Consider the following 461373-nt stretch of genomic DNA (forward strand, 5'->3'; position numbering starts at 1 on the left):
TGGGCTTCTTGGCTTCGTTGTCACCCTCGGTCGCCTGCTTGTACAAGGCATAGATCTTGAGCAAGGTGGCGTTGTCAGGACGCTCGCCGAGCGAGGTGGAATTCTTGACGGTCTCTTCAAACCGGGCGTTCAGATCGGACATGAAAGGTCTCCTGGGCTTTAATAGTCGAGGCCAGTGTAGCCAAAATTTCACCAAATTAGAACGACCGTTCTTTTTATTTCACAAAGTACTGCAACGCCGGCAAGCAAGCAGCCCTTTGCGACACGCCAGCCCTCCAACCCGCCTCTTCGTGATTCGCCTTGCGGCAGCAGCAACGGACAGCCCTCAGAACATCATGCGCAGACCCAGATCAAAGCCCAGCGCACTGCGCGGCTGCATGCCCGGGCTGTTACTGTAGGCTGGCTGCGGCATGATGACCGGGCTGCTCACGGCCAGCGGCGTCACACCCATCACCGCAGGATTGTTGTGTCCATTGCTCACGCTGATACGTGACACCGTGGTGTAGAGCGCCGTGCGTTTGGAGAGGTTATGCACATAACCCAAGGCCAGCTTGTTCACCGATGCGTCGCCAGTTCCCTGCCCATTTTTGAACTGCACCCTGGCCACCGACGCCCTGAGCTGATGCAGTCCGACAGGGATTTGCACACCAGCCAGAAGCCCGTCATAGCGGTCTGTGGCACGCACATCGCTGCGCGCATTGCGCACCTGCGACCACTCGCCCAACACGCGGACCGGACCGAAGTTGTACGAGCCTCCCAGGTTCAGGGACTTGATGGTTTCCTTGCGGCCATTGAAAGTGCCCAACATGCTTTCGCCATAGCCCAGTGCGATATCGGCGGGGCCGCTGGCCCAACCTATGCGGCCTCCCGCATAGCGGCCGCGCCTGGCGTCATTTTCCGGGAAGGCATACATCAGCTGACCATAAAGTCCGCCCAGCCCTGTCGGCAGGTGATAACCGATGGAGTTGTTCGCGCGCAGATAATTGTCCGTGCCTGCCGACAAACCGTTGCCCAGCAAGCGTTCGGGCAGCGTGCCGCTGGTCTGCGTACTCAGCGCACGGTTGATGGCCAGGTTGCTGCTGACCACCGCCAGCAAATTGACGCCCACGCCGTTGACGGAATAGGGATCAAAGGCCCAGTCATTCAAAAACGAGGGCGTGTGATCGCGCCCAAGGCGCAGCTCGCCCCAGTTGCCCGTCAGGCTGACGGTGGAACGTCGCCCAAAGTTCAGCGCGCCGCCGCCCGTGTCGTTGGTCACAGGCGCTTCCAGCCACATGCTGGCAGACATTCCAGCACCCAGATCTTCAACGGCACGAACACCCAGACGGCTGGCCAGATTACCCGAGGGCGAGAGCGCCCAGATAGCCTGACTGGCCGTGCGACCGGAGCCATCCCAGGCATTGCTGCGCACCATGTAGCGGCTGACGCCTGCGTCCATGACACCGAACAGCGTCACGGATGACTGAGCGCTGGCCAGACTGCTGGCGGACAAGGCAAGAAAACTCCAGATATAACGTGAAATACGTGGCATGTCATGTCTCCTTTTCGTTATGAATTCGCGGTCTTGATCCGCGAAATCACTCTAGAAAAAGAAGGCTGCAGCCCTTGTGCAGTTGATGCCATCCATTGCCTATTTGGTGCCATGTGCCCAAGGTGAAATCCCTAGGAATGTCGCCCTGCCAGATCGTCAATATCAGACAGAAAAAGCCGGCGCCTTGGAAAAGGTGCCGGCACAGATCTTCGCAATGGCTTTACGCGCCCGACATTTGCACCCGGCAGCTCATGGCACGAGTACCGTGGCTCCCACGGTCTTGCGCGCTTCCAATGCGCGATGGGCTTGTGCCGCCTCGGCCAATGCAAACTCCTGCTGCGGCTCGCTCACAATGCGCCCCGCCAGCACGTGCTCGAACAGCTCTGCAGCCATCTCCAGCATATGTGACCGGGGCTGGATGTAATGCATCATGGCCGGCCGGGTCATCCAGATCGAGCCTTTGGCGGCCAGCAGCGACGAGTCCACCACCACGGAGCCGGAAGAGGTTCCGTTGCTGACCAGCGAGCCACGCGGCTGCAGGCAATCGAGCGAGTCCATCAGTGTGTCCTTGCCTACAGAGTCATAGACCACGGGCACGCCCTTGCCTGCCGTGATTTCCTTCACTCGCTCGACGATGTTTTCACGCGAAGTCACGATGGTGTGCGTGCACCCGTTCGCCCTGGCCAGTTCGGCCTTCTCATCCGTGCTGACCGTACCAATCATGTTGACCCCCATGGCGCGGGCCCACTGACAGGCAATCAGGCCTACGCCTCCGGCAGCTGCGTGGTAGAGAATGGTTTCACCGCCTTGCAGCGGATAGACCTGACGGAACAGATATTGGGCCGTCATGCCTTTCATCATGAGCGTGGCTGCAGTACGGTCTGAAATTCCGTCGGGCAGCGGAATCAGCACTTCTGCAGGCATCACACGTGCCTGTGCATAAGCACCTTGTGGACCGATCAGATAGCCAACGCGGTCACCCACCCGGATATCCGTCACACCCGTTCCGACGGCCTCGACCACACCGACGGCATCCGAGCCCAGTCCGTTGGGCAAGGCCAGCGGGTAGCGCCCGCAGCGGAAGTACACATCGATGAAGTTGAGCGCGATATAGCTATGCCGCACACGCGCCTGGCCTGGGCCGGGGTCTCCCACGGCAACGTTTTCCAGTCGCAGAACTTCTGGACCGCCAGTCTCGTAAAAGCGAATGGCCTGAGTCATGAAATGCTCCTGTCTCTATTGTTCACCGCTAGGTGCAGCAAGCGCTGCAAAGCAAGAGTCCGGGCACCCTCAGTCGCAGACATGCCCGGGCCGATTGACAAGCCGACTCAGTTCAGCTTGATGCCAAAATTCCTGACGATCTCGCCATTGCGCTGGTATTCGGCCTGCAGTTCCGTGGAAAGCTGCTCCAGCGTTCGCTCCTGCTTGATGGGCTCGAAGCCGGTGGACAGATAGCGCGCCTGCACCGCCTGACTGGCGTTGACCTTCTGCAGCGTAGCGTTGATCTTTTCCAGCAACGGCTGCGGCGTCTTTGCCGAGGCAAAGACGCCAGCCCAGTTGCTGAAATCAAGCTCCGGATAACCCAGCTCGGCCATCGTCGGCACATTGGGGAAATCGGGCAAGCGGCTCTTGTAAGCAACGGCCAGTAGCTTGACCTTGCCGCTGGGAACCAGCGGTTTGGTAGTCACGGAGCCGTCGAACATCAGCGGAATCTGGTTACCCATGATTTGTGCCAGTGCCGGTGCAGAGCCAGGGAACGGAACATGTTGCATATCCAGGCCGGCCTTCTGATTCAGGATCACCCCTGCGTACTGCGATGCCGTCCCCTGACTGTAGGAGGCAAAGGACAGCTGACCCGGATGGGCCTTGATATAGGCAATAGCCTCCTTGGCATCCTTGGCCGGGAACTGGGGCGAAGCAATGAAGACCATGACGGAGCGTGCCATCTGCGAGACGGGTCTGACATCCTTCATGGCATCAAAGCCCCCCTTGAGCACATGCGGAACTTCGGTCAGGATATTGGTCACCGTCACCAGCAGGGTATTGCCGTCCGAGGGCTGGGACAGCATGTATTTCACCGCCATGGCACCGCCGGCACCGGGGCGGTTTTCCACAATCACAGGCTGTTTGAGCTCATGCGCCAGCTGATCGCTGATGATGCGTGCAAACACATCGATCGTACCGCCGGGCGGCGCAGGAACAATGAGCTTGACAGGCTTGTCGGTGAAAGCGAGGGCGCTGCCCGCTGGCAAAGCTGCAGCCAGCGCAATGGACAGCAGGACTGGAATGCGTTGCATCGTGCGCTCCTTTGAACTCAGGCGACTTTGCGCAGAAAACCCTGCTGAGCACCGTTGCGATTCGGAGCAAAGCCGTTCCGAGCCAGACTTTCCTCCACCGTGTCGTAGAACACTCCGATCTGGCAGATCTCGCGCGCCTGGGCAGGAGTGGCGATGGGGCGGCTGCATTCCTTGGCAATGCGCACCAACTGCTCGATCTGCTCCACCGTGCCCATTTTTCGGGTTCGGGTCTGATTCCACAGATTGTCTTCGGTGCCGCAGCGCACATGCAGGCCCATGGCAATGCCCATGAGATTGATGGGCAGCACGTTCAGCACCGATGCTTCCACCGTGAGCACCGCACCGTCGGGCACGGCGCGCACAAAATTGGCCAGGCTGTAGACGCTGGGCTGGTCCATGCCGCCGCCGATGGCCACCCAGTTCAGCACCAGCGGACCTTTGTAGATGCCGCGACGCATCAGCCGCTCAACCGACTCGAAGCTGTTGATGTTGTAGCACTGGAAGGCACTCTGAATGCCGGCCGCACTCAGGCGGCGTATATGTTCTTCGGCCCAGCCCGGCTGTGCAGGCACGGTCATTTCCTTGTAGGCATTGAACACCGCTGGGTCCTCCATCGAAGTACCCTGGATATCCCGCGCATCGAACTGCTCCAGAATGTTCATCTGCGAGGTATTGATAGTCACCGTCACCTGATCGGGCTTGGGGTCCAGCTCGGCCAGCATGTGGCGGGTATCGTCGGACAGCCATTTGGCGGCCGCGCCATCGGTTTCGGGTGCAAAGCTGATCGACCCCCCCACCTGGATGATCATGTCCGGGACGCGGGCACGCACGCCGGCAATCAGCTCGTTGAACTTGGAAAGCCGCTTGCTGCCGCGACCGTCGAGTTCACGCACATGCAAGTGCAGCACCTGGGCGCCGGCGTTGTAGCAGTCCACGGCTTTTTGAATCTGCTCCTCCATCGTGACGGGAATTTCGCCAGGGAAGTCCTCCGGCAGCCACGAAGGTGCATAAGGAGCTGCAGTGATGATGAGAGGCTGCTGATTTTCGGCAACCAGGTGACCGTCGAGGAAATTCATGATGGTGTCTCCGTTGTTATATGAATGCCATGCCCGCGCTCAGAGCCTCGCGTACAGCTGTGCTTGCACTGAACGGCCAGGTTCTGCGCCTTGCCACAGGCGTTTTCCGATGCTCAAAAAGTCGGTGTGCCAATGATTCCGGCACGCTCCATCTTTCGATGGCTGGGCGGGTAGTCCATCACCGCGTAATGCTGTGTCGCGCGGTTGTCCCAGATGGCGATGCTGCCGGGCTCCCAGCGCCAGCGGACCTGGTACTCGGGGATCGCGGCCTGGCTGATCAAGAACTGCAGCAGACTGGATGAGCCCTGGGTGAAGTCCTGGCCCACACGCACATTGGCGGGCGTGTGGAAGTTCGTGAAATGAGTGGTGAAGCCGCTGACAAACAGCACTTTTTCACCGGTTTCCGGGTGTGTACGCACCACCGGGTGCTCCGCATCGGGAAACTGCGCCTTGAGGGCCAGGCGCTTTTCCGCAGGCATGGCAGCGCCAAAGGTGCACTCAATGCTGTGGCGTGCCCGCAGCGGGGCTATCACGTCCTTGATATGCGATGGAAGCATCTCGTAGGCCAGCGCCATATTGGCCCACATGGTGTCGCCGCCAACCGGCGGACATTCAACGCAGCGCAGCACGCATCCCATGGGCGGCACCTCGCGCCAAGTGGCATCGCAATGCCAGGAGTTTTCATACCGGTCCAGCGGCTTGTCCGGCGTCTTGTAGATCTGCACCAGACCGGGATGCTCAGGGTCGCTGCCGACCACCGGGTGGTCCTCCAGCTCGCCAAAACGCCGGGCAAAACCGACATGCTCGGCGCGACTGATACTCTGGCGACGCAGGAACAGCACCTTGTACTTGAGCAAGGCCGCCTTGATCTCAGCGAAAAGCCCATCATCGCGCAGCGCATCCGCCAGTTGCACATCGACCAACTCCGCGCCTATGGCACAGGTCAGAGGGTTTATCTGCATCACTGTCTCCTACACTTTTTGAACCCAGGCTTGTTGCTAGTTTCTGCCGCCCGGTAAGTCCACTGTAGAAAACCTGTGTCACATAGGTTGTGCATTTCATGCCGCACGCTATGCATCTCATGCCAAAATTTCTCCGACTTTTTGCTTGGAGCAGTCATGGTCACTTTTGTGCGCGCGGCATCTCTGACGAATTTCTCGGAACTATTCAGCGAACTGGGAGGAGACCCTGAAGCGGCATTGCGTCGCGCCGGCCTGCGCCCAGCCGTGGTGCGCGAGCAGGATCAACTGATCGATGCTTTGACGGCCGGGCGCCTGCTGGAAGAAGCTGCAAGCATCACGGGTTGCGAAAACTTCGGCCTGCGCATGGCGCAATCTCGGCAGATTTCAAACTTCGGTGTCGTCAGCCTTTTGTTGCTGCACCAGCCCACCTTGCGCAAGGTGCTGAGCACGCTGATCGAGCATGTGCACATGCTCAATGAGTCGCTGGTGATTCATATGGACGACGCCAATGGCGTCGTGGTGCTGCGCGAAGAGCTCACCCTGCCGGCGGCACTGCCTCAATCCATGGAGCTGGCAATCGGCGTGCTGTTTCGCACCTGCAACCTGCTGCTGCATGAGCAATGGCGCCCGCTGCGGGTCTGCTTCAGCCACCCCGCGCCCGGCGACATCGGCCTGCACAAGCAGATGTTTCGTTGCCGCGTGGAGTTCGATGCGGACTTCAACGGCATTGTGTTTCGCACCGAGGACCTGGATGCTCCCAACCCCATGGCCGACCCGGTTCTGGTGCGCTATGCCAAGACCATGGTGGACACCACGCAGCAGGGTCGTCAGGCCTCCGTCGGCCAGCAGGTGCGCAAAGCCATCTATCTCATGCTGCCCTCGGGCAATGCCACCTGCATCTGCGTGGCCCAAGGTCTGGGGCGCAGCGTACGGACCCTGCAGCGCGAGCTTGGCGGTGAAGGCCTGAGCTTTACCGACCTGCTGCAGGAGGTTCGCTCAGATCTCGCCCAGCGCTATGTGCGCAACCCTGACTACCCCGTGGGCCAGATCGCGACCATGCTGGGCTACAACAGCCACAGTGCCTTCACACGCTGGTTCAGCACGCTCTTTGGCTGCCCGCCCGAGGTCTGGCGTGAAAGAAATCTTCCACCCAGCCCGCAACGGCCGGCCCAAGCCTTCAGCCGCGCGTAGGCTGGTCCAGCCAGCGCTGGGCCAGCTTGACCCAGAAGGTCGCTCCCAGCGGAATCAGCGCATCGTTGAAGTCGTAGCTGGGGTTGTGCAAGGTACAGGGGCCGCCGCCATGCCCCTGGGCGCGATGATCACCATCGCCGTTGGCGATAAAGCAGTAGGCACCGGGCTTTTCCAGCAGCATGAAGGCGAAGTCCTCGGCCCCCATGGATGGCTCTTGCGGCACCACACCGGCATCGCCCAGAATCTCGCGCATCACGGCCTGGGCAAATTCGGCCTCGGGGGCCGTGTTGATGGTCGGCGGGTAGTTGCGCACGAACTCGAACGTGCATTGCGTGCCATGTGCGGCACAGACGGCTTCGCTGATCTGCTGCATGCGCTGCTCGATGAGGTCCAGCACCTCCAGCGTGAAGGTACGCACCGTGCCCTGCAGCTCCACGCTGTCCGGCACGACGTTGGTTGCCTCGCCGGCATGGACCATGGTGACCGACACCACGCCCGCCTCGATGGGCTTGACGTTACGGCTGACGATGGTCTGGAAGGCCATGATGAGCTGGGCCGCCACGGGCACCGGATCCACCACCATATGCGGCATGGCCGCGTGACCGCCCTTGCCGCGCACCACGATCCTGAATTCGTTGCTGGATGCCATGGCAGGCCCTGCCCCCACGGCCATGGTGCCGGCCTTCATGCCCGGCCAGTTGTGCATGCCAAACACGGCCTGCATGGGGAACTGCTCGAACAGTCCATCGTTGACCATCTCGCGGGCACCGCCACCACCCTCCTCGGCAGGCTGGAAGATGGTGTAGACCGTACCCTCGAAGCTGTCGCGATGTGCGGCCAGATATTGCGCCGCTGCCAGCAGCATGGCCGTGTGGCCGTCGTGACCGCAGGCATGCATCTTGCCCGCATGGCGGCTGGCATGGTCAAAGGTGTTGAACTCCTGCATGGGCAGGGCATCCATATCGGCACGCAGGCCGATGGCTCGGCCGCCATTGCCGCCGTCACGGCCATGAATGATGCCCACCACACCGGTCTTGCCCAGACCGCGATGGATCGCTATGCCCCATTGCTCCAGTTTCGCCGCGACCAGATCCGAGGTCCGTATTTCCTCGAAACACAGCTCGGGGTGGGCGTGGATATCGCGACGCAGCGCGGCAATCTCAGGGGCGCTTGCTTGAAGTTCGGGCAGCAGGGCCATGCGCTCTCTCCTTGGGGTCATCAATGGCAAAGATGCCATGATGGCTCAAAGCGAGAGAGCTTGCGCCCTGCACGCCTCTAAGCCTCACACACGGACCTTGCCGTCGCCCGTGAGCATGGACAGCTCGACAAAACGCGGCTTGCCGGCCTGTGGGCGGAAGGCGATGGGAAAACCCGCCACCTGCTGGCCGTTCATGGCCTCCAGCGCCGTCACCAGACCATCGCGCTGCAGCCGGCCAGCGGCAGCGGCAGATTTAAGCGCCTCACCCACGACACGGGCGGCCAGATAGCCCTCCATGCTCGAGTAATCGGGCTGCAGCGACGCACCGCTTTTCTGCAGGGCTGCCTGAAACTCGCGTGCCAGGGGATGCGAGGTCTTGAACGGCGATGGCACGACCTGGGTGACCACCACCCCCTCGGCATCCTTGCCCAGTGCCTGCGCCAGTGCCGAAGTGCCCACGAACGAGACGTTGTAGAACTGTCCGCCATAGCCGGCCTGGCGTGCCGCACGCACAAAGGCGGCACTGGCCGCATAGGTGCCGACCTGCACGATCACATCGGCACTCAGCGGCACCAGGGTCTTGACGGCCTTGGCCACATCCCGGGAGTTGCGCTCCACCGTAGCGGCGCCCACGGGCTTGAGACCATGACTTTGCAGCGCCTGCGTCACCCCCTCGAGACCGGACTGCCCGTAGGCATCGTTCTGGTGAAACACTGCGATCTTATTTAGCCCCAGCGAGACCAGCTGCCTGACCATGAGAGCGGTTTCATCGGCATAGGAAGCACGCAGATTGAAGACCGCCTGGGCGAGCTTGGGTTCGCGCAGACCGGCCGCCCCTGTCAGCGGCGCAATCAGTGGCAGCTTGGCCTTCTGCAGCAATGGCAGTGCGGCCATGCTGGTGGGCGTGCCCAGGTAGCCGAACAAGGCCATCACATCGTCGGCAATGAACTTCTGGGTATTGGCCACACAGCGTTCGGGCTCGTAACCGTCGTCCAGCGTGCGCAGCTCCACCTGGCGACGGCCGATGCCGCCCTGGGCGTTGAGCTGATCGAAATACAGCTTGGCACCCTGCACAAACTGCATACCCAGCTGCGCTGAAGGGCCGCTCAGCGCGCAGGACTGTCCAAGCACAACGGGCCCACTCGAATCCTGGGCATAACTGGCGCCGGTCCAGTTCCCGGCAGCCACAACTGCGCCAGCAGTCATGAATTGACGACGATTCCACTCCACTCGCTTGTCCTGCATTGCTCTCGATCTCTCTCTACGGGCTACTCATTGCCACGGGCTGGATCAGCCCGTTTCTGGGGTCTTGCATCTCAGGTTTTTTGACATGGATGCGCGCCGCATAATAGGCCCACAAAGCGGTCTCCAGCCGCAAACCGCTCCAGATTTTTCGAGCCCACGACATGCCTCATATCGTTCAAGTACGCGGCGCCTGCCCGCATGACTGCCCGGACACCTGCGCCCTGGTCACCACGGTGGTCGATGGCACGGCCACCAAGGTGCAAGGCAATGCAGAACACGCTCACACGGGAGGCGTGCTCTGCGCCAAGGTCAGCAAGTACACCGAACGCACCTACCACGCAGGGCGAGTGCTGCAGCCTCTCAAACGCAGCGGCCCCAAAGGCAGCGGCCATTTCACCCCCGTGAGTTGGGACGAAGCACTGAGCGATATTGCCCAGCGCCTGCACGGCATCGCTCGGCGCGCGCCCGAAGCCATACTGCCCTACAGCTATGCCGGCACCATGGGACTGGTGCAGAGCGAGAGCATGGACCGGCGCTTTTTCCACCAGTTGGGCTCCAGCCTGCTGGATCGCACCATCTGCGCCAGCGCCGGCAGCGAGGCGCTGGCCGCCACCTATGGCGGCAAGCTGGGCATGCGCGTGGAATTCTTTACCGAAAGCCGGCTGATCCTGATCTGGGGCAGCAACAGCATTGCCAGCAATCTTCATTTCTGGCGCTATGCGCAGGAAGCCAAGCGCCAGGGCGCCAAGCTGATCTGCATAGACCCGCGCAAGAGTGAAACCGCCGACAAATGCCACGAGCACCTGCAGTTGCTGCCCGGCACCGATGCGGCACTGGCTCTGGCGTTGATGCACGAGCTGATCGTGCACGACTGGCTGGACCATGACTACATTGCCCAACACACCCAGGGCTGGGACGCACTCAAGGCCAGAGCCTTGCAATGGCCGCCCGAGCGTGCGGCCCAGGTCTGCGGCCTGACGGTGGCGCAGATCCAGTCCTTGGCACGTGACTACGGCACGACCAGGCCAGCGGCCATTCGCCTCAATTACGGCATGCAGCGAGCACGCGGCGGCGGCAATGCCGTGCGCGCCGTGGCCTGTCTGCCGGCTCTTGTCGGCGCCTGGCGCCATCGCGCGGGCGGGCTGCTGCTGTCCGCCTCGGGGGTCTCGCCTTTCAAGCGGGCTGCGCTTCAGATGCCGCAGTTGCTGGGAGAGCGTCGCCCACGCACGCTGAACATGAGCCAGATTGGCGATGTGCTGCTGCATGAGGGCGGCGCCGGCTTCGGCCCCAAGGTGGAAGCCATCATGGTCTACAACAGCAATCCCGTGGCGGTGGCGCCAGAGTCGGCCAAGGTGGCCGCGGGCTTTGCGCGCGAAGATCTGTTCACCGTGGTGCTTGAGCATTTCTTGACCGACACCGCAGACCATGCCGACTACGTGCTGCCCGCCACCACGCAGCTCGAGCATTGGGACATCCACGGCAGCTACGGCCATACCGATGTGCTGCTAAATCGCCCGGCGATTGCCCCCCAGGGCCAGGCGCGCAGCAACGCGCAGATCTTTCGCGATCTGGCCATGCATATGGCCAGGCTGGACTCCGCTTTTGCAGCCGCATATTTTTCTGAGTCTGATGAATCTCTATGCCGCACAGCAGTCTCGGACACTGCTATTGATTTTGAAGAGCTGCTGCAACAGGGCTTTGCCCATATCCCGCTGCCCGATGCGCCGTTTGCCGAAGGCGGCTTTGCCACGCCATCGGGCAAATGCGAATTCGACAACCCCGCCCTGGCCCGGTTGGGCATCAACACCTTGCCCGACTATCTGCCCAATTACGAGCCGCCCACGACGGCCTACCCGCTGGCCATGATCTCGCCACCCGCACGCAACTTTCTCAACAGCAGCTTTGCCAATGTGGCCAGCCTGGCCCGCATGGAAGAGCGTCCGCTGCTGGAGATGCACCCCGATGACGCAGCTGCGCGCGGCATTGCCGACGGTGACCGGCTGCGCGTCTTCAACCGGCGCGGCGAGCATGTCTGCCACGCCGCCGTCAACGGCCGTGCTCGCGCCGGTGTGGTGGTGGGCCTGGGCATCTGGTGGCGCAAGCAGGGAGCCAACGGCACGAATGTGAACGAGCTGACGCATCAGCAGCTCACAGATATTGGCCGGGCGCCCTGCTTCTACGACTGTGCAGTAGAGGTAGAAAAGTTCAAGGAGTTGTCTGCCTGACACGCCTGCATGGTGGTTGACCATGAGCAGGGCCACGGCGCGAGCAACCATAATGCAGACACTCAATGAATATGCGGCCGGGGTCTGCGCCTGTCAGAGCACACAGGTACAGCGCAGAGCCGCCCAGCTCTCGCGACATCATCTGTGAAGAAATCTCTCCCCTGGCACCGCCGGCTTGCGCCTAACCGGCTTGATTTGCGTCGACTGATACTGGCCCTGACCATCTGCAGCGCGCTGATACCGTTTCTCAACACTTTCTATGCCGGCTATCTGGTGCAGCGCCAGCAACTGATCGACAACACGCTCGAAGGTCACCATGCCTACGCCACCAAACTGGCCAGGAGCACAGACGATTTTCTCCAGTCCGCCCTCCAACAACTGGAGTACAGCGCCAATCTGATGGGGGCGCACATGAATGACGTTGAATATCTGGCCAAAGAGGCCACGCGTCTGCGCCTGCAAACCAAGAGCTTCAACTCCGTCACCATCATCGATCCCACGGGGTATGTGCTGGCGACATCGCCCGAAACCCTGCAGATCAAGGGGAAGACGCTGCAAAGCGCCGGAGTGACACAGACATTGAGCACGCGAGGGCCCGTGATCAGCCAGCCCTATATGTCCACGGCCGGCAACTACATCATCTTTGTCTCTCAGCCCATTTTCGACCCTCAGGGCGAATTCCTCGGGGCAGTGGGCGGCAGCATCTACCTCAAGGAAGACAGCATCCTCGACACCCTGTTGGGCTCGCACTTCTACCAGGATGGGACCTATGTCTACGTGGTGGACAAGAACAAGCACATCATCTATCACCCCGACAACAATCGTATTGGCGACCAGGTGATCAACAACGATGTCATCAACGCCGTGATCAGGGGCGAGTCGGGTACGGCGCCGGTCGTCAACAGCAAGGGAGTGGAAATGCTGGCCGGCTATGCCGTCATTGATGCCTCGGGCTGGGGCATTGTGGCCCAGCGTCCCAAGGCGGCCACACTGGCCCCGCTCAACAAGCTGATGCGCTCCGTGCTCTACAAGACCCTGCCCATCGCCCTGCTGATGCTGGTGGTCATCTGGTGGAGCGCGCGCCACATTGCCAGCCCGCTGCGCCAACTGGCCAATGGCGCTCACGATATGGACAAGCCCGAGACGGCGCAGAACATTCAGGCCGTCAAGTCCTGGTACTTCGAGTCCTACGAGCTCAAGAAGGCCATGCTCAAGGGCCTGGGCCTGCTGCAACGCAATATCACCAAGCTGCGCGAGGATGTGAACACCGACCCGCTGACAGGCCTGGGCAATCGCCGCCATCTGGAGGCTGCCATCACGGCCTTCCAGACGCAAGCGCTGCCGTTCTCGGTGGTTGCCATCGACATCGATCACTTCAAGGATATCAACGACGGCTTTGGCCACGATACAGGCGACGAGGTGCTCAGACAGCTCGCACGCACCATGCGCGAGGTCTCGCGTGTCGATGACCTGCCCTGCCGCGTGGGTGGCGAGGAGTTTCTGCTGCTGCTGCCCGGCACGGCTCTGGAGGCCGCCACCCATGTCGCCGAGCGCCTGCGCCAGATGGTCGAGAAGATGGAGATGCAGCATGTGGGCCATATCACCATCTCGCTGGGCGTGGCCCACTGGCCCGACACCGACCCCGATATCAAGGCCGTCTTCCAGCAGGCCGACGTCATGCTCTACGCGGCCAAGCGGGGCGGACGCAATCGTGTCATGGTCAGTGAGGCCAGCGAGCCTCCCAGCGAGCTCTGAACCCGGCGACACCGTAGTTCCAGTCCACTCTCAAGGCGTATCCGCTGTCACAGCCGATACGCTTTTTTTGAGCTCATTGTGTGACTTCTCTGCACCAATTTGGCCATTAATGCTTCAAATTAGTGAGCATGCACCATACGCTTCAAGAGGATCGAGCGCAGATTGCTCTGAATTACATAACAAGTAACTGATTTCATTGAACTAATACCTCGAGCCCCTGCCCTGGCACAGCTCTTGCTGAAAACCCTTGCCCCGCAGCCCCGGATGGACAGCGGAATACACAACAGCAAAGGAATTTCAGATGCCAGAGCCAAGCAAGCATGTCAGTCGCAGACAACTGCTCTCGATGATCGGAAAGGTCGCGGGCGGCAGTGCCATGTATCAAGCCATGAGTTCACTGGGCTATGCCGCCGAATCGCATTACAGCGGTCCGGTCAAGCTCGGCAACGCCAAACCTGGCGCATCGGTTCTGGTGCTGGGCGCTGGCCTGGCAGGCATGGTGGCAGCCCACGAGTTGCGCGCGGCCGGCTACAAGGTGCAGTTGCTTGAATACCAGAGTCGCGCTGGCGGCCGCTGCTGGACGCTGCGCGGCGGCGATGAGTTCAGCGAACTCGACGGCACGCGCCAGAAAGTGGGCTTTGCCAAGGGCAACTACTTCAACCCCGGCCCCTGGCGCGTGCCCTACCACCACCATGCGATGCTGGACTACTACAAGCGCTTCGGCATCAAGCTCGAGGCCTTCAACCAGGTCAACTACAACGCATATCTGCACAACAGCAAGGCCCTGGCCGGCAAGCCCCAGCGCTTTCGCCATGTGCAGACCGATGTCTATGGCCATGTGGCCGAGCTGCTGTCCAAGGCTACCAATCAGGGCGCACTGGACCAGAGCGTCAGCCGGGAAGACAAGGAACGCCTGCTGGAGAGCCTCAAGGCCTGGGGCGTGCTGGACAAGGAGTACCGCTACCGCGCCAGCAATGCGGTCAGCGATTTCCGGGGCTACGACATCGACCCCGGCGGCGGCCTGATGGCGCAGGCCAAACCTTCGACGCCCATGGGCCTGCACGAGCTGCTCGAGTCCAATTTGTGGCGCCAGATGGGCGTGGGCAATATCTACGAATTCCACAGCGCCATCTTCCAGCCCGAAGGCGGCATGGACATGCTGGCCCAGGCCATGGCGCGCGATCTGGGCCCGGCCATACGCTACAACGCAAAGGTCACCAGGATCGCCCAGAACGACAAGGGCGTGACCGTGGACTATGTGGACGCCCTCAAGCCCGGCAGCACGCTGCAGGCCCGCGCCGACTGGTGCGTGTGCACGATTCCGCTGTCCATCCTGAGCCAGATCGAAGTGCAGGCCGGCAGCGCCATGCAGAACGCGATTGCTGCCGTGCCCTACGGCAGCTCCATGAAGGTCGGTCTGGAGTTCAAGCGCCGCTTCTGGGAAGAGGACGAACGCATCTACGGCGGCATCAGCTACACCGATCTGCCGATCCAGCAGATCTCCTACCCCTCCACCGGCTATATGGGCAACGGCCCCGCCGTGCTGCTGGGCGCCTATGCCTTTGAGAACTCCAACAGCTACCGCTTCTCCTCGCTCAAGCCGGCCGAGCGCGTTCGCCTGGCGCTGGAGTACGGCGCGCAGATCCATCCGCAGTACAAGCAGGAGTTCCTCAACGGTGTGTCGGTCGCCTGGCATCGCATGCCCTGGATCAACGGCTGCTTCGGCAACTGGACCGATGCACTGCGCGAGCAGCACTACAAGGATCTGGCACAGATCGACGGTCGCCTGGTGCTCGCGGGCGAGCATGTCTCGTACATCCCCGCCTGGCAGGAAGGTGCCGTGCTGTCTTCGCTGGACGCCATCCAGCGTCTGCACGCCAAGGCCTCCAGTCTCTGATCGCCCATGTCAGCCACAAGGAACTTCACCATGCACATATTGCACCGTCTTTGCGCCACTGGCGCCCTGGCCCTGGGTCTCTCCGGCGCCGTCCTGGCCCAATCACAGGGCATGAAAACCCAGGATGTGAAAAACCTGCAAACACTGCAATCTGCAGCCGTTCTCTCCATCTCGCCCGCCGATACCCAGGCGCTGATGCAGAACTTCTCTGTGGTCCGCCCACGCTTCAGCCAGAACGGCGGAGAGACCCTGTACCAGGCCATCTGCCAGGGGTGCCACATGGTCAAGGGCGAAGGTGCCAAGGGCGCGGGCTTCTACCCGGCGCTGGCCTCCAACCCCAAGCTGGCAGCCGCTGCCTACCCGGCCTCGGTTGTCATGAACGGCCTGCACGGCATGCCGTCCTTTGCCAGCAAGCTGTCCGATGAGCAGATTGCCGACGTCGTGAACTATGTGCGCAGCAACTTCGGCAATCAGTACCCGGACAAGCTGTCTGCCGCCGACGTCAAACCCTTTCGCATCACCCCATAAATCCATTCAGGAGATCACATGAGCATCCCATCCATCTTCAAGACCGCAACCACTGCCGCCCTGCTGGGCGCTGCAGTCCTGCTCACCGGCTGCGCAGCCACCACCTCCGGCGGTGGCGATGTCCTGCGTTACAAGACACCGGGCTCGACCTTCCCCATCGCCGCAGCCGTGGAAATTCCCACCGATGCCCGCACTGTCTACCTCTCGGGCAAGGTACCGCCCGTGGTGGACAAATCCAAGCCCGCCGGCGATCCTGCTGCCTATGGCGGCGACACCGAAGGCCAGACCGTGGCCATCCTCAAGGGCCTGGAAGAGCAGCTCAAGGGCATGAATCTCGGCATGAGCGATGTGGTGAAGATGCAGGTCTTCCTGGTGGCCGATCCCGCCAAGGGCAACAAGATGGACTTTGCCGGCTTCATGCGTGGCTACACCCAGTTCTTTGGCACGGCTGCCCAGCCCAACCTGCCCGCACGTTCTGCCTTCCAGATTGCAGCCCTGGCCAACCCGGCCTGGTATGTGGAAATCGAGGTCGTGGCAGTGCGTGCCGCCAAGCCCGTCAAGTAAGTCACGCGCCGGCCTTGCATTCATCGCCGGCCCGGTCAGCGATGAATGTCGATTCCCGCGCTGCTCAGTGGGAGGGGAAGCCCGTTTCCTGCTGGGCGCTGCGCGTATCGAGCGCCAGGAAATGGTGAACCACGGGCTTGTCCGGCCCCTGGTGGTAGCGCAAAGCGGCGGCCTGCAGATCGGCGTCGGCCTTGGACACGCGACCATGCTGGCGCAGGTGCTCGGCCCAGGACTCGACCAGGAACCACTCGATCACCCGGCCCGGCTCGCCGGTGTGCTCGGCCACGCCCCAGGCATAAGCCCCATCGCGACGGCGCTCCTCGGCCACTTGCTGCATGGCCTGGAAAAAGGCGGTCAGGTCTTGATGCGCAATCCGGTACTCGATCTGAATCATGACCGGGCCGCGGTCGTGGGCCACGGGTTCAGCCAGCAGGGGCTCGGGCCAGTGGTTGGACGGCTGCAGATCGGCCTCGCCAGTGGGCAGCTTCACGCGGTGGAAAACCAGGGACACCAGCACCAGGCCAACGGCTCCGATCAGCAGCGTGACCGGCAGGCCCAGCAGGCCGGCGATCAGACCCCAGCCCAGACTGCCCAGCGCCATGGCGCCGTTGAACACCATCAGGTAGATGGCGAGACCCCGGCCGCGCACCCAGTTCGGCAGCACCGCCTGGGCCACGCCGTTGAGCGTGGTCAGCGCAACAATCCAGCCCAGACCCAGCACCAGCATCAGCGCCACTGCAGCCCACTGGGGCGGCGCCAGGCTCAGCACTGCCATCACCACGGCAGTAACCACCGAGGCCAGCAACACCAGACCGTCGGTATCGAGGCGCTTGCGCAGCTTGGGCAGCAGCACGGCACCCAGGATGGCACCGGCACCCACTGCACCCAGCATCACGCCATAAAAACCGGCCGTGCCGCCCAGCATGCGGCGCGCCACCAGGGGCAGCAAGGCCCAGACCGAGCTGGCGAACAGGAAGAACACAGCGGCGCGCAGCAGCACCACATGCAGTTCGCGGCTGGCACGGGCATAGCGCACACCGGCCCGGAAGGCGCCAAAGAACTGCTCGTTGAGCGCCGAGGCCTCGGCCTTGGGACGCTTCCACCAGATGAGGGCAGCGATCACGAACACATAGCTGAGCACGTCGAGACCGTATGCCGCTGCGGCGCCGAAACTGGCCAGCAGCAGACCACCGGCGGCCGGGCCGATGGCACGGGCGATGTTGATGCCCAAGGAATTCAGGGCCACAGCGCTCTTGAGTTCGCTGCGCGGCACCAGCTCGGGCACGATGGACTGCCAGGTCGGCCCCATGAGGGCGGCACCGATGCCGCCGACAAAGGTCAGGGCCACCAGGTATTCCACCGTGAGGGTGTTGGTCTGGGCCAGCACCAGCAGCGTGCCGCTCACGGCTCCCAGCAGCACCTGCACGGCGATCAGGAAGCGGCGACGGTCCAGGATGTCGGACAGCACGCCGGCCGGGATGGCCAGCAGAAAGACCGGCAGCGTGGCCGCCGTCTGAATCATGGCGACGGCCGTGGGGCTGGACGAGAGTTCGGTCACCATCCAGGCGCTGGCCACATCGCGCATGAAGCTGCCGATATTGCCCAGCACAGTGGCGGCCCACAGCACGGCAAAGACGGGAATGGCCAGGGGTGCGAAGCTGCCCGAGGCGTTTTTTCTGTTATCCGGCATGCGAGCCTCCGAGATCGTGCCAGGCGACGAGCAACATGCCGCCGACCAAGCCCCAGTGTTCAAAAAATGCGTTGGCAGCACGCTGGCGCTCGGCCTGCGGCGCTGCCCAGAAGCGGTCTGCCAGCAAGGCCGCCAGCACGGTGAATCCGGCCAGGGCCAGAGCCCCCAGCCAGCGGTACCAGCCCGTAAGGATCAGGGCCGAGGCCGCCAGCTGCAGCACCAGAGCGGCGGCTGCGATGGGTGCGGCCGGGGTCAGGCCCAGGGCCTTCACCTCGGCTACAGCCCCGCGGAAATCCCGGGCCTTGTACCAGCCACCCTGCAGGTAGGCCACACACAGGCACAGCAGGGCCAGCGACTGCACCCAGGGGGCGGTGGCTGCAGCGCGCAGCGCCTCACCCATGTCACACCGCCCAGCAGGCGCAGCCCAGCGCGCCCCAGAAGCCCTTGAGATCGGCCACGGGCAGCTTGCTGCTCCAGGCCGTGGCATGGGCATGCCCGTGCAGATTGCAGTTGCTGGCGCAGCCGCAGCTGGCAGCGGCGTTGCGCATCACGGACTGCAGCGGCGCGCCTTCCTGCACTCCCCAGGCGCCGTAGCCCTTGAAGGTGCGCACGGGGGACCAGTCAGGCATGGCCAGGGGCGGGGCCGATTCATCGAAGTCGGCGAAGGCGCCGACGCCGTAGACCACCTTGCCACCCACCACGGTGAGCAGGGCCGATGTGTCGGCAATGTCGGACTCGGGGCAGGCGAAGAAGTCGCGGTCGGGCACGATCAGGTCGGCCAGCTGGCCCACCTGGATGCGGCCTTTCTTGCCCTGTTCGTTGCTGAACCAGGTCACGTTTTCGGTCCACATGCGCAGCGCCTGGTCGCGGCTCAGGCAGTTGCGCTGGGGCGTGAGCTGCAGGCCGCCCACGGTCTTGCCCGTGATGAGCCAGGACAGCGAAACCCAGGGGTTGTAGCTGGCAACGCGGGTGGCATCGGTGCCGGCTGACACGTTGACGCCTTTTTCCAGCATGCGCTTGACGGGCGGCGTGGCCTCGGCCGCAGCGGCGCCATAGCGCTCGACGAAGTATTCGCCCTGGTAGGCCATGCGATGCTGCACTGCCACGCCACCGCCCAGGGCCGCAATACGGTCGATGGACTTCTCGGAAATGGTTTCGGCGTGGTCGAAGAACCAGTTCAGGCCGGCCAGGGGCGTGTCCTGGTTCACCTTCTCGAACACATTGAGCGCGCGGTCTATGGTCTCGTCGTAGGTGGCGTGCATGCGCCAGGGCCAGCGGTTCTGGGCGAGGATGCGCACCACTTCTTCGAGCTCGCCTTCCATGCCGGGCGCCAGCTCGGGCTGGGGCTGGCGGAAGTCCTCGAAGTCGGCGGCCGAGAACACCAGCATCTCGCCTGCGCCGTTGTGGCGGAAGTAGTCCGTACCCTGCTTGTACTGCGAAGTGGAGGTCCAGCGCAGAAAGTCGTCCTTCTCTTCCTTGGGCTTTTGCGTGAACAGGTTGTAGGCCAGGCGGATGGTGAGCTGGTCGGCATCGGCCAGCTCCTGAATCACGTCGTAGTCGTCGGGATAGTTCTGCATGCCGCCGCCAGCGTCAATGGCGCCGGTCACACCCAGGCGGTTGAGTTCGCGCATGAAGTGGCGTGTCGAGTTGACCTGGTAGTCGCGTGGCAGCTTGGGCCCCTTGGCCAGCGTGGCGTAGAGAATGGAAGCATTGGGTTTGGCCAGCAGCAGGCCCGTGGGGTTGCCGACGCTGTCGCGCAGGATCTGGCCGCCGGGCGGCTCGGGCGTGTCCTTGGTGTAGCCCACGGCACGCAGGGCGGCGGCATTGAGTAGGGCACGGTCGTACAGATGCAGGATGAAGACCGGGGTGTCGGGCGCCACGGCGTTCAGCTCGGCCAGCGTGGGCAGACGCTTTTCCACAAACTGGTGCTCGCTGAAGCCGCCTACCACGCGCACCCACTGGGGCGCAGGAGTCACATCCACCTGCGCCTTGAGCATGGCCATGGCATCGGCCAGGCTCTTCACGCCGTCCCAGCGCAGCTCCATGTTGAAGTTCAGGCCACCACGGATCAGATGCAGGTGGTTGTCGATCAGACCCGGCAGCGCACTGCGTCCGCCCAGATCGATGCGTTGGGTCCGCGCGCCGGCCAGGGGCAGGACTTCGCGGTCGCTGCCGACGGCACTGAAGCGCCCCTGGCTTACTGCCACGGCCGTGGCTGTGGGCTTGCTGCGGTCCAGCGTGGTGAAACGGCCGTTGAACAGGATCAGATCGGGGGTGGAGGGCTGGGTCATGGAGGTCTCCGGTGGTTCAGCGACGCGAAGAGTGCGCCAGATTTCGTAGCGAGCAGACCGAGATCGCATTGAGGACCGCTGCCGTACATGCGCACGGCGATAACCGAAGGTGCAAGATCGGTCTGCGCAGTAGAAAGATGATGTGCTCTTTTTAGCCTTCGTGGGCGCCGAACATGGTCTTGGCGTAGGTGATGCCGATGCCGTAGCCGCCACCCAGCTTCTTGGCGATGCCTGTGGTCATGTCATAAGTCTCGGTGCGGGCCCAGTCGCGCTGCATTTCCAGCAGGTATTGCAAGGACGTGATGGGCTGGGCACCGGCCTGGACCATGCGCTCCATGGCGCGGTTGTGGGCTTCGGTGGAGATGTCGCCGCAGGCATCGGCAATCACGAAGACCTCAAAGCCCTGGTCCAGCGCCGACAGGGCCGGTCCGACGATGCACACGCTGGTCCACAGGCCGGCCAGCACGATGCGGGGCTTGCCGATCTCGTTGACCTTGCGGATCACGGCCTCGTCTTCCCAGGTATTCATCGAGGTGCGATCCAGCAGGGACTGACCGGGGAAAGGCGCAGTCACTTCCTCGAACATGGGGCCGGAGAAACTCTTTTCTGCCACGGTGGTGAGGATGGTCGAGGCTCCGAAGCCGGCGGCAGCCGAAGCGACCAGGGCGGCGTTGGAGCGCAGTTGTACGGGGTCGATGGAGTGCGTGGCAAAGGCCATCTGCGACTGGAAGTCGATCATGATCAGCGTGTGGTCATGGGGGTTGAGCAGCTTGGCACCGGGCTTGGCGACGGCGATGGGACGGGCGTTGGCGTTGGCGTTGGTCATGGTGAAACTCCTGGGTAAAACGTGAGCGAGAGGCTGCAGGGGAAACAAGAAAGCAGAATGAAAACCGGGGTGTGAAAACTGTTGCTTACAAGGTGGGCAGTTCGCGGGGACGCAGATCAAAGACCAGCACCTCGGCACCTTCTCCCTGATCGAAGCGCAGGGCCCCGGCGTTGCGGATGCGGGCGCCGTCGCCTTCGGACAGACGCTCTCCGTTCACGCAGAGGCTGCCGCGGGCCACATGCACATAGACATGGCGCTCGGGCCCCACATCGAGTTCGGCGCACTCTTCACCGTCGAACAGCCCGGCATAGACCCGGGCGTCCTGGCGCACGGCCAGCGTGCCGTCCCGGCCTTCGGGGGCGATGATCAGGCGCAGGCGTCCGCGCTTGTCGGCATCGTCCACATGGACCTGCTGATAGCGTGGAGCGGCGCCACGCTCTGCGGGCACGATCCAGATCTGCAGAAAGTGCACCGGGTCCTGGGCCGAGTGATTGAACTCGCTGTGCTCCACACCGGTGCCGGCGCTCATCACCTGCACGTCGCCGGGACGGATCACCGAGCCCGTGCCCATGGAGTCCTTGTGCTCCAGGGCGCCATCGAGCACATAGGAGAAGATTTCCATGTCGCGGTGGCCGTGGGTGCCGAAGCCCTGACCGGGGGACACATGGTCGTCATTGATGACCAGCAGATCCGAAAACCCTTGCTGGTTGGCATCGCGGTAGTGGCCGAAGGAGAAGGTGTGGCGCGATTGCAGCCAGCCATGGTTGGCGCGACCGCGGTGGTTGGATGGGCGAACTTCAAGCATTTCTATCTCCTAGACAATCGATGGTGTTCACACTTCCTGCTGCTGGCCTGCCGGCCTTGTTTTGCTGCATTCCGTGTGGCGATGAATGAAGTATCCGCGGCCTGATATGCGGTCATGCTGAAAGAAAATCCTCTCAATCATCGATAATTTCGATGATTATTTTTCAGGCACCCCAATATGCTCAAACTCTCTCTGGAAGCCATCGAACTGGTGGACACCATTGCGCGCCATGGCTCGTTCGCCGGTGCGGCAGAGCGCCTGCACAAAGTACCGTCAACCATCTCCTATGCCGTGTCCAAGCTCGAGGAACAGCTGGGGCTGAACCTGTTTGTGCGCAACGGCCCGCGCGTCAGTCTCACGCCAGCGGGCGAGGAACTGCTCAAGGAAGGGCGCTGGCTGCTGGCGGCCGCGCGTCAGCTCGAATCTCGGCTGCGCCAGATCGCCACGGGCTTCGAGACCGAAGTGCGCCTGGTGCATGACTCGTTGATCCCCACCAGCGCCTTGGGCGCCGACATTCAGGCCTTCGAGGCGCTGAACAGCGGCACGCGTCTGCGCATCGGCAGCGAGACGCTGACCGGCACCTGGGAAGCCCTGCGCGAAGGCCGGGCCGACCTGATCGTGGCTGCGGGCGAAGGCCCGGCCGGCGGCGGCCACAAGGCCGTGGCCGTGGGCCAGCTCGATTTCGTGTTCTGCGTGACGGCCAGCCACCCGCTGGCGCGCCTGGGCCGGCCACTGGCGCGCAGCGACCTGCTGGAACACACCGCCGTGGTGGTGGGTGACGGCGCGCGCTCGCTGACCGACCGCACCGTGGGCCTGCTCACCGGCCAGCGACGCATCACCGTGCCGAGCATGCAGGCCAAGATCGAATGCCAGGCCGCCGGGCTGGGCCACGGCTTTGTGCCGCGCGCCTGCGTGCGTGTGGAGCTGGAGACCGGGGTGCTGGTGGAACTGGCGGTGGAAGAGCCGCGTCCGCCCGAAACCTTCTGGCTGGCCTGGCGCAGCGATGCCCGCGGCCGGGCCCAGCAATGGTGGCGCGAGCGCCTCAGCCGCCCACTGCTGCCCGGCATACTTCCCTACTGAAACGGCCCTGCAACGCAAGGAGGCAGGGCCGTGGTGATGTGAGCCGACGAGGTCTGCGGCAACGGTTCAAGCCATGCCCGGGACCTCGCGAAGCTCAGGGACGGGACTCTCAGTCCAGCTTCACGCCAGCCGTCTTGATGACCTCACCCCAGCGCTTGGCTTCGGTGCGTGCCATCTGGTGGAACTGCTCGGGCGTGCCGGGAAGGGCTTCCATGCCGAAGTCGGCCATGCGCTTGACCACATCGGGGTCCTTGAGGGCTTTTTGCAGGTCTGCATTGAGACGCTGCACGATGGCTGGCGGCAATCCCTTGGGACCCAGAATGCCCTGGAAGGCGTAGACCTCGGAATCCTTGAGACCCAGCTCGGCCAGCGTAGGCACGTTGGGAAGATTGGGCACGCGCTTGGCCGTGCCTATGGCCAGGGCCCGCACCTTGCCGGACTGAATCACGGGCAGGCCCGATGCCAGATCCAGGAACATGCAAGGCACCTGGCCGCCCATCACATCGGCCAGCGCGGGCGCGGCGCCCTTGTAGGGGATATGGGTCAGGCTGGTGCCGGTGCGGTTCTTGAACAGCTCCATGGCCAGATGGTGGGGCGAGCCATTGCCGGGCGAGGCGTAGTTGAGCTTGCCGGGGTTGGCCTTGGCATAGGCCAGGAATTCCTTGAAGTCCTTGGCTTCGAATGCGGGGTTGACCACCAGCGCCATGGGGAAGCGGCTGATGCCGCCCACATAGGTGAAATCCTTGTCGGGGCTGAAAGGCAGCTTGCTGAACAGGTGTTCGTTGAACGCCAGGATGGCGTTGTCGGCCGACATGATGGTGTAGCCATCAGGCTTGGCCGCAGCAACGAGCTGGCCGCCGATATTGGTCGAGGCGCCCGGACGGTTGTCCACCACGATGGTCTGGTTCAGCGTCTTGCGCATGGACTCGGCCACGGTGCGGGCCAGCACATCGGTGCCGCCTCCGGGTGGGTAGGGCACAACCCAGCGCACGGGGTTGGCAGGCCAGTCCTGCGCCATGGCGAAGGGGGATGCGGCAGCAGCCGAGCTGGCTGCCACGGCAGCCAGGAATTGACGACGATCCATCGTTTGTCTCCTTGAGGGTGATGTAGGGGGGTTGTGGAATGATTTTTGGACCCCGCCAGGCTGCCTTTTTCTATTAATTGATAGCTGCCTGCGCTTGTCTCTATTCGGTTTGAATCGGTTTTGACTCCGATTTCTGTATGGGTGGCAGTTTGAAGCTCACGCGCTCGACCTGATAGCCTTTCTGACGCAGCAGCTCGGGCAGCCCCATGGGCCCGACCATATGCAGTGCACCCACGGCAGCAAACACGGTCTTGCCCTGCTGGAGCTGACGAACAATGCCATCTGCCATGCCCGGATTGCGTCCATCCATGAGGCGCGCGTACTTGAGCCGATCACGCTCGGTCTTGATGCAGTCGCACCAGTCGGCATAGTTCTCCAGCTGTTTTTCGTTGCCGCTGGCCCAGATATTCGCCAGTTGCTGCAGGATTTCCGGAGCCTTGGGGTCATCAAGCTGGTCCAGCCCGTCGCGCACGCTTTCCTGCACCTCCAAGGGATCGTCGGAAAGCAGCTCCTCGAGCTGGGTCTGCGCCGACTCCAGCCCCACCACAGGCTTGTGCAACGCATGGGCCATGCCTGCCAGCAGCAGATCGGCGCCAAACTCGGCCACCAGTCCCTGCTTGCGGCCCAGTTGGCTGACCAGGCCCAGCAGTTGGGCGTCCGGACGTTGTGTGCTCAGATGCTCGGCACAGGCCTGCTTTCGATGCTGCGCCAGCCGGGCCTCCAGCTCTGCGGGCAGCGCAGGGGCGTCGACACGGGCCTGGAAGCCTTCAATCAACTGCTGCATGACCTGCGGATTCAGCACATCGAGCTCCAGCGCCAGCAGGTCCACCCCGTACATGGAGCGCACGATGGTGCGACCGGGCAGGATCCACTCCCGCTTGCCCACATGCAAGGTGCCGTAAAGCCAGCTGGTGCGCTCGCCGTCCTGCACGCGCCAGAGCAGGCCCCTATCCTGCACATGGGGGGCCATGGCCTGCACTTCGGCCGGTGTTGGCGGGCTGAACGGCGGCGGGCAACTGGCAGCAGGTTCGGCGGCTGGTTCTGCCGCCATGGACAGGCCCGTCAACAAGGCGAGCGCCATGGCCGGCACGGCCTTCAGAGGCAAAATCCAGCGCGAGAGATTAAGACTTGGCATGGGCATGACGACTGCAACGAGAGCTTAGTCTTCGGAGCTATCCACAGGCTGAGCTTCGTGCAAGTCATCCTTGCTGCCGCCGGGCGGCGCAATGTTCTGGTCGATGGCGCCGAAGATGCTCTGGCCGTCCTTGCCCTTCATCTCGATGCGGATGGTGTCGCCGAACTGCATGAACTCGGTCTTGGGCGTGCCGTCCTGAATGGTCTCTATGCAGCGCTTTTCGGCAATGCAGCTATAGCCCTTGGGCCATTCCATGCGCTTGTTCTTGCCGCTGCCGGTCTCCACGCCCTTGTTGCTCACCGTGCCGCTGCCCACGATGGAGCCGGCACGTACATTGCGGGTCTTGGCGATATGGGCGATCAGTTGGCCGAAGTGAAAAGTCATCTCCTCGCCCGCATCGCACATGCCGACCTTGCGGCCGTTCCAGGTGCTCTGCAGCGTCAGATGCAGGCGGCCGCTCTTCCAGGCATCGCCCAGCTCGTCCAGTGTCACGGCCACAGGGCTGAAGGCCGTGGCGGGCTTGCTCTGAAAGAAACCAAAGCCCTTGGCCAGTTCGCCGGGTATCAGATTGCGCAGGCTCACGTCATTGGCCAGCATGACAAGACGGATGCCGCCCAGCGCATCCCTGGCATCCGTACCCATGGGCACATCGCCGGTGACGACGGCAATCTCTGCCTCGAAGTCTATGCCCATGGCCGTGCTGGGCACGATCACATCGTCGCAGGGGCCGATAAAGTCATCGCTGCCGCCCTGGTACATCAGCGGGTCGGTGTAGAAGTTGGCCGGCACCTCGGCATTGCGCGCCTTGCGTACCAACTCCACATGGTTGATATAGGCCGAGCCATCGGCCCACTGATAAGCTCGCGGCAGCGGTGCCATGCATCGCCGGGGATCGAAGGGAAACGCGTGGCGGGCCTTGCCGCTATTGAGCTCGTACGACAGATCCTGCAACTGGGGGGCCATATAGCTCCAGTCATCCAGCACCTGCTGCATGCGGTTGGCAATGCCGGTGGCATAGCAGGCCTGGCTCAGGTCGCGCGAGACCACGATCAGTTGTCCGTCGCGAGAGCCATCCTTGTAGGTTGCCAGTTTCATTCTCTGTCCCTCTGCTCACGGCAGCGGTGCTGGCACAATGCCTGACAACGCTAGCCAAAATTACGATTGGTTAAATTGATTTAACTAAACAAAACACGATTCTATTGCAATGGAAAAGGAACGCGCAGGGATTCAGTCGGTCGAAGTGGGTTTCTCCCTCATCGAAGCGCTGGCGCAGGCCAGCGGCCCGCTGATGCTCAAGGATGTCGCCGCCGCCGCCGGCATGAGTGCCGCCAAGGCGCACCGCTATCTGGTGAGCTTTCAGCGCATCGGCCTGGTGGCGCAGGACGAGCGCAATTCGCGCTACGACCTGGGTCCTGCGGCACTGAAGATCGGTCTGGCCTCGCTGGCCCGCCTCGACCCGGTGCGTCTGGCGCGGGAGCGCATTCCGGCGCTGCTCGAGACCCTCAATCACACGCTGGCCATTGCCGTCTGGGGCAACCATGGCCCGACCATCGTGCATTGGGAGGAATCGGCGCAGTCTGTCACCGCCAATCTGCGCCTGGGCGACGTCATGCCCATGCTGGCCTCGGCCACGGGGCGCTGCTTCGGCGCCTGGCTGCCACGCGAGGCTACGGCCGCGTTGCTGGAGCCCGAGATCGAGCGTGCACGCAAGGCCAGACGCCAGGACCTGCCCCAGACCGAAGAGGCCGTTGCGGACATGCTGGCCGAAGTCCGTGCGCGCGGCACGGCCCGCGTGGTCGATACCGTGCTGCCGGGCATCGTGGCCTTCTGCGTGCCGGTCTTCGATGCCTCCGGCCATATCGTGCTGGGGCTTATGACCCTGGGCTCGCTGGCGACTTTCGACCCGGACTATGGTGGAGCCATCGACGCGCCGCTGCAGGCGGCCGCCCGCCAGCTCTCCAGCGATCTGGGCTGGCGCGCCGCTCCCGGCCACTGAAACCCGCAATCTCCGAATCACGCTCATGGGCCGCTCCCCTCAGGCAAGCCAGGCACGCAAGACACTGCTGCCCATCACCGGCTTGGTGCTGGCAGCCCATGGGCTGTTGCTCTGGGGCCTGCCCGAACTGAGCCCGCCGGACAAGGCAGCGGACGACCAGATCGTGATGGAGACGCGTATGCTGCAGGCGCCTCCTCCTCCGCCTGCACCCGCAGCGCCCAAGCCGGCTCCAACTCCAGCTCCGGCGCCTCAACCCAAGGCTGCACCCCGTGCGCCAGCGCCGACTCCTGCTCCCGTGCCAGCTCCCGTACCGGACGAACAGGAGTCGGCGTCAAATCCGCCTCCAACTCAGGAGCAACAAACGCAGGAAGCGCCTGAAACAGAAGCACCCGCCAATACAGGGCAGCCCGCTGCTGCTGCAGAGCCGGTTCCCGAGCCCATGGCCGAGCCTCCCGAAGCCAATGCTGCCGACACGGCCCGCCCCATCCAGGTCACGCCCGCAGGCAGCGCGCCGCTGCCGCCAGGCTCTGTACTGCCCGTCACCCTGCCCAATTCCGCCACGCTGGAGTTCAACGCCTCGGGTCAGGTCAAGGGTTTTCAATACTCGGCCGGCGCCCAGCTGCAATGGCAGCATGACGGCCAGTACTACCAGGCCAGACAGTCGATCAGCATGTTCTTGCTGGGCGAGCGCTCCCAGACCAGCGAGGGGCTGATCACGCCCAAGGGCCTGCAGCCGCTCAATTTCAGCGACAAGGGGCGCAAAACCCAGTCCGCCGCCTTCGACGTAGCCGACGGCAAGGCGCACTACAGCGGCGGCCAGACCGATGCGGCGATTGGCGATGGCGTGCAGGACCGCCTCAGCGTGTTTCTGCAGCTCTCGGCCCTGATGGCTGCCGCCCCCGAAAAATATCCGCCAGGCACACTGATAGAACTGACCACCAGCAGCGCACGCTCAGCCGTGCGCTGGCAGTTCCGCGTGGGTGCCAGCGAGGCGCTGGAGCTGCCATTTGGCAGCGTCATGGCGCTGCGTCTGGACAAGCTGCCCGGCAAAAGCAGCAGCGACCAGCGCGGATCGGTCTGGCTGGCACCGTCCATGCAATACCTGCCCGTGCGCATCAAGCTCACCCAGGGACAGGACGACTTTGTCGACCTGCAGCTCAAGAAATATCTGCCCGCGCCGCAATAGCCTCCATGCCGTACCCTGGCATAAACCCCGAGACCACTGCGCCCAAAGCGCTCACTCACCTCCCTGCCAAGGCCTGCAACCTGCATCGGCTCGGGCTGAACGCTGTCGCGCCGTTCAAGGACTTGCCTACTACAGATCGGGAAAGCCGGTTGCCCACAACCATGTCCAATCCATGGAATACTGTGCCCAAGTGCCAAGAGCAGGCATTTCCACCTTGAAATGCGGCACCCTGTCGCCATATCCATGGCAGGCATGCTCATAACGGAAGTGAAAGGAGGAACACCATGCAAATGCTTTACGACTCTGAATCCTTTGCGGTGCTCCATCTGCGTCCCGATATGGAGGCAGACGTTCCGGCAGGCACAGCCAAGGCCGAGATCCAGCAAGCCCATCAACTGCCGCGCCACGGCTTCGAGATCGTGGACAAGCGCTCGGGCAAGGAGGTGTATCTGGACGGCTCCTGGGCCGAAATGTTCCAGAAGCAGATCCTCGCCTGGCAGCAGGACGCCCCCACCGAGGAGGAAGTGGAAGAAATTCTCGACACCTACACGGGCCTGGCCCAGCAGCCTGTCGTGGTTCACTAACAGCACACAGCGCAGGGTCCCAAGAAGGGAGTTCGCGCCAGGCCCGCCGCAGGTTCTCTGCAGCGGGCCTTTTCTTTGGGCGCGGCCATTGCGCGCACCCTGGTGCTTTCACTGATCCGCAGGCTGCGCTTGCTGCCTAGAATCGCCGCACAGGTTCAAGATTTGAAGACCATCTGTGAGATGGTCTTGTCGCGCCTGTATGGTCTGCCGGCCTCTTGCAGAAACACAGGAGGCCAGCATGCAGACCAGCATCCACAGGGTTCGCGGCGTTCAGGATGTCATCGCCTACATCGACGCACGCCAGGGCATTTCAGGCCGCGCCGGCACCATCTGGTGGCTGGCACTCGGCGGACTTTTCCTCGACGCATTCTCCAACTCCGCACTCAGCGTGGGCCTGGGCCCCATGACGCGCGACCAGCAACTGACGCCGGCCGAAGTGGCCTGGATGACGTCGCTGGCCTCCTGGGTGTCCATTGCCTTCAATCCCATCGGCGGCTGGATGGCCGACCGCTGGGGCCGCATGCGCCCCCTGGTCATCGCCAAGGTGCTGGCCGTGGCCGGTGCGCTGCTGGTCAGCATGGCGCCCGACTACGCCACCATCCTCTTCGGCCGCTTCTTCGTGGGCGCGGCCTATGGCATCGACTTCGCCATCGCCATGGCGGTGCTGGCCGAGTTCACGCCCGCCCGACTCAAGAGCCGGCTCAATGTCTGGCAGGGCATGTGGTACATGGCCGTGTGCAGCAACCTGGTGCTGGCGCTGTGGTTCCATTCCTGGGATGTGGGCGATTCGCTGTGGCGCTATTCGGTGGCCGCCACGGCGGTGTTCGGCCTGTTCATCCTGGGCATGCAGGCTGCGCTGCTGGTGGAAAGCCCGACCTGGCTGGCACGCAAGGAAAGGCTGGATGACGCCGCCCGCGCCATGACGCGCATCTACGGCGCCCGTGGCCACCGCTTCGAGGCCGCGCCGCCCGCCGAACGCCTTCCCGTGCTCAACCCGGCGCGGCGCGGGCTGGCCAATGTACTGCTGATCTTTCGCGGCATCTACCTGCCGCGCACGCTGCTGGCGGCCACGGTGCAGATAGGCCAGTCCATCCAGTACTTTGCCGTGGGCTGGTACCTGCCGCTGATCAGCGCCTCGCTGTTCGGCAAGGACTTCCGCGAGGCCACGCTGGGTGCGCTGGTGTTCAACGTGTTCGGCATCGTCGGCGGATTCCTGTCGCCCGTCATCGGGCGCCGGCTGGGCCTGCGGCGGGCCTCGGCCTTCGGCTTTGCGCTGGTGTTCCTGATGCTGCTGGTTCTGGGCCTGTTCAACGGCCGCATGCCCATCTGGCTGGCCGTGGCCGTGCCCTCGCTGTTCATCCTCTTTCATTCGGGCGGGCCCGGCGCCAACGGCAAGAGCCTGTCCACGCTATCGTTCCGCAGCGAGCTGCGCGCGGGCGCCAATGGCGTGATCGGCGCGCTGGGCGCCATGGGCGCGGCGCTGGGGCTGCTGGTGTTCCCGCTGTTCCGCCAGCAGTACGGGCTGGAGAACACCTTCCTCATCCTGTCCGTGGTGCCGCTGCTGGCCAGCATCGTCTGCTTTTCCATCCGCTGGGACCCCACGCGCACCACGGTGAACCCCGACGACGAGCCCGGCGCGCCCCAGTTCGCGGACGACGCCGCCCCGCCCGCCAAGATCGCTCAAACCACCGCCTGAAAGAGAGCACTCCATGCACCATGAAGCCGTGATCCTCTGCATCGACGAAGGCACCTCGGGCACGCGCGCCGCCGTCGTGGGGCGCGACGGGCAGGTGTCCGCCCAGGACTATCTGCCGCTGGAAATCCACTGCCCGCGCCCCGGCGTGGTCGAACAGGACGCCGACCTGCTGCTGGAGCGCACGCTGGACGTGTGCCGCCGCGCCATCGCCCGCGCCCAGGGCAGCGGCCAGCAGATCGTGGCTCTGGCCATTGCCAACCAGCGCTGCTCGGCCGTGCTCTGGGATACGGCCACGGGCCGTTCGCTGGCGCCCATCATGGTCTGGCAGGATGCGCGCCACCGCGACGAACTGGCCCTGCTGGCCGGCGACTGGGATGCCCGGCTGATCCGCCACGCGGGCCGGCCCGTGGGCGTGCGTTCGCCCTACCTGTGGGCCGCGCACAAGCTGCGCGAATGCCCGGCCGTGGCCCAGGCCTGGCGCCAGCGGCGGCTGGCCTTCGGCACCATCGACTCCTGGCTGCTGTGGCATCTGTCGGATGCGCGCGCCGTGGTCACCACGCCCACCAATGTGACCTCGGGCAACGCCTATGCGCTGGGCGAGCACCGCTACCTGCACGACTGGCTGGACGCGCTGGAGTTTCCCGCCGAACTGCTGCCCCGCCTGTGCGAAGACGTGCAGGACTTCGGCCGCACGCGCACCGAGCTCCTGGGCCTGGCCGTGCCCATCCTGGCCTGCGCGGGCGACCAGCATGCGGCGGCCGTGGGCCTGGGCTGCCTGGAGCGCGGCCAGGCGCTGTGCGTGCATGGCACGGGCAGCTTCGTCGATGTGCTCACGGGAACAAAGCTGCCCGCGCATGACGCGGCCCATGAAAGCTCGCTGACCATGACGGCGCGGCGCATGGGCGGTGTCTCGCGCTATGCCATCGAGACCTATGTGCCCACCACGGGCTCGGCGCTCAACTGGATCTGCGAGAAGCTGCAGTGGTTCGACAACCCGCAGCAGATCAGCACCCTGGCCCGCGAGGCCGAGACGCCGGCCGACCTGGTCTTCATCCCCGCGCTCACCGGCCTGCGCCTGCCGGCCATGGAGCCGGGCGCGCGGGCCTCGATCTCGGGCGTGTCCATGGCCACCTCGCGGCCGCAGCTGGCGCGCTCCATCCTCGAAGGCATTGCGCATTCCGTGGCCTCCTGCGTGCAGGCCGACGAGGCGGCAGCAGGCACCGAGGTGGGCGAGCTGCTGGTGGGCGGCGGCCTGTCGGGCAGCGATGCCCTGCTGCAGATCCAGGCCGACCTGGGCGGCCTGCCCGTGCGACGCCTGGCCGATACCGACAAGGCCAGCCTGCGCGGCATCGCCTTCATGGCCGGCAGCGCGGGCCTGCTGTGGGACGGGCTGCCGCAGGCCTGCGCCACGCTGCGCACCGAAGCGGTCTTCGAACCGCGCATGGCGGTCGACGAGCGAAGCGAGCGCCGCAGCATCTGGCGCGCCCGCGTGGGCGACGAACTGGCCCGCGCCCGGGCGCCCGGGCGCGCCGCCGCCCTGGAGGGCCGCGCATGATGCAGTGGCCCTTCGACAAGGAACGCAGGGACAGCGCCATGCTGACCCAGACTGCACCGCTGCAGCTGCAGCGCGCGGACCAGCTCGCGCGGCTGGGCGACGAGGCATTCGACCTGCTGGTCATCGGCGGCGGCATCACCGGCGCCTATGCCGCGCTGGACGCCAGCCTGCGCGGCCTGCGCGTGGCCCTGGTGGAGAAGGACGACTTCGCCTCGGGCACCTCGTCCAAGTCCTCCAAGATGGTCCATGGCGGCCTGCGCTACATCGAGCAGGGCAACCTGGGACTGGTGCGGCACTCGCTGCTGGAGCGCCAGCGCCTGCGCCGCAATGCGCGGCACCTGGTGCAGCGCCTGCCCTTCCTGTTTCCCGTGATGGAGCGCGACGGCGTCTTCGACGCCCGCCTGGCCAAGGCCTTCGGCAGCCTGCTGTGGACCTATGACCTGGCCGGCGGCTGGCGCGAAGGCATCCTGCACCGCAAGCTCGGCAAGGCCGAGGTGCTGTCGCACTGTCCGACCTTCCGCGAAGAGCAGCTCCTGGGTGGCTACATGTACTTCGATGCGCGCGTGGACGATGCGCGGCTCACGCTGGCCGTGGCGCGCACGGCGGCCTTCCATGGCGCGGCCGTGCTCAACCATGCCCGGGCCACCGCCATCACGCGCAACGCCCACGGCGGCGTGGACGGCGCCATCGTCCAGGCCGATGGCCGCGAGATCACGGTGCGCGCGCGCAGCGTGGTCATGGCCACGGGCGTCTGGCTGCGCGACTGGGATGGCCGCAGGCCCGACCAGCAGGCGCAGCTGCACGTGCGCCCCGCCAAGGGCGTACACGTGGCCATTCCCTGGCTGCGCATACGCAACGACTGCACCGTCACCATCCCCGTGCCGGGCCGCAGCCGGCGCGCCACCATCACGCGCTGGGGCGATGTCTCCTACCTGGGCACCACCGACGAGGACTATGCGGGCAGCCTGGACGACGTGCACTGCACGCGCGCCGAGCTGGACTTCCTGCTCGAAGGCGCCCGATCGGCGCTCAAGGTGGACCTGTCGCCCGAGGACGTGGTCGGCTCCATCGCCGGCTGCCGCCCCCTGGTCGGCCCGCCCGGCGGCAAGACCGTGGAGATGAAGCGCAACCACGAAATCCATGTGGCGACCGACGGCCTGGTCACCATCGTCGGCGGCAAGCTCACCACCTCGCGCCACATGGCCGAGCAGACCGTGGACGCCGTGGAAAAGCTGCTGGGCCGGCGCACGCGCTGCACCACCACCTCGGCCTTCCTGCTGGGCGCGGCCGGCTACGACGCCCAGGCCATCACGGCCACGGGTGGACTGTCGGCCCATCTGGGCGAGCGCTACGGCACGGAAGCGCGCTTCGTCAGCGACATCCTCGACGCGCATCCCGCGCTGGCCCGGCCCATCGTCGAGGGACTGCCCCACACCGAGGCCGAAGTCCTCTACGCCGCGCGCCACGAAATGGCGCGCACGGTGGAAGACGTGCTCTCGCGCCGCATGCGCGCACGCCTCATGGCGCGCGATGCATCGGCCCGCGCCGCAGCGCGCGTGGGCGACATCCTGGCCCAGGAACTGGGGCTGGCACCTGCGCAGATAGCGCAGCAGATCCACGACTACCGCCGCGCCATGGAGCGCGAGAAACAGATTTTGATGGGAGACATCCAATGCTGAGCAAAGACGCAATCGCCCGTGGCTACAACCGCCGCAACTACGTGGTGGGCGCCCCCACGACCCCAGGCTGGGCAGCACAGGCCGCACCCGCATCCGAAGGTGCGGCCACTGGCAGCCCCTGCGGCCTGCAGCACAAGCCAGTGGCCGTGCCCGAGGCGGTGCTCGCCGCACTGCGCGCCGCCTGTGACCGCGTGCAGACCGAGCGCGCCGACATCGTCGCCGGCACGCGCGACTGGTGGGCACGCACCATGGTGGCCGAAACCTCGGGCCACCCGGCCACGCCGCAGGCCGTCATCGCCCATGCATCCACCGTGGAGCAGGTGCAGGCCGTGATGCGCATTGCCGATGCACATGCCATTCCCGTCACCGTCTCGGCCGGGCGCAGCAACGTCACGGGCGCGGCCCTGCCCCTGCGCGGCGGCATCGTGCTGGACCTGTGCGCGCTCAACCGCTTCATCGCGATGGACGAGCAAAGCCAGATCGTCGAGGTCGAGGCCGGCATGTTCGGCGACGTGTTCGAGGAAACCATCCAGCGCCGCCACGGCATGACCATGGGCCACTGGCCCTCGTCCTTCGGCATCAGCACCGTGGGTGGCTGGGTGGCCTGCCGGGGCGCAGGCCAGTTGTCCACGCGCTACGGAAAGATCGAGGACATGGTCCACGGCATGGACGTGGTGCTGGCCGATGGCCGCCTCGTCACCGTGGGCGGCTACGCGCGCGCGGCCATCGGCCCGGACCTGCAGCAGCTGTTCATCGGCTCGGAAGGCACGCTGGGCGTGATCGTGCGCATCCGCTTCAAGCTGCACCGCCTGCCCGACCACGGCCGCGCCATCGCCTATGGTTTTGCCAGCTTTGCCCAGGGCCTGGAGGCCTGCCGCCAGATCCTGCAGCAAGGCGCCAACCCCGCCGCGCTGCGGCTGTACGACGCGCTGGAAAGCGGCGTGCAATTCGACCGCAGCGACCTTAACGTGCTGCTGATCGCCGACGAAGGCGCGCCCGAGATCGTCGATGCCGTCATGGCCATCTGCGAACGTGTGTGTGCACCTTTGGGTGAACGGCTGGACGGTGCCGCCACCCTGGAGCGCTGGCTGGACACGCGCTACCTGACCGGCAAGAGCGCCGAGGGCTTCAAGAAAGGCCCGGGCTTCGTCGCCGACACTCTGGAGATGTGCGGCCCCTGGAAAGACCTGCCGGCCATCTACGAGGAAGTGGTCGCCGCGCTGCAGGCCATCCCCGGCACCCTGGCCGGCTCGGCCCACCAGTCGCATGCCTATGTGGATGGCGCCTGCCTGTACTTTTCGCTGCGCGGCGAGGTGGCCGTGGACCAGCGCGCCCAGTGGTACCGCGCGGCCTGGGACGCGGCCAACGCCGTGCTGCTGCGCCACGGCGCCACGCTCAGCCACCACCACGGCGTGGGCCTGCTGCGCGCGCCCTACATGCGGCAATCGCTGGGCCCGGCCTTTGCCCTGCTGGAGGCCACCAAGCGCATGCTGGACCCCAAGAACCTGCTCAACCCCGGCAAGCTGGGGCTGGACCTCTGACATGGGCCGCCCGGACAACTCCCTGGGTGCGCGGCTGGCGCGCCGCCCCGTCATCGCCACCCTTTACGGGGCCGAGCAGATGGACGCGCTGCTGGCCAGCCAGGCCGAAGTCGCCATCGTCGCCAACATCGAACTGCGCCGCCTGCGCTCGGTGATCTCCACCATCACAGGGGCGGGCAAGATCGCCATCGTCAACATCGACAGCTGCGACGGCATCTCGCCCGACAAGGGCGGCGTGGACTACCTCGTGGACCTGGGCGCCAGCAGCCTGCTGTCCACGCGCGTGGCCACCATCCAGCGCGCCAACAAGGCCGGGCTGCTGACCATGCAGAAGGTCTTCGTCACCGACCGCTCCACCTGGCCACGCAGCATCAAGGCGGTGGAGCAGAGCGACCCCAACCTCGTGCAGATCATGCCCGCCCCCATGCTGGCCCACATCACCGAGGCAGAGCGCCGCATCCTGCCGCCGCTCGTGGCCTCTGGCTTCGTCTGCAGCCAGGACCAGGTGCAGCAGGCGCTGGCCGGTGGGGCGATTGCGGTATCTACCAGCGACAGTGGGCTTTGGTGAGGAGCGGCTGCCAGGGTCATGGTTGGCCAGCATCCGTGTGGAGCACTCGCCGAGACTCCTGCCTGCGTCGAGTGCTCTCCAGCTCTTTTTGAAGCAACTCGGCATCCGGCAATACCATCCGGTAGTTGGCCGCCATCGCCTTGGTCGACAAGCCATCCAGCGCATACCGCGCCAAGGCATGGCCCTTGTCGGCGCACAGGATCAGGCCGACCGGCGCGGCGGCAGATTTGCCCGCTGCCACAGGTGTCCTCCTTGTCATTGCGTCACCTTCACGGCACAGGACAACCGGAGGGTTGCCTTCCGACAGCCCGGCCCTGCGCCTCAGCTCCCTCGCCGGCTCCGCATCTTCACGCGCTCCACCAGATCCTTGAGCAGATCGAAGTGCAGACGCATGTGCTTGAGCAAGTGGCGGTAGCGTGAGCGAGGCAGCTTGAAGGCCTTGTCGGCAAGCTGAATGGCGCTGGCCGCCATGTGCCATTGCTGCTCGAATGCCGCATGGTCCTGCGGCGGATCGGCCTGCATGCGCCGAATGTGTGCCAGCGCAAGTTCCACCGCGCATGCCACTTCGAACTGGCGCGCATTGCGTCCCCGCTTGTCGTGGCAGGCCTGGGGAAAGCGCCGCCAGCGTGCTCTCCGCCATGGACAGCGAGACATGCATGGCCTTCTGCCAGGTGGGCGAGGTGGGGGATGGGGTGGCTTTCTCTGTTTCCGGGCAAGGCAGCGCATGCACTGCCACGCGGGCAGCGTTTTTGGAGGAGGTCATGGGTCAGCCCTCCCGCTGGTGGAGAGGGCTGATGGAGACAGGCTCGGCATGATGGCCGGCCAGGGAGGCGGAAGACATGGTCTTGATTCCTGGGTGAACAAGACCCCGATTGACGGTGGGGGCTGCAACGCCGGTTCAGGTGTTTCTACGCACCGGGCCTTTCGGCTTGCCGCCAAGTGTAGCGATACAAGCTGCTCTACTGCACCGTCCGGCCCGGCAGGCGCCCGCGCGCTTCCACCCAGCGGAACAGCGGCGCCACCAGCAGCAGCACGGCAATCAGCCGGCAGACCTGGAAGGCCGTGACCACGGGCACGCCCAGCTGCAGCACCTTGGCGGTGATGGCCATCTCGGTGATGCCGCCCGGCGAGGTGCCCAGCAGCAAGGTTACCCAGGGCAGGCCTGTGGCAGCGTGCAGCAGCCAGGCGAAGCCCGCGCAAACCGCCATCAGCCCCACGGTACCCAGCGCCACCATGCCCAGCCAGCGCGGAGCGGTGTGCAGGAACTCACGTCGAAAGCGCACTCCCAGGCTGACGCCGATCACCAACTGTGCGGCATTCATCAGCCATTGCGGCACGGCAGACAGCTCCAGGCCGGCCATGGTCAAGCCCATGGATACGGCCAGCGCACCCAGAAACCAGGGATTGGCACGCCTGAGCCTGAGCATCAGCAATGCCCCGGCGCCAGTGGCCAGCGCCAGCCAGGCAAAGCCCGGCCATTGCACATTGCGCACGCTGGGCAGCGTCAGGCCGGGGTCGCCCTGCAGCCCCGCCCATTGCAGGGCAAAAGGAATGCTCACCGTGACTATCACCAGCCGCAGGCTGTGCGCCGCAGCCACCAGATCGGTGCGCGCATGCTCGCGCTCGGCCAGCAGCGTCATCTCCGAAGCCGCACCTATCGCCCCCGAGAAATAGGTCGTGGCGCGCAAGCGCTCTTCGTCCATGCCCGGTTGCCCCAGCATGGAGGGGGCCTGCACGCGATACAGCCAGCGCCCGAAGGCCCAGCCCAGCAACAGGGCCCAGGCAATGGCCAGCGCAATCGCCCACCACAGACCGGCGACCAGCTCGGTCACCGCAGGCGTGAAATACAGGCCCAGAGCGCCGCCTATCGTCCACTGCCCCAGATCGCGCAGCCTGGCCCAGCTTTGGGTGGGCGCCCCGCCTATCGATAGCAGGGAGATGGAAATCAGCGGACCCAGCATCCACGGCAGCGGCGTATGCAGCACCAGACAGAGCTGGGCTGCCAGCCATGCCAGCAGCAAAGTAGCGGCCACACGGGCCAGAAACACGGGGGGAAGCAATACGGACATGTGCACGGGAATCCGGCAAGGCACGACAATGGACGCGCGACAGGGGCAATGCCCCGCAGTATCGCGGCAAAACTCGGTGGGCAAAGCCGGTGGGAAATCTACAGCTACGAAGCCATGCCCCGTCTTTCAAGATTGGACTGCTCAAACTATGTGGACTGCATCTCAGGCATCTATGCGCCTGAAGCCTCATTCTTCGCGCCCCGCGCTTTCTTTTCTGGCCACGGCAGCCGCATTGCTGCTCGGCGGCTGCGCCCATCAGACCAGCACGCTAACCTCCAGTGCAGACTGGCAGCAGACGCTGGCGCAATGGACCGATGCCCAGGTCATCGCTCTTGGCGAGCAGCATGACCAGATTGCCCATCATCAGTGGGAAGCACAAACCGTGCAGCTGCTGGCGGCTGGGCAGCGCCTGGGCGCGCTGGTGATCGAGATGGCACCGGCCGGGGGCAGCACGGCCAGCCTGGCCACCACAGCGACCGAAGAGCAGGTGCAGCAGTCACTGCAATGGCAAAGCGGCGCTGCTGGCGGTGGCTGGCCCTGGCAGGACTATGGCCCCATGGTGATGAACGCCGTGCGCGCCGGTGTACCCGTACTGGGCGGCAATCTGCCGCGCGCGCAGATGAAGCAGACCATGGGCCAGTCCCGCTATGACAACCACCTGCCAGTCCCGGGCTGGCAGTTGCAGCTGGACGCCATCAAGGATGGACATTGCGGCCTGCTGCCCGAGTCCCAGTTCGCCCCCATGGCCCGCATCCAGCTGGCCCGCGATGAATCCATGGCCAAGGTCACGGCCACCGCCGTGCAGCAATTGAGCCGGCCCGGCCAGTCCGTGCTGCTGGTTGCGGGACGCAGCCATGTGCGCAGTGATATCGGCGTGCCCACCTGGCTGCCCAAGGATTTGAGGCAGAAAGTGGCGATAGCCCAATCGGATAAAGCGCCAACTGCTATCAGTATGAAAGCAGACAAGCTGCTGACACTGGCGGGCAATGCCTCACAGGACCAATGCGCCCAGTTGCGCGAGCAGTGGAAAGGCCGCCCAGCCCCCCAGACACGGGCCAACTGATCTGCTCAGTCCAGCAGCCCCTTGTTCCTGAGGGCCTGCTCAAGCAACCGCGCCAGCCGCTCATCCGGCAACTGGGCGGTGTAGTTCAGCGTGTGAAACCAGGGGTTGGGGTGCACGGTCTCGAAGTCGCAATCCAGCATGAGACGATAGCCACTGCGGGAAGGTGGGTGGTCCGTCAGGTATTCAGCCAGCCAGTCCTGCAGCCAATCGCCGCAGTCATCGAAGTTGTCGCAACCGAACACGGCCTCCACCAGCCTCAGCGGCAATTTGAAAGTAAAGCTCTGGGCCGGGTAATAAGGCTGGCAGGGCGGGCACATGGCTGAGTTCATCAAGCTGTCACGCCGCTCTGCACATCGACCAGGGGCTGGCCGGCGCCTGCTTTTTCCAGCAGCCGCGCAAAGTCCTCCGCCGGCAAGGGGCGGCTGCAGAAATAGCCCTGGAAGAAGTCACAGCCCTTGTCTTGCAGAAAAGACAGCTGCTCCTGCGTTTCCACGCCTTCGGCCAGTACCTTCAGGCCCATGGCATGACCCAGGGCAATGACCGAGCTGCTGATGGTCATATCGTCCGCGCTGTGCGGAATGTCACGGATAAAGCCCTGGTCGATCTTGAGCAGATCGAGCGGGAAGCGCTTGAGGTGCGCCAGCGACGAATAACCGGTGCCAAAGTCATCAATGGCCAGACGCAGGCCCAGCTCGCGCAGGCGGTTGAGCACGGCCAGCGCCTCTTCGGGCTTTTCGGCCAGTGCACTTTCGGTGATTTCCAGCTCCAGCAGGCTGGCCGGAAAACCCGACTTGTTGAGCGCATCGGCCGTAGCCCCGGCAATATCGGTCAGCAAAAACTGGTGCAGCGAGACATTGACTGCAATCGTCAGATCGGGCAGACCGGCAGCACGCCATTGCTGACCCTGACGACAGGCCTCACCCAGCACCCACAGACCCAGCTGGCCGATGACGCCCGAGTTTTCCGCCACGGGAATGAAACGGGCCGGCGAGATCAGGCCTTCCTCTGGGTCCAGCCAGCGCAACAGGGCTTCAGCCCCCATCAGGCGCCCCGTCGCCAGCTCAATCTGTGGCTGGTAATACAGACGCATATGGCCCAGCTCCAGCGCACGGCGCAGGCGCGCCTCCAGCGCCAGGCGCTCGCGGGCGGCCTGGGTCATGTTCTCATGGAAGAAGCACCAGGCATTGGAGCCTCTGGCCTTGGCTCCATACACCGCTGCATGGGCGCCCTGCAGCAGATCGTCGGCTGTCAATGCATGGTCGGGATACAGACAGATGCCTGCGCTGACGCTGACCACCACCGACAGGCCATCTGGCGTGGTCCAGGGCTGGCCGGCTGCTGCCATCAAGCGCTCGGCCACGTCCACCGCGCTGTCGCGACCGCAAATGGATTGCGCCACCACGCAGATTTCATCGCCCGCCAGGCGGCCAATGATGTCGCCGTGCCGCAAAGCACCCTGCATCTGCACAGACACATGCCTGAGCACCTCGTCGCCGATGGAGTGGCCATAGCTGTCGTTCACGTCCTTGAAGCGGTCGATATTGAACAGCAGCACGGCCATGCGACGGTTGGTGCTCCGACTCAATTCCACCGCCTCGCTCAGCATGCGCGTGAATTGAGAGCGGTTGGGCAGACCGGTCAAGGTGTCGCGATGGGCCAGAAACTCCAGTTGCTGCTCGCGCGCCTTCTCGGCCGAGATATCGGTGAACATGCAAACGTAATGCGTCACCTTGTCGTTGGCATCCTTGACCGCACTCAGCGACATGCGCTCAGGAAAGACCTCTCCATTCTTGCGCCGATTCCAAATTTCGCCCTGCCAGTGCCCTGTGGCGTGCATGCTGGCCCACATGGCGTCATAGAAGGCCTTGTCATGTCGGCCGGACTTGAACATGCGCGGCGTCTTGCCCAACATTTCCGCTTCGCTGAAGCCCAGCAGCTTCGTGAACGCGTGGTTGACCGAGAGAATTCGGCTGTGTGCATCGGTCACCACCACACCTTCGATGGTGTTGTCCACCACCGTGGAAGCCAGGCGGCTGCGCTCATCGGCCTCGCGACTCGCAGTCTGGTCGGAGAGCAGACCCGAGATCCGTATCAGGCGTCCGCTCTCATCCTTGTAGGCCTGGCCGCGTGCGCGGAACCAGCGATACAGACCGTCAAAGCACAGCAGACGTGCCGTCAGCACCAGCATGCTGTCCTGCTCCAGTGCTTGCTCGGCCTGGGCGCGCGCACCTGCGGCATCTTCGGGGTGCAGGCGCTGTTGGAAATCGAACTCCCGGGCCAGATCCTGGCCCTGATAGCGCAGCAAGGCACTCATGCCCGTGGAGAAGTTCAGCCGCTGCTCGAGCGCGTCCCACTCCCACACGCCATTGCCGCTGCCCTCCAGCGCCAGGCGCAGCATGGTCTCGCTGCGCATCATGGCCTTGCGCGCACTCACCATCTCGCTGAGGTCCTGCAGCACGCAGACCAGGGCCACCGGCCCGTCCACACCCGAAGCCGCCACGCGGCTGGTGGTGCACAGCACGGGCGTAACCTTGCCGGTGCCGGCATTCACGCATTGGCGCAGCACCTGGAAGTAATCGGTGCTGCCGTCCAGCAGGCGCTGCAGCTGCAGAGCAACCTCGTCCTGGTCATTCACCGGCACCAGCACCCGGAAATCCTGACCGCGCAGCGACTCGACGCTGCAGCCCAGCCAACCCGCCAGCTTGGCATTGGCCCAGACAATCTCGGCACCGCCCACATGCACGCGAGCCATGCCGGCCGGTGCGTGGCGCACCACCAGCTCCAGCTCCTGCGCCGTCTCCCGGCCACGCTGGTCGGCGCGCGCCTTGCGCTGCATGAACAAAAGTGCAACCAGCGCTGTCGCCAGCAACCAAACAATGAACAGGCCTATCTGCCAACGCAGCGACTGTCGATTCAGCGATACATCAAAATAGCCGAGCACGCCCGCCTGCGCCCCCAACCAAAGCATCCCCACGCACAAATAGAGGGTGACAATCACCCAGGGTGTGAGCGGAGAATGCCCCTCCTCGCTTTTCATGAATTTCCTTTGTCCGCAGGGTCCTCGCCTTGCTGCGACAATTGCCGAGCTATGACCCAAGCCTATATTTTGACTTTATCCTGCCCAGACCGACTGGGCCTGGTGCATGCCGTTTCCGGATTCTTGCTTGAACAAGGCGGCAATATTGAAGAAGCAGCGCAGTACAACGACCCGGTAACCGGTCTGTTCTTCATGCGCGTGCAGTTTGCCTGCGATGGCAAAGACGCCGCCTCTTTAAAGGCATCCGTTGCCGAATTAGCTGATCAATATCAAATGCAGTGGAGTTTGCACTCCAAGGCCGAGCGCATCAAGACCGTCATCATGGTCAGCAAGGAAGGCCACTGCCTCAACGACCTGCTGTTCCGCTGGAAGTCGGGCCTGCTGCCCATCGAGATCAAGGCCATCATCAGCAACCACCGCGAGTTCTATCAGCTGGCGGCCAGCTACAACATCCCCTTCCATCACATTCCCGTGACTGCCGCGACCAAGGCCCAGGCCGAAGAGCGCCAGTACGAGATCATCGAGGAGGAAGGCGCCGAGCTGGTGGTGCTGGCGCGCTACATGCAGGTGCTGTCCAACGACCTGTGCAAAAAGCTGGCCGGCCGCGCCATCAATATCCACCACAGCTTCCTGCCCAGCTTCAAGGGCGCCAAGCCCTACTACCAGGCGCATGACCGCGGCGTGAAGCTGATCGGTGCCACCGCCCACTATGTGACGGCCGACCTCGACGAAGGCCCGATCATAGAGCAGGACGTGGCACGCGCCGACCATACCGACACCGTGGAGGACCTGACGGCCCGTGGCCGCGACACCGAGAGCCAAGTTCTGGCCCGTGCCGTGAAGTGGCATAGCGAGCGCCGCGTCATTCTCAACGGTCACAAGACCGTGGTGTTCCGCTAAATCCCTGGGCTTGGGATTGATCATATGACCCGCAGCCCCGGCGCCTTGAACAGCATTACGGCCAGGCGGATTCCGCCGATACAGTGCCTGCTCACCTTCGAGGCTCTGGCGCGGCTGCGCTCGGTCACGTTGACGGCGGAGGAGCTGTGCGTCACGCCCAGCGCCGTCAGCCACAGGGTCAAGCAGCTGGAGCAGATTCTGGGAGCGCGCCTGTTCGGCCGCACGGATTTCTCGCTGACCACGGATGGCAGCTCCTATCTGGCCCATGTGCGTGAAGGCCTGGGCGCCTTGCAACGCTTTCCGGGAGCGTCAGCCTCGCCTGGGCGCAGGCGCCTGAAGCTGGCCGTCACCCCCACTTTTGCGCGCGTGATCCTGATCCCGCGCCTGCGCCAGTTCACCGAGGCCTATCCCGAGATCGACATTGCGCTGCAGGTGTCGATTCCGCTGCTGGATGTGATCGGCGAGGACGCCGACCTGATGGTGCGCTTCGGCGCCGGCCACTATGCCGATGTGGAGCATATCGAGCTGGCCCGCGACACGGTCACACCGCTGGCCTCGCCCAGCTTCATCCGCGAACATGGCCCGTTCGAGCGCCCTGAAGACCTGGAAGGCATGCCGCTGCTGCGCAGCCCGCTGGAGCCCTGGCGCACCTGGTTCGCCGCCACCGGCCTCGACATGGCCGAGCCCAACGAAGGCTCGCAGTTCAACGATATCGGCCTGATGTGCGATGCCGCGTCGGCCAGCATGGGCATAGCCCTGGTACGTCACAAGCTCGGCGCCCCCTGGCTGGAAAACGGAACGCTGGTACGCCTTTTCGATGTCGATGCACCCAGCCCGCACGCTCACTACCTGTGCTGGAAGACCGGCATCATGGACCGCTGGGAATGCGCTGCCTTCGCTGAGTGGCTGCGCAAGGCGATGGGCTGAGCTGCCCCCGCGGCTTCGCTGCGGCACAGCTCTTGCTCGCCGTCCCTGGCCCGGCGAGCAGTTCGTTACACGGGCTGCTCGATGGATAACGAAGATGGAGCACCCACGGCATGAACCTGCAGCCCAGGCTGTACCCCGGCCTTGACCAGAACCAGGCCCTCAACAGAGAAGCGTCCTCGCTGCTCATCCGCGCCCTGGCCGGCACGGGCAAGACGACCACGCTGGCCATCAAGGCCGCCGACCTGATCCGCACCCAGGGCGCACGCAACGTGCTGATGCTGGCCTACTCGGAGGCCGGCATCAAGGCCATTCAGGCGCGCCTGGACCGGCTCTCCGCCATGCCCCTCGAAGGCCTGCATCTGCTCACTCTGGAGCATTTTTGCGCCCGCCTGCTCGAAGAGCAGGGCGACCCTGTACCCATGCTCTCCTCCGGCCTGGAGAAGAATCTGCTCATCCAGCAGGCGCATGAAGCGCTGTCGCAAGAGGCCGAGCGGCATGCCGAGCTCGACATTCCCGAGCTGGCGGACTACTTCGCCCGGCCTCTGGACATCAGTGCCTTCCTCGCTTTCGAGGCCCAGGCCAAGCAGTGCATGCTGGAACTCGACATCGACGACAGCGGCCTCGGCGCGCTGGCATATTGCCGAGACAACGCCCTGGACTACGGCCTGTACCGGCTGCTGCGCAGCTATGAGCGGCTGCGCGCAGGCCCCACCCAGGAGCCACTGTTCTATGCACCCGGCGACTGCACCTATGCGCTGGCCTGCCAGCTGGCCGCACTGGACTTCGATGCCGACTTCCCTTTGCTGCAGGGTCGCTTCGAAGCCGTGCTGTTCGACGAACTGCAGGACCTGGACGAGGCCGCGCTGCTGGTGCTGCGCCATCTGGCGCGCGGCAACGGGCGCTTCATCGGTGTCGGCGACTTCAACCAGCACATACTGCCTGGCGCCTCCTCCATCTTTGGCGACAGCGCCCAGCGCATACTGCAGGAGCTGCCCGCGGGCACCGGCCAGGCCACGCTCAACACGACCTATCGCTTCGGCCCCGTCATCTGCCAGGAACTGAACCGGCTCTTCGGCGTGGAGTTCGACGCCCATTACCGCAACGCCTCGGCCTGGTTCGAACATCGCCATGGCGATGACGAGGACTGCGCCCGGCAATTGCTGGATATTCATGCCGCCGTGGCCCGTCAGCCCCGCAAACCGCAGGATCCGCCGGCCGTGTTGCGTGTCATCCTGCATTCGCCCGAAGATTCGGTACTGCTTGAATGGCTGTTCGCCCACGAGGGCGTGCACTATGCCTGCAAAGGCATGCAGCGCTTCTACCAGCGCCGCGAAATCGCCCTGGTGCTGGCCATGCTGTGGGCCATGCAGGGCTGCAGCGGCGGTGCGCTGCTCTCGCAAGGCATTCTGAGCAGCGCTGCCGAAGGTCTGATGCGCTATGTGCGCCATGCCAGCCCGCCCGACCGGGATCTGCTGGCCAACGGCCTGTTCGACATGACTGCACTGGGCGACGCCCCGCCGGAATCCGACACGCTGCGCATCGCCGCCGAACTCATGGGACAGCAAGCCGCCATGCGCCGCTTCCTCGCCGCCTACATCGCACCAGACTCCCCCTGTGCCCGGTTGCTGGCCCTGCCCGCCGACCAGTGCGCCGATGCGGGGCAGTTGCTCCGGCACCCTCTGTTACGACAGTTCTTTGCCCAGGCCCCCATCAGCCAGGACGAACTGGGCCAGTGCCTGGCCAGCCTGCAAGCGCTGTCGCGCATCTGCGCCGGGCTTTCCGTCGATGAATTCCTGGGCCGCCTCAGCCTCATGGTCCAGTCGAGCATCGCGCAGCATCAGCGCCATGAAAAACCCAGCTTGCAACTGCTCACGGTAGAGCGCAGCAAAGGCCATGAATACGAGTATGTAGCCGTGCCCTTTGTCAATTCCAGGCACTTCTCGCCCAATGCGAGCGACCCACAGCGCAACATGCTCTACGTCGCCATGACCCGTGCCAGCAAGCGCCTGTGGATACTGGAGAGCAGATGACGACGCAAGGCCATGGGACGATGCAGATCAAGCCCGTATCTCATAAGCGGGTCAAAACACCATAACGTCGCACCCAGCCGACATGGCCACAGTTGCCCTCTCCCACTCTTGTTGCAAGCCTCCCACCATGGGCTGACGACAACGAGGAGGAGACCCATGCAAACCCCATCGCGCTGCGCCTGGCTACTGGCCGTCGGCATCACCGCCAGCCTGACCCTGCATGCGCAGGAGAACAAGCTCACCATAGGCGCCAGCTTGCCGCTGTCAGGCCCGCAGGCCGAGGCCGGCAAGGAAGGGATGAGCATCATGCAGGCGCAGGTGGAGGCATTCAACAAGCAGGGAGGCCTGGGCGGCAAAGCTTTGACACTCAAGGTGCTGGACGATGGCTACGAGCCACAGCGCGCCGCCAGCAATGCACGCCAACTGGTCCAGGAAGGAGCCCTGGCCCTGCTCAACTGCTGGGGAACGGCCAGTTGCACAGCCATGCAACCCGAGGTACAGCAAGGCCAGACGGCCCTGGTGGGCGTGATTGCCGGAGCCGGCAGCATGCGCCAGCAACCGGGCCGTTTCATCTATCCGCTGCGCGCCAGCACCCAGGCTGAAATCGCGGCCATGCTGCAGCAGATGCAGACCATAGGTCTGCGGCGGATCGCCATCGTTCACCAGAACGACGGCTTCGGCAAAGACAGTCTGCAGATTGCCCTGGCCGCCTTTGCCGCCAAGGACCTCAAACCCGCCATCACGCTGGCCGTGGAAGCATCGGGTGCCAATACCCCTGACCTGGCCAGGCAACTGGCCGCCCTGCCCGATCTCCAGGGCGTCATCGTGCTGGCGGGTGCCCCTGCCAGCATAGGTCTGATCACCATGGCCAGACAGGCTCATGTCACGGCGCCTTTCTACAACCTGGCCGCCCAGGCCAACCGCGCCGTGGTGCAAGGGCTGGGCCCTTATACACGCGGCATTGCCTTCACCACCCTGGTGCCCAGTCCCTGGAAAGGCGCGGTTCCGGCCATCAAGGACTACCAGCAGCTTCTCGACCACGGCGGCATGCCGCCTGCCTCCTATCTGGGCCTGGAAGTCTTTCTCAATACCCGAACCCTGCTGGATGCGCTGCGTAAAGCTGCGCCCACAAGCAATCGAGCGGGCTTGCTGGCCGCCCTCGACGCCATGGGCGAGATTCGCTACGGCGCCATGCATCTGCGCTTCACACCGCCGCGCACCGGCTCCAGCTATGTGGGGCTGACCATGATTGATGCGAGCGGTCATTTCAGGGAATAAATCAACTTCAATTCTTATTCATCAATCGTCAACAGCTATCATTTCAAGAGCAAATATCATCATCATCGCAAAGCATTTCAAGCAGCTTTGCAATAAAGCTCACACCAATGCGCGGGCGCATCCCCTACATTTGCAGGCATGACGTTCGCCAGCACTTTTACCGATCTCGTCGCCACCTCCAGCGCAGCGGCCAACGCCGCGCACCACCCGCCCGAGCAGTCCGAGCGTGCTCGGCGCCAGGCCGAGGTGGTGGAGGCCCTGCGCCCCCATGTGCCGGCGCATGCCCTGCTCTATCAGAGCGAAGACACCACACCCTATGAGTGCGACGGACTGACGGCCTACCGCCAGCGCCCTCTGCTGGTCTGCCTGCCCGAGACTTATGCACAGGTGCAGGCTGTGCTCAAGACCTGCCACGCCATAGGAGCGCCCGTCATTGCACGTGGCGCGGGGACGGGGCTTTCGGGCGGTGCCATGCCTCACCCCATGGGCGTGACGCTGTCGCTGGCGAAATTCAACAAAATCCTCAAGGTCGACGCCTACAGCCGCACGGCCCTGGTTCAATGCGGCGTGCGCAACCTCGCCATCAGCGAAGCCGCTGCCCCCTACGGTCTGTACTATGCGCCCGACCCCAGCAGCCAGATCGCCTGCACCATCGGCGGCAACGTGGCCGAAAACTCGGGCGGCGTGCACTGCCTCAAGTACGGGCTCACGGTGCACAACGTGCTCAAAGTGAAAGGCTTCAGCATCGAAGGCGAGCCCGTCGAGTTCGGCTCGGATGCTCTCGACACCCCCGGTCTGGACCTGCTGGCCGTCATGATAGGCAGCGAAGGCATGCTGGCCGTGGTGACCGAGGTCACGGTCAAGCTCGTGCCCAAGCCCCAGCTGGCGCGCTGCATCATGGCCAGCTTCGACGATGTGCGCAAAGCGGGCGACGCGGTGGCTGCGGTGATCGCGGCCGGCATCATTCCGGCGGGTCTGGAAATGATGGACAAGCCCATGACGGCCGCCGTGGAGGACTTTGTGCGCGCCGGCTACGACCTCACGGCAGAAGCCATTTTGCTTTGCGAGAGTGACGGCACGCCCGAGGAGGTCGAGGAAGAGATCGCCCGCATGAGCGAAGTGCTGCGCCACGCCGGCGCCACGGCCATCACCGTCAGCGAAAGCGAGGAAGAGCGTCTGCGTTTCTGGAGCGGACGCAAGAACGCCTTTCCCGCCAGCGGCCGCATCAGCCCTGATTACATGTGCATGGACTCCACCATTCCGCGCAAGCGTCTGGCCGACATCCTGCTGGCGATTCAGGAGATGGAGAAGAAATACCAGTTGCGCTGCGCCAATGTATTCCATGCAGGAGACGGCAATCTGCACCCCCTGATCCTGTTCGATGCCAACAACCCCGACGAACTGCACCGCTGCGAGCTGTTCGGCGCCGACATTCTGGAAACCAGCGTTGCCATGGGCGGCACGGTGACGGGCGAGCATGGTGTGGGCGTGGAAAAGCTCAACAGCATGTGCACCCAGTTCACCACGGCCGAGAACGCCCAGATGTTCGCGCTCAAGGCGGCGTTTGACCCGCAATCGCTGCTCAACCCCGGCAAGGTGATTCCCACGCTCAACCGCTGCGCCGAGTACGGCAAGATGCTGGTGCGCGGCGGGCAGATTGCCCATCCCGATCTGCCGCGCTTTTAACCGCCAGCAGAGCCATGCAGCGCAAATACCGATTGATTCTGAGTCTGTCTGCGCTGTTGCTCATGGCTGCCAGCCCAGGTGCGCATGCGCGCGGCTATGTCTCCACCGGCAAATGCGGCATCTATCCGCGCCTGGCCATCACCAGCCCCGCCGGCACCTGCGTGGGGTTGATTGCCGACGAGGCCCACGGCCTGCGCTTTCCGCGCCGCGTATTGGAGATTGAGCCGGGCCGTATCTGGGTGCTGGACATGGGCAACTGGATGCCGCAGCAGGGCCGGCTGATCGAGCTGCGGCTGCCGCCTGACGCCGCCACAGCCGCCAATGCCAACACCACGGACAGGGCCGTCGAAGCCAGAGTGTTGCTGAGCAAGCTCAACTACCCTTCGGGCATGGTGCGCGGGCCGGACGGAAAAATCTATATCGGCGAGGCCGACAAAATCTGGCGTGCCGCCGTTCCCACGTTGGGCCAGCCGCCGCAGCCCGAGGTGCTGGCAGGCAATCTGCCCGCCGACGGTGCCCATATGCTCAAGGAGCTGAGCTTTGCGCCCGATGGCAGCCTGTACGTCAACATGGGCAGCTTCAGCGACAGCTGCCGTGGCGAGGATCAAAAGCAGCCCATGCCCTGCCCCGAACGCACGGGCGCCATGCCGCGCGCTGCCGTCTGGCGCATGGTGCTGCAGGCTGGCAAGCAGCCCGTCAAGGAATTCAAACCCTTTGCCAGCGGTCTGCGCAACTCCATGGCGCTGGCCGTGATGCCCGACGGCCCTGCGGCAGGCACCGTCTGGCAAGGCGAAAACAATATCGACTACCGCGACCCCAGGCAGCCGCCGGAGGAGCTCAACCTGCTGCACGCGGGTGCCGACTACGGTTGGCCTTACTGCATAGGCGCACGCCAAAACGCACAGGGCTATGAAAAGCGCTTTGACTGCAGCAAGACCGAGGCACCGCATATGCTGTGGCCCGCCCATGTGGCGCCGCTGCAGATGCTGGCCACGCCTGTGGGCAGCGCATTTGGCGGGCAATTGCTGGTGGCCTGGCACGGCCAACGCGCAGACGGTCAACGCCTCGTGGGCTTTGCGCGCGACGACAAGGGCCGGCCCTCTGGCAAACCCATTCAATGGCTGAGCAACTGGGACGCCAGGCCCGGACTGCGTCCCGGTGGCCGCCCCACGGGCATGGGCCTCGATCATGCGGGTCGCCTGCTGGTGGTCGAGGATTTCAACCGCAGCCTGCTGATGCTGATGAGTGAAGCGGGCACGGCGCCAAGACCCAGGTAAACAGGTAACCAGGTAAGGTGCTCAGTTCAGCAGATCGCGTCCACGCGCCAGAAACCTCGCGTACTCCTCGTCGGGGACAAACAGGCCGCCCGTGGTCCAGACAATATGTGTAGCGTTTGCCATGTGCGGCAGCAGCTTCTGGCGCTGCAGATAATCCTGGCCCGCAACACTCTCCAACAAGGCACGCGGACCGCTAAAGCCTGCTGCGGCCGATGGCTCGATCTGCAGCCCCTCTCTATCCTTCAGCAGGCACAGATGGCGAAACAGGGTTTCGTCCTCCACAGTGAAAACTCCGCCGAGAAAGCCACGCACCACGTCGGCCGCCAGCTCCGATGCACGCGGCACTGCCAGGCCATCGGCCTCGGTCTGGTTGTTCAGGCCCAGCTCATAGACCGAAGGATGGGCATCCAGACCGGGCAGCGCTGCAGCACCGGCCAGCATCTCAATCATGAAGCAGGGCGACTGCACGGGCTCGGCAAAAAAACAATGCGCATTCGGTCCGAATGCCTGCTGCAGACCCAGGGCCACGCCGCCGGGCGCCCCCCCAACGCCGCAAGGAATATAGACAAACAAAGGATGCGTTTCATCCACGGCAATCTCGTTCTCTGCAAGTTGCGCGACCAAGTGCGGAGCCGCCGCCGCATAGCCAAGCAACAGCGAAAGCGAATGCTCGTCATCCACAAAGTGACAGTGCGTATCCTGGTCGGCCAGCGCGCGGCCTGCGGCCACGGCCTGGGCGTAGTCGCCGGCGTGCTCCACCACCTGCACGCCACGCGCACGCAGGCGCTGCTTTTTCCACTCCTTGGCATCGGCAGACATATGGACCGTTGCCTTGAAGCCCAGGCCCGATGCCATGACGCCAATCGACAGACCCAGATTGCCCGTGGAGCCTACCGCCACCTGGTACCTGGCGAACACCGCACGCGCAGCATCGGACGCCAGTTGCAGATAGTCGCCATCGGCCAGCAGGCCATGCTGCAAAGCGATCTGCTCCGCATACTCCAGCACCTCATGCACGCCACCGCGTGCCTTGATGGAGCCCGCTACTGGCAGGCTGTGATCGGCCTTGAGCCAGAGCCGGCCCAGTTGCTCGGGCAGCTGCAAAGCCTGCTGCATCTGCGGCACGTGCAGCAGCGCCGACTCAATACGTCCGCCAGATGCCTGTAACTCTGGAAACAGTTGCGCCAGCAAGGGCGCAAAGCGTTCAAAACGCTGTACAGCCTGCTGAACCTGGGCTGCGTCTATAGAGTGTGTGGACCGAGCACTCTCGCTGCGCCCGGCCCATAGCGTGGGCCGGGCATCACGCAGGTCTTCAACAAGGTCGCGCAGTGCGGAGAAAGTCATGGCAGGCATCCATCGTCATACAAGAGCGCCATATTAGGGCCAATGGTGCAGGCCAGACAGGTCCGCAAAGGCGCAGCATGGTCGCTATACCTCGCCCATGGCCGGATCGCTGATTGTGTGCTGACCGGTTTCCACGCGGCCGGCAAAGCGCCGGTAGTACGCCGGATCGCTGTTGCAGGTCACGGCAAAGTCATACCACTGGCCACTGGCCTTCAGCTCCCAATGCCTTTCGGCGCTGGCGGCGGCGGCAACGCTAACCGTCCAGGGACCGTCGCTGAGGTAGGCCATGGGTGTGATGGTGAACACCGCAGCCTGAGTGCCCTTGTTCATCAGATCCACGTAGACATTGCCATTGGCGATGTCGTAGCAAACACGCACCTCGGGGGCGGCCTGTGTACTGCCCAGGCGATTCAGGTCGCCCTTGAAGTGGCGGTGAAAACCGTTGGGCCCCAGCACCCAGAGGTCGTACTTGCCGAAATTGTCGCGCAAGGCATCCCAGGTATCGGACAGCGTCTTGCCCGCTTCCACCATATAGCGGCGCGGCGTGCGATCCAGCTTGTAGCGGTCGTAGACATGGAAGACGGCCGCCTGCGTGCCGGTGTTGGCAAACACCAGCTCCACCGGGCCGTTGCTCTGGCAGCGCGCACTGGTATGCAGCTCGTAGGGCAAGGCCCGCGACGGACGTGTACCGACTGCCTGCAAAGGCAGCTGCATATCGCGCGGCACTGGCACGGCGGGCAGCTTTTGCTGATCGGCACGCAGCTGGTCGGCGACATCGCGGGTGGAGCGACCGGCCAGCACGGGCAGGGTCTCGTTGTTCGGCGTCTTGAAGTTGAAGGTACTCAGAAGATCTCCACATACCGCACGACGGAACGGGCTGATATTGGGTTCCTTCACGCCAAAGCGTGCCTCCAGAAAACGCAGCACCGACGTATGGTCGAATACCTGAGAATTGACCCAGCCGCCACGACTCCAGGGCGAGATCACATACAGCGGAACTCGCGGCCCGGGACCATAGACACGGCCATCGGGGGCGGGCTGGCTGCGGCTGCCTTCCGGAGCGCCATGCGTGAAGTACTCGGCCTGCAGATCGGCTTGCGGCAGCGTGGTCTTGCCTGCATAGGTCTTGTCGGCGTTCTGCGATGGAGCCGAGGGCGAAGGCATATGGTCGAAATAGCCGTCGTTCTCGTCGAAATTGACCAGCAGCACGGTCTTGCTCCAGACCTCGGGATTGGCCGTCAACGCGTCCAGCACCTCCTGCAGAAACCAGGCGCCCTGCACAGGGCTTGATGGACCGGGGTGTTCGCAATAGATGGACGGTGCATTGACCCAGGACACCTGCGGCAGCCTGCCTTCACGAATATCGCGCTTGAAAGCGTCCAGGTATTCCTCGGGCTTGTTGCCGGGCAAGGTGTTGGCCACGCCTTTGTACAGCGGGTTGGCAGCGTCGTCGCTGGCCGCGTCATAGGCATGGTAGGGCAAGGCCTGGCCGGTGTTGGTATACGGCGCATTGGGCGCGCCGCCACTGGAGACGGGAAAGCCAGAGGCCAGATTGGCGCGACGAAAGCTCTGGAACGCCCCCAGCATGTTGTCGCCCCACTCGTCGGGCATGTTCTGGTAGCTGATCCAGCTCACCCCGGCTTCCTGCAGCCGCTCGGCATAAGTCTTCCATGTGTAGCCGGTGTTGGCGTCGCTGGGCACGCCGTTGATGGCATCCCACTCGTTATTCACGAAAGCCACGTTCTGGGGCACGGCACCGTTGGTGCCCGTCATGTGGAATGAGCGGTTGGCATCGGTGCCGGTGTGCATGGCGCAGTGGTAGGCATCGCAGATCGTGAAGGCATTTGCCAGCGCGAACTGGTAGGGCAGCTCCTGCTCCTTGAAATAGCCCATGGAGGTGTCCGTCTTGGCCACGGGCCAGCGCGACATGCGGCCGTTGTCCCAGGCCTGCTGACTGTCCAGCCAGGAATGGGGAGTGCCGGAAACGCGCTGCGCGTTGTTGGCCGTTCCGTCCAGATGGTAGGGCGTGATGACCGTACCGTTGGCACGCTCCTGCTGCCAGACCTTGCGGCCGTTGGGCACGGGAATCGTCATCCGGTCGCCAAAGCCGCGCACCCCTTTGAGGGTGCCGAAGTACTGATCGAAGGAGCGGTTTTCCTGCATCAGGATCACCACATGCTGCACGTCCATGACCGTGCCTGTGACATTGTTGGCCGGAATGGCCAGCGCACGGCGGATGCTCGGAGGAAACGCTGCCAGTGCGGCAGCGGAAAAGGCGGCGTTCTTGCCGGCCTGCAGAAGGTTGCGTCGCGAAATCATGGTGAAGCCTTGTCTGTCACCGCGCTCAGGGAGCACAGCGCATCTCCGGCTTGGCCGGCTCGGTGGGGGTCGTGGGATTGCTGGGATTGGTGGGGGTCGTCGGGGCAGGCGGGCTGTCATCGCTGCCTCCACAGGCGGCCAGCGTGGCGGCCGTCAGGCAGACGAGCGCCAGCGCCTTGATCAAACGCTTGTTTTGCATGGAGTCTTTCACTTGGATGTCGACAGGTTTCGACCGGCAAGAATCTAGGAAAAGCTCGTGTCATCCCGATGACGTCCGTGTTTCAGTGCGTTTACTCACATCGGTCCAGCGCTCAGAATTCGCGAGCCTTGCTCGGCACGAAGCGCCATGCAAAAAGGGCCGATGCATTCGCATCGGCCCTGTGCAAAAGACATTGCAACGCCGGTCAGAGCGCTGACGCTTGCATGGCTATTGGCGCTTCTGGTAACCGAGTCTGTACAGCAGCGGCAGCACCAATAGCGTCAGCACCGTGGACGAGAGAATGCCGCCAATCACCACCGTGGCCAGCGGCCTTTGCACCTCGGCCCCCGTTCCCGTGGCAATCGCCATGGGCACAAAGCCCAGCGATGCCACCAGAGCCGTCATCAACACGGGACGCAGACGGGTCAGCGCTCCTTCGGTGACGGCCTGTTCAACGCCCATGCCCTGCTCGCGTAGCGAGCGGATATAGGCAATCATCACCAGACCGTTGAGCACGGCCACGCCGCATAGGGCGATAAAGCCGATGGCCGCCGAAATGGACAGCGGAATGCCGCGCAGCCACAGCGCCGCAATCCCGCCCGTCAACGCAAACGGAATGCCGGTGAAGACGATGAGACCGTCGCGTACATTGCCGAACATGGCAAACAACAGCGTGAACACCAGCACCAGCGCCACGGGCACCACGATCATCAGGCGCTTGCGGGCGGACTCCAGGTTCTCGAAGGTTCCGCCCCAGCGCGTCCAGTAGCCTGCAGGCAACGCAACGCCTTCAAGTTCCTGCTGGGCCTGCGCCACAAAGGAGCCGATATCTCGCCCGCGCACATTGGCGCTGACAACGATACGACGCTTGCCATCCTCGCGGCTGACCTGGTTGGGCCCCGGTGCCAGCTCCACCGTCGCCACCGATGACAGCGGCACAAAGCCCAGACGCCCGTCGCCGCCGCGCGGCAGCGCGATCGGCAGGCGGCCTATGCCGTCCACATCGCTGCGCATGGCCTCGGGCAGGCGAACCTGGATGGCAAAACGTCGATCTCCCTCGAATACCGTGCCGGCTTCACGCCCGCCAAATGCCGTGCTGATGGCATCTTGCACATCGCCCATGTTCAGGCCGTAACGCGAGGCTTTTTCGCGGTCGATCTGCACCGTGAGCATGGGCAGACCCGTGGTCTGCTCGACCTTGACCTCGGAGGCGCCAGGAATCTTCTGCAGCATGGCGGCTACGGCCTGCGCGGACTTTTCCAGCTGAGCCATGTCGTCGCCGAAGATCTTGACGGCCACATCGCTGCGCACGCCCGAGATCAGCTCGTTGAAGCGCAGCTGAATCGGTTGCGAGAACTCGTAGTTGCTGCCCGGAATCCTTTCCACAGCCTCTTGTACGGCAGCCAGCAGATCGTCACGCGAGCGTGCCGGATCGGGCCATTGCTCACGCGGCTTGAGCATGATGTAGCCATCCGAAATATTGGGCGGCATGGGGTCGGAGGCAATCTCTGCAGTGCCGGTGCGCGCAAACACTCGCTCGATTTCAGGGAACTGCTTTTTGAGCTCGCTCTCGATCTGCATCTGCATCTGCACCGACTGCGTAAGGCTGGTGCCCGGTATGCGCAACGCCTGGATCGCAAAGTCGCCTTCATTGAGATTGGGCGCAAACTCGCTGCCCATGCGCGTGGCCAGCAGCAGACTCAGGGCGACAATGACGCTGGCCGCCGTCAGCACCACTGCAGGTGCATGCATGACCTTGTCCAGCACCGGCGCATAGGCACGGCGCGCCCACTCCATCAGACGGTTTTCCTTCTCGGCCACCTTGTCGCCCATGAACAGCGCAATCGCGGCAGGGATGAAGGTGATAGACAGCAGCATGGCACCCAGCAACGCGATCACCACCGTCAGCGCCATGGGGTGGAACATCTTTCCTTCCACACCGGTGAGCGCAAAAATGGGCAGATAGACCACCATGATGATGAGCTGACCGAACAACAACGGACGCCTTGCCTCCCTGGCTGCCGCAAACACTTCCTCGAAACGTTCGCTGCGGGTCAACGATCGGCCTGCTGCGGCCTGCGCATGGGCCAGCCGACGCACGCAGTTCTCCACGATCACCACCGCACCGTCGATGATGATGCCGAAGTCCAGCGCCCCAAGGCTCATCAGATTGGCGCTGACGCGCATCTGCACCATGCCCGTAAAGGTGAACAACATGGACAGCGGAATGATGAGCGCCGTGATCAGCGCTGCCCGCAGATTGCCCAGAAACAGGAACAGAATCGCCACGACCAGCGCCGCACCTTCGATCAGGTTCTTCTTGACCGTGGCAATGGCTTTGTCCACCAGATTGGTGCGGTCGTACACCGTCACGGCCTTCACGCCAGGCGGCAGGCTTTTGTTGATCACCTGCATGCGCTCATGCACCGCCTGCGCCACTGCGCGGCTGTTCTCGCCAATCAGCATGAACACCGTACCCAGCACCACTTCGCGACCGTTGTCCGTGGCAGCCCCCGTACGCAGCTCGCGGCCCAGGCCCACATCGGCCAGATCGCGCACGCGAATCGGCTGGCCTTGCGCCGACCCCACGATGACTTCGCGAATATCGGCAATGCCCCCCACCTGCCCCGGCGCGCGGATCAGATACTGCTCGCCCTGGCGCTCGATATAGCCCGCGCCCACATTGGCGTTGTTGCGCTCCAGCGCCGCGACGATGTCGGCCAGCGTGAAACCATAGGCCGCCAGCTTTTGCGGCTGCGGCGCCACCAGATATTCCTTGGCGAAGCCGCCAATGGAGTTGATTTCGGTCACGCCCGCCACATTGCGCAGCTGGGGCTTGATGACCCAGTCCTGAATCTCGCGCAGATCCATGGGCGTATAGGGCGACCCGTCGGGTTTGGTGGCGCCCTCATCGGCCTCCACGGTCCACAGATAGATCTCGCCCAGCCCCGTGGAAATAGGCCCCAGCGCAGGCGCGACGCCCGCTGGCAGGGCATCGCGCGCCTGCTGCATGCGCTCGTTCACCAACTGGCGTGCAAAGTAGATGTCCGTGCCGTCCTTGAACACCACGGTCACCTGGGACAGGCCGGAGCGCGACAGCGAGCGGGTCTGCTCCAGCCCCGGCAGGCCGGCCATCAGGGTCTCTATGGGAAAGGTGACGCGCTGCTCGGTCTCCAGCGGCGAATAGCCGGGCGCCGAGGTATTGATCTGCACCTGCACATTGGTGATGTCGGGCACGGCATCGATGGGCAGGCGCTGGTAGTTGTAGATGCCAAGGCCCACCAGGGCCAGCGTGGCCAGCATGACCAGCCAGCGCTGGGCAATGGCAAAGCGGATGATGCGCTCAAACATTCAAACTCCAAATATCTTCATCTGCCCTGCCACACCGGCGCAATCCAAACCAGAGACACCGAGCAAGAGCCGCCTCGCGGCGGGGCCGCCCAGGCGAGGGTATCGTCCCCTGGGGAAAGGCGCGCAGCGCCTCAGGGGGTTCCATTCAATGCACATGCTCGGCTGTTGCCTTGCCAAGCTCGGACTTCAGGACGAAGCTGCCGTCCTTCACATAGCGCTGGCCTGTACTCAGGCCCTGCAGCACTTCGGTGTTCTGGCCATCCGTCTTGCCCAGTTTCAGGGCCTGCGCCTTGAAGCCGCCGTCCACCGGCACGAACACCACGGGCTTGTCGCCGTCGATCTTCTGGATGGCCGCACTGGCCACCGTCACCGCCGCCTTCTGGCCGGCGGCCGTCAGATCCACATTCACGAAAAGGCCCGGACGCCAGATGCCATCCGGGTTGTCCAGGGTGATGCGTGCCGGTGCCGTGCGGGTTTCCTGCCCTATCAGGGCGCCCACATAGGCCACCGTCCCCGTGGCTTTCGATTCAAAGGCCGTCGCATGCACAGTGGCCTGTTCGCCCACGCGCACAAAGGGCAGGTCGCTGGCAGCCACCTTCATTTCGGCCCAGACCGAACGCAGGTCGGAGATGGTGAACACGGCCGTGCTGTCCTGCACGGCCTCGCCCACGGAGAGATGCTTTTCCACCACCACCCCATCGAAGGGCGCGCGCAGCTCGAAGCGGTTCAGCGCCCCGGCAGAGCCCGAGCCGGCACCGATCGCAGCCAGCTTCTGCTGCGCATTGGCGGACGCGATTTCGGCCTCGCGCAGTGCCTGCTGGGCCTGCAGATAATCCTGCTCGGCCGAGACCTTTTCCTGCCACAGCTGCTTTTCGCGCTGATAGGTGGTGCGCGCCAGTGCGAGACGCTTTTGCGCGGCCATCAGCTCGCTGCGCTGCTCGGATACCGCAGGGCTGGTGAGGGTGGCCAGCAACTGACCCTTCTTCACCACCTGCCCCAGATTGGCCGCCACGCTCTCCGCCACGCCGGCCACCCGCGGCACCACATGGGCCGTCCTGTCCTCGTTGAAACGAATCTCGCCCGGCAACTGCAGCATGCTGGCTATCAACGCCGGGCCGGCCTCGGCCAGCGCCACGCCAGCAGCCTTGGCACGCTCGGCATCGAGCTTGAGCAGGCCTTCATCCTCATCATCCGCATGAGCGGATTCGGGCTTGACTGCGGGTTTTCCGGTGCCTGCTGCCTGTTCATGCCCAGGCTCGCTGTCATGGTCATGCCCCTCTTTTTCGCCATGCTCATGCCCGTTCTTTTCTTCATGGGCATGACTCTTGTCTGCAGCACCGTGACCATGGCCTTCGGCGCTTGCAGCCGCTGGCTGCGTACCGTAGACAATCGCTGCAGCAGCAGCCGCACCGAGCGCCAGAATGATGGCGATGGCAATCGCCGTGCGGCGGGGCTTGGGAGATGTGGAATTCATGATACGTGCTTGTTCCTACTCAAGACCGGGTACATCGCCCAGTTGGCGGGTGATGTCGGCAGCCGCCTGATGGGTTGCCACCAACTGCTCCAGATATAGGCTGCGTGCCTCGGCCAGCGTGCGCTGGGCATCCAGAACTTCCAGATAGCTGAACTTGCCCAGGGCAAAGCCCTTGGCTGCAACTTCGTAAGCGGACTCGGCCGCCGGCAGGACCTGCTGCGCCAGTTGCTCGGCCTGGGCCCGGCTGGTCTGCAGCTGCTCGCGTTGCTGCTGCAACTGTGCGTACATTTGCTGGCGCGTGGCCATCAGCTCGTCCTCTGCCTTGTCGGCCAGACGCAGCGCCTGCAGCTGATTGCCGCGGTTGCTGTCCAGGATCGGCAGCGGCACCGAGACACCCACCACCAGCTGATTGCGTCCCACTTCCTGTGCACGCTTCATGCCCAGACTCACGCTGGGGTCAGGCAGGCGCTTGGCACGCTCGAGCTCGGCGACGGACCTGGCTTGAAAAACGGCCTGCTGCGCGCGCAGCATCTGCGGTGAATGCTCCAGCTTTTCCAGCATCAAGCCTTCATCGGGCAACACCGGCAGCTGCGCCAGCTCCCCCACCGCGCTGCCAAATGCCGCAGGCTGCGCTCCCCACAGCGCCGCCAGCTGCTGACGTGCCACACGCAGGCCGGAGCGCGCTTGCGCCAGCGCCAGCTCGGCACTGCTCTCGGCCACGCGGGCCTTGGTTTCCTCCAACGGAGCCACCTTGCCTGCCAGCACGCGCTTGGACGCAGCATCGCGGGCACTGCTGGCAATCTCCAGCGTCCTCTGGTGCAGCTGCACGCGTTGCTGGCCGGCCAGCACATTGGCAAAAGCCGTTCGCACATCGGCACGCAAACCGGCCTGCGCAGCCTCCAGCTCGGCCCTGGCCAGTTCGCGACCATGCCCGGCTGCCTTCATGCGGGCCTCGCGCTTGCCGCCGATCTCTATGGACTGGTTCCATTGCAGAGTTATGGACCTGGTTTCGCGGCGCGTGTCTTCCTGCGAATAGGCCAGTTCGGGATTGGGTCTGGCGCGACTCTGGATCAGCGCCCCCTCGCTGGCCGCCAGGGCCTGCGCTGCCGCCCGCAGACTGGGGTTGTGCTCCATGGCCAGCGCCAGTGCGGCCTGCAGGCTTATGGGAGCAGCTGTTGCCGCTGTTGCTGCTGCTGTTGGCGCAGCTTGTTGCGCCCAGGCACAAGGCACAAAAAGGCCCAAACCGCTGCCCAGCAACACAGCGGCCGCCTTGGTGATGAATGTCATGGTGATGCTCCGCCGGCATGCCTGCCCTTCCATTGGCAGTCTTGTGCAAGCGGAGCAAATCTAGCCTCGCGGCCCCCACAGGGTTCTGACCTCAAGATGACAAATTTGTCATCTTCGCAAACGACCGACTTGCTCGACAATCTACGCATGAAGCTTCTAGTCATCGAGGACGAAACCAAACTCGCCGAATACCTGCAAAAAGGCCTGGGCGAGGAAGGCTTTGTGGTCGATGCCGCACACAACGGCATTGACGGCCTGCACCTGGCCACCGAGCAGCCCTACGACCTCATCATTCTGGACGGCATGCTGCCCGGCATAGACGGCCTGGCCGTGCTGGCGGCTCTGCGCCAGTCCCGCCAGACGCCGGTGCTCATGCTCACGGCCCGCGCCCAGGTGGAGGACCGCGTCAAAGGACTGCAGGCCGGCGCCGATGACTATCTGGTCAAGCCTTTTGCGTTTTCAGAGCTGGTGGCCCGCATTCATGCACTGCTGCGCCGTGGCCTGCAGGCCACGGCCACGCCCGAAGCCACGGTGCTGCGCATGGCCGATCTGGAGCTGGATCTGCTGCGTCACCGCGCCACGCGTGCGGGACAGCGGCTGGACCTGACGGCCAAGGAGTTCAATCTGCTGAGCCTGCTGCTGCGGCGCCAGGGCGAAGTGCTGTCGCGCACCGAGCTGGCCTCCCAGGTCTGGGACATGAACTTCGACAGCGAAACCAATGTTGTCGAGGTCGCCGTACGCCGCCTGCGCCTCAAGCTCGACGCGCCGTTCGAGCTGCCCCTGCTGCACACGGTGCGCGGCATGGGCTATGTGCTGGAGCTTCGCCTCGATGCCTGATAGCAGGTGCTCACCATTCGCGTAGAGCGATCAGTTCCTCCACATCCGCATCTTCAAAACCATAAGCCTTGGCAATGGCCTCGAAGTCAGCCGCAATGCATTCACGTGCCGCCGTTTCCATCTCGCTGCCCTGCTCTTCGAACTCCTGCTGCAGATCGTTGAAACGCTCGGTCGCAGCGTGGGTCAATCGATACAGCTGCTCCAGGTTCTGCGGCTTCTGCTGCTCTATCTGCAGGCAGAGTTCTCTCAGAATATCCTCGCCCTTGCGCACCAGTTCTTCGGGAAAGTAGCTGTCCTCGTACATCTCCAGCAAGAAGGCGTAGTTGTTCATGATGGCGTTACCAAGACTCATGGTCCGTTCCTTTTTCCAGCAAACCGCAAACAATGAATCTTCCAGCATAGCAGCCACTCATGACCGCTGATCACGTCTCTCCAAGCGCTCCTCAGATCCCGAACCTGAGCCGCCGGCTGTCGCGCTCGCTGGCCCTGCAGACCATGCTGGGCCTGGGCCTGGTCTGCGTGGCCGTGTACTGGGGTAGCTGGCTGGCACTGGCCCAGCGCCAGCAGGAAAGCCTGGAGCAAAAGCAGGTCACGGTGACGCATCTGCTGCAACAGGCCCGTGCCAACCGCTCTGCGTCCAGCATGCAGCACATGTTGTCCGACTTTCTCACGGGCCACGAGGATATGTCGATCCGCGTCAGCTATGCCAGCGGCGCGCTGCTGTTCGAGAAACTGCACCAGCCCCTGGACGATGTTCATAGCGCACGGCGCAGCTTCAGCGTCGTGCTGCCAGCCCATGCGGATCAGCAGGAACAGCAGCTCGTGCAGGTGCTGCTGATGCTGGACCGCCGCCCCGACGATGCCCTGCTGCGCCAGCTGGCCTGGATTCTGGGCCTTGCCGCCGTCAGCGGTGCGCTGCTGGTGTCGCTGTTCAGCGCCTGGCTGGTGCGCCGCGGGCTGGCACCTCTGCATTCGCTGGTGGAGCAGACCCGGCAACTGGGCGCCAAGGATCTCACGCACGACTGGCAGACCAGGCTTGACGACAGCAACCAGCCCCAGGAGCTGCGTCCGCTGATTGCACAGTTCAACGCGCTGCTGGAGCGGCTGGCAGTGGCCTACCGGCAGATGGAGGCCTTCAATGCCGATGTGGCCCATGAGCTCAACACCCCTCTGACCACGCTCATCAGCAGTTGCGAGCTGGCTCTGCGCAAGCCCCGCGATGCCGACGAGCTGCGCGATATCCTGGCTTCCAATCTTGAAGATCTGCAGCGCATGGCCGGCATCGTGGCGGACATGCTTTTTCTCTCTCACGCTGATCGCGGCGAAAGCGCGCACCGCATTCAGGTGGCCAGCCTGGCCAGCCTCGCGGACGAAGTGGTGGAGTATCACGAGGCAGCGCTGCAGGAAGCAGATCTGCAGGTGCGGGTGCAGGGCGATGCACAGGCCCAGGTCGATGCGCGATTGCTGCGCCGGGCGCTGTCCAATCTGCTGGGCAATGCCACCCGCTATGCCACGCCGGGAAGCTGCATAGAGATACAGATCAGCACGCCGCAGGCCGGTCAGGTCACGCTGGCGGTGCAGAACCAGGGCCAGGCCATTGCCGCCGAACACCTGCCCAGGCTGTTTGACCGCTTCTACCGCTCGGACGCAGCCCGCAGCCAGGCCGATCGCAACCATGGCCTGGGCCTGTCCATCGTGGCCGCGATCGCGCGCATGCATGGCGGACAGGCGTTTGCACGCTCCGACCTGTCCGTCACCAGCATCGGGCTGAGTCTGCCTACGGGTCAGGATGCGCAAGCCCGGGCGCCTGTTTCATCCGGCAACCAGGTGTAAATACCGGGGATGCCCACAAGCAGCACCGCGCGGGGATGACATGGAGCAGCGCGGTCAGGCCGCAAGATGGCCGGCCGTGCATCGCTGAAAGGAAACACCATGCATTGCTTGAGACATGCGACCGGCCTGGTCCTGGCTGCCAGTGCAGCTCTCGGCCTGCCCGCTCTGGCTCAGGGCCGGATTCCCGATATGCAGCAGGCCGGCGCACTGCGCTATAGCTGCGGCGGCATAGGCGAGGATGAATCCACGCTCATGCGCGCCGCGATGAAGGACTACCCGCTGTCGCTTTTGTTTGCGCAAAAAGATGGGGCCTATCTGGCCAATGTGGCGGTCGAGGTCAGCTCCGGCAAGGACAGCAGCCGCTTCACGGCCAACGGCCCGGTCTGCCTGATCCAGTTGCCCGCCGGAAGCTACAAGATCACGGCTACCACCAAGGATGGCGCCAGCCAGACCCAGGCGGCAGAGATCGGCAAGGGCCCGCATCAGCTGGACTTCCGCTACTAGCGACAAGCCGCTGGCCGGTGGCGGCAATGCCCCGGGGCCGTCCAGGGGAGATGCGCGCGGGCGCGCTCTGCGAGGCCAGGCAATGAGGACAATAAGCGCCATGTCCCAAGATCAAGACGCATCCACCTATCAAGCCCATCTGCAGGCCGGCAACGCGCTGGTGCAGCAGGCCCAGAAGATTGCCACGCAGGACTTCGAGCAGGCCCGCGCACTCTGGCAGGCCGCCGGCAAGGAGTTCTACCTGGCGCACAAGGCCGATATGAGCGAGCCCGAAGCCGCCTTTCGCCTGGCACAGGCCTGGATGGCCGAGGCCCATGCCCTGCAGAAGGAAGAGAACAAGAACGCGCTGGTCATGTGGGCCAACGCCGCTGCGCAATGCGAGCTGGCCTTTGACCTGGAGCCCGAGAACGGCCGCATCGCCATGACGGCCGCCAGCTGCCATCTGTTTGCCGGCCAGGCCGATGCCGCCAAGGCCTGGCAGCTGATTGGCAAGCAGCTGCTGCCGCCCGAGCCTTCCGCGCCCGCCGCCTGATATTTTTGATAGCTTGCAGCGCTTAATAACAAAGGGTTTCAATGCTTTTATGCATTGAAACCCTTTATTCATTGGAGAAAGCAGCTATTAAATTAATGCTCTCTCAAAAAGCCTGGCGTTCGAGCGCGGTGCGAATCTGCTGCGCATTGGCCCGCATGGCCTGGGGGCCGCTGCTGCCCAGCAAATACCAGATCTGCGGATCGACGAACACCACTTGCTGCTTGCGGCCTGCACGGGTGTTCTTGATGGTGTCGTTGTCGAACAGCTCACGCGACGGCAGAACCAGCTGGCCGTCCTTGTCCCGGGTGCTGCCCGTGCCTGCATTGCGGTCGATCACGAACAGCCATTCCGGGTCTATCCTGGCGATATCGTCCATCTTCAGCGCAATCCCGCGCGCCTGCGCCGGATCTGCGGGCAGGGCTGGCTTGACGCCCAGCACGTCATGCAGCAGACCGAAGCGCGAGCCCGGCGTCTGGGCGCTCATGTTTTTGTTGACGGCCAGCACCAGCAGGCCCGGTGCTGCCTTGGCCGCAGCAGCGCGGGTGGCTTCCACATCGCTTCGCACCTGCTGCATGAGCTGCGCGCCCTGCGCCTGCTTGCCCCAGAGGCTGGCCAGCAGGTTCACATTGCGCTGCATATCGCCCAGCAAGTCCTTGCCCGAGGTGCTCAGATCCAGCGTGGGTGCGATACGGCTCAGCGCTTCGTACTTGCCGGCCGAGCGGCCGGCCACCACGATCAGATCGGGGCGGATGCGGCTCAGCGCCTCGTAGTCGGGCTCGAACAGCGAGCCCGACACCTGGTAGCGGGCATCGGCGTAACCGGCCAGATAGGCGGGGAAATGGGCCTTGGGCACTCCCGTCACCGGCAGCTTGAGCGCCTGCATGGTGTCCAGCGAAGCCAGGTCGTACACCACCACGCGCTGAGGAGCCAGGGGCAGCTCGGTCACGCCCCTGGCATGCTCGACCTGGATACGGGCGGGCTGGGCCGCCTGCGTTTGCGCCCAGGCGGCGCCGGCCATCATCAGCAGTGCCAGAGTGGTGGCGCGACGACTGATCAGTTGTTGCATGAAGAACCTTGAAAAGCAAAACAGAAGAAAAGTCGGCAGCCCTTGCCGCGCATCCCGACAACGGCTGCGATGACCAGGATCAGAACTTGACGTTCATGCCCAGCCAGTAGCGGCGGCCGTCGAGCACGGTGTCGTAATTGACACCGTCATAGATGACCTGCTTGTCCAGCAGGTTGTAGATACCCGCATACAGCGTGACGGTCTTGTTGAGCTTGTAGGAGCCGCCCAGATCCAGCATGGTGTAGCTCTTCTGGGTGAAGCTGCCCGAGGATGCTCCGCCCGTGGGCGCGCTTTCCTTGCCGCGGTAGGACGCCTTGAGCCAGCCATTGAGCTGACCCGTTGGGCTCCAGTCCAGCGAGACATTGAACAGATGGCGCGGCAGCTGGTTCAGCGGCAGGCCGGCAAACTCGCCGCTCTTTTGCTCGGACTTGGTGAAGGTGTAGTTGGTCTTCAGGCGCAGCGCCCTGCTCAGCTGGGTGCCCAGCGAAGCCTCCAGGCCACGCGTGATGGCGTTGTCCACATTGATATTGGTGGTGGGCACGCGGCCCGAGCTGTTGAGCGGGCCGCAGCTGGGGCAGGCCACGCGGGTGATCTTGTCCTCGAACTCGTTGTCGAACACCGTCAGTCCTGCCGTAGTGCCGGCGCCGCTGTCGTAGAGCACGCCGATTTCCTTGGTCAGCGAGGTTTCGGGCTTCAGATCGGGGTTGCCGTAGATATTGCCGCCACGGCTGCTCTGGCCCCAGTCACCCACGGTCTGACGCAGCGACGGCGCGCGAAAGCCCGTGGAGACGCCGCCCTTGACCGTCCACTGCGGGGCCAGATTCCACACGCCATACAGGCGGGGGCTGACCTGGCCGCCGGCCTGGCTGTCATGGTCGTAGCGCAGGCCGCCGGTCAGTGCAAAGTCCTGGTGCAGACGCCATTCGTCCTCGGCAAACACGGCCCACTGGCTGCGGTTGATGCTGGTGCGGCTGGCATTCGGCAAGGTGTTGGTGGTGGTGTCCGTCAGGTCCTGCTCGTTGTAGCTCACGCCCGTGGTCAGCAGATGACTGGCCCCCAGCGGCGCCACCCAGCTGCTGTTGAACACCGTGTTCTTGATGGTCATGTCGCGCGACAGGTTGCGCGTCTTTTCCTGCTGCAGATAGGTGTCCGAGGACGCCCAGCCCCAGCGGCCCTTGTGCTGCAGCGAGAAGTTGTCGCGCTCGAACTTGCGGTCGCTGAGTGCGGCCGTGGCCGCCAGCGTCTTGCCCGGCGTCGAGGTGTAGTGCTGCTTGCCCGTGCCCAGCTCGGCAATGATGTCGTGGTCCTTGTTGGGCGTCAGCGCCAGCTTGACGTTGAGCGCGCGGTTGTCGTAGTCGTTGTAGCCGTTGAGGATGTGGTCCTCGCCGCGCTTGTTGTAGTTGCCGTAGATGCTCAGGCCCAGCAGATCGGTCTGTATGGGGCCGGACAGATAGAAATTGCTCTGGTAGATATTGCCCGAGGAAGAGCGCTCCTGCAGCGTGGCCTCGGTGCGGATGGAGCCCATCCACTCCTTGGCCACCTTGCGCGTGATGATGTTGATCACACCGCCCATGGCGTCCGAGCCGTAGAGCGAGGACATGGGGCCGCGCACCACCTCGATGCGCTCTATCGCCTCCAGCGGCGGCACCCAGCTCTGGTCGGTTCCGGTGGAGCCGTTCGCCTGGGTTTCTCGGGTGTTGGTGCGCTTGCCGTCCACCAGGATCAGGGTGTAGTTCACGCCCATGCCGCGCAGGCTGATGTCGTTGGAATTGTTGTCCGAAGGCACCAGATTCACGCCGGGCACATCGCGCAGCGCATCGTGCAGATTGTTGTAGCTGCCTTTTTCCAGCTCTTCGCGGGTAATGACGGAAATCGAGGCCGGCGCATCCTTGATCTCCTGCTCGAAGCCCGAGGCCGTGACCACCACTGTCTCCAGAGATTTCTCCTGCGCCGCCGTCAGCCCATGGGTCAGCAGGCCGGCAGCCGCCAGCGCCATGCCCAGCATGGGACGCAGCGACCGGCAGGCTGTGGACAAAGGACGGGAAGACGAAGAAACGCAGGCCGTGGCGAAGCCTGCAGCAGCGGCTGCATGAATTTGCATGATGAGTTTGGACAAAGATGCACATCGACCAGGCACGGCTGCGCCCCATGGCCAGAGCCACGGACAGCAGGTACAGGTCAGCGAAGCATTCGCACTGTTGGAGTGATGAAGAAGGCAATCACGATCTGCGCATGAGATCGTCGTGGCTACACCATGCAGCGGGGCATGGCGGCATGCGGCCATTCAATGGGCATGCCTGGCTGGGTCATAGATTGCAGCAAGGTCTTCTTGTTGCGAATAGTTCTCATTGTAAACACAAACAGCAAGCACTCGAAAGAATTTTTACTGTTAAGTACTTTGGCCAGGCTAGAACCAGCATCGCCCGGCATCTGCATGCGCTGCTGCGTCGTGAAATGGCGCTATCCCAGCCAGGCCAGCAAGCTGCGCCACAAGGCTGCGGCATGCGAGATGAGAAACAGCAGCAAGCCGATGGCGCCGCCCACCAGCGTGCCGTTGATGCGTATGTACTGCAGATCCTTGCCGATATGCGCCTCGATCAGCGTGGCCAGCTGCTCGGCATCCCAGCGCTGCACGGTGTCCGCAATATGGCGGGCGATGAACTGCGAGACATCGGGGGCCAGCGTGGTCGCCCAGCGTTTGAGGCGCTCGTTCATGGACTCGCGCAGCGCCTCGTCATGCGCCAGTGCCTGGCCCAGCCAGCGCCCCATCACGGCGGCGCGGCGTGCCATGGCCGAATTCTCGTCGGCCAGATCGCGCTCCAGCCGGGCGCGCCAGCCGGCCCATAGCTCGCGCAGATAGACAGCCAGCTTCTCGTCATGCAGCAGATAGTTGCGCAGTTTTTCCACCTTTTCTGCGTAGGCTGGGTCATTCTGAAGTCCGTCGATCAGGCGCTGTATGGACCCGTCGAAGGCCTCGCGCAGACGGTGGCCCGGGTTCTGGGCGACATCCTGCAGCAGGCTGTCCAGAGCACTGGCAATCAGGCTGGCGCCCTTGTCGCTGAGCCAGTCCGTGGGCAGCATTTTTTCCTTGATCGGATGCTCGCGCTTGAGCCAGACCACGATGGTCTGCGCGATCAGCACATGGGTCTGCTCCTGACGCAGCACGCGGCTGATGCGCGCCAGCACATCGTCGAGCACCTCCTGGTGGCGCCCGCCCGCCGTCAGCCCCGACAGCAGGGATGCCGCCGCGCGCGACAGATCCACATGCTGCATCACGGCCTTGAGCGACTGGGTCAGAAACTTCTCTACCTGCTTGTCCTGCACCATCTCCAGCGCGGCCAGCGCCAGCCGCGCCACCTGCCGGCCCAGCAACTGGCTGTTGGCGGCAGCCGTCAGCCAGTCGGCCAGCGCCTGGGCCGGGTTGTTGCGCTCGATCAGCGCCACCAGCGAGGGCGCGTCGAGAAACTTGTCGCGCACGAAAGTGGCCAGGTTGCGCCCTATGCGATCCTTGTTGCGCGGGATGATGGCCGTGTGCCGCCCCACCAGCGGCAGCGGAATATGGCGAAACAGCGCCGAGACCGCAAACCAGTCGGCCAGCGCCCCCACCATGGCGGCCTCGCAGATGGCCCGCAGACACACCAGCCACAGCGGCACGGCCTGCCCCTCCAGTCCCCAGCGCGAGCCCGCCAGCGCCGTGGCGATGAAGCCGGCTGTCACCAGCAGCAGCAAAATCAGCGGCAGCCGCTTGGCGCGCTGCAGGGACAGGCGTTGTTCTTCGGTGAGCATGGCGCAAGCATAGGCGAGTCGGGCCGGCTCGCCTATGCCTGCGGTACTGATGACGGCGCATTGCCTGTCATGCGCCATTGCGACAACAGGAGGCAGGCTTTTGCAATTGCACCGAAAATAGCGCTCTTGTATTCCCTGACTCTCGAAAAAACATGACCGAAGCCACCCGCCCCGAACTGCCCGACCATCTGTCCGTTGACCCTCGCAGCCCCCACCATGTGGCCGCCGTGTTCGAGCACGACATCGGCATCCGCTTCAATGGCAAGGACCGCTTTGACGTCGAGGAATACTGCGTGAGCGAGGGCTGGGTCAAGGTGCCCGCCGGCAAGACCCTGGATCGCAAGGGCAAGCCCCTGCTGATCAAGCTCAAGGGCACGGTCGAAGCGTACTACCGTTGACTCCCTGAGGCGCTTTGCGCCCAGGCCCTTGCTCGATGTCTCTCACTGGGCAATCGCCCAGTTCAAAGAGCAATGAGCCTAATCGCCGCCTCAATAGAGAGAGCTGCCTGCGCTTTATTTACATGAATTTCAAATGCTTTAAGTACTGAAACCTAGGGTCTGTTGAGATTTGATTTTTACCTTCCGGGGTGGCGTCACAATCGCGCTGTGATGCGATACGTTTTGACAGATGAACAATGGGCTCGTATGAGCCCATTGTGTCTAGGGAAGATTGGGGATCGAGGACGCAGTGGCTCCAACAATCGACTGTTCTTGGAAGCAGTGCTTTGGGTTGCGCGTACAGGTAGCCCTTGGCGAGATCTGCCGCCTGAATTTGGCAAGTGGAACACCGTCTTCAAACGGTTTCGCGACTGGGTCAAAGCTGATGTCTTTCAAAAGCTGTTTGACGCGGTCAGCGATCAACCGGACATGGAATACGTGATGGTGGATGCAACGATTGTGCGAGTGCACAGGCATGGACAGGGTGCAAAAGGGGGTCTGCGAGCCAGGCCATAGGTCGCAGTCGAGGTGGTTTGACCACCAAGATATTGGCGCTGACGGATGCCCTTGGAAACTTGATCCGATTTGTGTTGCTGCCAGGCCAACGGCATGATCTTCAAGGTGTAGAACAGCTGCTCGAAGGCATAGACCTGCGGACATTGCTGGCCGACAAAGCGTTTGACGCAGACTGGCTGAAGCAACACTTGCTGGCACAGGGTTGCCAAGTGGTGATTGCACAAAAGGCCAATCGTCGAGCGCCCTTGCAGATTGATATAGAGGTCTACAAGTGGCGGCACTTGATCGAGAACTTCTTTTGCAAGCTCAAGGAGTTCAAGCGCATTGCAATGCGCAGCGACAAGACAGACAGCAGCTTCGCTGCTGTCATCACGCTGGCATCGGCTGTGATCAATTCACGTTAAATCTCAACACGTCCTAGTAATAACATGCGCTAGCAGCTCTTTTTTTATGAGCATCCATTGGTTTGCAGATCACAGCGCTCAAAACCGGCGCGCCCAAAACGAGGGACACCGAGCAAGGGCCTAGGCGGCCCCGCCGCCCCGCAGCGAGGGCTGCCCCAGCGACGGTGTCGTCCCCCTCCCCTAGCGCGCAGCGCGTAGAGAGAGGGGGAAGCGGTGGGGCCGCCTAGGCAAAACCGCTCAGAGGGTGCGATAACGTCAAGCCAGAGCTTCGGCCGGGCCGAAGAACTCGTAATGCACCTGGGACTCGGGCACGCCCAGTTCGCGCAGCGACTGCTTGACACTGCGCATGAAGCCACGCGGGCCCAGGAAGTAGACATCGGCATCGCGCGACTCGGGCAGCCACTGGGCCAGTCGGTCAGTGCTCAGCAGGCCCTGGGCATCGACCTCGTCGCCCGCGTCCGCCTGGTCGTAGCAATAGCGGCGCGTGAGCTGCTCGTGGCTGTTGGCCAGCGCATCGATCTTCTCGCGGAAGGCATGCACTCCGCGATCGCGCGCGCAGTGGATGAAGGTGATCTCGCGCCCCGTGGGCAGCGCGGCCTGCAGCATGGGCAGCGTGGGCGTGATGCCCACACCACCGCTGATCAGAACCAGGGGCTTGGCATTGGCCTGCAAGGTGAAATGGCCGGCGGGCGGGAACAGCTCCAGCGTATCGCCCACATGCAGCTGGTCGTGCAGATGGTTGGAGACCTTGCCGCCGGCCTCGCGCTTGACGCTGATGCGATAGCTCTTGCCGTTGGCAGGCGCCGACAGCGAGTAGTTGCGGCGCTGCTCCAGGCCGTCGACCACCACGCGCAGACCGATGTACTGGCCTGGCTGATGGGCAATCACCGTGCCGCCATCCACGGGTTCCAGATAGAAGGACGTGATCTCGGCGCTTTCGGCCTCTTTGCGCACCAGCTTGAAGGCACGCGCACCGCGCCAGCCGCCTTCGGCTGCCGCAGTCTGCTCGTACACCGCGCGCTCCGCACCGATCAGGATATCAGCCAGCTGCTGATAGGCGGCGGCCCAGGCGGCGATCACCTCATCCGTAGCAATCTCCGCCCCCAGAACCTCGCGAATGGCGCGCAGCAGGCAGGCACCGACGATGGGGTAATGCTCTGCCTGCACCTGCAGCGCCACATGCTTGTTGATGATTTGCGCGGGCAGATTGCCCAGGTTTTCCAGGCGGTCGATGTTCTTGGCATACATCAGCACGCTGTGCGCCAGAGCACGCGGCTGGGCACCGCTTTGCTGATGCGCCTGGTTGAACAGCGGGCGCACCTCTGGATACTCACCCAGCATGGTCTGGTAGAAATGCGTGATCAGGACCTCGCCGCCGGTTTCCAGCAGCGGTACGGTGGCCTTGACGATCTCGCGTTGACGTTCGGTAAGCATGCAAATCTCCTGGTTGCTGCCTTGCCAGCTGCAAGGCTTGTACCAGTCAGTGCAAGCGGCGTGCCAGCCTCAATACCACTGCAAAACAATGGCTTGCAGAAATATGCGTCAATATGACATTGCTCAATTGATGTCTTATTGACACCCAACGCTGTCGTTATGACAACATCCCATATTCTCAACGCTGTCAGCCCGCTGATCGCCGATCTGGCCCAGGACCTGCCCGAGCGCGAACGCCTGCGCCGCCTGCTGGCCGCGCTGCGCAACCTGTTGCCCGCCGATGCCGTCGCCCTGCTGAAGCTGGAAGGCGAATGGCTGCGCCCGATGGCGATCGACGGCCTGATGCCGGACACGCTGGGCCGGCGCTTTCGCCTGGGCGAGCATCCACGCTTTGCCCAGTTGCTGGCGGCCGGCCAGGCCATGCGCTTCGAGCCCGACAGCCCCCTGCCCGATCCCTATGACGGGCTGGTGGCGCACAAAGGCCAGGCCATCACCGAGCTGCATGTGCATGACTGCATGGGCTGCGTGCTGCAACTGGGCGGCCTGCCCTGGGGCCTGCTGACACTGGATGCACTGGAGCCGGGCCGATTTGCCGACCCCGCGGCGCTGGCCATGCTGCAGGCCTTCAGCAATCTGGCCGCAGCCACCGTGGCCACGGCCGAGCGCGTGCATCAGCTGTCCCAGCTCGCGCGCAGCGCCAGCGGCACTGCCAGAGCGGCCGCGCCGCAGGAGCGCGGACTGCAGGGTGCAAGCCCCGTCATGCGGCAGCTGCAGAAAGACATTGCCCTGGTCGCAGCCAGCGATCTTTGCGTGCTCATCACCGGCGAAACCGGCACCGGCAAGGAACTGGTGGCCCAGGCCGTGCATGCGCAGTCGGGACGTGCCGGCAAGCCCATGATCAGCATCAACTGCGCGGCCCTGCCCGACAACCTGGTCGAGAGCGAGCTGTTCGGCCATGTGCGCGGAGCCTTCACCGGAGCGCTGAGCGAGCGCAGCGGCAAGTTCGAGCAGGCGCATCAGGGAACGCTGTTCCTGGACGAGGTCGGCGAACTCTCGCTGCCCGTGCAGGCCAAGCTGCTGCGCGTGCTTCAAAGCGGCCAGCTGCAACGCCTCGGCTCCGACCGGGAGCATCATGTGGATGTGCGCGTGATCGCTGCCACCAACCGCGACCTGGCTGCAGAAGTCGGCGCAGGGCGCATGCGCGCGGACTTCTATCACCGCCTCAATGTCTATCCGCTCAATGTGCCGCCGCTGCGCGAGCGCGACAGCGACGTGCTGCAGCTGGCGGGCTATTTCCTCGAGGAGAACCGCTCCAGGCTCAGGCTCGGTGGCCTGCGCCTGGATGCGGCCGCACAGGCGGCCTTGCTCAATCGCAGCTGGAGCGGCAATGTGCGCGAGCTCGAGCACTGCATCAGCCGCGCCGTGCTCAGGGCCCTGAGCCGCAATGACGGCAGCGCCAGCCGCGCCGGCGCCAGGCTGCGCATCGTGACGCTGGGACTGGCCGATCTCTGGGAGCGGGCCGAGGCGCCAGCCGCCGCACAGGCCCCAGCGTCCATGGAGCCGGCCACACTGGCGGTGGCGCCCGAGGCCGGCCTGCGCGCCGCCGTCAGCGCCTATGAACGCCAGCTGGTCAGCTCCAGCCTGGCCCGCCACCAGGGCAGCTGGGCCGCCGCAGCGCGCGAGCTGCAGCTCGATCGTGCCAATCTGCAGCGCCTGGCCAAGCGGCTGGAGATCGACAGGCCTTGATCAGCGGCCCTGGATGCCCAGCAGCTCCACATCAAAGTTCAGTGTGGCATTGGGGGGAACGGCACGGCCCGCGCCGCGTGTGCCGTAGGCAATGGCTGGCGGGCAGGTGAACTTGGCCTTGCCGCCGACCTTCATCTTCTGCACGCCCTCGGTCCAGCAAGGGATCACGCCATCGAGCGGGAATTCGATGGGCTGCTTGCGTGCATAGGAGCTGTCAAACTCCTTGCCGGTATCCGGAAAGTAACCGCGGTAATGCACCTTGACGGTGTCCGTCGCCTTGGGGCTGAGGCCCGTGCCTTCCACCAGGCTTTCATAGATCAGCCCGCTGGCGGTGGTGACCGGCGCAGCATGAACCACTGCGCCAGCACCCATGACCCATACAAGACCGATCATGGAGATTGCTTTTTTCATATCGGATGCGCTGAATGAACAAAACCCGACTTTAGTACGAAGTCGGGTCGAAAAAATGTCACGACAGCCATACGGCCAGCCGCACCACCTCAGGTCCGGGCAATGCCGATATCGTCCAGCGCCTTGGACAGATGCGCCACGGAGCGATCCGAGTCATGCCATTTGTCCAGGCCGAACAGGCCGATGCGGAAAGTCTTGAAGTCCGGGCCTTCATCGCATTGCAGCGGCACGCCCGAGGCGGTCTGCAGGCCCACCTTGAGGAAGGCACGGCCGCTCTGGATTTCCGGGTCGGTGGTGTAGCTGACGACCACGCCGGGAGCCTTGTAGCCCTCGGCGGCCACGCTGGGAAAGCCGCGCGACTGCAGCAGCTCGCGCACCTTGCGCCCCAGCTCCATCTGCTCTTCGCGCACCTTGGCAAAGCCGTACTCGCGCGTCTCCAGCATCACGTCGCGCAGGCGCAGCAACGCATCCGTGGGCATGGTGGTGTGATAGGCGTGCTGCCCTTTTTCGTAGCCCTCGGCAATCTGCATCCACTTCTTCAGGTCGCAGGAGAAGCTGGAGCTTTGCGTGTGCTCTATGGCCTCGCGGGCGCGCGCCGAGAGCATGACCATGGCGCAGCAAGGCGAGCTGCTCCAGCCCTTTTGCGGTGCCGAGATCAGCACGTCCACGCCGGTTTTCTCCATATCGACCCACATGGCGCCCGAGGCCACGCAATCGAGCACGAACAGCGCGCCGACCTCGTGCGCAGCGTCGGCGACGGTGCGCAGGTATTCATCGGGCAGCATGATGCCGCTGGCCGTCTCCACATGTGGGGCAAACACCACCTTGGGGCGCTCCACGCGAATGGTCTCGGCCACATCGGCTGCCGGGCATGGCGCCCAGGGGTCCTGGCTGCCCTCGCCCTGCTTGCGCGCCTTGCAGACCACGGAGCCGCCGCCCAGGCCCGCATCGGCATCGAAGATCTGCGTCCAGCGGTAGCTGAACCAGCCGTTGCGCACGATCAGCACCCGCTCGCGGTTGGCGAACTGGCGCGCCACGGCCTCCATGCCGAAAGTGCCGCTGCCGGGAATCAGCACGGCCGTGTGGGCGTGATAGACGTCCTTGAGCATGCCCAGGATGTCCTGCATCACACCCACGAACTTCTTGGACATGTGGTTGAGCGCCCTATCGGTGTAGACCACCGAGAATTCGAGCAGGCCATCGGGATCGACGTCGGGCAAAAGTCCAGGCATGGGATATCTCCAATCGCAAATACTGAGCAGTCAAAAACACCCCGAAGCAGCCACTGGGCGGCCGGGGCGCTGGTGCAAGACTTTCAGCTTAGCATGAGCCGGAATATGGTTTTGCGTATGGAGTTCATATCAAAAACATGAGCTTCAAGCGCTTTGTATATCGGAGATTGAAGCTGATTAGATGCTGAAACCTTGATACCTTCATCAGCGTTTACCATGTGTCCACAAAGCGGCTTTCACCCTCGCGCAGGCGCGCCCCGGCCAGGCCACGCACCAGCCAGGCACGGGTCTCCGCGGGGTCGATGACGGCATCGACTTCCAGCGTGGCCGCCATGTGCATGGCCTCGCCATGTGCGTATTGCTGGGCCAGCAGTTTCTCGAACAGAGAATCGCGCTGCGCTCCCTCGGGCAGGGCTTCGAGCTCCTTGCGAAAGCCCAGCCGCACCGCCCCTTCCAGACCCATGGCGCCGAACTCGCCCGTGGGCCAGGCCACATTGAAGATGGGCGCATGAAAGCTGCCCGCCGTCATGCCCATGGCGCCCAGGCCATAGCCTTTGCGCAGCACCACGCTGAAGTATGGGACGCGCAGCTTGGCCGCCATGACGAACAGCCGGCTGACATGGCGCACCTGGGCGGTTTTCTCGATCTCGGGCCCCACCATGAAGCCGGGCGTGTCGACCAGGCTGACGATGGCGATGCCGTGGGCATTGCACAGCTGCATGAAGCGCGCCGCCTTGTCGGCCGCGTCAGCATCGATGGCACCGCCCAGATGCCCCGGGTTGTTGGCCATCAGCCCCACGGGCCGGCCCTCGATGCGCGCCAGCGCCGTGTGGATGCCGACGCCGAAGCCGCTTCTCAGCATCAGCAGGCTGCCCTCGTCCACCAGCCCGGTCATGGCGGCGCGGGTGTCGTAGGCGCGCAGACGGTTCTCGGGCACGACCTGGCGCAGCAGGCGCTGATCGGGCTCGGACCATTGGTCGATGCGGCCCTGGAAGAAGGACAGATAGTGCCTGGCTGCAGCCACGGCCTGGGCCTCGTCGTCGACCAGGATGTCGATCACGCCGTTGGCATGCTGCACGCTGGCGGGGCCGACTTCCTCGGGTTTGAAGACGCCCAGGCCGCCACCCTCGATCATGGCCGGTCCGCCCATGCCGATATTGCTGCTGCGCGTTGCGATGATCACATCGCTGCAACCCAGCAACGCGGCATTGCCCGCAAAGCAGCGGCCATGGGTGATGCCCACCACGGGCACCTGACCCGAGAGCGCCGCATAGGCCGCGAAGGTATGCACATGCAGACCCGCGACCACGGGCGTGTCGGTATCGCCGGGCCGGCCGCCGCCACCTTCGGCAAACAGCACCACGGGCAGCTTCTGCTGCAGCGCGATGCCCAGCATGCGGTCGGTCTTGGCGTGATTGCGCGCACCCTGGGTGCCTGCCAGCACCGTGGCGTCATAGGACATGACCACGGCACGCGACCGCTGCGCGCCGAACTGCGCGGCATTGATGGAGCCCATGCCAGTGACCATGCCGTCGGCCGGCGTGTTGGACACCAGATCGTCGAGGCTGCGGCGGCGTGTCTGCGCGGCAATCGCCAGCGCTCCGTATTCGATGAAGCTGCCTTCATCGCAGAGATCGGCAATGTTCTCGCGCGCACTGCGGCTGCCCTGGGCATGGCGCCTGGCCATGGCATCGGGCCGCGCTGCATCGAGCGTGAAGCCATGGCGGTCCCTGACGCGCTGCAGATCGCCCCTGATGTGGTCAGGGTCCTGCAGCTGCGCCTGCACCTCGGCATGCGCCGCATCGCCCTGTGCGGGCGCGAGCACCAGCAAGGCCTGGTCCTGCGCTACATAGCTGCCGGGCACTGCCAGCAGTTGCAGGACATTGCCTGCGGCCTGGGCCAGCAGCACATGCTGCATCTTCATGGCTTCGAGAATGCCAAGCTCGGCGCCCTTGGCCACCGTCTCGCCCACGGCCACGGACCATTGCACGACCCTGGCAGGCATGGGGGCCAGCACAGCATTTTCAGGAGCTTGCTGCGCTTGAAGCACATTGATTTCAGATGCAAAAGCATCTGAATTCTTTGAATGACTTGCGCTTGAAGCTATCTTTTCCGCAGCCTCCACCAACTGCGGCAGGACCTCTTCCAGCCAGCGCGTGTGCACCGTCTGCTCCAGCATCTCGGGCCGCAGGGCCAGGGCCTGCAGCAGCGGCAGGTTGGTGGCCAGGCCCGTGATGCGGCAGTCGGCCAGCGCGCGCCGGGAGCGGCGCAGCACATCTTCGAAACGCGGCGCGTGGCTGTGCACGACGAGCTTGGCCAGCAAGGTGTCGTAGTGGGGCGACGGACTGGCACCCTGCTGCGCATGGCTGTCCAGGCGTATGCCTGGACCTTGCGGCCAATGCAGCTCGGCAATGCGGCCGCTGCCGGGGTGGGAGTGGCCCTGGGCATCCAGGGTTTCGGCATTGATGCGCCACTGCATGGCATAGCCGCGCGGCCGGGGCGGGGCATTCACGTTCAGGCCCAGATCGGCGAAATGCTCGCCGGCCGCAATGCGGACCTGGGCCTGCACCAGGTCGACGCCGAAGACCTCTTCGGTAATGGTGTGCTCCACCTGCAGGCGCGGGTTGGCCTCGATGAAGACATAGGGCAGGGACTCGGACTGCAGATCGACCAGAAACTCGAACGTACCCAGGCTTTCGTAGCGCAGCCTGGCCGCCATGCGCAGTGCATCCTCGGTGATTCGCTCGCGCAGCGGCTGCGTCAGGCTGGGGCTGGGCGCAATCTCCACCAGCTTCTGGAAGCGCCGCTGCAGCGTGCATTCGCGCTCGCCCAGCGCCATGGGCCATTCGCTGCTGTCGCCCAGCACCTGAATCTCGATATGGCGCGCCCCGCTCATCAGCCGCTCGACATAGACACCGTCCACGCCGAAGGCTGCCTGCGCCTCGCTGCGGCAGCGCTGGTAGGCAGCCGCCACCTCGTCGGCCCCGGTGACCGCACGCATGCCGCGCCCGCCGCCACCGCCGATGGCCTTGATCATGATGCCGCTGGCACCGTCGGCCTGCTGGCGCGCAAAAAACTGCTGGGCCTGCTCCAGCGTCACGGCCTCGGTGCTGCCGGGCATCAGGGGCACGCCACATTGCTGCGCCAGCGCACGGGCTCTGGCCTTGTCGCCAAGCAGCGCCAGCTGCTCGGGCGTCGGGCCGATAAACCGCAGTCCGGCTGACGCACAGGCGCGCGCAAAGTCCGCGTTCTCGCTGAGAAAGCCATAGCCCGGGTGCAGCGCGTCACAGCCATGCTGCTGCGCGATACGCAGCAGATGTGCGCCATCGAGATAGGCTGCCGGGCCGCTGGCTCCCAGTGCCTGCGCCTCGTCTGCGGCCTGCACATGCGGGGCCTGTGCATCATCGGCGGCGTACACCGCCAGGCTGGCAATGCCCAGCTCCTGCAGCGCTCGGATGATGCGCAGGGCGATTTCACCGCGGTTGGCGATCAGGACTTTCTTGAACATAGGACTCTCGTTTGAATAGCTTCTGGCACTCACCAACCAAGGGTTTCACCCACTTCTGGCGCAAAGATTCAGGGAATGTCTCTGAGCAATCTGCGCAATACCTTCCCTGCACCTGTGGCCGGCAAGGCATCGATGAAGCGCACCTCGCGCGGGGCCTTGTAGCTGGCCATGTTTTCCTTGCTCCAGGCCAGCAGCCCGTCCGCCTCCAGGCTTTGCCCCGGCTTGCGCACGATGAAGGCGCGCACGACCTCGCCTTTCTGGGCGTCGGCAACGCCGATCACGGCCGCCTGGGCGATGGCCGGATGCTTGATCAAAATGGTCTCCACCTCCTCGGGGAACACGCTGTAGCCCGAGACCTTGATCATTTCCTTGAAGCGGCCGATGAAGGTCAGATAGCCGTCGGCATCGAACTTGCCCATGTCGCCGGTATGCACCCAGCCGTTCTTGAGCGTCCTGGCCGTGGCCTCGGGCTTGTTCCAGTAACCCTTGAAATTGCCCGGGCCGCGAATGATGATCTCGCCCACCTCGCCTGCTGCCAGCGGCGCGCCGGTCTCCGGATCTATCACCCGGATCTCGTTGCCCGGCGCGGGCTTGCCATGGGTGCCCCAGCGGATGGCATCGCCGGGCATGAAGGTATCCATGGTGTGGGTTTCGGACAGGCCGTAGGCCGCCTCGCTGGAGATGGCATTGGGTGCGAACCGGCGCCATTGCTGCGCCAGATCCTCGGTATAGGTGATGCCGAAGCTGGTGACGGTGTTGCGGCGCAGTGCGCTGAAGTCCATCTTCTCCACGCCGGGCACCTGCATCAGCGCCACATTCATGGGTGCAATGCTGTACCACCAGCTGACGCGGTACCGCTCCAGCGCCTGCGCCACGGCCAGCGGATCGAAGCGATGCAGCAGCACGCAGGGCGCCCCCGAATGCACGGGCATGTTCACGCCCATGGACATGCCGGCGATGTGATAGAGCGGGGCCACAGCCAGCAGGACATCCTCGGCGCTGACCCCGGTCACCCGGGACGCGCCGGCGGTCTTGTAGGCGGCCGCGCCAAAGCTCAGCATGGCGCCCTTGGGCAGGCCCGTGGTGCCCGAGGTATAGGTCATCAGCGCCACCTCGTCCATGTCCACCTCGACATGGGAAGGCCTGGCACCGCTGTGCATGAGATCCCAGAACGACGTCACATCGGCAGGCAGCGGCTGCACGGGGGCCTGCAGTTCGGCAGGCAGGGGCAGCGTGGCTCTGGCGGGCAGCCAGTCGCCGTAGCGCACGGCCAGCACATGCAGCAGCGCGGTGCTGCCGCGCACCTTGTCGACCACGGGCAGCAGCACATCGGCTGCGATGATGACCCTGGCCTGCAGATCGTTGAGCTGATATTCGAGTTCATGCTCCTTGTTCAGCGGCCCGCAGGGGCAGACGATGGCGCCGATCTTCTGCACCGCGTAATGCGCGACGATGTACTGCGGACAGTTGTTCATGAACAGGGCGACGGGCTCGCCCTGCTTCACGCCCAGTTGCTGCAGATGCGCGGCCACGGCATCGCTGGCCTCATCCACCTGGCGCCAGCTGATGTGCTGTCCGTACCAGATATAGGCATCGCGCTCGGGATGCCGGCGCGCGTTGCGGCGCAAGGCCTCATGCAGGGGTATGAGGATCTCGGATTCAGCCATGGTTGTCTCCTGGGTGTCTCGTGAAGACCGGGCAACGGCGCCACTTAAGAACGTGTCGACGTTCTTAGAGCTTTCTCAGGGATTGCCTTAGGGCAATCAGCTGCTCGGCGTCTTGTCAATGTATACCTGTCGGTAGAACAATGCTACCCATTGGTATAACGAATGCGACACACGCAAACCCTCATGCCCGCCACGTCCAGAAAGACCGAAAAAAAGCCGGCTGCGCCCGTGGCGCCGCGCGGTCGCCAGCGCCTGCCCACTGCCGGCTCCGACGAGAAGCGCGAGCGCATTCTCAAGGCTGCCGAAGCCCTGTTCGACCGCTATGGCTATGCCAACACCACCATCGAGCAGATCGTGCAGGCGCTGGGCGTGACCAAGCCCTTTGTCTACTACTACTTTCGCAACAAGCAGGAGATCTTCGAGACCCTGTGCTGGGCGCCGACCGAGGCCTGCTTCACGGTGCTGGACTTTGCGGCCGACGACCCGAGGCCCGCCCATGAAAAAGCCATCGACGGCCTGCAGCGACTGATCGCCGCCACCATTGCGCACTACCCTGCGGGCTTCTTCCCCTACCGCGAACCGCAGGCGTTCAGCCCCGCCTATCTCAAGGCTTCGCGCAATGTGGCCCAGCAGTTCTACAAGCAGTTCTGCGCCCTGCTCGACGAAGGCCGCGCCAGCGGGCATTTCGATTTCCGCGACACCCGCATCACCGCCCAGGCAGCCTGCAGCCTGCCCGGCTTCCTCTACAACTGGTATCAGCCTGGCGGCAAGCTGGGCCCGGCCGAGATGGTGGTCGAGCTCACCGACCTGGCCTCGCGGGTGCTGGGCCTGCGCACTGCCGCGGCTCCTGCTCGCAAACGCGCGACCAGGGCCGCGCCGGCGCCGGCACCACAGAACCCTTCGCCCCCCAGGCGCCGCAAGAGCGCTTCCTCCACCAGCCCCAGCGCCAGCTGAGTGCCCCGCAGGCAAAGGCGCCATTCCAACTCCCTGGAGACAAGACCATGTCCATTCGCTTCCCAGCCCTTGCGCTGGCTGCCAGCTTGTGTGCCGGCACCGTATCCGCCCAGACGGCAGAGCCGTTCAAGATCGCGTTCATCGACCCGCTCTCCGGCCCCTTCGCCAATGTGGGCGAAGTCATGCGCAACCATGTGCTCTATGCCGTCGATGATGTGAATGCCAAGGGCGGCCTCTACAACGGCGCCAGGTTCCAGCTGCTGCAGTTCGACAGCAAGCTCTCGGCCCAGGAAAGCCAGAGCGCGCTGCAGGCCGCCATCGACCAGGGTGCACGCGTGGTGGTGACGGGGGGCTCGGGCTCATCGGTGGTCACGGCGCTGGTGCAGGCGGCAGCGCGCTACAACCAGCGCAATCCGGGCAAGGAGGTGCTGATACTCAACCACAGCTCCATCGATCCCGAGCTGACCGGCAAGTCCTGCAGCTTCTGGCATTTCATGTTCGATGCCAACACGGCCATGCGCATGCAGGCCATTGCCAACTACATCAGGACCCAGCCCGAGATCCGCAAGGTCTTTCTGCTCAACCAGGACTACGCCCACGGCAAGCAATGGGCCAGCTTCGGTCGCAGCATGGTCGGCAAGGCAAGACCAGACGTACAGTTCGTGGGCGAGACCCTGCACCCCATGGGTCGCATCAAGGACTTTGCGCCCTATGTGGCCAAGATCAAGGAAGCCGGAACCGATTCAGTCATCACCGGCAACTGGGGCCAGGATCTGGCCCTGCTGCTCAAGTCCGCCGGAGATTCGGGCTACGACCTGCGCTACTTCAACCACAGCGCAGGCGGCTTTCCGGGCACCGTGACCTCCATTTCCCAGGCCAGGATCGGCCAGGTGACCTGGGTCGCGGAATGGCACCCCGGCATGGCCGACCGTGCCCAGGCCGACGCCCGGGCCAGGGAGTACAAGACCAGGATGAGCCAGGACTTTCTGGCCCCGCGCATGGACCTGGTGCCGCGCATGCTGGCAGCTGCCATGGCCAAGGCCCAGTCCACCGAGCCTGTGAAAATTGCCAAGGCCCTCGAAGACATGCCGATGGACACCATCTTCGGCCCCGTCAGGATGCGCGGCAAGGACCACCAGTTGCTGCTGCCCCAGGTCGTCAATACCATCGCCCCCGTGGATGGCAAGCTGGTCAAAACCGGCTGGGAAGGCACGAACTACGGTTTCAGAACCGACGCTGTCTATTCCGCCCAGCAGCTTGACCTACCGACCGAATGCCAGATGAAGCGACCTTGAGCAAAAGACTGCAACACAGCAACTGAAGCTTGAAACCGGCGCGCACCAAGCCAGAGACAGCGAGCAAGAGCCGCCTCGCAGCGAGGCTGTCGTCCTCCCTCCCGAAGAGAGAGGGGGAAGCCGCTACGCGGCTCAGGGGGTGGGCGTACCGTAGGTACGCCTTCCAAATATCCCGCTGCCCACCCGCACCATGGTGCTGCCAGCCGCCACGGCGGCTTCCAGATCGCCGGTCATGCCCATGGACAGCGTGTCGAAATGCTCCAGCCCCGCGAGTCCGCTGCACTTTATGGCATCAAAAATCGATGCAGCCCTTTTATGGACTGCGCATTGCGCTTCGAAATCAGGAGTATCGTCGGGAATGCTCATGATGCCGCGCAGCTGCAGATTGGGCAGTTTCACCATGGCTTCGGCCAGCTCCAGGGCATGCTCGGCCACGACGCCGGACTTGGTGGCGCCGCCATCCACATTGACCTGGATGCAGACATTGAGCCGTGCCATGCCCAGGGGGCGCTGGGCCGAAAGGCGCTCGGCGATCTTGAGCCGGTCCACGGTCTGGGCCCAGTCGAAATTCTCGGCCACCAGCCGCGTCTTGTTGCTCTGGATGGGGCCTATGCAATGCCATTGCAGCGCCTCGCCGCCCGCCAGCTGCATGGCGCGCACTGCGGCGATCTTCTCCACGGCCTCCTGGATATAGTTCTCGCCAAAGCTGCGCTGGCCGGCCAGCACCGCCTCGCGCACCGCATCCGCGCCAAATGTCTTGGAGACGGCCAGCAGTTGCACCGATGTCACGGGCCGGCTTGCACTGGCGCAAGCGGCTGCGATGCGGGCATGAATCTGCCCCAGATTGTTTTCAATCGTCGTCATAATTGGCGCCAGAGTATCAAACCAGAGAGGGATCTCCGTGGATATCACGCAATTGCTGGCATTCAGTGTCAAGAACAAGGCTTCGGACTTGCATTTGTCGGCAGGCCTGCCCCCCATGATTCGCGTCCACGGCGATGTGCGTCGCATCAACATCGATCCGCTGGACCACAAGACCGTGCACGCCATGGTCTACGACATCATGAGCGATGCCCAGCGCAAGCAGTACGAAGAGTTTCTGGAAGTGGACTTTTCGTTCGAGATTGAAGGCCTGGCCCGTTTTCGTGTCAATGCCTTCAACCAGAACCGCGGCGCGGCGGCCGTGTTCCGTACCATTCCCAGCAAGATCCTGACGCTGGAACAGCTCAACGCCCCCAAGATCTTCTCCGACCTGGCCCTGAAGCCGCGCGGCCTGGTGCTGGTGACCGGCCCCACGGGCTCGGGCAAGTCCACCACGCTGGCGGCCATGGTCAACTACCTCAACGAGACCGAGTACGGCCACATCCTGACGGTGGAAGATCCCATCGAATTCGTGCACGAGTCCAAGAAATGCCTGATCAACCAGCGCGAAGTCGGCCCCATGACGCTGTCGTTCGCGGCAGCGCTGAAATCCGCGCTGCGTGAAGATCCGGACGCGATTCTGGTCGGCGAAATGCGGGACCTGGAAACCATCCGCCTGGCCATGACGGCGGCCGAAACCGGTCACCTGGTGTTCGGCACGCTGCACACCTCGTCGGCGGCCAAGACCATCGACCGTATCATCGACGTGTTCCCGGCCGAGGAAAAGGAAATGGTGCGCGCCATGCTCTCCGAGTCACTGCAGGCCGTGATCTCGCAGACGCTGTGCAAGACCAAGGACGGTCAGGGCCGTGTGGCCGCACACGAGATCATGCTGGGCACGCCCGCCATCCGCAATCTGATCCGCGAGGCCAAGGTGGCACAGATGTACTCCACCATCCAGACCAGCCAGAACATGGGCATGCAGACCCTGGACCAGAACCTGACCGATCTGGTGCGCCGCAACCTCATCAGCCCGGCCGAAGCGCGCAGCAAGGCGAAGATTCCCGAGAATTTTCCGGGATGATGCCTCCCCCCTGAGCGGCTTTGCCGCTTCCCCCCAGGGGGACGACGCCCTCGCCGCGAGGCGGCTCTTGCTCGGCGTCTCTCACTTGGGCTCTGCCAATTTTGACGCTGCCTCAAGGAACGATCATGGAACGCGATCAGGCCAGTAAATTCATCAACGATCTGCTCAAGCTCATGGTCAGCCGCAACGGCAGCGACCTGTTCATCACTGCAGAGTTTCCGCCAGCCATCAAGATTGACGGCAAGGTCACCAAGGTCTCGCCCCAGCCGCTGAGCCAGCTGCATACGCTGGCCCTGGCGCGTTCCATCATGAACGACAGGCAGGTGGCGGACTTCGAGCACACCAAGGAGTGCAACTTCGCCATCTCGCCGGCAGGCGTGGGGCGCTTCCGTGTCAATGCCTTCATGCAGCAGGGCAAGGTCGGCATGGTGCTGCGTACCATTCCCACCACCCTGCCCACGATTGACGGCCTGGGCGTCCCACAGGTGCTCAAGGAAGTGACCATGACCAAGCGCGGCCTGTGCATCCTGGTGGGCGCGACGGGCTCGGGCAAGTCCACCACGCTGGCCGCCATGGTGGACTGGCGCAACGAGAACTCCTTCGGCCACATCATCACGGTGGAAGACCCGGTGGAATTCGTGCATCCGCACAAGAACTGCGTGGTCACGCAACGCGAGGTGGGGCTGGATACGGAAAGCTGGGAGGCCGCGCTCAAGAACACGCTGCGCCAAGCGCCCGATGTGATTCTGATGGGCGAAATCCGTGACCGCGAAACCATGGAGCACGCGATTGCGTTCTCTGAAACCGGCCACCTTTGCCTGGCCACGCTGCACGCCAACAGTGCCAACCAGGCGCTGGATCGCATCGTCAACTTCTTCCCCGAAGAGCGCCGTCCTCAGCTGCTGATGGATGTGTCGCTGAATCTGCGGGCCATCATTTCCCAGCGCCTGATCCCCAAGCAGGACAGCAAGGGCCGTGTAGCCGCCATCGAGGTGATGCTCAACTCGCCGCTGATCGCCGACCTGATCTTCAAGGGCGAGGTCGTCGAGATCAAGGAGATCATGAAGAAAAGCCGCAATATCGGCATGCAGACCTTTGACCAGGCGCTGTTCGACCTGTTCGAATCCAATCTCATCACCTACGAAGATGCGCTGCGCAATGCAGACTCGGTCAACGACCTGCGTCTGCAGATCAAGCTCAACAGCCAGCGTGCCCGGACTCTGGACCTGGCGGCCGGCACCGAGCATCTGACTATCGTTTAAGCCCTCAAAGGCGCTGATACGCCCTGCCCCGGGACACCGCAGGGATGCGGTGCCACCCAGGCTCTTGAAAGCAGCCGCTACCATGCGTCGCCACCGGAGCCATGCACTCCGGCGCTACCATGATCGAACTGTTCCGCACCAAGTCTTAGAGGATTCCATGAGCACAGCCACCATCGCCTCCCGCAGCTACGCTGCTTGCGCTTCCACTCCTGTGGCCTTTCTGGGCCTGGGTGTCATGGGCTATTCCATGGCCGGGCACCTGGCTGCGGCGGGCCATCAGGTCACGGTCTACAACCGCACGGCGGCCAAGGCCGAGGCCTGGACCGAGGAATTCCCCGGCGGCAGCCATGCGACCACGCCCCGTGAAGCCGTCAAGGGCGCACGCATGGTCTTCTCCTGCGTGGGCAACGATGACGACCTGCGCTCCATTGTGCTGGGCGACGACGGCGCCTTTGCGGGCATGGAGCCTGGCGCCGTCTTTGTCGATCACACCACGGCCTCGGCCCAGGTGGCACGCGAGCTGTATGCCGAAGCACGCAAACGCGGCCTGCACTTTATCGATGCCCCGGTATCGGGCGGCCAGGCCGGAGCAGTCAACGGCCAGCTCACCGTCATGTGCGGCGGCGATCAGGATGTATTTGACCAGGTTGCCCCGGTGGCTGACGCCTTCTCGCGCGCCTTTACCTATATGGGAGCATGCGGCAACGGGCAGCTGACCAAGATGGTCAATCAGATCTGCATTGCGGGCCTGGTCCAGGGACTGTCCGAAGCCATTGCCTTTGGCCTGCGTGCCGAACTGGATGTGGAGAAGGTCCTCGATGTGATCGGCAAGGGGGCCGCCCAGAGCTGGCAGATGGACAATCGCGGCAAGACCATGGCCGTGGGCAAGTTCGACTTCGGCTTTGCCGTGGACTGGATGCGCAAGGATCTGGGGCTGGTGCTGGCCGAGGCCCAGCGCAATGGCGCACGCCTTCCCGTCACCGCGCTGGTGGACCAGTTCTATGCCGATGTACAGGCCATGGGTGGCAATCGCTGGGATACCTCCAGCCTGATCCAGCGCTTGCGCTGAGCCGCTGCGCCATGAAAAAAGCCGGACTCGAGTCCGGCTTTTTTGACCGTCAGTTCGCCTCAGTTCATGCTGGAGCGATCCTCGACCACAGGGGCGGCCTTGGATGTTGCTGCAGCCAGTTCATCTTCGGAGATGACCTCGAACAGGCGCACAACCTTGCTTACATCGTTGACGCCACGGGCAATCTCGGCAGCCCGCTTGGATTCGCGCGGCGTGACTATGCCCATCAGATAGACCACGTTGTTCTCGGTCACGACCTTGATGGCCGAGGATGAAATGTCCTTGGCGTTGACCAGACTGGCCTTGACCTTGGTCGTGATCAGAGAATCCTGGGAGCGCTGACCCAGAGTGGCCGTGAAAGGCGCGACCTCGATCTCGTTATAGACCTGGCGTACCGTGGATTGTTCGCGCACCAGCTTCTCGATGGTCGCCTTGTCCGTCGCATTGCCTGCCTGGCCGGTCAGCAGCACTACACGGTTGTAGCTGGTGGCGCTGACGCGGGCCTTGTCGCCCATCACCTCGCTGATGCGATTGCCTGCACGCAGCTCTATGCCCTGGTCCTCAACCTGAGTGCCGGTGGTGCGCCTGTCCACCGCCGACATACCGGCCACAGCGGCACCGCCACCCACCAGAGCCACGCAACCGCTCAAGGCACCGCCCAGAGCGGCGACGGTCAGGGCCGCACATGCAACACGGGTCCACTTCAACTTCATAAAGGCATCTCCTGGTCACCAAGCAGTTGAGAGTCCACACCATCGGCCAGACAGTGCAGGATCAAGGTATGGGTTTCGCGCACACGCGCCGCACGGTCGTGGGGAACGCAGATCAGCACATCGGTCTCGCGCACGGCGGTGGCCAGATTGCCGCCGGTGCGGCCTGTCAACACCACGGCCATCATGTCGCGCTCGTGGGCGGCTTCCAGGGCCTCCAGCACGGCCGTGTCGTTGCCGGTCACCGACATAAGCAGCAGCAGGTCGCCGGGCTGCCCCAGCGCCCGCACCTGACGCGCCAGATACTGGCTGGCATTGCCGCCCGAGCCCGTGGCTCCCACGCTGCCCAGCAGGCCGCCATCGGAAGTCAGGGCCACGGCCGCCAGCTCGGGACGATCGCGCTCGAACCCTGTCACGCACAGGGAGGCAAATAACTGGGCATCGCTGGCCGAAACACCCGTACCGCAGGCCAGCACCTTGCCGCCGCCCGTCACGCAGGCCAGCATGGCCTGTACGGCGGAAGCAATAGGTTGGCTCAGCGCCTGGGCGGCCTGGTACTTCAGGTCGGCACTGTCGATGAAATGCTGTTGAATTCGTTGCTCTAGCATGGAGGCCCGATGATACCCGCCACCTGTTATCTCTTTGGTAGCAAACCGTTATTTGCGCATCAGTGTTGCGCACAACTATGACGCGGCGACTAAAGCGCCTCGAATGCCGCTTGGAGCCACTCGATGTGCATCTGGGTCCCGGAGCTGTCGACCAGCACCACATCAAAGCGGCATGGCGGCGCTGCCGCAAGCCTCATCAGATAGTATCTGGCGGCCAGCACGATGCGCTGCTGCTTGAGGCGGCCGATGCTGCCGCCGGCACCGCCGAAGCGCTCGGTGTTGCGGCTGCGGACTTCGACGAACACCAAAGACCCGTCGCGGTCACGCAGGATCAAATCGATTTCGCCGCCACCACGGCCCGGCGTCCGATAATTGCGCTCGACAAGCTTCAGGCCCCGCGTCTGCAAATGGGCCAACGCGGCATCCTCGGCCTGCTGCCCACGTGCGGTTGTGCTTTGCGCCGGCTTGGGCCGCTTTCCAAGGAAATCCATTGACTACCTCTTTCGCCTCTGCACTGACTGCCGCACATGACGCGGCCGCTTCCCAGCATTATCCGCAGGGAGCCCTGTATGTGGTGGCGACGCCGATCGGCAATCTGGCCGACATCAGCCTGCGCTCGCTGCATGTGCTGCAGATCGTGGACTGCATCGCCTGCGAAGACACGCGCCACACCCAGGGCATGCTGCGCAGCTACGGGCTGGACCGCCCCGGCAGCCAGCTGCTGGCCGTGCATCAGCACAACGAGGCAGAAGCCGCACAACAGGTGATCGAGCGCCTGCAGCAAGGTCAGCGCATCGCCTATGTCAGCGATGCAGGAACGCCCGGCGTCAGCGACCCGGGCGCGCGCCTGTGCGCGGCGCTGCAGGCCGTTGGTCTGCGCAGCATTCCTCTACCCGGAGCCAGCAGTGTGACATCGGCCATCAGCGTGGCCGGTGCCGTCACGCCGCCACAGGGCGAAAGCGGTTTTGTGTTTGCCGGCTTCCTGCCCACCAAGAATGCCGAACGGCTGGCTGCCGTGCAGAAGCTGGCTGACCAGCCGCGTTGCACCGTGCTGCTGGAGGCGCCGCATCGCATCATCGAGCTGGCCCAGGCCCTGGCCCTGCTGGGCGAGCGTCGCGTCACGCTCGCGCGCGAGATCACCAAACAGTTTGAAGACATCGCCAGCATGCCGGCCCACGAGCTGGCAGCCTGGCTGCAGGCCTCGCCGCAGCGCGTCAAGGGCGAGTTCGCCATCGTGCTGCACCCTGTGACGGTGCAACAGGAGTCGGGCGAGGCCGAGCGCGTGCTCAAGCTGCTGCTGGCCGAGTTACCGACCAGGACGGCCGTGAAACTGGCCGCCGAAATCACGGGAGCCAGCCGCAACACGCTCTACGACCGGGCGCTGGAGCTCAAGCGGGCTGCCGAAGAAGAATAAGCGCGTCAACCGGGCGCGGCACCAACCAGAGACGCCTGGCAAGGGCCGCCCCGCAGAACAGGTGTCGTCCGTAGCGGCTCAGGGGGCTTCAGGCTCAGGCGTAGGCCAGACCGGTTGCCACACCACCAAACAGGTCGCCTTCGACCTGCGGCACATCGGGGAAAGCGACGCGCAGCGCATCGCGCAGGGTACGCAGGGCCGACGAGCCGCCGGTCAGATAGATGGCGTCTGGTGCCGCCACGCCGGCCTGGCGCACACAGTCCTGCGCGCATTCGACCACCTGCAGCAGCAAGCCCTGCAACTGCTCCTGCAGAACCTCCGGGGAGATGGCCGCTGGCAGGTCCTGCTCCAGCCAGTCCAGCGCAATGGCCGAGGCCGCATGGCTTTGCGAAGCCGCAATCTTGGCCTGCTCCACCGCATCGGCCAGCCTATGGCCTTCGCGCCAGTCCAGTACCTTCATCAGGCGCTGGTGCAGTTGCTGATCGCTGTAATCGCTCTTGAGGCCGCGCGCCGAAGCCAGGGCCTTGGCCGTGTACAGCCACTGGATCAGATGCCAGGTGGAGAGATCGAAGAACACGCTGCTGGGCACCTCGCGCCCGCTGGGGCCGATGTGCTTGTAGCCCAGCAGCGGCATGACCTGGGCCACATTGAGGCGATGGTCGAAATCCGTGCCCCCGATATGCACGCCGGTGGTGGCCAGAATGTCCTGGGTACGGTCGACATGCCCGGCCTGTTGCGGGCCGAGACGCACCACTGTGAAGTCCGAGGTGCCGCCACCGATATCGACCACCAGCACCAGCTGTTCCTCACCCAGGCGCTGCTCGTAGTCCAGTGCCGCCGCAATCGGCTCCAGCTGAAAGCTGACTTCACCCAGGCCGGCAGCGCGCGCCGCAGCGGCCAGGGCATCCTGCGCCTGGCGGTCTCGCTCCGGGTGCTCGTCGACAAAATGCACGGGACGCCCCAGCACCACACGCTCCGGCAGACGACCGTCCAGCGCCCGGCGCGCCTGATCGGCCACGCGCTTGAGAAAGATCGCGATGATGTCCTGGTAGCTGACGAGCTGCTCGTGCACCGCAGTCTTTTCCAGCAGCAGGCTGCTGCCCAGCAGGCTTTTGAGGGAACGCATCAGACGCCCTTCCTCACCCGCCAGGTACTGCTGCATGGCATCGCGGCCGAAATGCGTGCTGTGCTCTTCGGTATTGAAGAACAGTGCCGTGGGCATGCCGGTGGCAGCGCCTTCCAGCGGCAGCAGACTGGCGGTCTTGCCAGGCAGGCGATAGGCGGCAGCAGAGTTGGAGGTTCCGAAATCGATGCCCAGAGTGGCAGGCGTGAGAGCTGTGATCATGAAAGGCGGCGCTGCACCACGCCGGCCCGCAAAGGCTGACGCGGCCGCAACGAAAACGCCCACTGGAGTGGGCATGGGTGTCAGCGGGGGCGCTATTCTAGCGCCCCTGTTATTGGACCTAGGCGGCGGCGGTTTCCACCTCGATCCCGGAATGCGGTGCCAGTTCAATGCGCACCCCATGGGTGGCCACTTCGTCCAGCCCCTCTGCTGCTGCCTGCTGCGGCACTGACAGCACGACCGCATAAGGGCCTTCACCGCGCGTGGCCAGTCTTTGGGCCAGGGGGCCCGCAGCCCGCATGGGTGCGGCCAGCACCAGCTCGGTGGTGCCCAGACCCAGCGACACCTGCTGCGTGCTGTCGTCGGCCGAGACCCGCAGCGGGCCGACGCTCACTGCATCGCCGAGCAATGCCCGCCAGCGCGCCAGACTGGCCTGCAGGTCCTGCACCGCCACCTCCAGACGGGCCACGCCGGTCACGCCATTGGGATGCACGCGGGACTGGCCTTCGGGCACGCGCAAGACTCGCGGCGTCAGGTCGCCGCACAGAAACGGAAGATCCTGGCTGTGGGCGCGTGCATTGCGCCAGCGCAGCTGCTCTCCGTCGGGACGCAGACGTCCGCCTTCATAAGGGGCTTCATAGCCAAGGCCGCGCGCCTGGGCCGCTGCCACCACGGCGCCGGTCTCGGACGGCAGCAGGGCGAAGTCGACCAGCCCCTCGCCGTGCTGCTGCAGCTGCTGCCACCAGCGCTCCTCGGGCGCTGGCGCACGCCAGGCAATGAGCTCGAAATAGACGCCGTCAGCAAAGACCACCAGGGCGTTGTGCGTGGAGCGGCCTGGGTGCTCGCCGCCGCGCAGCACGTTGAAACCCAGGGACTGATAGTCGGCAATCGTGCGCTCCAGGTCCTGGACCGCGATGACGATATGGTCGAGTGGCAGGCTCATGCAAAAGTCTTTCTAAAGGTTATCAGGCCGCCAGGCGCTCGGGCGCGCTGGAGTCGGTATGGCGCACTTCGGCGCGGATGGACTGGGGGCTGCGCAGCAGGTTGAGGATGGGGCAGGTTCGCTCCACGGCCTCGAACAGCGCATCGATCTCGGCGCGGCTGGCCGGCGAATCGATATGCACGGTGTAACCGATATCGTGCGGCCAGATCGGCGTCGCTTCGTGGCCGGGCTTGCCGCCGCGCGGGTCGATGATGCCCGTGACCTCGACCTCCAGGCTCTCCAGCGGCACCTGGCGCTCGGCCGCCTGGATCAGAAAGATATGGGTCACGCAGGTGCCCAGCACGCCCAGTTGCAGCTCGGGCGAGCTGGGGCCCAGGTTGTAGCCTGCGAAATCGGGCGGGCTGTCGCTGATGACCTGGTGTTCGCGGATGCGCAGACGGCGCACACCGCTGCGCCCCTCGGCACGCACGCTGGCCTTGAGTCTGGCGGCCTGGGCCGTGCCCGCCGCAATGGCGGCGCTGCGTGCCAGCACGGCGGCGCGTTTTTCGGAAAGATATTCGTTGAGATGACTCATGAGCGGGCCTTCGATAAAGGAATGCCAGGCCATTGTTGTGAGAGCGGCGCGTCGGGCCAACAAAGGAATTCGTCTGCGCTTATGCGCGCAGCAAATATGCAGGCTCACGCTGCTTAGTTGTTTTTCGCATAACGATGCTACTCAATATATGAGCACAAATATTTGGCGTCAATAGCATGAGAACCATGAATCCGGTCGGTCGCTGCGGCGATGCGTCCGGAACCTGAGTTTTCAGCGCCATGTGGCGACGAGGTATGAACGTGTTTTTCCCTTCGCAGACGGATCCATCGATAAAACAGCCGGTGCACAAGCCGGCCCAACGCCGAGCCCTATGGGCCGCAGTGGCGGTACTGACGGGCGGCATGCTGCTGGCCGGCTGCTCCAGGCAATCCGGCACGGCCCAGGCCGGCGCCTCGGCGGAACCGGTCCAGGGTGGCACCCTGGTCTACCTCGAACAGCAGGCACACACCAATCTCTATCCGCCTGCCGGGGGCTTCTATCCCAACGGCGGTGTGCTCAACCAGATCACGGACAAGCTGACCTATCAGGACCCCGAGACACTGGAGATCCAGCCCTGGATCGCCGAGTCCTGGACCGTGAACGCCGATGCCACCGAGTACAGCTTCAAGCTGCGCTCCGGCGTGAGCTTCTCGGACGGATCGCCGCTGGACGCGGCCGCCGTGGCGCGCAACTTCGACACCTATGGCCTGGGCAACAAGGCGCTCAAGCAGCCGGTTTCCGAGGTCATCAACAATTACGAACGCAGCGAAGTCGTCGATCCGCTGACCGTGAAATTCTTCTTCAAGAAACCCTCGCCGGGCTTTCTCCAGGGCACTTCGGTGATCGGCTCGGGCCTGGTCTCGCCGGCCACGCTGGATCGTCCATTCGAGGAGCTTGGCGATGCCACGCGCATCATAGGTTCGGGCCCCTTCGTGGTGGCCAGCGAGACCCTGGGCAAGGAGCTGGTGCTCAAGGCGCGCAAGGACTACAGCTGGGGCCCGGCCAAGCTGGCCCACCAGGGCCGCGCACGCCTGGATGAAGTCAAGTTCATCGTCACGCCCGAGGACAGCGTGCGCATAGGCGCACTGCTGGCCGGCCAGGCCGGCTTCATCCGCCAGGTCCAGGCCTATGACGAAAAGCGCGTGGAGCAGCAGAAGTTCGCCATCTATGCGCCTTCCACGCGGGGCGTGAACAACAGCATCGCCATCCGTCCCGACAACGCCCTGGTGGCCGATCTCAAGGTGCGCCAGGCCCTGCTGCATGGCACCAATACCAAGGAGATTGTGGAAACCCTCTTCTCGCCGCGCTACCCGCAGGCACGCTCGGTGATCGCCTCCACGGCAGCCGGCTATGTGGACCTGTCGGCCAAGCTGGTCTTTGACGAGGCCAGGGCCAGACAATTGCTTGACGAGGCCGGCTGGAGCCTGGGCGCCAACGGCCTGCGCCAGAAGAACGGCCAGGACTTCGTGCTCTCGACCTACGAATCACTGCCCCAGCCGCAGAACAAGGAAACCCTGCAGCTCGTGGCCCAGCAATGGGCCAGGTTGGGCATCAAGCTCAATGTGCTGGCCGGAGACTCGGGCAGCCGCACGGTGGACACGCTGGACCCCGACAAGACCGGCGTGCTTCCGGGCATGGTGGGCCGCGCCGATCCCGACGTGATCAAGAGCAATTACTACCCGAGCAACCGCAATGTACTGCTGCAAAAAGGCGGTGTGAGCCAGAAGGTCAAGTCCTTCGAGGACGGCAAGCTCAACCGCCTGTTCGATGCTATTGCTGCCGAGACCGATGCCAACCGACGCCTGGCGCTGACCGGCGAGGTGCAGAACTATCTGATCGATCAGGCCTATGTGATCCCGATCTTCGAGGAGCCCCAGGCCTTCGCGGGTGCGACCTGGGTGCGTGAGGTGGGCTTCGAGGCCGTGGGCCGTCCCAGCTTCTACAGCACCTGGCTGGCCAAGCGCTGACAAAGGAATCGCCCATGCCTCGCCACTATCTGCTTGGCCGCATCGCACAGGCCGCCCTGGTGCTGTGGGCGGCTTTCACCGCCTCCTTCATACTGCTGCAACTGCTGCCGGGCGACGCCGTGCTGATCAAGTTCCTGAACCCCGAGCTGGGCCTGGGCCCGCAGGAGATCGCCGACATCCGCGCCGCCTATGGCGCCGACCAGCCCGTCTGGCAGCAATACCTGCACACGCTGGCTCAGTTCCTCACGGGCCATTTCGGCTACTCGCTGCAGGCCGGCGTTCCCGTGAGCCAGGGCCTGGCCACCAGTCTGCCGCCCACGCTGCGCCTGGCGGCCCTGGGCTTTTCCACGGCGGCGCTGCTGGCCATCGCTCTGGCGGCCGCAGCCAGCCTCGCGCCGCTGGCCTGGCTGCGCAATGCCCTGCAAGCCCTGCCCTCGGTCTTCGTCTCCGTGCCCGTTTTCTGGCTGGGCATCATGCTGATCCAGGTGCTGTCCTTCCGTCTGGGCTGGATTCCCGTCATCAATCCCGGCCCCTGGGAAGGCCTGGTCCTTCCCACGCTGACGCTGGCCATCCCCATTTCGGCGCCACTGGCCCAGATCCTGCTGCGCAATATCGACACCATGCTGGCCCAGCCCTTCGTGGCCGTGGCGCGCGCCAAGGGCGCCTCTCGCGCCTGGGTGCTGCTGCACCATGTGGCGCGCAATGCCTTGCTGCCCACCTTGACGATTGCCGGCGTGCTGTTCGGCGAGCTGCTGGCCGGTGCCGTGGTCACCGAGGCCGTGTTCGGCCTCAACGGCCTGGGCACGCTGACCCAGCAGGCCGTGGGCAACCAGGACACGGCCGTGCTCCAGGCCGTGGTCGTCGTCTCGGCCGCCGCCTTCGTGCTCATCAACCTCGCCGTGGACCTGCTCTACCCGCTGCTCGATCCTCGTTTGCGTCATTCTGTGGAGAACCGGGCATGAACACCGCCGCCTCGACCGCCATTCCCAAGCCCCTGGCATCCGGCGTCGCATCGTCCGCAGCGCCCAGGCTGGCGCCCTCGCCGGCACCGGCCGCAAAAAGCCTGCGCCCCGTCCTGATCGATCTGCAAAGGCTCAGGCGCCTGCCGCCCACGCTGGCCCTGGCATGGCTGGTGATTGCCACCGCCGCGCTGTGGGCCCTGGTTCCGGGCTGGTTTGCCCATCAGAACCCCGTCGTCGGCCAGGCCGGCCAACAGTTGCTGGAGCCCGGCCTCGCGCACTGGCTGGGCACGGATGCGCTGGGGCGTGATCTCTGGGCCCGCGTGGTGCATGGTTCGGTGCACTCCTTGTCGGGTGCTTTCCTGGCCGTGGCCGTGGGCCTGGTGGCGGGCACGCTGATCGGCCTGCTGGCCGGTGCCACGGGCGGCCGTGTCGATGATGCGCTGATGCGCTTCGTCGACGTGCTGCTGGCCGTGCCCTCGCTGCTGCTGTCGCTGACCATCATCATCTTGCTGGGCTTTGGCACCATCAATGCTGCCATCGCCGTGGGGGTGGCATCCGTGGCCGGCTTCGCTCGCCTGGTGCGCTCGGAAGTGGTTCGCGTGCGGCGCTCCGACTATGTGGAGGCGGCCTTCGGCAGCGGCGGACGCTTTGCCGCCGTACTGTGGCGCCATGTGCTGCCCAATTCGCTGACCTCGGTGGTGGCCCTGGCCGCGCTGCAGTTCGGCTCGGCCATCCTGTCGATCTCCACGCTGGGCTTTCTGGGTTACGGCGCGCCGCCGCCCACGCCAGAATGGGGTCTGCTGATCGCCGAAGGGCGCAACTACATCGCCACCGCCTGGTGGCTGACCACGGCGCCGGGCCTGGTCGTGGTGGCCGTGGTGCTGGCCGCCAACCGCATCGGCGCCTCCTTCGCGCGGAGGCCGGCATGAGCGCCCTGCTGCAAGACCGACCCGCCACGGCAATCCCAGCCTCTGCTGTCGCCCCGCTGCTCGAAGTCCAGGACCTGGTCATCGCCTACCGCGACCACAGCGGCCAGGAGCAGCGCGTGGTCCACGGCCTGTCGTTTTCCGTGGCGCCCGGCGAGGTCGTGGCGCTGGTCGGCGAATCGGGCTCGGGCAAGACCACCACGGCCCAGGCCGTGATCGGCCTGCTCGCCGACAACGGACGCCGCGAGCAAGGCAGCATCCGGCTGCAAGGCACCGAGGTCTCGGACTGGAGTGCCACGCGCTGGAACAGCATTCGCGGCCGCGTGCTCAGCCTGGTGCCCCAGGATCCGACCACCTCGCTCAACCCCGTGCGCACCGTGGGCGACCAGGTCGGCGAAATCCTGCGCATTCACGGCCTGCGCGACCGCTCTGCCATCGAGGCCCGCGTGATCGACCTGCTGACGCGCGTGGGCCTGTCACAGCCCGCCCTGCGGGCGCGCCAGTATCCGCACGAGCTGTCGGGCGGCATGCGCCAGCGCGTGCTGATCGCCATCGCCATCGCGCTGCGGCCTGCGCTGATCATCGCCGACGAGCCCACCAGCGCGCTGGATGTCACGGTGCAGCGGCGCATCCTGGATCTGATCGACGAGCTGCGCCACGAAACCGGCACCGCCGTGCTGCTGGTCACCCACGATCTGGGCGTGGCCGCCGACCGCGCACATCGCCTCATCGTCATGCAGGGCGGCCGCATCCAGGAACAAGGCCCGACACTGGAGCTTCTGCGCAATCCGCAAAGCGCCTATACGCGCCGCTTGCTGTCTGATGCTCCCTCGCTCACGTACGCCCCTCGTCGCACTGCGCCATCGGCGGCGGCAACTGCCCAAGACTGGGCCATCGAGGTCGAGGACCTGATCCACGACTTCCAGGCCCCCGGCCAGGGGCGCGGCGTTTTCCGTGCCGTGGACGGCGTGTCGCTGCGCCTGCGTCGGGGCTCCACGCATGCCATCGTGGGCGAGTCGGGCTCAGGCAAGACCACGACCATACGCGACATCGTGGGCCTGGCACGCCCTACATCGGGTCGCATCCGCATCGCCGGCGTCGAACTCACGGGCCTGCGCGGCGAGGCCCTGCGCCAGCTGCGCCGCCGCGTGCAGCTGGTCTACCAGAACCCGTTCAGCTCGCTGGACCCGCGCCAGCGTGTCTTCGACATCATCGAGGAGCCCCTGCTCAACTTCGAGCCGCTGCCGCCCCAGGAGCGCCGCCAGCGCGTGCTTGACATGCTCGAGCGCGTGGGCCTGCCGGCCGGCGTGCTGCAGCGACGCCCGCATGCGCTCTCGGGCGGCCAGCGCCAGCGCGTGGCGCTTGCGCGCGCCCTGGTGCTGCAGCCGCAGGTGCTGGTGCTGGACGAGGCCGTTTCGGCCCTGGACGTGACCGTGCAGGCCCAGATCCTCGCCCTGCTCGCGCAGCTGCAGCAGGACCTGGGCCTGAGCTATCTCTTCATCTCGCACGACCTTGCCGTGGTGCGCCAGATCGCCGACACGGTGTCGGTGCTGCGCGCAGGCAAGGTGGTGGACGCAGGCAGCGTAGAGGACGTGTTCCTGCACCCCACCAGCGACTACACGCGCGAACTCATGGACGCCATTCCCGGCAAAAGGAGCATTGATTTTGTCCCCCACCCCGCCTGACACTCTTGCTCGCGCGCGCCCTGCACCGCGCCTGGGCTTCTTCAGCCGCCTGCTCGATGAGGTACCGGCCGGCGAACGCTACCGCCTGGTCACCGAGCAGATCGCCCATGCCGAAGCCCAGGGTTTCGACTCGGCCTGGATCGCCCAGCATCATTTCCACGAAAGCGAGGGCGGCCTGCCCTCGCCCTTTGTCTTTCTGTCGCATGTGGCGGCCCGCACGCGGCGCATCCGTCTGGGCACGGGTGTGGTCACGCTGCCGCTGGAAAACGCGCTGCGCGTGGCCGAGGATGCGGCCGTGCTGGACCTGCTGTCTGGCGACCGCCTCGAAGTGGGTCTGGGCACAGGCGGCACGGCAGAGTCCTTCGAGGCCTTCGGCGTCACAGGCAGCGAGCGCGGCGCGGTCTTTGCGCGCAACTTCGCCGTGCTGAGGGATGCCTGGGCCGGGCGCGTGCTGGCAGGCGGCGTGCGCCTGTACCCCGCAGCCCCGCAACTGCTGGAGCGCGTCTGGCAGGCCACGTTCTCGGTCGAGGGCGGGGCACGCGCCGGCGCCAGCGGCGACGGCCTGATGCTCTCGCGCACCCAGCCCCGACCCGAAGGCCGACCCCGGGCCACGCTGTCCGAGATACAGAACCCCATCATCGAGGCCTATCTCGCGGCCCTGCCCGCAGGACGCGCACCGCGCATCCTGGCCTCGCGCACCCTGCTGGTTGCCGACAGGCGCGAACAGGCACTGCAATGGGCCGAGGCCGGTCTGCGCCGTTCGGCCCAGCGTCATGCGGCCCTGGCCTCATCCGCGTCCACGCAATGGGCAACGCGCGTCGATCCGCAGGCGCCGCTGCAGCAGCTCATTGAAGCCTATGACGTGCATGTGGGCACGCCCGAGGAGGTGATCGCCTCGCTTGGCGCCGACACGGCGCTGGCGCAAGCCAGCGACATCGTGTTCCAGGTCCACTCCATCGACCCGCCGCACCAGGGCATTCTGCGCTCCATCGAGCTGACGGCAGCCGTCGTGGCGCCGGCTCTGGGCTGGCGCCGCAGCGAGACCCCCACAGGCGCTTCCCAACCCCTTGTCCAAACCGGACTGCTTCAAGCCGCATGATCATGAGCAATACCGCACAGACCCGCTTTCCCGAAGATGTGATCGACCATCTCGCCGATATCGCTGCCGGCAGCACGCTGGATCAGGTACGCCGCCACCGCAGCGAGGCACGCACCCAGGCCCAGCAAAGCTTTGCCGCGCTGTTCACCCCCGCCGAGCCTGTCGCAGGAACTGTTTCGCTGTGCGAGCGCCTGACGCTGGCCGCCTTCACGGCAGGCCTGCATGGCGAGTCACGCAGCGCCGGCTTCTATGCCAAGGCCCTGGCCACCGAAGACGCGGAACTGGCCGCCGCCGTGGCCAGCGAAGTGGTGCGCGGGCGCGCTGCCAGCCTGCAGGCCGGCAGCGGCCCGCACGGCCCCTACGGGATCTATCCGGCCGGCCCCTTGAGCCGCGAGGACCAAAGCGGCCCCAGCTACGCCGTGGACCCGGCGCATGCGGCTTTGCTGGGCCCGCGCCTGAGCGCCGCGCTGGCCCATGCCCATCTGCTGGCCTACCACCCACGCGATGCGAGTGCCCAGGCCTTGCTGGCGCTGCAGCAGGCCGGCTGGAGCGAGACCGATATCGTCATCCTGTCCCAGCTCGCCTCTTTTCTGTCCTTCCAGATCCGCCTCGTGGCGGGGCTGCGCGCGCTTGGCGCACGAGCTGCAGTCACCACGGCATCTTCCACCTCCGCCCTGCAAGCCCAGCCATGACCACCACGCACAACACCTCACCCCAGGTCTTCACCCAGGAACAGCTCGACTGGCAGCCATGGATAGCTCCTCTGCAGGAGAGCGAGCTGAGCGAGCGCCACCATGCGGGGCTGGTGGACGCGTCGCGCGCGCGTTCACCTTATTTCCGGCTGCTGGCGCGCGACCCCGACACGCTGGGAGCACGCACGCGCACCGACAAGGACATCTTCTACAACCCCGATGCCGGCCTGCCGCGCGCCGAGCGCGAACTGGCAGCAGCTGCAACCTCACGCACCAATGGCTGCATCTACTGCGCTTCGGTACATGCGCGCTTCGCCACGCATTTCTCGCACCGCGCAGCCGATGTGCAGCGCCTGCTCGATGAAGGCACGGGCGCCGACCTGGGCCCTCGCTGGAACGCCATCGTCGCCGCTGCCGTGGCCTTGACGCAGACGCCGCCCGCGCTGGGGTCCAGTCATATCGATGCGCTGCGTGCCGCCGGCATGGACGACGCCGCCATCTCCGATGCGCTTCACGGCACGGCGTTCTTCAACTGGGCCAACCGGCTCATGCTGTCCCTGGGCGAGCCCTTGCACACGGCCACCTGAGGCCGTAGTCACCACAACCCCAGCAGCTTCCACCAGGCAGCGCCGACGACAGCGAAGATCAGCAGCTCCAGCACGCACATGGCAGCACCTACGCGCCACCAGACACCCAAAGTCACATAGCCGCTGCCGAAGATGATGGGCGATGTTCCGGTCGCGTAGTGCGTCAGCGTCATCATGATGGCCGAGCCGGCCGTCATCATCAGCATGAAGGGCACGACATAGTCGGCAGGGATCAGTTGCGCACCCACGGTCAGAAAAGCCAGCATCATGGCGCTGATATGGGCGGTGGTGCTGGCAAACAGATAGTGCGAGAAGACGAAGACGCCCACCAGAATGGCAGCCACAGGCAGCCAGTCCAGGCCGCTGGCGACGATGGCATTCTTCAGGCCATCGGCAAACCAGGCGACCACCCCTAGCTTGTTGAGCTGCTCGGCCAGCATGACCAGGGCACCGAACCAGATCAGGGTGTCCCAGGCACTTTTCTCGGACAGCACGTCATCCCAGTCGATGGTGCCCGTGATGATCAGGGCGAACAAACCGAGAAACGCCACCACGGTCGGGTCCAGCGTAAAGGCCGGACCGAAGAGCATCTGCGGCACATTGGCCCACAGCAGCAGCATCATGCCGAAGGTTCCCAGCATGACACGCTCCTTGCCCGACAGCGGGCCCATGCGGGCCATCTCGGCACGAGCGTACTCCACGGCATTGGGCGTGGCCTTGAGCTCGGGAGGCGACAGCAGATAGACCGCCAGCGGCATCAGCAGCAGACACAGCAGGCCTGGCAGCAGCATGTACAGCGCCCAGCTTGTCCAACTCAGATGCAGGGACTGACCCGTGGCCTTGGCCACCAGGTCCACGACCAGAGGATTGGGCGCCGTTGCGGTCAGGAACATGGCCGAAGTGATCGGATTGGAATGGTAGTTGACCAGCGCCAGATAGGTCCCGACCTTGCCCTGTGTACCCTTGGCCGGGTCCGATTCGAAGGCGTTGGCAATGGACTTCATGATCGGATGCACGATACCGCCGCCGCGTGCCGTGTTGCTGGGCGTGAACGGGGCCAGCACCAGCTCACAGATCGCAAGTCCGTAGCCTATGCCTATGGTGCGCTTTCCCATCAGCGCAATGAACAGCAACCCGATGCGGTTGCCGAGCCCCGTTTTCTTGAGGCCGCGCGAGATCAGAACAGCCACCACGATCAGCCAGATCAAGGGGTTCGCAAAGCTGCTCAGCGCATCCGTGATCGCCCCCTTGGAGGAACTGGAGGTCACCTGGGACAGCGACACGATGACAATCGCCATCAGAGCCATCACGCCTATGGGCATGACCTTGAGGATAATCGCCACGATGGTTGTCAGAAAGATGGCCACCAGCTGCCATGCCTTGGCATCCAGCCCAGCCGGCACCGGCGTCAGCAGCAGACCGATCAGCACCAGGGTGGCAATCAATGCAGGCACCAGCCGAAACGGCACGGCCGATTTGAGGTAGCGGAACATCGAGACGATTTTCTCGAACATACAAGTCCTTTTCTTTACCTGCAGCGCATCGAGACACCATACCTCAGCTCGGAGAAATCCAGGAGACACGGACGGGCATTGGTGGTCAGGTCGCAGACTGGCATCATGATGCAGTGCCGCACAGCGTCGACCCCAGGCCGACGTTCACCTTATCGACATTTGATAAGCATCAAGACTTGTAGAAGCAAAATCAACGGCCGGACTCGGGGTATGCCAGCATCCGGGTCTGGGACAGACGTCCATGGATTGAGCAGGAGAGCCACCCTACATGCCAGCGAATCGATTCTTGCCCGATGAATGGGAAAACCGCCTTGAGGAAATAGACCTGGAGATCCTGCATCAGGCAGCCATCTGCAAGATCCGGCTGCTCGGCCCCGGTGCTGTCGAACGCGTGCTGGCCAACGATGCCGGCATCTGCGGTGCCGAACATGAGACGGCATTCAGGACCTTGCGCGGCCTTCTCTATCTGCACTACACCGAGGTACTGCATATCAGCGAGGTGCTGAGCCCGGAAATCGCCCAGGTGATCGCCGACCGCGTACGCGAGCACCTGCGCCGCCGCTCAGGCACGCAGTCAGGGGTATGACGAGCTAAGGCGGATGCTGCCTTCTGGCCCATGGAGAAAATGGACAAAAAAAGGTCACGACATTGTCGTGACCTTTTTCAATTTGGTTGCGCGAGAAGGATTTGAACCTCCGACCTTTGGGTTATGAGCCCAACGAGCTACCAGACTGCTCCATCGCGCGGTATTTCCAAATTATAGCAGGCTTTGCAGCCTGCCCTGGCTTATTCAGCTGCTGCAGCGGCTTCTTCAGCGCGCTCGACCAGCTCCACATAGGCCATGGGAGCATTGTCGCCCACGCGGAAGCCCATCTTCAGGATACGTGTGTAGCCACCGGGACGCTGAGCGTTGCGGGGACCCAGCACGTTGAACAGCTTGGTCACGCTGTCGCGGTCGCGCAGACGGTCGAAAGCCAGACGGCGGTTAGCCACGGTATCAACCTTGGCCAGAGTGATCATGGGCTCGATCACGCGACGCAGTTCCTTGGCCTTGGGGACCGTGGTCTTGATTGCTTCGTGCTCGATCAGCGAGTTCATCATGTTCTGCAGCATTGCCTTGCGGTGTGCAGAAGTGCGGTTCAGTTTGCGGAGGCCGTTGCCGTGACGCATGGTGCTTTTCCTTTGCTCCCCGTTTTTATCCGGAGATCTTTTCTAAATTAAATCAGGCAGCCGTATCAGGTACTGCCCGAGGCACTTGGACTTTGCCAGATCAACTCCGGCAAAGTCCTCTATTGTAGCAATTAACGCTTTTCCAGGCCAGCGGGTGGCCAGTTTTCAAGCTTCATGCCCAGAGTCAGACCGCGGGAAGCCAGAACTTCCTTGATCTCGTTGAGCGACTTACGACCCAGGTTGGGAGTCTTGAGCAGCTCGTTTTCGGTACGCTGGATGAGGTCACCGATGTAGTAGATGTTCTCTGCCTTGAGGCAGTTGGCAGAACGCACGGTGAGCTCGAGCTCGTCCACAGGACGCAGCAGGATGGGATCGAACGACGTGGCAGCACCGCGGCCACCGGCAGGAGCGTCGAACACGCTGGCGATATCGCCACCGTCGAGCTGGGCAAACACTGCCAGCTGCTCCACCAGGATCTTGGCGGATGCGCGCACTGCGTCTTCAGCGGTGATGGCACCGTTGGTTTCGATTTCCAGAACCAGCTTGTCCAGATCGGTACGCTGTTCCACACGTGCGGATTCGACAGCGTAGCTCACGCGCTTGACGGGCGAGAACGAGGCGTCGAGCACGATACGGCCGATCGACTTGGTCGATTCGTCACCATAGCGGCGCACGTTGCCGGGCACATAGCCGCGGCCCTTTTCCACCTTGATCTGCATGTCCAGCTTGCCGCCTTGCGACAGATGGGCGATCACATGATCAGGGTTGACGATTTCTACGTCGTGGGGGGTCTGAATGTCACGGGCAGTGACAACACCTTCGCCATCCTTGCGCAGGCTCAGGGTGACTTCGTCACGATTGTGCAGCTTGAACACCACACCCTTGAGGTTCAGCAGGATGTTCGTCACATCTTCCTGGACACCGTCGATGGAGGAGTACTCATGCAGCACCCCAGCAATCGTCACTTCCGTCGCTGCGTAACCCACCATGGAGGAGAGCAGAACACGGCGCAGGGCATTGCCCAGCGTATGACCGTAGCCACGCTCAAACGGCTCCAGAACAACCTTGGCACGGTTGTGACCAAGTTGCTCGACATTGATTGTCTTGGGCTTCAGCAAATTCGTTTGCATGCAGACTTCCTCTCAATACCCTCGGCTCGTTACACCGGTAAGGCTGGTGAAGCACCCACGGCGCGATGCCTCGCGCCGTGGGGACGGTTTACAGAAATGTCGCTGCTAAAGATTAACGCGAGTACAACTCAACGATCAGGGATTCGTTGATGTCAGCTGCGAATTCATCGCGGTCAGGAGACTTCTTGAAAGTACCTTCTGCCTTGTCAGCAGACACTTCAACCCATGCGGGGAAGCCCACTTGAGCAGCCAGTTGCAGAGCCTCGACCACGCGAGCTTGCTTCTTGGACTTTTCACGCAGAGCAACCACGTCGCCTTCCTTCACGGAGAAAGAAGGAATGTTCACGGACTGGCCGTTCACAGTGATAGCCTTGTGCGACACCAGCTGACGTGCTTCAGCGCGAGTGGAGCCGAAGCCCATGCGGTACACGACGTTGTCCAGACGCGATTCCAGCAGCGACAGCAGGTTGGCACCAGTGTTGCCACGCTTGCGGTCAGCAGCTTCGAAGTAGCGGCGGAATTGCTTCTCCAGCACGCCGTACATGCGCTTGACCTTCTGCTTTTCGCGCAGTTGCAGACCGTAGTCGGAAGTGCGCTGACCGGAAGTGCGGCCATGCTGACCAGGCTTGGTGTCGAACTTTGCCTTGTCTGCGATGGAGCGACGTGCGCTCTTCAGGAACAGATCGGTGCCTTCGCGGCGGGAGAGTTTTGCCTTAGGGCCAATATAGCGTGCCACTTGATTTCCTTTGTGTCATCTACCGTGCGCAAACACGGGAGCCGCCCGCGATGCAAATGCACCTGGGCGGCGGTGGGCTTGATAAAAAATTAGATACGACGACGCTTTTGAGGGCGGCAGCCGTTGTGGGGAACCGGAGTCACGTCCGAGATGGAAGTGATGCGGATACCCAGAGCACCCAGGGCGCGAACCGAGGATTCACGGCCAGGACCGGGACCCTTGATTTCGACTTCCAGGTTCTTGATGCCCTGTTCGATAGCAGCACGACCGGCCACTTCCGAAGCAACCTGAGCAGCAAAGGGAGTCGACTTACGCGAACCCTTGAAGCCCTGGCCACCCGACGAAGCCCACGACAGAGCGTTGCCTTGACGGTCGGTGATGGTGATGATCGTGTTGTTGAACGAAGCGTGCACGTGCGCGATGCCGTCAGAAATATTCTTACGGACCTTCTTGCGAACGCGAGCAGCTGCGTTGTTTGCGGGAGACTTAGCCATAATGATCTTTCAATCTCTTATTTCTTCAGAGCCGCAGCACCCTTGCGCGGACCCTTGCGAGTACGGGCGTTTGTGCGGGTACGTTGACCGCGCATGGGCAGGCCGCGACGATGACGGAAACCGCGGTAGCAACCGATGTCCATCAAGCGCTTGATGTTCATCGTGGTTTCGCGACGCAGATCACCTTCCAGAGTCATGGGATTCAGGAAGTCACGGATCTTTTCCAGATCAGCGTCCGTCAGGTCCTTGACCTTCTTGGAATACTCGATACCGCATGCTTCGCAGATCTTGCGAGCTGTAGTGCGACCGATGCCATAGATGGCAGTCAGGCCGATTTCAGCATGCTTGTGCGGCGGGATGTTAATGCCAGCAATACGTGCCATATTAGTCCTCTAATGCTTTCAATCAACCTTGGCGCTGCTTGTGGCGCTGGTCAGTGCAGATCACGCGCACAACACCTTTGCGGCGGATGATCTTGCAGTTACGGCAGATTTTCTTGACCGAAGCCGAAACTCTCATTCTTTTCTCCTAAAACTTTCCATCCACTATCGGCCTATCGACCGGGAAACAATGCCCGCGATAGATCGATGGGCGTCTACTAACTTTTGGCAGGCTGCCCCCTCGGGCAGCCTTGTCATCAAATACCAGCCTTAAAGTTCGCTTTTTTCAGGAGCGACTCGTATTGCTGCGACATCACGTAGTTCTGCACTTGCGCCATGAAGTCCATTGTCACGACCACGATGATCAGCAACGATGTACCACCGAAGTAGAACGGAACGTTGTACTTCAGGATCAGGAATTCGGGCAACAAGCACACGAAGGTAATGTAGATCGCGCCAGCCAGGGTCAGGCGAACCAGAATCTTGTCAATGTAGCGGGCTGTCTGTTCGCCAGGACGAATCCCGGGGATGAAAGCGCCACTCTTCTTCAGGTTGTCGGCAGTTTCCCGGCTGTTGAAAACCAGGGCCGTATAGAAGAAGCAGAAGAAAATGATCGCGGCAGCATAAAGGATGACATAGATTGGCTGACCAGGGGTCAACGTGCTCGCAATATCCTTCAGCCAGCGCATGGATTCTCCTGCACTGAACCAATTCACCACCGTAGCGGGCAGCAAGATGATCGACGAAGCGAAGATGGGAGGAATCACACCTGCCATGTTCAGCTTCAGTGGCAAGTGCGAAGACTGACCACCGTACACCTTGTTGCCGACTTGTCGGCGTGCGTAATTCACCAAGATCTTGCGTTGACCTCGTTCGACATACACGACGAAATACGTCACGGCTGCCACAACGAGAACAATGAAGATTGCCGCCAGAATGCTCATGGCACCGGTGCGCACCAGCTCCAGCAGACCGCCGATGGAACTCGGCAGGCCTGCGGCGATACCGCCAAAGATCAGTATCGAGATACCGTTGCCCAGACCACGTTCAGTGATCTGTTCACCGAGCCACATCAGGAACAGGGTACCGGCCGTGAGACTGACCACCGCAGTCATGCGGAAGCCAAAACCAGGGTTCAGAACCAAGCCTGCGGAGCTTTCCAGGGCAACAGCAATTCCCAAGGACTGAAACAGCGCCAGGCCCAGAGTGCCGTAGCGGGTGTACTGGGTAATCTTGCGACGACCCGCTTCACCTTCCTTTTTCATCTGCTCGAATGTCGGGACCACGTAGGTCATGAGCTGCATGATGATCGATGCCGAGATGTACGGCATGATCCCCAGTGCGAACACTGTGAAGCGCGAGAGCGCTCCACCCGAGAACATGTTGAACAGATTGAGAATGCCGCCCTGCTGGCCAGAGAACAGCTGCTGCAGCTGCGCTGGGTCGATGCCCGGAACGGGGATATGCGCCCCGATGCGGTATACGACCAGCGCAAGCAACAGAAAAACCAGACGACGACGCAGGTCGCCGAATTTTCCAGTCTTTGCAATTTGAGCTGCGCTAGTAGCCACGGATGTCTTCTTTCAGAACTTTAATCAGGCGATGCTGCCACCGGCAGCTTCGATGGCAGCCTTGGCACCGGCGGTAGCGCCGATACCGTTGAGCTTGACAGCCTTAGTCAGTTCACCGCTCTTGATGATCTTCACCACCTTAGCGATAGAGCCAACCAGACCGGCTTGCTTCAGAGCAGCCAGATCGACTTCGGCCAGGCCGAGCTTATCCAGCTCGGACAGGGTCACTTCTGCATTGAACTTCAGCAGATGCGACTTGAAGCCACGCTTGGGCAGGCGACGCTGCAGAGGCATTTGACCGCCTTCGAAGCCCACCTTGTGGTAGCCACCCGAACGCGACTTCTGACCCTTGTGACCGCGACCGGCAGTCTTACCCAGACCAGAACCGATACCGCGACCCACGCGACGCTTGGCGTGCTTGGCGCCGTCTGCAGGCTTGATGCTATTGAGTTCCATCATCAATCCTTTCAGAGAACCTTCACCAAGTAGGCGATCTTGTTAATCATGCCGCGCACTTCAGGAGTGTCCTGCAGTTCGCTGACGCTGTTCAGCTTGCGCAGACCCAGGCCACGCACAGTCGCACGGTGCGACTCTTTGGTGCCGATGGGGCTACGAACCAGCTGAATCTTGACAGTTTGTTGTGTTGTCATGTGCTGGACTCCGATCAGGCGGTGAAGATGTCTTCGACCGACTTGCCGCGCTTTGCTGCCACGTTCGCAGGGGTCGTGGAGTTCTTCAAAGCGTCGAAAGTTGCGCGAACCATGTTGTAGGGGTTCGACGAACCGTGGCTCTTGGCCACGATATCGGTGATACCCACCACTTCAAAAACAGCGCGCATAGGGCCGCCAGCAATGATGCCGGTACCCTTGGGAGCTGGGTGCAGCTCGACCTTGGCAGCGCCGTGATGGCCCTTCACCGAGTGGTGAATGGTGCCGCTCTTGAGTGCAACCTTCATCAGGTTGCGACGGCATTCTTCCATCGCTTTTTGCACGGCAGCAGGCACTTCCTTGGACTTGCCCTTACCCATGCCAACGCGACCGTCACCGTCGCCAACCACGGTCAGTGCAGCGAAGCCGAGAATACGACCGCCCTTCACAACCTTGGTGACGCGGTTGACCGCGATCATTTTTTCGCGCAGACCGTCGTCACGACCTTCGTCTTGCACTTTGGGGGAAAATTTAGCCATTTGTATCCGCTCCGCTTAGAACTGCAGGCCCGCTTCGCGAGCGGCTTCTGCCAAAGCCTTCACGCGGCCGTGGTATGCAAAACCGGCGCGGTCGAAAGCCACTTTCTCAACGCCAGCAGCCTTAGCCTTCTCAGCAATGCGCTTGCCGATCAGCGTGGCGGCGGCCACGTTGCCACCCTTGCCAGCGGCGCCGAGTTGCGAACGCACTTCGACTTCTGCAGTGGAGGCCGAAGCCAGCACGGTAGTGCCGTCTTCCGAAACCACGGAGGCGTAGATATGGAGATTGGTGCGGTTCACGCTCAGACGTGCAACGCCTTGCTGGGCAATGCGGATGCGAGTCTGACGGGCACGGCGCAGACGCTGCTCTTTCTTGTTCAACATCATGCAGCTCCTTACTTCTTCTTGGTCTCTTTGATCACGACCTTCTCATTCGCATAGCGAATGCCCTTGCCCTTGTAAGGCTCGGGAGGACGAACGGCACGGATCTCAGCAGCCAATTGACCGACCACTTGACGGTCAGCACCCTTGATCACGATCTCAGTCGGAGTGGGGGTAGCGACAGTGATGCCGGCGGGCATCTCGAAGTTGACGGGGTGCGAGAAGCCCACAGCCAGGTTCAGCTTGGAACCTTGTGCAGCGGCCTTGTAGCCCACGCCAATCAGCGTCAGCTTCTTCTCGAAGCCTTCAGTCACGCCCTTGACCATGTTGTTGACCAGCTGGCGGATGGTACCGGCCAGGGCGTCAGCTTCACGGGAATCGTTGGCGGGAGCAAAGGACAGCTTGCCGTCGTTGTTGCCGATGGTCACCAGGCCGTTCAGAGCCAGCGACAGATCGCCGCCCTTGCCCTTGACCTTGATGGTTTCAGCGTTGATGGACACATCCACACCTGCGGGGATGGTCACAATAGCTTTTGCTACGCGAGACATTTCAGTATTTCTCCTTAATGTCCGTTAGGCCACATAGCACAGCACTTCACCGCCGATACCGGCAGCACGTGCTTTGCGATCAGTCATCACGCCCTTGGGAGTAGTGACGATGGCCACACCCAGGCCGTTCTGGACCTGAGGAATTGCGTGACGACCCTTGTACACGCGCAGGCCGGGACGGCTCACACGTTCGATACGCTCGATCACAGGGCGACCGGCGTAGTACTTCAGGGTAATTTCGAGTTCGGACTTGCCACCTTCGGACTTCACTTCGAAGCCGTCGATATAGCCTTCTTCCTTCAGCACTTGTGCGATGGCAACCTTCACCTTGGAGGAAGGAGCCGACACAGTGGCCTTGGAGACCAGTTGTGCATTGCGGATGCGGGTCAGCAAGTCAGCGATGGGATCACTCATGCTCATGTTTAATCTCTCCTGCTTGCTTACCAGCTGGCCTTGGTGACACCGGGGATGTCGCCAGCAAAGGCCAATTCACGCACCTTGGCACGACCCAGACCGAATTGGCGGAAGGTACCGCGAGGACGGCCAGTGATCTCGCAACGGTTACGCTGGCGAGTGGGGTTCGAGTTACGGGGCAGCTTCTGCAGACCCAGGCGAGCGGCGTCGCGCTCTTCGTCGGAACGCTTCACGTCGCCGGCGATTGCCTTCAGTTCTGCATACTTGGCAGCATACTTGGCTGCCAGCTTTTCGCGCTTCAGTTCGCGCTGAATCATTGCTACTTTAGCCATGCGCCACCTCAGTTCTTGAAGGGGAATTTGAAAGCGGCGAGCAGTGCCTTGCACTCTTCGTCGTTCTTCGCTGTTGTCGTGATGCTGATGTTCAGACCACGCAGAGCGTCCACCTTGTCGTACTCGATTTCGGGGAAGATGATTTGTTCTTTGACGCCAACGTTGTAGTTGCCGCGACCGTCGAACGAACGACCCGAGATACCACGGAAGTCACGCACGCGGGGCAGAGCCACGGTCACGAAACGGTCCAGGAATTCGTACATCTGAACGCCACGCAGGGTCACCATGCAGCCGATAGCTTGGCCTTCGCGGATCTTGAAACCAGCGATAGCCTTCTTGGCCTTGGTCACCACAGGCTTCTGACCAGCAATCTTGGTCAGGTCAGCCACGGCGTTGTCCATCACCTTCTTGTCGGCCACGGCTTCGCTCACACCCATGTTCAGAGTGATCTTGGTCAGACGGGGCACTTCCATAGCGGAGGTGTAGCCGAACTTTTCCTTCAGTTCAGCCGCGATCTTTTCGCGATAGAGTTTTTGCAGTCGTGCCATGTGTTACTCCTTAGGCGGCGATTTCAGCGCCATTGGACTTGAACACGCGAACACGTGTGCCGTCGGCGTTCACCTTGATGCCCACGCGATCGGCCTTGCCGGTCGCTGCATTGAAGATAGCCACGTTGGATTGGTGGATAGGCATGGCCTTTTCCACGATACCGCCGGTGGTGCCCTTCATGGGGTTAGGCTTGGTGTGCTTCTTGACCAGGTTGACACCGTCCACGATCACGTGGGAGTCATCCTTGCGCAGAGAAACCACGCCACGCTTGCCCTTGTCACGGCCGGTCAGCACGATAACTTCGTCGCCCTTGCGAATCTTGTTCATGGTGCTATTCCTTTAGAGAACTTCAGGGGCCAGCGACACGATCTTCATGAACTTTTCGGTACGCAGTTCACGAGTCACGGGGCCAAAGATGCGGGTGCCGATAGGCTCCAGCTTGGCGTTCAGCAGCACGGCGGCATTGCCGTCGAACTTCACGAGCGAGCCGTCTGCACGACGGATGCCCTTGGCGGTGCGCACCACCACAGCACTGTAGATCTCGCCTTTTTTGACGCGACCACGAGGAGCTGCTTCCTTGACGCTCACCTTGATGATGTCGCCAACACTTGCGTAGCGACGATGAGAACCGCCCAGCACCTTAATGCACTGAACAGACTTCGCGCCGGTGTTGTCGGCAACCTCTAACCGAGATTCTGTTTGGATCATTTCAATATTCCCAACTTGCTCCAGCAACGCTCGACAGCCCCAGAGTCTTCTCAAGGGCTGATCAAGCAGCCGGTCAGTCTTGGGCCCGTCGTCCACCTTCCGGACCATTCCGGAGGGCTTCCCGCTGGGCAGAAAGTTCCACGCTTTTAAACGTGAAGCAGGAGATTGTCGCAGGAAATCCTTTGTGCGTCAAGCGTTTAGCCTGCAATACCCGCACTGATTTCACTGGCGCAAAGCCTGGCAGACAGGCCCTCGCACTTGCAACCAAAACAATAGCATACTGCGCAATTAGCACATTGATTTCAAACAATAAATTACCTGAAATCAACAGCCATCAAGCACTGCCAGCTCACATTTCCAAGAGAGCTGCGAACCGCAGCCTGTTGCCCATACGCCACGCCCCCGCAGGGCGGCCGCGCAGATCAGCCCTGGACGGGCAGATATTGGCGGGTCAGGGCCAGGAAGTCGTTGAGTTGCACGTCCTGGTCCAGCTCCTCGGTCAGGATGGCCGCCACGCGGGGCGCGATCTCGGCCGCCTTGCGGGCATCGAGGAAAAGCAGGCGACTGCGGCGCGCCAGCATGTCCTCGACGGTGCGCGCGTATTCAAAGCGGGCGGCAAAGCGCACCATGGCTTCCGAGAGACCATCCATCAGCCAGTTCTGCGCACCAGGCAGCGCAGCCACGGCAGCGGCATCCGTGCCGTAGGAGTGCAGACCCTGACTCTGGTTCATGCTGTGCGTGACGGCCGCCTCGGCCGGCGCCCCCACCAGCGGCAGGTTCACGGTAACCCCGGCAGGACGACCGGGCAGGCGGCCGATCTGGAAGCATTCGGCCAGCACATCCTCGGACATGGCCCGGTAAGTCGTCCATTTGCCGCCGGTGACGGTCACCAGGCCGGTCTTGCTGGACATCACCGTGTGCTCGCGGCTGATCTTCTTGGTGTTCTCGCCGTCATCGTCCTGCGGCTTGACCAGCGGGCGCAGGCCCACCCACATGCTGCGCACATCGGCCAGCGTGGGCTGTCGATTCAGATACTTGCCGGCCTCGCCGAGAATGAAATCCAGCTCCTCGGGGAAAGGCAGGGGTTCGCGCGCCAGGTCGTTACGCGGCGTGTCGGTGGTTCCCAGAATCACCTTGCCCAGCCACGGCACGGCAAACAGCACGCGGCCATCGGCCGTCTTCGGGATCAGCAGCGCATGATCCGTTGGCAGGAACTCGCGGTCCACCACCACGTGCACCCCCTGGCTGGGCGCAACCATGGGCTTGACGGGCTTGCCCTGGGCCTCGGCATCCTGCTGGCGAAACAGATCCACCCAGGGCCCCGTGGCATTGACCACGCACTTGGCGCGCACGGTGAAGTTGCGACCCGATTCCGCATCGCGGCAGATCAGCCCGGCAATCTGCTGCCCCTCGTAGATCAGCTTTTCCGCCGGGCAGTAATTGATCAGCAAGGCGCCCTTGGCCGCTGCGGTACGCGCCAGCGCCAGCGCCAGACGCGCATCGTCAAACTGGCCATCCCAGTACTTGACCCCGCCCTTGAGACCTTTTTGCTGTACGGTCGGCAGGTATTTCACGGTCTTGGTGCTGGAGAGGAATTCAGTAGCCCCCAGGCCGGCCTTGCCGGCCAGCGCGTCATACATCTTGAGGCCGATGCCGTAGAACGGCGTATCCAGCAGCTTGTACGAGGGCATCACAAAGGCCAGAGGCTGGGCCAGATGCGGTGCGTTGTGCAGCAGCGTGGTGCGCTCGTGCAGCGCCTCGCGCACCAGGGAGATGTTGCCCTGCGCCAGATAGCGCACGCCGCCATGCACCAGCTTGGTGGCGCGCGAGGAAGTGCCCTTGGCGAAGTCCAGCGACTCCAGCAGCACGACCTTGAAGCCGCGCGCCGCCGCATCCACCGCCACGCCCAGCCCCGTGGCACCGCCGCCCACGATGGCCAGATCGAAGCTTTCGGTCTGCGCCAGGCGCTCCAGCAGTTGTGCACGCGTTGTAGCCAAGGGTTGAGTGGACTGGTTCATGGAACGACTTCTGCGGTGATCGCCGTGCCGCCACCATCACGGATGGGACGCACACAACGAAGAATAAATTTCAGATCGAATATTTTCGCTCTTTTTCGCTTTTTGTGGGCGCCAACCCCTGAATATCGATTCGTTTTCGCGCGATTCAAGCCAAAACCGCTGCTCCAGCGCCACTCCGGCCAGGCCGCAACATCGGCAATCGGCGCGCTTGCACACACTCAATGCATGAACTGCATTCTTCTTGTCGTGCCAATTGTTACTGCTGCAACAACTCACCACGATGACATATAACCGCAGCTTGCTGTCAGACTTCAGACTCGACGCGGATTCATTTTTGTTTTTTAACGGGCAATTCCATAGAAAATCACCCTATTAGAGGTTCGTTTGGATTCGCTCACAATCCCTGCACTGCCCGCTGCGGCTGGCGCTCTCCCCTATAGAGCTCTTCATCTGCAGCCCGTCCATGCGCCAATAGCACCTATATAACCAGTCATCAGTCATGAACAGCAATCCCCGCCAGTTGCAGCTTGTCGAAGAAGTCCGCGCCCGCCAATCCACCTCGGTAGAGCAACTGGCCGAAATCCTCGGTGTCACGCTGCAAACCGTGCGCCGCGACATACAGAAGCTGGCCGATGCCGGACTGCTGGTGCGCTTTCATGGCGGCGTGCGCGTGCCCAGTGCCACCGTGGAGAACCTGGCACATACCCAGCGCCAGGTATTGCATGCCGAAGGCAAGATGCGCATTGCACGCGCCATTGCAGAGGCCATTCCCAACGGCTGCTCGCTGATTCTCAACATCGGCACTACCACCGAAGCGGTGGCCCAGGCCCTGCTGCAGCACAAAGGTCTGCGTGTCATCACCAACAATCTCAATGTCGCCGCCATCCTCAGCAGCAATGCCGATTGCGAAGTCATCGTCGCCGGCGGCGTGGTGCGCACACGCGACCGCGGCATCGTGGGCGAGGCGGCCGTGGACTTCATGCGCCAGTTCAAGGTGGACATTGCCGTGATCGGCATCTCGGCCATCGAATCGGACGGCAGCCTGCGCGACTTCGACCTGCGCGAGGTCAAGGTGGCCCAGACCATCATCGGCCAGTCGCGCGAAGTCTGGCTGGCCGCCGACCACAGCAAGTTCAGCCGCCAGGCCATGGTGGAGCTGGCCCGCCTGAACCAGATCGACCGCCTGTTCACCGACGTGCCACCCTCCGCGCCCTTCGATGCCCTGTTGCGGGATGCCGAGGTGCAATGCACCATCGCCCAATGAACGCGGCCCCCTATCTGATCCGTCCTGCGCTGCCCGAAGATGCCGCGGGCATTGCCGGGCTGCTGCATGACATAGGCTGGTTCAAGGCCTACGAAAGTCATTCCGCGTCCCAGAACACCGAGGCCGTGAAGGCACTGCTGGACGAGCTGCAGACCGGGCCGGAGCGCTCTCTGATGCTGGTGGCGCAAGACAGCCAGCAGCACATTCACGGCTACTGCGCCGTGCACTGGCTGCCGGTCGCCGTGCTGCAAGGCTGGGAAGCCTATGTGAGCGAGCTGTTTGTCGCCGAGGCAGCGCGCGGTGCAGGCCTGGGCCAGCAACTGCTGGACGCGGCCACACAGGCAGCGCGCGAGCGCCATTGCATACGCATCTGGCTGGTCAACAACCGCGAGCGCCCTTCCTATGTGCGCGGCTTTTATTCCCGGCAGGGCTGGAGCGAGCAGGCCGAAATGGCGCGCTTTGTGCTCCCCCTCTGAACCTCGGACAACTCATGACAACCTATCTGCTCGCCCTGGACCAGGGCACCTCCAGTTCCCGCTCCATCGTCTTCGACACGCAAGGCCGCATCGTTGCCTCGGCCCAGCTGGAGCTGCCGCAGATCTATCCACAGCCGGGCTGGGTGGAGCATGACCCGCGCGAGATCTGGCGCACCCAGCTGAGCACCGCCAAGGAGGCGCTGGCCAAGGCGGGCCTCAAGGCTGGCGATATTCGCTCGGTAGGCATTACCAACCAGCGCGAGACCACCATCGTCTGGAACCGCAAGACCGGCGCCCCCATTCACCATGGCATCGTCTGGCAGGACCGCCGCGCCGAACCCACCTGCGTGCAGCTGCGCGAAGCCGGTCACAGCGACGCCATTTTGCAGAAAACCGGTCTGCGCATCGATGCCTATTTTTCAGGCACCAAGCTCAAATGGCTGCTGGACAACGTGCCCGGCGCACGCGCCGCAGCACAGGCCGGCGAGCTGGCCTTCGGCACGGTGGATTGCTGGCTGATCTGGCAGCTGACGGGCGGCAAGCGCCATGTCACCGATGTGAGCAATGCCAGCCGCACCATGCTGTTCAATGTGCACAGCAACCAATGGGATGCCGATCTGCTGGCCCTGCTCGATATCCCTGCGTGCCTGATGCCCGAGGTCCTTCCCTCGGCCGCCGACTTCGGCCAGACGGCCGACGAAGTGCTGGGCGGCTCCATCAATATCGGCGGCGTGGCCGGCGATCAGCAAAGCGCGCTGTTCGGCCAGGCCTGCTTCGACGCGGGCATGGCCAAGAACACCTACGGCACGGGCTGCTTCATGCTCATGCATACGGGCAGCAGCTTCCAGACTTCGAGCAACGGCCTGCTGACCACCTCGGCCGCCCAGGCAAGCAGCCAGCCCCAGTTTGCGCTGGAAGGCAGCGTCTTCGTCGGCGGTGCCGTGGTGCAGTGGCTGCGCGACGGCCTGCAGGCCATCGAACACAGCGGCCAGGTCCAGCAACTGGCCGAAAGCGTGCCCGACAGCGGCGGCGTGATGCTGGTGCCGGCCTTTACCGGCCTGGGCGCCCCCTACTGGAAGCCCGATGCGCGCGGCACCATCACCGGTCTGACGCGCGGCACGACGATGGCCCATATCGCCCGTGCGGCCCTGGAATCCATTGCCTACCAGAGTGCAGCCCTGCTCGGCGCCATGAGCCGCGACGCCGTGGCCACGGGCGGCACGCCGGTCAGCGAGCTGCGCGTGGACGGCGGTGCCTGCGTCAACAATCTGCTGATGCAGTTCCAGGCCGATCTGCTGGGCATTCCCGTGGTGCGCCCGGCCTGCGTGGAAACCACGGCTCTGGGTGCAGCCTATCTGGCCGGCCTGTCCAGCGGCGTCTATCAGAGCACCGAGGAGCTGTCGGCCTTGTGGAAGGCCGAGCGCCGCTTCCTGCCCACGCTGGGCAAGGACCGCGCCGACGAGCTGATGCAGCGCTGGGAACAGGCCGTGCGCCAGACCACGGCACAGTAAAGCCGCTGCACTGGGCGCTGACCAGGCAAGCGCCCAAGCCATCAAAAAAGGGATGACAAGGCATCCCTTTCTGCTTGGGCAGCAGCCGCGTTGCACGCTCAGTCTTCGTCACCCAGCAGCGCCTTGTGGATCACGGCGCCGATGATGGCACCCACGATGGGGGCCAGCCAGAACAGCCACAGCTGCTCCAGCGCGATGGCCGGCCCAAACAGCGCCGGGCCGGTGCTGCGGGCGGGGTTGACCGAGGTATTGGTCACGGGGATGGAGATCAGATGGATCAGCGTCAGGCACAGACCGATGCTCATGCCCGCAAAGCCCACGGCGGCTTTCTTGGTGGTGGAGCCCAGGATCACCAGCAGAAACACGGCGGTCAGCACCCCCTCGGTCACCAGCGCCGCCGCCATGTTGAACTTGCCCGGCGAGTGCTCGCCATAGCCATTGGTGGCCAGATCGGCCACCTGGGCACCGGCCTTGCCGCTGGCAATGAAGTACAGCACGGCTGCCGCCGCGATGGCCCCGAGAACCTGGGCAATGATGTAGCCGGGCAGCTCGGCAAAGCGAAAGCGCCCCGCCACCGCCAGTCCGACGGACACCGCAGGATTGAAGTGGCCGCCGGAGACCGGGCCGAAGGCATAGGCGCCCGTCAGCACCGTCAGGCCGAAGGCAAAGGACACGCCCAGCAGGCCGATGCCCACTTCGGGAAAGGCCGCTGCCAGCACCGCGCTGCCGCAGCCGCCAAAGGTCAACCAGAAAGTACCCAGAAACTCTGCCGACCATTTTTTGACATTGGATGCCATGATTGCTCCCTATTTCGGATGGGCGTCGTCCGAGCCGCCCCACGCGGCACGGAACCGCTGGCATCTTAGAAAGCGATCGGCGAAAAGTACAAGGCACAAATGTGAACAATCCACGACAGCTCCGGCTTTGGGGCCTCGCGCTGATCTGCGCCAGCCTCGCTGCCTGCACGACGGCGCCGTTCGCACCCAGCCGCATCTGCAGCACGCCCCAGGCCCGCCCCTGGTCGCTGCTGGGGGAGATCCGCTGGCCACATGACCAGCTGTTTGCCGGCACTACCGTGGGCGGGCTGTCCTCGATCGACTACGACGCGGGCAGCAATCTGTACTACCTGGTCAGCGACGACCGCTCCACCCACGGGCCGGCGCGCTTTTACACGGCGCGCATCGAGTACGACGCCGGCGGCCTGCATCGGGTCACCATGCAGAGTGCCCAGCCGCTGCTCAGCCCCACAGGACGCCCTTACCCCAGCGGCCGCCAGCCTGGGCCCGGCATCGCGACCCCCGACGCAGAGGCACTGCGGCTTCTGCCTGGAGGGCAGTCTCTGCTGTGGAGCAGCGAGGGCGACTTTGCGCGCGGCTTCGGCCCGCAACTGCTGCAATCAGGCACGGACGGGCGCTGGCAACGCGAATGGCCGCTGCCACCCGGGCTGCGCCTGCCGGCCAGCAAGTCCGAGGGGCCGCGCAGCAACTTCACGCTCGAAGGTCTGGCGCTGAGCCAGGATGGCCGCACCCTCTGGCTGGCCATGGAGGCGGCGCTCAGGCAAGACGGGCCCCTGCCCGCAGCAGGGCAAGCGGGCGGCCCGGTGCGAATCACCGCCTATGACATGGACACGCAGCAGCCCGTGCGCCAGATGGCCTATCTGCCCGACGCCCTGCCCACCGGCCTGTGGCTGCAGCACCGTGCCATCAACGGCATCAGCGATGTACTGGCCGACGGCCCCGAGCACCTGCTGGTGCTGGAGCGCTCCTTTGCGCCACCGCTGCGCTTTGGTGCACGCATCTACCGCATCAGCACCCATGCCGATGCAAGCAGCGATACGCTGGGCCAGACTCGACTCGTGCCGGGCAGCTACCGCCCCGCAGACAAGGAATTGCTGCTGGACCTGGCCGACGCCGGCCTGCGATCCGTGGACAACCTGGAGGGAATGAGCTGGGGGCCGCGGCTGCCCGATGGCCGACGCGTGCTGCTGCTGGTCAGCGACAACAACTTCAACCCCGCCGAAGTCACCCAGTTCGTCGCATTGAGCGAGGAGCGCGACCGCTGCGGCGCAGGTTTATAGTGCCGTTCTGCGCCTGGAATCCGAACACAGGCTTGCCAACTTGCTGCATCGCAGAGCGAATCGAACCATCATGAGCCAGACTGACCACTCGACCACCGTTTTCCCTCCCATTGCCTTCATCGGCGGCGGCAATATGGCCAGTGCCATCATCGGCGGCCTGATCCGTCAGGGTGCTCCAGCCAGCAGCATCACCGTGGTCGAGCCTTTTGAGGCCACACGCGCTACGCTGAAGAGCAGCTTCGGTATCGACGCCCTGCCCGCCGCCACCGAGGCCCTGCAAAACGCCCAGCTGGTGGTCTGGGCCGTCAAGCCCCAGAGCTTCAAGGAGGCGGCGGCTCCCGTCGCCAGCCATGCCCGCAACGCCCTGCATCTGAGCGTTGCAGCCGGCATCACCACCAACAGCATTGCTGCCTGGACCGGCACCAGCCGCATCGTGCGCGCCATGCCCAATACCCCGGCCCTGGTGGGCAAGGGCATGACGGGCCTGTTCGCCCGCCCCGAGGTCGATGCCCAGGGCAAGGCCCTGATCGAGACTGTGATCGGCAGCACCGGCGAGTTCATCTGGGTGGACAAGGAAGAGCATCTGGATGCCGTGACGGCCATCTCCGGCTCCGGCCCGGCCTATGTATTCCTGTTCCTCGAAGCCATGACCCAGGCGGGCGTCGACATGGGCCTCAGCGCCGAACAAAGCTACAAGCTGGCCGTGGCCACGTTTGCGGGCGGCTCGGAACTGGCGGCACGCTCCAGCGAAAGCGCCGAAGTGCTGCGCCAGCGCGTTACCAGCAAGGGCGGCACCACCTACGCGGCCATCACCCATATGCAGGAGCAGAAGCTGCCCGAGCACTTCATCGAGGCCATGCGCAAGGCCCAGATCCGCGCACAGGAGCTGGCCGCCGAGTTCGGCAAATAAAAAAACCGGCCTCGGCCGGTTTTTTTGAATCTTTCCGACCTCAATCGTTTGTCAGTCAATCGATTCAAGCTATCAGAACAGGACTATCTCAAAGCAAACCCAAGCGCCACGCCTGCAAAGATCGCGGCGCCAATCCAGTGGCTCTTGCTGAAGGCGACAAAGCAGCCTTCACGCGTGCGATCCTTGATCAGACTGAAATGCCAGACGATCTGTGCCGCCGCCACACCCATGCCCAGCCAGAAGGGCCAGCCCAGCCGATAAGGAGCCAGCACCCAGGCGATCAGACCCCAGCACAGGACAAAGAACAGCATGATGGCCGCGACATCGAAACGGCCCAGGGTGATGGCCGAGGTCTTCATGCCGATCTTGAGATCGTCATCGCGGTCCACCATGGCGTATTCGGTGTCATAGGCCAGCACCAGAAACATATTCGCCAGCCACAGCGTCCAGGCCGTGGTGCCGACCTCACCGGTCACCGCCGCAAACGCAATCACGATGCCGAAATTGAAGGCAATGCCCAGAAAGGCCTGAGGCATGGCAAAAAAGCGCTTGGTGAACGGGTAGAGAATCGTGAACAGCACGGCAGGCACCGACCAGGCCACCGCCTCCCAGCGGGTGGACAGCACCAGACCGAAGGCGACCAGCGCGAGCACCAGGCCGACCATGGCGGCTTCCCTGACCGAGATCTGGCCGCTGGTGATGGGGCGCTGAGTGGTGCGTTTCACATGCCTGTCGAAGTCGCGGTCGGCAATATCGTTGATGGTGCAGCCCGCGCTGCGCATCAGCACCGTGCCCAGCACAAAGACCACCAGCAGATGCCAGCCCGGAAAGCCCTGGCCGGCCACCCACAGAGCCACCAGCGTAGGCCAGACCAGCACCAGCCAGCCCGCGGGACGGTTGAAGCGGATCAGATCCAGATACAGCGACAGCTTGGAGCGCGGCGAAGCAGGGATGGAGGCGGACATGAGACGGGTTCCGAAAGGCAGGGGATCACGACCGGGCCCCAGGCCGCGGTCAGCGCAGCGGCAATTGTGCCTCGGCCTGCAACGCCCGGAGGGCGCCGCCCCCATGCTCGACACGGTCTGTCAACCAGAGCACCAGAGCCGTCCAGCCCAGACCCAGGCACAGACCCGCCAGCACATCGCTGGCATGGTGCACGGACAGCAGCACGCGGCTCAAGCCTGTGCTCAGGGCCAGCAGAGCCGCCACCGCAAAGACCCAGGGCCGCCAGTGCGGCGGCAGTCGGCGAGCAACCAGCCAGGCCAGCATGCCGAAAATCGCAGCCGTGCCCGCGCTATGGCCGCTGGGAAAGCTGAAGCCGGCCTCATGAACCAGACCGTCCAGCGGACGCGCACGCTGCAAGGTCCCCTTGATGAAACGCACCCACAGTCCCGTACCGGCCACGGCCACCACCCAGCTCAGCAGTTGCAGACCCTGGCGCCGCCACAGCAGCCACAGGCCCACGACCAGGCTCAGCAGCCCCATGACGCGCAAATCTCCTAGCATGGTCCAGCCCTGCACCAGGGGCTGCAGACTGGGCGGCAGGCCTGCGCTCACCGCGCGCTGCAGCTTCAGATCCAGGGCCATCAGCCCCTGCGGCGACTGAAGGGACTGGGACTGCTGCACGCCAACGACCAGCAGGGCCAGAACAGCGCCAGCCAACCCAGCCACCACCAGCAGCCAGTTGCCGCCAGGCCTGAGATCCGCGCTGCGGTCCTGCCACAGCCACGCGGCCCGGCCCTGCGCACGCCAGCGCAGCATGCCGGCCGCGAGCAGCAGCAACAGCAGCAGCACCCAGATGGCATGGCTGTCCACCCACTGCGCCAGCAGGACCACGGGAGTCGCCGCAGAAAACACAGGCATTCCTTTCAGGAGCAAAAGCGAAAAAGCCCTGACGGGCCTCTGGAGGCGGGCCCGTCAGGGCTTGGAGAGTCCGCGCGAACCACGGCCCGGGTGCGGCTCACTCCTCGAGCAGGGAGCGCAGCATCCAGGCGGTCTGCTCATGCACAGCCAGGCGCTGGGTCAGCAGGTCTGCAGTAGGCTCGTCGCCGGCCTTGTCCGCACGGGGAAACAGCTGGCGGGCCGTGCGCGCCACGGCCTCGTGGCCCTGCACCAGAATGCGCACCATCTCCAGGGCCTTGGGCGGCTGCGCCGGTGCGTCGGGCAGGCTGGTGAGCTTGCCGAACTGTGCATAGGAGCCAGGCGCATGGTGGCCCAGTGCACGGATGCGCTCGGCCACGGGATCGACGGCATTCCACAGCTCGGTGTACTGCGCCATGAACATGGTGTGCAGCGTGTTGAACATGGGCCCCGTGACGTTCCAATGGAAGTTGTGCGTGGTCAGATACAGCGTATAGGTGTCGGCCAGCAGCGCCGACAGCCCCTTGGCAATGGCGGCGCGATCCTCGTCGCTGATGCCTATGTGGATGCCTGCGGGCACCTGCGACGCGGCGTCCGACTTTTGTTTCTGCGATTTGTCCTTGCCTTGCTTGGTCATGCAATCACCTTTCAGGTTTAACGAATCCAGACTCCCGCCTTCTTCGAGCCGCTAAAGCCACGCTTACTGCGACAGGCGCTGCACTCCCGGCAGCGGGCAGGCGTATACGGCATTGCGCAGCGCGGCAATCGCCTCATAGCGCGTGAAGCTGCGCCGCCAGGCCAGCACCACACGGCGGGTGGGCGGCGCAATGCCGTCTTCCTCATGAATCGGAAGATAGCGAATATGAGGCTCATCGGCGCGGCGACGGCGCTCAATGGGAGCCAGTGCATCCTCGGGCACGGACAGTCGCGGCACCAGGGTCACGCCCATGCCGGCTGCCACCATGTATTTGATGGTTTCCAGCGAAGAGCCTTCGAAGGTGCGGCGAATGCCTTCGGAGTTGCTGGCATAGCGCGCGAATTCGGGGCAGACCTCGAGCACATGGTCGCGGAAGCAGTGACCCGCACCCAGCAGCAGCATGGTCTCGTTCTTGAGATCCGTGGTAGACAGACTCTTCTTCTGCGCCAGCGGGTGGGTGCTGGGCACGGCGGCCATGAAGGGCTCGTCGTACAGCGGCGCCAGTGCCAGGCCGGTATCCGGGAAGGGCTCGGCCATGATGGCGCAGTCGATCTCGCCCGTGCGCAGCATCTCCAGCAGCTTGACGGTGAAGTTCTCCTGCAGCATCAGCGGCATCTGCGGCGTCATATTGATGGAGTTGCGCACCAGATCGGGCAGCAGATAGGGGCCGATGGTGTAGATCACGCCCAGGGTCAGAACGCCTGAAAGCGGGTCCTTGCCGCGCTTGGCGATTTCCTTGATCTCGTTGGCCTGCTCCAGCACGCTTTGCGCCTGGCGCACGATCTCCTCGCCCAGCGAGGTCACCGAGACTTCGCCGGCACTGCGCTCGAAAATCTTGACATCCAGCTCTTCTTCCAGCTTCTTGATCGCCACGGACAGCGTAGGCTGGGACACATAGCATGCTTCGGCGGCGCGGCCAAAGTGCTTTTCCCGCGCAACGGCCACGATGTACTTCAATTCGGTAAGAGTCATAGAGAGGGGGTCTTTGGGATTCTCAATAACAGCATTGATTCATCCTGTTTTTGCATTCAATCACAAATTGCCAAGGCAAAAGATTACATATATTCCTGCAAAAACGTAACTCTTTACGTCTTCAAACGCAGGTTTGGGTATTTCAGGCCTTCAAATATTCGGCCTTTCCACCCAGCCAGCGGCTGACATGGCGTGCAGCCAGCGCAGGAAACTGCTCAAGCATAAGCGGTGCCAGCTCGCGCGCCCAGTCCAGCAGCATCACGTCCTGCTCGAGATCGGCAAAGCGCAGCATGGGGGCGCCCGACTGCCGGGCGCCGAGAAACTCCCCCGGGCCGCGAATCTCCAGATCCCGCCTCGCGATCTCGAAACCGTCATTGGTCTCGGCCATGGCACGCAGGCGCTCCTTGCCGGTATCGGACAGTCGCCCGTTGTCATTCACCGAATACAGCAGCACACAGGCCGAGGCTGCAGCGCCGCGCCCCACACGGCCGCGCAACTGGTGCAGCTGCGAGAGGCCGAAGCGCTCCGAGTGCTCAATGACCATCAGCGAGGCATTGGGCACGTCCACGCCCACCTCGATCACCGTGGTGGATACCAGCACCCCCATGACGCCGGCAGAAAACAGCTCCATCACGGCCTTTTTCTCGGCCGTGGGCATGCGCGAGTGCAGCAGACCCACCATGACACCGGGCAGCATTTCGCTCAAATATTCATGGGTGGCCGTGGCATTCGACAGATCCAGCGCTTCGCTCTCCTCGATCAGCGGGCAGACCCAATAGACCTGACGCCCGCTGGCGACCTGGGCACCGATGCGCTCGATCACCTCGTCCTTGCGGCTGTCCGAGATCAGCTTGGTGACGATGGGCGTGCGCCCTGGCGGCAGCTCGTCTATGGTTGAGACATCGAGGTCGGCGTAGTAGCTCATGGCAAGCGTGCGCGGAATCGGTGTGGCGCTCATCATCAGCAAATGCGGCTCCATTCCCGTGGCCGCGAGCTTTTGCCGCAACGCCAGGCGCTGGGCAACGCCAAAGCGGTGCTGCTCGTCGATCACGGCCAGGGCCAGATTCTTGAACTGCACCTGCTCCTGAATCACGGCATGGGTGCCCACGACCAGCGCCGCCTCGCCGCTTTCCACCAGCGCCAGCATCGCGGCGCGCTCCTTCTTCTTCTGGGCACCCGCCAGCCAGGCGACCTTTTTGCCCAGCGGAGCCAGAATCGGCTCCAGCCAGCCGACCAGCTTGCCGAAATGCTGCTCGGCCAGGATTTCGGTCGGAGCCATCAAGGCGCATTGCCAGCCGGCCTCGATACAGGCCACGGCAGACAGTGCTGCCACCACCGTCTTGCCCGAGCCCACATCGCCCTGCAGCAAACGATGCATGGGAATACGGCGCTCCATATCGGCCCGAATCTCTCCCACCACTCGCTGCTGCGCCCCCGTCAGGCCAAACGGCAGCTGCGCCAGAAACTGCTGCGTCAAATCCGCCATGCCGGCCTGCGGCCTGAGCACGGGCGCGCGCAAGCGGGCACGCTCGCGCTTGGCCTCGTACTGGGACAGCTGCTGGGCCAGCAGCTCTTCCGCCTTGAGTCTCTGCCAGGCCGGGTGGGAATGGTCCTCCAGAGTGACCAAGGCCACATCGGGCGTTGGATGGTGAAGAAAAATGAGCGCATTGCGCAAGTCATATGCCGGCTGCAGTCCATTTTGACCATAGAACTGCGCGATGGGAGGCGACTGCCCCGGTGGCAAGGTCTCGGACAGATCGGCACGCAACAGCGCCGAGGCAATGGCCCGGCGCAGATACGCCTGGGGCAGACTGGCAGTGGCGGGATAGACCGGTGTCAGCGCCGTGGGCAGCTCGCCACCCGCCACCCGAAATGCAGGGTGCATCATCTGCCGCCCCCAGAAACCGCCCTTGACCTCGCCGCGGATGCGCAGACGCGCGCCGGGCGCCATGGTCTTTTGCTGTGACGGGTAGAAGCTGAAGAAGGTCAGCAGACAAGTGCTGCTGCCATCATCCACGGTGACCTTGAGCATACGCCGCGGGCGCAGCTGCACCTCGCTGTGCGTGACCGTGGCTTCGATCTGCACCGTCTCGCCATCACGCGCGTTCTTCAGCAGCACGATGCGGGTTTCGTCCTCATAGCGCAGCGGCAGATGCAAAGCCAGATCGATATCGCGCGTCAATCCCATCTTCTGCAAGGCCTGCTGCGCCGGGCTGACGGTCTTTTTGGGAGCGGCATCCTGGTCCATGCCCGCCTTTTTCTCACGAGCGGCAGCGCGCTTGACAGCAGACTTCGGCTCGGCAACAGGCTTTTTTGACACAGACAACTGAGACTCCTTGACTACACTCCCCGCGACAGGGAAAGCAATGTATGTATATACAGCATATTCAGGTATGCAAACAACTGCCTCCAGCGCAACAACGTCAAAATCGCTACCATTCTCAAATTGTTACTGCGTGTTTCCGTAGAAATTCATGTTGAAGCGAGTTGATGTCGAGCACCTGCGCCCGGGAATGTTTGTGCACGAGTTCTGCGGCTCGTGGATGGAGCACCCCTTTTTGCGTGCCCGCCTCCTGCTCGATCAGCCCAGGGACCTGGAACGCCTGCTTGCCACCACCATCCGCCAGGTGTGGATAGACACCGGCAAGGGGGCCGACATCGCCCCCGACATCACGCCCGCAGAAGTCTCTGAGTCGCCAGGCGACGAAGCTGTGCCAAGCTCGCCGGTACGGCCCACCAGAACCAGCGTGGAGTTGCAGCAGGCCCGTCAGATCATTGGGCAGGCACGTGATGTGCTCAAGACCATGTTCAAGGACGTTCGCCTGGGCCGCCCGCTGGACCTGCCTGCCTCAGGCCTGCTGGTCGACGAGATGGCCGAGTCGATCAAGCGCAACCCCCATGCCCTGATCAGCCTGGCGCGACTGAAGACTGCGGACAACTACTCCTATATGCACAGCATTGCGGTGTGCGCGCTGATGATTGGTCTGGCACGCCGCATGGGTCTGGACGAGCACCAGGTGCATCAGGCCGGTATCGCAGGCCTGCTGCACGACATCGGTAAAAGCAGAGTACCGCCAGATGTTCTCAACAAGCCTGGGCCGCTGGATGCCGAGGAATGGGTCATCATGAAGTCCCACCCTCGCTGGGGCTACGAAATCCTGCTGCCTCAGGGGCTGGACGACGCCGTTACCGACGCCTGCCTGCATCACCACGAAAAAGTCGACGGCACGGGCTATCCCGACGGACTGAAGCAGGACGAGATCAGTCTGATGGCGCGCATGACGGCAGTCTGCGATGTCTATGACGCAATCACCTCGGATCGCCCCTACAAGCAGGGCTGGCACCCGGCCATCGCGCTGCAGCGCATGGCGCAATGGGCGCCCCATCATTTCGACAAGGCCATCTTCGAGCAGTTTGTCCAGACGGTGGGCATCTACCCGCTGGGCTCGCTGGTGCGACTGCAGTCGCAGCATCTTGCCGTGGTGCTGGATGTCTCGCCGAGCTGTTTGCTGACCCCGAAAGTGCGGCGCTTTTACTGCCTGCGCCAGCAACGCCGCATCACGCCCGAGATTCTCGACCTGGCGTGCCCCCAAGCGAACGACAGCATCGTCGGGCGCGAAGACCCTGCCGACTGGCCCTTCAGGAATCTCAACGAGCTCTGGAACCCAGCCGCTGCTCAGCCCTGAAGCCGGCAGCCCTAATGGCGATTTGCGACAATCGCCCACTTGTTTGATTGAACTTGGAACGGGCCTCGTACGGCCCTCAAGCACCGCATGTCTTCCTGCACCCGTGAATTCACACTCAGCGATTTCGACTTCGACCTGCCCGAATCCCTGATTGCCCAGCATCCCACCGCCGTTCGCAGCGCCTCGCGCCTGCTTGACGGCCGCAGCCTCCCGGCCACCGACCGCATCTTCCGCGAACTGCCCGATCTGCTACAGCCCGGCGACCTGCTGGTCTTCAACGACACCAAGGTCATCAAGGCGCGCGTCTTCGGCGAAAAGGCCAGCGGCGGCAAGATCGAACTGCTGGTCGAGCGCGTGCTGCAGAACAACGAGGTTGTGGCCCATATGCGCGTGAGCAAGAAGCCCTTGCCTGGTGCCAAGATCCATCTTTGCGGCGGCCTCAAGAACGGCGGTTTCGAAGCCACCCTGCTGGGCCGCTGGCCGGACGAGAACGGACCACTGTTCCATCTTTCCTTCAAGGGCAACCAGGGCGAATCGCCCTATGAATTGCTGGAGCAGTTCGGCCACCTGCCTCTGCCGCCCTATATCGAGCGCCAGCAAAACGCCGAGCATGATCCGGATGAAAAGGAAGACAGCGAGCGCTACCAGACCGTGTTCGCAGCCCACCCTGGTGCCGTGGCCGCACCGACCGCCGCCCTGCATTTCGACGAGACCGTTCTGGCCGCCCTGCAAGCCAAGGGCGTGGAGCGCGCCAGCGTCACCCTGCATGTGGGAGCCGGCACCTTCCAGCCCGTCAAGACCGAAAACCTTGCCGACCACACCATGCACAGCGAGTGGTACGACATTCCCCTGCCCACATTGGCTGCCATGGAGCGCTGCCGCCAGCGCGGCGGCCGCATCATTGCAGTGGGCACCACCACGGTGCGCACGCTGGAGTCCTGGGCCAAGTACGGCAATATCAGCGGCGACACCAGCATCTTCATCACCCCGGGCTTTCAGTACCAGGTGGTCGACATGCTGATCACCAACTTCCATCTGCCCAAAAGCACGCTGATGATGCTGGTCAGCGCTTTTGCGGGCTATGAGCACATCATGGGCATGTATCAGCATGCGATTGCCCAGCATTACCGCTTCTTCAGCTATGGAGACTCCATGCTGCTGGAGCGCCAGCGCTGATCTGCAACACATTGGAGCCGCTGTGCCGGCTCCTGGCATAAGGAGTTACAGAAACACTGGGGTCAATCTTTTCTTAGTGGTAGATTTCATCGTTTTGTCAAAGTGCTTATTCATTTAGAAAAAATCAATGGAAGTTCAAACCCCACAAGATGAAGAGCTGGATCTGCTGGATCTTTTGGTCACTCTCGCAGAAAACTGGAAAATTCTGATTTTCGGCCCGCTGCTGGCTGGCATCGCGGCCTATGGAATCGCCCTGGCGATCCCCAAGACCTACGAGAGCAGCGCATCGGTTCAGGTGGAGCGTGCCGGCTCCAGCTTTACCGCCCCCATGGCCGCCAGCCTGGCGATGTCTGCGGACGTGCTGCAACAGATTGCCCCCGTTGCAGGCCTGGACGATGGCCTGACCAAGGAGGAAATCTATAAAAAGCTCAGCAAGCGCATCACCGTCAATGTCGGCAAGCAGGACAAGCTGCTGAATATTTCAACGCAGGCCAAATCGCCCGAAGCGGCTCAAAAGCTCAACCAGGCACTGCTGGACACCTTGTTTCCTCTGAGCAAGCCACGCGGCCTGGAAAAAAAGCAGCTGGAAGTGCAGCTGGCCTCCGAAAAGACGCGCCTGGAGGAGTCCCTCAAGCTGGAGCATGACACCTCCGCCAATCTCTCCTCGGGGAAAAGTGTCACCGAAGCCACCAGCCGCCTCTATGGCGAACTGCTGACCGCCAACAGCAATCGCCAGAAGGGGATTCTGGACATGGAGCGCCGCCTTGAAGGTCTGGACAGCGACGATGTGATCCAGATGCCGACCCTGCCCGAGCTCTCCATCAAGCCCAAGAAGCCCATGCTGGCCATTGGTGCGGCCGTGGGCACCGGCTTCCTGCTGCTGCTGTTTGTCTTCATCCGGCAAGCGCTGCGCACCGCCAAGGAGTCTTCGACCGAGCAGGCCGAAAAAATTGCGCGTATTCGTAACGCCATGCCCTGGTAATCCGTCTTCACCCCATCCAGTGCCCGCACCTCACAGTGCGGGCATTTTTATGGGCGTCACAACCCAGGCCGGCAACTTCATCCCCCTAGAATTCCTCGCTTCTCTTGTCGCAATTCGCTACGGACATGCTCCCCAGCTGGCTCTCTCCCACACTTTCCCCGTCAGCGCAGTCGGCCATCCGCGGTGTTCTGCTCACCATATTCGCCTGTGCGCTGTTTGCCGTTCTGGATAGCGCCACCAAGTTCACGGGAACACTGCTTCCGGTTCTCATGGTTCTGTGGCTGCGCTTCACGGCCCAGGCCCTGGTCACCAGCGTGCTGGTTTTGCCTCGGCATGGCTTTTCGGCACTGAGAACCCAGACCTTGAGTTTTCAGCTTCTGAGAGCGATCTCGGGGCTGTTGACCACGGTCTGCGCCTTTTTCTGCATAAAGAACATGCCTTTGGCCAATTTCACGGCCATCTGGTCAGCGGCTCCGCTGTTTATCGTGGTGGCCTCGGCGCTATTTTTCAAAGAGAAGGTCAGCCCTGCCCGTTGGTCGCTGCTGGTGATCGGTCTGCTGGCAGTGATTGCCATCGTCCGACCGGAAAACGATGGACAGCCCTTGGGCCTGGCCGCTCTGTGGCCGGTTGGTCTGCTGGTATCGGGCACCACCTACCAGGTTCTCGGAAGTCGCCTGTCGCGCCTGGATTCACCTCCTACCACCCAACTTTACTCGACCTGGCTGCCCTTGCTGCTGACCACGCCTCTCATAGGCTTTGTATGGCAGCCCATCGATGACTGGCAGATCTACGCAGCGGCAGCTGTGATGGGCCTTTGCAGCGGCATTGGCCACCTGATGCTGCTGCAGGCATACACCCACGCCACGCCCGCAACCGTGGCGCCTTTCCTCTACAGCCAGATCGGCTTTGCCATGCTGATGGGCTGGCTGTTTTTTGGGCAGCTTCCCGACAGCACATCGCTGCTCGGAATGACGGTGGTGACGCTCAACGGCCTGACGGGCGTCTGGCTTGGAATCAGGGAAAAGCGCTGAGACAGCACAATCTGGCCATCTCAATAGCCGTGTCTGAGCTTGAACTCCCTGGCCTTGCCGAAGTGCCCGTTACCGATAAAGGGCACGGGAGGCCTCAGAGCCGATAGCGGCGAAGGGTGGTTGCTCATCAGCACCAGATGGCCACGATCCTGAGGAATGAACACACGCTTGGACTGGGCGTGCGAGCCCCAGAGCATGAAGACCGTGGGCCGCCCCTGCTCGGCAACATGCCGGATGATGGCATCGGTCAGCTCTTCCCAGCCTTTTTTGGCATGGCTTGCGGCTTGCCCTTCTTCCACCGTCAGACTGGTGTTGAGCAGCAGTACGCCATGCTGAGCCCAGCTCACCAGACTGCCACCAGGCTGGGGAAAAGCCGGAAACGGCGTACCCAGCTCGCGCTGCATTTCCTTGAAGATATTCTGCAGCGATGGCGGCACGCGCACCCCGGGTGCGACAGAAAATGCCAAGCCCTCGGCCTGCCCGCGACCATGATAGGGGTCCTGCCCCAGGATCACGACACGCACATCCTCTGGCGGTGTCAGCTCCAGGGCCCTCAAGGGAGCCGGGGGAAAGATCACGGCGCCGGAATCCAGTCTTTGCTGCAAAAACTGCAGCAGCCCCTGGCCTGTGCTCCCAGCAAAGAAAGAGTCGACAACAGTTTTCCAGTCTGACGAGACAGGCCAGTCCTGCGGATCTGCACTCATCAACTGGGTAGGCGCAGCGGTGTTAGCACTCATGCTCTGGCTAGTGAAGTTCATGCGTGGATTTTCTCAACTTCCGCAGCCATCTCGAAGGATTTCCTCAAGGGTTCCCACCTATTTGGAGGCTCAAAATACCTGATTTCAGTGAGTGACACATTCTGACAATTTGCAAAGAATCGATTCCAACATAGCTGACCACTTGGCGGCTCGGGCTCACAAGGAGTTATTCATGCACACCTCTTCTGCCACTCACTCACAAGCCTCTGCCACGCAGGCCTTCTTTTCCTGTGCCCGTCCCGCGTTCACCTTGAGTCCCCAGGGCTTCAAGTTTGCTGACTGGGAGCTGAGGCTGCGCTCGCGCAGCCTCATCAGCGCTGCCGGGCATGAGGTGGGACTGACCAAGAGCGAATTCTCGCTGCTGCTGGCCCTGCTCAAACGTCCCAGGCAAATCATGAGCCGTGAGCAGATCATGGATCTGACACAGGCCGAAGATGATGTCTTTGACCGTGCCATTGATGTGCAGATGCTGCGCTTGCGCCGCAAGGTCGAAACGTCCGGCCGCGCGCCCACGCTGCTCAAGACCAAGCGTGGCGTCGGTTACTTTCTGGATGCCGATGTGCAGGTTCTGCGCTGAACCGGCACAGCCGCCCACCGTTTACTGAAACAACTGGGCCAGGGCCTCACCCGGCTCGCGGGCACGCATAAAGGCTTCGCCCACCAGGAAGGCGTCAATGCCCGCATCACGCATGGTCTTCACATCGTCCCGGCTCAGGATGCCGGACTCGGTCACCAGCAGGCGGTCGGCGGGCACATCCTTCTTGAGGGCAATCGTGGTCTGAATATCGACCTCGAATGTGCGCAGATTGCGGTTGTTGATGCCCACCAGCGGCGTCTTGAGCTTGAGAGCGCGCTGCAACTCCTCGCCGTCATGCACTTCCACCAGCACATCCATGTCCAGGCTGTGCGCAATCTGCTCCATCTCGGCCATCTGCGCGTCGTCCAGGCAGGCGGCGATCAACAGCACGCAGTCGGCGCCCATCACACGCGATTCGTAGATCTGATAGGGGTCGACCATGAAATCCTTGCGCAGCACCGGCAGCAGCGTGCTCGCGCGGGCCTGCTTGAGATAGTCGGGTTGCCCCTGGAAGAACTGGCGATCGGTCAGCACCGACAGGCAGGCAGCACTGATCTTGCCATCGCCCACCATATAGCTCTGGGCGATATCGGCGGGATCGAAATCGGCTCGGATCACGCCCTTGCTGGGGCTGGCCTTCTTGACTTCGGCGATCACGCCGGCCTGTCCCTTGGCAATCTTGGCACGGATGGCGCCCACGAAATCGCGCGTGGAGACACGGCTTTGCGCATCGCGGCGCATCTCGGCAAACGACACGGCCTTCTTGGCGGCAGCAACTTCCTGGACCTTGACGTCGCAGATTTTCTTGAGAATGTCAGACATGGTTTTCCTTGTTGGTGGCGTCGGCGCGCAAGACCTTCATGATGACGCGGTGCATGCCTATGCCCACCACGATGAACAGCAGGGAGACACCCAGCACGATCCAGGTGCCGGCATCACTCCAGATGGGCGCATCCAGCAGGCTCATGCCGCAGCCTGGCCGAGCTTTTGCGAATAGGCCACCAGCTCCTGGAGCTTGGCCAGTGCCGCGCCGCTGTCGATGGCCTGTTGTGCACGCTCCAGGCCCTCTTCGATCGAGCCGGCCACATTGGCGGCATAGAGGGCGGCGCCGGAGTTGAGACAGACGATATCGCGTGCCGGGCCTTGCACCCCCTGCAGCACGCCCATCAGCATGGCCTTGGACTCCTCGGGATTGTCGACCTTGAGCGAGCGCGTGCCCGCCATGCGCAGCCCGAAGTCCTCGGGATGGACCTCATACTCGCGCACCACGCCGTCCTTGAGCTCGCCAACCAGCGTGCCCGCGCCCAGACTGATTTCATCCAGGCCATCGCGACCATAGACGACCAGCGCATGCTCGGCACCCAGGCGCTGCAGGGCACGCACCTGAATGCCGACCAGGTCTTCGTGGAACACGCCCATCAGGATATTGGGCGCGGATGCCGGGTTGGTAAGCGGGCCCAGAATGTTGAAGATGGTGCGCACGCCCAGTTCCTTGCGCACAGGGGCCACGTTCTTCATGGCCGGATGATGGTTGGGCGCAAACATGAAGCCTATGCCCACATCGCGTATGCAATCGGCGATCTGTGCGGCGTTGAGGTTGATGTTGACGCCCAGCGCCTCCATGGCATCGGCGCTGCCCGACTTGCTGCTGACGCTGCGTCCGCCATGCTTGCTGACCTTGCCGCCCGCCGCCGCGATCACAAAGGTAGAGCAGGTGGAGATATTGAAGGTGTTGGCGCCGTCGCCGCCGGTGCCGACGATATCGACCAGATTCCTCTTGTCGTGCACGTTCACCTTGTTGGAGAACTCGCGCATCACCTCGGCCGCAGCCGAGATCTCGCCAATGGTTTCCTTCTTCACGCGCAGACCCGTGATGATGGAAGCCGTCATCACGGGCGAGAGCTCGCCGCGCATGATCATGCGCATCAGATGCAGCATTTCGTCATGGAAGATTTCACGATGCTCGATGGTTCGCTGCAGCGCTTCCTGGGGAGTGATCATTGCAATACCTCACTATGCTTTTGGGAGCTTTTTACGCATACCAATACTTGATTTCCTATTGTTTTTATTCTGAAATCAAGCATTGACATGCGCTAGCAGCTATCAATAAATCTGTGGTTATTTCTGGTCGAGAAAGTTCTTCAGCATGGCATGGCCATGCTCGGTCAGAATGCTCTCGGGGTGGAACTGCACGCCCTCGATAGCCAGTTCGCGATGACGCACCCCCTGGATTTCACCATCTTCGCTGGTTGCGGTGATTTCAAGGCATTCGGGCAGCGTGCTCCGGTCTATGACCAGAGAGTGATAGCGGTTGACCGTGAACTGCCTGGGCAGGTCGGCAAACACGCCCTTCTGGTCGGTGCTGATCACGCTGGTCTTGCCATGCATCTGCTGGCCCGCCCGGATGATGTCGCCGCCAAAGGCCGCGCCGATGCTCTGGTGCCCCAGGCACACGCCCAGAATCGGCAGCTTGCCCGCGAAATGCTTGATCGCCGCCACCGAGATGCCCGCCTCGTTGGGCGAGCAGGGGCCGGGCGAGATCACCAGCCGCTCGATGCCTTCGCGCGCGATCAGCGCCTCGACTTCGGCCACCGTGGTTTCGTCATTGCGCACCACGGTCACCTCCGCGCCCAGCTCGCCAAAGTACTGGACGATGTTGTAGGTAAAGCTGTCGTAGTTATCGACCATCAGCAGTTTCATGGTCTTACTCCCCTGATTTCCTGGGTTCACGCAGCCGCGCAAATTCCTGGTGTTCGTAGGCGATGCAGGCTTCCATCAGCGCGCGATAGACGGTCTCCATCACATCGGGCTGGCCGCCCTCCTGCGCTGTGCGCTCACGCACGCGGCTGACGATGGCTTCGATACGCGCCTCATCGCGCACCTGACCCACGTCACCCTTGATGCGCGCCGCCTGCTGCATATAGCCGATGCGCGTGACCAGCAGCGGCACGAGTACATCGTCTAGCGCATTCACATTGCGGCGTACATCTTCCATGGTGGTGCAGTGCTGCACCAGATCAATGGCTTGGCTCATTCCAGACCTTCCTCAACCAGTTCAGCGGCGCGCAGCAGGGCGCGGGCCTTGTGTTCTGTCTCTCTCCATTCCAGCTCGGGCACGGAGTCGGCCACCACGCCGGCAGCGGCCTGCACATAGAGCACGTTGTCCTTGATGACGCCGGTGCGGATCGCAATCGCCAGATCCATGTCGCCGGCAAAGCTCAGATAGCCGCAGGCGCCGCCGTAGATGCCGCGCTTGCTGGGTTCGAGCCGGTCGATGACTTCCATGGCATGCACCTTGGGAGCGCCCGTCAGCGTGCCGGCGGGGAAGGTGGCCTTGAATACGTCCATATTGTCCATGCCGTCCTGCAAGATGCCTTCCACATTGCTCACGATATGCATGACATGGCTGTAGCGTTCCACGGCAAAGGCTTCGGTCACCTTGACGCTGCCGGTCCTGGCAATGCGGCCGATATCGTTGCGCGCCAGATCGATCAGCATCACATGCTCGGCACGCTCCTTGGGGTCGGCGATCAGCTCCTGCTCGGTGGCCTTGTCGGCCTCCACCGTATTGCCGCGCGGACGGGTGCCGGCCAGGGGGCGAATCGTGACCTTCTGGCCATCGGGCGTGCGCTCCTGGCGCACCAGGATCTCCGGGCTGGCCCCCACCACATGGAAATCTCCGAAATGGTAGAAGTACATATAGGGACTGGGGTTGAGCGAGCGCAGCGCGCGGTACAGCGACAGCGGCGAGGCCGTGAAACGCTTGTGAATGCGCTGGCCCACCTGCACCTGCATGAAGTCGCCCGCCGCAATCAGCTCCTTGGCCTTTTGCACGGCGTCCAGATAGTCCTGCTTGTCGAAGCTGCGCTCTGCGGGATAGCTCTCGCCAGCACGAATCTGCGGCGCGCTGACGGAATAGCGCAGCTGGTCCTTGAGCTGGCGCAGTCGCTTCTTGGCGCGGGTATAGGCTTCGGCCTCGCCGGGGTTGGCATAGACGATGAGATAGAGCTTGCCCGAGAGGTTGTCGATGACGGCGACCTCTTCGCACTGCAGCAGCATGATGTCGGGCGTGCCCAGGCTGTCGGGCGGACAGCTGCTCTCCAGCTTTTTCTCGATGTAGCGCACGGCGTCATAGCCGAAATAGCCGGCCAGACCACCGCAAAAACGCGGCATGCCGGGCGTGACGGCAACCTTGAAGCGCTGCTGATAGGCTGCGATGAAGTCCAGCGGATTGCCGCCGGCTGTCTCCACCACCTTGCCATCCGTCACTACTTCGGTCCTGGCTTCAGGGCCAAAGCCCGAGGCGCGCACAAAGCTGCGTGCCGGCAGGCCGATGAAGCTGTAGCGGCCGAAGCGCTCGCCGCCGACGACGGATTCCAGCAAGAAGCTGTACTTGCCGTCGCCATTGGCATGGGCCAGCTTGAGATAGAGGGAAAGCGGGGTTTCGAGGTCGGCAAAGGCCTCGATCAGCAGGGGGATGCGGTTATAGCCTTGGGCCGCAAGTGATTTGAATTCCAGTTCCGTGATCACGGGAGAAGCTCCGGGAGTCATGGCGCATGGTGCATCTGCACGGATTGACTACGGGCAGATGACGCGTTTGAAGAAGGGATGCGCCGGTTCATTCCAAGTGGCCCGAAGTATGCAACGCATGGGGCCGCGGGGTGCACGCCGGGCTCGTGCCGGGTGCTTCAGCAGTTCAGATGTGCAGGCTTACGCCAGGGCCAGGCTCCCCGGTCTCCACAACCTGCATTGAACGTGCGATGAATGAACATGATGCGGACAGTGTAGCGCATAGCGCCGCCGCGCAAACAATAGCGCACTGATGCCGTGCAACGCCCCCTTGCTGGGGACAGACCTGATTGCAGCAATCACGGACAAAAACAAACATACCGCTTTCACCGGAACGCTCGCCCACGGCGTGCAAGCGAAGCGGTCACCAGAACTGCTCGGCCGGAAATCACGAGGAGACAGCCATGCCCAGTGCCCGTTTGATGCCAGCCTTGCTGCTGGCAGCCGCTCTTGCCTGCCCGGCCTCTCAGGCACAAGGCATGCCCTCCGAACCCGTGAAACTTCACGGTGTCATCTATGCCCCCAGCTTGCAGTCCCAGGGCAGGACGCTGGAACTCAATGGCGCAGGCACCCGCTACAAGGCCGTCTTCAAGGTCTATACCGCCGGCCTGTACCTGGAAAAGCCGGCACGCAGCCTGCAGGAAATCGCCGCCCTGCCCGGCCCCAAGCGCATCAGCGTGACCATGCTGCGCGATATCGACTCGGCCGAGCTGGGCAAGCTGTTCTCGCGCGGCATGGAAGACAATATGGAGCGGGCCGCCTTCTCCAAGCTGATTCCGGGGGTGATGCGCATGAGCGAGATCTTCACCCAGCACAAAAAGCTGCTCGCAGGCGAGAGCTTCATGGTGGACTGGCTGCCCGGCCAGGGCGCCATCGTGACCGTCAAGGGCCAGCCTCAGGGCGAGGCCTTCAAGGAGCCCGAATTCTTCAACGCCCTGCTGGGCATCTGGCTGGGTCCCAAGCCCGCCGATCAGCAGCTCAAGAAAGCGCTGCTGGGCGAGGCTGGCTGACTCACTTGAGCAGCTCGCGGTAATAGTTGGGCAGTGCAAACAGTGCGCCGTGCACCTGCTCGTTGTAGTACTGCAGATCCCGCACCTTGCGCTGCCTGAGGCGTTCGGCCAGCTGCGGCGCCTTCAGCTCCAGCGGATCGAGCTCATCGGAGGCCACAGCCAGCCCCCAGTAAGCGCCGTAAAGCGGAATATAGAGGCCGTAGCAGCGCACCACGGCAAACTGCTGACGCAGGCTGCGCACCAGTTCGGTCACCTGCGGGCCGTGGAAGACGGGGCTGCCCAGATGCAGCACCAACGCGCCGCCCGGAGCCAGCACGCGCTTCATGCGTGCCAGCGCGTCAGGCGCATACAGGGCGCTGGCAGGGGTGTCGGGATCGGTCAAATCCATCAGCGCCAGATCGAAGCGCTCATCCGTTGCCTCCATCAGGGCCAGACCATCGCCTATGCAGACCTCGACACGGGCATCATCGAGCGCACCGCGATGCACGGCTTGCAGATGCTGGCGCGAGAACTGCACCACGGCCTCGTCCAGCTCTGCCAGCACCACGCGCTCGATGCTAGGGTGCTTGAGCAGCTCCTCGGCGGCCCCGCCATCGCCGCCACCCAGAATCAAGGCCTTGCGCGGCGCGGGATGGGCCATTGCGGCCGGGTGCACCAGGGCCTCGTGATAGAAAAACTCCTCGCCCTCGGAGGTCATGAAGCGATCGTCGAGACGCAGCACCTTGCCGAACTGCGGCGTCTGCAGCAACTCCAGCTTCTGATACGGGGTCTGCAGCGTCTGCAGCGCCGTGGCGCGGTAGCCAAAGCGTGCATGGGGCGCGAGCTGCTCCTGGGCCCAGCCGGATTCGGGCCCGGGTACAGGCTCCACGTCATGGTCTGCCGGCTGCGCCATGCCTATGTCGCCGCGCATCAATTGCTGACGCAACACCTTTTTGGGCGCGAAAGCGTCGATCACGCCTTCCATCAGACTGCGGGCCTTGCCCGAGTTGTCGGCGGAAAAATTGCACACATAGACGTCGATGGTGACACTGCCCGTCTCGGGCCAGGTATGTATGGCCAGATGGGACTCCGCCAGCAACACCGTACCCGTCACCCCGCCGGGCTGGCCTTCATAGGGCGGGAACTTCACCCAGGTGTCATCCACGAGGGTCAGCCCCGAGGCCGCAGTCTGTTCGCGGCAAAGGCCGGCGATGGCGTCGGCATCGAGCATGTAGCGCTCGGAGCCTGCGCATTGGTAAAGGTCGGCAGTCAGGTGCAATCCGTGCATGTGGCGTGAGTCCCCCTTCGTTCTCTGCCGGCTGCAAGGCAATGCACGAGCCGACATTGGTTCAAGCAAAGCAAATGACTCTAGCAAATATGCTTATCCGCACTCTTTCTTGCCAGATATGTGGACCAACAGGCGACATCACACCACAAGCTGCTCCAGCGAATCCAGATGGGCCCTGGCCTCGACCGCCGTGATGGGCTGGCCGTGGTTGTAGCCGTAGGTCATCAGCACCACGGGGCAGCCGGCGGCATGGGCGGCCTGGGCATCGTTGCTGGAGTCACCCACCATCAGCGTGCGTGCGGGTTCGCTGCCCAAGGCCTTGCAGGTCTCGACCAGCGGCATGGGGTCGGGCTTTTTGCGCGGGAAGGAGTCGCCACCGAACACACAGTCGAAAAAGCCGTCCAGCCCCTTGGCGGCCAGCAGGGGCTGGGCAAAGGACAAAGGCTTGTTGGTCAGGCAGGCCATGCGCAGGCCCAGGGACTGGAGTGCCTGCAGACCTTCGGCCACGCCCGGATAGACATCGGCAAACTGGCCGTTGATGGCCAGGTAATGGTGCTCATAACGCTGCCAGGCCTGGGGATACAGGGCATCGATGTCCGGTGCCTCCACATGAGCCAGTACGGAACGGATCAGGTGCTCGCTGCCCTTGCCCACCATGTTTTCGATGATCTGCGGCGCTATGGCCGGCAGTTGCAGATCGGCCAGCATGCGGTTGAGCGCTTCGGCGAAGTCCCCCAGCGTATTCACCATGGTGCCATCGAGGTCGACCATGACGGCATCCAGTTCCAGATGGAGCAACGGAATAAAGTTTGCAACCATGAAATAAAGTTCGCAAATCAAAAGGAGGAAATGTTAACGCTCCAAGAATAAGGTTGCTAAAACACAGTGATCACTGCGCAGGGCCAAGGTGGCGCACACGTATCGACATTCGCCCACGCACCAACTCACTCGTCACCATTGCAATACACCATTTTTCTAGAGATCTTGCGATAGGCATCCGTCCGCCTTCACCACGAAGAGTAGCTGAACATCGCACTGATAGAATTCGTTACACATAAGAGCTGTTTTGGCTGTTCAGCTTTGAAAGACTGAATGCCGCCAGTGTTGTACATATACCGGGAGGAAGACTTGAGTTCTGCGGCAGATGTCGATGACGGAAGCCACTCCGCAGTTGCAGCTGCGGTGGGCTTTTATTATCAGTCGCTCTACGGTTTGCTGTGTATTGTCAAAGCAACCCATGATGATGCAGCCGTTTGCTTGGAGCGGTTAGACGATGTTGAGATCGAGGTAAATGGCCAGACGCTCCTTAATCAGCTTAAACATTCACTGAGCAAGAAGCCGAAGCCGGTCACCATCAGTTCAGTCGCATTGTGGAAAACGCTCAAGGCATGGATAGATGTCCTGCCAAAGGTGAGCATGAACGACACAAGGTTTCAACTTGTGACTGTGGCTCCGTTGCCGACAGGAAGCCCATTGGAGCCGCTCCTTGACGAAACGTCTTCACGCGAGAACCTCTTGATACTCCTTGCTAAGGAAGCTCAACGAGTGCTAGCTGAACGTGAAGAGGCCGCCATTAATAAGCAGTGAATGCCACACGGTGAGCGCGCAGCGGCCTGTGCCGCCTATATCAAGCTCAATGAAGAACTTCGCCAAGCCTTGCTCTCGCGAGTCATTATCCAACCCGCTGCCAGCAACATCGCTCAGATTAGCAATGACATTGCCGATGCATTGAAGGCATTTCCTCCTGAGCAGCGGGAATTAATTGCTCACCGCCTGATTGAGTGGTGGGATCTTCAAGTTGTGCACTCGTTCTGCGGAAAGAGAGAGCGTGTTCTCTCAATGCTTGACGTCCAGTTACGGCTGTCCGAAATTGCTGGTGAGCTATATCGTGACGAAGTCCTCGCTGACTTCAAGATCGTCATGCCACCTGACGACCATTCGCCGCCATCTTTGATCGCTAAGCAACTCCAGCTTGTGGATGCAACAAAAACAGAGATCCGGATTGCAGAGCGCGAAGAATGGAGAGCCAGATCGCAGCGTCATAAATGGCTCTCTGAGCGTGTAGATATGGCGACGCGCATATCCATATACGATCTATTACTGGTCGAGGCATGGGAAGACAAGCATGCACTCATGACAGAGCAAACTGAGATAGCTACAGATGCGCAAAAGCGAAGCGCTGGACTAGAAATATTTAGATGGTCGTTCAACGATGCAAAGGCTCAAATAGCTCCTTTTGCAAATAACTGGAGTGCTGATTACTACGTTAGAGGCTGCTATCAGTTCCTAGCGGTTGACTTAAAGGTCGGCTGGCATCCCGATTTTAGAGCGCTGCTCAGGAGTGAGGGATGATTTTTTCACGTGATGTTTTTGCCGAAACCAATCCTGCCTTCTACAGTGCCATATTCTGGCAATTTTGCTCTGCTTACAAACAGGAGCACACCCTTCAACGGCCACCAGCAATACCATTGATCTACCTCGTTGTGCCGCTGGCAATATCAGAGGACTTGGGCACCACATTTGAAGGCTGTAACAGGGATACAGGGCTACCGTTGTGGCTAAACCGCAGTCCACAAATCACCATCGACCTTGCTAAGAAGGTCAATTCAACTTTAGAGCTCACGACGGCGGCTGTACGCTTTGGATGCCTTACAGGACTGCTGCACATAGCCCCCACCGGTGATCTTGATTCCGCGAAGAAGAAGTTCCCAACTGCAGTATCGACTGGGATCGCGTCTAAAGCGCTAAAGAGAGCTCGTCTCCTTGGAATTTGGATGGCCACAATGGGTTCACCCAGAGCGGTTTTGGAAGCGTTGGAGGTTTCAGTATGACACGATGGGACATCGCAAGCATCTTTTTCATTGGGGAAGAAGGTGCCTTTCGCATCATCACACTAGATATTGGCCGCGTTAATGTCATCACAGGTGCGTCTGGTACTGGTAAGTCGGCGCTCATTAAAGCACTTGACTACTGTCTTGGCTCTTCAGATTGCCAGCTACCTGTATACGTCAGACGACGCTGTATAGCAGTCGGCGTTAAGTGGGCGAGAGGTGAGGATGAGATGATTTCCTGTCGCCAAGTACCATTGGTCGGAAAATCTCCGAACTCTTACATGTATGTCACGACGGGACGAAATCTTAAGATCCCACAGACAGTTGGAGATTTTGAAGGGCGCAGCTCCGTGGCAGTCAGCAAAGCTAGGCTGGGTGTTGCATTCGGCATTGACTCCAGAGCTGTGCTGGAGTCCCTACAGCCTGAAAAGGAGTCGTCAGACCGTCCTTCAGTTCGCCAGTTCACACCCTATATCTTTGTCACTAAAGAGGTGATCGACAGTGAGACGGTTTTGCTGCACGGCCTTGATGACAATCGTAAAGCACAGCATATCGTTTCCACTATGCCGTACTTTCTGGGAGTCGTGACTGAGTCAACGGTAACGGCTGAAAGGCGCTTGCGCCAAGCCCGCCGAGCCTTGGAAATAGATATCGCACGTGAAGAAGCCCGCGTCGCGAAGGACAGTCAGGTTAAACAGCGTGCACGTGTTCTCCTCGGGGAGGCTCAACAACTTGGACTTGTGGAAAGTCCACCTATAGATGCTAGGGTCTGTTGAGATTTGATTTTTACCTTCCGGGGTGGCGTCACAATCGCGCTGTGATGCGATACGTTTTGACAGATGAACAATGGGCTCGTATGAGCCCATTGTGTTTAGGGAAGATTGGGGATCGAGGACGCAGTGGCTCCAACAATCGACTGTTCTTGGAAGCAGTGCTTTGGGTTGCGCGTACAGGTAGCCCTTGGCGAGATCTGCCGCCTGAATTTGGCAAGTGGAACACCGTCTTCAAACGGTTTCGCGACTGGGTCAAAGCTGATGTCTTTCAAAAGCTGTTTGACGCGGTCAGCGATCAACCGGACATGGAATACGTGATGGTGGATGCAACGATTGTGCGAGTGCACAGGCATGGACAGGGTGCAAAAGGGGGTCTGCGAGCCAGGCCATAGGTCGCAGTCGAGGTGGTTTGACCACCAAGATATTGGCGCTGACGGATGCCCTTGGAAACTTGATCCGATTTGTGTTGCTGCCAGGCCAACGGCATGATCTTCAAGGTGTAGAACAGCTGCTCGAAGGCATAGACCTGCGGACATTGCTGGCCGACAAAGCGTTTGACGCAGACTGGCTGAAGCAACACTTGCTGGCACAGGGTTGCCAAGTGGTGATTGCACAAAAGGCCAATCGTCGAGCGCCCTTGCAGATTGATATAGAGGTCTACAAGTGGCGGCACTTGATCGAGAACTTCTTTTGCAAGCTCAAGGAGTTCAAGCGCATTGCAATGCGCAGCGACAAGACAGACAGCAGCTTCGCTGCTGTCATCACGCTGGCATCGGCTGTGATCAATTCACGTTAAATCTCAACACGTCCTAGCGAGATGCTTCTCATCGAAATGCTAAAAAGAGCATCATCGGAGATCGCTCGCCCTTTACAGTACCCAGGAGTAGAGCAACTTGATAATCTTCAAGTGAGGCGACGAGATGCTCTGAGAGAGCTTACTCAGACGAAGCGGAAACTGCGCGCGATTGCTATTGAGGAGCAAGAGTCTAAAGACTATGCGACTGCTGTGAGTTCCCAGCATGAGAAATTGCGCATTGCCGAGCATCTCCACTTGCTCGATGTGCCATCATCCTGCCCTATTTGTGATTCGCGGACGAATGCCGGCGCAGTTGTGGCCGCTGCGATGAGGCAATCTCTAATCACAATTCGAGCTGAATCCAGTGCGGTCGGCCGAATACAGCCGCAGATTCGAGGTGCCGCAGAACAGCTTTCGACCCGAGCAGAGGAGCTGGGAGGCCTCTTGCGGGAGCTTGACGCAGGTGTGTCGGCAGCATTGAGTCAAGTGGCTGAAGCAAAGCGGCATGCAGACTTGGCTCAACTTCAGGCATTTTTTCGTGGCAAAGCTGCCTACTTCTTGGAGTCCGTCAACGACCTACTTCTGGGGCCTGCAAAGGATCTGACCAAGCAGAGGGATGAGATCGCGGAACTTGAAAGTTTGGTCGACGCTGACAACCGCAAGGTTCGTATGCGGCGAGCAGAAGGTGCGATCTCTAAATTCGCTTCCGAGATATTTGCAAATTTACCCAAAGTGGAGCCTTGTGTTCAAGCTGAGCTACTTTTCTCTGCACGAGAACCCCAGGTAAATGTTATAGAGGCTGGTGTTAATGGCGCGGTGCTGTCGATGGCCGACCTCGGCTCTGACCAAAATTGGCTTGCCGTCCACGTTGCGCTTTCGTTTGGCATGCAGAGACATTTTGAAAAGGAACGCCGACCGGTTCCTGGCGTTGTAGTGCTGGATCAGTTGAGCCGCCCTTATTTCCCAAATCAGGGGCACGACGACACTGGTGAGTCAGAGGTCTCCGACGATATCGTCGATGAAAGCTTGCCAGATGAAGTATCTATTCAGGGAGACGAAGACTACCTCGCTATGCGTCAGCATATCGACTTCCTGTTTAGTGAAGTTGAGGCTCGTTCAGGCTTGCAAGTATTGCTACTCGAGCACGCTTACTTTGCCTCTGACCCGCGCTATGTGGCGGCAACAAAGGAACGATGGACGCGCGCCTCAGGAAGAGGCCTTATTCCGCGCGAGTGGAAAATCCGCGTGAAATAGACGGAGTTACTCTGAAACGTTGCTTCGCCCGAGATGCCAAACGAACTGCAAGATTGCAATAGGCCGATAGCACCAATAGCTGCAGAAGAACCAACTTCGGCCTTACAGCGATAGCTGCCGGTGAGACCGCAACCAAGCGTACTCAAGCTGACGGCCAAGAAGCAGATATCGGGTGCCCCCATCTGCGTTTACCGGAGTGACTACCGTACAAGTTACTGTGGCCATTGGTCCAAAGCGCTTCGACTGACGACCGACTGCTTTCATGCCATTTGTACTCGCACTTCCGACGAGCAAGCCAATGCATCAATATGTAACTTATCCAACAAAAAATGGTATAAGTTTCGCTTAGACAGCGAATAAAGCTCAGGGGGACGAATTCAATGGTAATACCGGCGGAGGCCCGAGTCCGGTTCGGCAGACGCATATCCGCACTGAAGCAGTTGGTCGATTCTCAGCAAGCAGCGGCCGAAGAGGTCGCGTCGGCGCTACTTTTTGTCTGGACCCAACGCATATATCCAGACTGCGCACCAAGTCGAGCTCCAAGAAATACAGCTTCACTCGTAGTGGACGACCGTGTCATCGTTTTCGTGGATTGGCTCTGTACCCTTGAAAGGTTTGAAGAGGCCGCGTACTGGGTAGCAACCTCCTACGCCACTTTGGTTGGAGAGGAAACGCGAACGCAAAGAGCGCTTTACTTCACCCATCCTGTACTCGCTGAGCGAGTAATTGATGACCTGCTCTCCCAAGGCGCCAGCCTCTTGGATGATCACTGGCATGACCCAGCCTGCGGAGGAGCTGCATTCTTGGTGCCGGTCGCGCTTCGAATGCGCAACGCACTTCAGGAGAACGGTTGCAGCCCCCAGGAAGTAGTAGCTCGCATAAATGAAAACCTCAGCGGAAACGACACAAGCAGTACGCTGATTGGCTTCTCAGAGACCTTTCTAAACCTAGCGTTAGCCTCCGTGCTTCAAGAGTCCGGTTGTGAACTGAAGGTCCGGATTTCTCAAGGAGATGGTCTGAGGAGCTGGAGGGGGAGCAAGCGGCCCACGGTGTTGATCTGCAATCCTCCATATCGAAAACTCAAGGCGGATGAAGCTGCGCAATACAAAGCGACATTTCGCGCGGCGCTACAGGGTCAGCCGAACATCTACGCGTTGTTCATTGAACAAGCCCTCAAGATTGTCAGCCCTGGCGGCCTTATAGGCCTCCTGACGCCGACCAGCTACCTGACTGGGCCGCTTTTCTCCAATCTCCGGCGGCATGTGTGCGACGCTTCGCGAATTCACTCAATTGACCTTCTTGGTAACCGTTCCTCGACCTTCTTGAATGTTGAGCAAGAGACGGCAATCGCCACGCTTCGCGCCATACAACAAATGGAACATCAAGACGTCGCTGTTTCTGCTTGGAAGGATACGGGGTTCGAGAGTATTGGCGTGATTCGCCTGAGGAAGGACGGCGGGCCCTGGGTGCTCCCTCGGTCAGCTCAAGACGAACCCCTGATTCGGCTTACTGAGAAGTCTCCTTACAGACTCAAAGACTACGGATACGTACCGAGGGTCGGCGCGATGGTCGCGTATCGAAGTGAGCGGGTTACCCACTCCTCAGAGGAAGGCTGCAAAGGAAAGCTGGTTGTCCCCCTGATTTGGGCAACCGACATCACACCTCAGGGTGAGTTCGTTCACGGCCGCCAACATCGCCAACGGGCACCCGAGTTGTTCATCGAAATTGAGTCTCTTTCCACGACGGGAGTCTTTTCGCAGCCCGCGGTGCTGCTCCAGCGACTCACCTCTACCGACCAGAGCCGACGGTTAATTGCGGCAGCCATACCAGACAAGTTTCTGCACAAGCACTCCGCATACATGTGTGAGAACCATGTCATAGCGCTCTTGAAGGAACAAGAAAGCGAATGGGACCCCCACGAACTCGCGGCACTGCTCCAAACGAGCTTGGTCGACCGCCTGTATCGCGCAATCTCGGGCTCTTCGAACGTTGGCACCTATGAGCTAGGGCAACTGCCGCTTCCCTGCCCGAGAAAGCTACGAGCTGAGCTATCCAAAGGACGGGAAATGGAGAGAGCTATACGAATGGCATTTGCATAGCTGAAAGCGAGAAAAAGTTATGGAAGTAGATATGAAGATTGGAAGGGCCTGAAATGCGCAAACCCTCTCGTTATATGAGTGGGCTGGATCGGGCTGAGGTCCAGAAAAAGAAGAAAGTGCTTGCGACCCGACTTTTAAAGATCGGAGAAAAACACGCGCATGCATACAGTTCACCCGCCAATGACGTTTCGCATGCTCCAGCTCAGCCCGAGGGAAGCGAAAACACCGCAACTGGTGTTTTAGACGACCTCAAGGCGCTTGGGTTTCGACTCCAGCGAGTCGAGACGAAGGAACAGGTAGCTGTTCATGAAGGTGTTGAACGACTTGCTGCAACCTTCGTAAAAGCAGCAAAAAGCAAGACAGCCCAACACGTCCTACTCTGGCCAGGATCTCTAAAGAGCCTTGCACTTGCGCACGCAGTGGCTACCCTATCCGAGTGGCATACGGGCAACAAGCGTGGAATCAGGACGCTCATATATCCCGCAAAGGCGAATTTCCTCCAAGGCTTGAACCACATCACCGCTGACAGGAAGGAAATAGCCAGCCTTGCTGCTAGCCAATACGAGCCGCCAGATGGAGCACCGAATCAGCTTGTCACGACGTCCATGCGCGAAAAGGACCCCTTCCTTACGTGCCTGAATAGCAAGCATCTGGACGAGGGCGGAGGCATTGACCCAACACTTTCAGAGCTGCTTCCGCACTACTTCAGCGGAGATGAGTCGGGCGTATGGTCCGCCAGCGATGGTGCCCTGCTCCGGCGAATAAAGGGACAACTGGGTGACCGGAGCTGGACCCGCGCTCTGAATGAGCTTATCCAAGCCGTGAGCGACTTTTCGTCCGCTCCAGACGCTCTACTTGCACTTGGCTGGCGTTCCTCGGGGGAGGCGGTTGAGTCCATTTTACAAAAGCTTAAGCGCTCTGGCCGCCCAGAGGTCATCGTCCTTGACCTCACGAGAGGTACCAGGAAGACAGCGGCCAAATGGCGCCCGATGACCATCAAGTTCTTGGACACGCTCACTTCGGTCTTTGGCGATGAGCTTCCAGGCGTTCTAATCGTTTCCGATGACCCACACGTCCGCACGCAACTGCTCAGGGAGCTGGACAAACGAGCAAAGAATGCCAACGGGTTGGCAAGTCGCCTGAACCCGATTCTTCGGGCGAGTCCGTTGGGAATACCTTTCACTACGGCCGACGAAGGGGTTACCCTTCCGGGGGCATCGCGGTTCCATCCTCCAGCTGCGCTCGACTACGTGGTCACTGAGACTGACAGGACTGCGGCGTCGGTGGTGGTTGGCCTCGAGACGCTCAAAAATCGAGCTCAAATGGAACAAGATCGGGCAGTGCTCTCAGAGGCCATCTCTTTCCTGAATCGTCTTGCGTCGATGCCTTCAAGTGTCAAGGCCTTGACCAACTGGCTCAATGAAGCAGACATTCCCTTGAGCGTCCGTGAAGCATTTTCATGGCCAAGCCGGCGAGTACCCCTAACCGAGCTCATCAACTCATCGAGCTACCCGGACGCTGCAAAGCTAAAAACCCTTGTAAGCAAGGCGGACGACATGTGGCGCGCCTACGAAAACGGAACCCCGTTCGTTAAGCAGCTTGTACGGCTCATTGAAGAGCACACACGTGGAGAGGAAAAGTGCGTCCTCGTCTTCACCCGTCCGACGGCCCGAAAGCTCGCGGAGCGATTTTTTGAGACCTACATCTACGAGGGACTTGCACCAGGTGAGGGCTACGCTATTCTGAAAGACAGACTGCGCCTTGTCTCAAGCTCTGCATTGAATGAAGAGCTCAAGCGCAACAGCGACTCGACCCTGGTTTTTGCTGGACTGGACGAGGAAGGACTCCGCCTGCTAATTTCTGATGAGCGGATTCGTGGACGTGCCTACGTACTACTCACAGCCAGGAACGCTGCGTACCTGAAATCGTCACTGAGGGCTGTTGAGGCTATCGCCGGCATGCAAAGCCTCAAGCCTCGCATAGACAAACTACTTTCTCAGCTCAGTGCTTATCCCGACATCGAAGATGCAAAGCTATCCCGAGAAGACTTTGTCCTGCCAACCTTTTCGTTTGAAGCAGGTCTCTCAGGGCACATCAACGAAAGTGAGTCAGACGACCCCGATGCTTGGAAGCTGCTTCTCGACAGTGGACAAGTCCTTGCTCGAAGTCCTGCGACAACAATCTACCTGTATGACCCCATCAAAGGTCAAGCCCTCAACCGGGGCTTTAGAGCAGTGCAGGTCAAGAACCTTAAGCCCGGTGAGCAAGTCTTTGTGATGTCGGGCGAACTCCGAGAGCTAACAGAAGCTGCATTGAAGTCCGTGGGCGTCTCTATCTCGCACGACAAGCGTTTCGAATCCTTGCTTCATCAGTACCACACGCGCATTGCAGGACTGGTCGAAGAAAAACTCCCAGGAAAGTCGCAAACCGACAAGGCGGAGCGGTTGAGGGAGACGATTCAAAACATGCCTGGGTGCCCACGTGACTTTCCAACGGCCAACACCATTCGAGCTTGGATAGATGCGCGCAAATGGCTCACCACCGCATTTGAAGAGAACCAACCTCACGCACCGCGAAAGGAAGCGCACTTCAAGTATTTTGCTGAGGCCGTGGGCCTGACGTCGATTGAAATGCTCCTCTTCTGGAAGACCGTCATTCAACCGATGCGAGGAACAAGAAGAGCGGACGGTCGCCGTGTTTCAGATGCATACACGAACCTCCTCATGGAGCAAGAGTCATTTGCCGTGCATCAGAGGCTAGACCCTGCAGTTGTTCATCGGCTGTTCATGAAAGCACAAGACAACGTCTACACCGTAGAAGCGATTCAAGAACCCAGTGAGGTGCAATGTGGTTGAAGCAGTAACAAGAGTTGACCCTTCTGGCATTCCAGCTGGACTGAAAGAGGCGGTGGTAGACAGCCTCATAAACCAAACATTCTCCGCTATTTCGGGACATGGACAAAGTGGTGCCGAGCTTTTCGGAGCACGCCCAAGAAGCATTCTGAACTCCGCATTTTTGTTGCCGAGGCCGGAGGAGTTAGGAGATGTAGACGAGGTCACTCAGCCCATACAGATTTACTCCCATGGTCTGGAATTTCAGGTCAAGAGCGACGAGGCAGTCAAGTTCACCGTCAAGCCATCTTTTCAAGTCTACGCACGCGTCCTACCTGAGGTCAAAGACCTTAGACGCCCCAACATGGAGCTCTCATTTCGAGTAAACGATGAGACCCGTAAAGCGCTGCAAGAGCAAACGAAAGCCGCGCTCGATGCAGCATGGAGCGAGCTCAAGACTGAAGGAAGCGAGCAAAACCGGAACAAGCACCCAAAGTGGAAAGAGACAGAAAAACGAGTTCGCGAAGATGTTCAGAGAAGGATGGAACTCCCCGTTGACTTACGCAATGTGAAGAATCCGGAGGCACTTCTTGAGGGGGCATCTCCTGCGACGGCTACCTCTTCAGGTTACGAGGCTGGTGCCAGGGCTACTGAAAAGGAGCTGACGGCAGAGGTTGAAGGAGCAACGGTAAGTCCAGAGGCAGTTGCTGTAGAGCTCAAAGACAACCACGCGCAACCACTCGACATTCCACAGAAGTGGGTCCGAATTCCTCTGGATGTTGGCAAGCTGCCAGCGCTTGTCGTTGATATTTCATGGTCACCTGAGCGGTTGAAGCAAGAACTTGATGTCTGCTCCTCTGAACTGAACGGAGCCGTTCAGCTTGCGGTTGTGGCGTGGGCTGCGTCAGCGCATGGAAAAGACTGGGGAATCCGCAAGGGAAGAAAAGTCTTCCCTTCTGAATACAAGGGGTGGGATGCTTTTCTGACGGATATCCGGAAGGAACCCAAGATAGAGCTGCCAGAATTCAAGCTTGAGTGGGACGTCACCTTGATTCCCAATTGGCTCAATCCCAGAGAGACAAGTGTCCAGGTACTCTTAGAGAACCGTTCTCAAGACCCTTCGGGGGACTTCACCGAAACAAGCATTTTTCAAGTCTCACTTGAGGCGATGATTCCCACGATACAGCTCGAAGAATTTAAGCTGGGTCGAGTGAAGCCCTCATACCGGTACAACCAATATCTGGCCTACCCCGCTACCGGCTTCAATGGAGGGGTGAAGGTTGTTCAGAAAACTGCGCAAGAGATTGTCCTCCGTACTACCTGGGCACCGAGGTACACCCAACCTCGAATCATCCCCAAAGAACATGAAGGAATTGTTCGGAACATTCGTGCGCTGAGTCAACCTGGCGGCCTGGACGGCGTGTTACCGCTTGGAGCCGCACTGGACGGTTGGTTTTCTGGTCTAAGCCGGTCGGTTCAACTTGATGCGGGTCTTGAGGCGACAGACCTCAAGGGAATCGACCGCGAGAAGAACGGATTCGAGAAAGACTGTGTTGCCTGGGAAAAAGAAATCGCGGCCATCAAGGCTGGGTTGAGCATTCTTCAAGAGTCTCGTGATGCTTGGAAGAAGACCTCAAAGCGTGGACCACAAGCTAACGAAGCGGCAACCGTATTTGAGGCGTGGTTGTGCATGAACGAAGCGATGGCCGACCTCCTGAGAGAAAAACTCAAGAATGACAATGGGGAGTGGCGATTGTTCCAGTTAGCGTTCATCGTTGCGCACATCCCCGCAATGGCCACCAGGCTGAAGTCATTCCATCAGCACTACGACAAGCTCCGAGACGACACGGTCACGTTGCTGTACTTCGCAACCGGGGGGGGCAAGTCGGAGGCGTTCTTTGGGCTTCTTGCGTTCACTCTCTTCCTCGACCGACTGCGAGGCAAGGCCTTTGGGGTCACCGCGATGATGCGATATCCCCTTCGTTTGCTGACGATTCAGCAGGCGCAGCGATGCGCTCGAGTCCTAGCTAAAGCAGAGTTGGTCCGGCGGCAAAGAGACATCGTCGGGACGCCGTTCTCTATTGGGTTTTGGGTCGGGAGCGGTGGCTCTCCGAACCACCACAACACACCGGGGTTTGATGACATCCCGCTGCTTAAGGATAGTCATCCGACCGAGCAGAACGAGCGCAAGCTACTCCATGCGGAGTCAAGCCGCTACCGCCTTCAGTTCGATGCATGGAACAAGATTCCTGCCTGCCCCTTCTGCGGCCAGCCAACCGCGCTTCGTGTATTCGGGGAACTAAATAGCCTCCTTGGTCACGTCTGTACAAGCCACGTATGCGCCTCGAACGAGGGAGGGTGGAGCCCACTCCCGTTCTACATCTGCGACACGGACATCTATGCAACTGCACCAAGCGTTGTTTTGGGGACAGTGGACAAGCTTGCGCTCATTGGGCAGGCCACTAAGACGCTTCGAAACATCTACGGCATGTTCGGCGCAGCTCCATGGCGGCATCGCAAAACCGGGCATTTGAAGATGCCAACGTCCCCAAAGGAATTCGACGTTGACCCAGAGTCTTTGGGCTACGAACTCCTCTCTCCTGCATATCCAGGCGGAGAACGAGGGTTCTTTGACCCATTTCCGAGTCTCTTGATTCAGGACGAGGCGCACCTGCTGGACGAGTCATTGGGGACATTTGCAGGCATCTTCGAATCTTCGCTGGATGCCATCTTCGACGAAGTTGGCAAGGCACTCACAGGAATCGTCTGCAAAGAACCTGATGGAATCAAGCGCCGACGAGCCAAAGTCATCGCGGCCTCTGCTACGGTTTCTGATCCCGAGCGACAGATGGAGCACCTCTATCAAAGAGAGGTCCCAGCGATGCAGTTTCCCTATCCAGGGGAAAGCCTGTACGAGTCGTTCTACGCCAAGCCAGCAGCTCCTAAGGACGGCCCGACCCGCGAGGCCCTGAGAACGGTGGACACCGAAGCATGGGCCTCTTGGAGCCGGGTCTACGCGGCCTTTTTAACCAATGGACGGCCGCACACGGCAACTACTGTTGCCGTACTTGCGAGTTTCCATGCCCTCGTATCGCGCCTGATGCTTGGACTCACATCATCTGATGAGGCTGAGGTATTGAAGGCAAGGGTACTTCTCAAGAACGGCATATCCGACGGCCCACTTCGCTCCATCCACTTGCAGCACATCGAAGCGGCAAAACCCGGAACGCTTGCCACATTGGTCGACTTACATCGCATCTCCCTGACCTATGTGACGAATAAGAAGGGCGGAGACCAAATCATGGCTGCGGAGTTTGAGGAGACCCGCAAAAAGCATGAAGACCTCGGACTTGACATCTCCGACCTGCAAACACGCCTGATAACTGGCTCAGTGGCCCAAGGTGAGATTCAAGCCACTGTGCAGGCCGCTCAGAGGCGACCAGACCCTGGTAAGCCCTTTGGCGAGCTCACGAGCGAGTTGCGCTCAGTAATCGCCACGTCTGCAATCTCCCATGGCGTGGACGTTGAAGAGTTCAACTCGATGTTCTTCGCAGGTATGCCTTCAGACGTGGCTGAGTACATACAGGCGTCCTCTCGAGTAGGGCGAACACACGTTGGATTTGTGGTGCTGCTGCCGACTCCACAGCGCCGACGAGACCGGTACATCGTCCAGGTGTTCGACAGCTATCACCGTTTCCTGGAGCGTATGGTCGCGCCTGCAGCAATCGACCGCTGGGCGGACAAAGCAATTGAGCGTGTACTTCCAAGCCTCCTGCAGACCTATCTTGCAGGTATTCGCTTTGTAAAGGAGGTCACCCTTGAACCTCCTGAAAGTAAAAAGTCCGTCAGAGATCTTTCCTGGATACCCAACACGAACTATCTCTTCGAGAAGCAGAGTGCGGTCTTGGTCGATGGCGCATGCGCGTTCATTTATAAGGCTCTTGGACTGGACAATGAAACTTTTGCTCCGCATCACAAGAATTACTACCTTGAGGACATACGACAACGCGTCGTTCACCAGCTCTCTGACTGGGCTTCGGATAAGTCGATGGCAGAGCAGTCCATCGGCGACTTCTACCGGGAACGACCTAGCTCTCTTCAGCGGCCAATGACTTCACTTCGTGACGTCGACGAAGCGGGACTCATCAGATTCGCATATCGCGATTTCAACGGGAAGGGACTGGACTCCGATGACGCTCGCGCAGTTATGCGACTCACACGGTTCGGTTCCGCAAATGACGACATATTGGGAGAGCAATGATGGTGCGCTCGGGAAGCTACTTCAGAGAGGGCCCATCCAAGCCCGCACCCCAAACAATGAGTCGGTCGCGAGGTCAGCTCGCCTCGTCCTATGCACCTGGTTCGATATTTACCTTTGAAGGTGGACTGGGAGCATGTGTGTCTGTGCCCTTAGAAGACGTCAATGCAAGAGAGGTACAGTTGCCGACAGAGGCGAAGCGGCAACTTTTCGAGCGACTTCAAGAGACTTGGCAGAGTTGGTACACCCGAGCGCAAGAGGCGGGCGACGACAAGCATCAGCCCCTGCCCAGGCAGTGCATAGACAAAGCTCTTCTGCCGGAGGGGCGCTACAAGGCGCTTTCACCCAACCAGTTCCAGTTGGTCAATCCAACTCTTGTTGGATACATCCCTGGCCCAGCATCTTTTGTCTGCAACAAATGCGGCCGGTTTCATCAGTTTGAGACGGTGAAAGAGGCGGCGGCCTACCTTCCAAGACTTGCAACTGAAACCTGCAAGGTTGATGGCAAACGATGCACGTGGAGGCAGCTCGACGTCATTTTTGTTCACTGGTCTGGCGGCTGGAGCGCTCCGCACCCAGGTCGCTGGGAGTGGAGCCAGTCTGAGCAACGTCCGTATAGGCCTGTGGGCTGTCGGCAGTGCGGTAGCACCAAGTTCTTCCTGAATGACAAGTCGCCAAGAATCGGTCAATGGTTCTTCACTTGTGAAGCCGGCCACAAAGCAGGAGACACCTGGCTGCAGAATGATAAGGAAACCACTGAGATTCTTGGAGACGAGTGTTTCAACCGCCCTCCCCGGTGGCGACGCATGGAGCCCGTTAGCTATCGGGCCACCGCCTCCTTCTATCCGCACAGCGACCAGTTCATTGTTTTTGGAGAAGAGCAGCAGAAGCTCTTGGAGCTGTTGAGAGAGGAGCGCGGCTCTGAACTGGCCAGCAGTTTGGCTGGCTGGTATGGCACGGGCGCGGCCCCTCTGACCGCCGAAGAAATCCTGCAGATTCTGGAACAGAAGGGAGCACATACAAAACTGGCTCCGTACCGAAGTTTTGAGGCCCTGTTGGCTGGGGGCCTAGTGCCGGAGTCTGCCCGGGAGCCAGTTCAAGCCGCCATGGCCCAGTTGGTAGCTAGCTGGCGGGAAGAGCCTGGACTGTTACCTGTGCGGACCGAGGCACCTCCCGCATTTCTGGCACAAGTGTTGAGGCGTCAGAGTTACGGGAGCAGATATGATCCAGTGCTTCTGGCAGTGGAGCACGAGGCACTCAAGCGCGAAACGCTCGAAGCTTCAACCCTTCCTGGTGAACGCGCGCCCTTCATTCTTTTCACGGCGCCAGACAAAGTCATAGGACCTCGTGACGAGGATCAGCTTTCGGCACAAATGAGCAAGACGAAGGGGCTCGCTGCGAGACTGGGCATAGAGAAGATTGGGCTAATTCGCGAGTTCGAGTTGTGCCGCTTCACTCATGGGTACACAAGAATGTCGAGTGAACCCATCATCGAAAAGAAAGATTCCGGAACCCTGCGCTTGCCGGTTAGGTTAAACCTTTTCGACCCCTTCAAAGATTCTCGAAAACGGCCAATCTACACCGTCACGCAGAAGAATGAAGCCATCTACGTTCAGCTCGCCCCAGAGCAGGTCTTTGCTTGGCTGAAAGAGCTCAAAGTTGCGGACCTCCCAGAATGGAACCCAGAAGAGGCGACCAAACTCAACGCACATCTCTTAGAGCGCGCACAGCCCTTTGGACGATTCTTCTCAGACCTGACGCCATCAGATGCTTCCACTTACCGCTACTGCTACACACTGCTTCATACCTACGCTCATGTGGTCATGAACGCAGTTTCGGAATTCTCCGGCCTCGACATGGGTTCTCTGAGTGAGTACCTCTTTCCTTGCGACCTCGCCTTTGTGGTGTATCGCAATGCCACAACGATGGATCTAGGCTACATGTCCGCTCTTTGGCGCAACTCGAATACCGACTTCCTGGAGCACCTAGGCTCGCACGAGTCTTTGCAGTGTGGCTCGGGAAGTTTGTGCGAAACCAAGGGTGGCGCATGCCCTGACTGCATTGTTATTCCAGAAACGTCTTGTATCGCGTCAAACCGACTTCTGTCGCGCTCCGTTCTTGGGGGCGGGCTTGCCCCTCGTGAAGATGCAACGCACGCTGGCAAGCGCATTCCGGGATACCTTGAGGTGATTGCACGCAATGGCAAATGAGAAATGCGGCTTTGCGTTGAAAGCGCTATCGAAGTTCAACGGAGGACACAGGAAAGCTCTTCAATCAGCCCAGTAATTGAACTGAAACTGCCTGGTCCCTCTACTAGGCATTGACTTGATCAGCGCTGTGAGCTGACTGGGTGCGTGTTCACTCATCCACCTGATTTCCGCGGAGCAATTCACCTCAAGGTCAGCCCGTTCGCTTTGAGATGTACGTCGAACGAAGTCTTTGATTCGTTCGATGCATTCGCGCCGTCGACCTTCACGTAGGCGCACTTTCCATTCTTTACGCAGCTCTGGATCATTTTCCAACCAGCGAACAATATCGTGGCGGCTCACGCCCAAGCACTTCATAACATCCGCATAGCTGTCGCAATTTTCAAATGCATCGCGGACGAATTCAGGCGTTCTTCTTGAGCGCGCCTCCAGCTCGTCAAACAACTGTAGTTGCCCTTGCACAGGTGGGCAGCGCCCAGCTGCAGCATCTGCAAAAGACTGAACGGCAGATTTTGGGGAGGACCATTGCAGAGCATTCCAAAGAAGAACCCATGAAATTGCTGTCGCTTTTTTCTGGTGCCAGAGCAGCCCAGGGATTGCAATTCCCTGAATCAGCATGGTTAGCTTAGGTTGAACAATGCGCGCCAGTGAGCAAGAGCCTGTTGAAGTGAACCATTGAGCCACCCTCTCATGCCTGGCTCCCTTGACAGAATGTATGACACCAATTTCCTGTAGTCGCTGGAGAGCAAATCGGCGCAAAGATGTCATGTCTATGCACTCAGTCGTTTGAAGACTAGCACTTAACGCTGCGGCGCTGTGAGCCTCTGGTAGCAAGTGGTCTGGGAGCGTGGTTGCGTAACGGTCTTCCTTATGAGGCAGTCGCCAATGTTTGCTCCTTGACTCGCTCCACCTTAAGGGCTCGAAATGCCGAGTGCATACCAAAGCGATTGGATACTGTTGAGTGGTATGCCAATAGGGGCGGCCAAAGGCCTCTATATCTTCTTGTATGCATTTACGGCACCACTTCAACGGGTGCGCAACCTTTTGAGTGCGGGAGGATCCCAAGACAGACCGCATCCAATGTACTGATTGTGGCTCCATCGCTTTTGAGGCAAGTTCTTGCTGAACCTGCCTACTGAGAAAGGGCAGGTAGAAGCCTGCCACAGTATGCAAACGCAGTAGTCGAAGGATTGACGTAAAGCCCACTCCCGAGACAGCCATGAATTTTTCCAACGAGTGCGGAAATTCATGCTGCCGCGCCGCATGTGAAGTACCTAGCAACGCCAAAGCTGTTGTCGCCGCGTTGGGACTGCTACTCATGAAATGGTTTGCGGCACACCAGCTGTATAGCGTTTCATCTGGATGGATTGACACAAGGCTGTGGATCGCAACTGGCTCGGAAGGTTTGTGCAGCATTGCGCCTCCAATATTTAGCTGTAGAAGTTCCGATCTGATCTGACAGTTGCTCCCGTTTCGGACGGTACGGCTGTCAGATTAATTCAGCTCTTTTACCTTGTCGTCCCACACCTCCTTTGCATCCATCAGCGTTTGCATCGGCGTCCTGCCGCAGCACATCTTGCCCTGATGCGTGCGCTGGCTGTTGTAGTAATTGATCCAGTCGTCCAGATCCGTTTGCAGCTCGTCGATGGACCGGTAGATCTTGCGCCTGAACGTCACCTGGTAGAACTCCTGCAGGATGGTCTTGTGGAATCGCTCGCAGATGCCATTAGTCTGCGGGTGACGCACCTTGGTCTTGGTGTGTTCAATGTCATTGACGGCTAGGTACAGTTGGTAGTCATGCGTTTCGGCCTTGCCGCAATACTCCGTGCCCCTGTCGGTCAAGATTCGCAACAGCCCCATGCCTTGCTCGGCCAGGAACGGCAGCACCCGGTCATTGAGCAGATCAGCACCTGTGATCGGCGTTTTTGTGGTGTAGAGCTTGGCAGCGGCCCATTTGGAATAGGTGTCCACAAAGGTCTGCTGGTAGATGCGCCCGACTCCCTTGATCGAGCCCACATAGAAGGTGTCCTGGCTACCCAGATAACCGGGATGGGCGGTTTCGATTTCTCCGCAGGCCAGCTCATCTTCACGCTTTTTCTCCAAGGCTGCCACCTGGGCTTCGGTGAGCACAGCGCCAGTCTTGGCGACCTCGGCCTCCAGGTTTGACAGACGCTGTTTGAAGCTGGCCAGTTGATGGCGCATCCAGATGGAGCGTACACCGGATGGCGACACAAAGATGCCCCGCTGGCGTAATTCATTGCTGGCACGCAACTGTCCATGCGCTGGCTGCTCCAGGGCATAGGTAATAACGGTCGCTTCGATGGCGTCATCAACCCGGTTCTTGAGATTGGGCTTGCGCCTTGAAGTCTGGATCAGGGCCTCGACGCCGCCTTCTTCGTGGGCATGCTGATAGCGGTAGAAAGTGTCACGGGAGACGCCCATGACTTTGCACGCCTTGGAGATGTTGCCCAGCTCGCTGGCCAGGTTGAGCAGGCCGACCTTGTGCCGGATGATGGTTTGGTTGAAACTATTCATGAGGTTTCTCCGTTGGGCGCTTGCGCGCCCGGATTGATAAAGATTCGTACCCTTATCAAAACGGGAAACCTCACCTGTTGGCAAGGCACACTGTCAGATCAAGTCTGAACTTCTACAATTTAGCTCATATCGATTTCTTTTTGTCGGCAAGTTTTAGAGCCTCTAGCTGTTTCGACATTCCACTAATGAGCTCTTCACTTACCCCTAAGCGCCGAACATCCTCGGGAGGCAACGTGCTCAACGCCTTGAGACTCTTGGAGAGCTGATTGGTCTGCCTAGGGTCTGTTGAGATTTGATTTTTACCTTCCGGGGTGGCGTCACAATCGCGCTGTGATGCGATACGTTTTGACAGATGAACAATGGGCTCGTATGAGCCCATTGTGTTTAGGGAAGATTGGGGATCGAGGACGCAGTGGCTCCAACAATCGACTGTTCTTGGAAGCAGTGCTTTGGGTTGCGCGTACAGGTAGCCCTTGGCGAGATCTGCCGCCTGAATTTGGCAAGTGGAACACCGTCTTCAAACGGTTTCGCGACTGGGTCAAAGCTGATGTCTTTCAAAAGCTGTTTGACGCGGTCAGCGATCAACCGGACATGGAATACGTGATGGTGGATGCAACGATTGTGCGAGTGCACAGGCATGGACAGGGTGCAAAAGGGGGTCTGCGAGCCAGGCCATAGGTCGCAGTCGAGGTGGTTTGACCACCAAGATATTGGCGCTGACGGATGCCCTTGGAAACTTGATCCGATTTGTGTTGCTGCCAGGCCAACGGCATGATCTTCAAGGTGTAGAACAGCTGCTCGAAGGCATAGACCTGCGGACATTGCTGGCCGACAAAGCGTTTGACGCAGACTGGCTGAAGCAACACTTGCTGGCACAGGGTTGCCAAGTGGTGATTGCACAAAAGGCCAATCGTCGAGCGCCCTTGCAGATTGATATAGAGGTCTACAAGTGGCGGCACTTGATCGAGAACTTCTTTTGCAAGCTCAAGGAGTTCAAGCGCATTGCAATGCGCAGCGACAAGACAGACAGCAGCTTCGCTGCTGTCATCACGCTGGCATCGGCTGTGATCAATTCACGTTAAATCTCAACACGTCCTAAGTTTTTTCCAACTATCGCCAACAAAGCCACCTCGCCATCGAACTGTCCACACCAGTAAGCAAGCGGATTTTGCTTTTCAACTTTATTCAGCTGCCCCACCAGAGCGGCGGCGGGAGCAGGCAGATTCAGCTTCATACAACTATCAATTCAATAGCTGCATGCGCTCATCAATATTGGGCTTGCAGCCAAAAATACTAAAACCCTCATATCCCGACTCCAAAAGCCGCGCTCGTGCATCAAGCGCAGCCGAAGCCAGGACAGCGAGCAAGACCCAGGCGGACTTGCCGCCTTGGTAAAAAGGAGCTGCCCCCGGTGCAAGAGGCGCAGTTCCTCAGGGGAAGTTACGCAAGATTCTTGCGCATGGTGTCGATGACAGCCTTGTAATCCGGCTTGCCGAAGATGGCACTGCCAGCCACAAAGGTGTCGGCGCCGGCATCGGCCACGGCGCGGATATTGGCTTCCTTGATGCCGCCATCCACTTCCAGGCGAATGTCCTTGCCAGAAGCATCGATCAGCTTGCGGGCTTTTTCGATCTTACGCAGCGTGCTGTCAATAAAGCTTTGACCACCAAAGCCTGGGTTCACGCTCATCAGCAGGATCAGATCGATGTCTTCGATCATCCAGTCCAGCACCTCCAGCGACGCTGCGGGATTGAACACCAGACCGGCCTTGCAGCCGTGGGCCTTGATGTTCTGCACGCTGCGATGCACATGCGGCGATGCATCGGGGTGGAAGCTGATGTAGTCGGCACCGGCCTTGGCAAAGGCGGTGGCGAGATCGTCCACGGGCTGCACCATCAGGTGCACATCGACGGGCACGGGCTTGCCATCGGGTGTGACCGAATGAGGCTTCAAAGCCTGACAGATCATGGGGCCGAAGGTCAGGTTCGGCACGTAATGGTTGTCCATTACGTCAAAGTGGATCCAGTCGGCGCCAGCCGCAATGACATTACGCACTTCTTCACCCAGACGGGCGAAGTCGGCTGACAGGATGGAGGGGGCAATACGGTAGGTGGGGCTCATGGTTTGCAATTGTCGCAGTTACCATTAGCTCATGCCGATGAATGAGTTTCTGGTCCAAGTCCAGCCCGCCTACCTGCCCGAGCAATCCGCCCCGGCTGCAGGCGTCTATGTGTTTTCCTACACCATTACCATCACCAACACGGGTGAGGTGCCGGCGCAGCTGATTGCGCGGCACTGGATCATCACCAACGAGTTGGGTCATGTCGAAGAGGTCAAAGGCCTGGGCGTGGTGGGCCGACAGCCGCTGCTGCAGCCCGGCGAATCCTTCGAGTACAGCAGCGGCTGCCAGCTGCGTACGCCCACGGGCACCATGCGGGGAAGCTATCTCTGCGTGAACCACGAGGGCGAGACCTTCGAATGCGAAATTCCGCTCTTCGTATTGCAGATGAATGAGTCCGGCGACCCCATGCCCATGTCCGAAAAGCGCGTTCTGCACTGAGGCGAGTACCCACATTTGCATGAAGAAAAGCACTCTTGATCTGCCCGGCCTGCTCGCCTCCCTGGACCCCGATGCAGGCCTTGCGCAACGCCATCTGTGGCTGATTTATCTGGCCGAATGGATTCGCGCGGCGGAGCCCTCTGTAGAAGGTGCCGTGCAGCGCGTCAAACAGGTCGTCGAGGCCTTCGAGGCTGACCCCGAAGCCCTGGCCCGGCTGCGCCGCTGGAGCCAGACGCTGATGGAGACGGTGGACATCACCGCCCTGCTGGCCGATTTCGGCTTTGCGCCGCGCACCGCCATGGCCAGCGAGGTGGCCGAGCGCCTGCGCTACAAGCTGCTGCCCAGCACACCGGAGACCGAGGACGCCTCCGAGCTGTTCATGCTGGTCTTTCCCGACCGCTTTGACGCCCGCTGGCTGCATGCGCTGGACAGCCAGCTCATGGCCCGCATCACCACCTTGCTGACCCCGCAGCAGCTCGAAGAAGGCGTGAGCTTCTGGGAGCGCAACCTGCTCGACGCCATCACCTATTGCGCGGGCCAGATTCTCTCCACGGGGTTTGCCCCAGAGCTGCGCCTGCGCATGAGCGAGCAGGCGCGCGAGGAAAAGCCGTTTCATGCGCTGATCCACGATGTGGAAAACCTGCGTGTGGAGGTCATGCTGCCGCTGCGCACCACCGACAGGCGCGACGCCGCAGCCGCCCAGCTGCGCGAGCGGCTCGAGGCCTGCCGCGCCGCCGTGTCCTCGGTCTACTCCTATGTCGAAGCCGAAGGCATTTCCGTCGGCCTGATCTTCCGCCTGCGCCAGGTGCGGGCGCGCATTCTGCGCATTCGCCGCCTGCTCGATTGCCTGCTGGCAGAAGACCGTGCCTACGAGACGTCCGAGCTGCTCTCCAACCTCGTGGCCGTGGGCATAGAGCGGCGCAGCGTGCGCGCGCTGATGTCCACCAACTCGTCGCTGCTGGCGGCCAAGGTGGCCGAGCGCAGCGCCGAAACCGGCGAGCACTACATCACCCGCGATGGCAGCGAATACCGCAAGATGGTGGCCAAGGCTGCGGGCGGCGGCCTGGTGATGGCCTTCACCACGCTGGCCAAGTTTGCGCTGTATGCGCTGGGCCTGTCCGTCTTCTGGTCTGGGCTGGCAGCAGGCGTCAACTATGCCATCAGCTTTGTGCTGATCCAGATGCTGCACTTCACGGTAGCCACCAAGCAGCCTGCCATGACGGCGCCGGCCATGGCCGCCAAGCTCAAGGACATCCAAAGTGATGGATCCATCCAGGAGTTCGTCGATGAGGTCGCCCATCTGGTGCGCTCCCAGGTGGCCGCCATCCTGGGCAACGTGCTCATCGTCTTCCCCGGGGCACTGCTGCTGTCGCTGGGCTATGCCTATCTGGTCGGTCATCAGGCGCTCAGCACCCCGCATGCGCGCCAGGTGCTGGACTCGCTGAGTCTGCTGGGGCCGTCCGTGCTCTTTGCCGCCTTTACCGGCGTGCTGCTGTTTGTCAGCAGCCTGATTGCCGGCGGTGTCGAAAACTGGTTTGTGCTGCGCAATATCGATTCGGTGATTCGCTACAACCCGCGCATCACCCGCTTTCTGGGCACGGCTCGCGCGGATCGCTGGGCGCGCTTCTTGCGCAAGAATGTCTCCAGCCTGGCATCCAATATCTCGCTGGGTTTCATGCTGGGCCTGGTGCCTGCATTTGCGGCCTTCTTCGGCCTCGGACTGGAAGTGCGCCACGTCACGCTCTCCACCGGCCAGATCGGCGTCGCCGTGGCATCCCTGGGCTGGGAGGTGCTACATGACGACCTGCTGTGGTGGGCCGTGGCCATGCTGCCCTTCAATGCGGCGCTGAATGTGGGGGTGAGCTTCTACCTGGCCTTCCGCGTGGCCCTGCGTGCCCACAACGTCAGCGGCGTGGACCGTTCGCGCATCTACAAGGCCATACGCCAGCGCTTCTGGCGCAGGCCGCTGAGCTTTTTCTGGCCTTGACCTTTAACCGCCGCCGACCAGCGGCCCACCAGGCCGCAGCATCGCGGGCGGCCAGAGATTTCATGGGTGAATTCGATCTGATCCGCCGCTATTTCCAGCGCCCCGTACGTCGCGCCGCCCTTGGCGTGGGCGACGACTGCGCGCTGCTGGCCCCGACCTCCGGCATGCAGCTGGCCATCTCCAGCGACATGCTGGTCGAGGGCCGCCACTTCTTTGCCGATGTGAACCCGCGCCTGCTGGGTCACAAGGCTCTGGCCGTCAACCTCAGCGATCTGGCCGCCAGCGGCGCCAGGCCTCTGGCATTCACACTGGCCCTGTCCCTGCCCAGTGCCGATGAAGCCTGGATCAGCGAGTTTGCAGCCGGTCTGCTGGCCCTGGCCGATGCCCATGAATGCGAGCTGATCGGCGGCGACACCACGGGCGGCCCGCTCAATATCTGCATCACCGTGTTTGGCGAAGTCCCTGCCGGCCAGGCCTTGCTGCGCAGCGGCGCCAGGGCCGGCGACGAGATCTGGGTCAGCGGCAATCTGGGCGATGCACGCCTGGCACTGGAGGCCATGCTGGGCCATGTGCGCTTGCCTGCCGAGCTGCTGCAGCAGACCCGCCAGCGGCTGGAAGCACCGACGCCACGCGTAGCCCTGGGCCTGGCGCTGCGCGGCATTGCCAGCAGCGCGCTGGATGTCAGCGACGGCCTGCTCGGCGATCTCGGCCATATTCTGGAACTGTCCAGCGTCGGGGCCACGGTAGACAGTCGCTGCGTCACGCCCTTGATGGCTGCGGCCGCCTATCCGCAAAGCGGTGCATGGCAGTTCGATTCAAAGCTGCAGCAGCAATGCACACTGGCAGGCGGCGATGACTACGAGCTGTGTTTTACCGCCCCCGCAGCTTGGCATGACCAGGTGCTGGCGGCAGGCGCAGCCAGCAGCACGCCGGTGCATTGCATAGGCCGTATCGATGCCGAACCGGGCCTGCGCGTGATCGACGCAGACGGCACCCTGCAGCAAAACCGCTGGAAATCCTTCGACCACTTCGGCAGCTGAACGCCGAGCACGCGGACAGGAGGCGGCCGGCACCTGGCAAGCGGCGCGCCAAGAGCCCTGGGTTAAGCTCAAGCCCTCACTGTCCACAAGAGCTACCAATGCGTTCAAGCCGTCTTCTGCCCGTGTCCATGGTCTGTGTCGCAGCTGCTTTGCCCGGGATCGCCCTGGCCGACGCCAGCAGCCTCAGTGTCTCTGGCAATCGCGCGCCCATCACAGAAGTCACGCTCTATCCCGGCATCGCCGCCGTACAGCGCGAGGCACGCATCGACGCCCAGACCCGCCTGCTCAGCTTTGAATGCCTGCCCGCCAGCGTGGATACGCAGAGTCTGCAGATCAGCGGCGACGAAGGCGTGCGCGTGGGTGAGATCAAGACCCTGATGCAGTCCAGGCAGATGGCTGCCAAGGAATGCACCAGCCCGCTGGACCAGCAGATTCGCAGCCTTGAGGATCAGCTCGCGAACATCGAGGCCGAAGAAGGAGCAGCCAGGCTGGTGGGCGATTTTCTGCAGGGCATGAGCAAGCCCGGCGACGACGCCAGAATCAACCCCGCTCAGATCGCCGGCACCAGCCAGGCCCTGCGCCAGACCAGCCGCGACAACAGCCTGCGTGCTCATCAGATTCAGCGCCAGAAGCAGGATCTGCTGGCGCAGTTACAGCCTCTGCGCCAGGAGCGCGACCGCACGGGCTCCGAGCAGTCTCAGGTCATGAAAGTCAGCGTGCAGCTGGCCAGCGCACGCGCTGCCAATGTGCGACTGAGCTATCAGGTGCGCGGCCCCAGCTGGCAACCCAGCTACCGTGCACAGCTGAACACTGCCAGACAGCAGGTGCAGTTGGAGCGCCAGGCCCTGGTCGTGCAGGCCAGTGGCGAGGACTGGAGCAATGTGCGCCTGCGCCTGTCCACCGGCCAGCCCGGCCGCAGCACCCAGGGTGTCATGCCGCGCCCCTGGGCGGTGGATATCGCCCAGCCACTGCCCCCCGCCGCTCCGGCACCAGCCCCCGTCGCCATGCTGGCGCGCAGCGGAGCCAAGGCCATGCGCGAAGAGTCAGCGGCATCCGACTTGCCGGTGCTCGATGTCTCCAGCATCGACACGGCCTACAGCACGCAATTCATCGTGCCGTACAAGATCAGCGTACCTTCCAGAGCCGAGCGCATCACGCTATCGCTAGGCCAGGAAAATCTGGCCGCCAGCTTGCTGACCCGCACCGCGCCAGCCATGGAAGAGGCGGCCTATCTGATTGCCACGTTGCAGGCTCCGTCGGGCATCTGGCCCGCAGGCCCGGTAGCCCTGTTCCGGGACGAGGCACTGGTTGGCAATGGCAGACTGGACTTTGGCAACGCCCAGGCGCTGGCCCAAGGGCTGTCTTTTGGCCGCGATGAAAATGTCGTGGTGCGCCGCCTGCCTGCGCAAGGCCATACCGGCAGCGGCGGCTGGGCCAACAGCAAGACCGAGCGCAGCATCGTGCGCAGCTACGCCGTGGAAAACCGCCACAACCAGCCCATCGCACTGCAGGTGCTGGACTCAGCCCCTGTTTCGCGCAACGAGCAGATCAAGGTGCAGTCGCAGTACAGCCCGCAGCCCGCCACCACCAGCTGGAATGCGCAAAACGGCATGATTGCCTGGGAGCAGAATCTGGCCGCCCGCAGCACGACCCAGTTCCAGGCCACGCACCAGATCCGCTTCCCCGAAAACCAGCCCATCACCGGCCTGCAATAAGGTAGCGCGTATCATCACTTCATGACGGATGATTCATCAAACAGCGCTGCAGCGCCTGCCGATATTGCGCAAGAAGCTATCAATAACAAAGCACGCCCCGGCATGAGTGCGGCGGGAATCGCCCACCCCAGCGTGAAGTTCATGCTGCAACACCCGGCCCATCTGATTGCTCTGGGCTTTGGCTCCGGCCTGCCCCGCGTCGCCCCCGGCACGGTGGGCAGCCTGTGGGCCTGGCTGGCCTATCTGGTGCTGGCACTATGGCTGAGTCCGGCACAGATCGGCTGGCTGATTGCCGCCAGCATTCCCGTAGGCTGGTGGGCCTGCACCGTCACCGCAAAGCATATGCGCGTGGCCGACCCCGGCCATATCGTCTGGGACGAAGTGGTCGCCATGTGGATTGTTCTGTGGCTGTGCATGCCCATGGGCTTCTGGGGTCAGCTCACCTGCTTTGCGCTGTTCCGCTTTTTTGATGCCGTCAAGCCCCAGCCCGTCAAATGGGCCGACCGTCTGTTCAAAGGCTTCGGCCTGCGCGGCGGCTGGGGAATCATGTGGGATGACCTGGTAGCCGCTTTCTGCACCCTGTTGGTGGTCGCCCTTTGGCGACATTTCTTCTGACTGTGCAAGCCATGGAGGAGACGATGAGCAAACAAGAAGCCCATATCGGAGAACTGGTGCAGCAGCTGGCAGCCAGACTGACCGAAAAAGGCTGGATGCTGGCCACCGCCGAAAGCTGTACCGGCGGCATGATTGCAGCGGCCTGCACCGATCTCGCAGGCTCCAGCCAGTGGTTCGAGCGTGGCTTCGTGACCTACTCCAACGAGGCCAAGACCGAGATGCTGGGCGTGCCCGCCGAGCTGATCGCCAGGCACGGCGCCGTCAGCGAAGAAGTCGTGCGTGCCATGGCAGAGGGCGCCATCCGTCACTCACGCGCCCAGGTCAGCATTGCCGTGACGGGGGTTGCGGGCCCGAGCGGAGGCTCTGCCGAAAAGCCTGTGGGGACGGTTTGGGTGGGCTGGGGCGTTCACAACACCATCCATAGCCAGTTGCTGGAGCTGAGCGGCAGCCGCACCAGTATTCGCCTGGCGAGTACCAGCCAGAGCCTTCAGCACCTGTTGTCTGCCATCATTCCACCAGCACCACATGGCGCCCAATGCAATTGAGCTGAGCGCCGATATCTGTCTGGGCCAGATTTAACCCCAGCAGATTCAACACCAGATTCAACACTGCATCCAGCACCAAAGTCAGCGGGGCAAGAACCAGGGCCAACAAAGCGCCAAGCAAGCCCAGCTGGTCGGTCAGAGACTTTATCAAGCTATCAACCAAGTTGCTCTGATATATGGTTGCCCATTTGGCAGGCTCACTCAGATTCGGAGGATTCTGATAGTCCAGCCTCTGGGCTTTGGAAACCACCGGTATTGTTATCTCTACAGGTATTGTCAATTTGGGAACCAGAGGTAGCGGAAGAATGTCGACCGCGCCTTTCAACGCAACCGTTCCAACTCCCGTCACGCCATTCACGGTCATGCTTTTCTGAGGCGAGCACGTATGATCCGTCAGCAAGGCACTGCCTTGCGCCAGCTTCACATCCAGAGACAGACTGGCAGCGACCAGCGCCAGATTCAGTTTCAGCCCGGTCACCAGATCGATCTGAGATGTCTTGGCCTCAATCCTGTCTCTTACCGGATCACCTATTGCGCTTTGGGGCGGTTCAATCACTTTCAGATTCAAACCCACCCCCACCAGACCCAGGTTGACATTGACGCCGACCTTAGCCGCATTCTGGCTGTTGGCGAGTTGCGCAACAGTAGTCACCAGGTCCAGAACATTCACATCCGTTCTCAACGCCTCGGATCCGAGCCCTGTGCCCAGCTTGAGAATATCCTGCAGTGCAATTTGAATATTGCCGACCCCCAGCGCCAATGCGTTGAGCGCATTGACAGCCGCCAGACTGCCTTGCTGTGGCAAGGCATCCAGCATTGCCAGCATGACCTTGTCCAGCGTGACCTTGGTCTTTACGACCTGGTCGTAGTCACCGACATTCAAGCCAGCCCTGACTGCCAGGGCATCAAAAAAACTCAACAAGCTGATATTCGAATTGGCAATGCCCTGCCATCCGGCAACACCGAGATTGATCTTGCCTCCAAGCAATCCGCCCACCACGGCGTCCAGGAGAGCAGACCTTTCCGTATCCAGTGTCAACAGGGTCGAGCGCACGGATAGTCTGGCGATCCTGGCCGACTGCATTGCTGTGGCCTGGGCCGATATCTGGCGCCCGCTTTCAGCTCCGGCTGCAAAGACAAACAGGAACGGCACTGTCCTCTGAAAAGACACCCGGCACGCATTGATATCGCTGACCTTGCTGGCGCTGCCAAAGAAGGGGCTTGCGCTTTTGTCCCAACGCCCGGCCTGTGCAGTCACGAGCTCGGAAACCACGCTACCGTTAAGCCGCAGATTTCTCTCTGCATTGGTGCGACAGGAGGTCTGGTCCAGAGCACCACTGGCGCCCGCCAGAGCCGCCAGATCCGCAATCTTCTGCAGCTCGCGCCTTTGCCAGAACACATTGCCGATATCGATGGTTGCCAGGCAGATCACGGCAATCATCAGCCAAAGCGCCCCCAGCGTCGCCACGGAACCCGATTGGCGACGCATGCGAGCACGGCTCAGGCCTGTTGCAAATGACTGCATGCAAGAACCCTGTGGCCGCCTAACGGCTGCCGCCGGCTTTACTGCTCACCTGTGTTTCCGAGCTTGCCGGGATCTTGTGGGTAAAGCTCTCCAGATAGCGCTGATAGCTGCGCTGGGCCACATCGCTTGTCACGGGATAGGCGTTGCGCGATGCGTACTGGCCGCTGGCCTGCAGCGCCAACAGATAGCTGGTGGCATCGCCCACACGATTGCTTGCCGGCGGTGTCAGGGAGGCATTGCCGGGAGCCGGAGTCTGCGTCACTGCGGCCTGTGCAGTTGCTGCGGGCATCGCTGCCGCACTTCGGGGTGCACTCATATCGCTCACGCCCGTACCGGAGCCGGTACTGCCGCCGGCCTGCGCCAAGGCAGCCGAGGCCATGCCGAGAGCCATCAACGCCAGGGTGAATGCGCGGGCCCGTTGGGTGAATGCTGTCTGCGTATTCATGGGGACTCCTTGAAGGTTCAGGGCCAGGCACGCTCGGGCGCACTCTGCTTGGCAGAAGCTGCAGGCTTGCTGCCGGCATCTTCATCGGGTGTTTCAAAGAACAATCCACTCGCCGCTGCGCGCTGGGGCAGCATGGCTTGCACGACCTGTTTGCCGCCGGATTCACCGGCCTGGCGAACGGCGACAGGATGTGCCGCAGCCATCACCACTGCAGCCTCCGGCAACGATCTTGTCGCTCGCGCGGGCTGGCGCGCGATCATGGGCTGCGCTTCAGGCTCGGCGCGCGAAGCCGGTGCCGGCTGCATCTGCTGCAGCTTTGCGGGCATTGCCTCCGTCAGCAAAGACTGTGCCGGCTTGTGTGCCTCCTGCCTGGCGGACAGAGAAGCCGTCGCCACGGTCGCCTCCAGCAGCGGCGCCGTTTTCGCTATCAAGACAGGAGCCCTTTGCGCCTTATCTGCGGTTACTTCAGGCTGCTTTGGTACTGAGGTCCTTTCCAATGGAACAGTAGCTGCTACATCGACAGGAGCATCTGATGCCTGCACAGGAACAGGCGGCGCGTAGGCATAGGTTTGCGGAGCCGCCTGCATGAATTGGCTCACCCCCTGACCGGGGTGACGCGGCCTTCCTGCATCAAAGCTGCTGCCGGAGACCATCCACTGACCACCGCTGGGCGCCCGCTCCACATTCCGCGCCACCAGAGGCTGCGCTTGGGGCAGCGGCAACACAGCGGTAGGAAATGGCACAGACTCCGCTGCCTTGACTACCACTACCGGAGCCTTGGCGGCCTCAGGCTCCGGTGCGGACTTTTTTGCGGCGGGCACCTCCTGCGCTGCAGCAGGCTCCGGCACTTCGGCGGATTTCCCGGAACTGACCACGGCCTCGGGGGCCGTCTTCACTTCCGGACGGGAAAGGTTGACAACCTTGCCGGTCGCAGTCGCGGCAGGCTTTGCTGCTGCCAGGCTTGCAGTCCTCGCCCACTCCCCGGCCTGCTCCTTGACCAGTTGCTGGGTCTGTGCGTCCAGCTTGCGCTGGCGCATGAATTCCTCGGCCTGCGCGCTCTGGCCGCTGACCATCATGAACAGGCTCAGATTGACGTTGACCTGCGCATCCTCGGGATTGAGCTGCGCCGCCTGCATCAGGGGAATGCGCGCTGCGTTCAGATCATGCGCACGCAGATAGGCATAGCCCAGATCGGTCAACAGGCGCGAGTCCACAGGATTGCTCATGCGCGCCTGCTCCATCTGCTGAGCGGCACTGCGAAAGTCGCCCTGCTCTGCTGCCACACGGCCCAGGCCATAGCGTGCAGCACCATCCTTGGCGCTGCCGAGCAGGCCCTGGTAAATGGGGATAGCCGCACTGAGCTGACCCACCTGACGCAATGCATCGGCGCGCAACAGCCGCGAATCGCTGGAAGCGCCCCATTGCTTGTCCAGTGCATCCAGGTGCGCGATGGAGGCATACCAGAGCGACTTGGACTGCATCTGCTTGACCAGAGAGAGGTAGGTGTCCTGCGTGTCGACCACAGCCTCCTTCTCCAGCGGCATGTCTGCCGCAGCCTTGGCCGCCGGCGACAGCGCGGGCTGGTTCTGCCCCAGCAGATTGCCCACGCTGGAGCAGCCCGCCAGCAGTGCCATGGCTGCGGTCGCCAATGGCAGCATCAGATATCGGCTTTCTTTTTTCATTTGTTTATCCCCCCAATGCCTTCATCACGGCCAGAAAGCCGGGTCCGGCAGTCACGATGATCAGGGCCGGAAGCAGCGTCAGGACCATGACGCCTGTCATCTTGACCGAGATCTTTCCTATCAACTCCTTCATCTTGGCCTTGCGCTGCTCGCGCAGACGCTCGCCAAAAATGCGCAGAGGCTCCTGCACGGCTCCGCCGTATCTGTCGATCTGAATCATCAGCGATGTCAGATTGGCCAGGTTGTCGTTCTGATAGACCTCGCTCATGCGAGCAAAGGAACGCTCGCGCGTGCTGCCCCGGCTGTACTGCTGATTGGCCAGCTGTATCTCTCGCGAAAGCACGGGCATGACATTGCCGAAATCGGAGCCAATGACCTGCAGGGTCTGGTCAAGACTCATGCCCGTGCCTTGCAGCAAGCCCAGCAAATCGACAAACAAAGGCAGCTCGCGGGCAACGCTGGCCCTGCGGCGGCGCGCCACGCTGCGCAGCACCCATTTGGGAAGCAGGAAACCTATGGTGAATGCTGCAAACAGGTAGAGCAGAAAATGCTTGTTACCTGAAAAAACAAAGGCAGCCAGCAGTAAAAGCAATACGGAAACCACGCAGCGTGCTATCAGGTATAGCAGCTGCGCGCGAGTCGATCCCCAGCCACATTTGCTCAGCAAAATGCGGTCTTCCTGCGCCACCAATGCCTTGCCCAACGATGTATTGAGCCAGTGCGCAGGCAGTTCGCCATCGCCGTTGAGCGAGCGCAGCAGATCTGCGGGCTTGGAAGGCACTGCAGCCCCGTTCGCGGCAGCAGCACCGCTGCGGCTCAGTGCATCCTGCACCACCTGACTGCTGCGCTCACGGCGCTGATGCGCATAGGCAATCAAGACTGCACCGATCAGCGCAGCCAAGGCCAGAAATGCCACGCTCAGCATCAGCAAAAGACGGGATGTCTCCATCAATCGCCCCCCTCGCCGAGCTTGGCCATGCGGTAGAGCAACAGCACACCAAAGACCTGCAAAGCAGCCGCCGCCCAGATGATGTTGCGACCACTGGCGTCATTCCACATGTTCAGAAAGTAGCTCGCATTGAAGGAAATGATCAGACAGCATACGGCCACCGGCAGCAGGCTCAGCACCCAGGCCGACATGCGCGTTTCGGCTGTCATGGCAGACAGATCCTGCTCGGCCTGCTCGCGGTCTCGCATGAAATTGGCCACACGTTCCAGCAGCAGATCAACCCGGCCACCATAACGAACGCTGATGCGCAGAATGGCGGCCAGCAAATGCAACTCGTCCAGTCTTGTCTGTCTGGCCACATGGGCCACCGCGTTCTCCAGGTCCATGCCCGCACGAGCCAGACTGGCAGCTTTTTCCATGATCGATTGCAACGGGTCTTTGGTGCTGGCCGCTGCCATCTGGAAGGCTGCCTGAACGGAGTTGCCAATCGTTACCAAACGCACCGTGTTGTCAAGAAAGCCGGGTAACTGCTGCGTGAGCCTGACGCGAAACTTCTGCGCCCGCGCGTAAAGCCAAAAGAAGAAGCCAATCCCCAGCACCACCAGCGCGGCACTACCGGCCAGCCAGCCGACCGCAAGACCAACTGCCAGAAACGTCGCAGCAATCAGGACCAGCCCGCCATAGAAAACTCCGGCACTAACTGTCCCCAACAAGATGGCGGGAACCGGCCAGCCGGTTCTTTTCTCATTGCCCAGCAAGGCATCCGCCACCGAGCCATCAAACGCCGATGCCGCTGCATCCTTGGTGACAAACCCGGCGACGGCGGCCGCGCTTTTTTCCAGGCTCTGCTCCAGATGCCTGGTCATACGATGTGTCCTCTGCTGCCGACTGGCAAGCATCCACAGTGCCACGGCGGCTGCAGCGATCAGCAGCGCCAGACTCAGGAGCAAAAACGCATGGCTAGCCATGGCGCAGTCCCGCATGGTTTGCGCCGTTGCCGCCCGCGTGCTGCAGCACCGCACGATAGCGCGCCAGCTTGGGCGTATGTGGCACCATGCCCAGCGTGGTCCAGCGCTCCAGATCCTCGCCGTCGGCCTGCGGCAGCAGCTCGTGACGATAGAGCTCCTGCGTGGCAATCACGCTATCGGTGATGCCCGTGACTTCGGTGATCGATGTAATGCGCCGTTTGCCATTGGGCAGGCGGCTGATCTGCACGATGAAATCGAGCGCATTGGCAATCTGGCGGCGCAGGCTGACCTCGCTGCCCTGAAAGCCCGCAAAGCCCGCAAGCATCTCCATGCGGTGCAGACACTCGCGAGGAGAGCTGGCGTGGATGGTGGCCATGGAACCGTCGTGACCGGTGTTCATGGCCTGCAGCATTTCCAACACTTCCGCGCCGCGCACCTCGCCCACCACAATGCGATCCGGGCGCATGCGCAAGCTGTTGCGCAGCAGATCCCGAATGGAAACCACTCCGGCGCCTTCAAAGCCACCGGGACGGCTTTCCATGCGCACCACATGCGGGTGAGGCAGCGTGAGCTCGGCCGTGTCCTCAATCGTCACCACCCGCTCATTGGCGGGGATAAAGCCCGCAATCGCATTGAGCATGGAGGTCTTGCCGCAGCTGGTGCCGCCGCTGATGAGAATATTGCAGCGCTCGCGCACCGCCAGCTCCAGCAAGCGAGCCATGCCTTCGTCCATGGTGCCGAAATCGACCAGATCCTGAACGCGCAGCGGATCATTGCGAAACTTGCGTATGGATACCGCCGGCCCATCCAGCGACAAGGGCTCTATCACCACATTGATACGCCCTCCATCCGGCAAGCGCGCATCGACCATGGGCGTGGATTCATCAAGGCGGCGGCCCAGCGGGGAGATGATGCGGCGCACGATGCGCAGCACATGGGCGTTGTCGGTGAAATGCAAGGCCTCCTGCTGCAAAATTCCCTTGCGTGAGACAAAGACGCGCTGATAGCCGTTGATCAGAATGTCCTCGACCTCCGGGTCGGCCATCAGGTCATCCAGCGGCCCCAGCCCGGACAGCTCCTTGTTCAGGGCCTGCGCAATCCATTGCACCTCCTCGTCATTGACTGGAAAGCGCTGCTGACGCACAAACTGCTCCAGCTCCTGGTGCACAAACTGGCGCACACGGCTGGTTGACCACTTGGCAAACACCGCACCCAGTTCCTCCACACGCGTGAGCAAATGCTCGTGTGCGACGTTCTTGATCAGCAGCAGCTGCTTGGAGTCCGAAAAATGACTGCTTTTTTCGGCGAAAACAATGTCCATGCTCATTCGCCTCTCCTCAATCGCTTGGCCCATTGCCCCAAAACTCCCGACGCTGGCGCCGCGACCTTGTCAGCCACCACCGCTCCGCTCAGCAATGCTCTGGCCATGCTTCTGACACAGGTCACATAGGGATCACCGCGCAGCGATTGCGACAACAGCTGACCGCAGCTGGCGGCATTCAGCAAAACCGTGGACCGATCCGGCACCACATGCAGCAATTCCAGGCCAAGGCGCTGCGCGACCTCTTTGGCGGGCAGGCCGGCTTGCGCATTGAAGCGGTTGAGCACCAGCTTGAGCGTGCTGCGACTCACGCCCTTGGCATCAAGCTCCTTGAGCATCTGCGCCGTAGACACAATGCCTCCCAGCGACTGGTCACAAACCACCCAGCCCTGCCCGCTCTCGCGCAGCAAGGGCGCCAGAAAATCAGCCTGCACCATGCCGCCCAGATCGATCACCTGCACCCCAAGCAGGCTTTTGAGCGTGTTGACGACACCCGCTGCAGCCGCAGGGCTGACTTCGCGCAGCATGCCCAGATCGGAAGGCCAGGCCAGAGTCACAGTGCCTGTGGAGTGCTTGGCAAAGGCCGATTCGATCAATGTCGCGTCCAGGCGGCGCGTATTCTGAACCGCATCCACAAAGCTGAAGTCACCCGCGATGCCCAGATACAGCAAGCCATCACGTGCAGGCAAGCCCAGGTCCAGCAATGCTGCATGTGCGGACTCATCCAGCGGCAACTGACTTGCGCCAAACGGCCTGGCAACCTGCTTTCTGTTCTTGCTGCCTCGCACGTCATAGGCATGCATTTCCTGGAGCATCACGGCCAGATGCGTTGCCAGCGTAGTCACACCCATCCCTACACGTGCCCCCAGCAAAGGCAGGGAGAAGCCTTTGGTTTCCGGCTCCAGCGCCACCGTCGCAGGCAGCTGACGGCGTTCATGCATCTGATGCCTGATGGCCGCATTGGCCTCGGCTTCGGACGCATCCCAGTCAATGAATTCAACCACGCCACAGCGCAGGGCCGCACGCATGGAAGCGGGCTCGGCAGCAGAGCCGGACCCCATGATCACCACGCCGGGGAAACTGGCGCGCAAATCGCTGACCAGGACGATGGCAGCCTCCGTCATGGGAGTCGAGAAATCCACCACCACCACGCCAAGCCCAGGCGCCGAAATCGCAGTGTGAAGCGTTGCCAGATCGCCTGCCACCGGTATCACTTCCGCATCGCTGCCCAGAGCACTTGCCAGCCAGAAAGCGTGCGATGAGGACTGCGTTACCAGCACCACGCGTGCATTGCCGCGCACCGCCCCTGGCTGCGCGGTATTGAGCTGGGAAGAGTCCATGCGCATATTCATGTCTCTACTCTGGCACTCAGCGCGAGAAGCCCGGCGCCACGCTGGACGACAGGCCACCCGCCACCCATGGCCCCCACACCGCAGGATCACGCTGCTCGGTGCGCCCGGGCAGCAGCGGCTCCACATTCACATCGCGAGCCAGCGGCTTGACAAGGCGCGGAGTCACCACAATCGCCAGCTCGCTCTCCTTTCGCTGAAACTCCTGACGCTTGAACAGCACACCCAGAATCGGGATATCGCCCAGCAAAGGAACCTTGTCGGTACCCGATGTGGTGTTGCGGCTGACCAGGCCGCCAATCACAAAGCTCTCGCCGTCACCCAGTTCCACCGTCGTGTCGGCACGGCGAGTGGTGATGGACGGAATGGTCGCGCTGTTCAGAACTATGGTGTTGGCGTAGTCCAGTTCGCTGGCCTCAGGCGCCACCTTGAGCACGATGCGATCGTTGGACAGCACCGTGGGAGAGACCGTCAAGCCGATGCCGTAAGGCTTGTACTGAATGGCCACCATGCCCGTGCCTGCAGGCACGGGAACCGGCACCTCGCCGCCCGACAGAAAGTTGGCGCTCTGGCCGGACAAGGCCACCAGGGTCGGGGCCGCCAGCACCCGCGCCAGATTATTGCCTTCGAGCATGCCGATATTGACACCGATGCCGGCCTTGTCGAACTGCATCAACAGGTTGAAGGCCTGAGTCAAAGGGTTGGCGGTCGCGCCTGTCGTGGAGCTCCCGCCGCCTGAGCCATAGGAGCCCCGCCCAAAAATGCCAAAGCTGAAGCCAGAGCTGTTGGGAGAGGTGCTGAACAGATTGAGACCCACCTTCTTCATCTGGGTCTTGTTGAACTCAACCACCTTGACATCGACCTGCACCACATTGCTTTTGAGCTGGACGCTGGAGAGATCGACGGTCTTGGCCTTGTCGGCGGATTGCGCATTCGCCAGCTCGCCGGCAAATTGCTGCTCTATCAGGCTGGAGGCCTTGGCCGTGCGCAGTTCCACCCGCTGCTGCACATTGAGCATATAGGTCTGCGCCTGCGCTTCACCACGCGGCCAGACCATGAACGATGTGCTGCCAGGCTTGAGCGGATTCAGCAGGATCTTGGCGGCAGCCCCTTTGCCCGCACGCTTGATATGCACCGCCGCAATCGTGTCGTCGCCGATGGCAATGCGCTCCACACCGCCGGGCAGGTCCAGCTCATGCTGCGCGCCCATCACGAGCTTGATTTCCCTGGATGCTGTTGCTCGCTGCGCTCTGCTTTCGCCCGCATTGGGCACTTGCTGCGCAAGGGCCGGGACAGTGACGGCACTCAAGGACAGGCCGTAGAGCAGATACAGCGGCTTCAGCGAAAAGGTGCGGGATGCGATTGAAACAGTCTTGTTATTCATAGATCAGTACCGCACGGTTTGGGAGTTGGCACCACGCACGAATTCAACGGGCAGGGAAGAGTCTGCGGAGGCAGTACGTGTGCGCGGCACAGCAGGCTTGGCAACCCCGGCTGTCATGGGCCTGGCTGCACTCATGCGCGCGACCGAAGTGCCTGCAGAACCAGCCAGGCTGCTCATGGCCACACCAGCCTGCGCTGCGTCAGCACCTTCCAGCGGAGCGGCAACAGCTCCCTTGGTCATGGCGACGGCTAATACGCCGGGCAGTGGAGCAAACTTCTCCCTATCCGGCTCTGTCATATCCGTGGGGCTGCGCAACGCCAGAAGCAGACTGCCATTGGAGCCGCCCAGCAGCAACTGACTGACCTCGGCCACCGGCACCGCAAGCACCGCAGTTCGGGCGTTGTCAGGGCCATTGGCCTGCTTGCCCTCTGTTTTCTCCACCGAGCTCAGAGCATCCACCGATGCCGCACCATAGGCCAGCACGCGCTTGCGCGAAAGCAGCAAACGCGCCTGGCTCTGGTCGATTTCATTGCCATCGCGGCGCAGCGCAAAGAACACATCGACAAAGTCACCAGGTCTGATGCGATTGCCGGCGCCAATGCTTTCATCGACCTTGACTGCGACCGCTCGCTCCCCCTCCGACAACTTGAGCGCCAGGCCGGTCGCCATTTGCCCTTGGAGTACGGGTGCGCCTTTGGGAATGTCCACCGCAGGAACCGAGCCGACCGCAGCCTGAACCTCGCCATAAGCACCATCGGGCTTGGCGGGCAACGGCATGAGCTGCAGATCCTCGGCCTTGAGTGCCTGGCCCGCGGGAATGGCCTGCGCGGCCACCACCACGCTCAGGCTGGCATTAGATTGGCTGCTGCTGGCGGAAGTTTGAGCCTGAGGGTCCGGTGCCTGAGGAGCCCTGGCAAGCATCCACCCATAAACACCCAGAGCCAATGCCACTGCCAGCAAAACCCCGACCGCGATCTTTGCGACATTCACCATAGATTTCCCTCTTATTACTTGGCTTCAAAGAGCAAGGCTTTATCGTTTTCAGTCAATCAAGCTAATTTGTGCGACGGCTCTCCCCCGCAAGAGATTGGGAGTGGGCAGGCTCAACACAGACCCCAGCAATCTCGGGATCAGCGGTGCGGTGGCGTAGTTGTAGTTCACCTGCATGGTCACGCAGTTCACCAGGCTGGCATCGTTGGAGGCAGTGAAAGATGCTGAACCTGTACCACAGAGACCAGGCGTGGCATGCAAGCCCGCAGCATCGCTGACACCTGCGCTGCAGCCCGCAGAACCCAAGCCTGCACCCATTCTGGAAAGCCAATCCGTCGCCAAGGCCGCAGTGGCACAGGCTGCAGTCAAACGTGCCTGCAACTGGGCTGGCTTGGTCATCGCGGCGCCCGTGGGAACGGAGGGATATCGCACTGCGGCTCTTGCCCCTTCGGCGGCAGCCAAGGTCAAGGTCTGCTGTGCGGCAAAGATCAGGCCATAGGTGATGATGGCGTAGAAAATCAGAAAGAAAATGGGAAAGAGAATGGCAAACTCAATTGCTGCTGCACCTTGCTGCCTTTTGAATTGCATGACCCCCTCCTTTCCTCTTGCTATTTATTCAGCATCAGAACAATCACCGTTGCCATGGAGAGATAGGTCACATACGGAATGAACCTTCTCTTGTTTTTTTGAGTACCGTCGTCCCAATTAATCGCTGGAGAGAAAAAATACTTCAAATGACTTCGAACAATGAATCCATGAGCCACCGCAAAACCGCAACTCAACGCCCAGACGAGCAATAACAACTCCCAACCCAGCCAAGCACCGAGCGCTGCTGCGAACTTCACATCTCCGGCAGCCATCACCCCAAAGAAATAAAACACCAAGAGAACTGAAAATGCCAGAAAACAACCAATAAAAGCACCCTCAACAGAAATATTGACAGAGCTTGCTTCAGGAAAAAGGAAAGCAGTAATAAATGCCAACCCTAATCCTGAAACAGATAAATAATTGAAACATTTTCTATATCTGGCATCACAGACTGCCGAAGTGCACAGCCATGCCAGAAATACCATACCCATTACGGTATTTACCCACCAATCGCGGTAAGAATATTACCCAAAAGCGTATTGATCCGGGTTCCAAGGCCGGTAACAGCACCCACAATGACAGCGGCAATCAGCCCCGCGATCAGGCCGTACTCAATCGCCGTTGCACCTTCTTCATCACGCCAGAATTTGATGATTTGGTCTTTCATGACTAGCTCCTTCAACAATCAGGTTTGTAGATCGCTGTGGCTGTTTTCGACCACCGCGGAACCAATCTTACGAAGCCAGAAACATCTTGAAATATTTGAAATAGCTATCAACAACTATGCGGCATAGTTCTCGGCAATTTCAACCACCGTGCAAGCAAGCACTCCCACATCAAAAAGACCAATAAAAACAAAGACTTCACTGGATGCAGGGAATCATCTGAAATTTTCTTGACTCTTCCCTCACATATGTCTTCCGGTTCAATCTACGCAATCTTCATTTATTTCCTACGGATTAATAGATTTCGTCCTACATTCAATAATCGGGTTAACCCTTTGTTTCAGATGAAAGAACAAAAAGGCCTGCAGACAGCAGGCCTTTCTGAAACAAAAGAGATTGCTCAATAAAGTGATTCGGAAATCACTGCAGGGCTTTAATCAGTTTGAGAGCAATGTCCTGCAGCGGTGGCTGCAGTTTTCTATAGCAGTCGAGCAGGCGCTGCTCATCGCTGGGTAGCGATGCGGTCTCGGAATGCAGACCTGCCATCAATTCCAGCGCCGTGGTCTGCAGCGCAACGGCCAGTCTTGCCAGCGTGTCATTCTTGAGAGTGCGAATGGCTCCCGACTCGATCTGCGAGATGGCGGATGCAGTGACATCCGCCATCTGCGCCAGGCGTCCCTGGCTCAAACCCAGCGCCTGTCGCCGGGCGCGTATGCGCTCACCTAAATGCGTCATCTATCCCACTAACTCACACTACACGCCAATGCCTGCGCAAATGTCACGCGGCCTTTATTTAGTTTGAGCCTCCCGACAACCAAGACGCCTTGATAGCGGGCTCTGCAATGCCGCTATCCCTAACTCGGGGCAGCAAGCAAAGACCGCTCTGCAGCGGTGCTGCCGCCCCTTGACGGGGCTGATCAAAGAGTCTCAGGCGGAGGCTCTGGTCAGGCCCCGTGGCACTTCTTGAACTTCTTGCCGCTACCGCAGGGGCAAGGGTCGTTGCGGCCGGGCTGCTCGCCCTTGACGATGGTTTCCTGGCGTGGGCCCATGCTCTTCCACAGGCGGTACAGGTCATACACGGCCCAGATGGCTTCGCCAAAGGCATCCACACGCTCCTGGCTGGTCGAGGCAGGACCGGCTTCGTCGTACAGATTCAGAGCCGGCTCGTCCGTGTCGTCCTCGGTCAGGTTGACGATGAACTCCATGGCCGCGTCCAGCAACTGTGCTGCTTCCTTGTCGCGTGGCGCAGCCCATTCGTCGGCCCAGTTCTCCACCACGAACATGAAGCCCAGCGCCCACACTTGCGAGAACGAGGGCACTTCTTCGCCAGCCAGCTCGGCCTGCTCGGCTTCGGGCAGGATGGCGATGGCGCCGCGCGTATCCAGCGCTTCGGGCTGGAAGGCTGCGTCGTCGGCCAGGGACTTGATGTCGGCGTCCAGTTGCTCGCGCACTTCGGCCAGGCGCAGCTCGAACAGCTCCATGAAACGTGCCTGCTGGGCCTCGTCCTTGAAGACTTCCAGCTTGGGCAGAGGCTGGCCTTCGGCCACTTGCAGGGCTTCACCATCGCCCAGCAGCATGGGCATGTATTCGGCAGCGGCAATGGGGCGGCGCGTGCAGACCAGAGCGGTCAGGAAGCCGTCACAGAATTCCCACTGGGGAATTTCGTCGCCGCGGGTGCGCAGTTCGTCGAGGAGCGCATCCAGCTCTTCGAGCTGGTCGTTGCTCAGTGCGCCCTCGGGCATGTCGGCGAGTGCCGCATCTTCTGCGGCGGAGTTAGGTGCTTGTTCTTGCATAGGGAAAGGCTTTTATGATGGCCCGGACCGTTTCATCACTATCGAAGTGCAGGGCCGGGAGATGGGGCTGGGGGCAGGATGCTCCCGTACGGGCTGAATTTTAGCGGGCCACCATCAACACACCCTGCCATGGGAGTATCTGCAGTGCATCGCTTCTTCAATAGTCTGCCTCTGCGCTATAGCGCGCTAACCATTTCGGTGGTCGTACTGGGCACCACGCTCTACACGCTGACGACAGCAGACAGGGGGCTTGGGTGGCTGATCGCTTCGGGCCTGTTGGTGCTGCTGGGCATCTGGGATCTGCTGCAAAAGCAACATGCCATTCTGCGCAACTACCCCATCATGGGACATTTGCGCTTCATCTTCGAGTTCATACGCCCCGAGATTCGCCAGTACTTCATCGAAGGCGATACCGAGGCCCAGCCGTTCTCGCGCGCCCAGCGCTCGCTGGTCTATCAGCGTGCCAAGGGCCAGGTCGACAACCGGCCGTTCGGCACCCAGCTCGACGTGAGCCAGCAGGGGTATGAGTGGGTCAACCACTCGCTGCAGCCCACCAAGCTCAGCTCGCATGACTTCCGCCTCTGGATTGGCGGCACGCAGGAGCAACCAGCTGAAGGAGTGGATCCCTGCACCCGCCCCTATCACGCCAGCGTCTTCAATATCTCGGCCATGAGCTTTGGCGCGTTGTCGGGCAACGCCATCCAGGCGCTGAACCAGGGCGCGAAGATGGGCGGCTTCATCCACGATACGGGCGAAGGCTCGATCAGCCAGTACCACCGCATGCATGGCGGAGATCTGATCTGGGAGGTGGCCTCGGGCTATTTCGGTTGCCGCAATGCGGACGGCACGTTCAGCGAAGAAAGATTCGTCGCCAACGCTACCGACCCGCAGGTCAAGATGATAGAGATCAAGCTCAGCCAGGGCGCCAAACCCGGCCATGGCGGCATGCTTCCTGGAGCCAAGGTCACTCCCGAAATTGCAGCAGCACGCGGCATACCGATTGGCGTGGACTGCATTTCGCCATCCAGCCACAGCGCATTTTCCACCCCTGTGGAGCTGATGCAGTTCATCGCCAGGCTGCGCCGTCTTTCAGGCGGCAAGCCCACGGGTTTCAAGTTCTGCGTCGGTCACCCTTGGGAATGGTTTGCCATGGTCAAGGCCATGCTGGAAACCAATATCACGCCCGACTTCATCGTCGTCGACGGTGCCGAGGGCGGAACGGGCGCTGCGCCTGTGGAATTTGTCGACCATGTGGGCGTACCGCTGCAGGAAGGCCTGCTGCTGGTGCACAACACGCTGCTGGGCGTGAACCTGCGCCAGCGCATCAAGATCGGTGCGGCAGGCAAGGTCATCACGGCCTTCGACATTGCCCGCATGATGGCCCTGGGTGCCGATTGGTGCAATTCGGGGCGCGGCTTCATGATGGCGCTGGGCTGCATTCAGGCCCAGAGCTGCCACACAGGCACCTGCCCCACGGGCGTCACCACGCAAGACGCCGTGCGCCAGCAGGCGCTGGTCGTGCCCGACAAGGCCACGCGCGTGGCCAGCTTCCACAAGAACACCTTGCATGCGCTGCAGGAGCTGGTTCAGGCCGCTGGCCTCAGGCATCCCAACGAGATCACGGCCCACCATATAGTGCGCCGGCTGGACGACACCCAGGTCAGCCTGCTGTCCAACCTGATATTGCGCGTGGAGCCGGGCTGCCTGCTCAAGAACCTGGAGCGCCAGCACAAGGTCTTCCAGAACTACTGGCCGCTGGCCACGGCACAGAGCTTTCAGCCGCTGCACGAGCCCGTGTTGCGCCCTTCTGCTGCGGGCAGTTCCGACAACGCGGCACAATCGCAGGCTTTTCCCCAGCGCAACGGCATCTGGACCTGAGAAGCCAGAGCCTCGCGCGCCTGACAGACCCCACGCCGTGCCATCTCAGGATATTTCCACCCAAGAGCAGATGCCATCTGCGCATAACGCCATCGATTACCAGGCATTCCTGCGCGAGCATCTGGACCAGCCCCATAGCATCATGCGCTATGAACTCGCGCATGAAACCCTTTGGGTCAAGCGCGCCAACAAGGGCAACCCGGCCCTCAACTACTGGCTGCTGAGCACACTGGCCAAGCTGTTCAGGGCCGCCGTGCTGCAGCCCGTGCCCAACCCCGGCGGGACCGAATCCCTGCAAACCGAGGTGCGCCGCCTGCGCAGCTTCATGGCCAAGGGCCTGCGCGTGCCGCAAGTGCTGGCCACGGACGACCAGGCCTTTGTAATGCGCCATCTGGGCCGCCCGGGCGAAGAGGCGCCGTCCCTGAGCAATGCCATCGAAGACGCGATTGCCCAGGGTGCGCAGGCCACGCTGCAGCTCTGGCAAAGAGGCCTGGAGGCCATCGAGCAGGCCCATGCCAGCGGCGAGGTACTGAGCCAGGCCGTAGCGCGCAATATGGTGGTCTGCGCCGATGGGGTCATAGGCTTCATCGACTTTGAAGACGACCCTGCTGCCCATTTGCCGCAAGCCGTCTGCATGGCGCGCGATGCGCTCAACTACGCCCAGTCCACGGCACTGTTTCTGCAGCAGGCAGGTGCGCTGGAGCAGGCCCGGCAGGCCTGGCTGCAGTTTGTGCAGCAGCTTCCCGCCGAGGCCCGGCAGGTACTGGAGCGCACCGTCAACAAACTGAGCTGGGTGCGCTTTCTGCCCCGCAGCAAGAGCCTGGGGCGCGACACCCTGCGCGTGCTGGCGGCCCATGACTTGCTGACGGCCACCTCACACTCCGCCTGAATGCAATCGAATCAATAGCTATCAACGCCTTCCCCGGCTGGGCTTAAAGCCTGAAATCCATGAAAAAAGCCCCGACCTGATGGCCGGGGCTTTTTGGCATGAGGCCTGTGCTCGCTCAGGCGTGAGCGGACACCGCCTCGTTTTCTTCCTTGCCTGCCAGAGCAGCATCCAGCTTTTCGTAGTCCAGCGCGCTCTCCCATTTGGAGACCACCACGGTAGCGACGGCGTTACCGATGAAGTTGGTCAGCGAGCGGCATTCGGACATGAAGCGGTCCACACCCAGAATCAGAGCCATGCCGGCCACTGGCACCTCGGGCACCACGGCCAGGGTCGCTGCCAGGGTGATGAAGCCAGCCCCCGTCACACCCGCCGCGCCCTTGGACGACAGCATGGCAACCAGCAGCAAAGCGATCTGGTGGCCCAGGGTCAGATGAGTATCGGTCGCCTGGGCAATGAACAGAGCAGCCAGCGTCATGTAGATATTGGTGCCGTCCAGGTTGAAGGAATAGCCGGTAGGCACGACCAGACCGACGACGGACTTGCTGCAGCCGGCTTTTTCCATCTTGTGCATCAGCGAAGGCAGAGCCGATTCGGAAGACGATGTGCCCAGCACCAGCAACAGCTCGTCCTTGAGGTACTTGATCAGCTTGATCACGGAGAAGCCGCAAAAGCGCGCCACCGCACCCAGGACCACCAGCACGAACAGGGCCGAGGTGATGTAGAAGGTCAGCACCAGCTCGGCGAGGTTGACCAGCGAGCCCAGACCGAACTTGCCGATGGTGAAGGCCATGGCGCCAAAGGCACCGATGGGAGCGAACTTCATCACGATGTTGACCAGCTTGAACACGGGCTTGGTCAGGGCTTCGAAGAAGCTCAGCACGGGCTTGCCGGCCTCGCCGACCAAGGCAAGGGACACGCCGAACAGCACGGCCACCAGCAGCACCTGCAGGATGTTGTCACCCACGAATGGACTGATCAGCGTCTTGGGGATGATGTCCATCACGAAGCCGGTCAGCGTCATCTCGTGCGACTTGGCCACATAGCCCTTGACGGCCGTCTGGTCCAGGTCGGCAGGGTTGATATGCATGCCGGCACCAGGCTGCATCACATTCGCCACGATCAGGCCCACAACCAGCGCCAGCGTGGAAAAGGTCAGGAAATACGCCATGGCCTTGCCGAACACACGACCCACGGCGCTCAGGTGCGTCATGCTGGCGATGCCGGTGACGATGGTCAGGAAGATCACCGGCGCGATGATCATCTTGATGAGCTTGATGAAGGCATCGCCAAAGGGCTTCATGGCTTCGCCGTAGGCGGGCTCGAAGTGCCCCAGCAGCACGCCCACGATGATGGCGAACACCACCTGGAAGTAGAGCTGACGGTAGAACGGCAAGTGCTCGCGCGGAGCAGATTCTGTGGGCAGAGTGTGCACGCTGCATCTCCAAAATTGCGGGCGCACCACCGTGGTGCGCCGAATTGCTGCCGTTTGTACTCCCGCGCCCTTTTTGTGCCGATAACCCATTGGTATTAGGTCGGGACGCGCTCCCTGGGAGAGCATGCACCAACTTAGGGAAATCCCTAGGCCTCAGAATCGGCACTGAAACTGCTCCAGAGCCACACTGGGCTCCTTGATCACCCGACCTCGTCATGCGTCTTGCGCGAAACCTTGCCCGAAACCGACTGTTTCTGACCCTTGTCATCGTCCTCAGCGGCATGCTGCTGAGCATGTGGGCCGCCAGTCGCGTCGCGCTGCAAACCTCTTTGCACGATGAAAGCGAAAGCGTGCAACGCCAGCTCACGCTCTATGCCCAGGCCATGGTGCAGCGCGTGGACCGCTACCGCACCCTGCCCGAGGTGCTGGCGCTCGATGCCGAACTCAAGAGCGCGCTCAGCCACCCGCTCAGAGCCACCGAGGTGGACAGGCTCAACCGCAAGCTGGAGCAGGCCAACGGCGCCAGCCGAGCTTCCACGCTGACCCTCATCGACAGAAGCGGCAAGGCCGTGGCCGCCAGCAACTGGCGCGACTCGCACAGCAATGTGGGCGAGGACTACAGCTTTCGCCCCTATGTGACTCAGGCGCTGAACCAGGGCAGTGGCCGCTTCTATGGCATCGGCATGACCACGGGACTGCCCGGCTACTTTCTCTCCCAGGCCATTCATGATGATGACGGCTCGGTACTTGGACTCATCGCCATCAAGATCCTGTTTCAGGAGCTCGAAGGCGAGTGGAGCCAATCGCCCGACATCGTCTTCGCCTCGGACGAGCATGGCGTGGTCTTTCTCTCCAACCGCGACGAATGGCGCTACCGCCTGCTGGAGCCGCTGTCCAGCAGCGACCAGCAGGAGGTACGGGACACCCATCAATACGCGGGCCAGACTCTGATTCCGCTCGGCTATCGCACCAGCCGGCAGCCTGCGGGCATCGGCATGCTGGCGCATTTCAGCCAGCCTCCGCTGGTCGACCCCATGCTCTGGCTGCGCATGGAACTCCCCGAAAGCCAATGGCAGCTGCACCTGCTGCACGACATCGTCCACAGCCAGACGGCCAGCCACTGGGCGGCAGTGGCCGCTGGCGGCCTGTGGCTCGCCGCCTCGCTGCTGGTACTCTATATCCGCCAGCGCCAGCGTCTGGCTGCCCTGCGCCAGCGCAGCCGCAAGGAGCTGGAGACCGTTCTGCACCAGCATGCGCAGGAGCTGCGCACCGCGCAGGACGGCATTGTCCAGGCCGCCAAGCAGGCCGACACCGGACTCTCGCGCAGCCTGCAGCATCTGCCGCAAGGCGTGGTGGTCGTGGACCCACAGCTGCGGCTGGTGGCCTGGAACTCGCGCTATGTGGAGCTGTTCCGCTACCCGCCCGAGCTCATGCATGTGGGCCAGCCCATTGAGGCTCTGATACGCCACAACGCCAGGCGCGGCCTGCTGGGCAAGGGCGATGTGGAGCCTGCGATCCAGCGCCGCCTCCAGCATCTGCGCAGCGGCAGCCCTCATCTGCACGAAAGCGCCAAGGGCGACGGCACGGTGCTGGAGATTCGCGGCAACCCCCTGCCCGATGGCGGCTTTGTCACCAGCTATGCCGACATCACCAGCTACAAGAACACGGCGCGCGAGTTGCGCAATCTGGCCGATACGCTGGAAAAGCGCATTGCCGATCGCACCCGGGACCTGGCCCAGGCCAAACAGGAGGCCGAGCGCGCCAACCGCTACAAAACCCGCTTTGTCGCCTCGGCCGTGCATGACCTGCTGCAGCCGCTGAATGCGGCGCGCATTTTCACCAGCCTGCTGCCCACCTATCTGCACGATGAGGCAGGCCGCCAACTGGCCCAGCGGGTGGACAAGGCACTGGCCTCTCAGGACGCCATTCTCACCAGCCTGCTCGACATCTCGCGCATGGAATCGGGCCAGCTCGAAGTCCGCGTACGTGACTTCGCGCTCAACTCCTTGCTGGAAGTGGTGCACAACAATTTTGCACTGCAGGCCGAGAACGAGGGCCTGAGCCTGCACTGCATGCCCAGCCGGCTGATCGTGCGCAGCGACGAAGCCCTGCTGCGCCGCATATTGCAGAACTTTGTCTCCAACGCCATCCGCTATACGCGCAAGGGCCGTATCGTCGTGGGCTGTCGCCGCCAGGGCGACCAGGTGCGCATCGAGGTGCATGACCAGGGTCCTGGCATCCCCCAAAGCCTGCAAAAGGAAATCTTCGAAGAGTTCCGCCGCCTCGACGAAGGCCATGCCGACGACCGCGGCACCGGCCTGGGCCTGGCCATCGTGGAACGCCTGGGCAGATTGCTGGACCATGAGATCGGCCTGCGCTCCACCCTGGGCAAGGGCAGCGTCTTCTGGGTCAAGGTTCCACTGGGCCAGGCCGCTGCATTGACGCCGGTATCGCAGCAGCCTTCCCCCAGCGCTCGTGTGGACAGTCCGCTGCAGGGCGGCACCGTCTGGTATGTGGAGGACGATCCCGCCACCCGCGACGCCACCTGCGCCCTGCTCGAGCGCTGGGGCTGCGACGTGCCGCTGGCCGCCAATGCCCCCGAAGCCCTGGCCTACGCAGCGCCCGGCAATGCCCCGCAACTGGTGCTGCTCGATGTGCATCTGGGCCAGCTCTACGGCCCCGATATCTATGCCCAGCTCTGCGAGCGCTGGGGGCAGCAGCCTCCCGTCATCCTGCTGACCGCTGAAGGCGATAGCACCCTGCGCCGCCAGGCTGCCGAACGCGGCTGGGGCTTTCTGGCCAAGCCGGTCAGACCGCCGGCGCTGCGGGCGCTGATGAGCCAGACCTTTTTGCGCGGACGAGAAGGCGGGAGCGCCTGACAACCAAAGTCACTTCCAGCTGCGGCGCTTTCAGTGCATCGAACTCTCGCTATCAATTCAGGACCAGCACCGGTCTGCACGCCATGACTGCGCAAGCCGAGCGGCGGATTCTTCGATATGCTGCAACAGCCTCTGCGGCTTTCAGGCACGCGGGCCGTTCAACCCTGACAGAGACAGCATGCACCATCATCCCGTTGAATCCGCCGTTCCGCCCGGCAGCCGCATCGCACAGCGATTGGCCGGGGCCAGCTTTCACGACTCCTGGAGCATCGTCTCGGACGCCACAGGCCTGTCTGCACTGGACCACTTCATTCTTGCCGCGCGGAAAACGCCGCGCTGGATTGAAATCTGCATGCGTGCGCGCAATCTGGTCGGCGGCCTGGTGGGGCTCAAGAACCTGGGCACCTTGTCGGCCCTGAAGCCCGGAAAACCAGCAGCCAGCTACGGCCCCGGCGACAGGGTCGGCATCTTCACGGTGTTCGAGAACACCTTTGATGAAGCCCTGATCGGCGACGATGACAAGCATCTGAAAGTCGTGCTCAGCATTCACCGCAAGAGCGACATCCGTTCCCTGGACACCGTCATCACCGTCACAACCGTCGTGCATGTCAAGAACGCACTGGGGCATCTCTACATGCTGCCCGTCAAACCCATGCACAGGCTGATCGCTCCTGCCGTTCTGTCCTCCCTGGGAGGGCCAACCCATGCAGCATGAGGCGACACACCTGTGCATGCCTGCTCTTCCTTAGACGGTTGCAGAAGACATGCGCGACTACGACAGCCTGGCTCATCGACACGACAGCAAAGACATGTGCGTGGAGAAGCCCATGTCACTCATTGCCAATCTGATCGGCTTTGCGCCTGCAGAGGAAGACTTGCACTATGCGCTGGGCTTTTATGCCGGAGGCAGCGGCATTGACGACCGCCTGGCTGTGCGCTGCCGGATCGATCTCGCTCATCGGCCCGATGTGGTCAGCAGGCTGCGTCTGAAATCCGTGCATGAAGTATCGTGCGACGCCGACTGGCAAGAGGACTTCCTCTGGCTGATCGATGCGCAAGATGCCCAAGGCTCGCTCCCGACCCATTGTCATCGCTTCATCAATGCGGCGAGACAGGTTTTTCAGGACGAGGTCGATCATCGCTGGGAGATCTTTTTCTCCCACGGCAGCGATATCAATGCATGGTGTGCGGTCTGGCGTAGCCAGGAGCATCTGAACTATCTAAGCTTCGATCAAGGCTGACATCCCGGTGGCGGCCCGTCTCAACACAAGGGGTCGCCAGATGCTGAAATCCTATCGTGCCAGCTGCCATTGCAGCCGGGTTCAGGTTGAAGTCGGCCTGGACCTGAGCCAGCCCAGCTATCGCTGCAACTGCTCCATCTGCAGACGCAGCCGATTCTGGCCCGCCATCGCCAGCCCCGAAAATTTTCGCCTTATTACGGGCGAGAAGGAGCTCACACTCTATGTGTTTGGCTCGCAAAAGAACCAGCATTTCTTCTGCAAACGTTGCGGCATCCGCGTCTTTGGCGTGGGCCACAACACGCCGATAGGCCAGATGTACGGCATCAATATCGGCTGCCTGGAAGAGCTGTCGGAGGAGGAGCTGTCGCGAATTCCCGTCACCTATGTCGATGGCATGCACGATCGCTGGGACACGACGCCGGAGTTTTTTGCGCACTTGTAGCCATCGAACTGCGACAGCGGCATGCCGCTGCAAGCTGCACAAAAATGAGGCATAACACCTCGAACCATTACCAGAAAAACGCAGCAAGCTATCAAGACTGAGGGACCTTGAGGCACCAGGGCAATCAAACCTCGTGATCGTTTTCCAGGCTCTTGACCAGCACGGCGGCCTGGGTGCGTGAATAGCATTCGAGCTTCTTGAGAATCGCCGTCACATGGACCTTGACGGTGTTTTCGGCCAGGCCCAGTTCGTGCGCGATCTGCTTGTTGAGCAGTCCGTCGGCAATGCACAGCAGCACGCGAAACTGCTGGGGCGTGAGCTGGGCCAGGCGAGCGGCCAGGGCCGCATCGGCCTCCGAGCGCTCGGCCACCATGGAGGGAAAGCTGATATCCCCGCTCAGCACATCGTCAATGGCGGCACTCATATCGTCTGCAGCAGCAGACTTGGAGATAAAGCCTGCCGCCCCGAACTGCTGGGCGCGACGGATGATGCGAGGGTCGTCATTGGAGGAGATGATGATCACCGGAACCTGCGCATATTCGCCGCGCAGATGCAGCAGGGACGAGAAGCCGCGCGCGCCGGGCATGGCCAGGTCCAGCAGCACCAGCTCGATCTCGGGATGATCCTGCATCGCTGCGCCCAGGGTCTGGGCGCTGGCCGCCTCCACAATGCGGAATTGCGGAAAGCGGTCGTGCAGCACCTGGATCAACGCTGCGCGAAACAGCGGGTGATCGTCGGCAACGAGAAGAGTGGGCTCGGACATGGCCCGCAGTCTGCCACGGCTGGCACGGCGCTGCATCTGCAAAAACGCATATCCCGCAGCGCCCGGGCCTGTCCGTCACCCAGGCTGCGGCCCGCTGAGTCTGGTTGTCAATCGAGCTTGATGTTGTTGGCCGTGATCACGCGCCCCCATTTGCTGCGCTCGTTGCTGACGAATTTCTCCATCTGCTCGGAGCTGCCGGGCATGGGCTCGACCCCCATGGCTGCCAGACGGGCCTTGGTGCGAGTGTCGGCCAGTGCAAACTGCAGCGACTGGCTGAACTTCTTGACCACCTCGGCCGAGCTGCCCTTGGGCACGACGATGCCCTGCCAGGCATAGCCTTCGAAGCCCTTGAGGCCCTGCTCCTGCAAGGTGGCGACCTTGGGCAGCACATCGATGCGGGCCGGGCTGGCCACGCCTATGGCCTTGAGCTTTTTCTCGCCGAGGAAGGGAATGATGGTGGCGCTATCGGCCCACATGGCAGGAATCTGGCCGCCGATCACATCCTGCACTGCCGGCGCAGCACCGCGATAAGGAACATGGGTCATATTGCCCAGACCGGCTTCTTCGCGAAACAGCTCGCCAACCAGATGATGAGGGCTGCCCAGGCCGGCCGAGCCCCAGCTCACGCCGGTCTTCTGCTGCTTGGCCCAGGCGACAAACTCGCTCAGATTGCTGACCGGCACATCGTTGTTGACCACCAGCAGCATGGGAAAGCGCACCAGCATGCCCACAGGCTTGAAGTCCTTTTCGGCGTTGTAGTTGAGCTTGCGGAACAGAAACGGATTGGCAGCCAGCGTGGCGAAGTCGGCCGTGAACATCAGGTTGCCGTAGTCATGCGAGCGTGCGCTGTACTCGGCCGCGATATTGGTTCCCGCACCGGGCTTGTTGTTGATGACGATGGGGCGCTCCAGATTGCGGCCCATGGCTTCGGCAATCACGCGGGCCACCACGTCGGAGCCCCCGCCTGCGGCGTAGCCTATGACCCATTCCAGGGGCTTTTCCTGCGCCATGGCGACCGGCCCTGCAGCCCATGCCAGCGTCGAGCAGGCCAGTGCGGCCAGAAATTTTTTGCGTTGCATCATCCTTGTCTCCTTGATTCATGGCCCCTTGAATAGATTTTGGTGACGGGGCCTTTAGGGGATGGCGCAGCTGCCGCCAGGCCGGCGGCTTGCTGCATCTCAAGCGGCAGCGTGTACCGGGGCAACCGGTGTCACGGCACCGCGCTCGGCAGGATCTGCGCCGGCAGGAGCGAATCCTGCGCTGGCGCGGGCCAGTTCGAGCGCATGCAGCAAGGTCTCTTGATGGCCGATGTGATTGGCCAGCAGCAGCACCAGGCGGGCATTGAGGGCGTGGCTTTGCGCGGTTTCCAGGCCCTGATGCGTGGTGATCAGGGCTTCATAGAAATCGTCGCAGGCCTGCAGATTTGGATGGGTGGACAGCAGCATGGCGGTCTCCTGAAAAGAAGGGAATCCTCTGGGGTATTTCATTGCAAGGCGCCGCTGGCTTGCAGCAGCGCGGCACGCACGCCAGCCTCGTCAGGACGGCGCCAGCGCGCGCAGACATGCTGGTCGGGGCGCAGCAGATAGCTGGTGCCCGGCCGCGCATCCAGGCGCTGCGCCGCCAGACCCTGCACATCCAGCAGATCGGCTTGCGCGGCCCCGGCATCGCCCTCGGCGGCTATCGAGAGATTGAGCACACCGGTCAGCTCGCGCGCCCAGTCCGGCGTGGGGCCGAAATGCAGCAGCGTGAAGTCCGGGCCCAGGGCGCGCAGCAGCCAGGTGATCTGGCTGTCGCCGGTACGGCGCATGGGCGCGTCGCTGAGCACGGCACCGGGCAGTTGCGAACCCGCGAAGGCCTCGCTGTCCGGCGTGTTGAGCGGCGAGTGATGCAGCGTGGCCGGCACCGACAGACGCCCGCTGTTGACGATGCGACGTGCAAACTCATGCTCGCGCGCCAGCTCCAGCGCCGCATCGCGAAACAGGCGGCTGATCTCGCTCTTGGGCGTGATGAAGTCGGTGGCGCGCGTGGAGTTGCGGATGTTCTCGTCGGCCGCGTATTCGCGCTCGGCACCGTACGTCGCGATCAGCGCAGCGTCGGCCTGGCCGCGCAGCACGCGGTCGAGCTTCCAGGCCAGGTTCTCGGCATCCTGCACGCCGCTGTTGGCGCCGCGTGCGCCGAAGGGCGAGACACCATGCGCGCTGTCACCCGCGAAGACCACGCGGCCGTGGACGAAGCGGTCCATGCGCAGGCAGGCAAAGGTGTAGACACTGGCCCATTCGAGCTCGAAGTGCGCGTCCTTGCCCAGCAATGCGCGGATGCGCGGCAGGATGTTCTCGGGCTTTTTCTCCTCCTCGGGATCGGCCTCCCAGCCCAGCTGGAAGTCGATGCGCCAGACATCGTCGGGCTGGCGGTGCAGCAGCACGCTCTGGCCCGGATGAAATGGCGGATCGAACCAGAACCAGCGCTCGCTCGGGAAATCCGCATGCATCTTCACATCGGCAATCAGAAAGCGGTCGCGGAAGATGCGGCCATGGCTTTCCTGGCCCAGCAGGCCGCGCAAGGGCGAGCGCGATCCGTCGCAGGCCAGCACCCACTGGGCATCGATCCGGTACTCGCCTTCGGGCGTTTCCACGGTCACCAGGGCTCCGTCGTCGCGCGGCGCCAGCGCCGTGACCTTGTTGTGCCAGCGCAGGTCGATCAGCGGCAGCTGCAGTGCGCGCTCGACCAGATAGGCTTCGGCGTAATACTGCTGCAGATTGATGAAGGCCGGGCGCTCGTGACCGGCTTCGGGCAGCAGGTCGAACTGGTAGAGCGACCTATCCCCGGCAAACACCTTGCCCAGATTCCAGGACACGCCCTTGTCCACCATGGACTGGCCCACGCCCAGGCGGTCCCAGATCTCCAGCGTGCGCTTGGAAAAGCAGATGGCGCGCGAGCCCGTGGACAGCTTGCAGTCGTTGTCGAGCACCACCACCGGCTGGCCGCGCTGGGCCAGATCGATGGCCAGCGACAGGCCCACGGGCCCGGCGCCGACGACGACCACGGGGTGGCGGGCCGGGACATCGGCATCCTGGTCTGCATGCCGCCGATAGGGAATCTGGATGGACTGGATGTCGGCGGCGCTGCCGCGCAGGGCGTCAGGAGCAATGGCTGGAGTGGACATGGCGTTCATCGGTGCGCAAACCTTGAAAAGCGTGGATCTGTTTCTTGGGGCAAAAGCCGCCCCTCCGGCTCTTTGCGACCGGATTCAAACTCTATTTTTTTGATAGCTACTACCGCTTGTCAGTCAATGAATTCAATGCTGCTTCCATTTGAATTCATTGCGATCAAAGCGCAAGCAGCTCCTGTTTTAGATAGCTTCGCAGTAGACCGCCGCACCTGCGCAGGAGACTGCCAGCCGGGCGGCCCCGCAGGCGATCAGCCTTCCAGCGCCAGCCACATCTCGCGGTCGCGCTCGGCGGTCCAGATGCGCGGGTCGGCGTGGCCCGATGCCTCGTCATAGGCGCGCGTCACGTCGAAGGGCATGCAGTGGTTGAAGATCACCCAATGGCCGTATTTGGGCTGCAGCTTGGCAAAGGCCGCCTCGTAGACCTTGCGCAGGTCCTGCCTGGCGTCGGCACCAGCCTTGACCTCGGCCCACAGGTCGCTGATGAAGCTGCGCGTGCCTGCCAGGCCGGCCTGCACTTCGGCCGCGTTCTGCAGCGCCGCGCCGCGGCCGGGCACCAGCTTTTCGGGCTGGAGGGCGGCGATGGCATCCAGCGTCTGCGGCCAGTCCTGGAAGTAGGCATCGCCGGCATAGGGCGTGGCATCGAACTCGACCAGATCGCCACTGAACAGCACCTTGTCCTGGGGCAGCCAGACCACGGTATCGCCCTTGGTGTGGCCGCGGCCCAGTTGCAGGATCTGCACCTCGAGCTTGCCCAGCCACAGCGTCATCTTGCCGGTGAAGGTCATGGTCGGCCAGGTCATGCCCTCGGGCACGCTCTCGACGTTCTGGAACAGGCGCGGAAAGCGGCCAATCTCGCTGGCCTTGTCCTGCTCGCCGCGCTCGACGATGAGATCGTAGGTGTCCTGGCTGGCAATGATGTGCTCGGCGCCATAGGCCGAGGCTCCCAGCACGCGCACCGCGTGGTAGTGCGACAGCGTGACGTATTTGATGGGCTTGTCCGTGACCTCGCGAATGCGGCGGATCACGTCCTCGGCCATGACGGGGGTGGCCTGGGTGTCGATGACCATCACGGCGTCGTCGCCGATGATGATGCCGGTGTTGGGGTCGCCCTCGGCCGTGTAGGCATAGGCATGTTCGGAGAGCTTGTCGAAGCTCACCTTCTTGACTTCAAGGTCGGCGGCGGAGGCAAAGGTCTTGGTGCTCATCGTTGCAATCTCTTTGTTTTAAACAAATGCATTCAGCTTTATCGAATTTCCGAATGCTAGATATAAATTCAACATTGCACAATCGATTTGTCATAGTGAAAAACCCTTGCGGCTTTCCAGCCGCTTTTACACCGTCACAATGCCGTCATGCCTCATGCCAACTCTTCTTCGACCGACGCCCGTTTGATGCTTGAATCCAGTGACGACGAACCCGCGCGCGCACCGCGCGGCATACAGAGCGTGGAAGTCGGCGGCCAGTTGCTCAAGGTGCTGGCGCGCACGGGCCGGCGCATGGCGCTCAAGGATCTGGCACGCGAGGCCGAGATGACGGCGGCCAAGGCCCACCCCTATCTGGTGAGCTTTTGCAAGCTGGGCCTGATGGAGCAGGATCGCGTCAGCGGCCACTACGGCCTGGGGCCGCTGGCCATCCAGATGGGGCTCATCAGCCTGCAGCAGGCCGATCCCGTGCGCATGGCGATTGCCGAGCTGCCCGCCCTGGCACAAGAGGTGGGCTACACCGTGTCGGTGTCCATGTGGAGCGGCCAGGGGCCGATCATCATCCGTGTCGAGGAAGGCCCGACCCATGTCTATGTGGCCATGCGCCACGGCACGCCGGCCTCCCTGCGCCATACCGCCACGGGCAAGATTTTTGCGGCTTTCGGCGACCCGGCCCGTATCGCACCGCTGCTGCAGGCCGAAGGCCACAGTCTGGACGAACCGGCGTTTGCCAAGGAACTGGACTCCATTCGCCGCAACCACCTGAGCGTGGTCGAGAACCAGTTGCTGTCGGGCGTGAGCGCGCTGGCGGTGCCGGTGTTCGACGGCTTCGGCCAGTTGGTGCTGGCGATTGCCGCCATCGGTCCTTCGGTCACGCTGACGCTGGACCCCGCCGGTCTGCCGGCACGGACACTGCAGACCCAGGCCCGTCAGCTGTCCCAGCGCCTGGGAGCCCCGGCTGTGCTGACCGGTGCCTGATCACAGACCTGGACTCGGTAGCCCATCGAAGCGCTGATACTGCGCGCCTCTTCGCACACAGCCTGGGCAATCTTGCCCTGCGGATCGGGGTCGAAGCCGCCGCTGGCCCCGAGCGCGCAGAGCACGGCCACCACATGGCCGTTGTAATCGAACAAAGGCGCTGCCACGGCGCTGATGCCGGGTAGATTCAGGTCGCGGATCGCCGCACAGCCGGCCGCGCGAATCTCGCTGCGCAGCTGCTCCAGCGGCTTGCTGGCATGCAGCAGGCGGCGATGCTCCGGGCTGGCGGCATCCAGCTCACGTGCCAGCAGCGCCTCGACCTCGGGCTGCGGCTCCATGAAGGCAAAAAATGCCCGCCCCGTGGCCGACCACAGCATGGACATGACCGAGCCCACACGCACATTGACGGTAATGGGCAGGCTGGGCTCTTCAAAACGCACGATGGTGGGCCCCATATTGCCCATGACCGCGACAAAACTCGTGACCTGCAAGGACTCGCGCAGATGCTGCAAAGCGGGCTCGGACATGCGCACAGGATCATTCTGGCGCATCGCAGCCAGGCCGATATGAATGGCCTCACGCCCGAGCGCGTACTGGGTGCCGCCACGGTCCTGCTCCACCAGGCCCTCGGCCATGAGACTGGCCAGATAGCGATGCACCTTGGCGGGACTTTCATCGACGGCAGCACCGATGGCCGTGAGACTGGCACGCCCGCCCAGCCCGGCCAGTGCCTTGAGCACGGCCAGACAAGTCTCTGCGGCCTGCACACGCTGGCGACGTTGATCCGGCTCTTGCCGGGCATTCGGCGACGCCACTCTTGCGGCTGGGCTGGCTGCTTGCCGCTTCGCCATAGCCAAAGTCTTCTTCTCGATTTTCATAGCTGGTTGCGCCTGTCTCGTAAGCCGTTGAAGACATTTTCACGCATGTCTGGTGCTGACTCTCGGGTAATCCCTTGAAGCATATTTACGCTATGCGTATAAAAATTACGCAAAACAATTTCCGTATTAAAGCGGAACCGCAGGCGGAGTGAAGCTTGGTTAACCCGCAGGCAAACAACACCACAGCCCAGGAGACACCCTCAATGAAAAAACGCCTCTTCACCGCCTCGGTTCTGGCCACCAGCATGCTCTGGCTGGCCGCAGCCCCCGGCACCGTCATGGCCCAGGACAAGTACCCAAGCAAGAGCGTGCGCTGGATCGTGCCCTACGCCGCAGGCGGTGGCTCGGACTTTCTGGCCCGCACCATAGGCCAGGCCTGGGGCGCCCAGGCCCATCAGCCCATCGTCGTGGACAACCGCCCGGGCGGCAACACGGCCATCGGCGCCTCGGAGACCGCGCGCGCACCGGCCGACGGCTATACCGTCCTTTCGGCCGACAACGGCACGCTGATCTTCAACCCCGTGCTCTACAAGAGCCTGAGCTACAACCCCGGCAAGGATCTGACGCCCGTCACGCTCATGGGCCGCTTTCCCATGATTCTGGTGGCCGGCCCCGCCGAGAAGGCCAAGACCGCCAAGGAGTTCATTGCCGCGGCCAAAGCCAGTGCCGAGGGCGTGAACTACGGCTCCGCCGGTGCGGGCAGCCCCCATCACCTGGCCATGGAACTGCTGAAGTCCGAGGCCGGCCTCAAGCTCGCCCATGCGCCCTATCGCGGTGCGGCTCCGGCGCTGGCCGATGTGGCGGGCGGTCAGATTCCCGTGATGATGGTGGACCTGGCCGCCGGCGCCGGCTTCATCAAGGGCGGCAAGGTGCGTCCGCTGGCCGTGGCCAATGCCACGCGCCTGCCCCAACTGCCCGATGTGCCCACCTTCGGCGAGCTGGGCCTGCCCGGCGTGCAGGCTGCGGCCCTGGTCGGCATGGTGGCCCCGGCCAAGACACCGGCCAACGTCGTCACGGCGCTGAACAAGCAGGTGGTCGCCGCCATCAACGAGCCTGCGGTCAAGCAAAAGCTCATCGACTTTGGCGTGGAGCCCGTGGGCAACACGCCCGAGCAGTTCCAGGCGCTGATCCACAGCGAAAGCGCACGCTGGCAAAAGCTGATCAAGGACCTGAACATCACGCTGGACTGATTGCCCCGCTGATCCATGCCGCAGAGGCTGGCGGCAGGCCGCCTCTGCGCTCTCGTCCGATGGCTTATGCCATCTCCTGCCTCTTTGCGTTTGCGAGCGAGCCATGACCACTTCCACCCCCAGTCGCTGCCCCATCGATCACAGCCAGTTCGGCAAGCCCACCGGCCAGAGCGGCCCTACGGGCTGCCCCATCAGCCACGGTGCCGCCAGCTTCGATCCCTTTGCCGACGGCTACCAGCAGGACCCGCCCGAATATGTGCGCTGGGCACGCGAACAGGAGCCGGTGTTCTACAGCCCGCAGCTGGGCTACTGGGTGGTCACGCGCTTCGACGACATCAAGGCCATCTTCCGCGACAACCTGACCTTCAGCCCCTCGATTGCGCTGGAGAAGATCACGCCCACGGGCGATGAGGCCAATGCCGTGCTCGCCAGCTATGGCTTTGCGCTGAACCGCACTCTGGTCAACGAGGACGAGCCCGCGCACATGCCGCGCCGCCGCGCGCTGATGCAGCCCTTCACGCCCGAGGAGCTCAAGCACCACGAGCCCATGGTGCGCCGGCTGGCCCGCGAATACGTGGACCGCTTCATCGACGACGGCCGCGCCGATCTCGTCGATCAGATGCTGTGGGAAGTACCGCTGACGGTGGCCATGCATTTTCTGGGCGTGCCCGCAGACGATATGGACACGCTGCGCCAGTACAGCATCGCCCACACCGTCAACACCTGGGGACGACCGCAGGCCGAGGAGCAGGTGGCCGTGGCTCATGCCGTGGGCAACTTCTGGCAGCACGCGGGCCGGATTCTCGACAAGATGCGCGCCGATCCCGACGCCGAGGGCTGGATGCAATACGGCATCCGCAAGCAAAAAGAGCTGCCCGATGTCGTCACCGACTCCTATCTGCACTCGATGATGATGGCCGGCCTGGTCGCCGCGCACGAGACCACGGCCAACGCCACGGCCAATGCCGTCAAGCTGCTGCTGCAGCACCCCAAGGTCTGGCAGGAGATCTGCGCCGATCCCTCGCTGATACCCAATGCCGTGGAGGAATGCCTGCGCCACAACGGCTCGGTAGCCGCCTGGCGGCGCCTGGCCACCAAGGATGTGGTGATCGGCGGCCAGGCCATTCCGGCCGGCAGCAAGCTGCTCATCGTCACCTCTTCGGCCAACCACGACGAGCAGCACTTTGTCGATGCCGACCTGTTCGACATCCACCGCGACAATGCCAGCGATCACCTGACCTTCGGCTACGGCTCCCACCAGTGCATGGGCAAGAATCTGGCGCGCATGGAAATGCAGATCTTCCTCGAGGAATTCACACGCCGCCTGCCCCATATGCAGCTGGCCGAGCAACGCTTCACCTATGTACCCAACACCTCGTTCCGCGGCCCCGAACATCTGTGGGTGCAATGGGATGTGAGCCGCAACCCCGAGCGCGCCAACCCCGCCGTGCTGGCCGAGCAGCAGCCTGTGCGCATCGGCGAATCCTCGCAAGGCGGCGTCAGCCGCAGCATGCTGGTGGAAAGCACCGAGCTGATTGCCCAGGACGTGCTGCGCGTGCGCCTGAAGGCGCCCGACGGGCGCGACCTGCCACGCTGGACCCCGGGCTCGCATATCGACCTGCACTGCGGCGACACGGGCATCTCGCGCCAGTACTCGCTATGCGGTGATCCGCAGCAAGCAGATACCTACGAGATCGCCGTGCTGCGCGAGGAGCACAGCCGTGGCGGTTCGGCCTGGATACATGATGCGCTGCAGGCCGGCATGAAGGTGCAGATGCGCGGCCCGCGCAATCACTTCAAGCTCGACGAAGGCGCGCAGCAGCTGATTCTCGTCGCCGGAGGCATAGGTATCACGCCGGTTGCGGCCATGGCGGCTCGCGCCCAGGCCTTGGGCATCCCCTATGAAATCCACTACAGCTGCAGCCAGCGCGAGCGCATGGCGCTCCTGGATGCATTGCAGGCACGGCATGGCGAGCTCCTGCAGATCTATGTGGGCGCGGAGGGCCGGCGAGCCGACTACCAGGCGCTGCTGGCTCAGGTCAGGCCAGGCGCACAGATCTATGCCTGCGGTCCGCAGCGCATGCTCGACGGCCTGGCGGAGGCCTGCCGCCACTGGCCCGAGGACAGCCTGCGCGTGGAGCATTTCTCCAGCACCCTGGGAGCCCTCGACCCGGACAAGGAACACGGCTTTGAGGTCGAACTGCGCGAGTCCGGCATCACGCTGCAGGTGCGCAACGATGAGACCCTGCTCGATGCACTGCGCAGCGCCAATATCGATATCGAGTGCGACTGCCGCGAAGGCCTGTGCGGCTCCTGCGAGGTGCCTGTGCTCGAAGGCGATATCGACCATCGCGACATGGTGCTGACCCGTGCCGAGCGCGCGGCATGCACGAAGATGATGAGCTGCTGCTCTCGCGCCAGGACGCAGGAGTCCAGAATCGTTCTGGCGCTGTAGCGTCCGAGGCGGGCAGCCCCAGGCGGGCAGCCCCCGGGCGGGCAGCACCCTGCCGGAGGCTGCCGCAGGCCATGCATGGCTTGTGCCTAGAATCACAGCCCATATGGGCCTGTTGCAAATATTGCTGATTCTTGTGTGGGCGCCGACTGCAGCGCTCATCGCCTTCGTGGCCACCAGCTGGCTGGGCCATGGCGTGCAAGCCATCTGGAGCGCCGTGACTCGCGCTCAAGCCGACGAGCGCTCGACCTGGCCGCTGCTGCTGGGCGGCGTGGCGGCCCTGGCTGGCATGGTGGGGGCCGTCATCACCTTTCCGGACCAGGCCGTCATGCGCCATGCGTTTGACAAGCTGCTGGGCTATGGCTCCACACGTGTGGAGATCACGCTGCGCCAGGACGATGCCGCCACGCGCCAGGCCCTGCTGGAGACGCTGCGCCCCTTCATGGAGATGGGCGGGCGCGAGATCCGCTACCGCGTCTCCACGCGCCACGGCAGCTATACCGAGACCGACGAAGTGCCCAGCTACTACCGCTTCGAGAACGGGCGCCTGGAGATCGCCACAGGCGGCATCGTCAGCAACGACAGACTGTCCGTGATGCAGCCCGGCTTCAAGGCACTGGCGCAATTTCCCACAGCCGGCTCCATTGACGCCAGCGTGCCGGCCACAGTGAGCCTTGGCAAGGCACGGATAGCAGCGGAGATGCTGCCGCGCACAGCCATGCTGGTCCACGGCGACGCCGCCAAGGAATTGCCAAGCATGCTGCGCCCCGCCGCCCCGGCCCGTTGCCATCTGGAGGTGCAGGCGCTGTTCTCCACGGATGCCTTCAGGCTGCTCATGTTTGCGGGCAGGGCCTCGGGCGATGTCAAGATCCACACCGGCCCCGATACCGCCCTGCGCGACACGCAGTACCAACTGGTCGGCATGGGCCTGGTGCTGGGCCGCAACGGGCGCAGCGTCAAGGAGCTGGAGACCGATGCCACCCGCATCTATGGCGTGCTGAGACTGCTGCCGCCGGACCTGAATCTTGATGTCATGGACTGCGATACGGCGCTGGGACGCATGAGCGACCCGGCCCTGGTGGCAGCCGCCATGCTGTCCACGTTTCCCGGCCTGGAAGGACGCGTGAATGGCATAGAGATCACGCCTTCAGCCTCCTTCTCGCCCTGGCACCACCGGGGCTGGACGGCCGTGCCGCCCGGCACGCGCTCGAAAGGCGGAACGCGAGCCGAAGCGGGCACACGCAGCTGCTCGCTTGAACAGCACCGCCACACGCGCGCCCGACTGGCCATGATCGAGGAGCTCTGCATGGAGCGCGATCCTCAAAACGGTGGTGCCGCCTGCACCCAGCTGCGCAAACGCCTGAACTGGACCCAGGCCGAGCTGGCCCGGTGCACCGGCCGATCGGCACCTTGAAACCCTGGCCTGCAACAGCGCCCAAGCTACTAGGGATGCCGGGCTGCAGCAGCCGCAGATCGGCCGGTCGCTGGCTCACATGGACCAGATTCTCGGCGTGCCGCCCTGCAGACCCCAGAGTTCTTTTCTCCAAAATATCCACACGGTTTTCCACAGCATCATCACAGGCTCAACCACAGGTGATGCACAGCGCAAAACCAGCATGTTTTCATTGGGGGCGGTGACACCGCTCAACACCGCCGGAGCGGCCTTGGCAAGCAGCTCCTGCGTGCCTTCCAGCAAGGCTTCGCGCTGATGGCGTGCCATGGCTGAGCCGCTGGCAAAGATCAGACTGCCCAGGCAGCGATGCCCGGCCAGTCCCAGATCGCCATTGAGCAGCAGCTCGTCCTGTGCATCGATCACGCCGCGCTCCAGAAAACGGCCCGGCCATTCGATGTGCTGCTCGAACCTGCCGGACTCATAGGGCTGGTCCGCCAGCGGCAGGCCCAGCGCCGTCACATCCCAGGTCAGCAGCTGAGCGTCTTCGGCGAGATCGAACTCCAGCTGGTTGACAGCATCGCAGGCGTTGTACGCAATCGCCTCCAGCGGCAGCCACTCCAGCCTCGCACCGGGGTCCAGGCGCAGCCGGGTGCGCTGCATGGCCTGCTTCCCGTTGCTTTTGTAAAAGCGCGTGGCACCAGGCGTGGTGACCAGCGTATGCGCACCTTCTGCGACATGGACATCAATGTCCAGCACATCGCCGCCCACCAGCCCGCCCGGTGGGTGCACCAGCACGTTGTGGCAGATGGCCGGCCCCTCGGGATACAGACTTTTGAGGATGCGCAGCGGACCATCGTGCGTGAAATGCACCGAGGTCTTGCCGGCCTGCAGGAAATAGTTCAGCGCCAGTTGCGCATGCCAGGTCATCGTCTTTCTTGCCTCTTCAAGCAGGCCTGCCGCTCAGGCCCGGGTAGCTCAGCTCTTTTGCTTACTAACTCATGAAAATTCATTCGTTGTTGCAAGGCTGCCGCGCTTCTACAGTCTTCAGCACGCCAGCCCGCAAAGCGCATGGCGATTGACTTCAGGAGCTTTCATGTCGGCCAGTACCGTAACTCATTCCCGCCTGCATCGCACTCTGGCCCCGTGGCTGACATCGATGGCGGTGCTGTGCTGCACGCTGGCAACGAGCCCTGCTGCTGCGCAATCTGGCGGTGCAGCGGCCTCGGCATGGAAGCCCAGCAAAGCCACGGAATTCATTGTCCCCAGCGGAGCCGGCGCTGCGCTGGATCAGGCAGCCCGCAAGCTCACCGAGCTGCTGGCACGCGAGGGCCATGCACCGCAGTTCGTGGTCAGCAACAAGTCCGGCGCGCATGCGATCGCCGCGCTGGAGAGCCTGCACCGCCACCCTGGCGACGCCCACACGCTGATGACGCTGAGCACCAGCTACGGCAACAGCCTGGCGCAGAACGCCCTGCCCGCGCATCTGCAAAAAGGCACGCCGCTGGTGACCTTGCTGCGCGAGTTCACCACCGTGGTCGTGCGTGCGGATTCGCCGCTGCGCAATGCCCAGGATCTGATCACCCAGCTGCGCAAGGACCCCGAGAAATACTCCATCGGCATCGCCACCACGCTGGGCAATCACATCCATCTGGGCGTGGCCCAGCCCTTGCAGCAAGGCGGCGTGAATATCCAGAAACTGCGCATCGTGCCCTACAAGTCCTCCGCCGAATCCATGGTGGCGCTGGCAGGCGGGCATCTCGATGTGGTTTCGGCCACCACGCCGAATCTGCTGCCCTATCTGCAGTCGGGCCGCGTGCGCGTGCTGGCGATTGCCGCCGACAAGCGGCTTGAAGGCGTGTTCGCCCAGTCGCCCACCTGGAAGGAGCAGGGCATCGACTATGTCAGCGACTCGTTTCAGGGCGTGATGACGGCACCCGGAGCCAGCGCCGCGCAGCAGGCGTACTGGGTGAATGCGCTGCGCAAGGTTTCCGAAACCCGGGAGTGGAAGGACTTTGTGGCGCTCAACCAGTGGGAGCCCGTGTTTCTCGGCCCGCAGGACACCGCCCACGCCCTGAGTGCACAGGTCGAACGCAGCCATGCGCTTCTCACCGAGCTGGGCCTGCTGCCGGCCAGCACCTCCCGTATTGCCCAGGCCCGTTGAAGCCTCGCTCTCATCAGGAAAAATCCCATGAACATGCCCCTGCCCCACGCTCCGCTGCAGCATCTGGACGAACGCCTGAGCTCCGCAAGCAACATCACTCCGCATATCCGCATCGCACCGCAGTCGGCGCATATCGGCGCGCTGATCAGCGGCGTCAATCTGAAGCAGGCCTTGAGCGCCGCCGAAGTGCACACCATCCGCTCGGCATTGTTGCGCTGGAAGGTGGTCTTCTTTCGCGACCAGCACCTCAGCCATGAGCAGCAGATCGCTTTTTCGCGCCAGTTTGGCGAGCTGACGCCCGGCCATCCCGTCTTCGGTCATGTCGATGGCTTTCCCGAGCTGTATTCGATTGCCAAGCACCGCAAGGCCAACCGCCACAGCGGCCAGGCCGAACAGCGCCCCTGGACCGGCTGGCATGCCGATGTGACGGCCGCCCACAACCCGCCGGCCGCATCGATTCTGCGCGGCGTGACGATTCCGCCCTATGGCGGCGACACGCAATGGACCAATCTGGCCGCTGCCTACGAAGCGCTCTCCAGACCGCTGCAGGTCTTTTTGCAGGGCCTGCGTGGCGAGCACCGCTTCAGCGCTCCGCAAGGCGCCACGGCATCGCAGGAATACCTGGATCTGGTGCGCGACAACACCCTGATCAGCGAACACCCGCTGGTCACGATCCACCCCGAGACTGGCGAGAAGGTGCTCTACATCAGCCCCGGCTTTCTCAAGTCCATCGCGGAACTCTCCACCCGCGAATCGCGCGTGCTGCTGGAGCTGCTCTGGGAGCACGCTGTCAGCAGCGAGTTCACCGTGCGCTTCAAGTGGGAACCCGGCTCGCTGGCCTTCTGGGACAACCGCTCCACGGCCCATGTGGCACCACAGGATATCTTTGCGCTGGAGTTCGATCGCCAGCTCTATCGCACCACGCTGGTGGGCGAAGTTCCCCGGGGCGCGGACGGCCGCGCCAGCACTGCCATACAGGGCAATCCGGTGCTGGCCGCGCACGGCGCAGCGTATTGACGAAATGAGTTGTCCTGCGGGCATGGCCTGAGGCTTTGAGGTGCCGCTTGCGGCACCTTTTTTCTTCGCCCGATATTCAAATCGCCACCAGCGAGCGCACATTCTTCTCCTGCATCTCGCTGCCCGGGCCCGATGCGATCACCTCGCCGCGCTCCATCACCACATACTGGTCGGCCAGCTCCTCGGCAAAGTCGTAGTACTGCTCGCACAGCAGGATGGCCATGTCGCCGCGATTGGCCAGCATGCGGATCACGCGGCCTATGTCCTTGATGATGCTGGGCTGTATGCCCTCGGTGGGCTCATCCAGGATCAGGATCTTGGGCTGCGGCGCCAGCGCGCGCGCAATGGCCAGCTGCTGCTGTTGCCCGCCCGATAGATCGCCGCCACGGCGGTGCAGCATCTGCCCCAGCACGGGAAACAGCTCGTACAGCTCGCCCGGAATCCGGGTGCCTGCCGAGCAGTAGGACAGGCCCATACGCAGATTGTCTTCCACCGACAGCCGCGAGAAGATTTCGCGCCCCTGGGGCACATAGCCGATGCCGCTGCGCGCGCGCTCATAGGGCGTCCTGCGCGCGATATCGCGGCCCTGCCATTCAATGCCGCCGCTTCTGATGGGAACCAGCCCCATCAGGCTTTTGAGCAAGGTGGTCTTGCCCACGCCGTTGCGGCCCAGCAGCACCGTGACCTTGCCGATCTCGGCCGTGAAATTCACGTCACGCAGGATGTGCGAGCCGCCGTAGTACTGATGCAGGTTCTGAACTTTAAGCATTTTGACCTCTAACGCTTACACAGCAAGCGCAAGCAGCTATCCAATTTGATTAACCCACAGCGCTCATCGGACCGGAGACACCGAGCAAGAGCCGCCTCGCGGCGGGGCCGCCCAGGCGAAGCGTCTCAGGGGGTTACCTCCCAAGGTACACCTCGATCACGCGCTCGTCGGCCTGGACCTGGGCCAGCGTTCCCTCGGCCAGCACCGAGCCGTCGCAGAGCACCGTGACCTTCTCGCTGATGGTGTCGATAAAGCTCATGTCGTGCTCCACCACCATCAGCGAATGCTTGCCTTTGAGGGTGAGAAACAGCTCCGCCGTGCGCGCTGTTTCCTCGTCGGTCATGCCGGCCACGGGCTCGTCGAGCAGCAGCAGCCTGGGCTCCTGCACCAGCAGCATGCCGATCTCCAGCCACTGCTTCTGGCCGTGGCTGAGCAAGCCCGCCTGGCGCGTGACACTGGCCGCCAGATGAATGGTGTGCAGCACCTCGGCAATGCGGTCCTTTTGCGCGCCGCTGAGCTTGAACAGCATGGAGGAGGCAATCCCCTTGTGGGTCTTGAGCGCCAGCTCCAGGTTCTCGAACACGCTGAGCTGCTCGAACACCGTGGGCTTCTGGAACTTGCGGCCAATGCCCATGGCGGCGATCTCGGGCTCCTTGTAGCGCAGCAGATCGATGGTGGATCCGAAAAACACCGTGCCGCTATCGGGCCGGGTCTTGCCGGTGATGATGTCCATCATCGTGGTCTTGCCCGCGCCATTTGGGCCGATGATGCAGCGCAGCTCGCCGGGTGCGATATCGAGGTTCAGACCCTTGATGGCCTTGAAGCCGTCGAAGCTCACATGCACGTCTTCGAGGTAGAGGATGCGGCCGTGGGTCACATCCACTTCGCCGGCCACCACGGGGCGCGCCAGACTGGCGTTGCGCCCGCCGGATTCGGTGCGCAGCGCGGCTTCGCGCTGCTGGTAGGAGGCCAGGCGCTGCTCGCCTTCCTGCATGAGATCGGGGGTCATGCGCGGGCTCCTTTCAACGAGTCTGCGGCTGCGCGTTCGGTGGCTTTGCGAGCCAGGGCAGCAGCGGCTTGGTTGAGCTCGGATTGCGTCTGCGCATTGCGCTTCTCACGCCACTGGCGAAGCTGCTGCGGCAGGCGAATCAGTCCTCCCGGCATGAACAGCGTCACGACGATGAACAGCGCACCCAGCACGTACAGCCAGTATTCGGGTGCGGCCACGGTGAGCCAGCTCTTGCCGCCATTGACGGCAAACGCGCCGATGATGGGGCCGACCAGCGAGGCACGTCCGCCCACGGCCGTCCACACCGCCATTTCGATGGAATTGCCCACGCTCATCTCGCTGGGGTTGATGATGCCCACCTGGGGCACATAGAGCGCGCCCGCCAGGCCGCACATCATGGCCGAGATGACCCAGATCGACAGCTTGTAGGGCAGCGGGTTGTAGCCGCAGAACATGGTGCGCGATTCGGCATCGCGCACGGCCTGCAGCACGCGGCCGTACTTGCTTCTTATCAGCCAGCGCGAGAACAGAAAGCAGCCCAGCAGCGCCAGCCCCGACAGCGCGAACAGCAGCACATGCATGGCCTGCGAATTGACCGAATAACCGACCAAGGTTCTGAAGCCCGTGAAGCCGTTGTTGCCGCCAAAGCCGGTCTCGTTGCGGAAGAACAGCAGCATGGCGGCATAGGTCAGGGCCTGGGTGATGATGGAGAAATACACGCCCTTGATGCGCGAGCGAAAGGCGAAGTAGCCGAACAGCCCGCCGATCAGGCCCGGCACCAGAAACACAAGCAGCACGGTGGCGGCAAAGCTGCCCGAGAGCGCCCAGTGCCAGGGCAGTTCCTTCCAGTCCAGAAAACCCATGAAGGCGGGCAATGCCTCGGGGCCTGCGGCCTCGCGCATCAGGTACATGCCCATCACATAGCCGCCCAGTGCGAAGAACAGGCCGTGGCCCAGGCTCAGGATGCCGGTATAGCCCCAGATCAGGTCAATCGCCAGCGCGCAGATGGCATAGCACATGAACTTGCCCAGCAGGCCCAGCATGTAGTCGGAAAGGTGCAGCGCACTGTCCTCGGGCACCCACAGATTGAGTGCGGGAGCCACGGCGCAGACCATGGTCAGGGCCAGCAGAAATGCCGTCCAGCCCTTGGCGGATAGCAGCGGCGCGGGCTTGGGCAGTTCGATGGGTATGAATTGGGTTGTCATGTCAGTTTTCCCTCAAGTCGAGCAAGGCACATGGCCTGCGCAGCTGGCGCGGTCCAGGTACGAGACACCGAGCAAGGGCCGCCCCGCAGCGAGGGTGTCGTCCCCTGCCCGCAGCGCGCAGCAATGCGAGAGCGGGGGAGGCCGCGAAGCGACTCAGGGGGTGTTTCATGTTTCCGCACTCCGGCCCTTCAAGGCAAAGATGCCTTGCGGACGCTTTTGAATGAAGACCACGATGAACAGCAGCACGGCGATCTTGGCCAGCACGGCCCCGGTCCAGCCTTCCAGCAGCTTGCTGAGCACGCCCAGACCCAGAGCCGCGTAGACGGTGCCCGCCAGCTGCCCCACACCACCCAGCACCACCACCAGGAAACTGTCCACGATGTAGTTCTGCCCCAGATCCGGGCCCACGTTGCCGATCTGGCTCAGGGCGCAGCCGGCAAGACCGGCGATACCGGATCCCAGTGCAAACGCATAGGTGTCGGTGCGTGCCGTGTTGACGCCCACGCAGGAGGCCATGGCGCGGTTCTGCGTCACACCGCGCACAAACAGGCCCAGCCGCGTTCTGGCGATCATGAAGGCCACGCCCGCCAGCACGGCGAACGCAAAGACGATGATGGCGATGCGGTTCCAGGGCAGCGTGAGATTGGGCAGCAGCGCAATCCCGCCGCTCATCCAGACGGGGTTTTCCACGCCCACGTTCTGCGCCCCGAAAAGGCTGCGCACGGTCTGCTGCAGCACCAGGCTGATGCCGAAGGTAGCCAGCAGGGTCTCCAGCGGGCGACCGTAGAGAAAGCGGATCACGCCGCGCTCCAGCACCGCACCCACCAGCGCCGAGGCCAGAAAGGCCACGGGAACGGCCACCACCAGATACCAGCCAAACCAGGCCTCGGGCAGCCAGCGCTGGAATGCGACCTGCACCAGGTAGGTGGCATAGGCACCGATCATGATCAGCTCGCCGTGCGCCATATTGATGACGCCCATCAGGCCGTAGGTGATAGCCAGACCCAGCGCCGCCAGCAACAGCACCGAGCCCAGGCTGATGCCGCTGAAGATCGCCCCCAGCCTGTCGCCCCAGGCCAGGCCTTCGGCAATGCCGGCCAGCGCGGTCTTGATGGCTTTTTGCACGCCAGGGTCGGACTCTTCGGACAGGCGCTGGTTCAGCAGCAACTGCGTCTCCGGCGTCTGCTGGCGCGACAACTGCTCCACCGCCTTCAGACGCTGCTGCACCTCGTCGCTGCCCAGCAGGCTGGCAGCCAGGCTGCGCTCCAGCAGGGCTCTGACCTGCCCGTCCTGTTCAGTAGCCAGCGCTTTTTCGATCAGGGGAAGTCGCCCCGCATCAGGCTCGGAGGCCAGTTGCTCGGCAGCCTTGCGGCGCGCCTGCGCATCGCTGCTGCCCAGCGCCAGCGCTGCCTGCGCCGTGTCGATGACGGAGCGCAGATAGTTGTTGCTGACGACCTCCTCGGCATCGGCCGGGAGTTGGGCGGGCCGGCCGGTCACCGCATCGCTGACCGCATCGCCGCTGACCACATAGGCCCGGCCCTGGGACACGCGCACCTCATCGTCGGACAGCGCCTTGAGATAGGCAGCGAGGCGACCGCCGTCGCTCTGCGCATCGGGTGCCAGCACGGCCTGATTGATGGCCTGCACGCGCTGCTCGGAATCGTCTGCCGCCGCCATGGCATAGGCCTGCTCGGTCGTCAGCGCGTGACTGGCAAAGCTCAGCAAGGAGCCCAGCCCGGCGGCCCATACCAGCCGCCATGACTTGCGCAGTAGTTTCATAAAAGAATCTCGGATATTTAGCGCTGCATCCGTTGCCAATAAATCGCAAGCAGCTATCTTTTCAGGACTGGAGAGCCCACCAGACCTCTCCAGCCCGAGGGGCGAATCAGGAGCTCTTGCCGTTGGGCTCGTCCTTCTTCTTGTCGTTGCCTTCGATATACGGGCTCCAGGGCTGGGCCTTGATCGGACCCTTGGTCTTCCAGACCACGCTGAACTGGCCGTCGGCCTTGATCTCGCCGACCATCACGGGCTTGTGCAGATGGTGATTCTTCTCGTCCATCTTCAGCGTGAAGCCGCTGGGTGCTGTAAAGGTCTGGCCGGCCATGGCCGCGATCACCTTGTCGGTATCCGTGCTCTTGGCTTTCTCCACGGCCTGCTTCCACATATGGATGCCGACCCAGGTGGCTTCCATCGGGTCGTTGGTCAGAGGCTTGTCCTTGTGGCCCGCGATGTTCTTGGCCTTGGCGTAGTCACCCCACTGCTTGATGAAGGCCGTGTTGGTCGGGTTCTTCACGCTCATGAAGTAGTTCCAGGCGGCCAGATGGCCGACCAGAGGCTTGGTGTCCACGCCGCGCAGCTCTTCCTCACCCACGCTGAAGGCCACGACCGGAACGTCCTTGGCCTTGAGACCGGCATTGCCCAGTTCCTTGTAGAAGGGCACGTTGGAGTCGCCGTTGATGGTGGAGATCACGGCGGTCTTGCCACCGGTGGAGAACTTCTTCACATCGGCCACGATGGTCTGGTAGTCGCTGTGGCCGAAGGGAGTGTAGGTTTCCATGATGTCGGAATCCTTGACGCCCTTGGACTTGAGGAAGGCACGCAGAATCTTGTTGGTGGTGCGTGGGTACACATAGTCCGTGCCCAGCAGTACAAAGCGCTTGGCACCGCCGCCTTCCTTGCTCATCAGGTACTCGACAGCGGGAATGGCCTGCTGGTTGGGCGCGGCGCCGGTGTAGAAGACGTTCTTGGAGAGTTCCTCGCCCTCGTACTGCACGGGGTAGAACAGCAGGCCGTTGTTCTGCTCGAACACCGGCAGCACGGACTTGCGCGACACGCTGGTCCAGCAGCCGAAGACCACGGCCACCTTGTCCTGGGTGATCAGCTGCTTGGCTTTTTCGGCAAACAGCGGCCAGTTGGAGGCCGGGTCCACCACCACGGGCTCCAGCTTCTTGCCCATCACGCCGCCCTTGGCATTGATGTCGTCGATGGCCATCAGCACCGTGTCCTTGAGCACGGTCTCGGAGATGGCCATGGTGCCCGAGAGGCTGTGCAACACACCCACCTTGATGGTGTCTGCAGCCAGCACCTGAGAAGTCAATCCCAGGCCCAGAGCCATGGATGCAGCCAGTGTTGTGAGGGTTCCGCGACGATTCATTTCAGCACTCCCAGGAGGTTTTGTTCGGTCACATTGACCGCAAAAACTTAAGTGCAATTACCGTGCCAGCACCACCCGCCATGGCTTGCTCACTGCATACGGCGGCGCTGCTACCGCTTTTTTGCAGAGCCCGGGCCGAATGCAACTTTGTGCGATCAGCATTGGCCAGATGCAGGCACCATTGCAGTGCCGCATGCACCAGATGCAGACCGCGCAAACCAACCGGCACTATTGAAGTGCACGGCAGCCTGTCGCCTCAGACCGGCTGCAGGCACGCCGGCAAGACCGCGCTGCGCTGCTTGACGCGACACGGATCGAGAGCGGTCTTGGTCTTGGCCTGCACCGCATAGACATGCAGCTTGCTGATCTGCACGCCAAATCGCCGCCTCGCGGATGCCTTGCAGAATCTGCTCTCCGGTGCGAAGGCCGACGCAACGCCGCTTCATCAATGCACGGCAAAGCGCAGCAAATACTCGTAGCTGTTCTCGGTTGTCATGGGGTCGCCCTGCACAGGCTGACGCAGTATGGCCTGCAGCGTATTGCTGCCGACAGCAGGCGTCATGGTCGCCTGCCCTTGAGCGTCCGTCATCGTGGGAGAGCCTCTCTCCCCCCAGGACAGCCTCACGCCAGACTGCGGCTTGCCATGCAGCAACACCTGCAGCCTGAGCGGCTGACCGGCATGGGGAGACTGTCCCTGAAGCGGCACCACCTCGAACATCTGCCCCAGGGGCTTTTGCATGACGGCCCCCCAGCGCACCACGGTCTTGTGGAACTTGCGCGCATGCACGCCGCGCACCGCACCGGGGTTCTGGTCCATGGGCAAAGGCAGCATGGCACCCTCGGCACCCGTACTGCTGAAATAGCCGTTATCGAGTTCCACAGCGATCAGTGCAGCACCGGCATCGGGCTTGATGCGTATGCCGCCCTGCACATTCTGTACGGTACTGGGCACTTCACGGCCGCGCAGGTCATAGGCATGCACCCGCTGCAGCTTGGCCGGATCGAAGGCTTCTGTCCTGCCGTCATGACCGCCAAACTGCATGACATAGCCGCCTTGCGCGTCAGGCTCCAGCCAGACGTTATGGGCAGAGACCGGATGTGCGCAGAGCAGCCAGGCAGCGGCCGTGGTGCACAGAATGCGCGCGATGATGTCTTTACGTGTCCTGCAAACAGACATGGAAGCTCCGAAAAATCATAAGGAAAACTGCAGGCCCAGCTGCACGCTGCGCGGTGCACCGGGCGCGACCAGACGCTGTCCGGCAATCATGGTGGTGGTACTGGCATAGCGGGTGTTGGCTGCGTTGCGCAGCCACAGGCTCAGGCGGGCATTGCGCGCCAGACTTGCGGGCAATCGGTATTGCAGACCCAGGTCCAGCCAGCGATAGCTGTCGGCCCATTCGGTATTGCTGGCGTTGATGGGCACACGTCCCACATGGCGCAGCAAGCCATGCACGGTGACATCGCCACGCGGCATCCAGCGTGCATGCAATGTGCTGGTGTATTCGGGCACGGCCACCACGCGCCGGCCCAGCAGTGCGGCGTTAGCGTTCTGCGTGACTTCGGAGCGATTGTGGCCATAGGCCCATTCCACATGCCAGTTGCGGCTGGGCAGCCAGTGAAACTGAAGCTCGGCGCCCTTGCGTACGGTCGCTCCCAGGTTTTCGTACACGCCAGGTGCCGTGTTGCGTATTTCATGGCTGGAGCTGATGCGGTAGAGCGAGGCATCGATCAGCCAATGGACCGATGGCTTCCACTCCACGCCCAGCTCGCTCTGGCGAAAGACATTGGCATGCAGATCGTTGTTGCGCAGCGCGTATTTGGCAAAGTCGCTGGGCAGCGCAAAGCCCTGCGACCAGCTGGCACGCACGGCCGTCCTGGCATCGAGCTGCGCCAGAGCGCCCAGCTTGGGGCTGGCATGGCTGCGGCCCTGCATGCGATTGCATTCATCGCCACCGGCCTCCGCCGCCAGCAGGCGGCAGCGGCCGTCAAAGTGGTCCCAGCGCAGGGCCGCCGTGGTCTGCAGCCAGGCCGCTGGCTGCCAGCCAAGCTGGCCGTAGATCGCCGTGTTGTCGAGCCGCGTATTGCGATCATCCAGTGCAGGACCGGTGCGCCGGCGGTCGACCAGGCCGTCCCAGTAGCCATAGTCCGTGGACTCGCGCACCTGCTCCAGGCCCAGCATCCAGTTCAGCTCGCGCGCCGAAAGAAGGGACTTGCCGCCGAGATTCAGTCCCGCACCCAGCACGCTGCGGTCGTAGCGCTCCTCGCGCTGCATCCAGGTGGCGCTGCGCGGGCGGGTGAACCAGCGCACAAAATCCTGCTGCGTGCCGTAGACAAAACCCAGCAGCCGGGTATCTGCATCCAGTGTGTACTGCGCATCCAGGCGCAGCGTGCCAAAGTGCTTGTCGGCACCATCAGCCACCACGCGGCGGTCCTTGCCCTGTGGGTCCTGCCGCCACTGCGCTTCGGTCAGATAGCCGGGCGAGTCGCCACGCGCCTCATGCCAGCGACCGGACAGCGAGATATCGAGCTTTTCATGCACATGGTGCTTCCAGGTGCCGCTGAGGGTGCTGCGCTCATGGCGCGAGGCGGGCCGCGCACCATCACCGCGTGCATGCTGGGTCGCCAGGTTGAGCTGATCGCCGCCTTCCAGCTCGCGCCCGAGAGCAGCCTGGGCATCGAGCATGCCGTGCGAGCCGGCGCTGACCTCGAACTCCGCATAGCTGCCGTTGCGCCGCGTGCGCAGCTCCAGCAACCCTGCGCGGTTGTAATTGCCCTGCAGCACCGACACGGGACCACGATAGACATTGACCTTGTCCAGCTCCAGCGGCACCACCACGTTGAGATCGAAATAGCCATCAGCATGCGACATGGCTTCGTTGAGCGGGATGCCATCCAGTGTGGCGGCCACATCGCCGCCATGGCCGCCGCCGCCAAAGCCGCGCAGCACCAGCCCGTTGGCCACACCGCTGAGCTGGTAATGATTGACATGCATGCCAGGTACCTGGCTCCACAGCGATTCCACCTCCTGTCTGGGTTGCTCGCGAATTTCGTCGCGCCTGAACTCGGTGACGGAAAACGCGCGTTGTGACTCATCCAGCGCCTGGCCTTTAACCAGGGCATTCACCCTCACCTCGGGCAACACCTTGTCGCCTTCCTCGGCTGTTTGCGCTTGTACGGCTGAAGCCATCCACAGCGTACCGCCCAAGGCCAGCACTCCGAGTCTTGTCGTGGCACCCAGGCCCTGAGCGACTCCCCTATTCAATGCTCTTTTGTACATGCACCAGAACAGCAAAGTTCGTGCCATGCAATGCACCACAAAGCACCATCGCTGCCTCGCCGATACGCCGTGGTGCACAACCGCGTGCCGGCAGCACCAACAAGGTGCAAAACATCTGAGGCGGCTTGCCTGCAGGCTGGCAACAAAGACTGGCCTTTGGCATGGCACTTGCTACATAAAAGGGCATGAAACTGACTCCTCGCGTTCATTCAGCCCTGCCGGATGCGCGTGCCGACTGAGGGATTGAAGACGATGGAACTGACACCACGCGAAAAAGACAAGCTGTTGATCTTCACTGCAGCCCTGCTGGCCGAGCGGCGCATGGCCCGCGGCCTCAAGCTCAACTACCCCGAGGCCGTGGCGCTGATCAGCGCCTTTGTGATGGAAGGCGCACGTGAAGGCAGGACCGTGGCCCAGCTCATGAGCGAAGGCCGCAGCGTGCTGACCCGCAACGATGTGATGGAAGGCATCCCCGAGATGATTCCCGACATCCAGATCGAGGCCACTTTCCCCGATGGCACCAAACTGGTCACCGTGCATGAGCCCATCGCCTGAAGCAGCATCCAGAGACTTCCAAGCCTTTCAGCCATCAAACCCTTATCCATCAAGCGCAGATAGCTATGAAATTCAATAAGCTCCTTGCCACCACAGCCGCCGCGGCGACTGCACTGCCTCTGTCAGCGCTCGCACATATGGGCTCCGATGCAGGCGGCCATCACCACTTTCTCGACAGCCTGGGTCATGCCTTTGCCCACCCGTTTACCGGCGCTGACCATCTGGCCGCCATGCTGGCCGTGGGTGCCTGGAGTGCGCTGACCATGCCCGGCCTGCGCACTGCCTGGCGTGCACCAGCGGCCTTTGTGGCCCTGCTGGTGGCGGGCGCCGTGGCCGGCTTTGCCGGCCTGTGGGTGCCGGGCGTGGAGCCCATGATTGCAGCATCCGTGCTGGTACTGGGCCTGCTGGTGCTGGTTCAGCAAAAAATGCCCTGGGGCGTTGCCGCCGCACTGGCTTCTGTGTTTGCCTTCTTCCATGGCGCTGCGCACGGCTTTGAGCTGGCCGGAGACAGCGGCCTGTCTGCCGTCGGCGCACTGGTGGGCATTGCTCTGGGCTCGGCCACACTGCATGTCGCAGGCATGGTGCTCGGTCATGCCCTCATGCAGCGCCACCAGTGGGCAGCCCGGTTCGGCGGTGCAGCCACCGCCGCGCTCGGCGCTTTCATGCTGACGAAACTGGCGTGATATGAAACACCCCGGCACAACGCAGCACAAGGCCTTTGCGCAAGGAGGCGAAAGATGATCCCCGGCGAACTGCTTCTTGACGAGGGCAGCCATGCACTCAACCCTGGCCGCCACACGCTCACGCTGGTGGTGAAAAACGCCAGCGACCGGCCGATTCAGGTCGGCTCGCACTATCACTTCGCCGAAACCAATGCGGGCCTGGATTTCGACCGCGCCGCCGCCCACGGCATGCGCCTGAATATTGCCAGCGGCATGGCCGTACGTTTCGAGCCAGGCCAGCAGCGCACGGTGGAACTGGTCGAGATCGGCGGCGACCGCCAGATCTATGGCTTTCGCGGTCTGGTCCAGGGTGTGTTGCCCGCAGTTGCCGGGGACTGACCGGTCATGCTGATGCTGTTTGCTTCTGCTTTTGTGCTGGGCCTGGTGTTCAATGCCGCGCCCGGCGCGGTGTTTGCAGAGACCGTGCGCCAAGGTGTACGCGGCGGCTATCGCCCGGCACTGGCGGTACAGCTTGGCTCCCTGGTGGGCGATGCGAGCTGGGCCTTGCTGGGCCTGGCCGGCATTGGCCTGGTCATGCAGGTCGACGCCTTGCGCTGGCCGATTGGTCTGTCGGGCAGCGCCTACCTGCTCTGGCTGTCCTGGGACAGCTGGCAGGCCGCGCGTACCGAACACCGGCTCGATGTCTCGACCACCGCCGCCGCCACGCAGAAACAGGCCCTGCGCCGCGGCATGGCCCTGTCGCTGAGCAACCCGCAGAACCTGGCCTACTGGGCCGCCATGGGCAGCGCCCTCGGGGCGGTGGGAGTGACCCAGCCCAGCGCCAGCGATTACGGGCTGTTCTTCGCGGGATTCATGACTTCGTCCCTGCTCTGGTGCTTTGTCTGCGCGGCCTTGGTGGATCGACTGTTCCGCCGGGCTGCCGCGCACTGGAGCCGTTTTACCTACCGCTGCTGCGCCGCCCTGCTGCTGGCCCTGGCACTGGGCACATTGCGCGACCTGGTCGGCGCAAGCCCCGCCGCCCTGCCACCCGCAGCCCAGCAGCAGCCCCTGCGCTGAACACCTGAATCGGAGATTCCTCAATGGCCACCATGGACCGACGAGCCTACGCAGAAACCTTTGGCCCCACCGTGGGCGACCGCCTGCGCCTGGCCGACACCGAACTCATCGTCGAGGTCGAAAAAGACTACACCCTGGCCGCTGGCGGCTATGGTGAGGAAGTGAAGTTCGGCGGCGGCAAGACCATCCGCGACGGCATGGCGCAAAGCCAGCGCACACGCGACGGGACGGGAACAGGGCCCTCCGGCGGTGGCTCGGTCGACACCGTGCTGACCAACGCACTGATCCTGGACCACTGGGGCATCGTCAAGGCCGACATCGGCCTCAGGGACGGCCGCATCGTGGCCATAGGCAAGGCCGGCAACCCAGACACCCAGCCGGGCGTGAGCATCATCATCGGCCCGGGCACGGAAATCATCTCCTGCGAAGGCAATATCGTCACCGCAGGCGGTATCGACACCCACATCCATTTCATTGCCCCGCAGCAGATCGAGGAAGCACTGACCAGCGGCGTGACCACCATGATCGGCGGCGGTACCGGCCCGGCCACCGGCACCTTCGCCACCACCTGCACGCCAGGCCTCTGGCATATGGAACGCATGCTGCAGGCCGCCGACGCCTTCCCCATGAATCTGGGCTTTCTGGGCAAGGGCAATGCCAGCCTGCCCGGCGGCCTGCACGAGCAGATCAGTGCCGGCGCCATCGGCCTCAAGCTGCACGAGGACTGGGGCAGCACGCCGGCAGCGATCAGCAACTGCCTGGATGTGGCCGAAGACACCGACACCCAGGTCGCCATCCACACCGACACGCTCAACGAGTCCGGCTTTGTGGAGGACACCGTGGCCGCCTTCAAGGGCCGCACCATTCACACCTTCCACACCGAAGGCGCGGGTGGCGGCCATGCGCCCGACATTCTGAAAGTGGTGGGCGAGGCCAATGTGCTGCCCAGCTCCACCAACCCCACGCGCCCCTACACCATCAACACGCTGGACGAGCATGTGGACATGCTCATGGTCTGCCACCACCTGGACGCCGGCATTGCCGAAGACCTGGCCTTTGCCGAAAGCCGCATCCGCAAGGAAACGATTGCGGCCGAAGACATCCTGCACGACATCGGTGCGATCAGCATGTTCAGCTCCGACAGCCAGGCCATGGGCCGGGTGGGCGAGGTCATACTGCGCACCTGGCAGACAGCGCACAAGATGAAGCTGCAGCGCGGCGCCCTGAGTGGAGACGGCGCGCGCAACGACAACTTCCGCGTCAAGCGCTATATCGCCAAATACACCATCAATCCCGCGATTGCCCACGGCATCAGCCACGAGGTGGGCAGCATCGAGGTGGGCAAGTGGGCCGATATCGTGATCTGGAAGCCCGCCTTCTTTGGCGTCAAACCGTTTTGCATCCTCAAGGGCGGCAGCATCGCCATGGCGGCCATGGGCGATCCGAACGCCTCCATTCCCACGCCTCAGCCCGTGCATTACCGCCCGATGTTTGCAAGCTTTGGCGGGGCGGTTGCCAGGACTTCGCTGACCTTTGTATCCCAGGCAGGACTGGCCACCGGCATCGGCCAGCGCTTCGGGCTGCACAAGACCTTGTCGGCGGTCAAGGGCATACGCAATGTGAAGAAGCAGCACATGATCCACAACGATCTGGCGCCGCATATGGAGGTGGATGCCCAGACCTATGCCGTGCGCGCCAATGGCGATCTGCTGACCTGCGAGCCCGCGGTCAGCCTGCCCATGGCGCAGCGCTACTTCCTGTTCTGAGCGGTGTTGAGCTGAAACTCCGTATCCGGATGCTGCATGCCCTTGCCCTCAAACCAGGCCAGCCAGTCACTGACTGCGATCTCCGGCGCAGCGCTCACGGTGGCGGGCAAGGCCTCGTACACCAGCAAGGTGATGGACTGCTGACCGCCCTGGGTCAGCATCACCGGCAGGGTCAGAATGCGCTTGGCGTATTCGCCCAGGTCCTCGGGCCAAAGGCCTTCGATGCGATCCATGGCCTGCTCCAGCGCTGCGTCCATGGGGTAGACCTCGGCCAGCACGGTCTGCGAGCCTTGCAGCCTCAGGCCCGGGTACCAGCCCAGGTCATGCAAAGTGCCGGTCAGCTGGGTCCTGCCGACACAGGCTATGCCTGGCCGGAGCCTGGCAATATCGTTGATGCCACCGGCACGCAAAGTGCCATATACCGCCACATAGACCGCGCCACAGCCCTGCCAGTCAGCAGACGCATCATGCAAAGAGGTCGGGGCCGCCATTTCTGCCGAAGTTTCCAAAATAGTTGTCATCTTGCTCGAACCATCAAAATCACCGGGATGCGCAGCACATGCAACATGCGCGCCAATCTGATTCGGGCTTTTTATTTCATTGTGAACTCACCATGCTGACTGCCAACAAACTGCTGCTCCAGGGTCAGGGCCTTTCCGCCGTCATCCTCAAACGCGCCGCGTCCGTGGAACTGGACTGGGATCTGCGTCAGAAGAGCCGCTTTGCCGCCACCGACAGCCAGGGTCGCGAGCTGGCCGTCTTTCTGCCACGCGGCCAGGCCGTGCGCGGCGGCGATGTGCTGGTGGCCGAAGACGGCAGCCTGATCCGCGTGCTGGCCGCACCGCAAAAAGTGCTGCACATCACGGCCTGCGCCGAGCATGGCACGCCATTTGACCTGATGCGCGCGGCCTACCATCTGGGCAACCGCCATGTGCCGATCGAGCTGCAGCCCGACCATCTGAAGATCGAACCCGACCATGTGCTGGCCGATATGCTGCGCAGCATGCATATGACGGTGGTCGAAGCAGACCTGCCTTTCGAACCCGAAGGAGGCGCCTATGGCGGCCATGTGACCAATGATGGCCACAGCCACCATCATCATGGCCATGGACACTCGCATGACCACGCCCACTGAGCCACTGCTGGCTCTTGGCGCGCAGAGCTTTCTGCAGCTGATGTGGCTGGCCTCGCCGGCCCTGCCCATCGGCGGCTTTTCCTACTCGGAAGGGCTTGAAGCGGCCATCAATGCGGCGCTGGTCACAACGGAAGCAGAGGCCGCCGGCTGGCTGGTGCAGCAGTTGCATCTGACCCAGTCGCGCGGGGACATGGCCGTGATTGCACAGGCCATGCCGGCCTGGAAGAGCGCTGATCTGGCGCGTATCGCCAGCCTCAACCAGTGGGTAAGAGTCACCCGCGAAACCAGCGAGCTGCGCCTGCAGACCGAGCAGATGGGCCGCTCGCTGACCGAGTGGCTGAAAAACCGCTACGCCGATGAATCCGTCCCACTGGCCTGCGTCCACTGGCTGGCCGCTCAGGATGCCTGCTACCCTATCGCCTTCTCGCTGGCGGCCCAGTGCACCGGCGCCACGCCGCGCGATGCACTGCTGGCCTATGCCTTTGGCTGGGCAGAGAACATGGTTCAGGCCGCCATCAAGACCGTGCCCCTGGGCCAGAGCGCCGGCCAGCGCATCCTGGCGCGACTGACTTCAGAGATTCCCGCCGCCGTCGAATACGCGCTGGCGTTGCCGGACAACGCAAGACAGGCTTTTTCGCCCATGCTGGCCATTCTCTCGGCCCAGCATGAGCACCAGTATTCTCGACTTTTCCGTAGCTGAACTTTCATCCGCCATGTCTGCACTGTTTGCCGCCACACCCCAGCCACCGTACTACGCCGCCATCTTCACCTCCCTGCGCACCCAGGCGGACCAGGGCTATGGCGAGATGGCCGACCGCATGGTGGAGCTGGCCAGCCAGCAGGCAGGCTATCTGGGCGCCGAAAGCACCCGCGACGCCCAGGGCTTCGGCATCACCGTGTCTTACTGGGAAAGCGAGGAAGCCATTCGTCAATGGAAGCACAACGCCGAGCACCAGATCGCCCAGGAAAAAGGCCACACCACCTGGTACCAGCATTTCGAGCTGCGCATTGCCAAGGTGGAACGTGCCTACGGCAAGGCCCGCTGATCGCAACCCTCTCATTCACCAAAGAACTCACCATGTCGACCGCACTGCACCATATCCCCAACCGCACCAAGAAGCTGCCGCCGCTGCGCGTGGGCATAGGCGGGCCCGTCGGCTCGGGCAAGACCACGATTCTGGAGATGCTCTGCAAGGCCATGCGCGGCAAATGGGACCTGGTCGCCATCACCAACGACATCTACACCAAGGAAGACCAGCGCCTGCTGACCATCAGCGGCGCCCTGCCCGCCGAGCGCATCATGGGTGTGGAAACCGGCGGCTGCCCGCACACGGCGATTCGCGAGGATGCCTCCATCAACCTGGAAGCCATTGACCGCATGCTCAAGGACTTCCCCGATGCCGACATCGTCTTCATCGAATCGGGCGGTGACAACCTGGCGGCCACCTTCAGCCCCGAACTGTCGGATCTGACCATCTACGTGATCGACGTGGCAGCAGGCGAGAAGATTCCGCGCAAGGGCGGCCCCGGCATCACCAAGAGCGATCTCCTCGTCATCAACAAGACCGACCTGGCTCCCCATGTGGGCGCCGATCTGGACATCATGCGCAGCGACACCATCAAGCAGCGCACCACGCCCAAGGGCCTCAAGCCCTTTGTGATGACCAACCTCAAGACACTGGACGGCCTGGACGAGGTAGTGGCCTTCATAGAGAAACAGGGCCTGCTGACGGCCTGAGCACTTCTTTCGGGACGAAAAAAAGCCGCCTGGAGCGGCGGCTGTTTCTCGAACCAGTGCGTGATTACTGGTTGGCCAGATCCAGATGGAACTCGCGAGCTTCCTGGATGAATTCGATCAGGGAGTTGATAGCTTGGCGCATGATGAACTTTCTATGAAATCAAGAGATGCACTTCAAGCGATGGACAGCCCGCATCTCATGTACTGTCATTCGCGGGTTAAACCTTAAGGGTTAACCCTTGTTGATAAGTATAAACCACTAGCTCCATTTTTGCAAAGCCCGTCCTGCGCAAAGAACGTCAGACTCGTCAGTGCACTGCCCTGAAGTGCTCGCTCACGCAGTTGCAAGGCCTGTGCAGATCAATGTTTGCGAGATTCCTGCATCAAAATTGCCGCAGAACGCTGTACTTTTCACCAGTACGTCACCGAATTTGCCCGCCGACTGCTACGCTATGGCCTGTTGACAATATTTGTGGCGGGCTCACAACTCCCGCAGGTGGAAAGTGGAAATGGCGCGAGATTGTGGTTTGCAGCAGATGGACGGGTTTGCGTCCCATCGAGTGAATGCCGACATCCAGCCCGGCCGATATGCAGCGCCCGCCTTCCGCCGCAGCGGAGTGCGCGTATGAGCTCCACGCTGACCGGCCCCGGCACGACCGACTCCTGGCATATCACCACCATGAACCCCGCAGAAGCCCCCTGGCATCTGCTGCTGCTGGCCGACCCCTCACGCGAGCGCATCAAGCGCTATCTGCCCGGATCCACCTGCTTCGGAGCGCGCCAGACGACCCAGTTCACGCCCAGCGGCCTCGGCGCCCTGATCGGCGTATGCGTGCTGGTCCCCGAGGGCGACGGCCGCCACAGGTGGGAGCTGATGAACATGGCCGTGTCCACGGCCTGGCAGAGCAAGGGCATAGGTTCGGCCCTGCTGCAGCGCGCCATCCGTGAGATGCGCGAACGCGGCGTGCAGCAGCTGGACGTGGGAACTGGCAGCTTTGGCGACCAGCTGCTGTTCTATCAACGCCTGGGTTTTCGCGTCACCGACATCGAGCGCGACTTCTTTTTGCAGAACTACACCACCCCGCTATGGGAGCGCGGCGTACAGCACAAGGACATGCTCAAGCTGACGCTGGAGCTTTGATGACACGGGCGGCCCGCCCAATGCCCAAAAGGACTACTCGTTGAAAAGAACAAGAGGCGCCTCGGCGCCTCTTGTCCATCCAGCCTCGTTTGTCCGGCGTCAGGCCACCTTGAGGCGACGCGCGCGCACGGCGGCTGCCAGTTGCTCCAGCACCGGAGCCGTCTGCTCCATGCTGATGCAGGCATCGGTGAGCGAAACGCCGTATTGCAGCTCCTGCCCTTCGACGATGTCCTGACGGCCTTCATGAATATGGCTTTCGATCATCACGCCGGTGATGCGCGTGTCGCCCCCGGCAATCTGCTGGGCCACATCCGCCGATACATCGATCTGGCGGCGATGCTGCTTGCTGCTGTTGGCATGCGAGAAATCGATCATCACCTGCGGATGCAGGCCGGCTTTTTCCAGCACTTCGCACGCGGCCTGGACATGGGCCGCGTCGTAGTTGGGAGCCTTGCCGCCGCGCAGGATGATGTGGCAGTCCTGATTGCCGCGTGTCTCGAAGATCGCACTCTGGCCCATCTTGGTCATGCCCATGAACGCATGTGAGGACTGGGCGGCCAAAATGGCATCGCTGGCCACCTTCACGCCGCCATCGGTGCCGTTCTTGAAGCCCACAGGGCAGCTCAGACCGCTGGCCAGCTGGCGATGGCTCTGGCTCTCCGTGGTGCGCGCACCAATCGCGCCCCAGCTGACCAGATCGCTGATGAACTGCGGCGACAGCAGATCCAGGAATTCCGTGCCGGCCGGCAGGCCCAGCGCCAGCACATCGAGCAGCAGGCGGCGCGCCAGCTCCAGCCCTTCGTTGACGGCAAAGCTGCCATCGCGGTACGGGTCATTGATATAGCCCTTCCAGCCCACGGTGGTGCGCGGCTTCTCGAAGTAGACCCGCATCACGATCAGCAGATCGTCCTTGAGCGCATCGGCCTGGACCTTGAGCTGGCGCGCGTAATCCATGGCCTGATCGTGATCGTGAATGGAGCAGGGTCCGACCACCACCACCAGCCGGTCATCCTGGCCATGCAGCACACGCGAGATGGCGGCACGGCTGGATTCGACCAGCTGCTGCGCCTCTTCGGTCACGGGCAGCCACTCTTCCAGCAGTGCCGGAGTCAGCAGCGGGCGCACGATCTTGATGCGTGTGTCGTCAATGCGGGTCTTGTCCAGCGTGGTCAGTTTGGGCTGGGCCTTGCGGGCCGAAGCTGCGCCGGGATGCAGGGGCGTCGTGGAGGATGTCATACCGTTATTGTCGCGCCATGCGCTTCACCCCACGCGTTCGTCCACCGCCGCCATACTGCCGACTTTTCACGCCAGGAGATCGGGTACGACCTCCGCACGGAACTGCAGCGCTGGCCGGGACGAAGCCCGGGCATTCATTCCGCCGACAACTTCATCAGCACCAGACCGCTGACGATCAGGACAGCCGCTCCCACGCGCATGGCGCTGAGCTGCTCGCCCAGCACCGTGACGCCCACCAGGAATGCACCCACGGCACCGATACCGGTCCATATCGTATACGCCGTGCCCAGGGGCAGCGAGCGCATGGCCACCGACAGCAGACCGAAGCTGGCGATCATGGCCACGATGGTGATGGCGCTGTATTTGAGGTTGGTGAAACCATGGGACTGCTTCATGGTGAAGGCCCAGACCACCTCCAGAGCGCCGGCCACCAGCAGATAAACCCAAGCCATAGAAAACCTCATTGAAGATCGAATGACCAGGCCGTCCCGGCAGGAATACAGGCCATGCATCGCATCGCCTGGCAAGGTCGTCCCTGCGGCATGAATCCTAATCCGCATGGGCAAATCCGGGCCAGCCATGGGTGGTTCGGCCGCCACAACCATGGGCCGGTGTATCGTTGGCTCCGGCCGGCGGTGCCTGTGGATTCCATGTGGCAGTGCAAGGTTTGGCGGACTGCGACGGACTTCGCGGGCCCGATGCCGGCAGAAGCGGCGCCATGGCGCTTATGGATGCCCCGCGCACAACACAGGCAGTGCGCAGCACCTTCTGACCCGCTAGGACTGCGCCATGCAGGGACAGAGCTGATGCACGGCAATGGCACACTGGACGGCTTGTGCCATGCCCGCCCATTGCCATCATGCTTTAAGGATTGAACCACCTCACTCTGGCCGTCACGGACCTCCAGCGCAGCATGGACTTCTACGTGCGCGTGCTGGGCTTTCGTCCACGCGCGCAGTGGGATATGGGCGCCTATCTGCAACTCGGCGATCTATGGCTGTGCCTGTCATCAGACGAGCAACGAAGCCAGGCCCGCGCCTCTGGCTACACCCACTATGCATTCACCATTGCCCAGCAGGACTTTGCGCACCTTGTGGAGCATGCCAGGTCGTGCGGCGTCCGGGAGTGGAAGAGCAACCGCAGCGAAGGCGATTCCTTCTACTTTCTGGACCCGGATGAGCACCAGCTCGAAGCCCATGTCGGTTCGCTGGAGAGCCGCCTGGCGCAATGCCGCTTGCGGCCTTATGCGGGCATGCGGTTTTTCGACTGAGCCAACGAGCAGGCAACGGAGGCAATACTCAGGCAAAAACAGGTGCAAGAGCCTGTTTGACACAGCAGCTCCAAGTAGCGCTGCCAGTCGATACCGGGGTGCACGCCTTGCTGCGCCACACTAGGCGGCCAGCCGCTCCTCTTCCATCACCACCACATTGCCAACCGTCGCGCCATAGTGCGTTGCCACGCGCTTGCGCTGCTTGAGCACGGCCCTGTCCTTGCTGACCAGCAAGGCCTTGTGCTGGCTGGCCAGATCGAGGAAATGCTGATCGTCGGGGTCGGTGCAGGTAAAGCGGATCTTGGGTGCAGCGGACACATATTCGACGGCTGCATCAAAAGCGGCCATCACGCCTTCGGGCGTCTTGCCGTAGTAGCTGACGCGCGGTGCAATCTGGCTGTAGTGCAGCACGCGGCCCAGCTCGATGCGCTGGGCTTCATCGGCAATCCAGCGCACTTCGCCACGGGCGACCAGTTCACGGATGGCGGGGATATCCGGATCGTCAAAGATCAGCATGTCCAGCACCACATTGGTGTCCAGAATCATGGGACGCGGCAACGGGCCGTCGTAGCCGGCGTTGCAGGCCGGCCAGCGCAGGGGAGCGATCTTCATTGAGGCCGGCCTTCCGGCGATCCGTTCTGAGCAGCATCGTCCGCAGGCTTGCGTGGCTTGACCGCGCCCTTGATCATGTCGAAGCGGAACAGACGGCACTCGATAGGGCCGTTCCACATGGGCGTGCGGCGCGACTCCTTGAGGCGCATCTTGCTGGGCAGCTTGAGATCGGGCGTCAGCATCCAGGCGCTCCAGCCGCTGTAGTTCTTCTTCCAGTGGCTGGCCAGCTGGTTGAAGAATTCGCCGCCGTCCTCGGTCTGCGCGGTTTCACGGCCTGCGCGTTCGACCTGGCCCATGCGCTCCGCCGCATTGCGGCCTGCGCTGCCAGCTGCCGCGATACGCTCGCCGTAGGGCGGGTTCAGCAGCATCATGCCCGGCTGCTCGCAGGGCGGCATGCGCTGCAAGGCATCACCGCCGCGCAGGCTGACGGTATCGGACACCCCTGCACGCTCGGCATTGCGCTGGGCAAAGTCCACCATGCGGAAGGCGATGTCAGAGCCGTAAATGCCCACCGGCGATTCGGGCAGGATCTGGCTCTCCGCCTCATCCAGCATGGCTTCCCATACATGGCGCTGAAAAGGCACGAGCTTCTCGAACGCAAAGCGACGCAGAATGCCGGCCGGAATCCTGCGCGCGATCTGCGCGGCCTCGATCACCAGGGTACCGCTGCCGCAGCAGGGGTCGTACAGCGGCTGGGGATTGTCTCCATGCGGGTTCCAGCCCGAGGCTGCAATCATGGCTGCGGCCAGGGTTTCCTTGAGCGGGGCATCGCCCTTGTCTTCGCGCCAGCCGCGCTTGAACAGTGCCTCGCCCGAGGTGTCGATATAGATGGTGGCACCGTCGGTCGTCAGGTGCAGGTGCACGCGCACATCGGGGTGATGGGTCTCGACGCTGGGGCGCACGCCGTTGCGCTTGGCGCGAAAACGGTCGGCAATCGCGTCCTTGACCTTGAGCGCCGCAAAGTTCAGGCTGGTCAGCGGGCTATGCTGGGCCGTGACTTCGATCTTGAAGGTTTCCTTGGGCGTGAACCAGATCTCCCAGGCCACCTCGCTGGCGGCACGGTAGAGATCGTTCTCGCTGCGGTACATGGTGTGCGACAGCTCGATCAGCACGCGCTGGGCCAGACGGCTGTGCAGATTGAGCAGCATGGCATCGCGCCACATGCCGCGCAGCATGACGCCGCCCCGGCCCACGAGCAGATCCTGCCCGCTGGCGCCGGTGATGGCGTGGACCTCGTCGGCCAGAAAGCCCTCGACGCCGGCGGCGCAGGGCAGAAACAAATGCAGTTGGTTCATAGAAATCAGTGCGCGCCAGCAACGGCGCAGGCGCCGGACGCTCACGGGAGCCTGTTGTGCGCTTTACAGGGCATAAGCATACGCGCTAGGCCTTTTCCGGTGCCCGCGCACGACAAGCGTTGCTCTACAGATGCACGCAGGGCCCAAGGCATGATGCCAGGCCAAGGAGCAATGACGACATGGAAGAAATCAGCTGGAACGACTTTATGAAGGTGGAGCTGCGCGTGGGCCGCGTGCTCCAGGCCGAGGTCTTTGCCGAGGCTCGCAAACCTGCCTACAAGCTGCTGGTGGACCTGGGCCCCGAGCTGGGCCAGCGCAAGTCCAGCGCACAGATCACCGAGCATTACCGGCCCGAGGACTTGATTGGCCGCCTGGTGGTGGCCGTGGTCAACTTTCCGAAGAAGCAGATTGGGCCTTTGATGAGCGAATGTCTTGTGACCGGTTTTCACGATGCCACGGGAGCCGTGGCCCTGTGCGTGCCCGACAGGGAGGTGCCGCTGGGCACACGCCTGCTGTGATCGGCATATTCAGAGGCAAAATGGCCACCAGCCATTCTCCTGCCTGCGGATACTGCTATGAATATCAGCTTCAACCCTCTGGTGCGCGTGCGCACCGTCACTGCCTTTGTCAACCTGAGCGCCGATGAGGCACATTGGCAGGCCGGCCTGACCCAGGCCAAGCAGCAATGCGATGCCGTGGCCGATGCCATCGAGGCCCGGGGCTATCAGGTGCAGTCCATCCGCATCGTGAGCAACCCGTTCGGCGAATACCTGAACGTCTGCGGCATAGACAGCGCCCTCGCCGGCCTGCAGCGCATTGCCGAAACGCTCAACACCATCAACACCGGCAAACGCCGCATCCGCTTTGCCGTGGGCGAAGCGCGCAATGCGCAGGAAGTGGCCCTGCTGCCGCAGCTGATTGCCGCCTATGGCGACCTGTGCAACGCCTGCGTGAACATCGATCTGGATGAACACGGCTTTCTGCAGACCGACTTGCTGGCCCACAGCGTGCAGGCGATTCAGCAAATCGCGCGCACCACGCCGCGCGGCGAAGGCAACTTCAACTTCACGGTCAACTTCAACTGCGCGCCCGGCATTCCCTATTTCCCGGCCAGCTACCACCGCGGCAAGCACCACGGCGCCCTGGTGCTGGGTCTGGAGACGCCAGACCTCATGGTGGCTGAACTGCAGCAGCTGCAGCAGCAGCGCCTGCAGCTCGATCACGCGGCGTGGTTCAGGCTCGCATTCGAGCGCCTGAGCCAGACCCTGAACGAGCATGCCACTGCCATCCAGCGCTGTGCCGACGGCGTGACGCTGGCCGAGGGCTGGCATATCGCGGGCATGGACACCTCGGCTGCGCCGTCCAAGTCCTGCGCCTCCATGGTCGATGTCTACCAACTGCTGGGCGTGCCCTGTTTCGGCGCCAGCGGCACGGTGGAAGCCTCGGCCCTGCTGACCCGCGTCTTCAAATCGGTCAGCGGCGTGACGCAGATCGGATTCAGCGGCCTGATGCTGGCCGTGACCGAGGACGAAGGCCTGGCCCAGGCCAGTCTGAATGACGAATTCGATATCCGCGCCCTGCTGACCTATAGCAGCGTCTGCGGCATCGGCCTCGATACCGTACCCGTGCCGGGCGACAGCAGCGCCGAGCAGATCGCTGCCGTCATGCGCGATACGGGCACCATGGCTTTTCGCCTCAACAAGCCGCTGACTGTGCGCCTGTTCCCCGTGCCGGGGCTCAAAGCGGGCGACAGAACGGCCTTCGAGAGCGCCGATCTGTGCAACTGCGCCGTACTGGCTCTGCCTTGAGCATCTAACAGGCGGGCTTCTGCGCCTGGCCGTCAAGCGCCGGCAGCTATTGCTTTTGATATTCCCCTACCCCGGTTCTGTTTGACCTGCCCCCATGGTGGCCGCCGGGGTGCCCCCGGTAAAATTGGCTCTTATGGCAAAAATTATCGTTCTGGCACTGGTGCTGCTTTTCTTTGGCTGCGGGCTGTACATGCATCTGCGCGGCAAGGTGCGCCACAAGGTGCTGCGCCAGCTGTTTGATCACTCCACGTTCACGGCGCCGTTCAACGTCTTCATGCTGATGTTCAGCAAGGTACCGCGCACGCCCTACCTGCCCACCAGCACCTTCCCCGAGCTGGCACCGCTGCAGGCCAACTGGCGTGAAATCCGCGAGGAAGCCGTCAATCTGCAAAAGAACATGCAGATCAAGGCCGCCGCCAACAACGACGACGCAGGCTTCAACTCCTTCTTCAAGACCGGCTGGAAGCGCTTCTACCTCAAATGGTACGGCGACGCCCACCCCTCGGCCATGGAGCTGTGCCCCAAGACCACGGCCCTGGTGAAGTCGATTCCCAGCGTCAAGGCTGCCATGTTTGCCGAGCTGCCGCCCGGCGCCAAGCTCAATCTGCACCGCGACCCCTATGCAGGCTCGCTGCGCTATCACCTGGCCGTGCTGGCCCCCAACGACGACCGCTGCATGATCGAGGTCGACGGCCAGCCCTATAGCTGGCGCGAAGGCGAAGGCGTGATCTTCGACGAGACCTTTATGCACTGGGCCGAGAACCGCAGCGAGGGCAACCGCATCGTGCTGTTCTGCGACGTGGAGCGTCCCATGACCAATGGCTTTGCCCAGTGGCTCAATCACTGGCTGGGCAAGAATGTGGTGGCCGCCGCCAGCTCGCCCAACAACGAAGGCGATCCGCGCGGCATGATCAGCAAGCTGTTCAAGATCTCGTTCTATGCGGGCAAGTACCGCCGCGCCTTCCGCAACTGGAATCCGACCTTCTACAAGATCCTCAAGTTCGGACTGATGATCGGCGTGCTGGTCTGGTTTATCTGGTGGCTGGTTTCTTGATAACCCCCTGAGGCGCTACGCGCCTTCCCCCTGGCCGGGCGCCCCCAAGGGGGACGGCGGCATCGCCGCAAGGGCGGCTCTTGCTCGCTGCCCCTGACTTGAGAAATGCCTTATCAAGGCTCCCGCCCTAAATGCAGAACAAGAAAGCCGCTGTGCGATGCATCAGCGGCTTTCTTGTTTCTGCGGTGCCCTACAGCGCCTTGCGCAGCGTGGTCGTCGGTATCTTGAGCTGCTCGCGGTATTTGGCGACGGTGCGGCGCGCGCACTCGATGCCCTGCTCTTTGAGCATATCGGCCAGCTTGGCGTCCGATAGCGGCTTCTTGGCATCTTCGGCATCGACGAACTGCTTGATCAGCGCACGCACGGCCGTGCTGGAGGCACTGCCGCCGGTTTCCGTACCCAGGCCCGAGCCGAAGAAATACTTGAGCTCGAAGGTGCCCTGGGGCGTGGCCATGTACTTGGCCGTGGTCACGCGGCTGATGGTGGACTCGTGCAGGCCCAGGGTGTCGGCGATATCGCGCAGCACCAGCGGGCGCATGGCCAGCTCACCATGCACAAAGAAGTTCTTCTGCCGCTCCACGATGGCTTCGGAAACACGCAAGATGGTGTCGAAGCGCTGCTGGATGTTCTTGATGAACCAGCGCGCCTCCTGCAGCTGCTGCTGCAGCGCCGCATGGCCGTCGCTGTTCTTGTGGCGGCGCAGCACACCGGCATAGATGTCGTGCACGCGCAGACGCGGCATGACCTCGGGGTTGAGCTGCACGGAAAAGTCCATCCGGCCGGCGCCGGCCCGCACCGGACGCACGATGACATCGGGCACCACGATATGGCGTTCCACATCGACAAAGCGACGCCCCGGACGCGGCTCCAGTCTGGCGATCAATGCCATGGCCTCGCGCAGTTGCTCCTCGCGCGCGCCGCACAGGCTGGTGAGCTTGCGCAGATCGCGCCGCGCCAGCAGGTCCATGGGCTGCGCACAGATGGCCTGCGCCAGCAGCAGCCGGTTCATATGCGCCTCGGTCGTGCCCTCGTCCTCGGCGGTGCGGATCAGGTCGCGCAGCTGCAGCTGCAGGCACTCGGCCAGATCACGCGCGCCCACGCCCACGGGCTCCAGGCTTTGCAGCAGCTTCAGAGCAATGACAAAGTGCTGCTCCAGCTCCTCGCGCTCTTCCAGGTCGTCGCCGGCTAGGCTCTGCGCCAGCTCCTGCAGGGAATCCTCGAGATAGCCGTCGTCGTTGAGCGACTCGATGAGAAAGCGCAGTGCCGCCATGTCCGCCGCGCCCAGATGCAGGCTCAGCGCCTGACGATGGAGAAAGTCGGTCAGGCTCTGGTGCTCGCGCGCCAGATCGATGGCATCGGTTTCGTCATCGCCATCGCGGTTGCGTGTGGAGCTGCTGGCCGAGGGCGTATCCCACTCGCTGCTGGATTCGCCGCCCCATTCCCCGTCCTGGCCGTCCATGCCGTCGGCCTCCCAGTTCAGCGTTTCCGGGGTCTCGGCACTTGGCGTCTCCGCTATTGTTTCAGCAGCTGCTTGCGTTTGCTTCGCATCATTTTCAGCATGAATACTGTCTGAAGTGTTGTATTCACTTGCGCTAGCAGCTACATCTACAGGAGCATCTCCCGTAGATTCGGCCTCATCGCCAGCACGTTCCAGAAAAGGGTTGTCGACCAGCATCTGCTCGACTTCCTGCGCCAGCTCCAGAGTGGAGAGCTGCAGCAGCTGAATGGATTGCTGCAGCTGCGGCGTCAGCGACAAATGCTGCGAAACGCGTAGCGAGAGACCTGGCTTCATCGAGGCGCGGCTCCCAGACAATCATTGCAAACGCGCACAGTGCCATGGGTTGGCAGCCGGGTCTCCCCAGGGCAAACCCCGGCGCAGCCGGTCAGGGTCCCTTCCGGGGGCAGCGACCACACAAAGTGAAGGAACGTGGGGGTCATCACATTCTGAAATGTTCGCCCAGATAGACGCGGCGCACATCGGCGTTCTCCACGATCTCCTCGGGCGTGCCTTCGGCCAGCACATGGCCGTCGCTGATGATGAAGGCGTGGTCGCAGATGCCCAGCGTCTCGCGCACATTGTGGTCGGTAATCAGCACGCCGATGCCGCGCTCCTTGAGGAAGCCGATGATGCGCTGGATCTCGATCACCGCAATCGGGTCGATGCCGGCAAACGGTTCGTCAAGCAGGATGAAGCGCGGTTGCGTGGCCAGGGCTCGGGCAATTTCCACGCGACGGCGCTCACCGCCGGACAGAGCCAGTGCCGGCGACTGGCGCAGATGCTCGACGCGCAGCTCCTGCAGCAAGCCGGTGAGGCGCTTTTCGATCTCGCCCTGCGTCAGCGTCTTGCCCTGCTCGTCCTTTTGCAGCTCCAGCACGGCGCGCACATTGTCTTCCACGCTGAGCTTGCGAAAGATGGAGGCTTCCTGGGGCAGATAGGACAGGCCCAGACGCGAGCGTTGGTGAATCGGCATGCCGCCCACCGGCTGGCCGTCGATGAAGATCTCGCCGCCGTCGCTGCGCACCAGGCCCACGATCATGTAGAACGATGTGGTCTTGCCCGCGCCGTTGGGGCCGAGCAGACCGACCACCTCGCCTTTTTGCACGGACAGGGACACATCCTTGACCACCTTGCGGCTGCCGTAGGACTTGGCCAGATGCTTGGCTTCCAGGCGGCTGTCGGACTCGCCGCTGCGGCTGCTGGAGAAAGTCGGTTCGCTCATTTCTTCTCGTCGGCTTTCTCGCCGCCCAGCGTCATGCTCTGGCGCAGCTGCGTGCCAGGTGTTGCAGGCTTGGGCTGGGCTCCCGGCGTGCCGTCCTTGGGCGCCATGATGGCGCGCACACGACCGCCCTGCCCCACGGAGGAGCTCGGCAGGCCGCCGCTGGTCTTCTGACCATCGACGGTATAGACGTCCGTGATGTTGTTGTAGACGATGATGGAGCCCGTGACCTGATCGCTGAGCTGACCGCCACGGTAGCGGCGCATCTCGCCACGACGGATGAACTTGACGATATCGGCCTTGCCGTCGTACTCGATGACTTCGCCTTCGCCCTCGATGAACTCCTCGGGCTGACCGGCCACGGTATCGCGCTTCTGACGGAAGAATGCTCGCTTGCCGGCCTCGGCCTTGATCACGCCGTACTGATAGCCCTCGGCATCCTGCCGCACATCGAGTTGGGCGCCGCGCAGCACGATGGAGCCCTTGGTCATCACCACATTGCCGGTAAAGACACTGGTCTGCTGCAGCTCGTCATGACGCAACGCATCCGCCTCGATATTCATGGGCTTGGCGCTGTCGGCTTTTTCGGCATGGACAATGCCGGTCGCTGCTGCCAGGGCGCAGGCCAGCGCAAGAGGTAGGAGTGTTTTTTTCATGGAAGGCACGTTTCTTGCATCCATTGTAGTCATTCCCTTTTTGCAACTTGCGTAAAAAACACCCACAAAAAAGCCCGCACGGCGGCGGGCTTGCTGGGCATCAAACGTCACTGGCGTCTGCTGCCTGATCTCAGGCCTTGCGGCTGGAGGCGATCAGCGCATTGACCACGCGCAGCACATTGTCCATATTGCCGGCCCTGGTGCCGTCCGTGTAGTAGCGGCCGGCCACACCCATGGCGGGCACGCCTTCCACGTCATACTCGTTTTGCAGCTGGGCGGCCTTGCGCGCCTGATTGGCCACGGTGAAGGAGTTGTAGACCTCCTTGAACTTGGCCAGATCCACGCCCTGCTTGCCGACCCAGTCAAAGATGGCGTCATCGGTCTTGAGCAGATTGCGATCCACGTGAATGGTACGGAACACCTTGGCGTGCAGCTGGGGCAGCAGGTTCATGCCCTCCAGAGCGTAGTAGAGCTTCTGCTGCGGCACGAAAGAGGCATTGAAAGCCACGGGCACGCGGCGAACCACCACATCGGCAGGCTGGCTCTTGGCCCAGGCTTCGAACTGGGGCTCGAAGACATTGCAATGCGGGCAGCTGTACCAGAAGAACTCGACCACCTCGACCTTGCCGGCCGGCGCGCTCACGCTGGCGGGCTTGCCGAGCTTGATGTAGTCCTTGCCTTCTTTGGGCGCAGCGCCCTGGGCCCAGCTGGAGGAGGCACCCAAAGTCAGGGCACCGGCAGCAGCTGCCGAGGCAGCCAGAGAGAATTCGCGACGTTTCATCTAAAAAAACTCCTGTATCAGGTCTGCAGTATCAGAGCCCAGCGGCCCCAAAAAGTTCAGCAAAGTCCTAAATCTCGCACCCGCTGTCTGGGACGCCTCGGGCCGCAGCCTGAGGGATCCGCAGAGAGAGGCTGCACAACGCCTCGCAGGGCCGATTATCGCGCTGCACGCACCAGGGTCGAGTCCACGCCCGCGCCATCGAGCTTGCCCTTGAGCTGCTCCGCGTCGTCACGCTTGCTGAACGGCCCCACGCGCACGCGAAAAACGGTGATGCCGTTCTGCTCACGCTCGCTGATGCGCGACTCCCAGCCCAGCATGGCCAGCTTGGCACGCTGCGCTTCCGCTTCGCTCTGGCCGCGGAAAGCACCGGCCTGCACAAAGTAGTTGAATGCAGAGTCCGAAGAGGATGCAGTCTGCGTGGCCGCCTTTTCCTTGTCTGCACGCGCCTTGTCTGCCTTGTCGGCGGCGGCGGAGCGTTCCTTGACCAGATCACCCAGCGGATCGCCCGATGCGGGCTTGGCCGTCTTGTCCGGCGTCGCTGGTGCCGGCGGCGTGGTGACTCCGCCGGTTGCAGTAGGCTGTACCGCAGGCGTGGGCGGCGAGACCGTCACGTCGCTCGGAGGAACTGGTGGTGTCACCGGGGGAGGCGCAGGCTGGCGGCTCTGCAGCGGTGCGTTGGGATCCCAGTTCTTGTTGCGCTCGGCCTCGGCCGCATCGCGCTGAGTGTTGTTTCCACCCTTGTTGAGGAAAGGCACCGGCACCTTGGTCACATAGATGGCCACGGCCAGAGCCGCAGCCAGACCGATGACCATGCCAAAGATAAGCCCCAGGATGGTTCCACCGCGTTGCTGGTTCTTCATATCAGTCGCTTAACGCTTTCTGCTTCAGTTATTCCATTCTCAGACCCATCGGCCACTGACAGGCAAGGCCGGCAAGGCGACCGATGGACAGGAAACTGGGATTACATGCGCTCGGGTGCGCTCACACCCAGCACCGCCAGCCCATTGTGCAACACCTGGGCCGTGGCAGCGACCAGGGCCAGACGTGCGAGCTTGACCTTTTCGTCGTCCACCAGAATGCGCTCGGCGTCGTAGTAGCTGTGATAGCTGGAGGCCAGATCGCGCAGATAGAAGGTCACGTCGTGCGGTGCATTGCCTTCGGCAGCAGCGGTCAGCATCTCGGGGTACTTGGCCAGCAGCAGCATCAGGGCCTGGGCCTGCGGGCCTTCCAGTGCGGACAGGTCCACATCCTTGAGTGCCGCCAGGCCGGCACCGCCGGCTTCCTGCCAGGCGCGCAGCACGGACTGGATCCGCGCATGGGCGTACTGCACGTAGTACACGGGGTTGTCGTTGTTCTGGGCCACGGCCAGGTCCACGTCGAAGGTGTACTCGGTGTCGGGCTTGCGCGAGAGCAGGAAGAAGCGCACTGCGTCCTTGCTGGTCCACTCGATCAGATCGCGCAGCGTGACGTAGGAGCCGGCGCGCTTGCTGATCTTGACCTCTTCGCCGTTGCGCACCACGCGCACCATGGTGTGCAGCACGTAGTCGGGGTAGCCCTCGGGAATGCCCACATCGGCAGCCTGCAGGCCGGCGCGCACGCGGGCGATGGTGCCGTGGTGGTCCGTACCCTGAATGTTCACCACCTTGGTGAAGCCGCGCTTGAACTTCTGGATGTGATAGGCCACATCGGGCACAAAGTAGGTGTAGCCGCCGTCGGTCTTGCGCATCACGCGGTCTTTGTCGTCGCCGTAGTCGGTGGACCTGAGCCACAGCGCGCCGTCCTGCTCATAGGTCTTGCCGTTGGCGATCAGGCGGTTCACGGTCGCTTCGACATGACCGTTTTCATAGAGGCTGGACTCGAGGTAGTACTCGTCGAACTTCAGGTTGAAGGCCTGCAGGTCCTTGTCCTGCTCGTTGCGCAGATAGGCCACGGCGAACTGGCGGATGTTGTCGTAATCCTCGACATCGCCGTTGGCGGTGAACTCGCGGTCATCGGCCTTGATGGTTTCCTTGGCCAGGAAAGCCTTGGCGATGTCGGCAATGTAGTCGCCGTTGTAGAAATTCTTGGCCAGCGGGTTTTCGCTGTCGGTGGGCCAGCATTCATCACCGGGCTTGAAGCCTTTGGCGCGCAGCTGGGTGCTCTTGGTCAGGGTGTCGATCTGCACGCCCGCGTCGTTGTAATAGAACTCGCGGTGAACCTTCCAGCCCTGGGTGGAATAGAGGTTGCTGATCGCATCGCCGATCGCAGCCTGGCGGCCATGGCCCACATGCAGAGGGCCGGTGGGGTTGGCGGAGACGAACTCGACGAGGATGTTCTCGCCGCGATCGGCCTGGTAGCCGAACTTCTGGGCTTGCGCCAGCACTTCGCGCACCACCTCCTGCTTGGCAGCAGGCTTGAGGCGGATGTTGAGAAAGCCCGGGCCCGCGATTTCAATCGCATCCACCCACTGCTGGAAGGCTGCGGTAGCCTCCAGCGCGGTCTTGAGCTGCTCGCCCAGGGCGCGCGGGTTGGCCTTCAGAGGCTTGGCCAGCTGCATGGCCGCCGTGCAGGCGAAATCGCCATGGGCTGCCACTTTGGGGTTTTCAAACGCAGCGCGTGCGCCAGCGCCGGGCGAGAGTGTTTCGAGCTCAGCAGCCAGGGCTGCGAGCAATTCCTGTTTGACGGAGAGCATCGCGGGATTTTACGTGCCGGATTCAAGTCCTGCCGAATCGCTGGCGCCACACCCTTGTTCCAGGGCCGGTTCACAGGCTGCAGGGCCGCATCCGCATGTCTCGCCGGCCATACACAGCCATCGCACAAATGAAAGTCATTCTCGTTTAAACACGGAATGCAGGCCACGCCCACGTTCAGCGGCGAGCTCAGCCGCAGCCGCAGCTGGAGCCTGAGCCTGTCTGCCGGCTACACCTTCAACCGCAACATCTACGAGCGCGACATCAACAACCAGGGCCTGGACTTCAATACCTACACGCCCAGGCACATATTGCGCCCCTGGATCACCTACCGGCTGCCCGGCGCCTGTAGTGCCGTGTGGAGCAGCTATGTGCGCTACCAGATCAACAGGCAATGGCAGGCCTCGCTGACACTTAACAATATGTTCGACAAGCGCTGCTACACCTTGATCGGCAACCTGGTCAACAGCAGCCACCATGGCAATCCACGCAAGGTGATGCTGACGCTGCGCGGCAGCTTCTGAATGCCGCAGACGTGAAAAAGGCCGCTTTGCAGCGGCCTTCGCCCTTCGCACGGCCCGGCACAGGCCTACATGCCGCGCGCCCAGAAGATGGCAACCACGGCGATCACCGGCACCACATGGCCCTGCCACATCACCCATTTGCGGGTCTGCTTGATCTCTTCGGGCGCCGGCAGCCGGCCGCTCGCATCCAGCGTCTTCTTCCAGCGGCGGAAGGTCAGCGTGGGCTTGAGCGAGAGCACAAAGGCGATGACGAACAGCGTCATCTTGAGGTGGAACAGCGGCGAGGCCGTATAGGCACCCATGCCCTTGACGCCCCAGACCAGGCGCGCGATGCCGGTCAGCAGCAGGATGACGGCGGCAATGCCGTAGATCATGTCCAGCCGCGCCAGACGCTGCACCACTGCGGCATTCATCCATTCCACACGGCACAGGGCGGCCTGGCTGGTCAGAAACACCACCAGGGTCAGGATCGCCAGCAGATGGGCGCTGGCAAGAACAGCTTCAAAGGTCATGGCTTCACAGTAGAAAAAAGGACGGGTTCAGCGGCCTGTATCAGGCCACGGCGACCAGTCCATTGTCTACCGTTTCAGGCCCGCTCAGAGATCCACGCCGAGACGAAAGAAGTCCGGCTGGTTGTAGTGGTGCTTGAGGTAGTCGATCCACATGCGCACGCGCAGCGGCATGTGCTTGCGCTGGGGGAAGACCACGAAGATACCGTTGGGAGGTGCGGCAAACTCTTCCAGCACGGGCACGAGGCGGCCAGCGGCGATCTCGGCCTCCACCTCCCAGGTGCTGCGCCAGGCAATGCCCCAGCCTCCCAGGCACCAGTCGTGCAGCACCTGACCATCGGAGCAATCCAGCGGGCCACCCGGCTTGAAGTGCACGACTTCGCTGGTGCCGCTTTCGGGATGCGGGATGCGGAAGGCCCAGCCCCTCGTCTGCGAGGCGTCGGACGACAGCGTCAGGCAGTCATGCTGGGTCAGCTCGCTGGGATGCTTGGGCGTGCCGCGGCGCTCCAGATAGCCGGGCGTGGCCACGCACAGGCGGCGGTTGTCGGCAATGCGCACGCTGACCAGGGCCGAGTCCGGCAGATCACCCACGCGCACCGCGCAATCGAAGCCCTCTCCCGCCAGATCGACCACGCGGTCGCTGAGGTTCAGCGAAATGGTGACATCGGGATGCAGGTCGCGGAAACGCGGCACCAGCGGCGCCACATGGCGGCGCCCGAAACCGGCCGGCGCCGTGATGCGCAGATGGCCCGTGGCCTTGACTCCGCCGGCCGACACGCTGGCCTCGGCATTGCACACATCGGAGAGCAGGCGCTGGCAATCTTCCAGGAAGGCGCTGCCTTCATGCGTCAGCGAGATGCGGCGCGTGGTACGCACCATGAGCTTGACGCCCAGATGCTCTTCCAGAGCGTCCAGACGGCGCCCCATGATGGCGGGCGCCACACCTTCGGCCTTGGCTGCAGCCGTCAAGCTGCCCCTGGTCGCTACCGATACAAAAGACTCAAATGCCTTGAGTTTGTCCATGACCGCTGCTCCTGTCTGGTCCGTGTTGTCTCCTGCTGCGGTAGCGTGCACTATTAATACAAGAGCACATACCGCACAAGCAGTCTTGATTTCTCAAATGTTTTTATCGAAAGTTCTTTAAACAAGAGCGCTGAGTGCTATCACTATAAAAGTCATCAATCAGCGCTGCACGCCTGCCCCGCATGCGACTTCATTGCGATATATCTTACTTAGAAGTCACAAGTTGCCAGTGAATCTTTGATGTTTATATATGTTTATATCAAAATTTACCGTTTTCCCTGAGGCAGGAATATCGCTTATTCGCCAGCGCCATGAGCTATTGGGCACAGCCAGACGTTAAACCTATGATTTGCAAAACACATTTACAAATCCGCTGCCGCCTGCCGTCATGAGCTTTTCACCCGTTTCTGCCGCCCAACTGGCCGATCTGCTGGGCCGCTCCGGCCAGGGCTGCGCGCTCTGGAATGCCGAAGGGCTGCTGCTCATGGCCACTCCCGCCTGGTGCCAATGGCTGGATGTGCCCGAGGGCGCAAGCCCCATCGGCCAGCCGTTGCAGGGTCTGCTGCCTGCCCAGACCTGGCAAGTCCACGGCCCGCGCTTTACCGCCGCCGCCCGAGGCTTGCACCAGGAATATGACGATATACGGCCCGGTGACGCCGGTTCGCAGCACCACCGCCGCATCCAGCTCACGCCCGGCGCCGCCGATGCCCAGGGCCGGCACGAGGTGCTGATGCTGCTCAGCGACATAGGACGCGAATATGCGTGTGGCGAAGTCGTTGCACGCCAGCGCGAGCAGCTGCAGGCCTTGCACGAGCAACTGCGCAGCAGCCGCCAGGACGCGGGCGAGCTCGACAGGCTGCGTACCCTGCTGGACTGGCGCACGGCCATGCTGAGCGAACACAACGAGATGCTGCAACTGCTCTCCCATGAAATCCGCCAGCCGCTGAACAATGCCTCGGCTGCCATGCAGGCCACGCTCAAGGCCATCGAAGATCTGCATCTGGCCGATGCCGCGCCTGCCGCCAGGGCCTTGCTGCGCGCCGAGCATGTGCTGCAGCAGGTGATAGGCACACTGGACAACACCCTGACCGCCGGCACGATCTTGGCAGCGGGCGGCAAGGCCGGTGCCTCCAGCGAGACCGATCTGCCGACATTGATCAAGCTGGTGCTGCACGATATTGCAGCCGACCTGCGCCCGCGCATCGATGTGCAATGGCTGAGCATGGCACGCACCGTACAACTGCATCCGGCGCTGATGCGGCTGACGCTTCGCAATCTGCTCAACAACGCCCTGGCCTATGCGCCCGCAGATACCCGGGTGCAGCTGCGCATCTCCGAGTCCGACGAACCGCTGGCGCTGATTCTGGAAGTCATGGACCAAGGCCCCGGGATTTCCGAGGAGCTGCTCCCGCGTCTGTTCGAAAAAGGCTCGCGCGGCAACCACAGCCACAGCCGCCCTGGTGGCGGTCTGGGCCTGTTCATCGTGCATTCGGTCTTGCAGCTGCACCAAGGTACAGTACAAGCTCTGCCGCACAGCCCGCATGGCACGATCATGCGCCTGGTCATTCCCCAAGGTCTTGCCGAATGAGGTCCGCCGCCCATGCTGCCTGCCACTCTTGCCCTGGTCGACGACGACACCGAGTACTGCGAATTTCTGGCCCAGCATCTGCGCGGCCAGGGTGTGGAGGTCACGGCATACAGCGACAGCAGCGACCTGCTGGCCGACGATGCTCCCTATCGCTTTGATTTCTATGTACTGGATCTGATGCTGCCCGGGGTGGCAGGCACCGAGCTGCTGCGCATCATCCGCAAGCGCAGCCAGGCGGGCGTGCTGATCGTCTCGGGGCGCCTGGGGCCCGAAGTGTTTGCCGAGGTCATCAATGCTGGTGCCGATATGTATCTGACCAAGCCCGTGACCTTCGAGCAGGTGGAACTGGCCGTGCGCGCCGTGCACCGGCGCATCATGACCACGGCCCGCACGGCCACGGCCTGGAAGCTGGACAGCCGCCGCAGCCTGCTGACCGCTCCCGACGGCCAGAACGTGGAGCTGGGCGCCACCGACCTGATGCTGATGGAGTGCTTTTTGCAGGCCCAGGGCGAAACCGTAAGCCGCGACCATATCCGCAGCCTGCTGACCCATACCAGCGCAGCCGAGTCCGACAACAACCTGCACGCCACCATCTACCGCCTGCGGCGCCGCATCGAAAAGGCGACGCCCGTGGCCGTGCCGCTGCAGTCCCAGCAGAAAGTCGGTTACCAGTTCCGCGCCCCCTTGATAGCGGCCTGATCAATCCGGCGCGGCGCAGAAAGCAAGAACGGGCCTCCAGGCCCGTTGCGTGCCTTCAGACCGGCTGAATCACATGACGAACCTGGACTCCACGTCCGAGACCTTGCGCCTGGCCAGGGCCAGGTTGGCACGGCCGTTGTCCAGCACGTAGTAGATGAAGATGCCGTTGATCTTCTCGGCAGGGCGCAGGATGTGATACTGCTTGCCCAGGGTGATCAGAATGTCTTCGATGCTGTCGTTCAGACCCAGGGACTTCATGGTCTTCATCTTGGCGCGCACCACTTCGGTATTGCCCGCTGCGGCCAGCTCCAGGTCCACGCCGGAACCTATGCTGCCCAGCAGCATGCCGCTGTTGTAATCCACCACTGCCGCGCACATGGCGCCATCCAGGGTCATCAGATCTTGCAGGCTTTCGTTCAGATTCGCCATCAGGAGCTCCTTGGTAAAGATTGGCTGGCCGATATCGGAAGATGCTCAATTTGTTTCAAGATTAACAAATCATTTCTGAGCGCGGATATCGACTGATGACAGACAAAGCCTTGTCATTTGATGGCGCGCACTTACTTCAGAAACAAAGATCAGACACGTGAAAACACCGTCCAATCTGCCGCCAGCTCAGGCCTCGCAAGCGATTGAAGCTATTGCTTCGGGAGAGACCTCGCGCCGCCTCATCCGGTTTCTGCAAACCATTGCTGAGCCAGTCACCACCGCAGCCGCCGCGCATAGCGGTCAGAACTGACGAGCTCTGGCGCCTTTGCTACTTAAAAACGCATAAACCCCAGAGACTCCATATAAAAACATCATGAGTTCTGAACTATTTAGGCTATTTATGTACTCAAAAAATTCAAATACAGTCTCCACACATGCTGCCCATGATGGGCAACGACTCCTGAATCCTGAGACATCACAACCAGAGGTTTCCAATGACTGATCGCACCCAAGTCCACGGCCTGCAAGTCGCCACCGAGCTGTACAACTTTGTGAACACGCAAGTGCTGCCTGGCACGGGCGTGGACCAGGACACCTACTGGAAGGGCTTCGACGCCATCGTGGCCGATCTGGCGCCCAAGAACGCAGCCCTGCTGGCCGAGCGCGATCGCCTGCAGACAGAGCTCGATACCTGGCACAAGGCCAACCCCGGCCCCATCACCGACATGGTGGCCTACCGCAAGTTCCTGACGACCATCGGCTATCTGGTCGAGTCCCCCAAGGATGCCAAGGCCACGACAGAAAACGTGGATGCCGAGCTGGCCATCCAGGCCGGCCCCCAGCTGGTCGTCCCCATCCTGAACGCCCGCTACGCGCTGAACGCCGCCAACGCCCGCTGGGGTTCGCTGTACGACGCGCTGTATGGCACGGACGCCATCAGCGAAGAAGGCGGCGCTGAAAAAGGCAAGGGCTACAACCCCGTGCGCGGCGCCAAGGTCATCGAGTTCGCACGCAACTTCCTCGATCAGGCCGTCCCCCTGGCCTCGGGCTCGCACAAGGATTCCACCGGCTACGCCGTCGAAGGCGGCAAGCTGGTCGTGTCCCTGAAGGACGGCAGCAAGACCGGCCTCAAGGACGAAGCCAAGTTCATCGGCTACCAGGGCGATGCTGCGGCTCCCAAGTCGGTGCTGCTCAAGAACAACGGCATCCACATCGACATCATCGTCAACAAGTCCACCCCCATCGGCAGCACCGATGCTGCCGGCGTGGCCGACGTGGTGGTCGAGGCCGCCCTGTCCACCATTCTGGATCTGGAAGACTCCGTGGCCGCCGTGGATGCCGAAGACAAGGTCAACGGCTATGCCAACTGGCTGGGCATTCTGAAGGGCACGCTGACCGAGTCCTTTGAAAAGGGCGGAAAGGTCGTGACCCGTGGTCTGAACCCCGACCGCGAATACACCGGCGCCGATGGCAAGCCCGTGAAGCTGCACGGCCGCTCGCTGATGTTCGTGCGCAACGTGGGCCACCTGATGACCAACCCCGCCGTGCTGTGGGGCCCCGAGCAGAAGGAAATCCCCGAAGGCATCATGGACGCGCTGGTGACCACCGCCATCGCCATCCATGACCTCAAGGGCAACGGTGCCAACGGCATCAGGAACAGCCGCACCGGCAGCGTCTACATCGTCAAGCCCAAGATGCACGGCCCCGCCGAAGCCGCTTTTGCCAACGAGCTGTTCGGCCGCGTGGAAAAGGTTCTGGGCCTGCCCGAGAACACCGTCAAGCTCGGCATCATGGACGAAGAGCGCCGCACTTCGACCAATCTGAAGGCCGCCATTGCAGCCGCCCCGGCACGTGTTGCCTTCATCAACACCGGCTTCCTGGACCGCACCGGCGATGAAATGCACACCGCCATGCATGCCGGCCCCATGGTCCGCAAGGCCGACATGAAGACCTGCGCCTGGCTGCCCGCCTATGAAAAGAACAATGTGCTGGTCGGCCTGAACATGGGCCTGCGCGGCCGCGCCCAGATCGGCAAGGGCATGTGGGCCATGCCCGACCTGATGAAGGCCATGCTGGAGCAGAAGATTGCCCAGCCCAAGGCCGGTGCCAACACCGCCTGGGTGCCCTCGCCCACCGGTGCCACCCTGCACGCCCTGCACTATCACCAGATCAATGTGGCCGACGTGCAAAAGGGTCTGGAAAGCCCCAACGCCGACGCCGAGTGCGACGAGCTGCTCAACGCCATCCTGCAAGTGCCCGTGTCCACCAACCCCAACTGGAGCGATGCGGAAAAGCAGCAGGAAGTGGACAACAACGTGCAAGGCATCCTGGGCTATGTGGTGCGCTGGATCGACCAGGGCGTGGGCTGCTCCAAGGTACCCGACATCCACAACGTGGGCCTGATGGAAGACCGCGCCACGCTGCGTATCTCCAGCCAGCACATCGCCAACTGGCTGCAGCACGGCATCGTCACCGAAGCCATGGTGCGCGACAGCTATGCCCGCATGGCCAAGATCGTGGACGAGCAGAACGCCGGCGACGCCGCCTACAAGAGCCTGGTGGCCAACCCCGATGGCGCAGCTTATCAGGCGGCTCTGGATCTGGTGTTCAAGGGCAAGGAACAGCCTTCTGGCTACACCGAACCCCTGCTGCATGCCTGGCGCCTGAAGGTCAAGGCCGGCGCTTGATGGCCTGGCAAGGCTGCTCCTGAATAAGGAGTGGCTTTCGCTTGATATCAATAGATCTGGAAGGCATTTCTACATGATCCTATTGATTCAAGCGCGCAAGCAGCTATCCAAAAAATGCACTCCATGTCAGTACATCGAGTGCATTTTTCTTGGCCTCCCCACTAGCGCAGCGGTATGGCTTCTACACTGCTGCCATGCCCATCGATCCCCTCATAGACGCCAGCCGCTGCCCTCTGTGCGGCCAGCCCAACCAGTGCGCCATCAGCGCCGGCCTGCCGCCGCAGAGCTGCTGGTGCATGCAGACCCCGGTTTCCCGGGACGCGCTGGAGAAGCTGCCCGCAGACGCACGCGGCAAGGCCTGCATCTGCCCCGCCTGCGCGCGGCCGGTCGTCGACGATTCCAACCCCGCCTGATCCTGCGTTCACCGCTTTGCAGTTCGGGCATTCCACATCAGCAAGGAGACCTTGATGCCCACCTATCGCATTGAACTGTTTGAAGGCCGCAGCGTTGAACAAAAGCGCAAGCTGGCCGAAGAAATCACCCGCGTGACCACCGAGGTGCTGGGCAGCGCGCCCGAGTCCGTGGACATCATCATCACCGACGTGCCGCGCCACAACTGGGCCACCGGCGGCAAGCTCTGGTCGGAGCAAGGCTGACCAGCCCGGACGGCTCTTGACCCGCCCGGCCTTATGATGGACCTTTTTCCCCAACCCCAAGTCAGCAAGGAAACCTGCACATGCCCACCTACCATGTCGAAATGATGGAAGGCCGTACCGTCGAACAAAAGCGCAAGCTGGTCGAAGAAATCACCCGCGTCAGCGTTGAAGTGCTGGGCGGCTCGCCCGAATCGGTGGACATCATCATCACCGACATCAAGCGTCACGACTGGGCCACCGGCGGCAAGCTCTGGCTGGACCGCGAATAGGCCATCGCCGCCCTCTTGCACAAAGCAGCTTAGGCTGCTTTTTTCATGCCGGCCCGAGAGCGGTTGACGATCTCGGCCATACAGCACCATCATTGACGAGATCGTCCATAGATTCTTGGGCTATAAAGCTTTTTTGCTTGAAAGATATGACGAAGCCATGTGCCAGCTGCTTGGAATGAACTGCAACACGCCTACCGATGTGCGCTTTAGCTTCTCAGGCTTCACGCAGCGCGCAGGCAACACCGGCGACCACACCGACGGCTGGGGCATCGCCTTCTTCGAAGACAAGGGCCTGCGCCACTTCGTCGATCACGAACGCGCCGTCGACTCCCAGATCGCCAAGCTCATCCGCGAATACCCGATCAAGAGCACCAACGTCATAGCCCATATCCGCAAGGCCACCCAGGGCGTGGTCAGCCTGCAGAACTGCCACCCCTTCGTGCGCGAACTCTGGGGACGCAACTGGGTCTTCGCGCACAACGGCGATCTCAAGAACTTCGCCCCCAAGCTTCATGCCCACTTCCAGCCCATTGGCAACACGGACAGCGAACAGGCCTTCTGCTGGATCATGCAGGAGCTGTGGAAGTCCCATGCCGGCGTGCCCAGCATCGAAGAGCTGACCCACACCCTGCGCGAGCTGGCCGCGAAGATCGCTCCGCACGGCACCTTCAACTTCCTGCTCTCCAACGGTGAAGCGCTCTGGGCCCATGCCACAACCCACCTCTGCTACATCGAGCGCAGGCATCCCTTCTCCCAGGCACAGCTGTCCGACGAAGACCTCAGTGTGGACTTCTCCCGCGAAACCACGCCTCAGGACAAGGTAGCCATCATCGTCACCGCCCCTCTGACCCAGAACGAGCAATGGGTCCCCTTCCAGAACGGCGAGCTGAGAGTGTTCGTTCATGGCCAGGCGGCGCCTTATTGAAGTGCGCCAGGCCGGAATTGATAAATAAAAAGAGAGCGCCAGGCGCTCTCTTTTTATAGGCTTCCGGTATTTTTACGGCTGTAATGCTTTGCCAGCCTACGACAAGCGCTCCTCATTTTGAAGCGCCCAATAAAAAACCCCGTAATCTTTCGACTACGGGGTTTTCACTGTAAGAGCCTGACGATGACCTACTTTCACACGGGAACCCGCACTATCATCGGCGCTAAGTCGTTTCACTGTCCTGTTCGGGATGGGAAGGAGTGGTACCAACTTGCTATGGTCATCAGGCATAAACTTTTTGTCAGATTGACGGCGCCTCGATTAACTTCTTAATCTCGCTCACCCTCAGTCCAACGAATTCATAGAGTCTTCAATCAGCTTTTCGATTGCGCTTTTTCGGCATAACTAGAACTTGCGTTCTGTCTTTATTTTTCCAGGCTTACCCAAAGTTATAGGGTCAAGCCGCACGGGCAATTAGTACTGGTTAGCTTAACGCATTGCTGCGCTTCCACACCCAGCCTATCAACGTCGTGGTCTACAACGACCCTTCAGGGGGCTCAAGGCCCCGGCAGATCTCATCTTGAAACGAGTTTCCCGCTTAGATGCTTTCAGCGGTTATCTCTTCCACACTTAGCTACCCTGCGATGCCACTGGCGTGACAACAGGTACACCAGAGGTGTGTCCACTCCGGTCCTCTCGTACTAGGAGCAGGCTTCCTCAAATCTGCAGCGCCCACGGAAGATAGGGACCAAACTGTCTCACGACGTTTTAAACCCAGCTCACGTACCTCTTTAAATGGCGAACAGCCATACCCTTGGGACCGACTACAGCCCCAGGATGAGATGAGCCGACATCGAGGTGCCAAACACCGCCGTCGATATGAACTCTTGGGCGGTATCAGCCTGTTATCCCCAGAGTACCTTTTATCCGTTGAGCGATGGCCCTTCCATACAGAACCACCGGATCACTATGTCCTGCTTTCGCATCTGCTCGACTTGTCAGTCTCGCAGTTAAGCACGCTTATGCCATTGCACTATCGTCACGATGTCCGACCGTAACTAGCGTACCTTCGAACTCCTCCGTTACGCTTTGGGAGGAGACCGCCCCAGTCAAACTGCCTACCATGCACTGTCCCCGATCCAGATAATGGATCCAGGTTAGAACCTCAAACGCACCAGGGTGGTATTTCAACGTTGGCTCCATGCGATCTAGCGACCGCACTTCAAAGCCTCCCACCTATCCTACACAGATCCGTTCAAAGTCCAATACAAAGCTACAGTAAAGGTTCATGGGGTCTTTCCGTCTTTCCGCGGGGAGATTGCATCATCACAAACATTTCAACTTCGCTGAGTCTCAGGAGGAGACAGTGTGGCCATCGTTACGCCATTCGTGCAGGTCGGAACTTACCCGACAAGGAATTTCGCTACCTTAGGACCGTTATAGTTACGGCCGCCGTTTACTGGGACTTCAATCAAGAGCTTGCACCCCATCATTTAATCTTCCAGCACCGGGCAGGCGTCACACCCTATACGTCCACTTTCGTGTTTGCAGAGTGCTGTGTTTTTATTAAACAGTCGCAGCCACCAATTTTTTGCAACCCCTTTGAGCTCCGTTTGTACAACTTCACTTACTTGGGGTACACCTTCTCCCGAAGTTACGGTGTCAATTTGCCGAGTTCCTTCTCCTGAGTTCTCTCAAGCGCCTTAGAATACTCATCTCGCGCACCAGTGTCGGTTTGCGGTACGGTCGTCAATAGCTGAAGCTTAGTGGCTTTTCCTGGAAGCAGGGTATCACTCACTTCGTCTGCAAGCAGACTCGTTATCACCCCTCATCTAAGCCTGGCGGATTTGCCTACCAGGCACGACTACAGGCTTGAACCAACATATCCAACAGTTGGCTGAGCTAACCTTCTCCGTCCCCACATCGCACTATTGATCGGTACAGGAATATTGACCTGTTTCCCATCAGCTACGCATCTCTGCCTCGCCTTAGGGGCCGACTCACCCTACGCCGATGAACGTTGCGTAGGAAACCTTGCGCTTACGGCGAGGGGGCTTTTCACCCCCTTTAACGCTACTCATGTCAGCATTCGCACTTCTGATACCTCCAGCATCCGTTACCAGACACCTTCACAGGCTTACAGAACGCTCTCCTACCACTTGCAATAAATTGCAAATCCGCAGCTTCGGTAACTGGCTTAGCCCCGTTACATCTTCCGCGCAGGACGACTCGATCAGTGAGCTATTACGCTTTCTTTAAATGATGGCTGCTTCTAAGCCAACATCCTGACTGTTTTAGCCTTCCCACTTCGTTTCCCACTTAGCCAATTTTAGGGACCTTAGCTGGCGGTCTGGGTTGTTTCCCTCTTGAGTCCGGACGTTAGCACCCGGTGCTCTGTCTCCCAAGCTGTACTCGTCGGTATTCGGAGTTTGCATAGGTTTGGTAAGTCGCCATGACCCCCTAGCCTAAACAGTGCTCTACCCCCGACGGTAATACTTGAGGCACTACCTAAATAGTTTTCGGAGAGAACCAGCTATTTCCAAGTTTGTTTAGCCTTTCACCCCTATCCACAGCTCATCCCCTAATTTTGCAACATTAGTGGGTTCGGACCTCCAGTACCTGTTACGGCACCTTCATCCTGGCCATGGATAGATCACTTGGTTTCGGGTCTACACCCAGCGACTAGTCGCCCTATTCGGACTCGATTTCTCTTCGCCTCCCCTATTCGGTTAAGCTTGCCACTGAATGTAAGTCGCTGACCCATTATACAAAAGGTACGCCGTCACCCCTAAGGGCTCCGACTTTTTGTAAGCATACGGTTTCAGGATCTATTTCACTCCCCTCCCGGGGTTCTTTTCGCCTTTCCCTCACGGTACTGGTTCACTATCGGTCGATGATGAGTATTTAGCCTTGGAGGATGGTCCCCCCATATTCAGACAGGGTTTCTCGTGCCCCGCCCTACTTGTCTGCAGCCTAGTACCACCGATCGGTTTTCACATACGGGACTATCACCCACTATGGTCGGCCTTTCCATGCCGTTTTGTTAACTGATCGACTATCACTGCAAGGCTCTTCCGAATTCGCTCGCCACTACTATCGGAATCTCGGTTGATGTCTTTTCCTCTGGGTACTTAGATGTTTCAGTTCTCCAGGTTCGCTTCGTGCACCTATGTATTCAGTGCACGATACCTCTTGCGAGGTGGGTTCCCCCATTCAGAAATCTCCGGATCAAAGCTTATTTGCCAGCTCCCCGAAGCTTATCGCAGGCTATCACGTCTTTCGTCGCCTATCATCGCCAAGGCATCCACCATATGCTCTTAGTCACTTGACCCTATAACTTTGGACTCTCTCGTCGAGAATCAAAGCCTGGTGTTCAAAGACTGGTGAGGTCTTGCACCTCACGCGTTATGCCGTAATGTGAATATCTTTGGCTGCATCTTTCGATACAGCTTAGAGAATATTCGTCATTACTAGATACATTTGCATTCGCAAAATATCTGTTTTGACGCAATCAAAATGTTGCTGGCGGCACGGTGCACAAACCTTGGTTTGTGCTTTCCACCAGCAACGCTGATTTCGACTCTATGAATTTTTAAAGAACAGCCAATTGATCGACGTTTCGATCAATACAAAAGCAGTCTTTGCAAGACTGCTTTTGTATTGGGAAGCCTTCGATTATAGCACCATTAGCGCTATCATTTTTGGTGGAGGATGACGGGATCGAACCGACGACCCCCTGCTTGCAAAGCAGGTGCTCTCCCAGCTGAGCTAATCCCCCGGGATCCTCTGACCAGATATTGGAATCTTGGTGGGTCTAGTTGGGCTCGAACCAACGACCCCTGCGTTATCAACACAGTGCTCTAACCAGCTGAGCTACAGACCCATTCCATGCAGCCCGCCGTCACTCAGCAGGCCACCTGGCTTGTTCCAACAACCGATAAGTGTGGACGTTCAATTTGAAGCAGCATTTTTCCAGAAAGGAGGTGATCCAGCCGCACCTTCCGATACGGCTACCTTGTTACGACTTCACCCCAGTCACGAACCCCGCCGTGGTAAGCGCCCTCCTTGCGGTTAGGCTACCTACTTCTGGCGAGACCCGCTCCCATGGTGTGACGGGCGGTGTGTACAAGACCCGGGAACGTATTCACCGTGACATTCTGATCCACGATTACTAGCGATTCCGACTTCACGCAGTCGAGTTGCAGACTGCGATCCGGACTACGACTGGCTTTATGGGATTAGCTCCCCCTCGCGGGTTGGCAACCCTTTGTACCAGCCATTGTATGACGTGTGTAGCCCCACCTATAAGGGCCATGAGGACTTGACGTCATCCCCACCTTCCTCCGGTTTGTCACCGGCAGTCCCATTAGAGTGCTCAACTGAATGTAGCAACTAATGGCAAGGGTTGCGCTCGTTGCGGGACTTAACCCAACATCTCACGACACGAGCTGACGACAGCCATGCAGCACCTGTGTGCAGGTTCTCTTTCGAGCACCAAACCATCTCTGGTAAGTTCCTGCCATGTCAAAGGTGGGTAAGGTTTTTCGCGTTGCATCGAATTAAACCACATCATCCACCGCTTGTGCGGGTCCCCGTCAATTCCTTTGAGTTTCAACCTTGCGGCCGTACTCCCCAGGCGGTCAACTTCACGCGTTAGCTTCGTTACTGAGTCAGTTAAGACCCAACAACCAGTTGACATCGTTTAGGGCGTGGACTACCAGGGTATCTAATCCTGTTTGCTCCCCACGCTTTCGTGCATGAGCGTCAGTGCAGGCCCAGGGGATTGCCTTCGCCATCGGTGTTCCTCCGCATATCTACGCATTTCACTGCTACACGCGGAATTCCATCCCCCTCTGCCGCACTCTAGCCTTGCAGTCACAATGGCAGTTCCCAGGTTGAGCCCGGGGATTTCACCACTGTCTTACAAAACCGCCTGCGCACGCTTTACGCCCAGTAATTCCGATTAACGCTTGCACCCTACGTATTACCGCGGCTGCTGGCACGTAGTTAGCCGGTGCTTATTCTTACGGTACCGTCATGACCCGGGGATATTAGCCCCAGGCTTTTCGTTCCGTACAAAAGCAGTTTACAACCCGAGGGCCTTCATCCTGCACGCGGCATTGCTGGATCAGGCTTTCGCCCATTGTCCAAAATTCCCCACTGCTGCCTCCCGTAGGAGTCTGGGCCGTGTCTCAGTCCCAGTGTGGCTGGTCGTCCTCTCAGACCAGCTACAGATCGCAGGCTTGGTAAGCCTTTACCCCACCAACTACCTAATCTGCCATCAGCCGCTCTAGTAGCACAAGGCCCGAAGGTCCCCTGCTTTCATCCGTAGATCTCATGCGGTATTAGCTACTCTTTCGAGTAGTTATCCCCCACTACTAGGCACGTTCCGATGTATTACTCACCCGTTCGCCACTCGTCAGCATCCGAAGACCTGTTACCGTTCGACTTGCATGTGTAAAGCATGCCGCCAGCGTTCAATCTGAGCCAGGATCAAACTCTATAGTTCGATCTTGAATTTAAAGTCTTTCGACTGCTCACTCACTTGACGGAATCAAGAAGAATAAATTCTTCCTCATTACTGTTTTTGTGAGCGTTTGATAACTCCGAAGAGTTTGTTCCGAAGAACTGGCTGCTTGCCCTCAAACGCCCACGCTTATCGGCTGTATTTTTTTAAGGAACCGAGTACAAAATCAGAAGAACCGATCTTGAATCTCGTTGCTTGCTGCGATCAGCGAAGCCTTCTATTGTAGCACTGTTTTCACAGCACTTTTAAAACGTTTTTGCGTTTTCTTCTCGCCCCTTAGCACAAGGAGGGAGAAGAAAACGCCTGGCGTGAGCCAGGCGTTTTGGCGTAAGAGCCTGACGATGACCTACTTTCACACGGGAACCCGCACTATCATCGGCGCTAAGTCGTTTCACTGTCCTGTTCGGGATGGGAAGGAGTGGTACCAACTTGCTATGGTCATCAGGCATAAACTTTTTGTCAGATTGACGGCGCCTCGATTAACTTCTTAATCTCGCTCACCCTCAGTCCAACGAATTCATAGAGTCTTCAATCAGCTTTTCGATTGCGCTTTTTCGGCATAACTAGAACTTGCGTTCTGTCTTTATTTTTCCAGGCTTACCCAAAGTTATAGGGTCAAGCCGCACGGGCAATTAGTACTGGTTAGCTTAACGCATTGCTGCGCTTCCACACCCAGCCTATCAACGTCGTGGTCTACAACGACCCTTCAGGGGGCTCAAGGCCCCGGCAGATCTCATCTTGAAACGAGTTTCCCGCTTAGATGCTTTCAGCGGTTATCTCTTCCACACTTAGCTACCCTGCGATGCCACTGGCGTGACAACAGGTACACCAGAGGTGTGTCCACTCCGGTCCTCTCGTACTAGGAGCAGGCTTCCTCAAATCTGCAGCGCCCACGGAAGATAGGGACCAAACTGTCTCACGACGTTTTAAACCCAGCTCACGTACCTCTTTAAATGGCGAACAGCCATACCCTTGGGACCGACTACAGCCCCAGGATGAGATGAGCCGACATCGAGGTGCCAAACACCGCCGTCGATATGAACTCTTGGGCGGTATCAGCCTGTTATCCCCAGAGTACCTTTTATCCGTTGAGCGATGGCCCTTCCATACAGAACCACCGGATCACTATGTCCTGCTTTCGCATCTGCTCGACTTGTCAGTCTCGCAGTTAAGCACGCTTATGCCATTGCACTATCGTCACGATGTCCGACCGTAACTAGCGTACCTTCGAACTCCTCCGTTACGCTTTGGGAGGAGACCGCCCCAGTCAAACTGCCTACCATGCACTGTCCCCGATCCAGATAATGGATCCAGGTTAGAACCTCAAACGCACCAGGGTGGTATTTCAACGTTGGCTCCATGCGATCTAGCGACCGCACTTCAAAGCCTCCCACCTATCCTACACAGATCCGTTCAAAGTCCAATACAAAGCTACAGTAAAGGTTCATGGGGTCTTTCCGTCTTTCCGCGGGGAGATTGCATCATCACAAACATTTCAACTTCGCTGAGTCTCAGGAGGAGACAGTGTGGCCATCGTTACGCCATTCGTGCAGGTCGGAACTTACCCGACAAGGAATTTCGCTACCTTAGGACCGTTATAGTTACGGCCGCCGTTTACTGGGACTTCAATCAAGAGCTTGCACCCCATCATTTAATCTTCCAGCACCGGGCAGGCGTCACACCCTATACGTCCACTTTCGTGTTTGCAGAGTGCTGTGTTTTTATTAAACAGTCGCAGCCACCAATTTTTTGCAACCCCTTTGAGCTCCGTTTGTACAACTTCACTTACTTGGGGTACACCTTCTCCCGAAGTTACGGTGTCAATTTGCCGAGTTCCTTCTCCTGAGTTCTCTCAAGCGCCTTAGAATACTCATCTCGCGCACCAGTGTCGGTTTGCGGTACGGTCGTCAATAGCTGAAGCTTAGTGGCTTTTCCTGGAAGCAGGGTATCACTCACTTCGTCTGCAAGCAGACTCGTTATCACCCCTCATCTAAGCCTGGCGGATTTGCCTACCAGGCACGACTACAGGCTTGAACCAACATATCCAACAGTTGGCTGAGCTAACCTTCTCCGTCCCCACATCGCACTATTGATCGGTACAGGAATATTGACCTGTTTCCCATCAGCTACGCATCTCTGCCTCGCCTTAGGGGCCGACTCACCCTACGCCGATGAACGTTGCGTAGGAAACCTTGCGCTTACGGCGAGGGGGCTTTTCACCCCCTTTAACGCTACTCATGTCAGCATTCGCACTTCTGATACCTCCAGCATCCGTTACCAGACACCTTCACAGGCTTACAGAACGCTCTCCTACCACTTGCAATAAATTGCAAATCCGCAGCTTCGGTAACTGGCTTAGCCCCGTTACATCTTCCGCGCAGGACGACTCGATCAGTGAGCTATTACGCTTTCTTTAAATGATGGCTGCTTCTAAGCCAACATCCTGACTGTTTTAGCCTTCCCACTTCGTTTCCCACTTAGCCAATTTTAGGGACCTTAGCTGGCGGTCTGGGTTGTTTCCCTCTTGAGTCCGGACGTTAGCACCCGGTGCTCTGTCTCCCAAGCTGTACTCGTCGGTATTCGGAGTTTGCATAGGTTTGGTAAGTCGCCATGACCCCCTAGCCTAAACAGTGCTCTACCCCCGACGGTAATACTTGAGGCACTACCTAAATAGTTTTCGGAGAGAACCAGCTATTTCCAAGTTTGTTTAGCCTTTCACCCCTATCCACAGCTCATCCCCTAATTTTGCAACATTAGTGGGTTCGGACCTCCAGTACCTGTTACGGCACCTTCATCCTGGCCATGGATAGATCACTTGGTTTCGGGTCTACACCCAGCGACTAGTCGCCCTATTCGGACTCGATTTCTCTTCGCCTCCCCTATTCGGTTAAGCTTGCCACTGAATGTAAGTCGCTGACCCATTATACAAAAGGTACGCCGTCACCCCTAAGGGCTCCGACTTTTTGTAAGCATACGGTTTCAGGATCTATTTCACTCCCCTCCCGGGGTTCTTTTCGCCTTTCCCTCACGGTACTGGTTCACTATCGGTCGATGATGAGTATTTAGCCTTGGAGGATGGTCCCCCCATATTCAGACAGGGTTTCTCGTGCCCCGCCCTACTTGTCTGCAGCCTAGTACCACCGATCGGTTTTCACATACGGGACTATCACCCACTATGGTCGGCCTTTCCATGCCGTTTTGTTAACTGATCGACTATCACTGCAAGGCTCTTCCGAATTCGCTCGCCACTACTATCGGAATCTCGGTTGATGTCTTTTCCTCTGGGTACTTAGATGTTTCAGTTCTCCAGGTTCGCTTCGTGCACCTATGTATTCAGTGCACGATACCTCTTGCGAGGTGGGTTCCCCCATTCAGAAATCTCCGGATCAAAGCTTATTTGCCAGCTCCCCGAAGCTTATCGCAGGCTATCACGTCTTTCGTCGCCTATCATCGCCAAGGCATCCACCATATGCTCTTAGTCACTTGACCCTATAACTTTGGACTCTCTCGTCGAGAATCAAAGCCTGGTGTTCAAAGACTGGTGAGGTCTTGCACCTCACGCGTTATGCCGTAATGTGAATATCTTTGGCTGCATCTTTCGATACAGCTTAGAGAATATTCGTCATTACTAGATACATTTGCATTCGCAAAATATCTGTTTTGACGCAATCAAAATGTTGCTGGCGGCACGGTGCACAAACCTTGGTTTGTGCTTTCCACCAGCAACGCTGATTTCGACTCTATGAATTTTTAAAGAACAGCCAATTGATCGACGTTTCGATCAATACAAAAGCAGTCTTTGCAAGACTGCTTTTGTATTGGGAAGCCTTCGATTATAGCACCATTAGCGCTATCATTTTTGGTGGAGGATGACGGGATCGAACCGACGACCCCCTGCTTGCAAAGCAGGTGCTCTCCCAGCTGAGCTAATCCCCCGGGATCCTCTGACCAGATATTGGAATCTTGGTGGGTCTAGTTGGGCTCGAACCAACGACCCCTGCGTTATCAACACAGTGCTCTAACCAGCTGAGCTACAGACCCATTCCATGCAGCCCGCCGTCACTCAGCAGGCCACCTGGCTTGTTCCAACAACCGATAAGTGTGGACGTTCAATTTGAAGCAGCATTTTTCCAGAAAGGAGGTGATCCAGCCGCACCTTCCGATACGGCTACCTTGTTACGACTTCACCCCAGTCACGAACCCCGCCGTGGTAAGCGCCCTCCTTGCGGTTAGGCTACCTACTTCTGGCGAGACCCGCTCCCATGGTGTGACGGGCGGTGTGTACAAGACCCGGGAACGTATTCACCGTGACATTCTGATCCACGATTACTAGCGATTCCGACTTCACGCAGTCGAGTTGCAGACTGCGATCCGGACTACGACTGGCTTTATGGGATTAGCTCCCCCTCGCGGGTTGGCAACCCTTTGTACCAGCCATTGTATGACGTGTGTAGCCCCACCTATAAGGGCCATGAGGACTTGACGTCATCCCCACCTTCCTCCGGTTTGTCACCGGCAGTCCCATTAGAGTGCTCAACTGAATGTAGCAACTAATGGCAAGGGTTGCGCTCGTTGCGGGACTTAACCCAACATCTCACGACACGAGCTGACGACAGCCATGCAGCACCTGTGTGCAGGTTCTCTTTCGAGCACCAAACCATCTCTGGTAAGTTCCTGCCATGTCAAAGGTGGGTAAGGTTTTTCGCGTTGCATCGAATTAAACCACATCATCCACCGCTTGTGCGGGTCCCCGTCAATTCCTTTGAGTTTCAACCTTGCGGCCGTACTCCCCAGGCGGTCAACTTCACGCGTTAGCTTCGTTACTGAGTCAGTTAAGACCCAACAACCAGTTGACATCGTTTAGGGCGTGGACTACCAGGGTATCTAATCCTGTTTGCTCCCCACGCTTTCGTGCATGAGCGTCAGTGCAGGCCCAGGGGATTGCCTTCGCCATCGGTGTTCCTCCGCATATCTACGCATTTCACTGCTACACGCGGAATTCCATCCCCCTCTGCCGCACTCTAGCCTTGCAGTCACAATGGCAGTTCCCAGGTTGAGCCCGGGGATTTCACCACTGTCTTACAAAACCGCCTGCGCACGCTTTACGCCCAGTAATTCCGATTAACGCTTGCACCCTACGTATTACCGCGGCTGCTGGCACGTAGTTAGCCGGTGCTTATTCTTACGGTACCGTCATGACCCGGGGATATTAGCCCCAGGCTTTTCGTTCCGTACAAAAGCAGTTTACAACCCGAGGGCCTTCATCCTGCACGCGGCATTGCTGGATCAGGCTTTCGCCCATTGTCCAAAATTCCCCACTGCTGCCTCCCGTAGGAGTCTGGGCCGTGTCTCAGTCCCAGTGTGGCTGGTCGTCCTCTCAGACCAGCTACAGATCGCAGGCTTGGTAAGCCTTTACCCCACCAACTACCTAATCTGCCATCAGCCGCTCTAGTAGCACAAGGCCCGAAGGTCCCCTGCTTTCATCCGTAGATCTCATGCGGTATTAGCTACTCTTTCGAGTAGTTATCCCCCACTACTAGGCACGTTCCGATGTATTACTCACCCGTTCGCCACTCGTCAGCATCCGAAGACCTGTTACCGTTCGACTTGCATGTGTAAAGCATGCCGCCAGCGTTCAATCTGAGCCAGGATCAAACTCTATAGTTCGATCTTGAATTTAAAGTCTTTCGACTGCTCACTCACTTGACGGAATCAAGAAGAATAAATTCTTCCTCATTACTGTTTTTGTGAGCGTTTGATAACTCCGAAGAGTTTGTTCCGAAGAACTGGCTGCTTGCCCTCAAACGCCCACGCTTATCGGCTGTATTTTTTTAAGGAACCGAGTACAAAATCAGAAGAACCGATCTTGAATCTCGTTGCTTGCTGCGATCAGCGAAGCCTTCTATTGTAGCACTGTTTTCACAGCACTTTTAAAACGTTTTTGCGTTTTCTTCTCGCCCCTTAGCACAAGGAGGGAGAAGAAAACGCCTGGCGTGAGCCAGGCGTTTTGGCGTAAGAGCCTGACGATGACCTACTTTCACACGGGAACCCGCACTATCATCGGCGCTAAGTCGTTTCACTGTCCTGTTCGGGATGGGAAGGAGTGGTACCAACTTGCTATGGTCATCAGGCATAAACTTTTTGTCAGATTGACGGCGCCTCGATTAACTTCTTAATCTCGCTCACCCTCAGTCCAACGAATTCATAGAGTCTTCAATCAGCTTTTCGATTGCGCTTTTTCGGCATAACTAGAACTTGCGTTCTGTCTTTATTTTTCCAGGCTTACCCAAAGTTATAGGGTCAAGCCGCACGGGCAATTAGTACTGGTTAGCTTAACGCATTGCTGCGCTTCCACACCCAGCCTATCAACGTCGTGGTCTACAACGACCCTTCAGGGGGCTCAAGGCCCCGGCAGATCTCATCTTGAAACGAGTTTCCCGCTTAGATGCTTTCAGCGGTTATCTCTTCCACACTTAGCTACCCTGCGATGCCACTGGCGTGACAACAGGTACACCAGAGGTGTGTCCACTCCGGTCCTCTCGTACTAGGAGCAGGCTTCCTCAAATCTGCAGCGCCCACGGAAGATAGGGACCAAACTGTCTCACGACGTTTTAAACCCAGCTCACGTACCTCTTTAAATGGCGAACAGCCATACCCTTGGGACCGACTACAGCCCCAGGATGAGATGAGCCGACATCGAGGTGCCAAACACCGCCGTCGATATGAACTCTTGGGCGGTATCAGCCTGTTATCCCCAGAGTACCTTTTATCCGTTGAGCGATGGCCCTTCCATACAGAACCACCGGATCACTATGTCCTGCTTTCGCATCTGCTCGACTTGTCAGTCTCGCAGTTAAGCACGCTTATGCCATTGCACTATCGTCACGATGTCCGACCGTAACTAGCGTACCTTCGAACTCCTCCGTTACGCTTTGGGAGGAGACCGCCCCAGTCAAACTGCCTACCATGCACTGTCCCCGATCCAGATAATGGATCCAGGTTAGAACCTCAAACGCACCAGGGTGGTATTTCAACGTTGGCTCCATGCGATCTAGCGACCGCACTTCAAAGCCTCCCACCTATCCTACACAGATCCGTTCAAAGTCCAATACAAAGCTACAGTAAAGGTTCATGGGGTCTTTCCGTCTTTCCGCGGGGAGATTGCATCATCACAAACATTTCAACTTCGCTGAGTCTCAGGAGGAGACAGTGTGGCCATCGTTACGCCATTCGTGCAGGTCGGAACTTACCCGACAAGGAATTTCGCTACCTTAGGACCGTTATAGTTACGGCCGCCGTTTACTGGGACTTCAATCAAGAGCTTGCACCCCATCATTTAATCTTCCAGCACCGGGCAGGCGTCACACCCTATACGTCCACTTTCGTGTTTGCAGAGTGCTGTGTTTTTATTAAACAGTCGCAGCCACCAATTTTTTGCAACCCCTTTGAGCTCCGTTTGTACAACTTCACTTACTTGGGGTACACCTTCTCCCGAAGTTACGGTGTCAATTTGCCGAGTTCCTTCTCCTGAGTTCTCTCAAGCGCCTTAGAATACTCATCTCGCGCACCAGTGTCGGTTTGCGGTACGGTCGTCAATAGCTGAAGCTTAGTGGCTTTTCCTGGAAGCAGGGTATCACTCACTTCGTCTGCAAGCAGACTCGTTATCACCCCTCATCTAAGCCTGGCGGATTTGCCTACCAGGCACGACTACAGGCTTGAACCAACATATCCAACAGTTGGCTGAGCTAACCTTCTCCGTCCCCACATCGCACTATTGATCGGTACAGGAATATTGACCTGTTTCCCATCAGCTACGCATCTCTGCCTCGCCTTAGGGGCCGACTCACCCTACGCCGATGAACGTTGCGTAGGAAACCTTGCGCTTACGGCGAGGGGGCTTTTCACCCCCTTTAACGCTACTCATGTCAGCATTCGCACTTCTGATACCTCCAGCATCCGTTACCAGACACCTTCACAGGCTTACAGAACGCTCTCCTACCACTTGCAATAAATTGCAAATCCGCAGCTTCGGTAACTGGCTTAGCCCCGTTACATCTTCCGCGCAGGACGACTCGATCAGTGAGCTATTACGCTTTCTTTAAATGATGGCTGCTTCTAAGCCAACATCCTGACTGTTTTAGCCTTCCCACTTCGTTTCCCACTTAGCCAATTTTAGGGACCTTAGCTGGCGGTCTGGGTTGTTTCCCTCTTGAGTCCGGACGTTAGCACCCGGTGCTCTGTCTCCCAAGCTGTACTCGTCGGTATTCGGAGTTTGCATAGGTTTGGTAAGTCGCCATGACCCCCTAGCCTAAACAGTGCTCTACCCCCGACGGTAATACTTGAGGCACTACCTAAATAGTTTTCGGAGAGAACCAGCTATTTCCAAGTTTGTTTAGCCTTTCACCCCTATCCACAGCTCATCCCCTAATTTTGCAACATTAGTGGGTTCGGACCTCCAGTACCTGTTACGGCACCTTCATCCTGGCCATGGATAGATCACTTGGTTTCGGGTCTACACCCAGCGACTAGTCGCCCTATTCGGACTCGATTTCTCTTCGCCTCCCCTATTCGGTTAAGCTTGCCACTGAATGTAAGTCGCTGACCCATTATACAAAAGGTACGCCGTCACCCCTAAGGGCTCCGACTTTTTGTAAGCATACGGTTTCAGGATCTATTTCACTCCCCTCCCGGGGTTCTTTTCGCCTTTCCCTCACGGTACTGGTTCACTATCGGTCGATGATGAGTATTTAGCCTTGGAGGATGGTCCCCCCATATTCAGACAGGGTTTCTCGTGCCCCGCCCTACTTGTCTGCAGCCTAGTACCACCGATCGGTTTTCACATACGGGACTATCACCCACTATGGTCGGCCTTTCCATGCCGTTTTGTTAACTGATCGACTATCACTGCAAGGCTCTTCCGAATTCGCTCGCCACTACTATCGGAATCTCGGTTGATGTCTTTTCCTCTGGGTACTTAGATGTTTCAGTTCTCCAGGTTCGCTTCGTGCACCTATGTATTCAGTGCACGATACCTCTTGCGAGGTGGGTTCCCCCATTCAGAAATCTCCGGATCAAAGCTTATTTGCCAGCTCCCCGAAGCTTATCGCAGGCTATCACGTCTTTCGTCGCCTATCATCGCCAAGGCATCCACCATATGCTCTTAGTCACTTGACCCTATAACTTTGGACTCTCTCGTCGAGAATCAAAGCCTGGTGTTCAAAGACTGGTGAGGTCTTGCACCTCACGCGTTATGCCGTAATGTGAATATCTTTGGCTGCATCTTTCGATACAGCTTAGAGAATATTCGTCATTACTAGATACATTTGCATTCGCAAAATATCTGTTTTGACGCAATCAAAATGTTGCTGGCGGCACGGTGCACAAACCTTGGTTTGTGCTTTCCACCAGCAACGCTGATTTCGACTCTATGAATTTTTAAAGAACAGCCTATTGATCAAAGATCAATATAAAAGCAGTCTGACGCAGACTGCTTTTATATTGAATTTGGTTTTTGCTTCCGATCCGCTTGGCGCTTCACATCTGCTGAGCCAACGATTATAGCACCATTAGCGCTATCATTTTTGGTGGAGGATGACGGGATCGAACCGACGACCCCCTGCTTGCAAAGCAGGTGCTCTCCCAGCTGAGCTAATCCCCCGGGATCCTCTGACCAGATATTGGAATCTTGGTGGGTCTAGTTGGGCTCGAACCAACGACCCCTGCGTTATCAACACAGTGCTCTAACCAGCTGAGCTACAGACCCATTCCATGCAGCCCGCCGTCACTCAGCAGGCCACCTGGCTTGTTCCAACAACCGATAAGTGTGGACGTTCAATTTGAAGCAGCATTTTTCCAGAAAGGAGGTGATCCAGCCGCACCTTCCGATACGGCTACCTTGTTACGACTTCACCCCAGTCACGAACCCCGCCGTGGTAAGCGCCCTCCTTGCGGTTAGGCTACCTACTTCTGGCGAGACCCGCTCCCATGGTGTGACGGGCGGTGTGTACAAGACCCGGGAACGTATTCACCGTGACATTCTGATCCACGATTACTAGCGATTCCGACTTCACGCAGTCGAGTTGCAGACTGCGATCCGGACTACGACTGGCTTTATGGGATTAGCTCCCCCTCGCGGGTTGGCAACCCTTTGTACCAGCCATTGTATGACGTGTGTAGCCCCACCTATAAGGGCCATGAGGACTTGACGTCATCCCCACCTTCCTCCGGTTTGTCACCGGCAGTCCCATTAGAGTGCTCAACTGAATGTAGCAACTAATGGCAAGGGTTGCGCTCGTTGCGGGACTTAACCCAACATCTCACGACACGAGCTGACGACAGCCATGCAGCACCTGTGTGCAGGTTCTCTTTCGAGCACCAAACCATCTCTGGTAAGTTCCTGCCATGTCAAAGGTGGGTAAGGTTTTTCGCGTTGCATCGAATTAAACCACATCATCCACCGCTTGTGCGGGTCCCCGTCAATTCCTTTGAGTTTCAACCTTGCGGCCGTACTCCCCAGGCGGTCAACTTCACGCGTTAGCTTCGTTACTGAGTCAGTTAAGACCCAACAACCAGTTGACATCGTTTAGGGCGTGGACTACCAGGGTATCTAATCCTGTTTGCTCCCCACGCTTTCGTGCATGAGCGTCAGTGCAGGCCCAGGGGATTGCCTTCGCCATCGGTGTTCCTCCGCATATCTACGCATTTCACTGCTACACGCGGAATTCCATCCCCCTCTGCCGCACTCTAGCCTTGCAGTCACAATGGCAGTTCCCAGGTTGAGCCCGGGGATTTCACCACTGTCTTACAAAACCGCCTGCGCACGCTTTACGCCCAGTAATTCCGATTAACGCTTGCACCCTACGTATTACCGCGGCTGCTGGCACGTAGTTAGCCGGTGCTTATTCTTACGGTACCGTCATGACCCGGGGATATTAGCCCCAGGCTTTTCGTTCCGTACAAAAGCAGTTTACAACCCGAGGGCCTTCATCCTGCACGCGGCATTGCTGGATCAGGCTTTCGCCCATTGTCCAAAATTCCCCACTGCTGCCTCCCGTAGGAGTCTGGGCCGTGTCTCAGTCCCAGTGTGGCTGGTCGTCCTCTCAGACCAGCTACAGATCGCAGGCTTGGTAAGCCTTTACCCCACCAACTACCTAATCTGCCATCAGCCGCTCTAGTAGCACAAGGCCCGAAGGTCCCCTGCTTTCATCCGTAGATCTCATGCGGTATTAGCTACTCTTTCGAGTAGTTATCCCCCACTACTAGGCACGTTCCGATGTATTACTCACCCGTTCGCCACTCGTCAGCATCCGAAGACCTGTTACCGTTCGACTTGCATGTGTAAAGCATGCCGCCAGCGTTCAATCTGAGCCAGGATCAAACTCTATAGTTCGATCTTGAATTTAAAGTCTTTCGACTGCTCACTCACTTGACGGAATCAAGAAGAATAAATTCTTCCTCATTACTGTTTTTGTGAGCGTTTGATAACTCCGAAGAGTTTGTTCCGAAGAACTGGCTGCTTGCCCTCAAACGCCCACGCTTATCGGCTGTATTTTTTTAAGGAACCGAGTGCAAAATCAGAAGAACCGATTTTGAATCTCGTTGCTTGCTGCGATCAGCGAAGCCTTGAATTCTATCACAACTTTGCCGCCTGATTTCTTTCAGGTCGACCAGCAAAAAATTTGCATTTTGCTCAGTGAAGCCTTGCATTGTACACAGATTTTGGCAGGCCAGACAACATCCGCACGGACATCCAGACAAAGAACCCCGGCAGGCAAAGCCTGCCGGGGTTCTTTGTCGCTTCTCAGGTGCTAGAGGCCTGCTCCAGTGCATCAACAAACAGCGCCGCCACATCGCAGCCGGTCTGATCAAAGATCTCCTGGAAGCAGGTGGGGCTGGTCACATTGATTTCGGTGACGTTGTGACCGATGACATCCAGGCCAATCAATAGCAGGCCACGCTGCACCAGACGCTCTCCAATGAACTCGGCAATGGCCTTGTCCTGCTCCGCCAAAGGCTGGGCAACACCCTTGCCGCCGGCCGCCAGATTGCCGCGCACCTCATTGCCCTGCGGAATGCGGGCAAGGCAGAACGGCACGGGCTTGCCGCCGATGATGAGCACCCGCTTGTCACCATGAGCGATGTCGGGCAGGAATTTCTGCACCATGACACTGGTGGAGCCGCCCTGGTTCAGGGTTTCGATGATGCTGCCGAGATTGCGGCCGTCTTCGCCGACCCGAAAGATGCCCATGCCGCCCATGCCGTCCAGCGGCTTGAGAATGATGTCCTTGTGCTCTGCATGAAAAGCACGGATGTCCTGGGCGCTGCGCGTGACCAGGGTGGGCGAGATGAACTGCGCAAACTCCATGATGGCGAGCTTTTCGGGATGCTCGCGCAGTGCGCTGGGTTTGTTGAAGACCTTGGCGCCCTCACGCTCGGCCTGACCGAGCATGTGCGTGGCGTAGAAGAACTCGGAATCGAAGGGCGGATCCTTGCGCATGACGATGGCATCAAAGTCTGCCAGTGCCGTCAAAGCGCTTCGTGTCTCCTCGAACCAGCGGTCTTGCTCCCCGGTCAGGCTGATATGGCGCACCTGCGCCATGACCTTGCCGCCGCTTTGCCAGGAGATATGGCGGGGCTCGCAGGCCACGATCTGGTGACCTCGGCGCTGAGCCTCACGCATCATGGCAAAGGTGGAATCCTTGTAGATGGCAAAGGATTCCAGCGGATCGGCGACAAACAGTATTTGCATGGTGAAGAACTCTAGCGGTTGATACAGGCATCATGCCGAGCCGGACATAACACCACAATATGACGGCTGATACTCAGGCCTTGCGGGCTCGCAGGCTCTGGACAAGGAGGGCAAGGCTGCCCGCAACCACCCCCCAGAAGGCGGAGCCCACCCCTGCGATGACAACGCCGCTGAGCGTGACAAGAAAGGTGATGAGCGCGGCCTCTCTGTGCTTTTCTTCCTTGAAGGCCGTAGCCATGCCACCCCCTATGGAGCCCAGCAAGGCCAGTCCGGCGATACAGGCCACCAGCTCCTTGGGGAAGGCCGTCAGCAGACCCGTGACGACTGCACCAAAGATAGCTATCAATATATATAGCAGTCCGCACACGGCAGCAGCGGTGTAGCGCTTGTTTCTATCTTCATGCGCCTCATCTCCCATGCAGATCGCCGCCGTAATTGCACTGAGGTTGAGGGCATAGCCACCAAAAGGCGCCAGCAGCAAGGTCGCCACGCCCGTCATGCTGATGACCTTGGACACCGGTATCGGATAGCCCGTGGCACGAATCACCGCCACGCCTGGCAGATTCTGGGAAGCCATGGTCACGACAAACAGGGGCAAAGTCAGACTGATGAGAGCCTGCAGCGAGAACTCGGGTGCCGTATAGACCGGCATGGCCAGCCCGCCATGCACGGCCGACCACTGCATCTGCCCGCGCAGCGCCGCCCAGGCGGTTCCGGCCAGCAGGGTGATGATGACCGCATAGCGCGGAGCCATACGCCGCGAAAGCAGATAGGCGAGCAGCATGACCAGTACCAGCGACAGATTGGTCTCGGCCGCAGAAAAGGCCTGCATGCCGAACTTGGCCAGAACGCCGGCCAGCAGGGCCGACGCAATTTCCATGGGGATGCGGTTCATGATGCGCTCGAACCAGCCAGTCACCCCCACCAGAATGATGAGGGCCGCACTGACGATGAAGGCACCGATCGCCTCCCCCATGGAGAAACCACCCGCCAGCCCGGCGGTCGCCAGCACCGCCGCCCCTGGAGTGGACCATGCAACCATGACCGGCATGCGCAGAATCAGCGACGGGAGCAGCGAACACAGACCCATGCCCAGGCCCAGCGCCCAAATCCATGAAGTGATTTGCTCAGGCGAGGCATGAAATGCCTGCGCCGCCTGAAACACCAGGGCTACCGAACTGGTAAAGCCCACAAGCACGGCCACAAAGCCTGCGGCCACGGCGGCAGGACTCAAGTCTTTGAAAAAGCGCATCCGTGCATTCTGGCACCAGCCCCGCCAAAAAAGATGCACCCCGCGTGAGCGTGAATGATGAAGCCCATCATCACTTCTAAATCAATAGCTATCAGTGCTTACTGATAAATCACCAAGGCATGTTTGACTCAAAGTATTTACAGCTCGATCTTGGAGCCCAACTCCACCACCGAGTTGCTCGGCAGGTGCAGGAAATCAGCAACCCGGCTCGCATTCTTGTGCATCTGCGCAAACAGCTTTTCACGCCAGTGCGCCATCGAGTTGTTCATGCGCGGAATGATCACATCACGCGACAGGAAATAGCTGGTGGACATGGAGTCCAGCTTGCAGCCTTGAGTACGCAGCTGCGCTAGCGCAGCAGGCACATCGGGCTCGTTCTTGAAGCCGTAGTGAATGATGACTTCCCAGCAATCGCCCCCTAGCGACTCCGCCTCCACCCGCTTGTCCATCCCGACCCAGGGCACTTCGTGGTTGCGTACGGTCACAAAGAGATTGCGCTCATGCAGCACTTTGTTGTGCTTGAGGTTATGGAGAAGCGCATGCGGCACGGTGCCGGGCTCCCCCGAGAGGAAAACCGCCGTACCGGGCACGCGCGTGGGCGGATGGCGCCAGGTGGATTCCAGAAACTGACGCAGATCCAGCGCATCCGCCTGCAACTTCTGATGCAGCAGCTCGCGCCCGCGGCGCCAGGTCATCATCAGGGTAAAGACCGTGCCGCCGATCAGCAGCGGGAACCAGCCGCCTTCAAACAGCTTGAGCAGGTTCGAGGCGAAGAAAGCCAGATCCACCACGAAGAAGAAGCCCGTTGCCAGCAGGCACAAAGCCAGCGAGTAGTTCCAGCGATAGCGGATGACAAAGAAGGTCAGCATGGTGGTGATCAGCATGTCCAGCGTCACCGCAATACCGTAGGCCGCCGCCAGATTGCCGCTATTGCGAAACAGCAGAACAGCCAGCGCAATCGCCACAAACAGGCCCCAGTTGACCAGTGGCATATAGATCTGACCAGTCTCCTTCACACTGGTGTGGCGTACTTCAAAACGTGGGAAGTAGCCCAGCTGAATGACCTGACGCGTCACGCTGAAGGCTCCCGTGATCAGCGCCTGCGAGGCGATCACTGTGGCCATGGTGGCCATGATGACCAGCGGCAGCAGCGCCCAACTGGGTGCCATCATGAAAAATGGGTTCTTGACGGCCTCGGGATTGGCCAGCAGCAAGGCGCCCTGACCAAAGTAGTTCAATGTCAGCGCCGGCATGGCAATGCTGAACCAGGCCAGGCGGATCGGCTTCTTGCCGAAATGCCCCAGATCGGCATACAGCGCCTCGGCACCGGTCACACAAAGCACGACCGAGCCCAGAATGATGAAGCTGATGCCCGGGCTGTTCCAGATGAAGCGGACCGCGTAATGCGGGCTGAGCGCGGCCAGGATTTCCGGATGCCCCATGATCTGGTGCACGCCGAGCAGGGCAATACAGGCAAACCAGGTCACGGTGACAGGGCCAAAGAATTTGCCTATGCCTGCTGTTCCGCGCTTTTGCACAAAGAACAGCAGAAACAGAATCACCAGCGTCAACGGAATAACGGCCTTGGTGAAATGCGGCGAGATGACTTCCAGGCCCTCGACCGCCGAGAGCACGGAAATCGCCGGAGTGATAACGCCATCGCCATAGAAGAGCGAAGTGCCGAACATACCCACCAGAAACAACGTGCCGGACAGGCGCGGCTTGTCCTTGACCGTCTGCGAGGCCAGGGCCAGCATGGCCACCAGTCCGCCTTCGCCGTTGTTGTCGGCGCGCAGCACCAGGGTCACGTATTTGAGGGAGACGATGACCGTGAGCGTCCAGAACAGTACCGATAGCACGCCATAGACGTTGTCCGGCGTGAACGGCACATAGCCTGAGCCGAAAACCTCCTTGACCGAGTACAAAACACTGGTTCCGATGTCTCCGTAGACGACACCGATCGCGCCCAGGGTCAGGGCGCCTAGCGAGGATTTCGAATTTTGCACGGCTCAGGAAGCGACTCGTAAGGCAGTCACCAAGTGATGAATTGTCGGCATTGTGCGCTGTCCTCAGCGCCTGCGAAATCAGTCGTAGATTTCTGCGTCGGGATTAGTGGCTTCCAACTCGTAGCTGGCTGCCAACATGGCCAAACGTGCTATCACGCCATACATATAGAAGCGGTTGGGTGCGCTGGCGCCCGGACGTGCGCTGGCCTGAGGCAGGTGGTTGCTCTGCTGGAAAGCCAGGGGCACGTAGCCCGCACCGGGGGCATTGAGGTTCTCGTCCTCACCGCGTTCGGGGTGCATGCGGTAGAAACCTCCCACCACGTAACGATCCATCATGTAGACCACGGGCTCGGCCACGGCGTTGTGCATGCGCTCATAGGTCAGCACGCCCTCCTGCACGATGACGTCATGCACGGTCTGGCCATCCTTGATGACGCCCATCTTGTTGCGACTCTTGCGCGGCAGCGCAGCCAGTTCCTTGGCGTCGCGCACGGTCATCACGCCCATGCCATAAGTGCCGTTGTCGGCCTTGACCACGGCAAACGGCTTTTCCTTGATGCCATATTCCTTGTACTTGCGGCGCACCTTAGAGAGGATCACGTCCACCTGCTCGGCCAGGGCCTCCATGCCCGTGCCTTCGGCAAAGTCGATGTTCTCCACATGGCCGAACAAGGGGTTGATCAGCCAGGGGTCGATGCCCAGCAGCTTGCCGAAGCGCTTGCCGACTTCCTCATAACTCTGGAAGTGACGGCTCTTGCGGCGCACATTCCAGCCTGCATGCAGCGGCGGCAGCAGGTATTGCTCGTACAGCTCCTCGATGATGCCGGGCACGCCGGTGGAGAGGTCGTTGTTGAGCAAAATGGTGCAGGGGTCGAAATCCTTGAGGCCCAGACGGCGCTTGCTGCGGATCACCGGCTCCAGCTTGATCTCGTCGCCCAGCGGCAGCGTGATGGACAGCGTCTTCTTGATCTCGGGGCTGATGGAGCCGATACGCACATTGAGACCCGCCATGCTGAAGATGCGCTTGAGCTGCAGTACGCTGGCCAGATAGTGGGTGTTGCGCGTGTGGTTCTCGGGGATGATGAGCAGGTTGCGCGCCTCGGGACATATCTTTTCGATAGCAGCCATCGCAGCCTGCACAGCCAGTGGCAGCATTTCATCGGTCAGGTTGTTCCAGCCGCCTGGAAACAGGTTGGTATCCACCGGTGCCAGCTTGAAACCCGCATTACGAATATCCACCGAACAGTAGAACGGCGGCGTGTGCTCCATCCATTCCAGGCGGAACCAACGCTCAATGGCAGGCATGGAGTCAAGAATGCGCTGCTCAAGTTCGTTAATGGGGCCGGTCAAAGCCGTGACGAGATGTGGAACCATAAATACCCTCAGGAGACGATGGTGGGGGGCAATTGTAGAGATTGAAGCATGAGATAGGTGTTTTCCCCAGTCTTTGTTTCAACGACGCCAGAATGCCGGTGACAGCAAAGCCATGAAACTCAGTATCTCGAGCCGCCCCAACAGCATGCCCAGAGTACACACCCAGATCTGGAAATCCGTCAACACCGTGTAGTTGGATGATGGGCCAACCGCGCCCAACCCCGGCCCCGTGCAGTGCACGCTGGCCAGCACGGCAGAGAACGCGGTCAGAGGGTCGAGATCGGTCAGCAGCAGCACCATGCTCAGCACAATGACGGTGGCACCGTAAACCAGCATGTAGGCCAGCACCGAAAAAATCATCGGGTTATCTACCACCGCATCGCCCAGCCGCACCGGCTGCACGGCTCGCGGGTGCACCAGACGTGTCATCTCACGCCTGGCCTGCTTGACCAGAATCAGCATGCGCACCATCTTGATGCCGCCTCCGGTCGATCCCGCACTGGTGGCCACCCCCGACAGCAGCAACAGCAAAACAGGAATGAACACCGGCCAGGACAGATAGTCCGTGGTGGAAAAGCCCGTGGTCGTGGCTACCGAGACGGTGTGGAACATGCCGTTGCGCAAGGCATCGAGCGGGCCATAGACACCCTTGATCCAGAGCAGCAGCGCCACCAGCAGACCCGATCCCACCAGCACGCCCATCGTGGCGCGCATTTCGGGGTCGCGCATGAAGCTATCGATGCGCCCCTTGCGCATGGCCACGAAGTACAGCGCAAAGTTGCAACTGGCCAACAACATGAACAGCAAGGCTGCAGCCTCCAGCAGCGGCGAGTTGAAATAGGCGAAGCTGGCATCGTGCGACGACAGTCCACCCAGACTCACCGTGGCGAACATATGCATCAGCGCATCCAGCGGCTGCATGCCACAGACCCAGAAGGTCAGAAAACAGCCAATGGAAAACAGCGCATATACACCCCACAGGCCTTTGGCTGTCTCGGTAATACGGGGCGTGAGCTTGGTGTCCTTGACGGGGCCTGCGGCTTCCGCTCTGAAAAGCTGAGCGCCACCGACACCGAGCAGAGGCAGCACGGCCACGGCCAGAATCAGAATCCCCATGCCCCCCATCCACTGCAGGAAGGTGCGCCAGACGTTGATAGAAACCGGCAGTTGGTCCAGACCGCTGAGCACCGTGGCCCCGGTTGTCGTCAGGCCCGACACGGCCTCAAAGTAGGCATGGGTAAGGCTGATGGAGATGCCCACCCGGTTCAGCCCCATCATCAGCGGCACCATGGCGCATAGCGGCAGCACCACCCAGACCAAGGTCACCAGAATCACGCCATGACGCGCTTGCAGATCCTGCTTGTGACGGTGCAGCCCCCCCCACAGCAGCAGGCCCACGCCGACCGTCAGTCCGATCGACCATGGATAGATGCGCCAGATGCCGTCCTGCGTGAACCAGGAGATGCCAAAGGGCAGCAGCATGGCGCCGGCAAACATGATCATCAGCATGCCCAGCACACGCAGGACAGGGAGCAGGTCTTTCATGAGCTCAGCTTAGAAAAAGGTGGCACTGACGCGGAACAGGTTTTCCACGTTGCGCACCAGTCGCTTGTTGGGCAGGAAGAACACCACATGGTCGCCGGATTCAATCACGGTATGGCTGCGCGGAATGATGACCTCGGCCTCCTGTGCCGCGCCTGCCACTTCCTCGCAGGTCTTGCCTTCCGGAATACCGCGAACGATGAGACCGATATGAACTTCCTCGGGCAGGCGCAGCTCTTCCACCTTACGCCCCACCACACGCGAGCTTTTGCGGTCGCCGCGCGCCACGATCTCCAGTGCCTCGGCAACGCCGCGGCGCAGGCTGTGCACGGCTTGCACATCGCCGCGGCGCACGTAGGCCAGGAACTCGCCCAGCATGGCTTGCGCAGGCGATAGCGCAATATCGATCTGCGTGCCGTGCATCAGGTCGGCATAGGCACGGCGATTGATCAGCGACAGAACGCGGCGCGCGCCCATGCGCTTGGCCAGCAGGCTGGACATGATGTTGTCCTCGTCATCGTCCGTCAGCGCCAGGAACAGATCCACCTCTTCGATGCCCTCTTCCTCCAGCAAGGCCTCATCGGTGGCATCGCCTTCCAGCACCAGCACCTCGGCAGGCAGCACCGACGACAGGCCCAGGCATTGCTGGGCATTGGACTCGATGATCTTGACGTGAAAGCGCCCGGGCGTCTGCGCCAGCTTCTTGGCAAGTCGCAGGCTGACCTGACCGCCGCCCGCAATCATGATGCGGAACACCGGCCGGCTCGGGCGACCTTCCGGCAGGTTGATGACCTTGAGCGCCTCGGACACATGCTCGGTCGCAGCCAGCATGAAGACCTCATCGCCGGGTTCTATGCGCGTAGCCCCGTCGCAGCGCACAAACCGGTCGGGTTCATCCATGAAGCGTCGATAGATGGCCACGATGCGCATGGCCAGCTCCGGCATGCGCTCACGCACCTGGGCAATCTGCAGGCCCACGGCAGGCGCACCGGCGCGTGCTCGTACCGAGGCCAGTGCGGCCCGACCGCCCGCAAAGGCACGCACCTGCATGGCCTCCGGGTACTCGATGAGCTTGCGGATGTAATGGGTGACCGATTCCTCGGGACAGATGATGCGATCGACCGCAAAACCCTCCTTGCCCAGCACCGGGTCGTCCACTGCAAAGCTGGACGAGCGCACCCGTGCAATGCGGGTCGGAATCTCGAACACCGTCTGGGCAATCTTGCAGCACACCAGGTTCGTTTCGTCCATGGAGGCACAGGCAATCAGCAGGTCGGTATCCTTGGCGCCCGCTTCAGCCAGCACCTGGGGATCGATGCCGTTGCCGACCACGCCGCGCAGGTCGAAGCGAGACTCCAGCTCGCGCAATGCTCGCGCATCCGTGTCGATGACGGTGATTCCGTTTTGCTCGGATACCAGACTTTCGGCCACACTCTGGCCTACGCGCCCGGCACCCAGAATAATGATTTTCATGGTGTTATGGAAAGGGATCCAAGCTGCGGCATTGAGTCATATCCGGAAAAAGTCCGCGCCTGCGGCTTCTGCGGCAGACGAACTTCAGGAACGGACTTCGCCGTCGCCCAAGACCACGTATTTGAGCGAAGTCAGGCCCTCGATGCCCACCGGCCCACGCGCATGGAACTTGTCGGTGCTGATGCCGATCTCGGCGCCCAGTCCGAACTCGAAGCCATCGGCAAAGCGGGTGCTGGTATTGACCATGACGCTGGCCGAATCGACCTCGCGCAGGAATTTCTGTGCGTGCAGGTGATTGGTCGTCAGAATCGACTCCGTATGGTGGCTGGAGTACTTGTTGATGTGGGCGATGGCCTCGTCCACGCCGTCCACCAGCTTCACGCTGATGATGGGAGCCAGATATTCCTCGTACCAGTCCTGCTCCACCGCCTGGGCCAGCTTGGCATCCTTGACGGTCTGCAAAATGGCCAGTGCCTCGGCATCGCAACGCATCTCCACCCCCTTGGCCGCATAGACGGCACCGATTCTGGGCAGGAAGTCTGCAGCCACGGCACGTGCCACCAGCAGGCTTTCGCTGGCGTTGCAGGGGCTGTACTTGTTGGTCTTGGCGTTGTCGGCCACCTTCACGGCCATGGCGATGTCGCAGGGATCATCCACATAGGTGTGGCAATTGCCATCCAGATGCTTGATGACGGGCACCTTGGCCTCGCGGCTGATACGCTCGATCAGGCCCTTGCCGCCACGGGGGATGATGACGTCCACATAGTCGGGCATGGCGATGAGCTGGCCCACGGCGTCACGGTCGGTGGTCTCCACCAGCTTGACGCCGTCTTCAGGCAGGCCTGCCTCGGCCAGCGCCTGGGCCACCAGCCTGGCCAGCGCCTTGTTGGAGTCAATCGCCTCCGAGCCGCCGCGCAAGATGCAGGCGTTGCCGCTCTTGATCGAGAGGCTGGCCGCTTCGATGGTCACATTCGGGCGGCTTTCATAAATCATGCCGAACACGCCCAGGGGCACACGCATCTGGCCCACGCGAATACCGCTGGGCATTTGCTTGAGGCCGCTGATCTCGCCAATCACATCGGGCATGGCAGCCAGTTGCTCGCAACCTTCTGCACAGGTCTCCAGCACCTTGGGCGTCAGACGCAGTCTGTCGACCATGGGGGCCGACAGACCATTGGCCACGGCACGCTCCAGATCGCGGGCATTGTCGATCTGCAGCGGCTCGACGTTCTCGCGCAGCAGACGGGCCAGCGCCTTGAGTGCTTTGTTTTTAGTAGCTGCAGACGCACGCGCCATCAGTGCAGAGGCGGCTTTTGCCTGTACACCGAGGTTGTGCATGTATTCGACGGTATTGAGCGCGTTCATAGCGTGATTTTCGCCGAGATAAGCAAGTTGCGCAGACAAGCCCGACCATGAGGGGGTTTATGGCCCTGCTGACACCTACACTCGGCCTCTGAATCACAAGGAGACTTATGAGCCACAACACCACAGCGCTGCAGGAAAGCGCCCGCCAGCTCCAGCAGCTGCGCAGCGGATTCGAGCAGCTTGCCCATTCGCAGATCAGCGCCAGCGCCCTAGGCCAGCAGGTACGCGCCGCGACCACACTGCTTGAGGCACTGCCGCCACGCTATGGTGAGGTGCTGCTCAATCTGCTGGACCGGCTCGAATCCAGCGCGCTGTTCACCGAGGAAAGCTGCTCCTTCAGCCAGAAGGACCTGCTGGACAACCTCCGCGCCTGGGCGGACAAGGCGCAGATACAACTGGAGAAGGTGCACTGAGCCGAGCACAACGCCAAAAACCGACTCAGCTCTAGCGCGAGGGACACTGAGGAAGGGCCTGCGCCGGCCGCGCCGCAACAAAGGTGTCGTACCCCTCCCGAAAAGAGAGGGGAGATGGCGCGTTGCGCCTCAGGGGGTGTTCCCTATTGTCGCCAGCTGCATGGCCAGCTGATGCAGGGCCTGCCAGCTGTCGCGTGGCCAGCCCGCGCTGGGCAGGCCTTTGACAATGCCGTCCACGGCATGGGCAGCCTGCAGCAGCTCGGCTGCGCGTGCATCGCTGACACGTGGGAGCAGCCGCTCCATCAGCCTCTCCTTGGGGCCCCAGATGCGGTTTTCGCGCAGCGCCATGGGCAGAGGCTTGCCGCCCGCCATGGCATCCTTCACGCGCTTGATGTTGCGAATGTCCTCGGCCAGCGCCCAATGCACCAGCACCTCGGCCTCGCCTTCGGCCTGCAGGCCGTCGAGCATGCGCATGCTGCGCGCCACCTGCCCCGAGAGTACGGCCTCGGACAGCTTGAACACGTCATAGCGTGCCACATTGAGCACCGCCTGCTCCACCTGTGCCAGGCTCAGCTCGCCCTCGGGGTGCAGCAGGGCCAGCTTCTGGATTTCCTGGTGCGCGGCCAGCAGATTGCCTTCCACGCGGTCGGCAAAGAACTGCAGCGTGCGCTGGCCCTCTTCACCTGCGGCCACACGCTGGTTCTGCAGCGCCAGCCGCTGGGCAATCCAGTGCGGCAGCGCGCCACGCTCCACCGGGTCGACCTGGATGGAGACGCCATTGCCGTCCAGCGCCGCAAACCAGGCCCCGGTCTTGGTGGCCTTGTCCAGGCGCGGCAGACTGATCAGGGTCAGCGTGCTGTCGTTGCCCTGGGCGCTGCTGGCCAGCTGCTGCAGCGCAGCACTGCCATCCTTGCCGGGTTTGCCGCTAGGAATGCGAATTTCCAGAATCTGCTTATCCGCAAACAGGCTCAGGCTGCCGCCGGCCGCCAGCACGCCACTCCAGTCAAAGTGAGCGCCCATGACGGTATAGCTGCTGCGCTCGGTATAGCCCTGAGCACGCGCCGCTGCACGAATCGCGTCGGCCGCTTCCTGCTGCTGCAAGGGCTCGTCGCCATGCAGCACATAGAGCGAGCGCAAGCCCTTGGCCAGATGGGAGAGAAGCTGATTCAGCGCAAGCTGCATGGAGAAGAATTTTCTATAAAAAGCATCTGAAACGCCCTGAGATCAAGCGTCAGAAGCTATCAAATTTACCGAACCAGCACTGACAACTCGCAGGCCCGGGTGGAGCCGCTCAGCAACTCAGAGAGGGTTCAAGACACTTGCATGCTCTTGACTGCGGCCAGACGGCGAATGATCTGCTGCACGATGTCGTTGCGCATATCCTTGTTCAGCATTTCTTCTTCTACTGCCTTGGACAAGGCGTTGGTTTCGTTATAGGTCACGTTGCGGATCTGGCGAATCTCGACCGGCTCGATCAGCTCATCGCCGCCGGGGGTACGCAGCGAGAAGCGCACTATCAGGCGCAGCTCGATTTCACGCACCTGACCGGCCACGTTGGAGCCGATGATCACGCGCTGGGCCTGCTCGCTGATGATCTGGCAGATCACTTCGGCGGTATCGGGCGAAGCCGGGTCCTTGACCACGCTCAGTTGGTCGCTGCTCGATTCCAGACTGCGACGCAGCAAAGTGCCCACGGGCGCACCGCGCCCCGCCTGCACATAGATGGAGCGAAACACAAAATTAGGCGCTCCGCGCAGGCGAAAGCCGCAAGCCCCCAGCAAAGGCGTCAAGGCCATGGCGGCCAGCAGCGTACGTTTTTGCATCAACTGTCCTTTTATCTTCAACCCGAGCAGCGAATTCGCCGCCCTGCTGCGAGCACCGCCTCTTGCGCCAGGGATAGCAAGCAAGGGCAGCCCCGCAGCGAGGCTATCGTCCCCCTGGGGGGAAGGCGCGAAGCGCCTCAGGGGGAGTCATTTACACAACAATATTCACCAGGCGGCCCGGCACCACGATGATCTTCTTGGGTGCACGGCCTTCGGCAAACTTCTGGTACTCCTCATTGGCCAGCGCGGCCGCCTCGATGGCAGCCTTGTCGGCGGTGGCGGACACCAGGATCGCACCGCGCAGCTTGCCGTTGACCTGCAGCACCAGCGAGATCTCGTCCTGCACCAGGGCCTTGGGATCGACCTGCGGCCAGGGAGCATCGAGCAGATCGCCCAGGTGGTTGGCATAGCCCAGCTCGCTCCACAGCACATGCGCCAGGTGGGGGGTTGCAGGGTAGAGCACGCGCAGCAGAATGCCGAAGCCTTCGATCAGCGCCACCTTGGCACCGGCGTCATCCAGGGCCTTGAAGTCTTCCAGCGCATTGATCATCTTCATCGCGCCGGAAACCACGGTGTTGTACTGCATGCGCGAGTAGTCGTACTCGACCTGCTTGAGAACGTTGTGGATTTCCAGACGCAGGGCCTTGGCTGCCTTGCCGAATTCCACATCGTCCAGCGACTTGGCACCGGCCACGCCCTGCACGGCGGAAGCCATGTCCATGGCTGTCAGCTTGCTGCCGAAGTTGTAGACGCGGCGCAGGAAACGATAGCTGCCTTCCACGGCGGCGTCGTTCCACTCCAGCGTCAGCTCGGGGGGCGAGGTGAACATGGTGTACAGACGTGCGGTGTCGGCGCCGTACTTCTCGATCAGGTCCTGAGGGTCCACGCCGTTGTTCTTGGACTTGGACATGGTGCCTACGCCCTCGTAGTCGATGGCGGTGCCCACGGGCAGCAGGCCGTCGGCGCTGTCCACTTCGATCTTCAGCTTGGCGCCGATGATCTTGCCGGACTCGTCGAACACATGCTCCACATCCTTGGGCCAGAAGTATTCCTTGGCGCCCTTGGCCGTGCGACGGCTGTAGATATGGTTGAGCACCATGCCCTGGGTCAGCAGCTTGGTGAAGGGCTCGTCGATCTTGACCAGACCCAGGTCGCGCATGACCTTGGTCCAGAAGCGCGCATACAGCAGGTGCAGGATGGCGTGCTCCACGCCGCCGATGTACTGGTCCATGGGCATCCAGTAATCGGCGCCGTCGGCCACCATCTGCTCGCTGTTCTTGGCGTCGCAGTAGCGCATGAAGTACCAGGACGAATCCACAAAGGTGTCCATGGTGTCGGTTTCACGGCGGGCAGGCTTGCCGCAGCAGGGGCAGACCACGCCGGCATGGAAGGCCTCGGACTTGACCAGCGGATTGCCGGAGCCATCGGGCACCAGATCCTGGGGCAGGACCACGGGCAGGTCCTTCTCGGGCACGGGCTGAGGACCGCAATCGACGCAATGAATGATGGGAATGGGGGTGCCCCAGTAGCGCTGACGGCTGATGCCCCAGTCGCGCAGACGCCAGGTCGTCTTGAGCTCGCCCAGGCCCTTGTCGCCCACAATCTTGGCCACGGCCTGCACCGCATCCTTGTGGTTCAGGCCGTCGAGGTCGCCGGAGTTGATCAGTACGCCGCGCTCCTTGTCGCCATACCAGTCGCTCCACTGCTTGTCGTCATAAGCGGCCTGGCCTTCCACGGCGACCACCTGCTTGATGGGCAGACCGTACTTGTTGGCAAAGGCGAAGTCGCGCTCGTCGTGGGCGGGAACACCCATCACGGCGCCGTCGCCATAGCTCATCAGCACATAGTTGCCGATCCAGACTTCGACCTGCGCGCCGGTGATGGGGTGGGTGACGAACAGGCCCGTGGGCTTGCCTTCCTTTTCCTTGACGGCCAGCTCGGCCTCGGTCGTACCGCCCTTTTTGCACTCCTCGATGAAGGCTGCCAGCTCGGGGCTGGCGGCCGCAGCGTGCAGCGCCAGCGGGTGCTCGGGGGCAACCGCGCAGAAGGTCACGCCCATGATGGTGTCGGCACGCGTGGTGAAGACATACATCTTGCCATCGCCAATCAGTTCGCCTGCAGCGTTCTTGACCTCATGCGTGAACGCAAAGCGCACGCCGGCGGACTTGCCGATCCAGTTCTCCTGCATCAGGCGCACCTTGTCGGGCCAGCCATTCAATGTGGCCTTCTCGTTGCCGACCTGCACATGGTCCAGCAGCTCCTGCGCGTAATGGGTGATGCCCAGGTAGTAGCCTGGAATCTCGCGCTTTTCCACCAGCGCGCCGGTACGCCAGCCGCGGCCGTCGATGACCTGCTCGTTGGCCAGCACGGTCTGATCCACCGGGTCCCAGTTCACCACCTGCGTCTTGCGGTAGGCAATGCCTTTTTCCAGCATCTTGAGGAACAGCCACTGGTTCCACTTGTAGTACTCGGGGTCACAGGTGGCGACCTCGCGGCTCCAGTCGATGGCCAGGCCCATGGCCTGCATCTGCTTCTTCATGTACGCGATGTTCTCGTACGTCCACTTGGCAGGCGGCACCTTGTTCTTCAGCGCAGCGTTCTCAGCTGGCAGGCCGAAGGCATCCCAGCCCATGGGCATGAGGACGTTGTAGCCCTTCATGCGCAGCTGGCGCGTGAGCATGTCGTTGATGGTGTAGTTGCGCACATGGCCCATGTGCAGCTTGCCGCTGGGGTAGGGCAGCATGGAGCAGGCGTAGTACTTGGGCTTGCTGCCGTCTTCACTGACGCGGTAGGCGTCCTTGGCTTGCCAGTGGTCCTGCGCGGCGCGCTCGACCTCGATGTGGTTGAATTTTTCTTGCATGGTGCAGTGCAGTGGCCGCCAGCCCCACTTGGGACCCGGCAAGGTAGAAATCTGAAATCAGCAGGGATTTTAGGCTGCCCGACCGCTTGCGCCGTTTTAGCCCTGCATGACCGCAGAACCCGCTGCGCCATCCCTGCGGCCTTCCTGCACGCCACGCTGGGAAATACGGCTTTGCGTAAGCTAGTGGTTGTTCACAAATTGCTGAACTTTTTGCACGGCTGGCAATCTGACTGGCCTGTTTCCGTGCCCGACGCCATCGCCTGCCTTCTGCCCGAAGTTGCCAGACTTGCGCTCCTGCCCCGGTCCATTCTTCTGAGGAGCTGCTCTTGCTTTCCCGCTGGTCTTTTGTTTCTGACTGGAACCCCGCCATGCAAATGCTGGCCTCGCTCTGCGTCCTGGCCCTGACCGCCCTCGTGGCCGGCTGGCTGACCCAGTGGCTGGGGCTCAAGGTCTTTCGCCGTATGCGCGACACCCTCAGGACAGGCTGGGCCCAGATCCTCATGCACGACAAGGTGCTGCGCCGCCTGGCCAAGGTCGCGCCCTCGCTGATCGTGCAATTCGGCGTGCAGGGCGTACCCCATCTGGAGCCGCGCTGGACCACGCTGATCACCAATGTGGCGGTGGCCTTCACGCTCTACCACCTGGCGCGGGCGCTGTGCGATCTGCTCAACGCCATGAACGAGGCCCATGAACGCGACGAGGCACGCAAGGCCGCCGTTCAGACCCACTCCATCAAAAGCTATGTGCAGCTGGGCAAGCTGCTGGTCTGCAGCTTTGCCGTGGTGCTCATCGTGGCCACGCTGATGGACCGCTCGCCGCTGCTGCTGCTCTCGGGCCTGGGCGCCATGTCGGCCGTGCTGATGCTGGTCTTCAAGGACACCATCCTCTCCTTTGTCGCGGGCGTTCAGCTCGGCAGCAACGACATGCTGCGCGTGGGCGATTGGATAGAGATGCCCCAGGTCGGCGCCGACGGCTTTGTGACCGATATCGCGCTCAATACCGTCAAAGTGCAGAACTGGGACAAGACCATCACCACCATTCCCACCTGGCGGTTGATGACGGACAGCTTCAAGAACTGGCGCGGCATGTTCGACTCGGGCGGACGGCGCATCATGCGCTCGCTGAACCTGGATGCCAACACCGTGCATCTGCTCTCGCCCGAGGAACGCGCAGGCATGGGCCATATCGCACTGCTGCAACCCTACTGGAGCGAGCGCGACGGCCTGCAGGCCATGCCCGGCGCGGCCGAGGCCGCCATGCCAACCCAGGCCATCGCTGCACACCAGGTGACGAATCTGGCTGCCTTCAAGGCCTATGCCTACGCCTATCTGATGGGCCATCCGCGCATTGGCAAAGGCCCGGGCATGTTCCTCATGGTGCGCACCATGGAGACATCGCCCACGGGACTGCCGCTGCAGCTGTTCTGCTACACCAACACCACCGTCTGGGTGGAGTACGAAGGCATACAGGGCGAAATCTTCGACCATCTGATCGGCGTGCTGCCGCAGTTCGGGCTGACGCTGTACCAGCGCTCGTCGGACTACGGCACCCACTATCCGCCCGCCCGCCCCGATGTAGTAGCCCGTTAATACCTACAGCGCGCCCTGACTGCCCACAATGGCCTGACCCAACCACAAGGAGACAGACCATGGCAGGCAAGAAGATTTTGATGATTTGCGGCGACTACTGCGAGGACTATGAAACCATGGTCCCGTTCCAGGCACTGCTGGCCGTGGGCCATACCGTGCACGCGGTCTGCCCGGACAAAAAGGCCGGCGACCAGATCAAGACCGCCATCCACGACTTTGAAGGCGCACAGACCTATAGCGAAAAGCCCGGCCACAACTTCACGCTCAACGCCACGTTTGCCGATGTAAAGCCCGAGCAGTACGACGCGCTGGTCATCCCCGGCGGCCGCGGCCCCGAGTATCTGCGCGGCTATGAAAGCGTGCGCGCGGCCGTACGTCACTTCTTCGACACCAACAAGCCCGTGGCCGCCGTCTGCCACGGCGCGCAGTTGCTGGCCGGGGCCGGCGTGCTCAAGGGCCGCACCTGCTCGGCCTACCCCGCCTGCCGCGCCGAGGTGGAACTGGCCGGAGGCAGCTATGCCGATATTCCCGTCGACCAGGCCCATACCGAAGGCAATCTGGTCAGCGCCCCGGCCTGGCCTGCCCATCCGGCCTGGATCGCCCAGTTTCTCGCGCTGCTGGGCACGAAGATTTCACACTGAAATCGGCCTCCAGCGCTTTCCCATCAAGCGCAGAAAGCTATCAATTCAAGAGTTCTCCTCTTGACGCCGCAGTCACCGGGCCACACCATGGCCCGGTTTTGTTTTGGAGAGTCGCGCCATGTGCCAGGTCTTTATCAGCGCCGATCCCCAGCTCTGGGCCCACCGGGCCCGCTCCATCCGGCTGCATGGAGTGGCGACCAGCATCCGGCTGGAAAACCTGTTCTGGCAGGTCCTCGAAGAGATTGCCACGCGAGACGGCTATACCGTGCCCCAGCTCTGCACCAAGCTCTACGACGAACTGCTGGCCGAGCGCGGAGCGGTGGACAACTTCAGCTCTTTTCTGCGCGTGTGCAGCACCCGCTACCTGGCGCTGCAGCTGTCGGGCGAGATTCCGCAGGACATGGGCATACCGATCCGCTCGCTGGGCAATGCCTCGTCACTCAAGTCCTCCAGCCCGCAACTCACGCACTGAGGCTCAGCGCAGATACACGGCCTCGAGTCGCAGCAGCACACGCCCCTCGGCATCGCTGAGCACCAGTTTCTGCCCCTGCACGGCGTAGCTGCTGACCTGGGCCAGGGTTGCCACCAGCAGTTGCTCCCGGCGCATGCCCTGCACACAGGCCATGCGGGTGCCGCCCACGACCGAAAAACGCAGCCAGCGCCCGTCCAGGCCGTAGCTGCCGCGCAGGCGATTGCAGCCGCCCGCGCCATGAAAACGGCCGCTGCCGGTCTCCAGCACCAGATGTGGCTCGGGCTGGTTGTCATAGACACTGACATGCGGGCCGTCACCCAGCTGCACCAGCTTCCAGTAGGTATCGAGCAGCGGTGCCGGCACGGCGGCCATGGCTTCGCCCTCGGACGCTTCGGGCGCTGCATCCGTAGCGCCGACTGCCAGGCTCCCCAACATCAAGAGTGCGCTCAGTGCCGGACGAAGAAAGGTGCGCAGGCTCGGGAAAGCAGTCATCACAAACACCTTTGCGGCCTTCAACGCGTACAGAAAAAACGCTTGCAGCTCATTTTTCAGGAGTCTCAGACACTTGCGCAAGCATCTGTTCACCGCGCACAAAGCTGCAGGCCACCGCATTGGTACAGCGCCAGATGGCCTGCCCCGCCAGTGGCCCGCGCTGCATCAGCAACTTGCGCAGCGGCCATTCGCATTGCGGGCAGACCGGCACAGCATCGACCCGCCCGGGCCGCACCGGCTCTGCAGCCTCTGCCGCAGTGTCAACCAACCTGGCAGGAGCCGCAACGGCTGGCCGGGTGGGCTGAGCCTGCGCCGACAGATCCCTCTCGACTGCGGCCGAAGGCGGCGCCGGCATGACAGGCTCCAGCAGAATATCCACGGTCTCGGGCGCGGGCGGCTTGACCAGCTGGGCTGCGGCTTCCGCTACCGGCTCCAGCCTGGGTTTGCGCGCCTTGCTGGCCGCCTGCAACTGCCGGACATGTGCCACATGCCGCCTGTCGGTGGCACGGCCGGGCTGCAGCCGCAGTTCTTCAAGCTTGTCCAGCAGCGCCTGCATTTGCTCGGGGCTCCACACAGGCTGGGCAAAGCTCTGGATATGGCCGACAAAACCAAGGCCGCGCGTGACGTGAGCCGGCATCTCGGTCTTGAATTCGCAGTCGCCCACAAAGGCGATCACCGAGTGCAGATGCTCGGGCGCAATGTCCAGCAGCGACTGCAATGTCTTGATGTGCTTGTAGTTCTGGCGCAGCGGGTTCTGGAAGCGGCTGCGTTTCCTGAAAATCTGCTGCGTCCATTCACGCTGCTTTTCAGTGCCGAAAATCCAGCCCTGGAAGTTCTTGGTTTCCAGCACGAACAGGCCATAGGGCGAGAAGATCAGATGGTCGATCTGCGTGCTGCCGCCATCCGCCGTGGGCAGGGTAACGTTGTGCATGTCCACATAAATCAGCGGATTGAGCCGTCGGCGGATCGCTGCCTGCACGGCCCGCTCGCCACGCCAGCCCTTGAAGCGCGGCGAGCGCAGCACGCCCACCAGCACCGCGAATGCCAGCGCCAGCCCCAGATAAACAAAGAGGCCCTGAAAGGCCACTGAAAAGATCTGATCCATCGCGAGTCTCATTCAACGCAAGCAGCAAAAACTGGCGTGCCCCAAGGCAAGGGACAGCGAGCAATGCCTGGGCGGCCCCCGCCACCGCGCAGCGAAGCTGTCGTCCCCCTCCCATAGCGCGAAGCGCGTAGAGAGAGGGGGAAGGCGCAAGCGCCTCAGGGGGAGCCTTCAATTCAACGCCATGCTCAGCTTGCGGCGATAGCTGTTGACCAGCGCCGTCGCCTCGTCCTGCTCGGCGCTGCTCTTGCCCAGCAGCTCGATGCCGCCACTGGTCTTGCCGGGCACGGCGTCCTGCTTCTTGGGCTTGGGCGGGGTCAGCAGCTCCAGCACGCCGACGATGAGCTTGCGCGCCGCCTGCTCGTTCCAGGTCTTGTCGCGCATGATGATTTCCAGCAGTTCGTCCATGGCGTCGGTCCACTGGCTGTGTGCCAGCAGGGCGCGCGCCCGGCCAAAGCGGGCGTCGAAGTCGCGCTTGTTGGCGGCGATGGCGGCATCATATTTGGCCAGGTCAGCATTGTCGTCCTGCACCGCGAACTCCAGCGCCTTGAGCCACTGGTTCAGCGCTTCGAAGCGCAGCGGCTGGGGAATGCGCTTGATGGGCTCGGCCAGCAGGGCCGCAGCTTCCTCGAAGCTGCCGGTGGCGATCAGCAGGCGCACATAGTCAAAGCGCGCATCGTCGTTGGCCGGGTCGGCCGCCAGCGCATCGGCCAGCTTCTGCAGCGCCGCCTGGGTGTCGCCGGACTCCAGCAGGGCCTGGGCTTCGTCGGCATCGGCCTCGGCCGTCAGTTCGCCTTCGGAGGGCAGATGCTTGTCCAGGAACTCGCGCAGCTTGCCTTCGGGCTGGGCGCCCATGAAGCCGTCCACGGGCTTGCCGCCGATCATCAGCACGCAGGTCGGGATGGATCGAATGCCGAACATGCTGGCCAGCTGCTGCTCCTGATCGGAGTCGATCTTGACCAGTTTGAAGCGACCTTCATAAGCGACTTCCAGCTTCTCCAGCACCGGGCCCAGCGTCTTGCAGGGGCCGCACCAGGGCGCCCAGAAGTCCACCAGCACGGGCACGGCCATGGAGGCGGCTACGACTTCGGCTTCAAAATTCTCGAGGGTGACGTCAATCATGTGATTCCCAATGCTGCTTGTGCGCTGCCACGCGGGCAGCGGCGCTGAAAAGTCTGCGAACCGGCCACTCCAGCAGAGTGCCCACCGCACGATGCTGCGATTCTCCACGCAAATGCGCGAGCGCAAGCCATAGACCAGAACGGAGCGGGTCTTTGCTACTCAGATGGGAGCAGCTTGCGCATGTTTCAAGGTCGATTCAAGGTGTTTTATGTCGACAATCAATGAACGGCATGCGCAAGCAGCTACGGTTTAAAGAGTGACCGCCACCACGGTGCCTCACGCCCCTGGGCTATATTGTTCGCGAACCAAGGAGCGCAGACTTGATTGAAGTTTCACAACTGGTGTTTGAATATCCGGGCCACCGCGCCCTTGACGGCGTGAGCCTGTCCATCGCTGCGGGCAGCGTGACGGCACTCGTCGGCCCCAACGGCGCCGGCAAATCCACACTGATGCGCTGCATTGCCGGACTGGAGCAGCCGCTGTCTGGCCATATCCGCGTCAAAGGCCTGTCGGTCGAGGAACAGCCGCGCGAGGTGCACCGCCACCTGGGCTATCTATCGGACTTCTATGGCCTGTACGACCGACTCAGCGTGATGCGCTGCCTGCAGTACTCGGCCCTGTCCATGGGCGTTGCACCCGGTGACGTGGATGCCCGCGTACGGCAGGTGGCCGCCCAGCTGGGCCTGACGGAGCTGCTGCACCGCCACCCGACCGAGCTCTCGCGCGGCCAGCGCCAGCGCGTGGCGATCGGCCAGGCCATCGTCCACCAGCCCGGCGTACTGCTGCTCGACGAGCCGGCCAGCGGCCTGGATCCCGATGCGCGCAGCAGCCTCTCCACGCTGTTTCGCCAGCTTCAGGCCCAGGGCATGACGCTGATCGTCTCCAGCCACATCCTCAGCGAGCTGGACGAGTACTGCACCCATATCCTGAGCATCCGCGACGGTCGCATCGAAAGCCATGAGGCACTGCAGAACGCCCACGGCCCGGGCCAGCCCGCCGCAGTGGGTCAGCAGCCCCAGCTCTATGCGCTGGAAGTGGCCATGGAGCAAAGCGAAGGCCTTGAGGCCCGCCTGCGTCAGGCACTGCTGAGCACTTCGGTGCAGGACTTCGACACCACGGGCCGCCGCCCGATCCAGCTCTGGCTGCCGGCCGCCGCCAATGCTCGCGCCCAATGGCTGGCCCAGCTGGTGCAGGCCGGCATTCCGGTCGCCGCACTGTACCCGGTGCGCGAGCGGCTGCAGGACCGCTATGCCCGCACGGCTCAGGCCCGCGATACCGAAAGTCAGGAGCAAGCATGAGCCAACGCAATCCCGAATTCCAGCGCCAGCTCTGGCTGAACTGGCGCCCCTCGCTGCTGGCCTGGAGCCTGGGCCTGAGCCTGCTCATCCTGGCCCTGCCCTTCGCCCTGTCCTCTGCCAAGGGGCTGCCCGGCATGCTGAGCATGACCGCCATCGCCGGCCTGTACCTGGCCGCCATCATCTATGGCAGCGTGCTGGCCGGGCGCAGCCTGGCCGAGGAAGCCAGCCAGAACACCTGGGACTGGCAACGCCTGTCCGTGCTCACGCCCTGGCAGATGGCCTGGGGCAAGCTGCTGGGCGCCACCTTGCCTGCCTGGCTCTATGTGCTGTGGTTTGCGCTGGCCGTGGCGGGTGTGAGCCACTTCTGGGCGCTGGAGCCCCTGAAGCTGCAGCACACGATTGGCCTGGCCGTGATCTGGGGCCTGGGTCTGCAGACCTGGGCCATGAATTCCGTGCTCATGAGCTGGGGACTGAGGGACAGGCCCATCAATCGCCGGCGCGCGGCACTGCTGCCTTTGCTGATCCTGTTCTTCGCACCCGGCCCCTTTATCGACCATGTCTACAAAGGCATGATGGACGTCGACGTCGAGCCCGTCTTCTGGTGGGGCCTGAATGTGGGCGGCCTGGGCCTTGCCTATCTGGCCGGAACCCTGGTGCTGGGCCTGGGGCTGCTGGCCCTGTGGCGCCAGCTGTGCACCCGGCTCGATGTACGCACGCTGCCCTGGGCCTGGCCTCTGGGCCTGGCACTGGCGGGATTCTTCGCCGCCGGCTCGCTCAATCTGGGCATTGCCGAATTTTTCAGCAGCACCGCCTGGATCGCGCTGATCGGCACCGCCTATGTCGCCCTGCAGCATATGGACCAGCATCTGCGCGCCTGGCGCCAGGTGCAATGGTCGGCCAGCCGCCAGCGCTGGCGCGAGGCGCTGGAGGCGCTGCCGCTGTGGCCGGTCAGCCTGCTGCTGGGCTTTGCCATGGCCTTGCTGCTGCTGTTCGCCCCCCAGTCACTTGAGGCGGCCATCAGCGGCAAGCTCAACAGCTTTACCTTCTATCTGTGCCTGCATCTGCTGCGCGACTGCCTGCTGCTGACCGGCTTTGCCCTGCTGGCGGGCAGACTCAAGTCCCCCCTGGCCTCGTTTGTCGTCACCTGGCTGATCCTCAACATCGCCGCACCGCTGCTGGCCTATGGCATGGGCGGCCATACGGGCGCCATGTTTGTTCAGCCCGTGGTGGCCATGTGGATGAGCTCGCCGGACGACATAGAACAAGTCGGCGCCTGGGTCAGCTATGTGCCCTGGGCTTCTCTGAGCCTGCAGATCCTGGTCACGCTGGCCTGGGTCATCCATGTCTTCAGGGACCGCGTGCTGGGCTTTGCACGCGATAACGCGGCGGCCCACATCCGGGGGTCATAGTTGCTTTGCCCGGACGGCTATGCCCCACAGTCGGCCGGCAATGCAGCGAAACCGTAAAATCAGGGGTTCCACTAGGCCGGGCGGCAGCGCCCTGAAGAACATGAACCCCATCCAAGTTGGCGTGGTCATGGGTTCCAGCAGCGACTGGGACACCATGCAACACGCAGTTGCCATCCTCCAGCAATTCGGTATCGCTTTTGAAGCACAGGTCGTATCGGCCCACCGCATGCCGGACGACATGTTCCGCTTCGCCGAAGCTGCGGCCGACCGAGGCCTCAAGGCCATCATTGCCGGCGCCGGCGGTGCTGCCCACCTGCCCGGCATGATTGCCGCCAAGACCACCGTGCCGGTGCTGGGCGTGCCTGTGGCCAGCCGTCACCTGCAGGGTGTGGATTCGCTGCATTCCATCGTGCAGATGCCCAAGGGCGTGCCCGTGGCCACCTTTGCCATCGGCAATGCCGGTGCGGCCAATGCGGCCCTGTTTGCCGTGGCCCTGCTGGCCAATGAAGATGCCGAGCTGCGCAAAAAGCTCGAAGCCTTCCGCGCCGAGCAGACCGAAGCGGCCCGCAATATGACGCTGCCGGTGAACGCATGAGCAAAGACACCGATGTGATCCTGCCCGGCGCGACGCTGGGCGTGCTGGGCGGCGGTCAGCTGGGCCGCATGTTCGCCCATGCCGCTCAGGCCATGGGCTATTTCACCGCCGTGCTGGACAAGGACGAGACCAGCCCCGCCGGTCTGGTCAGCCACCAGCATGTGCGCACCGGCTACGAAGACGCCAAGGGCCTGGCCGAGCTGGCCGGACTCTGCGCGGCCGTGACCACCGAATTCGAAAACGTGCCCGCCGGCTCGCTGAACAAGCTGGCCGAGAGCCTGCCCGTATCGCCCGCCGGCTCGGCCGTGGCGATCGCCCAGGACCGCGCTGCCGAAAAAGCCCACTTCGTGAAGTGCGGCGTGCCCTGCGCCCCCTACGCAGTGATCGAGACGGCCGAGCAGCTGGCGGCCGTCAACGACGCACTGCTGCCCGGCATCCTCAAGACCGCACGCATGGGCTATGACGGCAAGGGCCAGATCCGCGTCAAGACCCGCGACGAGCTGATCAAGGCCTGGGACGAGCTCAAGCAGGTGGCCTGCGTGCTCGAAAAAATGCTGCCGCTGGCGCATGAATGCTCGGTCATCGTGGCCCGCGGCCGCAATGGCGACATCGTCAACCTGCCCGTGCAGCGCAATCTGCATCGCGACGGCATTCTGGCCGTGACCGAGGTCTACGAAGGCAACGTGCCCGCAGCGCAGGCAGAGCAAGCGATTGCCGCCGCAAAATCCGTAGCTATCGGCCTCGACTACGTGGGCGTGCTCTGCGTCGAATTCTTTGTGCTGGACAACGGTCAGCTGGTGGTCAACGAGATTGCCCCGCGCCCGCACAACAGCGGCCACTACAGCCAGAACGCGATGGATGTGTCGCAGTTCGAGCTGCAAGTGCGCTGCATGACCAATTTGCCCCTGGTGCAGCCGCGCCAGCACAGCGCCACCGTCATGCTCAACCTGCTGGGCGATCTGTGGTTCAGGAACGGCGACAGTGCGCAGGCTCCGGCCTGGGACCAGGTCCTGGCACTGCCAGGCGCCCACCTGCATCTGTACGGCAAGGTCGATGCCAAGCCGGCCCGCAAGATGGGCCACTTGAACATCACCGCGGCCAGCCCCGAAAAAGCGCGCGAAACCGCTTTGAAGGCGGCCGAGATCCTGGGCATTGAAGCGTTCTGATAACACCCCCTGAGCGGCTTTGCCTAGGCGGCCCCGCCGCTTCCCCCTAGCCGGGCGCCCCTCTCTCGCTACGCGGGAGGGGGACGACGCCCTGAGCGTAAGGGGCGGCCCTTGCTCGGCGTCCTTCGCTGATGCTCTGCAAGCGCAAAAGCACCGCACATACGGCGGCGCAGTGCATGAAAGAGGAATTGAAATGATCTTGGATGGAATGCTGGAAGCCTCGGTGCAAGCCGCTGCGGTTGCGCTGCAGCAAGGCCGGCTGCTGGGCCTGCCCACCGAGACGGTCTACGGCCTGGCCGCGGACAGCGACAACGACGCCGCCGTGGCGCAGATCTTTGCCGCCAAGGGCCGCCCGGCCAACCATCCGCTGATCGTGCATGTGGCCGACGCCGCCGCCATCACCCGCTATGCCAGGGAAGTACCGGTCTTTGCCCAGCAACTGATCGATGCATTCTGGCCCGGCCCGCTGACCCTGATCCTGCCGCGCCTGCCGCATGCCGCCAGGGCATCGACCGGCGGCCAGGACAGCGTGGGTCTGCGCTGCCCCTCGCACCCTGTGGCCCATGCGGTGCTGCAGGCCTGCCAGCAGCTCGATCCGCCGGTCTGGGGCGTCTCGGCCCCCAGCGCCAACAAGTTCGGCCGCGTCAGCCCCACCACGGCCGAACATGTGGCCACCGAGTTTGGCGAAGAACTGCTGGTGCTCGATGGCGGTGCCTGCGAAGTGGGCATTGAATCCACCATCGTCGACTGCACGCGGGGCGTGCCCGTGCTGCTGCGCCCCGGCGCCATCACACGTGACGATATCGAGCGTGCCTGCGGCCTGCGGCCGCTCTCGAAAGAAGAGCTGACTGCGGATACCCCACGTGCCTCGGGAACGCTCTTGGCGCATTACGCGCCCAACGCCAAGGTGCGGCTCATGGATGCCAGGCAGCTGCAATCGGCGCTGGACATCCTGGGCAGGGATGGCAGGAATATTGCCATCTATCACCGCAGCCCCCTCAATGTCACAACGGCCCAGCTGCTGCTGCGCCGCATGTCCGACGAGCCGCGCGACGTGGCCCGCGAGCTGTTTGGCATGCTGCGCAATTTCGACGACTGGGGCGCCAAGCTGATCTGGATCGAAACCCCGCCCGACACCGCCGACTGGGAAGGTGTGCGCGACCGCCTGCAGCGTGCGGCGGCTGCGGGCTGAGCGGCCGCTTAGCTGATTTTCAAGTAAAGATACAAATTTTTATTCGTTTTCTTTATTAGAAACCCTCTCTAACCTTGCTTGCTTCAAAGCAACTTCAAAGGTTAGAACCATGGGAACCCGTCGCGACGCGCTTGGCAAGCTTCTGTCCATCAGTGCTGCATCCCTGGGCTTGGCGGCTTGCTCGCGCTCCGACAACCAGGCCAGCAGCGAAACGACCCGCACGGCACAAAATGGCAAGGTCGTTCCCTTCAACTACCCCGACAATCCCTCTTTCGACCTGATCTATCTGGCCGACAGACTGGGCTACTTCGACGGGACCTCCACCCGCCCCAACTACGTGGGCAAGATTGCCGCCCCCCAGATCATTCCGCTGGTCGGCACGGGCGACATCCATTTCGGCTCGCGCATGGTGCCGCTGGTGATTTCGGCCATTGCGGCCGGGGCCGACATGAAGGTGATTGCCGCCGGCAGCAAGACGCTGCAGGAGGCGCCGCATATGAAGTACTTCGTGCGCAAGGATTCGGGTATCCGCACGCCCAGGGATCTGGAAGGCAAGACCATAGGCTTCAACAGCTTCGGCGCCTGCGCCGAGTTTGTCTCCAAGACCTATTTCCGCGAGCACGGCGCCGATGTCAACAAGATCAACTTCCTGGTCGTTCCCGACAACCAGGGCGAACAGGCCGTGATCGGCCGCAATGTGGATCTGGCCATCATCCACCCACCCCATTCCGGCGGTGCCGAGGCCAACCCCGAGCTGCAGCGCCTGTGGACCGACTACGACCTGGACCGCGGCCTGGGCGGCATGGCTCCCTACAGCGTCAATGGCAAGTTTGCGCGCGAGAACCCACAGGCCGTGCGCGATGTGGTCACCGCCATCGCCAAGGCCGGCAACTGGGTCAACGCCAACACCGACGAAGCGCGCCGCTACACGGCCGAGCGTCTGGGCATGGAGCTCAGGCATGTGGAGCGCTATGCCTATGTGGACGACCAGGTCATCACCGAGCCGCCCATCCAGTACTACATCGACGTGCTGGAGCGTGAAGGCAAGCTGCAGCCGGGCAAGGTGGCAGTCAAGGATGTGTACACCAACGAGTTCAACCCCTTTGCCAAGGGAGCAGCGACATGAGCACGGCCCGCTCCGCCATCAAGATCCGGGCACGCGATGTGCGCATGGACTTCGCGATTGCCGACGAGCACGGCCGCAAGCAGCAGATCGCCGCCCTGGAGGACTTCAATCTCGATATCCGTGAAGGCGAGTTCTTCACCCTCCTCGGGCCCTCGGGCTGCGGCAAGTCCACGTTTCTCAACGTGCTCGCCGGGCTGGCGCGCAAGACCGGCGGCAGCATCAGCATCGACGGCCAGCCGGCCAGCGGCATCAACCGCGAGCAGGGCGTGGTGTTCCAGGGCTATGCGCTGTTTCCGTGGCGCAGCGTGCTGGAGAACATCGAGGTCGGGCTGGAGATCCGCAAGATTCCCAAACGCGAGCGCCGGGAGACTGCCGAGCAGTTTCTGCACCTGGTGGGCCTGGCCGGCTTCGGCCAGCGCTACCCGCACGAACTCTCGGGCGGCATGCGTCAGCGCGTGGCCATCGCCCGCTCCCTGGCCTATTCGCCCAGCCTGCTGCTGATGGACGAACCGTTTGCCGCCCTGGATGCCCAGACACGCGAAATCCTGCAGTCCGAGCTGCTGCGCATCTGGGAACAGCGCAAGACCACCATCGTCTTCATCACCCACAGCCTCGATGAAGCCATCTACCTGTCGGACCGCATCGCCGTCATGACGCACCGCCCCGGTCGCATCAAATCCGTTCTGGACATAGCACTGCCGCGTCCGCGCCCCGCCGAGATACGCCACGCCCCGGCCTTTGTGCAGCTGCGCGAACAGGCCTGGGATGTGCTGCGCGACGAAGTCGCCTTTGCCAGCGGCCACCGCCAGCAACCGCTGGCACCGCTGCTGCCCACCGCCCCTGATTTCAGCCTGGCCTTGCGAGGATTTGCCATATGAGCCAACTGGCCGCCTCCCCATCCCGGCGCCCCGGCAAGCCGGTATCGCTGCCTTCCTCCCGGCAACTCGGGCTCCAGTGGCTGGAGCGCTCGGCCTGCGTGCTGCTGTTCTTTGGCATCTGGGAATTCCTGCCGCGCGCGGGACTGGTCAATTCGGCCTTTCTCAGCCCACCATCCGCAGTTCTGGCGGCCATCGTCCAGCTGGCGCAGAGCGGCCAGTTGGGCAAGCATGTGGCGGCCAGCCTGCAGCGCTCGCTGGCAGGGCTGATTCTGGCCGTCGTGGCAGGCGTGGCGCTGGGCCTGCTGATGGGCGTGGTGCGCCGCTTCGAGGCCTTTGTCGACCCCTTGCTGCAGCTGTTCCGTCAGGTCTCTGCCCTGGCGCTGTTTCCGGTCTTTCTGCTGTTCTTCGGCATCGGCGAGGCCTCCAAGATCGCCATCATCTTCTGGGCCGCCTTCTGGCCGGTGCTGCTCAACTCCATCAGCGGCGTCAAGCAGGTGGAAAAGCTGCTGATTCATTCGGCGCTGTCCATGGGGGCCTCGCGCGGCTTCATCTTCTTCAAGGTCATCCTGCCGGCGGCAGCACCGTCCATCTTCACCGGCATCCGGCTGGCGGGCGCCTATTCCATCACCGCGCTGGTCGCCGCCGAGATGATCGGCTCGCATGCAGGCCTGGGCTTTCTCACGCTGAACTCCCAGGAGATCTTCCAGATCCCCAGCATGTACGCCGGCATCGTGCTGCTGGCCGTTCTGGGCCTGGCTCTCAACTATGGGCTGGCCTTGCTGGAAAAGCGCCTGACGCGCTGGCGCAGCGGACTGGAATTTCATGAGTAGCGCCACGCAATCCTGGCTGCGTCTGGTCCTGGCCGGCACTGCGCTGGCAGCCGCTGCCGCCGGCGCTGGCGTGCTGTGGCCGGCACTGCCGGATCTCGGCGGCACGGAGGCTGCAGGCCCGGTGCTGCAGCAGGCCCGGCGCCAGGGCATGCTCCATGTGGCCCTGCGCAGCTACGCACGCCCCTCCCTGCCCGGCGCACCCCTGCCGCCAGAGCCCGATGTCTACGACCTGGCCCTGGCGGACTGGCTGGGCCGGCAACTGGGCACCAGCGTCAGAATCACCCCCGCAAGCGATGCCGACCTGGTGCTCGAAGGCGTGGCGTCACAGGACGGCCCGGTCGCTGCCGATCGACAGACCGGCGGCAGCTATATGCCGCAGAGCCTGCAACTGCTGGTGCTCAAGCAGCAGGCCTCCCTCTGGAGCCGCCATGCTCCCGGTCACTGGAGCTCCTGGCTGCCGCATGTGAGGCAGAAGGCCGCCCCTGGACCAACGGCCTGCGTCGCCATCGGTCAGGCCTCTGCCAGCACCTTGCAGGCCCAGGGCCTGCAGCCTCTTTTCGCGCCCTCCAGCATTCATGCGGTCAGCGATTTCCTGGCCGGCAAATGCCATGTTCTGGCCGAGTCGCCCGATGTCATCACGCGCCTGCTGCAACAGGACAGCTGGCGCTTCTACACCCGTCTCGGCAACCGCTTTCGCACCACGGATCAGGCCCATATCCGTCTGGCCAGGGCCGATGCGCAGTCGGCCCGCTGGCTGCAGCAGGCTGTCCAGCAGTGGCAGCGCAGCGGCCTGCTGCAACGCGCGCAGGACAACCGCGTCAGCACGATTGCGCTGGAAGCTTCCTTGCTGGAAGACGGAGCCATCTGCCACTGAGCGTCCGCCTCTTTTCCGCTACCCACCTTCTTCACCATGTTCTCCAGTCACTTCAACGATGTACTAGTCGCCCTGGAAAAAACCGCCGTCGCACGCGACCGCCAGGGCGGCCATGCGGCAGCGGAAAAAGCCTTGCTGCGCGATGCCGGCCTGCTGCGCCTGGCGATCCCCCGCGAGCATGGCGGCGATGCGCTGAGCTGGCCCGACATCTACCGCCATGTCCGGGCCCTGGCCGCAGTCGACAGCGCCCTGGCCCATGTGCTGGCGTTTCACCAGCTCCAGGTCGCCACCGTGCTGATCTATGGCTCGCGCCAGCAGCAGCGCCTCTGGCTGCGCCGCACCATCGACGAGCACGGCTGGTGGGGCAATGCACTGAACCCGCGCGACACGCGCCTGCAGGCCCTGCCCCGCAGCTCGGAGCCGGCCGGCGGCTATGTGCTCGACGGTCTGAAAGGCTTTTGCTCGGGCACACGCGGCTCTCACTACCTGACGGTATCGGCCAGCGTGGCAGGCCATGCGCAGCCCGTTCTGGGCCTGCTTGAGACCGCCTCGCCCGGCATTGCCGTCAAGGACGACTGGAACCCCATGGGCCAGCGCCAGACCGACAGCGGCTCGGTACAGTTCAATCGCGTCCAGCTTCCCGCCAGCGCCGTCATGCGCGACGAGACTGCCGAAGTCACGGCCTTTCATACGCTGCGCAACTGCCTGGCCCAACTGGTGCTGGTCAACCTGTTTGTCGGCGTGGCCCAGGGCGCACGCCGGCAGGCTCGCGACTATGCGCGCGAACATGGCCGCCCCTGGCTGGGGTCGGCAGTGGAGCGCGCCACCGACGACCCCTATCTGCTGCGCCGCATGGGCGAGATGCAGGCCCAGATTTCGGGAGCCGCCCTGATGGCCGATCACGGCGCAGAGCTGCTGCAAAAAGCCTGGCAGCGCGGCCCTGGGCTGAGCGCAGCGGAACGCGCCGAGGTCGCCATCGCCGTCTTCGAAGCCAAGGCCATGGCGCATCGCTGCACCCTGTTCGCGACCCAGGAAATGTTCGATGTGGTGGGCTCACGCGGCACCCATGCCGACCTCGGCTTCGACCGTTTCTGGCGCAATGTGCGCACCCATACCCTGCACGATCCGCTGGACTACAAGCTACAGGCCCTGGGCCGCTGGGCCGTGCATGGCGAGGAGCCCTCGGCCCAGCACTACAACTGAGCCGCGACACAAAAAAATCCGGGACCAGCCCGGATTTCATGTTTCGGCCTTGCCGCCTCAGAAGCGGTAGCCGATGGCCAGGTTAAACACATCGGGATTGAGCCTGACGCTGATGCTCTGGCCCGAAGACAGATGGATCTTGGTCTTCAGAAAGCTCTTGGCGTAGGACGCATCCACGAACCAGCGTTCGTTGAACTGGTAGACAAAGCCCAGTTGCGCCAGGGCACCAAACTTGTCATCCAACTTGGCGGTGGTCGGATTCGCCTGGGTGCCCCCTGTCAGGCCGTTGAGCGTGGCCGTGGTCTTCTCGCCATAGAAATGGGCATAGGTCACGCCCAGGCCCACATAGGGACGAAATGGAGCATTGGCTTCATTGAAGCGGTACTGCAACATCAAGGTCGCGGGAACGGCCTTGGTGCTACCCAGCTTGCCCACGCCGGCAATCGAGCCGGCTCCCGACAGGTCATGCTTGAAGGGCGTTGCCAGCGGCACGTCCAGCGCCAGATTGTCGGTCACCATATAGGTGATTCCGCCGCCCAGCTGGGTGTTGCTGCCGGCGTCGACCTTGGTGTTGGGAAACGATGGCGCCGACAGATTGCCGCTGCTCACATCGGGCGCCAGATGGGTCACGCCCACACGCGCCATCCAGCTTCCGGCCGATTGGGCGCTGGCCAGACCGCAGGCCGCCAGCGCAGCAGCGGCTGCAATGATCCGCACAGAAATTTTCATGGTTTTGTCTCCTTGTTATTGAGGTGCGGACGGATTTACAGCCAGCCCTTCTGGGCCAGAGAGCGGGAAACCAGCTGGCTCATTTGCTGATGGCCGTAAGGCGTGGGATGGAAACTGTCGGCAAAGACATGGTGCTGCCACCAGTCAGGGCTGGATTTGCCGGGTGTGGCACTCAAGGCCGCTGCCGTGCAGGTGGGGAAGGTATAGGTGGGCAGGCCGCTTTGGTCCACGCCGGTGATCGGGCAGACCGGGTCCTTCACGTTGTCGAAGTCGTACTGAGCCGGGTTGCTGATCTGGCTCTTGAACTCGGTGTAGAAATCGACCACGACCACCTGGGACTGGCCTGCCAGACTGGCTGCCAGCTGGTTGTTGAAGACCTGTACCAGGGCATCGAATGACGCTTCCTGCTTGGCGGCCGCAGCAGCCCCCTGATCCCCGCCGCCTGCGGCCTGGGCAATGCTGGCCAGGACCATCTGGAAGCGCGGTGTCTTGGTGATGGCGGGAACATTCAGCACGGCCACACGCGTGGCGCCCTTGGCGACCACATTCTGCGCAATGGAGCCGGCCAGAGTCTTGGCCAGGGTCTGCAGATAGGCACCCGCCGCCAGGCCGGCAAACTTGGAGGCATCGCCTCCGGCCTGGGTCATCAGGGCCGTGGACGTGCCCGGAGCCTTGGAATCCAGCCAGGCCACCATGGCGTTCAGCGGCTGCGAATTGCCCTTGGCCGCGGCAATCAGCGCCCCGATCACGTCGGCTGCATCGTTGGCGCCGCCATCGATGACGACGAGATCATCAGCAGTGAAACCGGCCTTGGATGCGGCCTGGATCTGAACCAGAACCGACTTGGGCGATGTCGGCGCATCCAGCGGGTTCACGCGGCCACCACCGACTGCGTAGTTGGTGCAGGTGGCGACTTCCTGATAAGTCGTGAGATTCTCGTCACCGGCACGAAAGTGTGCGCACAGGCTCTGGCTGAACTGGTCGGCAATGCGCTCAGGCCAGATCATGGTCGAGCCGGCACCGGTGGGCGCCGAGCCCTGTACCGTGAACTTGAAGCCGAAGGTGCCGCTGTCCGAGAGGCTGTCGCCCATGACCTTGACCGAGGTGACCTTGGCCTTGGGGGTGGTATCGGCGCCGCCTCCGCCACCGCAGGCCGCCAACAGGCCCACCGTTGCCATTGCAGCCGCCAAGAGTTTGAGTTTGCTTGCCAAGATGATGTTCTCCTGAGGTGTTGTGAATCGCACGGTCGTGCTTTTTTCCTCAGCGTCATCCTAGCGACACTCATCCCCGCGTTGTTATCGGGCAATTACCGATGGTCGGACAAAAATCCAACGCCCAATAACCTGATCAGCAGGCTGTCACGCAACAAAAAACCGGACCAGGGTCCGGTTTGTCGAGGCTGGCAGAGAACTGGGATTGAGCGGCGATTGAGCAGGGATAGAGCGTCCGCCCTCCTGGCGACTACTGGGCCGCCGTCCAGTCCACCAGAGCATCCCAGGCCGTGCGCGCCGCGGCCGCATTGGCATGGTTGGCCATGGCCACCAGCACATAGCGCTGGCCGCTGGCACCGTCGACATAGCCGGCCAGCGCCGCCGAGTCGCGCAGGCTGCCGGTCTTGAGGTGGGCCGCGCCCGCAAAGCGGCTCTTGCTGCGGCGCAGCGTGCCGTCCACGCCGACGATGGGCATGGAGGAGACGAACTCCGGCATCACGGGCGAGACCCAGGCGTTCTGCAGCATCTGCCCCAGTCCGCTGGCCGTGATGCTGGCATTGCGGCTCAGGCCTGCGCCGTTGTCCACCACAGGCTGCTCGGCATTGCCCCAGCGCGCGGCCCACCACTGGGCCAGCGACTGCCTGGCGGAGTCGAAGCTGGCCACGCCGGTGCGCTGCATGCCCAGGGTGAGCAGCACATGCTGGGCCATGATGTTGTTGCTGTATTTGTTGATGTCGCGCACCACTTCGGACAGTGCCGGAGACTCCAGCTGGAATGCCGGCTGCAGGCCCTGGGGCACGCTGCCGTCGCGCACGGCGCCGGTGAGCTTGCCGCCCAGCTCACGCCACATGCCTTCTATGGCCTTGGCTGCAAAGCGCTCGGGCTGCGCCGGTGCGATGGACCAGCTCTTGTCGCCGCAGCTTGCCGGATAGCTGCCATTGAAGGCGATGCGCTGCGGATTGTTCATGTCCAGCTGCATCTTGCTGCGCCAGTCGCCGCAATCAGAAGTAGGAGCAGCCAGCGCAACTGTCTGCTGGTTTTCCATACCGAACATCGGTGGATCGTATTGAATACGAGCGACACCAGCTCCTGTATCAGGAGCAATATTCAGCGCCACGGCCTTGTAGTTGATCAGCAGCGCATCGGGCGAGGCGTTGTAGGGCCGCCAGGGCTCGTTGTCGAAGACCGCCGCATCATGCGCGGGCAGCTGAAAGGCACTGCGGTCCAGCACGATATCGCCCACGATGACCTTGATGCCCATGCCTTGCAGGCGGCGCAGCATCAGCCACAGGCGCTCCAGCACCAGCTTGGGGTCGCCCTGGCCCTGGATGTAGAGGTTGCCGCGCAGGGCGCCATCGACCACCGGGCCGCCCAGGTAGACGGGCGTGCGCCAGACATAGGCCGGACCCAGCTGGTCGAGCGCCGCATAGGTGGTGACCAGCTTCATGACCGAGGCCGGATTCATGGCCTGGTGCGTGCGCCAGGCCAGGCTCGGTGGCGATCTGCCATCCACATTCATCACCAGCAGCGATACGGCCTCGCGCGGAATCTTGGCGCGTTGCAGCGCCGCGTCCACGGCGGCGGGAATGCGGGTGTCGGCAGGCAGGGACTGCGCCAGCGCGGGCTGGGCCAGCAGCGCCAGCAACGATGCGCCCAGCGCACTCAGGGTCTTGCGAAGAAAGAAGGGGGTCTGCAGCATGGGGCCAGAGTCTACGCCGGGCTTCGCCCATGCCGGGCATTGGCAGCGCCCGCGGCAAGCTGGCGGCGGGCGTCCGATAATGCAGGGCTACGCTGCCCTCTTCTGCAGCCCAGTGCAGTCCAGTGCAGCCCTTATTGCGCTCCAGCCCGCCCGCGGCTGACGCCCCGCCGAACATGAATCTTCTCGCCATCGACACCAGTACCGATACCTTGTTTGTTGCCGTCCAGCGTGGCGATGCCATCTGGCAGCACAGCGGGCCGGGTGCGCAGCAGTCGTCGGCCCAGTTGCTGCCAGCCATCCGCCAGCTCATGAAGGAGGCAGGGCTGAGCTTTGCGCAGCTGGACGCCATTGCCTTCGGGCGCGGTCCCGGCTCCTTCACGGGCCTGCGCACGGCCTGCGCCATCACCCAGGGTCTGGCGTTTGCCGCCAAGGTTCCCGTGCTGCCCGTGGACTCGCTGCTCACCGTGGCCGAAGAGGCCCGTCATCTGCATGACTGCACCGAGGTCGAGGCCGTGCTCGATGCGCGCATGCACGAGGTCTATCACGCCGCGTTCCGCTATGTGGACGGCCAGTGGATCGAGCCCGAGGACTTCGGCCTGTGCGCCCCCGAGGCGCTGCAGGCCGCAGCCGGCCATGCCGTGGCGGGCAATGCCCAGCCCGTCTACCCCGAGCTGCTGGCACCCGCCGCCCGCCATGTGCACGCCATGCCCACGGCCACGGCCATGCTGCGCCTGGCACCGGCACTGTTGGCAAAAGGCTGCGCGGTGCCGGCCGAAGAGGCGCTGCCGCGCTATATCCGCGATAAAGTGGCAAAAACCACGGCCGAACGCGAAGCCGAGAAGGCCGCCGCTGCCACTGCCTCCGACGCCGCCTCCCGATAAGCACCTCATGACCTTGCCCAGCAGCTCCACACTCGCCACCGACGCCAGCACCCAGGATGCGGCATCCCTGGTGCATTTCGAGCCGCTGTCCGCGCTCTGGCTGGACACCCTGCTCCCAATCGAGGAGCAGGCCTATGTCCATCCATGGACGCGCGGCAACTTCCAGGATGCCATGGTGGCCGGCTACCAGATACAGCTGCTGGTCGATGCCGATCACCAGTTGCTGGGCTACTTTGTCGCCATGCAGGCGCTGGACGAGGTGCATCTGCTCAATATCACCGTCAACCCGGCATGCCAGCGCCAGGGCTGGGCGCGCGTGCTGCTCGATGCGCTGGCGCTGTGGTCGCGCCAGCAGAATGCCCAATGGATCTGGCTGGAAGTGCGCGAAAGCAATGCCCGCGCCCGCGAGGTCTATCTCAGGCACGGCTTTGCCGAAGTCGGCCTGCGCAAGAACTACTACCCCAACCCCAACGGCCCGCGCGAACATGCGGTGCTCATGAGTCTGAAACTATGGCCCTGAACCTGGACGCCCGCCAGCGGGCCATGCTGGAAGCCATGGGCATCACCGTCTGGTTGCCCGAGCCCGTGGAACCCGTGGCAGTGGCTGCTGTCACTGCAGTCGCCGCCGCACCGTCACCGGTCGTCGAGCCCCTGCCCGTCGCGGCACCGGCAATGCGCGTGGCGTCGCCCGCCCCCGTGAGCCCACCCGTGGTGCAGGCCGCCGCGCCCGCAGCCGAGGCAGCACCGGCCCAGCCGACCAGACCTGCCAGTCCGCCGCCCCAGAATCTGTCCGGCCACCGGGCGCACGAACCGCGTCAGTTTGTGCAGCAACCCGCCGCAGGCCCGGCAGGCGAGCCCGGCCTGGGCTGGACCATCAGTCCCGCCCAGCTGGTCTACCCCCATGCGCCTCAGCATGTGCACAGCGCCGGGCAAGGCGGCTGGCTGATCCTGCTGGAGCCTGCCGCCAACCCGCCCCTGCTGAGCCCGGCGCAAAGGCCTGCGGCCGACTGCGCCCAGACGGCTCTGCAGGGCGATGCCGCCAGGCTGCTGGACAATATGCTGCGCGCCCTCGGACTGCAGGAAAAACCGCGCGTCTTCAGCGCTGCGCTGCACCGCGCGCCGCCCGATGCCGATCTCAGCCATGCCCAGGCACTGCAACCCGCGCTGGAAACGCTGCTGCGCGAGCTGCGCCCCGACTGCGTGCTGGTCCTGGGCCTGGCCAGTGCACGCGCCGTGCTGGGCCGTCATGATGCGCTGGGACGGCTGCGGGCCGAACCGCACCACATAGCGGGCGTGCCCACGGTGGTGACCTACGACCCCAACTATCTGCTGCGTGCGCCGCAGGCCAAGGCCGGAGCCTGGGCCGACCTGGTGCAGGCCGACGCGTTTACCAAGGGGCTGTGACAGGCGGGCGACAAGCCCCGCTTACCCACTCTCCCAACTATGACGCACGCGACATGCTGCAGTGCAACGTAGCATAATCACTCGCTTCGAATTATTGAAAGACATCCGTGGAAACCTACCCTAGTTGGTAGCTTTCAGCTCCCGGTGAAGACTGTGGGGGTTGAAAGCGCCCTGATCCCTGCAGAACCTCAAGAACAACCGGGAGTGAGCTGATGCTCAACATCTTTACGCTAGCCAATGGTCGACTCGTTCAGGAAGAAATCGAGTCCCTGGCAGACCTTGAACGCTTTCGCCCCGTCTGGGTCGACCTGGAATCGCCAACCCTCGAAGAAAAGCGCTGGATCAAGCAGCACTACGAGCTGTCCATCCCCGAAGATGCGATGGACGACGATATCGAGGAGTCGGCGCGTTTTTACGAAGAAGACAATGGCGAGCTGCATATCCGCAGCGACTTTCTGATCGACGACGACGAAGACCCCCGCTCGGTGCGCGTGGCCTTCATCGTCAACCAGCACAACGCAGCGCTGCGCAGCCATGGCGTGCTGTTCTCCATCCATGACGAGGATGTGCCTGTCTTTCGCCTGCTGCGCATGCGGGCGCGCCGTGCGCCCGGCTTGATCGACGATGCCAAGGATGTGCTGCTCAAGCTGTTTGACGCCGACGCCGAATACTCGGCCGATACGCTGGAGCGCATTTACGACGACCTGGAAAAAGCCAGCAAGATGGTGCTGTCCGGCGATGTGACCGACGAGATGGCCAAGGAAGTGCTGGGCGCGATCGCCCGCCAGGAAGACTTGAACGGCCGCATCCGCCGCAACGTCATGGACACGCGCCGCGCCGTGAGCTTTCTGATGCGCTCCAAGATGCTCAATGCCGAGCAGTTCGAGGAGGCGCGCCAGATCCTGCGCGACATCGAGTCGCTGGACAGTCACACCGCCTTTCTGTTCGACAAGATCAACTTCCTGATGGACGCCACGGTCGGCTTCATCAACATCAATCAGAACAAGATCATCAAGATCTTCTCGGTGGCCAGCGTGGCCTTGCTGCCGCCCACGCTGATTGCCAGCGTCTACGGCATGAACTTCAAGTTCATGCCCGAGCTGGAATGGGAATTCGGCTACGGCTACGTGGTCGCCCTGATGATTCTCAGCGCCGTCGGCCCCATGCTGTACTTCCGCAAACGCGGCTGGTTGAAATAGCCCCCTGTGGCGCTACGCGCCTTTCCGTTGCACGGCGCCCCACAAGGGGGACGACACATTTGCTGGGGCAGCCTTTGCTGGGGCAGCCCTTGCTGGGGCAGCCCTTGCTCGGTGTCTACTCAGATGCGCCGCACCAGGTTCAAGGCGTTTCCCGTCAAAAAAGGAGCTGTTTACGCCTGACTGACGGTCATCTCAGACTCCAAAGATGCTGAAACCCATAAAAAATGAGCGCCAGGCGCTCCTTTTTTGCAAGCGCATCACGATGACTGCGCTTCGGCGCTGCGCTCGCGCACCCAGAGCACGATGCCGCACAGCATCACGATCACCTGCGTGCCTATCAGCGCAGCAAAGCCCGCGAAGAATCCCGCACCCACGCCGCCGCGGGCCGACAGCGCGCCTATCACCGCACCCATGATGGCCGGCATGAAGCCCGCGACCAGGCTGCCCGCGCCGTTGACCACGCCATAGGCACTGGCCACATGCTCGGGCCGCGCGCAATGCTGCACGGTGCTCGGAATGGCCGGGCTCATCAGCCCCCAGCAGAAGTTGGCGGCAATCAGGCAATAGGCTGCCGCATAGCGGTCTTCCATATGGATGGCCAGCCACACGGCAATCGCCACGCCGAGGCTGCCGAAGACAAAGATCAGCGGCACCTGCCGGCGCGCGATGCGGTCGATGATCATGCCGCCGACGAAGACCGCCGCCACGCTCGCGTATTGCGGCAGCGAAGCCAGCCAGCCCATCTCGCGCATGGAAAAGCCGCGCGACTCCTTGAGATAGGCGGGCAGCCAGTTGCTGCTGCCCCAGAGATAGGACAGAAAAGCCGCCGTGAGAATGGTGATCAGCCACAGATAGCGCGTATGCATGGCACCGCGCACGATCTGGCCGACCTGGCCCACGGCCTCGCCCAGCGACTGGGGCTTGGGCATGCCGGTGTCCACCTTGGGCATGCGCACAAAGGCCCAGACCAGCGGAACGCCCAGCAGCACGTTGATCAGGCCCAGCACATGGAAGGAGGTTTCCCAGTTGTGGCCCACGACCAGGTAGCCGACGAAGGGATAGCCCACCGCCAGGCCCAGTCCGGTGCCCATATTGACCAGGGAGTTGGGTTTGCCGTTCTCGCGGCTCTCGAAATGCGCCTTGATGTAGCTGCCGGCCAGCGAGAACAGCGGCCCCTCGGACACACCCAGCAGAATGCGCGATGCCAGCAGCAGCCCGTAGCTGTTCATGGCCGGCGACAGAAAGGTCACCACACCCCATAGCAGCAAACCGGCAAACAGGCTGCGGCGCACGCCGAACAGCGCCGCACAGAACGGCGTGAGCACAAAGGACGAAACACCGTAGCCGACCATGAAGGCCGTGGCCAGCAGGCCCTGACGCGTTCGGTCGTCGGGCGTGAGGCCGATATGCGACAGAAAGTCGTGATCGGTGATGAGGACCGAGATATTGATCCGATCCACGTAGGAAATGGCGACGATCACGAACAGCGTGACCACGCCCCACCAGCGCAACGAGCGTGAGTCTTTCATGAGAGGAGTCCGGCTAGCGTTGAGAGAGAAAAAAGCCGGGACCGGCACCCGCCGGCCCCGCCAGGGCGCACGTCCTGGCGGGCGCGCGGTACGGCAGCCCTGCTGCTGCCGAAACCCCGTGGCCGGCCCATGCCGGCCCTGCGGGGCAGGATCAGAAGAAGTGGCGGATGCCCAGTTCCAGGCCGTTCGCGTTGCCGCCCGGCGTGGTGCCTGGAGCGCTCAGCCCCTGCACGCCGATGGACTTCGCCGCCGAGCCCTTGTTCTTCAGGAAGGCATAAGTGCCGTAGACCTGGGTGCGCTTGGAGAGGTTGTAGCCATAGCCCACGCTGATCTTGTTCCAGTCCGCATTGCTGCCGGACAGGTTGTAGTGGCCGAAGGAGGCTCGGGCCTCGCCATTGCCCACGGGAGCGGTCACGCCCAATTGCACGGCCGTGATCTTGGTGCCGCCGCGCTTTTCCGAGGCCCACAACAGCATGGGCTTGGCGACCCCGAAGTCGTAGGACAGGCCTACATTGTTCGCCGTCAGATTGGTGTCGCTGGTGTTGCCATAGAGGCGGCCCGTGGCCAGCGCGCCGTTGAAAGCGCCCTGGCGATAACCCAGGCGCAGGCCACGGTAGTCACCCTCGCGCTTGTTGGGGGCGCCGCTGGGCTGCTCGCCGAATGCCAGCTGAGCCTGGCCGTAGAAGCCACCCAGGTTCTGGGGCAGGAAATAGCTCACTGCATTGCTGATCTGTATGGGCGCACCGCCGGTCGAGGGAACGCCCGGAATACCCAGCATGGTGAAGGCACCGGTGCCGCCCACGCCGTTGGTCAGGAAGGGATCGAAGATCAGCGTGTTCAGAAAGGTCGCCGAATCATCGCGCCCCAGGCGCACCTCGCCCCAGTCTCCCATCAGGCTGACTGTGGAGCGACGGTTGAAGCTCAGACCGCCGCCCGAGGCCTTGCCGGCGCCGCTGTCCACATCCAGGCCGGCCTCCAGCCAGAATCCCGCCTTCAGGCCCCCGCCCAGATCCTCTGTGCCTCGAAAGCCCAGGCGGCTGATGTTGGCACCGCCTGTGGAAAGGCCGGTCTTGGAGGCTCCAGAGCCGCCCAGATGGGCAACGCCGACGTCGACGACTCCGAAAAGCTCGACCTTGGACTGCGCAAAAGCCGCGCCGGGCAAAGACGCCAGGCAGGCTAGCGCCACGCCGAGGGCCGGCGTATGGATGGATTTCATGGTTTGTCTCCTCTAGGGGTGGTGGTTTGTCTTCAGTTGCTAGCCCAGGGCCTTGCTCGTCAATCCAGCAAGGTCCAACTCAGGGACACCGATGAGGGCGCGGGCCTGCCGCGCAGCCCCGCGCCGAGGGTGCCGTCCCCCTCTCCCGCAAAGCAGATATAGAGAGGGAGAAAGCGCGAAGCGACTCAGGGGGCGTCATATGTCCAGGACCAGGCGCTCGCTCTTGCAGCCGGAGACGCAGACCATCATGACCTTGTTGGCGGCGCGCTCCTTGGGGCTGAGCACCGAGTCGCGGTGGTCGGGCACCCCTTCGAGCACGCGGGTCTCGCAGGAGCCGCAGACGCCTTCGCAGCAGCTGTGGTCCACATCGATACCAGCGTCCAGCAACGTGTCCAGCAAGGACTTGTCGGGCGTGATCTCGATGAAGCGGCCGCTGCGCTTGAGCTCCACCGTGTAGTTGCTGCGCGCATCGGACGATGCCTTGACCTCCACCGGCGTGAAGCGCTCGATGTGGGCGTTGGCGTGACCGAGCTCGGCGCAGAACTTCTCGAAGGCGTCGAGCATGGGCGTCGGACCGCAGGAGTAGTGGTGCAGGCCCGCATCGGGTGCGCGCTGCGCCAGCAATGCCCGCAGATCGGGCGGGCCGCCCGCTTCCGCATCGAAATGCAGCTGCAGCGGCATGCCCAATGCCTGCAGTTCCTCCAGAAAGGCCGCGCTCTTGCGCTCGCGCGCAAAGTACAGCATCTCGAACGAATGCCCCAGGCTCTTCAAGCGGCGTGCCATGCACAGCATGGGCGTGATACCGATGCCGCCGGCCACCAGCACCGAATGCGTCGCCGTCTCGTCGAGCGCGAAGTGGTTGCGCGGCTCGGAGATGGTGATGGGCATGCCCACGCGCAGCGACTCGTGCACGCAGCGCGAGCCACCGCGGCTGGCGCGGTCACGCAGCACACCGACCACGTAGCGGTGGCGCTCGCTGCTGTCGTTGGACAGGGAATAGCTGCGCACCAGCCCGTTGGGCAGGTGCAGATCGATGTGCGAGCCGGCCGTGAAAGCCGGAAACTCGCCGCCATCGACCGGGCGCAGCTCCACGCTGATGGTGTCCTGGGCCTCGAAGCGCAGCGTGTGCACAAAGGCCTGCAAGCTGTTGCTCATGATGCGATGCCTTCGTCAATCTGTTCCTGGGCCTGGCGGCGCAGGTGACGGCGCAGGCGCACCAGGCCGATGTCGTGCTGGTAGAGGTTCTCGCGCTCGTTGGCGTCGGCTTCCATCTGCTCCATCATGATGCGGTCCTGCTCCAGCACGGCCCAGTGGCGCGCCTCGAGGCGGTTGCGGTAGAGGAAGCGCCAGGTGTCGCGCATCCAGCCCTGCACCTTGCGCGCACGCCAGAAGAACACTGCGCACAGATCGGCGCTGATGGGCGTGACGCAGGCGACGATGGCGAAGTTGCCGCCGGGGCCGCCGGTCTTGGGATAGGGAATCTCCAGGCGCATCCACTGCACGCCGGTTTCGCCGTATTCGGTCCAGTCGAAGTTCACGCCGCGCTGGCCGACCTTCTCGAACACAAAGCCGTGATCGGTGTCACGCACCTGGAAGCTGGCCTTGCTGTCGCCCTCGGCCATGGAGTGCGACTGCTTGTGCAGGAAGGTTCCGTGCATGGGATCCATGACGTTGTCCAGTGCATAGCGGTAGTCGCTGCGCCACTCGGCATAGCACAGGAAGTTCGAGTACTCGGCAGAGCTCAGCTCCTCGGGCAGGCTGAACTCGGGAGCCTCGTCCACATGCTTGTCGCTGTTGTAGAGAAAGATTGCGCCATGCATCTCGCGCACATGGAAGGCCAGCGCTGCGCGCGAGCCTTCGAGCTTGCAGCCGGGGCTGCCGGGCACCTTGGTCACCGTGCCGTCGCAGCGCACTTCCACGCCGTGGTAGGGGCAGGCCAGGCGGTCGCCCAGGATCACGCCCTGGGACAGCGGCGCGCCGCGGTGCGGGCAGTGGTCTTCCAGTGCATGGACCTGGCCGGCGGCATCGCGCCACAGCGCGATCTTGCGGCCGAAGCGGCGCAAGGAGACGGGCTCGGTCTTGACGAAATCCGAAGGGCAGACTGCATACCAGAGGTTCTTCAGACCCGTGTTGAGCAGACGGTCCACCGGATCGATGGTGATGGTTTGTACGTTCATGGAGTACTCCTGTCCTGTTCTGTCTCAATAGCCCAGACGTGCCATCAGGGCCTGGAAGCTGTCTTCGGTCCAGGGCTCGCCGTTCTCGCCGGCGGGGCCGCTGCGGTTGATGTAGGCCACCAGTTCGGGCAGCGTCTGCACGCCCTCGCCAAAGGCACGCTCAATGGAGTCGCCCAGCAGGTCCTCAAACAGGGTGGAGGCGCGCTCGCGCGCCTGATGCGGCTCGAGATATCGATCAGCGGCCATGGTTCTCTCCTTCGAAAACTGTCTTGAATCGTGGTTCGGTTTCATTGCCCGGAGCGCAGCGCGTCAAACTGCCACAGCCCGACCCCAGTGACACCGAGGAAGGGTCCGGGTCAGCTGCACCGCGCCACACCGAGGGTGTCGTCCCCCTTGGGGGCGCCGTGCAACGGGAAGGCGCGAAGCGACTCAGGGGGTAGGTCATTCAATCAGCCCGGATATCCAGGTCCTTGATCAGCTTGCCGAAGCGGTTGTAGTCGGCAGCGTTGGTCTTTTCCAGACGTGCCGGCTCGCCGCCTGCAGGCAAAGCGCCGAAGGCCGCCATCTTGCTGACCACATCGGGCATCTTCAGAATTTCATTGAGATGGGTGTTCAGCAGCTTGACGGTCTCGGGCTTCATGCCCTTGGGACCGAACAGGCCTTGCCAGGCCGACACTTCCACGTCCTTGACGCCCTGCTCGGCCAGCGTGGGCACATTCGGTGCCAGCGGACTGCGCTGTGCATCGGCCACGGCCAGCACATTGACCTTGCCGCCTGCGTAGGGCGCGATGGGGCCCCAGGTCATGAAGGTCGTGGGCACATGGCCGCCGATCAGGTCGTTGACTGCGGGCGCCACGCCCTTGTAGGGAATGTGGGACAGCTTGGTGCCTGCGGCCTTGTTGAACATCTCGCCCAGGATGTGCATGGGCGAGCCGCTGCCGGGGCTGGCATAGGTCAGGCCGTCGCGCTTGCCCTGGCTCGCCAGGGTCTTGATGTCCTTGATGCCCGAGCCCTGGCTGGCGGCCACGAACATGGGCTGCACGCTGGTCTGCACGATGGGCGTGAAGCCGCCGAGCACGTCGTAGCTCGAACCCGCATTGGTCTTGAGCACGAACTGGGCGATGGCAAAGGTATTGGGTGCCAGCAGCAAGGTGTAGCCGTCGGGCGCGGCCTTGGCCACATGCACGGTGCCGATGGTGCCGCTGGCACCGGGCCGGTTGTCCACCACCACGGGCTGGCCCAGTCGCTGGCCCAGCTTCTCGGCATACAGGCGTGCCATGGCATCGGTATCGCCGCCGGCCGGATAGGCCACGACGATGGTGATGGGCTTGCTCGGATAGGCTTGCGCCAGCGCGGAACCGGACATCTGGGCTGCAGCCAGCAATGCAGCAGCGATAACTACCTGGCGACGAATGTTTTTCATGAAATAGCCCGTGGGGTTGTGGTTAAGCCTCTAGCCAGCCAGAGGATCTGGAGAATTCGCTCACATCAGAGACACCGAGCAAGGGCCTGAGCCGGCCGCACCGCCCCGCAGCGAGGGTGTTGTCCCCCTCCCGCGAAGCGAGAGAGGGCGCCGTGCACACGGGGGAAGGCGCGAAGCGACTCAGAGGGTGTTTCATTTCTTGTCTGTCAGGAACTTGCCGTCGGCAGCGCCCACGCCCTTCTGGCGCCGGGTGTTGCCGTCCAGGCCGCCGTCGATGGCCCATTCGGCGAACACTGTCGGACCGGGTTCAAACTCGCGCGGCTGCCATTCGGCCGTGAGCTGGTCCTCGTCGGCGTAGTACTCGACCAGGGCACCGGCCGGATTCTTGAAGTACCAGAAATAGGCCGAGGACACGGGGTGGCGACCCGGGCCGAGCTGGGTGTCCCAGCCGCAGCGCGAGATGTGCATGCCGCCGCCGAAGACCTCGTGGATGTCTCGCACCGTGAAGGCCACGTGGTTCAGACCGGCATGCTTGTCCGGGCGCTGCAGCAGGAAGATGTCGTGGTGGCCGCCATCGGGCGCGGTGCGCAGAAAGGCGCCGCGCTCGGGGTAGCGGTCCGAGGCCGCGAAGCCGAAGTTCTCCACATAGAAGCGCTCGCAGGCCTGCACATCCTTGACGAAGAACACCACATGGCCGACCTCGATAGGCTGGGCGCGTTCATAGGCCGGGCTGGCCTGGTTGATTCGGCCCTTGCGGTCCCAGGTGTTGTACTCGGCGCTTTGCATCTGCACATCGCGCTTTTGCGTGAGCTGCAGGCGCACGGCCAGGCCGTTGGGGTCGGTGCAGCCGATACGTCCGCCGTTCGGGCCACCCTGCTTCACAAAGCCCGGCAGCTGCGCAATACGGGCTTCGTAAAGCGCCAGGTCGGCTTCGCTTTCCACTCCCCAGACCACTTCGCGCAGCGTGGGGCCGGGCTCGATGGCGGGCGGCAGATCGGGATGCTCGGTGGCGGCCACGATCACACGGCAGCCGTTCAGTGTCTCGAACACCAGCCGGTCGGCCTGCTCCTCGGCCAGGCTCAGGCCCCAGTCGAGAAAGAACTGGCGGCAGGCCGCCAGGTCGTCGGCGCCGTAGCTGATTTCGTCAATGCCCAGTACGCTCATGTCGTGCTCCTTCAATTCGCCCAAGCGATGGGGCTCTCGTTCAAACCCCAGTACATGCTTTTCTGCTCCATGTACTGCTGTATTCCCAACCGCCCCTTCTCGCGCCCCAGGCCGCTGTCGCGCCAGCCGCCGAAGGGCGTGGAGATGGAGAACTGCTTGTAGGTGTTGATCCACACGGTGCCGGCCTGCACCGCGCGGCCTATGCGCCATGCGGCCTTGTAGTCGCGCGTCCAGATGCCGGCGGCCAGCGCGTAGACGCTGTCGTTGGCCTGCTCGAGCAAGGCCTCTTCGTCATCGAAGGGCATGGCCACCAGCACAGGGCCGAAGATTTCCTGCTGGCAGATCTGGTCGGTGTTGCTTACGCCTTCAAGGATGGTCGGGCGGTAGTAGTAGCCGCGCTCGTACAGCGCGCCCTCGGGGCGGTGGCCGCCGGTGCGCAGCCTGCCGCCTTCGGACAGGCCCAGCTGCACATAGCTCTCGATGGATTCGCGGTGCTTGGCGGTGATCAGCGGCCCCATCTGGGTGCGCTCGTCGGCCGGATCGCCCACGCGTAGCGCGGCGGCCTTGGCCGTGAGGCGCTCCATGAAGTCGCCATAGAGCTTGCGTGCCACGAACAGGCGCGAACCGGCAATGCAGGATTCGCCCGAGGAGCTGAAGATGCCGTAGAGCACGCCGTTGACGGCATGGTCGAGGTCGGCGTCTTCCAGCACCATGGTGGCCGACTTGCCGCCCAGCTCCAGAGAGACGGGCATCATCTTGTCGGCAGCGATGCGGGCGATGTGCTTGCCCGTGGAGGTGCCGCCCGTGAAGGACACGCGCTTGACCAGCGGGTGCTTGGTGATGGCGTCGCCAATCACCGAACCGCGGCCGGGCAGCACGCTGACGATGCCCTTCGGAACACCCGCTTCCTCGCAGATCCGGGCCAGCTCCAGCGCCAGCAGCGGCGTGGCTTCGGCGGGCTTGACGACCACGGCATTGCCGGCCGCCAGCGCGGGAGCGAGCTTTTGCGCCTCGCTGGCGATGGGCGAGTTCCACGGCGTGATGGCCGCGACCACGCCCATGGGCTCATAGACGCTCATGGTCATGAAGTCGCCACGCGACGGCGTGATGGTCTCTTCCATGGTCTCGCAGGCCGCGGCGAAGAACTGGAAGGTGCCGGCAGCGCTGGCTACCAGCGCACGCGTCTCGCTGATGGGCTTGCCGTTGTCCAGGCGCTGCAGCTGGGCCAGCGGCTCGGCACGCTCGCGGATCAGCTGGGCCACGCGATGCAGCACGGCGGCGCGCTCATGGGGCTTCTTCTGGGCCCAGCCGCTGGTTCGGAAGGCATGGTCGGCCTTCTCGATGGCCTCTTGCACATCGGCCAGGCTGGGGGCGCGCAGGCGGCCCACCACCTCGCCGGTCGCGGGGTAGAGCGTGGCGGACTCGTCGCCGCCGCCAAGACGCCATTCGCCGCCGATATTGATGGGGAGCAGTTCTAGGTTCGACATCGTGAAGCTCTTTCGTTCTTGCTGGTCGTGCTGGCTCACTGAGCCTTGGTGGTGGCCGGGATCTGGTCCAGCTTGTTCACCGGAGGGCCCGAGAACGTGGTCTTGAAGCTGCCGATGGCGCGCATGTCGATCTCGAGCAGGAAGGGCCCCTTCTTGCCCCAGGCGTCTTCCAGCACCGCGGGCAGCTCGTCGAGATGGCTCACGCGGGCATGGGGCAGCTTGATGGACGCGCACAGCTGGGCGTAGTCGGGCGTATGCAGCTCCACATAGCAGCGGCGGCCGCCGTAAGAGGCGTCCTGGATGTTCTGGATCACGCCATAGCGCTGGTCGTTCATCAGCACGATCATGGTGTCGCACTCTTCCTGCACCAGGGTGGCAAGCTCGCCCAGGTTCAGGATGAAGCCGCCGTCGCCGGCCAGGCCCAGGGTCTTGCGACCCGAGCCGCTTTCGGCCGCGCCGATGGCCGCACCGATGGCCATGGGCATGCCCATGCCGATGCCGCCGCCCGTGGCGTGCACGCCGGCGTTGGGAGCGAAGAAGCGCAGTTCGCGGTTGCCCCAGGTGCTGTTGGAGACGGTCACGTCGCGCACCCAGTTGAAGTTGCGGCCCACGGCCTGCTGCAGCTGCTGCACCAGGGCGCTGTAAGGGCCCAGGCCGTCGCGCATGGTGGCCACGACTTCGTCGTGCACCTGGCGCAGGTCGGCCAGCAGCTCGGGGTCGGCCTTGTAACCGCGCGCTTCCAGGCGGTCGGCCAGGCCGCTCAGGGCCAGCGCCGAGTCGCCGCAGACAAAGCCGTCATCCATATAGCAGCGGCCTTGCTGGGCGGCGTCCACATCGATGCGCAGCAGCGGGCGCGGCAGCTTGAGTTCGTACTTCAGCGTCTCGTTGCTGCGCAGGCGCGTGCCCACGGCCAGCATGGCGTCGCAGCGCTGGTAGAAGGCTTCGACGGGCTTCTGGATGTTGTAGGCGCCCAGGGATGCGGGGTCGTCTTCGGGCACGATGCCACGGCCCTGGCCGGTGCTCACGATGCCGAAGCCCAGGGCCTTCAGACGCTGCACGGCAGCGCCGGCATGGCGGGCGCCGCCGCCCAGCCACAGCAGCGGGCGCCTGGCCTTGGCCAGTTGGTCGGCCAGCGCGTCGAGCGCGGCCTCGCCGGGAGCCAGCACGGCCACCGGCAGGGGCGACAGATCGGCGGGCATGGCTATCAGCGCCTGCTGGATGTCGATAGGAATCTCCACACTGACCGGGCCCGTGGGAGCGGTCATCGCGGTCTGCACCGCGGCCTTGAGCGTGGACAGGCAGGTCTCGGCGCTCAGCACGCGGAAAGCGGCCTTGGAGACGGACTTCAGCATGGTCAGCTGGTCCGGCGCCTCGTGGATGTACGACAGCTTCTTGTCCAGGTACTGGGTCTCGATCTGGCCCGTGATGTGCAAGAGCGGCGTGCCGGCCGTATAGGCCTCCACCAGGCTGCCGGCGATATTGCCCGAAGCCGGCCCGGTGCTGGTGATGCACACGCCCAGACTGGAGGTGGAGCGCGCGCAGGCATCGGCCATATTGCCGGCGCCGGCCTCGCCGCGCGCCATCACGAAGCGCACCTTGCCGCGGGCAAACATCGCGTCGAGGATGGGCATGTTGTGGATGGAGATCACCCCGAAGGCGGCCTTCACGTCGCAGTGCTCGAGGAATTCGGCAACGACGGCGCCGACGGTGATTTGGTTTGCGGTGGATGTCATGTTCTGGTCTGAATTTCGTTAGTGGTCGAAGCCGGCGCGCCTCATGCACGGGAGGCCAAGCAAGGGCCTAGGCGGCCCCGCCGCCCCGCAGCGAGGGCGTCGCCGGCTGCCCGTACGCCCCCCTCCCGCGTAGCGAGAGAGGGGGAAGCGGCGCAAGCCGCACAGGGGGTGCTACGCATATCTCGAAAGGCCACCGGAGACATCGATATGGCTGCCGGTCGTGTATGACGACAAGGGCGTGGCGAGGTAGAAAATGGCGCGGGCGGCTTCAGCGGGTGAGCCCAGGCGACCCAGTGGAATGGACTTCTTGCGGGCCAGATCGGCGCTCCACTGCTCCCAGGTCTGGCTGCGGTCCTCGCGGGCATCGAAGCGGCGGCGCCACTGGCCGGACTCGATCAGGCCGACCAGGATGCCGTTGACGCGCACACCCTTGGGGGCGAACTCGGTGGCCATGGAGCGCACCAGGTTCTTGAGGCCGGCGCGCGCCGCCGAGGTCGCAACCATATGCGGCTCCGGCTGGGAGGCCAGCAGCGAGTTCACGCAGACAATCGCAGACTCCGTGCCGCGCTCAAGCTGGGGCAGAAAGGCGCGCGTGGGATGCAGCACCGAGAAGAACTTCAGGTGCAGCTCCTCGGTCCAGGCTTCATCACTGGTGTTCTCGAAGGTGGAAACGCGGCCCTGACCGGCGTTGTTGATGAGAATGGAAGCCGGGCCCAGAGCCGCTTCGCTGGCGCGGGCGAACTGCTGCACCTGCCCGGCATCGAGCACGTCGCAGGCCTGGGCGAACAGGCGCTCGCGAGCCTCGGGGTGGCGCTCCAGCAGCTGCTTGACGGCCTGCTCCAGACGCTCGGGGTTGCGGCCGCACAGGGCCACGCGGGCTCCCTGGGCCAGCAACAGCTCCACGGTGGCCAGGCCTATGCCCGAAGAACCGCCGGTGACGACGGCCGTGGCGTCGAGTTTGAAATCATGCATGGCCGCCTCCTGCGCGCCTTGAAGTGATGGACAGAACCTGCGCGCTGGACTGCGGCCGGTAGTTGAGCAGCTCCGACAGTTCGTCGGCCGCCGCGCAGACGCGCGGCACCAGCTCCGTCTGGCGCCCGGGGTCGATCTGGGCCGAGGCCAGAGTCACACCCAGGGCCGCGATGACGCGGCCGCTGTGGTCGCGCACGGGCGCGGCGATGGTGGAGATCGAGCTTTCGTAGAAGCCCGCACCGGCCACATGGCCACGCTCGCGATCGGACTGAACCAGGTCGAAGAGCTCGATCACGGTCTTGGGCGTATTGGGCGAATGGCCTTCCAGCTGCTCTTCGGGATAGAGGGCTCGCAGCTCTGGCAGCGACAGATCAGCCAGCAGAATGCGACCCAGCAGCGTGGCATGGGCGGGCAACCGCGTGCCCACGCGCACCGAACTGGTCAGCGGTGTCGGCGGTGTGACCTTGGCCACATAGACAATGGAGCGGCCGTCGCGCACCACGATGTTGCAGGGGAAGCGGATTTCCTCGCACAAGCGCGCAATCACGGGCTGGCCCAGCTCGGTCAGGTCCATGGAGGACAGGAACTCGAAGCCCAGGCGCAACACTGACAGGCCCAGCCGGTAATCGTTGCCGCCCTCGGCGCGCTGCAAAAAGCCCATGCTCTCCAGCGTGTTGAGCATGCGGAAAACCGTGGCGCGCGGCAGCTGCAGGCGACGCGCCAGCTCGGGCGCGCCCAGCGTGGCGTTGTCGCGGCCGAACTCCTGCAGCAGGCGCAGACCGCGCTCCAGCGCCGGCACCATGTACTTGTCGGAGCCGCCGTCCGGCGCGCCACCCGCATCTTCAGGAATAGTGGAAGCAGACATATCCAACTTTCGGTTCATTCCAGCTTGTTGCACCCAAGCTTGAAGCGCCCCCGCTGCATGCACCGTTTCCGTCGCCAGAGACAGCAAGCAAGGGCCGCCCCGCAGCGAGGCTGTCGTCCCCCTGGGGGGAAGGCGCGCAGCGACTCAGGGGGCAATTCATATCAATTCATGACGAAGCCGCCGTTGACGGGCAGGACCTGCCCCGTCACAAAGCGCGCACCGTCCGACAACAGATAGGAAACGGCACCCGACACATCCTCGGGGCCCTGCTCGCGCTGCAGCGCGCGCTGGTCGATGTAGAGGCGATGGCGATGCTCGGGCACGTACTCGGTGGCCTCGACCAGCACCAGGCCCGGCGCCACGGCATTGATGGTGATGGCATCCGCGCCCAGCTCGCGAGCCATGGAACGCGTCATGGCCATCACGGCGCCCTTGCTGGCCACATAGGCCATCAGGTTGGGAGCGCCCCACATGGCGGTGTCGGAAGCCAGATTGACGATGGCACCGCGCCCGCTGTCCTTGAGCGCCGCACGGCAGGCACGGGTCATCAGCCAGACGCCGCGCACATTGACGTTCATCACCTGATCCCACTTTTCCAGGGCGATGTCGTCCATGCCCTTGCCGCCGGAGTCCGTCACGGCCGCGTTGTTGACCAGGCCATCCAGACCGCCAAGGGTCTGCACGGCCTGCTGTGCGCACTGCTCGATGGAATCCGGGTTGCTTGCATCAAAGGCGACGCCGTGAGCCTCGAAGCCCATGGCGCGCAGCTTGGCAACGGCTTCGCTCAGCAACTCGGCGCGCAGATCGGCCATCACAAGCTGCGCCCCCTGCTGGCACAGCGTCTGCGCAAAAGCAAAACCCAGGCCGCGCGCAGCGCCGGTCACAAGAATCCGGCGCCCAGCGAGCTGACCGGTGGAAGGCATGGTGTTGAGGGTCATCTTAAACCTTGTTTGTTTCAAATATGAAATGACACTTTTTTCTTGAAACAAGCCTGCAGTTTAGTGAGCCTTGTTTTAAGTCAATACCCGGAGAAACCCGTAGTCCCCACCCCACAGCGACACATGGGCGTAAAAAAACCGCGACAAGCGCGGTTGAAAGGAAAACGAGGCAACAAAAGGTATCCAGTCTGCAACTGTGTGCAGGCCAGATCGAAGTTCATCAACATTGATAGCTTCTAGCGCATGTCAATAACAGAACTTAGATTTGAAACATCATGAAAGCCATGCTTAACAAGCGGTAAAAGCTATCAATAAGCTAGCAAACAACTCTTTCCTTCGCAGGCGTCAGGCGCAGAAAGTCCAGCACCACGCACTGCGCGTAGCGGCTTGCCACCGTGCGCACAAAATCCGAAAAATCCACATGCGCACTGTCGTCCGCCCGGTCCGAGATGGTGCGCATCGCGGCAAAAGGCGTGCCGTAATCCAGGCAGGTCTGGGCCACGGCAGCGCCCTCCATCTCCACGGCCAGCACGGCGTGGCCGGCGGCCTCCAGATCGGTTCTCAGCTGCGCGCTGGCCTGGCGCGAACTGACAAACTGATCGCCGCTGGCAATCAGTCCCTGATGCACGCGGGCCGAAGCATACGAAGCCGCGATGCCGGAACGAACCGCCGAGTCGGCGGCCTGCGCCAGCCGGTCCGTCGCCGCCTCGTCGCAGGCCAGGGTGCTGCGGCCATAGCCGGGCAATTGCCAGCGCGGAAAGATCGGCGAGGCATCCATGTCATGCTGCACAAAGCTCCGGGCGATCACCACATCGCCCACGTTCACATCCGCGCCGATGCCGCCCGCCACGCCGGTGAACAGAATGCCGCGCACGCCGAAGCGCTCGATCAGCGCGGCGGTAGTGGTGGCAGCGGCCACCTTGCCTATGCCCGACAGCGCGCACACCACCTCATGGCCATGCAGTCGGCCTAGCCAGAAGTCGCGCCCGGCATGGCGCAGGCATTGCATGTCCTGCATGGCGTCGACCAGGCCGTGTTGTTCTTCGGCAAGAGCGCTGAGTATGGCAAGCGTCATGAATGGGGTTCTCCGGAACATGGGCCGGGCGGCCCTGGTGAAAGCACAAAAGAAAGTACAAGGAAAGCACAAAAGCGGCACCAGGCCGCTTTTGGGGGATGCGCAAGAGGCGCGATTAGAGCACGAGGGCTTACTGCGCCTCGATCTCATGACTTTTGATGATGGGCGCCCAAAGCCCTGTTTCCTTGCGGATCAGCTCGCCGAAAGCCTCGCCCTTGACCACCCAGGGCGTCATGCCCTGTGCCTTGAGCTGATTGAGGGCTGCCGGGGTCTTGAGAATCTTGTCGATATCCTCGCCCAGCTGCCTGACCACCTCGGCAGGCGTGTTCTTCGGAGCCAGCACGCCATACCAGGAGGAAATGGCAATCCCCGGCACGCCGGCTTCGGCCAGAGTCGGCACATTGGGCAAAAAGCCCGAGCGCGCGCCGTCGGTCACCGCCAGCGCGCGCAGCTTGCCCGACTGCACATGGGGCAGCACGGTGGGCAGATTGGCCACGATCATGGGAATGGTGCCGCCCAGCACATCGGTCACGCCCTGGGCAGAGCCCTTGTAGGCCACATGCATGATGTCCGCGCCCGACTTGTCCTTGAACAGCTCGCCCGCCAGGTGCAGGCTGGAGCCCACGCCGGGCGAGGCGTAGCTGATGGAGTTGGGCTTGGCCTTGGACAGCGCCACCAGTTCCTGAACCGACTTGGCCGGCACCTGCGGATTGACAGCAATGACATTGGCCGTGCGCCCCATGGAAGCCACGGGCACAAAGTCGCCAAACACGCTGTAGGGCAGCTTGGGCATCAGCGTCGGGTTGATGGTCAGATTGCCTTGCGGCACGACCAGCAGCGTATGGCCGTCGGGCTTGGCACGCTTGACCATATCGATACCGATATTGCCGCTGGCGCCGGGGCGGTTGTCGACGATGGCGGCCTGCTTGTAATGCTCGGTCAGGCCGGTCGCCAGAATTCGCGCCAGGATGTCCACAGGACCACCTGCAGGGAAAGGCGCAATGACGGTGAACTGCCCGGCGGAAAGCTGCTCGGCGGCAGTCGCCGCATGGGCGACGGGCAGGGCCAGGACGCTGGCCAGCGCCAGGCAGGATTTGAGAAAGTCGGAGCGTTGCATGAGGGTTCCAGAGGGTGGGGATGCCAGGCCGGCCGAGCTTCAATGCGCGCCCTGTTTGACGATGCGCAAGGAAATATTCGCCCAACCGTGACACCATGCTGAAGTGGGAAAGTCTGTTTGCAGGCTTGCAACAACAAGCAAGAGAGGTGCCAAGCCCATGGCGTGCATGACGCCAATGACCTGACGCCGGATCAGATGGCCAGTGGTGCCACGTTGTTGAGTACCGAGCGCACGACGCTGTACACCGTCAGCGCCGATGTCTTGGGGTTGGCCGCCAGAGGCTTGCCGCGCATGGTCAACTCCATGGCGCCGAAAGCACCCCGCGCCTCGACCTGGTGCACGTTTTCGTGGACGCCAGGGTCGGCAAACAGACGCACCATGGTCTTGTCCAGCCCCAGTCCGGCCAGCGACAAGGTGGCCGCCACATTGGCATTCTTGGGATAGAGCTGTGCGGCCTCGCGCGCCGAGCCTTCAAAAATGCAGAAGGCCTCGGTCAAGCCGTCCAGATCGCAGACTTGCTCGGCCGGGGTACCGCTCCAGGCCTTTGGCGGCTTGCGGCCTGTGTAGACCACCGTCTCCAGTCCGCCCACGCGCGCCGCCGCCAGCGCATCAATGCCGCCGATGGCGCCCGACAACAGCTGGGCCTGCGTCCTGCCAGCCTCGGCCGCAGCCTGTACCCGCTCGGCCATGCCCGGGGCACTCAAGGCGCCTATGGATGCGATGACCGCCGGAATGCCGCGCGCCAGGGCCGGCAGCACATGCTCCTCTATGGCTGCATGACCCGCGCATTCCACCAGCAGATCCGGCACCGCGTCGCCGGGCAAGGCCTGCAGCAGCTGCGCCTGTGGCGCCAGGCGGGCAGCCGTCTCGCGCACGGCTGGCGTGATCTCGGGAACCAGTACCCAGCCCACCTGCAGCCGGGTATCTCCGCTCAAAAGCTCCAGCACACTGGAGCCAATCGCGCCGCAGCCAATCAAAGCAATATTTTTCATCTCTAGCCTCCTGAAAAATGCGCTGGCCCGGCGTGATCGGGGTCAGCGCAAATGGTCCGGGTGCTGCTGGCGCAAATGAGCGGACAAAGTCTCTGCCGCCTGCTGCACCTTCTGCACCCAGAGCTGGGTTTTTTCGGGCCCCAGCTCGGTAAACGGAATGGCCATGGCCAGCCCCGCAACCACCCGCCCGTCTGCGGCGCGCACCGGCGCTGCAATACTGGAAACGCCAGGCTCGTAAAAGCCCTCGCCCATGGCATAGCCGCGCTCGCGATCCTCGGCCAGCAGGCGCAGCAGCTCGTCGACGTTGCGCGGCGTGCTCTCGGAGAACTGGGGCAGTTCCTCGCCGCCAAACACCGAGCGCAGCTGCGCGCCATCCATGTCATGCAGCAGGGCCCGCCCCAGCACCGTCGCATGCGCCGGCAGACGCGAGCCCACGCGCACCGCGCCCTGGAATGCCCCGGACGGAGTGACGCGTGCCACATAGACCACGGAAGTGCCGTCGCGCAATGCAAGATTGCTGGTCATGCCCAGCTCATCGCACAAGGCCTGCAGCACAGGCTCGGCCAGTTGCGCCAGCGGCTGGGTGGACAGATAGTCATAGCCCAGGCGCAGCACGGCCAGACCGAGCCGGTATTCGGTACCGCTGCGCTGCAGATACCCCGAGTTTTCAAGCGTGGTCAACATGCGAAACACCGTGGAGCGCGGCAGCTCGAGGCTGCGCGCCAGCTCGGGCGCACTCCAGACCGGCTGCTCCGGACCAAAGCAGGCCAGCAGGCGCAGTCCTCGATCCAGGGCTGGCACGGTGTAACGATCTTGTTCGTTGGTTGAAATCTCAGGGGTTTCGCTCATAGCAATCAGCTGGTATTGGGGCAATAGCTTTGGTTCAACAAAGATGCCAGCCTATGCGCGACCTCCATTGGTTGTTCCACGGGTGAAGCATGACCGGCAGCCGCAAGCGTACCGTAGTGCGCGCCCAGCAGTTCGGACCAGGACTTGCAGGCTGCAGGTGTGGTCACCACATCGTGCTCGCCGACCCAAACCTCGACCGGCATGCCCAGCCTGCCCTGTGCCTGTGCCAGATCGCTGCCGCATAGCAGCTCGACCGCCTGCGCATAGCCCTGCGGCTGCATGCGTGCCGTATTCCAGCGCACCCATGCACGCACGGCTTCAGGAGCCTCGGAGGACACCAGGCGCTGATCGATGACGGCCGCCAGACCCGCGACCCCCTTCTCGGCCAGTGAAGCCAGACGACCCTCGCGCACCTTGGCCTGCTGCTCGGCCTTGGCCGTCGCGCCGTAGCCGCCCGCCGGGCTGATGAGCACCAGTTGCTCGACCAGTCCCGGCGCGGCCATGGCAGCCAGCCTGGCTGCCATCAGGGCGCCCAGCGAGTGCCCGACCAGGATGCAACGCCGAACGCCCAGCACCAGCAGCGACTGAGCCAGCGCCTGTGCATAGTCGGCATCGGCAGGCGCCGATTGGGCCAGCGGCGTCGAGACGCCATAGCCAGGTGCATCCCAGGCCAGAACGCGCACTTTGTCAGCCAGCTGCAGCGCCACATCCAGCCAGGATGCTGCCCCGGAGCTGATGCCATGCAGCAGCACCACCGCAAAGTCGGAGCTGGCGTCGCCTGCCTCGCGCCAGGCGACCTGAGCCTTCTGCGGAAGCTTCACCAGCCGCTCGGGAAAACCGGTCTGCAGCAGCTGCAGTTTCAGCGACAGCAAATCTTCATGCATGGCGAAGCTCAGCGCTTGATCTTGGCCAGAGGATGCTCGGGCGGATAAGTCGGGGTGACGGGCTTTTTGGCGCCCAGCATCACGCACATCAGCGCATCCTCATCACCGACATTGATCTCTTCGCGGTAGACGCCGGGCGGCACCGAAACCACATCGCGATCGGTCAGGATGGTCTCGAAACGCTCGCCGTCCTTTTCCAGCACCAGCTTGAGCTTGCCGCGCATCACGAAAAACACTTCTTCCACATCGGTGTGCAGATGCGAAGGGCCTTCATGGCCGGCGGGAATCACCATGGTGGAGAAGGTGAAGTTTTCCGACGGAATGGTGTTGCTGTCGGAGGCCACGCCCGTGCCGCCCGTGCCGATGTAACGCATCTGGCCGCGGCGGTATTTGGGGTCAAAGTCGGCCTGGAACTTCAGGGCATCGAAGTCGTACTTGCGCGTGGCAAAGCGCGCAATGCGTGTGCTCATCCAGTCTTCAAAGCTGGAACCCTCGGGGCGATCCCAAGTACGGGCGCTGTTGTCTTGTGCGATCTCGCTCATATGTCTCTCCTGAAACCGTTGGTGAACACAAAAAGCGATTTGCTTTTTGTTTTACTAATAAAACCAGGTTCATTTGGCGAAACAATTATAAGAAGACTTGCCCGATATCAACAAGCACATTTCCTTGTTGCTGCGGTGGAGACAGGTATCGGTGTGGCGTTTTGCCCCCGCCCACACAGGCACCGGCCTGAAAACGGGCATAAAAAAAGGAGCGCCAAGCGCTCCTGTGAACTCGCCTTGAAGGACAAGATGAAAAACTCTCAGGCGTCGCGCAGCTCCCTGCGCAGGATCTTGCCCACGGGAGTCTTTGGCAGATCGGTGCGAAAGACGATGTGGCGCGGACGCTTGTAGCCAGTCAGATTGGCATGGCAGTAGTCGCGGATGGCCTGCTCCGTCAATGCCGGGTCTTTTTTGACGACGACGAGCTTGATGGCCTCGCCGGACTTTTCGTCGGGTACGCCGACCACCGCGCACTCCAGCACGCCGGGGCAGTTGGAGACCACGTCCTCGACCTCGTTGGGATAGACATTGAAGCCGCTGACGATGACCATGTCCTTCTTGCGATCCACGATCTTCACAAAGCCGCGCTCGTCCATGGTGCCGATGTCACCGGTCAGGAAGTAGCCGTCGGCCGTCATGACCTTGGCGGTTTCGTCGGGGCGCTGCCAGTAACCGGCCATGACCTGCGGGCCCAGCACGGCGACTTCGCCGGGCAGACCCGGCTCGCTCACGTCCTGGCCGTCGTCGCCGACCAGCTTCACATAGGTGCTGGGCAGGGGCACGCCGATGGTGCCCGAGTAAGCCGTGGCCGTGACCGGGTTGCAGGTCACCGAAGGACTGGTTTCCGATAGGCCATAGCCCTCGCAGATGGGGCAGCCGGTCTTCTTGAGCCACAGCTCGGCCACGGCGCTCTGCACGGCCATGCCGCCGCCCACCGAGACCTTGAGATGGCTCCAGTCCACGGTGCCGAAGTCGGGGTGGTTGGCCAGTCCGTTGAACAAGGTGTTCACGGCCGGAAAGCTGTGGAAACGGTGCCTGGACAGCTCCTTGAGCGTGGCCTTGAGATCGCGCGGATTGGGGATCAGCACGGTCTTGCCGCCGGTACGCATGGCCAGCATCATGTTCACCGTGAACGCGAAGATGTGATAGAGCGGCAGCGCACAGATGCTGGTGGGCTGTTCACCGGCCGGCACCTTCTTCATGGCGGGCTCGTTCCAGGCTTCGGACTGCAGCACGTTGGCGATGATGTTCCTGTGCAGCAGCACGGCACCCTTGCTCACGCCCGTGGTGCCGCCCGTGTATTGCAGCAGCGCCATGTCGTCGGCCTTGAGCACCGGCGCGTTCAAGGTCGCACCGCGACCCTTGGCCAGTGCGTCCTTGAAGCGCACGGCACCGGGCAGGCTGAAGGGCGGCACCAGCTTCTTGACGGAGCGCACCACGTAATTGACCAGCATGCCCTTCAGAAGCCCCAGCTCGTCGCCCATGGCGCAGAGCACGATGTGCTGCACGGCGCTGCCATGCATGCCGTCCTGCAGCGTCTTGGCGAAGTTCTCGATGATGACGATGGCCTTGGCGCCCGAATCCTTGAGCTGATGCTCGAGCTCGCGCGCCGTGTAGAGCGGGTTGACGTTGACCAGCACATAGCCGGCACGCAGCACCCCGGCCACGGCCACCGGATACTGGGGAATATTGGGCATCATCAGCGCAACACGGTCGCCGCGCTGCAGCCCCAGGCTTTGCAGATAGGCGGCAAAGAGCTTGCTCTGCGCATCGACCTGGGCGAAGGTCAACTCCTTGCCCATGAAGGAATAGGCCACCTTGTCGGCATGCTTGGCAAATGCCTCCTCCATCAAGGCCACCAGCGATGGATACTGGGACGCATCGATGTCCGCAGGAACTCCCTCTGGATATGCTTTCAGCCAAGGACGGTCACTCATTCTTCTGTCTCCGTGTCTTATCGTCTGATCCGGCCATTGTGATAAAAAGCACGGTCGTTCGATACTGTAGTAACCCTAGGAAACAAGCCGGGTCACCTTGGTAACAGAAGTCATAAGCCATGAAAAAAGCCCGCAGGCAACAGGCTGCGGGCTTTGAATGTTTTCTGCCTCAAGCGCTTACTGGTAAAGCGCTGACAGCTATCAAACTTGAGTTTACTTGACCAGCTGGGCCAGATCGCCGGCGGCGTATTTCTTGGCCATTTGCTCCAGGCTGTAGCCCTTGATCTTGGCGCCCTGGCCTTCGCAGCCGAACTCGATGTAGCGGGCCTTGCAGACTTGCTTGGCCGCTTCGCGGGCAGGCTTGAGCCATTCGCGGGCGTCGAACTTGTCGGGGTTCTCGGCCAGGAACTTGCGCACCGCGCCGGTCATCGCCAGACGGATATCTGTGTCGATATTGATCTTGCGCACGCCGTACTTGATGGCTTCCTGGATCTCTTCCACGGGCACGCCGTAGGTTTCCTTCATCTTGCCACCGTACTGGTTGATGATGGCCAGCAGCTCCTGGGGCACGGAGGAGGAGCCATGCATCACCAGGTGGGTGTTGGGGATGCGGGCATGGATTTCCTTGACGCGGGAAATCGCCAGGATGTCGCCTGTGGGCTTGCGGCTGAACTTGTAGGCGCCATGGCTGGTACCGATGGCGATCGCCAGCGCGTCCAGCTGGGTGGCCTTGACGAACACGGCAGCTTCTTCGGGGTCGGTCAGCATCTGGCTGTGGTCCAGCTTGCCCTCGGCACCGATGCCGTCTTCTTCGCCGGCTTCGCCGGTTTCCAGGTTGCCCAGGCAGCCCAGCTCGCCTTCCACGGTGGCGCCGATCTGGTGGGCCATGGCCACCACCTTCTGGGTCACGTCCACGTTGTAGTCGAAGGACGAAGGCGTCTTGCCGTCGGCCATCAGCGAGCCGTCCATCATCACAGAGCCGAAGCCCAGGTTCAGCGCGCCCTGGCAGACTTCAGGCGTGGTGCCATGGTCCTGGTGCATCACCAGGGGGATGTGGGGATACATCTCGGCAGCAGCCTGGATCAGGTGCTTGATGAAGGGCTCGCCGGCGTATTTGCGGGCGCCAGCGCTGGCCTGCAGGATCACGGGCGCACCGACTTCGTCAGCCGCCGACATCACGGCCTGGACCTGTTCCAGATTGTTCACGTTGAAGGCGGGGATGCCATAGCCGTTTTCAGCAGCATGGTCCAGCATTTCGCGCATCGAGATCAAAGGCATGGTGGGTTCCGTTCAAAGTTTTGAGAGGCAACGCCCCCGGCGATGAATCACTGCAGTGCGCCGCACGACAGCTGTGGTCCGGGGAAAGACCAGCGGCCACGCTTCGGTAACCGCTTAGTAACCGGGCATTTTAACCGGCTAGCGGTATTTCCATGCGATAGCAGGTGGTGAAGCCTTGCGGTGCCTCGGCCACCATGAAGCGCCCGCCATGGGCCTGCATGACGCGGCTGACGATTTCATGGCCCAGATGCAGACTGTCCACGGGCGGCACATGGACCGGCGCGGCATCGCGCCTGCCGTCATCGCAGACCTGCACCCAGGCCAGCGCACGGGTCGAATCAAGACCGGCCTGCACCTCGATCTGTGTGCCCGTCGGCGTGTGGCGCACGGCGTTTTCCACCAGGTTGCGCAGGGCTGAGTCGAGCAGCAGCGCATTGCCGCGCACAGGCAGCTCCTGCGGGGCGTCCACGGAGATCATGTCTTCACGCTGCCAGGCATGCTGAGCTTGTGCCGCCGCCACATCGCGCACCACATCGGCCCAGTTCACGGGCTGCAAAGGCGCATCCAGCATGCCGCGTCCAGCCCGGGCCAGGGTCAGCAACTGATCGAGCACATGGCCGGCATGCAGGGCGTCCTGGCCAATGCGCTGCAGCGCGGCCTGCATGACAGCAGTATCGGTCTGCCCCCCCGACTTCAGTGCCTGGGCCTGCAAAGCGATGGAGGCCAGCGGCGTGCGCAGCTCATGGGCCACTTCATTGGCCAGATTGCGCTCGCGCTCCAGTGCCTCCTGCTGGCGGTCGAGCAAGGTGTTGATGGAGCTGACCATGGGCGAGAGCTCGCGCGGCACATGGGCGTCGGACAGGCGCTGGTCGCGGCCCAGATCCAGCGCCTCCACGCGTTGCGTGAGCTGATTGAGAGGACGCATGCCGCGGCGCATGGCCACACCCAGCGCAATCACGATCACGGGCAGCAGCCAGAAGCCCGGCTCTATCATCTGCATGGCGATGTCGTCGGCCAGACTGTCGCGCTCGGCCAGGTCGATCATCACCGTGACCTTGGCTGTTTTGTCGTGGCTCCACTGGGTATAGCTGCGCCAGGCCTTGCGTTCATCCGCGCCAATCGTGGCAAAGCCCTGCTCGATGTCGAAATCCGGCAAAGGCGCCTGTCCGGTGCGCGAGATCAGCAGTCCTTGCGCATTCCAGAGCACCACGCTCAGCGACTCCTGATAATCGTGGGCACGCAGCCCAGGCGGACGCTGCACCGGTGTCGAATCTCGCACAGGAACATCGTCCTGCACATGCCAGTTCAAGGTCAGCGCAGCCACTCCTGCCAGGTGTCCGTCGGTCAGCTCATCGGCCTCGTGCACCCCGGTCTGGTAGCCCCAGATGACAAAGCTGCCCCAGACAAGCGCCAGCGCGCCCAACATCCAGGCCAGCAGATTCAGCTGCAGCGAGCTGCGGCGCATGCCGGTCTGCGGCATGGCCTTCACTCCTGCTCCTGCGGCATGAAGTAGCCCACGCCGCGCATGGTCACAATGATCTTCTGGCCCAGCTTCTTGCGAAGATGGTGGACATAGACCTCCACGGCATTGCTATCCACCGTATCGCCCCAGCTGTAGAGATGCTCCTCGATTTGTGGGCGCGACAGCACCCGCCCGCGCGCAAGCAACAAGGCCCAGAGCACGGCAAATTCGCGCGGTGAAACCTCCACCTTCTGCCCCGCCTGCCTGATGGTGCGGGCAGCCGGGTCCACCTCCAGATCCGCATGGCGGATCACCGGCGATGCCTGACCGGCCGCGCGGCGCATCATGGCGCGCAAGCGGGCCTCCAGCTCGTCCATGTCAAAAGGTTTGACCAGGTAGTCATCGGCACCCAGATTGAGCCCCGCGACCCGGTCCTGCACCTGATCGCGTGCCGTGAGGATCAGCACCGGCGTGGCCGGATCCGGCAGTTGCGGCACGCCGGGCCGGCCGGTCTGCTGGCGCAGGCGGCGCACCACCTCGCTGCCATCGCCGTCGGGCAGCCCCAGGTCCAGCAACACGGCATCGAAGCGCTCGGCACTCAGGGCATGCCAGGCCTCGGCCACGCTGGCGCACACGTCCACCGCATAGCCGCGCTGCATGAGATTGGTTCGCAGCCCCGCTGCAATGCCTTCGTTGTCTTCGACCACCAGAATTCGCATGCACGCATTGTGCGCGGCAATCCCCAATCCACTCAACTTGCCGGTCAACGCCGATGCACACCTCCCCTGATCGCGCATGGGCTTGACATCCGCAAGCCAGCATTTCGCCTTAACATCGGCCACCCTCCATTGCCGCAACCTGCCGCAGCGCCTTCATGTTCTTCTTCGATCCGTTTCTGTTTGCGCTGTTCAATGCCGATGCTCAGACGCACTGGTTCAGCATCCAGCTGGCACGTTCGCTCTCGGCCTGGTTGCCCAATCTGAGCGGCGCTCTGGTCCTGCTGGCCCTGGTGTTCGGCTCACCGGCAACGCGTCGCACCATGCTGATGCTGCTGCTGTCCATGGCCATGGCCTGGCTGATCGCCAGACTCATACGCTGGGGCTTCCCGGCTCCGCGCCCATTCCAGCTCAATCTGGGTACGCTATGGATTCAGCATGGCGGACGTGCCGGCTTTCCCAGCCTGCATGCCAGCGGAGCCTTTGCCCTGGCCATGGCCCTCAGCCTGGGCGCAACCCGCCACCGCAAGCCGCTGGTCTGGCTGGCCTGGATAGCCGCCATCGGCATCGCCTGGAGCCGCGTCCATCTGGGGGTGCACTTTGCCTCCGATCTGATGGCCGGCGCGCTGGTAGGCATCAGCGGTGCCCTCATCGTCTGGCATATCGCCTTCCAGCTGCGCCGCCGCCGTCATCTGCGCGTCATGCCGCATCTCAGACGCCTGCGCAGCGCATGGACGGCCCAGGGCTGAGCAAGACCTTAAGCGCTTGTTAAGCAGCGCTTTCTATCGTGGCGGGCATGAAGTCGTCCGCCCCCTCGATCCCTTACCCTCCTCTTCGCCCAGCCTCCTCTCCAGCCCTTCTGGGCTGGACTGTCATCGCCCTGGCCTGCGTACTGGCCTGGGACATGAGCGCCCTGGACATGCCCATGGCGCACTGGTTTGGCAACCGCCAGGGCTTTGCCCTGCAGAACGACTGGTTCATGGTCAATATTGCCCATGAAGGCGCGCGCAAGCTGGCCTGGATCATCGTGATGGGGCTAAGCCTGACGATCTGGTGGCCCGTCGGCTGGCTGCGCAACGTGCCTTATCCACGCCGGATACAGTTGGTGGTGGGTTCATTGATCGCGCTCGTCGTCATGACCCTGATAAAACGCATCAGTGTCACCAGTTGCCCTTGGGATCTCAGCGATTTTGGCGGCGTGGGCCACTATGTCTCTCACTGGGCCTGGGGAGTGACAGACGGTGGCGGCGGCCACTGCTTTCCAGCCGGCCACGCCTCGGCGGGTTTTGCCTTCATCAGCGGCTACTTTGCGCTGCGCCACGACCTGCCGCGCGCCGCGCGCCTGTGGCTTGCTGCGGCCCTGGTGGCTGGTTTTGCCCTGGGCCTGGCGCAGCAGATGCGCGGCGCCCACTTCATGAGCCACACCCTGTGGACCGCCTGGCTTTGCTGGACGGCCAGCTGGTTTTGCGATCTGCTGACCACCCGCCGCCTGGCGCGCCAGGCACCGGCGGATACAGCCATGTCTCCCGACGAGCTGCTTGCCCAGGACTGAGCGCAGCACACATGCAAAGGTCATTCATGCTGCTCTTCGATGCCCCCGTATTTCACTTTCTGAATGCCAACACCCAGAGCCCGCTGTGGTGGATTCAAGCCTCGCGCTTTGCCTCCAACTGGTTGCCCGGCCTGTGCGCCCTGCCCGTGATTGCTGCCATGCTGGCGCTTGCCAAGGGCTGGCAGCGCAGCCTGCAACTGGCCTTGCTGTCCATGGCATGTGCCTGGCTGGCCTGCCGTCTGATTCGCTGGGGCCTGCCCATGCCCAGGCCGGCGCAACTGGGCATGGGCATGCAGTGGATAGCACATGGTGTCAGCGCCAGCTTTCCCAGCATGCACGCCGCCGGCGCCTTTGCCCTGGCTCAGGGCATCAACCTGGGAGTGGGCAGACACCAGCGCTGGCTGGTTGTTGTCGCATGGCTTCTCGCCACCAGCGTGGCACTCAGCCGCGTGGTGCTGGGCGTGCATTTCCCGTCGGACGTTCTGGCCGGCATGCTGGTCGGTGCCGCCAGCGCCGTGCTGGTCTGGCGCAGCGCCCTGCAGATTAAACAAGCCCGGCGCCGCCAACGGCTCAAGCGCCGGCTGCAAACCCAGATCGGCTGAGGCACGCTATCAAAACAAAAGCTGCCAGCGCTTTATCCATGAGCGCTGGGAGCTTTTTTGATGAGGCATGCTTCAAGTCAGAGGCATCGAGCAAGAGCCGCCTCGCAGCGAAGATGCCGTCCCCCTCGGGGGGAAGCGGCATAGCCGCTCAGGGGGCTTATTCCACCCGGCAGATCTTGAGCATATTAGTACCACCGGGCTGGCCCATGGGTTCGCCGCAGGTGATGGCGTAGACATCGCCGGACTGCACGATGCCGCGGGCCAGCAAGTGGCCCTTGGCCTGGTCCAGCGCCATGTCACGCTCGGCGCTGGTATCCATCAGCAAAGGACGCACGTTGCGATACAGCGCCATCTTGCGCTGCGTGGCCAGCTTGGGCGTCAGGGCGTAGATGGGGATATGGATGCGATGACGGCTCATCCACAGCGCGGTCGAACCGGAGTCCGTCAGCGCCACAATGGCCTTGGCACCCAGGTGATGCGCGGTGAACAGCGCGCCGATGGCGATGGCCTGGTCGGTACGCTTGAACTGGCTGTTGCTGAAATCAGCATCCTTGACGCGGTCTTCGGCCGCTTCCGCAGCGGCGCAGATGGCGGCCATTTCACGCACAGTCTCCAGCGGGTATTTGCCGGCAGCGGTTTCGGCGCTCAGCATCACGGCATCGGTACCGTCCAGCACGGCATTGGCCACGTCGCTCACTTCGGCACGGGTGGGCACGGGGTTGGTGATCATGGACTCCATCATCTGGGTCGCGGTGATCACCACCTTGTCCATGTCGCGCGCCATGCGGATCATCTTCTTTTGCAGCGCGGGCACGGCGGCATTGCCCACTTCCACAGCCAGATCGCCACGGGCAACCATGATGCCGTCGGAGACCTTGAGAATCTCTTCCAGACGCGGAATGGCCTCGGCACGCTCGATCTTGGCGATCAGGCCGGGCCTGTGGCCGTACTGGGCAGCGGCCACATTGCACAGCTGGCGTGCCATTTCCATGTCGGTGGCGTTCTTGGGGAAGCTCACGGCCACGTAGTCGGCCTGGAAGGACATCGCGGTCTTGATGTCTTCCATGTCCTTGGCGGTCAGTGCGGGAGCCGTCAGGCCGCCACCTTGCTTGTTGATGCCCTTGTTGTTGGACAGCTCGCCACCCAGCTTGACGACGGTGTGCACCTCTTCACCACGTACTGCGTCCACGGTCAGCACGATCAGACCGTCGTTGAGCAGCAGCACATCGCCAGCCTTCACGTCACGGGGCAGCTCCTTGTAATCAAGGCCCACGCCGTTGATGTCGCCGAGTTCGGTGCGCGATGCGTCGAGCACAAAGCGCTCGCCTGGCTCGAGCATGACCTTGCCCTCGGCAAACTTGCCGACGCGGATCTTGGGACCCTGCAGGTCGGCCATGATGGCCACTTCGCGGCCCGCACGCTGTGCGGCTTCGCGCACCATGGTGGCACGGTCGATATGGTCCTGCGCCTTGCCATGGCTGAAGTTCAGGCGCACGACGTTCACGCCTTCGCGCACCATTTGTTCAAGCAGTTGCGGATCGCTGGAAGCGGGGCCCAGTGTGGCGACGATCTTGGTAGCACGACTCACTTGCATGAAATGTCTCTCTCGCGATGGAATGTAATCGGGTTTCAATTCTGGCACGAATGCGGTTACATGACTGCATCTTGCACAGCACTGCAGCACCAGGCAAGCGCGTCGCAGAACAGAAAAAACAGTAGCTTCTTGCGCCTACCCATCATTGATATCAGGGTAAATAAAGCTTGAAATGTTTATATTTCAAGCGCTTGCAGCTACTGATTCGGAAGCATAAGAGGGAAACTTGCAGCCGAATCGACAAGCGTTGTGCAGCGCATCAATGGCAGCGTCGAAACAGTTTTGCCCGGCAGGTTCAAATGTGCAGGCCTCAGATCAGCCCGTGGGAGAGCAGATAGGTCACCACATGCGTGAGCATGGCGGCCTCGAGTCCGTAGCGCCAGAGCATGATGCCCGCCAGCAGTCCATAGACGCTTTCACACACCAGCAGCTGCAGTACGACCGGCGCCGGCAGCTCGCCGACCATGGTCCAGCCCAGAAACACCGGAATGCAGCCGGACAGCAGGGCAGCCAGCGCGATGGCCGACCAGCCCAGCCGCCAGTCCGGGCGCTGCCGGGGGCTGCCGAAGGCCTTCCACAACATCCACATCACGCCCGTCAGCATGCCAAGACGCAACAGCAACTCTTCGGTAATCGCGCCGTATAGCAGCTTGGGCCATAGCGGCAGACCGTAGACCGGGTCCACAAAAGACATGCTTTCGGGCCAGAGCACGGCCAACGTCACCAGCCAGGCTGCACCGATCACGCCACCGGCCACGCCGGGCAGGCTCAGCACGCGTACGCCACGCCAGGGCATGCGCCCCTCGGCCAGGGCATGAATCAATGGTGCACTCAAGCCCAGCCTCGGGCCCAGACTGACCCCCAGGCCCACGCTCAGCGCCAGCAGGATGCTCAATCCCGCCGTCGCGGCCCAGCCAACCACAATGTCGGAGCCGCCACTCGCCAGAACGGCCAGCCAGGCCGGCGGCGTCGTCCAGGCCAGCGCCACCACACCCGGCAGACCCAGCAACCAAAGCAGCAAACCCATGCGCGCGACAGACTGTGGCCTGGCAGCTGTGCGATGAGACAGGTGGGCAAAGGTCTGCGGCATGCTGAGCTCCGGTTCAAGCCTCTCAGTCACGCATCAACGCTTCGATCTCGTCGACCTTGACCGGCACGCCGCGAGTGATGAGCTCGCAGCCGGTTTCGGTGACGATGGCATCGTCCTCGATGCGGATACCGATGTTGTGGAACTGTTCGGGCACACTAGGTGCCGGACGCACATAGATGCCCGGCTCTATCGTCGTGACCATGCCGGGGCGCAGGATGCGGCTGGGGCGATTGGCAATGGTTTCACCAGAGATCGGGTCCTTGCGCTCGCTGACCACGCCCAGCTCGCTGGGCTCCACATAGCTGCCGCAGTCATGCACATCCATGCCCAGCCAGTGGCCGGTGCGATGCATGTAGAACTGGAAGTAGGCACGCGACTCGATCACATCCTCGGCCGTGCCGTACTTGGTACGGTCCAGCAGTCCCAGGTCCAGCATGCCCTGGGCCAGCACGGCAACAGTGGCGTCATGCGGGTCGTTGAAGCGCTTGCCGGCCTTGGTGACGGCAATCGCCGCTTCCTGGCTGGCCAGCACCAGCTCATAGAGCGCACGCTGCGCTCCGCTGAACTTGCCGTCGGCCGGGAAGGTGCGCGTGATGTCGCTGGCATAACCATCCAGTTCACAGCCCGCATCGATGAGCACCAGCTCGCCCGCGCGCACCGGCGCCTTGTCTGCCTGATAGTGCAGCACGCAGGCATTGGCACCGGCGGCCACGATGGAGCCGTAGGCCACGTACTGCGAGCCATGCTGGCGGAACTCGTGCAGCAGCTCGGCGTCCAGATGATATTCACGCACCTCCTCGCCATTGCGGATCATGCGGGCCGAGCGCTGCATGGCACGTACATGGGCCTGGGCACTGATCTGCGCGGCGCGGCGCATGATGTCCTGCTCATGCTCGTCCTTGAGCAGACGCATTTCATCCAGCAGCGCACAGGCGTCGCCCTGCTGTGTGGGACAGAGCACGCCAAAGCGCGAGCGGGCGCGCACCTGGCTGAGCCAGCCTTCGACCTGTTCGGCCAGGCCCTTGTGGGTGGCGAAGGGGAACCAGACACGCTCGCGGTTTTCCAGCAGGCGCGGCAGGCGGGAATTGATTTCATCGCTGGAGCAGGCCTGATCCATGCCCAGCCTGGCCTTGGCCGCCTCGGGGCCCAGGCGGTAGCCGGTCCAGACCTCGCGCTCCAGATCCTTGGGCTGGCAGAACAGCACGCTCTTGCCGTCGCTGGTCAGCACCAGGCAGGCATTGGGCTCACTAAAGCCCGTGAGGTAGTAGAAGTAGCTGTCGTGGCGATACAGATACTCGGTATCGCGGTTGCGATGCAACTCGGGAGCCGTGGGGATGATGGCGACACCGCCGTCGCCCAACTGGGCGGCCAAGCGTGCGCGGCGTTGGGCATATACAGAAGTCATGGGCATATCGTAATGCTGGCCGGGCATCTGTACATCAGCTTACATCTGCGGATGTCAGCTATTGCGCTCCTGCCCCTGTGTCGATCTGAATCCGGTGGTCAGCAGCGCCATCGCATCATCGGGCACCAGGACCTCGGGCTGGCTCGCGCGCCAGCCCGACCAGAGCAGACTTGCGCCCGACAGGATCAGCAGGCCGCAGACCAGCCACTCCACCAGCCTTTTGGGCCAGGCGGGCGGATGTCTGGCACTCCACCAGGTCACGCCCGTGACGACAGGAAAGGCCAGCGCCGTCCAGCCCATGACCGCCCAGTTCAGCTGTCCCTCCACAGCCACCATGGCAGCGCGCAGCAACGAGCAGGAGACAAACATGGCAAACAGGCAGTGGCGCACCAGCATGCGATCCAGCGGCTGACGATAGAGGTGATAGACCATGGGCGGGCCAGGCGTGGCAAACAAGCCACCGAGCAGTCCCGACGACACGCCGGCCACCCACATGGAAACGGGGCCCGAGGGCTGGTCCAACGCCTTCTTCTGCATCAGCAGCAGCATGGCGCACAGCACGATCACCAGGCCCAGCAGCATGCGCAGGCCGTTGAGCGTATTGCCGCTGAGCCAGTGCAGCAGCAGCACCCCGCCGACCACGCCCAGCACGCTGCTGATGAGCATGGGCTTGAGCATGGCCCAGTCCGGCTCGAAGCGGTAGGCGCGCATATAGCTGACGCCGTTGATGATGGACAGCAGACAGGCCACATTGGCCGCATCGGCAATATTCATCAGGCCAGTGGCGCCTGCCACGCCGACAAAGATCAGCCCGAACGCGAAGCCCGTGAGGTTCTGGCAGAACGCGGCCAGCCCCACCAGAGCCATGAAGAAAACGATTTGCATGCACTCACCCGATGACGGCCACAAGAGGAACTGTGGATTTGCATCCGGTTGCGCCAGTCAGAAAAGTAAAAAGCATAGCAGATGCTTGCCATGGCAAGCATTCGTGCAATCCACAGGGATACGCCTCAACTCATAGCTTCATGCGCATTGCTGGCATGAGTTCCAAAGCAGTTTATGGAGCAAGTATTTTGATCTGCTGCGCCGACCATTCGACCAGCTCGCCACGCTGCGCATGCCAACCTTGGGGCGCGAAATCCGGCCAGTGGCAAAGCAGCTCGCGGGTTGGCACATCCCAGAGCCAGCACTGCCCTTCGCCCACCACCAGCAAGCGACCGTTCACGCAGTGCAGGTGCCGGGCGCGCGGCAAGCCGGGCATGGGCCAGAGCTGGCCCGCATGGCCTTCCTCGGGCACAGGCGCATGGATATCGAAGATCACTACGCCCGGCGCATGCAGGCAGTCGCCAAACCCATCGTCATCCCAGTTGCCCACGTTCCAGATCGCGACGCGCGAGTCATCCAGCCACACGCAGGGCTGGTCCCAGCCCTCGCCCTGCGCCAGCCGCTTGCGCGAGGGGCCGTCTTCGGACTCCCAGCGGTTGCCATCCAGCCAGGCAGACAGCGACCACACGACGGGAATGCCCACGGGCGCCCAGACCCAGCCGTCGTCCAGCAACCATTGCTGAGCAGGGCTAGGCAGAAGACGACCATGGAAATAGTCCAGATAGTGCGGCTGCTCGAACGCCAGCCCGTCGCGCTCGGTCAGGTTCTCGCCCGTCGCGCAATCCATGACATCGAGCCGGTTCCACTGCGTGCGGTGAATCAGCACATCGCGACCCTGGTGCCGAATAAAGGCGATGGAAAAAGGCACGGTTTGGGGGTGGTAGTCGCCCCCGAAAAGCTGCGCGATGCGCTCACCGGTACGCAAGTTCACCAGCACGCCCCATGTACCGCCATCATTGGCAATCACCGCGTAGTCGCCACTGAGCGCGCAATGTACTTTGAAGCCATGCGGCCAGTGCGGCGTAGGCGGTGTGGGTTCCGGCAAGTCCAGCAGCGCCAGTTGCTGGCTCCGCCCATTTGGCAGCTTCAGCGCATGCAAGCCACCGTCCCGGGTCAGCAGCAGCAACTGCCCCCAGCCAGCCTGCGCAGTGCAGGCATGGACGATGTGCGGGCCTGGCCAGTCGATGCTGCGTGCGCTCAAGTCTCAGCCCTGGTTGAGCTGGGCCAGTCGCTCGGGCGTGCCCACATCGACCCAGCGACCGCGGTAGAGCGAGGCACCCACCCGGCCTGCCCGCATGGCGCGGCGCAGCAGCGGGGCCAGCGGCTCGCGCAGGCCCTCGGGGTTTCCCGGCTCCACATCGAACCACGGTGCTGCAAACAGCTCGGCTTTCAGCAGCGCAATCGTGCTGTAGGTATAGCGTGGGCGCTCGTCGTCGGCAGGCAGGTCCAGCGCCTTGCCGTCCTCGCTCAGGCCAAAGTCGCCACGCGGATTGTGTGCAGGATTGGGTACCAGCCACAGGTGGGCCAGTTCATCGCTGTGCGCAAACGCCTGGGCAGCCTTCGCCGCAAAGCTGAAATCCGGCGCATAGACATCGCCTGCAGCCAGCCAGAAAACCCGGTCCAGCTGCGGCAGGGCGCGGCTGATGCCTCCAGCGGTTTCAAAGGCTTTCTCGGGCTCCGCCGAATAGGAAAGCAATAATTTCGCACTCGCGCCCCCATCGGGCTGCGGCACAAATTCATCGCCGAAATACCCAGGAATCTGCGCCCCCAGCCAGCCGGTATTGATGACGGCTCGCGGCACGCCGGCAGCCAGCAGCGCCTGCATGTGCAGCTGCAACAGCGGCACACCCTGCACCTTGAGCAGCGGCTTGGGCGTGACATCGGTCAGCGGCCGCATGCGCTCGCCCCGGCCTGCGGCCAGCAGCATTGCAGGGGGTTGCACCAGGAGGGAAGCAGCGTTTTCTACAGTCATTGCAATCAGCTTGTCAACATGGTTTGAGGTGCGCAAGACACCTGTTTCTGGGGTTGCACTGTAGAGCATTGACCCGCATCCCGCCTGCGAAAATTGGGCCTCCATTAAAATAATGGGCTTAGCAGAATTACCCCTCCTTTTCGGAGCGCCCTGATGGCCAACACTCAAAATATGGCGAATGCAATCCGTGCACTCGCAATGGATGCCGTTCAACAAGCCAATTCCGGCCACCCCGGTGCCCCCATGGGCATGGCCGACATGGCCGTAGCGCTGTGGAGCCGCCACCTCCAGCACAACCCCGTGAACCCTCACTGGGCCAACCGCGACCGCTTCATTCTGTCGAACGGCCATGGCTCCATGCTGATCTATGCGCTGCTGCACCTGAGCGGCTACGACCTGCCCATCGAAGAGCTGAAGAACTTCCGTCAGCTGCACAGCAAGACTGCAGGCCACCCCGAAGTGGGCATTACCCCCGGCGTGGAAACCACCACCGGCCCTCTGGGCCAGGGCATCACCAATGCCGTGGGTTTTGCACTGGCTGAAAAGCTGCTGGCTGCCGAGTTCAACAAGGACAAGCACGAGATCGTCGACCACCACACTTATGTGTTCCTGGGCGATGGCTGCCTGATGGAAGGCATCTCGCATGAAGCCGCCGCCCTGGCTGGTGCCTGGAAGCTGAACAAGCTGATCGCCCTGTACGACGACAACGGCATTTCCATCGACGGCAAGGTCGCCCCCTGGTTCATCGACAACACGCCCGAGCGTTTTGAAGCCTATGGCTGGAACGTGATCCGCGCCGTGGACGGCCACAACGTGGACGCCCTGGACAAGGCCATCGCCGCTGCCAAGAAGAGCGCCGACAAGCCCACGCTGATCTGCTGCAAGACCCATATCGGCAAGGGCTCGCCCAACCGTCAGGACACGGCCAAGGCCCACGGCGAACCTCTGGGCGCCGAAGAAATCGCACTGACCCGCGCGGCTCTGGGCTGGACTCATGGCCCCTTCGAGATCCCTGCCGAGGTCTACACCGACTGGAACGCCAAGGATCTGGGCACCAAGGCCGAAGCTGCCTGGAACGAAAAGTTCGCAGCCTACACCGCTGCCTTCCCCGAGCAAGCCGCCGAGTTCACCCGCCGCATGGCTGGCGATCTGCCCGCCAACTTCGGTGAAATCGCCGCCAAGATCGCCTCCGACGCCCATGACGCCGGTGCCACCGTGGCCAGCCGCAAGGCCAGCCAGCTGGCCCTGGAAGGCCTGACAGCTGCCCTGCCCGAGCTGCTGGGCGGCTCTGCCGACCTGACCGGCTCCAACCTGACCAACACCAAGTCCACTCCCTCTTTCCGCGTGGATGACAAGGGTGCCGTGGTCAAGACCGAAGAAGGCCAGATCGGCCGCCACATCAACTACGGTGTGCGCGAGTTCGGCATGGCCGCCATCATGAACGGTGTGGCGCTGCACGGCGGCTTCATCCCCTACGGCGGCACCTTCCTGACCTTCTCCGACTACAGCCGCAACGCCATCCGCATGGCCGCCCTGATGAAGCAGCGCGTGATCCATGTGTTCACGCACGACTCCATCGGCCTGGGCGAAGACGGCCCCACCCACCAGTCCATCGAGCACGCAGCCTCCCTGCGCCTGATCCCCGGTCTGGACGTGTGGCGCCCCGCCGACACCACCGAGACCGCCGTGGCCTGGACCGTGGCCCTGAGCCAGAAGAACAAGCCCACAGCCATGCTGCTGAGCCGCCAGAACCTGGCTTACTCGCCCAAGAGCGAAGACGCGCTGGACGACATCGCCTGCGGCGCCTACGTGCTCTCCGAGCCCAAGGATGTGGGCCTGAAGGGCAAGAAGGCCCAGGCCGTGATCATCGCCACCGGCTCCGAAGTGCAGCTGGCTCTGGCTGCCCAGAAGCAGCTGGCCGAACGCAAGATCGCCGTGCGCGTGGTCTCCATGCCCAGCACCACGACCTTCGACAAGCAGGATGTGAAGTACAAGAAGGCCGTGCTGCCCGCCGGCCTGCCCCGCATCGCCGTGGAAATGGGCGTGACCGACTTCTGGTGGAAGTACGGCTGCGCCGCCGTGGTCGGCATCGACACCTACGGCGAGTCCGCTCCCGCAGGCGTGCTGTTCAAGCACTTCGGCTTCACCGCCGAGAATGTGGCCGATACCGTGCAGGTCGCCCTGCAGAACGCTGCCAAGTAAGCGAAAAAGGGGCCTCGTGCCCCTTTTTTCCGGCTGAAGTTTGCTTACCCGCAGTTCTCAGCCATCCGGACCAGGCCTCAGGGAGCCGAGTCCGGGCACAATCCGCTCCGGTTTTTCATTACTCACTATCTACGAGGCAACTATGACGATCAAGGTTGGTATCAACGGCTTCGGCCGCATTGGCCGCAACGTGCTGCGTTCCGCAGTGCAAAACTTCTCCGACATCGAAATCGTCGGCATCAACGACCTGCTGGAGCCTGACTACCTGGCTTACATGTTGAAGTACGACAGCGTGCACGGTCGTTTCGACGGTGAAGTTTCTGTCGAAGGCAACACCCTGGTCGTCAACGGCAAGAAGATCCGCCTGACGCAAGAGCGCGACCCCGCCAACCTGAAGTGGAACGAAGTCGGCGCCGACATCGTGATCGAGTCCACCGGCCTGTTCCTGACCAAGGAAACCGCCCAGAAGCACATCGACGCTGGCGCCAAGAAGGTCATCCTGTCCGCTCCTTCCAAGGACGACACCCCCATGTTCGTGTTCGGCGTGAACCACGGCACCTACAAGGGCGAGGCCATCATCTCCAACGCTTCCTGCACCACCAACTGCCTGGCTCCCGTGGCCAAGGTGCTGAACGACAAGTGGGGCATCAAGCGCGGCCTGATGACCACCGTGCACGCAGCGACCGCCACGCAAAAGACCGTGGACGGCCCTTCCAACAAGGACTGGCGCGGCGGCCGCGGCATTCTGGAAAACATCATCCCCTCCAGCACTGGCGCTGCCAAGGCCGTGGGCGTGGTGATCCCCGAGCTGAACAAGAAGCTGACCGGCATGTCCTTCCGCGTGCCAACGTCTGACGTGTCCGTGGTTGACCTGACCGTTGAGCTGAACAGCGAAGCCACCTACGAAGAAATCTGCGCCGAAATGAAGGCCCAGTCCCAAGGCGCTCTGAAGGGCGTGCTGGGTTACACCGAAGACAAGGTCGTCGCCACCGACTTCCGCGGCGAGACCTGCACCTCCGTGTTCGACGCCGAAGCCGGCATCGCCCTGGACAAGACCTTTGTGAAGGTCGTGTCCTGGTACGACAACGAGTGGGGCTACTCCAACAAGTGCCTGGAAATGGTGCGAGTGGTTGCCAAGTAATCTTCGCAGATTACAAGCAAAATCAGGCTCTAGTGCTTATCTGATAAGCACTGGCAGCTATCAAAAAAGCCAGCATGGGACGCCATGCTGGCTTTTTTTCGTCCCACAAGACCGGAGCCGGCCGGAGCATGTCTCGGATACATTTGTAACACGCAGCCACCACCAACGCCCAAGAGCGTGAAGCGCTGCCACTTCCTCAGACAAGGCCGCCATGTTTATTGCAATTCCTCTTGAGAACAAGCCTTCATGGCGCAGCCCGCCCTGGATGACGGTGCTACTCATCGTCATCAACTGCGTGATCTTCTGGGGCTGGCAGGCGCCCGAGGAACATGCCGTGGAAAAAGCGGCCCAGCAATATGCCCAGACCGCTTTGCCAACGTTGGAACTGCCACCATTCCTGGCCTATCTTGAGGAGCAATCCGCCCAAGGCAGCAAGCGCTTCGACCAGCAAACGCTGCAGGCCGTGCGCAAGCTCTATCAACACAAGGCCTATGCCCAGCTCTATGCGCTGCTGTGGCAGGAAAAGAAATTCCGCCAGCACCTGCTGGACGGCCAGGTCATCACCGCCAGCCACCCACGCCATGCGCAGTGGCAAGCTGCACGGGCCGCCTTCGCGCCCCATGAGCCGAGCGGCAGCTTTACCGAGCGCTGGTCCATGAGCTATGAGCCGAGCGCGGGCTGGCAGCCTCTGCAGGCCTTCACCTCCATCTTTCTGCACGGCAGCACCAGCCATCTGCTGGGCAATATGGTGTTTCTTTTCCTGTTCGGCTTCACGCTGGAGCTCGCCCTGGGCTCCTTCACCTATCTGGCTTTTTACGTGGTCGGCGGTGTGGGGGCGTCACTGTTTGCGCTGATGTTCTATGCCGGCATGGGCGGCTACGGCCTGGGGGCCTCGGGCGCGATTTCAGCGCTGATGGCCATGTATGCGGTGATGTACCGCATGCGGCGCATACGCTTTTTCTACATGCTGCTGTTCTACTTCAACTACGCCACCTGGCCGGCCCTGGTCATGCTGCCGGTCTGGATGGGGGTGGAGTTGCTGCAGCACCTGTGGGGCAGCAAGCAGGTGGCCTATATGGCCCACTTTGGCGGCCTGCTGACAGGGGCGGTGCTGATGTGGGTCTATATGCGTTTGCAGACGGTGGAGGCTCCCGTCAACGAAGAGGAACTGGCCAGGGCCGCCGCAAAGCCGCTGGCCGATGCCGTGGCCCGTGCGCAGCACCTTACCGACACCCTGGAGTTCGGCCGTGCTGCGCCAGCCTGGCGGGAGGCCGCGCGGCTGGCCCCCAAGGACCCCGCCATTCTGAAGGCCTGGTTCGAAAGCTCGCGCCATCAACCCGCCAGCGAGGACTTTCATGCTGCGGCACGACGCATCTTCAAGCTGCCGGCCACCACGGACGCCGAACGCCAGCTGCAGCTGGCCAGCTATCGCAGCTATCAGCAGCGCGCACAGCCCGGCATGCGCATGAGCGCCGACACCATGCATGGACTGGTGCGCAGCTTCGTGCGCCTGGGCGCCCTGCCCGAGGCCGAAAAGCTATGCCGCTCCCTGCACAAGCTGGCAGACCATCCCCAATGGCCGGCAAGCCTGCTGCTGCTGGTCAACGGACTGGCCCAGGCCGGACGCGTTCAGGAAGCCAAAGCCTGGCTGCCTGTGCTGCAGCAATCGGCTCCAGAGGAAGCTCTCACGCGCTGGCTGGCACAGCAGCGCTAGCCAACGCCTCGCCGCGCTCAGGTCTTGGCTTCCAGCTCCTGCAGCTCATCACGCAGCACCCACTGCGCCTCCTTGGTGCTCTCGTGCTCGGGAAAGAGCTGCTTCATGCGCATGTAAACGGCCACCCCCTGCATGGGCTGCTCCATGCCCTGCTTGTAGGCGCGCACCACCAACTCCAGCATGAACGGAATCAGGGGGCTGCCGGCAAAGCGCTTCTCAAAATCCTTGGCCAGGATCAACACATACCTGGGCTTGCCGGCCTTCCAGGCCTGCTGTGCCAGCTCGTAGCTGAGCTGGGCCGAGTCAGGCTTGAAGTCCGGCTTGCGCTTGACGCAGCTCACCCAGGCCTCAAGGGCCTCGCTGGCGCGCTGCTGAGCAAGCAGCATGGGAATGAAACGCTGGCCCAGCTCCGCCAGGGCATCCGCGCGTTCGGTCAGCTTGAGCACCCGGAAGTAACGGCGGCAATCGGGCAGGCTCTCATAGTCCTCCCGCTGCCATTCGCGCGCCTGGTTCACAGCCTCGTCCATCTTGTTGTCCTGCACCAGTCTGGCCACCAGCGCATCGCGACGCTTGGCCTCCAGGGCCGCAGGGTCGATCTGCACGGTCGCAGGCCCCTCAGGCGCTTGTACGGGATCGATATCCAGAGCCGCATGGTGCTGGTACATGACATAGCCGATCATGGCCGCCATCACCCAGCTGAAATAAATCATCACAAAGCTCACCAGGGGCAGTACCAATCCGGGTGCCGCAACCTTGAGCAGCATCGCCAGGACCATGGGCGAGCCCTGCTGCAGCAGAAACAGGAAAAAGCACAGCAGCAGATAGGACTTGCCGATACCGAAAATCGTCGCCAGCAGCTCGAACGGATTAACGGCCGAGCTCAGGCTGTTGGTATTGATCAGCACCATCCAGGTAGCAGGAATCAGGAAGGCCACCAACAGATTGGCAACCACGCCCAAGGTCAGGCTGCGGGTCGCCATAAAGCCCACAAATATCCCGAAAACGACGAGCACCCCGAAAAATTTCCAGGGCAGCCATTTCCAGTCTTCATCGACCTGACTGGACCGGAAATCGGAACTATGGGTAATTCCACGAGATGCGAGTGCCGAAACCTTGAATGCATAACGGCTGACTGCCAGCATCAAGCCCAACCCCACAAACAAGATTCCAATCCACCCGAACATCAAGCCATAACTGCATGCCGACAGCAGCAATGCATAGAGCAAAGGCTCGGTCTGCAGAGGAAACAAGAAGAAGCTATTGAGCTTTTGCCAGAACGGAGGGATTTTCCACTCGGAAGAATCACCTTTTTGGTGAACACCATGTATCGAATTCAATGCCTGCTCTCCCACTCTCGGTTTGATGAATCATCTGCAAGCCCGCTTGCAATGACCGAATCCGCTCTGGTATTGCCCGATTTTTCTTTGAAATCGGGTCATTGCGGAATTCTGCGGTAGAAATTCGCCCTGAATCCAAATACCGATAAACAGCTGGCATATTGCTTTTTTCGCTTGCCAGAAACCCCGTAAATGCTTTTGCAGCCAAGCCGGCCTGCGCAACCGCCTTGAACCGTGGACTCAACCGATAACGGATAGGACTGCAAGGATTGCAGGCAGCGCTTAAAGTGGCCCAGGTTTTATGGAGAAGCAGCGAATGATTCACAGCGCACACGCACAAAGCAGCCCCACCCCGTACCGCATCACCCTGACCGATGCCCAAGGCCATGTCTGGCATGCCGATGAACCCGTGAATGATGGCGGCGCCGACTCCGCCCCCAACCCCATGCAGCTGATGCTCTCGGCCCTGGGAGCCTGCACGGCCATCACCCTGCATATGTACGCGGGTCGCAAGCAGTGGCCGCTAAGCCATGTCGATGTGGATCTGCAGCTCAACCCCGATGGCAAGCCCGCGGATGCCAACCAGATCACGCGCAGCATCACCCTGCATGGCGAGCTGGACGACGAGCAGCGCCAGCGCCTGCTGCAGATTGCCAATGCCTGCCCCGTGCACAAGCTGCTGGAAGGCAAGGTTTCCATTCCCACCGCTCTGACCGAAGCCGCGCAGGCATGAAAAAAGCACCTCACGCACTCGCTGTGTAGGCTCGCCTCCTGCCGGAAAGCCAGCTTCATCCTTGGGACTGCCCGGCGATAAAAAAAGCCCTGCAGTCACCGGCAGGGCTTTGGTCGCTGTTGTGTGTAACTTGATTACACCGTCACCTCCAGCGCACCCACTTCCACATAGTGTTCGAACTCACGTTTGGCCAGAGATGCGGTTTCGGGCTGCTGGTCCTCGGGGTCGACCCAGGACAGCACATAGCTGGCGATGGCGGTATCGACCTTCATCTCTATGCCCATGGGAATCTGCTCGGACGGACCATCTCCGACACGATGCTCCACCTTGCCTGTGACACGAGCGGCAAAGTGCTCGGGGTACAGCTGGATCTCGACTGCCGAGATCTGGTTGCCTTGAGTGCTGTGTTCGTTCATGTTTATTCCTCCTGCAGTTGTTAGGTCGCTGCGCACGAATTGCGCCACGTGAAAGCCACTGCTAGCGGCCTACGCCTTTAACTTAGCCGACTCCTGGCGGAGTCCTTGTCAGCCTATTGGCTGAATCCTCACAGTGATGTAACTGCGTGCAAGGCGTTGCTGCATTCTGCCGTCTGATTGCGCGAATACCGCATATCCCTGACACTCGAATCTCTTCGCCGTCAGGATTTGTCATGAGTGAATCAAAGAACTTACAACGTCTGCCCACCCGTATAGCCGATGTCGGCGGCATCCCCATCCACCGTGCCATTCCTCAGGCCGCGCTGCGCAAAGTAGGGGCCTGGTGCTTCCTCGACCACGCCGGCCCGGCCGTCCCCCCTCCACCCGGCATGCAGGTCGGGCCCCATCCCCATATCGGCCTGCAGACTTTCACCTGGATGATCGAGGGCGAGGTGCTTCACCGCGACAGCCTGGGCAGCGAGCAGATCATCCGCCCCGGCCAGGTCAATCTGATGACGGCTGGCCGCGGCATTGCCCATTCCGAAGAAGCCCAGACACTGGGCGTGCATGCAGCCCAGTTGTGGATTGCCTTGCCCGACAGCCATCGCAATACTGCGCCCCGCTTCCAGCATTATCCCGACCTGCCCAGGACCGAGATCGGCGACTTTGCCGTAACCGTTCTGGCCGGTGAAGCCCTGGGACTGACGGCGCCCGCAGAAGTCCACTCCCCGCTGATGGGCGTAGACCTTCTGGCCGACGGCACAGCCGGCCAGGCGTGCGCCACCATGCCGCTGCGCGTCGACTTCGAGCATGCGGTGATGAGCCTGTCAGGCGAGGTGAAGGTTGAAGGCCAGGTGTTGCCCTCGCAGGAGCTGATCTATCTGCCTGTGGGCACGCGGGAAGTGCAGCTGGAATGCACGCCCGGCAGCCGCCTCATCATCATCGGGGGCGAGCCCATGGATGAAGCCATCTTGCTGTGGTGGAACTTTGTGGCCCGCACCACCGAAGAGATGCAACAGGCCCAGCAGCAATGGGAGGCGGAGGCGGCCACCGATGCGGAACTCGTCAACGGACAGCCACGCCGTTTTGGCAAGCCCGTGGCCTCGCCTCTGAAGTCGCTGCACTCTCCCTCACTGGCTGGCGTCAGCCTGCGCGCCTCCAGATAAGCCTGCCGGCGCTTATTCAATTCGCACCAATTTGGTGCGAATTGAATTTCTCAAAAAGAAGAATAAAAGCATCTTTGCAAGATTTTGGTGGATTTTGGAAGCTTTTAGAGACAACGCACTCTCTTCAAGCGAAGACAAGCCAGACGTTATGCATGAAACGTTTGGACTCATGCACGCCAAGCTTTCATAATCGAGCCAACGCCCTGGCCACGAGAATGCGACCGCCGCTTCTCGTCCGGGGCGTTGCCACGTCCTGCCCAACTCAACTTTGCAAAGAAAGCCGATCAATGCGTCAAGAACATGACTTCATTGGCATCAAAACCATCCCTCCCGACGCGTACTGGGGCGTTCATTCCGCACGCGCAGTGGAGAACTTCCCCATTACCGGTCACTCGGTCGCGCACATGCCCGAGCTGATCCGCGCGTTTGCCTTTGTCAAAAAGGCAGCGGCCCAGGCCAATCTGCAGTTTGGTGCCATCAATCTCAAGCAAGCCACCGCCATCTCCCAAGCCTGTGATGATCTGATTTCCGGCCAGCTGCACGAGCAGTTTGTGGTCGATGTGATCCAGGGCGGCGCCGGCACCTCCACGAATATGAACGCCAATGAGGTGATCGCCAACCGTGCACTCGAGCACCTGGGATTGCCCAAAGGCACTTACGACATGATCCACCCCAACGATCACGTCAATGCTTCGCAGTCCACCAACGACTCCTACCCCACAGCCGTCAAGCTTGCCACCTACGCTGGCATCCAGAAGCTGCTGATCGCCCTGGCCGAGTTGCGCTCTGCTTTCGAAGCCAAAGCCGGCGAATTCGCCCATATCCTGAAAATCGGCCGCACACAATTACAAGATGCCGTGCCCATGACTTTGGGCCAGGAGTTTTCCGCTTTTGCAGCCATGATCGCCGACGATGAAAAGCGTCTGCGCGAGTCCGCCTATCTGATGACCGAAGTGAACATGGGTGGCACTGCCATCGGTACCGGCATCAACGCTCCCGTAGGCTACGCAAGCGCCGTGACCAAGGCCTTGGCTGAAATTTCGGGCGTTCCCGTCGTCAAAGCCGGCGATCTGATTGCCGCCACGGGAGATACCGGCGCCTTTGCCGACATTTCCGGTATCTTGAAGCGTGTTGCAGTCAAGCTATCCAAGATCAGCAACGACCTGCGCCTGCTTTCCTCGGGCCCTCAAGCAGGTGTGGCAGACATCAAGCTGCCGGCGCGCCAGGCCGGCTCGTCCATCATGCCCGGCAAGGTGAATCCCGTGATTCCCGAGGTAATGAACCAGGTCTGCTTTGAAGTGATAGGCAACGATGCCGCCATCACCATGGCCGTGGAGGCCGGCCAATTGCAGCTCAACGCCTTCGAGCCGCTGATGGCCTGGGCTCTGCACAAAAGCCTGAGCCACCTGAGCAGCGCCTGCAAGACGCTGCAAGTCAACTGCGTGGAAGGCATTGTGGCCAACGAAGCGCTGCTGGATTCCCGCATTGCCGAGTCGGTGACGCTGGTGACGGCGCTGAACCCTTTGATCGGCTACGAAAAGGCCGCCAAGATTGCCAAGACCGCCATTGCCAACGGCAAGCAGATTGCCGTGGTGGCGGAAGAACTGGGCATCATGAGCCAGATCGAAATGAACAAGCTGCTGGTCGCCGACAAGCTGACCCAGGCCGGCGCATTGACCGCTGCATAAGCACGCTCTTTATCGACAATGCAAAAGGGCATGTTCGCCATGAACATGCCCTTTTTGATTGATATCGTTTTAATAGCTTTCCACGTCTGGTTTCAGAGGGCAGAAAGCCAAAAACGCTTCATATTCAAGCCACTGCGGCATTCTCGTCACTGGGGTCATCCACGCCGCGTACGCTTTCACGCAGATTTTTGTCCTTGAGCTTGCCAAGATCAGTCTCCACCGCGCGTTTGAGCTTTTCAATCGCGGCGCTGAAGGCCTCCTTGACCTTTTCGGCTTCCGCATTCACTGCGATGGGGGGGCGACCTGTAGCCCGGGTCTCGAGCACACAGCGTTTGCCTGGGCCACCCGTGGTCTTGAGGGCATCAACGCCCGTGAGGAAGACCTCCACACGCACCACATACTCCTTCAGGCGGGCCAGCTTGGCATTGATCTCCTCCTGCGCCCATTGAGCCAGAGACTCTCCACCCTGGATGGAATCGTCGGCATGAACCTGTACTTGCATGCAAATCCTCCTAGTCACCAAATGCCGCAACCGCTGCGGCGAAATCTGTAGGGGTGCCATAAAGGCAGGCGAAAACATCGTAACGCCAGAACCTTGTTCTGCCCATCGGGGCTTGTTACGCCAGTAAAGGACAGGGGCTTTGACCATTGTGGAGGCAGCTTCGCCCTGATTTGAAAGAGATAGCAACAAGGGTAGGCTCTACGAGCTTTGCCCTTGAGCCAAAGCAAAAAGTGCTGGCCGGTGATTTGCAAAAAGTAAGCGTTTTTACGCCTCGGGCCGTCAGTTAATGCCAGCCTTCGATTCAGGCTCGGCCACAAAGCCGATGCGCGTCAGGCCTGCTGCGTGGGCCCAGCCCATGACCTGTACCACGCGACCATAGGGAACGCTGGTGTCGGCGCGCAGTTGCACTTCGGCCTGAGGATTGCGCCGCCCCAGCTCTTCCAGTTGCTGCTGCACTGCCGCATCGTCCGCCACGGCCCCCTGAATCCAGATTTCGCCGGCAGGGCTGACCTCCACCATCAAGGCATCGCTCTTGCTCACGGCAGCCTGCTGCACTGCTGCCTGCGCCTTGGGCAGCTGCACGCGCAAGGTGGCTGCCAGCATGGGAGCAGCCAGAATGAAGATCACCACCAGCACCAGCATCACATCGACCAGCGGTGTGACATTGATGGTGTTGATCGGAGTTTCCGCCCCTTGACGGCGGCTCATGCGACCGAATGCCATGATGCCGTCCTTTAAGAAGCATCCACGCCGAACTGGGCATGCAGATCATGTGCAAACCCTTCCAGCACAGCCTCCAGCTGGCTGGCCGAACGCCCCAGCAGGTTATAGGCCAGCACAGCAGGCAAAGCGACGGCCAGACCGGCGGCCGTCATGACCAGGGCTTCACCCACAGGCCCGGCAAGCTGAGCGATATCGACCTGACCACTGCCCGCCAGCGTTCCCAGCGCATGGTGAATGCCCCAGACCGTACCCAACAGACCCACAAACGGTGCCGTTGCACCAATGGTGGCAAGCAAGGTCTGACCCCACTGCAGCTGGACGGATGCCTGGCCCAGAGCCTCACGCAGGCTGCGCAGCAGGCGCTGGCCCTGCGTCGCGCTTTGTGCCAGAGAGCCTTGCGCAGCCATTGCGCCCTGCGCCACGGCATCGGCCATGGCCTGCACCAGCCCCTGTCTATCCAGAGCCTTGACCTGCGCCATGGCCTGGACCAGATCGGGCATCTGCCAGAACGCAGCCACGGCCTGCGGCACGCTGCGACGCGCCACGGCCATAAACCAGAGCTTGTAGAGGATGACCACCCAGCTGAGCACGGACATCAGCAGCATCAGGGCCGCCGTCGCCCACGTGACCGCATCGCCCTCTGCCAGCCATTGCCACATTCCTGCAGACATCGCTCACCTCGCTCCCAGAAACAGCAAGGGGCCGTCACGGCCCCTTTGCAAATTGCGCAGTCAACGCAGATTCAGCACATCGTACATATCGTACTGGCCAGTCTTCTTGTCGGCCAGATAGGCCACGGCGCGCAGGCTGCCGTTGGCATAGCCTGCACGGCTGCTGGACTTGTGCGAGATCTCGATGCGCTCGCCGGTACCGGCAAACAGCACGGTGTGATCGCCCACGATATCGCCGCCGCGCACGGTGGCAAAGCCAATGGTGTCGGCCTTGCGCTCGCCGGTGTGGCCGAAGCGCTCATACACGGCGCGGTCGGCCAGCTTGGTGCCCTGGGCTTCGGCAATCACTTCGCCCATCTTCAGGGCCGTTCCAGAAGGTGCGTCGACCTTGTGCTTGTGATGGGCTTCGACGATCTCGATGTCGTAGCCACCTTGCTGCAAGGCCTTGGCCGCCATCTCCAGCAACTTGAAGGTCACGTTCACGCCTACGCTCATATTGGGGGCGAAAACGATGGAAGTCTTCTGGGCAAACTCGGCGATCTGCGTCTTTTGCTCATCCGAGAAGCCCGTGGTGCCGATGACCACGCCAACGCCCAGATCGGCCGCAACGGCCAGGTGCTCCATCGTGCCTTCGGGGCGCGTGAAGTCGATCAGGCAGTCGGCCTTCGACAGGGCTGCGCGCACATCGCTTTCGATCTTCAGCCCGCTGGGCTTACCCAGGAATGCAGAAGGATCGGTGCCGATGGCAGGGCTGTCAGCGCGGTCCAGTGCTGCAGCCAGCACGCAGTCGCTGCTGTTCAGAATCGCTTCGATCAGCATATGGCCCATGCGGCCGGAGGCACCCGCCACAGCAACGCGCTGAGGGGTGGAGGAATGGGTGGTGGATGCGGTCATGGCGCTATCACTCGATCAAATGGAGGACGGCAGGATCGCATCCACACCGTCATAAAAAGAGAGCATCCACCGCTTTCTGCAAGCGGGGAACAACCTGTTCTGATGCTTAACGCGATTCCAGCGGTGGATAGCTGGTGGCGGCAGGCGGCAGATTGGCCGCAGCCTGCTCGGCTTCGGTGTTATTGCGTGCGGGGTATTTGGCCAGTTGAGCTTCGCTGGCTTCCAGCTGCGGAACCTTGGGCGTGCCCTTCATGCCTTTGAGGCTGGCCACGAAATCGGCCTCGGAAGGCATCTCGTCACCTTCGGCGCGCGCAAAGGCGTCGCCATTGAAGAAGACGGTGAGCTTGCGGATCTGCGACTCCACACCAGGGCGATTGATGGTGAACACGTATTCCCAGCGATCGCCGTGGAACACGCTGGTCACGAGAGGTGTGCCCAGGATGTCGCGAATCTGCTGACGGCTCATGCCGGGCTGCAAGGCCTCGACCTGCTCCTTGGACACGAAATTGCCCTGCACGACATCGACCTTGTAAGGAGTGACGGCATTGGCGACACGGTGCGCGGCGCCATCGATACTGTTGCAGCCGGCCAGTGCCGCTGCGATTGCCAACGTCAGGGCCAGACCTGCGCGGCTACGGGCTTGAACATGCATGGGTAATGGCATAGGGATATGATCGGGTTCATTGTAGCGGCAGGCCCCGGAGACACTTGGAGATTCCCTTTATCTGCGTGTAAAGCTTCTCCTTAAACAAGTGGGTCCAGCCTTCCATGTGCCCGTAGTCCACCAAGAGAGCCGACATGAAAAATATTGATGAACTCAAAAGCACGGGCCTCAAAGCCACTTTGCCGCGTCTGAAAATCCTGGAAATCTTCCAGAAGGGCGCCCAGCGCCACATGACGGCCGAAGACGTGTTCCGCGTGCTTCTGGACGAGCGCTCGGATATTGGCCTGGCCACGGTTTACCGCGTGCTGACCCAGTTCGAGCAGGCCGGCATCCTGATCCGCAGCAACTTCGAAAGCGGCAAAGCCGTCTATGAGCTCAACGAAGGCCAGCACCACGACCACTTCGTCTGCACCAGCTGCGGCAAGGTCGAGGAGTTCTATGACGCCGAGATCGAGAAGCGCCAGAACCTGATCGCCAAGGAAAAGGGCTGGGTGATTCAGGATCACTCCATGGCGCTCTACGGCCAGTGCGCCGAATGCGCCACACGCGCCGCCAAGTAAAAACGCAAAACGCGACGGTGAATCCAGGGGCAGGACATGCAGATGTCTTGCCCTTTTTACATTTGGTGAGAACTTCTTCACATAGCTCCATCAAGCCTCAAACCAAACGCGAGCCGGACTGCGTATGCTGCAGTCATTCCCGCGCTTGAGGAGACCCGGTTCATGCGACTGCTACCGTTTTCACCTGTCCAGGGGCTGCTCTGTCTGGCCGCCCTCGCCTTGACCGCCTGCGCACCGCTGGCTCCCTCATCGGGCCGCCCCAGCCCCGAGGTGCTGCAGACGCTGAGCAGCAGCGCCCTGCCCGACAAGCCCAGCGCGCTGCAAAGCCAGCAATGGCTGGACAGGGTCACCTGGGGCGCCACCGACCATGATGCGGCCCGGCTGCAGCAGCAAGGCCTCAAGCGCTGGCTGGCCGCTCAGCTCAGCCCGTCCTCCGCGCCCATGCCGGCCGAGGTGCAGCAGCACATCGATGCCCTGGGCATCAGCCAGAAGCCCATGGCGCAGATCCAGCGCGAAATTGCCGACCAGCGCCTGGCCATTCGCAACAGCCAGGATCCGGAGGAGGCCGCCAAGCTGCGCAGCGAGCTGCAGCGCCAGCTCAATCAGCTCGGTGCCGAAGCCCAGAAACGCCAGATCTGGCGCGCGCTCTACTCGCCCCACCAGTTGCAGGAGCAAATGACCTGGTTCTGGATGAATCACTTCAACGTCAGCACCCGCAAGGGCGATGTGCGCATGTGGGTGGGCGACTACGAGGAGCAGGCCATTCGCCCCCATGCGCTGGGCAAATTCCGCGAGCTGCTGACGGCCAGCATGCGCCATCCGGCCATGCTGCTGTATCTGGACAATGCCAGCAATGCCGCCGGGCGCATCAATGAAAACTACGCGCGCGAACTGCTGGAGCTGCACACCATGGGCGTGGGCAGCGGCTACACCCAGGCCGACGTGCAGGCCATGGCCCATGTGCTGACCGGTGTGGGCTTCTCCACCCGGGAGGCCGATGCCCCGCCACCCAGGCTGCGCCCCGAACGCCAGGGCGACTATCTGCGCCATGGCTTCTTCGAATTCAACCCCAATCGCCACGATTACACACCCCAGGTCTTGCTCGGCAGGCCGCTGGAAAAAAGCGGACTGGCCCAAGTCAACGAGGCGGTAGACCGCATCGTGGCCTCGCCCGTCACTGCGCGCTTCATTGCACGCAAGCTCTGCGTCTATTTTCTCGGCGACAAGCCGCCCCAGGCCGTGGTCGAGCGCACGGCCCAGGCCTTTGAGCGCAGCCATGGCGATATCGCCGTCACTCTGGCCACGCTGCTGAGCGACCCTCAGGCTCAGCAGTTCGGCCAGGGCTTCAAGGACCCGGTCCACTATGTGCTGGGCGCCACACGCCTGGCCTACGACCAGCGCGTGGCCAGCGACGTGTCCCCGGTACAGAACTGGCTCAACCAGCTGGGCCAGCCGCTGTATGGCCACGAAACGCCCGACGGCTACCCCGTGACGCAATCGGACTGGTCCAGCTCCGGCCAGATGAATGCCCGCTTCGAGGTGGCAAGGCAGATTGGCAGCCGCGGCGCGCTGCTGTTCCGCAACAGCCCGCAGCAGCCGCTGGAGAAGCCGCCCTATCCCGACCTGGACAAGCGCAGCAGCGTACAGGCTCGCGTGCCGGCATTGGGTGTCGCCACACGCGCCGCACTGGCCCAGGCCAGGAACCCGGCGGACTGGAACAGCTTTTTCCTCTCCGCCCCCGAAATGATGTACCGCTAAGGAGGGCAGCCATGCAAAGACGTCAATTTCTCAGCCTCGGCGCTGCCCTGCCGCTGTTCTGCCAGCTGGGCCAAGGTCTGGCCGCTCCCTTGCAAAGCGGCTCGCCCCGTTTTCTGCTGGTCTTTCTGCGCGGCGCCTACGACAGCAACAGCCTGCTGGTGCCTACTCACAGCGACTTCTACTATCAGGCCAGGCCCAGCATCGCCATAGCGCGCCCGGGATCGGCCGATGGTGCCCTGGCCCTGAACCCTCAATGGGGACTGCACCCTGCATTGCAAAGCAGCCTGCTGCCGCTGTACGAACAGGGCCAGGCCTGTTTTGTGCCGTTCGCAGGCAGCAACGACCTCTCGCGCAGCCATTTCGAAACCCAGGATTCGATCGAGCTGGGCCAACCCCAGGAAGGCGGAAAAAGCTATCAGAGCGGCTTTCTGAACCGGCTGACCCGGGTGCTGCAGGCCGACAGCCAGAGCCGCACCGGCCTCAGCCCCATGGCCTTCACCGCCCAGTTGCCGCTATGCCTGCGCGGCAGCGCCCAGGTGGCGAACATGGCGCTGGCCTCGGTGCGCAAGACGGCCGTGGACGAGCAGCGCAGCCAGATCATTGCCTCCATGTACCAGGGCTCGGCACTGGAGACGCCGGTGCGCGAAGGCTTTTCGGTACAGCGCGCCGTGCAGCGCAGCATGCAGGAGGAAATGGACCAGGCCGGGCGCAATGCCATCAGCGCCAAGGGCTTCAGCCTGGTAGCCCAGCGCATGGCCCACCTGATGCGCGAGCAGTTCGACCTGGGCTTTGTCGATATCGGAGGCTGGGACACCCATGTCAACCAGGGCGCCGCCAGCGGCAATCTGGCCAACCGGCTCGGCGACCTGAGCCAGGGCCTGGCGACGTTCGCCGAATCCATGGGAGCCGAAACCTGGCGCCATACCGTGGTGGCCGTGATCAGCGAGTTCGGCCGCACTTTCCGCGAAAACGGCAACAAGGGCACGGATCACGGCCATGGCACGGCTTACTGGTTTCTCGGCGGCGGCCTGTCGGCCCAGGCCGGCGGCAAGGTGCTGGGCGAGCAGATCGAGGTCACCGAAAAAGCGCTGTTCCAGAACCGCGACTACCCCGTGCTCAACGAATACCGCTCCCTGCTCGGCGGCCTGTTTGCCCGCATGTACGGCCTGAACGCAGCGCAGCTTCAGCAGATCTTTCCGGCCTCGCAGCCCGGCAGGCTGCAGCTGGTCTAGAACGACTCGCCGCTTTCCATGGCGCGGCGGTGGCGCATCACGAATTCCTGGTAGGTGTCGATGCCGCGCAGCTGCAAAATGGCATTGCGCACTGCGGCTTCCACCAGCACGGCGATGTTTCGGCCCGCCACCACCTGAATCACCACCTTGCGCACGGGCACGCCCAGCACGTCCTGGGTCAGCGGCTCGGCGGGCAGGCGCTCGTATTCGCGCTCCATGGTTTCCTTGCGCACCAGATGCACGATGAGCTTGAGCCGCATCTTGCGGCGCACCGCCGTCTCGCCAAAGATGGCGCGAATATCGAGCAGGCCGATGCCGCGCACCTCGAGCAGGTTCTGCAGCAGCTCGGGGCATTTGCCTTCGACCGTGGTCTGGTTGATGCGGTACAGGTCCACCGCATCGTCGGCCACCAGACCATTGCCGCGCGTGACCAGCTCCAGCCCCAGCTCGCTCTTGCCAAGGCCCGATTCGCCCGTGATCAGCACGCCCATGCCCAAAATATCCATGAACACGCCGTGCATGGTGATGCGATCGGCGAAATGCTTGGACAGATAGGCACGCAGCACGTCGATGACGAAGGCCGACTGCTCCTTGGTGGAGAACAGCGGGATATGCGCGCGCTCGCACATGGAGATCAGTTCGTCGGGCGCGTCCTGACCATCGGCCAGCACCAGCACCGGCGGCTCCAGCGTGACGATGCGGGCAATGCGGCGCAGGCAGTCCTGCGAGGTGGCATTGGTCAGATAGGCGATTTCACGCTCGCCCAGCACCTGCAGACGGTAGGGATGGATGTAGTTGAGATAGCCCACCAGATCGGCACCCGAGCGGGCCGAGCGCACGGCCATCTCGTCGAAGCGGCGCTCGGAGGCGCCCAGCCCCGCTATCCACTGCCAGCGCAGGCTGGAGTTGCGAAATGCCTCGAACAATACATCGGCACTGATGGCGCTGGGTCTCATGGCAAGGCCCTGTCAGTCAAGAAGAAGGGCCAGGACTCAAGCCTGGGAGTTGATGGAGGACTGCCAGCTGTCGATCATGCCGTGCAGCTGCTGCGCATCGGTGGACGACTTCAGGCGCTCGCGCAACTGGCTGTCGCTGAGCAGCTCGGCGATCTCGGAGAGGATTTCCAGGTGCTTTTGCGTCGCCGCCTCGGGCACCAGCAGGAAGATCAGCAGCCCGACCGGCTGCTCGTCGGGCGCATCGAAGCCGATGGGGTTGGCCAGCTGGAACACTGCCGCCATGGGAGCCGTCAGGCCCTTGATGCGGCCATGGGGAATGGCAACTCCATGCCCCAGGCCGGTGGAGCCCAGGCGTTCGCGTGCGAACAGGCTATCGGTGATCAGGGCACGAGACAGACCATGCAAGCTCTCAAAGAGCAAACCCGCTTCCTCGAAAGCGCGTTTCTTGCTGGTGACATCAACGCTCACAAGCACTTGAGCGGCGGGAAGGATAGAAGCTAGGCGATTCATGGTGTGATCAACAATTATGCACCGCAGCGCTGAAAACCGTGGGGAAACCCTGATCACCATCAAAAACCGCCCCGTAGGGCGGCGCTTTTAGCGTTGTAACAAGGCGACAGCCCTGCAACAAACCGGCGCAAACGCTGGGCTTGCGCCTCGCTTTCATCAAGCTGACACCTGCGCCAGCTCCAAGCCCCCGGCATCGAGTCGCTTGGCTGTGGCACGCGGGCCTTGCTGACGAGTCTTGTAGCGCATCACCACACGGTCGAGCTTGTCGGCCAGGGCATCCACGGCGGCATAGAGGTCGAAATGCTGCGTCTCCACGAACAAGTCTTGCCCTTTTACGCGTACCGTGCAACCGGCGCGCTGTCGTTTGTCTTTTTCCTTTTGCTTGTGGACTGTGAGCAGCACCTTCACGTCCACGACCTGATCGAAGTGCCTGAGAATGCGTTCCAGCTTGGCCATGACATAGCTGCGCAGCGAGGGAGTGACCTCCAGGTGATGCCCGCTAATCGTCAAATTCATAACAAAACACTCCTTAGCTCTCGGTGAAATCACTGCGGTTTCACAGCACCTGATGGCTGTGCCGCAGCCTGGCAGTTCGGAATGCGCATTCGTCTTTGCTGTGAATCCACTATGCGCCCGCCCCACGCCAAAGGCAACGAAATGACCGTGATAGCGCAGGCTAGTCAGGGGCCTTGTTTGGCGGTTTGATGACAGGCGGTTTTGACGCCACAATGAGTGGCTTTGGCTGGCATGCGGGGGATACGCCTTCATGCCCCATGGCCCCGATCGCAGCAGGCGCGCACTGGCAAAGACCGTGACCGTCCAAACCCCTGCCTGCGCCATTAAAATCGCGTTTTTACGCAGCCGCCTCTCGGGCCTGCGACGCTGGCAGCCCCCGGGCTTTCAGGCGCCTGCTGACCGACTGCACGCCTGAATTGCCTGACAGCCCTATCTCGACCATGACCACCCAGCCCTCCGCCCTGCATACCTCCAACATTGCCTCGCTGCCCCTGCTCGCACGTGGCAAGGTCCGCGACAACTACGCCGTGGGCGACGACCGCATCCTGATGGTGGCCTCGGACCGCCTGTCTGCCTTTGACGTGATCATGGGCGAGCCCATTCCCGGCAAGGGCGTGCTGCTGACGCAGATGGCGCTGTTCTGGTTCGACAAGCTGGGCCATATCTGCCCCAACCACCTGACCGGCGAAGCCCCCGAATCCGTGGTCAAGCCCGAGGAAGTCAAGCAGGTCGAAGGCCGCTCCATGCTGGTCAAGCGCCTCAAGCCCGTGCTGATCGAAGCCGTGGTGCGCGGTTATCTGGCCGGCAGCGGCTGGAAGGAATACCAGGAATCGCAATCGGTCTGTGGCGTGAAGCTGCCCGCCGGCCTGACCAACGCGGCCAAGCTGCCCGAACCCATCTACACCCCCGCGGCCAAGGCCGAAATGGGTGACCACGACGAGAACATCACCTACGAGCGCACCGTGGAAATGGTGGGCGAACAGCTGGCAGCCCAGATCCGCGACACCGCCATCCGCATCTACAAGGAAGCGGCCGAGATCGCGCTGACCAAGGGCATGATCATTGCCGACACCAAGTTCGAATTCGGCCTGACCGAAGATGGCACCCTGGTGCTGATGGACGAGGTGCTGACCCCCGACAGCTCGCGCTACTGGCCCGTGGAAGGCTATGAGGACGCGCTGGCCAAGGGCGAGAACCCTCCCAGCTACGACAAGCAGTTCGTGCGTGACTGGCTGGAGCAGGCACAGGTCAACGGCAAGGCCTGGGACAAGAAGGCTCCCGCGCCCCGCCTGCCCAAGGAAGTGATCGACAGGACGGCGGCCAAGTACCGCGAGGCGCTGGATCGCCTGACCGCCTGAGCGATCAGTCCCAAGCAGACAAAAGGCCCCCGGAATCGAAATCCGGGGGCCTTTTTGTTTTGATAGCTGCTTGCGCTTTCAGACAAGGGATTTCAGCTCGAAATAATGCTGAAATCCTTTGTGAGAATACGCTGACAGCTATGTTTTTAATGGTGGTGGCCGTGACCGCCATGCACATGCTTGTGGGCGATTTCTTCTTCGGAGGCCTCGCGCACATCGTTGACCACCGCGCTGAAGCGCAGCGCGAAACCGGCCAGGGGATGGTTGCCGTCCAGCAGCACCACGGGGCCCTTGATCTTCACCACGTTGTAGATCTGGGGCAGGCCCTGATCGTTGGTGCCGCGCAGCTGGCCGCCCACCTTCACGCCCGCAGGGAATTCACCCTTGGGAATGGTGCGCTTGAGGCTTTCGTCGCGCTCGCCGAAGGCGTCCGCCACGGCCAGATCCACGGTCACGACATCGCCTTTTTGCTTGCCGTCCAGAGCGGCTTCGACCTTGGCGAAGATGTTGTCATAGCCGCCGTGCAGATAGGCCACGTCGCCCTTGTCCAGCAGTTTGACGGCCACGCCGCCCGCGAGCAGCTCGTGAATCTTGTAGTTGATGGTGACGGCAGTGTCTTTGGTGATGTTCATGACAATGGATTTCGAGTGGTGCGGTGCCTGAACCCGAGTCAGGCATCGCGCAAAGCTGTCATTGTCGGCGACTCGGGCTATTCCAGTGTCACGCCCGTGGCCTTAACCACGCCGCGCCATTTGTCCACGTCGGCGCGGATCTGCTGTGCAAAGGCCTCGGGCCTGCTGGCCACGGGCTCGGCGCCCAGGCTGCGCAGTTGCCGGGTCACCTCGGGGTCGCGCACGGCCTGGGCAACTGCGGTCTGCAGCGTGTCGAGCACCGCCTTGGGCGTTCCCGCCGGCGCCAGCAGGCCGAACCAGCCCGAGACCTCGTAGCCGGGCACGCTTTCGGCAACGGTGGGAATGTCTGCCGCCCCGGGCCAGCGCTGTGCCGTGGTCACGGCCAGCGCCCGCAGCTTGCCGCTGCGCACGAAGGCGATGGTGGACGGCAGGTTGTCGAAGCCGGCCTGTATCTGCCCGCCCACGAGATCGGTGAGCATGGGCGATGCGCCCTTGTAAGGCACATGGGTCATGTCCACGCCCGCCATCATCTTGAGCAGCTCGGCGCTCATGTGCGGAGAGCCGCCGGGGCTGGTCGAGCCGAAGTTGATCTGCCCGGGCCTGGTCTTGGCCAGCGCCAGCAACTCGCCCAGGGTGCGCGCGGGGACGCTGGGATGAACCACGATGATGTTGGGCGCGCTGGCCACCACGGTGACGGGCGCGAAGTCCTTGACGGCGTCATAGGGCAGGTTATTCTGCAGCGCCGAGTTGATGCCGTGCGAGCTGGCCGTCCCCATGACCAGGGTGTAGCCGTCGGCGGCGGCCTGGGCCACGGCCACCGAGCCTATGGCACCGCTGGCGCCGGCCCGGTTCTCGACGACGAAGGGCTGGCGCAGCCGCTCGGACAACTGGGCCGCTGCCAGCCGCGCGATGATGTCCGTGGTGCCTCCTGCCGGATAGGGAACGATGATGCGCACGGGCTTGACGGGATAGGCCGGGGCCTGCGCGAAGGCCACGGCCGTGCAGGCCGCCATGGCCAGCGCTGCGGCGGCAGCCAGAGCGCGAAACAGTTGCGAGGTCATTGCGGTGTCTCCTGGTGGTGTTTTTTGGAATATGCGGTGGATGCCCGTGCTGGATGTCGGTGCCAGCTCAGCCTGGCGCACGGCGGCGCAGCAGCGGAGCCAGCGCAGCGGGAACGAGCAGCTCGAAGCCCAGGATGGCCGCCGACAGCGCCTTGCCGTAGTTGTCCACCGACAGGCTGCGCGAGACGCCGCCGCCCAGTGCACCGTGCGCCACGAAATTCAGCGCGTGAAGGTTGTCGGCCTCGTAGCGCAGCACCTCGCCGGTGATGGCCGGGCCATGAAAGGCCTTGAAGCGTTCGGCGCTCAGCTGCTGCTTGAGCAGCGCATAGAGCTCGGGCTCGTAGGCAAACACGGCGATGTTGGAGGTATTGCCCTTGTCGCCCGAGCGCGTATGTGCCACCTGCTCCAGCGGCACCCGGATGTCCTGGTTCATGTCCTGCATGCTTTGCTCCCCCTGCTCAGCTCGTGAAGTAGTCGATATGCGCCGTCACCTGCTCGCGCGGCACCAGCGAGGACCACACGCCTATCACCTCGCGCGTGCGCTCCTGGTGCGGCACTCGCTTGCCGGTGTGGGCAATCCCCGAGACCGCCATGCCGTCCACTTCGCGCCCCACCTTGACCGCCTCCTCGCGCGAACGGGTGCGTGCCGCCACGCGCACGGCCACTTCATAGGGCTCGGGCGCATCCGCCGGCGTGGCAGCGCCATGCACGGCGTTCAGACCCAGGAAGTCGATGCGCACTTCCTCGGCATCGAGCTTCACGATGCGCAGTCGCTCCTCCAGGATGCGCCTGGCCAATTGGGCGCGGCGCAGCGCGCCGGGGCCGGCGTAGAAGAACATGTCCTCGCCGATGAAACCCTCGGTGCATCCCATGGAGACCTTGAGCGTGGATGTGCGCGGCTTGCCCGTGAGACCCGTCACGCGCACGCGATCGGGCGCCAGTTGCTCGATGCGAGCCTGCGTGAAGTCGACCACCACATCGGGCGTGATGTAGTTCGCCGGGTCGTGCACCTCGTAGAGCATCTGCTCCTTGACCGTCTGCAGGCTGATCATGCCGCCCGTGCCCTCCACCTTGGACAGGGTCACGCCGCCTTCGGCATCGACCTCGGCGATGGGAAAGGCCAGGTTCCAGGGATCGGGCACGTCCTTGAGGCCCGGGTCCGCAAAATACCCCCCGGTGATCTGGGCCCCGCACTCCATCAGATGGCCTATCGCACTGCCGGCACCCACGCGCTCGTGGTCCAGCAGGTCCCAGCCGAACTCATGCACCATGGGAGCCAGGAACAGCGAAGGATCGGCCACGCGGCCCGTGACCACGATCTGCGCGCCTTCCGCCAGAGCATCGACGATGGGAGCGGCCCCGAGATAGGCTTCGGCCGAGATCAGCGAGTGGGCAATGCTCTGCGTGGGGGCACCGGTCTCCAGGATGGTGGGGGCCAGCGACAGCACGCGGTCGGTGATCAGGCTGCCGCCCACAGCCGCCACCTTGACGCCGGTGATGTCCAGCTCGCGCAGCAGCTCGACGATGCGCCGTGCTGCGCCCTGCGGGTTGATCCAGCCCTGGTTGGAGATGATGCGCGTGCCCTGGCGCATGCAGGCAGGCAGCACGGCACGCATGCGGTCGTCGAGATAGGTGTCGTAGCCCGGAAAGGACGGGTCCCGTCTGGCCCTGACCTGCGCGGCGGAGACCGTGGCCTCGGCCATGGTCTCGAAGCACAGGTAGTCGAGCCGGCCACGCTCGGCATTGAGGGCGGCGGGCTCGATGCGGTCGCCCCACCAGGCGGCTCCCGCGCCTATGCGCAGGATCTTGCTGTCATTCATTGCGCTCGTCTCCGTTGTTCCCCCAGACCCGGGGGCTGAGACCATTCTGTACAGTCGTTTTTCAAGAGACAACGCATGCGCGCGCACAGCGCATGTGAATCAATTTCACAGGGGGCAAAGACCTTAGATGGACCAGTTCGGCGAGATGACGGTATTCCTGCGCGTGATCGAGGAAGGCAGTTTTTCCGGTGCCGGCAGAAGGCTCGAGCTATCGCCTTCGGCGGTGAGCAAGCTCATCGCGCGCATGGAGGCACGCCTTGGCGTGCGGCTGTTCGAGCGGGTTGCCGCAGCCATACGCCTGACCCAGGAAGGCGAGCGCTTTCGCACCGCCAGCCAGCGCGTGGTGCAGGCCATGGAGCAGGCCGAGGCTTGTGTGCGTGTGGCCGATGCCGAAATCTCGGGCACGGTGCGCATCCATACGGCGCTGACCACGGCCAAGTACCTGGTCGCGCCACGCCTGCACCTGCTGCTGGACCGGCACCCGCGACTGCACCTGGACTTCGTCCTCGGCACGGAGCGCGGCGACTTCGTGCGTCAGGGCATGGACGTCGCCATCCACAGCGGCAGGCCTACGGAGCAGACGCTGATCGGCCGCCCGCTGATGCTCAGGCCTTGGGTGATAGCCGCGGCGCCGCAGTACCTCCAGCGTTTCGGCCATCCCGAGCAGCCCGAGGACCTGCTGCAGCACCGCTGCCTGAACTTCACCATACGCACGCAGTGGAACCGCTGGACTTTCCACGAGGAAGGCGGGCTCAAGACCATAGACATCCCCAGCCACATCGGCGCCAACCAGGGCGAACTGTTGCGCAGCCTGGCGCTGCTGGGCCACGGCGTGGTGCGACTGGCCCACTTCCATATCGCCGCCGACCTGGAGCGTGGAACCCTGGTGCCGCTGCTGCAGCAGTTCCAGGAGCGCAGCGAGGACGACCGCTTCTACCTGCTGTATCCGCGCGGCAGATCCCTGGCACCGCGCGTGCGCGCCGTAGTGGATTTCCTCGCGGGAGAGTTCGGCTGAGCGGGCATCACCCCAGGCATTGCCGCGCGCAGTCGAGCAGGCAGAGCGCCCTTGGATCTGGGCACCCGAGCAATACCGGCCTGGCAGGTGCTCAGGGAGCAGGGCCGCACGCCGGAGGCGGCCAGCTTCACGCCCTGAGCCTGGCCATATCAGGCCTGGGGAGGCTGCTCGTCGACGTCGGCGCCAGGGTAGCGCGCAAAGCGGCGATTCTCGGTGCCATGCACCGGATCACTGTCCTTCCAGGGCCAGCCGCCGAACTGGGTGCGGCGATAGTCCTGCATGGCCTGCATGATCTCCTCCTGCGTGTTCATCACAAAGGGGCCATATTGCGCCACCTTCTCGCCAATCGGCTTGCCCTGCAGCAGCACCAGTTCTGCACTGACATCGCCGGTGTTGACCAGCTCCAGCTCGCGCTGAGCGTCGACATGCATGGCCAGATGGTCGTTCACGGTTTCGCCACCCACAGTCATGCTCTTGCCTACGAAGAAGTAGAGCATGCGGTGAGTTTGCTCACCTGCAGCCCTGGGCAGGGTCCAGCGGGCACCGGGCTCCAGCTCCAGCGTCCAGATGGCCACATCGCTGTCGGCCTGGGAAGCCCAGGATTCGGGTGGTGGCGGCAAGGCCTTGTCCGCACCGTCCAGGGCACCAGCCACCACGGTGACGGTGGTTTTGCGGCCCGCCGCATCGCTGAAGCTCTGACGAGGAATCTGCTCGTTCCAGAACATGGTGAAGTGGGGCTCCACCATCTTGTTCCTCGCAGGCAGGTTCAGCCAGATCTGGAACAGTTCAAGCGGATTGGGCTTGTCGCTGCTCAGCAGCGGAAACATCTCCGAGTGCTGGATGCCCTTGCCGGCAGTGAGCCACTGCACATCGCCGCCGCCGAAGCGCGCGGCTGCGCCCAGCGAGTCCGCATGGTCGATGCGACCCTTGCGCACCAGGGTCACGGTCTCGAAGCCGCGATGCGGGTGGCCCGGGAAGCCCGGAACCGGCTCGCCGTGGTACATCGAGAAACCGTCCCTGGCACTGAAATCGCTGCCCATTTCGCGTCCCTCGAACTCCACGGCCTGCACGCCCATCTTTCCGTTGCTGGCCGGATAGCTGTCATCGTGGTGAGCGCAGAACAGGAAGGGGTCCAGGCAGGGCCAGCGCGGACCCAGGGGGGCACTTTCCAGAATGGGTGGGCGATTCGTGGTCATGGAGTTCTCCTCTTGAGAAGCCGCTGCCAGCTGCAGGGCCTGAAGTCTCGAAGATAAGGCCGGCCCACGGGTTTGAAAGACATCACCACTGGGACAGTACTTGCCGCTTTTGCAACAACGGCAAGCCTGTGCCGCCCGAGCCGGCGCTCAGCCGCGCGGCGGAATGTTCAGGCCTTTTTGCGTCGCCGGGCGGGCCATGAAGGCCTTGAGCACGCGCTGCAACTCGGTGAACCCGCTCCAGCCCACCAGCTCGGCGGCGTTGTAGCCGTTCTCGTCGACCATATTGCGCACCCAGGGCCAGATGGCGATGTCGGCAATCGTGATCTGCTCGCCCATGATCCACTCGCGGCCCTGCATGCGCTGCTCCAGCACGCCCAGCAGGCGTTTGGACTCGTTGATGTAGCGATCGCGCGGGCGCTTGTCCTCGAAGTCCTTGCCCGCGAACTTGTGGAAGAAGCCGACCTGGCCGAACATGGGTCCCACGCCGCCCATCTGGAACATCAGCCACTGCAGCGTCTCGTAGCGCGCCGCGGGGTCTGCGGGCAGCAGCGGGCTGCCGCTCTTTTCGGCCAGGTAGATCAGGATGGCCGCCGACTCGAACAGCGCCAGCGGCTTTCCGCCCGGGCCTTGCGGGTCGATGATGGCGGGAATCTTGTTGTTGGGGAAAGTGCCGACAAACTCCGGCGTGAGCTGGTCATTGGTCTGGAAGCTGACCAGGTGCGCCTCGTAGGGCAGCTGCATCTCCTCCAGCGCAATCGACACCTTCACGCCGTTGGGCGTGGGCAGCGAGTACAGCTGGATGCGCTCGGGGTGCTGCGCGGGCCATTTGCGGGTCACGGAAAAATCGGCGAGGACTTGGGGTTGCGTCATGGGTTTCCTTCGGAGCGTGTTGGCAATCTCTGCGGCCCCGCAAGGGGCTGTCGGCGTGGCCTGGCAAGCCACGACACAGAGCGCCCGAGCATCCTAACGGTTGTCATGCGGCCTTGCAGGCAGCGCTGCCGATGGCTGGGATGGCCAGATGCGGGTACGCAGATTCCCTCATCGAAGCCAGTGCCTGAGCCGGTGATATTGGGTGTTTGATAAAAAAGTGAACCACGGAGACATCACATGCATCAGCTTCCTGGCAGGCCCGATTCTTTTTTCACCGGCGCAAAGGCGCCTGCTTGCACTTTGCTGCGCCGGCGGCAAGTGCTGGGCCTAGGCGCTACCGCGCTGGCTGCAGGGCTGATGCTGGCCAGCGGTGCGACCGCTGCCGCAAGCTTTCCGGAGCGCGCCGTGACGGTCGTCGTGCCATATTCGCCGGCCGGAGGCGTGGACATCGTGACCAGGCTGGTCACCACGCCCATGGCGGAGTTTCTGGGTCAGTCCATCGTGGTGGAAAACAAGCCCGGAGGCGGCACGAATATCGGCATGGCGGCAGTGGCACGCTCCGCGCCCAATGGCTATATGCTGCTGACGGCCTCGAATACGCTGACCACCAACAAGGCGCTGTACTCCAAGCTCAGCTTCGACCCGGCAGTTGACCTGATTCCGGTAGGGCGCATCGGCGAGGCGCCACTGGTGGTCGTGGTCAACGCCAGGTCACCATACAAAAGCCTGGCCGAACTGATCGCAGCGGGCAAGGCCAAGCCCGGCGCCCTGTCCTATGGCACGGCAGGAGTGGGCAGTTCGGGCCATATGGCAAGCGCCTTGCTGGAAAGGGCAGGACAGTTCAAGGGCGTCCATATTCCCTACAAGGGAGGATCCACCGCAGTGACGGACCTGCTGGGCGGGCGTCTGGACTTCATGGCCATCAATCCGCTGGAAGTCGCGGGCCATGTGAACAGCGGCAACCTGCGCGCACTGGCGGTGCTCAACAAGAATGGCTCGCGCCTGCTGCCCCAGGTGCCTACCGCACGCTCCCTGGGTGTGGATGTACAGGCCACCGTATGGTGGGGCCTGGTAGCCCCCAAGGGAACGCCCGAGGCCGTGATCCAGACGCTGAACGCCGCACTCAACAAGGCACTGACCACGCCTGCGGTCACCCAGACGTTGGCCGATATGGGCGCCACGCCCCTGGGAGGAACACCGGCACAGTTCGGCAGCTTCATCCAGGCCGAAACCCGGGAACTAGGCGACGCCATCCGGGCCGCCGATATTCGCGCGGACTGATGCCGGAGAAGGCCGCTCAGCGCAGCAACTGCCAGAACATCTGCACGCAGGGTGATGGCGCCTGCTGCATGCTGACCAGCGCGATGCGCGAATGGCGCGCGGCGTCGGCCAGCGGCTGCAGCACCACGCCGGGCGGGCAGATGCGTTCATAGACGCTGGGCACGATGGACAGCCCCAGGCCGGCGGCCACCAGCGCCAGCATGGTCGAGGTCTCGCGTGCCGGCTGGGCGATGCGCGGCACAAAGCCGGCCTCGCTGCACAGCGCCAGAATATGTTCGTGCAGACCACCGCCCAGTACGGCCGGATGCAGCACAAACGGCTGGTCGGCCAGGCTGCTCAGAGCCTGTGCCTGGCCCGCAGCCGCCTTGGCATGTGCCACCGGCAGGGCCAGCTTCAACTCGTCGCGCCACAGCGTCTGCTCCCGGATCGGCACGGGGATGCGAAACGTCGGCGAGGGGCGCATGAAGCCGATATCGATCTGCCCGGCCGTCAATGCCGCGATCTGCTCGCCCGTGGTCATATGCTGCAGGTCCAGCTCCACCTGCGGGTGGCGGCTGCGAAAGTCGCGCAGCATGGTGGAGAACTCGTCAAACAGCGGCACCGATGCCGTGAAGGCGATGCGCAGCCGCCCCGCCAGGCCATGGGCCGCCATGCGCACCAGCTCGCCGGCCTGCTGGTGCAGCTCCACGATCTGCCGCGCCTTGTCCTGCAGCAGCAGGCCTGCCGGCGTCAGCGCCACGGCACGGCGCGAGCGCTCGAACAACTGCGCCCCCATCTCCTGCTCCAGCAGACGGATCTGCTGGCTCAGCGGGGGCTGGCTCATATGCAAGCGCTGGGCCGCACGGCTGAAATTCAGCTCCTCGGCCACAGCCAGAAAACAGGTCAGACGGCGCAAATCCATAGGACGATTTTCGTATCAAGTCCAGACGCAAACGGTATTGGACGCAAAGACCGCAGCTTTTCACAATCCGCTCAGCCGCAGAAGCCATGACAACCGTAGCTGTCTGCGTTGATTCAATAAGGGTTCAAGGCCTATCCAGACCAGCCCGATACAGAGAGACATTGATGAAGCCGTTTCCCCTTTTCACCGTCCGCCGAGCCCTGCTGATCAGTGCCGTGGCACTGGCCGCAGGCTGCGCCCAGCAACCGGGCAGCACGCCCAAGGAGCCCGTGCGCCTCATGACCTCGGGCGGCTTCACTGAAGCACACAAGCTGCTGGCGCCGCAGTTCACGGCCCAGACCGGCCTGGCAGTGGAGTCGGCCTATGGCTCGTCCATGGGAGCCTCGCCCACCTCGATTCCCAATCGCCTGAGCAAAGGCGAGAAGGCCGACGTGGTGATTCTGGCACGCGGCGCGCTTGACGATCTGGCCGCCAAGGGCCTGGTGCGCAACGGCACCCAGCTCGACCTGGTGCGCTCTGCCGTGGGCGTGGCCGTGAAGAAGGGTGCCCCCATCCCCGACATCAGCAGCGAGGACAAGCTGCGCCAGGTGCTGCTCAACGCCAAGAGCATTGCCTACTCGGCCAGCGCCAGCGGCACCTATTACGAAACCCAGATGCTCAGGAAACTCGGCATTCACGATCAGGTCATGCCCAAGAGCAGGAAGATCGTGACCGAGCGCGTGGGCACCATCGTGGCGCGAGGCGAGGCCGAAATCGGCCTGCAGCAGGTCAGCGAGCTGCTGCCCATCGAGGGCATCAGCTATGTCGGCACCCTGCCTGATTCGGTGCAGCACTACACCCTCTTCTCGGCCGGCACGGCCAGTACCTCGACCAACCCGCAGGGGCTGGAGCAGTTGCTCAAGTACTACACCTCGCCAGCCGCCGCCAAGACGATTCGTGAAACCGGCCTGGAGCCCATTGCCAAGCCCCGCTGAGCATCGCACGAACCCGCAAAAAAAGCCCGCCAGGCAAAGCCTGCGGGCTTTTTTGTCACCGCCAGCTCAGCGCTTGCTGCCCGGGCCGGCTTTCTGCACCAGGGCCACGGTCAGCCCCTGGGCGGTGACGGTAATGGCGCCAGGCTCCATCGCCAGCGCATCGACCAGGGCCAGATCCTGGTCCTGCAGCTGATAGAGCACCACCTGGCCCATGGCCTGCTCGGCCAAGGCCGTGGCATAGGTGCCCAGCATATCGCTGAGCGCGGGCGACAGCCCTTCCATGCTGAGCTGGTTGACCTTGATCTGGTAGGCGCGCAAGGTACGGTCGGTGGGTTCATAGCGCAGCGCGAAATCGACATTGAGCAGGCCGCTGTACTGCTCCTTGAGCACCTTGCCGCTGAGCTCGGCCGGAATCACGGCGTTGAGCATATTGCGCTCGGGCAGCATGCTCAGCTGCGGCGCCTTCAGGTCCAGATGCAGCAAGCCCGCCACGGGGAACTGCCTGGGGAAGCGCCTGGCCAGCATCTCCTGCAGCTTCTGCTGGCTCACGCTCACGCTGCTGGGCACGGACTTGCCCGAGCAGCCTGTGGCAGCCATTCCCAATCCCAATCCCAATACTGTCACCGCCAACCATGAGCGCCGATTCATCACGACCACCGAACTCCGTAAAACCTGATTCAAAACCCGTGCAAACGCCTGATAAACCAACGCTGTCAGCTATGGTTTTTGAGTACTCCATTGTCTCCGAGCCTGCTATTCCACAGAGTCTCGATGGATGATTGCAGTTCCCCATCTGACGCAATCTGCAGGTAAAAGACTGTTATCTAACGTCCGACGCCATCCGGGGTTGACTGTCAACGCAAGCAGCTGTGCATGCACAATGATTCGCATGACCGCATATCCCTCTTCCCTCAGCCATGAGGCACTGACAGCCGCCGCCCAGGACACCAGCCTGCCCGAGCAGATCCTGACCCAGTGGATCGGCAGCGCCAGGCCCGGCAATGCCGATGCCCTCAAGCACAAGGCGCAGTGGTTCACCAAATCGGCAGCCTTCGACGAGGCGCTGCGCCAGCGCTTTGGCACAGCGGTGGAAGCCGCTCTGGGCGGTGCGCTGCAGCACTGGGCAACCCAGGGCCCATGGCAGCAGCTGGCGCTGGTGATCCTGCTGGACCAGTTCACGCGCAATATCCACCGCAACACCCCCAAGAGCTTTGCCGGTGACGCGCAGGCCCTGGCACTGGCGCTGCAGGCGGTGGACTCCGGCGCAGACCGGCAACTGCCAGAGGTGGCCCGCGTCTTCATGTATCTGCCGCTGGAACATGCCGAAGACCCGGCCATGCAGCAACGCAGCGTGGCCGCCTTCGAGGCTTTGCTGGAGAGCACCACGGACGCCGAGCTGCGCGACTATCTGGCCGGAACGCTGGACTACGCCCATCGCCATCAGGCGGTGATAGCGCGCTTTTGCCGTTTCCCGCACCGCAACCACATTCTGGGCCGCGCCAGCACCGCCGAAGAGGCCGAGTATCTGGCCCAGCCCGGTTCAGGCTTCTAGGGCGATCACGAGCCGCGCGTAGCCTCGCGCAACGCGGGCTCCTGGCGTGGCTTGGGCTGGCGCTCAGGTTTTTTGCCCGCCCCCAGGTCGCGGTGGCGCATGGCCCAGCGCTCCACTGTGTAGAACGACAGCGCCGACAGCGCGGTCGAGATCAGCAGGCCGACGACCACGGTCACGGGCCAGGAGTAATCGGCGCGCAGATAGCGCACCACCGGGTAATGCCAGAGGTAGATGCCATAGGACAGCTGGCCCAGCTTGATGAGCAGCGGTGCCGTCAGCATTTCATAGACCAGTCCCGCGGGCTTTTGCACGGCCAGCAGAACGACCAGGGCCGCGCATTCCACCACCGTGATACCCCAGACCATGGCGTGCTGGTTGTCCCATTCCAGCTCCATGATCAGCGGCACGGCCAGCACAAACCACATGGTGTAGGCGCGCAGCGACTGCAGACGCTCTATCCATCGAGGGTGCTCCATCATCAGCGCCGCCAGCAAGGCGCCCGCCAGCAGCCCCGAGGCCCGCGTATCGAAACGGAAAAAGATTTCGTAGAACTGCTGGCCCTGCACCACCCAGAAGATGCGCCACAGCGTGCTCAGCAGCCACAATGCCAGCAGCGGTGCCCAGACCCGGCCAGGCGTGGCCTTGCGCAGCAGCAGGACCAGCAGCGGCGGCCAGATCAGATAGAAATGCTCCTCCACCGACAGCGACCACATGTGCAGCAGCGTGTCTGGACTGTCGAAGAAAGCAATGCCGTAGTCGGCCAGGTAGAGGATGGAGACCAGGGCGTCCGAATAGATATCCGTGAGGTCTGGCCAGATAAAGGGCGCGAACACGCAGTACGCGACCAGAAACAGCGCCAGCGCAGGCATGAGACGGAAGAAGCGGCGGCGGTAAAAGCGCCAGTAATCGAGCTTGCCATGCTGCCGATACTCCATCAGCAGCAAGGAGGTGATCAAAAAGCCGCTGAGCACGAAGAACAGATCGACGCCGAAGAAGGCGCCATCGAACATCGGGGCATGTGCATGCGAGAGCAGCACCAGCACAATGGCTATGCCTCTCAATCCATCGAGCGCTGGGTTGTAGCGCAGCTTGAACGCCGACTCCACCAAAACCGGACACCTTTCCTTTCGCCCAGGCACGGGCCGGGCTTGCAGACAAACAATCACAGCCATGCACAAGACATGGCTGAAGCAGTATTCAGAGTTTGAGCAAAGAGGCAGTAACAGCTCTTTGCAGCGACCCGGGGGTCACTGAGCGCATGAAAACGCGCTCGGGGGTGCCGGAACCTGGCAGGCGATTTGTCTGCTTCAGCTCACTGACGGTGAGACGGCAGATTGTTATGAATGCCCACAGCCAGACGGCTTGGCGTCTGTTGACAGGTGAACAGACCGGGCCAATTTGAACAGATTTTTGCCGCCGCCCCAAACCAGAGGCAGAGCTTGCCGGGCTCTGGCAGGGTCTTGGCAAGCCGTGTTAACAATTAAGAACAAAAACAGCACGCCGCGCTCCACCCATCGGCATCATCAGCTATCAAATTCGAAGCTTCAGGATGACTTGCGGCGCCCGCAGGCGGGTGCACTCTGGTGAACATCGCGCCACAGCAGCATCTCGGCCACGCGTTCGGACTTGTCGTCATCAAAGCCCAGCTTCTGCGCGCGCTCGGCGGGGTTGGTCCAGGTGCCGAACAGCATGTCCCACAGCGGCAGACCGTAGTTCTGCGCATGGTGGCCATGCTGATGGTGCACGGTATGCATTTCCGGGCGCTGCAGCACATAGCCAAGCCAGCGCGGCGTGCGCATGTCGGCATGGGTGAACAGGTCGAAGGCCGCCGTCAGTCCCAGAGCCACGGCTGCCGCCGCCGGGCTGGCACCCAGCACCCAGTAGCTGGAGATCACGCTCAGCAGCATGGCAGCGCAGGAGTCCAGCGGGTGGGCGTAGAACGAGGTCAGCACCTCGATGCGACGCGCGCTGTGATGCAGCTGGTGAAACACGCGCCACAGCAGGTCAGAGGCATGGGTGGCGCGATGCCACCAGTAAAAGACAAAGCTGGTGATGAAAAAGCTCAGCAGCCCCACCAGCATCGGGTTCCAGCGTGCGCCCACATCCAGCAGCGCATGCTGGCGAATGCGCTCCTCCAGCAACCAGCCCAGCACCAGCGTGCAGACCAGCGTCAGCGCGCCCAGGGCGCTGCTGTAGATCAGCCAGCGCCGGTCGCAGAGATTGCGCGAGGCAGGCGCAATCACCTCGCGCGTGAAGACTGCCACGAACAGCAGCGCAATCAGCGGATAGACCAGGTACTCCAGCACGGCAATCATTCCCCCTGAGGTTTGCCATGCAGTCTATCGACTGGCGCCGCTCCAGTGCTTTATTGGGGCAATACGAACTGCTCCAGCGGCGTGTCGTTGGGCGCGGCCAGCTGTTTCTTGAGCACATCGCCCATGGGCAGGTTCAGGTTCACGTTCTTGGGCGCAATGGGCTGCATGAACCATTTGTTGTAGAGCTTGTGCAGCTCGCCCGAACGGATCATCTGCAGGATGGCGCCGTCCACGGCCTTCTTGATCTGCGGGTCGTTCTTGCTGAACTGGATGGCAATCGGCTCGGCACCGATCACCTCACCCACGATCTTGTAGCCCTTGGGATTCTTGCTCTGGCCGATCACGCCGGCCAGCATGTTGTCGTCCAGCACAAAGGCATCGACGCGACCCGACTCCAGCATCAGAAAGCTCTCGAACTGGTCCTTGCTCATCAGCGTCTTGAAGTTCAGCTCGTTGTCGCTGGCGTACTTGCGCAGAATCTGCACCGCCGTCGTGCCCGTGATGGCGCCCACATTGCGCCCCTGCAGCTGCTTGAAGGAGGTGATGCCCGAGTCGGCACGCACGGCCATGCGCACCTCGCTGACATAGGTGGTCAAGCCAAACGCCACCTGCTTCTGGCGCGTGAGGTTGTTGGTCATGCTGGCGCAGTTGAAATCGGCCGTGCCGTTGTTGATCAGCGGCATGGTGTTCTGCGGCGTCAGCACCATGTATTTGAGCTGGGCCCGGGGCGCGATCGCATGCACCACACGCTCGCAGAGGTCCATGTGATAGCCGACGAACTTCTCGTTGGCACCGATCGCGTAGGACATGGGAACTGCTGCCTCTCTTACCCCCAGCACCACGGTGCCGCCAGCCTGCCAGCGCTGCAGCGTGGGCGATGCGGACAGATCCACCGCCGTATCGATACCGGAGCCGATACTGGAACTCGCCGCTTCGGTCTTGCCCGCAGCCATGGCCGAACCCGCACATACCAGCGCTGCTGCCAGACCACCCCATTTCAACGACTTGCGCATCACCCACTCCCGAAAAACAAAAGCGCCGAGACCTCTGGTCATCGGCGCTATCACCCACCCGATCCGGCACACACCTCATGCAGTCATGAGGCCCTGGCCCGATTGTCCGTGTTCGCTTATTGCTTTGAGTGGAATGCTTATGCCTGCACGGCGCTTCATGCGTCGCGTTTGGCGGGGGGCGTCCCCATCAGTTCACGCAGACGCTGGTGGATGCTGTCGGCCTCATCGACCGGCTGCTGGTGCTTGGCCTGCAGATAATGCTCGGTGAACACGCCCAGATAGCTCTCCAGCACGCGGCCGGCCTGCATATCGCCGGCATCGCCCACCAGTTCCAGACACAGGGCCGCCACCTCGCTGGTGCAGAAATGGTCGTCGCGCTTGGATCTGCGCAACTGATAGCGCGAGATCAGCTCCGGGTGCAGGCTGAGCACGGGAAAGCCATCGAGATACGGGCTTTTGCGAAACATCTTGCGTGCCTCGGACCAGGTCGCATCCAGCAGTATGAACAGCGGGCGCCTGCCGGGCTGCAGCGCGCGGCTGTCGCCGCCGTCCAGCGTCTCCACCACACGCTCGGCAGGCTCGGCATATTCGCCGGGAAACACCACATAGGGCAGCCATTGCGGATCGGCCAGCAAGGCCTCCAGCTGCGGATCCACCTCGGTGCGCGACCAGCCAAAGGCATGGGTGTCCTTCACCACATCGGCAATCAGCCAGCCCGTGTTGCTGGGCTTGAGCGGCTCGGCATCATGCATCAGCAGGCAGAAGGCCGCGCGCGTGGCCAGCTCGGGGCGCAGCGCGCACATGCAGTGCGAGGGGCGCAAACGGCAGCCCTCGCAGCGCTCGCCCTTGGGGCCGCCACGCGCCAGAAACGGACGCGTGCTGCGCGCCAGCCGGGCCTGGCGCAAGCGCGAGACGGCATGCGGAGCCAGCGTGGAGGCAACGCTTTTCTGCGGGGTCAGAGCGGCGGGGGACAAGGGCATGGAAACGGGCAAGACGGACACCAGCAGGTTCAGACAGATGCCCGGATTGTCCCGTCTTTGCCAATTCCAGTGCTGATGCTGCAGGAGCGCCTGCTTAGTCGCAGTCGCCCTGCTCGAAGGTCGGACCACGGCCAAAACTGAACACCGTGGGCCCGGCATTCCTGAGTCCGGCAGAGATCACGTTCCTGAAGCGGTCCGGCTCACAGTTGAAACGTGTGTCCAGCACATAGTCCTCGGACTCCGCCTTGACCATGGCATCGCGCCAGGCGGCAGTCGCATTCAGCACCTTGCCGTCCACCATGGGGGCCTGCACCGAGTAATTGATGAAGTTGGTCAAGCGCGAGCCCTTGGCCTCCAGATAGACCACGGGGTCGGCGGCATTGCCGCACAGCGTCAGGCAGTCAGCGTAGTAACGGCTGTCCAGCAAAGGCTCGAAGCCGCCAAAGGTCAGATCGCCGAGCTTGATGTCGGGCTGACCCTCGGACACGTTCAACACGCTCTTGAGCGAGAGATTGCAGCTGGGCGCGATATCGATCTCGACAGACTCGATCACCTTGTCGGCCTCGTCGCTGACCAGGGTGATATCGCAGCCGTCGGTGCGGAACTGGTGGCGGTGGAATTCCGAACGCATGGCCGGGCCGGCAATCTTTTCCACATAGGCCAGATTCATGCCTATGGTTTCGGTGCTGAACAACTGGTCGATCACGCGCTTGGCCTGGGCGGCAGGCTGTGCCGGCGCGGGCGCCGGTGCAACGGCCGGGGCCTGTGCCGGGGCTTCAGTCTTGGAGTCCGAGCAGGCCAGAAGCAAGGCTGCGCCAGCCATGGCAGCGGTCCAGGCTGCGCAGCGTTTGATCCAGCGATGAGGCATCTGCTTATCCTTGTGAGTTCGCAAGCCCCGCAATATAGGTGCAGGCCCCGAAATCACCAAGAACAAGAGGCTTCAGCCCCCAACGCACTCCAGCTCGAACAGCGGCATATCGGCCTGACGACTCAGCCATACGCCGCCGCCCAGCTCCTTGAAGTGAGGCTGCAGGCCGCGGCGGTACAGCTCGGCACGATGGCGATACAGGCGCGGGTCGGTCAGTTCCTCGTCGATGATGTCGCGCTCGTAGTCCTCACGTGCCACGGCCTCGATGTAGAGAGCGCCGCGCGACAGCCGGCCCAGATTGGCCAGTGCCTTTTTCAGATCTGCCGGGCTCAGATAGGGCAGCACGCCCTGGCAGATCACCAGATCGAAAGGCTGGCCATCTTTGGGCTGCCAATCCACCACCGAGCCCTGCTCCCAGCCATAGCGCTCGCACAGATAGGGGCTGAACTCCACGCCCTGATACTGCACGCCCGGGAAATGCGTCTGCATCGCCTCGCGCCACAGGCCTATGCCGCAGCCCACATCAAGCACACGCTGCACGGGCACGCGCAGATACGCAAGATACGAGCAGACAAACGCACCCAGCCGCCGCGCGTGCTCTGGGTCGATCACGCTGGTCTTCTTGTCAAAGTAAAAGCGCTGGTAATACGCCTCGTCAAACCACTCGTTGCTTGCTGATTGCACGCAGCCTCCTTCAAAAAACAAACGGCGCCCGAAGACGCCGCACGGCTTGGCTATTCTTGCGCCTGAGCCTTGGCGACTGGCGCACTACAACGCAGAGACGCCAAGCAAGAGCCGCCTCGCGGCGATGGCGCCGCCCTCCTTCCGCGAAGCGGGAAAAGGGGAAAGAGGGAAGGCGCGCAGCGCCTGAGAGGGTTAAACCCGGCCCACTACCGACCAGCCCTTGCGCTGGTCCTGCTTGTTGTTCTCGTAGTCCCACACCGTGCCGCAGCGCTCGCAGACATAACGGGTCACCGTCGCCGTGCTCGAGCCTCGCTCCTCCTTGCGGTTGCCGCGCTGCATCAGTTCGGCATGGCCGGGGGCTTTGCGCCAGTTGCGCTGAATGCCGGCACAGGCGTCGCACAGATGGTCTTCGGCAGGAGTGGAGGTGTTGGTCATGAAAAAACTACTGAATGTGGTGCAGGCCCCGGACGTCTGCCCGCGCTGCAAAACAGCCATTGTGCCGCCTGCCCCGGTTTTGCACCGGGGGCCAAAGCAGCATCACCGCTTGCAGGTCGGGCATGACCGCGCCCCATATTGCCATTCGGGGCTCAAGGCCTTGCCCTGAAAGCGCAGAAAGCTCCTGTTTTTGATCCCCACCGCTGAAGACAAAAAAGGCCGCTTGCACGGCCCTGGTTCAGTCGGCCTCGATCAGGCCTTCGCGGGGCGATAGGCCAGACAGATCTTGTTGCCGTCGGGGTCGCGCAGATAGGCCAGATACATGGAGTCGCCGCGCCAGCCCGGCGCGTCCTCGATAGACACGCCGCCCGCTGCCAGGCCCGCCGCATGGGCCGCATTCACCTGATCGGTGGACTGTGCCAGAAAGCCCGTGGTCGCGCCATTGCCCGAGCTGGCCGACTCGCCGTTGATGGGTGTGGAGATGGCAAACACGCCCGTGGGGCTGCGATAGAAGAAGCGGTTCTTGTTGGCAACGCCGGGCGCAATGCCCAGCTGACCCAGCAGTGCGTCGTAAAAGCGCTTGCTGGACTCCAGATCATTTACACCCAGCATGATGTGGCTAAACATGGTTGTCTCCTGGAAAAGCCCTGTTTCGGGCGAAGATGGGAAATAGGCAAGCCATCGTAACGGGAGCTTGCCGTCCTCTTCTGTCACCCATTTTCAGCCCACCATGCTGCCAGACCATTTCACCCCGGTTCCCCTGGACAAGTCCTACCGCCTGCTCAATCACGGCCCCACGGTCATCGTCTCGGCCCAGCATGCGGGCGAGCGCAACGCCATGAGCGCTGCCTGGGCCTGCGCGCTCGATTTCGCACCGCCCAAGATCAGCGTGGTGCTCGACAAGGCCACGCGCACGCGTGCGCTGGTCGAGGGCAGCGGCCTCTTCGCCCTGCAACTGCCCACCGTGCCCCAGGCCGCCCTGACGGTGGGCATAGGTACGGACAGCGCAGCGACCGAACCTCACAAACTCGCCAAGCATGGCGTGCAGCTTTTCGACGCACCGGGCCTGGCTGTACCGCTGGTGGCAGGCTGCGCAGCCTGGCTGGTCTGCAAGCTGATCCCCGAGCCGCATAACCAGCAAAGCTATGACCTGTTCATCGCCGAAGTCGTGGCAGCCTGGGCCGACGAACGCGTGTTCCGCAATGGACACTGGGAGTTCGGCTCCGCGCCTGCCGAACTGCGCACCCTGCACTATGTGGCGGGCGGGCAGTTCTTCGCGATTGGCGAATCGGTGCTCGTGAAATAGAAGGTTTCATGGCTGCATCGCTTATGCATAAAGCGATGGCAGCTATCAAAATAATGCGCACTTTGCCGTGACAGCCACGGACACCCTCAGGCGCCCTGGCCCGCAGCGCCTGCACACCCGGGTATTTGTAACCGCCTTGATTTAGACTGCATCACTGACTGACATATCAAACAACCCGTGACTGCAGGTGCCGTACCGCCGCATAGGGCAACGATCTCTGCTATCAATCACCGTGAAGTGACAGGCCATGGCGCAAGAGTTTTTTGATCCCGTGCTGTTCATCAAGGAAGATGCGCCGACGTCGGTCGATCTGTCGCAGACACCGTTTTTCTGCAATATCCACGGGTTCCCGCACTATTGCGCAGAGCTGCCCACAGGCTTGAAGCTGATGGAGCCTGCCACCAGCGACCCCAATGCCGCCCTCGGCAACGCATACCGCGTCCTTTCTGCGACCACCACCTACCCGGACCCCAAGTACGGCAATCAGACCAGACTGGAGTTCCAGGCCGATCGGGTCGAGTACAAGGCCATTGCAGCCACGCATAAAACTGCAGCGGCATTCGGCATGACGCTGATAGAACCGGGCCAGGGAATTCGCATCACCAGCCCACAGCCGCATCTTTCGCTGGTCGACTATGAGTACGGCATGTTTGCCGGGCACCGCTCGCCCTATGAGGGCACCGGCTACCGCCTGCTGGGCAAGGTCTGTACCGACCTCGAGCATCACGATTTCCCGCATGTCTTCACCTCCATCGACCCGCACCTGCCGCTGGTGATTTCGGTGGGAAAGTACTGGCCACAGCAGCAGAAAATCTGTCTCGCCGACCTCTGGCTGCCGCGTGGCATGGCCTTGTATGTGCCTCCCCGGCCCAATCTGCCCGGGCAGACTTGCCTGGATCTGCACGGCAACCGCAATGCGGCCCTGGCCTGCTGGCGCGGGATAGAGCGATCCAGCGTCAAAACCCAGACCCTGCTGCAGACCGAGGGCGGCTATTTCTACTGGTTCTGGAACGAGCTGCCCACCACCCACCCTCTTCTCGATCTGACAGGAGCGTCCCATGCTTGAAGCCCGCCCCCGCCTGCGTACCCTTGAACCCGACACGGACAACGGCCTCTACCAGACGCTGCTGGAGTCCACCCTGGCGATTCCCTTCAAGATTGACTGGACCACGAAGAAATACAGCTATATCGGCCCGCAGATCGCTGATCTGCTGGGCTGGAGTCCCGAGAGCTGGGAGACCGTGAACGACTGGGCCGAACGCATCCACCCCGACGAGCGCGAACAAACCGTCTCGCGCTGCGTGGAGCTTTGCCTGGCTGGCGTGGATCACGAGGCCGAGTACCGTGCGCTGACCAGCGACAACCGCTTTGTCTGGGTCAAGGAAGTCGTGCATGTGCTGTGCGACAAACAGGGCCAGCCCACAGCGCTGATCGGCTTCACCTTCGACATCACAGAGCAGAAAAAATCCGAGCATTTGCGGGCCGAGCTCGAGGCCCAGAAACTCTCCAACGCGCGCCTGCAGGAGCGCCTGCGCCTGACCCACGACCTGCACGACGGCCTGGGCAGCGAGCTGGTCCATATGATTGCGTCCGTCGAGCAGGGCAGCGATGCCCTGACCCGGCCCCAGGTGCTGTCCATGCTCAAGCTCATCCGCAACGATCTGCGCCAGAGCATAGACAGCAACGCCTCGGTCCAGGTGCGCGTGCCCGCCACTCCACAGGAATGGCTGGCCCCCTTGCGCCGCCGCTTCAACGACCTGTTCGAGGCCCTGGGTGTGCGCTGCGACTGGCAGTTTCCGCAAAGCTGGAGCCAGCCACCCAACGCGCTGCAATACCTGGCTCTGACCCGGCTGATCGAAGAGGCGCTGACCAACGTCATCAAGCACAGCCAGGCCCGTCATGTGCGCCTGTCGCTGGTGCAGCCTCAAGCGCAGGAGCTGCTGCTGGAGATCGAGGACGACGGCGTAGGCTTCGATGTGCAGGCCGTGGATGCATCGGGCCTGGGCCTAGGCATGCGCTCCATGGCGGTGCGCATTGCGCGGGTCGGTGGACTGCTGGGGATTGAGTCGTCGCCGGGGCGGACTGCTTTGACGGCGAAGGTGGTGTTGGGGGCTGAGAACTGAGCTTTTTTGCGCTTTAGGGCTTGCCTAGCTTACGGCTATAGCTATTCTTTTTAGCACCTTGCTTGGTTTGAGTTCTGAGGCCGGGTCTCGCCCCGGCAGGCGAGTTACTTTCGTGTTCACGCACGAAAGTAACCAAAGAACGTGCCCCGACTGTCCGCGTCCCTACGCTTCGCTACGGGCAAACCTGCGTCACGCCATTCAGTCTGCGGTGCGGCAAAACTCGCTTTGCGCTTCGCGCGCCGCTCAAACAGGTTGCCGCAAGTCAGAGCACGCTGCATTGGCACTCTTCGGTGCCAATACCCGCAGCCTGAACCGCGTGCCGCAGGCGCAGACACACGGGGGAATGCGGGAGCGGGCGGCCTGCAAGAGTTATGACGAAATTGGCTTCTAGCCCAATCAAAAATTGCGGTTGCAGCTATCAAATTTGATTGAAGCTATCTTTGGGTATCTCGCCCCTTTTGCCCACGCCGGCGACGGCAAGCTCTTGGGGCTGGCAGTTGCACCGCAGAGTGCAACTGCATCGTCATCCAATCTGCGGCGACCTGTTTGAACGGAGCGCTGAAAGCGCGAAGTGAGTTTTGCCGCACAGCCCCAAGAGCTTGACGGCGCAGGTTGCCCGCAGCGAAGCGGAGGGTCGTGGGCAGCAGGGGCTGGCTCTTTGCCTACTTTCTTGCGAAGAAAGTAGGTCGGCTGGCGGGCCGAGACCCGCCTTCTGTCAGCCGACAAGGCATGTCCCCGGAACAAAAAACTCAAGCCAAATCGAACTTAGCACAAGGCAAACCAAGAGCTGACAGCTATCAAAACAAGAAGGGCATGCGGCCCACCAAGAACCACATGCCCAATCAGCCTCAAACCCAGGCGCACAAAGCGCCATCAGCTATCAATATTCGAGGCAGATCTTGCCGAAATGCCTGCCAGCGGCCTGGTGCTCGAAGGCCGCCACCATCTGCTCCAGTGGATAGCGGCTGTCGATCACGGGTTTCCAGCCGAAGTTCTCCAGCGCGCGCACCATGTCCTGCTGCTGCTCGCGGCTGCCGACGATCAGGCCCTTGAGGGTTTGCTGCTTGCGCATCATCTCCACCGTGGGCACGGCGCCCGCAAAGCCGGTCAGCACGCCGATCAGCGCGATATGACCGCCCACGGCGCAGGCGCGAATGGATTGAGGCAGGGTACCGGGGCCACCGACCTCGACCACGATGTCGGCACCGCGACCGCCGGTGGCGGCCAGCACGGCGTCGCCCCATTCGGGCTGCTCCTTGTAGTTGATCACCAGATCGGCCCCCAATGCCTTGAGCTGCTCGGCCTTGGCCGCGCTGGAGGTGGTGGCGATGACGGTGGCGCCCATGCTCTTGGCCATCTGCAGCGCAAAGATGGAAACGCCGCCCGTGCCCAGCACCAGCACGGTGTCGCCGGCCTTGAGATGCCCGTCCACCACCAGCGCACGCCAGGCGGTGAGGCCGGCCGTGGTCAGCGTGGCGGCCTCGGCATGGCTCCAGCCCTTGGGTGCATGGGTAAAGCTGGTGGCGGGCAGGTTCACGAACTCGCGTGCAAAGCCGTCCACGCCGTCGCCGGGTACGAGCTGGAAGTCGGAGGGCACATGGCGGCCCGACAGCCATTGCGGAAAGAAGGTGGAGACCACGGCATCGCCCACGGCAAATTCCGTCACGCCTGCGCCCACGGCCGTGACCAGACCAGCGCCGTCTGCCATGGGAATGCGGCCGTCGGCCGCCGCGCCGGGGCGGCGCACCACGCCCAGGTCGTGGTAGTTGAGCGAACTGGCGTGAATACGCACCTGGATCTCGCCCGCAGCAGGCGCCGCAGGTGCGGGCAGGTCGACAAGCTTCAGGTTTTCAAAACCGCCGGGGGCGGCCAGTTGCATGACTTTCATGGAGTGCTCCTCAAGAGGGTGAAACAGATGCTCTGCATGGTGCCGTCTATGCACTCCAGCCGCCAGTACCAACATATTTGTTGGGTAGTATTAAAAATGTAAGCAATGCATGACTACGGGCCGGCGCTACGATGTTGGCGTCCAGAACTGCAGCGAGGTGCCCATGAAACGATTGAACAGCAAGAGCGGCTGCGCCGTGGAGGTGACGCTGTCGGTCATGGGCGGCACCTGGAAGCCCATCATCCTGTTCCAGCTGCTGCATGGCAAAAAGCGCTTTGGCGAGCTGAGCCGTGCCATCCCCGGCATCACCCAGCGCATGCTGACGCTGCAGCTGCGCGAGCTGGAAGAGGCCGGCATTGTGGAGCGCACGGTGTATGCCGAAGTGCCGCCGCGCGTGGACTATGCGCTGACCGAGCTGGGCCGCAGCCTGCAGCCGGTGCTGATCGCCATGCGCAACTGGGGCATCGCATACAGCAAGAACTTTGCTCAGGCCGAGGCCGAGGCCGAGCCCATGCATGACACAGATCAGAACAGCGCAAGCTGCCTTCCAGACTTGAAGCAGAAACAGGCTTGAACGCCTACCCATCAAGCGTCAACAGCTATCAATTCCAATAAATCAACAGCAAAAAGCCCGCAGGCTGCAAAAGCTTGCGGGCTTGGGTCTGAAGCAGCAGGGCTTACTTGCCGGCGGTCAGCGTGGTGTAGCTGTTGATCAGGTTGCGGTAGTCAGGGATGTGGTTGGAGAACAGAGTCCCCAAGCCCTCGATATCGTTGCGCCAGTCGCGGTGCAGCTCGCAGGCCGCGCCGAACCAGGTCATGAGCTGGGCGCCGGCCTGCTCCATGCGGCTCCAGGCGGCCTGCTGGGTCATGCTGTTGAAGGTGCCAGAGGCATCGGCAATGACGAACACCTCGAAGCCTTCTGCCAGTGCCGATAGCACGGGGAAAGCCACGCAGACCTCGGTCACCACGCCGGCCACGATGAGCTGCTTCTTGCCCGTGGCCTTGACGGCCTTGACGAAGTCCTCGTTGTCCCAGGCATTGATCTGGCCGGGACGGGCGATATAGGGAGCCGTGGGAAATTTCTGCTTGAGCTCGGGCACCAGGGGCCCGTTGGGGCCGATCTCGAAGCTGGTGGTCAGAATCGTGGGCAGCTTGAAGTACTCGGCCATGTCGGCCAGGGCCAGCACATTGTTCTTGAACTTGTCGGGGTCGATATCGCGCACCAGGGACAGCAGGCCGGTCTGATGATCCACCAGCAGCACGGCGGCATTGTCCTTGTCGAGGCGAATATAGGGTTTGTTGCTCATGACGATCTCCTTCAGAGGTAGTGGAGGGGGTGAGGAAAATCAAACGCGCCGGGAATCCAGCACTTCGTGGTTCTGGATCACTTCCTGCGCCTTGGCGTAGCTTTCAATCAGCAACTGGTAGTTGGGGAAGATGCCTGTATAGGCCTGGGCCCACTCGGCCGCGTCGTCGCGGTTCCAGGTCTTTTGCAGCTCCGAGGCCACGGCCGCGGTATCCATGGGCACCACACCGGCCTGCAGCATGCGGGCCAGAGTGATTTCCTCGGCCATCTTGGAGTAGGTGCCCGACGCGTCGATGACGGCAAACACCTGGTAGCCATCGGCCACGGCAGCGATGGAGGGAAAGGCCATGCAGACGCTGGTGATGGTGCCGGCGATGATGAGCTGCTTCTTGCCCGTGGCCTTGACGGCCTTGACGAAGTCTTCGTTGTCCCAGGCATTGATCTCGCCCTTGCGTGCCACGTAGGTGGCGTGAGGTGCGTTCTGGTGTATTTCGGGAATCAGCGGACCGTTGGGGCCCTGAGGCACGGAGGCCGTGGTGATCACGGGGATCTTGGCCAGCGAAGCGATCTTGGCCAGCGTGCTGGCCAGACGGCGCAGCGTGGTGAACGGCATATCCTGCACGGTCTGGAACAGGCCGCTCTGGTGGTCGATCAGCAGCATGGCCACGTTGTCGGGATCAATCACGGGCTTGGCGCCGTTGAAATTGGCGGGGATGGCTGCGGTCTGGATGCTCATGGAAGTCTCCTTGGAGTTGGGTGCGAAGGCAGAGGTCTCGCTCCCCGGCCGCATCGCTGCAGGGCCGGGGATACGGTGGCACTGAGGGCTCAGTGGTTCGGCACGGCCGTGGGCGCATGGCGCTCGGCCGCCGGAATGCGGCCGAACTGGCCGCTGCGGAAGTCCTCCAGCGCCTGCTGGATTTCCTCGTCGCTGTTCATGACGAAGGGGCCGTAGCCGACCACGGGCTCGTCAATCGGCTCGCCTGACAGCCAAAGCAGCGTGACGTCGCTGCTGGCTTCCAGATGCACGCTGTCCGCAGCGCGATCCATATGCACCAGCTGTCCGGCGCGGGCAATCTCCTGTCCGTTGACCAGCAGCGTGCCGTGCAGCACCACCAGCGCCAGCGTGCGGCCGGCCCGGGCCTGCAGCTCGGTGGCTGCTCCGGCGTTCAGCCTCACATCCCAGACATCAATGGGCGTGAAGGTCTTCGCCGGGCCGCGATAGGCAGGCCCCTCGCTGCCAAGGTAGTCACCGGCAATGACACGCAGATGACCCGCACCGTCCGCCAACGCGACCTGCGGGATGTCGGCATTCAGCAGGGTCTGGTAGCCGGGGGCGGACATCTTGTCCCTGGCCGGCAGGTTGACCCACAGCTGCACCATCTCCAGCGGGCCGCCGCTCTTGGCAAAGGCTTCGGAGTGGTACTCCTCGTGCAGGATGCCCGAGGCCGCCGTCATCCACTGCACGTCGCCGGGGCCGATGGTGCCGCCGGCGCCCGTGGAGTCGCGGTGGGCCACTTCACCCTCGTAGACGATGGTCACGGTCTCGAAGCCGCGGTGCGGATGCGTGCCCACGCCGCGCCGCACCGTGGTGGGCGTGAAGTTCTGGGGACCGGCGTGATCCAGCAGCAGAAAGGGGCTCAGGGCCCTGCCGTGGTCGCCATAGCTGAACAGCGAGCGCACCGGAAAGCCATTGCCCACCCAGTGGGGTCGGGGAGCTTCGTAGACACCCAGGATTTTCTTGAGCATGACATTTCTCCTTGCGGCTGGCCTGCGGTCCCTGTGGATGCCGCAGGCGTTGAACATGGAGAAAGTATGAATTTGGAACGATGACTTGAGTAGCCCACAATATTCAGCCTCAGAGTTCTATTTTTAAAACGATGAAGCTGCCCGATCTCAACGAGCTCTACTACTTCGCCCAGGTGGTCGAGCATGGTGGATTCGCACCTGCAGGCCGCGCCCTGGGGCTGCCCAAGTCCAAGCTCAGCCGCCGCGTGGCCCTGCTCGAAGAGCGCCTGGGCGCGCAATTGCTGCTGCGTTCCACGCGCAGCTTTGCCGTGACCGAGGTGGGCAAGCGCTACTACCAGCACTGCCGCGCCATGCTGACCGAGGCCGAGGCCGCCGAAGAGTCGGTGGCGCTGGTGCATTCCGAGCCCTGCGGCAAGGTGCGCATGAGCTGCCCCGTGGCCTTGCTGGCCTCACGCGTGGGTCGCATGCTGGGCGAATTCATGCGCCAGTACCCGCGCGTGGAGCTGCAGGTAGACGAGACCAACCGGCGCGTGGACGTGGTCGGCGAGGGGCTGGATCTGGCCCTGCGCGTGCGCCCGCCGCCGCTGCAGGACAGCGATCTGGTGCTGCGCACGCTGGCAGAGCGCCGGCAATGCCTGGTGGCCGCACCCGAGCTGCTGCAGCGCCTGGGTCAGCCCGGCGGCCCCATGGACCTGTCGGCCTGGCCCAGCCTGGACATGGGCGGCCTGCAGGAAACCCACCGCTGGGTGCTGCACGGACCCGACGCCGTGCGCGCCGAGGTCAGGCACCAGCCGCGGCTGGTGACGCAGTCCATGCTGGCCCTGCGCGATGCGGCTCTGCTGGGCGCCGGGGTGGTCCAGCTGCCCAGCATGTTCGTGCGCGAGGACCTGCGCAGCGGCACGCTGGTGCAGGTGCTGCCGGGCTGGGAGCCGCGCTCCGAAATCATCCACGCCGTCTACGCCTCGCGTCGCGGTCAGCTGCCCGCCGTGCGCGCCCTGCTCGACCATCTGGCCCAGTCCTTCAGGACCTTGTCGGAAGAATGAGCATCAAAACCGCCTGCAGCAATTTCTGGGTAAGCGCCGCAAGCTATCGAAACGATAGCTAAAGCATCAGCCCAGAGCCGCCTGGATATCGTCCGCCAGCTTCTCGGGCTTGTCCTGGGGCGCGTAGCGGCGTATCACCTGCCCGTCGCGGCCCACGAGGAATTTGGTGAAATTCCATTTGATGGACTTGGTGCCCAGCACGCCCGGCGCTTCAGAGGTGAGCCAGCGGTACAGCGGATGCGCACCGTCGCCGTTGACTTCGATCTTGTGCATGAGCGGGAAGCTGACGCCGAAGTTCAGCTCGCAAAAGCTCGCGATCTCGTCATCCGAGCCTTTTTCCTGGGCACCGAACTGGTTGCAGGGAAAGCCCAGCACCACCAGGCCCCGGTCCGCATATTGCTCGTGCAGTGCCTGCAAGCCTTTGTACTGGGGCGTGAAGCCGCAGGCACTGGCGGTATTCACGATCAGCAATACCTTGCCCTGGTACTGCGACAGAGGAATGCTGCGCCCCTGGATGTCGGTGGCTTCAAAGTCATAAACGCTGTTTGCCATGCTGATCTCCCGCCAAAGTGAAGCCCCAAGCTTAAGGCCGTCGGCAAAACATCTCACCATTGGAAACAAGCCTGCGCAGCCACGCCACGGAGACAATACCGGGGCTGCGACCATAGAAAAACCGATCCCCGCAAGCAGAGCGCCTGTTTTTTGGGCATTCTTCGCAGTCTTGCCTTCTTGCGGCCCTTGGCGGGCTGCCTTGCAACGTGCGTTTGTCCTTGAACGAATTGAAAGAAAAATGGGTAGCTCAGGCCACGGCTCTGTGGATGCGCGCTCGCGCCAGCACTGCCGGCCAGCGCATTGCGGCCCTGCCCTGGTGGCGTCGCTGGCCGACGCGGCGTGAATGGCGGTGGTTTGCCGCGGCCTTGCCGGTGCTGTTTGTCGTCTATGTGCTGCTGCTGATTCCGTTCACGCCCAGCATCAGCGACATCCGCAAGGCCAAGCTCGAGCAACCGGCCCAGATCCTGAGCGCCGACGGCAAGCTGATCGGAGAGTTCAAGCGCAGCAACCGCCAGTGGGTGCCGCTGGAGCAGATTTCGCCAGCCGTGGTCAAGGCACTCGTGGCCACCGAAGACCATCGTTTCTACGAGCACCATGGCATGGACTTCACGCGCACCGTGGGTTCGGTCATCCATACGCTGGGCGGCAATCCCCAGGGCGGCTCCACCATCACCCAGCAGCTGGCACGCAATCTCTATCCCACGGAAATCGGCCGCGCCCGCAATGTGAACCGCAAGCTCAAGGAGGCGATCACGGCCTTCAAGATCGAGGCGCTCTACACCAAGGACGAGATTCTCGAGACCTATCTGAACACCGTGCCCTTTCTCTACAACGCCTATGGCATAGAGATGGCGGCGCGCACCTATTTCGACAAGCCGGCGGCCAAGCTCACGGTGCTGGAAAGCGCCACGCTGGTGGGCATGCTCAAGGGCAATGCCTATTACAACCCCGTGATCAACCCCGACCGCGCGATTGCCCGGCGCAACACCGTGCTGAGTCAGATGGTCAAGCGCGGCGAGCTCAAGGACGATGAGTTCGAGCGCCTCAAGAAGCGCCCCATGCGTCTGGACTTCGAGCGCCAGGAGGAACCCACGGGCATGGCGCCGCATTTTTCCCAGCAGCTGCGCAAATGGCTGATCGCCTGGGCCGACAAGCACGACTACAACATCTATACCGACGGTCTGGTGGTGCGCACCACTCTGGATTCGCGTCTGCAGACCTGGGCGCAGCAGGCCGTGAACCGCCAGATGCATACGCTGCAGGGCATTGCCAACAACAACTGGAGCCACCGCGACGGCTGGAGCGCCGAGAACGCCCTGGTGCTGCAGCTGGTGCGCGAGACGGAAGCCTTTCGCAAGCTCGCCAGAAGTGGCAGGCCTTCCGACATCAGCGAGGAAGAGGCGCTCAAGAAGCTGCTGGCCGACAAGGCCTTCATGAGGCAGCTGCGCGAGGACAAGACCCGCGTGCAGGCCGGCTTTCTGGCCATAGACCCGCGCACCTCGGCCGTTCTGGCCTGGGTGGGAAGCCGCGACTATGCCCAGGATGCGTTTGACCATGTGGCCCAGGCACGCCGCCAGCCCGGCTCCACCTTCAAGCCCTTTGTCTATGGCGCAGCCCTGCAGCGCGGCGCCAGGCCCGATGACACACGCAAGGACGAAGCCGTGGAAATCCAGCTGCCCGGCGGCGAAGTCTGGCGCCCCAGCGACGCCGTCGAGCCCACGGGCGTGCCCATGAAGCTCAGCGATGCGCTGGCCTATTCCAAGAACACCATCACTGCCGAGCTGGGCCAGGAAGTGGGCATGGACCGCGTCATCAAGCTGGCCCGCGGCCTGGGCGTGCGCCAGAGCCCGCTGGAGCCCGTGCCTTCGCTGGCACTGGGCTCCAGCCCCGTCACGCTGCTGGAAATGGTCAACGCCTACGGCAGCATCGCCAACTCCGGTCGCTACATCCCGCCCCAGCTGGTCACCCGTATCGAGAATGCCGATGGCGAGCTGCTGGCCGAATTCACCCCGCCCAAGCCCGATCAGGTCTGGGACGAGGAGGAGAACTACGGTCTGCTGGAGATGATGCGCGCCGTGATCGACAAGGGCACGGGCCGCGCGATTCGCAAGCAGTACGGCATTCGCGCCGATGTGGCCGGCAAGACCGGCACCACCCAGGGCAATGCCGACGGCTGGTTCATCCTCATGCACCCGCAGATCGTGGCCGGCGCCTGGGCCGGCTTCAACGATGCGCGCATCACGCTCCGGAGCGACCAGTGGGGCCAGGGCTCGCGCAGCGCCCTGCCCATGGTGGGTGACTTCATGTCGCGCGCCATGCGCAGCCCGCTGCTCAATGCCAAGGCCCGGTTCACCGAGCCCAACACCAGCCACTGGTGGAGCGATCTGGTCGGCCGCCTGCGCGACAAGGTTCAGGAATGGAGCGGGCCCGCAGATGAGGGCAACGACCCCGATCGCACAGCGCCGACAGCACCTACCCATCCAGCGCCCAACAGGAGCAATGGCAGCGAGGTCGACATCATAGAGAGCACGCCTGCAGCGCCGCCCTCGACCGGCGGCCAGCCGGCGCCGGCCGACAGCGGCGCCCAGCCGCCTGATCTCGACAGCAGCCCCGGACTGGCACCCGGCGAGATGATGCCGGCACCGGCCAGAACTCCCGCGCCTTCAAGCTGGAGCGATATAGGCACACCGCTGCCGCCAGCGGCGCCGCTGAATGCGCCGCAAGACAGCCCATAGCGCGGTTTTCAGCCACATGCCCCACTGGGCTGTCGAATAACTGGTCCAATTGCAGACCGATACCCGCCAGCAGGCCTCCCACCAGGAGGCCGCTGGCGGATTTGTTTTCGCCGGGCATGAAACCCACATGCCGAAAGCGCTGCGCCGACCCGGAGCCGACATGACCGCCAATACGCCAACCATCGTCACCTTTGCCATCTACCTGCTGGGCATGCTGCTCATAGGCTGGGCGGGATACAAAGCCACGTCCAACCTGTCCGACTACATCCTGGGCGGGCGCAGTCTGGGCTCGGTGGTCACGGCCCTGTCGGCCGGGGCATCGGACATGAGCGGCTGGCTGCTCATGGGCCTGCCCGGGGCGGTGTTTGCCACCGGCCTGTCGGCCTCGTGGATTGCCATCGGTCTGTGCATCGGTGCCTGGCTCAACTGGCGCTTTGTCGCGGCACGCCTGCGCGTCTATACCGAGAAGGTGGGCAATGCGCTGACATTGCCCGATTACTTCACCAACCGCTTCGAGGATGGCAGCAGCCTGCTGCGCATCGTCACGGCGCTGGTGATTCTGGTGTTCTTCACCGTCTACTGCGCCTCCGGCGTGGTCGCCGGCGCCCGCCTGTTCGAGTCCATGTTCGGCATGGACTACCAGACAGCCCTGTGGGTAGGCGCCGTGGCCACCATGGCCTATGTGTTCATCGGCGGCTTTCTGGCCGTGAGCTGGACCGACACCATCCAGGCCTCGCTGATGATCACCGCGCTGATCATGGCGCCGCTGATGGTGATCTATGCCGACGGCGGCGTGGGTGCCAGCAGTGCCATCATCGAAACTGCGCGCAGCGGTGCCTTCGATATGTTCCAGGGCCAGGGAGCGATCGCCATCGTCTCCTTGCTGGCCTGGGGTCTGGGCTACTTCGGCCAGCCCCACATTCTGGTGCGCTTCATGGCGGCCGAGTCGATCAAGACCATTCCCAACGCACGCCGCATCGGCATGAGCTGGATGGTGCTGTGCCTGGGCGGCGCCGTGGCCGTGGGCTTCTTCGGCATTGCCTTCTTTGCCAGCCGCCCCGATATCGCGGTGAACGTCAACGGCAACCATGAACTCGTGTTCCTGGAAGTCGCCAAGCTGCTGTTCAACCCCTGGATCAGCGGCGTGCTGCTGGCCGCCGTGCTGGCGGCCGTGATGAGCACCCTGTCCTGCCAGCTGCTGGTCTGCTCCAGCGCCCTCACGCAAGATATCTACAAGACCTTTCTGCACAAAAACGCCAGCCAGAAGCAGTTGGTCTGGTTCGGCCGCGCCATGGTGTTTGCCATTGCCGTGATAGCCATCCTCATTGCGCAAGACCCCAAGGCCAAGGTACTGGGCATGGTCAGCAATGCCTGGGCCGGTTTTGGCGCCGCCTTCGGCCCGCTGGTGCTGATTTCCCTGCTCTGGGCCCGCATGACGCGCAACGGCGCGCTGGCCGGCATGGTTGTGGGCGCGGTCACGGTGCTGGTCTGGCAGCATTACCAGTGGTTCAGGCTCTATGAAATCGTTCCCGGGTTTACGTTGTCCGCTATCGCAATCATAGTGGTCAGCCTGCTGGACAAAGGACCTTCGGCCACGATCACGGCCAAACACCGCGAGGTGGAGGCTGAAATCGCTGCCCACGGCGAATAAACGCTGTCACGCCCCTGCCCAAGCCCTGCCCGGCCATGCCGCCAGGGCTTTTTTGTCGTCGAAAACCGCTCTCCAGGCTGCACAAAAAATAGGCGCAACTTGCATTTTCAGGGCCTATCCGTCACACTTGCGGGTCGAAATTTCAGGCATTACCTGAGATTCTGAAAGGTTTAGTGAATGCTCAAGGCCGCTGCAGCCAAGGTATATCAGACGGGTTTAGCGTTGATGCTGGGTGCCGCTTTTGCGCTGGCATCCCCTGCGGCTTTGGCGCGAAAAGCGCCCGAAGTCGGTGCCACCGTTCCCGGCTTTGAGACCGTGAGCCTGGCCGATCTGCCGCGCGAAGGCCGCACCACCTATGGGCGAATCCTCCAGGGCGGTCCGTTTTCCAGCGACAAGGACGGCACAGTTTTCGGCAACCGTGAGCGCATACTTCCGCGCCAGGCCAGAGGCTATTACCGCGAATACACCGTGCGCACGCCAGGCGCGAAAAACCGGGGTGCACGACGCATAGTCTGTGGCGGCTTGCAGCCCCAGGTTCCCGATGCCTGCTTCTACACTGGCGACCACTACAACAGCTTTCAGCAAATCGTCCAATGAAGTTAAAAGATGCCCTCCAGGCCCGCCATACAGCGGCTTTTGACCTCTTGAATTCCGCAGCGGCGGTTTGCGCAGACAGCCTGCAGCGCTGTCAGTACCGACTCTGCCACCAGTTTTGATGTTTTTAGAAAGAATCACGGAGATGGACACGCCACTTCGTAAGCCCTCGGAAACACCGTTGCGCAATGTTCGCCCGAACATCGTGCAATCCATTCGCGCCTATCGCATTCCTGATCTTCAGGCAGCAGCAGAGGCGCTGGGCTCCCATTTCCTCTATGCCAATCTGGCCCATGCCCAGACCAAGGCCGATGTTTTCGAGCTGCTGTCCACCCAGTTCTACCTGCCGGCACACTTTGGCAAGAACTGGGATGCGCTTTATGACTGCATGACCGACCCGATCAACAAATCCGGCCCGCAACCCGGTTTTGTGGTGGTGCTCGACCAGATTCCGACCACTCCCAAGTTCGACAAGGAAGTGCGCGAGCAGTTGCTGGACGTGTTCCGCGATACTGCGGACTTCTGGGCAGAGCGCAAGATTCCCTTCCGCTGCTTTTACTCATTCCTGTAGGTCGGCTGCTGCGGCGCACACAACACAAAATGCCCGCCTTGAATGCGGGCGTTTTTGCTTTCAGAACCAAAGGCTCAGGCGGGGCGGCCCTGAGCTGCGGCCTTGAGTTGCATCCACTTGCCCATTGCAATCACCAGCACGGCGCCACAGGCGGCCGCTGCGTAATGCGCCCAGGGATTGGTCCGTACAAAACCTTCGAGCATATGGTCGCTGGTGATGGTTTCGCCGGCCACCCAGCCAATCAGTGCCGCGCCCAAAGTGACGATGGCCGGAAAACGCTCCATCAGCTTGATCATCAGCGTGGAGCCAAAGATGACCAGCGGAATGCTGATGGCCAGGCCCAGAATCAGCAGCAGCATATCGCCGCCCGCTGCAGCAGCCACGGCGATCACATTGTCCAGACTCATGACCAGATCGGCGAGCAAAATGGTGCGAACGGCAGCCATCATGCCCTGCCTGGCCACACTGCCGGAATCCTCTCCTTCATCTTCGCCCTTGAGCAGGCCCACGCCAATCCATAGCAGCAGCAGGCCACCGATCACCTCGACGAATGGCAGCTGCATCAGCTTGGCTGCCACCACTGTCAAGGCAATACGCAACACCACGGCGGCGCCGGAGCCGAACAGCACCGCTTTCTTCTGCTGCTGCGGCGGCAGGCCACGTGCGGCCAGAGCGATGACCACCGCGTTGTCACCCGAGAGAATGATGTTGATCCAGACGATCTTGAACAAGCCGATCCAGAAATCGGCACCGAGCATGGCATCCATGGAAAATATTCCTGAGTTCTCTGTCCGTTGCACCTTGAACGGACAAACGCCCGGCATTGCAAAGCCAGGCGTGATCAATGCGTGGAAGTTTAGCCAACTGCCTCTTGGAGCCGCTGTCGGCGTATTGCTTCTGACGTCATGGGAATTGCAGGCCACGGAGTTCGCTTCCGTTTTGGGACAGACTCCGCAGGCACCTCAAATTACCAGTTTTCAGTGATAGCCAAGCGACTTGATCTCGGTAACAGTGGGATACGAAAACCAGCGGCACCTCACACAATATGGCAGAGACTTTTTCCCTCCCTACAGAGTCCATTCTCCCCAGCCCCTTGATCGTGGTGGAGGATGAGCCGTTGATCCGCAATCGGCTGGAAAGCATTTTGCATGGCCTCGGATATGCGGATGATGCTCTCATCTTTGCTGCAACCCTGGGGCAGGCACGCGCCCGGCTGGCGGAGCATCCGGTCGCCATGGCACTGGTGGACCTGGGCTTGCCCGACGGCAGCGGCATAGAGCTGATCAGCCAGTTGCGGGCCGCCGACCCCGGCATGGGAATTCTGGTCATCTCGGCATGGAGCACTGAAGACGCCATTCTCTCGGCGCTGCGCGCCGGGGCCAACGGCTATGTGCTCAAGGAGCGCGACGACCTGGAGGTCACCCTGTCCATACGCAGCGTGCTGCGCGGCGGCGCGCCCATCGACCCTTTCATTGCACGGCGCATCATTGCCGAGCTGCAGCCTTCCCAGCCCACGGAAGCGCACAAGGAGATGCCGCCCGAAGCCATACTCAGCGCCCGCGAAATCCAGATCCTCAAGCTGGTTGCAGACGGCATGACCAACCGGGAGATCGCAGAGTCGCTCTTTCTCTCGCGCTACACCGTGGAATGCCATGTGAAGAACATTTACCGCAAGCTGGCCGTGCCTTCGCGCACCAAGGCGGTCAGCGAGGCCCGGGCACGCGGTTTGCTTAGCTGAATGATCAAGCGGCCGGCTCTCATGCTCCGCCTGATATTTGCGCTCGTCATGGGCTGGAGTTGCGGCGTGGCCTGGGCACAGGAGCTCAGGCCTCAGGACCAGCTCTGTGAACCGCGCATTGTGGCCCGCCAATCGGCCAAGGCACTGCCCGAGGGGCCTCCACCCGATGCGGCCTTGCTGCAATGGGTGGATGTGCAGGGGCTGGATGACTGGACTCAGCGCTGGCCCGGCTATGACGGTGCAGCCTGGTACCGCATCGATTGGGAGAGCCCCTGCGGGCGCGATCAGCCCGTGGCGCTGGCCGTCGTCAATATCGTGATGGCGGGCGAGGTGTTCGTGAATTCAGAACTGATCTGGCGCGATCAAGCGCTGGTGGAGCCGCTGAGCCGCAGCTGGAATATGCCACGCTACTGGCTGCTGCCCAAGGCGCTGCTCAAGGAGCAGGGCAACAGCATCTGGGTGCGCGTCCACGGGCTCAGCAGCCAGACGCCAGGCCTGGGACGGCTGCGCATAGGCCATCCAGCCGAACTCAAGCAATGGACGGCACAAGCCACCTGGAACCTGCGCACCATTTATATGGTCTGCATCACGGTCAGCCTGGTGCTATGCCTGCTGTTTTCGTTTGCCTGGCTCCACAACCGCAATCAAAAACTCTATGGCTGGTACGCACTCAATCTGATGTGCTGGGCACTGATGCTCTGCTTTATGGTCATGACTGATCCCTGGCCCTTCAGCAGCACGCCGGCCTTTGCCAAGGGAAATCTTCTGGCTTTCATTGCATTTACCTACACTTTCTGCATTTTTACGCTGCGTTTTGCGGAGTTGCGCCTCATACGCCTGGAACGTACGCTGGCCGGCATATGCAGCCTCTGTGCTGTATTCGCACTGTCTGTGCCCGATGCACAGGTAGCGCTGAGCCGGGCCGTCTGGCTGCTGATGTTCTGTCTTTGCGCTCTGGTCTGCCTGCTGTTTCCACTGCGCGCGCTGCAGACACGCACGCCAGCCCACATCGTTTTCAGCCTCTGCTTCGTGCTCTACCTGGCCATCGGCGTGCATGACCTGCTGCTGCTGACCAAGGCCTTGGATCACAATCTGACGCTGATTCCCTACACGACCTTGCTGAGCATGCTGGTGATCGCGTGGTTGCTGGGGCGACAGGTCGTGTGGAATATGCGCCGCATCGAGCACTTCAACCACGAACTCAGTCTCACCGTCACACAGGCCTGTGACGACCTGAGCCAGACCCTGGAGAGGGAACACCATCTGGCTCTGAGCCACTCCCGCCTGCAGGAGCGTCTGCGCATTTCCCAGGATCTGCACGACGGTCTGGGCGGATCTCTGGTGCGCTCCATTGCCCTGGTCGAGCAGAGCAGCACCCCTTTGCCCAATGCCCAGGTTCTGTCCATGCTCAAGCTCATGCGTGACGACCTGCGCCAGATGATTGATACCGGCACCAGCGCCGCCATCCAGGTTCCCGAGACACCCATGCAATGGCTTGCTCCGCTGCGCCACCGCTTTGCACGGCTGTTCGAGGAGCTGGACATTCAGGTGAAGTGGCGTCTGCCCGAATACTGGGCTCACGCGCCCAGCCCCATTCAGTGCCTGACGCTGACCCGTGTGCTGGAAGAGGCATTGACCAATGTCATCAAGCACAGCCGCGCCAGCCAGGTCCAGGTTCGGCTGGAGACTCCCGACTCCAGGGAGTTGCAGCTGCAGATCGAGGACAACGGCACAGGCTTTGATTTGGATAGCACACAGATCAACAGCATGGGCGTTGGCATGCGCAGCATGCTGGCGCGACTGGAGCGCCTGCAAGGCACTCTGGTCATACAGTCACGCCCCGGCCGCACCGAACTGCAGGCGAGCCTGCCACTGTTCGGCAAGGTACAGCGCCACACCTGAGTACAGAGCTCCGCGTCGTCTCCCCAGAGCATCTGGTAACTGCGCTAAGCTTTCTGCATGCCCCTGCTTATCGACGGAACACCGTATGAAGACGGCGTCTTCACCCTTGAGCTGACGCCTGACGCGCCGCACAGACTCAAAACCAGCCCCGGTCAGGGCAGCCTGACCCTTGGCCCCAGGACGCTGTTGAAAACAGCGGACCTGTGGCTGCCTGTCGACGCCTGCGTGCTCTGGTCCTGCTTTGACCCCTTTGCCACGCCCGCTGGCTCACCCTGGCCGCGCAGCTTCTACTACACGGGCAATGACAGCGGCTTCTTCACGTGGGCGCAACTGCGCCCTATCGAAAACTTCAGCTGGCACCCGCAGCTGCTGCAGGATGTACATATCGACGCCAGCCAGTCACAGATTCGCGAGCTGAGCATTCATCTGCAAGCGGGCAATCAGGGCCACATCCACCTGAAGCTGCCGCAGCAGGGCATGCGCCTTCATCTGCAGGGCAATCTGGAGCAAATCACCGTCACCGCAGGCCTGCCTGAAAGCCTGAGTTTGAGCCCGGCCACCAGCAAGAACCCGGCCGACGAAGCCTTTCAGCTGCCCGACATGGGCAGCCTGAAACAGGTCGCCACGCTGGAGCTGAGCAATGGCGCAGGAAAACAACCCATTTCGCTGCAAAACCTGCTGCAGTTTTCGAAGCTGGAATCGCTCTCCCTGTGGGGTAACCACAGCGATTTGGCCCAGCTTTCTTCATGCACGCAGCTCAAGGCGCTATCACTGCGTTTTATGCGCAATCTGTCGGGACTGCCTGCGCTGCAAACCTGGCCGGAGCTGGACTTCTTCATCGCCTACAACGTGGAAGAAGCCGCCGGAAAACGCCTGCGCCAGCAGCTCAAGGAGCGCACCAAGGCACGACCCTGGGCCGGCTACACATCTGTCAGCCAGCTGCGCAAGCCTGAATGGTGGGCCAAGGAATATGGGCGGCCATTTTCGGGCTGGCCCGCAGCCCGCGCCAGGATTGCGCATGCAGCTTACGAGCTGGCCGAACGAGAAATTGGCAAAGCCAGCAGCCTTGGCCATGTGCAAGCTGCACTGACGACCTTTGCCGCCCGCTTCAACACAGTCAAAGGCATTGAAACCAGCGAGCGTGAAGACCTGGGGCTGGCCGTGCAGCAACTGGCACAACTGCCTGCGGCACTGTCACTGAATCTGACGGATGAGCAGGCCCAGCAGTGGTTTGATGAAAACCGCGATTACTAGCGCCTACCTAGCGATTACCTAGCGGCCGCAGGATCGACCTGCGCAATGATGCCGCCTCCCAGGCAGACATCGCCGTCATAGAGCACGGCGGACTGACCAGGGGTGACGGCCCATTGCGCTTCTGGAAAGTCCAGGCGAAAGCCTGCATCCGTGGCCTGGGAAATCAGCGCAGGCGAATCGGGCTGACGGTAGCGGGTCTTGGAGCCGTAGGCCTTGCCCTCGGCCGGGGCATGGCCGGCCACCCAGCTGACCTGATCGGCCAGCAAGGCATGCGACTGAAGCAGTGGATGGTCATGGCCCTGCACCACGCGCAGAATGTTCTTGTCCATTTCCTTGCGCGCCACAAACCAGGGCGCATGGTCGCCCGCACCACGGGCGGCGCCCTTTTCCTTGACGCCGCCAATGCCCAGACCCGAACGCTGGCCCAGCGTGTAGAAGGACAGGCCCACATGCTTGCCCAGCTTGCGGTTGCGGTCGTCCAGGATGAGACCCGGCTCCTTGCTGATATAGCGGTTCAGGAAGTCGCGGAACGGGCGCTCGCCAATGAAGCAGATGCCCGTAGAGTCCTTCTTCCTGGCATTGGGCAGGCCGATCTCTTCGGCGATGCGACGCACCTCGGTCTTGTGCAGCTCGCCCACGGGAAACATGGCCTTGGACAGCTGGGCCTGGTTCAGGCGGTGCAGGAAATAGCTCTGATCCTTGCTGTTATCCAGGCCCTTGAGCAGCTCGAACAGCTGGGTGGACGGATTCTGGCGCACGCGTGCATAGTGGCCGGTGGCGATCTTTTCTGCTCCCAGGCGCATGGCGTGGTCCAGGAAGGCCTTGAACTTGATCTCCGCATTGCACAACACGTCCGGGTTGGGCGTGCGACCGGCCTGGTACTCGCGCAGGAACTCGGCAAACACGCGGTCCTTGTAGTCCGCGGCAAAGTTCACATGCTCGATCTCGATGCCGATCACGTCGGCCACGGCCGCCGCATCGACAAAGTCGATATTCGACGAGCAGTACTCGCTGTCGTCGTCATCTTCCCAGTTCTTCATGAAGATGCCGACGACCTCGTGGCCCTGCTTTTTGAGAAGATAGGCGGTGACGGCGGAATCCACACCGCCCGACAAACCCACCACGACACGCTGCTTGTTGCTCATAGGTATGCGATTATCCCAGCGCCCGTCAACTGCTGCGGGCGTGAGGATTTGCCATGGAACTGCGCCAGCTACGCTACTTTGTACGAATTGTTGAACTGGGCTCCATGAGCCGGGCAGCGCTGGATCTGGACATGGTGCAGTCGGCGCTGAGCCAGCAGATCAGCCGCCTGGAGTCCGAACTCTCGACGCGGCTGCTGCAGCGCACACCGCGTGGCGTCACTCCTACCGAGGCCGGCCAGGCCTTTTTCCATCAGGCCCAGCTGACCCTGCGCCATGCCCAGCAGGCCATTCACGCGGCCCAGCAGGCGCGGCTGTCGGGTGCCGTCAGCATCGGCCTGTCGCCCACGATTGCCTCGGTACTGGGCCTGCCGCTGATGCGAGCCATGCGCGAGCGCTACCCCGAGGTGAGGTTGCACATGGTGTCGGCCCTCTCAGGGCATCTGACGAGTCTTCTCAACGCCAGACAGCTGGATCTGGCCATCCTTTTCGATACTCAGAGCGCCAGACGATGGAGCGTGATGCCTCTGCTGGAAGAGCAGCTGTTTCTGATCCAGTCGCGCCAGCAACCGGTGGCGCCGCAGATTCAGCATGAAGTGCCCATCAGCCTGGAGCAGCTGCAGCAAGTGCCGCTGATCCTGCCCTCGGGCAGCCACGGCCTGCGCAGCTCCATCATGGCCTCGTTCACCAGTGCCGGTTTCCAGTCGCAGATGGCCATGGAGATCGACTCGCTGACCCTGCTGATGGAAGCAGTCGACGCCGGCATGGGCGCCACGGTCCAGCCCTGGTCAGCCGTGGGCATGTACCGTGATGCAGCCGAGCGTTTTCAGTGGTCCCAGATAGCCGATGACTCGGTGCGGCGCAAGGCCGCCCTGTGCAGCCTGTCGGACGACGAGCTCTCTCCCGCCGCCCTGGCGGCACGCGTTGTCTTGACGGACTGCGCGCGCCATCTGGTGCATTCGGGAGTCTGGCGGGGCGCGTCGCTGACGGATTGAGCCCCCGTATTCCGGGCAGAGGATGAATGCGACGCTGGCTTTCCATGGGCGATGCCGGGAAATCAAGGCTCAGGCCTTACGTAATTTCCACAGCAACTTTGTTGTCATGTGAAGCTCATACCTCATGGCAAACCTAGATCTTCATTACAACATTGCTGTTGCGCCCCCTGGGCCGCATCTCGACATCCTTCTTGCACCACGCCGACGGCGCCAGCCTACAGCGGGTGCGAGTGCGCTTTTTTAATATGAGCCTTGCCTCGTGCTGGATGTGAAGTGCGCTTCAGGACAGCCAGCCAAAACCAAGGTTCATTTATGACATCTCTCGATATTCAGTTGCTGCTGACCGCCCTGGTCAGCGTGCTGGTGCTGGTCGCCTTGATCGTGTCACGCATCAAGCTGCACCCGCTGCTGGCCCTGCTCATCGTCTCGGTAGGCGTCGGCTTTGCCACCGGCATGGAGCCGGAATCCATCGTCAAGCAGCTAACCAACGGCGCAGGCAAAACGCTGGGGGCCGTGGGTGTCGTGATCGCGCTGGGCGCCATGCTGGGCAAGATCCTGGCCGATGCAGGCATCACCGAGCAGATCGCCGAAGCCATTCTCAGGCACTCCTCGGATCGCATGATCCCCTGGGCCATGACCCTGGTGGCCTTCATCGTCGGCATCCCCATGTTCTTCGAGGTCGGCCTGGTGGTCATGCTGCCGCTGATCTTCAGCGTGGCGCGCAAGCTGGAAGGCCAGGCCCGTTTCAGGGGCTCGGCCTATGTCTACGTCGGCGTGCCCGTGATCTCGGCACTGGCGGCCATGCACGGCATGGTTCCGCCCCATCCCGGCCCCCTGACCGCCATCGCCACCCTCAAGACCACGGTCGGCCCGACCATGCTGTACGGCTTTCTGGCGGCGATTCCAGCCATGGTTCTCGGCGGCCCGCTGTATGGCGCCTTCATCGCCCCGCGCATGAGCACCAAGCCCGACCAGGCCTTGCTGGACCAGTTCACCATCACCGAGAAAGCCACTGCCGGCCAGCAGCCCAGCATCGCCCTGGGCGTGCTGGCGGCCCTGCTGCCCGCCATTCTGATGCTGATCCACGCCGTCGCCGAGATGCTGCTGCCCAAGGATGCGGCAGCCATGCATGTGGCCAGCTTTCTGGGCAATCCCCTGATCGCCATGCTGCTGGGCGTGCTGTTCGCCATCGTGGCCCTGGTGATGGCCCGTGGCGGCGATACCGAAAAGCTGCGCGACGCTCTGGGCAAGAGCCTCAAGCCGATTGCCTCCATCATCATGATCATTGCCGGCGGCGGCGCCTTCCAGCAGATGCTGACCAGCGCCAAGGTCGGTGATGCCATCGTCCATCTGACCCAGCAGTTCGCCTTCCCGCCGCTGATCCTGGGCTGGCTGATCGCCATGCTGCTGTCCGTCTCCACCGGCTCGGCCACCGTGGGCATCGTGGGCGCTGCCGGCCTGCTGGCGCCGCTGGCCGGGGCCGACCCCAGCCTGAACCTGCCCCTGCTGGCCCTGTCCATCGGCTGCGGTTCGCTGTTCTTCAACTATGCCAACCACGCCGGTTTCTGGATGGTCAAGGAGTCCTTCGGCATGACCATGGGCGAAGCCACCAAGACCATCTCGGTCGTGCAGTCCATCGTGGCCGTGGTGGGCCTGATCATGGTGCTGCTCTTCAACGCACTCGTCACCGTGCATTGAGGCTGGCCGTCCAGGCCACACCGGGGCTGCAGCGCAGCGGCCCCGGTGCCTGCCGCCGGGCCGCAGCCTGTGGCGCATGACGGCATGCGTGCCGCCTTCCGCCTGCGGCAGAACCAATCCATCACGATTGGTGATACCCCCATCCCCCAGCCCCGCTGCACGGTTGAGGCGGTGCTCACTACAGTGGCGTTCAACTCCAATCTGACCCTGCCAACCGCGCTCCGGTAGCGGAAATGACAGAGGACATCCACCCACGTTGAACCGCTGCAGGCACCGCCCCGTGGCAGCCCATCATGAAAACTGAAGCCTTTGACACCGATGTACTCGTCATCGGTGGCGGCAACGCCGCCCTGTGCGCCGCGCTGATGGCGCGCGAAGCAGGCAGCCGTGTGCTGCTGCTTGAATCTGCACCGCGCGAATGGCGCGGCGGCAACTCCGGCCACACCCGCAATCTGCGCTGCATGCACGATGCGCCCCAGGACGTGCTGGTCGAGGCCTATCCCGAAGAAGAGTACTGGCAGGACCTGCTCAAGGTCACGGGCGGCCTCACCAACGAGCATCTGGCACGCATGGTGATCCGGGCCTCCTCGACCTGCCGCAGCTGGATGCGCAGGCATGGCGTGCACTTCCAGCCACCGCTGTCGGGCGCGCTGCATGTGGCACGCACCAATGCCTTCTTCATGGGCGGCGGCAAGGCGCTGGTGAATGCCTATTTCCGCAGCGCCGAAAAGCTGGGCGTGGAGATCCGCTACGAGTCGCCCGTGGACAAGCTCGAAATCGAGAACGGCCGGTTCCAGGCCGCCTGGGTCAAGACCAAGGATGGGCGCCAGCGCATCACGGCCAAGAGCTGCGTGCTGGCGGCGGGCGGCTTCGAGTCCAACCGCGAATGGCTGCGCGAGGCCTGGGGCCAGAACGAGCGCGGCGAATGGCCGGCCGACAACTTCATCATCCGCGGCACGGCCTTCAACCAGGGCGTGCTGCTCAAGCATATGCTGCAAGAGCAGCAGGCCGACGGTCTGGGCGATCCCACGCAGGCGCACATGGTGGCCATCGATGCCCGCGCTCCGCTGTACGACGGCGGCATCTGCACGCGTATCGACTGCGTCTCGCTGGGCGTGGTGGTGAACCGCGATGCCCAGCGCTTTTATGACGAGGGCGAGGACTTCTGGCCCAAGCGCTATGCGATCTGGGGCCGCCTGGTGGCCCAGCAGCCCGGCCAGGTCGCCTACTCCATCATCGACAGCAAGGCCATAGGCCGCTTCATGCCGCCGGTGTTCCCTGGCGTGAAGGCCGACTCCCTGCCCGAGCTGGCACAGAAGCTGGGGCTGGATGTGGACCGCTTCATGGCCACCCTCGACGCCTACAACAGCAGCTGCAAGGTCGGCCATTTCGACCATACCGCGCTGGACGACTGCCACACCGAAGGCCTGGCTCCCGCCAAGACGCACTGGGCTCGCCCGCTCGACACCGGCCCCTACTACGGCTATGCGCTGCGCCCCGGCGTGACCTTCACCTATCTGGGCCTGAAGGTGGACGACACCTCCGCCGTGCGCTTCAGGGACCAGCCCAGCCAGAACCTGTTCGTGGCCGGCGAAATGATGGCCGGCAATGTGCTGGGCAAGGGCTACACGGCCGGCGTGGGCATGTCGATAGGCACGGCCTTTGGCCGCATTGCCGGACGCAATGCTGCTCTCGCGGCTGCCGGCAAACCCGCTATCCATGGTGCCGTCAAGGACGAGGTCTAAATCATGAGCATCCAATCCCTGCAAGAATTGGGCAAGGAAGCCCAGACCCTGGCCACCGGCAAGGTGATTCCCATCCTCCCCGCCCCAACGGAAACCGCTGCCGAAGACGAGGTGGCGCGCGTGATGCAGATCTGCAATGCCTGCCGCTATTGCGAAGGTTTCTGCGCCGTGTTCCCGGCCATGACGCGCCGTCTGGAGTTCGGCAAGGCCGATGTGCATTACCTGGCCAACCTCTGCCATAACTGCGGCGCCTGCCTGCACGCCTGCCAGTACGCACCGCCGCATGAATTCGGCATCAACATCCCCAAGGCCATGGCCGAAGTGCGCGGCCAGACCTATGCCGACTATGCCTGGCCGCCCGCCTTGGGCAGGCTGTACCAGAAGAACGGCCTGACCCTGTCCCTGGCACTGGTGGCCGGACTCTTCCTGTTCCTGGCGCTGGCCGTCGCGGCGCAAGGTGGCATTGGCCAGCTGTGGAGCGGCAATCTGGGCAACAACTTCTACAACCTGTTCCCGCACAACCTGCTGGTCGGCATCTTCGCGCCGGTGTTCCTGTTCGTGGTCTTCGCGCTGTTCATGGGCGTGCGCCGCTTCTGGAAGGACGTCAAGCCCGCCACCAGCAATGTGGATGTCAGCGGCCCCGCCGCTGCCGAAGCCACGCATGACGTGCTGCGCCTGAAATACCTGGACGGCGGCCATGGCGACGGCTGCCACAACGAGGACGACGAGTACACCTTGAAGCGCCGCCGCTTCCACCACCTGACCTTCTACGGCTTCATGCTGTGCTTTGCTGCCACCGGCCTGGCCACGGTCTATCACTATGTCTTCGATCTGCCCGCTCCCTACGAGCTGCCCAGCCTGCCCAAGATTCTGGGCGCCCTGGGCGGCGTGAGCCTGATGATCGGCACGGCCGGGCTGTGGATGCTGAACCGCGCTCGCCACCCGCTGCATGGCGATGCCAAGCAAAAGCCCATGGACCTCGGCTTCATCGCCCTGCTGTTCCTGGTGGCCGCAAGCGGTCTGGCGCTATGGCTGGGCCGCGCCACGCCGGCGCTGGCACTGCTGCTGTGCCTGCACCTGGGCGCCGTGATTGCGCTGTTTGCCACCCTGCCCTACGGCAAGTTTGCCCACGGCGTGTTCCGCACGGCTGCGCTGCTGCGCCACAACACCGAAAAGCGCGAGCCCAGCCCCATCGGCCTGGGCGCTGATTGAGCGAGCCCCATGACAGGCACGCATGCCGTGCCTGCTTTCAGAAAAATCAGCCGGAATACCGGCATTCCTTTCCGACCAAGGAGACATCCCATGATGAACAAACGCCATTTCCTGCGCGCCACGGCCGTGGCCGCCTCCCTGCTGAGCCTGGGCTCGGCGGCACAGGCTGCACCCGACTGGCTGCCCAACAAGCCCGTGACCCTGGTCGTGGGCTTTGCCGCTGGTGGAGCCGCCGACGCAGCGGCGCGCATGATTGCCAAGAAGCTGGGCGAGAACATCGGCCAGACCGTGGTGGTGGACAACAAGGGCGGTGCGGGCGGCAATATCGCCCACCAGTTCGTGGCCAAGGCACCGACCGACGGCTCGGTGCTGCTGTTCGGCTCCATCGGCCCGCTGACGATTGCGCCCCACATCATGAAGGTGGGCTACAACCCCTTCACCGATCTGGCGCCCATCTCGGGCGGCGTGAACTTCCCCAATGTGCTGGTGGTGCACAAGGGCGCGGGCGTGAAGAACCTGGCCGAGTTCGTGGCCAAGGCCAAGAAGAGCCCCGGCAGCGTGGACTATGCCTCCACCGGCGCGGGCTCGGCCTCGCATCTGGCGGGCGAGCTGTTCAACCAGCGCGCTGGCGTGGAGATGGTTCACGTGCCCTACAAGGGCGGCGCACCGGCCCTGCAGGACCTGCTGGGCGAGCGCGTCACCTCCTACTTCGCCGCACCCCCGACGGCCCTGCCGCATATCGAGACCGGCAAGCTGATTCCGCTGGCCACCACCGGCCTGACCCGCCCCGCCTACATGCCCAATATTCCCACCGTGGCCGAAGCGGGCTTCCCCGGCTTCGAGGCGCTGAACTGGTATGCCTTCGTCGCCCCCGGCAAGACCCCCACGCCCGTGCTGGACCGCTGGAACCTGGAAATCGTCAAGGTGCTCAAGGACCCTGCAGTGGCCGAGGCGCTCAAGGTCCACGGCCTGACACCCCAGCCCACAACCCGCACCGAGTTCGCGGCCTTCATGAAGAAGGAATACGAGCAATGGGGCAAGGTGGTCAAGGAACGCAAGATCACCCAGAACTGAGAGCGTGCTGGCAGTCCCGCTGGCGCCGATGCATCAGGCATGAGTGGGACGCAGCCCAGGTCGGGGACGGCGAGCAAGGGCCTCGCCGACACCCACCATGCCACGGGGAAGCCGGGCAACAGCTCAGACGGTGATGGGCTTTTTCTCCACGGGAGCCTCAAAGCCCACGCACAGACGGTTCCAGACATTGATGCAGCCGATCGCGTAGCTGAGCTCCACGATTTCGCGCTCGCTGAAGTAGGGGCGCAAGGCCTCGAAGTCCTGCGGCCCGGGATGGGCCTGGCTCAGCTGCGTGCAGCGCTCGGCCCAGTTCAGCGCGGCGCGCTCGCGCATCTCGAACAATTCCACCTCGCGCCAGACCACCACGCTGTTGATGCGCTGCAGGTCCTCGCCGCGCGACAGCAGCTCGCGCACATGCATGTCCACGCAGAAAGCGCAGCCGTTGATCTGCGAGACGCGCAGATAGACCAGCTCCAGCAGCTGCACGCCGAGGCTGGAGCGCGCGATCAGGGCGTTGAGGCCGGCCTGCGCCTTGTAGAGCTCGGGGGCCAGCGCACGGAAGTCCAGGCGCGGCGCGGGGATGGCAATAGGGTTGGCGGCGGGATTGGCGATGTCGGACATGTGAATACTCCTTGAGGGACATTGCAGGCCCGCCCCAGCGGCCGGCCCATACCTCTTAGACGCGGCAGCGCTGCGGTTTGTGACAGGCCTGGCCGTTCATCGCCGGGTTATCAATAGACATAGCTCCTATCGCCCGGTGTAAAACAAATTCAGCAATAAAACCATCTGAATCTGTTGATTGACTTGCGGTAACAGCTATTGCTTTCTTCGCCTTCTGCGACGGGCGTCGCCCATCAGGCCATCAGGCACCCGGCACGAGCACGCGGGTCAGCTTGTCCGGATTGCGCAGCGTGTAGATGCGCCGGATCAGTCCGTCCTCGACCAGCAGCGTCTGCACCGACTCCACCTGGCCATCCACGCAGCGCACCAGACCCGGCAGGCCGTTGACCCGCGCCAGATGCAGGGTCTGCTCCTGCCCGTCGCGGCGCAGGCGTCGGGCCGTGGCGAAATACAGCAGCGCCAGGCGGCGCCCGGTTTCCAGCACGCGGCCAAAGGAAGCCACCTTGCCGCCGCCGTCGCTGATCAGCGCGGCATCGGGCGCGAAGAGCGCCTGGATCTGCGCCAGATCGCCGCCCCGCGCAGCCTGGGCAAAGCGGCGCAGCAGCTCGGCATGGGCCTGTGCGGGCGCCTCGAAGCGCGGCCGTCCGGCCTTCACATGGGCACGCGCGCGGTGCACCAGCTGGCGGCAGGCGGCCTCGCTGCGGCCCAGCGCCTGGGCCACTTCGGCATAGTCGGCATCGAAGACCTCACGCAGCAAAAAGGCCGCGCGCTCCTCGGGCGTCAGCTGCTCCAGCACGAACAGCAGCGCCGTGGAGACGTCATGGGCCTGCTCCAGCAACTCCTCGGCCGAGGGAGCGGCCTCGGTCCAGGGCTGGACCAGCGGCTCCGGCAGCCAGAAGCCCGCATAGTGCTCGCGCTCCACACGCAGGCGCCGCAGCCGGTCTATGGCCAGCCGCGTGGCCGTGGTCACCAGCCAGGCCTCGGGCTGGGCAATGGCGGCGCGCTCGCTGTCCTGCCAGCGCAGCCAGACATCCTGCACCAGGTCCTCGGCCTCGGCGCGCTGGCCCAGCATGCGGTAGGCCAGCCCGAACAGGCGCGGGCGATGGCGCTCGAAATCCTGCAGTCCCGCATCGGCGGACGGCGCAGCGTGGGAAGTGGGGCTCACGTGATGTCTCCTGCAAATAGGCCGGGCCAGCCACCCAGTGTGACAGGCCCCAAGCCTTAGACGCAGAACCAGCGCACTTTGTGACAGGGTGCCGGCTTAAAACCGGCGCGCCCTGAGCCAGAGACACCGAGGAAGGGCCGCCCCGCACCGAAGGTGTCGTCCCCTTGGGGGGAAGCGGCGCCGCCGCTCATGGGGGACCTCAATACCCCACCGCGCACCCGTCCTTGCGCGGATCGGAGCCCGCGATGTAGTGCTCGCCCTCGCGCAGCACCAACTGGGCGCCGCCAAAGGCGAACACGCCATGGCCGGCCTCGACGCCGACCTCATGGCCGCGTGTGCGCAGCTGCTCGACGACGGCGGCATCGAAGGACGGCTCCACGGCCACGCCCTTGCCGCCGGTCACGCGCCAGCGCGGTGCATCGGCCGCAGCCTGCGGGTTCTGGCCGTAGCGCAGCACGCGCAGCGCCATCTGCAGATGGCCCTGGCTCTGCATGGGTCCGCCCATGACGCCGAATGCCATTTGCGGCCTGCCGTCGGCATGCATGGCAAAGGCCGGAATGATGGTGTGCGAGGGGCGCTTGCGCGGGCCGACCTGGTTGGCATGGCCAGCCTCGGTGCTAAAGCCGTGGCCTCGGTTCTGCAGGCTGATGCCCGTGCCCGGCACGACCACGCCCGAGCCGAAGCCCATGTAGTTGGACTGGATGAAGGAAACCATCATGCCGCTGGCATCGGCCGCCGCCAGGTAGACCGTGCCGCCGGGACGCGGTGCGCCATAGCTGGGCAAGCTGGCCTTGTCACGGTCAATGAGCTGGGCGCGTTCGCGCAGGTAGTCGCGGTCCAGCAGTTGCGCAGGAGTGACGCGCATATGCTCCAGGTCGGCGTTGTACTGGTGCAGGTCGGCAAAAGCCAGCTTCATGGCCTCGATCTGCAGGTGCACGCTGTCCACGCCGTCCAGCGGCTGCGATCCGATCGGATCGCCACCCGCACCCAGCTCGTCCAGCATGCCCAGCGCCATCAGCGCCGCAATGCCCTGGCCGTTGGGCGGAATCTCGTGGATCACCGAGTCGCCGAACTTCTGCGACACCGTTCCCACCCAGTCGGCCTGGTGCGCGGCCAGGTCTTGCTCGCTCATCACGCCACCGCAGGCCCGCGAATGCTCGACCATCTTCCTGGCCAGCGCCCCGCGGTAGAAGGACTCGCCCATGGTGGCGGCAATCTCCTCCAGCGTGCGCGCATGGGCTTCACTCCTGAATACCTCACCGGCCCGGGGCGCGCGGCCGCCTGGCAGAAAGCACTCGGCAAAGCCGGGCTGGTCGCCCAGTTTCTTGCCGCCCAGCTCCCAGAGCGTGGCAATCGTGGGCGAGACCGCGAAACCGTTGCGTGCATAGGCTATGGCGGGCTGGGCCACCTGCGCGAAGGGCAGCTTGCCGAAGCGCTTGGACAGCGCCACCCAGGCCGACACGGCACCCGGCACGGTCACGGCGTTCCAGCCCTTCTCCGGTATGCCGCCCAGCTGGGCAAAGTAGTCGGGCGTCCAGCCCGCAGGCGAGCGGCCCGAGGCGTTGAGGCCGTGCAGCTCCTTGCCGTCCCAGACGATGGCAAAGCCGTCGCTGCCGATGCCGCAGCCCGTGGGCTCGACCACGGTGAGCGTCATCGCCGCGGCCAGCGCCGCATCCACGGCATTGCCGCCTGCCTGCAGCATGGAGAGGCCGGCCTGCGCGGCCAGCGGCTGCGAGGTACTGACCACGTTGCGCCCCAGCACCGGCGAGCGGTGCGAGGCATAGGGAAGCGTCCAGTCCTTGACGAGGTTGGTCATATCTAAGTCCGATCAGTGATTCATGGGCGTGGCGTCTAAAGCTGACACGCTCCAGGCCAGAGGCATCGAGCAAGAGCCGCCTCGCGGCGAGGATGCCGTCCCCCTCCCAGGGGGAAGCGGCGTAGCCGCACAGGGGGTTTCATACGTCATTCCAAAGTGATGTGGTTGTCCCTGATGACCTTGGCCCAGCGCGCGCTGTCGGCCTGCACCATGGCCGCGAACTGCGCGGGCGTCTGCGGCTTGGCGGGCTCCACGCCCTGCTTGGCCAGGCTGGCGATCACCTCGGGATTCTGGATGGCGCGGTTGAAGGCCTGGTTGATCCGGCCGACCAGCTCGGGCTTCATGCCGGCCGGGCCGTAGACACCGAACCAGGTGACCGAGGAATAGCCTGGCAGGCCCGATTCGGCCACCGTGGGCAGATTCGGAGCCAGCGTGCTGCGCCTGTCGCCGGTCACGGCCAGGGCACGCAGGCGGCCGCTGGCCACATGGGGCATGCCCGTGGGAATGGAGTCGAACAGCAGATGCACCTGGCCTGCCGCCAGATCGGTGATCGATTGCGCGGTGCCCTTGTAGGGCACATGGGCGAGCTGTATGCCGGCCTGCGCAGCAAAGGCGGCGGTGTTCAGGTGCACGATGGTGCCGTTGCCGCTGCTGGCGTAGTTGAGCTTGCCGGGGTTGGCCCTGGCATAGGCCATCAGCTCCTGCACGCTCTTGACCGGCAGCGAGGGCGTGACCAGCAGCACGCTGGCCGCGTCCGCCGTATGCGCGATGGGACTGAAGTCCGTGTCCGCCTTGTAGGCCAGCCTGGGCATCAGATGCGGCGAGATGGCATGCGTGCTGCTGGTGGTGAACAGCAGCGTGTAGCCGTCGGCCGCCGCCTTGGCGGCCTCGGCCGTGCCTATGGTGCCGCCTGCGCCGGGCCGGTTGTCGATGACCAACTGCTGGCCCAGCTCCTGCGATACGCGCTGCGCGATCACGCGTGCCACCAGATCGGTGGCGCCGCTGGCCGGAAACGGCACGATCACGCGCACCGGTCGGCCGGGCCAGGCGGCCTCGCCCTGGGCCAGGGCCGGCAAGGCCAGCAAGCCGCCGGCCACGGCCGCAGCGGCCTGGAGCCACTGGCGACGCGTCGTTGAAACAGTAAACCGTGCCCGCATGGGAACTCCCGCAGAAATGGAGGGCTGGCCGCTGCCTGGCGACCATCGAACGGGAGATCTTAGAAAACCGGGGCATTTGCCGCTATCGGCAAATTTGCAAGCCATCGTTGCCGAAAAAGCAAACCGGGCACAATGGCGATTTGCTTTCACCGACTGCCATGCCCGAGTCCCGCCATTTGCTGCTGCAAGACACCGCGCTGCGCTACTTCCACGAAGTCGCACAATGCGGCTCGCTGAGCGAGGCTTCGGCAAGACTGCATGTGGCGGCCTCGGCCATCAGCCGCCAGATCGCGGCGCTGGAGGCGCGGCTGGGTACGCCGCTGTTCGAGCGCCACCCGCGCGGCATGGTGCTCAACGCCGCCGGCGAGATCCTGGCCGATCATGCGCGCCGCGCGGGGCTGGACGCCGAGCGCGCGCTGGACGAGATCAAGGCCTTGCAGGGCCTGCGCAGCGGCAAGGTGCGCATCGCCAGCTCCGATGCCTTCGCCAGCGAATTCCTGCCGCGCCTGTGCGCTGCCTTCCAGCGCGAGCACAGCGGCATCGTCTTCGAGGTGACGGTGCTGCCCACGCACGAGGTTTCCGGTGCCGTGCGCACCGGCATGGCCGACATAGGCCTGTGCTTCAGCCGGGCCCCCGAGCCCGGCATCACCGTCGCCTGCCGCGTGGCCGCGCCCGTGCTGGCTCTGGTGGCATCCGGCCATGAGCTGGCGCAGGAGCGCAGCGTGGCACTGGCCAGGCTGGTGCGCTATCCGCTGGCACTGACACCGCCCAGCACGGCCGTGCGCCAGCTGCTGGACGCCGCCTGCAGCCGCCAGGGACTGATGCTGGTGCCGGCCCTGGAGAGCAATCACGGCAAGACGCTGCTGAACTTTGCGGCCCAGGGCACGGCGGTTGCCGTGGCCAGCGAAATCGCCGCCCGCGACATGGTGGCCACAGGCGCGCTTGTGGCCGTGGCGCTCAGCGACCGTGGCATGGATCTGCGCGATATCGAGGTGCAGACCCTGGCCGGCCGCACGCTGCCGCATGCGGCGCAGTCCTTTCTGGAGCTTTTGCAGCTGCGCCTGCCTGCCGCCTGGTGATACGGCAGCCGCTCGCGCCGACTCAATCCGGCTTGGGGCGCAGTACCAGCCATAGTGACAGCGCAATCAGCCCGCCCCCCATGGCATGAGCGACGGTCAAGGACTCATCGAGCAGGGCCCAACCCCAGAGCACTGCAAACACGGGCACGATAAAGGTCACGGTCAGCGCCTTTTGCGGGCCTTCATCGGCAATCAGCCGGAAATACAGCACATAGGCCAGAGCCGTGCTCAGCAAGCCCAGCAGCGCCACATTGCCCCATGCCAGCAGAGGAGCGGCCTGGAGCCTGGCCAGCATGCCGGGCTCCAGTGCCATGTCGATGAGCAGCGCCGGCGTCAGTACCATCAGCGCACCGAGCTGGCTGATGAAAACGGCGGCGCGCGTGTCCACGGTCGCATTGGCACCGGCCAGCCTGAGCGTCAGATAGCTGGAAAACGCATAGCAGACCGTGGCCACAAAACAGGCCGCCATACCACCCAGCACGGCACTGCTGAGATCCAGCGGCCCGGCCTGGGCCAGCACCGCCACGCCGCCAATCCCGAGCAGCACGGCAGCCACACGCGCGGGCGTAATCGCCTCGGCAAACACCAGCGCCCCCACCACGGTAGCAACCAGTGGCGTGGTGGCATTGAAGATGGCGCTATAGCCCGATGGCAGCACCTGGGCCGCCAGCGCGTACATGAGAAAGGGGATGCCGGAATTGATGACGCCCAGCCCCAGCAAGGGCCAAAGATAGCGTCCCGGCCTGGGCCGGTAGCCCATGGCAAACAACGCTGCGCCAAGGCCCAGCGCTGAAAACAGGCCGCGTCCCACGGCCGTGGGCACGGCCCCCAGATGGGGTACGGCCACGCGCATGAATAAAAAACTGCCGCCCCAGAGGGCGGCCAGTGTCATGAGTCGGATCAGGCTGGCAACAGACATACAGGGCATTGTGCACAGCCCCGGCCTGCACGCCTGTGACAACTGCCGAAGGCCAATATCAGTGAATCTGCACCAGCACATCGTCCAGCGTGGCACCGGCCTCTTCGGGCACCGGGCGCGTCAGCTGCGGCACCTTGTAGATGCTGGCATCGGCATGAATGAGGCCTATGTCATAGCGCTGGCCGGCCAGATAATCACCCACCGACTCCAGCACGATGGGGCTGCGATGCAGATGCTCGGTGGCCTTGAGCTCATCGAGCGAGAGCCAGACGCTGCGCACGATGCCGTCGTCCAGACGGCGCTGGGCATGGTGCACGCCCAGATCGCCCGTGAAGGCAAAGCGCAGATAGGTAATGTCCGAGCCCGTGCGCGTGCGCACAAAACGGTTCATGTAGATGCCGACCAGGGCCGTGGGCGTGAAACTGTAGGCTGTCTCCTCCATGACTTCGCGCACACAGGCATCGACAGGGCTTTCGGAAGGGTCGAGATGACCGGCCGGCGTGTTCAGACGCAGTCCATCCGCCGTTTGTTCTTCCACCAGCAAAAAACGGCCATCGCGTTCGATGATGGCCGAGACAGTCACATTGGGTTTCCAGCGATTGGGCATGGCCGGCATTATCCTTGTCCCGAACCGACGATGTGTCAGATAAATCCCACCATATAGAGCGCTCCTTCGCCGTAACTGGCCAAATGTTGCTGCTGCGCAGCATTTGTCACGGATTCGACCACATAGCCTTGACGCTCCCAGTAAAGCCGTGATCCCTGCACCGAAACCAGTGCCGTGCGCTGCACACCGCGCGCTCTGGCCTGCGCCTTCAGGGCCTGCACCATGCGCCGCGCCAGGCCCTGACCGGCCGCAGCCTCGGACACGGCCATATCGTGCAGATAGAGCACGCTGGCGTCGTCATATTCGGCAAAGTCGCCATTGAGCGGCGTGATGGCTCCGGGGCGCGACCAGTAGGCCGCCAGATAGGCCACCAGCTCGCCCCCTTGCTCGGCCGCCCAGGAACAATGCCCGGCGGTGCGCAAACGGCGCACAAACACCTCGCGCGGCTCGGCAAAGTCCGCGCCATAGCAATGCTGCTGTATGTGCATCACGGCATCCACATCGTCCGCGCCCAGCGCGCGCAGCAGGATTGGCATCGATCCGGACATCAAATACTCTCAAATCAATAGCTGTCAACGATTACCAGTCAATGGCTGGCTACCAGTTTCAATCAAACTCAGGCACATAGCTTAGCAAGCCGTTCATCTCGCATCAGTGTGTAGGCGCTATCGCAATAGTAATGATTCTCAATTGGAAATTCGTATCGACCCTCCCTACCATTCATACATCGCTCAGGGAGAAACAGATGACACGCTTGATCAAGACATTGCGCCAGAACCAGCTCACGCTGACCAAGACCGCCAGCTACTACGTGATCCACATCACCGTGGCCGCCTGCGTCGCCTATGCCGTGACCGGCAATCTGATTGCCTCGCTGACGCTGAGCCTGCTGGAGCCCACAGTCCAGGCCTTTGCCTTCTTCTTCCATGAAAAAGTCTGGGAGCGCCGCCTGAAGAAACGCGAGCAGCAAGGGCTTGCCGGACAAGCGCTGAGCGCCTGAGAGCCGCCTATGAACACCGACCACCCCGCCACTTTTGCGCAATGGCTGCTGCGCTCCCTGGCCACGCTGGGTGACTGCAACGGCAACCTCAATGACTTGTAGAAATCATGTGTACAAGCCTTGGCATAAGCCATGGATAAATCCTGAATATCCCAGCGCCATTCTGCTTTTTTGATATTCGATGTACAGAAGCCCACGAGACCGGCTCTCCGGCGCCATTGCCACCTGTGGATAAATCCTGCAGCACACGCCCATGGGTTTGCGGCTATTTGCCAAACCGGGCCCAAGGCCAACAATGGCCGGGAATCCAAGGAGTTCCCATGCAGCTTGCAGACCGCCAGACATCCGCAGACCTCGCGCGCCACGACGAACAATGGCTGAGCGCCCACTGGATGCCGTTCACCGGCAACCGCAACTTCAAGGCCAGGCCCCGCATCATCACGGGCGCCCAAGGCGCCTACTACAGCGATGCCGATGGCCGGCGCATTTTCGACGGCCTCTCGGGCCTGTGGTGCTCGGGGCTGGGCCATGGGCGCCGCGAGATCGCCGAGGCCATTGGACAGGCTGCGCTGCAGCTCGATTACGCTCCCGCCTTCCAGTTCGGCCACCCGGCCTCGTTCGCGCTGGCCAACCGCATCGTGGCACTGATGCCCCAGGGGCTTGAGCATGTGTTCTTCACCGGCTCGGGCTCGGAAGCCGCCGACACCTCGCTGAAGATGGCGCGCGCCTACTGGCGCGCCAGGGGCCAGGGCACAAAAACCCGGCTGATCGGCCGTGAAAAGGGCTACCACGGCGTGAACTTTGGCGGCATCTCGGTAGGCGGCATGGGGGGCAACCGCAAGATGTTCGGCCAAGGGATCGAAGCCGACCATCTGCCGCACACCCAGCCGCCACCGGGTTCGTTCTTCAAGGGCCAGCCCCAGGCCGATGGACGTGCCCTGGCAGACCGGCTGCTCGATCTGATCGCCCTGCATGACGCCAGCAATATCGCCGCCGTGATCGTGGAGCCCATGTCGGGCTCGGGCGGGGTGGTGATTCCGCCCGCCGGCTATCTCCAGCGCTTGCGCGAAATCTGCACCCAGCACGACATCCTGCTGATCTTCGACGAGGTCATCACGGGCTTTGGCCGCCTCGGAGCGATGACGGCGGCCGAGGCCTTTGGCGTGACGCCGGACATCATGAATATCGCCAAGCAGGTCAGCAATGGTGCCCAGCCGCTGGGAGCCTGCGTGGTCTCGCCCGCCATCTATGACCAGTTCATGGCAGCCGGAGGGCCTCAGTACATGCTGGAGTTTGCCCACGGCTATACCTATTCGGCCCATCCCGTGGCCTGCGCGGCAGGCATTGCCGCACTGGATCTGCTGGAGCGCGAAGACGGCCCGGGCCGCGTGCGCGCGCTGGCCCCCTTCTTCGAGCAGGCCGTGCACAGCCTCAAGGGCGCCAGGCATGTGCTGGACATCCGCAATATCGGCCTGGCGGCAGGTCTCACGATCGCCCCGCTGCCCGGCGAACCCGCCAGACGCCCTTACGAGATCGCCATGAAATGCTGGGAAGCCGGCTTCTATGTGCGCTACGGCGGCGACACGATTCAGCTGGCGCCGCCCTTCATCAGCGAGCAGGCCGAGATCGAGCGGCTCATCAACGCACTGGGCGATGCGCTGCAGGCCACCGACTGAATTATCAAATCAATAGCTTCAATCGCTTACCACGCAAGCGATTGAAGCTTTTTTATCCAATTTCAGGAAAGCCGTGCCGCCAGGGCTTCGAATTCGGCGACAGGCACTTCTTCCGCGCGGCGCTGCAGGTCGAACTCGCCGGCAAAGCCCTTGGTTTCCAGCCACTTGCCCAGGGTGTTGCGCAGGATCTTGCGGCGCTGGCTGAACGCCACCTGCACCAGCTCTTCCAGCAGCTTGGGATCGAGATCCGCAGGCTGCTCGCGCGGAATCATGCGCACCACGGCACTGTCCACCTTGGGAGGCGGATTGAAGCTGCCCGGCGGCACGAACAGCACATCTTCCATGGCGTAGCGCCACTGCAGCATCACCGACAGACGGCCATAGGCCGAGGTGCCGGCGTCGGCCACCATGCGGTCTATGACCTCTTTTTGCAGCATGAAATGCTGATCCTGCACCACATCCACCTGCTCCAGCAGATGGAAAAGAATGGGGCTGGAGATGTTGTAGGGCAGATTGCCGACCACGCGCAACTTGGCCACGCCCAGACGCGCAGCCAGCGCACGGAAGTCCACCTTGAGCACATCGGACTCGACCACATCGAGATCGTCGCGCAGACGCAGACGGGCCGCCAAGTCGCGGTCCAGCTCGATCACGGTGAGCTTGCCCAGGCGCTCGACCAGGGGCTGGGACAGCGCCATCAGGCCGGGGCCGATCTCGACCATGGGTTCGCCCGCCTTGGGGTCGATGGCCTGGACGATGTTGTCGATGATGGCGCCGTCGGTCAGGAAATTCTGGCCGAAGCGCTTGCGGGGAATATGTTTCATGAATGCGAAAGCGGTGCCTGGGCACCGCTTGGAATGGGGAGGAGCTCCGATGCCCGGTGCACAATCATGACACTACCGGGCACTCAAGCGGATTGAATGGACTTATTGGGGTGGCTCGCGGTATTCCACAAAGGCCTTGCCGCGCAGCTCCTTGAGCCAGGTTTCGTAGTCCTGTTCGGCCTTGCGATCGCGCACCACGTTACGCACCATTTCGCGCTGTTCGCGTTCGGTGAGCTTTTCCTGGCGACGTTCGATCAGCTGAATCAGGTGCACGCCGAAACGCGACACCACGGGGTTGCTGATCTGGCCGGGCTGGAGGCTGTCGAGCACTCGCTCGAACTCGGGCACGAACTGGCCTGGCGAGGACCAGCCCAGATCACCGCCATTGCGGGCGCTGCCGTCCTTGGAGAACTCCTGCGCCAGTTGCTGGAAGGTGGCCTGACCAGCTTCCACACGGCGCTTGTAGTCCTCCAGGCGCTTGGCCGCCTGCGCTTCGGTCATGCCCTCACCCACGGTCAGCAGGATATGGCGGCTGTGGTTCTGCGTGATGTACACGGGCGCACCGGACTGGGACTTCTCCAGCACCTTGAGCACGTGGAAACCGGCACCCGAACGGAACGGGCCGACGATGGCGCCGACCGCCGCATTGCCCACTTGCTGAGAAAACAGCTCGGGGTAATCGCTCATGAGGCGCATGCCCATGGCGCCGCCACCCTGGCCATTGGGCACATCCGAGAACTCACGCACGGCAGCGATGAAATCGGGATTCTTGCGCGCCGCTTCTGCCGCCTGCTTGGCCTTGGCTTCGCGCTCCGCCACCACGGCAGGGCTGGCGTTTTCCGGCACGGTGATCAGGATATGACCCAGATTGGCTGCCGCACCAGCCGCCGCATCGCCGGGGCGCCTTTGCTCCTTGAGATAGCGATCGATGTCGGCTTCCGTGACCTTGACGCGGCCATCCACATCACGCTCGCGCACACGCTGCATCAGCATCTGGTTGCGGATCTCCGAACGGAACTGCGCTTCGGAAATCCCTTCGGCCTTCAGGCGCGACAGCAGGCCGGCCTTGTCGGTACTGTTCTGGCGCGCCACATTGGCCACGGCCTGATCGACCGTCATGTTGTCAATGTTGATGCCCGTGTCCTTGGCTTCCTGCAACTGCACGCGTTCGACAATCAGGCGCTCCAGCACCTGGCGGGCCAGCTCGCTCTGGGACGGAAGCTGGCCGCCCTGCTCGGTCACGTTCTGCGCCACGCGCGCCATGCGCGCACGCACTTCGTTATTGGTGATGGGCTCGGAATTGACCACGGCCACGATGTAATCGGCCGAGCGAACACCCTGTGCGGCTGCCGGAGCCTGACGCCCCGAGGGCTGGGCCGTAGCCTCCAATGCGCGCGAGATGGAGGAGTCCTTGCCAGCCTTGGCCTTGCTGCCGGGACTCTTCAGGCCCTGGGCCTGTACACCGGCAGCCATTACAGCCAGTGCCACGGCAACAGCACATGCATTGGATGTCTTGGAGAAAAAACGCATGAAAAAAGCCTTGATTAATCGTAATTGGTAAAGCGGCTGGGCGGAGTCACCGCCTCACGCAAATATTGATAGCGCGGCACATTCTGCTTGAGGCTGGAGGTGGGATCGGCACCAAAGCTCAGGCGCGAGAAGCCCACGAACTCCATCTGGAACAGCAGACGCAGATTGGACTGGATGAACGAGCTTTGCAGACGCTCCAGCACCACACGGCCAATCCAGCAGCAACCGTCGTATTCCAGGCCGACCACGGTATCCACCAGCTTGTTGTCCTTGATGGAGTAGTTGAGGCGGCCCACGGCATACCAGCGGCCACCGCCCTGACCGCGACCGGCGCCCAGTTCCTTGCCCTTGTCACCCCAGAGGTCGTTGATGGGCCATTGCCAGCCCACGTCCACCAGCTCGCTGGAGGGCTTCTTGGTGACCGTATCCAGCTGCGTGCGGTAGCCAATGTTGAAGGTGCGATAGTTGCCCGGACTGTAACGCACCGTAGCCGTGGTACGCACCGTGCGATTCAAGTCCTTGTTGTACTGGGTCGTGCCTTCCAGCGACCACTTGTCGGTCCAGTTGAAGGCCGCGCCCAGCAGGATATCGGACAGCTTGCTGGTGGCAGCCACCTCACCGGGCAGCAGCACGCGCTGATCGGACAGGCGAACGCGCTGGGCCACGGCGAACTTGAGCTTTTCTGCGCCGCTTTCGGGGTCGATGAAGCGCGAGGTCGCGCCCAGCGTCATCAGGTGGTTATCGGCAATGCGGTCCTGACCGACATAGTCGTTCTCGGAAAAAATACTCGCGAAGTTGAAATCGCTGCGACCCGTATCGTAGAGCGGCAGCATGCTCTGGTCGCGATAGGGCGTATAGGTGTAGAAGGCCCGGGGCTCGAAGGTCTGCAGCAGATTCTTGCCGAACCAGGAGGTGTCGCGCTCGAAGATCAGGCCGCTGTCCAGGCTGAAGGTGGGCAAGGTCCGGTTGGCGCTCTTGCTGCCGTTGCTCATCAGCTGATCGGTCTGATACATGGAGGTATGCAGCATCAGCTTGGGCGTGATGAAGGCGCCGGGAGACAGGAATGGCCGGCTCAGCTGTGCCTGCACATAGCTGCGCTGACCGTTGTTGCCGACCTGACCCGTGATGGGGCGAATCAGCTCGAAGCGTGTGGTGTCGGCCACCACGGAGAAATCCAGCCCATGCGGCAGGTCCAGCGGCGTGTAGCGGTACTGCAGCTGCGGCACCATGCTGTAGGGCGGCGCAATCGGCGAAGTCACATCCTGCTGCACCTGGTAGCGCAGCACATTGAGGCTCAGCACCCCATCGCCCTTGGCCCAGCTCAGATTGGCCGTGCTGGGCAGCAGGCGCTGGCGCAGCGCCACGGGAGCCAGGCGGAAGTCGCGCCAGTAATCACCGTCGCTGACGCGGTTCAGATTGAGGTTCAGCCCCAGACCGCCGACCGGCGTATCGAAGCTCGCACGATGCTGCCAGGAATAACCCCAGCGATCGCGGTTGCGCAGATTGTCGCCCGGCATGTAGCTGGCATAGGTCTCGCCCGAGTAGCTGGGCTCCAGATAGCGGAACTGTCCCGTCAGGTTCACGCCGCGCTTGGTCATCAGCGTGGGCGTGATGGTCATATCGCGATTGGGGGCGATATTCCAGTAATAGGGCTGTGAATACTCGATGCCGCCGAGCTTGTCCATGCCTATCATGGGCGGCAGCAGGCCCGATTTGCGCTTGTCCGAGAGCGGAAAGCTCATGCGCGGCACGGGCAGGACGGTCACGCCCTTGAACTTCAGGGACGCACCCTCGGCCACCCCCACCTCTTCGGCCATGTCCAGATGAATGGTCTTGGCCTCGAGCACCCAGCTCGGCTCCCAGCTGGCCTCGTCATCGCGCTGGCAGGTGGTGTAGGTGGCGTCATGGACGACCGAACGATCCTTGTCGATGAAATCCACTCGCGAGGATTCGCCATGGCCGCCCGTGGCCAGAAAGCGATAGTTGGCATTGTCGAACTGGCCCTTGAAGGCATCCATCTGCAGATCCAGCACCGTACCCTCGTAGACATTGCCGGCCTGGTTGATGTGGACCGAGCCCACGGCGTTGATCCTGTCGTCCGGAACCGCATAGTCGAGCTTGTCCGCGCGGATCATGGTGTCGCCGCGGCGCAACTCTGCCTCGCCATGAACCGAGGCCTTGATATCGGGCTGACCGGACAGGCTGTCACCTTTGATATAGATGGGCTGCTGGTCGCGCACTTCCTGAGGATAGCTCTCCTGCAACAGACTGCTGGACTTGAGTTCCAAGGCTGGCAGCTCGCCCGCGACGCTGGAGGAGGACAATCCGCTCGCAGTGTCGGCAGACTGGGCATGGACTTGCATGCCAGCACCCGCCCATGCCAGTGCCACAGCCCATGCCAGAGGACGAATCACCGGCCGAGCAGCTCCCGCACGCGTCGAACGGGCAGGGCAGGCAGGTAGGAAATCTCGCGGATGGGATGGGGATTGCACGATGATCTTGAACGTCAAAAGCGCGCGTGCCCTGGCACACGTCAACAGAAAACCGAGAGCCTAGCACCACTGTCCACAGATGCGGCGGCATCGGTTTGTAAAATCCGATTATCCATGACCGCTCCTATCACCCCCACAGTTGGCGTTGCCTGGGCAGATTCTGCCCGCCACGCCGCATTCGACGCCTGGCTGGCACCGCTGGCTCAAAAGCACCAGCTGCTTCCCGCAACCCTGCGCCCCGCTTCGGCCGATGCGAGCTTTCGCCGCTATCTGCGCCTGGATCGCAGCGATGGCAGCAGCCTGATCGTCATGGACGCGCCACCAGACAAGGAAGATTGCGCGCCTTTTGCCAAGGTTCAGGGCCTGATGAACCAGGCCGGCCTGTGCGTGCCGCAGATCCTGGACTGGGACGCCGGTCACGGCTTCATGCTGCTCAGCGACCTGGGCGGCCAGACCGTCATCGAGGCTCTGAACCCCGAAAAACCCCAGGATGCCGAAGCCTGGTACCGCTCGGCCATCGAGGTGCTGCTGGACTGGCAACTGGCCTCCAAGGCCGGCAATACCGGCAGCTTGCCTCTCTATGACGAGGCCCTGCTGCGCCGCGAGCTACAGCTGTTTCCCGACTGGTACATCGCCAAGCACCGCCAGTTCACGCTGGACGACAAGCAGCAGGCCCTGCTCGGCAAGACCTTCGATCAGATCGTCGCCCACAATCTGCAGGCTCCCTGCGTGTATGTGCACCGCGACTTCATGATGCGCAACCTGATGCAACCTGTGTCCAGCGGCGCGCCGCTTGGCGTGCTGGATTTTCAGGATGCCGTCTACGGCCCCATCACCTATGACATCGCCAGCCTGCTGCGCGATGCCTTCATCAGCTGGGAAGAGGACTTCATCATCGACATCACCATCCGTTACTGGGAAAAGGCCCGCAAGGCCGGCCTGGTGGGCGCCAACAGCGCCAGCGGCTGGGGTGATGACTTCGGGGAGTTCTACCGTGGGGTTGAATGGATGGGCCTGCAGCGCCACCTCAAGGTTGCGGGTATCTTTGCGCGCCTGACGCTGCGCGACGGCAAGCCCAGGTATCTGGCCGATGCGCCTCGTTTCATCCACTACATCCGCTCCACCTGCAACCGCTATCGCGCGCTGGGCCCGTTCCTCAAATTGATCGACGAGATCGAAGGCATCCAGACGCAGGTGGGTTACGCCTACGGGCGGATGTGAACACACCCCCTGAGCCGCTTTGCGGCTTCCCCCTCTCTCGCCTTGCTTCGCAATGCGGGAGGGGGACGACGCCCTGAGCGTAAGGGGCGGCCCTTGCTTGGCGTCCCTGAGGTGATTCAGCGCCAGTTTTGCGAGCCACGGACTCTGCGTGGCACCATGAATCACGAACCCCGAATTTTTCCCTATGCCGCGCTATCACTGCCCTATTCCACTGCACATCGGCAACGAGCTGGACCTGCCTGCAGGTGCCGCCCGCCATGTGCAGGTGCTGCGCCACCAGCCCGGCGATGTCATCACCCTGTTTGAGGGCCAGACCGGCAACGGTTTTACCGGCGGCGAGTTCCAGGCGACCATCACCCACATGGGCCGCAGCGATGTGAGCGTGCGCGTGGACAACCACAGCCCCGTCGAGCGCGAAGCCGCACGTGCCGTGCACCTGGTCGTCGGCATGCCCGCCAACGAGCGCATGGACTGGCTGGTGGAAAAAGCCACCGAGCTGGGCGTTGCCAGCATCCAGCCCGTGATGGCGGCGCGCAGCGTGCTCAAGCTCAAGGGCGACCGTGCCGACAAGAAGATCGAGCGCTGGCAGTCGATTGCCGTCTCGGCCTGCGAGCAATGCGGCCGCAACCAGGTGCCCGTGATTCACGCGCCCCAATCGCTGGCCGACTGGCTGCGCAGCCAGCAAGCCGCAGCGGCCGATGCGACGCGTCTGGTGCTGTCGCTGCGCGAAGACAACCAGCCGCTGCGTACCGCCGCCGGCGATGCTCAGGCAGTCTGGGTGCTGCATGGCCCCGAAGGGGGCCTGACCGCCCAGGAAGAAGACTGGGCACTGGAGCAGGGCTGGAAGCCTGCCAGTCTCGGCTCCCGCGTGCTGCGCGCTGAAACGGCATCGGTTGCCGCCCTGTCCCTGCTGGCCCTGGAGTAAATCAATGAGCAGCTGTCACCTCTCTCTGGCCAAGCCCGAGTTTTATCTGCAGAACTTTCGCGTGGAGGCTCCCGAGTCTCTGCCTGAAGCCGTGCTGACCCCCAGGCGCATGGGTCTCATCATCGTCAATGCAGCCGCAGAATCTTCTGCAGCGCTCTTGGGACGTACGTTTACCGCTCCTGAAGAAGGAGCACCCGCACTGCCGGTGGAACGGCTGCTGGTGCCGGCCAGCTTCGGCCTGGTGCCGCACTGGGTGAAGTCGGCCTCGGACGGCCGCCTGCGCGCGCTCAAGCTGGTGAATGCAAAGATAGACAATCTGACCACGGGAACGGCCTTTCGCGATGCCTGGCTGGCAGGCCAGCGCTGCATCGTGCCGCTGCAGGCCTTTCAGGTCGACGACCTGCGCCCCGGCAAGCCCCTGCCGACCCGTATCACCCGCGTGGACAACCAGCCCATGGGTGCCGCCGGCGTCTGGGCGCGCTGGGTGGGCGAGGACGGCGAGGTCATCGTCAGCTATGCCCTCATCACCATCAATGCCAATGCCCATGCGCTGATGAACCGCTACGGCCAGCCCGGCAACGACAAGGCCATGCCCGCCATCCTCAACGAAGGCGCATACGACGCCTGGCTCAATGCCAAGGTCAACAAGGCCAAGGAGTTTCTGCGCCCCTACCCTGCGGAAAAACTGCGTGCCAACCCCGTGGAAAAAGGCCGCAAGCAGCCGCCACAGCAGTGGTAATCAGGGGGCTGGAAACTGCTGCTCCAGCCACTGCTCGAGCCGCGCAAACACGGGGGCTGCCAGCTCGGGGCTCTCGTTGAAGATCTCGTGATAGGCCGCCTCGAAGCACTGGGCCTGCACCAGATCGCGTGGCGCCTGGGCGACAAAGGCGGCACTGCCGGCCGGATTGACCAGCTTGTCCTGTCCGGCCCATAGCAGCAGCGTGGGCACGCACCAAGCCGTGGCCTTTGACAGCACGTGGCGGCCGCCCTCGGCCATATAGCGCGCCAGCCGGGCGCTGATGCGTCTGTGCTGCAGTGCATCGGCGTCATAGGCCTGGACCACTTCGGGATCATGCGAGAGATGCGCGGACTGCACGCCATTGGCTACACGCAAATTGGGCAGCAGCCTGGGCAGGCTCGCCACCAGCGCCTTCTGCACTCCTGACAGATGCAGGGCCAGCGCCGGCGAGGACAGCACCAGCCCGTCCACATGACGCAGGCCGGACGCGACAAAATCCGCCGCCACCAGTCCACCCAGGCTGTGCCCCAGCAGCACCAGGGGCTGATGCTTGGGCATGGCTGCACGGGTAGCGTCCACCACCACCGCCAGATCGTCGAGCAAGCGCATATCGCTGGTCAGGCCGCCCTGCGGCCCGCCCGACAGGCCGTGGCCGTACTGGTCATAGGCCCGCACCGCAAAGCCCCAGTCATTGAGCCGCTGCGCCAGCGCGGCATAGCGGCCGCTGTGCTCGCCCAGGCCATGAACCAGCAGCACCTGGGCACGGGGCTTGGCGTGCGGCGCTGGCGGCCAGTCGCGCAGCGCAAGCTGGGTGGCGTCCGATGCGGCCATATGCAGCAGCCGGGACGTATGGGTACTGGAATCGGTGGGCGTCATGCGCGATCTCTTCAAGCTGGCAAGAGCTTGCAGGATGCAGCCGCCGCCAGCGCACGTCAACCATGGCAGTCCTCGGTCCGACCACAGAAAATCGACAGCGCCAATCTCAAAAAACAGCTGTCAGCGCCTTGAAAATCAGCACTGGCCGCTGTTTGGCAATGACTCTTCAAGCCTGCGCCGCCTCAGTCTGATGGCGGGCCATGGCGGCAATCACCTCGGCCACCGACGCCGTGAGCTTCTTGGCATAGGGCACATGGAGGAATTCGTTGGGGCCGTGGGCATTGCTCTTGGGGCCGAGCACGCCGCAGACCATCATCTGCGCCTTGGGAAAGCCCTTGCTCAGCATGTTCATCAGCGGAATCGTGCCGCCCTGGCCGATATAGCCGCAACTGGCGCCGAAGTGCGCCTGGCTGGCGGCATTGAGCGCATTCTCGAACCAGCCGTCCATGCCCGGCGCATTCCAGCCGCTGGAGCTGGAAAGGCCTTCCCAGGTCACCCTGGCCTCATAGGGCGCGTTGTCCTCCAGCAAAGCCTTCATCTCCTGCACGCAGGCTGCGGCATCGACCAGCGGCGGCAGGCGCAGGCTGAGCTTGAAGGCCGTGTAGGGGCGCAGCACATTGCCGGCATTTTGCAGATTGGGCATGCCCTCCACACCGGTCACGCTCAGCGTGGGCTCCCAGGTTCGGCGCACCAGGGCCTGGACCGGATCGGTGGTCGTGGGCAGGGACACACGGGCCGAGCCGCCGCAGTCGTAATGCGCCCAGGGAAAGCGCGCATAAGCGTCCTCGCCGAGGATCTCCGCCGTGGCACGGATCTGCGCCATGCGCTCGACCGGCACCTCGCAGTGAAAGCTCTGCGGCAGCACGCGGCCATTCTTGCTGTCCTCGAGACGATCCAGCACCTGGCGCATGATGCGAAAGGACGAGGGCACCACGCCCGAGGCATCGCCCGAGTGCACGCCCTCGGTGAGGATCTGCACCTTGAGCGTGCCGCTGGCCATGCCGCGCAGGCTGGTGGTCAGCCACAGCTGGTCGTAGTTGCCGGCACCGCTGTCCAGACAGATCACCAGGCCCACATCGCCCAGACGCGGGCGCAAGGCATCCACATAGGGCAGCAGATCGGCCGAGCCGCTTTCCTCGCAGGTCTCGATGATGGCCACGATGCGCGGATGGGGCACATTCTGGCGCTTGAGCTCCTGAATCGCCGCCACGCTGGCATAGACCGCATAGCCGTCGTCGGCGCCGCCACGGCCGTAGAGCTTGCCGTCCTCGTACTTGGGCGTCCAGGGGCCCAGATCGCTGCGCCAGCCTTCGAACTCGGGCTGCTTGTCGAGGTGGCCGTACATCAGCACCGTGGGGCTGGTCGAGGCCTTTTCGGCCGTGCCTTCCACCTCGAAGAAGATGACCGGCGTGCGCCCCGGCTGCTGAATCACTTCCAGCGTCAGCCCGGCCACCTTCTGCGCCTCCACCCAGGCCGCGGCATTGCGCAGCACAGTGGCGATATGGCCTTGCTGCTCCCAGTCGGGGGCAAACATGGGCGACTTGGCGGGGATGGTGATGTAGTTGGTCAGCTCGGGGACGATGCTCTGGTCCCACTGCTCGGTGATGTGCTGCAGCGCGTCCTGTGGCTGCAGCAGATTGGTGGGAGTACGTGCGTTCATGGTCGGCTCCTTCAGTGACGGGGCTACGAGCCATGACGGGCCCGCGCCATGCCCGTGATTGTGCGCCAATGCCGGTGCCTGCGCCGCAGGCATTGACATGCAGGGCATGGGCTTAGCGCAATGCCAGCGCCCCCCGCTCCAATTGAAAGCGGGAAACCTCCGTCAGCAGGCTTTCGGCCTGTTGGCGCAGCCCCTCGGCAGCGGCTGCGCTTTCCTCCACCAGGGCAGCGTTTTGCTGCGTGGCCTGGTCCATCTGCATGACAGCCTCGCCGACCTGGGCCACGCCTGCACTCTGCTCGCTACTCGCGGCGCTGATCTCGCCCATGATGTCCGTCACGCGATGAATGGCACTGACGATCTCGTCCATGGTGTGACCTGCCTGGTCGGCCAGCGCACTGCCGTCTGCCACGCGTTCCACGCTGGCAGTGATCAAGGTCTTGATTTCCTTGGCCGCATCGGCGCTGCGCCCCGCCAGGGCGCGCACCTCGCTGGCCACCACGGCGAAGCCTCGGCCCTGTTCACCGGCGCGTGCAGCCTCCACGGCCGCGTTCAGTGCCAGGATATTGGTCTGGAAGGCGATGGCGTCTATGACGCCGATGATGTCGGCAATGCGCGAACTGCTGGTGTTGATGTCCTGCATGGTCTGCACAACGCGCGCTACTACGGCACCGCCCTGCCGGGCCACTTGCGAGGCGTTCTGCGCCAACTGATTGGCCGTCTGGGCGCTATCGGCGTTCTGGCGCACGGTGGCGTTGAGCTGCTCCATGCTGGCCGCCGTTTCCTCCAGCGCGCTGGCCTGGCTTTCGGTACGTGCAGACAGGTCGGCATTGCCCTGAGCAATCTCACTGGATGCATGTTGCATCTGCACCGATGCGCCGTGCACGCGCTGGACCAGTTCGCGCAACGCGCCGCGCATGGTTTGCAGATCGGACATCAGCCCCCGGGCCATGCCGCCCGAGCTCCCATCGGTCAGATCGCCATCGGCCACGCGGCGCAACGCCTTGCGCGCATCGGCCGGGTCTCCGCCCAGCTCGCTGCGCAGCGTGCGCACCATCACCCAGAGCAGCGTGGCCGAGATGACCACGGCCAGCAGGGCCAGCAGACCCGACCACAGCTGCATGCGCCGGGCGCTGGCACGGGTGGCCGCATGCGATGCTTCGGCCGCATCGCGGGCCGCCTTGAGCTGTTGCAGCACGGCTTCGCGCAGCTTGCGCCAAGCCGGGGTTTCCCGAGTCTTGAGCGCGGCGGCAGCGGTGTCATAGTCCTCGGCCGCCAGAGTCACGATCTGGTCCTGCGCTTCGGACTGTGCCTGGCGCAAGGCCTTCAGGCTCTTGACGGCGGCTTCCATGGCCGTGCCCTGCACGCGCTGGCTCAGATCGTCATAGGCGGCGTCATAGGCCCGACGGGCATTGCCCAGGTTCTGCACGGCCTGCCCGTCCGACGGATCCATCACGATATTGCGCAGTGCCTGGCCCGATTGCAGACCCTGGGCATACAGCTCCTGCAACTGCGCCACCACGGCCTGGTTGTTCCTCAGGTAGTCGTTGAAATCGGACTGTGTGCGGGTCAGCCCCCACTGACTGCTGAGCAGCGCCAAAACAAACAAGGCTGCAGGTGCAGCCGAGCAAAAAATGAGACGGGAACTAAAACGCATGGCAAGGCGCGCACCGACCGAAGCTTCGGCGCATTGATTCGGATCAAAAAGAAAATAAGCAGTTGATTATGAATCAAATGCTTACATTTTTTGCATTGCGGCAGCAGCAGCACCGCCGCCTTGCCGCAGGAGTGCTGCCATCTCAGATTTCAGAGCTTCTCGCGCTTATCAGGCAATGAATTCGATGTGAATCACTACCAGATTCATTGCCAATGAATCGTAATTAGCTACTGTTTCAAGAGCATCCATCAGGCATGCTCGAAGTGGAACACCGCCGTTGTCGCCAACAAATTGGGCAGGCTCCTCACCACCTGACCGTTTTGCAGACCGAAGGAGTCGCGAATGCGCAGGCGGTTCTTGGTGGCCAGCACCTCGAAGTCCTTGTAGGTGCCCACCCGGATATTCGGCGTGTCATACCACTGGTAGGGCAGGCGACGCGTGACCGGCATGCGCCCGCGCAGCACGGAAAAGCGATTTTGCCAATGGGCAAAGTTGGGAAAGGCAACCACGCCTTGCTTGCCGATGCGGGCCGTCTCCTGCAACATCACCTCGGCATTGCGCAAATGCTGCAGCGTGTCGATCTGCAGCACCACATCAAAACTGTTGTCGCCGAAGATGGCCAGGCCGTCCTCCAGATTGAGCTGCAGCACGTTCACGCCGCGGCGCGTGCAGGCCAGCACATTGGCGTCGTCCAGTTCCACGCCATAGCCCGTACAGCCGCGCTCGCGCACCAGATGCTCGAGCAGCGCGCCGTCGCCACAACCCAGGTCCAGCACGCGTGCGCCCTCGGGCACCAACTGGGCAATGGCTTTCATGGTGGTCAACTCGGTCATGCGGCTTCTCCTGCGCGTTCGGCGGTGTTCAGTTCTTTGGCAATGCCTTCAAAATAGGAGCGCATCACGCCCATATAGCGTGGGTCATCAAGCAAAAACGCATCATGACCATGGGGGGCGTCGATCTCGGCATAGCTGACGTCGCGGTTGTTCTCCAGCAGCGACTTGACGATCTCTCGGCTGCGCGCCGGGGCAAAGCGCCAGTCCGTCGTGAAGCTCACCAGCAGGAATCTGGCCTTGGCCACGGCCAGCGCCCGGGTCAGATCGCCATCATGGGAACGGGCCGGATCGAAATAGTCCAGTGCGCGGGTGATGAGCAGATAGGTGTTGGCATCGAAGTAGCCGCTGAACTTCTCGCCCTGGTAGCGCAGATAGCTCTCGATCTGGAACTCCACATCCTGGGTGCTGTACAGGTAATCGCGCCGATCCGGCGCCGGGCCGCCCCGAGTCGGGTCAGCCCCCTCAGCGGGGAGCGCTGAGGCCCTGAGGCTGCGGCCGAACTTCTGGTTCATCACGTCATCGCTCAGATAGGTGATGTGGCCTATCATGCGCGCGATGCGCAGGCCGCGCGCGGGCACCACGCCATGCTCGTAGAAATGGCCGCCGTTGAAATCCGGATCGGTCACGATGGCACGACGCGCCACCTCGTTGAAGGCAATGTTCTCGGCGTTCAGATTCGGCGCGCTGGCCACCACCACGGCATGGCGCATGCGCTCGGGATAGCGCAGCGACCAGGACAGGGCCTGCATGCCGCCCAGGCTGCCGCCCAGCACGGCTGCGAGCTGCTGGACGCCCAGGCGGTCCAGCAGACGCGCCTGCGCATCCACCCAGTCCTCCACCGTCACCACGGGAAAATCCGCACCATAGGGCTTGCCCGTGGCCGAGTTGGTGTGCATGGGGCCGGTAGAGCCGAAGCAGGAGCCCAGATTGTTGATGCCGATGACAAAGAACTTGTCGGTATCGACGGGCTTGCCCGGGCCGATCATATTGTCCCACCAGCCTTCGCTCTTGGGCTGGCCCTCGTAGCTGCCTGCTACATGGTGGGAGGCATTGAGCGCATGACAGACCACGATGGCATTGCTCTTGTCGGCATTGAGCTGGCCATAGGTCTCGAAGGCAAGGTCGTAATCGGCGATGGAGCCACCGCTCTGCAAGGGCAGCGGCTCATCAAAATGCATGAACTGAGGTGTCGCGATGAAGGACATATGAAAAAACCCGGCATCGCTAAAAACGAGGCCGGGTCGGTGTACTGTCACTTCGCGGACGGGTCTTTAGCTGGATTTATAAAGCGCCCGCAAGCTTTGGCAAATCGGCGCGTGAAAAGTGCAGTGTACTGCATTCATTGCACCGAGCTCAAAAGGAGACTGTCAAGGCTGTCCAAGCCTTTTTGAGCCTTGTGCAAATGGCTATGCGTTTGGTAGTTTCACACTTTGGTCAGGAGCGCCGCCACACCCAGCACCAGGAAGATCACGGCGCACACACGGTGAATCGTCTTGATCGGCAGCTTCTTGGTGATCTTCTCGCCAAACCACACCACCGGCGCATTGGCCAGCATCATGCCCAGCGTGGTGCCAGCCACCACCCAATAATACGACAGGGGGTACTTGGCGGCCAGGCCCACCGTGGCCAGTTGGGTCTTGTCCCCCATCTCGGCCAGGAAGAACAGCATCAGCGTCGTACCAAAGACACCCCAACGCCCGGCGCCATTGCCGGTGTCGTCATCATCCAACTTGTCGGGAATCAGCATCCAGCCCGCCATGAGGATGAATGAAACCCCCAAGATCCAGCGCAGCACGTCGGGACCTAGCATCGTGGTGATCCAGTTGCCCACGGCGCCGGCCAGAGCATGGTTGACCAGCGTCGCGACAAAAATACCAGCCACGATGGGCAGGGGTTTGCGGAACTTGGCCGCCAGTACCAATGACAGGAGTTGGGTCTTGTCCCCCATTTCGGCCAGGGCGACGATGGAGGTGGATATGAGAAAAGCTTCCATGATGGGGATAGACGGCCGGAGTTGCCACAACGCATTGATCACGCACCGACTCCGGCCTATCTCTTCATAGGTTTTCTCGGTGCGTAATCAATGGTCTCGACCGGTCGCACCACGCATTGCACGCGGTACCGCATGCGCCATAGATCACGAGGACCCAAGTCTGTTGACGCATGCATCCGGCAGACAGCTGCCGAACGGCCTACTCCCCAAAGAAAGTAGCCGTCATTCTACATGCTTAACCCTGTAAGACATCTGCGTATTTGGATATTCAAAATTTTGTATTTCAGGGTAACTCCCATCAGGACAATGTTGTTACAAGCACGAAATTTGATCTTTTCGTAATACTACGGCTTCTCTTGTGACTCATAATGCTTGAGTCTTTGTCTGGAAAGCAATTTCTGGATGGGGCAAGTGCGTTAGCGTCTCTAATGTTGTCATCCAAGGCTGACTCCCTAGGGCTCCATCGCGTTTTCAAGTTTTTTCAGGAGTCCAGCATGGGCAACAAGCTTTACGTAGGCAATCTGCCTTATTCCTTCCGCGACCAAGATCTGCAAGACAGCTTCAGCGAATTCGGCACTGTGAACAGCGCCAAGGTGATGATGGAGCGCGACACCGGCCGTTCCAAGGGCTTTGGCTTTGTGGAAATGGGCAGCGATGCCGAAGCACAAGCCGCTATCCAAGGCCTGCACGGCCAAAACCGTGGCGGCCGTGACCTGGTCGTGAACGAAGCACGTCCCATGGAGCCCCGTCCTCCCCGTTCCGGCGGCTTTGGCGGCGGCTTCGGCGGCGGCCGTGAAGGCGGCGGCGGTTTCGGCGGTGGCCGTGGTGACGGCGGCTTCGGCGGCGGCCGTGGCGACGGCGGTTACGGCCGTCGCAATAGCTACTAATCAGTTATTGCCTATAACAAAAAAAGGATCTTCGGATCCTTTTTTTGTTGCTAAACGTTAGCAATGCGGTTTTCGAGCATTTATTTTTTTCATTGTTCTCCGTCATAATTCCTTTCTCGGGCATTTCCCGTTCACAAGCGAATAGGTGTTTAGGATTTTTTGCATGTTTTCCCATGGATATGCAGTGGACGTCCTGAATTCGATCGCGCCATTGAAGCATTGAGGAGCTAGGAGTTATTAATGGGCAATAAGCTGTATGTCGGCAACCTTCCTTATGGTGTGCGTGACAACGATCTTGAGCAGGCGTTCAGCCAGTTTGGAGCCGTAGCAAGTGCACGCGTCATGATGGAACGAGACACCGGCCGCTCCAAAGGCTTTGGTTTTGTGGAAATGGCCAGCGAAGCAGAAGCACAAGCTGCCATTCAAGGCATGAATGGTCAGCCCCTCGGTGGTCGCAGCCTCGTCGTGAATGAGGCACGCCCCATGGAACCCCGTCCTCCTCGCACCGGCGGTTATGGAGGCGGCTTCCGCAATGAAGGCGGTTTTGGCGGCGGTAATCGCGACGGCGGTTACGGTGGCCGCAATGAAGGTGGTGGCTATGGTCGCGGTGATGGCGGCGGCTACGGCGGTGGTGGTCGCGGCGAAGGCGGCTTCCGCAGCCCCTATGGCTCAGGCCCACGCCACGGCGGTCGCGGCGGCTATGGTGGTGGCAATAACCACGGCGAATGAGTTTCTTTTAGCAACTCAGCAATAAAGGCACGATAACGTGCCTTTATTTATTTCCGAAGACATTCAAATGCATAGTCATTTTCTCAATGCCTTCCACTCAATCCTTTTTGAGATGCCTGGGTTTTCTGGTTTTCCCCAGAGTCAATCTATCCCACAGATAAGCGGGCAACACCCGCATCATGCTGCCGACAATCCTCATCTGCCAGGGAATAATCGCATATCTGGCTTTGTGCTCGATAACCCGAAAGGCACGCCTTGCGAACTCCTCGGGCGGGAGCAGAAAAGGCATGGAATACGGATTATTTCTCGTCAACGGAGTGTCCACATAGCCAGGCAATAAACTGGTCACAGAGACCCCGGATTTCTGCAACTCAACGCGCAGACTCTCACAATAAGCAATGGCCGCCGCTTTACTGGCTGAATATGCGGCATGGCCGGGCAAGCCGCGAATACCCGCCACACTGCAAATACCCACCAGACGCCCGGAGCCGCGTCGCACCATGGGTGCAATAAATGGCTGGAAGCTTGCAGCCAACCCCATGGTGTTGCAGGCCAGCACCTGCTGCATGACCTCAAGATCCTCACGCAAGGAGGTATCCACGCCCCAGCTGACGCCCGCGTTGGCGATAACAACATCGGGCAGACCCTGGCGCTCAAGACAGGCCTTCGCGGCACCGCAGATGCTGTCGATGTCCATGACATCCGCGCCATAGACAGCGTAGCGGGATGCGTCCATGTGCCTGGACCGCGCCCATTGCTCCATGACTGCGGTACGTCTTGCCACCAAGGCGATCGACCAGCCCATCTGGTAGTAGTGCCAGGCCAGGGCCTGGCCTATGCCGCTGGAGGCACCGGTGATGTAGACGAGTCCGGCCCCATGCCCTGCCATGATTTACGGCTTTTGGCTGGGCAGGATGACACCCTTGACCCGCCCCTGCATCTGCAGGACCTGATCAAGGTGCGCGTACTGCATGCTGTCACCCGTAAATCTGTCATTGCCACGGGTCATGACCACAGACTTGTCAGTGCTGACGCGCTCGTCATTGGGCCAGATTTGCAGGAACTCGCTCTCCAGCCGCATGGCGGGCAAGGCCTTCTGGGTCGCAGTTGCAGGCACCGGATCGCGCTGAATGACGGCCTGGCCGAACATCTGGATTTCCGAGCCGTCGCCATTGCTCAATGCCCGGTTGGAGCTGCCCACGGTCTTGCGTCCATCAGGCGTGAAGCTCAGCATGCGTGCGTCGTAGACTTCCAGCGTATCGGTATCGGGAAAGTGCTCACCTGTCGCGCCATTCAGGCGATTTTTGAGGCGGCCCGATGCTTCGAAATTCTTGATGACGAAGTCTTTGAGGAAATAGTCCGGATCGTGCCTCACGGCCTTCTCCGCGCCACTGACAATCGGCTGGGGAGCATTGCGCACCAGCCACCAGGTGCCCAGCGCCAGCAGGCCCATGATGAGCACCGGGAGGTACATCGAGGCCTTGTCGCCCACACGGCGCCATTGCCCGCTCATGAGCCATACCCCGAAAGCAGCGCCGCATAAGCACCATTGGCGGCCAGCAGCAGATCACAGAACTGCCGCACCGCCCCCTCTCCGCCATTCTTGGCACTGACCCAGTCCGCCACATGTGATGCCTCGTCATGGGCATTGGCGGGTGCGCAAGAAAAGTGGCTGCGACGCATGACGGGAAGATCGGGCCAGTCGTCCCCCATGGCGGCGGCCTGCGGCCATTGCAGACCCAGTTCAGCCAGGATGGACTCGGCAGCCGGCACTTTGTCCTCCGTGCCAAAGCGCGCATGTTCAATGCCCAGTTGCTTCAAGCGCAAACGCAGCGGCGCGGAGTCTCGCCCCGTCACCACGGCCGGCGTGATGCCGGCCTTTTGCAACATTTTCAGGCCATGACCATCCAGCGTATGGAAGCGCTTGAGGACTTCACCCTCACCCGAGAAGTAAAGGCCGCCGTCGGTCAGGACGCCATCCACATCGAAGAAGGCCACACGAATTCCCTGAGCCTTGAGCAACAGCTGTGGGTCCCATTGCTGGCGGGGTGTCAGAGCAGGTCGGTTCATCAAATCACCTTGGCACGCATCAGATCGCGAATATGCACCACACCCTGCAGGCGCTGGTTGTCATCGGCCACCAGCACTGCGGTAATGCCATGTTCTTCCATCATGCGTGCCGCAGCCACCGCCAGCAGATCAGGCTTGATCGTCAGAGGCCTGGCATGCATGACGTCCTGCGCCGTGCGGCTGCGCAGATCCACGCCGGCTTCCACACAGCGGCGCAAATCACCATCGGTGAAGATCCCCACCAGCTCACCGGATGCGTTGACCACGGCGGAGCAGCCCAGGCCCTTGGCACTCATTTCGCGCATCAGGGCCACGCTGCTCACATCCTGGGCAACCTGGGGCACATCGACACCACGACGCATCACATCGCGCACATGGGTCAGCAGGCGTCGCCCCAATGCTCCTCCGGGGTGTGAGCGCGCAAAATCCTCGGCACCAAAGCCTCGGGCATCGAGCAAGGCCACGGCCAGCGCATCTCCCATGGCCAGCTGAGCCGTGGTGCTGGCAGTGGGTGCCAGGTTCAAGGGGCAAGCTTCCTTGTCGACATGGGTGTCCAGCACCCAGTCTGCATGCTTGGCCAGTGTCGATTGCAGACCGCCGGTCACGGCCACCAGGGGCACGCCCATGCGCTTGATGGCGGGCAACACGCCGGTCAGCTCATCGGTCTCGCCGCTATTGGACAGAGCCAGCACCAGATCGTCCTGTGTCAGCATGCCCAGATCGCCATGACTGGCTTCTGCGGGGTGCACGAAAAAGGAGGGGGTCCCTGTGGACGCGAGCGTCGCAGCCACCTTCCGGCCCACATGCCCACTTTTGCCCATGCCCATGACCACCACACGGCCCGGCAGCTGCAGAATGCGCTGAACCACCGCCGTGAATGCGCCATTGAGGCGCACCGACATCGCACGCAAGGCAGCGGCCTCTATATCCAGGGCCTCGCGGGCCAGGTTCAAAGCTCGCGGTGCGTCGATCAGACGCGAATTGGCAGCATCAGAATTCATGCCCGGATTTTAGCCAGCCCATGCTTGCCGGGCCGCAGGCAACATCCCTTTGACCCGCATTTCAAGCCCGAGCCCATACACTGACGAGCATTCAAAAACTCAGGCGGCCACATGCAAACTTCCACCAGCGTCAACGACTATCTGCGTGACCATATCCGCACCGTACCGGACTGGCCTGCGCCGGGCGTGCAATTCCGCGACATCACGCCTTTGCTGCAAGATCCCAAGGTCTTTCGCATCATGACCGATGCCTTTGTTCATCGTTACATGGACCCCAAGCTGCGCCCCGACGTGGTTGCCGGCCTGGATGCACGCGGATTTATTCTGGGTGCCGTGATCGCCCACGAGCTCAACGTCGGCTTTGTGCCCATCCGTAAAAAAGGCAAACTGCCCTTCACCACGGTGGAGGAAACCTATGAGCTCGAATACGGCAGCGCTACCGTGGAGCTGCACACCGATGCCGTCAAGTCCGGCGACCGTGTGTTGCTGATCGACGATTTGATCGCCACCGGCGGCACCATGATGGCCGGCAAGAAGCTGCTGGAAAAGCTGGGGGCTACCGTGGTGGAAGGCGCAGCGATTGTGGATCTGCCGGAACTGGGCGGCTCCAAGCACCTCAAGGACAGCGGCCTGCCCCTGTTCACTCTGGTTGACTTTGCAGGGCACTGAGCAGCCCCGCAACAGCCCTGGATCAGCGCAGCTCTCCGTACTGCGTCGTGCCCAGAGAGCCCAGTCCGGACACGGCAAATTCGCCGCCCTCCTCATGGCCAGAGCCAGGGCCCAGCAATGGCGCCTGGCGTGACTGGCGCACACTCGCGGGCGATGCAACAGCCATGGCCACTGCCTGCTTGAACGCAACCATTTCCTGCGCGTCAATGGGCTCGAAAGAGCGGCCTGAATATGCTGCAACCGGAGCATGGCGTGGTGCCTTCGCCGGGGGGACAGCCCCGTCAAACTGCGTCTGCGCAAAATCAGGGCTGGCAGCGCTTTGCAGTTGCCCGTTCACGCGCCAGTAAACGGCGTGAACCCCTGCATCCATGCGGGTTCTGGCGAGCTCGGCAATCAATGCCTCGATACGTCTTTGCTGCGGAGCATCCGCGGCGTATGCAGGAGCCAGGTCCACCATCACGACAAAGCGCTGGCCGACGCTGTCCAGCGAGAGCACCTTGAATTTGTATCCGGCCGAAAGAATGCCGACCCTGACCATGGCTTCGCGCACGATGGCGTACAGCTGCTCGCGTCTGGCAGAGCGCTCACGGCGCTGCGACTGACGCGCTACTGCATCATCCTCGTGACGCGGTGCTTGCGTGCTACCTTCTCGGCGAGGCTCGCGAGAAAACCATCGGAACAGGGACATGAGCACACTCGAACAAGCAGGATTTACAACGAGACACATTCTGCCTCCATGTCTGGAGCAGCTCGTGACATTTGCTGGAATATTAGCCTTTGTCCGACGTGGATCAAGCCGCCAAACCGGCCGGAACACAAAAAATCTTCACTCAGGTGCTGGCCACCCGGCGACGACTGTCCCCTGCGCGGCGGGCCAGCACCTGACCTGCCATGGTCAGCAGCGCCAGGGCCAGAGCAGGCCGACGGTTGGCAATTTCGGAATAACGCAGCGCTGTCAGACACCATAGACGGCTGGGCGCTGCGGCCTGAACCGTGGCCTTGCGTGGTCGATGGGCGAAAAAGGCTCCCTCCCCCACAATCGCCCCCGGCCCCACCAAAGCCAGGCGGATTCTTTCCTTCGAATCCTGGTAATGCACGCTCAGCGAGCCGTACTCAACCATGTACAGGTTGCGATCCAGCGCCCCTTCTGCAAACAACACCTCGCTTGCCGCCAGATTGATCGGCTGCAGATACGGCGCCAGCAACTCCCATTGAGCGGCACTGAGCACGTTTTGAGCGGTATCGGTGGCAACCGAGGTCGTCATCGCCTGGATCAGCGCCGACAAATCCTGAGGTGTTGAAGCGAACATAAGCAGTGGGTAGAACGCGAACGCCGCATGCCATCCGGGTGGACAAGTCCGGATACACATCCCGGCCGCTCAGGGTAAAAAAATTCATAGCGCGCCATGGCTCACCATCAACGCAGGCTGAATGCTAAGCGACTCTGACAGTTCCGCCAATCACTTGCGGTGATGAGTAGCTTCTACTTCCGCAGAGCGTCTGCCTCTTCATCCGCGTCAAAGCAAAAAAGGATCGATGATTCGATCCTTTTTGATAGCCTACATTGCTCTTCCCATTTGGGCTAGCGCCATTTCTCAAGGAAATCAGCCATGGGCGCGCTTTTCCAGGATCTCGAAGGCGGGCAGCTTCTTGCCCTCCAGCACTTCCAGGAAGGCACCGCCGCCGGTGGAGATGTAGCCCACGTCCTTTTCAATACCGTACTTGGCAATGGCCGCCAGGGTGTCGCCACCGCCGGCAATGCTGAAGGCGGGGGACTCGGCAATCGCCTGGGCGATGACCTTGGTGCCATTGGCAAACTGGTCGAACTCGAACACGCCCACGGGGCCGTTCCAGACGATGGTGCCGGCCTTCTTGAGCTGCTCGGCCAGCAGGGCTGCGGTTTCCGGGCCGATGTCCAGAATCATGTCGTCGTCGGCCACTTCGGTGGCCTTCTTGACGGTGGCGACGGCGTCGGCAGCAAAGGTCTTGGCGGTGACCACATCGGTGGGCACGGGCACATTGGCACCACGGGCAGCCATGGCGTCGATCACGGCCTTGGCATCGGCCACCAGATCGGGCTCGGCCAGGCTCTTGCCGATCTTCAGACCGGCAGCCAGCATGAAGGTATTGGCAATGCCGCCGCCCACAATGAGCTGGTCCACCTTGTCGGCCAGGCTCTTGAGGATGGTCAGCTTGGTGGACACCTTGGAGCCTGCCACGATGGCGGCCAGAGGACGTGCAGGCGCGGCCAGGGCCTTGTTCAGCGCGTCGATCTCGGCCGACAGCAGCGGGCCGGCACAGGCGATGGGGGCGTATTCGGCGATGCCGTAGGTGGTGCCTTCGGCACGGTGAGCGGTGCCGAAGGCATCGTTCACAAAGATGTCGCAGAGCTTGGCCAGCTTCTGGGCCAGCTCGGGTTTGTTCTTCTTTTCACCCACGTTGACACGGCAGTTCTCCAGCAGCACGACCTGGCCGGGGGCAATCTGCACGCCGTCCACCCAGTTGGCGACCAGGGGCACATCGCGACCCAGCAGCTCGGACAGGCGCTTGGCCACGGGAGCCAGCGAGTCCTGGGGCTTGAATTCACCTTCGGTGGGGCGGCCCAGGTGACTGGTGACCATCACGGCAGCGCCGGCCTTCAAAGCCATTTCAATCGCAGGCACGGAAGCGCGCACACGCGTGTCTTCGGTGATTTCACCAGCGTCGTTCAGGGGTACGTTCAGGTCGGCACGGATGAAAACACGTTGACCCTGGGCCTTGCCCTGGGCGCACAGATCGGAGAAGCGGATGATGTTCATGCAGCAAAAAAGCGACTCCGAAAGTCGCCCATACAAAGGTTGGAAAACACAAAATCTGCCTGCATTCTAGGGCGATCGCCACTTTCAGGCATCGCTTTTACACGCTTACTCGACTCAAAAACAGGAGCATCCTGCGCGCTCTGTAACTTGGTTTCAAGCCATTTCACAGACAGCCCATATGAAAACAGGAGCACGCAGCTCCTGTTTTCTCTGGTCTTGGAGCTACCAGCCCAAACCGATGTGCAGAGGCAGATAAATCGCCATGCCCAGAGCAATGGTGCCAAGAATGCTGCGCTTGTAAAAAAAATACACCACCGAAGCGGCCAGCGCAGGCAGTCGAGCATCGGCCAGACTGTTGATCAGCTGACCATTGCTCATCACGATCTCGGGCGCAATCACCGCCGCCAGGGCCGCCAGCGGCGCGTATTTGAGCCCGCGCTTGAGCCAGTCGGGCAGCGGCAGTTCACGCTCGGGGATCATGAAGAAAGCACGCGTGACCAGCGTGATGAGGGCCAGACCGATGCAGGCAACGATGACCCAGAAACTGCTCATCATGACCGATCCTCCTCATTTTTCACCGCAGGCAGCCGGCTGGCCTGCTTTTGCAGTTGCTCGGCCGTCAGGCCTGCAGCCACCGCAGCTGCGATCGCCACCAGGATATTGAGCTTGAGCGGCAGCGCAAAAGCCGCCACGGCTGCCGTACAGGCCACGATGGAGGCCACCCAGGTTGCACGGTCCTTGAGCATGGACAGCAGCACGCCCAACAACGCCAGCACGCCGGCAAAGCCCAGCCCCCAGGACAGAGGAATCTGGTCGGCCAGGAAAATGCCCAGCGTGGAAGGGATCTGCCAGGCCAGCCAGTTGGTCAGCGCCGCCCCCCAGAAATAGGGCAGTTGCTCGGGCTGCGGCCTGGCCTCCGGGTAGCGACGCATGAAGTTCACGAAAATCACGTCGCCGCTGAAATAGGCGACCGCCAGACGGTGACGCAGACTCAGGTTGGCGAAATAGCTGCGCCACATGCTGGACAGGATCACAAACCGCAGGTTCACGCAGATGGCGGTGAACCAGACCACCCACAGCGGAGCCCCTACGGCCATCAGCGGCAGCACGGCCAGCTGGGCACTGCCCGCATAGACGGTCAAACCCATGAGCAGCGCCAGGGGAACGGACAGACCGCTTTTGACCATGGCCACACCGGTCACCAGGCCCCAGGCGGCGATGCCCAGGGCGGTGCCGCCCATCTCTTTGGAGCCGACCCAGAAAAACGGATCCCTGACTATCGATTTCGCACGCTGCCCCAGCGTGAGCGCCATAGCCGTCATACCTTGCCAGCACCCTCACCCAGTTGCGCGCCTGCGGGCAGCTCGAAACCGCGCAGAAAATCGCCTGCGGCCAGACGCTTGCCACCGGCACGCTGCAAAAGCGTCATATTGAGCACGCCGCTGCCGCAGGCCACGCGCACCCCCTGAGCATCGGCCGACAGCACCATGCCTGGCGCTCCGGAGCCTTCCTCGGCACTGGCCTCCCAGACCTTGATGGCTTCGCCGCCCAGGCTGGTGGCACCGCCGGGGAAGGGATTGAAGGCACGCAGGCGGCGTGCAATGACGCCGGCACTTTCGCTCCAGTCGATCAGGCTCTCTGCCTTCTCGATCTTGTGTGCATAGGTCACTCCATCGGCAGGCTGTGGCGTGCGATTGAGACCTCCGCAGGCCGCCATTTCCAGCGCTTCCACAATCAGACGACCGCCCAGCGTGGCCAGCTTGTCGTGCAGACTGGCCGTGGTGTCGTGCGCAGCAATCGGCAGACGCTCGATCACGCACATATCGCCGGTATCCAGGCCGGCATCCATCTGCATGATGGTGACGCCGGTTTCGGCGTCACCGGCCTCGATGGCGCGATGAATCGGCGCTGCACCGCGCCAGCGCGGCAGCAGGCTGGCGTGAATGTTCAGGCAGCCCAGGCGCGGCGTGTCGAGCACCCATTGCGGCAGGATCAGGCCATAGGCAGCGACCACCATCACATCGGCCTGGGCAGCATCGATCGCGACCTTGGCGGCAGCGGCGTCTTCGGGATATTTGCCGTCCAGACGCAGGCTCAGCGGCTGGGCCACTGCAATGCCATGCGCCAAGGCGCACTGCTTGACGGGAGAGGCTTGCAGCTTCATGCCGCGCCCCGCAGGACGGTCCGGCTGGGTCAGCACCAGCGGAACTTCAAAACCTGCGGCCAGCAGACTCTCCAGGGCCACGCGCGCAAATTCGGGCGTACCGGCAAAAATGACTTTCATGGAACTCACAAATTAAAAAGGCAGCCGTCGGCTGCCAGGTCTTCAACGGTGCGGCTCTCTGAGGTACATGCTCTCATCGGTGAACATGACCTTCTGCACCACACCTTGCGGGTCTATGTGCACATGGGCACGCCGACCAAAGGTATTGTCCAGAAAACGGTAGGTCCAGATGTCACCTTTGAAGCTGTAGACCCCCTCGACTATGGCGGGCGGGCCGAACATGCGATAGACATCGTCACGGGTATCCACGCCGTTGCGCAGTGCAAAAAAGTGCGCCGTATCCAGCACCTGCTCCACGCGCACCAGCTTGTGCTGGGCATCGAAGTCCATGTGATAGACCTGCTGACCGGCAGGCTGCTGGCTATAGACCAGACGCTGGCCGCCCTCGGGCAGAGGCACGACCAGAGTGGGCTTGCCCATGCCTTTTTCCACCTCGGCCTGCGGCATGCCAGGCTTTTGCCACTGGGGCACCATGCAACCCGCCAGCCCCAATGCCAGCAGACTGGCAGTCAACAGTGTTTGCAGGCGAGGCAGGGACATGGACACTCCGATCAGGCCCTCAGGGCTTGCTTTTGGGCCTTGACCAGCTTGGTCTTGATGCGGTTGCGCTTCAGCGGCGAGAGGTATTCGACAAACACCTTGCCCAGCAGGTGATCCATCTCGTGCTGGATGCAGATGGCCAGCATGCCTTCGGCGTCGATCTCACGGCTGTTGCCGTTCTCATCCAGGGCCTTGACCTTGACGGCAATGGAGCGCTCCACGCCGTCGTAGATGCCGGGCACGGACAGGCAGCCTTCCTCGCCCAGCTGCTTTTCCTCGCTGGCCCAGAGAATCTCGGGGTTGATCAAAGCCATGGGCTCGTTGCGCTTCTCGGACACGTCGATCACGATGACGCGCTCATGCACGTCGATCTGAGTCGCGGCCAAGCCGATGCCCTGGGCGTCATACATGGTCTCGAGCATGTCTTTCACCAGAGTCTGGATGCGCTCATCCACCTGCGCCACGGGCTTGGCGACCTTGTGAAGACGGGGATCGGGGTAGCAGAGGATGGAAAGAATGGCCATGGTGTCTCGGTAAATCTGTCGTTATTGTCCCAACATTTGACGCCAAACGCTTGTCACACCCTCAATAAACATTGATCTATCGAGGCCTTGCATCGAGAATTTCGACACATTTGTAAGACTTGTTGGCTGGCTATGCCAAGATCGGCCACAGTGCGGCGACGCGAGGGACGCTGCAGCAAACGAATCCCGCCAGAAGGAATTTCATGACCGCATTTGCCACTGCACGCGCCTTGAGCATTGGAGCCACATTGCTTGCAGCCCTGACTTCGGTCCACGCCCAAAGCTATCCTGTGACCGCCACCCAGCGCTCCACCGCACAGCAGGTCGCTCAGCAAGGCATCCCCGAGAACGAATTGGCGCCCAACGCTCCCGCGCAGTACACCGTCAAGCGCGGCGACACGCTCTGGGGCATCTCGGGCATGTATCTGCGCCAGCCCTGGCGCTGGCCCGAGCTCTGGGGCATGAACCTCTCCAGCATCGCCAACCCTCATCTGATCTACCCCGGCCAGGTGCTGTATCTGGTGCGCAGCAACGGTTATGCCCGCCTGTCGACCACGGCTCCCAACGGCGGTTCCGAGGTAGTGCGTCTGTCGCCGCAAACGCGTGAATCGTCACTGAGCGACCTGGCCCTGCCCACGCTGCCGCCGCATCTGATCGAGCCCTTCCTGGCCGAGCCGCTGGTCGTGGACAGCCAGGCCCTGACACAGGCGCCGCGCATCATCGCCACCCAGGACAAGCGCGTGCTCATGTCCAATGGCGATCGCGCCTATGTGCGCAACTCCGGCGGCGCGCTGGTAACCACCGGCAAGGGCCAGCCCGCGAGCTACCGCATCTTCCGCGATGCCACTCCACTCAAGGACCCTGTCACAGGGGAAATCCTGGGCTACGAAGCCAAGTACCTGGGCAGTGCCACCGTGGCACGTGGTGAAACATTGCTTGAGTCCGCACCAGGCCAGCCTGTACAGACGGCGCCCGGCACGGTGGACATCACTCGCTCCAAGAACGAGATCCGCGCAGGTGACCGTCTGCTGCCCTCGCCCGAGCAGCAGTATCTGAGCTATGTGCCCCATGCCCCGCGCCAAGCGGTGGATGCCGCCGTGGTCTCCATCTACGGCGACTCGGTAGGCTATACCGCGGCCCAGAACCAGGTCATTGCCATCAACAAGGGGGCCCAGGACGGCATGGACGTCGGTACGGTGCTCGAACTCGTCAGCAAGGGCAATGTCATCGTGGACAAGACCAGTCCCAGCCGTGACCGGGTGAAGCTGCCCGATGAGGCCAATGGCTATGCCATGGTCTTCAAGGTGTTTGACCGGGTTTCCTACGCGCTCATCACCACGGCCCAGCGCGGAGTGCATGTGGGCGATGGCCTGCAGTCGCCCCTGCCCTGAATGGAGCATGAGCATGGTGTCGCCCCCTTCACAAGATGCGCACCATGCCCAACCCGATGCCGAAATTCTGGCTTGGCTGCGCCTGCTGCTGACACCGGGTCTTGGACGCACCACGGCACGCCGCCTGCTGGCCAGAGCCGGTAGTGCAGACGCGGTCTGGCGGCTGCCGCTGTCCACATGGGCGGAATGCGCCACTCAGGCTCAGATCAAGGCTCTGACAGAGCTCCCGGCAGACTGGGAAAAACATTGCAGCATCCTGGCTCGATGGCTGACCTCGCCCGCACCGGGCATCTTGCACACCGCGATCCATCTGGGCAACTCTCAATATCCGGACTGCCTGCTGCAGACCGAAGATCCGCCCCTGCTGCTGTTTGTCCAAGGTCCAGCGGCACTGCTGGCATCTACCCGGCCCTGGTTTCCCTATCCCGCCACCCTGGCCATGGTGGGCAGCCGCAATCCATCCGCCCAGGGCCTCATCAATGCGCGCAGCATGGCCAAGGCCCTGGCCGAGCAAGGACTGTGCATAGTCTCAGGTCTGGCACGCGGCATCGATGCAGCCGCCCATGAGGGAGCACTCCAGGCCCGGCCAGGCCCTAGCCCCTGCACGATTGCCGTCGTCGGCACCGGACTCGATCAGGTCTATCCACGCGCTCACGCCAAGCTGGCACAGCAAATTGCCCTCCATGGGCTGGTCATCAGCGAATACCCGCTGGGCAGCGAGCCCCTGCCCCGGCATTTCCCTCAGCGCAACCGCATCATCTCCGGCCTGTCGCAAGGCACCCTGGTGGTGGAAGCCGCCCTGCAGTCTGGCTCGCTGATCACGGCCCGCCTGGCCAACGAGCAGGGGCGTGAAGTCTTTGCCATCCCCGGCTCCATCCACGCGCCGCAGGCCAAGGGCTGCCATGCGCTGATACGCCAGGGGGCCAAGCTGGTGGAAACCGCTGACAATGTGCTAGAAGAACTTCAAGGACTGAAGCTCGCACCGGCCAAAGCCGAACAAGCGCAGGAAGCCATCAGAAGTAAAGCATCGACACCGGATAACCCGTTGCTGCAGGCGCTGGGCCATGACCCCATGACACTGGAGTCATTGAGCGATCGCACGGGCTGGGATGCCGCCCATTTGCAGGCGCAGCTGATGGAACTGGAACTCGACGGCCTGGTCGCGCGCCTGCCTGGCGGCCTGTACCAGCGACTTACGCAAGGCTGAAGCGTCCCGGACAGGTATATCCCGACAAGGCGACGCCAAGCAAGGGCCGCTCCCTTCCCTGGCGCAGCGCATAGAGAAAGGGAAAGGATGCAAAACACCTCAGGGGCTTAGGCCAGTCTTTCCGGATTCGCCTGAATTTTCTGCAGTGCATCGCGCGTGGCGCGCACCGTCAGGGCTTCGGCATCATGCACCGCGAGCAAGCCGGCCTGCAGATAGGTCGCCATGCGTTGCGCCTGCAACAGATAGCAATGTCCATCCAGCGAGGCGAACAAATGCAGATGCTTGCGACGGCTATGCCAGACATATTGCACCTGCACACGGGCACCGTTGTGATCCAGCGTGAACCAGCGGCCGCTTTCCAGCGACTGAGCCCACTCCAGCATGGCGGGCTCCACCGGGCTGTCCGTGTTGGGAATGACGTTCAGATCGCCCGCATCCACGCCCAGCATCAGCTCTATGCTCTCGCTGGACAGCGGCATATCGTCGAGCTTGCCGTCCTCGCTGATGTATTTTTCCAGTTCCGCCAGGCGCTTGGCCATGGCCTCGATGCGCTCGGCCGGAATGGCTGCCGTCTTGGACATGAAGGCCTGGGCCAGCGTATCGGTCAACACCTTGATCGCGGCAGACTGTGCATCGCCGGTCACGCTCACCAGCTCCAGTCCTTCACGCAAGGTCTGCAGCAAGGTCGGCAGGCCCTGGATGACACGCGCACGCTCCTGGCGCAAGGGCTTGGCGCTGGCCGACCAGACCAGCTCGCTGGCCGCCTGCTTGAGGCGCATGGCCCGCGCATCCTTGGCGCCATAGCGCACGGTGGCCATGGCCAGCACATCGGCCCAGGATTTGAAGAGAAAGTCTCGCACCTCTTCGCGCACCGGCATATCGGTGAGCATATTGCGCAGCTCTATGGTGTATTGGATGGCCAGCGTTTCCTTCTGCTCCACCTGCTGAGCCACGCTGGTGATCTTGGCCGTGGACCGATTCTGGGCAAAGTGCCTGGTGAGGAATTCCTCGAACTCGCGCAGCACCAGCGCAAAGACCTTCTGCCCGGTCTCGGGGTACTGCTCGATCACCTGGACCACGCGGCGGATCTCGGTCTCCAGCGCATTGCCGTTGATGCTGCTGGCATCGAAGCCCATGACGCAGGAGCCCATGCGGTCGATCAGCTTGCGCGCCGGGTGGTTGAGATCGCTGAAGAACTGCGGCTCGGCCAGGGCCACGCGCAAAACGGGGACCTGCAAGCGCGCGAACCACACGCGAATGGACGGCGGCAGCCGGTCTTCCGAAAGAATGCTCTGGAACATCAGCGCGACCACCTCGATGGTCGCCTTCTCGCTCTTGGTCTCGGCCTTCTGCTTCCAGTCAGCCGAGCGCTCGCGCACCAGGTTGACCAGCTGGCCGATCGCTGCCGGGCTGTAGTCCATGGCGGGCATGGCCATGGCCGAACCGGCCGCAGACGGATACTGGGCCTGGAGTTCGGCCGCCATCAGCTGTTGCTGCTCCTGCAGCGCCTGCGCCAGAGCGGCAGACGCCGGAGGCATGGGAACGACAGGCGCGCCAGGCATCAGACCCGGAATGCCGACCGCAGGCTGGCTCAGCACCTGGCGCAGCTGATTCATGGCATCCAGCGCGCGATGTCGTGCCCGCGCCAGCATGCCCAGGCCGGCGCTGGCGCCTGGCGGCAGGGCAATGCCCGGAGCCATCCCGGGCCCGGTTCCCAGACCGGCAGCCATACCGGCCGGCATGTACTGCATGGCAGAGTTGGCCCAGCCCGCATCGGACGCATTGCCATAGCCACTGCTTGCGCCCAGATGCATGGCACCGGTGGACGGGCCGCCCTCGGTACGTCGCACGCGCAGCGGGGCATCCTGGGCCTTGCTGACGCCCTTGGCATCCAGCAGCTTGTGCAGGATGCTGTATTCGGACTCCATCAGCGGTGCCAGCGCATTCTGCAGGGGCTCCACGGCCCTGAGCAAATGCTTGCGCTCCATGCCGCTGCCCAGCCATTGCTCGACCAGATGCAGGCAGATGGTCTCGGCCCGGAACATGTCCCGGGAAGCCAGTTCATGGCCCTCCAGGGCCTGGATACGCAGGCGCATGGCCTCGAAACCGGGCTGCAGCGTCTCTCCCATGGCCAGAGCCATGCGGGAGGCAAGAATCTTGTTTTCGACGACATCGTCGCTGAGCAGCTCGAAGGTCAGCGGAGCCGAGCCCGACGAGCTGCTCTCCGTACTACCGGAGGGCGGCTTGCGCGCAGCCTGCTGCAGCGCCTGAGCGCCTGCCTGCAACCAGGCGTCCTTGTTCTGCTGAAAGCCAACCCAGGCCTCGCGCCATTCCTGCATCTCCTTGGCCGTGGTGACGGCACTGCTCTGGCTGGAGAGGAATTCATCCAGCTGCTGAGCGACCTTGGGCAGGCCCTGACAAATGCCATGGACCCAACGCAAGCGCGCCTGCCAGCCCAGCTGTTGCGGGGCCGCAGGCGCGGTGGAGGAAGACTGCGAGAGAGCCATTCCGTAAGTGTAATGGCGGCAGAAGCAGTTACGCCCCCGCCGCAATGGTCAAAACTTCAGACCACGGCTCCCGCATTGGGATCATTGGGATCTTGCGACCCGGGCTTGGCTGGAGCCTTGACCAGATCTTCGCGCTTGACGCCCAGCCACATGGCAATGGCAGCCGCCACGAACACCGAAGAATAGATACCGAACAAGATACCGATCGTCAGCGCCAGCGCAAAGTAATGCAGGCTGGGGCCGCCAAAGAAGAACATGGACAGCACCATGGCTTCGGTCGAAGCGTGAGTGATGATGGTCCGGCTCATGGTCGACGTGATGGCGTGGTCGATCACCTCGTGGGTACTGAGCTTGCGGAACTTGCGGAAGGCTTCGCGGATACGGTCGAAGATCACCACGGACTCATTGACCGAGTAGCCCAGCACGGCCAGCACGCCTGCCAGCACGGAGAGCGAAAACTCCCACTGGAAGAAGGCGAAGAAGCCCAGGATGATGATCACGTCGTGCAAGTTGGCAATGATGGCCGCCACACCGAACTTCCACTCGAAGCGAAAGGCCAGATAGATGATGATGCCCAGCACCACCATGCCCAGCGCCATCAGGCCGTTGTGCATCAGCTCATCGCCCACCTGCGGGCCGACAAACTCGGTGCGGCGCAGCGTGACCTCTGCATCCTCGGCCTTCAGTGCAGTGATCACGCGCTCACTTTGCTGAGCAGTCGTCACGCCCTTTTGCACGGGCAGACGAATCATCACATCCTTGGATGTACCGAAATTCTGGACGATCACATCGGCATAGCCGAGCTTGGAAACGGTTTCACGCACCTTGCCGATGTCGGCAGGCTGGGTGTACGCCACTTCCATGACCGTACCGCCCGTGAACTCCACGGACAGATGCAGGCCGCGCGAGAACAGGAAAAAAACGGCCAGTGCAAAGGTGATGAAGGAGATCGCGTTGAAGACCAACGCGTACTTCATGAACGGAATGTCTTTTTTGATGCGGAAGAACTCCATGATCTTCCTCCTTAATTGTTGCCGCCGCGACCGGCCACGGAACGGTGACCTTCACCCTCAGGCTTCCAGACCTGACCGATGGCGAGGCTCTTGAGCTTCTTGCGACCGCCGTACCAGAGATTGACCAGACCACGCGAGAAGAACACGGCCGAGAACATGCTGGTCAGAATGCCGATGCAGTGCACCACGGCAAAGCCACGCACCACCCCAGAACCAAAGGCCAGCAGTGCCAGACCCACAATCAGCGTGGTCACGTTCGAGTCCAGGATGGTGTGCCAGGCATGCTCGTAACCGGCATGAATCGCCGCCTGGGGCGAGGCACCGGCGCGCAGCTCTTCGCGAATGCGCTCGTTGATCAGCACGTTCGAGTCGATGGCCACACCCAGCGCCAGCGCCATGGCGGCAATGCCGGGCAGGGTCAGCGTGGCCTGCAGCATGGACAGAATGGCCAGCAGCAGCAACACGTTGATGCCCAGAGAGATCGTGGAAATCACGCCGAACAGCATGTAATAGACACACATGAAGGCAGCAACGGCCACCATGCCCCAGACCACGGAGTGGATACCGCGGTCGATGTTGTCGGCACCCAGGCTTGGGCCGATGGTGTATTCCTCGATGATCTCCATGGGCGCGGCCAGCGAACCGGCGCGCAGCAGCAGCGAGGTGTCGTTGGCTTCAGCCGTAGTCATGCGACCCGAGATCTGCACGCGGCCGCCGCCGATTTCGCCACGAATCACGGGAGCCGTCACCACTTCGCCCTTGCCCTTTTCGAACAGGATGATGGCCATGCGCTTGCCCACGTTCTCGCGCGTCACGTCCTTGAAGATGCGCGCGCCCTTGGCGTCCAGCGTCAGGTTGACGGTGGGCTCCTGGGTCTGGCTGTCAAAGCCGGGCTGGGCATCCGTCAGGTTCTCGCCGGTCAGCGTCACCTGCTTTTGCACGATGATGCTCTGGCCGTTGCGGTCCAGGTATTTCTCGGAGCCGAAAGGCACGGGGCCGGAGCCCATCTCGGCAGCACGCGCTTCGGCGGACTCGTCCACCATGCGCACTTCCAGTGTGGCAGTACGGCCCAGAATGTCCTTGGCCTTGGCCGTGTCCTGCACGCCGGGCAGTTGCACCACGATGCGGTCAAGGCCCTGCTGCTGGATCACTGGCTCGGCCACGCCGAGTTCGTTGATACGGTTGTGCAGCGTGACGATGTTCTGCTTGAGCGCCTGCTCCTGCACCTTGCGCAGAGCTTCAGGCTTGATCGAGGCTACCAGCTTGAAGCCCGTGCCGTCAGGCGTGGAAGTGGCCGCCAGATCGGGGAACTGGTCCGCGATCAGATTGCGTGCCGCCGTCAGCGTGGCTTCGTCGCGCACGCGGATGGTGACGTTGTTGCCGTCGCGGCTGACACCGCCATGGCGGATATTCTTGTCGCGCATCGAAGAGCGCAGATCGCCCGCATAGCTCTCGGCCTTCTTGGTCAGGGCCGCAGCCATGTCCACCTGCAGCATGAAGTGCACGCCGCCACGCAGGTCCAGACCCAGATACATGGGCTTGGCGCCGATGGCCGTCAGCCAGTCGGGCGAGCGCGACACCAGGTTCAGCGCCACGATGTAGGAAGGGTCGGTGGGGTCGGAGATCAGGGCCTTCTGGATGACGTCCTTGGCCTTGAGCTGCTCGTCGGGCGTATCGAAGCGGGCGCGCACCGAGGTGCCTTCCAGCGACATCGACGTGGCTTTGACACTGGCCGCGCTCAAGGCGGATTCCACCTTTTGCAGCACCGCGTTGTCCACCTTGACGGTGGACTTGGCCGAGGACACCTGCACGGCAGGCGCTTCACCAAAGAAATTGGGCAGGGTGTAGAGCACCCCCACCAGCAGCGCGATCACGATGATCGCGTACTTCCAGACCGGGTATCGGTTCATGATCGCGCTCTTTTTTTTACAGCAACGCACAACGGGTACGCGCACTCTGGTCGAGCGCCGTACCCCTCAAAATCCACAGCGGACAGGCTTACTTGGCCGTGCCCTTGGGCAGCACTTGCACCACAGCGGAGCGCTGGATCTGAACTTCCACGCCGGAAGCCACTTCGATGTAGATGAATTGCTCGGCCATGCGGGTCACGGTGCCGATGATGCCGCCGGCGGTAGCCACTTCATCACCCTTGGCCAGCGCGTCGATCATGGAGCGGTGTTCCTTCTGGCGCTTCATCTGGGGACGAATCATCACGAAGTACAGCACCACGAACATCAGCACCAGAGGCAGCATGCCGGTGAGCGAACCCATGAAGCCGCCTTCAGCAGCGGCGGCAGGAGCGGTCTGGGCGAAAGCAGAAGAAATGAACACGAAAAAGACTCCGAAAGAGTGAATTTGTCAGGAATAGGTCCCGGCAGGCGCGCACTTGCGCGATCTCACCAGGTCAGCGGGACATTGTATTCGGCTGGCTTGTACCCAAGATTGGCATGGGCTGCCGCGCAGCACAGGCATTCCCTGATGCGATGGGGACCTCCCGTCCCACATCAACAAAGCCTGCAAAAAGCATAGCTATCAGCGCATTGCCTGTATTGTTCTGTGATTGTTTTATATTTGAATATCACTCAATACAGGCGCTGGCAGCTATCAAATCCAGATAGCCCACTGCCAGCATCGCCTCTGGCCTGAATACAAAGGCCGGGTCGCCCCGGCCTTGTTGTGATGCGCCTCGGCGCAATTAGTTCACTGCCATCAGCTTGACCGCTGACGCAGCAGGTACAGCCGAGCCATTCCAGCGAGTCATCAAGGACTGCCACTTGATGCGCGCAGCCGCCAGATGGTGCTCTTTGACATGACCGTAGCCTCGAATGTCTTCGGGGATGGAGGCGATCTCCACGGCCAGCGCCAGCTTGTCGGCCGTCAAGCCCGTCAGCAGGGTTTCGATGCACTGGCGGTATTCGACGATCAGGGCGCGCTCGGTACGGCGCTCCTCGGTGCGACCGAAGGGATCGAGCGCCGTGCCGCGCAGTCCCTTCATGCCGGCCAGCCAGCCCATGGCCTTGCGCATCCAGGGGCCATAGGACTTTTTCAGCAGATGGCCCTGCTCGTCCTTCTTGGCAAAACCGGGGGGCGCCAGGTGATGGACGAGCTTGTAGTCGCCCTCGAACATGTCGCTGATCTTCTGGGTGAAGGCCGCATCGGTGTGCAGACGCGCCACCTCGTACTCGTCCTTGTACGCCATGAGCTTGAACAGATAGCGCGCCACGGCCTGGGACAGGCGCGTGCCATGCGCCAGCGGCTCCTCCGCGGCGCGCACCTTGGCCACGAAATCGCGGTACTGCCGGGCATAGGCCGCGTTCTGGTAGGCCGTGAGGAACTCCACACGCTTGTCCAGCATTTCCTCCAGCGACGGCTTCTTGACGAACTGGATCACCTGCGATGCCTGATACAGAGCGCGCACGGCCTCCAGATCATGGGCGCAGCGGCGGCCCCATTCAAAGGCCTCCTGGTTGCGCGCCACCTGCACGCCGTTGAGCTCCATGGCGCGCATCAGCGAGGCATGGCTGAGCGGCACCCTGCCCTTTTGCCAGGCGTAGCCCAGCATCATGGGGTTGGCGTAGATGCTGTCGCCCAGCAAGGCCGTGGAGGCCTTCTCGGCGTCGAAGCTGCCCAGGGCGCCCTGGCCCACGGCCTCGGCCAGCGCCGTGGCGCAGCGTGCGGCAGGCGACTGCCAGTCGGGATTGCCCACGAAGGTGGCCGTGGGTGCGGCATGGCTGTTGAGCGCCACATAGGTGCGCCCCGGCTGCATCACGGACAAGGTGGTGGGCGTGGCCGCCACGATGGGGTCGCAGCCTATGACCAGATCGGCCTTGGCCATGTCCACCTTGGTGGTGTAGATGGCATCGGCGCGGTTGGCGATCTGGATATGACTCCAGGTGGAGCCGCCTTTTTGCGCCAGACCGGCCGCATCCTGGGTGACCACGCCCTTGCCTTCCAGGTGTGCGGCCATGCCCAGCAGCGAACCGATGGTGATCACGCCCGTGCCGCCGACACCGGCCACCACGATGCCCCAGGCCTGCTCGGCCACGGGCAGGACGGGCTCGGGAATATGGGGAAGGGCCTCCAGGCTGCCCTTCTTCTCCTGCCTGGGCTTCTTGAGCTGACCGCCTTCGACGGTGACAAAGCTGGGGCAGAAGCCCTTGACGCAGGAATAGTCCTTGTTGCAGCTGTTCTGGTTGATGCGGCGCTTGCGGCCGAACTCGGTCTCCACGGGTTCCACCGACAGGCAGTTGGACTGCACCGAGCAATCGCCACAGCCCTCGCAGACCAGCTCGTTGATGACCACGGTCTTGTCGGGCGTGCTCAGCGTGCCGCGTTTGCGGCGGCGGCGCTTTTCGGTGGCGCAGGTCTGGTCGTAGATGATGGCCGTGCAGCCCTGGAGCTCGCGGAACTGGCGCTGGATCGCATCCAGCTCGTCGCGGTGGTGCACGGTCACGCCCTCGCCCAGCTTCACGCCATCGTATTTCTCGGGTTCGTCGGTGACGATGACCAGCTTGCCCACGCCTTCGGAGAGCAGGCTGTTCATGATCTGCAGCACCGAATGGCCTTCGGGCCGCTCTCCCACGCGCTGGCCGCCCGTCATGGCCACGGCATCGTTGTAGAGCACCTTGTAGGTGATGTTGGTGCCGGCGGCAATGCTCTGGCGTATCGCCAGCAGCCCGCTGTGGAAGTAGGTGCCGTCACCCAGATTGGCGAAGACATGGGCTTCCTTGGTGAAAGGCGCCTGCCCCACCCAGGTCACGCCCTCGCCGCCCATCTGCGTGAAGGTGCTGGTGCGGCGGTCGGGCATCCAGGTGGTCATGTAATGGCAGCCGATGCCGGCCACGGCGCGCGAGCCTTCGGGCACGCGTGTCGAGGTGTTGTGCGGGCAGCCGCTGCAGAACCAGGGCGTGCGGTCGCCGGTCGAGACTTCCTTGGCCGCCTTGATCGCCGCTTCGCGGGCGTCGAGCACGGCCAGACGCTGCTGCATGCGCGTTTGCACATGCTCGGGCACGCCCAGCTTGTTCAGGCGCTGGGCAATGGCGCGCGCAATGATGGCGGGAGTCAGATCGGCCGTGGGGCGCAGCAGCCAGTCGGTGCTGGGGTTGGGCAGCGACCATTCGCCACCATGCTCGTCGCTGAACTTGCCCACCACATTGGGGCGCACGTCGTCGCGCCAGTTGTAGAGCTCTTCCTTGATCTGGTATTCGATGACCTGGCGCTTTTCCTCGACCACCAGAATCTCCTGCAGGCCGCGCGCGAAATCGCGCGTGATCGTGGCCTCCAGCGGCCAGACCACGTTGACCTTGTGCAGCCTGATGCCCAGCTGGTGGCAGGTGTCCTCGTCCAGCCCCAGGTCGGCCATGGCCTGGCGCGTGTCGTTATAGGCCTTGCCGCTGGCGATGATGCCGAAGCGGTCGCTCGGCCCCTCGATCACGTTGTGGTTGAGCTTGTTGGCGCGCACATAGGCCAGGGCTGCGTACCACTTGTAGTTCATCAGCCGCGCTTCCTGCTCCAGCGGCGGATCGGGCCAGCGGATATGCAGGCCGCCGTCCGGCATCTGAAAGTCTTCGGGCAGGATGATGTTGACGCGATCCGGGTCCACCAGCACCGAGGAAGAGGACTCCACCACCTCCTGGATCGTCTTCATGCCCGACCACAGGCCCGAGAAACGGCTCATGGCAAAGGCATGCAGGCCCATGTCCAGGATGTCCTGCACATTGCTGGGGAAGAAAACCGGCGTGCCGCAGGCCTTGAAGATGTGGTCGCTCTGGTGCGCGGCCGTGGAGGACTTGCTGATGTGGTCGTCGCCCGCAATCGCAATCACGCCGCCATGCCTGGCCGTGCCCGCCATATTGGCGTGCTTGAACACGTCGGAGCAGCGGTCCACGCCCGGCCCCTTGCCATACCAGATGCCGAAGACACCGTCGAACTTCTTGGTTTCGGGATAGAGATCGAGCTGCTGCGTGCCCCAGACGGCCGTGGCGCCCAGCTCTTCGTTCACACCGGGCTGAAAGACGATGTGATTCGCCTCCATATGCTTTTTGGCCGCCCACAGGGACTGGTCGTAGGTGCCCAGGGGCGAGCCGCGATAGCCGCTGATGAAGCCCGCGGTATTGAGCCCGGCCTGCGCATCGCGCAGCCGCTGCAGCATGGGCAGGCGGACCAGGGCCTGCACACCGCTCATAAAGGCGCGGCCGCGGGCCAGGGAATATTTGTCGTCCAGAGTCACAGACTCCAGGGCGCGACGGACTTCATCGGGCAAAGGGGCATTCATGGCTTGTCTCCATGTGGGTGACCACCCGTGGCAGCTGTTGGCTACCAGAGCAGCATATTGCTTTGGGCATTCCTGCGCCAGAGGCACGGAACGCAACTTGTTTGAGCAAAGTTTAAGGAAAACACCCCGAATAGAGCTTTCTTTTTATTGCCGGGATTAACCTAGTTTTTGAAAGAATATTGCTGTAAATTGCGAATCATGAACCAACTTGATCGCTTCGACTGGGCCATCCTGAATGAGCTGCAGATGGATGGCCGCCTGACCAATGCCGAGCTGGCCCAGCGTGTAGGCCTGTCCGCCGCGCCCTGCTGGCGGCGCGTGCGCGCGCTGGAGGAGTCGGGCTATATCACCGGCTATCACGCCACGCTGGACCGCCACAAGCTGGGCCTGGGCGTGCTGGCCTTTGTGCGCGTGGATGCCGCACAGAACACCGCCGACATCACGCTGCGCATGGAGGAAGCCATTCGCCTGCTGCCCGAGGTCACCACCTGCCACTACATCAGCGGCGCGGGCACCTTCGAGCTGCAGGTCGTGGCCAGGGATCTGGAGAGCTTTTCCGGTTTCGTGCGCAATGTGCTGCTGCGCCTGCCTAACGTCAAAGACGTGCACACGATTTTTTCGCTGGGCGAGGTCAAGTCCAGCAGCGCGCTGCCGCTGCCCAGCACGCTGACGCACGCCTGAGTGCCGCCCGCGCCAGCCCGGCGGCACTCAAAAGTGAAGCATATGCCGCTTGGTTCATCGCAAATACAGATTCAATCCATATTGAAATCCTTGTCCATCAAGCGCTAAAAGCTCACTTATCAATAGCATCCAGCGCATGAGCATCACTGGGCGCCGGGCCGGGCAGGTTTGAGAAACTACGTATTTGTCAGCACAACTTTCCTGCTACAGAATCGTGTCCCATGGCCCACGATGATTCCGCAGCACGCGCTCCCCAAAATCCAATAATTTCAGAATCCGGCCAGGTCCCTGCAGGCAAGCTGCTGGAAGATCCCTCGGCCATGCATGACGGAGGCGCGCCGCCTGCCGCGGCCCCGGGCGTCTGGACACCACTGGCCACACCCACCTTCCGCATGCTGTGGATGATCTGGATGACGGCCAATATCTGCATGTGGATGAACGATGTGGCGGCCGCCTGGCTGATGACATCGCTGACCACCTCGCCCGTGCTGGTGGCGCTGGTGCAGTCGGCCTCCACCCTGCCGGTCATGCTGCTGGCCCTTCCCAGTGGCGCGCTGGCCGATATCCTGGACCGGCGCCGCTATTTCATCGTCACCCAGTTCTGGGTGGCTGCCGTGGCGCTGCTGCTGTGTCTGGCCGTGCTCTCGGGCCAGCTGACGCCCTATCTGCTGCTGGCCCTGGTGTTTGCCAACGGCATCGGCCTGGCCATGCGCTGGCCGGTGTTCTCCGCGCTGATCCCCGAGCTGGTGCCCAAGCACCACCTGCCTTTTGCGATGGCGCTCAACGGCGTGGCCATGAATGCCTCGCGCATCATCGGCCCGCTGGTGGCCGGGGCCGTCATTGCCAGCCTGGGCAGCGCCTGGGTGTTCGTGCTCAACGCAGCTCTGTCCATCGTCTCGGGCTTTGTGCTGCTGCGCTGGAAACGCCAGCAGCCCGCCAACCCGCTGGGCCGCGAGCGCCTGGGCTCGGCCATGCGCGTGGGCCTGCAGTTCATCCAGGAGTCGCCGCGCATGCATGCCGTGCTGCTGCGCACCGTCTGCTACTTTCTGCAGGCCGCCGCCATCATGGCGCTGCTGCCGCTGACGGCCCAGCGCCTGGACCACGGCACGGCCAGCAGCGGCAGTGCCGGCACCTTCACGCTGCTGCTGGCGTCCATGGGCGCGGGCGCCATCCTGGGCGCCATGCTGCTGCCGCGCATACGCCAGATGCTGTCGGGCGAGCGCACGGTGCTGGCCGGCGTGGCCGCGCAAAGCCTGGCCACGCTGACCGTGGCCTTCGCCCCCCATATCGCCGTGGCCGTACCGGGCATGATGCTCTCGGGCCTGGCCCTGCTGGCCACCGCCAACACGCTGGGCGTGGCCGCGCAGATGGCCCTGCCCAACTGGGTGCGGGCACGTGGCATGTCCATCTACCAGATGTCCATCATGGGCAGCACGGCCATCGGCGCCGCCATCTGGGGCAAGGTCGCCAGCCTGGGCTCGGTGCAGATCAGCATGGCCGTGGCCGCCGTCAGCGGGCTGACGGCGCTGCTGATCGTGCAGCGCCTGAACCCGGACCGCGACATCGAGGAAGACCTCAGCCCTTCGCGCGCCTTCACGCCGCCGACAGCCGCGCTGCCGCCCGAAGCCGGCCGCGTGGTGGTGACCATCGAGTACCTGATCGACCCGGCCAGGGCCGGCGCCTTCCGCGATCTGATGCAGCTGAGCCGGCGCAGCCGCCTGCGCCAGGGCGCGCTGGCCTGGAGCCTGCTGCACAGCATGAGCCAGCCCGAGCGCTTCGTGGAGCAGATCACCGACGAGTCCTGGACCGAGCACCTGCGCCGCTTCGAGCGCGTGACGACGGCCGATGTGGCGCTGCGCGACCGCAAGCTGAGCTTTCACAAGGGCAAGGAGCCGCCCGTGGTGCAGCGCTACTTCACCGACGCTCTCTAAAAAAGAGCTTCCAGCGCTTTCAACACAATGATTTCAGATAAATATTTACTGAAATTCATTGACCAGAAAGCGCTGGCAGCTCCTGTTTCTGCATCAGCGCAGATGCGGCGCCGATCCGGCCAAGGCCTTGGGCCAGAAGGCCCAGAGCTTGAGCGGCTGCTTGATGCGGCCCGCCACATCACCGGCCTCGGCCCCCCAGCCCATGAAATAGTCGGCGCGCACGGCGCCCAGAATGGCGCTGCCCGTATCCTGCGCGAACACCAGGCGGTTGAGCGATACCGTGGGGCCGGGCGTGGACAGCCAGACCGGCGTGCCGTAGGGGATGCTGTTGCGGTCCACGGCAATGGAGCGGCCCGGCGTCAGCGCCACGCCCTGCGCTCCCTTGGGGCCGAACTGGGCATCGAAGTCGTTGAGCGCCTCCTCGCGGAAGAACACATAGCGCGGATTGCTCCAGAGCATCTCGTTGACACGCGAGGGATTGGCGGCAATCCAGGCACTGATGCCGGGCCAGGTGGCATCGCGCACCAGGTTCTGATCGAGCAGCCAGCGGCCCACGCTCTTGTAGGGCTGATCGTTGGTGCCGGCATAGGCCACGCGGATCATGCGCTGGCGGCCGTCGGCCTCGGTCAGCATCAGCCGGCCCGAGCCCTGGATATGCAGCACCAGCATGTCCACCGGGTCGCGCAGCCAGGCAATGGCACGGCCGGCCAGGGCGGCCTGCGCCTCGGGGTTGGTATCGATCTGCTGGCGCGTGAACCAGGGCTTGCGCTTGCCAAAGCCCTGCGGGACCTGGTAGATGGGCACGTTGAAGCCGTTGCCCTGTACACGGCGCGCCTCGTACAAGGGCTCGTAATAGGCGGTCAGCATGCCGTCGGGGCTGCCCGTGGTCGCTTCGATGCGATAGGGCTGCAGCGTGTTGATCATCCAGCTGCGCTGCTCGTCTTCCGAAGCAATGCTCAGCCTTCGCACCTCGCCGCACAGATTGGCAAACACGGTGCTGGGACGCTCGCAATTCTTGATCCAGGCATTCCAGGCCTCGTTCAGGGAATCCTGGGGCACGCCGGGCAGCTCGCCCCAGTCCACCGCCACCCAGCGGCTTTTAGTCGGTACATTGGCGGTGAACGGCGGCTTGGCTGCGGAAGCCGGCCCGCCATGCGGAGCCATCTCGGGCACCGATGCCGGGTCGTTTTGCTGCTTGGTGGTGGTGCATGCCACCAGGGTTCCTACAATCAGCGCCAGTGAAGCACGGCGCAGGAGATGGAAATTCATGGGTCTGATTTTGCTTGAAGCACTGCTGGCATTGGCCATTTTGGTCGCTATTGTGTGGTGGACCATGTTCTCGGGTCGGAAAAAGGGTGAGTTGCCGGCCCCGGTCGAGCCGGCGCCGCACAAAGAAGTGCTTGCAGACCCCGAACAAGATCGCTCTAATCGAGCTTAGCCCATGGCGCTGCAGCCACTGCAGCGCGGGCTGCATGTGACAATCTTTTGCATCAGAAACCGCTCGCTGGCCCGCGTCCTACTTTTTTTGCCTTCTCTTGGCAGTACGCTCGTGGCCTTGCAGCTTTTACGCGAAGCTGGTTTGCAAGACCCTCCGGGTCGTTCATCAAACTAAGGAGTTTTCTATGCGCAAGCAAATGGCTGTGACGGCCGCTCTGGCCTCTGCATTGTTGATCACCGGCTGCGCCAATACCGGCGGCATGTCGGACACCACGCGTCGTACTGCGACCGGTGCAGGCGTGGGCGCACTGGGCGGCGCTGCCATCGGCGCCATTGCTGGCGGCCATGCCGGCAAGGGTGCACTGATCGGTGCCGGTGTCGGCGCCCTGGGCTCCTATATCTGGTCGCAAAACCTCGAGAAGCAAAAGCGTGAAATGGAAGCCGCGACCCAGGGCACAGGCGTGGGCGTGACACAGACCGCGGACAACCAGCTCAAGCTGGACATCCCCAGCGACATCTCCTTTGACACCGGCCGCGCCGACATCAAGGGCAACTTCGCCCCCATCCTCGATCGCTTTGCCGAAGGTCTGCGCAACAACCCCAACGCAGAAGTGCGCATCATCGGTCACACCGACAGCACAGGCTCCGATGCCATCAACAACCCTCTGTCGCTGCAGCGCGCCGAGAGCACCCGCAACTATCTGACCTCGCGTGGCGTCAACGGCGCCCGCATCCAGGTGCAGGGCATGGGCTCGCACCAGCCCGTGGCTTCCAATGCCACCAACGAAGGCCGTGCGCGCAACCGCCGCGTGGAAATCTTCGTGGGTGAACGCGCTCCTCAGTAAGACAGGCACCAGCCAGCAAAAAGCCCCGCAAAGCGGGGCTTTTTTCATGCCGCGAAGGTTTGCGCTCAGGCGTTGCGCAGCAGATTGGCCAGCTCGACGGCCGACTTGACCTGCATCTTGTCGAAGACTCGCGCCCGGTGCACTTCCACAGTGCGCACGCTGATATCGAGCTGATCGGCAATCAACTTGTTCGGCACGCCCTCGACAACCAGTTTCATCACGTCTTTTTCCCGATCGGTCAGCTCGTCCAAGCGGCTGCGCACCTCTTCGCGCGCCTGCAAGGCAGCCAGATGCTCGGCAGACAGCGCCAGAGCCTGCTCCACACGGTCCACCAGCGCGTTGTCGGAAAACGGTTTCTCGCAAAAATCGAAGGCACCGCGCTTGACCGTATCCACGGCCGTCGGCACATCGGCATGTCCGGTCAGAAAGATCACGGGCATGGCCTCGATCTGGCCGCGCTCCAGCATGCGGTTGAACAGCGACAGGCCGCTCATGCCCGTCATGCGCATATCGAGCAGCAGGCAGCAGGGCCGGCGCGTCACGGGGCTGGTCTGCAGCACGGCCTGCTCGAATTCTTCGGCGTTGCGATAGCACTCGCTCAGCAATCGGCGCGAACGCAGCAGCCATGCCAATGCCTCTCGGACATCGGCATCGTCGTCCACAACGTAGACGGTAGCGTCGGTTACAGGTTCCATGAAGCCTAGTTCTCTCTGGGTTCCCTGTGGGCCGGAAGCGTGAAGACAAACTCCGTGCCCTGCGGGAGATGCGGGCGGTAATCAAGGTGACCACCATGTTGCTCCACCACCGTGCGGCACAGGCTCAGGCCCAGGCCCATGCCTTCGGCGCGCGTGGTGAAGAAGGGGGTGAACAGCTGCTCGGCGACTTCCGCAGAAATGCCGGCGCCGCAGTCCATGATGGAAAATTCTACCCAACGCGCGTTATTACCGTCAGAACTGCGCCTGACAGCCATGGTCAACACCCTCTCCTTGAGCTCGGGCAGGTCCATGGCCTGCATGCCGTTGCGCGCCAGATTGAGCAGGACCTGCTCGACCATGGTGACATCGCACAGCACCCCAGGCAGATCGGGCTCCAGCTCCAGTTGCACCGTTGCATTGAGCTTGTGCGCCTGCAGATAGACCAGAGGCATGACGGCATCGATCAGCTCCACGGGCGGCACCACCTCTCTGGACTTGTCTCGCCGGCGCACGAAATCGCGCACGCTCTTGATGACCTTGCCCGCGCGATCGGCCTGAAAGCTGATGCGCTCCAGAGCCATTCGCAAGTCCTTGAGATGCGGGGCATGAGGGTCGGCAGGCTCATGCTCCAGCAGATTGAGCGAACCCGTGGCATAGCTGGAAATGGCGGCCAGCGGCTGCGTCAGCTCATGGCTGAGCATGGAGGCCATCTCGCCAACGGTCGCAAGGCGTGCCGTGGCCTGCAGACGCTCCTGTGAGGCACGCGACATCTCCTCCATGCGGCGCTGCTCGCTGATGTCGATGAAGGCGCTCATCCAGCCCGTGTGCTGGCCCTGGGCGGTGATCAGCGGTGCCTCGAAAATCAGCACCGGAAAGCGCGAGCCGTCCTTGCGCATGAACACGCTCTCGTGGCCCTGGCGCGGTGTGGGCAGCAAGCCGGCAAGACGCTGATCGCGCCGGCTCACATATTCCTGGGCCAGCTCGGGCGGCCAGTAAGGCGCCACATTGAGACCCAGCAGCTCCTGCGCGCTGAAGCCCACCATATTGCAAAAGGCCGGGTTCACATAGGTGATGCGGCCCTGGAGATCACGTGCACGCATGCCCGTGACCAGGGAGTCCTCCATGGCCTTGCGAAAGGCCAGCGCATCGCCCAGATCGCGTTCCGCGCGCAGGCGGCGGCGGTTGTCGCGCACCAGCACCACCACCACGGTCACCAGCGCGATCGACATGCCGGTCACCAGCGCCGTCATCACATTCGGAAAGACGCTGGGTGCGTGATGCCAGCTGTCCATGCGCAGCACCAGGGTGTTGCCGGGCAAATCCAGCAACTGCTGGGCCGTGAACATGCGCGAGCCGCGCCAGGCCGCCCCCACCATGGCCAGACGCGTGCCGTCAGGCTCGGTGAACGAAACCTCCTGGGTGCGCGGCAGGGACTTGCCCACCTGGGCCAGGAGAATGCCTTGCAGGCTGTAGGTGCCCAGAACATAGCCCACCACATGGCCGTTCTCCGTCAACGGCATGCAGACCTGCATGGTCTCCGTGCCCAGGCCCTCGCCCAGCAGCTGGAAGCGGCTGGGCGAATACGACGGCCCGTTGACGCGCCTGGCCTGGGTACAGGTCAGTGCCTCGCCCGAATGCAGCTCGGGCAAGTGGCTTTCGTCCTCGACCAGCAAGGTGCGGTAAGGCGTCTCGGCATGCTCGATGAGGCGCATGTTTTCGCCCCGCCACTCGATGCGCATCAGGTCGCGGCGCTGCTGCAGCAGCTCGGTCGCATGCTCGCGCCAGGCGGCATGCTTGCTGCTGTAGGCGCTCAGCGCCAGCAGGTCCTGCAGATTGCGGCCCAGCGCTGCACGGATATCGCCTACGGCATTGGCGGTATCGCGCTCCAGCTTTTCCTGCACCTGCGATGCTTCATAGCGCCCGGCCAGCCAGACCATGGTGACCAGCATGCTGACCACCAGTGCCACCAGCAAGGTCCATAGCGACCAGCGCTTCCAGGCCATGCGCCAGCGCCGCCAGGGCCAATGGGCAGGATGGTCCTCGGGCAGTGCGTCAAGCGCGGTATTCAGCGGATCAGTCACAGCACACGATGGCTCAGGGCCGGCAGTTGCTGGCGCACTTGCAGCAAGCGGTCACGATTGAGCTCTCCCGCCACCACACCGGTGCCGCTGGCCTGGAGGCTCTGCACCTCGCCCCAGGGGTCGATCAGCAGACTGTGGCCCCAGGTGCGGCGACCGTTTTCATGCACGCCGCCCTGGCCCGGTGCCAGCACATAGGCCAGGTTCTCTATTGCCCGCGCCCGCAGCAGCACCTCCCAGTGCGCCTGGCCCGTGGTGTAGGTGAAGGCACTTGGCACCAGCAGCAGATCGGCCCCCTGTGCGCTGAGCGCACGATACAGCTCGGGAAAGCGAAGGTCATAGCAGACACTCAGACCCAGGCGCCAGCTCACGCCATTTCTGGCCTGTATGTCGCAGACTACGGGCTGGCTGCCCGCCTGCACCACGGCGGCCTCGGTATAGCTCTCGCGCCCGTTGTCGAACTGAAACAGGTGGATCTTGTCGTAGCGGGCCACGCATTCTCCCACGGGCGAATAGACCAGGCTGGTGTTGAGCACATGGCTGTCGTCAGCGGCCTGCAGCGGCAGCGTGCCGGCCACCACCCACAGCTGCAGCTGCCTGGCAGCCCCGGCCATGAAGTCCTGGATCGGCCCTTGGCCAAAAACCTCCCGGTAGGCCAGCTTGTCGGTGTCCCTGGCTCCCATGGCACAGAAATACTCGGGCAGCACCACCAGCTCCGCCCCCAGGGCGGCAGCCTGCTGCATCAGGCTGCGCGCCTGCACCAGATTGGCTGCGACGTCCTGACCCGAGACCATTTGTAGAGCGGCAATCTTCATGGCTTCTCCTCTGAGCTTGGAGCGGCAGCGGGCTGCTTGCCGACATCGTCGGCACCGACCTTGGGCACGCTGCGCCTGGGCAGCTCGGTCACCTGCGGGTCTTCCCAGCTGCCGTGGATATGGAACTCCTTGGTCGTGGCCGCAATCAGCGGGCCACGCAAAATCATCTGGGCCAGAAAGCTGCTCAGCCCCACTACGGGATTGATGGCCGTCGCAACCAGGGAGGCGGACAGGGCGTTGATCTCCGGCACCACCACCACATGCAGGTCCTGGGTTTCCTTGTCGATATCGGCAGAGCCCTCCATCAGCACGGCCGCATTCACGCCCTTCATCTGCATGTTATTCGTCTTGGCTATGCCGCGCTCTATGGTGACATCGCCCCGCATGAAGTCGAACGAGAAGCCGTTGCGGAACACGTCGCGGAAGTCCAGCGTCAGTCGCCTGGGCAAGGACTGCAGGCTGAGCACGCCCAGCAGCTTGGCCAGTCCCGGATCGGCCTTGAGGAACTGGCCTTTTTGCACCTCCAGATGCACGGCGCCGGACATGGTCTTGAACCCCGGCGTCACGGGCGCTCCTGTCCAGCTGATTTCACCCTGCAGCTGGCCCTGTCCATTGGCAACCACGCCAGGCATGTCAAAGCGATTGAGCAGCTTGCCCACATCGCGCAGATTGAGCTGGAACTGCAGCTGGGTCTGACCCGGGTGCTTTTTGTCACTGGAGCGCAGCCCCCAGGATCCCTGGGCCGTCAACGTCGCCTCGGGCGTGCTGATATTGAAGCGCGACAGCTGCCATTCGCGCTGTCCCGCACCGCCGGACAGCCCTTGATTGCGCGCCACCACATCCAGCTTGCCCAGCGAACGCTTGCCCAGCTGGAAGTCGTCCACACTGACCTGCAAGGCCGGTAACTCGCGCACATTGCCGGTCTGTTCCGCAGCAGCATCCAGCCCTTCGTCCGGGCCGTCGGGAATGCTCAGACGCGAGAGCCTGGCGATGACAAGGCCGCCCGGCTCCTGCGCAGATGGCTCGCGATACTCCACACGCCCCGCCAGATCGCGTGACTGGATCTGGTTGGTCCAGACCTTGTTGGCATGGCTGAGCTGCAGGGATACATCGTGCAGCGAACGGCCATGGAGCCTGACCTCGCGCGCCTTGAGCGCCAGTTGCTGCGGCACAAACTGGCGCCAGCTCTCTTCCTCGGTACCGGGGCTATCGGCAGCCCCCCCTGCGCCATCGGGCCACAAACGACTCCAGGCATCCAGATCAAGCACCGGCAACTGCACCCTGGCCTGCAGGCCGGCAGCCGGCAAAGCGGCTTCCGCCTTGCCCGTCTCCACCAGCTCCAGGCTGCCGCGTGTGATGCGGGCCTGAGCCCCGCTGATATCGCGCTCCAGCAAGGCGGCGGCCTGATTGCCCCATTGCACGCTGAACTGATCGGTCAGCGGCTTGGCCACGGCTGGCACCGTGCGGTTGACACGCAGGGCCAGGGAGCTGTCGGCTGCCTTTCCCAAAGGAGCCGGCAACATGACCGCCATGCCCTGCAGGTCGGACTGCAGACTGATTTCCGGCACGCTGTGCAGCACCTTGATCTGCAAGCCATAACGCGCCTGGCCTTGCAGATGCCTGCCCAGAGCCACCAGTTCGCTCATCTCCTTGGCGTCACGCAGGCCCTGGGCCGTGGCAATACCGTCTATGCGCACTTGCACCGGAGCCGTGGCGGCGTCGGCGGCAGGCTTCATGCCGCCCTCGATGCGCACATCACCGCCCAGCGCTTTGGCTTGCACACCCGAGAGCTGAAAGCCGGTTTCCGAAAACTGCACATTGCCGCGCAGTTGACTGAGTGTGGGCACCTCGGGCATCAGCTGCAGCGTATTGCCCGCCAGCGCCACTTCACCCTGAACCTTGCTGCGCTCCATATGCATGGTGGGCAGATGCAGCCTGAGGCTGAGCCTGGCGTTGCCCGTGGCCTTGCTGCTATCCAGAGCATGGGCGGTCAGCGCAGACAGCGCAGAGCCTTGAACCAAATTCAGCATATCGCCCAGGGCTCCATGAGCCTTGGCGTTGACCTCCACCTCGGTCAGGTTCCAGTCGGCCACTCCGGCCTGTGCTTCATCAACCACGATGGCGGTATGTCCCAGAAAGCCCTTGGCCTTGCGCACCTGCATGGAGTTTCGATCGAACACCAGCTCGCCCGACAGCCTGGTCAGCGGCGGCCAGGGCTTTTCGCCGGGCCCGAGCAGATAGCCGGGCACGAACTGGTAGTTCACATCATGCACCTGGGCGCTGATGTGGAACTCGCCCTTGCCCGGCTTTTCAAACGGCACATGCTCGAGCTCGCCCTTGACGCGGAAGTTCACCGCGCTGGCCTGACCCGTGGTGATGGCCTCGCGCACATAGCGCAGCGCATCGCTGCCCAGATCCTGGGGCAGATAGCGATAAATGCGTTCACCCTTGGCGCGACTGAGCTGCCCTTGCAGATCCAGCAACCCCGGAAAGCGCGGCTGCTCCTTGGTCCCAGCACCGGACTGCCAGCTGGCCTGGGCCTGGCCGGCCGTGTCCTCATTGGCGAAACGCAGCCGGGGCACTTGCACCTTGATGGACTGCCCCTTGTCCAGCAACTGCCAGCGCACCAGGCTGTCGAACTGGTCGAACGGGATGTCGGGGTCTTCAAACACGCCGGGAAAGCTCAGCATGGCCTGATTGGCGGCCGGCGCCTTGGTCAGCGTGGCCTCGCCGCTGTCCTGGTCCAGGCTGAACTTGCCGCTCAAGCCCCGCACGCCGGGAATACCTATGCTGTGCGGGCCCTCCTGCGAAGCCTGGGAACGCAAGCCCAGCTGCTCGAAGCGCCCCGAAGCCTTGTACTGCGCCAGCTGCTGCAGAGGTCCGCGCCATGACAGCTTGAGATCACTCAGCTGTCCTGCCGGCGCAAGCGCCCTGAGCTGGGTCTGCACGGACTCCGGCAGGGGCAGACGCTGCAGCATCTGCGCCGCAATGGCCAGGTCGATGCCATCGGCCTGAACGTCGCCATGCTCGCCCTGACTGCCCTGCTCGGAAGCGCCGGTCGGTACATAGCGCAGGCTGAAATCGCCTCTGGGCCAGTTCAGCCCGTCATCGGCCGTGAACTGCAATCCCTGGACGGAAAACTGGTAACCGTTCTGATTCTTGGCCCGCAAACGCCCCCGCAAGGCCTGCAGGGCCAGGGGCTCGGGTCTGTCCCGCCATTGCAGCTGCAGCGCCTGCACCGCGACATCGGCCACCCCGCCAACGGGCTGTCCGTGATCCACATCCAGCCAGGCCCTGACCGAGCCCTTGCCCTGCTGCAGCTTCCAGTCCTGCGGGCCCAGATACTGGCCCAGATGCGACAGGTCGATATGCGTGAAGTCCAGATAGGCCTGCCCGCTCCAGCGCTCCAGACGCCCTTCATGCACCGACAGCAAAGGCTCCTTGAAGTTGCCCATGACCGTAAAGCGCTGGCCCCAGCCCTGCGGCGGCGTGGCATCCAGCCGCAGGGAGTGGTGCCAGCGCTTGTTGCGCAGCACCAGATCCACATCCAGCAGTTGCAAGGGCGCGGCATTGCGCAGTTCGTCCACCCACTGCAGCTTGCCGCCGCGGATGGCGATTTCGGGCTGGGAGAAGATCCAGTCGGAGTCGGTTCCCTGCCCCGGATCGGATGACACGGCAATGCCGGCCACAAAGATCTGGCCGTCGGCATCGCGGCGGACCGTCAGATCCGGCCCTTCCAGATATATCTGCTCGACGCC

The 461373-nt window shown here is 62.5% G+C and carries 407 protein-coding genes, 7 tRNA genes, 9 rRNA genes and 6 pseudogenes (2 of these 429 cut by a window edge); 173 read left to right on the plus strand and 256 right to left on the minus strand.

Features of this window, described 5'->3' with window-relative positions; genetic code table 11:
- From F0P97_RS24965 to F0P97_RS24990, 6 genes are all read right to left on the minus strand, one after another.
- Positions 1–142 carry the 5' portion of an acyl-CoA-binding protein gene (locus F0P97_RS24965; RefSeq protein ID WP_003050754.1) on the minus strand. 113 nt of this gene lie to the left of the window's left edge, so the window shows 142 of its 255 coding nt (coding positions 1–142); the start codon lies at positions 140–142; its stop codon lies beyond the left edge, outside the window.
- Positions 143–325: 183 nt separating this feature from the next.
- Positions 326–1531 carry a porin gene (locus F0P97_RS24970; RefSeq protein WP_182284769.1) on the minus strand — a complete coding sequence of 402 codons (1206 nt, stop codon included), beginning with the start codon at positions 1529–1531 and terminating at the stop codon, positions 326–328.
- A 249-nt stretch (positions 1532–1780) separates the two neighbouring features.
- Positions 1781–2752, minus strand: coding sequence for a quinone oxidoreductase family protein (locus tag F0P97_RS24975; RefSeq protein ID WP_182284770.1), 972 nt, complete (start codon positions 2750–2752; stop codon positions 1781–1783).
- 107 nt (positions 2753–2859) lie between these two features.
- Positions 2860–3828, minus strand: a complete 969-nt coding sequence (locus F0P97_RS24980; RefSeq protein ID WP_182284771.1) for a Bug family tripartite tricarboxylate transporter substrate binding protein — start codon at positions 3826–3828, stop codon at positions 2860–2862.
- Between the two features lie 17 nt (positions 3829–3845).
- Positions 3846–4904 (minus strand): 3-keto-5-aminohexanoate cleavage protein, encoded by a 1059-nt coding sequence (locus F0P97_RS24985; RefSeq protein ID WP_003073674.1) that lies wholly within the window; start codon positions 4902–4904, stop codon positions 3846–3848.
- A 113-nt stretch (positions 4905–5017) separates the two neighbouring features.
- The gene (locus tag F0P97_RS24990; protein ID WP_182284772.1) at positions 5018–5866 is read right to left on the minus strand and encodes a TauD/TfdA dioxygenase family protein; all 849 of its coding nucleotides are present in this window, start codon (positions 5864–5866) and stop codon (positions 5018–5020) included.
- A gap of 156 nt (positions 5867–6022) precedes the next feature.
- On the opposite strand from F0P97_RS24990, the gene F0P97_RS24995 reads away from it, so the two are divergent.
- Complete coding sequence (locus F0P97_RS24995) at positions 6023–7057, plus strand: AraC family transcriptional regulator (protein WP_182284773.1); 1035 nt, start codon at positions 6023–6025, stop codon at positions 7055–7057.
- On the opposite strand, the gene F0P97_RS25000 is transcribed toward F0P97_RS24995, so the two are convergent.
- Together F0P97_RS25000 and F0P97_RS25005 are read right to left on the minus strand one after the other, a co-directional pair.
- A complete protein-coding gene (locus F0P97_RS25000) occupies positions 7044–8255 on the minus strand; it encodes a M20 aminoacylase family protein (RefSeq protein ID WP_182284774.1) in 1212 nt (403 codons plus the stop codon). The two genes, F0P97_RS24995 and F0P97_RS25000, sit on opposite strands and share 14 nt — an antisense overlap.
- 84 nt (positions 8256–8339) lie before the next feature.
- Positions 8340–9500: an ABC transporter substrate-binding protein gene (locus F0P97_RS25005; protein ID WP_182284775.1), complete on the minus strand. Its 1161-nt coding sequence runs from the start codon at positions 9498–9500 to the stop codon at positions 8340–8342.
- Between the two features lie 161 nt (positions 9501–9661).
- Between F0P97_RS25005 and F0P97_RS25010 the strand changes: the two genes are divergently transcribed.
- From F0P97_RS25010 to F0P97_RS25030, 5 genes are all read left to right on the plus strand, one after another.
- Positions 9662–11725: a molybdopterin-containing oxidoreductase family protein gene (locus F0P97_RS25010; protein ID WP_182284776.1), complete on the plus strand. Its 2064-nt coding sequence runs from the start codon at positions 9662–9664 to the stop codon at positions 11723–11725.
- Positions 11726–11920: 195 nt separating this feature from the next.
- Complete coding sequence (locus tag F0P97_RS25015) at positions 11921–13480, plus strand: sensor domain-containing diguanylate cyclase (RefSeq protein ID WP_232538051.1); 1560 nt, start codon at positions 11921–11923, stop codon at positions 13478–13480.
- A 301-nt stretch (positions 13481–13781) separates the two neighbouring features.
- On the plus strand, positions 13782–15377 hold the full coding sequence (locus F0P97_RS25020) for a flavin monoamine oxidase family protein (protein WP_182284778.1): 1596 nt from the start codon (positions 13782–13784) through the stop codon (positions 15375–15377).
- 30 nt (positions 15378–15407) lie between these two features.
- Positions 15408–15905: a c-type cytochrome gene (locus tag F0P97_RS25025; RefSeq protein ID WP_182284779.1), complete on the plus strand. Its 498-nt coding sequence runs from the start codon at positions 15408–15410 to the stop codon at positions 15903–15905.
- Between the two features lie 18 nt (positions 15906–15923).
- Positions 15924–16469, plus strand: a complete 546-nt coding sequence (locus F0P97_RS25030; RefSeq protein ID WP_182284780.1) for a RidA family protein — start codon at positions 15924–15926, stop codon at positions 16467–16469.
- A gap of 64 nt (positions 16470–16533) precedes the next feature.
- Here F0P97_RS25030 and F0P97_RS25035 read toward each other — a convergent pair whose 3' ends face one another.
- From F0P97_RS25035 to F0P97_RS25055, 5 genes are all read right to left on the minus strand, one after another.
- Complete coding sequence (locus F0P97_RS25035) at positions 16534–18159, minus strand: MFS transporter (protein ID WP_182284781.1); 1626 nt, start codon at positions 18157–18159, stop codon at positions 16534–16536.
- Complete coding sequence (locus F0P97_RS25040) at positions 18149–18559, minus strand: DoxX family protein (RefSeq protein ID WP_182284782.1); 411 nt, start codon at positions 18557–18559, stop codon at positions 18149–18151. The genes F0P97_RS25035 and F0P97_RS25040 overlap by 11 nt, the downstream gene beginning before the upstream one ends.
- A gap of 1 nt (position 18560) precedes the next feature.
- The gene (locus F0P97_RS25045) at positions 18561–20450 is read right to left on the minus strand and encodes an amidohydrolase (RefSeq protein WP_182284783.1); all 1890 of its coding nucleotides are present in this window, start codon (positions 20448–20450) and stop codon (positions 18561–18563) included.
- A 151-nt stretch (positions 20451–20601) separates the two neighbouring features.
- Complete coding sequence (locus F0P97_RS25050) at positions 20602–21276, minus strand: isochorismatase family protein (protein ID WP_182284784.1); 675 nt, start codon at positions 21274–21276, stop codon at positions 20602–20604.
- Positions 21277–21361: 85 nt separating this feature from the next.
- A complete protein-coding gene (locus F0P97_RS25055) occupies positions 21362–22081 on the minus strand; it encodes a pirin family protein (RefSeq protein ID WP_182284785.1) in 720 nt (239 codons plus the stop codon).
- Positions 22082–22258: 177 nt separating this feature from the next.
- On the opposite strand from F0P97_RS25055, the gene F0P97_RS25060 reads away from it, so the two are divergent.
- Positions 22259–23161, plus strand: coding sequence for a LysR family transcriptional regulator (locus F0P97_RS25060; protein ID WP_182284786.1), 903 nt, complete (start codon positions 22259–22261; stop codon positions 23159–23161).
- Positions 23162–23270: 109 nt separating this feature from the next.
- Here F0P97_RS25060 and F0P97_RS25065 read toward each other — a convergent pair whose 3' ends face one another.
- The 3 genes from F0P97_RS25065 to F0P97_RS25075 form a co-directional block, all read right to left on the minus strand.
- Positions 23271–24245, minus strand: a complete 975-nt coding sequence (locus F0P97_RS25065; RefSeq protein WP_182284787.1) for a Bug family tripartite tricarboxylate transporter substrate binding protein — start codon at positions 24243–24245, stop codon at positions 23271–23273.
- A 100-nt stretch (positions 24246–24345) separates the two neighbouring features.
- Positions 24346–25380 (minus strand): TraB/GumN family protein, encoded by a 1035-nt coding sequence (locus tag F0P97_RS25070; RefSeq protein ID WP_232538052.1) that lies wholly within the window; start codon positions 25378–25380, stop codon positions 24346–24348.
- 24 nt (positions 25381–25404) lie between these two features.
- Positions 25405–26475: a fumarylacetoacetate hydrolase family protein gene (locus tag F0P97_RS25075; protein WP_182284789.1), complete on the minus strand. Its 1071-nt coding sequence runs from the start codon at positions 26473–26475 to the stop codon at positions 25405–25407.
- Between the two features lie 109 nt (positions 26476–26584).
- On the opposite strand from F0P97_RS25075, the gene F0P97_RS25080 reads away from it, so the two are divergent.
- From F0P97_RS25080 to F0P97_RS25115, 8 genes are all read left to right on the plus strand, one after another.
- On the plus strand, positions 26585–27376 hold the full coding sequence (locus F0P97_RS25080; RefSeq protein ID WP_182284790.1) for an IclR family transcriptional regulator: 792 nt from the start codon (positions 26585–26587) through the stop codon (positions 27374–27376).
- Positions 27377–27401: 25 nt separating this feature from the next.
- Positions 27402–28562, plus strand: a complete 1161-nt coding sequence (locus tag F0P97_RS25085; RefSeq protein WP_182284791.1) for a DUF3108 domain-containing protein — start codon at positions 27402–27404, stop codon at positions 28560–28562.
- Between the two features lie 284 nt (positions 28563–28846).
- Positions 28847–29146: a DUF3567 domain-containing protein gene (locus F0P97_RS25090; RefSeq protein ID WP_182284792.1), complete on the plus strand. Its 300-nt coding sequence runs from the start codon at positions 28847–28849 to the stop codon at positions 29144–29146.
- A gap of 238 nt (positions 29147–29384) precedes the next feature.
- Positions 29385–30842 carry an MFS transporter gene (locus F0P97_RS25095; RefSeq protein WP_182284793.1) on the plus strand — a complete coding sequence of 486 codons (1458 nt, stop codon included), beginning with the start codon at positions 29385–29387 and terminating at the stop codon, positions 30840–30842.
- A 13-nt stretch (positions 30843–30855) separates the two neighbouring features.
- Entirely contained in the window at positions 30856–32397 is a 1542-nt protein-coding gene (locus F0P97_RS25100; RefSeq protein ID WP_182284794.1) for an FGGY family carbohydrate kinase, read from the plus strand.
- The gene (locus F0P97_RS25105; protein ID WP_182284795.1) at positions 32394–34076 is read left to right on the plus strand and encodes a glycerol-3-phosphate dehydrogenase/oxidase; all 1683 of its coding nucleotides are present in this window, start codon (positions 32394–32396) and stop codon (positions 34074–34076) included. The genes F0P97_RS25100 and F0P97_RS25105 overlap by 4 nt, the downstream gene beginning before the upstream one ends.
- Positions 34070–35617: an FAD-binding oxidoreductase gene (locus tag F0P97_RS25110; RefSeq protein ID WP_182284796.1), complete on the plus strand. Its 1548-nt coding sequence runs from the start codon at positions 34070–34072 to the stop codon at positions 35615–35617. Before F0P97_RS25105 ends, F0P97_RS25110 begins: the two co-directional genes overlap by 7 nt.
- 1 nt (position 35618) lies before the next feature.
- Complete coding sequence (locus tag F0P97_RS25115; protein ID WP_034390045.1) at positions 35619–36185, plus strand: glycerol-3-phosphate responsive antiterminator; 567 nt, start codon at positions 35619–35621, stop codon at positions 36183–36185.
- Between the two features lie 16 nt (positions 36186–36201).
- On the opposite strand, the pseudogene F0P97_RS25120 reads toward F0P97_RS25115, so the two are convergent.
- The 3 genes and pseudogenes from F0P97_RS25120 to F0P97_RS25130 all read right to left on the minus strand — a co-directional run.
- A pseudogene (locus F0P97_RS25120) lies at positions 36202–36399 on the minus strand (DUF1016 domain-containing protein); the annotation flags it as partial.
- Between the two features lie 107 nt (positions 36400–36506).
- Positions 36507–36839 carry a hypothetical protein gene (locus tag F0P97_RS25125; protein ID WP_232538053.1) on the minus strand — a complete coding sequence of 111 codons (333 nt, stop codon included), beginning with the start codon at positions 36837–36839 and terminating at the stop codon, positions 36507–36509.
- Between the two features lie 305 nt (positions 36840–37144).
- Positions 37145–38254: an AbrB family transcriptional regulator gene (locus F0P97_RS25130; protein ID WP_182284797.1), complete on the minus strand. Its 1110-nt coding sequence runs from the start codon at positions 38252–38254 to the stop codon at positions 37145–37147.
- Between the two features lie 148 nt (positions 38255–38402).
- Between F0P97_RS25130 and F0P97_RS25135 the strand changes: the two genes are divergently transcribed.
- Positions 38403–39317, plus strand: a complete 915-nt coding sequence (locus tag F0P97_RS25135) for a ChaN family lipoprotein (RefSeq protein ID WP_182284798.1) — start codon at positions 38403–38405, stop codon at positions 39315–39317.
- Between the two features lie 5 nt (positions 39318–39322).
- Here F0P97_RS25135 and F0P97_RS25140 read toward each other — a convergent pair whose 3' ends face one another.
- Entirely contained in the window at positions 39323–39646 is a 324-nt protein-coding gene (locus F0P97_RS25140; RefSeq protein WP_182284799.1) for a hypothetical protein, read from the minus strand.
- Positions 39646–42354 carry an EAL and GGDEF domain-containing protein gene (locus F0P97_RS25145; RefSeq protein ID WP_182284800.1) on the minus strand — a complete coding sequence of 903 codons (2709 nt, stop codon included), beginning with the start codon at positions 42352–42354 and terminating at the stop codon, positions 39646–39648. The genes F0P97_RS25140 and F0P97_RS25145 overlap by 1 nt, the downstream gene beginning before the upstream one ends.
- A 51-nt stretch (positions 42355–42405) precedes the next feature.
- Here F0P97_RS25145 and purU point away from each other — a divergent pair, with 51 nt between their 5' ends.
- The 6 genes from purU (at position 42406) to F0P97_RS25175 (ending at position 50452) form a co-directional block, all read left to right on the plus strand.
- Entirely contained in the window at positions 42406–43254 is an 849-nt protein-coding gene (gene purU / locus F0P97_RS25150; protein WP_149354610.1) for a formyltetrahydrofolate deformylase, read from the plus strand.
- 24 nt (positions 43255–43278) lie between these two features.
- A complete protein-coding gene (locus F0P97_RS25155) occupies positions 43279–44181 on the plus strand; it encodes a LysR substrate-binding domain-containing protein (RefSeq protein ID WP_182284801.1) in 903 nt (300 codons plus the stop codon).
- Positions 44182–44291: 110 nt separating this feature from the next.
- Positions 44292–46211, plus strand: a complete 1920-nt coding sequence (locus F0P97_RS25160) for a UvrD-helicase domain-containing protein (protein WP_182284802.1) — start codon at positions 44292–44294, stop codon at positions 46209–46211.
- 156 nt (positions 46212–46367) lie between these two features.
- Positions 46368–47489: an ABC transporter substrate-binding protein gene (locus tag F0P97_RS25165; RefSeq protein WP_182284803.1), complete on the plus strand. Its 1122-nt coding sequence runs from the start codon at positions 46368–46370 to the stop codon at positions 47487–47489.
- Between the two features lie 138 nt (positions 47490–47627).
- Positions 47628–49175 (plus strand): FAD-linked oxidase C-terminal domain-containing protein, encoded by a 1548-nt coding sequence (locus F0P97_RS25170; RefSeq protein ID WP_182284804.1) that lies wholly within the window; start codon positions 47628–47630, stop codon positions 49173–49175.
- Positions 49176–49189: 14 nt separating this feature from the next.
- Entirely contained in the window at positions 49190–50452 is a 1263-nt protein-coding gene (locus F0P97_RS25175) for a PQQ-dependent sugar dehydrogenase (protein ID WP_182284805.1), read from the plus strand.
- Between the two features lie 21 nt (positions 50453–50473).
- On the opposite strand, the gene F0P97_RS25180 is transcribed toward F0P97_RS25175, so the two are convergent.
- The 6 genes from F0P97_RS25180 to F0P97_RS25205 all read right to left on the minus strand — a co-directional run bounded on the left by F0P97_RS25180 (position 50474) and on the right by F0P97_RS25205 (position 60426).
- The gene (locus F0P97_RS25180; protein WP_182284806.1) at positions 50474–51805 is read right to left on the minus strand and encodes a D-serine ammonia-lyase; all 1332 of its coding nucleotides are present in this window, start codon (positions 51803–51805) and stop codon (positions 50474–50476) included.
- Positions 51806–51880: 75 nt separating this feature from the next.
- Positions 51881–54115 carry a phosphocholine-specific phospholipase C gene (locus F0P97_RS25185; RefSeq protein WP_182284807.1) on the minus strand — a complete coding sequence of 745 codons (2235 nt, stop codon included), beginning with the start codon at positions 54113–54115 and terminating at the stop codon, positions 51881–51883.
- Between the two features lie 25 nt (positions 54116–54140).
- Positions 54141–54314: a hypothetical protein gene (locus tag F0P97_RS25190; protein ID WP_182284808.1), complete on the minus strand. Its 174-nt coding sequence runs from the start codon at positions 54312–54314 to the stop codon at positions 54141–54143.
- A 228-nt stretch (positions 54315–54542) separates the two neighbouring features.
- Complete coding sequence (locus F0P97_RS25195; RefSeq protein ID WP_182284809.1) at positions 54543–57665, minus strand: efflux RND transporter permease subunit; 3123 nt, start codon at positions 57663–57665, stop codon at positions 54543–54545.
- A gap of 145 nt (positions 57666–57810) precedes the next feature.
- Positions 57811–59139: an efflux RND transporter periplasmic adaptor subunit gene (locus tag F0P97_RS25200; protein WP_182284810.1), complete on the minus strand. Its 1329-nt coding sequence runs from the start codon at positions 59137–59139 to the stop codon at positions 57811–57813.
- A gap of 15 nt (positions 59140–59154) precedes the next feature.
- Positions 59155–60426 carry a TolC family protein gene (locus F0P97_RS25205; RefSeq protein WP_182284811.1) on the minus strand — a complete coding sequence of 424 codons (1272 nt, stop codon included), beginning with the start codon at positions 60424–60426 and terminating at the stop codon, positions 59155–59157.
- A gap of 147 nt (positions 60427–60573) precedes the next feature.
- Here F0P97_RS25205 and F0P97_RS25210 point away from each other — a divergent pair, with 147 nt between their 5' ends.
- A complete protein-coding gene (locus F0P97_RS25210) occupies positions 60574–61263 on the plus strand; it encodes a heavy metal response regulator transcription factor (RefSeq protein ID WP_182284812.1) in 690 nt (229 codons plus the stop codon).
- Between the two features lie 10 nt (positions 61264–61273).
- Here F0P97_RS25210 and F0P97_RS25215 read toward each other — a convergent pair whose 3' ends face one another.
- Positions 61274–61615, minus strand: coding sequence for a DUF5713 family protein (locus tag F0P97_RS25215; RefSeq protein ID WP_182284813.1), 342 nt, complete (start codon positions 61613–61615; stop codon positions 61274–61276).
- Between the two features lie 59 nt (positions 61616–61674).
- On the opposite strand from F0P97_RS25215, the gene F0P97_RS25220 reads away from it, so the two are divergent.
- The 3 genes from F0P97_RS25220 to F0P97_RS25230 all read left to right on the plus strand — a co-directional run bounded on the left by F0P97_RS25220 (position 61675) and on the right by F0P97_RS25230 (position 64132).
- Positions 61675–63096: a heavy metal sensor histidine kinase gene (locus F0P97_RS25220; protein ID WP_182284814.1), complete on the plus strand. Its 1422-nt coding sequence runs from the start codon at positions 61675–61677 to the stop codon at positions 63094–63096.
- A 99-nt stretch (positions 63097–63195) separates the two neighbouring features.
- Positions 63196–63600, plus strand: a complete 405-nt coding sequence (locus F0P97_RS25225) for a hypothetical protein (RefSeq protein ID WP_232538056.1) — start codon at positions 63196–63198, stop codon at positions 63598–63600.
- A 100-nt stretch (positions 63601–63700) separates the two neighbouring features.
- Positions 63701–64132 carry a hypothetical protein gene (locus F0P97_RS25230; protein WP_182284816.1) on the plus strand — a complete coding sequence of 144 codons (432 nt, stop codon included), beginning with the start codon at positions 63701–63703 and terminating at the stop codon, positions 64130–64132.
- A 103-nt stretch (positions 64133–64235) separates the two neighbouring features.
- On the opposite strand, the gene F0P97_RS25235 is transcribed toward F0P97_RS25230, so the two are convergent.
- The 3 genes from F0P97_RS25235 to F0P97_RS25245 all read right to left on the minus strand — a co-directional run bounded on the left by F0P97_RS25235 (position 64236) and on the right by F0P97_RS25245 (position 68984).
- Positions 64236–65198, minus strand: coding sequence for a siderophore ABC transporter substrate-binding protein (locus F0P97_RS25235; protein ID WP_182284817.1), 963 nt, complete (start codon positions 65196–65198; stop codon positions 64236–64238).
- 79 nt (positions 65199–65277) lie between these two features.
- A complete protein-coding gene (locus F0P97_RS25240) occupies positions 65278–67299 on the minus strand; it encodes a ligand-gated channel protein (RefSeq protein WP_182284818.1) in 2022 nt (673 codons plus the stop codon).
- A 359-nt stretch (positions 67300–67658) separates the two neighbouring features.
- Positions 67659–68984, minus strand: coding sequence for a DUF445 domain-containing protein (locus tag F0P97_RS25245; protein WP_182284819.1), 1326 nt, complete (start codon positions 68982–68984; stop codon positions 67659–67661).
- Between the two features lie 152 nt (positions 68985–69136).
- Between F0P97_RS25245 and F0P97_RS25250 the strand changes: the two genes are divergently transcribed.
- Both F0P97_RS25250 and F0P97_RS25255 read left to right on the plus strand, forming a co-directional pair.
- On the plus strand, positions 69137–69382 hold the full coding sequence (locus F0P97_RS25250; protein ID WP_003050615.1) for a DUF3297 family protein: 246 nt from the start codon (positions 69137–69139) through the stop codon (positions 69380–69382).
- A 246-nt stretch (positions 69383–69628) separates the two neighbouring features.
- Positions 69629–70341: pseudogene (locus tag F0P97_RS25255) on the plus strand (IS5 family transposase).
- 255 nt (positions 70342–70596) lie between these two features.
- Here the strand turns inward: F0P97_RS25255 and hmpA are convergent.
- The gene (gene hmpA, locus F0P97_RS25260) at positions 70597–71775 is read right to left on the minus strand and encodes an NO-inducible flavohemoprotein (RefSeq protein WP_182284820.1); all 1179 of its coding nucleotides are present in this window, start codon (positions 71773–71775) and stop codon (positions 70597–70599) included.
- 159 nt (positions 71776–71934) lie between these two features.
- Between hmpA and norR the strand changes: the two genes are divergently transcribed.
- Entirely contained in the window at positions 71935–73521 is a 1587-nt protein-coding gene (gene norR, locus F0P97_RS25265) for a nitric oxide reductase transcriptional regulator NorR (RefSeq protein WP_182284821.1), read from the plus strand.
- Here norR and F0P97_RS25270 read toward each other — a convergent pair whose 3' ends face one another.
- The 4 genes from F0P97_RS25270 to F0P97_RS25285 form a co-directional block, all read right to left on the minus strand.
- The gene (locus tag F0P97_RS25270; RefSeq protein WP_182284822.1) at positions 73522–73932 is read right to left on the minus strand and encodes an FKBP-type peptidyl-prolyl cis-trans isomerase; all 411 of its coding nucleotides are present in this window, start codon (positions 73930–73932) and stop codon (positions 73522–73524) included.
- An 89-nt stretch (positions 73933–74021) separates the two neighbouring features.
- Positions 74022–75164 carry an aminotransferase class V-fold PLP-dependent enzyme gene (locus F0P97_RS25275; RefSeq protein WP_182284823.1) on the minus strand — a complete coding sequence of 381 codons (1143 nt, stop codon included), beginning with the start codon at positions 75162–75164 and terminating at the stop codon, positions 74022–74024.
- 211 nt (positions 75165–75375) lie between these two features.
- Complete coding sequence (locus F0P97_RS25280; RefSeq protein ID WP_182284824.1) at positions 75376–78672, minus strand: acetyl-CoA carboxylase family protein; 3297 nt, start codon at positions 78670–78672, stop codon at positions 75376–75378.
- 68 nt (positions 78673–78740) lie between these two features.
- On the minus strand, positions 78741–80339 hold the full coding sequence (locus F0P97_RS25285) for an AMP-binding protein (protein WP_182284825.1): 1599 nt from the start codon (positions 80337–80339) through the stop codon (positions 78741–78743).
- A 183-nt stretch (positions 80340–80522) separates the two neighbouring features.
- On the opposite strand from F0P97_RS25285, the gene F0P97_RS25290 reads away from it, so the two are divergent.
- Both F0P97_RS25290 and F0P97_RS25295 read left to right on the plus strand, forming a co-directional pair.
- Positions 80523–81293, plus strand: a complete 771-nt coding sequence (locus tag F0P97_RS25290; protein WP_182284826.1) for a TetR/AcrR family transcriptional regulator — start codon at positions 80523–80525, stop codon at positions 81291–81293.
- Positions 81294–81340: 47 nt separating this feature from the next.
- On the plus strand, positions 81341–82588 hold the full coding sequence (locus F0P97_RS25295; protein ID WP_182284827.1) for a branched-chain amino acid ABC transporter substrate-binding protein: 1248 nt from the start codon (positions 81341–81343) through the stop codon (positions 82586–82588).
- Positions 82589–82720: 132 nt separating this feature from the next.
- Here F0P97_RS25295 and F0P97_RS25300 read toward each other — a convergent pair whose 3' ends face one another.
- Complete coding sequence (locus F0P97_RS25300; RefSeq protein WP_182284828.1) at positions 82721–83452, minus strand: YggS family pyridoxal phosphate-dependent enzyme; 732 nt, start codon at positions 83450–83452, stop codon at positions 82721–82723.
- Positions 83453–83489: 37 nt separating this feature from the next.
- Between F0P97_RS25300 and F0P97_RS25305 the strand changes: the two genes are divergently transcribed.
- From F0P97_RS25305 to F0P97_RS25315, 3 genes are all read left to right on the plus strand, one after another.
- The gene (locus F0P97_RS25305) at positions 83490–84533 is read left to right on the plus strand and encodes a type IV pilus twitching motility protein PilT (RefSeq protein ID WP_003050584.1); all 1044 of its coding nucleotides are present in this window, start codon (positions 83490–83492) and stop codon (positions 84531–84533) included.
- A gap of 125 nt (positions 84534–84658) precedes the next feature.
- Positions 84659–85795, plus strand: coding sequence for a PilT/PilU family type 4a pilus ATPase (locus F0P97_RS25310; RefSeq protein ID WP_167003749.1), 1137 nt, complete (start codon positions 84659–84661; stop codon positions 85793–85795).
- 157 nt (positions 85796–85952) lie between these two features.
- Positions 85953–86864, plus strand: a complete 912-nt coding sequence (locus tag F0P97_RS25315; RefSeq protein WP_182284829.1) for an NAD(P)-dependent oxidoreductase — start codon at positions 85953–85955, stop codon at positions 86862–86864.
- 59 nt (positions 86865–86923) lie between these two features.
- Here the strand turns inward: F0P97_RS25315 and F0P97_RS25320 are convergent, their stop codons facing one another.
- The 3 genes from F0P97_RS25320 to F0P97_RS25330 all read right to left on the minus strand — a co-directional run bounded on the left by F0P97_RS25320 (position 86924) and on the right by F0P97_RS25330 (position 88673).
- Positions 86924–87577: a BON domain-containing protein gene (locus tag F0P97_RS25320; RefSeq protein ID WP_003068458.1), complete on the minus strand. Its 654-nt coding sequence runs from the start codon at positions 87575–87577 to the stop codon at positions 86924–86926.
- Positions 87574–88182: an SIS domain-containing protein gene (locus F0P97_RS25325; protein ID WP_003068456.1), complete on the minus strand. Its 609-nt coding sequence runs from the start codon at positions 88180–88182 to the stop codon at positions 87574–87576. The genes F0P97_RS25320 and F0P97_RS25325 overlap by 4 nt, the downstream gene beginning before the upstream one ends.
- Positions 88183–88271: 89 nt before the next feature.
- Entirely contained in the window at positions 88272–88673 is a 402-nt protein-coding gene (locus F0P97_RS25330) for a YraN family protein (protein WP_182284830.1), read from the minus strand.
- Between F0P97_RS25330 and rsmI the strand changes: the two genes are divergently transcribed.
- The gene (gene rsmI, locus F0P97_RS25335; protein WP_182284831.1) at positions 88673–89596 is read left to right on the plus strand and encodes a 16S rRNA (cytidine(1402)-2'-O)-methyltransferase; all 924 of its coding nucleotides are present in this window, start codon (positions 88673–88675) and stop codon (positions 89594–89596) included. The two genes, F0P97_RS25330 and rsmI, sit on opposite strands and share 1 nt — an antisense overlap.
- Positions 89597–89690: 94 nt before the next feature.
- Here rsmI and F0P97_RS25340 read toward each other — a convergent pair whose 3' ends face one another.
- The 3 genes from F0P97_RS25340 to F0P97_RS25350 form a co-directional block, all read right to left on the minus strand.
- Positions 89691–90941, minus strand: a complete 1251-nt coding sequence (locus F0P97_RS25340) for an Hsp70 family protein (protein WP_182284832.1) — start codon at positions 90939–90941, stop codon at positions 89691–89693.
- A gap of 118 nt (positions 90942–91059) precedes the next feature.
- Positions 91060–91881 (minus strand): VOC family protein, encoded by an 822-nt coding sequence (locus F0P97_RS25345; protein WP_182284833.1) that lies wholly within the window; start codon positions 91879–91881, stop codon positions 91060–91062.
- 22 nt (positions 91882–91903) lie between these two features.
- On the minus strand, positions 91904–92488 hold the full coding sequence (locus F0P97_RS25350) for an OsmC family protein (protein ID WP_182284834.1): 585 nt from the start codon (positions 92486–92488) through the stop codon (positions 91904–91906).
- 221 nt (positions 92489–92709) lie between these two features.
- Between F0P97_RS25350 and F0P97_RS25355 the strand changes: the two genes are divergently transcribed.
- Genes F0P97_RS25355 through F0P97_RS25385 form a run of 7 tightly spaced genes read left to right on the plus strand, consistent with a single transcriptional unit; the run spans position 92710 to position 100373 of the window.
- Entirely contained in the window at positions 92710–94422 is a 1713-nt protein-coding gene (locus tag F0P97_RS25355) for a TIGR04028 family ABC transporter substrate-binding protein (protein ID WP_182284835.1), read from the plus strand.
- 14 nt (positions 94423–94436) lie between these two features.
- Positions 94437–95384 (plus strand): ABC transporter permease, encoded by a 948-nt coding sequence (locus F0P97_RS25360; RefSeq protein ID WP_182284836.1) that lies wholly within the window; start codon positions 94437–94439, stop codon positions 95382–95384.
- Positions 95381–96313 (plus strand): ABC transporter permease, encoded by a 933-nt coding sequence (locus F0P97_RS25365; protein WP_182284837.1) that lies wholly within the window; start codon positions 95381–95383, stop codon positions 96311–96313. Before F0P97_RS25360 ends, F0P97_RS25365 begins: the two co-directional genes overlap by 4 nt.
- Positions 96310–97995 carry a dipeptide ABC transporter ATP-binding protein gene (locus tag F0P97_RS25370; RefSeq protein ID WP_182284838.1) on the plus strand — a complete coding sequence of 562 codons (1686 nt, stop codon included), beginning with the start codon at positions 96310–96312 and terminating at the stop codon, positions 97993–97995. Before F0P97_RS25365 ends, F0P97_RS25370 begins: the two co-directional genes overlap by 4 nt.
- Positions 97976–99094 carry a putative FMN-dependent luciferase-like monooxygenase gene (locus F0P97_RS25375; RefSeq protein ID WP_182284839.1) on the plus strand — a complete coding sequence of 373 codons (1119 nt, stop codon included), beginning with the start codon at positions 97976–97978 and terminating at the stop codon, positions 99092–99094. Before F0P97_RS25370 ends, F0P97_RS25375 begins: the two co-directional genes overlap by 20 nt.
- Complete coding sequence (locus F0P97_RS25380; RefSeq protein WP_182284840.1) at positions 99091–99786, plus strand: CMD domain protein; 696 nt, start codon at positions 99091–99093, stop codon at positions 99784–99786. The genes F0P97_RS25375 and F0P97_RS25380 overlap by 4 nt, the downstream gene beginning before the upstream one ends.
- Positions 99783–100373, plus strand: coding sequence for an alkylhydroperoxidase domain protein (locus tag F0P97_RS25385; RefSeq protein ID WP_182284841.1), 591 nt, complete (start codon positions 99783–99785; stop codon positions 100371–100373). Before F0P97_RS25380 ends, F0P97_RS25385 begins: the two co-directional genes overlap by 4 nt.
- 8 nt (positions 100374–100381) lie before the next feature.
- Here the strand turns inward: F0P97_RS25385 and F0P97_RS25390 are convergent, their stop codons facing one another.
- Entirely contained in the window at positions 100382–101887 is a 1506-nt protein-coding gene (locus tag F0P97_RS25390; RefSeq protein WP_182284842.1) for a DASS family sodium-coupled anion symporter, read from the minus strand.
- A gap of 268 nt (positions 101888–102155) precedes the next feature.
- Here F0P97_RS25390 and F0P97_RS25395 point away from each other — a divergent pair, with 268 nt between their 5' ends.
- Entirely contained in the window at positions 102156–102473 is a 318-nt protein-coding gene (locus F0P97_RS25395) for a hypothetical protein (RefSeq protein ID WP_182284843.1), read from the plus strand.
- A gap of 83 nt (positions 102474–102556) precedes the next feature.
- Here F0P97_RS25395 and F0P97_RS25400 read toward each other — a convergent pair.
- The 19 genes from F0P97_RS25400 to F0P97_RS25490 all read right to left on the minus strand — a co-directional run bounded on the left by F0P97_RS25400 (position 102557) and on the right by F0P97_RS25490 (position 113501).
- Positions 102557–102633 (minus strand) — tRNA-Met (locus F0P97_RS25400).
- A gap of 40 nt (positions 102634–102673) precedes the next feature.
- Positions 102674–103057 carry a 50S ribosomal protein L17 gene (gene rplQ / locus F0P97_RS25405; RefSeq protein WP_003050544.1) on the minus strand — a complete coding sequence of 128 codons (384 nt, stop codon included), beginning with the start codon at positions 103055–103057 and terminating at the stop codon, positions 102674–102676.
- A gap of 131 nt (positions 103058–103188) precedes the next feature.
- Complete coding sequence (locus tag F0P97_RS25410; RefSeq protein WP_003050542.1) at positions 103189–104187, minus strand: DNA-directed RNA polymerase subunit alpha; 999 nt, start codon at positions 104185–104187, stop codon at positions 103189–103191.
- Positions 104188–104299: 112 nt separating this feature from the next.
- On the minus strand, positions 104300–104923 hold the full coding sequence (gene rpsD, locus F0P97_RS25415; RefSeq protein WP_003068426.1) for a 30S ribosomal protein S4: 624 nt from the start codon (positions 104921–104923) through the stop codon (positions 104300–104302).
- Positions 104924–105012: 89 nt separating this feature from the next.
- Positions 105013–105417 (minus strand): 30S ribosomal protein S11, encoded by a 405-nt coding sequence (gene rpsK / locus F0P97_RS25420; protein ID WP_003050538.1) that lies wholly within the window; start codon positions 105415–105417, stop codon positions 105013–105015.
- A 17-nt stretch (positions 105418–105434) separates the two neighbouring features.
- Entirely contained in the window at positions 105435–105800 is a 366-nt protein-coding gene (gene rpsM, locus F0P97_RS25425) for a 30S ribosomal protein S13 (RefSeq protein ID WP_003068424.1), read from the minus strand.
- 22 nt (positions 105801–105822) lie between these two features.
- On the minus strand, positions 105823–105936 hold the full coding sequence (gene rpmJ, locus F0P97_RS25430) for a 50S ribosomal protein L36 (protein ID WP_003050535.1): 114 nt from the start codon (positions 105934–105936) through the stop codon (positions 105823–105825).
- 118 nt (positions 105937–106054) lie between these two features.
- On the minus strand, positions 106055–107368 hold the full coding sequence (secY, locus tag F0P97_RS25435; RefSeq protein ID WP_003050520.1) for a preprotein translocase subunit SecY: 1314 nt from the start codon (positions 107366–107368) through the stop codon (positions 106055–106057).
- 24 nt (positions 107369–107392) lie between these two features.
- Positions 107393–107824 carry a 50S ribosomal protein L15 gene (gene rplO / locus F0P97_RS25440; RefSeq protein WP_003050519.1) on the minus strand — a complete coding sequence of 144 codons (432 nt, stop codon included), beginning with the start codon at positions 107822–107824 and terminating at the stop codon, positions 107393–107395.
- Positions 107825–107835: 11 nt separating this feature from the next.
- Positions 107836–108018 (minus strand): 50S ribosomal protein L30, encoded by a 183-nt coding sequence (rpmD, locus tag F0P97_RS25445; RefSeq protein ID WP_003050517.1) that lies wholly within the window; start codon positions 108016–108018, stop codon positions 107836–107838.
- Positions 108019–108032: 14 nt separating this feature from the next.
- On the minus strand, positions 108033–108554 hold the full coding sequence (rpsE, locus tag F0P97_RS25450; protein ID WP_003050515.1) for a 30S ribosomal protein S5: 522 nt from the start codon (positions 108552–108554) through the stop codon (positions 108033–108035).
- 15 nt (positions 108555–108569) lie between these two features.
- The gene (gene rplR, locus F0P97_RS25455) at positions 108570–108935 is read right to left on the minus strand and encodes a 50S ribosomal protein L18 (protein WP_003050513.1); all 366 of its coding nucleotides are present in this window, start codon (positions 108933–108935) and stop codon (positions 108570–108572) included.
- A gap of 11 nt (positions 108936–108946) precedes the next feature.
- Positions 108947–109480 (minus strand): 50S ribosomal protein L6, encoded by a 534-nt coding sequence (rplF, locus tag F0P97_RS25460; protein WP_003068417.1) that lies wholly within the window; start codon positions 109478–109480, stop codon positions 108947–108949.
- 24 nt (positions 109481–109504) lie between these two features.
- Positions 109505–109900: a 30S ribosomal protein S8 gene (gene rpsH, locus F0P97_RS25465; protein ID WP_003050510.1), complete on the minus strand. Its 396-nt coding sequence runs from the start codon at positions 109898–109900 to the stop codon at positions 109505–109507.
- A gap of 20 nt (positions 109901–109920) precedes the next feature.
- Positions 109921–110226: a 30S ribosomal protein S14 gene (rpsN, locus tag F0P97_RS25470; RefSeq protein ID WP_003050509.1), complete on the minus strand. Its 306-nt coding sequence runs from the start codon at positions 110224–110226 to the stop codon at positions 109921–109923.
- A gap of 8 nt (positions 110227–110234) precedes the next feature.
- Positions 110235–110774 carry a 50S ribosomal protein L5 gene (gene rplE / locus F0P97_RS25475; protein WP_003050507.1) on the minus strand — a complete coding sequence of 180 codons (540 nt, stop codon included), beginning with the start codon at positions 110772–110774 and terminating at the stop codon, positions 110235–110237.
- A gap of 10 nt (positions 110775–110784) precedes the next feature.
- Positions 110785–111102: a 50S ribosomal protein L24 gene (gene rplX, locus F0P97_RS25480; protein ID WP_003068411.1), complete on the minus strand. Its 318-nt coding sequence runs from the start codon at positions 111100–111102 to the stop codon at positions 110785–110787.
- A 12-nt stretch (positions 111103–111114) separates the two neighbouring features.
- Positions 111115–111483, minus strand: a complete 369-nt coding sequence (gene rplN / locus F0P97_RS25485; RefSeq protein WP_003050500.1) for a 50S ribosomal protein L14 — start codon at positions 111481–111483, stop codon at positions 111115–111117.
- Between the two features lie 422 nt (positions 111484–111905).
- Positions 111906–113501 (minus strand): glycerol-3-phosphate dehydrogenase/oxidase, encoded by a 1596-nt coding sequence (locus tag F0P97_RS25490; RefSeq protein WP_182284844.1) that lies wholly within the window; start codon positions 113499–113501, stop codon positions 111906–111908.
- A 499-nt stretch (positions 113502–114000) separates the two neighbouring features.
- Between F0P97_RS25490 and F0P97_RS25495 the strand changes: the two genes are divergently transcribed.
- From F0P97_RS25495 to glpK, 3 genes are read left to right on the plus strand one after another with little or no spacing between them, the layout of a single operon-like run.
- Complete coding sequence (locus F0P97_RS25495; protein WP_034373828.1) at positions 114001–114765, plus strand: DeoR/GlpR family DNA-binding transcription regulator; 765 nt, start codon at positions 114001–114003, stop codon at positions 114763–114765.
- Positions 114747–115241: a GNAT family N-acetyltransferase gene (locus F0P97_RS25500; RefSeq protein WP_232538057.1), complete on the plus strand. Its 495-nt coding sequence runs from the start codon at positions 114747–114749 to the stop codon at positions 115239–115241. Before F0P97_RS25495 ends, F0P97_RS25500 begins: the two co-directional genes overlap by 19 nt.
- 14 nt (positions 115242–115255) lie before the next feature.
- The gene (gene glpK / locus F0P97_RS25505; protein WP_182284846.1) at positions 115256–116752 is read left to right on the plus strand and encodes a glycerol kinase GlpK; all 1497 of its coding nucleotides are present in this window, start codon (positions 115256–115258) and stop codon (positions 116750–116752) included.
- Positions 116753–116850: 98 nt separating this feature from the next.
- Here the strand turns inward: glpK and aqpZ are convergent, their stop codons facing one another.
- Positions 116851–117549 carry an aquaporin Z gene (gene aqpZ / locus F0P97_RS25510; RefSeq protein WP_182284847.1) on the minus strand — a complete coding sequence of 233 codons (699 nt, stop codon included), beginning with the start codon at positions 117547–117549 and terminating at the stop codon, positions 116851–116853.
- 101 nt (positions 117550–117650) lie between these two features.
- On the opposite strand from aqpZ, the gene F0P97_RS25515 reads away from it, so the two are divergent.
- Together F0P97_RS25515 and proC are read left to right on the plus strand one after the other, a co-directional pair.
- The gene (locus F0P97_RS25515; protein WP_182284848.1) at positions 117651–118829 is read left to right on the plus strand and encodes an esterase-like activity of phytase family protein; all 1179 of its coding nucleotides are present in this window, start codon (positions 117651–117653) and stop codon (positions 118827–118829) included.
- Between the two features lie 70 nt (positions 118830–118899).
- Entirely contained in the window at positions 118900–119739 is an 840-nt protein-coding gene (gene proC, locus F0P97_RS25520) for a pyrroline-5-carboxylate reductase (protein WP_182284849.1), read from the plus strand.
- Between the two features lie 83 nt (positions 119740–119822).
- On the opposite strand, the gene ubiA is transcribed toward proC, so the two are convergent.
- From ubiA to recG, 5 genes are all read right to left on the minus strand, one after another.
- Positions 119823–120704 (minus strand): 4-hydroxybenzoate octaprenyltransferase, encoded by an 882-nt coding sequence (gene ubiA, locus F0P97_RS25525; protein ID WP_182284850.1) that lies wholly within the window; start codon positions 120702–120704, stop codon positions 119823–119825.
- Between the two features lie 49 nt (positions 120705–120753).
- Positions 120754–121602: a phosphatase PAP2 family protein gene (locus F0P97_RS25530; protein ID WP_182284851.1), complete on the minus strand. Its 849-nt coding sequence runs from the start codon at positions 121600–121602 to the stop codon at positions 120754–120756.
- A 97-nt stretch (positions 121603–121699) separates the two neighbouring features.
- Positions 121700–122236 (minus strand): Dps family protein, encoded by a 537-nt coding sequence (locus F0P97_RS25535; RefSeq protein WP_232538058.1) that lies wholly within the window; start codon positions 122234–122236, stop codon positions 121700–121702.
- A gap of 63 nt (positions 122237–122299) precedes the next feature.
- The gene (locus tag F0P97_RS25540) at positions 122300–123268 is read right to left on the minus strand and encodes a LysR substrate-binding domain-containing protein (RefSeq protein WP_003050465.1); all 969 of its coding nucleotides are present in this window, start codon (positions 123266–123268) and stop codon (positions 122300–122302) included.
- 142 nt (positions 123269–123410) lie between these two features.
- Entirely contained in the window at positions 123411–125594 is a 2184-nt protein-coding gene (recG, locus tag F0P97_RS25545) for an ATP-dependent DNA helicase RecG (RefSeq protein WP_182284852.1), read from the minus strand.
- Positions 125595–125742: 148 nt separating this feature from the next.
- Between recG and F0P97_RS25550 the strand changes: the two genes are divergently transcribed.
- The 4 genes from F0P97_RS25550 (at position 125743) to F0P97_RS25565 (ending at position 130143) form a co-directional block, all read left to right on the plus strand.
- A complete protein-coding gene (locus F0P97_RS25550; protein WP_182284853.1) occupies positions 125743–126954 on the plus strand; it encodes an HD-GYP domain-containing protein in 1212 nt (403 codons plus the stop codon).
- An 87-nt stretch (positions 126955–127041) separates the two neighbouring features.
- On the plus strand, positions 127042–128130 hold the full coding sequence (queA, locus tag F0P97_RS25555; RefSeq protein WP_034377352.1) for a tRNA preQ1(34) S-adenosylmethionine ribosyltransferase-isomerase QueA: 1089 nt from the start codon (positions 127042–127044) through the stop codon (positions 128128–128130).
- 127 nt (positions 128131–128257) lie between these two features.
- Positions 128258–129112, plus strand: a complete 855-nt coding sequence (locus F0P97_RS25560) for a Wzz/FepE/Etk N-terminal domain-containing protein (RefSeq protein ID WP_182284854.1) — start codon at positions 128258–128260, stop codon at positions 129110–129112.
- 104 nt (positions 129113–129216) lie between these two features.
- A complete protein-coding gene (locus F0P97_RS25565; RefSeq protein ID WP_232538059.1) occupies positions 129217–130143 on the plus strand; it encodes a DMT family transporter in 927 nt (308 codons plus the stop codon).
- A 20-nt stretch (positions 130144–130163) separates the two neighbouring features.
- Here F0P97_RS25565 and F0P97_RS25570 read toward each other — a convergent pair whose 3' ends face one another.
- Positions 130164–130901 carry a uracil-DNA glycosylase gene (locus F0P97_RS25570; RefSeq protein WP_182284855.1) on the minus strand — a complete coding sequence of 246 codons (738 nt, stop codon included), beginning with the start codon at positions 130899–130901 and terminating at the stop codon, positions 130164–130166.
- A gap of 172 nt (positions 130902–131073) precedes the next feature.
- Between F0P97_RS25570 and F0P97_RS25575 the strand changes: the two genes are divergently transcribed.
- Entirely contained in the window at positions 131074–131478 is a 405-nt protein-coding gene (locus tag F0P97_RS25575) for a winged helix-turn-helix domain-containing protein (protein WP_182284856.1), read from the plus strand.
- A 21-nt stretch (positions 131479–131499) separates the two neighbouring features.
- Here the strand turns inward: F0P97_RS25575 and trpC are convergent, their stop codons facing one another.
- The 6 genes from trpC to trpE all read right to left on the minus strand — a co-directional run bounded on the left by trpC (position 131500) and on the right by trpE (position 136008).
- A complete protein-coding gene (gene trpC, locus F0P97_RS25580) occupies positions 131500–132300 on the minus strand; it encodes an indole-3-glycerol phosphate synthase TrpC (RefSeq protein WP_182284857.1) in 801 nt (266 codons plus the stop codon).
- Entirely contained in the window at positions 132293–132445 is a 153-nt protein-coding gene (locus tag F0P97_RS25585) for a hypothetical protein (protein ID WP_176391566.1), read from the minus strand. The genes trpC and F0P97_RS25585 overlap by 8 nt, the downstream gene beginning before the upstream one ends.
- Positions 132442–133485 carry an anthranilate phosphoribosyltransferase gene (trpD, locus tag F0P97_RS25590; RefSeq protein WP_182287313.1) on the minus strand — a complete coding sequence of 348 codons (1044 nt, stop codon included), beginning with the start codon at positions 133483–133485 and terminating at the stop codon, positions 132442–132444. Before trpD ends, F0P97_RS25585 begins: the two co-directional genes overlap by 4 nt.
- A 111-nt stretch (positions 133486–133596) precedes the next feature.
- Positions 133597–134178: an anthranilate synthase component II gene (locus F0P97_RS25595; RefSeq protein WP_034355070.1), complete on the minus strand. Its 582-nt coding sequence runs from the start codon at positions 134176–134178 to the stop codon at positions 133597–133599.
- A 4-nt stretch (positions 134179–134182) separates the two neighbouring features.
- A complete protein-coding gene (locus tag F0P97_RS25600; protein WP_182284858.1) occupies positions 134183–134512 on the minus strand; it encodes a chorismate mutase in 330 nt (109 codons plus the stop codon).
- Positions 134509–136008, minus strand: coding sequence for an anthranilate synthase component I (trpE, locus tag F0P97_RS25605; RefSeq protein WP_182284859.1), 1500 nt, complete (start codon positions 136006–136008; stop codon positions 134509–134511). The genes F0P97_RS25600 and trpE overlap by 4 nt, the downstream gene beginning before the upstream one ends.
- Positions 136009–136451: 443 nt before the next feature.
- Between trpE and F0P97_RS25610 the strand changes: the two genes are divergently transcribed.
- Entirely contained in the window at positions 136452–137057 is a 606-nt protein-coding gene (locus F0P97_RS25610) for a chalcone isomerase family protein (protein ID WP_182284860.1), read from the plus strand.
- 1 nt (position 137058) lies between these two features.
- Here the strand turns inward: F0P97_RS25610 and speE are convergent, their stop codons facing one another.
- The gene (gene speE / locus F0P97_RS25615; protein ID WP_182284861.1) at positions 137059–138324 is read right to left on the minus strand and encodes a polyamine aminopropyltransferase; all 1266 of its coding nucleotides are present in this window, start codon (positions 138322–138324) and stop codon (positions 137059–137061) included.
- Positions 138325–138462: 138 nt separating this feature from the next.
- Positions 138463–139143 carry a phosphoglycolate phosphatase gene (locus F0P97_RS25620; protein ID WP_182284862.1) on the minus strand — a complete coding sequence of 227 codons (681 nt, stop codon included), beginning with the start codon at positions 139141–139143 and terminating at the stop codon, positions 138463–138465.
- A 309-nt stretch (positions 139144–139452) separates the two neighbouring features.
- On the opposite strand from F0P97_RS25620, the gene F0P97_RS25625 reads away from it, so the two are divergent.
- The 10 genes and pseudogenes from F0P97_RS25625 to F0P97_RS25670 all read left to right on the plus strand — a co-directional run bounded on the left by F0P97_RS25625 (position 139453) and on the right by F0P97_RS25670 (position 155376).
- Positions 139453–139911, plus strand: coding sequence for a hypothetical protein (locus tag F0P97_RS25625; protein ID WP_182284863.1), 459 nt, complete (start codon positions 139453–139455; stop codon positions 139909–139911).
- On the plus strand, positions 139912–140676 hold the full coding sequence (locus tag F0P97_RS25630) for an ABC-three component system protein (protein WP_182284864.1): 765 nt from the start codon (positions 139912–139914) through the stop codon (positions 140674–140676). It abuts the gene before it with no gap.
- Positions 140673–141155, plus strand: a complete 483-nt coding sequence (locus tag F0P97_RS25635; RefSeq protein ID WP_182284865.1) for a three component ABC system middle component — start codon at positions 140673–140675, stop codon at positions 141153–141155. Before F0P97_RS25630 ends, F0P97_RS25635 begins: the two co-directional genes overlap by 4 nt.
- Positions 141152–141931: a hypothetical protein gene (locus tag F0P97_RS25640; RefSeq protein ID WP_182284866.1), complete on the plus strand. Its 780-nt coding sequence runs from the start codon at positions 141152–141154 to the stop codon at positions 141929–141931. The genes F0P97_RS25635 and F0P97_RS25640 overlap by 4 nt, the downstream gene beginning before the upstream one ends.
- Before the next feature lie 80 nt (positions 141932–142011).
- Positions 142012–142724: pseudogene (locus F0P97_RS25645) on the plus strand (IS5 family transposase).
- Positions 142725–142745: 21 nt separating this feature from the next.
- Complete coding sequence (locus F0P97_RS25650) at positions 142746–143978, plus strand: DUF3732 domain-containing protein (protein WP_182284867.1); 1233 nt, start codon at positions 142746–142748, stop codon at positions 143976–143978.
- Positions 143979–144541: 563 nt separating this feature from the next.
- Positions 144542–146077: an Eco57I restriction-modification methylase domain-containing protein gene (locus tag F0P97_RS25655; protein ID WP_182284868.1), complete on the plus strand. Its 1536-nt coding sequence runs from the start codon at positions 144542–144544 to the stop codon at positions 146075–146077.
- 53 nt (positions 146078–146130) lie between these two features.
- Positions 146131–148932 carry a hypothetical protein gene (locus F0P97_RS25660; RefSeq protein WP_182284869.1) on the plus strand — a complete coding sequence of 934 codons (2802 nt, stop codon included), beginning with the start codon at positions 146131–146133 and terminating at the stop codon, positions 148930–148932.
- On the plus strand, positions 148925–153169 hold the full coding sequence (locus F0P97_RS25665; protein WP_182284870.1) for a helicase-related protein: 4245 nt from the start codon (positions 148925–148927) through the stop codon (positions 153167–153169). The genes F0P97_RS25660 and F0P97_RS25665 overlap by 8 nt, the downstream gene beginning before the upstream one ends.
- A gap of 137 nt (positions 153170–153306) precedes the next feature.
- Positions 153307–155376: a hypothetical protein gene (locus F0P97_RS25670; protein ID WP_232538060.1), complete on the plus strand. Its 2070-nt coding sequence runs from the start codon at positions 153307–153309 to the stop codon at positions 155374–155376.
- Between the two features lie 60 nt (positions 155377–155436).
- Here the strand turns inward: F0P97_RS25670 and F0P97_RS27775 are convergent, their stop codons facing one another.
- The 3 genes and pseudogenes from F0P97_RS27775 to F0P97_RS25680 form a co-directional block, all read right to left on the minus strand.
- Positions 155437–156141, minus strand: coding sequence for a hypothetical protein (locus tag F0P97_RS27775; RefSeq protein WP_232538061.1), 705 nt, complete (start codon positions 156139–156141; stop codon positions 155437–155439).
- A gap of 168 nt (positions 156142–156309) precedes the next feature.
- A pseudogene (locus F0P97_RS28110) lies at positions 156310–156789 on the minus strand (TniQ family protein); the annotation flags it as partial.
- Positions 156790–156867: 78 nt separating this feature from the next.
- A complete protein-coding gene (locus F0P97_RS25680; protein ID WP_182284111.1) occupies positions 156868–157908 on the minus strand; it encodes an IS481 family transposase in 1041 nt (346 codons plus the stop codon).
- Positions 157909–158277: 369 nt separating this feature from the next.
- Between F0P97_RS25680 and F0P97_RS25685 the strand changes: the two are divergent.
- Positions 158278–158990, plus strand: a pseudogene (locus tag F0P97_RS25685) (IS5 family transposase).
- Here the strand turns inward: F0P97_RS25685 and F0P97_RS25690 are convergent.
- Both F0P97_RS25690 and rpe read right to left on the minus strand, forming a co-directional pair.
- A complete protein-coding gene (locus tag F0P97_RS25690; RefSeq protein ID WP_182284873.1) occupies positions 158987–159142 on the minus strand; it encodes a hypothetical protein in 156 nt (51 codons plus the stop codon). The pseudogene F0P97_RS25685 and the gene F0P97_RS25690 sit on opposite strands and share 4 nt — an antisense overlap.
- Positions 159143–159348: 206 nt before the next feature.
- A complete protein-coding gene (gene rpe / locus F0P97_RS25695; RefSeq protein ID WP_182284874.1) occupies positions 159349–160029 on the minus strand; it encodes a ribulose-phosphate 3-epimerase in 681 nt (226 codons plus the stop codon).
- A gap of 31 nt (positions 160030–160060) precedes the next feature.
- Here rpe and apaG point away from each other — a divergent pair, with 31 nt between their 5' ends.
- The 6 genes from apaG (at position 160061) to F0P97_RS25725 (ending at position 166370) form a co-directional block, all read left to right on the plus strand.
- Positions 160061–160468, plus strand: coding sequence for a Co2+/Mg2+ efflux protein ApaG (gene apaG, locus F0P97_RS25700; RefSeq protein ID WP_182284875.1), 408 nt, complete (start codon positions 160061–160063; stop codon positions 160466–160468).
- 19 nt (positions 160469–160487) lie between these two features.
- The gene (locus F0P97_RS25705; protein ID WP_182284876.1) at positions 160488–162455 is read left to right on the plus strand and encodes a site-specific recombinase; all 1968 of its coding nucleotides are present in this window, start codon (positions 160488–160490) and stop codon (positions 162453–162455) included.
- Between the two features lie 62 nt (positions 162456–162517).
- Entirely contained in the window at positions 162518–163495 is a 978-nt protein-coding gene (gene thiL, locus F0P97_RS25710; protein WP_182284877.1) for a thiamine-phosphate kinase, read from the plus strand.
- A 98-nt stretch (positions 163496–163593) separates the two neighbouring features.
- A complete protein-coding gene (locus F0P97_RS25715) occupies positions 163594–165210 on the plus strand; it encodes a DUF4139 domain-containing protein (RefSeq protein ID WP_182284878.1) in 1617 nt (538 codons plus the stop codon).
- Between the two features lie 21 nt (positions 165211–165231).
- Complete coding sequence (locus F0P97_RS25720; RefSeq protein WP_182284879.1) at positions 165232–165825, plus strand: phosphatidylglycerophosphatase A; 594 nt, start codon at positions 165232–165234, stop codon at positions 165823–165825.
- 23 nt (positions 165826–165848) lie between these two features.
- A complete protein-coding gene (locus F0P97_RS25725; RefSeq protein ID WP_182284880.1) occupies positions 165849–166370 on the plus strand; it encodes a CinA family protein in 522 nt (173 codons plus the stop codon).
- Here F0P97_RS25725 and F0P97_RS25730 read toward each other — a convergent pair.
- From F0P97_RS25730 to F0P97_RS25795, 14 genes are all read right to left on the minus strand, one after another.
- A complete protein-coding gene (locus F0P97_RS25730) occupies positions 166333–167859 on the minus strand; it encodes a pilus assembly protein TadG-related protein (RefSeq protein ID WP_232538062.1) in 1527 nt (508 codons plus the stop codon). The genes F0P97_RS25725 and F0P97_RS25730 overlap by 38 nt on opposite strands.
- Positions 167860–167914: 55 nt before the next feature.
- Complete coding sequence (locus F0P97_RS25735) at positions 167915–168340, minus strand: DUF3613 domain-containing protein (RefSeq protein WP_182284882.1); 426 nt, start codon at positions 168338–168340, stop codon at positions 167915–167917.
- Between the two features lie 17 nt (positions 168341–168357).
- Entirely contained in the window at positions 168358–170022 is a 1665-nt protein-coding gene (locus tag F0P97_RS25740) for a tetratricopeptide repeat protein (RefSeq protein ID WP_182284883.1), read from the minus strand.
- A gap of 4 nt (positions 170023–170026) precedes the next feature.
- Entirely contained in the window at positions 170027–170971 is a 945-nt protein-coding gene (locus F0P97_RS25745) for a type II secretion system F family protein (RefSeq protein ID WP_182284884.1), read from the minus strand.
- Positions 170971–171837: a type II secretion system F family protein gene (locus F0P97_RS25750; RefSeq protein WP_232538063.1), complete on the minus strand. Its 867-nt coding sequence runs from the start codon at positions 171835–171837 to the stop codon at positions 170971–170973. The genes F0P97_RS25745 and F0P97_RS25750 overlap by 1 nt, the downstream gene beginning before the upstream one ends.
- 94 nt (positions 171838–171931) lie before the next feature.
- Entirely contained in the window at positions 171932–173266 is a 1335-nt protein-coding gene (locus F0P97_RS25755; protein ID WP_182284886.1) for a CpaF family protein, read from the minus strand.
- Positions 173263–174600, minus strand: coding sequence for an AAA family ATPase (locus tag F0P97_RS25760; protein ID WP_232538064.1), 1338 nt, complete (start codon positions 174598–174600; stop codon positions 173263–173265). Before F0P97_RS25760 ends, F0P97_RS25755 begins: the two co-directional genes overlap by 4 nt.
- 28 nt (positions 174601–174628) lie before the next feature.
- Positions 174629–175993: a type II and III secretion system protein family protein gene (locus tag F0P97_RS25765; protein ID WP_182284887.1), complete on the minus strand. Its 1365-nt coding sequence runs from the start codon at positions 175991–175993 to the stop codon at positions 174629–174631.
- Between the two features lie 3 nt (positions 175994–175996).
- Positions 175997–176986, minus strand: coding sequence for a Flp pilus assembly protein CpaB (gene cpaB / locus F0P97_RS25770; protein WP_182284888.1), 990 nt, complete (start codon positions 176984–176986; stop codon positions 175997–175999).
- A gap of 48 nt (positions 176987–177034) precedes the next feature.
- Positions 177035–177571 carry a TadE/TadG family type IV pilus assembly protein gene (locus F0P97_RS25775; RefSeq protein WP_182284889.1) on the minus strand — a complete coding sequence of 179 codons (537 nt, stop codon included), beginning with the start codon at positions 177569–177571 and terminating at the stop codon, positions 177035–177037.
- Between the two features lie 20 nt (positions 177572–177591).
- On the minus strand, positions 177592–178062 hold the full coding sequence (locus F0P97_RS25780; RefSeq protein WP_182284890.1) for an A24 family peptidase: 471 nt from the start codon (positions 178060–178062) through the stop codon (positions 177592–177594).
- An 8-nt stretch (positions 178063–178070) separates the two neighbouring features.
- Entirely contained in the window at positions 178071–178238 is a 168-nt protein-coding gene (locus F0P97_RS25785) for a Flp family type IVb pilin (RefSeq protein ID WP_043003899.1), read from the minus strand.
- A 418-nt stretch (positions 178239–178656) separates the two neighbouring features.
- Positions 178657–178971 (minus strand): helix-turn-helix domain-containing protein, encoded by a 315-nt coding sequence (locus F0P97_RS25790; RefSeq protein ID WP_034348855.1) that lies wholly within the window; start codon positions 178969–178971, stop codon positions 178657–178659.
- A 209-nt stretch (positions 178972–179180) separates the two neighbouring features.
- Positions 179181–179978, minus strand: coding sequence for a YecA family protein (locus tag F0P97_RS25795; protein WP_003076152.1), 798 nt, complete (start codon positions 179976–179978; stop codon positions 179181–179183).
- A 180-nt stretch (positions 179979–180158) separates the two neighbouring features.
- Between F0P97_RS25795 and F0P97_RS25800 the strand changes: the two genes are divergently transcribed.
- The gene (locus F0P97_RS25800; RefSeq protein ID WP_182284891.1) at positions 180159–181907 is read left to right on the plus strand and encodes an FMN-binding glutamate synthase family protein; all 1749 of its coding nucleotides are present in this window, start codon (positions 180159–180161) and stop codon (positions 181905–181907) included.
- A 70-nt stretch (positions 181908–181977) separates the two neighbouring features.
- Entirely contained in the window at positions 181978–182796 is an 819-nt protein-coding gene (locus F0P97_RS25805; protein WP_182284892.1) for an RIO1 family regulatory kinase/ATPase, read from the plus strand.
- 115 nt (positions 182797–182911) lie between these two features.
- On the opposite strand, the gene F0P97_RS25810 is transcribed toward F0P97_RS25805, so the two are convergent.
- Positions 182912–184228, minus strand: a complete 1317-nt coding sequence (locus F0P97_RS25810) for a dicarboxylate/amino acid:cation symporter (RefSeq protein ID WP_182284893.1) — start codon at positions 184226–184228, stop codon at positions 182912–182914.
- 215 nt (positions 184229–184443) lie between these two features.
- Between F0P97_RS25810 and F0P97_RS25815 the strand changes: the two genes are divergently transcribed.
- The 4 genes from F0P97_RS25815 to F0P97_RS25830 all read left to right on the plus strand — a co-directional run bounded on the left by F0P97_RS25815 (position 184444) and on the right by F0P97_RS25830 (position 188790).
- Positions 184444–187107, plus strand: coding sequence for a PAS-domain containing protein (locus F0P97_RS25815; RefSeq protein ID WP_182284894.1), 2664 nt, complete (start codon positions 184444–184446; stop codon positions 187105–187107).
- 178 nt (positions 187108–187285) lie between these two features.
- Positions 187286–187822, plus strand: coding sequence for a DUF2867 domain-containing protein (locus F0P97_RS25820; RefSeq protein WP_182284895.1), 537 nt, complete (start codon positions 187286–187288; stop codon positions 187820–187822).
- A gap of 49 nt (positions 187823–187871) precedes the next feature.
- The gene (locus F0P97_RS25825) at positions 187872–188348 is read left to right on the plus strand and encodes a hypothetical protein (protein WP_182284896.1); all 477 of its coding nucleotides are present in this window, start codon (positions 187872–187874) and stop codon (positions 188346–188348) included.
- Between the two features lie 40 nt (positions 188349–188388).
- The gene (locus F0P97_RS25830) at positions 188389–188790 is read left to right on the plus strand and encodes a GFA family protein (RefSeq protein WP_182284897.1); all 402 of its coding nucleotides are present in this window, start codon (positions 188389–188391) and stop codon (positions 188788–188790) included.
- 124 nt (positions 188791–188914) lie between these two features.
- Here F0P97_RS25830 and F0P97_RS25835 read toward each other — a convergent pair whose 3' ends face one another.
- The 5 genes from F0P97_RS25835 to F0P97_RS25855 all read right to left on the minus strand — a co-directional run bounded on the left by F0P97_RS25835 (position 188915) and on the right by F0P97_RS25855 (position 193927).
- A complete protein-coding gene (locus F0P97_RS25835) occupies positions 188915–189553 on the minus strand; it encodes a response regulator (protein ID WP_003081054.1) in 639 nt (212 codons plus the stop codon).
- Positions 189554–189660: 107 nt separating this feature from the next.
- Complete coding sequence (locus tag F0P97_RS25840; protein ID WP_182284898.1) at positions 189661–190635, minus strand: Bug family tripartite tricarboxylate transporter substrate binding protein; 975 nt, start codon at positions 190633–190635, stop codon at positions 189661–189663.
- Positions 190636–190731: 96 nt separating this feature from the next.
- Entirely contained in the window at positions 190732–190998 is a 267-nt protein-coding gene (locus F0P97_RS25845) for a DUF2783 domain-containing protein (RefSeq protein WP_182284899.1), read from the minus strand.
- A gap of 38 nt (positions 190999–191036) precedes the next feature.
- Positions 191037–192716 carry an FAD-dependent oxidoreductase gene (locus tag F0P97_RS25850; RefSeq protein ID WP_182284900.1) on the minus strand — a complete coding sequence of 560 codons (1680 nt, stop codon included), beginning with the start codon at positions 192714–192716 and terminating at the stop codon, positions 191037–191039.
- A gap of 254 nt (positions 192717–192970) precedes the next feature.
- Entirely contained in the window at positions 192971–193927 is a 957-nt protein-coding gene (locus tag F0P97_RS25855; protein ID WP_182284901.1) for an MBL fold metallo-hydrolase, read from the minus strand.
- A gap of 147 nt (positions 193928–194074) precedes the next feature.
- Here F0P97_RS25855 and F0P97_RS25860 point away from each other — a divergent pair, with 147 nt between their 5' ends.
- Entirely contained in the window at positions 194075–194902 is an 828-nt protein-coding gene (locus F0P97_RS25860) for an IclR family transcriptional regulator (RefSeq protein WP_182284902.1), read from the plus strand.
- On the opposite strand, the gene F0P97_RS25865 is transcribed toward F0P97_RS25860, so the two are convergent.
- A complete protein-coding gene (locus F0P97_RS25865; protein WP_232538065.1) occupies positions 194854–195753 on the minus strand; it encodes an IclR family transcriptional regulator in 900 nt (299 codons plus the stop codon). The genes F0P97_RS25860 and F0P97_RS25865 overlap by 49 nt on opposite strands.
- Positions 195754–195983: 230 nt before the next feature.
- Between F0P97_RS25865 and F0P97_RS25870 the strand changes: the two genes are divergently transcribed.
- From F0P97_RS25870 to F0P97_RS25880, 3 genes are all read left to right on the plus strand, one after another.
- Entirely contained in the window at positions 195984–196970 is a 987-nt protein-coding gene (locus F0P97_RS25870; RefSeq protein WP_182284903.1) for a Bug family tripartite tricarboxylate transporter substrate binding protein, read from the plus strand.
- A 103-nt stretch (positions 196971–197073) separates the two neighbouring features.
- On the plus strand, positions 197074–199425 hold the full coding sequence (locus F0P97_RS25875) for a cytochrome P450/oxidoreductase (protein ID WP_182284904.1): 2352 nt from the start codon (positions 197074–197076) through the stop codon (positions 199423–199425).
- 103 nt (positions 199426–199528) lie between these two features.
- A complete protein-coding gene (locus F0P97_RS25880) occupies positions 199529–200836 on the plus strand; it encodes a hypothetical protein (RefSeq protein WP_182284905.1) in 1308 nt (435 codons plus the stop codon).
- Positions 200837–200911: 75 nt separating this feature from the next.
- On the opposite strand, the gene F0P97_RS25885 is transcribed toward F0P97_RS25880, so the two are convergent.
- Entirely contained in the window at positions 200912–201742 is an 831-nt protein-coding gene (locus tag F0P97_RS25885; RefSeq protein ID WP_182284906.1) for an urease accessory protein UreD, read from the minus strand.
- 166 nt (positions 201743–201908) lie between these two features.
- Here F0P97_RS25885 and F0P97_RS25890 point away from each other — a divergent pair, with 166 nt between their 5' ends.
- Positions 201909–202976 (plus strand): tripartite tricarboxylate transporter substrate binding protein, encoded by a 1068-nt coding sequence (locus tag F0P97_RS25890; RefSeq protein WP_232538066.1) that lies wholly within the window; start codon positions 201909–201911, stop codon positions 202974–202976.
- A gap of 27 nt (positions 202977–203003) precedes the next feature.
- Positions 203004–203993 (plus strand): TauD/TfdA dioxygenase family protein, encoded by a 990-nt coding sequence (locus F0P97_RS25895; protein ID WP_182284907.1) that lies wholly within the window; start codon positions 203004–203006, stop codon positions 203991–203993.
- Positions 203994–204069: 76 nt separating this feature from the next.
- Here F0P97_RS25895 and urtE read toward each other — a convergent pair whose 3' ends face one another.
- From urtE to F0P97_RS25930, 7 genes are all read right to left on the minus strand, one after another.
- Entirely contained in the window at positions 204070–204762 is a 693-nt protein-coding gene (gene urtE / locus F0P97_RS25900) for an urea ABC transporter ATP-binding subunit UrtE (RefSeq protein WP_182284908.1), read from the minus strand.
- A gap of 133 nt (positions 204763–204895) precedes the next feature.
- Entirely contained in the window at positions 204896–205771 is an 876-nt protein-coding gene (gene urtD / locus F0P97_RS25905; protein ID WP_182284909.1) for an urea ABC transporter ATP-binding protein UrtD, read from the minus strand.
- Complete coding sequence (urtC, locus tag F0P97_RS25910; RefSeq protein WP_182284910.1) at positions 205768–206976, minus strand: urea ABC transporter permease subunit UrtC; 1209 nt, start codon at positions 206974–206976, stop codon at positions 205768–205770. Before urtC ends, urtD begins: the two co-directional genes overlap by 4 nt.
- A 165-nt stretch (positions 206977–207141) precedes the next feature.
- Complete coding sequence (gene urtB / locus F0P97_RS25915; RefSeq protein ID WP_182284911.1) at positions 207142–208755, minus strand: urea ABC transporter permease subunit UrtB; 1614 nt, start codon at positions 208753–208755, stop codon at positions 207142–207144.
- 106 nt (positions 208756–208861) lie between these two features.
- Complete coding sequence (gene urtA, locus F0P97_RS25920) at positions 208862–210130, minus strand: urea ABC transporter substrate-binding protein (protein WP_003060644.1); 1269 nt, start codon at positions 210128–210130, stop codon at positions 208862–208864.
- 445 nt (positions 210131–210575) lie between these two features.
- Positions 210576–211307 carry a DUF4198 domain-containing protein gene (locus F0P97_RS25925; RefSeq protein WP_182284912.1) on the minus strand — a complete coding sequence of 244 codons (732 nt, stop codon included), beginning with the start codon at positions 211305–211307 and terminating at the stop codon, positions 210576–210578.
- Between the two features lie 15 nt (positions 211308–211322).
- Positions 211323–213434, minus strand: a complete 2112-nt coding sequence (locus tag F0P97_RS25930) for a TonB-dependent receptor (protein WP_232538067.1) — start codon at positions 213432–213434, stop codon at positions 211323–211325.
- 225 nt (positions 213435–213659) lie between these two features.
- On the opposite strand from F0P97_RS25930, the gene F0P97_RS25935 reads away from it, so the two are divergent.
- The 5 genes from F0P97_RS25935 (at position 213660) to ureC (ending at position 217467) form a co-directional block, all read left to right on the plus strand.
- Positions 213660–213962 (plus strand): urease subunit gamma, encoded by a 303-nt coding sequence (locus F0P97_RS25935; protein WP_182284913.1) that lies wholly within the window; start codon positions 213660–213662, stop codon positions 213960–213962.
- Between the two features lie 65 nt (positions 213963–214027).
- A complete protein-coding gene (locus F0P97_RS25940) occupies positions 214028–214645 on the plus strand; it encodes a HupE/UreJ family protein (protein WP_182284914.1) in 618 nt (205 codons plus the stop codon).
- Positions 214646–214699: 54 nt separating this feature from the next.
- Complete coding sequence (locus F0P97_RS25945; protein ID WP_182284915.1) at positions 214700–215023, plus strand: urease subunit beta; 324 nt, start codon at positions 214700–214702, stop codon at positions 215021–215023.
- A 6-nt stretch (positions 215024–215029) separates the two neighbouring features.
- Positions 215030–215701 (plus strand): LysE family transporter, encoded by a 672-nt coding sequence (locus F0P97_RS25950; RefSeq protein WP_182284916.1) that lies wholly within the window; start codon positions 215030–215032, stop codon positions 215699–215701.
- A gap of 23 nt (positions 215702–215724) precedes the next feature.
- Positions 215725–217467 (plus strand): urease subunit alpha, encoded by a 1743-nt coding sequence (gene ureC / locus F0P97_RS25955; RefSeq protein ID WP_182284917.1) that lies wholly within the window; start codon positions 215725–215727, stop codon positions 217465–217467.
- Here ureC and F0P97_RS25960 read toward each other — a convergent pair.
- Positions 217452–217988 (minus strand): gamma-glutamylcyclotransferase family protein, encoded by a 537-nt coding sequence (locus F0P97_RS25960; RefSeq protein WP_232538069.1) that lies wholly within the window; start codon positions 217986–217988, stop codon positions 217452–217454. The two genes, ureC and F0P97_RS25960, sit on opposite strands and share 16 nt — an antisense overlap.
- A 92-nt stretch (positions 217989–218080) precedes the next feature.
- Here F0P97_RS25960 and ureE point away from each other — a divergent pair.
- The 5 genes and pseudogenes from ureE to F0P97_RS25985 all read left to right on the plus strand — a co-directional run.
- A pseudogene (ureE, locus tag F0P97_RS25965) lies at positions 218081–218599 on the plus strand (urease accessory protein UreE); the annotation flags it as partial.
- The gene (locus F0P97_RS25970) at positions 218586–219302 is read left to right on the plus strand and encodes an urease accessory protein UreF (protein ID WP_182284919.1); all 717 of its coding nucleotides are present in this window, start codon (positions 218586–218588) and stop codon (positions 219300–219302) included. The pseudogene ureE and the gene F0P97_RS25970, both read left to right, overlap by 14 nt.
- 13 nt (positions 219303–219315) lie before the next feature.
- Positions 219316–219648, plus strand: coding sequence for an antibiotic biosynthesis monooxygenase family protein (locus tag F0P97_RS25975; RefSeq protein WP_182284920.1), 333 nt, complete (start codon positions 219316–219318; stop codon positions 219646–219648).
- A 32-nt stretch (positions 219649–219680) separates the two neighbouring features.
- Complete coding sequence (gene ureG / locus F0P97_RS25980; RefSeq protein WP_182284921.1) at positions 219681–220340, plus strand: urease accessory protein UreG; 660 nt, start codon at positions 219681–219683, stop codon at positions 220338–220340.
- A gap of 625 nt (positions 220341–220965) precedes the next feature.
- A complete protein-coding gene (locus F0P97_RS25985) occupies positions 220966–221481 on the plus strand; it encodes a GNAT family N-acetyltransferase (protein WP_182284922.1) in 516 nt (171 codons plus the stop codon).
- Between the two features lie 99 nt (positions 221482–221580).
- Here the strand turns inward: F0P97_RS25985 and F0P97_RS25990 are convergent, their stop codons facing one another.
- Together F0P97_RS25990 and F0P97_RS25995 are read right to left on the minus strand one after the other, a co-directional pair.
- Positions 221581–222717 (minus strand): 3-deoxy-7-phosphoheptulonate synthase, encoded by a 1137-nt coding sequence (locus tag F0P97_RS25990; RefSeq protein WP_232538070.1) that lies wholly within the window; start codon positions 222715–222717, stop codon positions 221581–221583.
- Positions 222718–222851: 134 nt separating this feature from the next.
- On the minus strand, positions 222852–223169 hold the full coding sequence (locus tag F0P97_RS25995; RefSeq protein WP_182284923.1) for a DMT family transporter: 318 nt from the start codon (positions 223167–223169) through the stop codon (positions 222852–222854).
- Between the two features lie 419 nt (positions 223170–223588).
- Between F0P97_RS25995 and F0P97_RS26000 the strand changes: the two genes are divergently transcribed.
- Positions 223589–223987, plus strand: coding sequence for a VOC family protein (locus F0P97_RS26000; RefSeq protein ID WP_269780080.1), 399 nt, complete (start codon positions 223589–223591; stop codon positions 223985–223987).
- Positions 223988–224107: 120 nt separating this feature from the next.
- On the opposite strand, the gene F0P97_RS26005 is transcribed toward F0P97_RS26000, so the two are convergent.
- Positions 224108–224599 (minus strand): PIN domain-containing protein, encoded by a 492-nt coding sequence (locus F0P97_RS26005; RefSeq protein WP_003068209.1) that lies wholly within the window; start codon positions 224597–224599, stop codon positions 224108–224110.
- Positions 224596–225894, minus strand: a complete 1299-nt coding sequence (locus tag F0P97_RS26010) for a THUMP domain-containing class I SAM-dependent RNA methyltransferase (RefSeq protein ID WP_182284924.1) — start codon at positions 225892–225894, stop codon at positions 224596–224598. Before F0P97_RS26010 ends, F0P97_RS26005 begins: the two co-directional genes overlap by 4 nt.
- 179 nt (positions 225895–226073) lie before the next feature.
- On the opposite strand from F0P97_RS26010, the gene F0P97_RS26015 reads away from it, so the two are divergent.
- The 3 genes from F0P97_RS26015 to F0P97_RS26025 all read left to right on the plus strand — a co-directional run bounded on the left by F0P97_RS26015 (position 226074) and on the right by F0P97_RS26025 (position 228756).
- On the plus strand, positions 226074–226412 hold the full coding sequence (locus F0P97_RS26015) for a tRNA-binding protein (RefSeq protein WP_182284925.1): 339 nt from the start codon (positions 226074–226076) through the stop codon (positions 226410–226412).
- A gap of 57 nt (positions 226413–226469) precedes the next feature.
- Positions 226470–227702, plus strand: a complete 1233-nt coding sequence (locus tag F0P97_RS26020; RefSeq protein WP_182284926.1) for a DUF711 family protein — start codon at positions 226470–226472, stop codon at positions 227700–227702.
- 133 nt (positions 227703–227835) lie between these two features.
- On the plus strand, positions 227836–228756 hold the full coding sequence (locus F0P97_RS26025) for an aspartyl/asparaginyl beta-hydroxylase domain-containing protein (protein WP_182284927.1): 921 nt from the start codon (positions 227836–227838) through the stop codon (positions 228754–228756).
- Positions 228757–228946: 190 nt separating this feature from the next.
- Here F0P97_RS26025 and F0P97_RS26030 read toward each other — a convergent pair whose 3' ends face one another.
- The 6 genes from F0P97_RS26030 to argS all read right to left on the minus strand — a co-directional run bounded on the left by F0P97_RS26030 (position 228947) and on the right by argS (position 235581).
- The gene (locus tag F0P97_RS26030; RefSeq protein WP_182284928.1) at positions 228947–230548 is read right to left on the minus strand and encodes an RNA polymerase factor sigma-54; all 1602 of its coding nucleotides are present in this window, start codon (positions 230546–230548) and stop codon (positions 228947–228949) included.
- Between the two features lie 145 nt (positions 230549–230693).
- Positions 230694–231476: an LPS export ABC transporter ATP-binding protein gene (gene lptB, locus F0P97_RS26035; RefSeq protein WP_003068196.1), complete on the minus strand. Its 783-nt coding sequence runs from the start codon at positions 231474–231476 to the stop codon at positions 230694–230696.
- Positions 231473–232129, minus strand: a complete 657-nt coding sequence (gene lptA, locus F0P97_RS26040) for a lipopolysaccharide transport periplasmic protein LptA (RefSeq protein ID WP_182284929.1) — start codon at positions 232127–232129, stop codon at positions 231473–231475. Before lptA ends, lptB begins: the two co-directional genes overlap by 4 nt.
- Positions 232130–232259: 130 nt before the next feature.
- Positions 232260–232910 carry a thiol:disulfide interchange protein DsbA/DsbL gene (locus F0P97_RS26045; RefSeq protein WP_182284930.1) on the minus strand — a complete coding sequence of 217 codons (651 nt, stop codon included), beginning with the start codon at positions 232908–232910 and terminating at the stop codon, positions 232260–232262.
- Between the two features lie 155 nt (positions 232911–233065).
- Positions 233066–233770 (minus strand): SPOR domain-containing protein, encoded by a 705-nt coding sequence (locus F0P97_RS26050; protein WP_182284931.1) that lies wholly within the window; start codon positions 233768–233770, stop codon positions 233066–233068.
- A gap of 101 nt (positions 233771–233871) precedes the next feature.
- A complete protein-coding gene (gene argS / locus F0P97_RS26055; RefSeq protein WP_003068188.1) occupies positions 233872–235581 on the minus strand; it encodes an arginine--tRNA ligase in 1710 nt (569 codons plus the stop codon).
- 156 nt (positions 235582–235737) lie between these two features.
- Here argS and F0P97_RS26060 point away from each other — a divergent pair, with 156 nt between their 5' ends.
- A complete protein-coding gene (locus F0P97_RS26060) occupies positions 235738–236103 on the plus strand; it encodes a hypothetical protein (protein WP_232538071.1) in 366 nt (121 codons plus the stop codon).
- Between the two features lie 65 nt (positions 236104–236168).
- On the opposite strand, the gene F0P97_RS26065 is transcribed toward F0P97_RS26060, so the two are convergent.
- Both F0P97_RS26065 and F0P97_RS26070 read right to left on the minus strand, forming a co-directional pair.
- On the minus strand, positions 236169–236615 hold the full coding sequence (locus tag F0P97_RS26065) for a DUF2214 family protein (RefSeq protein WP_182284932.1): 447 nt from the start codon (positions 236613–236615) through the stop codon (positions 236169–236171).
- 84 nt (positions 236616–236699) lie between these two features.
- The gene (locus F0P97_RS26070; RefSeq protein ID WP_003060536.1) at positions 236700–237635 is read right to left on the minus strand and encodes a LysR family transcriptional regulator; all 936 of its coding nucleotides are present in this window, start codon (positions 237633–237635) and stop codon (positions 236700–236702) included.
- Between the two features lie 388 nt (positions 237636–238023).
- Here F0P97_RS26070 and F0P97_RS26075 point away from each other — a divergent pair, with 388 nt between their 5' ends.
- Both F0P97_RS26075 and F0P97_RS26080 read left to right on the plus strand, forming a co-directional pair.
- Complete coding sequence (locus F0P97_RS26075; protein WP_182284933.1) at positions 238024–239223, plus strand: sensor histidine kinase; 1200 nt, start codon at positions 238024–238026, stop codon at positions 239221–239223.
- Between the two features lie 12 nt (positions 239224–239235).
- Positions 239236–239922, plus strand: coding sequence for a response regulator transcription factor (locus F0P97_RS26080; protein WP_003080929.1), 687 nt, complete (start codon positions 239236–239238; stop codon positions 239920–239922).
- Positions 239923–239991: 69 nt separating this feature from the next.
- On the opposite strand, the gene F0P97_RS26085 is transcribed toward F0P97_RS26080, so the two are convergent.
- Positions 239992–240351 carry a hypothetical protein gene (locus F0P97_RS26085; RefSeq protein ID WP_182284934.1) on the minus strand — a complete coding sequence of 120 codons (360 nt, stop codon included), beginning with the start codon at positions 240349–240351 and terminating at the stop codon, positions 239992–239994.
- Between the two features lie 494 nt (positions 240352–240845).
- Here F0P97_RS26085 and F0P97_RS26090 point away from each other — a divergent pair, with 494 nt between their 5' ends.
- The 5 genes from F0P97_RS26090 (at position 240846) to F0P97_RS26110 (ending at position 244888) form a co-directional block, all read left to right on the plus strand.
- Positions 240846–243038 carry a malate synthase G gene (locus F0P97_RS26090; RefSeq protein ID WP_182284935.1) on the plus strand — a complete coding sequence of 731 codons (2193 nt, stop codon included), beginning with the start codon at positions 240846–240848 and terminating at the stop codon, positions 243036–243038.
- A gap of 194 nt (positions 243039–243232) precedes the next feature.
- Entirely contained in the window at positions 243233–243451 is a 219-nt protein-coding gene (locus F0P97_RS26095; protein WP_182284936.1) for a cysteine-rich CWC family protein, read from the plus strand.
- A 54-nt stretch (positions 243452–243505) separates the two neighbouring features.
- The gene (locus F0P97_RS26100) at positions 243506–243694 is read left to right on the plus strand and encodes a 4-oxalocrotonate tautomerase (protein ID WP_182284937.1); all 189 of its coding nucleotides are present in this window, start codon (positions 243506–243508) and stop codon (positions 243692–243694) included.
- An 80-nt stretch (positions 243695–243774) separates the two neighbouring features.
- Positions 243775–243963, plus strand: a complete 189-nt coding sequence (locus F0P97_RS26105) for a 4-oxalocrotonate tautomerase (RefSeq protein WP_003060524.1) — start codon at positions 243775–243777, stop codon at positions 243961–243963.
- Positions 243964–244120: 157 nt separating this feature from the next.
- Positions 244121–244888 carry a class II glutamine amidotransferase gene (locus tag F0P97_RS26110; RefSeq protein WP_182284938.1) on the plus strand — a complete coding sequence of 256 codons (768 nt, stop codon included), beginning with the start codon at positions 244121–244123 and terminating at the stop codon, positions 244886–244888.
- A gap of 175 nt (positions 244889–245063) precedes the next feature.
- On the opposite strand, the gene rrf (F0P97_RS26115) is transcribed toward F0P97_RS26110, so the two are convergent.
- The 22 genes from rrf (F0P97_RS26115) to F0P97_RS26220 form a co-directional block, all read right to left on the minus strand.
- Positions 245064–245176: ribosomal RNA gene (rrf, locus tag F0P97_RS26115) — 5S ribosomal RNA — on the minus strand.
- Between the two features lie 165 nt (positions 245177–245341).
- A 23S ribosomal RNA gene (locus F0P97_RS26120) occupies positions 245342–248219 on the minus strand.
- A gap of 371 nt (positions 248220–248590) precedes the next feature.
- Positions 248591–248666: transfer RNA gene (locus F0P97_RS26125), tRNA-Ala, on the minus strand.
- Positions 248667–248694: 28 nt separating this feature from the next.
- Positions 248695–248771 (minus strand) — tRNA-Ile (locus F0P97_RS26130).
- 93 nt (positions 248772–248864) lie between these two features.
- A 16S ribosomal RNA gene (locus tag F0P97_RS26135) occupies positions 248865–250397 on the minus strand.
- 351 nt (positions 250398–250748) lie between these two features.
- A 5S ribosomal RNA gene (rrf, locus tag F0P97_RS26140) occupies positions 250749–250861 on the minus strand.
- Between the two features lie 165 nt (positions 250862–251026).
- Positions 251027–253904: ribosomal RNA gene (locus F0P97_RS26145) — 23S ribosomal RNA — on the minus strand.
- A 371-nt stretch (positions 253905–254275) separates the two neighbouring features.
- A tRNA-Ala gene (locus tag F0P97_RS26150) sits at positions 254276–254351 on the minus strand.
- Between the two features lie 28 nt (positions 254352–254379).
- Positions 254380–254456, minus strand: a tRNA-Ile gene (locus F0P97_RS26155).
- 93 nt (positions 254457–254549) lie between these two features.
- Positions 254550–256082 (minus strand): 16S ribosomal RNA (locus F0P97_RS26160).
- 351 nt (positions 256083–256433) lie between these two features.
- Positions 256434–256546, minus strand: a 5S ribosomal RNA gene (gene rrf, locus F0P97_RS26165).
- Positions 256547–256711: 165 nt separating this feature from the next.
- Positions 256712–259589: ribosomal RNA gene (locus tag F0P97_RS26170) — 23S ribosomal RNA — on the minus strand.
- Positions 259590–259997: 408 nt separating this feature from the next.
- Positions 259998–260073 (minus strand) — tRNA-Ala (locus F0P97_RS26175).
- Between the two features lie 28 nt (positions 260074–260101).
- Positions 260102–260178, minus strand: a tRNA-Ile gene (locus tag F0P97_RS26180).
- Positions 260179–260271: 93 nt separating this feature from the next.
- Positions 260272–261804: ribosomal RNA gene (locus F0P97_RS26185) — 16S ribosomal RNA — on the minus strand.
- Together the 16S, 23S and 5S rRNA genes with 6 tRNA genes alongside form the textbook arrangement of a ribosomal RNA operon.
- A 411-nt stretch (positions 261805–262215) precedes the next feature.
- Positions 262216–263163: a glutathione synthase gene (gene gshB, locus F0P97_RS26190; protein WP_182284939.1), complete on the minus strand. Its 948-nt coding sequence runs from the start codon at positions 263161–263163 to the stop codon at positions 262216–262218.
- A gap of 73 nt (positions 263164–263236) precedes the next feature.
- Positions 263237–264415 (minus strand): benzoate/H(+) symporter BenE family transporter, encoded by a 1179-nt coding sequence (locus tag F0P97_RS26195; protein WP_182284940.1) that lies wholly within the window; start codon positions 264413–264415, stop codon positions 263237–263239.
- 137 nt (positions 264416–264552) lie between these two features.
- Positions 264553–266421 (minus strand): potassium transporter Kup, encoded by a 1869-nt coding sequence (locus F0P97_RS26200; protein ID WP_182284941.1) that lies wholly within the window; start codon positions 266419–266421, stop codon positions 264553–264555.
- 78 nt (positions 266422–266499) lie between these two features.
- Positions 266500–267795 (minus strand): glutamate--cysteine ligase, encoded by a 1296-nt coding sequence (gshA, locus tag F0P97_RS26205; protein WP_004340452.1) that lies wholly within the window; start codon positions 267793–267795, stop codon positions 266500–266502.
- Between the two features lie 78 nt (positions 267796–267873).
- Entirely contained in the window at positions 267874–269340 is a 1467-nt protein-coding gene (locus F0P97_RS26210; protein ID WP_182284942.1) for a TrkH family potassium uptake protein, read from the minus strand.
- A gap of 9 nt (positions 269341–269349) precedes the next feature.
- Positions 269350–270810 carry a Trk system potassium transporter TrkA gene (trkA, locus tag F0P97_RS26215; protein ID WP_182284943.1) on the minus strand — a complete coding sequence of 487 codons (1461 nt, stop codon included), beginning with the start codon at positions 270808–270810 and terminating at the stop codon, positions 269350–269352.
- A gap of 84 nt (positions 270811–270894) precedes the next feature.
- Positions 270895–272175, minus strand: a complete 1281-nt coding sequence (locus F0P97_RS26220) for a glutamate-5-semialdehyde dehydrogenase (protein ID WP_182284944.1) — start codon at positions 272173–272175, stop codon at positions 270895–270897.
- Positions 272176–272282: 107 nt separating this feature from the next.
- Between F0P97_RS26220 and F0P97_RS26225 the strand changes: the two genes are divergently transcribed.
- Complete coding sequence (locus F0P97_RS26225) at positions 272283–272588, plus strand: hypothetical protein (RefSeq protein WP_182284945.1); 306 nt, start codon at positions 272283–272285, stop codon at positions 272586–272588.
- A gap of 129 nt (positions 272589–272717) precedes the next feature.
- Here F0P97_RS26225 and holA read toward each other — a convergent pair whose 3' ends face one another.
- The 3 genes from holA to leuS form a co-directional block, all read right to left on the minus strand.
- The gene (holA, locus tag F0P97_RS26230; RefSeq protein WP_182284946.1) at positions 272718–273770 is read right to left on the minus strand and encodes a DNA polymerase III subunit delta; all 1053 of its coding nucleotides are present in this window, start codon (positions 273768–273770) and stop codon (positions 272718–272720) included.
- 128 nt (positions 273771–273898) lie between these two features.
- Positions 273899–274411, minus strand: a complete 513-nt coding sequence (gene lptE / locus F0P97_RS26235) for an LPS assembly lipoprotein LptE (protein ID WP_182284947.1) — start codon at positions 274409–274411, stop codon at positions 273899–273901.
- Between the two features lie 151 nt (positions 274412–274562).
- Positions 274563–277271, minus strand: coding sequence for a leucine--tRNA ligase (leuS, locus tag F0P97_RS26240; protein ID WP_182284948.1), 2709 nt, complete (start codon positions 277269–277271; stop codon positions 274563–274565).
- Between the two features lie 368 nt (positions 277272–277639).
- Between leuS and F0P97_RS26245 the strand changes: the two genes are divergently transcribed.
- From F0P97_RS26245 to F0P97_RS26255, 3 genes are all read left to right on the plus strand, one after another.
- Positions 277640–278860 carry a mechanosensitive ion channel family protein gene (locus F0P97_RS26245; protein ID WP_182284949.1) on the plus strand — a complete coding sequence of 407 codons (1221 nt, stop codon included), beginning with the start codon at positions 277640–277642 and terminating at the stop codon, positions 278858–278860.
- Positions 278861–278919: 59 nt separating this feature from the next.
- Complete coding sequence (locus F0P97_RS26250) at positions 278920–279501, plus strand: DJ-1/PfpI family protein (protein WP_003060496.1); 582 nt, start codon at positions 278920–278922, stop codon at positions 279499–279501.
- Between the two features lie 118 nt (positions 279502–279619).
- Positions 279620–279973: a ribbon-helix-helix domain-containing protein gene (locus F0P97_RS26255; protein ID WP_182284950.1), complete on the plus strand. Its 354-nt coding sequence runs from the start codon at positions 279620–279622 to the stop codon at positions 279971–279973.
- Between the two features lie 3 nt (positions 279974–279976).
- Here F0P97_RS26255 and F0P97_RS26260 read toward each other — a convergent pair whose 3' ends face one another.
- From F0P97_RS26260 to trxA, 3 genes are all read right to left on the minus strand, one after another.
- Positions 279977–280465, minus strand: coding sequence for an META domain-containing protein (locus F0P97_RS26260; protein WP_182284951.1), 489 nt, complete (start codon positions 280463–280465; stop codon positions 279977–279979).
- A gap of 49 nt (positions 280466–280514) precedes the next feature.
- Positions 280515–281570: a nuclease-related domain-containing protein gene (locus F0P97_RS26265; protein ID WP_182284952.1), complete on the minus strand. Its 1056-nt coding sequence runs from the start codon at positions 281568–281570 to the stop codon at positions 280515–280517.
- Between the two features lie 168 nt (positions 281571–281738).
- Entirely contained in the window at positions 281739–282689 is a 951-nt protein-coding gene (gene trxA, locus F0P97_RS26270) for a thioredoxin (RefSeq protein WP_182284953.1), read from the minus strand.
- Positions 282690–283009: 320 nt separating this feature from the next.
- Here trxA and F0P97_RS26275 point away from each other — a divergent pair, with 320 nt between their 5' ends.
- The 10 genes from F0P97_RS26275 (at position 283010) to F0P97_RS26320 (ending at position 293260) form a co-directional block, all read left to right on the plus strand.
- The gene (locus F0P97_RS26275) at positions 283010–283987 is read left to right on the plus strand and encodes an ABC transporter ATP-binding protein (RefSeq protein ID WP_182284954.1); all 978 of its coding nucleotides are present in this window, start codon (positions 283010–283012) and stop codon (positions 283985–283987) included.
- Complete coding sequence (locus F0P97_RS26280; RefSeq protein WP_182284955.1) at positions 283984–285396, plus strand: hypothetical protein; 1413 nt, start codon at positions 283984–283986, stop codon at positions 285394–285396. Before F0P97_RS26275 ends, F0P97_RS26280 begins: the two co-directional genes overlap by 4 nt.
- A gap of 100 nt (positions 285397–285496) precedes the next feature.
- The gene (gene purE / locus F0P97_RS26285) at positions 285497–285991 is read left to right on the plus strand and encodes a 5-(carboxyamino)imidazole ribonucleotide mutase (protein WP_003072555.1); all 495 of its coding nucleotides are present in this window, start codon (positions 285497–285499) and stop codon (positions 285989–285991) included.
- The gene (locus F0P97_RS26290; protein WP_182284956.1) at positions 285988–287157 is read left to right on the plus strand and encodes a 5-(carboxyamino)imidazole ribonucleotide synthase; all 1170 of its coding nucleotides are present in this window, start codon (positions 285988–285990) and stop codon (positions 287155–287157) included. Before purE ends, F0P97_RS26290 begins: the two co-directional genes overlap by 4 nt.
- Before the next feature lie 193 nt (positions 287158–287350).
- Positions 287351–288349: an L-threonylcarbamoyladenylate synthase gene (locus F0P97_RS26295; protein ID WP_182284957.1), complete on the plus strand. Its 999-nt coding sequence runs from the start codon at positions 287351–287353 to the stop codon at positions 288347–288349.
- A gap of 109 nt (positions 288350–288458) precedes the next feature.
- Positions 288459–289475 (plus strand): ABC transporter substrate-binding protein, encoded by a 1017-nt coding sequence (locus F0P97_RS26300; RefSeq protein ID WP_182284958.1) that lies wholly within the window; start codon positions 288459–288461, stop codon positions 289473–289475.
- Positions 289472–290353, plus strand: coding sequence for an ABC transporter ATP-binding protein (locus F0P97_RS26305; RefSeq protein WP_182284959.1), 882 nt, complete (start codon positions 289472–289474; stop codon positions 290351–290353). Before F0P97_RS26300 ends, F0P97_RS26305 begins: the two co-directional genes overlap by 4 nt.
- Complete coding sequence (locus F0P97_RS26310; protein WP_182284960.1) at positions 290350–291183, plus strand: ABC transporter permease; 834 nt, start codon at positions 290350–290352, stop codon at positions 291181–291183. The genes F0P97_RS26305 and F0P97_RS26310 overlap by 4 nt, the downstream gene beginning before the upstream one ends.
- Entirely contained in the window at positions 291176–292057 is an 882-nt protein-coding gene (locus F0P97_RS26315; RefSeq protein ID WP_182284961.1) for a hypothetical protein, read from the plus strand. Before F0P97_RS26310 ends, F0P97_RS26315 begins: the two co-directional genes overlap by 8 nt.
- A gap of 36 nt (positions 292058–292093) precedes the next feature.
- Entirely contained in the window at positions 292094–293260 is a 1167-nt protein-coding gene (locus F0P97_RS26320) for an acyl-CoA dehydrogenase family protein (RefSeq protein ID WP_182284962.1), read from the plus strand.
- 57 nt (positions 293261–293317) lie between these two features.
- Here the strand turns inward: F0P97_RS26320 and F0P97_RS26325 are convergent, their stop codons facing one another.
- The 3 genes from F0P97_RS26325 to dacB form a co-directional block, all read right to left on the minus strand.
- A complete protein-coding gene (locus tag F0P97_RS26325; RefSeq protein WP_182284963.1) occupies positions 293318–293989 on the minus strand; it encodes an OmpW/AlkL family protein in 672 nt (223 codons plus the stop codon).
- 35 nt (positions 293990–294024) lie between these two features.
- Positions 294025–295200 (minus strand): SGNH/GDSL hydrolase family protein, encoded by a 1176-nt coding sequence (locus tag F0P97_RS26330; protein WP_232538072.1) that lies wholly within the window; start codon positions 295198–295200, stop codon positions 294025–294027.
- Positions 295201–295450: 250 nt separating this feature from the next.
- On the minus strand, positions 295451–296899 hold the full coding sequence (gene dacB, locus F0P97_RS26335; protein WP_182284964.1) for a D-alanyl-D-alanine carboxypeptidase/D-alanyl-D-alanine-endopeptidase: 1449 nt from the start codon (positions 296897–296899) through the stop codon (positions 295451–295453).
- A 173-nt stretch (positions 296900–297072) separates the two neighbouring features.
- Between dacB and tsaB the strand changes: the two genes are divergently transcribed.
- The 4 genes from tsaB to corA all read left to right on the plus strand — a co-directional run bounded on the left by tsaB (position 297073) and on the right by corA (position 300383).
- A complete protein-coding gene (gene tsaB, locus F0P97_RS26340; protein WP_182284965.1) occupies positions 297073–297780 on the plus strand; it encodes a tRNA (adenosine(37)-N6)-threonylcarbamoyltransferase complex dimerization subunit type 1 TsaB in 708 nt (235 codons plus the stop codon).
- 7 nt (positions 297781–297787) lie between these two features.
- Positions 297788–298300: a ribosomal protein S18-alanine N-acetyltransferase gene (rimI, locus tag F0P97_RS26345; RefSeq protein WP_003060455.1), complete on the plus strand. Its 513-nt coding sequence runs from the start codon at positions 297788–297790 to the stop codon at positions 298298–298300.
- Entirely contained in the window at positions 298291–299184 is an 894-nt protein-coding gene (locus F0P97_RS26350) for a uracil-DNA glycosylase family protein (RefSeq protein ID WP_182284966.1), read from the plus strand. The genes rimI and F0P97_RS26350 overlap by 10 nt, the downstream gene beginning before the upstream one ends.
- Before the next feature lie 212 nt (positions 299185–299396).
- Complete coding sequence (corA, locus tag F0P97_RS26355) at positions 299397–300383, plus strand: magnesium/cobalt transporter CorA (RefSeq protein WP_034350790.1); 987 nt, start codon at positions 299397–299399, stop codon at positions 300381–300383.
- Positions 300384–300640: 257 nt separating this feature from the next.
- Here the strand turns inward: corA and F0P97_RS26360 are convergent, their stop codons facing one another.
- From F0P97_RS26360 to F0P97_RS26465, 22 genes are all read right to left on the minus strand, one after another.
- Positions 300641–301912 carry an MFS transporter gene (locus F0P97_RS26360; RefSeq protein ID WP_182284967.1) on the minus strand — a complete coding sequence of 424 codons (1272 nt, stop codon included), beginning with the start codon at positions 301910–301912 and terminating at the stop codon, positions 300641–300643.
- 151 nt (positions 301913–302063) lie between these two features.
- A complete protein-coding gene (locus F0P97_RS26365) occupies positions 302064–303128 on the minus strand; it encodes a porin (protein ID WP_182284968.1) in 1065 nt (354 codons plus the stop codon).
- 195 nt (positions 303129–303323) lie between these two features.
- Entirely contained in the window at positions 303324–304283 is a 960-nt protein-coding gene (locus tag F0P97_RS26370) for a PDR/VanB family oxidoreductase (protein WP_182284969.1), read from the minus strand.
- A complete protein-coding gene (locus F0P97_RS26375) occupies positions 304280–305305 on the minus strand; it encodes an aromatic ring-hydroxylating oxygenase subunit alpha (protein ID WP_182284970.1) in 1026 nt (341 codons plus the stop codon). The genes F0P97_RS26370 and F0P97_RS26375 overlap by 4 nt, the downstream gene beginning before the upstream one ends.
- Before the next feature lie 24 nt (positions 305306–305329).
- A complete protein-coding gene (locus tag F0P97_RS26380; RefSeq protein WP_003060438.1) occupies positions 305330–305551 on the minus strand; it encodes a recombinase-like helix-turn-helix domain-containing protein in 222 nt (73 codons plus the stop codon).
- 199 nt (positions 305552–305750) lie between these two features.
- Complete coding sequence (locus tag F0P97_RS26385) at positions 305751–306728, minus strand: Bug family tripartite tricarboxylate transporter substrate binding protein (protein WP_019044147.1); 978 nt, start codon at positions 306726–306728, stop codon at positions 305751–305753.
- Positions 306729–306920: 192 nt separating this feature from the next.
- Complete coding sequence (locus F0P97_RS26390) at positions 306921–307892, minus strand: VOC family protein (protein WP_182284971.1); 972 nt, start codon at positions 307890–307892, stop codon at positions 306921–306923.
- Positions 307893–307903: 11 nt separating this feature from the next.
- Positions 307904–309379: an aldehyde dehydrogenase gene (locus tag F0P97_RS26395; RefSeq protein WP_182284972.1), complete on the minus strand. Its 1476-nt coding sequence runs from the start codon at positions 309377–309379 to the stop codon at positions 307904–307906.
- A 35-nt stretch (positions 309380–309414) separates the two neighbouring features.
- The gene (locus F0P97_RS26400; protein WP_182284973.1) at positions 309415–311112 is read right to left on the minus strand and encodes a thiamine pyrophosphate-binding protein; all 1698 of its coding nucleotides are present in this window, start codon (positions 311110–311112) and stop codon (positions 309415–309417) included.
- Positions 311113–311283: 171 nt separating this feature from the next.
- The gene (locus F0P97_RS26405) at positions 311284–312084 is read right to left on the minus strand and encodes an SDR family oxidoreductase (RefSeq protein ID WP_182284974.1); all 801 of its coding nucleotides are present in this window, start codon (positions 312082–312084) and stop codon (positions 311284–311286) included.
- Entirely contained in the window at positions 312077–312949 is an 873-nt protein-coding gene (locus F0P97_RS26410) for an IclR family transcriptional regulator (RefSeq protein ID WP_182284975.1), read from the minus strand. Before F0P97_RS26410 ends, F0P97_RS26405 begins: the two co-directional genes overlap by 8 nt.
- Positions 312950–313110: 161 nt before the next feature.
- Entirely contained in the window at positions 313111–313887 is a 777-nt protein-coding gene (locus F0P97_RS26415; protein WP_182284976.1) for an SDR family oxidoreductase, read from the minus strand.
- A gap of 316 nt (positions 313888–314203) precedes the next feature.
- The gene (locus tag F0P97_RS26420; protein WP_182284977.1) at positions 314204–314962 is read right to left on the minus strand and encodes a 5'-methylthioadenosine/adenosylhomocysteine nucleosidase; all 759 of its coding nucleotides are present in this window, start codon (positions 314960–314962) and stop codon (positions 314204–314206) included.
- Positions 314963–315092: 130 nt separating this feature from the next.
- Positions 315093–316079, minus strand: a complete 987-nt coding sequence (locus tag F0P97_RS26425; RefSeq protein WP_182284978.1) for a Bug family tripartite tricarboxylate transporter substrate binding protein — start codon at positions 316077–316079, stop codon at positions 315093–315095.
- A 191-nt stretch (positions 316080–316270) separates the two neighbouring features.
- Complete coding sequence (locus tag F0P97_RS26430; protein ID WP_182284979.1) at positions 316271–317071, minus strand: aspartate dehydrogenase; 801 nt, start codon at positions 317069–317071, stop codon at positions 316271–316273.
- Positions 317072–317113: 42 nt separating this feature from the next.
- Positions 317114–317920 carry an IclR family transcriptional regulator gene (locus F0P97_RS26435; RefSeq protein WP_182284980.1) on the minus strand — a complete coding sequence of 269 codons (807 nt, stop codon included), beginning with the start codon at positions 317918–317920 and terminating at the stop codon, positions 317114–317116.
- A gap of 5 nt (positions 317921–317925) precedes the next feature.
- Positions 317926–318804: an alpha/beta fold hydrolase gene (locus F0P97_RS26440; protein WP_182284981.1), complete on the minus strand. Its 879-nt coding sequence runs from the start codon at positions 318802–318804 to the stop codon at positions 317926–317928.
- A gap of 8 nt (positions 318805–318812) precedes the next feature.
- Positions 318813–319346, minus strand: coding sequence for a cupin domain-containing protein (locus F0P97_RS26445; RefSeq protein ID WP_003072476.1), 534 nt, complete (start codon positions 319344–319346; stop codon positions 318813–318815).
- Between the two features lie 260 nt (positions 319347–319606).
- Positions 319607–321283 carry a long-chain-fatty-acid--CoA ligase gene (locus tag F0P97_RS26450; RefSeq protein ID WP_182284982.1) on the minus strand — a complete coding sequence of 559 codons (1677 nt, stop codon included), beginning with the start codon at positions 321281–321283 and terminating at the stop codon, positions 319607–319609.
- Positions 321284–321496: 213 nt separating this feature from the next.
- The gene (fba, locus tag F0P97_RS26455; protein WP_182284983.1) at positions 321497–322561 is read right to left on the minus strand and encodes a class II fructose-bisphosphate aldolase; all 1065 of its coding nucleotides are present in this window, start codon (positions 322559–322561) and stop codon (positions 321497–321499) included.
- A 130-nt stretch (positions 322562–322691) separates the two neighbouring features.
- Complete coding sequence (locus F0P97_RS26460) at positions 322692–324041, minus strand: histidine kinase dimerization/phospho-acceptor domain-containing protein (protein ID WP_182284984.1); 1350 nt, start codon at positions 324039–324041, stop codon at positions 322692–322694.
- 5 nt (positions 324042–324046) lie between these two features.
- Positions 324047–324742 (minus strand): response regulator transcription factor, encoded by a 696-nt coding sequence (locus tag F0P97_RS26465; protein WP_182284985.1) that lies wholly within the window; start codon positions 324740–324742, stop codon positions 324047–324049.
- Between the two features lie 155 nt (positions 324743–324897).
- On the opposite strand from F0P97_RS26465, the gene F0P97_RS26470 reads away from it, so the two are divergent.
- From F0P97_RS26470 to F0P97_RS26480, 3 genes are read left to right on the plus strand one after another with little or no spacing between them, the layout of a single operon-like run.
- A complete protein-coding gene (locus F0P97_RS26470; RefSeq protein ID WP_182284986.1) occupies positions 324898–325488 on the plus strand; it encodes a phosphatase PAP2 family protein in 591 nt (196 codons plus the stop codon).
- A gap of 47 nt (positions 325489–325535) precedes the next feature.
- Positions 325536–326291: a phosphatase PAP2 family protein gene (locus F0P97_RS26475; RefSeq protein ID WP_182284987.1), complete on the plus strand. Its 756-nt coding sequence runs from the start codon at positions 325536–325538 to the stop codon at positions 326289–326291.
- Positions 326292–326317: 26 nt separating this feature from the next.
- Positions 326318–326893: a phosphatase PAP2 family protein gene (locus tag F0P97_RS26480; protein ID WP_182284988.1), complete on the plus strand. Its 576-nt coding sequence runs from the start codon at positions 326318–326320 to the stop codon at positions 326891–326893.
- Between the two features lie 157 nt (positions 326894–327050).
- Here the strand turns inward: F0P97_RS26480 and pyk are convergent, their stop codons facing one another.
- The 6 genes from pyk to F0P97_RS26510 all read right to left on the minus strand — a co-directional run bounded on the left by pyk (position 327051) and on the right by F0P97_RS26510 (position 333839).
- The gene (gene pyk, locus F0P97_RS26485; RefSeq protein ID WP_182284989.1) at positions 327051–328487 is read right to left on the minus strand and encodes a pyruvate kinase; all 1437 of its coding nucleotides are present in this window, start codon (positions 328485–328487) and stop codon (positions 327051–327053) included.
- 310 nt (positions 328488–328797) lie between these two features.
- Positions 328798–329577, minus strand: a complete 780-nt coding sequence (locus F0P97_RS26490; RefSeq protein ID WP_182284990.1) for an abortive infection protein — start codon at positions 329575–329577, stop codon at positions 328798–328800.
- Between the two features lie 22 nt (positions 329578–329599).
- The gene (locus tag F0P97_RS26495; protein ID WP_182284991.1) at positions 329600–331009 is read right to left on the minus strand and encodes an aminopeptidase P N-terminal domain-containing protein; all 1410 of its coding nucleotides are present in this window, start codon (positions 331007–331009) and stop codon (positions 329600–329602) included.
- A 27-nt stretch (positions 331010–331036) separates the two neighbouring features.
- Complete coding sequence (locus tag F0P97_RS26500) at positions 331037–331867, minus strand: sulfite exporter TauE/SafE family protein (protein WP_182284992.1); 831 nt, start codon at positions 331865–331867, stop codon at positions 331037–331039.
- Positions 331868–332039: 172 nt separating this feature from the next.
- The gene (locus F0P97_RS26505; protein WP_182284993.1) at positions 332040–333068 is read right to left on the minus strand and encodes a hypothetical protein; all 1029 of its coding nucleotides are present in this window, start codon (positions 333066–333068) and stop codon (positions 332040–332042) included.
- A 3-nt stretch (positions 333069–333071) separates the two neighbouring features.
- Positions 333072–333839: a nucleotidyltransferase family protein gene (locus tag F0P97_RS26510; RefSeq protein WP_182284994.1), complete on the minus strand. Its 768-nt coding sequence runs from the start codon at positions 333837–333839 to the stop codon at positions 333072–333074.
- 153 nt (positions 333840–333992) lie between these two features.
- On the opposite strand from F0P97_RS26510, the gene tkt reads away from it, so the two are divergent.
- The 3 genes from tkt to F0P97_RS26525 all read left to right on the plus strand — a co-directional run bounded on the left by tkt (position 333993) and on the right by F0P97_RS26525 (position 338896).
- Positions 333993–336041 carry a transketolase gene (gene tkt, locus F0P97_RS26515; RefSeq protein WP_182284995.1) on the plus strand — a complete coding sequence of 683 codons (2049 nt, stop codon included), beginning with the start codon at positions 333993–333995 and terminating at the stop codon, positions 336039–336041.
- 142 nt (positions 336042–336183) lie between these two features.
- A complete protein-coding gene (gap, locus tag F0P97_RS26520) occupies positions 336184–337182 on the plus strand; it encodes a type I glyceraldehyde-3-phosphate dehydrogenase (protein ID WP_003060372.1) in 999 nt (332 codons plus the stop codon).
- Positions 337183–337393: 211 nt separating this feature from the next.
- Positions 337394–338896 carry a rhomboid family intramembrane serine protease gene (locus F0P97_RS26525; protein WP_182284996.1) on the plus strand — a complete coding sequence of 501 codons (1503 nt, stop codon included), beginning with the start codon at positions 337394–337396 and terminating at the stop codon, positions 338894–338896.
- A gap of 17 nt (positions 338897–338913) precedes the next feature.
- Here the strand turns inward: F0P97_RS26525 and F0P97_RS26530 are convergent, their stop codons facing one another.
- The gene (locus tag F0P97_RS26530) at positions 338914–340053 is read right to left on the minus strand and encodes a hypothetical protein (protein ID WP_232538285.1); all 1140 of its coding nucleotides are present in this window, start codon (positions 340051–340053) and stop codon (positions 338914–338916) included.
- A gap of 496 nt (positions 340054–340549) precedes the next feature.
- Here F0P97_RS26530 and F0P97_RS26535 point away from each other — a divergent pair, with 496 nt between their 5' ends.
- Complete coding sequence (locus F0P97_RS26535) at positions 340550–340966, plus strand: OsmC family protein (protein ID WP_043004694.1); 417 nt, start codon at positions 340550–340552, stop codon at positions 340964–340966.
- A gap of 134 nt (positions 340967–341100) precedes the next feature.
- Here the strand turns inward: F0P97_RS26535 and F0P97_RS26540 are convergent, their stop codons facing one another.
- Positions 341101–341382, minus strand: coding sequence for a hypothetical protein (locus F0P97_RS26540; protein WP_003072434.1), 282 nt, complete (start codon positions 341380–341382; stop codon positions 341101–341103).
- Positions 341383–341615: 233 nt separating this feature from the next.
- Between F0P97_RS26540 and F0P97_RS26545 the strand changes: the two genes are divergently transcribed.
- A complete protein-coding gene (locus tag F0P97_RS26545; protein ID WP_182284998.1) occupies positions 341616–342548 on the plus strand; it encodes a pirin family protein in 933 nt (310 codons plus the stop codon).
- A 287-nt stretch (positions 342549–342835) separates the two neighbouring features.
- Positions 342836–344236 carry an aspartate ammonia-lyase gene (locus F0P97_RS26550; RefSeq protein ID WP_182284999.1) on the plus strand — a complete coding sequence of 467 codons (1401 nt, stop codon included), beginning with the start codon at positions 342836–342838 and terminating at the stop codon, positions 344234–344236.
- A gap of 124 nt (positions 344237–344360) precedes the next feature.
- Here F0P97_RS26550 and F0P97_RS26555 read toward each other — a convergent pair whose 3' ends face one another.
- The 5 genes from F0P97_RS26555 to F0P97_RS26575 all read right to left on the minus strand — a co-directional run bounded on the left by F0P97_RS26555 (position 344361) and on the right by F0P97_RS26575 (position 347678).
- A complete protein-coding gene (locus F0P97_RS26555) occupies positions 344361–344738 on the minus strand; it encodes an HPF/RaiA family ribosome-associated protein (RefSeq protein WP_003060358.1) in 378 nt (125 codons plus the stop codon).
- 279 nt (positions 344739–345017) lie between these two features.
- The gene (locus F0P97_RS26560) at positions 345018–345461 is read right to left on the minus strand and encodes an ExbD/TolR family protein (RefSeq protein ID WP_182285000.1); all 444 of its coding nucleotides are present in this window, start codon (positions 345459–345461) and stop codon (positions 345018–345020) included.
- Positions 345462–345472: 11 nt separating this feature from the next.
- Positions 345473–346132: a MotA/TolQ/ExbB proton channel family protein gene (locus tag F0P97_RS26565; RefSeq protein WP_182285001.1), complete on the minus strand. Its 660-nt coding sequence runs from the start codon at positions 346130–346132 to the stop codon at positions 345473–345475.
- Between the two features lie 60 nt (positions 346133–346192).
- On the minus strand, positions 346193–347026 hold the full coding sequence (dapB, locus tag F0P97_RS26570) for a 4-hydroxy-tetrahydrodipicolinate reductase (protein ID WP_182285002.1): 834 nt from the start codon (positions 347024–347026) through the stop codon (positions 346193–346195).
- A gap of 106 nt (positions 347027–347132) precedes the next feature.
- The gene (locus F0P97_RS26575; protein ID WP_182285003.1) at positions 347133–347678 is read right to left on the minus strand and encodes an outer membrane protein assembly factor BamE; all 546 of its coding nucleotides are present in this window, start codon (positions 347676–347678) and stop codon (positions 347133–347135) included.
- Positions 347679–347824: 146 nt separating this feature from the next.
- On the opposite strand from F0P97_RS26575, the gene fur reads away from it, so the two are divergent.
- The 3 genes from fur to F0P97_RS26590 all read left to right on the plus strand — a co-directional run bounded on the left by fur (position 347825) and on the right by F0P97_RS26590 (position 351240).
- Complete coding sequence (fur, locus tag F0P97_RS26580; RefSeq protein ID WP_003060349.1) at positions 347825–348250, plus strand: ferric iron uptake transcriptional regulator; 426 nt, start codon at positions 347825–347827, stop codon at positions 348248–348250.
- A gap of 162 nt (positions 348251–348412) precedes the next feature.
- Positions 348413–350008, plus strand: coding sequence for a DUF1800 domain-containing protein (locus tag F0P97_RS26585; RefSeq protein WP_182285004.1), 1596 nt, complete (start codon positions 348413–348415; stop codon positions 350006–350008).
- An 11-nt stretch (positions 350009–350019) separates the two neighbouring features.
- Positions 350020–351240 (plus strand): DUF1501 domain-containing protein, encoded by a 1221-nt coding sequence (locus tag F0P97_RS26590; RefSeq protein WP_182285005.1) that lies wholly within the window; start codon positions 350020–350022, stop codon positions 351238–351240.
- Here F0P97_RS26590 and hprK read toward each other — a convergent pair.
- The 3 genes from hprK to hpf all read right to left on the minus strand — a co-directional run bounded on the left by hprK (position 351237) and on the right by hpf (position 353222).
- On the minus strand, positions 351237–352196 hold the full coding sequence (hprK, locus tag F0P97_RS26595) for an HPr(Ser) kinase/phosphatase (protein ID WP_003060345.1): 960 nt from the start codon (positions 352194–352196) through the stop codon (positions 351237–351239). The genes F0P97_RS26590 and hprK overlap by 4 nt on opposite strands.
- 36 nt (positions 352197–352232) lie before the next feature.
- The gene (locus F0P97_RS26600; RefSeq protein WP_182285006.1) at positions 352233–352706 is read right to left on the minus strand and encodes a PTS sugar transporter subunit IIA; all 474 of its coding nucleotides are present in this window, start codon (positions 352704–352706) and stop codon (positions 352233–352235) included.
- A gap of 156 nt (positions 352707–352862) precedes the next feature.
- Entirely contained in the window at positions 352863–353222 is a 360-nt protein-coding gene (gene hpf, locus F0P97_RS26605; RefSeq protein ID WP_182285007.1) for a ribosome hibernation-promoting factor, HPF/YfiA family, read from the minus strand.
- Between the two features lie 440 nt (positions 353223–353662).
- Here hpf and F0P97_RS26610 point away from each other — a divergent pair, with 440 nt between their 5' ends.
- Complete coding sequence (locus tag F0P97_RS26610; protein ID WP_003067010.1) at positions 353663–354580, plus strand: phosphoribosylaminoimidazolesuccinocarboxamide synthase; 918 nt, start codon at positions 353663–353665, stop codon at positions 354578–354580.
- Between the two features lie 146 nt (positions 354581–354726).
- Here F0P97_RS26610 and F0P97_RS26615 read toward each other — a convergent pair whose 3' ends face one another.
- From F0P97_RS26615 to F0P97_RS26630, 4 genes are all read right to left on the minus strand, one after another.
- Complete coding sequence (locus tag F0P97_RS26615) at positions 354727–355212, minus strand: FKBP-type peptidyl-prolyl cis-trans isomerase (protein WP_182285008.1); 486 nt, start codon at positions 355210–355212, stop codon at positions 354727–354729.
- A 77-nt stretch (positions 355213–355289) separates the two neighbouring features.
- A complete protein-coding gene (locus tag F0P97_RS26620; protein WP_182285009.1) occupies positions 355290–356273 on the minus strand; it encodes a Bug family tripartite tricarboxylate transporter substrate binding protein in 984 nt (327 codons plus the stop codon).
- Positions 356274–356340: 67 nt separating this feature from the next.
- Entirely contained in the window at positions 356341–356715 is a 375-nt protein-coding gene (locus F0P97_RS26625; protein ID WP_054074314.1) for a hypothetical protein, read from the minus strand.
- Positions 356716–356731: 16 nt separating this feature from the next.
- Positions 356732–358093, minus strand: coding sequence for an acyclic terpene utilization AtuA family protein (locus F0P97_RS26630; RefSeq protein ID WP_182285010.1), 1362 nt, complete (start codon positions 358091–358093; stop codon positions 356732–356734).
- A gap of 127 nt (positions 358094–358220) precedes the next feature.
- Here F0P97_RS26630 and F0P97_RS26635 point away from each other — a divergent pair, with 127 nt between their 5' ends.
- Complete coding sequence (locus F0P97_RS26635; protein WP_182285011.1) at positions 358221–359108, plus strand: LysR family transcriptional regulator; 888 nt, start codon at positions 358221–358223, stop codon at positions 359106–359108.
- A gap of 149 nt (positions 359109–359257) precedes the next feature.
- On the opposite strand, the gene F0P97_RS26640 is transcribed toward F0P97_RS26635, so the two are convergent.
- Complete coding sequence (locus F0P97_RS26640; RefSeq protein WP_182285012.1) at positions 359258–360304, minus strand: pirin family protein; 1047 nt, start codon at positions 360302–360304, stop codon at positions 359258–359260.
- 147 nt (positions 360305–360451) lie between these two features.
- Positions 360452–361174 (minus strand): glutathione binding-like protein, encoded by a 723-nt coding sequence (locus F0P97_RS26645; protein ID WP_182285013.1) that lies wholly within the window; start codon positions 361172–361174, stop codon positions 360452–360454.
- 237 nt (positions 361175–361411) lie between these two features.
- Here F0P97_RS26645 and F0P97_RS26650 point away from each other — a divergent pair, with 237 nt between their 5' ends.
- A complete protein-coding gene (locus F0P97_RS26650; protein WP_182285014.1) occupies positions 361412–362455 on the plus strand; it encodes a Bug family tripartite tricarboxylate transporter substrate binding protein in 1044 nt (347 codons plus the stop codon).
- A gap of 16 nt (positions 362456–362471) precedes the next feature.
- On the opposite strand, the gene F0P97_RS26655 is transcribed toward F0P97_RS26650, so the two are convergent.
- Positions 362472–363356 carry a LysR family transcriptional regulator gene (locus tag F0P97_RS26655; protein ID WP_182285015.1) on the minus strand — a complete coding sequence of 295 codons (885 nt, stop codon included), beginning with the start codon at positions 363354–363356 and terminating at the stop codon, positions 362472–362474.
- 164 nt (positions 363357–363520) lie between these two features.
- Here F0P97_RS26655 and F0P97_RS26660 point away from each other — a divergent pair, with 164 nt between their 5' ends.
- Entirely contained in the window at positions 363521–364330 is an 810-nt protein-coding gene (locus F0P97_RS26660; protein WP_182285016.1) for a substrate-binding domain-containing protein, read from the plus strand.
- A 66-nt stretch (positions 364331–364396) separates the two neighbouring features.
- Here F0P97_RS26660 and F0P97_RS26665 read toward each other — a convergent pair whose 3' ends face one another.
- Entirely contained in the window at positions 364397–364927 is a 531-nt protein-coding gene (locus F0P97_RS26665; RefSeq protein ID WP_182285017.1) for a DUF1439 domain-containing protein, read from the minus strand.
- Positions 364928–365219: 292 nt separating this feature from the next.
- Between F0P97_RS26665 and F0P97_RS26670 the strand changes: the two genes are divergently transcribed.
- The gene (locus F0P97_RS26670; protein ID WP_182285018.1) at positions 365220–365882 is read left to right on the plus strand and encodes a DUF924 family protein; all 663 of its coding nucleotides are present in this window, start codon (positions 365220–365222) and stop codon (positions 365880–365882) included.
- Positions 365883–365887: 5 nt separating this feature from the next.
- On the opposite strand, the gene F0P97_RS26675 is transcribed toward F0P97_RS26670, so the two are convergent.
- The 8 genes from F0P97_RS26675 to F0P97_RS26710 all read right to left on the minus strand — a co-directional run bounded on the left by F0P97_RS26675 (position 365888) and on the right by F0P97_RS26710 (position 372804).
- Positions 365888–366991, minus strand: a complete 1104-nt coding sequence (locus F0P97_RS26675) for an acyltransferase family protein (protein WP_182285019.1) — start codon at positions 366989–366991, stop codon at positions 365888–365890.
- 435 nt (positions 366992–367426) lie between these two features.
- Positions 367427–368197, minus strand: coding sequence for a sterol desaturase family protein (locus F0P97_RS26680; protein WP_182285020.1), 771 nt, complete (start codon positions 368195–368197; stop codon positions 367427–367429).
- 50 nt (positions 368198–368247) lie between these two features.
- Positions 368248–369210 carry a transporter substrate-binding domain-containing protein gene (locus F0P97_RS26685; protein WP_182285021.1) on the minus strand — a complete coding sequence of 321 codons (963 nt, stop codon included), beginning with the start codon at positions 369208–369210 and terminating at the stop codon, positions 368248–368250.
- A gap of 155 nt (positions 369211–369365) precedes the next feature.
- Entirely contained in the window at positions 369366–370202 is an 837-nt protein-coding gene (locus F0P97_RS26690) for a tRNA-uridine aminocarboxypropyltransferase (protein ID WP_182287321.1), read from the minus strand.
- 82 nt (positions 370203–370284) lie between these two features.
- On the minus strand, positions 370285–371058 hold the full coding sequence (locus tag F0P97_RS26695) for a hypothetical protein (RefSeq protein WP_182285022.1): 774 nt from the start codon (positions 371056–371058) through the stop codon (positions 370285–370287).
- A 72-nt stretch (positions 371059–371130) separates the two neighbouring features.
- Positions 371131–371742, minus strand: a complete 612-nt coding sequence (locus F0P97_RS26700) for a class I SAM-dependent methyltransferase (protein WP_182285023.1) — start codon at positions 371740–371742, stop codon at positions 371131–371133.
- Between the two features lie 192 nt (positions 371743–371934).
- Positions 371935–372177: a hypothetical protein gene (locus tag F0P97_RS26705; RefSeq protein ID WP_182285024.1), complete on the minus strand. Its 243-nt coding sequence runs from the start codon at positions 372175–372177 to the stop codon at positions 371935–371937.
- A gap of 252 nt (positions 372178–372429) precedes the next feature.
- Positions 372430–372804 (minus strand): VOC family protein, encoded by a 375-nt coding sequence (locus tag F0P97_RS26710; protein WP_003072386.1) that lies wholly within the window; start codon positions 372802–372804, stop codon positions 372430–372432.
- Positions 372805–372907: 103 nt separating this feature from the next.
- Here F0P97_RS26710 and F0P97_RS26715 point away from each other — a divergent pair, with 103 nt between their 5' ends.
- The 3 genes from F0P97_RS26715 (at position 372908) to F0P97_RS26725 (ending at position 375606) form a co-directional block, all read left to right on the plus strand.
- Complete coding sequence (locus F0P97_RS26715) at positions 372908–373483, plus strand: flavin reductase family protein (RefSeq protein WP_182285025.1); 576 nt, start codon at positions 372908–372910, stop codon at positions 373481–373483.
- A 247-nt stretch (positions 373484–373730) separates the two neighbouring features.
- Entirely contained in the window at positions 373731–374549 is an 819-nt protein-coding gene (locus F0P97_RS26720; RefSeq protein ID WP_182285026.1) for a hypothetical protein, read from the plus strand.
- Positions 374542–375606 carry a PAS domain-containing protein gene (locus tag F0P97_RS26725; protein ID WP_182285027.1) on the plus strand — a complete coding sequence of 355 codons (1065 nt, stop codon included), beginning with the start codon at positions 374542–374544 and terminating at the stop codon, positions 375604–375606. Before F0P97_RS26720 ends, F0P97_RS26725 begins: the two co-directional genes overlap by 8 nt.
- Before the next feature lie 880 nt (positions 375607–376486).
- Here F0P97_RS26725 and F0P97_RS26730 read toward each other — a convergent pair.
- A complete protein-coding gene (locus F0P97_RS26730; protein WP_182285028.1) occupies positions 376487–377494 on the minus strand; it encodes a zinc-dependent alcohol dehydrogenase family protein in 1008 nt (335 codons plus the stop codon).
- A gap of 163 nt (positions 377495–377657) precedes the next feature.
- On the opposite strand from F0P97_RS26730, the gene F0P97_RS26735 reads away from it, so the two are divergent.
- Positions 377658–378068 (plus strand): winged helix-turn-helix transcriptional regulator, encoded by a 411-nt coding sequence (locus tag F0P97_RS26735; RefSeq protein ID WP_182285029.1) that lies wholly within the window; start codon positions 377658–377660, stop codon positions 378066–378068.
- A gap of 103 nt (positions 378069–378171) precedes the next feature.
- On the opposite strand, the gene ycaC is transcribed toward F0P97_RS26735, so the two are convergent.
- The 3 genes from ycaC to F0P97_RS26750 form a co-directional block, all read right to left on the minus strand.
- Positions 378172–378801: an isochorismate family cysteine hydrolase YcaC gene (gene ycaC, locus F0P97_RS26740; protein WP_182285030.1), complete on the minus strand. Its 630-nt coding sequence runs from the start codon at positions 378799–378801 to the stop codon at positions 378172–378174.
- A gap of 39 nt (positions 378802–378840) precedes the next feature.
- Positions 378841–379536 (minus strand): hydrolase, encoded by a 696-nt coding sequence (locus F0P97_RS26745; RefSeq protein WP_182285031.1) that lies wholly within the window; start codon positions 379534–379536, stop codon positions 378841–378843.
- 89 nt (positions 379537–379625) lie between these two features.
- Positions 379626–380546, minus strand: coding sequence for a pirin family protein (locus tag F0P97_RS26750; protein ID WP_182285032.1), 921 nt, complete (start codon positions 380544–380546; stop codon positions 379626–379628).
- Positions 380547–380677: 131 nt separating this feature from the next.
- Between F0P97_RS26750 and F0P97_RS26755 the strand changes: the two genes are divergently transcribed.
- The gene (locus F0P97_RS26755) at positions 380678–381589 is read left to right on the plus strand and encodes a LysR family transcriptional regulator (RefSeq protein WP_182285033.1); all 912 of its coding nucleotides are present in this window, start codon (positions 380678–380680) and stop codon (positions 381587–381589) included.
- A gap of 66 nt (positions 381590–381655) precedes the next feature.
- On the opposite strand, the gene F0P97_RS26760 is transcribed toward F0P97_RS26755, so the two are convergent.
- A complete protein-coding gene (locus F0P97_RS26760; RefSeq protein ID WP_182285034.1) occupies positions 381656–382141 on the minus strand; it encodes a glutathione peroxidase in 486 nt (161 codons plus the stop codon).
- A 266-nt stretch (positions 382142–382407) separates the two neighbouring features.
- Between F0P97_RS26760 and F0P97_RS26765 the strand changes: the two genes are divergently transcribed.
- The 4 genes from F0P97_RS26765 to F0P97_RS26780 all read left to right on the plus strand — a co-directional run bounded on the left by F0P97_RS26765 (position 382408) and on the right by F0P97_RS26780 (position 387692).
- Positions 382408–384876 (plus strand): penicillin-binding protein 1A, encoded by a 2469-nt coding sequence (locus F0P97_RS26765; protein ID WP_182287322.1) that lies wholly within the window; start codon positions 382408–382410, stop codon positions 384874–384876.
- 127 nt (positions 384877–385003) lie between these two features.
- On the plus strand, positions 385004–386527 hold the full coding sequence (putP, locus tag F0P97_RS26770) for a sodium/proline symporter PutP (RefSeq protein ID WP_198424705.1): 1524 nt from the start codon (positions 385004–385006) through the stop codon (positions 386525–386527).
- Between the two features lie 177 nt (positions 386528–386704).
- Positions 386705–387124, plus strand: coding sequence for a ribonuclease domain-containing protein (locus F0P97_RS26775; protein WP_182285035.1), 420 nt, complete (start codon positions 386705–386707; stop codon positions 387122–387124).
- Positions 387125–387266: 142 nt separating this feature from the next.
- Positions 387267–387692 (plus strand): barstar family protein, encoded by a 426-nt coding sequence (locus F0P97_RS26780; protein ID WP_003072350.1) that lies wholly within the window; start codon positions 387267–387269, stop codon positions 387690–387692.
- A gap of 74 nt (positions 387693–387766) precedes the next feature.
- Here F0P97_RS26780 and F0P97_RS26785 read toward each other — a convergent pair whose 3' ends face one another.
- Complete coding sequence (locus F0P97_RS26785) at positions 387767–388459, minus strand: TerC family protein (protein WP_182285036.1); 693 nt, start codon at positions 388457–388459, stop codon at positions 387767–387769.
- Between F0P97_RS26785 and F0P97_RS26790 the strand changes: the two genes are divergently transcribed.
- From F0P97_RS26790 to F0P97_RS26805, 4 genes are all read left to right on the plus strand, one after another.
- The gene (locus tag F0P97_RS26790) at positions 388458–388676 is read left to right on the plus strand and encodes a hypothetical protein (protein ID WP_182285037.1); all 219 of its coding nucleotides are present in this window, start codon (positions 388458–388460) and stop codon (positions 388674–388676) included. The two genes, F0P97_RS26785 and F0P97_RS26790, sit on opposite strands and share 2 nt — an antisense overlap.
- Before the next feature lie 61 nt (positions 388677–388737).
- Entirely contained in the window at positions 388738–389430 is a 693-nt protein-coding gene (locus tag F0P97_RS26795; RefSeq protein WP_034347946.1) for a LuxR C-terminal-related transcriptional regulator, read from the plus strand.
- 21 nt (positions 389431–389451) lie between these two features.
- Positions 389452–391332 carry a sensor histidine kinase gene (locus F0P97_RS26800; RefSeq protein WP_232538074.1) on the plus strand — a complete coding sequence of 627 codons (1881 nt, stop codon included), beginning with the start codon at positions 389452–389454 and terminating at the stop codon, positions 391330–391332.
- Between the two features lie 57 nt (positions 391333–391389).
- Positions 391390–392586, plus strand: a complete 1197-nt coding sequence (locus F0P97_RS26805; protein WP_182285039.1) for a transcriptional regulator — start codon at positions 391390–391392, stop codon at positions 392584–392586.
- Between the two features lie 14 nt (positions 392587–392600).
- Here the strand turns inward: F0P97_RS26805 and mnmA are convergent, their stop codons facing one another.
- Positions 392601–393731 carry a tRNA 2-thiouridine(34) synthase MnmA gene (mnmA, locus tag F0P97_RS26810; protein ID WP_003072342.1) on the minus strand — a complete coding sequence of 377 codons (1131 nt, stop codon included), beginning with the start codon at positions 393729–393731 and terminating at the stop codon, positions 392601–392603.
- A 53-nt stretch (positions 393732–393784) separates the two neighbouring features.
- On the opposite strand from mnmA, the gene F0P97_RS26815 reads away from it, so the two are divergent.
- From F0P97_RS26815 to F0P97_RS26835, 5 genes are all read left to right on the plus strand, one after another.
- Positions 393785–394723 (plus strand): LysR substrate-binding domain-containing protein, encoded by a 939-nt coding sequence (locus tag F0P97_RS26815; RefSeq protein ID WP_182285040.1) that lies wholly within the window; start codon positions 393785–393787, stop codon positions 394721–394723.
- A 312-nt stretch (positions 394724–395035) separates the two neighbouring features.
- The gene (locus F0P97_RS26820; protein WP_182285041.1) at positions 395036–396421 is read left to right on the plus strand and encodes a GntP family permease; all 1386 of its coding nucleotides are present in this window, start codon (positions 395036–395038) and stop codon (positions 396419–396421) included.
- Positions 396422–396714: 293 nt separating this feature from the next.
- Entirely contained in the window at positions 396715–398166 is a 1452-nt protein-coding gene (tcuA, locus tag F0P97_RS26825) for an FAD-dependent tricarballylate dehydrogenase TcuA (RefSeq protein WP_182285042.1), read from the plus strand.
- Positions 398167–398169: 3 nt separating this feature from the next.
- The gene (tcuB, locus tag F0P97_RS26830) at positions 398170–399378 is read left to right on the plus strand and encodes a tricarballylate utilization 4Fe-4S protein TcuB (RefSeq protein ID WP_182285043.1); all 1209 of its coding nucleotides are present in this window, start codon (positions 398170–398172) and stop codon (positions 399376–399378) included.
- Positions 399379–399468: 90 nt separating this feature from the next.
- Entirely contained in the window at positions 399469–400452 is a 984-nt protein-coding gene (locus F0P97_RS26835; protein WP_182285044.1) for a Bug family tripartite tricarboxylate transporter substrate binding protein, read from the plus strand.
- Between the two features lie 123 nt (positions 400453–400575).
- Here the strand turns inward: F0P97_RS26835 and F0P97_RS26840 are convergent, their stop codons facing one another.
- The 4 genes from F0P97_RS26840 to F0P97_RS26855 all read right to left on the minus strand — a co-directional run bounded on the left by F0P97_RS26840 (position 400576) and on the right by F0P97_RS26855 (position 405211).
- Complete coding sequence (locus F0P97_RS26840) at positions 400576–401073, minus strand: carboxymuconolactone decarboxylase family protein (RefSeq protein WP_182285045.1); 498 nt, start codon at positions 401071–401073, stop codon at positions 400576–400578.
- A 241-nt stretch (positions 401074–401314) separates the two neighbouring features.
- Positions 401315–402238, minus strand: coding sequence for an RNA polymerase sigma-70 factor (locus F0P97_RS26845; RefSeq protein ID WP_182285046.1), 924 nt, complete (start codon positions 402236–402238; stop codon positions 401315–401317).
- 199 nt (positions 402239–402437) lie between these two features.
- Positions 402438–404054 carry a gamma-glutamyltransferase family protein gene (locus F0P97_RS26850; RefSeq protein ID WP_182285047.1) on the minus strand — a complete coding sequence of 539 codons (1617 nt, stop codon included), beginning with the start codon at positions 404052–404054 and terminating at the stop codon, positions 402438–402440.
- Between the two features lie 146 nt (positions 404055–404200).
- Positions 404201–405211, minus strand: coding sequence for a Bug family tripartite tricarboxylate transporter substrate binding protein (locus F0P97_RS26855; RefSeq protein WP_182285048.1), 1011 nt, complete (start codon positions 405209–405211; stop codon positions 404201–404203).
- A gap of 158 nt (positions 405212–405369) precedes the next feature.
- Between F0P97_RS26855 and F0P97_RS26860 the strand changes: the two genes are divergently transcribed.
- The gene (locus F0P97_RS26860; protein WP_182285049.1) at positions 405370–406290 is read left to right on the plus strand and encodes a LysR family transcriptional regulator; all 921 of its coding nucleotides are present in this window, start codon (positions 405370–405372) and stop codon (positions 406288–406290) included.
- A 22-nt stretch (positions 406291–406312) separates the two neighbouring features.
- On the opposite strand, the gene F0P97_RS26865 is transcribed toward F0P97_RS26860, so the two are convergent.
- Genes F0P97_RS26865 through F0P97_RS26875 form a run of 3 tightly spaced genes read right to left on the minus strand, consistent with a single transcriptional unit; the run spans position 406313 to position 408364 of the window.
- Positions 406313–407209 carry a DMT family transporter gene (locus F0P97_RS26865; protein WP_182285050.1) on the minus strand — a complete coding sequence of 299 codons (897 nt, stop codon included), beginning with the start codon at positions 407207–407209 and terminating at the stop codon, positions 406313–406315.
- 58 nt (positions 407210–407267) lie between these two features.
- Positions 407268–407825, minus strand: coding sequence for an NUDIX hydrolase (locus F0P97_RS26870; RefSeq protein ID WP_182285051.1), 558 nt, complete (start codon positions 407823–407825; stop codon positions 407268–407270).
- A 26-nt stretch (positions 407826–407851) separates the two neighbouring features.
- Positions 407852–408364: a GNAT family N-acetyltransferase gene (locus tag F0P97_RS26875; RefSeq protein ID WP_182285052.1), complete on the minus strand. Its 513-nt coding sequence runs from the start codon at positions 408362–408364 to the stop codon at positions 407852–407854.
- 197 nt (positions 408365–408561) lie between these two features.
- Here F0P97_RS26875 and F0P97_RS26880 point away from each other — a divergent pair, with 197 nt between their 5' ends.
- Positions 408562–408816 carry a DUF2061 domain-containing protein gene (locus F0P97_RS26880; protein WP_182285053.1) on the plus strand — a complete coding sequence of 85 codons (255 nt, stop codon included), beginning with the start codon at positions 408562–408564 and terminating at the stop codon, positions 408814–408816.
- Positions 408817–409136: 320 nt separating this feature from the next.
- The gene (locus tag F0P97_RS26885) at positions 409137–410492 is read left to right on the plus strand and encodes an aspartate aminotransferase family protein (RefSeq protein ID WP_182285054.1); all 1356 of its coding nucleotides are present in this window, start codon (positions 409137–409139) and stop codon (positions 410490–410492) included.
- Between the two features lie 62 nt (positions 410493–410554).
- On the opposite strand, the gene rsmA is transcribed toward F0P97_RS26885, so the two are convergent.
- The 3 genes from rsmA to F0P97_RS26900 all read right to left on the minus strand — a co-directional run bounded on the left by rsmA (position 410555) and on the right by F0P97_RS26900 (position 415209).
- Positions 410555–411316, minus strand: coding sequence for a 16S rRNA (adenine(1518)-N(6)/adenine(1519)-N(6))-dimethyltransferase RsmA (gene rsmA / locus F0P97_RS26890; RefSeq protein WP_182285055.1), 762 nt, complete (start codon positions 411314–411316; stop codon positions 410555–410557).
- A 102-nt stretch (positions 411317–411418) separates the two neighbouring features.
- Positions 411419–412846 carry a peptidylprolyl isomerase gene (locus F0P97_RS26895; protein WP_182285056.1) on the minus strand — a complete coding sequence of 476 codons (1428 nt, stop codon included), beginning with the start codon at positions 412844–412846 and terminating at the stop codon, positions 411419–411421.
- Positions 412847–412860: 14 nt separating this feature from the next.
- Positions 412861–415209: an LPS-assembly protein LptD gene (locus F0P97_RS26900; protein WP_232538075.1), complete on the minus strand. Its 2349-nt coding sequence runs from the start codon at positions 415207–415209 to the stop codon at positions 412861–412863.
- A 243-nt stretch (positions 415210–415452) separates the two neighbouring features.
- Between F0P97_RS26900 and F0P97_RS26905 the strand changes: the two genes are divergently transcribed.
- The 3 genes from F0P97_RS26905 to F0P97_RS26915 all read left to right on the plus strand — a co-directional run bounded on the left by F0P97_RS26905 (position 415453) and on the right by F0P97_RS26915 (position 418223).
- Positions 415453–416559, plus strand: a complete 1107-nt coding sequence (locus tag F0P97_RS26905) for an aminoglycoside phosphotransferase family protein (RefSeq protein ID WP_182285057.1) — start codon at positions 415453–415455, stop codon at positions 416557–416559.
- Positions 416560–416743: 184 nt separating this feature from the next.
- Positions 416744–417484, plus strand: coding sequence for a 16S rRNA (uracil(1498)-N(3))-methyltransferase (locus tag F0P97_RS26910; RefSeq protein WP_182285058.1), 741 nt, complete (start codon positions 416744–416746; stop codon positions 417482–417484).
- 4 nt (positions 417485–417488) lie between these two features.
- On the plus strand, positions 417489–418223 hold the full coding sequence (locus F0P97_RS26915) for an SOS response-associated peptidase (protein ID WP_182285059.1): 735 nt from the start codon (positions 417489–417491) through the stop codon (positions 418221–418223).
- On the opposite strand, the gene F0P97_RS26920 is transcribed toward F0P97_RS26915, so the two are convergent.
- The 6 genes from F0P97_RS26920 to F0P97_RS26945 form a co-directional block, all read right to left on the minus strand.
- The gene (locus F0P97_RS26920; RefSeq protein ID WP_182285060.1) at positions 418224–419099 is read right to left on the minus strand and encodes an alpha/beta hydrolase; all 876 of its coding nucleotides are present in this window, start codon (positions 419097–419099) and stop codon (positions 418224–418226) included.
- Positions 419100–419265: 166 nt separating this feature from the next.
- Positions 419266–420759 carry a M20 family metallopeptidase gene (locus F0P97_RS26925; RefSeq protein ID WP_182285061.1) on the minus strand — a complete coding sequence of 498 codons (1494 nt, stop codon included), beginning with the start codon at positions 420757–420759 and terminating at the stop codon, positions 419266–419268.
- Positions 420760–420871: 112 nt separating this feature from the next.
- Complete coding sequence (locus tag F0P97_RS26930) at positions 420872–422356, minus strand: methyl-accepting chemotaxis protein (RefSeq protein ID WP_182287325.1); 1485 nt, start codon at positions 422354–422356, stop codon at positions 420872–420874.
- 305 nt (positions 422357–422661) lie between these two features.
- Positions 422662–423246, minus strand: coding sequence for a methionine biosynthesis protein MetW (metW, locus tag F0P97_RS26935; protein ID WP_003066861.1), 585 nt, complete (start codon positions 423244–423246; stop codon positions 422662–422664).
- The gene (gene metX / locus F0P97_RS26940) at positions 423243–424451 is read right to left on the minus strand and encodes a homoserine O-succinyltransferase MetX (protein ID WP_182285062.1); all 1209 of its coding nucleotides are present in this window, start codon (positions 424449–424451) and stop codon (positions 423243–423245) included. The genes metW and metX overlap by 4 nt, the downstream gene beginning before the upstream one ends.
- 218 nt (positions 424452–424669) lie before the next feature.
- Positions 424670–425239: a TMEM165/GDT1 family protein gene (locus F0P97_RS26945; RefSeq protein ID WP_087085636.1), complete on the minus strand. Its 570-nt coding sequence runs from the start codon at positions 425237–425239 to the stop codon at positions 424670–424672.
- Positions 425240–425733: 494 nt separating this feature from the next.
- On the opposite strand from F0P97_RS26945, the gene F0P97_RS26950 reads away from it, so the two are divergent.
- Together F0P97_RS26950 and F0P97_RS26955 are read left to right on the plus strand one after the other, a co-directional pair.
- Positions 425734–426126, plus strand: coding sequence for an RNA recognition motif domain-containing protein (locus tag F0P97_RS26950; RefSeq protein ID WP_003072279.1), 393 nt, complete (start codon positions 425734–425736; stop codon positions 426124–426126).
- 240 nt (positions 426127–426366) lie between these two features.
- Positions 426367–426855 carry an RNA recognition motif domain-containing protein gene (locus F0P97_RS26955; protein WP_182285063.1) on the plus strand — a complete coding sequence of 163 codons (489 nt, stop codon included), beginning with the start codon at positions 426367–426369 and terminating at the stop codon, positions 426853–426855.
- Positions 426856–426952: 97 nt separating this feature from the next.
- On the opposite strand, the gene F0P97_RS26960 is transcribed toward F0P97_RS26955, so the two are convergent.
- From F0P97_RS26960 to F0P97_RS26975, 4 genes are read right to left on the minus strand one after another with little or no spacing between them, the layout of a single operon-like run.
- Complete coding sequence (locus F0P97_RS26960) at positions 426953–427744, minus strand: SDR family oxidoreductase (RefSeq protein WP_182285064.1); 792 nt, start codon at positions 427742–427744, stop codon at positions 426953–426955.
- Positions 427745–427747: 3 nt separating this feature from the next.
- Positions 427748–428368: an LPS export ABC transporter periplasmic protein LptC gene (lptC, locus tag F0P97_RS26965; RefSeq protein ID WP_182285065.1), complete on the minus strand. Its 621-nt coding sequence runs from the start codon at positions 428366–428368 to the stop codon at positions 427748–427750.
- Positions 428365–428925: a KdsC family phosphatase gene (locus tag F0P97_RS26970; protein ID WP_034350998.1), complete on the minus strand. Its 561-nt coding sequence runs from the start codon at positions 428923–428925 to the stop codon at positions 428365–428367. Before F0P97_RS26970 ends, lptC begins: the two co-directional genes overlap by 4 nt.
- Positions 428925–429926, minus strand: coding sequence for a KpsF/GutQ family sugar-phosphate isomerase (locus F0P97_RS26975; protein WP_182285066.1), 1002 nt, complete (start codon positions 429924–429926; stop codon positions 428925–428927). The genes F0P97_RS26970 and F0P97_RS26975 overlap by 1 nt, the downstream gene beginning before the upstream one ends.
- Before the next feature lie 111 nt (positions 429927–430037).
- On the opposite strand from F0P97_RS26975, the gene F0P97_RS26980 reads away from it, so the two are divergent.
- On the plus strand, positions 430038–430595 hold the full coding sequence (locus F0P97_RS26980; RefSeq protein WP_003066840.1) for an adenine phosphoribosyltransferase: 558 nt from the start codon (positions 430038–430040) through the stop codon (positions 430593–430595).
- Positions 430596–430617: 22 nt separating this feature from the next.
- Here F0P97_RS26980 and F0P97_RS26985 read toward each other — a convergent pair whose 3' ends face one another.
- From F0P97_RS26985 to def, 8 genes are all read right to left on the minus strand, one after another.
- The gene (locus F0P97_RS26985; RefSeq protein ID WP_182285067.1) at positions 430618–431283 is read right to left on the minus strand and encodes a hypothetical protein; all 666 of its coding nucleotides are present in this window, start codon (positions 431281–431283) and stop codon (positions 430618–430620) included.
- Positions 431284–431425: 142 nt separating this feature from the next.
- Positions 431426–431905 carry a Crp/Fnr family transcriptional regulator gene (locus F0P97_RS26990; protein ID WP_182285068.1) on the minus strand — a complete coding sequence of 160 codons (480 nt, stop codon included), beginning with the start codon at positions 431903–431905 and terminating at the stop codon, positions 431426–431428.
- A 294-nt stretch (positions 431906–432199) separates the two neighbouring features.
- The gene (locus F0P97_RS26995; RefSeq protein ID WP_182285069.1) at positions 432200–433393 is read right to left on the minus strand and encodes a phosphoglycerate kinase; all 1194 of its coding nucleotides are present in this window, start codon (positions 433391–433393) and stop codon (positions 432200–432202) included.
- 222 nt (positions 433394–433615) lie between these two features.
- On the minus strand, positions 433616–433948 hold the full coding sequence (locus F0P97_RS27000; protein ID WP_182285070.1) for an AzlD domain-containing protein: 333 nt from the start codon (positions 433946–433948) through the stop codon (positions 433616–433618).
- Positions 433945–434715, minus strand: coding sequence for an AzlC family ABC transporter permease (locus tag F0P97_RS27005; RefSeq protein ID WP_182285071.1), 771 nt, complete (start codon positions 434713–434715; stop codon positions 433945–433947). The genes F0P97_RS27000 and F0P97_RS27005 overlap by 4 nt, the downstream gene beginning before the upstream one ends.
- Complete coding sequence (fmt, locus tag F0P97_RS27010; RefSeq protein WP_182285072.1) at positions 434712–435677, minus strand: methionyl-tRNA formyltransferase; 966 nt, start codon at positions 435675–435677, stop codon at positions 434712–434714. Before fmt ends, F0P97_RS27005 begins: the two co-directional genes overlap by 4 nt.
- A 42-nt stretch (positions 435678–435719) precedes the next feature.
- Complete coding sequence (locus F0P97_RS27015; protein ID WP_182285073.1) at positions 435720–436217, minus strand: hypothetical protein; 498 nt, start codon at positions 436215–436217, stop codon at positions 435720–435722.
- A gap of 11 nt (positions 436218–436228) precedes the next feature.
- Positions 436229–436741 carry a peptide deformylase gene (gene def, locus F0P97_RS27020; RefSeq protein WP_182285074.1) on the minus strand — a complete coding sequence of 171 codons (513 nt, stop codon included), beginning with the start codon at positions 436739–436741 and terminating at the stop codon, positions 436229–436231.
- A gap of 203 nt (positions 436742–436944) precedes the next feature.
- Here def and F0P97_RS27025 point away from each other — a divergent pair, with 203 nt between their 5' ends.
- The gene (locus F0P97_RS27025; RefSeq protein WP_182285075.1) at positions 436945–438132 is read left to right on the plus strand and encodes a LysM peptidoglycan-binding domain-containing protein; all 1188 of its coding nucleotides are present in this window, start codon (positions 436945–436947) and stop codon (positions 438130–438132) included.
- Positions 438133–438145: 13 nt separating this feature from the next.
- Complete coding sequence (gene dprA / locus F0P97_RS27030; protein ID WP_182285076.1) at positions 438146–439339, plus strand: DNA-processing protein DprA; 1194 nt, start codon at positions 438146–438148, stop codon at positions 439337–439339.
- Positions 439340–439446: 107 nt separating this feature from the next.
- On the opposite strand, the gene F0P97_RS27035 is transcribed toward dprA, so the two are convergent.
- From F0P97_RS27035 to F0P97_RS27055, 5 genes are all read right to left on the minus strand, one after another.
- Positions 439447–441846: a DUF1631 domain-containing protein gene (locus tag F0P97_RS27035; protein WP_182285077.1), complete on the minus strand. Its 2400-nt coding sequence runs from the start codon at positions 441844–441846 to the stop codon at positions 439447–439449.
- Positions 441847–441902: 56 nt separating this feature from the next.
- Complete coding sequence (gene secF, locus F0P97_RS27040) at positions 441903–442859, minus strand: protein translocase subunit SecF (RefSeq protein WP_003072247.1); 957 nt, start codon at positions 442857–442859, stop codon at positions 441903–441905.
- Positions 442860–442870: 11 nt separating this feature from the next.
- The gene (secD, locus tag F0P97_RS27045) at positions 442871–444769 is read right to left on the minus strand and encodes a protein translocase subunit SecD (RefSeq protein ID WP_179627347.1); all 1899 of its coding nucleotides are present in this window, start codon (positions 444767–444769) and stop codon (positions 442871–442873) included.
- Positions 444770–444857: 88 nt separating this feature from the next.
- Positions 444858–445190 carry a preprotein translocase subunit YajC gene (gene yajC / locus F0P97_RS27050; RefSeq protein ID WP_003066810.1) on the minus strand — a complete coding sequence of 111 codons (333 nt, stop codon included), beginning with the start codon at positions 445188–445190 and terminating at the stop codon, positions 444858–444860.
- A gap of 364 nt (positions 445191–445554) precedes the next feature.
- Positions 445555–449133 (minus strand): indolepyruvate ferredoxin oxidoreductase family protein, encoded by a 3579-nt coding sequence (locus tag F0P97_RS27055; protein WP_182285078.1) that lies wholly within the window; start codon positions 449131–449133, stop codon positions 445555–445557.
- Positions 449134–449331: 198 nt separating this feature from the next.
- On the opposite strand from F0P97_RS27055, the gene F0P97_RS27060 reads away from it, so the two are divergent.
- A complete protein-coding gene (locus F0P97_RS27060) occupies positions 449332–449814 on the plus strand; it encodes an Lrp/AsnC family transcriptional regulator (RefSeq protein ID WP_003072240.1) in 483 nt (160 codons plus the stop codon).
- A 221-nt stretch (positions 449815–450035) separates the two neighbouring features.
- Positions 450036–451745: an MFS transporter gene (locus tag F0P97_RS27065; RefSeq protein WP_182285079.1), complete on the plus strand. Its 1710-nt coding sequence runs from the start codon at positions 450036–450038 to the stop codon at positions 451743–451745.
- A gap of 93 nt (positions 451746–451838) precedes the next feature.
- Here F0P97_RS27065 and F0P97_RS27070 read toward each other — a convergent pair whose 3' ends face one another.
- A complete protein-coding gene (locus F0P97_RS27070) occupies positions 451839–453014 on the minus strand; it encodes a murein transglycosylase A (protein ID WP_182285080.1) in 1176 nt (391 codons plus the stop codon).
- Here F0P97_RS27070 and F0P97_RS27075 point away from each other — a divergent pair.
- Entirely contained in the window at positions 453013–453183 is a 171-nt protein-coding gene (locus F0P97_RS27075; RefSeq protein WP_003072234.1) for a hypothetical protein, read from the plus strand. The genes F0P97_RS27070 and F0P97_RS27075 overlap by 2 nt on opposite strands.
- Before the next feature lie 184 nt (positions 453184–453367).
- Complete coding sequence (locus F0P97_RS27080) at positions 453368–454027, plus strand: OmpA family protein (protein WP_003066797.1); 660 nt, start codon at positions 453368–453370, stop codon at positions 454025–454027.
- A gap of 65 nt (positions 454028–454092) precedes the next feature.
- Here F0P97_RS27080 and F0P97_RS27085 read toward each other — a convergent pair whose 3' ends face one another.
- The 4 genes in view from F0P97_RS27085 to F0P97_RS27100 are tightly spaced (at most 5 nt apart) and all read right to left on the minus strand, a layout consistent with a single transcriptional unit that may run on beyond the window.
- Positions 454093–454722, minus strand: a complete 630-nt coding sequence (locus F0P97_RS27085; RefSeq protein ID WP_003066795.1) for a response regulator transcription factor — start codon at positions 454720–454722, stop codon at positions 454093–454095.
- Positions 454723–454727: 5 nt separating this feature from the next.
- Positions 454728–456803, minus strand: a complete 2076-nt coding sequence (locus F0P97_RS27090; RefSeq protein WP_182285081.1) for a two-component system sensor histidine kinase NtrB — start codon at positions 456801–456803, stop codon at positions 454728–454730.
- The gene (locus tag F0P97_RS27095) at positions 456800–457615 is read right to left on the minus strand and encodes a carbon-nitrogen hydrolase family protein (protein WP_182285082.1); all 816 of its coding nucleotides are present in this window, start codon (positions 457613–457615) and stop codon (positions 456800–456802) included. The genes F0P97_RS27090 and F0P97_RS27095 overlap by 4 nt, the downstream gene beginning before the upstream one ends.
- On the minus strand, positions 457612–461373 hold the 3' portion of the coding sequence (locus F0P97_RS27100) for a YhdP family protein (protein ID WP_182285083.1). Its footprint extends 300 nt past the window's final position; only the last 3762 of its 4062 coding nucleotides appear in the window; its start codon lies off the right edge, out of view; its stop codon occupies positions 457612–457614. Before F0P97_RS27100 ends, F0P97_RS27095 begins: the two co-directional genes overlap by 4 nt.

It is taken from the genome of Comamonas testosteroni, assembly GCF_014076415.1.
GTDB classification, from domain to species: Bacteria; Pseudomonadota; Gammaproteobacteria; order Burkholderiales; family Burkholderiaceae_C; genus Comamonas; species Comamonas testosteroni_F.

Excerpts from the sequence above, each read along its gene's own strand:
- F0P97_RS25490 (WP_182284844.1), bottom strand. The coding sequence starts at position 113,501 with ATGAACCAGTCCACTCAACCCTTGGCTACAACGCGTGCACAACTGCTG.
- tsaB (WP_182284965.1), top strand. The coding sequence starts at position 297,073 with ATGAATCTTCTCGCCATCGACACCAGTACCGATACCTTGTTTGTTGCC.
- F0P97_RS26960 (WP_182285064.1), bottom strand. The coding sequence starts at position 427,744 with ATGGCAGGGCATGGGGCCGGACTCGTCTACATCACCGGTGCCTCCAGC.
- holA (WP_182284946.1), bottom strand. The coding sequence starts at position 273,770 with ATGCAGCTTGCGCTGAATCAGCTTCTCTCCCATCTGGCCAAGGGCTTG.
- F0P97_RS25115 (WP_034390045.1), top strand. The coding sequence starts at position 35,619 with ATGGGCCGCCCGGACAACTCCCTGGGTGCGCGGCTGGCGCGCCGCCCC.
- urtC (WP_182284910.1), bottom strand. The coding sequence starts at position 206,976 with ATGACAACCCAATTCATACCCATCGAACTGCCCAAGCCCGCGCCGCTG.
- F0P97_RS26655 (WP_182285015.1), bottom strand. The coding sequence starts at position 363,356 with ATGGATTTGCGCCGTCTGACCTGTTTTCTGGCTGTGGCCGAGGAGCTG.
- F0P97_RS25705 (WP_182284876.1), top strand. The coding sequence starts at position 160,488 with ATGAAGAAAAGCACTCTTGATCTGCCCGGCCTGCTCGCCTCCCTGGAC.
- F0P97_RS25640 (WP_182284866.1), top strand. The coding sequence starts at position 141,152 with ATGACACGATGGGACATCGCAAGCATCTTTTTCATTGGGGAAGAAGGT.
- F0P97_RS26290 (WP_182284956.1), top strand. The coding sequence starts at position 285,988 with ATGAGCAAAGACACCGATGTGATCCTGCCCGGCGCGACGCTGGGCGTG.
- F0P97_RS25170 (WP_182284804.1), top strand. The coding sequence starts at position 47,628 with ATGACGTTCGCCAGCACTTTTACCGATCTCGTCGCCACCTCCAGCGCA.
- F0P97_RS25890 (WP_232538066.1), top strand. The coding sequence starts at position 201,909 with ATGTCGGCCAGTACCGTAACTCATTCCCGCCTGCATCGCACTCTGGCC.
- F0P97_RS26440 (WP_182284981.1), bottom strand. The coding sequence starts at position 318,804 with ATGCATGAAGATTTGCTGTCGCTGAAACTGCAGCTGCTGCAGACCGGT.
- F0P97_RS26625 (WP_054074314.1), bottom strand. The coding sequence starts at position 356,715 with ATGCAGGACATGAACCAGGACATCCGGGTGCCGCTGGAGCAGGTGGCA.
- F0P97_RS25885 (WP_182284906.1), bottom strand. The coding sequence starts at position 201,742 with ATGACCTGGCATGCGCAACTGGCGCTGAACTATTTCCTGCAGGCCGGC.
- F0P97_RS26490 (WP_182284990.1), bottom strand. The coding sequence starts at position 329,577 with ATGCCGCAGACCTTTGCCCACCTGTCTCATCGCACAGCTGCCAGGCCA.
- F0P97_RS26065 (WP_182284932.1), bottom strand. The coding sequence starts at position 236,615 with ATGACCTTTGAAGCTGTTCTTGCCAGCGCCCATCTGCTGGCGATCCTG.
- purU (WP_149354610.1), top strand. The coding sequence starts at position 42,406 with ATGACCCAAGCCTATATTTTGACTTTATCCTGCCCAGACCGACTGGGC.
- F0P97_RS25310 (WP_167003749.1), top strand. The coding sequence starts at position 84,659 with ATGGAACGCGATCAGGCCAGTAAATTCATCAACGATCTGCTCAAGCTC.
- F0P97_RS25610 (WP_182284860.1), top strand. The coding sequence starts at position 136,452 with ATGCCCAGTGCCCGTTTGATGCCAGCCTTGCTGCTGGCAGCCGCTCTT.
- F0P97_RS26755 (WP_182285033.1), top strand. The coding sequence starts at position 380,678 with ATGAAGCTGCCCGATCTCAACGAGCTCTACTACTTCGCCCAGGTGGTC.
- rpe (WP_182284874.1), bottom strand. The coding sequence starts at position 160,029 with ATGAGCCCCACCTACCGTATTGCCCCCTCCATCCTGTCAGCCGACTTC.
- fur (WP_003060349.1), top strand. The coding sequence starts at position 347,825 with ATGAAAAATATTGATGAACTCAAAAGCACGGGCCTCAAAGCCACTTTG.
- hmpA (WP_182284820.1), bottom strand. The coding sequence starts at position 71,775 with ATGCTTACCGAACGTCAACGCGAGATCGTCAAGGCCACCGTACCGCTG.
- F0P97_RS25795 (WP_003076152.1), bottom strand. The coding sequence starts at position 179,978 with ATGCCCGAGGGCGCACTGAGCAACGACCAGCTCGAAGAGCTGGATGCG.
- F0P97_RS26325 (WP_182284963.1), bottom strand. The coding sequence starts at position 293,989 with ATGAAAATTTCTGTGCGGATCATTGCAGCCGCTGCTGCGCTGGCGGCC.
- rpsN (WP_003050509.1), bottom strand. The coding sequence starts at position 110,226 with ATGGCTAAAGTAGCAATGATTCAGCGCGAACTGAAGCGCGAAAAGCTG.
- queA (WP_034377352.1), top strand. The coding sequence starts at position 127,042 with ATGTCTTCCTGCACCCGTGAATTCACACTCAGCGATTTCGACTTCGAC.
- hprK (WP_003060345.1), bottom strand. The coding sequence starts at position 352,196 with ATGAGACCCAGCGCCATCAGTGCCGATGTATTGTTCGAGGCATTTCGC.
- F0P97_RS26005 (WP_003068209.1), bottom strand. The coding sequence starts at position 224,599 with ATGAAGATCGCTCCCCTGCGCTGGCCGGCCTGCAACGCCGGCTACGAC.
- dacB (WP_182284964.1), bottom strand. The coding sequence starts at position 296,899 with ATGCTGCAGACCCCCTTCTTTCTTCGCAAGACCCTGAGTGCGCTGGGC.
- F0P97_RS26790 (WP_182285037.1), top strand. The coding sequence starts at position 388,458 with ATGGAAAATATTCCTGAGTTCTCTGTCCGTTGCACCTTGAACGGACAA.
- rimI (WP_003060455.1), top strand. The coding sequence starts at position 297,788 with ATGACCTTGCCCAGCAGCTCCACACTCGCCACCGACGCCAGCACCCAG.
- F0P97_RS25850 (WP_182284900.1), bottom strand. The coding sequence starts at position 192,716 with ATGTCCACTCCAGCCATTGCTCCTGACGCCCTGCGCGGCAGCGCCGCC.
- F0P97_RS25540 (WP_003050465.1), bottom strand. The coding sequence starts at position 123,268 with ATGACTCTTACCGAATTGAAGTACATCGTGGCCGTTGCGCGGGAAAAG.
- secD (WP_179627347.1), bottom strand. The coding sequence starts at position 444,769 with ATGAACCGATACCCGGTCTGGAAGTACGCGATCATCGTGATCGCGCTG.
- F0P97_RS25870 (WP_182284903.1), top strand. The coding sequence starts at position 195,984 with ATGAAAAAACGCCTCTTCACCGCCTCGGTTCTGGCCACCAGCATGCTC.
- metW (WP_003066861.1), bottom strand. The coding sequence starts at position 423,246 with ATGACCGAGTTGACCACCATGAAAGCCATTGCCCAGTTGGTGCCCGAG.
- F0P97_RS25755 (WP_182284886.1), bottom strand. The coding sequence starts at position 173,266 with ATGAGCATGGACATTGTTTTCGCCGAAAAAAGCAGTCATTTTTCGGAC.
- F0P97_RS26665 (WP_182285017.1), bottom strand. The coding sequence starts at position 364,927 with ATGGCTGCCACAGGCTGCTCGGGCAAGTCCGTGCCCAGCAGCGTGAGC.
- F0P97_RS25330 (WP_182284830.1), bottom strand. The coding sequence starts at position 88,673 with ATGGATTTCCTTGGAAAGCGGCCCAAGCCGGCGCAAAGCACAACCGCA.
- F0P97_RS26555 (WP_003060358.1), bottom strand. The coding sequence starts at position 344,738 with ATGCAAGTACAGGTTCATGCCGACGATTCCATCCAGGGTGGAGAGTCT.
- F0P97_RS26225 (WP_182284945.1), top strand. The coding sequence starts at position 272,283 with ATGAGCCACAACACCACAGCGCTGCAGGAAAGCGCCCGCCAGCTCCAG.
- F0P97_RS25560 (WP_182284854.1), top strand. The coding sequence starts at position 128,258 with ATGGAAGTTCAAACCCCACAAGATGAAGAGCTGGATCTGCTGGATCTT.
- F0P97_RS25865 (WP_232538065.1), bottom strand. The coding sequence starts at position 195,753 with ATGGCGAAGCGGCAAGCAGCCAGCCCAGCCGCAAGAGTGGCGTCGCCG.
- F0P97_RS27075 (WP_003072234.1), top strand. The coding sequence starts at position 453,013 with ATGGGTCTGATTTTGCTTGAAGCACTGCTGGCATTGGCCATTTTGGTC.
- F0P97_RS26955 (WP_182285063.1), top strand. The coding sequence starts at position 426,367 with ATGGGCAATAAGCTGTATGTCGGCAACCTTCCTTATGGTGTGCGTGAC.
- rpsK (WP_003050538.1), bottom strand. The coding sequence starts at position 105,417 with ATGGCTAAGTCTCCCGCAAACAACGCAGCTGCTCGCGTTCGCAAGAAG.
- F0P97_RS26390 (WP_182284971.1), bottom strand. The coding sequence starts at position 307,892 with ATGAGCGTACTGGGCATTGACGAAATCAGCTACGGCGCCGACGACCTG.
- rpsM (WP_003068424.1), bottom strand. The coding sequence starts at position 105,800 with ATGGCACGTATTGCTGGCATTAACATCCCGCCGCACAAGCATGCTGAA.
- F0P97_RS25985 (WP_182284922.1), top strand. The coding sequence starts at position 220,966 with ATGAGCTCCACGCTGACCGGCCCCGGCACGACCGACTCCTGGCATATC.
- F0P97_RS25765 (WP_182284887.1), bottom strand. The coding sequence starts at position 175,993 with ATGAATAACAAGACTGTTTCAATCGCATCCCGCACCTTTTCGCTGAAG.
- F0P97_RS26030 (WP_182284928.1), bottom strand. The coding sequence starts at position 230,548 with ATGAAGCCAGGTCTCTCGCTACGCGTTTCGCAGCATTTGTCGCTGACG.
- F0P97_RS26735 (WP_182285029.1), top strand. The coding sequence starts at position 377,658 with ATGAAACGATTGAACAGCAAGAGCGGCTGCGCCGTGGAGGTGACGCTG.
- F0P97_RS25230 (WP_182284816.1), top strand. The coding sequence starts at position 63,701 with ATGTCCCAAGATCAAGACGCATCCACCTATCAAGCCCATCTGCAGGCC.
- dprA (WP_182285076.1), top strand. The coding sequence starts at position 438,146 with ATGGTGTCGCCCCCTTCACAAGATGCGCACCATGCCCAACCCGATGCC.
- F0P97_RS26850 (WP_182285047.1), bottom strand. The coding sequence starts at position 404,054 with ATGACCAACCTCGTCAAGGACTGGACGCTTCCCTATGCCTCGCACCGC.
- F0P97_RS26090 (WP_182284935.1), top strand. The coding sequence starts at position 240,846 with ATGACTGATCGCACCCAAGTCCACGGCCTGCAAGTCGCCACCGAGCTG.
- aqpZ (WP_182284847.1), bottom strand. The coding sequence starts at position 117,549 with ATGGCATCCAATGTCAAAAAATGGTCGGCAGAGTTTCTGGGTACTTTC.
- F0P97_RS26585 (WP_182285004.1), top strand. The coding sequence starts at position 348,413 with ATGCGACTGCTACCGTTTTCACCTGTCCAGGGGCTGCTCTGTCTGGCC.
- F0P97_RS26730 (WP_182285028.1), bottom strand. The coding sequence starts at position 377,494 with ATGAAAGTCATGCAACTGGCCGCCCCCGGCGGTTTTGAAAACCTGAAG.
- F0P97_RS26780 (WP_003072350.1), top strand. The coding sequence starts at position 387,267 with ATGGACACGCCACTTCGTAAGCCCTCGGAAACACCGTTGCGCAATGTT.
- F0P97_RS25055 (WP_182284785.1), bottom strand. The coding sequence starts at position 22,081 with ATGCTTGAAGTTCGCCCATCCAACCACCGCGGTCGCGCCAACCATGGC.
- F0P97_RS27070 (WP_182285080.1), bottom strand. The coding sequence starts at position 453,014 with ATGAATTTCCATCTCCTGCGCCGTGCTTCACTGGCGCTGATTGTAGGA.
- gap (WP_003060372.1), top strand. The coding sequence starts at position 336,184 with ATGACGATCAAGGTTGGTATCAACGGCTTCGGCCGCATTGGCCGCAAC.
- F0P97_RS26805 (WP_182285039.1), top strand. The coding sequence starts at position 391,390 with ATGCCCCTGCTTATCGACGGAACACCGTATGAAGACGGCGTCTTCACC.
- F0P97_RS25690 (WP_182284873.1), bottom strand. The coding sequence starts at position 159,142 with ATGAAGCTGAATCTGCCTGCTCCCGCCGCCGCTCTGGTGGGGCAGCTG.
- F0P97_RS25080 (WP_182284790.1), top strand. The coding sequence starts at position 26,585 with ATGGAAAAGGAACGCGCAGGGATTCAGTCGGTCGAAGTGGGTTTCTCC.
- tcuA (WP_182285042.1), top strand. The coding sequence starts at position 396,715 with ATGAAAACTGAAGCCTTTGACACCGATGTACTCGTCATCGGTGGCGGC.
- F0P97_RS26375 (WP_182284970.1), bottom strand. The coding sequence starts at position 305,305 with ATGAACGTACAAACCATCACCATCGATCCGGTGGACCGTCTGCTCAAC.
- F0P97_RS26460 (WP_182284984.1), bottom strand. The coding sequence starts at position 324,041 with ATGCCGCAGACCGGCATGCGCCGCAGCTCGCTGCAGCTGAATCTGCTG.
- F0P97_RS26495 (WP_182284991.1), bottom strand. The coding sequence starts at position 331,009 with ATGCCCGGCCAGCATTACGATATGCCCATGACTTCTGTATATGCCCAA.
- F0P97_RS26565 (WP_182285001.1), bottom strand. The coding sequence starts at position 346,132 with ATGTCTGCAGGAATGTGGCAATGGCTGGCAGAGGGCGATGCGGTCACG.
- F0P97_RS25135 (WP_182284798.1), top strand. The coding sequence starts at position 38,403 with ATGTGGACTGCATCTCAGGCATCTATGCGCCTGAAGCCTCATTCTTCG.
- trpC (WP_182284857.1), bottom strand. The coding sequence starts at position 132,300 with ATGTCTGACATTCTCAAGAAAATCTGCGACGTCAAGGTCCAGGAAGTT.
- F0P97_RS26400 (WP_182284973.1), bottom strand. The coding sequence starts at position 311,112 with ATGACATCCACCGCAAACCAAATCACCGTCGGCGCCGTCGTTGCCGAA.
- F0P97_RS25975 (WP_182284920.1), top strand. The coding sequence starts at position 219,316 with ATGTCTGCACTGTTTGCCGCCACACCCCAGCCACCGTACTACGCCGCC.
- F0P97_RS25175 (WP_182284805.1), top strand. The coding sequence starts at position 49,190 with ATGCAGCGCAAATACCGATTGATTCTGAGTCTGTCTGCGCTGTTGCTC.
- F0P97_RS25630 (WP_182284864.1), top strand. The coding sequence starts at position 139,912 with ATGCCACACGGTGAGCGCGCAGCGGCCTGTGCCGCCTATATCAAGCTC.
- F0P97_RS24970 (WP_182284769.1), bottom strand. The coding sequence starts at position 1,531 with ATGCCACGTATTTCACGTTATATCTGGAGTTTTCTTGCCTTGTCCGCC.
- F0P97_RS26425 (WP_182284978.1), bottom strand. The coding sequence starts at position 316,079 with ATGCAACGCTCCGACTTTCTCAAATCCTGCCTGGCGCTGGCCAGCGTC.
- F0P97_RS25000 (WP_182284774.1), bottom strand. The coding sequence starts at position 8,255 with ATGGCCCTGCTGCCCGAACTTCAAGCAAGCGCCCCTGAGATTGCCGCG.
- F0P97_RS25535 (WP_232538058.1), bottom strand. The coding sequence starts at position 122,236 with ATGACCAAGCAAGGCAAGGACAAATCGCAGAAACAAAAGTCGGACGCC.
- F0P97_RS25585 (WP_176391566.1), bottom strand. The coding sequence starts at position 132,445 with ATGAGCCTGCTGGATGCGCCCATCTGGAGTGATGCCGGCACCTGGATC.
- F0P97_RS26010 (WP_182284924.1), bottom strand. The coding sequence starts at position 225,894 with ATGAACCAACTGCATTTGTTTCTGCCCTGCGCCGCCGGCGTCGAGGGC.
- F0P97_RS27085 (WP_003066795.1), bottom strand. The coding sequence starts at position 454,722 with ATGGAACCTGTAACCGACGCTACCGTCTACGTTGTGGACGACGATGCC.
- F0P97_RS26535 (WP_043004694.1), top strand. The coding sequence starts at position 340,550 with ATGATTCACAGCGCACACGCACAAAGCAGCCCCACCCCGTACCGCATC.
- F0P97_RS25360 (WP_182284836.1), top strand. The coding sequence starts at position 94,437 with ATGCCTCGCCACTATCTGCTTGGCCGCATCGCACAGGCCGCCCTGGTG.
- F0P97_RS25395 (WP_182284843.1), top strand. The coding sequence starts at position 102,156 with ATGCCAGCGAATCGATTCTTGCCCGATGAATGGGAAAACCGCCTTGAG.
- F0P97_RS26380 (WP_003060438.1), bottom strand. The coding sequence starts at position 305,551 with ATGGCCGCTGATCGATATCTCGAGCCGCATCAGGCGCGCGAGCGCGCC.
- F0P97_RS25835 (WP_003081054.1), bottom strand. The coding sequence starts at position 189,553 with ATGTCCGAGCCCACTCTTCTCGTTGCCGACGATCACCCGCTGTTTCGC.
- F0P97_RS27025 (WP_182285075.1), top strand. The coding sequence starts at position 436,945 with ATGACCGCATTTGCCACTGCACGCGCCTTGAGCATTGGAGCCACATTG.
- F0P97_RS26420 (WP_182284977.1), bottom strand. The coding sequence starts at position 314,962 with ATGACGCTTGCCATACTCAGCGCTCTTGCCGAAGAACAACACGGCCTG.
- F0P97_RS24990 (WP_182284772.1), bottom strand. The coding sequence starts at position 5,866 with ATGCAGATAAACCCTCTGACCTGTGCCATAGGCGCGGAGTTGGTCGAT.
- F0P97_RS26750 (WP_182285032.1), bottom strand. The coding sequence starts at position 380,546 with ATGCTCAAGAAAATCCTGGGTGTCTACGAAGCTCCCCGACCCCACTGG.
- secF (WP_003072247.1), bottom strand. The coding sequence starts at position 442,859 with ATGGAGTTCTTCCGCATCAAAAAAGACATTCCGTTCATGAAGTACGCG.
- F0P97_RS25060 (WP_182284786.1), top strand. The coding sequence starts at position 22,259 with ATGCTCAAACTCTCTCTGGAAGCCATCGAACTGGTGGACACCATTGCG.
- F0P97_RS25070 (WP_232538052.1), bottom strand. The coding sequence starts at position 25,380 with ATGCCAAGTCTTAATCTCTCGCGCTGGATTTTGCCTCTGAAGGCCGTG.
- F0P97_RS25785 (WP_043003899.1), bottom strand. The coding sequence starts at position 178,238 with ATGAAAGACCAAATCATCAAATTCTGGCGTGATGAAGAAGGTGCAACG.
- F0P97_RS26415 (WP_182284976.1), bottom strand. The coding sequence starts at position 313,887 with ATGACCCTCAACACCATGCCTTCCACCGGTCAGCTCGCTGGGCGCCGG.
- F0P97_RS27015 (WP_182285073.1), bottom strand. The coding sequence starts at position 436,217 with ATGTCCCTGCCTCGCCTGCAAACACTGTTGACTGCCAGTCTGCTGGCA.
- F0P97_RS26900 (WP_232538075.1), bottom strand. The coding sequence starts at position 415,209 with ATGCAAGTCCATGCCCAGTCTGCCGACACTGCGAGCGGATTGTCCTCC.
- ubiA (WP_182284850.1), bottom strand. The coding sequence starts at position 120,704 with ATGTCCGCCTCCATCCCTGCTTCGCCGCGCTCCAAGCTGTCGCTGTAT.
- ureG (WP_182284921.1), top strand. The coding sequence starts at position 219,681 with ATGTCGACCGCACTGCACCATATCCCCAACCGCACCAAGAAGCTGCCG.
- F0P97_RS25950 (WP_182284916.1), top strand. The coding sequence starts at position 215,030 with ATGCTGATGCTGTTTGCTTCTGCTTTTGTGCTGGGCCTGGTGTTCAAT.
- F0P97_RS25410 (WP_003050542.1), bottom strand. The coding sequence starts at position 104,187 with ATGCAAACGAATTTGCTGAAGCCCAAGACAATCAATGTCGAGCAACTT.
- F0P97_RS25930 (WP_232538067.1), bottom strand. The coding sequence starts at position 213,434 with ATGGCACGAACTTTGCTGTTCTGGTGCATGTACAAAAGAGCATTGAAT.
- F0P97_RS25840 (WP_182284898.1), bottom strand. The coding sequence starts at position 190,635 with ATGATGCAACGCAAAAAATTTCTGGCCGCACTGGCCTGCTCGACGCTG.
- F0P97_RS26985 (WP_182285067.1), bottom strand. The coding sequence starts at position 431,283 with ATGTCCCTGTTCCGATGGTTTTCTCGCGAGCCTCGCCGAGAAGGTAGC.
- lptA (WP_182284929.1), bottom strand. The coding sequence starts at position 232,129 with ATGAAAAAAACACTCCTACCTCTTGCGCTGGCCTGCGCCCTGGCAGCA.
- F0P97_RS25125 (WP_232538053.1), bottom strand. The coding sequence starts at position 36,839 with ATGTCTCGCTGTCCATGGCGGAGAGCACGCTGGCGGCGCTTTCCCCAG.
- F0P97_RS25815 (WP_182284894.1), top strand. The coding sequence starts at position 184,444 with ATGCGTCTTGCGCGAAACCTTGCCCGAAACCGACTGTTTCTGACCCTT.
- F0P97_RS25205 (WP_182284811.1), bottom strand. The coding sequence starts at position 60,426 with ATGACATTCATCACCAAGGCGGCCGCTGTGTTGCTGGGCAGCGGTTTG.
- F0P97_RS25210 (WP_182284812.1), top strand. The coding sequence starts at position 60,574 with ATGAAGCTTCTAGTCATCGAGGACGAAACCAAACTCGCCGAATACCTG.
- F0P97_RS25045 (WP_182284783.1), bottom strand. The coding sequence starts at position 20,450 with ATGACCCAGCCCTCCACCCCCGATCTGATCCTGTTCAACGGCCGTTTC.
- dapB (WP_182285002.1), bottom strand. The coding sequence starts at position 347,026 with ATGACCGCATCCACCACCCATTCCTCCACCCCTCAGCGCGTTGCTGTG.
- F0P97_RS25095 (WP_182284793.1), top strand. The coding sequence starts at position 29,385 with ATGCAGACCAGCATCCACAGGGTTCGCGGCGTTCAGGATGTCATCGCC.
- F0P97_RS25680 (WP_182284111.1), bottom strand. The coding sequence starts at position 157,908 with ATGAATAGTTTCAACCAAACCATCATCCGGCACAAGGTCGGCCTGCTC.
- F0P97_RS25325 (WP_003068456.1), bottom strand. The coding sequence starts at position 88,182 with ATGCTAGAGCAACGAATTCAACAGCATTTCATCGACAGTGCCGACCTG.
- F0P97_RS26550 (WP_182284999.1), top strand. The coding sequence starts at position 342,836 with ATGCGTCAAGAACATGACTTCATTGGCATCAAAACCATCCCTCCCGAC.
- F0P97_RS25270 (WP_182284822.1), bottom strand. The coding sequence starts at position 73,932 with ATGAAAAAAGCAATCTCCATGATCGGTCTTGTATGGGTCATGGGTGCT.
- F0P97_RS26195 (WP_182284940.1), bottom strand. The coding sequence starts at position 264,415 with ATGCGCTTTTTCAAAGACTTGAGTCCTGCCGCCGTGGCCGCAGGCTTT.
- rplQ (WP_003050544.1), bottom strand. The coding sequence starts at position 103,057 with ATGCGTCACGGCAACGGCCTCCGCAAACTGAACCGCACTTCTGCACAC.
- lptC (WP_182285065.1), bottom strand. The coding sequence starts at position 428,368 with ATGAGCGGGCAATGGCGCCGTGTGGGCGACAAGGCCTCGATGTACCTC.
- F0P97_RS27065 (WP_182285079.1), top strand. The coding sequence starts at position 450,036 with ATGGCCCACGATGATTCCGCAGCACGCGCTCCCCAAAATCCAATAATT.
- F0P97_RS26610 (WP_003067010.1), top strand. The coding sequence starts at position 353,663 with ATGACCACCCAGCCCTCCGCCCTGCATACCTCCAACATTGCCTCGCTG.
- F0P97_RS26430 (WP_182284979.1), bottom strand. The coding sequence starts at position 317,071 with ATGAAAAATATTGCTTTGATTGGCTGCGGCGCGATTGGCTCCAGTGTG.
- F0P97_RS25790 (WP_034348855.1), bottom strand. The coding sequence starts at position 178,971 with ATGACGCATTTAGGTGAGCGCATACGCGCCCGGCGACAGGCGCTGGGT.
- F0P97_RS25215 (WP_182284813.1), bottom strand. The coding sequence starts at position 61,615 with ATGAGTCTTGGTAACGCCATCATGAACAACTACGCCTTCTTGCTGGAG.
- F0P97_RS25550 (WP_182284853.1), top strand. The coding sequence starts at position 125,743 with ATGTTGAAGCGAGTTGATGTCGAGCACCTGCGCCCGGGAATGTTTGTG.
- F0P97_RS26405 (WP_182284974.1), bottom strand. The coding sequence starts at position 312,084 with ATGCATGATTTCAAACTCGACGCCACGGCCGTCGTCACCGGCGGTTCT.
- F0P97_RS25635 (WP_182284865.1), top strand. The coding sequence starts at position 140,673 with ATGATTTTTTCACGTGATGTTTTTGCCGAAACCAATCCTGCCTTCTAC.
- F0P97_RS26560 (WP_182285000.1), bottom strand. The coding sequence starts at position 345,461 with ATGGCATTCGGTCGCATGAGCCGCCGTCAAGGGGCGGAAACTCCGATC.
- F0P97_RS26915 (WP_182285059.1), top strand. The coding sequence starts at position 417,489 with ATGAGCAGCTGTCACCTCTCTCTGGCCAAGCCCGAGTTTTATCTGCAG.
- F0P97_RS24980 (WP_182284771.1), bottom strand. The coding sequence starts at position 3,828 with ATGCAACGCATTCCAGTCCTGCTGTCCATTGCGCTGGCTGCAGCTTTG.
- F0P97_RS25320 (WP_003068458.1), bottom strand. The coding sequence starts at position 87,577 with ATGAAGTTGAAGTGGACCCGTGTTGCATGTGCGGCCCTGACCGTCGCC.
- F0P97_RS26085 (WP_182284934.1), bottom strand. The coding sequence starts at position 240,351 with ATGGCGAATCTGAACGAAAGCCTGCAAGATCTGATGACCCTGGATGGC.
- F0P97_RS26775 (WP_182285035.1), top strand. The coding sequence starts at position 386,705 with ATGCTCAAGGCCGCTGCAGCCAAGGTATATCAGACGGGTTTAGCGTTG.
- F0P97_RS24975 (WP_182284770.1), bottom strand. The coding sequence starts at position 2,752 with ATGACTCAGGCCATTCGCTTTTACGAGACTGGCGGTCCAGAAGTTCTG.
- F0P97_RS26885 (WP_182285054.1), top strand. The coding sequence starts at position 409,137 with ATGCAGCTTGCAGACCGCCAGACATCCGCAGACCTCGCGCGCCACGAC.
- F0P97_RS26220 (WP_182284944.1), bottom strand. The coding sequence starts at position 272,175 with ATGAACGCGCTCAATACCGTCGAATACATGCACAACCTCGGTGTACAG.
- F0P97_RS26370 (WP_182284969.1), bottom strand. The coding sequence starts at position 304,283 with ATGAGCAACAGCTTGCAGGCCTTTGTGCACACGCTGCGCTTCGAGGCC.
- F0P97_RS27005 (WP_182285071.1), bottom strand. The coding sequence starts at position 434,715 with ATGACGGCTATGGCGCTCACGCTGGGGCAGCGTGCGAAATCGATAGTC.
- F0P97_RS26765 (WP_182287322.1), top strand. The coding sequence starts at position 382,408 with ATGCGCGCTCGCGCCAGCACTGCCGGCCAGCGCATTGCGGCCCTGCCC.
- tkt (WP_182284995.1), top strand. The coding sequence starts at position 333,993 with ATGGCCAACACTCAAAATATGGCGAATGCAATCCGTGCACTCGCAATG.
- F0P97_RS25380 (WP_182284840.1), top strand. The coding sequence starts at position 99,091 with ATGATCATGAGCAATACCGCACAGACCCGCTTTCCCGAAGATGTGATC.
- F0P97_RS25180 (WP_182284806.1), bottom strand. The coding sequence starts at position 51,805 with ATGCCTGCCATGACTTTCTCCGCACTGCGCGACCTTGTTGAAGACCTG.
- F0P97_RS25805 (WP_182284892.1), top strand. The coding sequence starts at position 181,978 with ATGCCATCTGCGCATAACGCCATCGATTACCAGGCATTCCTGCGCGAG.
- F0P97_RS26025 (WP_182284927.1), top strand. The coding sequence starts at position 227,836 with ATGGCAAAAATTATCGTTCTGGCACTGGTGCTGCTTTTCTTTGGCTGC.
- F0P97_RS25195 (WP_182284809.1), bottom strand. The coding sequence starts at position 57,665 with ATGTTTGAGCGCATCATCCGCTTTGCCATTGCCCAGCGCTGGCTGGTC.
- trkA (WP_182284943.1), bottom strand. The coding sequence starts at position 270,810 with ATGAAAATCATTATTCTGGGTGCCGGGCGCGTAGGCCAGAGTGTGGCC.
- F0P97_RS26365 (WP_182284968.1), bottom strand. The coding sequence starts at position 303,128 with ATGAAATCCATCCATACGCCGGCCCTCGGCGTGGCGCTAGCCTGCCTG.
- F0P97_RS25355 (WP_182284835.1), top strand. The coding sequence starts at position 92,710 with ATGAACGTGTTTTTCCCTTCGCAGACGGATCCATCGATAAAACAGCCG.
- F0P97_RS25050 (WP_182284784.1), bottom strand. The coding sequence starts at position 21,276 with ATGACCAACGCCAACGCCAACGCCCGTCCCATCGCCGTCGCCAAGCCC.
- F0P97_RS26880 (WP_182285053.1), top strand. The coding sequence starts at position 408,562 with ATGACACGCTTGATCAAGACATTGCGCCAGAACCAGCTCACGCTGACC.
- F0P97_RS25990 (WP_232538070.1), bottom strand. The coding sequence starts at position 222,717 with ATGACATCCTCCACGACGCCCCTGCATCCCGGCGCAGCTTCGGCCCGC.
- F0P97_RS26800 (WP_232538074.1), top strand. The coding sequence starts at position 389,452 with ATGCTCCGCCTGATATTTGCGCTCGTCATGGGCTGGAGTTGCGGCGTG.
- F0P97_RS25030 (WP_182284780.1), top strand. The coding sequence starts at position 15,924 with ATGAGCATCCCATCCATCTTCAAGACCGCAACCACTGCCGCCCTGCTG.
- F0P97_RS26975 (WP_182285066.1), bottom strand. The coding sequence starts at position 429,926 with ATGAATTCTGATGCTGCCAATTCGCGTCTGATCGACGCACCGCGAGCT.
- F0P97_RS26795 (WP_034347946.1), top strand. The coding sequence starts at position 388,738 with ATGGCAGAGACTTTTTCCCTCCCTACAGAGTCCATTCTCCCCAGCCCC.
- F0P97_RS26020 (WP_182284926.1), top strand. The coding sequence starts at position 226,470 with ATGAATATCAGCTTCAACCCTCTGGTGCGCGTGCGCACCGTCACTGCC.
- F0P97_RS25300 (WP_182284828.1), bottom strand. The coding sequence starts at position 83,452 with ATGACGACGATTGAAAACAATCTGGGGCAGATTCATGCCCGCATCGCA.
- rpsE (WP_003050515.1), bottom strand. The coding sequence starts at position 108,554 with ATGGCTAAATTTTCCCCCAAAGTGCAAGACGAAGGTCGTGACGACGGT.
- cpaB (WP_182284888.1), bottom strand. The coding sequence starts at position 176,986 with ATGGTGAATGTCGCAAAGATCGCGGTCGGGGTTTTGCTGGCAGTGGCA.
- F0P97_RS26075 (WP_182284933.1), top strand. The coding sequence starts at position 238,024 with ATGAGCTTTTCACCCGTTTCTGCCGCCCAACTGGCCGATCTGCTGGGC.
- metX (WP_182285062.1), bottom strand. The coding sequence starts at position 424,451 with ATGTCCTTCATCGCGACACCTCAGTTCATGCATTTTGATGAGCCGCTG.
- F0P97_RS26080 (WP_003080929.1), top strand. The coding sequence starts at position 239,236 with ATGCTGCCTGCCACTCTTGCCCTGGTCGACGACGACACCGAGTACTGC.
- F0P97_RS26050 (WP_182284931.1), bottom strand. The coding sequence starts at position 233,770 with ATGAAGAACCAGCAACGCGGTGGAACCATCCTGGGGCTTATCTTTGGC.
- F0P97_RS25855 (WP_182284901.1), bottom strand. The coding sequence starts at position 193,927 with ATGAGCACCAAGACCTTTGCCTCCGCCGCCGACCTTGAAGTCAAGAAG.
- F0P97_RS26820 (WP_182285041.1), top strand. The coding sequence starts at position 395,036 with ATGACATCTCTCGATATTCAGTTGCTGCTGACCGCCCTGGTCAGCGTG.
- F0P97_RS26100 (WP_182284937.1), top strand. The coding sequence starts at position 243,506 with ATGCCCACCTATCGCATTGAACTGTTTGAAGGCCGCAGCGTTGAACAA.
- F0P97_RS25830 (WP_182284897.1), top strand. The coding sequence starts at position 188,389 with ATGCTGAAATCCTATCGTGCCAGCTGCCATTGCAGCCGGGTTCAGGTT.
- F0P97_RS25005 (WP_182284775.1), bottom strand. The coding sequence starts at position 9,500 with ATGCAGGACAAGCGAGTGGAGTGGAATCGTCGTCAATTCATGACTGCT.
- F0P97_RS25945 (WP_182284915.1), top strand. The coding sequence starts at position 214,700 with ATGATCCCCGGCGAACTGCTTCTTGACGAGGGCAGCCATGCACTCAAC.
- F0P97_RS25345 (WP_182284833.1), bottom strand. The coding sequence starts at position 91,881 with ATGAGCCTGCCACTCGACCATATCGTCATCGCGGTCCAGGACCTGGAG.
- F0P97_RS26070 (WP_003060536.1), bottom strand. The coding sequence starts at position 237,635 with ATGGACAAACTCAAGGCATTTGAGTCTTTTGTATCGGTAGCGACCAGG.
- F0P97_RS25090 (WP_182284792.1), top strand. The coding sequence starts at position 28,847 with ATGCAAATGCTTTACGACTCTGAATCCTTTGCGGTGCTCCATCTGCGT.
- F0P97_RS27060 (WP_003072240.1), top strand. The coding sequence starts at position 449,332 with ATGAACCAACTTGATCGCTTCGACTGGGCCATCCTGAATGAGCTGCAG.
- F0P97_RS26995 (WP_182285069.1), bottom strand. The coding sequence starts at position 433,393 with ATGAACATCATCCGCTTCTCCGATCTGTGCGCCCAGGGCAAGGCCCAG.
- F0P97_RS25660 (WP_182284869.1), top strand. The coding sequence starts at position 146,131 with ATGCGCAAACCCTCTCGTTATATGAGTGGGCTGGATCGGGCTGAGGTC.
- F0P97_RS25595 (WP_034355070.1), bottom strand. The coding sequence starts at position 134,178 with ATGAAACTGCTGATGGTCGATAACTACGACAGCTTTACCTACAACATC.
- F0P97_RS25280 (WP_182284824.1), bottom strand. The coding sequence starts at position 78,672 with ATGTTCAAGAAAGTCCTGATCGCCAACCGCGGTGAAATCGCCCTGCGC.
- F0P97_RS26600 (WP_182285006.1), bottom strand. The coding sequence starts at position 352,706 with ATGAATCGCCTAGCTTCTATCCTTCCCGCCGCTCAAGTGCTTGTGAGC.
- F0P97_RS25145 (WP_182284800.1), bottom strand. The coding sequence starts at position 42,354 with ATGAAAAGCGAGGAGGGGCATTCTCCGCTCACACCCTGGGTGATTGTC.
- F0P97_RS25190 (WP_182284808.1), bottom strand. The coding sequence starts at position 54,314 with ATGCAAAACAAGCGTTTGATCAAGGCGCTGGCGCTCGTCTGCCTGACG.
- F0P97_RS25820 (WP_182284895.1), top strand. The coding sequence starts at position 187,286 with ATGCACCATCATCCCGTTGAATCCGCCGTTCCGCCCGGCAGCCGCATC.
- F0P97_RS26310 (WP_182284960.1), top strand. The coding sequence starts at position 290,350 with ATGAGCCAACTGGCCGCCTCCCCATCCCGGCGCCCCGGCAAGCCGGTA.
- F0P97_RS27080 (WP_003066797.1), top strand. The coding sequence starts at position 453,368 with ATGCGCAAGCAAATGGCTGTGACGGCCGCTCTGGCCTCTGCATTGTTG.
- F0P97_RS26590 (WP_182285005.1), top strand. The coding sequence starts at position 350,020 with ATGCAAAGACGTCAATTTCTCAGCCTCGGCGCTGCCCTGCCGCTGTTC.
- F0P97_RS25600 (WP_182284858.1), bottom strand. The coding sequence starts at position 134,512 with ATGAGCCAAGCCATTGATCTGGTGCAGCACTGCACCACCATGGAAGAT.
- F0P97_RS25745 (WP_182284884.1), bottom strand. The coding sequence starts at position 170,971 with ATGGAGACATCCCGTCTTTTGCTGATGCTGAGCGTGGCATTTCTGGCC.
- F0P97_RS26950 (WP_003072279.1), top strand. The coding sequence starts at position 425,734 with ATGGGCAACAAGCTTTACGTAGGCAATCTGCCTTATTCCTTCCGCGAC.
- F0P97_RS25285 (WP_182284825.1), bottom strand. The coding sequence starts at position 80,339 with ATGGCTGAATCCGAGATCCTCATACCCCTGCATGAGGCCTTGCGCCGC.
- argS (WP_003068188.1), bottom strand. The coding sequence starts at position 235,581 with ATGCTCTCCGTCAAACAGGAATTGCTCGCAGCCCTGGCTGCTGAGCTC.
- F0P97_RS25960 (WP_232538069.1), bottom strand. The coding sequence starts at position 217,988 with ATGACAACTATTTTGGAAACTTCGGCAGAAATGGCGGCCCCGACCTCT.
- F0P97_RS25575 (WP_182284856.1), top strand. The coding sequence starts at position 131,074 with ATGCACACCTCTTCTGCCACTCACTCACAAGCCTCTGCCACGCAGGCC.
- F0P97_RS26990 (WP_182285068.1), bottom strand. The coding sequence starts at position 431,905 with ATGTTCGCTTCAACACCTCAGGATTTGTCGGCGCTGATCCAGGCGATG.
- F0P97_RS26980 (WP_003066840.1), top strand. The coding sequence starts at position 430,038 with ATGCAAACTTCCACCAGCGTCAACGACTATCTGCGTGACCATATCCGC.
- F0P97_RS26710 (WP_003072386.1), bottom strand. The coding sequence starts at position 372,804 with ATGTTTAGCCACATCATGCTGGGTGTAAATGATCTGGAGTCCAGCAAG.
- F0P97_RS25110 (WP_182284796.1), top strand. The coding sequence starts at position 34,070 with ATGCTGAGCAAAGACGCAATCGCCCGTGGCTACAACCGCCGCAACTAC.
- proC (WP_182284849.1), top strand. The coding sequence starts at position 118,900 with ATGAGCCAGACTGACCACTCGACCACCGTTTTCCCTCCCATTGCCTTC.
- F0P97_RS26840 (WP_182285045.1), bottom strand. The coding sequence starts at position 401,073 with ATGTCCGACATCGCCAATCCCGCCGCCAACCCTATTGCCATCCCCGCG.
- F0P97_RS26970 (WP_034350998.1), bottom strand. The coding sequence starts at position 428,925 with ATGAACCGACCTGCTCTGACACCCCGCCAGCAATGGGACCCACAGCTG.
- F0P97_RS25075 (WP_182284789.1), bottom strand. The coding sequence starts at position 26,475 with ATGAAACTGGCAACCTACAAGGATGGCTCTCGCGACGGACAACTGATC.
- speE (WP_182284861.1), bottom strand. The coding sequence starts at position 138,324 with ATGCACGGATTGCACCTGACTGCCGACCTTTACCAATGCGCAGGCTCC.
- F0P97_RS26705 (WP_182285024.1), bottom strand. The coding sequence starts at position 372,177 with ATGACCAACACCTCCACTCCTGCCGAAGACCATCTGTGCGACGCCTGT.
- F0P97_RS25650 (WP_182284867.1), top strand. The coding sequence starts at position 142,746 with ATGCTTCTCATCGAAATGCTAAAAAGAGCATCATCGGAGATCGCTCGC.
- F0P97_RS25825 (WP_182284896.1), top strand. The coding sequence starts at position 187,872 with ATGCGCGACTACGACAGCCTGGCTCATCGACACGACAGCAAAGACATG.
- rplX (WP_003068411.1), bottom strand. The coding sequence starts at position 111,102 with ATGAACAAGATTCGCAAGGGCGACGAAGTTATCGTGCTGACCGGCCGT.
- F0P97_RS25220 (WP_182284814.1), top strand. The coding sequence starts at position 61,675 with ATGACCGCTGATCACGTCTCTCCAAGCGCTCCTCAGATCCCGAACCTG.
- F0P97_RS25725 (WP_182284880.1), top strand. The coding sequence starts at position 165,849 with ATGAGCAAACAAGAAGCCCATATCGGAGAACTGGTGCAGCAGCTGGCA.
- norR (WP_182284821.1), top strand. The coding sequence starts at position 71,935 with ATGACAACATCCCATATTCTCAACGCTGTCAGCCCGCTGATCGCCGAT.
- F0P97_RS25995 (WP_182284923.1), bottom strand. The coding sequence starts at position 223,169 with ATGGCTTGGGTTTATCTGCTGGTGGCCGGCGCTCTGGAGGTGGTCTGG.
- F0P97_RS26280 (WP_182284955.1), top strand. The coding sequence starts at position 283,984 with ATGAGCCAACGCAATCCCGAATTCCAGCGCCAGCTCTGGCTGAACTGG.
- F0P97_RS26905 (WP_182285057.1), top strand. The coding sequence starts at position 415,453 with ATGACCGCTCCTATCACCCCCACAGTTGGCGTTGCCTGGGCAGATTCT.
- rplF (WP_003068417.1), bottom strand. The coding sequence starts at position 109,480 with ATGTCTCGCGTAGCAAAAGCTATTGTGACCATCCCCGCAGGTGTGGAT.
- F0P97_RS26255 (WP_182284950.1), top strand. The coding sequence starts at position 279,620 with ATGTGCCAGGTCTTTATCAGCGCCGATCCCCAGCTCTGGGCCCACCGG.
- F0P97_RS26445 (WP_003072476.1), bottom strand. The coding sequence starts at position 319,346 with ATGAGCGAGATCGCACAAGACAACAGCGCCCGTACTTGGGATCGCCCC.
- F0P97_RS26510 (WP_182284994.1), bottom strand. The coding sequence starts at position 333,839 with ATGACTGTAGAAAACGCTGCTTCCCTCCTGGTGCAACCCCCTGCAATG.
- F0P97_RS26465 (WP_182284985.1), bottom strand. The coding sequence starts at position 324,742 with ATGCGAATTCTGGTGGTCGAAGACAACGAAGGCATTGCAGCGGGGCTG.
- gshB (WP_182284939.1), bottom strand. The coding sequence starts at position 263,163 with ATGCAAATACTGTTTGTCGCCGATCCGCTGGAATCCTTTGCCATCTAC.
- rsmA (WP_182285055.1), bottom strand. The coding sequence starts at position 411,316 with ATGAAACATATTCCCCGCAAGCGCTTCGGCCAGAATTTCCTGACCGAC.
- F0P97_RS25250 (WP_003050615.1), top strand. The coding sequence starts at position 69,137 with ATGACCGAAGCCACCCGCCCCGAACTGCCCGACCATCTGTCCGTTGAC.
- F0P97_RS26470 (WP_182284986.1), top strand. The coding sequence starts at position 324,898 with ATGTTCTTCTTCGATCCGTTTCTGTTTGCGCTGTTCAATGCCGATGCT.
- F0P97_RS26670 (WP_182285018.1), top strand. The coding sequence starts at position 365,220 with ATGACCGCATATCCCTCTTCCCTCAGCCATGAGGCACTGACAGCCGCC.
- rplN (WP_003050500.1), bottom strand. The coding sequence starts at position 111,483 with ATGATCCAAACAGAATCTCGGTTAGAGGTTGCCGACAACACCGGCGCG.
- F0P97_RS25140 (WP_182284799.1), bottom strand. The coding sequence starts at position 39,646 with ATGAACTCAGCCATGTGCCCGCCCTGCCAGCCTTATTACCCGGCCCAG.
- F0P97_RS26265 (WP_182284952.1), bottom strand. The coding sequence starts at position 281,570 with ATGGATCAGATCTTTTCAGTGGCCTTTCAGGGCCTCTTTGTTTATCTG.
- rplR (WP_003050513.1), bottom strand. The coding sequence starts at position 108,935 with ATGTTGAACAAGAAAGAGCAGCGTCTGCGCCGTGCCCGTCAGACTCGC.
- F0P97_RS24985 (WP_003073674.1), bottom strand. The coding sequence starts at position 4,904 with ATGAATTTCCTCGACGGTCACCTGGTTGCCGAAAATCAGCAGCCTCTC.
- F0P97_RS26615 (WP_182285008.1), bottom strand. The coding sequence starts at position 355,212 with ATGAACATCACCAAAGACACTGCCGTCACCATCAACTACAAGATTCAC.
- F0P97_RS25020 (WP_182284778.1), top strand. The coding sequence starts at position 13,782 with ATGCCAGAGCCAAGCAAGCATGTCAGTCGCAGACAACTGCTCTCGATG.
- F0P97_RS25935 (WP_182284913.1), top strand. The coding sequence starts at position 213,660 with ATGGAACTGACACCACGCGAAAAAGACAAGCTGTTGATCTTCACTGCA.
- rpsH (WP_003050510.1), bottom strand. The coding sequence starts at position 109,900 with ATGAGCATGAGTGATCCCATCGCTGACTTGCTGACCCGCATCCGCAAT.
- F0P97_RS25860 (WP_182284902.1), top strand. The coding sequence starts at position 194,075 with ATGCCTCATGCCAACTCTTCTTCGACCGACGCCCGTTTGATGCTTGAA.
- F0P97_RS25750 (WP_232538063.1), bottom strand. The coding sequence starts at position 171,837 with ATGACCAGGCATCTGGAGCAGAGCCTGGAAAAAAGCGCGGCCGCCGTC.
- putP (WP_198424705.1), top strand. The coding sequence starts at position 385,004 with ATGCCGAAAGCGCTGCGCCGACCCGGAGCCGACATGACCGCCAATACG.
- hpf (WP_182285007.1), bottom strand. The coding sequence starts at position 353,222 with ATGAATTTGACGATTAGCGGGCATCACCTGGAGGTCACTCCCTCGCTG.
- urtB (WP_182284911.1), bottom strand. The coding sequence starts at position 208,755 with ATGAAACTACTGCGCAAGTCATGGCGGCTGGTATGGGCCGCCGGGCTG.
- ureC (WP_182284917.1), top strand. The coding sequence starts at position 215,725 with ATGGCCACCATGGACCGACGAGCCTACGCAGAAACCTTTGGCCCCACC.
- F0P97_RS25735 (WP_182284882.1), bottom strand. The coding sequence starts at position 168,340 with ATGAATACGCAGACAGCATTCACCCAACGGGCCCGCGCATTCACCCTG.
- F0P97_RS25620 (WP_182284862.1), bottom strand. The coding sequence starts at position 139,143 with ATGGTTGCAAACTTTATTCCGTTGCTCCATCTGGAACTGGATGCCGTC.
- lptE (WP_182284947.1), bottom strand. The coding sequence starts at position 274,411 with ATGCAAAAACGTACGCTGCTGGCCGCCATGGCCTTGACGCCTTTGCTG.
- F0P97_RS26685 (WP_182285021.1), bottom strand. The coding sequence starts at position 369,210 with ATGCGCAAGTCGTTGAAATGGGGTGGTCTGGCAGCAGCGCTGGTATGT.
- F0P97_RS25155 (WP_182284801.1), top strand. The coding sequence starts at position 43,279 with ATGACCCGCAGCCCCGGCGCCTTGAACAGCATTACGGCCAGGCGGATT.
- F0P97_RS25875 (WP_182284904.1), top strand. The coding sequence starts at position 197,074 with ATGACCACTTCCACCCCCAGTCGCTGCCCCATCGATCACAGCCAGTTC.
- urtE (WP_182284908.1), bottom strand. The coding sequence starts at position 204,762 with ATGCTTAAAGTTCAGAACCTGCATCAGTACTACGGCGGCTCGCACATC.
- F0P97_RS26785 (WP_182285036.1), bottom strand. The coding sequence starts at position 388,459 with ATGGATGCCATGCTCGGTGCCGATTTCTGGATCGGCTTGTTCAAGATC.
- apaG (WP_182284875.1), top strand. The coding sequence starts at position 160,061 with ATGCCGATGAATGAGTTTCTGGTCCAAGTCCAGCCCGCCTACCTGCCC.
- F0P97_RS26945 (WP_087085636.1), bottom strand. The coding sequence starts at position 425,239 with ATGGAAGCTTTTCTCATATCCACCTCCATCGTCGCCCTGGCCGAAATG.
- F0P97_RS25880 (WP_182284905.1), top strand. The coding sequence starts at position 199,529 with ATGGGCCTGTTGCAAATATTGCTGATTCTTGTGTGGGCGCCGACTGCA.
- trxA (WP_182284953.1), bottom strand. The coding sequence starts at position 282,689 with ATGATTGACGTCACCCTCGAGAATTTTGAAGCCGAAGTCGTAGCCGCC.
- pyk (WP_182284989.1), bottom strand. The coding sequence starts at position 328,487 with ATGCAAGTGAGTCGTGCTACCAAGATCGTCGCCACACTGGGCCCCGCT.
- rplE (WP_003050507.1), bottom strand. The coding sequence starts at position 110,774 with ATGGCACGACTGCAAAAACTCTATCGCGAAAAGATCGCGGCTGAACTG.
- F0P97_RS25570 (WP_182284855.1), bottom strand. The coding sequence starts at position 130,901 with ATGAACTTCACTAGCCAGAGCATGAGTGCTAACACCGCTGCGCCTACC.
- F0P97_RS27055 (WP_182285078.1), bottom strand. The coding sequence starts at position 449,133 with ATGAATGCCCCTTTGCCCGATGAAGTCCGTCGCGCCCTGGAGTCTGTG.
- F0P97_RS26320 (WP_182284962.1), top strand. The coding sequence starts at position 292,094 with ATGTTCTCCAGTCACTTCAACGATGTACTAGTCGCCCTGGAAAAAACC.
- F0P97_RS25720 (WP_182284879.1), top strand. The coding sequence starts at position 165,232 with ATGACGGATGATTCATCAAACAGCGCTGCAGCGCCTGCCGATATTGCG.
- F0P97_RS25775 (WP_182284889.1), bottom strand. The coding sequence starts at position 177,571 with ATGCAATTCAAAAGGCAGCAAGGTGCAGCAGCAATTGAGTTTGCCATT.
- F0P97_RS26410 (WP_182284975.1), bottom strand. The coding sequence starts at position 312,949 with ATGTCTGCTTCCACTATTCCTGAAGATGCGGGTGGCGCGCCGGACGGC.
- F0P97_RS26720 (WP_182285026.1), top strand. The coding sequence starts at position 373,731 with ATGGCGCAAGAGTTTTTTGATCCCGTGCTGTTCATCAAGGAAGATGCG.
- F0P97_RS27775 (WP_232538061.1), bottom strand. The coding sequence starts at position 156,141 with ATGACATCTTTGCGCCGATTTGCTCTCCAGCGACTACAGGAAATTGGT.
- F0P97_RS26835 (WP_182285044.1), top strand. The coding sequence starts at position 399,469 with ATGATGAACAAACGCCATTTCCTGCGCGCCACGGCCGTGGCCGCCTCC.
- F0P97_RS26300 (WP_182284958.1), top strand. The coding sequence starts at position 288,459 with ATGGGAACCCGTCGCGACGCGCTTGGCAAGCTTCTGTCCATCAGTGCT.
- F0P97_RS27000 (WP_182285070.1), bottom strand. The coding sequence starts at position 433,948 with ATGATGAGCAGTTTCTGGGTCATCGTTGCCTGCATCGGTCTGGCCCTC.
- F0P97_RS25845 (WP_182284899.1), bottom strand. The coding sequence starts at position 190,998 with ATGCTGCTGTCCACCCATCCAAATCTGCAGGCCTGCGACGATTTCTAT.
- F0P97_RS25530 (WP_182284851.1), bottom strand. The coding sequence starts at position 121,602 with ATGCCTGTGTTTTCTGCGGCGACTCCCGTGGTCCTGCTGGCGCAGTGG.
- F0P97_RS26695 (WP_182285022.1), bottom strand. The coding sequence starts at position 371,058 with ATGCCTCATCGCTGGATCAAACGCTGCGCAGCCTGGACCGCTGCCATG.
- rpmJ (WP_003050535.1), bottom strand. The coding sequence starts at position 105,936 with ATGAGAGTTTCGGCTTCGGTCAAGAAAATCTGCCGTAACTGCAAGATC.
- F0P97_RS26245 (WP_182284949.1), top strand. The coding sequence starts at position 277,640 with ATGCAAATGCTGGCCTCGCTCTGCGTCCTGGCCCTGACCGCCCTCGTG.
- F0P97_RS26105 (WP_003060524.1), top strand. The coding sequence starts at position 243,775 with ATGCCCACCTACCATGTCGAAATGATGGAAGGCCGTACCGTCGAACAA.
- F0P97_RS25240 (WP_182284818.1), bottom strand. The coding sequence starts at position 67,299 with ATGCAAATTCATGCAGCCGCTGCTGCAGGCTTCGCCACGGCCTGCGTT.
- F0P97_RS26760 (WP_182285034.1), bottom strand. The coding sequence starts at position 382,141 with ATGGCAAACAGCGTTTATGACTTTGAAGCCACCGACATCCAGGGGCGC.
- F0P97_RS26350 (WP_182284966.1), top strand. The coding sequence starts at position 298,291 with ATGGCCCTGAACCTGGACGCCCGCCAGCGGGCCATGCTGGAAGCCATG.
- F0P97_RS25340 (WP_182284832.1), bottom strand. The coding sequence starts at position 90,941 with ATGATCACAGCTCTCACGCCTGCCACTCTGGGCATCGATTTCGGAACC.
- F0P97_RS25105 (WP_182284795.1), top strand. The coding sequence starts at position 32,394 with ATGATGCAGTGGCCCTTCGACAAGGAACGCAGGGACAGCGCCATGCTG.
- F0P97_RS26475 (WP_182284987.1), top strand. The coding sequence starts at position 325,536 with ATGAAGTCGTCCGCCCCCTCGATCCCTTACCCTCCTCTTCGCCCAGCC.
- F0P97_RS26660 (WP_182285016.1), top strand. The coding sequence starts at position 363,521 with ATGAAGCCGTTTCCCCTTTTCACCGTCCGCCGAGCCCTGCTGATCAGT.
- gshA (WP_004340452.1), bottom strand. The coding sequence starts at position 267,795 with ATGGTTCCACATCTCGTCACGGCTTTGACCGGCCCCATTAACGAACTT.
- F0P97_RS25245 (WP_182284819.1), bottom strand. The coding sequence starts at position 68,984 with ATGCTCACCGAAGAACAACGCCTGTCCCTGCAGCGCGCCAAGCGGCTG.
- F0P97_RS25385 (WP_182284841.1), top strand. The coding sequence starts at position 99,783 with ATGACCACCACGCACAACACCTCACCCCAGGTCTTCACCCAGGAACAG.
- F0P97_RS26630 (WP_182285010.1), bottom strand. The coding sequence starts at position 358,093 with ATGAATGACAGCAAGATCCTGCGCATAGGCGCGGGAGCCGCCTGGTGG.
- F0P97_RS26875 (WP_182285052.1), bottom strand. The coding sequence starts at position 408,364 with ATGTCCGGATCGATGCCAATCCTGCTGCGCGCGCTGGGCGCGGACGAT.
- F0P97_RS26500 (WP_182284992.1), bottom strand. The coding sequence starts at position 331,867 with ATGCAAATCGTTTTCTTCATGGCTCTGGTGGGGCTGGCCGCGTTCTGC.
- F0P97_RS25035 (WP_182284781.1), bottom strand. The coding sequence starts at position 18,159 with ATGCCGGATAACAGAAAAAACGCCTCGGGCAGCTTCGCACCCCTGGCC.
- F0P97_RS26620 (WP_182285009.1), bottom strand. The coding sequence starts at position 356,273 with ATGACCTCGCAACTGTTTCGCGCTCTGGCTGCCGCCGCAGCGCTGGCC.
- F0P97_RS25390 (WP_182284842.1), bottom strand. The coding sequence starts at position 101,887 with ATGTTCGAGAAAATCGTCTCGATGTTCCGCTACCTCAAATCGGCCGTG.
- F0P97_RS25010 (WP_182284776.1), top strand. The coding sequence starts at position 9,662 with ATGCCTCATATCGTTCAAGTACGCGGCGCCTGCCCGCATGACTGCCCG.
- F0P97_RS25715 (WP_182284878.1), top strand. The coding sequence starts at position 163,594 with ATGCGTTCAAGCCGTCTTCTGCCCGTGTCCATGGTCTGTGTCGCAGCT.
- F0P97_RS25940 (WP_182284914.1), top strand. The coding sequence starts at position 214,028 with ATGAAATTCAATAAGCTCCTTGCCACCACAGCCGCCGCGGCGACTGCA.
- F0P97_RS26920 (WP_182285060.1), bottom strand. The coding sequence starts at position 419,099 with ATGACGCCCACCGATTCCAGTACCCATACGTCCCGGCTGCTGCATATG.
- F0P97_RS26715 (WP_182285025.1), top strand. The coding sequence starts at position 372,908 with ATGCTGCCAGACCATTTCACCCCGGTTCCCCTGGACAAGTCCTACCGC.
- F0P97_RS26540 (WP_003072434.1), bottom strand. The coding sequence starts at position 341,382 with ATGAACGAACACAGCACTCAAGGCAACCAGATCTCGGCAGTCGAGATC.
- F0P97_RS25740 (WP_182284883.1), bottom strand. The coding sequence starts at position 170,022 with ATGAAAAAAGAAAGCCGATATCTGATGCTGCCATTGGCGACCGCAGCC.
- lptB (WP_003068196.1), bottom strand. The coding sequence starts at position 231,476 with ATGAGCGAACCGACTTTCTCCAGCAGCCGCAGCGGCGAGTCCGACAGC.
- F0P97_RS25780 (WP_182284890.1), bottom strand. The coding sequence starts at position 178,062 with ATGGGTATGGTATTTCTGGCATGGCTGTGCACTTCGGCAGTCTGTGAT.
- urtA (WP_003060644.1), bottom strand. The coding sequence starts at position 210,130 with ATGAATCGTCGCGGAACCCTCACAACACTGGCTGCATCCATGGCTCTG.
- F0P97_RS26725 (WP_182285027.1), top strand. The coding sequence starts at position 374,542 with ATGCTTGAAGCCCGCCCCCGCCTGCGTACCCTTGAACCCGACACGGAC.
- F0P97_RS25275 (WP_182284823.1), bottom strand. The coding sequence starts at position 75,164 with ATGCCTGGACTTTTGCCCGACGTCGATCCCGATGGCCTGCTCGAATTC.
- F0P97_RS25315 (WP_182284829.1), top strand. The coding sequence starts at position 85,953 with ATGAGCACAGCCACCATCGCCTCCCGCAGCTACGCTGCTTGCGCTTCC.
- F0P97_RS25225 (WP_232538056.1), top strand. The coding sequence starts at position 63,196 with ATGCATTGCTTGAGACATGCGACCGGCCTGGTCCTGGCTGCCAGTGCA.
- F0P97_RS26315 (WP_182284961.1), top strand. The coding sequence starts at position 291,176 with ATGAGTAGCGCCACGCAATCCTGGCTGCGTCTGGTCCTGGCCGGCACT.
- F0P97_RS26305 (WP_182284959.1), top strand. The coding sequence starts at position 289,472 with ATGAGCACGGCCCGCTCCGCCATCAAGATCCGGGCACGCGATGTGCGC.
- fba (WP_182284983.1), bottom strand. The coding sequence starts at position 322,561 with ATGCCTTTGATCTCGATGCGCGAAATGCTGGACCATGCTGCTGAAAAC.
- F0P97_RS26295 (WP_182284957.1), top strand. The coding sequence starts at position 287,351 with ATGATCTTGGATGGAATGCTGGAAGCCTCGGTGCAAGCCGCTGCGGTT.
- F0P97_RS26045 (WP_182284930.1), bottom strand. The coding sequence starts at position 232,910 with ATGAAACGTCGCGAATTCTCTCTGGCTGCCTCGGCAGCTGCTGCCGGT.
- F0P97_RS24995 (WP_182284773.1), top strand. The coding sequence starts at position 6,023 with ATGGTCACTTTTGTGCGCGCGGCATCTCTGACGAATTTCTCGGAACTA.
- F0P97_RS25290 (WP_182284826.1), top strand. The coding sequence starts at position 80,523 with ATGCCCGCCACGTCCAGAAAGACCGAAAAAAAGCCGGCTGCGCCCGTG.
- F0P97_RS25760 (WP_232538064.1), bottom strand. The coding sequence starts at position 174,600 with ATGGACTCTTCCCAGCTCAATACCGCGCAGCCAGGGGCGGTGCGCGGC.
- F0P97_RS25730 (WP_232538062.1), bottom strand. The coding sequence starts at position 167,859 with ATGCGTCGCCAATCGGGTTCCGTGGCGACGCTGGGGGCGCTTTGGCTG.
- F0P97_RS25970 (WP_182284919.1), top strand. The coding sequence starts at position 218,586 with ATGACCACGCCCACTGAGCCACTGCTGGCTCTTGGCGCGCAGAGCTTT.
- mnmA (WP_003072342.1), bottom strand. The coding sequence starts at position 393,731 with ATGAGCAACAAGCAGCGTGTCGTGGTGGGTTTGTCGGGCGGTGTGGAT.
- F0P97_RS25025 (WP_182284779.1), top strand. The coding sequence starts at position 15,408 with ATGCACATATTGCACCGTCTTTGCGCCACTGGCGCCCTGGCCCTGGGT.
- purE (WP_003072555.1), top strand. The coding sequence starts at position 285,497 with ATGAACCCCATCCAAGTTGGCGTGGTCATGGGTTCCAGCAGCGACTGG.
- F0P97_RS26680 (WP_182285020.1), bottom strand. The coding sequence starts at position 368,197 with ATGATTGCCGTGCTGGAGTACCTGGTCTATCCGCTGATTGCGCTGCTG.
- F0P97_RS25895 (WP_182284907.1), top strand. The coding sequence starts at position 203,004 with ATGAACATGCCCCTGCCCCACGCTCCGCTGCAGCATCTGGACGAACGC.
- F0P97_RS26925 (WP_182285061.1), bottom strand. The coding sequence starts at position 420,759 with ATGAACGCACGTACTCCCACCAATCTGCTGCAGCCACAGGACGCGCTG.
- F0P97_RS25160 (WP_182284802.1), top strand. The coding sequence starts at position 44,292 with ATGAACCTGCAGCCCAGGCTGTACCCCGGCCTTGACCAGAACCAGGCC.
- F0P97_RS25350 (WP_182284834.1), bottom strand. The coding sequence starts at position 92,488 with ATGGCCTGGCATTCCTTTATCGAAGGCCCGCTCATGAGTCATCTCAAC.
- F0P97_RS26865 (WP_182285050.1), bottom strand. The coding sequence starts at position 407,209 with ATGTCTGTTGCCAGCCTGATCCGACTCATGACACTGGCCGCCCTCTGG.
- F0P97_RS25065 (WP_182284787.1), bottom strand. The coding sequence starts at position 24,245 with ATGGATCGTCGTCAATTCCTGGCTGCCGTGGCAGCCAGCTCGGCTGCT.
- thiL (WP_182284877.1), top strand. The coding sequence starts at position 162,518 with ATGGGTGAATTCGATCTGATCCGCCGCTATTTCCAGCGCCCCGTACGT.
- F0P97_RS25235 (WP_182284817.1), bottom strand. The coding sequence starts at position 65,198 with ATGCAACAACTGATCAGTCGTCGCGCCACCACTCTGGCACTGCTGATG.
- F0P97_RS26060 (WP_232538071.1), top strand. The coding sequence starts at position 235,738 with ATGCAGGCCACGCCCACGTTCAGCGGCGAGCTCAGCCGCAGCCGCAGC.
- F0P97_RS26450 (WP_182284982.1), bottom strand. The coding sequence starts at position 321,283 with ATGAGTGACCGTCCTTGGCTGAAAGCATATCCAGAGGGAGTTCCTGCG.
- F0P97_RS26095 (WP_182284936.1), top strand. The coding sequence starts at position 243,233 with ATGCCCATCGATCCCCTCATAGACGCCAGCCGCTGCCCTCTGTGCGGC.
- F0P97_RS26525 (WP_182284996.1), top strand. The coding sequence starts at position 337,394 with ATGTTTATTGCAATTCCTCTTGAGAACAAGCCTTCATGGCGCAGCCCG.
- F0P97_RS25085 (WP_182284791.1), top strand. The coding sequence starts at position 27,402 with ATGGGCCGCTCCCCTCAGGCAAGCCAGGCACGCAAGACACTGCTGCCC.
- F0P97_RS26650 (WP_182285014.1), top strand. The coding sequence starts at position 361,412 with ATGCATCAGCTTCCTGGCAGGCCCGATTCTTTTTTCACCGGCGCAAAG.
- F0P97_RS26250 (WP_003060496.1), top strand. The coding sequence starts at position 278,920 with ATGGCAGGCAAGAAGATTTTGATGATTTGCGGCGACTACTGCGAGGAC.
- F0P97_RS26110 (WP_182284938.1), top strand. The coding sequence starts at position 244,121 with ATGTGCCAGCTGCTTGGAATGAACTGCAACACGCCTACCGATGTGCGC.
- F0P97_RS25200 (WP_182284810.1), bottom strand. The coding sequence starts at position 59,139 with ATGAATTCCACATCTCCCAAGCCCCGCCGCACGGCGATTGCCATCGCC.
- F0P97_RS26260 (WP_182284951.1), bottom strand. The coding sequence starts at position 280,465 with ATGACTGCTTTCCCGAGCCTGCGCACCTTTCTTCGTCCGGCACTGAGC.
- rplO (WP_003050519.1), bottom strand. The coding sequence starts at position 107,824 with ATGGAACTCAATAGCATCAAGCCTGCAGACGGCGCCAAGCACGCCAAG.
- F0P97_RS25495 (WP_034373828.1), top strand. The coding sequence starts at position 114,001 with ATGAACAGCAATCCCCGCCAGTTGCAGCTTGTCGAAGAAGTCCGCGCC.
- F0P97_RS27035 (WP_182285077.1), bottom strand. The coding sequence starts at position 441,846 with ATGGCTCTCTCGCAGTCTTCCTCCACCGCGCCTGCGGCCCCGCAACAG.
- F0P97_RS26895 (WP_182285056.1), bottom strand. The coding sequence starts at position 412,846 with ATGCGTTTTTTCTCCAAGACATCCAATGCATGTGCTGTTGCCGTGGCA.
- F0P97_RS25100 (WP_182284794.1), top strand. The coding sequence starts at position 30,856 with ATGCACCATGAAGCCGTGATCCTCTGCATCGACGAAGGCACCTCGGGC.
- F0P97_RS26385 (WP_019044147.1), bottom strand. The coding sequence starts at position 306,728 with ATGAAAAACATTCGTCGCCAGGTAGTTATCGCTGCTGCATTGCTGGCT.
- F0P97_RS26210 (WP_182284942.1), bottom strand. The coding sequence starts at position 269,340 with ATGAAAGACCTGCTCCCTGTCCTGCGTGTGCTGGGCATGCTGATGATC.
- fmt (WP_182285072.1), bottom strand. The coding sequence starts at position 435,677 with ATGAAAGTCATTTTTGCCGGTACGCCCGAATTTGCGCGCGTGGCCCTG.
- F0P97_RS25800 (WP_182284891.1), top strand. The coding sequence starts at position 180,159 with ATGGGAGTATCTGCAGTGCATCGCTTCTTCAATAGTCTGCCTCTGCGC.
- rpmD (WP_003050517.1), bottom strand. The coding sequence starts at position 108,018 with ATGACAACACAACAAACTGTCAAGATTCAGCTGGTTCGTAGCCCCATC.
- F0P97_RS25295 (WP_182284827.1), top strand. The coding sequence starts at position 81,341 with ATGTCCATTCGCTTCCCAGCCCTTGCGCTGGCTGCCAGCTTGTGTGCC.
- F0P97_RS25500 (WP_232538057.1), top strand. The coding sequence starts at position 114,747 with ATGCACCATCGCCCAATGAACGCGGCCCCCTATCTGATCCGTCCTGCG.
- F0P97_RS26745 (WP_182285031.1), bottom strand. The coding sequence starts at position 379,536 with ATGAGCATCCAGACCGCAGCCATCCCCGCCAATTTCAACGGCGCCAAG.
- F0P97_RS25165 (WP_182284803.1), top strand. The coding sequence starts at position 46,368 with ATGCAAACCCCATCGCGCTGCGCCTGGCTACTGGCCGTCGGCATCACC.
- F0P97_RS26855 (WP_182285048.1), bottom strand. The coding sequence starts at position 405,211 with ATGCGGGCACGGTTTACTGTTTCAACGACGCGTCGCCAGTGGCTCCAG.
- F0P97_RS25365 (WP_182284837.1), top strand. The coding sequence starts at position 95,381 with ATGAACACCGCCGCCTCGACCGCCATTCCCAAGCCCCTGGCATCCGGC.
- F0P97_RS26635 (WP_182285011.1), top strand. The coding sequence starts at position 358,221 with ATGGACCAGTTCGGCGAGATGACGGTATTCCTGCGCGTGATCGAGGAA.
- F0P97_RS26870 (WP_182285051.1), bottom strand. The coding sequence starts at position 407,825 with ATGCCGGCCATGCCCAATCGCTGGAAACCCAATGTGACTGTCTCGGCC.
- F0P97_RS26910 (WP_182285058.1), top strand. The coding sequence starts at position 416,744 with ATGCCGCGCTATCACTGCCCTATTCCACTGCACATCGGCAACGAGCTG.
- F0P97_RS25370 (WP_182284838.1), top strand. The coding sequence starts at position 96,310 with ATGAGCGCCCTGCTGCAAGACCGACCCGCCACGGCAATCCCAGCCTCT.
- def (WP_182285074.1), bottom strand. The coding sequence starts at position 436,741 with ATGGCCATTCTTTCCATCCTCTGCTACCCCGATCCCCGTCTTCACAAG.
- F0P97_RS26815 (WP_182285040.1), top strand. The coding sequence starts at position 393,785 with ATGGAACTGCGCCAGCTACGCTACTTTGTACGAATTGTTGAACTGGGC.
- F0P97_RS26435 (WP_182284980.1), bottom strand. The coding sequence starts at position 317,920 with ATGAGCGAAACCCCTGAGATTTCAACCAACGAACAAGATCGTTACACC.
- F0P97_RS26015 (WP_182284925.1), top strand. The coding sequence starts at position 226,074 with ATGGAAGAAATCAGCTGGAACGACTTTATGAAGGTGGAGCTGCGCGTG.
- F0P97_RS25040 (WP_182284782.1), bottom strand. The coding sequence starts at position 18,559 with ATGGGTGAGGCGCTGCGCGCTGCAGCCACCGCCCCCTGGGTGCAGTCG.
- leuS (WP_182284948.1), bottom strand. The coding sequence starts at position 277,271 with ATGCAAGAAAAATTCAACCACATCGAGGTCGAGCGCGCCGCGCAGGAC.
- F0P97_RS26640 (WP_182285012.1), bottom strand. The coding sequence starts at position 360,304 with ATGACCACGAATCGCCCACCCATTCTGGAAAGTGCCCCCCTGGGTCCG.
- ycaC (WP_182285030.1), bottom strand. The coding sequence starts at position 378,801 with ATGAGCAACAAACCCTATATTCGCCTCGACAAGGACAATGCCGCCGTG.
- F0P97_RS25130 (WP_182284797.1), bottom strand. The coding sequence starts at position 38,254 with ATGTCCGTATTGCTTCCCCCCGTGTTTCTGGCCCGTGTGGCCGCTACT.
- F0P97_RS26575 (WP_182285003.1), bottom strand. The coding sequence starts at position 347,678 with ATGCATGTTCAAGCCCGTAGCCGCGCAGGTCTGGCCCTGACGTTGGCA.
- F0P97_RS26360 (WP_182284967.1), bottom strand. The coding sequence starts at position 301,912 with ATGAAAGACTCACGCTCGTTGCGCTGGTGGGGCGTGGTCACGCTGTTC.
- corA (WP_034350790.1), top strand. The coding sequence starts at position 299,397 with ATGCTCAACATCTTTACGCTAGCCAATGGTCGACTCGTTCAGGAAGAA.
- F0P97_RS27095 (WP_182285082.1), bottom strand. The coding sequence starts at position 457,615 with ATGAAGATTGCCGCTCTACAAATGGTCTCGGGTCAGGACGTCGCAGCC.
- F0P97_RS26645 (WP_182285013.1), bottom strand. The coding sequence starts at position 361,174 with ATGACGCAACCCCAAGTCCTCGCCGATTTTTCCGTGACCCGCAAATGG.
- glpK (WP_182284846.1), top strand. The coding sequence starts at position 115,256 with ATGACAACCTATCTGCTCGCCCTGGACCAGGGCACCTCCAGTTCCCGC.
- tcuB (WP_182285043.1), top strand. The coding sequence starts at position 398,170 with ATGAGCATCCAATCCCTGCAAGAATTGGGCAAGGAAGCCCAGACCCTG.
- urtD (WP_182284909.1), bottom strand. The coding sequence starts at position 205,771 with ATGACCCCCGATCTCATGCAGGAAGGCGAGCAGCGCCTGGCCTCCTAC.
- F0P97_RS26480 (WP_182284988.1), top strand. The coding sequence starts at position 326,318 with ATGCTGCTCTTCGATGCCCCCGTATTTCACTTTCTGAATGCCAACACC.
- F0P97_RS26545 (WP_182284998.1), top strand. The coding sequence starts at position 341,616 with ATGAGTGAATCAAAGAACTTACAACGTCTGCCCACCCGTATAGCCGAT.
- F0P97_RS26860 (WP_182285049.1), top strand. The coding sequence starts at position 405,370 with ATGCCCGAGTCCCGCCATTTGCTGCTGCAAGACACCGCGCTGCGCTAC.
- F0P97_RS25925 (WP_182284912.1), bottom strand. The coding sequence starts at position 211,307 with ATGTCTGTTTGCAGGACACGTAAAGACATCATCGCGCGCATTCTGTGC.
- F0P97_RS25185 (WP_182284807.1), bottom strand. The coding sequence starts at position 54,115 with ATGATTTCGCGACGCAACCTTCTGCAGGCCGGCAAGAACGCCGCCTTT.
- F0P97_RS26395 (WP_182284972.1), bottom strand. The coding sequence starts at position 309,379 with ATGTCGAACCTAGAACTGCTCCCCATCAATATCGGCGGCGAATGGCGT.